Annotated in this window: 422 protein-coding genes, 3 tRNA genes, 2 other RNA genes and 5 pseudogenes (2 of these 432 cut by a window edge); 262 read left to right on the top strand and 170 right to left on the bottom strand. The window is 53.7% G+C overall.

The window, feature by feature from the left end; genetic code table 11:
- The 4 genes from HZS52_RS19395 to tldD form a co-directional block, all read left to right on the top strand.
- A protein-coding gene (locus HZS52_RS19395; protein WP_041158044.1) for a Maf family protein crosses the window boundary here: on the top strand, window positions 1-364 show its 3' portion. The gene continues 218 nt to the left of window position 1, outside the view; the window shows 364 of its 582 coding nt (coding positions 219-582); the start codon falls outside the window, past its left edge; the stop codon is at window positions 362-364.
- A gap of 70 nt (window positions 365-434) precedes the next feature.
- Window positions 435-1898 carry a ribonuclease G gene (gene rng, locus HZS52_RS19390; protein WP_041158045.1) on the top strand — a complete coding sequence of 488 codons (1464 nt, stop codon included), beginning with the start codon at window positions 435-437 and terminating at the stop codon, window positions 1896-1898.
- Window positions 1899-1900: 2 nt separating this feature from the next.
- Window positions 1901-5752 carry a YhdP family phospholipid transporter gene (locus HZS52_RS19385; protein WP_190373420.1) on the top strand — a complete coding sequence of 1284 codons (3852 nt, stop codon included), beginning with the start codon at window positions 1901-1903 and terminating at the stop codon, window positions 5750-5752.
- Window positions 5749-7200, top strand: a complete 1452-nt coding sequence (gene tldD / locus HZS52_RS19380; protein WP_190373419.1) for a metalloprotease TldD — start codon at window positions 5749-5751, stop codon at window positions 7198-7200. Before HZS52_RS19385 ends, tldD begins: the two co-directional genes overlap by 4 nt.
- A 36-nt stretch (window positions 7201-7236) precedes the next feature.
- On the opposite strand, the gene yjgA is transcribed toward tldD, so the two are convergent.
- Window positions 7237-7758 carry a ribosome biogenesis factor YjgA gene (yjgA, locus tag HZS52_RS19375; protein WP_039859781.1) on the bottom strand — a complete coding sequence of 174 codons (522 nt, stop codon included), beginning with the start codon at window positions 7756-7758 and terminating at the stop codon, window positions 7237-7239.
- 123 nt (window positions 7759-7881) lie between these two features.
- Here yjgA and pmbA point away from each other — a divergent pair, with 123 nt between their 5' ends.
- On the top strand, window positions 7882-9222 hold the full coding sequence (gene pmbA / locus HZS52_RS19370) for a metalloprotease PmbA (RefSeq protein WP_190373418.1): 1341 nt from the start codon (window positions 7882-7884) through the stop codon (window positions 9220-9222).
- A 17-nt stretch (window positions 9223-9239) separates the two neighbouring features.
- On the opposite strand, the gene HZS52_RS19365 is transcribed toward pmbA, so the two are convergent.
- From HZS52_RS19365 to HZS52_RS19320, 10 genes are all read right to left on the bottom strand, one after another.
- A complete protein-coding gene (locus HZS52_RS19365; RefSeq protein WP_027959080.1) occupies window positions 9240-9509 on the bottom strand; it encodes an HPr family phosphocarrier protein in 270 nt (89 codons plus the stop codon).
- 45 nt (window positions 9510-9554) lie between these two features.
- Window positions 9555-10487 carry an RNase adapter RapZ gene (gene rapZ, locus HZS52_RS19360; RefSeq protein ID WP_190373417.1) on the bottom strand — a complete coding sequence of 311 codons (933 nt, stop codon included), beginning with the start codon at window positions 10485-10487 and terminating at the stop codon, window positions 9555-9557.
- An 87-nt stretch (window positions 10488-10574) separates the two neighbouring features.
- Window positions 10575-11045, bottom strand: coding sequence for a PTS sugar transporter subunit IIA (locus tag HZS52_RS19355; protein ID WP_039859784.1), 471 nt, complete (start codon window positions 11043-11045; stop codon window positions 10575-10577).
- A gap of 4 nt (window positions 11046-11049) precedes the next feature.
- Window positions 11050-11358, bottom strand: coding sequence for a ribosome hibernation-promoting factor, HPF/YfiA family (gene hpf / locus HZS52_RS19350; RefSeq protein WP_007114683.1), 309 nt, complete (start codon window positions 11356-11358; stop codon window positions 11050-11052).
- Between the two features lie 97 nt (window positions 11359-11455).
- On the bottom strand, window positions 11456-12871 hold the full coding sequence (locus HZS52_RS19345) for an RNA polymerase factor sigma-54 (RefSeq protein ID WP_190373416.1): 1416 nt from the start codon (window positions 12869-12871) through the stop codon (window positions 11456-11458).
- Window positions 12872-13000: 129 nt separating this feature from the next.
- Window positions 13001-13750: an LPS export ABC transporter ATP-binding protein gene (gene lptB, locus HZS52_RS19340; protein WP_022523936.1), complete on the bottom strand. Its 750-nt coding sequence runs from the start codon at window positions 13748-13750 to the stop codon at window positions 13001-13003.
- Between the two features lie 11 nt (window positions 13751-13761).
- Window positions 13762-14277, bottom strand: a complete 516-nt coding sequence (lptA, locus tag HZS52_RS19335; RefSeq protein WP_190373415.1) for a lipopolysaccharide transport periplasmic protein LptA — start codon at window positions 14275-14277, stop codon at window positions 13762-13764.
- 11 nt (window positions 14278-14288) lie between these two features.
- Window positions 14289-14858 (bottom strand): LPS export ABC transporter periplasmic protein LptC, encoded by a 570-nt coding sequence (lptC, locus tag HZS52_RS19330; protein ID WP_022523935.1) that lies wholly within the window; start codon window positions 14856-14858, stop codon window positions 14289-14291.
- Window positions 14859-15401 carry a KdsC family phosphatase gene (locus HZS52_RS19325; protein ID WP_190373414.1) on the bottom strand — a complete coding sequence of 181 codons (543 nt, stop codon included), beginning with the start codon at window positions 15399-15401 and terminating at the stop codon, window positions 14859-14861.
- Between the two features lie 52 nt (window positions 15402-15453).
- On the bottom strand, window positions 15454-16440 hold the full coding sequence (locus tag HZS52_RS19320) for a KpsF/GutQ family sugar-phosphate isomerase (protein WP_190373413.1): 987 nt from the start codon (window positions 16438-16440) through the stop codon (window positions 15454-15456).
- A gap of 326 nt (window positions 16441-16766) precedes the next feature.
- On the opposite strand from HZS52_RS19320, the gene HZS52_RS19315 reads away from it, so the two are divergent.
- The 9 genes from HZS52_RS19315 (at window position 16767) to hisD (ending at window position 23670) form a co-directional block, all read left to right on the top strand.
- Window positions 16767-17579: an ATP-binding cassette domain-containing protein gene (locus HZS52_RS19315; RefSeq protein WP_027959086.1), complete on the top strand. Its 813-nt coding sequence runs from the start codon at window positions 16767-16769 to the stop codon at window positions 17577-17579.
- Between the two features lie 67 nt (window positions 17580-17646).
- Window positions 17647-18447: a lipid asymmetry maintenance ABC transporter permease subunit MlaE gene (gene mlaE / locus HZS52_RS19310; protein ID WP_035539165.1), complete on the top strand. Its 801-nt coding sequence runs from the start codon at window positions 17647-17649 to the stop codon at window positions 18445-18447.
- 16 nt (window positions 18448-18463) lie between these two features.
- A complete protein-coding gene (gene mlaD, locus HZS52_RS19305; protein ID WP_022523930.1) occupies window positions 18464-18928 on the top strand; it encodes an outer membrane lipid asymmetry maintenance protein MlaD in 465 nt (154 codons plus the stop codon).
- Between the two features lie 90 nt (window positions 18929-19018).
- The gene (locus HZS52_RS19300; protein ID WP_081742670.1) at window positions 19019-19660 is read left to right on the top strand and encodes an MlaC/ttg2D family ABC transporter substrate-binding protein; all 642 of its coding nucleotides are present in this window, start codon (window positions 19019-19021) and stop codon (window positions 19658-19660) included.
- Complete coding sequence (locus HZS52_RS19295) at window positions 19657-19995, top strand: STAS domain-containing protein (RefSeq protein WP_190373412.1); 339 nt, start codon at window positions 19657-19659, stop codon at window positions 19993-19995. Before HZS52_RS19300 ends, HZS52_RS19295 begins: the two co-directional genes overlap by 4 nt.
- A gap of 93 nt (window positions 19996-20088) precedes the next feature.
- The gene (locus HZS52_RS19290) at window positions 20089-20340 is read left to right on the top strand and encodes a BolA family protein (protein WP_022523927.1); all 252 of its coding nucleotides are present in this window, start codon (window positions 20089-20091) and stop codon (window positions 20338-20340) included.
- Window positions 20341-20350: 10 nt separating this feature from the next.
- Window positions 20351-21613 (top strand): UDP-N-acetylglucosamine 1-carboxyvinyltransferase, encoded by a 1263-nt coding sequence (gene murA / locus HZS52_RS19285; RefSeq protein ID WP_022523926.1) that lies wholly within the window; start codon window positions 20351-20353, stop codon window positions 21611-21613.
- Between the two features lie 61 nt (window positions 21614-21674).
- A complete protein-coding gene (gene hisG, locus HZS52_RS19280; protein WP_022523925.1) occupies window positions 21675-22328 on the top strand; it encodes an ATP phosphoribosyltransferase in 654 nt (217 codons plus the stop codon).
- A gap of 25 nt (window positions 22329-22353) precedes the next feature.
- Window positions 22354-23670 carry a histidinol dehydrogenase gene (gene hisD / locus HZS52_RS19275; protein WP_022523924.1) on the top strand — a complete coding sequence of 439 codons (1317 nt, stop codon included), beginning with the start codon at window positions 22354-22356 and terminating at the stop codon, window positions 23668-23670.
- Between the two features lie 46 nt (window positions 23671-23716).
- On the opposite strand, the gene HZS52_RS19270 is transcribed toward hisD, so the two are convergent.
- Window positions 23717-24982, bottom strand: coding sequence for a Do family serine endopeptidase (locus HZS52_RS19270; protein WP_022523923.1), 1266 nt, complete (start codon window positions 24980-24982; stop codon window positions 23717-23719).
- Between the two features lie 128 nt (window positions 24983-25110).
- Between HZS52_RS19270 and HZS52_RS19265 the strand changes: the two genes are divergently transcribed.
- Complete coding sequence (locus HZS52_RS19265) at window positions 25111-25872, top strand: Nif3-like dinuclear metal center hexameric protein (RefSeq protein WP_138800072.1); 762 nt, start codon at window positions 25111-25113, stop codon at window positions 25870-25872.
- A gap of 59 nt (window positions 25873-25931) precedes the next feature.
- Here HZS52_RS19265 and HZS52_RS19260 read toward each other — a convergent pair whose 3' ends face one another.
- A complete protein-coding gene (locus HZS52_RS19260) occupies window positions 25932-26390 on the bottom strand; it encodes a Z-ring associated ZapG family protein (RefSeq protein ID WP_190373411.1) in 459 nt (152 codons plus the stop codon).
- A gap of 210 nt (window positions 26391-26600) precedes the next feature.
- Here HZS52_RS19260 and zapE point away from each other — a divergent pair, with 210 nt between their 5' ends.
- The 8 genes from zapE to HZS52_RS19220 all read left to right on the top strand — a co-directional run bounded on the left by zapE (window position 26601) and on the right by HZS52_RS19220 (window position 32997).
- Complete coding sequence (gene zapE, locus HZS52_RS19255; protein WP_022523920.1) at window positions 26601-27797, top strand: cell division protein ZapE; 1197 nt, start codon at window positions 26601-26603, stop codon at window positions 27795-27797.
- A gap of 185 nt (window positions 27798-27982) precedes the next feature.
- Window positions 27983-28411 carry a 50S ribosomal protein L13 gene (gene rplM, locus HZS52_RS19250; RefSeq protein WP_022523919.1) on the top strand — a complete coding sequence of 143 codons (429 nt, stop codon included), beginning with the start codon at window positions 27983-27985 and terminating at the stop codon, window positions 28409-28411.
- A gap of 13 nt (window positions 28412-28424) precedes the next feature.
- Window positions 28425-28814 carry a 30S ribosomal protein S9 gene (gene rpsI / locus HZS52_RS19245; protein WP_022523918.1) on the top strand — a complete coding sequence of 130 codons (390 nt, stop codon included), beginning with the start codon at window positions 28425-28427 and terminating at the stop codon, window positions 28812-28814.
- A 208-nt stretch (window positions 28815-29022) separates the two neighbouring features.
- Window positions 29023-29622: a ubiquinol-cytochrome c reductase iron-sulfur subunit gene (petA, locus tag HZS52_RS19240; protein WP_022523917.1), complete on the top strand. Its 600-nt coding sequence runs from the start codon at window positions 29023-29025 to the stop codon at window positions 29620-29622.
- Window positions 29622-30881, top strand: a complete 1260-nt coding sequence (locus tag HZS52_RS19235; protein ID WP_009287783.1) for a cytochrome b — start codon at window positions 29622-29624, stop codon at window positions 30879-30881. Before petA ends, HZS52_RS19235 begins: the two co-directional genes overlap by 1 nt.
- Window positions 30881-31648 (top strand): cytochrome c1, encoded by a 768-nt coding sequence (locus tag HZS52_RS19230; protein WP_009287784.1) that lies wholly within the window; start codon window positions 30881-30883, stop codon window positions 31646-31648. The genes HZS52_RS19235 and HZS52_RS19230 overlap by 1 nt, the downstream gene beginning before the upstream one ends.
- A gap of 149 nt (window positions 31649-31797) precedes the next feature.
- Window positions 31798-32424: a stringent starvation protein SspA gene (gene sspA / locus HZS52_RS19225; protein WP_190373410.1), complete on the top strand. Its 627-nt coding sequence runs from the start codon at window positions 31798-31800 to the stop codon at window positions 32422-32424.
- Between the two features lie 66 nt (window positions 32425-32490).
- Window positions 32491-32997: a ClpXP protease specificity-enhancing factor gene (locus tag HZS52_RS19220; RefSeq protein ID WP_190373409.1), complete on the top strand. Its 507-nt coding sequence runs from the start codon at window positions 32491-32493 to the stop codon at window positions 32995-32997.
- Window positions 32998-33085: 88 nt separating this feature from the next.
- Here the strand turns inward: HZS52_RS19220 and HZS52_RS19215 are convergent, their stop codons facing one another.
- The 4 genes from HZS52_RS19215 to HZS52_RS19200 form a co-directional block, all read right to left on the bottom strand.
- Entirely contained in the window at window positions 33086-33658 is a 573-nt protein-coding gene (locus HZS52_RS19215) for a BON domain-containing protein (protein WP_190373408.1), read from the bottom strand.
- A 64-nt stretch (window positions 33659-33722) separates the two neighbouring features.
- The gene (locus HZS52_RS19210) at window positions 33723-34313 is read right to left on the bottom strand and encodes a phosphoheptose isomerase (RefSeq protein WP_007114714.1); all 591 of its coding nucleotides are present in this window, start codon (window positions 34311-34313) and stop codon (window positions 33723-33725) included.
- 86 nt (window positions 34314-34399) lie between these two features.
- The gene (locus HZS52_RS19205; protein ID WP_138800074.1) at window positions 34400-34771 is read right to left on the bottom strand and encodes a YraN family protein; all 372 of its coding nucleotides are present in this window, start codon (window positions 34769-34771) and stop codon (window positions 34400-34402) included.
- The gene (locus HZS52_RS19200) at window positions 34761-36269 is read right to left on the bottom strand and encodes a penicillin-binding protein activator (RefSeq protein WP_190373407.1); all 1509 of its coding nucleotides are present in this window, start codon (window positions 36267-36269) and stop codon (window positions 34761-34763) included. Before HZS52_RS19200 ends, HZS52_RS19205 begins: the two co-directional genes overlap by 11 nt.
- 114 nt (window positions 36270-36383) lie before the next feature.
- Here HZS52_RS19200 and rsmI point away from each other — a divergent pair, with 114 nt between their 5' ends.
- From rsmI to lpxC, 17 genes are all read left to right on the top strand, one after another.
- Window positions 36384-37241 (top strand): 16S rRNA (cytidine(1402)-2'-O)-methyltransferase, encoded by an 858-nt coding sequence (rsmI, locus tag HZS52_RS19195; protein ID WP_190373406.1) that lies wholly within the window; start codon window positions 36384-36386, stop codon window positions 37239-37241.
- A 32-nt stretch (window positions 37242-37273) separates the two neighbouring features.
- Window positions 37274-37644, top strand: an RNA gene (gene rnpB / locus HZS52_RS19190) — RNase P RNA component class A.
- Window positions 37645-37711: 67 nt separating this feature from the next.
- On the top strand, window positions 37712-38668 hold the full coding sequence (rsmH, locus tag HZS52_RS19185; RefSeq protein WP_190373405.1) for a 16S rRNA (cytosine(1402)-N(4))-methyltransferase RsmH: 957 nt from the start codon (window positions 37712-37714) through the stop codon (window positions 38666-38668).
- A gap of 8 nt (window positions 38669-38676) precedes the next feature.
- Entirely contained in the window at window positions 38677-39012 is a 336-nt protein-coding gene (gene ftsL / locus HZS52_RS19180) for a cell division protein FtsL (protein ID WP_022523909.1), read from the top strand.
- Window positions 39009-40715: a peptidoglycan D,D-transpeptidase FtsI family protein gene (locus HZS52_RS19175; RefSeq protein WP_022523908.1), complete on the top strand. Its 1707-nt coding sequence runs from the start codon at window positions 39009-39011 to the stop codon at window positions 40713-40715. Before ftsL ends, HZS52_RS19175 begins: the two co-directional genes overlap by 4 nt.
- A gap of 17 nt (window positions 40716-40732) precedes the next feature.
- Window positions 40733-42226: a UDP-N-acetylmuramoyl-L-alanyl-D-glutamate--2,6-diaminopimelate ligase gene (locus tag HZS52_RS19170; protein WP_190373404.1), complete on the top strand. Its 1494-nt coding sequence runs from the start codon at window positions 40733-40735 to the stop codon at window positions 42224-42226.
- Window positions 42226-43578 carry a UDP-N-acetylmuramoyl-tripeptide--D-alanyl-D-alanine ligase gene (locus HZS52_RS19165; protein WP_190373403.1) on the top strand — a complete coding sequence of 451 codons (1353 nt, stop codon included), beginning with the start codon at window positions 42226-42228 and terminating at the stop codon, window positions 43576-43578. Before HZS52_RS19170 ends, HZS52_RS19165 begins: the two co-directional genes overlap by 1 nt.
- 14 nt (window positions 43579-43592) lie before the next feature.
- The gene (mraY, locus tag HZS52_RS19160) at window positions 43593-44675 is read left to right on the top strand and encodes a phospho-N-acetylmuramoyl-pentapeptide-transferase (protein ID WP_022523905.1); all 1083 of its coding nucleotides are present in this window, start codon (window positions 43593-43595) and stop codon (window positions 44673-44675) included.
- A gap of 72 nt (window positions 44676-44747) precedes the next feature.
- Window positions 44748-46136, top strand: a complete 1389-nt coding sequence (gene murD, locus HZS52_RS19155) for a UDP-N-acetylmuramoyl-L-alanine--D-glutamate ligase (protein ID WP_022523904.1) — start codon at window positions 44748-44750, stop codon at window positions 46134-46136.
- Window positions 46133-47314, top strand: coding sequence for a putative lipid II flippase FtsW (gene ftsW, locus HZS52_RS19150; RefSeq protein ID WP_022523903.1), 1182 nt, complete (start codon window positions 46133-46135; stop codon window positions 47312-47314). Before murD ends, ftsW begins: the two co-directional genes overlap by 4 nt.
- Window positions 47315-47347: 33 nt before the next feature.
- Window positions 47348-48445 (top strand): undecaprenyldiphospho-muramoylpentapeptide beta-N-acetylglucosaminyltransferase, encoded by a 1098-nt coding sequence (gene murG, locus HZS52_RS19145; RefSeq protein ID WP_190373402.1) that lies wholly within the window; start codon window positions 47348-47350, stop codon window positions 48443-48445.
- A 17-nt stretch (window positions 48446-48462) separates the two neighbouring features.
- The gene (gene murC, locus HZS52_RS19140) at window positions 48463-49908 is read left to right on the top strand and encodes a UDP-N-acetylmuramate--L-alanine ligase (RefSeq protein ID WP_159177922.1); all 1446 of its coding nucleotides are present in this window, start codon (window positions 48463-48465) and stop codon (window positions 49906-49908) included.
- Window positions 49905-50846 carry a D-alanine--D-alanine ligase gene (locus HZS52_RS19135; protein WP_009286394.1) on the top strand — a complete coding sequence of 314 codons (942 nt, stop codon included), beginning with the start codon at window positions 49905-49907 and terminating at the stop codon, window positions 50844-50846. Before murC ends, HZS52_RS19135 begins: the two co-directional genes overlap by 4 nt.
- A 40-nt stretch (window positions 50847-50886) precedes the next feature.
- Window positions 50887-51600: a cell division protein FtsQ/DivIB gene (locus tag HZS52_RS19130; RefSeq protein ID WP_009286395.1), complete on the top strand. Its 714-nt coding sequence runs from the start codon at window positions 50887-50889 to the stop codon at window positions 51598-51600.
- 313 nt (window positions 51601-51913) lie between these two features.
- Window positions 51914-53203 (top strand): cell division protein FtsA, encoded by a 1290-nt coding sequence (ftsA, locus tag HZS52_RS19125; RefSeq protein WP_022523899.1) that lies wholly within the window; start codon window positions 51914-51916, stop codon window positions 53201-53203.
- 34 nt (window positions 53204-53237) lie between these two features.
- On the top strand, window positions 53238-54413 hold the full coding sequence (gene ftsZ / locus HZS52_RS19120; RefSeq protein ID WP_022523898.1) for a cell division protein FtsZ: 1176 nt from the start codon (window positions 53238-53240) through the stop codon (window positions 54411-54413).
- 134 nt (window positions 54414-54547) lie between these two features.
- Entirely contained in the window at window positions 54548-55459 is a 912-nt protein-coding gene (gene lpxC / locus HZS52_RS19115) for a UDP-3-O-acyl-N-acetylglucosamine deacetylase (protein ID WP_009286396.1), read from the top strand.
- Between the two features lie 136 nt (window positions 55460-55595).
- Here the strand turns inward: lpxC and HZS52_RS19110 are convergent, their stop codons facing one another.
- On the bottom strand, window positions 55596-56057 hold the full coding sequence (locus HZS52_RS19110) for a DUF721 domain-containing protein (RefSeq protein WP_009286397.1): 462 nt from the start codon (window positions 56055-56057) through the stop codon (window positions 55596-55598).
- A gap of 110 nt (window positions 56058-56167) precedes the next feature.
- On the opposite strand from HZS52_RS19110, the gene HZS52_RS19105 reads away from it, so the two are divergent.
- From HZS52_RS19105 to HZS52_RS19090, 4 genes are all read left to right on the top strand, one after another.
- Window positions 56168-56518 carry a hypothetical protein gene (locus HZS52_RS19105; RefSeq protein WP_022523897.1) on the top strand — a complete coding sequence of 117 codons (351 nt, stop codon included), beginning with the start codon at window positions 56168-56170 and terminating at the stop codon, window positions 56516-56518.
- A 101-nt stretch (window positions 56519-56619) separates the two neighbouring features.
- On the top strand, window positions 56620-59352 hold the full coding sequence (gene secA, locus HZS52_RS19100; RefSeq protein WP_190373401.1) for a preprotein translocase subunit SecA: 2733 nt from the start codon (window positions 56620-56622) through the stop codon (window positions 59350-59352).
- A gap of 67 nt (window positions 59353-59419) precedes the next feature.
- On the top strand, window positions 59420-60649 hold the full coding sequence (gene argJ / locus HZS52_RS19095; RefSeq protein ID WP_027959100.1) for a bifunctional glutamate N-acetyltransferase/amino-acid acetyltransferase ArgJ: 1230 nt from the start codon (window positions 59420-59422) through the stop codon (window positions 60647-60649).
- Window positions 60650-60770: 121 nt separating this feature from the next.
- Window positions 60771-61727, top strand: a complete 957-nt coding sequence (locus HZS52_RS19090) for a Nudix family hydrolase (RefSeq protein WP_138800082.1) — start codon at window positions 60771-60773, stop codon at window positions 61725-61727.
- A 114-nt stretch (window positions 61728-61841) separates the two neighbouring features.
- Here HZS52_RS19090 and HZS52_RS19085 read toward each other — a convergent pair whose 3' ends face one another.
- Together HZS52_RS19085 and HZS52_RS19080 are read right to left on the bottom strand one after the other, a co-directional pair.
- Window positions 61842-62744 carry a carbon-nitrogen hydrolase gene (locus HZS52_RS19085; protein WP_159176645.1) on the bottom strand — a complete coding sequence of 301 codons (903 nt, stop codon included), beginning with the start codon at window positions 62742-62744 and terminating at the stop codon, window positions 61842-61844.
- A gap of 10 nt (window positions 62745-62754) precedes the next feature.
- Entirely contained in the window at window positions 62755-63822 is a 1068-nt protein-coding gene (locus tag HZS52_RS19080) for an agmatine deiminase family protein (RefSeq protein ID WP_190373400.1), read from the bottom strand.
- 179 nt (window positions 63823-64001) lie between these two features.
- Here HZS52_RS19080 and HZS52_RS19075 point away from each other — a divergent pair, with 179 nt between their 5' ends.
- Both HZS52_RS19075 and HZS52_RS19070 read left to right on the top strand, forming a co-directional pair.
- Window positions 64002-65243, top strand: coding sequence for a lipoprotein-releasing ABC transporter permease subunit (locus tag HZS52_RS19075; RefSeq protein WP_022523891.1), 1242 nt, complete (start codon window positions 64002-64004; stop codon window positions 65241-65243).
- Window positions 65244-65268: 25 nt separating this feature from the next.
- Entirely contained in the window at window positions 65269-65982 is a 714-nt protein-coding gene (locus HZS52_RS19070; protein WP_022523890.1) for an ABC transporter ATP-binding protein, read from the top strand.
- Between the two features lie 16 nt (window positions 65983-65998).
- On the opposite strand, the gene HZS52_RS19065 is transcribed toward HZS52_RS19070, so the two are convergent.
- Window positions 65999-66556 carry a DUF2062 domain-containing protein gene (locus HZS52_RS19065; RefSeq protein WP_009286403.1) on the bottom strand — a complete coding sequence of 186 codons (558 nt, stop codon included), beginning with the start codon at window positions 66554-66556 and terminating at the stop codon, window positions 65999-66001.
- Between the two features lie 95 nt (window positions 66557-66651).
- On the opposite strand from HZS52_RS19065, the gene HZS52_RS19060 reads away from it, so the two are divergent.
- The 7 genes from HZS52_RS19060 to murB all read left to right on the top strand — a co-directional run bounded on the left by HZS52_RS19060 (window position 66652) and on the right by murB (window position 74412).
- Window positions 66652-68931 carry a DNA internalization-related competence protein ComEC/Rec2 gene (locus tag HZS52_RS19060; RefSeq protein WP_190373399.1) on the top strand — a complete coding sequence of 760 codons (2280 nt, stop codon included), beginning with the start codon at window positions 66652-66654 and terminating at the stop codon, window positions 68929-68931.
- 55 nt (window positions 68932-68986) lie between these two features.
- The gene (msbA, locus tag HZS52_RS19055) at window positions 68987-70723 is read left to right on the top strand and encodes a lipid A export permease/ATP-binding protein MsbA (RefSeq protein WP_041158063.1); all 1737 of its coding nucleotides are present in this window, start codon (window positions 68987-68989) and stop codon (window positions 70721-70723) included.
- Window positions 70724-70761: 38 nt separating this feature from the next.
- Window positions 70762-71790: a tetraacyldisaccharide 4'-kinase gene (gene lpxK / locus HZS52_RS19050; RefSeq protein WP_022523887.1), complete on the top strand. Its 1029-nt coding sequence runs from the start codon at window positions 70762-70764 to the stop codon at window positions 71788-71790.
- A 13-nt stretch (window positions 71791-71803) separates the two neighbouring features.
- Window positions 71804-72049: a Trm112 family protein gene (locus tag HZS52_RS19045; RefSeq protein WP_190373398.1), complete on the top strand. Its 246-nt coding sequence runs from the start codon at window positions 71804-71806 to the stop codon at window positions 72047-72049.
- Entirely contained in the window at window positions 72049-72837 is a 789-nt protein-coding gene (gene kdsB / locus HZS52_RS19040) for a 3-deoxy-manno-octulosonate cytidylyltransferase (protein WP_190373397.1), read from the top strand. Before HZS52_RS19045 ends, kdsB begins: the two co-directional genes overlap by 1 nt.
- Window positions 72838-72911: 74 nt before the next feature.
- A complete protein-coding gene (locus HZS52_RS19035; RefSeq protein WP_138800087.1) occupies window positions 72912-73376 on the top strand; it encodes a low molecular weight protein-tyrosine-phosphatase in 465 nt (154 codons plus the stop codon).
- A gap of 25 nt (window positions 73377-73401) precedes the next feature.
- On the top strand, window positions 73402-74412 hold the full coding sequence (murB, locus tag HZS52_RS19030) for a UDP-N-acetylmuramate dehydrogenase (RefSeq protein ID WP_190373396.1): 1011 nt from the start codon (window positions 73402-73404) through the stop codon (window positions 74410-74412).
- 104 nt (window positions 74413-74516) lie between these two features.
- On the opposite strand, the gene rne is transcribed toward murB, so the two are convergent.
- On the bottom strand, window positions 74517-77987 hold the full coding sequence (gene rne, locus HZS52_RS19025; RefSeq protein ID WP_190373395.1) for a ribonuclease E: 3471 nt from the start codon (window positions 77985-77987) through the stop codon (window positions 74517-74519).
- A gap of 707 nt (window positions 77988-78694) precedes the next feature.
- Here rne and HZS52_RS19020 point away from each other — a divergent pair.
- From HZS52_RS19020 to sppA, 3 genes are read left to right on the top strand one after another with little or no spacing between them, the layout of a single operon-like run.
- Entirely contained in the window at window positions 78695-79636 is a 942-nt protein-coding gene (locus tag HZS52_RS19020) for an RluA family pseudouridine synthase (RefSeq protein WP_009286408.1), read from the top strand.
- 39 nt (window positions 79637-79675) lie between these two features.
- Complete coding sequence (locus HZS52_RS19015) at window positions 79676-80320, top strand: HAD family hydrolase (RefSeq protein WP_027959108.1); 645 nt, start codon at window positions 79676-79678, stop codon at window positions 80318-80320.
- A gap of 9 nt (window positions 80321-80329) precedes the next feature.
- Window positions 80330-81451: a signal peptide peptidase SppA gene (gene sppA, locus HZS52_RS19010; RefSeq protein ID WP_190373394.1), complete on the top strand. Its 1122-nt coding sequence runs from the start codon at window positions 80330-80332 to the stop codon at window positions 81449-81451.
- Between the two features lie 22 nt (window positions 81452-81473).
- Here sppA and HZS52_RS19005 read toward each other — a convergent pair whose 3' ends face one another.
- The gene (locus HZS52_RS19005; RefSeq protein ID WP_171051135.1) at window positions 81474-82115 is read right to left on the bottom strand and encodes a Maf family protein; all 642 of its coding nucleotides are present in this window, start codon (window positions 82113-82115) and stop codon (window positions 81474-81476) included.
- Window positions 82116-82317: 202 nt separating this feature from the next.
- Between HZS52_RS19005 and HZS52_RS19000 the strand changes: the two genes are divergently transcribed.
- The 18 genes from HZS52_RS19000 (at window position 82318) to HZS52_RS18915 (ending at window position 99596) form a co-directional block, all read left to right on the top strand.
- On the top strand, window positions 82318-82848 hold the full coding sequence (locus HZS52_RS19000) for a YceD family protein (RefSeq protein ID WP_041158158.1): 531 nt from the start codon (window positions 82318-82320) through the stop codon (window positions 82846-82848).
- A gap of 36 nt (window positions 82849-82884) precedes the next feature.
- Window positions 82885-83055 carry a 50S ribosomal protein L32 gene (rpmF, locus tag HZS52_RS18995; protein WP_007114757.1) on the top strand — a complete coding sequence of 57 codons (171 nt, stop codon included), beginning with the start codon at window positions 82885-82887 and terminating at the stop codon, window positions 83053-83055.
- A 43-nt stretch (window positions 83056-83098) separates the two neighbouring features.
- The gene (plsX, locus tag HZS52_RS18990; protein ID WP_009286412.1) at window positions 83099-84148 is read left to right on the top strand and encodes a phosphate acyltransferase PlsX; all 1050 of its coding nucleotides are present in this window, start codon (window positions 83099-83101) and stop codon (window positions 84146-84148) included.
- Between the two features lie 113 nt (window positions 84149-84261).
- Window positions 84262-85221 carry an ACP S-malonyltransferase gene (gene fabD, locus HZS52_RS18985; protein WP_022523876.1) on the top strand — a complete coding sequence of 320 codons (960 nt, stop codon included), beginning with the start codon at window positions 84262-84264 and terminating at the stop codon, window positions 85219-85221.
- 58 nt (window positions 85222-85279) lie between these two features.
- Window positions 85280-86023, top strand: coding sequence for a 3-oxoacyl-ACP reductase FabG (gene fabG / locus HZS52_RS18980; protein WP_009286414.1), 744 nt, complete (start codon window positions 85280-85282; stop codon window positions 86021-86023).
- A 124-nt stretch (window positions 86024-86147) separates the two neighbouring features.
- Window positions 86148-86381: an acyl carrier protein gene (acpP, locus tag HZS52_RS18975; protein ID WP_008956801.1), complete on the top strand. Its 234-nt coding sequence runs from the start codon at window positions 86148-86150 to the stop codon at window positions 86379-86381.
- 192 nt (window positions 86382-86573) lie between these two features.
- Window positions 86574-87812, top strand: coding sequence for a beta-ketoacyl-ACP synthase II (gene fabF, locus HZS52_RS18970; protein WP_190373393.1), 1239 nt, complete (start codon window positions 86574-86576; stop codon window positions 87810-87812).
- A gap of 6 nt (window positions 87813-87818) precedes the next feature.
- On the top strand, window positions 87819-88631 hold the full coding sequence (gene pabC / locus HZS52_RS18965) for an aminodeoxychorismate lyase (RefSeq protein WP_190373392.1): 813 nt from the start codon (window positions 87819-87821) through the stop codon (window positions 88629-88631).
- Window positions 88632-88674: 43 nt separating this feature from the next.
- On the top strand, window positions 88675-89682 hold the full coding sequence (gene mltG / locus HZS52_RS18960) for an endolytic transglycosylase MltG (RefSeq protein ID WP_190373391.1): 1008 nt from the start codon (window positions 88675-88677) through the stop codon (window positions 89680-89682).
- 48 nt (window positions 89683-89730) lie between these two features.
- On the top strand, window positions 89731-90384 hold the full coding sequence (tmk, locus tag HZS52_RS18955; protein ID WP_190373390.1) for a dTMP kinase: 654 nt from the start codon (window positions 89731-89733) through the stop codon (window positions 90382-90384).
- Window positions 90375-91361 carry a DNA polymerase III subunit delta' gene (locus HZS52_RS18950; protein WP_022523870.1) on the top strand — a complete coding sequence of 329 codons (987 nt, stop codon included), beginning with the start codon at window positions 90375-90377 and terminating at the stop codon, window positions 91359-91361. Before tmk ends, HZS52_RS18950 begins: the two co-directional genes overlap by 10 nt.
- Window positions 91362-91413: 52 nt before the next feature.
- Entirely contained in the window at window positions 91414-91749 is a 336-nt protein-coding gene (locus HZS52_RS18945; RefSeq protein WP_022523869.1) for a PilZ domain-containing protein, read from the top strand.
- A gap of 62 nt (window positions 91750-91811) precedes the next feature.
- A complete protein-coding gene (locus HZS52_RS18940) occupies window positions 91812-92642 on the top strand; it encodes a TatD family hydrolase (protein ID WP_009286419.1) in 831 nt (276 codons plus the stop codon).
- 39 nt (window positions 92643-92681) lie between these two features.
- Entirely contained in the window at window positions 92682-93254 is a 573-nt protein-coding gene (locus HZS52_RS18935; RefSeq protein ID WP_022523868.1) for a DUF1285 domain-containing protein, read from the top strand.
- Window positions 93251-95461, top strand: coding sequence for an ATP-dependent helicase (locus HZS52_RS18930; RefSeq protein WP_190373389.1), 2211 nt, complete (start codon window positions 93251-93253; stop codon window positions 95459-95461). Before HZS52_RS18935 ends, HZS52_RS18930 begins: the two co-directional genes overlap by 4 nt.
- Window positions 95462-95621: 160 nt before the next feature.
- On the top strand, window positions 95622-96851 hold the full coding sequence (locus HZS52_RS18925; RefSeq protein ID WP_022523866.1) for a hypothetical protein: 1230 nt from the start codon (window positions 95622-95624) through the stop codon (window positions 96849-96851).
- An 11-nt stretch (window positions 96852-96862) separates the two neighbouring features.
- A complete protein-coding gene (locus HZS52_RS18920; protein ID WP_022523865.1) occupies window positions 96863-97300 on the top strand; it encodes a hypothetical protein in 438 nt (145 codons plus the stop codon).
- 109 nt (window positions 97301-97409) lie between these two features.
- Window positions 97410-99596: a putative bifunctional diguanylate cyclase/phosphodiesterase gene (locus HZS52_RS18915; RefSeq protein ID WP_223827968.1), complete on the top strand. Its 2187-nt coding sequence runs from the start codon at window positions 97410-97412 to the stop codon at window positions 99594-99596.
- A gap of 71 nt (window positions 99597-99667) precedes the next feature.
- On the opposite strand, the gene HZS52_RS18910 is transcribed toward HZS52_RS18915, so the two are convergent.
- Window positions 99668-101332, bottom strand: a complete 1665-nt coding sequence (locus HZS52_RS18910; protein ID WP_009286425.1) for an electron transfer flavoprotein-ubiquinone oxidoreductase — start codon at window positions 101330-101332, stop codon at window positions 99668-99670.
- A 509-nt stretch (window positions 101333-101841) separates the two neighbouring features.
- Between HZS52_RS18910 and HZS52_RS18905 the strand changes: the two genes are divergently transcribed.
- The 14 genes from HZS52_RS18905 to HZS52_RS18840 all read left to right on the top strand — a co-directional run bounded on the left by HZS52_RS18905 (window position 101842) and on the right by HZS52_RS18840 (window position 114192).
- Entirely contained in the window at window positions 101842-102591 is a 750-nt protein-coding gene (locus HZS52_RS18905; RefSeq protein WP_039858181.1) for an electron transfer flavoprotein subunit beta/FixA family protein, read from the top strand.
- Window positions 102592-102661: 70 nt separating this feature from the next.
- On the top strand, window positions 102662-103588 hold the full coding sequence (locus HZS52_RS18900; protein ID WP_089690688.1) for an electron transfer flavoprotein subunit alpha/FixB family protein: 927 nt from the start codon (window positions 102662-102664) through the stop codon (window positions 103586-103588).
- Window positions 103589-103790: 202 nt separating this feature from the next.
- Entirely contained in the window at window positions 103791-104402 is a 612-nt protein-coding gene (locus tag HZS52_RS18895; RefSeq protein WP_022523859.1) for a superoxide dismutase, read from the top strand.
- A 263-nt stretch (window positions 104403-104665) separates the two neighbouring features.
- On the top strand, window positions 104666-104887 hold the full coding sequence (nrdH, locus tag HZS52_RS18890; protein WP_008956787.1) for a glutaredoxin-like protein NrdH: 222 nt from the start codon (window positions 104666-104668) through the stop codon (window positions 104885-104887).
- Between the two features lie 9 nt (window positions 104888-104896).
- Entirely contained in the window at window positions 104897-105331 is a 435-nt protein-coding gene (nrdI, locus tag HZS52_RS18885; protein WP_009286427.1) for a class Ib ribonucleoside-diphosphate reductase assembly flavoprotein NrdI, read from the top strand.
- Complete coding sequence (nrdE, locus tag HZS52_RS18880) at window positions 105313-107535, top strand: class 1b ribonucleoside-diphosphate reductase subunit alpha (RefSeq protein WP_022523858.1); 2223 nt, start codon at window positions 105313-105315, stop codon at window positions 107533-107535. Before nrdI ends, nrdE begins: the two co-directional genes overlap by 19 nt.
- Before the next feature lie 103 nt (window positions 107536-107638).
- Window positions 107639-108610 (top strand): class 1b ribonucleoside-diphosphate reductase subunit beta, encoded by a 972-nt coding sequence (gene nrdF / locus HZS52_RS18875; RefSeq protein ID WP_159176658.1) that lies wholly within the window; start codon window positions 107639-107641, stop codon window positions 108608-108610.
- A gap of 62 nt (window positions 108611-108672) precedes the next feature.
- On the top strand, window positions 108673-109074 hold the full coding sequence (locus HZS52_RS18870) for an NUDIX hydrolase (protein ID WP_022523857.1): 402 nt from the start codon (window positions 108673-108675) through the stop codon (window positions 109072-109074).
- Window positions 109075-109286: 212 nt separating this feature from the next.
- On the top strand, window positions 109287-110069 hold the full coding sequence (locus HZS52_RS18865; RefSeq protein ID WP_190373387.1) for a DUF3450 domain-containing protein: 783 nt from the start codon (window positions 109287-109289) through the stop codon (window positions 110067-110069).
- On the top strand, window positions 110066-111412 hold the full coding sequence (locus HZS52_RS18860) for a MotA/TolQ/ExbB proton channel family protein (RefSeq protein WP_190373386.1): 1347 nt from the start codon (window positions 110066-110068) through the stop codon (window positions 111410-111412). The genes HZS52_RS18865 and HZS52_RS18860 overlap by 4 nt, the downstream gene beginning before the upstream one ends.
- A 1-nt stretch (window position 111413) precedes the next feature.
- A complete protein-coding gene (locus HZS52_RS18855; RefSeq protein ID WP_022523853.1) occupies window positions 111414-111956 on the top strand; it encodes a MotA/TolQ/ExbB proton channel family protein in 543 nt (180 codons plus the stop codon).
- A complete protein-coding gene (locus tag HZS52_RS18850; protein WP_022523852.1) occupies window positions 111949-112356 on the top strand; it encodes an ExbD/TolR family protein in 408 nt (135 codons plus the stop codon). Before HZS52_RS18855 ends, HZS52_RS18850 begins: the two co-directional genes overlap by 8 nt.
- Complete coding sequence (locus tag HZS52_RS18845; RefSeq protein WP_022523851.1) at window positions 112353-113123, top strand: energy transducer TonB; 771 nt, start codon at window positions 112353-112355, stop codon at window positions 113121-113123. Before HZS52_RS18850 ends, HZS52_RS18845 begins: the two co-directional genes overlap by 4 nt.
- 4 nt (window positions 113124-113127) lie before the next feature.
- Window positions 113128-114192 (top strand): tetratricopeptide repeat protein, encoded by a 1065-nt coding sequence (locus HZS52_RS18840; protein WP_159176662.1) that lies wholly within the window; start codon window positions 113128-113130, stop codon window positions 114190-114192.
- An 18-nt stretch (window positions 114193-114210) separates the two neighbouring features.
- Here HZS52_RS18840 and xthA read toward each other — a convergent pair whose 3' ends face one another.
- Both xthA and HZS52_RS18830 read right to left on the bottom strand, forming a co-directional pair.
- Complete coding sequence (gene xthA, locus HZS52_RS18835; RefSeq protein ID WP_190373385.1) at window positions 114211-115038, bottom strand: exodeoxyribonuclease III; 828 nt, start codon at window positions 115036-115038, stop codon at window positions 114211-114213.
- Window positions 115038-115295 carry a hypothetical protein gene (locus HZS52_RS18830; protein ID WP_190373384.1) on the bottom strand — a complete coding sequence of 86 codons (258 nt, stop codon included), beginning with the start codon at window positions 115293-115295 and terminating at the stop codon, window positions 115038-115040. Before HZS52_RS18830 ends, xthA begins: the two co-directional genes overlap by 1 nt.
- 144 nt (window positions 115296-115439) lie before the next feature.
- Here HZS52_RS18830 and rhlB point away from each other — a divergent pair, with 144 nt between their 5' ends.
- Both rhlB and dinG read left to right on the top strand, forming a co-directional pair.
- Complete coding sequence (rhlB, locus tag HZS52_RS18825) at window positions 115440-116714, top strand: ATP-dependent RNA helicase RhlB (RefSeq protein WP_022523847.1); 1275 nt, start codon at window positions 115440-115442, stop codon at window positions 116712-116714.
- A gap of 5 nt (window positions 116715-116719) precedes the next feature.
- Window positions 116720-118849 (top strand): ATP-dependent DNA helicase DinG, encoded by a 2130-nt coding sequence (dinG, locus tag HZS52_RS18820; RefSeq protein ID WP_190373383.1) that lies wholly within the window; start codon window positions 116720-116722, stop codon window positions 118847-118849.
- Window positions 118850-118887: 38 nt separating this feature from the next.
- On the opposite strand, the gene HZS52_RS18815 is transcribed toward dinG, so the two are convergent.
- The gene (locus HZS52_RS18815) at window positions 118888-119964 is read right to left on the bottom strand and encodes a 3-deoxy-7-phosphoheptulonate synthase (protein ID WP_022523845.1); all 1077 of its coding nucleotides are present in this window, start codon (window positions 119962-119964) and stop codon (window positions 118888-118890) included.
- A gap of 379 nt (window positions 119965-120343) precedes the next feature.
- Here HZS52_RS18815 and rpoE point away from each other — a divergent pair, with 379 nt between their 5' ends.
- The 12 genes from rpoE (at window position 120344) to acpS (ending at window position 131513) form a co-directional block, all read left to right on the top strand.
- Entirely contained in the window at window positions 120344-120943 is a 600-nt protein-coding gene (gene rpoE, locus HZS52_RS18810) for an RNA polymerase sigma factor RpoE (RefSeq protein ID WP_009286436.1), read from the top strand.
- Window positions 120944-121251: 308 nt separating this feature from the next.
- Window positions 121252-121971, top strand: a complete 720-nt coding sequence (locus HZS52_RS18805) for a sigma-E factor negative regulatory protein (protein ID WP_022523844.1) — start codon at window positions 121252-121254, stop codon at window positions 121969-121971.
- 54 nt (window positions 121972-122025) lie between these two features.
- Window positions 122026-123069: a MucB/RseB C-terminal domain-containing protein gene (locus HZS52_RS18800; protein ID WP_159176665.1), complete on the top strand. Its 1044-nt coding sequence runs from the start codon at window positions 122026-122028 to the stop codon at window positions 123067-123069.
- A 1-nt stretch (window position 123070) separates the two neighbouring features.
- Complete coding sequence (locus HZS52_RS18795; RefSeq protein WP_022523842.1) at window positions 123071-123538, top strand: SoxR reducing system RseC family protein; 468 nt, start codon at window positions 123071-123073, stop codon at window positions 123536-123538.
- Between the two features lie 81 nt (window positions 123539-123619).
- Window positions 123620-125032, top strand: coding sequence for a DegQ family serine endoprotease (locus HZS52_RS18790; RefSeq protein ID WP_022523841.1), 1413 nt, complete (start codon window positions 123620-123622; stop codon window positions 125030-125032).
- 195 nt (window positions 125033-125227) lie between these two features.
- Window positions 125228-127045, top strand: a complete 1818-nt coding sequence (gene lepA / locus HZS52_RS18785; RefSeq protein ID WP_009286439.1) for a translation elongation factor 4 — start codon at window positions 125228-125230, stop codon at window positions 127043-127045.
- Window positions 127046-127060: 15 nt separating this feature from the next.
- Window positions 127061-127864 carry a signal peptidase I gene (gene lepB, locus HZS52_RS18780; RefSeq protein ID WP_009286440.1) on the top strand — a complete coding sequence of 268 codons (804 nt, stop codon included), beginning with the start codon at window positions 127061-127063 and terminating at the stop codon, window positions 127862-127864.
- A gap of 67 nt (window positions 127865-127931) precedes the next feature.
- Complete coding sequence (rnc, locus tag HZS52_RS18775; protein WP_009286441.1) at window positions 127932-128624, top strand: ribonuclease III; 693 nt, start codon at window positions 127932-127934, stop codon at window positions 128622-128624.
- Window positions 128621-129520: a GTPase Era gene (gene era, locus HZS52_RS18770; protein WP_009286442.1), complete on the top strand. Its 900-nt coding sequence runs from the start codon at window positions 128621-128623 to the stop codon at window positions 129518-129520. The genes rnc and era overlap by 4 nt, the downstream gene beginning before the upstream one ends.
- 8 nt (window positions 129521-129528) lie before the next feature.
- Complete coding sequence (gene recO, locus HZS52_RS18765) at window positions 129529-130224, top strand: DNA repair protein RecO (RefSeq protein ID WP_161463431.1); 696 nt, start codon at window positions 129529-129531, stop codon at window positions 130222-130224.
- Between the two features lie 53 nt (window positions 130225-130277).
- Window positions 130278-131102 carry a pyridoxine 5'-phosphate synthase gene (gene pdxJ / locus HZS52_RS18760; protein WP_190373382.1) on the top strand — a complete coding sequence of 275 codons (825 nt, stop codon included), beginning with the start codon at window positions 130278-130280 and terminating at the stop codon, window positions 131100-131102.
- A gap of 33 nt (window positions 131103-131135) precedes the next feature.
- Window positions 131136-131513, top strand: coding sequence for a holo-ACP synthase (gene acpS, locus HZS52_RS18755; RefSeq protein WP_027959133.1), 378 nt, complete (start codon window positions 131136-131138; stop codon window positions 131511-131513).
- Between the two features lie 83 nt (window positions 131514-131596).
- Here the strand turns inward: acpS and HZS52_RS18750 are convergent, their stop codons facing one another.
- Window positions 131597-134329 (bottom strand): response regulator, encoded by a 2733-nt coding sequence (locus HZS52_RS18750; protein ID WP_190373381.1) that lies wholly within the window; start codon window positions 134327-134329, stop codon window positions 131597-131599.
- Window positions 134330-134420: 91 nt separating this feature from the next.
- Here HZS52_RS18750 and cysM point away from each other — a divergent pair, with 91 nt between their 5' ends.
- The 8 genes from cysM to HZS52_RS18710 all read left to right on the top strand — a co-directional run bounded on the left by cysM (window position 134421) and on the right by HZS52_RS18710 (window position 144664).
- Window positions 134421-135329, top strand: coding sequence for a cysteine synthase CysM (gene cysM, locus HZS52_RS18745; RefSeq protein WP_009286444.1), 909 nt, complete (start codon window positions 134421-134423; stop codon window positions 135327-135329).
- Between the two features lie 2 nt (window positions 135330-135331).
- The gene (locus tag HZS52_RS18740; protein ID WP_022523835.1) at window positions 135332-136729 is read left to right on the top strand and encodes a 23S rRNA (uracil(1939)-C(5))-methyltransferase; all 1398 of its coding nucleotides are present in this window, start codon (window positions 135332-135334) and stop codon (window positions 136727-136729) included.
- 73 nt (window positions 136730-136802) lie between these two features.
- On the top strand, window positions 136803-139079 hold the full coding sequence (gene relA, locus HZS52_RS18735; RefSeq protein WP_027959135.1) for a GTP diphosphokinase: 2277 nt from the start codon (window positions 136803-136805) through the stop codon (window positions 139077-139079).
- A complete protein-coding gene (gene mazG / locus HZS52_RS18730) occupies window positions 139079-139933 on the top strand; it encodes a nucleoside triphosphate pyrophosphohydrolase (protein ID WP_141441236.1) in 855 nt (284 codons plus the stop codon). Before relA ends, mazG begins: the two co-directional genes overlap by 1 nt.
- A gap of 38 nt (window positions 139934-139971) precedes the next feature.
- Window positions 139972-142620, top strand: coding sequence for a phosphoenolpyruvate carboxylase (gene ppc / locus HZS52_RS18725; RefSeq protein ID WP_190373380.1), 2649 nt, complete (start codon window positions 139972-139974; stop codon window positions 142618-142620).
- A gap of 80 nt (window positions 142621-142700) precedes the next feature.
- Window positions 142701-143246 carry a DUF924 family protein gene (locus tag HZS52_RS18720; RefSeq protein ID WP_190373379.1) on the top strand — a complete coding sequence of 182 codons (546 nt, stop codon included), beginning with the start codon at window positions 142701-142703 and terminating at the stop codon, window positions 143244-143246.
- A gap of 36 nt (window positions 143247-143282) precedes the next feature.
- Window positions 143283-144362, top strand: a complete 1080-nt coding sequence (gene rluF, locus HZS52_RS18715; RefSeq protein WP_190373378.1) for a 23S rRNA pseudouridine(2604) synthase RluF — start codon at window positions 143283-143285, stop codon at window positions 144360-144362.
- Between the two features lie 26 nt (window positions 144363-144388).
- On the top strand, window positions 144389-144664 hold the full coding sequence (locus HZS52_RS18710; protein WP_022523829.1) for a DUF1294 domain-containing protein: 276 nt from the start codon (window positions 144389-144391) through the stop codon (window positions 144662-144664).
- Between the two features lie 18 nt (window positions 144665-144682).
- On the opposite strand, the gene HZS52_RS18705 is transcribed toward HZS52_RS18710, so the two are convergent.
- The 3 genes from HZS52_RS18705 to HZS52_RS18695 are packed head-to-tail and all read right to left on the bottom strand — an operon-like array spanning window position 144683 to window position 147056.
- A complete protein-coding gene (locus HZS52_RS18705; RefSeq protein WP_009286448.1) occupies window positions 144683-145363 on the bottom strand; it encodes an anthranilate synthase component II in 681 nt (226 codons plus the stop codon).
- The gene (locus HZS52_RS18700) at window positions 145360-146781 is read right to left on the bottom strand and encodes an anthranilate synthase component I family protein (protein WP_141441234.1); all 1422 of its coding nucleotides are present in this window, start codon (window positions 146779-146781) and stop codon (window positions 145360-145362) included. Before HZS52_RS18700 ends, HZS52_RS18705 begins: the two co-directional genes overlap by 4 nt.
- On the bottom strand, window positions 146778-147056 hold the full coding sequence (locus HZS52_RS18695) for a Trp family transcriptional regulator (RefSeq protein ID WP_027959142.1): 279 nt from the start codon (window positions 147054-147056) through the stop codon (window positions 146778-146780). The genes HZS52_RS18700 and HZS52_RS18695 overlap by 4 nt, the downstream gene beginning before the upstream one ends.
- Before the next feature lie 97 nt (window positions 147057-147153).
- On the opposite strand from HZS52_RS18695, the gene HZS52_RS18690 reads away from it, so the two are divergent.
- Entirely contained in the window at window positions 147154-149049 is a 1896-nt protein-coding gene (locus HZS52_RS18690) for a monovalent cation:proton antiporter-2 (CPA2) family protein (RefSeq protein ID WP_190373377.1), read from the top strand.
- A 119-nt stretch (window positions 149050-149168) separates the two neighbouring features.
- Here HZS52_RS18690 and HZS52_RS18685 read toward each other — a convergent pair whose 3' ends face one another.
- From HZS52_RS18685 to HZS52_RS18625, 14 genes and pseudogenes are all read right to left on the bottom strand, one after another.
- The gene (locus HZS52_RS18685) at window positions 149169-149372 is read right to left on the bottom strand and encodes a hypothetical protein (protein WP_190373376.1); all 204 of its coding nucleotides are present in this window, start codon (window positions 149370-149372) and stop codon (window positions 149169-149171) included.
- Between the two features lie 801 nt (window positions 149373-150173).
- Window positions 150174-150416, bottom strand: a complete 243-nt coding sequence (locus HZS52_RS24540) for a hypothetical protein (RefSeq protein ID WP_022523822.1) — start codon at window positions 150414-150416, stop codon at window positions 150174-150176.
- A 327-nt stretch (window positions 150417-150743) separates the two neighbouring features.
- Complete coding sequence (locus HZS52_RS18675; protein ID WP_022523821.1) at window positions 150744-151136, bottom strand: DUF5412 family protein; 393 nt, start codon at window positions 151134-151136, stop codon at window positions 150744-150746.
- A 4-nt stretch (window positions 151137-151140) separates the two neighbouring features.
- A complete protein-coding gene (locus tag HZS52_RS24530) occupies window positions 151141-154833 on the bottom strand; it encodes an RHS repeat-associated core domain-containing protein (RefSeq protein WP_223828148.1) in 3693 nt (1230 codons plus the stop codon).
- Window positions 154834-154956: 123 nt separating this feature from the next.
- Window positions 154957-156951, bottom strand: a pseudogene (locus tag HZS52_RS24525) (type VI secretion system Vgr family protein); the annotation flags it as partial.
- A 198-nt stretch (window positions 156952-157149) separates the two neighbouring features.
- Window positions 157150-157713 (bottom strand): porin family protein, encoded by a 564-nt coding sequence (locus HZS52_RS18665; RefSeq protein ID WP_190373374.1) that lies wholly within the window; start codon window positions 157711-157713, stop codon window positions 157150-157152.
- A 78-nt stretch (window positions 157714-157791) separates the two neighbouring features.
- A complete protein-coding gene (locus HZS52_RS18660) occupies window positions 157792-158616 on the bottom strand; it encodes a class I SAM-dependent methyltransferase (RefSeq protein ID WP_190373373.1) in 825 nt (274 codons plus the stop codon).
- Between the two features lie 6 nt (window positions 158617-158622).
- Window positions 158623-160326, bottom strand: a complete 1704-nt coding sequence (locus tag HZS52_RS18655) for an AMP-binding protein (RefSeq protein ID WP_190373372.1) — start codon at window positions 160324-160326, stop codon at window positions 158623-158625.
- Between the two features lie 86 nt (window positions 160327-160412).
- Complete coding sequence (locus tag HZS52_RS18650; protein ID WP_190373371.1) at window positions 160413-161318, bottom strand: hydroxymethylglutaryl-CoA lyase; 906 nt, start codon at window positions 161316-161318, stop codon at window positions 160413-160415.
- 12 nt (window positions 161319-161330) lie between these two features.
- The gene (locus HZS52_RS18645; RefSeq protein WP_190373370.1) at window positions 161331-163394 is read right to left on the bottom strand and encodes an acetyl/propionyl/methylcrotonyl-CoA carboxylase subunit alpha; all 2064 of its coding nucleotides are present in this window, start codon (window positions 163392-163394) and stop codon (window positions 161331-161333) included.
- Window positions 163391-164215 carry an enoyl-CoA hydratase/isomerase family protein gene (locus HZS52_RS18640; protein ID WP_190373369.1) on the bottom strand — a complete coding sequence of 275 codons (825 nt, stop codon included), beginning with the start codon at window positions 164213-164215 and terminating at the stop codon, window positions 163391-163393. The genes HZS52_RS18645 and HZS52_RS18640 overlap by 4 nt, the downstream gene beginning before the upstream one ends.
- A gap of 12 nt (window positions 164216-164227) precedes the next feature.
- On the bottom strand, window positions 164228-165835 hold the full coding sequence (locus HZS52_RS18635) for a carboxyl transferase domain-containing protein (RefSeq protein ID WP_190373368.1): 1608 nt from the start codon (window positions 165833-165835) through the stop codon (window positions 164228-164230).
- Window positions 165836-165857: 22 nt separating this feature from the next.
- A complete protein-coding gene (locus HZS52_RS18630) occupies window positions 165858-167027 on the bottom strand; it encodes an isovaleryl-CoA dehydrogenase (protein WP_190373367.1) in 1170 nt (389 codons plus the stop codon).
- A gap of 94 nt (window positions 167028-167121) precedes the next feature.
- Window positions 167122-167589 carry a MerR family transcriptional regulator gene (locus tag HZS52_RS18625; protein WP_022523812.1) on the bottom strand — a complete coding sequence of 156 codons (468 nt, stop codon included), beginning with the start codon at window positions 167587-167589 and terminating at the stop codon, window positions 167122-167124.
- Between the two features lie 326 nt (window positions 167590-167915).
- On the opposite strand from HZS52_RS18625, the gene HZS52_RS18620 reads away from it, so the two are divergent.
- From HZS52_RS18620 to HZS52_RS18580, 9 genes are all read left to right on the top strand, one after another.
- A complete protein-coding gene (locus HZS52_RS18620; protein WP_022523811.1) occupies window positions 167916-168722 on the top strand; it encodes an ABC transporter ATP-binding protein in 807 nt (268 codons plus the stop codon).
- Entirely contained in the window at window positions 168719-169462 is a 744-nt protein-coding gene (locus tag HZS52_RS18615; protein ID WP_190373366.1) for an ABC transporter ATP-binding protein, read from the top strand. The genes HZS52_RS18620 and HZS52_RS18615 overlap by 4 nt, the downstream gene beginning before the upstream one ends.
- 145 nt (window positions 169463-169607) lie before the next feature.
- Window positions 169608-170831, top strand: a complete 1224-nt coding sequence (locus tag HZS52_RS18610) for an ABC transporter substrate-binding protein (RefSeq protein ID WP_138801652.1) — start codon at window positions 169608-169610, stop codon at window positions 170829-170831.
- 101 nt (window positions 170832-170932) lie between these two features.
- Window positions 170933-171820 (top strand): branched-chain amino acid ABC transporter permease, encoded by an 888-nt coding sequence (locus HZS52_RS18605; protein ID WP_022523807.1) that lies wholly within the window; start codon window positions 170933-170935, stop codon window positions 171818-171820.
- A gap of 2 nt (window positions 171821-171822) precedes the next feature.
- On the top strand, window positions 171823-172815 hold the full coding sequence (locus HZS52_RS18600; RefSeq protein WP_035578664.1) for a branched-chain amino acid ABC transporter permease: 993 nt from the start codon (window positions 171823-171825) through the stop codon (window positions 172813-172815).
- A 184-nt stretch (window positions 172816-172999) separates the two neighbouring features.
- A complete protein-coding gene (locus HZS52_RS18595; protein ID WP_138801653.1) occupies window positions 173000-174154 on the top strand; it encodes an acyl-CoA dehydrogenase family protein in 1155 nt (384 codons plus the stop codon).
- A 53-nt stretch (window positions 174155-174207) separates the two neighbouring features.
- Window positions 174208-175323, top strand: a complete 1116-nt coding sequence (locus HZS52_RS18590) for an enoyl-CoA hydratase/isomerase family protein (RefSeq protein WP_022523803.1) — start codon at window positions 174208-174210, stop codon at window positions 175321-175323.
- A 37-nt stretch (window positions 175324-175360) separates the two neighbouring features.
- The gene (gene mmsB / locus HZS52_RS18585) at window positions 175361-176254 is read left to right on the top strand and encodes a 3-hydroxyisobutyrate dehydrogenase (RefSeq protein ID WP_009286467.1); all 894 of its coding nucleotides are present in this window, start codon (window positions 175361-175363) and stop codon (window positions 176252-176254) included.
- Window positions 176255-176472: 218 nt separating this feature from the next.
- Window positions 176473-177099: a glutathione S-transferase family protein gene (locus tag HZS52_RS18580; protein ID WP_190373365.1), complete on the top strand. Its 627-nt coding sequence runs from the start codon at window positions 176473-176475 to the stop codon at window positions 177097-177099.
- A 371-nt stretch (window positions 177100-177470) separates the two neighbouring features.
- Here the strand turns inward: HZS52_RS18580 and HZS52_RS18575 are convergent, their stop codons facing one another.
- Window positions 177471-178391 (bottom strand): ketopantoate reductase family protein, encoded by a 921-nt coding sequence (locus tag HZS52_RS18575; RefSeq protein ID WP_190374940.1) that lies wholly within the window; start codon window positions 178389-178391, stop codon window positions 177471-177473.
- Window positions 178392-179260: 869 nt separating this feature from the next.
- Between HZS52_RS18575 and HZS52_RS18570 the strand changes: the two genes are divergently transcribed.
- The 5 genes and pseudogenes from HZS52_RS18570 (at window position 179261) to HZS52_RS18550 (ending at window position 181825) form a co-directional block, all read left to right on the top strand.
- Complete coding sequence (locus HZS52_RS18570) at window positions 179261-179866, top strand: AlbA family DNA-binding domain-containing protein (RefSeq protein WP_190373364.1); 606 nt, start codon at window positions 179261-179263, stop codon at window positions 179864-179866.
- Between the two features lie 60 nt (window positions 179867-179926).
- Window positions 179927-180079, top strand: a pseudogene (locus HZS52_RS18565) (transposase); the annotation flags it as partial.
- Between the two features lie 203 nt (window positions 180080-180282).
- The gene (locus tag HZS52_RS18560) at window positions 180283-180777 is read left to right on the top strand and encodes a P-loop nucleotide/nucleoside kinase family protein (RefSeq protein ID WP_190373363.1); all 495 of its coding nucleotides are present in this window, start codon (window positions 180283-180285) and stop codon (window positions 180775-180777) included.
- A 94-nt stretch (window positions 180778-180871) separates the two neighbouring features.
- Window positions 180872-181606 carry a HEPN domain-containing protein gene (locus HZS52_RS18555; protein WP_190373362.1) on the top strand — a complete coding sequence of 245 codons (735 nt, stop codon included), beginning with the start codon at window positions 180872-180874 and terminating at the stop codon, window positions 181604-181606.
- Window positions 181607-181666: 60 nt separating this feature from the next.
- Window positions 181667-181825 (top strand): hypothetical protein, encoded by a 159-nt coding sequence (locus HZS52_RS18550; protein ID WP_190373361.1) that lies wholly within the window; start codon window positions 181667-181669, stop codon window positions 181823-181825.
- A 100-nt stretch (window positions 181826-181925) separates the two neighbouring features.
- On the opposite strand, the gene HZS52_RS18545 is transcribed toward HZS52_RS18550, so the two are convergent.
- The gene (locus HZS52_RS18545) at window positions 181926-182669 is read right to left on the bottom strand and encodes an SDR family NAD(P)-dependent oxidoreductase (protein WP_190373360.1); all 744 of its coding nucleotides are present in this window, start codon (window positions 182667-182669) and stop codon (window positions 181926-181928) included.
- A gap of 88 nt (window positions 182670-182757) precedes the next feature.
- Here HZS52_RS18545 and HZS52_RS18540 point away from each other — a divergent pair, with 88 nt between their 5' ends.
- The gene (locus tag HZS52_RS18540) at window positions 182758-183321 is read left to right on the top strand and encodes a TetR/AcrR family transcriptional regulator (RefSeq protein ID WP_190373359.1); all 564 of its coding nucleotides are present in this window, start codon (window positions 182758-182760) and stop codon (window positions 183319-183321) included.
- A gap of 245 nt (window positions 183322-183566) precedes the next feature.
- Here HZS52_RS18540 and HZS52_RS18535 read toward each other — a convergent pair whose 3' ends face one another.
- The 3 genes from HZS52_RS18535 to HZS52_RS18525 form a co-directional block, all read right to left on the bottom strand.
- Complete coding sequence (locus HZS52_RS18535) at window positions 183567-184112, bottom strand: invasion associated locus B family protein (protein ID WP_223827966.1); 546 nt, start codon at window positions 184110-184112, stop codon at window positions 183567-183569.
- A gap of 943 nt (window positions 184113-185055) precedes the next feature.
- The gene (locus tag HZS52_RS18530; protein WP_035566010.1) at window positions 185056-185811 is read right to left on the bottom strand and encodes a phosphatase PAP2 family protein; all 756 of its coding nucleotides are present in this window, start codon (window positions 185809-185811) and stop codon (window positions 185056-185058) included.
- A gap of 76 nt (window positions 185812-185887) precedes the next feature.
- Complete coding sequence (locus HZS52_RS18525; protein ID WP_223828147.1) at window positions 185888-186835, bottom strand: GlxA family transcriptional regulator; 948 nt, start codon at window positions 186833-186835, stop codon at window positions 185888-185890.
- Window positions 186836-187002: 167 nt separating this feature from the next.
- Between HZS52_RS18525 and HZS52_RS18520 the strand changes: the two genes are divergently transcribed.
- The 3 genes from HZS52_RS18520 (at window position 187003) to HZS52_RS24520 (ending at window position 188994) form a co-directional block, all read left to right on the top strand.
- The gene (locus tag HZS52_RS18520; RefSeq protein ID WP_190373356.1) at window positions 187003-187881 is read left to right on the top strand and encodes an MBL fold metallo-hydrolase; all 879 of its coding nucleotides are present in this window, start codon (window positions 187003-187005) and stop codon (window positions 187879-187881) included.
- Between the two features lie 296 nt (window positions 187882-188177).
- Entirely contained in the window at window positions 188178-188759 is a 582-nt protein-coding gene (locus tag HZS52_RS18515; RefSeq protein WP_223827965.1) for a Crp/Fnr family transcriptional regulator, read from the top strand.
- A gap of 64 nt (window positions 188760-188823) precedes the next feature.
- A complete protein-coding gene (locus HZS52_RS24520; RefSeq protein ID WP_263364946.1) occupies window positions 188824-188994 on the top strand; it encodes a helix-turn-helix domain-containing protein in 171 nt (56 codons plus the stop codon).
- Between the two features lie 80 nt (window positions 188995-189074).
- Here HZS52_RS24520 and HZS52_RS18510 read toward each other — a convergent pair whose 3' ends face one another.
- Entirely contained in the window at window positions 189075-189602 is a 528-nt protein-coding gene (locus tag HZS52_RS18510; protein ID WP_223827964.1) for a PadR family transcriptional regulator, read from the bottom strand.
- A 114-nt stretch (window positions 189603-189716) separates the two neighbouring features.
- On the opposite strand from HZS52_RS18510, the gene HZS52_RS18505 reads away from it, so the two are divergent.
- From HZS52_RS18505 to HZS52_RS18430, 16 genes are all read left to right on the top strand, one after another.
- Window positions 189717-190088 (top strand): DUF2306 domain-containing protein, encoded by a 372-nt coding sequence (locus tag HZS52_RS18505; protein WP_041158367.1) that lies wholly within the window; start codon window positions 189717-189719, stop codon window positions 190086-190088.
- A 109-nt stretch (window positions 190089-190197) separates the two neighbouring features.
- Window positions 190198-190824 (top strand): LysE family translocator, encoded by a 627-nt coding sequence (locus tag HZS52_RS18500; protein ID WP_027959191.1) that lies wholly within the window; start codon window positions 190198-190200, stop codon window positions 190822-190824.
- A 43-nt stretch (window positions 190825-190867) separates the two neighbouring features.
- Window positions 190868-191455, top strand: coding sequence for an O-methyltransferase (locus HZS52_RS18495; protein WP_190373354.1), 588 nt, complete (start codon window positions 190868-190870; stop codon window positions 191453-191455).
- Between the two features lie 98 nt (window positions 191456-191553).
- Window positions 191554-192045, top strand: a complete 492-nt coding sequence (locus tag HZS52_RS18490; RefSeq protein WP_190373353.1) for an arsinothricin resistance N-acetyltransferase ArsN1 family B — start codon at window positions 191554-191556, stop codon at window positions 192043-192045.
- A gap of 131 nt (window positions 192046-192176) precedes the next feature.
- Window positions 192177-193397 (top strand): winged helix-turn-helix domain-containing protein, encoded by a 1221-nt coding sequence (locus tag HZS52_RS18485; protein WP_223827963.1) that lies wholly within the window; start codon window positions 192177-192179, stop codon window positions 193395-193397.
- A 217-nt stretch (window positions 193398-193614) separates the two neighbouring features.
- Complete coding sequence (locus tag HZS52_RS18480; RefSeq protein WP_009286481.1) at window positions 193615-194415, top strand: coiled-coil domain-containing protein; 801 nt, start codon at window positions 193615-193617, stop codon at window positions 194413-194415.
- Between the two features lie 275 nt (window positions 194416-194690).
- Window positions 194691-195488 (top strand): M48 family metallopeptidase, encoded by a 798-nt coding sequence (locus tag HZS52_RS18475; RefSeq protein WP_190373351.1) that lies wholly within the window; start codon window positions 194691-194693, stop codon window positions 195486-195488.
- 66 nt (window positions 195489-195554) lie between these two features.
- Window positions 195555-196781 (top strand): GGDEF domain-containing protein, encoded by a 1227-nt coding sequence (locus HZS52_RS18470; protein WP_190373350.1) that lies wholly within the window; start codon window positions 195555-195557, stop codon window positions 196779-196781.
- 9 nt (window positions 196782-196790) lie between these two features.
- Complete coding sequence (locus HZS52_RS18465) at window positions 196791-197192, top strand: DUF2784 domain-containing protein (protein WP_035578726.1); 402 nt, start codon at window positions 196791-196793, stop codon at window positions 197190-197192.
- 53 nt (window positions 197193-197245) lie between these two features.
- Complete coding sequence (locus HZS52_RS18460; protein ID WP_190373349.1) at window positions 197246-198616, top strand: CHAD domain-containing protein; 1371 nt, start codon at window positions 197246-197248, stop codon at window positions 198614-198616.
- Between the two features lie 88 nt (window positions 198617-198704).
- Entirely contained in the window at window positions 198705-198911 is a 207-nt protein-coding gene (locus HZS52_RS18455) for a ParD-like family protein (protein ID WP_022523750.1), read from the top strand.
- Window positions 198904-199695, top strand: a complete 792-nt coding sequence (map, locus tag HZS52_RS18450) for a type I methionyl aminopeptidase (protein WP_190373348.1) — start codon at window positions 198904-198906, stop codon at window positions 199693-199695. The genes HZS52_RS18455 and map overlap by 8 nt, the downstream gene beginning before the upstream one ends.
- Window positions 199696-199892: 197 nt before the next feature.
- The gene (locus HZS52_RS18445) at window positions 199893-201200 is read left to right on the top strand and encodes a S8 family serine peptidase (RefSeq protein ID WP_190373347.1); all 1308 of its coding nucleotides are present in this window, start codon (window positions 199893-199895) and stop codon (window positions 201198-201200) included.
- Between the two features lie 69 nt (window positions 201201-201269).
- Window positions 201270-201509 (top strand): hypothetical protein, encoded by a 240-nt coding sequence (locus HZS52_RS18440; protein ID WP_190373346.1) that lies wholly within the window; start codon window positions 201270-201272, stop codon window positions 201507-201509.
- A gap of 56 nt (window positions 201510-201565) precedes the next feature.
- Window positions 201566-202051, top strand: coding sequence for a VOC family protein (locus tag HZS52_RS18435; protein ID WP_190373345.1), 486 nt, complete (start codon window positions 201566-201568; stop codon window positions 202049-202051).
- 193 nt (window positions 202052-202244) lie between these two features.
- Window positions 202245-203393: a GGDEF domain-containing protein gene (locus tag HZS52_RS18430; protein WP_190373344.1), complete on the top strand. Its 1149-nt coding sequence runs from the start codon at window positions 202245-202247 to the stop codon at window positions 203391-203393.
- On the opposite strand, the gene HZS52_RS18425 is transcribed toward HZS52_RS18430, so the two are convergent.
- The 3 genes from HZS52_RS18425 to kynA form a co-directional block, all read right to left on the bottom strand.
- Complete coding sequence (locus HZS52_RS18425; RefSeq protein ID WP_190373343.1) at window positions 203388-204152, bottom strand: alpha/beta hydrolase; 765 nt, start codon at window positions 204150-204152, stop codon at window positions 203388-203390. The two genes, HZS52_RS18430 and HZS52_RS18425, sit on opposite strands and share 6 nt — an antisense overlap.
- A 12-nt stretch (window positions 204153-204164) precedes the next feature.
- The gene (kynU, locus tag HZS52_RS18420) at window positions 204165-205394 is read right to left on the bottom strand and encodes a kynureninase (protein WP_190373342.1); all 1230 of its coding nucleotides are present in this window, start codon (window positions 205392-205394) and stop codon (window positions 204165-204167) included.
- 84 nt (window positions 205395-205478) lie between these two features.
- Window positions 205479-206315, bottom strand: a complete 837-nt coding sequence (gene kynA / locus HZS52_RS18415; RefSeq protein ID WP_190373341.1) for a tryptophan 2,3-dioxygenase — start codon at window positions 206313-206315, stop codon at window positions 205479-205481.
- A gap of 337 nt (window positions 206316-206652) precedes the next feature.
- Between kynA and HZS52_RS18410 the strand changes: the two genes are divergently transcribed.
- From HZS52_RS18410 to HZS52_RS18385, 6 genes are all read left to right on the top strand, one after another.
- A complete protein-coding gene (locus HZS52_RS18410; RefSeq protein WP_027959206.1) occupies window positions 206653-207249 on the top strand; it encodes a LemA family protein in 597 nt (198 codons plus the stop codon).
- Window positions 207250-207267: 18 nt separating this feature from the next.
- Window positions 207268-209241: a M48 family metallopeptidase gene (locus tag HZS52_RS18405; RefSeq protein WP_190373340.1), complete on the top strand. Its 1974-nt coding sequence runs from the start codon at window positions 207268-207270 to the stop codon at window positions 209239-209241.
- Window positions 209242-209275: 34 nt separating this feature from the next.
- Entirely contained in the window at window positions 209276-209815 is a 540-nt protein-coding gene (locus tag HZS52_RS18400) for a GrpB family protein (RefSeq protein ID WP_190373339.1), read from the top strand.
- Between the two features lie 80 nt (window positions 209816-209895).
- Complete coding sequence (locus HZS52_RS18395; RefSeq protein WP_027959209.1) at window positions 209896-210303, top strand: VOC family protein; 408 nt, start codon at window positions 209896-209898, stop codon at window positions 210301-210303.
- A 50-nt stretch (window positions 210304-210353) separates the two neighbouring features.
- A complete protein-coding gene (locus HZS52_RS18390) occupies window positions 210354-210989 on the top strand; it encodes a LysE family translocator (RefSeq protein ID WP_190373338.1) in 636 nt (211 codons plus the stop codon).
- Between the two features lie 75 nt (window positions 210990-211064).
- On the top strand, window positions 211065-211385 hold the full coding sequence (locus HZS52_RS18385) for a DUF1330 domain-containing protein (RefSeq protein WP_141441187.1): 321 nt from the start codon (window positions 211065-211067) through the stop codon (window positions 211383-211385).
- A 56-nt stretch (window positions 211386-211441) separates the two neighbouring features.
- Here the strand turns inward: HZS52_RS18385 and HZS52_RS18380 are convergent, their stop codons facing one another.
- The gene (locus tag HZS52_RS18380) at window positions 211442-212143 is read right to left on the bottom strand and encodes an FMN-dependent NADH-azoreductase (RefSeq protein WP_022523736.1); all 702 of its coding nucleotides are present in this window, start codon (window positions 212141-212143) and stop codon (window positions 211442-211444) included.
- 119 nt (window positions 212144-212262) lie between these two features.
- Between HZS52_RS18380 and HZS52_RS18375 the strand changes: the two genes are divergently transcribed.
- Together HZS52_RS18375 and HZS52_RS18370 are read left to right on the top strand one after the other, a co-directional pair.
- Window positions 212263-213168, top strand: coding sequence for a LysR substrate-binding domain-containing protein (locus tag HZS52_RS18375; RefSeq protein ID WP_027959213.1), 906 nt, complete (start codon window positions 212263-212265; stop codon window positions 213166-213168).
- Window positions 213169-213401: 233 nt separating this feature from the next.
- Entirely contained in the window at window positions 213402-213917 is a 516-nt protein-coding gene (locus tag HZS52_RS18370) for an MgtC/SapB family protein (protein ID WP_009286495.1), read from the top strand.
- A gap of 108 nt (window positions 213918-214025) precedes the next feature.
- Here the strand turns inward: HZS52_RS18370 and HZS52_RS18365 are convergent, their stop codons facing one another.
- Window positions 214026-215948: a DNA topoisomerase III gene (locus HZS52_RS18365; RefSeq protein ID WP_190373337.1), complete on the bottom strand. Its 1923-nt coding sequence runs from the start codon at window positions 215946-215948 to the stop codon at window positions 214026-214028.
- 212 nt (window positions 215949-216160) lie between these two features.
- On the opposite strand from HZS52_RS18365, the gene HZS52_RS18360 reads away from it, so the two are divergent.
- Together HZS52_RS18360 and HZS52_RS18355 are read left to right on the top strand one after the other, a co-directional pair.
- Window positions 216161-217402, top strand: a complete 1242-nt coding sequence (locus HZS52_RS18360; RefSeq protein ID WP_027959219.1) for an ABC1 kinase family protein — start codon at window positions 216161-216163, stop codon at window positions 217400-217402.
- Between the two features lie 137 nt (window positions 217403-217539).
- Entirely contained in the window at window positions 217540-219357 is a 1818-nt protein-coding gene (locus HZS52_RS18355) for an SEC-C domain-containing protein (protein WP_041158385.1), read from the top strand.
- A 19-nt stretch (window positions 219358-219376) separates the two neighbouring features.
- Here HZS52_RS18355 and HZS52_RS18350 read toward each other — a convergent pair whose 3' ends face one another.
- Window positions 219377-220738: an AmpG family muropeptide MFS transporter gene (locus HZS52_RS18350; protein WP_009286498.1), complete on the bottom strand. Its 1362-nt coding sequence runs from the start codon at window positions 220736-220738 to the stop codon at window positions 219377-219379.
- Between the two features lie 127 nt (window positions 220739-220865).
- Here HZS52_RS18350 and HZS52_RS18345 point away from each other — a divergent pair, with 127 nt between their 5' ends.
- From HZS52_RS18345 to HZS52_RS18335, 4 genes are all read left to right on the top strand, one after another.
- Window positions 220866-221384: an FKBP-type peptidyl-prolyl cis-trans isomerase gene (locus HZS52_RS18345; protein WP_039858286.1), complete on the top strand. Its 519-nt coding sequence runs from the start codon at window positions 220866-220868 to the stop codon at window positions 221382-221384.
- A gap of 305 nt (window positions 221385-221689) precedes the next feature.
- Complete coding sequence (gene ccoM, locus HZS52_RS24680) at window positions 221690-221812, top strand: cytochrome c oxidase subunit CcoM (protein ID WP_263364941.1); 123 nt, start codon at window positions 221690-221692, stop codon at window positions 221810-221812.
- 201 nt (window positions 221813-222013) lie between these two features.
- Complete coding sequence (locus tag HZS52_RS24515) at window positions 222014-222529, top strand: hypothetical protein (RefSeq protein WP_022523727.1); 516 nt, start codon at window positions 222014-222016, stop codon at window positions 222527-222529.
- Between the two features lie 92 nt (window positions 222530-222621).
- Window positions 222622-223674: a GGDEF domain-containing protein gene (locus tag HZS52_RS18335; protein WP_027959222.1), complete on the top strand. Its 1053-nt coding sequence runs from the start codon at window positions 222622-222624 to the stop codon at window positions 223672-223674.
- On the opposite strand, the gene HZS52_RS18330 is transcribed toward HZS52_RS18335, so the two are convergent.
- The 5 genes from HZS52_RS18330 to HZS52_RS18310 form a co-directional block, all read right to left on the bottom strand.
- Window positions 223658-224125, bottom strand: a complete 468-nt coding sequence (locus HZS52_RS18330) for a group I truncated hemoglobin (RefSeq protein WP_027959223.1) — start codon at window positions 224123-224125, stop codon at window positions 223658-223660. The genes HZS52_RS18335 and HZS52_RS18330 overlap by 17 nt on opposite strands.
- A 10-nt stretch (window positions 224126-224135) precedes the next feature.
- Window positions 224136-225014, bottom strand: a complete 879-nt coding sequence (locus tag HZS52_RS18325; protein WP_223827962.1) for a DUF3034 family protein — start codon at window positions 225012-225014, stop codon at window positions 224136-224138.
- Complete coding sequence (locus tag HZS52_RS18320; protein WP_027959225.1) at window positions 225011-227380, bottom strand: bifunctional diguanylate cyclase/phosphodiesterase; 2370 nt, start codon at window positions 227378-227380, stop codon at window positions 225011-225013. The genes HZS52_RS18325 and HZS52_RS18320 overlap by 4 nt, the downstream gene beginning before the upstream one ends.
- 50 nt (window positions 227381-227430) lie before the next feature.
- On the bottom strand, window positions 227431-228114 hold the full coding sequence (locus HZS52_RS18315) for a cupredoxin domain-containing protein (RefSeq protein ID WP_009286503.1): 684 nt from the start codon (window positions 228112-228114) through the stop codon (window positions 227431-227433).
- Between the two features lie 386 nt (window positions 228115-228500).
- Window positions 228501-230219, bottom strand: a complete 1719-nt coding sequence (locus tag HZS52_RS18310; RefSeq protein WP_027959226.1) for a proline--tRNA ligase — start codon at window positions 230217-230219, stop codon at window positions 228501-228503.
- Window positions 230220-230490: 271 nt separating this feature from the next.
- Here HZS52_RS18310 and HZS52_RS18305 point away from each other — a divergent pair, with 271 nt between their 5' ends.
- Window positions 230491-230925, top strand: coding sequence for a hypothetical protein (locus tag HZS52_RS18305; protein ID WP_088701638.1), 435 nt, complete (start codon window positions 230491-230493; stop codon window positions 230923-230925).
- A gap of 70 nt (window positions 230926-230995) precedes the next feature.
- Here HZS52_RS18305 and HZS52_RS18300 read toward each other — a convergent pair whose 3' ends face one another.
- The 3 genes from HZS52_RS18300 to HZS52_RS18290 form a co-directional block, all read right to left on the bottom strand.
- Window positions 230996-232411, bottom strand: coding sequence for an amidase (locus tag HZS52_RS18300; protein WP_190373336.1), 1416 nt, complete (start codon window positions 232409-232411; stop codon window positions 230996-230998).
- 109 nt (window positions 232412-232520) lie between these two features.
- Window positions 232521-233363, bottom strand: a complete 843-nt coding sequence (gene nfo / locus HZS52_RS18295) for a deoxyribonuclease IV (protein WP_009286506.1) — start codon at window positions 233361-233363, stop codon at window positions 232521-232523.
- A 46-nt stretch (window positions 233364-233409) separates the two neighbouring features.
- Window positions 233410-234165, bottom strand: a complete 756-nt coding sequence (locus tag HZS52_RS18290) for a glycerophosphodiester phosphodiesterase family protein (RefSeq protein ID WP_009286507.1) — start codon at window positions 234163-234165, stop codon at window positions 233410-233412.
- 227 nt (window positions 234166-234392) lie between these two features.
- On the opposite strand from HZS52_RS18290, the gene HZS52_RS18285 reads away from it, so the two are divergent.
- The 5 genes from HZS52_RS18285 to HZS52_RS18265 all read left to right on the top strand — a co-directional run bounded on the left by HZS52_RS18285 (window position 234393) and on the right by HZS52_RS18265 (window position 241024).
- Window positions 234393-235370: an NADPH:quinone reductase gene (locus HZS52_RS18285; protein WP_009286508.1), complete on the top strand. Its 978-nt coding sequence runs from the start codon at window positions 234393-234395 to the stop codon at window positions 235368-235370.
- Window positions 235371-235750: 380 nt separating this feature from the next.
- Window positions 235751-237691, top strand: a complete 1941-nt coding sequence (locus HZS52_RS18280; RefSeq protein ID WP_190373335.1) for an SLC13 family permease — start codon at window positions 235751-235753, stop codon at window positions 237689-237691.
- Between the two features lie 125 nt (window positions 237692-237816).
- Window positions 237817-238575, top strand: coding sequence for a DeoR/GlpR family transcriptional regulator (locus tag HZS52_RS18275; protein WP_022523714.1), 759 nt, complete (start codon window positions 237817-237819; stop codon window positions 238573-238575).
- Window positions 238576-238829: 254 nt separating this feature from the next.
- Window positions 238830-240317 (top strand): glycerol kinase GlpK, encoded by a 1488-nt coding sequence (gene glpK, locus HZS52_RS18270; protein WP_190373334.1) that lies wholly within the window; start codon window positions 238830-238832, stop codon window positions 240315-240317.
- Window positions 240318-240799: 482 nt separating this feature from the next.
- Window positions 240800-241024: a hypothetical protein gene (locus HZS52_RS18265; RefSeq protein WP_022523712.1), complete on the top strand. Its 225-nt coding sequence runs from the start codon at window positions 240800-240802 to the stop codon at window positions 241022-241024.
- A gap of 60 nt (window positions 241025-241084) precedes the next feature.
- On the opposite strand, the gene HZS52_RS18260 is transcribed toward HZS52_RS18265, so the two are convergent.
- From HZS52_RS18260 to betI, 11 genes are all read right to left on the bottom strand, one after another.
- Entirely contained in the window at window positions 241085-242725 is a 1641-nt protein-coding gene (locus tag HZS52_RS18260; protein ID WP_190373333.1) for a glycerol-3-phosphate dehydrogenase/oxidase, read from the bottom strand.
- A gap of 119 nt (window positions 242726-242844) precedes the next feature.
- On the bottom strand, window positions 242845-244611 hold the full coding sequence (locus HZS52_RS18255; protein ID WP_161463372.1) for an ABC transporter substrate-binding protein: 1767 nt from the start codon (window positions 244609-244611) through the stop codon (window positions 242845-242847).
- 83 nt (window positions 244612-244694) lie between these two features.
- The gene (locus HZS52_RS18250) at window positions 244695-244967 is read right to left on the bottom strand and encodes a DUF2160 domain-containing protein (protein ID WP_190373332.1); all 273 of its coding nucleotides are present in this window, start codon (window positions 244965-244967) and stop codon (window positions 244695-244697) included.
- Window positions 244968-244979: 12 nt separating this feature from the next.
- Complete coding sequence (locus tag HZS52_RS18245) at window positions 244980-245876, bottom strand: carbohydrate ABC transporter permease (RefSeq protein ID WP_190373331.1); 897 nt, start codon at window positions 245874-245876, stop codon at window positions 244980-244982.
- Window position 245877: 1 nt separating this feature from the next.
- On the bottom strand, window positions 245878-246765 hold the full coding sequence (locus tag HZS52_RS18240; protein WP_022523708.1) for a carbohydrate ABC transporter permease: 888 nt from the start codon (window positions 246763-246765) through the stop codon (window positions 245878-245880).
- Entirely contained in the window at window positions 246758-247882 is a 1125-nt protein-coding gene (locus tag HZS52_RS18235; protein WP_022523707.1) for an ABC transporter ATP-binding protein, read from the bottom strand. The genes HZS52_RS18240 and HZS52_RS18235 overlap by 8 nt, the downstream gene beginning before the upstream one ends.
- Window positions 247875-248972 (bottom strand): ABC transporter ATP-binding protein, encoded by a 1098-nt coding sequence (locus HZS52_RS18230; protein ID WP_022523706.1) that lies wholly within the window; start codon window positions 248970-248972, stop codon window positions 247875-247877. Before HZS52_RS18230 ends, HZS52_RS18235 begins: the two co-directional genes overlap by 8 nt.
- Window positions 248973-249172: 200 nt before the next feature.
- Window positions 249173-251659, bottom strand: coding sequence for an acyl-CoA dehydrogenase (locus HZS52_RS18225; protein WP_039858290.1), 2487 nt, complete (start codon window positions 251657-251659; stop codon window positions 249173-249175).
- A 230-nt stretch (window positions 251660-251889) separates the two neighbouring features.
- Complete coding sequence (gene betA / locus HZS52_RS18220) at window positions 251890-253563, bottom strand: choline dehydrogenase (protein WP_190373330.1); 1674 nt, start codon at window positions 253561-253563, stop codon at window positions 251890-251892.
- Between the two features lie 202 nt (window positions 253564-253765).
- Window positions 253766-255235, bottom strand: coding sequence for a betaine-aldehyde dehydrogenase (gene betB / locus HZS52_RS18215; protein WP_190373329.1), 1470 nt, complete (start codon window positions 255233-255235; stop codon window positions 253766-253768).
- A gap of 23 nt (window positions 255236-255258) precedes the next feature.
- On the bottom strand, window positions 255259-255879 hold the full coding sequence (gene betI, locus HZS52_RS18210; RefSeq protein ID WP_190373328.1) for a transcriptional regulator BetI: 621 nt from the start codon (window positions 255877-255879) through the stop codon (window positions 255259-255261).
- Window positions 255880-256108: 229 nt separating this feature from the next.
- On the opposite strand from betI, the gene HZS52_RS18205 reads away from it, so the two are divergent.
- The 6 genes from HZS52_RS18205 to HZS52_RS18180 all read left to right on the top strand — a co-directional run bounded on the left by HZS52_RS18205 (window position 256109) and on the right by HZS52_RS18180 (window position 261611).
- Window positions 256109-257047: a choline ABC transporter substrate-binding protein gene (locus HZS52_RS18205; protein WP_190373327.1), complete on the top strand. Its 939-nt coding sequence runs from the start codon at window positions 256109-256111 to the stop codon at window positions 257045-257047.
- Window positions 257048-257147: 100 nt separating this feature from the next.
- Window positions 257148-257224: transfer RNA gene (locus tag HZS52_RS18200), tRNA-Met, on the top strand.
- Between the two features lie 52 nt (window positions 257225-257276).
- Window positions 257277-257373, top strand: an RNA gene (gene ffs, locus HZS52_RS18195) — signal recognition particle sRNA small type.
- Between the two features lie 81 nt (window positions 257374-257454).
- Window positions 257455-258720: a site-specific integrase gene (locus tag HZS52_RS18190; RefSeq protein ID WP_190373326.1), complete on the top strand. Its 1266-nt coding sequence runs from the start codon at window positions 257455-257457 to the stop codon at window positions 258718-258720.
- Window positions 258721-258927: 207 nt separating this feature from the next.
- Window positions 258928-259662 carry a DUF5677 domain-containing protein gene (locus tag HZS52_RS18185; protein WP_190373325.1) on the top strand — a complete coding sequence of 245 codons (735 nt, stop codon included), beginning with the start codon at window positions 258928-258930 and terminating at the stop codon, window positions 259660-259662.
- A gap of 944 nt (window positions 259663-260606) precedes the next feature.
- Entirely contained in the window at window positions 260607-261611 is a 1005-nt protein-coding gene (locus HZS52_RS18180; protein ID WP_190373324.1) for a hypothetical protein, read from the top strand.
- Between the two features lie 220 nt (window positions 261612-261831).
- Here HZS52_RS18180 and HZS52_RS18175 read toward each other — a convergent pair whose 3' ends face one another.
- Window positions 261832-263199: a hypothetical protein gene (locus tag HZS52_RS18175; RefSeq protein WP_190373323.1), complete on the bottom strand. Its 1368-nt coding sequence runs from the start codon at window positions 263197-263199 to the stop codon at window positions 261832-261834.
- A gap of 522 nt (window positions 263200-263721) precedes the next feature.
- On the opposite strand from HZS52_RS18175, the gene HZS52_RS18170 reads away from it, so the two are divergent.
- The 25 genes from HZS52_RS18170 (at window position 263722) to HZS52_RS18050 (ending at window position 295183) form a co-directional block, all read left to right on the top strand.
- A complete protein-coding gene (locus HZS52_RS18170; RefSeq protein WP_190373322.1) occupies window positions 263722-264333 on the top strand; it encodes a recombinase family protein in 612 nt (203 codons plus the stop codon).
- Between the two features lie 1016 nt (window positions 264334-265349).
- Window positions 265350-266564: an O-antigen ligase family protein gene (locus HZS52_RS18165; RefSeq protein WP_190373321.1), complete on the top strand. Its 1215-nt coding sequence runs from the start codon at window positions 265350-265352 to the stop codon at window positions 266562-266564.
- A 1-nt stretch (window position 266565) separates the two neighbouring features.
- A complete protein-coding gene (locus HZS52_RS18160; RefSeq protein WP_190373320.1) occupies window positions 266566-267333 on the top strand; it encodes an ElyC/SanA/YdcF family protein in 768 nt (255 codons plus the stop codon).
- Between the two features lie 45 nt (window positions 267334-267378).
- Entirely contained in the window at window positions 267379-267816 is a 438-nt protein-coding gene (locus HZS52_RS18155; RefSeq protein WP_190373319.1) for a low molecular weight protein-tyrosine-phosphatase, read from the top strand.
- Window positions 267817-268411: 595 nt separating this feature from the next.
- The gene (locus HZS52_RS18150; RefSeq protein WP_190373318.1) at window positions 268412-269563 is read left to right on the top strand and encodes a polysaccharide export protein; all 1152 of its coding nucleotides are present in this window, start codon (window positions 268412-268414) and stop codon (window positions 269561-269563) included.
- Between the two features lie 42 nt (window positions 269564-269605).
- Window positions 269606-271864 carry a polysaccharide biosynthesis tyrosine autokinase gene (locus tag HZS52_RS18145; RefSeq protein ID WP_223827961.1) on the top strand — a complete coding sequence of 753 codons (2259 nt, stop codon included), beginning with the start codon at window positions 269606-269608 and terminating at the stop codon, window positions 271862-271864.
- 6 nt (window positions 271865-271870) lie between these two features.
- Entirely contained in the window at window positions 271871-273685 is a 1815-nt protein-coding gene (locus HZS52_RS18140; RefSeq protein ID WP_190373316.1) for an ABC transporter ATP-binding protein, read from the top strand.
- Window positions 273686-273710: 25 nt separating this feature from the next.
- Entirely contained in the window at window positions 273711-274856 is a 1146-nt protein-coding gene (locus tag HZS52_RS18135; protein ID WP_190373315.1) for a hypothetical protein, read from the top strand.
- 51 nt (window positions 274857-274907) lie between these two features.
- The gene (locus HZS52_RS18130) at window positions 274908-276905 is read left to right on the top strand and encodes a polysaccharide biosynthesis protein (RefSeq protein WP_190373314.1); all 1998 of its coding nucleotides are present in this window, start codon (window positions 274908-274910) and stop codon (window positions 276903-276905) included.
- Window positions 276906-277146: 241 nt separating this feature from the next.
- Window positions 277147-278343 (top strand): hypothetical protein, encoded by a 1197-nt coding sequence (locus tag HZS52_RS18125; RefSeq protein WP_190373313.1) that lies wholly within the window; start codon window positions 277147-277149, stop codon window positions 278341-278343.
- Window positions 278344-278392: 49 nt separating this feature from the next.
- Window positions 278393-279475: an NAD-dependent epimerase gene (locus HZS52_RS18120; RefSeq protein WP_190373312.1), complete on the top strand. Its 1083-nt coding sequence runs from the start codon at window positions 278393-278395 to the stop codon at window positions 279473-279475.
- 51 nt (window positions 279476-279526) lie between these two features.
- Window positions 279527-280909 (top strand): UDP-glucose dehydrogenase family protein, encoded by a 1383-nt coding sequence (locus HZS52_RS18115; RefSeq protein ID WP_190373311.1) that lies wholly within the window; start codon window positions 279527-279529, stop codon window positions 280907-280909.
- Window positions 280910-280984: 75 nt separating this feature from the next.
- Window positions 280985-281608, top strand: coding sequence for a sugar transferase (locus HZS52_RS18110; protein ID WP_190373310.1), 624 nt, complete (start codon window positions 280985-280987; stop codon window positions 281606-281608).
- On the top strand, window positions 281601-282677 hold the full coding sequence (locus HZS52_RS24510) for an ATP-grasp domain-containing protein (protein ID WP_223827960.1): 1077 nt from the start codon (window positions 281601-281603) through the stop codon (window positions 282675-282677). Before HZS52_RS18110 ends, HZS52_RS24510 begins: the two co-directional genes overlap by 8 nt.
- A complete protein-coding gene (locus tag HZS52_RS18100; protein WP_190373309.1) occupies window positions 282670-283875 on the top strand; it encodes a DegT/DnrJ/EryC1/StrS family aminotransferase in 1206 nt (401 codons plus the stop codon). The genes HZS52_RS24510 and HZS52_RS18100 overlap by 8 nt, the downstream gene beginning before the upstream one ends.
- Before the next feature lie 127 nt (window positions 283876-284002).
- The gene (locus HZS52_RS18095; RefSeq protein WP_190373308.1) at window positions 284003-285211 is read left to right on the top strand and encodes a glycosyltransferase family 4 protein; all 1209 of its coding nucleotides are present in this window, start codon (window positions 284003-284005) and stop codon (window positions 285209-285211) included.
- Between the two features lie 297 nt (window positions 285212-285508).
- A complete protein-coding gene (locus HZS52_RS18090) occupies window positions 285509-286408 on the top strand; it encodes a phosphoribosyltransferase family protein (protein WP_190373307.1) in 900 nt (299 codons plus the stop codon).
- Window positions 286409-286555: 147 nt separating this feature from the next.
- Complete coding sequence (locus tag HZS52_RS18085) at window positions 286556-287356, top strand: glycosyltransferase family 2 protein (protein ID WP_190373306.1); 801 nt, start codon at window positions 286556-286558, stop codon at window positions 287354-287356.
- Between the two features lie 228 nt (window positions 287357-287584).
- Complete coding sequence (locus HZS52_RS18080; RefSeq protein ID WP_190373305.1) at window positions 287585-288553, top strand: phosphoribosyltransferase; 969 nt, start codon at window positions 287585-287587, stop codon at window positions 288551-288553.
- 126 nt (window positions 288554-288679) lie between these two features.
- Window positions 288680-289642 (top strand): glycosyltransferase family 2 protein, encoded by a 963-nt coding sequence (locus HZS52_RS18075; RefSeq protein ID WP_190373304.1) that lies wholly within the window; start codon window positions 288680-288682, stop codon window positions 289640-289642.
- A gap of 126 nt (window positions 289643-289768) precedes the next feature.
- Window positions 289769-291817, top strand: coding sequence for an acyltransferase family protein (locus HZS52_RS18070; RefSeq protein WP_190373303.1), 2049 nt, complete (start codon window positions 289769-289771; stop codon window positions 291815-291817).
- 62 nt (window positions 291818-291879) lie between these two features.
- A complete protein-coding gene (locus HZS52_RS18065; RefSeq protein WP_190373302.1) occupies window positions 291880-292761 on the top strand; it encodes a glycosyltransferase family 2 protein in 882 nt (293 codons plus the stop codon).
- A 484-nt stretch (window positions 292762-293245) separates the two neighbouring features.
- Window positions 293246-294004 carry a DUF3750 domain-containing protein gene (locus HZS52_RS18060; RefSeq protein ID WP_190373301.1) on the top strand — a complete coding sequence of 253 codons (759 nt, stop codon included), beginning with the start codon at window positions 293246-293248 and terminating at the stop codon, window positions 294002-294004.
- Window positions 294005-294095: 91 nt separating this feature from the next.
- Entirely contained in the window at window positions 294096-294494 is a 399-nt protein-coding gene (locus HZS52_RS18055; protein WP_190373300.1) for an antitoxin Xre-like helix-turn-helix domain-containing protein, read from the top strand.
- Complete coding sequence (locus HZS52_RS18050; RefSeq protein ID WP_190373299.1) at window positions 294488-295183, top strand: RES family NAD+ phosphorylase; 696 nt, start codon at window positions 294488-294490, stop codon at window positions 295181-295183. The genes HZS52_RS18055 and HZS52_RS18050 overlap by 7 nt, the downstream gene beginning before the upstream one ends.
- 12 nt (window positions 295184-295195) lie before the next feature.
- Here the strand turns inward: HZS52_RS18050 and mntR are convergent, their stop codons facing one another.
- The 6 genes and pseudogenes from mntR to HZS52_RS18030 all read right to left on the bottom strand — a co-directional run bounded on the left by mntR (window position 295196) and on the right by HZS52_RS18030 (window position 299344).
- On the bottom strand, window positions 295196-295675 hold the full coding sequence (mntR, locus tag HZS52_RS18045) for a manganese-binding transcriptional regulator MntR (protein WP_190373298.1): 480 nt from the start codon (window positions 295673-295675) through the stop codon (window positions 295196-295198).
- 289 nt (window positions 295676-295964) lie between these two features.
- Window positions 295965-296519 carry an NAD-binding protein gene (locus tag HZS52_RS24770; protein WP_423250074.1) on the bottom strand — a complete coding sequence of 185 codons (555 nt, stop codon included), beginning with the start codon at window positions 296517-296519 and terminating at the stop codon, window positions 295965-295967.
- Window positions 296499-297506: pseudogene (locus HZS52_RS18040) on the bottom strand (cation:proton antiporter domain-containing protein); the annotation flags it as partial. The pseudogene HZS52_RS18040 and the gene HZS52_RS24770, both read right to left, overlap by 21 nt.
- A 31-nt stretch (window positions 297507-297537) precedes the next feature.
- Window positions 297538-297987 (bottom strand): potassium channel family protein, encoded by a 450-nt coding sequence (locus tag HZS52_RS18035; RefSeq protein ID WP_190373296.1) that lies wholly within the window; start codon window positions 297985-297987, stop codon window positions 297538-297540.
- Between the two features lie 26 nt (window positions 297988-298013).
- Entirely contained in the window at window positions 298014-298139 is a 126-nt protein-coding gene (locus HZS52_RS24675) for a hypothetical protein (protein WP_263364940.1), read from the bottom strand.
- The gene (locus HZS52_RS18030; protein ID WP_190373295.1) at window positions 298136-299344 is read right to left on the bottom strand and encodes an MFS transporter; all 1209 of its coding nucleotides are present in this window, start codon (window positions 299342-299344) and stop codon (window positions 298136-298138) included. Before HZS52_RS18030 ends, HZS52_RS24675 begins: the two co-directional genes overlap by 4 nt.
- A gap of 166 nt (window positions 299345-299510) precedes the next feature.
- On the opposite strand from HZS52_RS18030, the gene HZS52_RS18025 reads away from it, so the two are divergent.
- The gene (locus HZS52_RS18025; RefSeq protein WP_027959271.1) at window positions 299511-300860 is read left to right on the top strand and encodes a Na+/H+ antiporter family protein; all 1350 of its coding nucleotides are present in this window, start codon (window positions 299511-299513) and stop codon (window positions 300858-300860) included.
- 66 nt (window positions 300861-300926) lie between these two features.
- Here HZS52_RS18025 and HZS52_RS18020 read toward each other — a convergent pair whose 3' ends face one another.
- The 4 genes from HZS52_RS18020 to HZS52_RS18005 form a co-directional block, all read right to left on the bottom strand.
- Window positions 300927-301658 (bottom strand): RNA methyltransferase, encoded by a 732-nt coding sequence (locus HZS52_RS18020; protein ID WP_027959272.1) that lies wholly within the window; start codon window positions 301656-301658, stop codon window positions 300927-300929.
- A gap of 200 nt (window positions 301659-301858) precedes the next feature.
- Window positions 301859-303502, bottom strand: coding sequence for a chaperonin GroEL (gene groL, locus HZS52_RS18015; RefSeq protein WP_041158428.1), 1644 nt, complete (start codon window positions 303500-303502; stop codon window positions 301859-301861).
- Between the two features lie 85 nt (window positions 303503-303587).
- Complete coding sequence (locus HZS52_RS18010; RefSeq protein ID WP_027959273.1) at window positions 303588-303881, bottom strand: co-chaperone GroES; 294 nt, start codon at window positions 303879-303881, stop codon at window positions 303588-303590.
- A 235-nt stretch (window positions 303882-304116) separates the two neighbouring features.
- The gene (locus HZS52_RS18005; RefSeq protein ID WP_190373294.1) at window positions 304117-304602 is read right to left on the bottom strand and encodes an FxsA family protein; all 486 of its coding nucleotides are present in this window, start codon (window positions 304600-304602) and stop codon (window positions 304117-304119) included.
- A 181-nt stretch (window positions 304603-304783) separates the two neighbouring features.
- Here HZS52_RS18005 and HZS52_RS18000 point away from each other — a divergent pair, with 181 nt between their 5' ends.
- Window positions 304784-305545 carry an SDR family oxidoreductase gene (locus tag HZS52_RS18000; RefSeq protein ID WP_027959275.1) on the top strand — a complete coding sequence of 254 codons (762 nt, stop codon included), beginning with the start codon at window positions 304784-304786 and terminating at the stop codon, window positions 305543-305545.
- A 111-nt stretch (window positions 305546-305656) separates the two neighbouring features.
- On the opposite strand, the gene HZS52_RS17995 is transcribed toward HZS52_RS18000, so the two are convergent.
- From HZS52_RS17995 to HZS52_RS17985, 3 genes are all read right to left on the bottom strand, one after another.
- The gene (locus HZS52_RS17995; protein WP_027959276.1) at window positions 305657-306643 is read right to left on the bottom strand and encodes a hypothetical protein; all 987 of its coding nucleotides are present in this window, start codon (window positions 306641-306643) and stop codon (window positions 305657-305659) included.
- Between the two features lie 49 nt (window positions 306644-306692).
- Complete coding sequence (locus tag HZS52_RS17990; protein ID WP_190373293.1) at window positions 306693-307352, bottom strand: hypothetical protein; 660 nt, start codon at window positions 307350-307352, stop codon at window positions 306693-306695.
- Window positions 307353-307688: 336 nt separating this feature from the next.
- Window positions 307689-307773 (bottom strand) — tRNA-Leu (locus tag HZS52_RS17985).
- 83 nt (window positions 307774-307856) lie between these two features.
- On the opposite strand from HZS52_RS17985, the gene HZS52_RS17980 reads away from it, so the two are divergent.
- Both HZS52_RS17980 and HZS52_RS17975 read left to right on the top strand, forming a co-directional pair.
- Window positions 307857-308561, top strand: coding sequence for a ComF family protein (locus tag HZS52_RS17980; RefSeq protein WP_223827959.1), 705 nt, complete (start codon window positions 307857-307859; stop codon window positions 308559-308561).
- Between the two features lie 54 nt (window positions 308562-308615).
- Window positions 308616-309590: a serine/threonine protein kinase gene (locus HZS52_RS17975; protein WP_190373292.1), complete on the top strand. Its 975-nt coding sequence runs from the start codon at window positions 308616-308618 to the stop codon at window positions 309588-309590.
- 48 nt (window positions 309591-309638) lie between these two features.
- Here HZS52_RS17975 and HZS52_RS17970 read toward each other — a convergent pair whose 3' ends face one another.
- Window positions 309639-310199, bottom strand: coding sequence for a hypothetical protein (locus HZS52_RS17970; RefSeq protein ID WP_009286567.1), 561 nt, complete (start codon window positions 310197-310199; stop codon window positions 309639-309641).
- Between the two features lie 391 nt (window positions 310200-310590).
- Between HZS52_RS17970 and folE the strand changes: the two genes are divergently transcribed.
- Together folE and HZS52_RS17960 are read left to right on the top strand one after the other, a co-directional pair.
- Window positions 310591-311142: a GTP cyclohydrolase I FolE gene (gene folE / locus HZS52_RS17965; RefSeq protein WP_022523664.1), complete on the top strand. Its 552-nt coding sequence runs from the start codon at window positions 310591-310593 to the stop codon at window positions 311140-311142.
- A gap of 120 nt (window positions 311143-311262) precedes the next feature.
- Window positions 311263-312720, top strand: coding sequence for an NAD-dependent succinate-semialdehyde dehydrogenase (locus HZS52_RS17960; RefSeq protein WP_190373291.1), 1458 nt, complete (start codon window positions 311263-311265; stop codon window positions 312718-312720).
- 152 nt (window positions 312721-312872) lie between these two features.
- Here HZS52_RS17960 and purH read toward each other — a convergent pair whose 3' ends face one another.
- From purH to HZS52_RS17920, 9 genes and pseudogenes are all read right to left on the bottom strand, one after another.
- Window positions 312873-314489, bottom strand: coding sequence for a bifunctional phosphoribosylaminoimidazolecarboxamide formyltransferase/IMP cyclohydrolase (gene purH, locus HZS52_RS17955; protein WP_190373290.1), 1617 nt, complete (start codon window positions 314487-314489; stop codon window positions 312873-312875).
- A gap of 49 nt (window positions 314490-314538) precedes the next feature.
- On the bottom strand, window positions 314539-314907 hold the full coding sequence (fis, locus tag HZS52_RS17950; RefSeq protein WP_022523661.1) for a DNA-binding transcriptional regulator Fis: 369 nt from the start codon (window positions 314905-314907) through the stop codon (window positions 314539-314541).
- On the bottom strand, window positions 314904-315941 hold the full coding sequence (gene dusB / locus HZS52_RS17945; protein ID WP_159176745.1) for a tRNA dihydrouridine synthase DusB: 1038 nt from the start codon (window positions 315939-315941) through the stop codon (window positions 314904-314906). The genes fis and dusB overlap by 4 nt, the downstream gene beginning before the upstream one ends.
- A 113-nt stretch (window positions 315942-316054) precedes the next feature.
- Window positions 316055-316969, bottom strand: coding sequence for a 50S ribosomal protein L11 methyltransferase (gene prmA / locus HZS52_RS17940; protein ID WP_190373289.1), 915 nt, complete (start codon window positions 316967-316969; stop codon window positions 316055-316057).
- Between the two features lie 128 nt (window positions 316970-317097).
- Window positions 317098-318438 (bottom strand): acetyl-CoA carboxylase biotin carboxylase subunit, encoded by a 1341-nt coding sequence (accC, locus tag HZS52_RS17935; protein ID WP_027959283.1) that lies wholly within the window; start codon window positions 318436-318438, stop codon window positions 317098-317100.
- A 31-nt stretch (window positions 318439-318469) separates the two neighbouring features.
- On the bottom strand, window positions 318470-318946 hold the full coding sequence (gene accB, locus HZS52_RS17930; protein ID WP_159176746.1) for an acetyl-CoA carboxylase biotin carboxyl carrier protein: 477 nt from the start codon (window positions 318944-318946) through the stop codon (window positions 318470-318472).
- Between the two features lie 334 nt (window positions 318947-319280).
- Window positions 319281-321155, bottom strand: coding sequence for a protein-disulfide reductase DsbD (gene dsbD, locus HZS52_RS17925; RefSeq protein ID WP_190373288.1), 1875 nt, complete (start codon window positions 321153-321155; stop codon window positions 319281-319283).
- 268 nt (window positions 321156-321423) lie between these two features.
- A pseudogene (locus tag HZS52_RS24505) lies at window positions 321424-321701 on the bottom strand (IS4 family transposase); the annotation flags it as partial.
- 10 nt (window positions 321702-321711) lie between these two features.
- Window positions 321712-322476, bottom strand: coding sequence for an SDR family NAD(P)-dependent oxidoreductase (locus HZS52_RS17920; protein ID WP_190373287.1), 765 nt, complete (start codon window positions 322474-322476; stop codon window positions 321712-321714).
- 225 nt (window positions 322477-322701) lie between these two features.
- Between HZS52_RS17920 and HZS52_RS17915 the strand changes: the two genes are divergently transcribed.
- Entirely contained in the window at window positions 322702-323631 is a 930-nt protein-coding gene (locus tag HZS52_RS17915; protein WP_208797173.1) for an AraC family transcriptional regulator, read from the top strand.
- A gap of 118 nt (window positions 323632-323749) precedes the next feature.
- On the opposite strand, the gene HZS52_RS17910 is transcribed toward HZS52_RS17915, so the two are convergent.
- The gene (locus HZS52_RS17910; RefSeq protein ID WP_141441166.1) at window positions 323750-324649 is read right to left on the bottom strand and encodes a LysR family transcriptional regulator; all 900 of its coding nucleotides are present in this window, start codon (window positions 324647-324649) and stop codon (window positions 323750-323752) included.
- Window positions 324650-324794: 145 nt separating this feature from the next.
- Between HZS52_RS17910 and HZS52_RS17905 the strand changes: the two genes are divergently transcribed.
- A complete protein-coding gene (locus HZS52_RS17905) occupies window positions 324795-325805 on the top strand; it encodes a zinc-dependent alcohol dehydrogenase family protein (RefSeq protein ID WP_190373286.1) in 1011 nt (336 codons plus the stop codon).
- 287 nt (window positions 325806-326092) lie between these two features.
- Window positions 326093-327412, top strand: coding sequence for an aldehyde dehydrogenase family protein (locus HZS52_RS17900; protein WP_190373285.1), 1320 nt, complete (start codon window positions 326093-326095; stop codon window positions 327410-327412).
- Window positions 327413-327721: 309 nt separating this feature from the next.
- On the opposite strand, the gene ppa is transcribed toward HZS52_RS17900, so the two are convergent.
- Window positions 327722-328252 (bottom strand): inorganic diphosphatase, encoded by a 531-nt coding sequence (ppa, locus tag HZS52_RS17895; protein ID WP_071693104.1) that lies wholly within the window; start codon window positions 328250-328252, stop codon window positions 327722-327724.
- Window positions 328253-328535: 283 nt separating this feature from the next.
- Here ppa and HZS52_RS17890 point away from each other — a divergent pair, with 283 nt between their 5' ends.
- The gene (locus tag HZS52_RS17890; RefSeq protein WP_009286572.1) at window positions 328536-330251 is read left to right on the top strand and encodes a bifunctional protein-serine/threonine kinase/phosphatase; all 1716 of its coding nucleotides are present in this window, start codon (window positions 328536-328538) and stop codon (window positions 330249-330251) included.
- A gap of 193 nt (window positions 330252-330444) precedes the next feature.
- Here HZS52_RS17890 and HZS52_RS17885 read toward each other — a convergent pair whose 3' ends face one another.
- Window positions 330445-331704 (bottom strand): 6-phosphofructokinase, encoded by a 1260-nt coding sequence (locus HZS52_RS17885; protein ID WP_009286573.1) that lies wholly within the window; start codon window positions 331702-331704, stop codon window positions 330445-330447.
- A gap of 168 nt (window positions 331705-331872) precedes the next feature.
- Entirely contained in the window at window positions 331873-332541 is a 669-nt protein-coding gene (gene rnt / locus HZS52_RS17880; RefSeq protein ID WP_009286574.1) for a ribonuclease T, read from the bottom strand.
- Window positions 332542-332812: 271 nt separating this feature from the next.
- On the opposite strand from rnt, the gene HZS52_RS17875 reads away from it, so the two are divergent.
- From HZS52_RS17875 to HZS52_RS17865, 3 genes are all read left to right on the top strand, one after another.
- Window positions 332813-334033, top strand: a complete 1221-nt coding sequence (locus tag HZS52_RS17875; RefSeq protein WP_027959286.1) for an argininosuccinate synthase — start codon at window positions 332813-332815, stop codon at window positions 334031-334033.
- A 75-nt stretch (window positions 334034-334108) separates the two neighbouring features.
- Window positions 334109-334438, top strand: a complete 330-nt coding sequence (locus HZS52_RS17870; RefSeq protein ID WP_190373284.1) for an HlyU family transcriptional regulator — start codon at window positions 334109-334111, stop codon at window positions 334436-334438.
- Window positions 334439-334477: 39 nt separating this feature from the next.
- Complete coding sequence (locus HZS52_RS17865; protein ID WP_190373283.1) at window positions 334478-335620, top strand: DUF294 nucleotidyltransferase-like domain-containing protein; 1143 nt, start codon at window positions 334478-334480, stop codon at window positions 335618-335620.
- Between the two features lie 6 nt (window positions 335621-335626).
- Here HZS52_RS17865 and HZS52_RS17860 read toward each other — a convergent pair whose 3' ends face one another.
- The 5 genes from HZS52_RS17860 to HZS52_RS17840 form a co-directional block, all read right to left on the bottom strand.
- The gene (locus HZS52_RS17860) at window positions 335627-336853 is read right to left on the bottom strand and encodes an EAL and HDOD domain-containing protein (RefSeq protein ID WP_223827958.1); all 1227 of its coding nucleotides are present in this window, start codon (window positions 336851-336853) and stop codon (window positions 335627-335629) included.
- A 97-nt stretch (window positions 336854-336950) separates the two neighbouring features.
- The gene (locus tag HZS52_RS17855) at window positions 336951-339695 is read right to left on the bottom strand and encodes a sensor histidine kinase (protein WP_190373281.1); all 2745 of its coding nucleotides are present in this window, start codon (window positions 339693-339695) and stop codon (window positions 336951-336953) included.
- A gap of 2 nt (window positions 339696-339697) precedes the next feature.
- Window positions 339698-339907: a hypothetical protein gene (locus HZS52_RS17850; protein WP_190373280.1), complete on the bottom strand. Its 210-nt coding sequence runs from the start codon at window positions 339905-339907 to the stop codon at window positions 339698-339700.
- The gene (locus tag HZS52_RS17845; RefSeq protein ID WP_190373279.1) at window positions 339907-341967 is read right to left on the bottom strand and encodes a 3'-5' exonuclease; all 2061 of its coding nucleotides are present in this window, start codon (window positions 341965-341967) and stop codon (window positions 339907-339909) included. The genes HZS52_RS17850 and HZS52_RS17845 overlap by 1 nt, the downstream gene beginning before the upstream one ends.
- Window positions 341964-342338: a response regulator transcription factor gene (locus HZS52_RS17840; protein WP_022523646.1), complete on the bottom strand. Its 375-nt coding sequence runs from the start codon at window positions 342336-342338 to the stop codon at window positions 341964-341966. The genes HZS52_RS17845 and HZS52_RS17840 overlap by 4 nt, the downstream gene beginning before the upstream one ends.
- 225 nt (window positions 342339-342563) lie before the next feature.
- Between HZS52_RS17840 and HZS52_RS24670 the strand changes: the two genes are divergently transcribed.
- The gene (locus tag HZS52_RS24670; protein ID WP_190373278.1) at window positions 342564-343712 is read left to right on the top strand and encodes a tRNA-queuosine alpha-mannosyltransferase domain-containing protein; all 1149 of its coding nucleotides are present in this window, start codon (window positions 342564-342566) and stop codon (window positions 343710-343712) included.
- A 175-nt stretch (window positions 343713-343887) separates the two neighbouring features.
- On the opposite strand, the gene nth is transcribed toward HZS52_RS24670, so the two are convergent.
- The 12 genes from nth to HZS52_RS17775 form a co-directional block, all read right to left on the bottom strand.
- A complete protein-coding gene (nth, locus tag HZS52_RS17830) occupies window positions 343888-344526 on the bottom strand; it encodes an endonuclease III (RefSeq protein WP_190373277.1) in 639 nt (212 codons plus the stop codon).
- 73 nt (window positions 344527-344599) lie between these two features.
- Complete coding sequence (locus tag HZS52_RS17825; RefSeq protein WP_190373276.1) at window positions 344600-345301, bottom strand: electron transport complex subunit E; 702 nt, start codon at window positions 345299-345301, stop codon at window positions 344600-344602.
- Complete coding sequence (gene rsxG, locus HZS52_RS17820) at window positions 345298-345933, bottom strand: electron transport complex subunit RsxG (protein ID WP_190373275.1); 636 nt, start codon at window positions 345931-345933, stop codon at window positions 345298-345300. The genes HZS52_RS17825 and rsxG overlap by 4 nt, the downstream gene beginning before the upstream one ends.
- A complete protein-coding gene (locus HZS52_RS17815; RefSeq protein ID WP_190373274.1) occupies window positions 345930-346979 on the bottom strand; it encodes an RnfABCDGE type electron transport complex subunit D in 1050 nt (349 codons plus the stop codon). The genes rsxG and HZS52_RS17815 overlap by 4 nt, the downstream gene beginning before the upstream one ends.
- A complete protein-coding gene (gene rsxC / locus HZS52_RS17810) occupies window positions 346976-348631 on the bottom strand; it encodes an electron transport complex subunit RsxC (RefSeq protein ID WP_190373273.1) in 1656 nt (551 codons plus the stop codon). Before rsxC ends, HZS52_RS17815 begins: the two co-directional genes overlap by 4 nt.
- Window positions 348631-349227 (bottom strand): electron transport complex subunit RsxB, encoded by a 597-nt coding sequence (gene rsxB / locus HZS52_RS17805; RefSeq protein WP_027959293.1) that lies wholly within the window; start codon window positions 349225-349227, stop codon window positions 348631-348633. Before rsxB ends, rsxC begins: the two co-directional genes overlap by 1 nt.
- A 12-nt stretch (window positions 349228-349239) precedes the next feature.
- Window positions 349240-349821, bottom strand: coding sequence for an electron transport complex subunit RsxA (rsxA, locus tag HZS52_RS17800; RefSeq protein ID WP_007114112.1), 582 nt, complete (start codon window positions 349819-349821; stop codon window positions 349240-349242).
- Window positions 349818-351275 (bottom strand): sensor domain-containing diguanylate cyclase, encoded by a 1458-nt coding sequence (locus tag HZS52_RS17795; RefSeq protein WP_223827957.1) that lies wholly within the window; start codon window positions 351273-351275, stop codon window positions 349818-349820. The genes rsxA and HZS52_RS17795 overlap by 4 nt, the downstream gene beginning before the upstream one ends.
- Before the next feature lie 240 nt (window positions 351276-351515).
- Window positions 351516-353552, bottom strand: a complete 2037-nt coding sequence (metG, locus tag HZS52_RS17790) for a methionine--tRNA ligase (protein WP_022523640.1) — start codon at window positions 353550-353552, stop codon at window positions 351516-351518.
- Window positions 353553-353656: 104 nt separating this feature from the next.
- A complete protein-coding gene (locus HZS52_RS17785) occupies window positions 353657-353938 on the bottom strand; it encodes a hypothetical protein (protein ID WP_022523639.1) in 282 nt (93 codons plus the stop codon).
- A gap of 127 nt (window positions 353939-354065) precedes the next feature.
- The gene (locus HZS52_RS17780) at window positions 354066-355247 is read right to left on the bottom strand and encodes a 1-acyl-sn-glycerol-3-phosphate acyltransferase (protein WP_009286584.1); all 1182 of its coding nucleotides are present in this window, start codon (window positions 355245-355247) and stop codon (window positions 354066-354068) included.
- Between the two features lie 93 nt (window positions 355248-355340).
- Window positions 355341-356270 (bottom strand): recombination-associated protein RdgC, encoded by a 930-nt coding sequence (locus HZS52_RS17775; protein ID WP_022523638.1) that lies wholly within the window; start codon window positions 356268-356270, stop codon window positions 355341-355343.
- A 141-nt stretch (window positions 356271-356411) separates the two neighbouring features.
- On the opposite strand from HZS52_RS17775, the gene HZS52_RS17770 reads away from it, so the two are divergent.
- The 8 genes from HZS52_RS17770 to HZS52_RS17735 all read left to right on the top strand — a co-directional run bounded on the left by HZS52_RS17770 (window position 356412) and on the right by HZS52_RS17735 (window position 367483).
- On the top strand, window positions 356412-356861 hold the full coding sequence (locus HZS52_RS17770; RefSeq protein ID WP_022523637.1) for an acyl-CoA thioesterase: 450 nt from the start codon (window positions 356412-356414) through the stop codon (window positions 356859-356861).
- Window positions 356862-357013: 152 nt separating this feature from the next.
- On the top strand, window positions 357014-359758 hold the full coding sequence (gene gyrA / locus HZS52_RS17765) for a DNA gyrase subunit A (protein WP_190373271.1): 2745 nt from the start codon (window positions 357014-357016) through the stop codon (window positions 359756-359758).
- Entirely contained in the window at window positions 359742-360845 is a 1104-nt protein-coding gene (serC, locus tag HZS52_RS17760) for a 3-phosphoserine/phosphohydroxythreonine transaminase (RefSeq protein ID WP_190373270.1), read from the top strand. The genes gyrA and serC overlap by 17 nt, the downstream gene beginning before the upstream one ends.
- A gap of 6 nt (window positions 360846-360851) precedes the next feature.
- Complete coding sequence (gene pheA / locus HZS52_RS17755) at window positions 360852-361943, top strand: prephenate dehydratase (RefSeq protein ID WP_022523603.1); 1092 nt, start codon at window positions 360852-360854, stop codon at window positions 361941-361943.
- A 5-nt stretch (window positions 361944-361948) separates the two neighbouring features.
- Window positions 361949-364228: a bifunctional prephenate dehydrogenase/3-phosphoshikimate 1-carboxyvinyltransferase gene (locus tag HZS52_RS17750; RefSeq protein WP_190374937.1), complete on the top strand. Its 2280-nt coding sequence runs from the start codon at window positions 361949-361951 to the stop codon at window positions 364226-364228.
- A complete protein-coding gene (cmk, locus tag HZS52_RS17745) occupies window positions 364221-364919 on the top strand; it encodes a (d)CMP kinase (RefSeq protein ID WP_022523601.1) in 699 nt (232 codons plus the stop codon). The genes HZS52_RS17750 and cmk overlap by 8 nt, the downstream gene beginning before the upstream one ends.
- Window positions 364920-365102: 183 nt before the next feature.
- Entirely contained in the window at window positions 365103-366782 is a 1680-nt protein-coding gene (rpsA, locus tag HZS52_RS17740; protein ID WP_008957327.1) for a 30S ribosomal protein S1, read from the top strand.
- Between the two features lie 326 nt (window positions 366783-367108).
- Window positions 367109-367483, top strand: a complete 375-nt coding sequence (locus tag HZS52_RS17735; RefSeq protein WP_022523599.1) for a histone-like nucleoid-structuring protein, MvaT/MvaU family — start codon at window positions 367109-367111, stop codon at window positions 367481-367483.
- Between the two features lie 88 nt (window positions 367484-367571).
- On the opposite strand, the gene HZS52_RS17730 is transcribed toward HZS52_RS17735, so the two are convergent.
- Window positions 367572-368402, bottom strand: coding sequence for a helix-turn-helix transcriptional regulator (locus HZS52_RS17730; RefSeq protein ID WP_190373269.1), 831 nt, complete (start codon window positions 368400-368402; stop codon window positions 367572-367574).
- A gap of 374 nt (window positions 368403-368776) precedes the next feature.
- On the opposite strand from HZS52_RS17730, the gene HZS52_RS17725 reads away from it, so the two are divergent.
- The gene (locus HZS52_RS17725) at window positions 368777-369136 is read left to right on the top strand and encodes a hypothetical protein (RefSeq protein WP_035537408.1); all 360 of its coding nucleotides are present in this window, start codon (window positions 368777-368779) and stop codon (window positions 369134-369136) included.
- 23 nt (window positions 369137-369159) lie between these two features.
- On the opposite strand, the gene HZS52_RS17720 is transcribed toward HZS52_RS17725, so the two are convergent.
- The 6 genes from HZS52_RS17720 to pilB form a co-directional block, all read right to left on the bottom strand.
- On the bottom strand, window positions 369160-370047 hold the full coding sequence (locus tag HZS52_RS17720; protein WP_022523596.1) for a hypothetical protein: 888 nt from the start codon (window positions 370045-370047) through the stop codon (window positions 369160-369162).
- Between the two features lie 39 nt (window positions 370048-370086).
- On the bottom strand, window positions 370087-370320 hold the full coding sequence (yacG, locus tag HZS52_RS17715) for a DNA gyrase inhibitor YacG (RefSeq protein ID WP_022523595.1): 234 nt from the start codon (window positions 370318-370320) through the stop codon (window positions 370087-370089).
- A gap of 35 nt (window positions 370321-370355) precedes the next feature.
- On the bottom strand, window positions 370356-370958 hold the full coding sequence (coaE, locus tag HZS52_RS17710) for a dephospho-CoA kinase (protein WP_190373268.1): 603 nt from the start codon (window positions 370956-370958) through the stop codon (window positions 370356-370358).
- A gap of 68 nt (window positions 370959-371026) precedes the next feature.
- Window positions 371027-371872: a prepilin peptidase gene (locus HZS52_RS17705; protein WP_022523593.1), complete on the bottom strand. Its 846-nt coding sequence runs from the start codon at window positions 371870-371872 to the stop codon at window positions 371027-371029.
- A 192-nt stretch (window positions 371873-372064) separates the two neighbouring features.
- Window positions 372065-373297 (bottom strand): type II secretion system F family protein, encoded by a 1233-nt coding sequence (locus tag HZS52_RS17700; protein WP_022523592.1) that lies wholly within the window; start codon window positions 373295-373297, stop codon window positions 372065-372067.
- A 3-nt stretch (window positions 373298-373300) separates the two neighbouring features.
- The gene (gene pilB, locus HZS52_RS17695) at window positions 373301-375049 is read right to left on the bottom strand and encodes a type IV-A pilus assembly ATPase PilB (protein WP_190373267.1); all 1749 of its coding nucleotides are present in this window, start codon (window positions 375047-375049) and stop codon (window positions 373301-373303) included.
- 241 nt (window positions 375050-375290) lie between these two features.
- Here pilB and HZS52_RS17690 point away from each other — a divergent pair, with 241 nt between their 5' ends.
- From HZS52_RS17690 to HZS52_RS17675, 4 genes are all read left to right on the top strand, one after another.
- Window positions 375291-375785, top strand: coding sequence for a pilin (locus HZS52_RS17690; RefSeq protein WP_190373266.1), 495 nt, complete (start codon window positions 375291-375293; stop codon window positions 375783-375785).
- Window positions 375786-375897: 112 nt separating this feature from the next.
- Window positions 375898-376332 carry an anti-virulence regulator CigR family protein gene (locus HZS52_RS17685; protein WP_027959308.1) on the top strand — a complete coding sequence of 145 codons (435 nt, stop codon included), beginning with the start codon at window positions 375898-375900 and terminating at the stop codon, window positions 376330-376332.
- A gap of 94 nt (window positions 376333-376426) precedes the next feature.
- Entirely contained in the window at window positions 376427-377248 is an 822-nt protein-coding gene (locus tag HZS52_RS17680; RefSeq protein ID WP_190373265.1) for an inositol monophosphatase family protein, read from the top strand.
- Between the two features lie 132 nt (window positions 377249-377380).
- A tRNA-Pro gene (locus tag HZS52_RS17675) sits at window positions 377381-377457 on the top strand.
- A gap of 143 nt (window positions 377458-377600) precedes the next feature.
- Here the strand turns inward: HZS52_RS17675 and HZS52_RS24485 are convergent.
- The 7 genes from HZS52_RS24485 to HZS52_RS17640 form a co-directional block, all read right to left on the bottom strand.
- Window positions 377601-377702 (bottom strand): IS66 family transposase zinc-finger binding domain-containing protein, encoded by a 102-nt coding sequence (locus tag HZS52_RS24485; protein ID WP_223828144.1) that lies wholly within the window; start codon window positions 377700-377702, stop codon window positions 377601-377603.
- 156 nt (window positions 377703-377858) lie between these two features.
- Entirely contained in the window at window positions 377859-378872 is a 1014-nt protein-coding gene (locus HZS52_RS17665) for a 2-hydroxyacid dehydrogenase (protein WP_190373264.1), read from the bottom strand.
- Window positions 378865-379794 (bottom strand): dihydrodipicolinate synthase family protein, encoded by a 930-nt coding sequence (locus HZS52_RS17660; protein ID WP_190373263.1) that lies wholly within the window; start codon window positions 379792-379794, stop codon window positions 378865-378867. Before HZS52_RS17660 ends, HZS52_RS17665 begins: the two co-directional genes overlap by 8 nt.
- A 27-nt stretch (window positions 379795-379821) precedes the next feature.
- Complete coding sequence (locus tag HZS52_RS17655; RefSeq protein WP_022523585.1) at window positions 379822-380943, bottom strand: mandelate racemase/muconate lactonizing enzyme family protein; 1122 nt, start codon at window positions 380941-380943, stop codon at window positions 379822-379824.
- Window positions 380944-380969: 26 nt separating this feature from the next.
- On the bottom strand, window positions 380970-382475 hold the full coding sequence (locus HZS52_RS17650; RefSeq protein WP_190373262.1) for a tripartite tricarboxylate transporter permease: 1506 nt from the start codon (window positions 382473-382475) through the stop codon (window positions 380970-380972).
- 101 nt (window positions 382476-382576) lie between these two features.
- Window positions 382577-383077: a tripartite tricarboxylate transporter TctB family protein gene (locus HZS52_RS17645; RefSeq protein ID WP_190373261.1), complete on the bottom strand. Its 501-nt coding sequence runs from the start codon at window positions 383075-383077 to the stop codon at window positions 382577-382579.
- Window positions 383078-383125: 48 nt separating this feature from the next.
- Complete coding sequence (locus tag HZS52_RS17640; protein WP_190373260.1) at window positions 383126-384097, bottom strand: tripartite tricarboxylate transporter substrate binding protein; 972 nt, start codon at window positions 384095-384097, stop codon at window positions 383126-383128.
- A 208-nt stretch (window positions 384098-384305) separates the two neighbouring features.
- Here HZS52_RS17640 and HZS52_RS17635 point away from each other — a divergent pair, with 208 nt between their 5' ends.
- The gene (locus HZS52_RS17635) at window positions 384306-386093 is read left to right on the top strand and encodes an IlvD/Edd family dehydratase (RefSeq protein WP_190373259.1); all 1788 of its coding nucleotides are present in this window, start codon (window positions 384306-384308) and stop codon (window positions 386091-386093) included.
- A 59-nt stretch (window positions 386094-386152) separates the two neighbouring features.
- Complete coding sequence (locus HZS52_RS17630; protein WP_027959316.1) at window positions 386153-386854, top strand: GntR family transcriptional regulator; 702 nt, start codon at window positions 386153-386155, stop codon at window positions 386852-386854.
- A gap of 73 nt (window positions 386855-386927) precedes the next feature.
- Here HZS52_RS17630 and HZS52_RS24765 read toward each other — a convergent pair.
- A pseudogene (locus HZS52_RS24765) lies at window positions 386928-387032 on the bottom strand (IS30 family transposase); the annotation flags it as partial.
- A 32-nt stretch (window positions 387033-387064) separates the two neighbouring features.
- Between HZS52_RS24765 and HZS52_RS17625 the strand changes: the two are divergent.
- The 8 genes from HZS52_RS17625 (at window position 387065) to HZS52_RS17590 (ending at window position 395609) form a co-directional block, all read left to right on the top strand.
- Complete coding sequence (locus tag HZS52_RS17625; protein WP_051430439.1) at window positions 387065-387523, top strand: hypothetical protein; 459 nt, start codon at window positions 387065-387067, stop codon at window positions 387521-387523.
- Window positions 387524-388176: 653 nt separating this feature from the next.
- Window positions 388177-389694 carry a class I adenylate-forming enzyme family protein gene (locus HZS52_RS17620; RefSeq protein WP_223828143.1) on the top strand — a complete coding sequence of 506 codons (1518 nt, stop codon included), beginning with the start codon at window positions 388177-388179 and terminating at the stop codon, window positions 389692-389694.
- 12 nt (window positions 389695-389706) lie between these two features.
- On the top strand, window positions 389707-390873 hold the full coding sequence (locus HZS52_RS17615; RefSeq protein ID WP_022523575.1) for an acetyl-CoA acetyltransferase: 1167 nt from the start codon (window positions 389707-389709) through the stop codon (window positions 390871-390873).
- Between the two features lie 15 nt (window positions 390874-390888).
- Window positions 390889-391728: a 3-hydroxybutyrate dehydrogenase gene (locus HZS52_RS17610; RefSeq protein WP_022523574.1), complete on the top strand. Its 840-nt coding sequence runs from the start codon at window positions 390889-390891 to the stop codon at window positions 391726-391728.
- A 51-nt stretch (window positions 391729-391779) separates the two neighbouring features.
- Window positions 391780-392346 carry a LuxR C-terminal-related transcriptional regulator gene (locus HZS52_RS17605; RefSeq protein ID WP_022523573.1) on the top strand — a complete coding sequence of 189 codons (567 nt, stop codon included), beginning with the start codon at window positions 391780-391782 and terminating at the stop codon, window positions 392344-392346.
- A 224-nt stretch (window positions 392347-392570) separates the two neighbouring features.
- The gene (locus HZS52_RS17600; protein ID WP_022523572.1) at window positions 392571-393668 is read left to right on the top strand and encodes a C4-dicarboxylate TRAP transporter substrate-binding protein; all 1098 of its coding nucleotides are present in this window, start codon (window positions 392571-392573) and stop codon (window positions 393666-393668) included.
- An 89-nt stretch (window positions 393669-393757) separates the two neighbouring features.
- On the top strand, window positions 393758-394306 hold the full coding sequence (locus tag HZS52_RS17595; RefSeq protein ID WP_190373258.1) for a TRAP transporter small permease subunit: 549 nt from the start codon (window positions 393758-393760) through the stop codon (window positions 394304-394306).
- Window positions 394299-395609, top strand: coding sequence for a TRAP transporter large permease (locus HZS52_RS17590; RefSeq protein ID WP_190373257.1), 1311 nt, complete (start codon window positions 394299-394301; stop codon window positions 395607-395609). The genes HZS52_RS17595 and HZS52_RS17590 overlap by 8 nt, the downstream gene beginning before the upstream one ends.
- 176 nt (window positions 395610-395785) lie before the next feature.
- Here HZS52_RS17590 and HZS52_RS24480 read toward each other — a convergent pair whose 3' ends face one another.
- Genes HZS52_RS24480 through HZS52_RS17570 form a run of 4 tightly spaced genes read right to left on the bottom strand, consistent with a single transcriptional unit; the run spans window position 395786 to window position 398461 of the window.
- Window positions 395786-396208 (bottom strand): opioid growth factor receptor-related protein, encoded by a 423-nt coding sequence (locus HZS52_RS24480; protein ID WP_223827956.1) that lies wholly within the window; start codon window positions 396206-396208, stop codon window positions 395786-395788.
- Window positions 396208-396723, bottom strand: a complete 516-nt coding sequence (locus tag HZS52_RS17580; protein ID WP_190373256.1) for a gamma-glutamylcyclotransferase family protein — start codon at window positions 396721-396723, stop codon at window positions 396208-396210. Before HZS52_RS17580 ends, HZS52_RS24480 begins: the two co-directional genes overlap by 1 nt.
- 42 nt (window positions 396724-396765) lie before the next feature.
- Entirely contained in the window at window positions 396766-397800 is a 1035-nt protein-coding gene (locus HZS52_RS17575; protein ID WP_138800350.1) for a helix-turn-helix transcriptional regulator, read from the bottom strand.
- A gap of 40 nt (window positions 397801-397840) precedes the next feature.
- Window positions 397841-398461: a DUF2201 family putative metallopeptidase gene (locus HZS52_RS17570; protein ID WP_133732420.1), complete on the bottom strand. Its 621-nt coding sequence runs from the start codon at window positions 398459-398461 to the stop codon at window positions 397841-397843.
- Between the two features lie 715 nt (window positions 398462-399176).
- On the opposite strand from HZS52_RS17570, the gene HZS52_RS17565 reads away from it, so the two are divergent.
- The 5 genes from HZS52_RS17565 to HZS52_RS24760 all read left to right on the top strand — a co-directional run bounded on the left by HZS52_RS17565 (window position 399177) and on the right by HZS52_RS24760 (window position 401294).
- On the top strand, window positions 399177-399689 hold the full coding sequence (locus HZS52_RS17565) for a hypothetical protein (protein ID WP_223827955.1): 513 nt from the start codon (window positions 399177-399179) through the stop codon (window positions 399687-399689).
- Window positions 399690-399750: 61 nt separating this feature from the next.
- Window positions 399751-400119: a hypothetical protein gene (locus HZS52_RS17560; RefSeq protein ID WP_138800352.1), complete on the top strand. Its 369-nt coding sequence runs from the start codon at window positions 399751-399753 to the stop codon at window positions 400117-400119.
- A 57-nt stretch (window positions 400120-400176) separates the two neighbouring features.
- Window positions 400177-400584 carry a lysozyme inhibitor LprI family protein gene (locus tag HZS52_RS17555; RefSeq protein WP_212751682.1) on the top strand — a complete coding sequence of 136 codons (408 nt, stop codon included), beginning with the start codon at window positions 400177-400179 and terminating at the stop codon, window positions 400582-400584.
- Window positions 400585-400800: 216 nt separating this feature from the next.
- Entirely contained in the window at window positions 400801-400968 is a 168-nt protein-coding gene (locus HZS52_RS24475) for an ATP-binding protein (RefSeq protein WP_317890269.1), read from the top strand.
- Window positions 400969-401123: 155 nt separating this feature from the next.
- Window positions 401124-401294 carry a Fic family protein gene (locus HZS52_RS24760; protein ID WP_349304640.1) on the top strand — a complete coding sequence of 57 codons (171 nt, stop codon included), beginning with the start codon at window positions 401124-401126 and terminating at the stop codon, window positions 401292-401294.
- A gap of 150 nt (window positions 401295-401444) precedes the next feature.
- On the opposite strand, the gene HZS52_RS17545 is transcribed toward HZS52_RS24760, so the two are convergent.
- Window positions 401445-402683, bottom strand: a complete 1239-nt coding sequence (locus HZS52_RS17545; protein ID WP_190373255.1) for a PcfJ domain-containing protein — start codon at window positions 402681-402683, stop codon at window positions 401445-401447.
- A 134-nt stretch (window positions 402684-402817) separates the two neighbouring features.
- Here HZS52_RS17545 and HZS52_RS17540 point away from each other — a divergent pair, with 134 nt between their 5' ends.
- The 3 genes from HZS52_RS17540 (at window position 402818) to HZS52_RS17530 (ending at window position 405470) form a co-directional block, all read left to right on the top strand.
- On the top strand, window positions 402818-403549 hold the full coding sequence (locus HZS52_RS17540; protein ID WP_138800354.1) for an SIR2 family NAD-dependent protein deacylase: 732 nt from the start codon (window positions 402818-402820) through the stop codon (window positions 403547-403549).
- 10 nt (window positions 403550-403559) lie between these two features.
- Complete coding sequence (locus tag HZS52_RS17535) at window positions 403560-404825, top strand: PDDEXK-like family protein (protein ID WP_190373254.1); 1266 nt, start codon at window positions 403560-403562, stop codon at window positions 404823-404825.
- 111 nt (window positions 404826-404936) lie between these two features.
- Entirely contained in the window at window positions 404937-405470 is a 534-nt protein-coding gene (locus HZS52_RS17530; protein WP_190373253.1) for a hypothetical protein, read from the top strand.
- Between the two features lie 158 nt (window positions 405471-405628).
- Here HZS52_RS17530 and HZS52_RS17525 read toward each other — a convergent pair whose 3' ends face one another.
- On the bottom strand, window positions 405629-405940 hold the full coding sequence (locus tag HZS52_RS17525; protein ID WP_190373252.1) for a hypothetical protein: 312 nt from the start codon (window positions 405938-405940) through the stop codon (window positions 405629-405631).
- Window positions 405941-406103: 163 nt separating this feature from the next.
- Between HZS52_RS17525 and HZS52_RS17520 the strand changes: the two genes are divergently transcribed.
- The 6 genes from HZS52_RS17520 to HZS52_RS17495 all read left to right on the top strand — a co-directional run bounded on the left by HZS52_RS17520 (window position 406104) and on the right by HZS52_RS17495 (window position 416383).
- Window positions 406104-407768 carry an NERD domain-containing protein/DEAD/DEAH box helicase gene (locus tag HZS52_RS17520; protein WP_190373251.1) on the top strand — a complete coding sequence of 555 codons (1665 nt, stop codon included), beginning with the start codon at window positions 406104-406106 and terminating at the stop codon, window positions 407766-407768.
- Entirely contained in the window at window positions 407765-408313 is a 549-nt protein-coding gene (locus HZS52_RS17515) for a restriction endonuclease (protein WP_223827954.1), read from the top strand. The genes HZS52_RS17520 and HZS52_RS17515 overlap by 4 nt, the downstream gene beginning before the upstream one ends.
- Window positions 408314-408320: 7 nt before the next feature.
- The gene (locus HZS52_RS17510) at window positions 408321-410912 is read left to right on the top strand and encodes a type I restriction-modification system subunit M (protein WP_190373250.1); all 2592 of its coding nucleotides are present in this window, start codon (window positions 408321-408323) and stop codon (window positions 410910-410912) included.
- Between the two features lies 1 nt (window position 410913).
- Window positions 410914-412164, top strand: coding sequence for a restriction endonuclease subunit S (locus HZS52_RS17505; protein WP_190373249.1), 1251 nt, complete (start codon window positions 410914-410916; stop codon window positions 412162-412164).
- Window positions 412165-412178: 14 nt separating this feature from the next.
- Window positions 412179-415412 (top strand): type I restriction endonuclease subunit R, EcoR124 family, encoded by a 3234-nt coding sequence (locus tag HZS52_RS17500; RefSeq protein ID WP_190373248.1) that lies wholly within the window; start codon window positions 412179-412181, stop codon window positions 415410-415412.
- A gap of 710 nt (window positions 415413-416122) precedes the next feature.
- On the top strand, window positions 416123-416383 hold the full coding sequence (locus HZS52_RS17495; protein WP_190373247.1) for a hypothetical protein: 261 nt from the start codon (window positions 416123-416125) through the stop codon (window positions 416381-416383).
- 288 nt (window positions 416384-416671) lie between these two features.
- On the opposite strand, the gene HZS52_RS17490 is transcribed toward HZS52_RS17495, so the two are convergent.
- The 3 genes from HZS52_RS17490 to HZS52_RS17480 are packed head-to-tail and all read right to left on the bottom strand — an operon-like array spanning window position 416672 to window position 419849.
- The gene (locus HZS52_RS17490) at window positions 416672-417316 is read right to left on the bottom strand and encodes a poly-gamma-glutamate hydrolase family protein (protein ID WP_190373246.1); all 645 of its coding nucleotides are present in this window, start codon (window positions 417314-417316) and stop codon (window positions 416672-416674) included.
- 2 nt (window positions 417317-417318) lie between these two features.
- On the bottom strand, window positions 417319-417699 hold the full coding sequence (locus HZS52_RS17485) for a gamma-glutamylcyclotransferase family protein (RefSeq protein ID WP_190373245.1): 381 nt from the start codon (window positions 417697-417699) through the stop codon (window positions 417319-417321).
- Window positions 417700-417731: 32 nt separating this feature from the next.
- Window positions 417732-419849 carry an AAA family ATPase gene (locus HZS52_RS17480; protein WP_190373244.1) on the bottom strand — a complete coding sequence of 706 codons (2118 nt, stop codon included), beginning with the start codon at window positions 419847-419849 and terminating at the stop codon, window positions 417732-417734.
- Between the two features lie 166 nt (window positions 419850-420015).
- On the opposite strand from HZS52_RS17480, the gene HZS52_RS17475 reads away from it, so the two are divergent.
- Complete coding sequence (locus HZS52_RS17475; protein ID WP_223827953.1) at window positions 420016-420594, top strand: CHAT domain-containing protein; 579 nt, start codon at window positions 420016-420018, stop codon at window positions 420592-420594.
- A gap of 293 nt (window positions 420595-420887) precedes the next feature.
- Window positions 420888-421319, top strand: a complete 432-nt coding sequence (locus HZS52_RS17470) for a DUF488 domain-containing protein (RefSeq protein WP_190373243.1) — start codon at window positions 420888-420890, stop codon at window positions 421317-421319.
- A gap of 82 nt (window positions 421320-421401) precedes the next feature.
- Here HZS52_RS17470 and HZS52_RS17465 read toward each other — a convergent pair whose 3' ends face one another.
- Entirely contained in the window at window positions 421402-421968 is a 567-nt protein-coding gene (locus HZS52_RS17465) for a YIP1 family protein (RefSeq protein ID WP_190373242.1), read from the bottom strand.
- Window positions 421969-422095: 127 nt separating this feature from the next.
- On the opposite strand from HZS52_RS17465, the gene HZS52_RS17460 reads away from it, so the two are divergent.
- Window positions 422096-422512 carry a MarR family winged helix-turn-helix transcriptional regulator gene (locus tag HZS52_RS17460; RefSeq protein WP_190373241.1) on the top strand — a complete coding sequence of 139 codons (417 nt, stop codon included), beginning with the start codon at window positions 422096-422098 and terminating at the stop codon, window positions 422510-422512.
- A 138-nt stretch (window positions 422513-422650) separates the two neighbouring features.
- Here HZS52_RS17460 and HZS52_RS17455 read toward each other — a convergent pair whose 3' ends face one another.
- From HZS52_RS17455 to HZS52_RS17435, 5 genes are all read right to left on the bottom strand, one after another.
- Window positions 422651-424144 carry an MFS transporter gene (locus tag HZS52_RS17455; RefSeq protein ID WP_190373240.1) on the bottom strand — a complete coding sequence of 498 codons (1494 nt, stop codon included), beginning with the start codon at window positions 424142-424144 and terminating at the stop codon, window positions 422651-422653.
- Window positions 424145-424201: 57 nt separating this feature from the next.
- Window positions 424202-424660, bottom strand: coding sequence for a universal stress protein (locus HZS52_RS17450; protein ID WP_022523564.1), 459 nt, complete (start codon window positions 424658-424660; stop codon window positions 424202-424204).
- Between the two features lie 72 nt (window positions 424661-424732).
- Window positions 424733-426325 (bottom strand): MFS transporter, encoded by a 1593-nt coding sequence (locus HZS52_RS17445; protein WP_035558452.1) that lies wholly within the window; start codon window positions 426323-426325, stop codon window positions 424733-424735.
- A gap of 238 nt (window positions 426326-426563) precedes the next feature.
- Window positions 426564-427232 carry a two-component system response regulator NarL gene (gene narL / locus HZS52_RS17440; RefSeq protein WP_009286636.1) on the bottom strand — a complete coding sequence of 223 codons (669 nt, stop codon included), beginning with the start codon at window positions 427230-427232 and terminating at the stop codon, window positions 426564-426566.
- Entirely contained in the window at window positions 427232-429130 is a 1899-nt protein-coding gene (locus HZS52_RS17435) for a type IV pili methyl-accepting chemotaxis transducer N-terminal domain-containing protein (protein WP_041158445.1), read from the bottom strand. Before HZS52_RS17435 ends, narL begins: the two co-directional genes overlap by 1 nt.
- Window positions 429131-429306: 176 nt before the next feature.
- Here HZS52_RS17435 and HZS52_RS17430 point away from each other — a divergent pair, with 176 nt between their 5' ends.
- From HZS52_RS17430 to HZS52_RS17420, 3 genes are all read left to right on the top strand, one after another.
- A complete protein-coding gene (locus HZS52_RS17430) occupies window positions 429307-429876 on the top strand; it encodes a hypothetical protein (RefSeq protein WP_223827952.1) in 570 nt (189 codons plus the stop codon).
- Window positions 429877-429958: 82 nt separating this feature from the next.
- On the top strand, window positions 429959-430351 hold the full coding sequence (locus HZS52_RS17425; protein WP_039858443.1) for a hypothetical protein: 393 nt from the start codon (window positions 429959-429961) through the stop codon (window positions 430349-430351).
- An 11-nt stretch (window positions 430352-430362) separates the two neighbouring features.
- Window positions 430363-430749 (top strand): SirB2 family protein, encoded by a 387-nt coding sequence (locus HZS52_RS17420; RefSeq protein ID WP_039858445.1) that lies wholly within the window; start codon window positions 430363-430365, stop codon window positions 430747-430749.
- 32 nt (window positions 430750-430781) lie between these two features.
- On the opposite strand, the gene HZS52_RS17415 is transcribed toward HZS52_RS17420, so the two are convergent.
- From HZS52_RS17415 to HZS52_RS17375, 9 genes are all read right to left on the bottom strand, one after another.
- Window positions 430782-431318 carry a nitrous oxide reductase accessory protein NosL gene (locus tag HZS52_RS17415; RefSeq protein ID WP_039858446.1) on the bottom strand — a complete coding sequence of 179 codons (537 nt, stop codon included), beginning with the start codon at window positions 431316-431318 and terminating at the stop codon, window positions 430782-430784.
- Window positions 431319-431357: 39 nt separating this feature from the next.
- A complete protein-coding gene (locus tag HZS52_RS17410) occupies window positions 431358-432182 on the bottom strand; it encodes an ABC transporter permease (RefSeq protein WP_009286640.1) in 825 nt (274 codons plus the stop codon).
- Complete coding sequence (locus HZS52_RS17405) at window positions 432179-433111, bottom strand: ABC transporter ATP-binding protein (RefSeq protein ID WP_051051908.1); 933 nt, start codon at window positions 433109-433111, stop codon at window positions 432179-432181. The genes HZS52_RS17410 and HZS52_RS17405 overlap by 4 nt, the downstream gene beginning before the upstream one ends.
- Complete coding sequence (locus HZS52_RS17400) at window positions 433108-434406, bottom strand: nitrous oxide reductase family maturation protein NosD (RefSeq protein ID WP_190373239.1); 1299 nt, start codon at window positions 434404-434406, stop codon at window positions 433108-433110. The genes HZS52_RS17405 and HZS52_RS17400 overlap by 4 nt, the downstream gene beginning before the upstream one ends.
- Before the next feature lie 68 nt (window positions 434407-434474).
- Window positions 434475-436352 (bottom strand): TAT-dependent nitrous-oxide reductase, encoded by a 1878-nt coding sequence (gene nosZ, locus HZS52_RS17395; RefSeq protein ID WP_027959373.1) that lies wholly within the window; start codon window positions 436350-436352, stop codon window positions 434475-434477.
- 17 nt (window positions 436353-436369) lie between these two features.
- The gene (nosR, locus tag HZS52_RS17390) at window positions 436370-438517 is read right to left on the bottom strand and encodes a transcriptional regulator NosR (RefSeq protein WP_190373238.1); all 2148 of its coding nucleotides are present in this window, start codon (window positions 438515-438517) and stop codon (window positions 436370-436372) included.
- A 26-nt stretch (window positions 438518-438543) separates the two neighbouring features.
- Complete coding sequence (locus HZS52_RS17385; protein ID WP_141441136.1) at window positions 438544-438846, bottom strand: c-type cytochrome; 303 nt, start codon at window positions 438844-438846, stop codon at window positions 438544-438546.
- Between the two features lie 322 nt (window positions 438847-439168).
- Window positions 439169-439519: a DUF488 domain-containing protein gene (locus HZS52_RS17380; RefSeq protein WP_141441135.1), complete on the bottom strand. Its 351-nt coding sequence runs from the start codon at window positions 439517-439519 to the stop codon at window positions 439169-439171.
- A gap of 69 nt (window positions 439520-439588) precedes the next feature.
- On the bottom strand, window positions 439589-440155 hold the full coding sequence (locus HZS52_RS17375; protein ID WP_141441134.1) for a YIP1 family protein: 567 nt from the start codon (window positions 440153-440155) through the stop codon (window positions 439589-439591).
- Window positions 440156-440610: 455 nt separating this feature from the next.
- Here HZS52_RS17375 and HZS52_RS17370 point away from each other — a divergent pair, with 455 nt between their 5' ends.
- The 5 genes from HZS52_RS17370 (at window position 440611) to HZS52_RS17350 (ending at window position 445500) form a co-directional block, all read left to right on the top strand.
- Window positions 440611-441063 carry a c-type cytochrome gene (locus tag HZS52_RS17370; RefSeq protein WP_190373237.1) on the top strand — a complete coding sequence of 151 codons (453 nt, stop codon included), beginning with the start codon at window positions 440611-440613 and terminating at the stop codon, window positions 441061-441063.
- A gap of 38 nt (window positions 441064-441101) precedes the next feature.
- Complete coding sequence (locus tag HZS52_RS17365) at window positions 441102-442457, top strand: cbb3-type cytochrome c oxidase subunit I (RefSeq protein ID WP_190373236.1); 1356 nt, start codon at window positions 441102-441104, stop codon at window positions 442455-442457.
- 68 nt (window positions 442458-442525) lie between these two features.
- Complete coding sequence (locus tag HZS52_RS17360; RefSeq protein ID WP_190373235.1) at window positions 442526-443338, top strand: CbbQ/NirQ/NorQ/GpvN family protein; 813 nt, start codon at window positions 442526-442528, stop codon at window positions 443336-443338.
- 9 nt (window positions 443339-443347) lie between these two features.
- A complete protein-coding gene (locus HZS52_RS17355) occupies window positions 443348-445291 on the top strand; it encodes a nitric oxide reductase activation protein NorD (RefSeq protein ID WP_190373234.1) in 1944 nt (647 codons plus the stop codon).
- A gap of 11 nt (window positions 445292-445302) precedes the next feature.
- Window positions 445303-445500 carry a hypothetical protein gene (locus HZS52_RS17350; protein WP_022523544.1) on the top strand — a complete coding sequence of 66 codons (198 nt, stop codon included), beginning with the start codon at window positions 445303-445305 and terminating at the stop codon, window positions 445498-445500.
- A 40-nt stretch (window positions 445501-445540) separates the two neighbouring features.
- Here the strand turns inward: HZS52_RS17350 and HZS52_RS17345 are convergent, their stop codons facing one another.
- Together HZS52_RS17345 and HZS52_RS17340 are read right to left on the bottom strand one after the other, a co-directional pair.
- Window positions 445541-445843, bottom strand: coding sequence for a cytochrome C oxidase subunit IV family protein (locus tag HZS52_RS17345; protein WP_027959377.1), 303 nt, complete (start codon window positions 445841-445843; stop codon window positions 445541-445543).
- Window positions 445844-445858: 15 nt separating this feature from the next.
- Window positions 445859-446470 carry a cytochrome c oxidase subunit 3 family protein gene (locus tag HZS52_RS17340; protein WP_223827951.1) on the bottom strand — a complete coding sequence of 204 codons (612 nt, stop codon included), beginning with the start codon at window positions 446468-446470 and terminating at the stop codon, window positions 445859-445861.
- A gap of 156 nt (window positions 446471-446626) precedes the next feature.
- Here HZS52_RS17340 and ubiT point away from each other — a divergent pair, with 156 nt between their 5' ends.
- A complete protein-coding gene (ubiT, locus tag HZS52_RS17335) occupies window positions 446627-447124 on the top strand; it encodes a ubiquinone anaerobic biosynthesis accessory factor UbiT (RefSeq protein WP_022523541.1) in 498 nt (165 codons plus the stop codon).
- A 56-nt stretch (window positions 447125-447180) separates the two neighbouring features.
- Here ubiT and hmpA read toward each other — a convergent pair whose 3' ends face one another.
- Entirely contained in the window at window positions 447181-448353 is a 1173-nt protein-coding gene (gene hmpA / locus HZS52_RS17330; RefSeq protein WP_141441130.1) for an NO-inducible flavohemoprotein, read from the bottom strand.
- A 264-nt stretch (window positions 448354-448617) separates the two neighbouring features.
- Here hmpA and HZS52_RS17325 point away from each other — a divergent pair, with 264 nt between their 5' ends.
- Window positions 448618-449829, top strand: a complete 1212-nt coding sequence (locus tag HZS52_RS17325) for an NnrS family protein (RefSeq protein ID WP_190373233.1) — start codon at window positions 448618-448620, stop codon at window positions 449827-449829.
- Window positions 449830-449901: 72 nt separating this feature from the next.
- Here the strand turns inward: HZS52_RS17325 and HZS52_RS17320 are convergent, their stop codons facing one another.
- The 7 genes from HZS52_RS17320 to ubiU form a co-directional block, all read right to left on the bottom strand.
- Window positions 449902-450378: a DUF4870 family protein gene (locus tag HZS52_RS17320; RefSeq protein WP_022523539.1), complete on the bottom strand. Its 477-nt coding sequence runs from the start codon at window positions 450376-450378 to the stop codon at window positions 449902-449904.
- Between the two features lie 127 nt (window positions 450379-450505).
- Window positions 450506-450952, bottom strand: coding sequence for an Rrf2 family transcriptional regulator (locus HZS52_RS17315; protein WP_022523538.1), 447 nt, complete (start codon window positions 450950-450952; stop codon window positions 450506-450508).
- Between the two features lie 119 nt (window positions 450953-451071).
- The gene (locus HZS52_RS17310) at window positions 451072-451821 is read right to left on the bottom strand and encodes an anaerobic ribonucleoside-triphosphate reductase activating protein (RefSeq protein WP_190373232.1); all 750 of its coding nucleotides are present in this window, start codon (window positions 451819-451821) and stop codon (window positions 451072-451074) included.
- Between the two features lie 70 nt (window positions 451822-451891).
- Entirely contained in the window at window positions 451892-452056 is a 165-nt protein-coding gene (nrdD, locus tag HZS52_RS24665; protein WP_027959384.1) for an anaerobic ribonucleoside-triphosphate reductase, read from the bottom strand.
- Between the two features lie 44 nt (window positions 452057-452100).
- Complete coding sequence (locus HZS52_RS17300; protein WP_190373231.1) at window positions 452101-453852, bottom strand: ribonucleoside triphosphate reductase; 1752 nt, start codon at window positions 453850-453852, stop codon at window positions 452101-452103.
- A gap of 137 nt (window positions 453853-453989) precedes the next feature.
- Entirely contained in the window at window positions 453990-454937 is a 948-nt protein-coding gene (locus tag HZS52_RS17295; protein WP_190373230.1) for a U32 family peptidase, read from the bottom strand.
- A gap of 9 nt (window positions 454938-454946) precedes the next feature.
- The gene (gene ubiU / locus HZS52_RS17290; protein ID WP_190373229.1) at window positions 454947-455942 is read right to left on the bottom strand and encodes a ubiquinone anaerobic biosynthesis protein UbiU; all 996 of its coding nucleotides are present in this window, start codon (window positions 455940-455942) and stop codon (window positions 454947-454949) included.
- 241 nt (window positions 455943-456183) lie between these two features.
- On the opposite strand from ubiU, the gene hemN reads away from it, so the two are divergent.
- Together hemN and HZS52_RS17280 are read left to right on the top strand one after the other, a co-directional pair.
- Entirely contained in the window at window positions 456184-457569 is a 1386-nt protein-coding gene (gene hemN, locus HZS52_RS17285) for an oxygen-independent coproporphyrinogen III oxidase (RefSeq protein WP_190373228.1), read from the top strand.
- 174 nt (window positions 457570-457743) lie between these two features.
- Window positions 457744-461373, top strand: the 5' portion of a protein-coding gene (locus tag HZS52_RS17280) for a nitrate reductase subunit alpha (RefSeq protein WP_190373227.1). Its footprint extends 168 nt past the window's final position; the window shows 3630 of its 3798 coding nt (coding positions 1-3630); the start codon lies at window positions 457744-457746; its stop codon lies off the right edge, out of view.

Genomic DNA, 461373 nt, shown 5'->3' with positions numbered 1-461373 from the left:
GGTGGTCGATGGGCGTATCCTAGGTAAGCCAGCGAATGCTGAGGAGGGCGCCGAGATGCTGCGGCTGCTTTCGGGGCGGTGCCACGAGGTGCTTACCGCTGTGGCGGTAAGTGGGCCAGAAGGTATGCTTTCCTCCTGCGTGGCTACTCAGGTGACAATGCGTGAGATAAGCGCTGATGAAATCGTTGCCTATTGGCGCACGGGTGAACCTGCTGATAAGGCTGGTGGCTACGCAATACAGGGGTTAGCCGCCATATTTGTAAAACAGATTCAAGGCAGTCACTCAGCAGTGGTAGGGCTACCGCTGTATGAGACGACGCACTTGCTATGCCGACAGGGAGTTCCTATCTGGCAGCGTGTTTAATTCTCTAGAATAGAGGGCAACGCCGCCTGTATCGCTGGCAAGGAATACGTCAACCAACAAGGAATTTTGCATGAGCGGTGAAGTTCTCATCAATTTAACGCCAATGGAAACCCGCGTCGCGCTGGTTGAAAATGGCGTTTTGCAAGAGGCACTGATCGAGCGTTCCCGTCGGCGTGGCATCGTGGGCAATATCTACAAAGGCAAAGTAGTGCGTGTGTTGCCTGGTATGCAGGCTGCCTTTGTTGATATTGGCTTAGAGCGGGCGGCATTTATTCATGCCCACGAAGTGATGCCACCTGGCACGCCGCTCGATGAGCAGCAGACCATCGGCCAGTTACTTCATGAAGGCCAGGCGTTGGTGGTGCAGGCGACCAAAGACCCTATTGGAAGTAAAGGTGCGCGCTTAACCACGCACCTCTCGATCCCTTCCCGCTATTTGGTGTATATGCCCGACTCGCCGCATCACGGCGTTTCGCAACGCATCGAGGATGAGCGTGAACGCGAGCGTTTAAAAGCCCTGCTGGATAACAGCGTGGCGGAGCAGACGCTGGAAGTGACGGGGGGCTTTATTGTCCGAACTGCCGCGGAAGGCGTAGGTGACGAAGAGCTAAAAGGCGATATGCACTTTCTGTTGCGGCTGTGGCGTAAGGTGAGTGAGCGTAAAGTCACCGCGACGCCACAAAGCGTCATTTATGATGATTTGCCGCTCTTTATGCGCACTCTGCGCGACGTAATGCGCGACGATATTGAAAAAGTGCGTATCGATTCGCGGGAAAACTTCGTCAAACTGGTCGAGTTTGCCGAAGAGTTTATGCCCGATGCCGTTGAGCGGATTGAGTACTACCCAGGTGAGCGCCCCATCTTTGATCTCTACAGTGTCGAGGATGAGATCCAGAAAGCCTTGGGTCGCAAGGTGCAGCTGAAATCCGGTGGTTATCTGGTGATTGACCCCACCGAGGCAATGACCACCATTGATGTTAATACCGGCGGCTATGTGGGTCACCGCAATCTTGAAGAGACCATTTTCAAAACCAACCTTGAGGCGGCCACGGCGATTGCCCGCCAACTTCGGTTGCGCAACCTGGGCGGTATCATCATTATCGACTTTATCGATATGAACGATGTTGAGCATCAGCGGCAAGTGTTGCGAGTATTGGAAAAAGCCTTAGAGCGCGACCACGCTAAAACCAAGTGTACCGGTGTTACCGAGCTTGGCTTGGTTCAGCTTACCCGCAAGCGCACCCGGGAGAGCCTAGAGCAAACGATGTGTGAAGCGTGCCCAACCTGCAGTGGGCGCGGCACACTTAAAACGCCTGAGACTGTCTGCTACGAAATTTTCCGTGAGATTCTGCGCGAAGAGCGTGCCTACAGTGCTGAAACTTATATGGTGCTTGCATCGCAGCCCGTTGTTGACCGCTTACTAGATGAAGAGTCAGCGGCAGTGGCTGACCTGGAGACGTTTATCAATAAAACGATCCGTTTTCAGGTTGAGCAACACTACTCCCAAGAGCAGTACGATATTGTGCTGATGTAACCATGCTGACTCGTTCGCTGGTGCGTTGGAGTTTGCTGATAGCGGCCTGGCTTTTGGGCAGCGCGGCTGTGCTGCTGTTGCTGCTGCGTCTAGCGATCAGCCAATCCGATGCCCTTACCCCCCACATTGAAGCGTTACTTGAGGCGCGCATTGGCGTGCCGGTGACCATCGAGCGCTTATCGCTATCGCTAGCGCGTAGCGATCTACTGCTACGGCTTGACGGGGTGAACGCGGAAACCCCCGATGGCCAAGCACTCTTTTCCCTTGAGCATGCGGGGCTGCGCTTAGATACCTGGGCGTCGTTTGCCAATCTGGCACCGATTTTTAGTGATGCGCGTATCAGTGGTACACAGTTTCACCTCTATCAAGGTTCGGGGAGGTCTTTACAGTGGCCTGAGCCTGCGGAGTTACCGCTATTGATGGCAGCAGAACCCGATGTGGATCTGGCCACAATTGATAGCTGGGCGGGCTTGATTCTACGCCAACGCCTGTGGGTGGATGACACGCGGGTTGTACTGCACGGCAAAGACGACACCGTGATGCTGCATGCTCAGACACTGCTGCTGACCGGTGATGAGCGGCGCACAAGGTTAGAGGGCGCCATCAATATTGCCCCATCGTTAGAGCAGGCTCGCGATATAGACCTTCCTGCGGCGGAAATGAAGGTCGAAATGCAGCCCGGCCGACGAGGTTTTAGCGATTTTTCGGCAGCACTGCAGTTGGATATTCAGCTTGATCAGTTAGTGGTTCTGGCGGATATGTTTCGACCTGATCATGCCGCCTATTTAGAGCAAGCCGGTGGCAGTGCGCGGCTATGGGGGCGTTGGAGCGCTGGACGCCTTGAGGAAGCTCGTGTTGCCGTCGACGTTCCACAGTTGACGCTTCGCCACCAGGTTCAGTACGCGGTGTTAAGAGATATTAAGGCTAATGGCCTGTGGCAGCGCGACGGCGAAGGTGGTGAGGCGTGGCTAAGCGGCGACGCGGAGAGCGTTGAGTGGGCCCAGCCCCCTGGAGGTAACGTTGGGCCAGCGTTGCCACGCCACTGGCATGCCACCCACCAACCAGGACAGTGGGAAGTGCGCACCAGCGCCTTTGAGCTTGCCTCGCTGACCGCTTGGCGTGACTACGTATTGCTCCCTGAATCCGTCACCCGGGTATTGCAAACCCTTGCTCCCCGTGGGCAAGTCGAGGGGTTGCACGTGGGGCAGCAGGATGGTCACTGGGGAGTGGATGCGGCGTTAACCGGCGTGGAGGTCTCACCGTGGCAGCAGGCACCGGGCGGAGGCCCGCTGGATGCCTGGGTACAGGCGCGGGATTTACGCGGCCGCGTGCTGTTTAGCAGCAACGGTGAAAGCACTCTCTACTTTCCTGAGTTTTTTGCCGCTCCCATGCAACTGCGACGTGCTGAAGGGGAAGTGGAGTGGGTATACGACGGCCCCAATACCATGGTGAGTGGCAAGCGCCTAAGCGTCGACTGGGACGGCGCCCAGATAGCGGGCGGCTTTGGTTTGGTGACGGGTAATCAGCGCGGGCATTTTGGTTTAGACCTCAATTTCAGTGACGTGGATGCTGTTGAGCGTCCGCTGGCCCAGTGGTTGCCGCTCAGCGTCATGGATGACGAGCTTCGCGAATGGCTGCTTAATGATATTGGTGGCTACGTGAGCGAGGGCTCCCTACAGCTTAGCCAACCATTAGGCGAAGGGGCGACCGCCAACGACTTTACTGCAACGCTCGCTCTGGCGGTGACCCAAGGACATTTGCCGATTGCGCCAGGCTGGCCACGTCTTGACGACGTCGAGGGGCGCTTAAAGTGGCAAAACAGAGTGTTAGAAGCTGAAATTGATAACGCTCAGAGCCATGGCATCACTGCTTCAGAGGGTGAGGTGGTGATGGAGGATGAGACGCTCAACCTTTCGGGGCAGTTAACATCGGATGGGCCAGCGCTGATATCATTTTTACAGGCAATGCCCGAGATTGATCTTTCCCCACTAAGTGATTTGCGCGTAACGGGTGGCGTTAACGGCGATATTGCGTTGTCGTTGCCGTTGGCAAACCCTGAAGCGCTGCAACTGGAAATCAATGCTCGGCCACGCTTTCCGGAAGTGGTGTATAAACCGCTCGATCTACGTCTTCAATCGGTTGAGGGGGATCTCGCCTGGCTTCAAAACGGGAAGAGTTCAGGTCTCGTCGGTGAGGTTAGTGGGCAGTTGCTGGGAGGCCCTATCAACGCTGATATTGATACTCAACGCAACGACATACAGCTGCAGGGGAGTGTCGCCACTGGGGCGCTTTTTGGGCTTGCAGGGTTGGATAGTCAAGGGCGTATGCCGCTAGAAGGACCGCTAGAGTGGCAGGGCAGTGTCGCCCTAACGCCAACTCCCATCCTGCGCTTGGAGAGTCGTTTAGTCGGCGTCACCAGTCATCTTCCCGAGCCCTTTGCAAAATCGCCACAGCAGGCCTGGCCCTGGACATTAACCGCCGATATGGACACAAAACGTATCGAAAGCCGCCTAGCCGATATCGCTTCTGCACGACTGCAACAGCTTAATGGCTCGCTTGCCGGGACGCTAAATTTAGGCAGCCAGGCGGTGCGCCTGCCCGACTGGCCCTCCCAGCCAGGGGTTAGTATCGATGCTGCCCTACCTCGCATTGACCCGCTAGCGTGGCAGCAGGCGATTTCACCGCTAATGCCCAGCGGGTTGCTCAGTGCGTCGGGTGGAGGTACTCAAATACCGTTGGCGGTCTCGTTAGCCACACCCTGTGTGGTTTACCAAAGGGAGTGTTTAGGCAGCCTTAACGCGTCGGGAGGCGTGAACGATGGCCGGATCGATTTGGGGCTAAGCGGTAATCTGGTCACTGGGCATTTACTGTACGATGCTCAATCACCGCAACCGTTAGATGTGGCCATTGAAGCGCTGGCGCTTGATCGCTTGCTGGCGTTAGCCAATGTTGAACACGACAGCGATGCTCCGATGCCAGACTCCTGGATGGAAACGGTCGACACCCAGCGCAAGGTGCCTGTGGCCATTCCTGATTGGCTAGCCGATGTGCCCAATGGACGATTACGCTTAGCCGAAATTGCTATGGGGCCGCGCCGCTTCGGCCCTTTGACTGCTTACTGGAAAACTGACGGCGAGCGTTTTTCGCTTACCCCCGTTGGCTTAACCCTGGGTCAGCTCTCTGCGCGAGGTGAGCTTTACTGGGAGGGGGACGCTGTTTCCAGTCATACCCGTGCGGACATTACGATTCAGGGTGGCGACATCGGCACCGCCCTTGAGCGTCTTGACCAACCGGTGGCCATGCGTAGCCGAAGTACCGATGTGGCTGCTTCGCTTGATTGGCCGGGGGCGCCCTGGCAGTTGGAGTTAAGCCGCTCAGATGGCTATATCAGTACCGACATTCGTGATGGCCGCTTTGTCACTCTGGAATCGGCACCTGCGCGCTTAATTGGCTTGCTCAATTTCGATAATATTTTACGTCGTCTACGCTTGGATTTTTCCGACGTTACCGGCCGCGGCACGGCATTTGACCGTGTTAAGGGGACGGCTGATGTTACCGGTGAGTTGCTGACGCTGCGCGGGCCATTGCAAATTGATACTCCGGCCACCACCCTAACGCTTACCGGCAGTGTCAACCTGGTGACGCGTGAACTTGACCAGCGGCTTGGCGTCACACTACCAGTGACGCAAAGTTTACCGATCGCGGCGATTGCCGTTGGCGCACCCATCGTGGGTGGCGCGCTGTTCCTTGCTGACCAGCTGTTTGGCGACGCCTTAGATCGCGCCACGACACTCCATTATCGCGTGCGAGGCCCTTGGACTTCGCCGCAGGTTACTTTAGAAGGCCCCCAATGACCGCATATAAAAGTGATGTAGATACGGCCGCCGCCATTCTGTTGACCCCCGGAGGGCTCGATTTAGAGGCTCTGGAAACAGGTTTGGGCTACGCTATGGGCGCGGGCATTGACTATGCAGATCTCTATTTCCAGCGTACCTGGCAAGAGGGCTGGGTACTGGAGGATGGAGAGGTAAAAGAGGCCAGCTACAATATTGACGGTGGCGTCGGCGTACGCTCACTGGCAGGTGAAAAGACTGGCTTTGCCTACTCCAACCAAATAACGGCCGATGCGCTAATGGACACCGGCCGCACGGCGGCAGGCATCGTCCGCAGCGGTCAACGTCTGCCTGGACAGTTGGTGCGCCCGGTATCCGCCATGTCGCGCTATGCGGGAATCGACCCCCTGGCCGGGCTAAGCGCGGAAGACAAAGTCGCCATGCTAAAACAGGCTGACCGTGTCGCCCGAGCCGCGGATCCCAGCATTAGCCAAGTGAGTGCTTCTCTTTCAGGTACCTACGAGGTGGTGCTGGTGCGGGCAAGCGATGGCACCTTGGCGGCGGATATTCGCCCGCTGGTGCGCTTTAATGTCAGCGTTATCGCGGTTAAAAATGGTCGTCGTGAGCGTGGCAGTGCGGGCGGCGGTGGCCGTTACTCCATGGCCAAGCTGCGCGATGACCAAGTTGCCGAGCAGTACGCCAAAGAGGCGGTGCGTCAGGCACTGGTCAACTTGGAAGCCGTCGATGCGCCCGCGGGGCAAATGCCTGTGGTGCTGGCGTCGGGGTGGCCGGGAATTTTGCTTCATGAAGCCGTCGGCCATGGTTTGGAAGGGGATTTCAACCGTAAGGGCAGTTCCGCCTTTGCTGGCAAAATGGGCGAGCGCGTGGCCGCAAAAGGCGTGACGATTGTCGATGATGCGACACTAGCGGATTGCCGTGGCTCGATGAGCGTGGATGACGAGGGCACGCCGGGCCAATACACGCCGCTTATCGAAGACGGGATATTGACTGGCTATATGCAGGACAAACTCAATGCCCGCTTAATGGGTATGGCCCCCACTGGCAATGCGCGACGCGAATCCTTTGCCCACCTGCCGATGCCGCGCATGACGAATACGGTCATGCTTGCGGGCCAAGATGAGCCCAGCGATATTATCAAAAGCGTTAAGCGCGGTATTTACGCGGTGAGCTTTGGGGGCGGGCAGGTGGATATCACCTCTGGCAAATTTGTGTTCTCTGCCAGCGAAGCCTACTTGATTGAAGACGGTAAGGTGACGGCGCCGGTGAAAGGCGCCACCTTGATTGGTAACGGGCCGGAAGCGATGCAGCGTGTTTCCATGATTGGCCATGATATGGCGCTGGATACCGGTATTGGCGTGTGTGGTAAAGAAGGGCAGGGCGTGCCGGTGGGTGTGGGCCAGCCCACCCTGAAATTGGATGAGCTGACCGTCGGCGGCACGCAGTCTTGATAGGCGGTCTTGAAAAACGGTCTTAAAGAGCTGTTTTTAAAGTGCGAGGGTTTCGCGCAGGTGTTTGAAGAGCTTGCGCGAGCTGGTCGGCGGTTTGCCCTGTTCGCGTTCCCGCTGGGCGTTGCGAATCAATTGACGCAGTGTCTGGCGATCGGCGTCGGGGTGCTCCGCCATAAACAGGTCAACTGCCGCATCGCCCTCGTCAATTAAACGTTCCCGCCATTTTTCCAGTCGGTGGAACGCGTGGTCGCGCTGCTCTTGCTCCTGATCGATGGAGTCGAACACGGCTTGAATGGCGGTAAGATCCTCTTTACGGATCAGCTTACCGACATACTGCATATGGCGGCGGCGACCTTCATGGGAGCGAATACGCGAGGTTTCCTCGATAGCGCGTAGCATATCGTCAGAGAGGGGGAAACGGGCGCGTTCCGCCGGTCGCATGGCGATTAAGGTTTCCCCAAGTGCCTGTAAGGCATGCATTTCGCGTTTGAGTTGCGACTTGCTAGGGCGTTCTTCCTGTTCTTCTACTTCAACGGGATCGGGACGTTGCTTACGCATAGTGTGACTCACAGACAAGATTCGTGGCGGCATTATACCAGCTGCGAGTACAACATTGATTCGCCGATGACACTCTCTTGCAAGACTTTGGTTGAGAGACATTCGGTTGAAATAGGAGGCCATATGGCACAGGCATTTGATGCATCCGCGCAGCAGTCGCTATTGACCGCGCGCGCCGAAGAGGCGTTAGCGCTGGCGAAGCGCTTGGGCGCGGATGCTGCCGAAGTAGGCGCAAGCGTCGATCAGGGTATAGGCGTTAGCGTACGCCTGGGCGAAGTTGAAACGGTTGAGTTATCCCGTGACCAAGGCATTGCTGTCACGCTATACGTGGGTCAACGTAAAGGCAGCGCTTCATCCACTGATGCCAGCAGTGCCTCGATCCAGGCAGCCGTAGAGAAAGCGCTGGCGATTGCCCGCTATACCGGCGAAGACCCGGCCGCAGGATTGGCCGATGCCTCCCTTATGGCTACTGAGTTGCCCGATCTAAAAGTGCACTATCCCTGGGCGCTCACAACGGATGAGGCGATTGAGTTAGCGCTTGCCTGCGAGCAGGCGGGGCGAGACGTTGACGGCATCTCACAGTCAGATGGCGCGTCTCTCTCCAGTGGCGAAGGGGTGCGCGTTTACGCCAATAGCCACGGCTTTTTAGGTACCCAAAAGGGTAGTAGTCACTCTCTTTCTTGCATGCTGATTGCCCAAGATGCGAGCGGTATGCAGCGTGATTATGACTACACCTCTGCCCGTGACCCCAAGGCGCTGCGTAACCCCGCTGAGGTGGGGCGCGAAGCAGCGGTGCGTACGCTGCGCAGGCTAGGCGCTAAACGGCCGCCAACGGGCACCTTTCCGGTGCTGTTTGACCCATCGTTGGCCAGTGGCTTGATTGGCCACTTGCTTGGTGGGTTAGCCGGTGGTGCGCTTTACCGGCAGGCCTCGTTTTTGTGCGACCGGCTCGGTACACCGTTGTTTCCCGACTGGTTTAGTCTCGAAGAGCGGCCAATGGAGATTGGCGCCACGGCAAGCTCACCGTTTGATGGCGAGGGCGTGCAAACGCGCAATAATCGCTTTATCGATCAGGGACGAATTGCCAGCTATATGCTCTCTTCTTACAGCGCTCGTCGTCTCGATATGCAAACCACGGGCAATGCCGGTGGGGCACGTAACGTGCGTTTAGCAACGCCACTGCAATCACGCGAAAGCCTGCTGCAAGAGATGGGGCGGGGTATTTGGGTGACTGAGTTGATGGGCCAAGGTGTCAACGGTGTGACCGGTGACTATTCCCGCGGTGCAGCAGGTTTTTGGATCGAAAATGGAAAGGTGCAGTACCCGGTCGAAGAGTTCACCATTGCCGGAAACCTGGAGCGGATGTTTGCTGGCTTAGTAGGTATTGGCGATGATACCGATACCCGTGGCAGTGTTCACACGGGTAGCTGGTTGATTGATGCCATGACCGTGGCGGGGGACTAACAAGCACAAGCGGCAGCTTACTGATCCTCCTCAAAGCGGGCGTCGAACAGCGCTTGAATCGCTTCAAGCGCCTGTTCGGCGTCATCGCCTTCGGCGGTGATTCTAAGCTCGGTGCCACAAGGTGCGGCAAGCATCAGCAGTGACATGATATTGGCGGCGTCGGCAGCCTGTTGCTGTTTGTAAACGCGTATTTTTGCCGTGAACTGTTGGCCGCATTTGACCAGTTTTGTCGCCGCGCGAGCGTGTAGCCCGCGTTGATTGGTAAGTGTAAGTATGCGTTCTGGCACCCTGGTTCCTTTTCGCCGAGTGGTGTCATTAATGGATAGACGCGCTTAAGAGGTCTCTGGCCGCTCGTTAGGTGTGGAAGCGCTGACGAGGGGAGCGGCCAATTGTTCGCTTAAGGTGTAGTGCAGGCCCAGTTCGCGGTGGCGAAGTTGAACTTCGCCCATGATAGGAGTCAATTTTTCCGCTAACTTCTCGGCCATATAGACCGAGCGGTGCTGACCACCAGTACAGCCAATCGCGATAGTCATGTAGCTACGTTGGCTATTCTGGTAAGCGGGTAGCCAACGCTCTAGCCAGGCCAAAATGTCGTCGCTCATGTCATCAACAATCGGATAGCTGCTCAAAAAAGCCACGATTTCCGCGTCGCGGCCAGTGAACTGGCGCAGCGTGGGATCCCAGTACGGATTTGGCAGGCAGCGCACATCGAAGACCAGGTCGGCGTCTAACGGTACGCCGCGTTTATACCCAAACGATTCCAGCGTTAGCGTCAGCTTGTCGCGCCGCTGATGGGCTACTTGGTCGGTAATGCGACGGCGTAAATCGTGCACCGATAATCGTGATGTATCGATCAATAGGTCGGCCAGATCGCGAATATCTTCCAGCGTCGTCTCTTCTTTATTGATCGCCTCTTCCAGCGTCATTTCGCTATCGCGGGTCAGCGGATGACGGCGACGCGTTGCTGAGTAACGCTCAAGCAGTATGCGCGCATCGGTGGTCAGGTAAATAACTTGAAAGTCGATTTTACGCTGGCGCAACTCGTCTAATAAAGAGGGCAGGCGCTCCAGAGCTCCCGGCAAGTTGCGGGCATCAATACTCACCGCTAAATGTGCCCGGTCGCCCTGGTCACGCAGTTCATCCACCAACGACCCCAGCAACATAGCTGGGAGGTTATCAATCGCGTAGTAGCCAAGATCTTCCAGCGCTTGCAAGGCGATAGATTTACCTGACCCGGAGCGGCCGCTAATGATCACCAGTTGCATAGAGTCTCTCTTTGCTTTGATCAAGCTGCGTTGAGGGTGGTGAGCGAATAACCTGCTATGATCTGCCCTGAACAGGGTTTCAGGCCCTTAGGCCGCTGATTGCTCGCGAATTTTGGCGGTAATCAGCTCAAGCAGTTCGCGCTGGCTGGCTGCTTTACGCAGTTGCTGGCGCGTGTCCGCATCATTCATGATGGTCGCTACCTGACCCAGTAGTGAGAGATGCGTGTCATCTGCCTCTTCGGGTACCAACAGGACAAACACCAGATCTACCGGGTCGCCGTCGATAGCGTCAAAATCGATCGCTTCAGCCAGTTTTAAAAATCCAGCGATAGGGGCGTTGCAGTGGGGGCTACGCGCATGAGGAATAGCCACGCCGTTACCAATACCCGTACTGCCTAAGCGCTCGCGGCCGATTAAACGGCTAAACACTTCTTGGCTGTCCAGGCTGGGAATATTTTGGGCGATAAAGGTGCTGTAAAACTCCAGCACCCTTTTTTTGCTGCCCCCGGGGACGTCGAACAGAACGCGTTCCGGGGGGAGTATGGTTTCCAACGTCATTGAATTAACGCACACCGGCGCCTTGGGCGCGAGCTTGTGCTTTTTCCTTGTGTTTAACGAGTTGACGGTCGATTTTGTCCGCTAGTGCGTCGATAGCGGCGTACATATCACTGTCTAGGGCTTCCGCATGTAAGTCAGCACCTGCGGCGTGCAGCGTACAGGCGGCCTGCTGGCGCTCTTTCTCCACTGATAAGGTGACTTGCACCGTAGTTATATTGTCGTAATGGCGCTCTACACGCTCAAGCTTTTCGTTGACATAGTCACGCAAGGCGTCAGTCAGTTCTACGTGATGACCAGTGATATTTACTTGCATTGACGTGCTCCTTATCCATCGGACTGTACTTCGATTGTAACCCTTTTTGCCGCGTTGCAAAGCCCTTGTCGAGAGTTTCCCTGAAACGTTAACGCAGTTAGCGCAAACGACGCCGTTCACTGGAAGAGGGAATGCCCATGGCTTCACGGTATTTCGCCACCGTACGACGCGCCACTTGAATTCCTCCTTCGCCTAATAGCGTCACTAAGCGGCTGTCTGAAAGTGGCTTGCCGGGCGGCTCCTCTTGAATCAGTTTCTTGAGTCGTGCCCGGATGGCGGTGCTGGAGTGGCTGTCGCCATCTTGGCCGCTCACCTGGCTTGAGAAAAAGTATTTGAGTTCAAACACACCACGGGGTGTATGGATATATTTTTGCGTCGTTACCCGTGAAATAGTCGACTCGTGCATCTCCACGGCTTCGGCAATGTCGGCCAGTATCAGTGGTTTCATGGCTTCTTCGCCGTGCTCTAAAAAGCCAATCTGGCGGGTAATGATTTCGCGACCAACACGCAGCAGCGTATCGTTTCGGCTAGAAAGGCTCTTGATCAACCAGCGCGCTTCCTGGAGGTGCTCTTTGAGAAACTGGTTGTCATCGCTTTTATCCGCACGCTTAATCAAGCTGGCGTAGTCGGGCTGAATGCGCAGTCGTGGCAGGGCCTCGGGGTTGAGCTCTAAATGCCAGCCTTCATTATCGTGGCGGACGACTAGATCGGGGGTGACATAGCTGTCGTCGGTGTCGCCGTAAGCGCTGCCTGGCCGTGGGTCTAGGCTGCGAATAAGCAGGATGACATCGGCCAGCTGTTCGTCGTCGAGCCCTAGACGGCGTTTCAGCAGGCGCATATCGTCTTTGCCAAGCGCTTCGAGAAACTGCCGCACTAAACGGCGGGCGGGAACCAGCAGTGGCGTATCATCGGGGAGGGCGGCGAGCTGCAGCATCAAGCATTCACGCAAGTCACGGGCAAATATGCCGGTCGGCTCAAACTGCTGGAGCTTGAGTAGAATGGTTTCCACTTCGCGCTGGCTTAGCCCGTCAATGCTCTGGGCACGAAGCCCTTCACGGATGTCGTTGAGCGGCTGGGTCAGGTAGCCGTTGGCGTCTAGCGCGTCGATTAAACTTTCCGCGACAAGCTGCTCGCGAGCGCTAAAATCGGTCATGGCGAGTTGCCACAGCAGGTGGCCATGCAGGCTCTGACCGGCTGCCTGACGCTCAAAGTCGGGGCCTTCGCTGCTGCTGCCCCCCTGGCTTCCCATATCTTGATAGGTATCTGACCAGTCGCTATCTACCGAGAGCTCAGTAGGGATGCTCTCTGACCACTCTTCTTCCTTAGGCTCGCTGACAGCCTGCTCACTAAACTCATCTTCCTGCTCCAGCATGGGATTGGCATCAAGGGCCTGCTGAATTTCTTGACGAAGATCCAGCGTAGAGAGTTGCAGCAGCGCAATGGCCTGCTGCAACTGGGGCGTCATGGTCAGCTGTGTGCCGATACGCAGTTGGAGAGAAGCTTTCATGACCATCTGAGAACCACTCGTTAATCAGAATGCTCCACCCTAGTGCGAGTGAGTGCTTGGCGCAAGTGCAATAAGCATGCCATTGGTAGTAAAGTTGTTTTAAAGCGCTATTTAGGGGCGATTAAGGCAAAAACATTACAGGCGAAAATCGGCACCCAAATACACATCCCTTACTTTTTGGTTGGTGAGAATCGAGGCGGGTGAGCCACTGGCGATAATTTGCCCATCGCCGACGATATAGGCGATGTCGCAAATATCTAGTGTTTCACGCACGTTGTGATCGGTGATCAGCACGCCGATATGGCGCTGTTTCAGTGCACGAATGATGGTTTTAATCTCACCTACCGAGATGGGGTCAACGCCCGCAAAAGGCTCATCGAGCAGAATAAAAGCGGGCTCTGTGGCTAGCGAGCGGGCTATTTCTACACGCCTGCGCTCGCCGCCCGAAAGGCTCATGCCCAGGTTGTCGCGAATATGGGTAATATGGAAGTCTTCGAGTAGCGCTTCCAGACGCTGCTCGCGGTCGCTGCGGTTAAGCTCTTTGCGGGTCTCGAGTATCGCCATAATATTCTCGGCAACCGAGAGTTTGCGGAAAATAGACGCCTCTTGAGGTAGGTAGCCAATCCCCGCGGCTGCGCGCTCGTGCATGGGGGCGCGCGTTAAATCCACATCGTCGATACCCACCTTGCCAGCGTCGGATTTGACCAGCCCAACAATCATATAAAATGAGGTGGTTTTGCCCGCGCCGTTGGGGCCCAAAAGGCCAACGACACTGCCTTGGGAGATCTCCAGATTGATGTCTTTGACCACTCGGCGGCGTTTGTAGCTTTTAGCCAGGTGGTGGGCATAAAGGGTTTTGATCGGCGCAGTGTCAGCAGTGGCCACAGCTAAGCTCCCTATTGTTCAGGCTGAAGGGTCATGCGTATGCGCTGGGGCTCGCTGCCGTCAACGTCAGAGCGCGCTTGAATCACTTCTCGGTCAATAAAATACTCAAGGCGACCGCCGCTAAAGGTGTCCTCTTTCTGGGTCAGTTCGGCTTGGTCGATCAGCTCTACGCGACGCTCGGCGACGTGATAAATAATCCGCCGCGCCCAGCCTTCCGTGGGGCCATCTTGCCCTTCGCCTTGATGGCGCAAGTAGGCGCGCTCACCGGTGGCGGTGGCTGTCGAGAGTTCGCCCGCGTCGTTACGTTTGATCTCTACCCGCTCGCCGCGCAGTTGCATTTCGCCTTGGCGAATGTCCACATCCCCAGTGTAAACAGCTGTGCCTGCCCGCTGATCAAGATCTAAACGGTCGGCTTCCACTTCCACTGGGGTCTGGGAAGATGAGTTGGTTTGGGCTAATACTGATAAAGGTATCGCTAAACCGAACAGTGCAGTGTAGAGCAGGGCTGGGGAAATAATGGCTTTCATGGCGGTTCCTATTAGCGTTGTGTGGCTGGGGGGTGCGTGCCGCGCACATTATCCGTTAAGCGAACCTGGCTGGTGTTAAGCCAAACGTCCATACGTGAAGCGCTCATTTGCTGCGGCGGTTGCTGCATCAATACCGGTGTGTCACTCCATGCATGCTGCTCGAGGCCATCATAGTGCAGTAGCTCGGTATCTAGCTGCCAGCCTTCATCTGGTGCAAACAGTCGAGCCGAGCCTGACAGCAGCAGGGCTTGGGTAGCGGTGTTGAGCGTGCCTACATCGGCGCTGGCCAGCCACTGACGGTTTTCGCTGTCATACAGTACTGCCTCGGGCTCTTCCGTCCAGGTTTCGCTGCGCTGCGGGGTATGGATAAGGCGCGGTGTTTTTAGCGACTGCATGACACTGCCGTTATCCCCGAATAGGGTAATCTCAGCATTTTCCAGCACGTGGCCAGGTTCCTGAGCCTGTGCTTCGGGATCGATGCTGGTGTCTTGAGGCCCGCGGGGGTCAAGCCATACCAGCAGAATCCCTAGTGCGATGACTAGCCCGGCTAACCAGAGGCGTACTTTAAAGCGTTTAAACATTTACGTGCGGCCGTGCAGATAGGTGTCGAGCACCGCGCCCCAGTGTCCTTGAGATTCAAGCAGCGTATCGCAGATCTCACGTACGGCACCGTGGCCACCCAGGCGTTGGGTAGTCCAGTCGGCGTGGGTATGCATATAGTCCGGCGCGTTTGGCACGGTAATGCCGACGCCGCAACGTTTGATAGCCGCTAGGTCGGGTAGGTCGTCGCCACAATAAGCCACCTGCTCTAGTTCAATATCGAGGCGCTGGCAGAGCCCGCGAAGTGTGGCCAGCTTGTCTTCACAGCCTTGGTGAACATGGTCAATGCCGAGTGCCGCCGCGCGTTGGCTAACCATGGGGGAGTCGCGCCCGGTAATCAACGCGACATGTACGCCCACACGTTTGAGAAGCTTTAGCCCGTGGCCATCCTGGGTGTGGAATGCTTTGATTTCGATACCATCGGCCTGAAAGTAGAGGCGCCCATCGGTAAGGACGCCGTCAACATCCAGTGCTAGCAGGCGTACACGGCGGAGTCGGTCGAGTAGCGAGGCAGGTAGGGTCATAGAACCTCCATATCAATCAGTTCGTAAAGCAGGTCGTGTTGACGCCGCTGGGTTAAATAACGCCGCTGGCGAGCAGGTCGTGCATATGTAGAGCCCCAATTGGGCGCTGTTGTTCATCAACCACCGCTAGCGCGGTAATACGGCTTTCTTCCATGATGCGTACCGCTTCGGCCGCCAGGATGTCGGGGCCTATGCGTTTGCCCGGTCGAGTCATGACATCATCAACGAGCACGTCGCGCAGATTATGGAATTGATCCAGTGTGCGGCGTAGGTCGCCATCGGTGTAGACCCCGGCTAATCGTCCTTCACTATCCACTACGCAGGTAAAGCCAAGCCCTTGCCGAGTAATTTCGAGTAATGCGTCGCGCAGCGGGCTGCCCAATGCGACCTGGGGCAGGCGTGCGCCGTCGTGCATGAGGTCTCTAACGCGTAGCAGTAAGCGCTTGCCTAAACTGCCGCCGGGGTGGGAGAGGGCAAAATCTTCAGCGGTAAAGCCGCGTGCTTCCAGTAACGCAACCGCCAGTGCATCACCCAGGGCGAGAGCCGCGGTGGTGGAACTGGTGGGGGCGAGGTCGAGCGGGCAAGCCTCACGCTCAACGCCACTGTTTAGGTGCGCATCAGCGTGCTTGGCAAGCGTGGAGTGGGGTCGCCCCGTCATGCTGACCAGCGGTGTGCCCAGGCGTTTAAGCAGTGGTAGCAGAGCAGTGACTTCGGCAGTTTCGCCCGAGTTAGAGAGCGCCAACACTACATCTGCGCGGGTAATCATGCCTAGATCGCCATGGCTGGCTTCGCCGGGGTGAACGAAAAAAGCCGGCGTGCCGGTACTGGCAAGTGTCGCCGCTAGCTTGCCAGCAATATGCCCCGACTTGCCCATACCGGTCACCACTACACGACCTTGGCAGGCGAGAATTAGCTCACAGGCGCGATCAAAGCTTTCGTCTAGCTTAGCCTGAAGGCCTCCAATCGCTGCCTGCTCGATTTGTAGCGTACGCAGTGCGCTTTCACGTAGTAGGCTGGAGGGGGCGATAGGCTGGCGCATAGCGTTTTCTCTTAACAAATGAAAATATAAAAGTAGTAACCGGTAAGAATAACATCTCGACACCTCTAATAGGCAGTAATTGAGGCGACTCCCTGGGGGGCATACCCGCATCACCAGGGCCGAGAGCAGGTTTAGGCGAGGGTAAGCAAGCCTTTGCAACTTTGATAACCCTGAACAATAGGAAAGCCCATTCGTGCAGTAATGCCTTGTAGCGTTATAGTACAATGTTCGATAATGTTTTAGAAACGCTGTTTTCTAATTGCGATAGCCGCAAGTAGGGTATGCTATACAGCTTTAGTCGCGCCTCGTTAAGAGTCAACTGATCCATGACAGATGCACCCTTTATAGAAATTGAAGAGCTTTACTTTTCGCGTGGCGATCACGAAATTTTCCGTGGTGTGAATATGACCATACCGCGGGGTAAAGTAACCGCGATCATGGGGCCAAGTGGTACCGGTAAAACCACGCTACTGAAGCTGATCGGCGGCCAGCTAACCCCGGAGAGTGGTCGAATACTCATTGATGGGCAGGATGTTCATAAACTGTCCCGGAAGGCGCTATTCACGCTACGCAAGCGGATGGGAATGCTGTTTCAGAGTGGTGCGCTGTTTTCTGATTTGGATGTGTTTGAAAACGTTGCCTTTCCGCTGCGGGTGCATACGGATTTGCCCGATACTATGGTGCGTGACCTGGTGTTGCTCAAGCTACAGGCGGTCGGCCTGCGTGGAGCGCGACACTTAACGCCTGCGGAGCTGTCCGGAGGGATGGCGCGCCGGGTCGCATTGGCTCGTGCGGTGGCGCTGGATCCAGAACTGATTTTGTATGATGAGCCGTTTGTTGGTCAGGATCCCATCTCTATGGGCGTGTTGGTGCAGCTAATCAAGCGCCTTAATCAAGCGCTGCAGCTAACCTCGGTGGTGGTCTCCCATGATATCAAGGAGACCTTGAGCATTGCGGACTATCTCTATCTGATCGCCGATGGCCAGGTGGTAGCCCATGGCACACCGCAAACCCTGGACACAAATCAAGATCCCCGGGTTAGCCAGTTTATTCATGGCGAACCTGATGGGCCGGTACCATTTCACTACCCCGCTGAGGCGTTTTATCGCGATATTCTGGGCGGGGCTCCGGTTAAATAGAACCGCTAGAGTGGGTGACATAAGGCGCTTAAATGCACCAATGCAGGGTAAATAAAGGGCAGAGTTAATGCAGTCAAAGTTCTCTAATAGCGCCGCACGTGTTACACGGCTGGGGCGCCGAGGGTGCGACTTAATGGAAGCATTGGGTCGAGCGGGCGTGTTTCTATTCCAGTCGGTGGTCGGCGTGCCTTCCCGGGAAGGCTGGCGATTATGGTTGCACCAGATGCACTTTGTGGGCGTGCTTTCGTTAGCCATTGTATTGGTGTCGGGGCTGTTTATCGGCATGGTGCTGGCACTGCAGGGCTATACCATTTTGGTCGATTTCGGGGCTGAGCAGGCGCTGGGACAAATGGTGGCACTGTCGCTATTGAGGGAGTTAGCCCCAGTGGTGGCAGCACTACTGTTTGCTGGCCGGGCGGGATCTGCGCTCACCGCCGAGATCGGTTTAATGAAAGCGACAGAGCAGCTCACCAGCATGGAGATGATCGGTGTTGACCCACTGCGCCGCGTGGTGGCGCCACGCCTATGGGCAGGCTTTGTGTCACTGCCTATTTTAACGGTTGGGTTTAGTGTCGTGGGCATCTGGGGCGGCTACTTGGTGGGCGTGGAGTGGCTAGGCGTCTTCGAGGGCTCTTACTGGAGCAACATGCAGGCCAATGTAGCCTTTATCAGTGATATCGGTAACGGCATGATCAAAAGCGCCGTATTTGCTTTGGTGGTGACCTGGATCGCGGTATTTCAAGGTTATGATTTGGTGCCCACTTCTGAAGGCATTTCCCGCGCTACTACGCGCACGGTGGTGTATTCGTCGCTTGCAGTATTGGGGCTTGATTTTGTGTTGACCGCCATTATGTTTGGCGGCCTTTAATGGCTGGAGCAGTTTCATGAAACGCAGTAAAACCATGGAGTTCGGTGTGGGCCTGTTTATGGTGGCGGGCATTCTGGGGCTGGTGTTCCTCGGCCTACGTGTGAGTGGACTGACGCTCTCAGCGCCCACGCAGTCGTTTCAGTTAGAGGCCAACTTCGCCAATATTGGTAGTTTAAAACCCCGTGCCAGGGTCACCATGGCGGGTGTGACAGTGGGGCGGGTAGAAGCCATTGAGCTGGATACGCAGTGGTTCGATGCGCGGGTCGTTCTTAGCCTGGATAGCGAGCTTGAGGGTCAGCTCTCCAAAGACTCGATTGCCTCGATCCTGACTGCAGGCTTATTAGGTGAGCAGTACATTGGCCTTAGCGTGGGCGGCGACCCTGAAATGCTTGAGGATGGCGATACGATTCGTGACACCCAGTCGGCGCTGGTGTTGGAAGAACTTATCCAGCAGTTTGTGTCCAATATGGCAACTAACTAGTGTTTCAAACGGCAGGCACTAATCCAGTGTAATAACGGGCCCAGTGCAATACCGGGTGGGGAGATGATGGTTATGAATGGAGTGAACTTGATGATGGGTCGTTGGTTATTGGTGGTAATGATGATGGCGGCGTTAATGGTGCCACTGCAGTCACAGGCGCAGTCTCAGACGCCAGAAGCAATGATTCGCGATAACGTTGAGTCACTGATGTCGGAGCTCGAAGGTCGCAAGGATTATTACGCCAATAATCTTAGCGAGCTTGAGGCGTTAGTGGATAGCAACCTCGAACAAGTGGCGGATTTCCGCTATATCGGGGCCAGCGTGATGGGGAACTACTTCCGCAACGCTTCCCCGGAACAGCGCCGTCGTTTTGTCGATGTGTTTCGCCAAACGCTGATTGATACCTATACCCGCGGACTGGTGACGTTTGATTATGATGAGCTGCGGGTGCTGAATGCCCAGCAGGCTCAGCGCTATGACGACCAGGCCAGCGTTGCCATGGAAGTGGTGGCCAATAACGGCAAGGTGTACCCCGTAAGCTATAGCCTGAGACTCTCCGACGGCGAGTGGCGGGTGGTTAACGTGATCGTTAACGGTATTAATCTGGGTCTGACGTTCCGCAATCAGTTTGACCAAGCCATGCGCGATAACAATCGTGATTATGACGCGGTTATTGACGGATGGTCACCTGAAGTGGGCGTTGAAGAGCTTGAGCAGGGAGGCGATGCGTGACAGTGCTGTTTTCACGCCTCAGTGTAACGGTTAGTGTAGAAAACACTACCTTGCTGGTGGAAGGTGATGTGGAGGTATCCTTGGCGGCCGATTTGGCCGCCTGTGGTGTTAAATGGCTCAAGCACACCGAGCTAACTTCGCTTAGCTTAGACTTTGGTCGCATTGAGAAGGCTAGCAGCGCTGCCATTAGCGTGCTGTTTGAATGGCTTCGAATTTGTCGGCAGCGCGGTATCCATATCCAAGCCATTCTTTTTTCAGCGCCGCTACGCCGACTTGCCTCCCTGGCTGAGTTGGATGCTTTGATTGATCAGCCTGCGGCTACTCTGGCCATTTAACGCTCCGGCATCGCCAAGCGCACTGCTTTTCTTTATTATGTCGACCCAATTACGTTCATTAATAACGATGACCCCAAAGGAGTTTTCTGCGCCATGCAACCCAACGAGGTAAAAGCACTGCTTGAATCCCGTATCGACGGATGTCAGTTCCATATCCAGGGTGAAGGCTGTAATTTTCAGGTGATTGCGGTTGGCGATGCCTTTGAAGGTCTCTCTCCGGTCAAACGTCAGCAGCTTGTCTACGCTGCGCTGAGCGATGAGATCGCCTCGGGTGCGCTCCACGCTATTAGCATCAAAACGTTTACCCCGGTGCAGTGGCAAACTGCACCGGAAAACGTTCAATAACGGTCGCCCCATGGATAAATTAATCATTACCGGCAATGGATCGGTAGACGGTGAAGTGTGGGTGAGTGGCGCTAAGAATGCGGCGCTGCCTATTCTGTGTGCCAGCCTGTTGGCCGATGGCCCCGTGGTGATTGGTAACTTGCCGCACTTACAGGATATTACCACCACCTTAGAACTGCTCGGCCGCATGGGCGTTGAGCCGGTGATGGGCGAAAAGCTGAGTATTCAGTTGGATGGCTCCCAAGTCACTCAGTGTCACGCACCGTATGAGCTGGTTAAGAAAATGCGTGCCTCGATACTGGTGTTGGGCCCTCTGCTTGCCCACTTCGGTAAAGCCGATGTATCGCTACCCGGTGGTTGCGCCATTGGCTCGCGCCCGGTGGATTTGCATATTCGCGGTTTAGAAGCCATGGGGGCGGAGATTCGCGTTGAGGCTGGCTATATCCGCGCGCGGGTGGACGGTCGTCTAAAAGGGGCAACTATCTACTTTGATACCGTGACAGTGACCGGTACCGAAAACCTGCTGATGGCGGCGACCCTAGCCGATGGCAAAACCGTTCTGGAAAACGCTGCCCGCGAGCCTGAAATTGTCGACTTGGCTGAGTGCTTGATCAAAATGGGCGCTAAAATCTGCGGTCAAGGCACTGACACCATTACTATCGAAGGCGTCGAAAAACTGCACGGTTGCGAGCACGATGTCATGCCCGACCGTATCGAGACAGGCACCTTTCTAGTTGCCGCCGCCATGACTGGCGGACGGGTGAAGGTCAAGCGCACCCGGGCCGATATCCTGGACGCGGTCATTGCCAAGCTGGAAGAGGCGGGTGCGGAAGTCACCAGTGGAGACGACTGGATCGCCCTGGATATGCACGGCAAGCGTCCTAAGGCGGTGAATATTCGTACTGCGCCTTATCCAGCGTTCCCAACCGATATGCAGGCGCAGTTCGTGGCCATGAACGCTGTGGCCGTGGGGCACTCTCGGGTGGTCGAGACGATCTTCGAAAACCGCTTTATGCATGTTCAAGAGCTTAACCGAATGGGCGCCAATATCGTGCTGGAGGGCAACACCGCCTTGATTGAGGGGGTCGAGAAGCTTTCCGGTGCACCGGTAATGGCAACCGATCTGCGCGCGTCGGCTTCGCTGGTGATTGCGGCCATGATGGCCGAGGGGGAAACTCTAGTAGACCGCATCTATCACATTGACCGTGGCTACGAGTGTATCGAAGAGAAATTGCAGCTGCTGGGTGCGCGCATTCGCCGTATTCCTGGCTAGACCATTTCTACTGAGTCTCTGCTGCTAAGCCCCTGCATGCTAATAACCACTGGGCAACACGATGAGTAAGCAACTGATTTTAGCCCTCTCGAAGGGCCGTATTCTGGAAGAGACGCTGCCACTACTGGCCGATGCGGGTATTACACCTGCAGAGGATTTAAGCAAAAGTCGTAAGCTGCTATTTGATACCAACTTGCCCGACGTAAAACTGGTGATTATCCGTGCCACCGACGTGCCCACCTACGTTCAGCTAGGGGCAGCCGATGTCGGTATCGCAGGTAAAGATGTGCTGCTTGAGCACGGTGCCGAAGGGCTTTATGAGCCGTTGGATTTGGAAATTGCCCGCTGTAAGTTGATGACCGCGGGTGTGACCGGCCAGTTGCCAGCCCGTGCCCGGCGTCGGGTGGCAACGAAATTTGTTAACGTGGCGCGACGCTACTACGCCGAGCAGGGAATTCAGGCTGAGGTGATCAAACTTTATGGCGCTATGGAACTGGCGCCGTTAATGAATCTCGCCGATGAAATTGTCGATATCGTCGATACTGGCAATACCCTGCGGGCGAATGGTATGGAGCCGCGTGAGCTTATTGCCCATATCAGCACCCGGCTGGTGGTGAATAAGGCCGCCATGACCATGAAGCATGAGCGTATTAAGCCGTTACTAGAGCGCTTGGACAGTGCGGTCAAAAAGCGTCAGACCCAGCTTGCCGAATGATGTGAGGTGACCCATGAGTGAACCCATGAGCAAACAGACGACTGCAACGATTTCACGCCTATCGACAAGCGATGATGCCTTTAACCATCGACTTGATGCGCTGTTAGATTGGGAAGGGGTGTCTGACAAAGCGGTGCAGGCGCGGGTCGAAGAAATTCTTGCCAGTGTAAAGCAGCGCGGCGATGCTGCGGTAGTGGAAGCCACGAATCGTTTTGACCGACTTGCGGCTACCTCGATGGACGAATTGCAGTTAACGCCCGAGCAGTTGAAAAGAGCGTTTGATAACTTGCCTGCTGAGCAGCGCGAGGCGCTTTCCAGCGCCGCCGAGCGGATTAAGTGCTACCACGAGCGTCAGAAGCCCAGCTCCTGGCAATACGAAGAAGCAGACGGCACGGTACTGGGGCAGAAAGTTGCCCCCCTGGATCGCGCCGGTATTTATGTTCCTGGCGGCAAAGCTGCCTATCCCTCGTCAGTGCTGATGAATGCGATTCCTGCCCATGTGGCCGGCGTGCGCGAAATCGTTATGGTCGTGCCTACGCCGGATGGCGTGCTCAATGAGTTGGTGCTGGCAGCGGCTCACTTGGCGGGAGTCGACTATGTGTTTACCATCGGAGGCGCTCAGGCCGTAGCCGCCCTTGCCTACGGCACTGAAAGTGTTCCTCGAGTCGATAAAATAGTTGGGCCGGGCAATATTTATGTGGCCACGGCGAAGCGTGCAGTATTTGGTCAGGTGGGAATTGATATGATTGCCGGGCCCTCGGAGATTATGGTGGTTTCCGATGGTCAGACTGATCCCGATTGGCTGGCAATGGATCTATTTTCTCAAGCCGAACACGACGAAGATGCCCAGGCGATCTTGGTGAGCTGGGATGCCGGACACTTAGATGCTGTGGAGTCGGCAATTGAGCGGTTACTGCCGACCTTAGAGCGCAAAGAGATCGTGCGTGAGTCGCTGCGTAAGCGAGGAGCGTTAGTGCTCTGCCAGGACGCCCAAGAAGCGATTACGTTGATTAACCGGATTGCTCCTGAGCACCTGGAGCTTTCGGTGGCTGCCCCCGAGACGTGGTTAGACGATATTCGTCATGCCGGGGCAATCTTTATGGGGCGTTACACCGCCGAGGCGCTGGGTGATTACTGTGCCGGGCCAAATCACGTGCTGCCTACCTCTGGCACGGCGCGCTTCTCTTCACCGTTGGGGGTTTACGATTTCCAGAAGCGCTCTTCGATTATTCACTGCTCCGCAGACGGTGCTTCTGAGCTGGGCAAAATCGCCTCGGTATTGGCGCGAGGTGAATCACTCACCGCCCACGCCCGCTCCGCGGAGTACCGGATTCGCGATTGATACTGCCAATGCGCTTTGCGCTACGCCAGCGCGTTTTGTAAACAGGCTACGAGTCGCGTGGGCCAGGAGTCTCTTCATTAATTGGGATGGTAGGGAGTGGGCGTTCGCCCACTTCGAGGGTCATCTCCAGGCGCTCGCCGCTACGGACGATGGTGAGTGGTAGCGAGGTGCCGGGTGCGATAGAGGCGATTTCACTCATCGTGGTGCGGGCATCCAGAATAGGCTGGCCATTGACAGAGAGAAGCACATCGCCTGGCTCTAGCCCCGCTTCCGCGGCAGGCCCTCCGCTGACAACCCCCGCGACGATCACACCTTGGGGTGTTTGCAGTCCAAAAGAGGCTGCCAGTTCCCGTGATAGTGCTTGCGCTTCAATGCCTAACCAGCCACGAATTACCCGTCCTTGAGTGACCAGTTCATCCAGAATGCTGTGGGCAAGGTTGGCAGGAATGGCAAAGCCAATGCCTTGGGAGCCACCTGAGCGCGAGAAAATAGCCGTATTAATGCCGACCATGGCGCCCTCAGGATTGACCAGCGCGCCACCTGAGTTACCCGGGTTGATAGCCGCATCTGTTTGAATAAAGTCTTCATAGGCGTTTAGCCCTAAATGATTGCGCCCCGTGGCACTAATAATACCCATGGTGACCGTCTGGCCGACACCAAAAGGGTTGCCAATAGCGAGCGCTACGTCGCCTACCGCTACGTCGGCTGAGTCTGTGAGTTCAATGACTGGCAAATCGTCCAGGTTAATTCTTAGTACGGCTAAATCACTTTCAGGATCTGTGCCGATCACCTCTGCCAGGGTTTCGCGTCCGTCGCGCAGAGCGACCTGGATTTCATCGGCGCCGTTGATGACGTGGTGATTGGTTAGTACGTAGCCGTCCTCACTGACTATAACGCCAGAGCCCAAGCTTGAGAGCATGCGTTGATGGGTCGTCGCGTCATCTCCCTGGTTATCAAAAAATTGCTGAAAAAATGGATCTGACATCAGTGGGTGCTGGTCGCGCTCAACGATGCGCGATGAGTAGATATTTACTACCGCCGGCGCGGCTTGCTCCACTGCCTGAGCATAGCTGACGGGGCCTTTGTTCCGGGAAAGCGGCGCTGCCTGATGAATTTCAGGCGCAGGGCGACTAGGGTTGGGTTCTACCACTTCTGGTGTCGTCGAGATGACCGGCGCGGCGACTTGGGGGGCTTGAGGCGACGAGTCACGAAACGGGTTGGGCAACTGCTCGGGGAGTGCGAAGAGAATCACCACCGCGAGCAGTACGCCAGTGATAACAGGCCAGAGATAAGGCAGCACGTAGCGTCGCATGCAATCAATTCCTTAACGGGTCAGTCTCGCTGTTCGCGATATAAAGCAGCGAGTTTTACAATGGTTTTATGGTAACACTTTCTTAGCAGCTACCTCACGGGTGCGGTTAAATCAATAAAGGACTCAATATGATTCATCGTGATCAACTAGTAGCGGCTTGTGACCATCAGTTGCGTGCGGCAGAGTTTAAAGATTTTACCATTAATGGCTTACAGGTGGCGGGCAGTGAGCACGTCAAGCGCATCATGACCGGTGTTACTGCCTGCCAAGCGCTGCTGGACGAAGCCGTTGCCTGGCAGGCAGATATGGTGCTGGTGCATCACGGTTACTTTTGGAAAAACGAGCCCGTGGCGATTACTGGTATGAAGCAGCGGCGGATTAAAACCCTGCTTGATCATGACATTAGTCTGTTAGCGTATCATCTGCCTCTGGATGCGCATGCCGAGATGGGCAATAACGCGGAGTTAGCCCGTCACTTGGGGTGGAAAGTAGAGGGATGCATTGATGGCGCGCTGGGGGAGGGGCTTTTGTGGTCAGGACGATTACCGCAGCCACACTCAGTCAGTGAGCTGGCAGCGCAAATAGCGCAAACCTTGCAGCGCAAGCCGTTGGTCATTGAAGCCCCGCAGGTGGGAGATATTGAGCGCATCGCCTGGTGTACCGGTGGTGCGCAGGACATGATCACCGACGCCTATGAGTCGGGCGCACAGGTATTTGTATCGGGTGAGATATCCGAGCGAACCACTCACCTGGCGAGGGAGATGGGTATTCATTATATCGCCGCCGGGCACCATGCCACTGAACGTTATGGTGTTCAGGCGCTGGGCGAGTGGCTAAGCGATGAGTATGACGTTGAGCACCGCTTTGTGGATATTGATAATCCTGCTTAACACACTAAATGAAATGCCCCGGATCGCCGATGATGGAAGCCGGGGCTGATCAATCATTATTAGTAGCGCGGTGGCTGTGGTGTCGCCGCCTCATTGCTCTTCAAGCCAAAGTCTTCTGACAGCGTGCCGCCCTTACCATCCGCGTAGTCACGTGGCGTCGAAGGGGTGCTGGCGTCTGCCGTCGTCTGCTGTTCGCGCGCTGGATCGATACCCGAGAGATCAAGGCTAGGCTGAATAGCAGCGTCGCGAATATCCCACTCCGCGGCGTCCTCTTTCAGTTGAAGCTCAAGCTGGTTGGCTTCATCGCGGATATTGCTTAGGCGTTGATAAATACCCGTTAAATGGCTGCCCACGCTGCTCTTCATCTCGGCAATCTGGTGCTCGCGTTCGAGTAGCTTTTGGCGCATGGAAGCCGCTTCACGCTGGCTTTTGCTGAAGAGGCGATAAGCAACCGCTCCAATGATCAGGCCGACGATAAAACCGATTATGGCAAACGTTAATGGTGAGCTCGCGTCCACAGTGTTCTCCCTGGCGCCTTGAATATAATGATTTAGAGGCTGCATATGCTAGCAGCTTAAGAATCAAACAGGCTGCCATTATAGGCGTCACTCAGCCGGTTGGGTCAATCCGCTCATGCGCTTAGATGTCTCTACAGGTATAATCACAACCTTTTCAAGGTTGCCAGTAATGTACTGGCGGCTGCCTTACATGCTGTGGGAGGCGAGTGCATGTCATCAACAACTGCGAGTAGGGCATCGTCAAAAACGCGCCCTGCATCGCCTATAGAGCGCTATCGGGCGGACTTAGAGCGCGATGATTTTCAATATGATGCAGCGCAGGAGTTGGCAGTAAAGCATCTACAGCGGCTCTATGATGAGCTTGTCGCTGCGCCAACAACCGTTCCCAAAGCTCTGGTTGCGAATAAGGGGCTCCATAAAGGGTTAAAAGCCAAGATGGCGGGTTTCATGGGCAAGAAATCCTCATTGGCTGATGAGCCTGTCTTGCCCGATATCCAAGGCCTCTATTTTTGGGGTGGGGTAGGGCGGGGCAAAACCTACTTGGTCGATACCTTTTATGAAGCCTTGCCCTTTCCCGACAAAATGCGTACCCATTTTCACCGCTTTATGCAGCGTGTCCATAACGAGCTGACCCACTATAAAGGTGAAAAGAATCCACTGACCCTAATCGCGGGTAAGTTTGCTACTGAGGCGCGGGTTATTTGCTTTGATGAATTTTTCGTCAAAGATATTACCGATGCGATGATTCTTGCCAACTTGCTAGAGGCGTTATTTGAGCGCGGAGTGGTATTGGTGGCGACCTCTAATATCGTACCTGATGATTTATATAAAGATGGCCTACAACGGGCGCGCTTTTTGCCAGCCATTGAGCTTGTGAATCGTCATTGTGAGGTGGTTAATGTCGATTCTGGGGTGGATTATCGACTGCGCGCATTGGAGCGTGCGGCCATCTTCTACTCGCCGCTGGATGAAGCGGCTGAGCGCGAACTATCGCGCAGCTTTCGGGAAATAGCCGGGCACGAAGGCGAGTCAGAGGCGTCGCTAGAGGTAAACCACCGTGTGTTGAAAACGCGTCGGCTGCATGATGATGTCGCTTGGTTTGAGTTTCTTGAGCTGTGTGACGGGCCGCGCAGTCAAAATGACTATATTGAACTGGCCAGGGAGTTTCATACAGTGCTGGTTTCCAATGTGAGGCGTATGAATGCCAAGCAGGATGATCAGGCACGCCGCTTCATCAATATGGTCGATGAGTTTTATGATCGTGGCGTCAAACTACTGATGTCCGCGGAAGCGCCGATTGAAGAGCTGTATAGCGATGGCAAGCTCACGTTCGAGTTCCAGCGGACTTTGTCGCGTCTACAAGAGATGCAGTCCAAGGAGTACTTGGCGCTGGCGCATAAGCCTTAAAGCCTGACGGGGTGTCGGCTCAGTAAAAAAAGTCACGATACGGCTTAACTTGTCAGTAGCCTTACTGTAGAATGCCGCCTCGCTGCATGTTGCTGGGTTAAACCAGCAACCAAAAAGAATAGGGATGGTGCTTCGCCGTACAACGGTGTAAGTCACCCAATACATTTAATCTGGTGATTTCATCCATGAAGACGTTCAGTGCTAAGCCGCAGTCCGTCCAGCGCGACTGGTATGTAGTCGACGCTACGGACAAAACGCTCGGTCGTCTGGCAACCGAGATTGCTCGCCGCCTACGTGGCAAGCATAAGCCCGAATTTACCCCTCACGTTGATACTGGCGACTACATCGTCGTGATCAACGCAGAGAAAGTCCACGTAACTGGTAATAAGGCGAAGGCTAAAACCTATTACCGCCACACTGGTTACCCGGGCGGTCTGCGCTCTATGACATTCGACAAAATGCTTGATCATGCGCCCGAGCGTATCATTGAGTCTGCCGTTAAAGGTATGTTGCCGAAAGGTCCCTTGGGCCGTGCCATGTACACGAAGTTGAAAGTGTACGCTGGCGACGAGCATCCGCATGCTGCCCAACAGCCGCTTGAACTGAACCTCTGAGGAAATCTTCGCCATGACACAGCAGTATTACGGTACCGGGCGCCGCAAGACTTCCACCGCTCGCGTGTTTATGAAGCCGGGCTCTGGCAAAATTACTGTCAACAACCAAGACCTTGACCTCTATTTTGGTCGTGTTACCGGTCGTATGGTTGTTCGCCAGCCGCTTGAACTGACTGAAACCCTGAACCAGTTTGACATCTTCGTGACTGTCGCTGGTGGTGGTGGTTCTTCTCAAGCTGGTGCGATCCGTCACGGCATTACACGTGCCCTGATGAACTACAATGAAGACCTGCGTCCTTCGCTACGTGCCGCTGGCTACGTAACGCGTGATGCACGTCAAGTTGAACGTAAGAAAGTCGGTCTGCGCAAAGCACGTCGTCGTCCGCAGTTCTCGAAGCGTTAATTTTTACGCTATGCGGAAAAACGCCCAGGTCATCGACCTGGGCGTTTTTTATTGGAATATCAAAAAATTATATTGCTCGTACCACTATGGTCACGAGCGGTTGTTCTTGTGCACAGCGCTTTGTTTTTTTACCATAGAGCGTAATTAATATTCGTCGCCGCAAGACGCCTTTGTGGCGGAACGGGTAAGCTGATGGGAGAAACCTGAAATGGCAGATAACGGCGTAAACAAAGGCCGACGCCGTTTCCTCGTAGGCGCCACCTCCGTTGTGGGTGCGGTAGGTGCTGTCGGGGTAGCGGTACCCTTTGTGGCTTCTTGGCAGCCTAGTGCCAAAGCAAGAGCGGCGGGTGCTCCCGTTCAAGCAGATATTTCCAAGCTTGAGCCTGGGCAGCGTATGACCGTTGAGTGGCGTGGTCGGCCAATATGGATCATTAATCGCACGCCGGAAATGATCGAGCGTACTGAGTCGCTGAGCGGTGAGCAACTGGCCGATCCGGATTCGGAAGAGCCACAACAGCCCGCTTATATCGAGGGTGGATTGCGCTCTATCAAGCCCGAGATTGGGGTGTTGATCGGTATTTGTACTCACCTAGGCTGTTCGCCGTTATTCCGGCCTGAACCCGACGCAGAGGGCGTAGGCGTTGATAACTGGCCGGGTGGTTTCTTCTGCCCATGCCACGGTTCCCGCTTTGATTTGGCTGGTCGCGTATTTAACAACGTTCCTGCGCCGACCAATCTTGAGGTTCCACCCTACCGCTTTGAGAATGACGATATCATTATCGTCGGCGAAGATGAGGAGACTGCCTAATGGGTAATCCGAATAAAGCCAAGGCGGAAAAAGGCCTCATGCGTTGGGTGGATGATCGCTTCCCTGCTACTCAGATGTGGCAAGAGCACCTCTCCAAATATTACGCGCCGAAAAACTTCAATTTCTGGTACTTCTTTGGCTCGTTAGCGCTGCTGGCGCTGGTCAACCAAATCCTCACCGGGGTTTGGTTGACCATGAGCTTTAACCCCTCAGCTGAAGGTGCCTTCGATTCCGTCGAATACATCATGCGTGATGTGGAATGGGGGTGGTTGATTCGCTATATGCACACCACGGGGGCCTCCGCCTTCTTCCTCGTTGTCTATCTGCATATGTTCCGTGGCCTTTTGTACGGTTCTTATAAAGCCCCGCGCGAGTTAGTGTGGGTCTTCGGCATGACTATTTACCTGGTGCTAATGGCGGAAGCCTTTATGGGTTATCTGCTGCCGTGGGGGCAAATGTCCTACTGGGGTGCGCAGGTGATTATCTCGCTGTTCTCAGCGATTCCGGCGATCGGCCCTGACCTGGCACAGTGGGTGCGTGGTGACTTCCTGATTTCAGGCATTACCCTAAACCGCTTCTTTGCACTGCATGTGGTTGCGCTGCCAATCGTTATTCTGGCACTGGTTGTGCTGCACATCATTGCTTTGCATGAGGTGGGCTCGAATAACCCGGACGGCATTGATATCAAGCAGAAGAAGGATGAGGCTGGTGTGCCGTTGGATGGAATTCCTTTCCACCCTTACTACACGGTGAAAGACCTTGTCGGTGTGGCAGTGTTCCTGTTCGTTTTCTGCGTAGTGGTGTTCTACTTCCCCGAAGGTGGTGGCTACTTTATTGAGCGGCCTAACTTTGATCAGGCGAACCCGCTGCAGACACCAGATCACATTGCCCCCGTTTGGTATATGACACCGTTCTACGCCATTCTCCGCGCCATCACCTTCTCGGTCTTTGGTTTAGACGCCAAGTTCCTAGGGGTTATCTTTATGGGCGCGGCGATTGCAATCCTGTTTGTTCTGCCCTGGCTGGATCGTAGCCCCGTGCGCTCTATGCGTTACAAAGGCTGGATGTCGAAAGTCATGCTGCTGCTGTTTGCTATCAGTTTTGTCATCCTGGGTGTTTTAGGTGTGTTGCCATCGACAGAGGGTAGGACACTGCTAGCCCAGGCGTGCACCGTGATCTATTTCGCCTTCTTTGTCTTGATGCCGTTCTACACCAAGCTGGAGAAGACTAAACCCGTTCCGGAAAGGGTGACTGGCTAATGAAAAAGTATCTATTTGGACTCCTTTTCGCCTTAGTGCCAGTAACCGCGATGGCTGCGGGGGGCGCAAGTGTGCCTCACTCGATGGATCCTGATCTGCATGATCAGGCCTCGTTGCAAAATGGCATGAAGCTCTATGTTAACTACTGCATGGGCTGTCACTCGCTTAACTATCAACGCTTTTCGCGTGCGGCAGACGACTTGGGGATGCCTCAGGATTTGGTTGAAGAGAATTTGATTTTCTCGTCAGATTTGGCTTACAACGATCAAATGCATAACGCCATGAACAGCGGTGATGCGGAGGGTTGGTTTGGTGCGCCGCCGCCCGACCTGTCGCTCAAGACGCGTGTGCGTGGGACCGATTGGATTTACTCTTATTTGCTCGGTTTCTACAAAGATCCTAGCCGTCCCACGGGCGTTAACAATACGGTGTTTGACCTAGTGGCAATGCCGAACGTGTTAGAGCCTCTGCAGGGCGTGCAAGAGCTGGTATGTGCTGAAACCGATCACCCGGTAGAAGGGCAAGAACCGGATGCGTTATCGGGCAAGTATCAGTCTTGTAACGTGCTGCAAGTGACCGAACCGGGGGAGCTCGAACCTGCGGAATTTGAGGAGGCGATGTATGATCTTACTAACTTCCTGGCTTATGTAGGTGAGCCCTCCAAGCTTCAAGCACAGGCGCTGGCACCTAAAGTACTGATCTTTATTTTCATTTTTGGTGTGATTGCTTACCTGCTCAAGCGCGAGTACTGGCGAGATATCCACTAATTAGCAGTAGCTGATGGTCAGTGGGGCGCACGGCGTAAGTCGTGCGCCTTTTGCTTGTCAGCATGGCAGTAAAGCAAAGCAAGCTGGCTTCCCCTAAGGTAGCGCTGGCGTGTTATTATCCAAGATTGTTTTGATGTGAGGATGCTTTCATGGGTGTTGTGGCCAAACGGTCGTCGATGATCTTTTACTCAGGCAGTGATGATCATTTCAGTCATCGTGTGCGCATTGTGCTGGCCGAGAAGGGGGTTGCCGTTGACATCGTCGATGTACTCGACGAAAAACCACCGGAAGAGCTGGCAGACCTCAATCCGTACAACAGCGTACCGACGCTGTTAGATCGTGACTTGGTGCTGTATGAGTCCAAAGTTATGATGGAGTACCTGGATGAGCGTTTCCCGCATCCTCCGCTATTGCCTGTTTATCCAGTAGCGCGTGCGCAAAGCCGCCTATGGATGCACCGCATTGAGCGCGAGTGGTGCCCAATGGTCGACCTGATTCGCAGTGGTGGAAAGAAAGAGGCAGATAAAGCGCGTAAAGAGTTGCGTGAAAGTCTGATCGGCATATCGCCAATTTTCGAGGATATGCCTTTCTTTATGAGCGAAGAGTTTACGCTGGTGGATTGTTGTTTAGCGCCTGTATTGTGGCGTTTGCCGGAACTCAATATCGAATTGCCCGAGAAGCAGGTTAAGCCGCTGCTGTCCTACATGTCGCGAGTATTCGAGCGTGAAGCGTTCAAGGCATCTTTAAGTGAGCGTGAAAAAGAGATGCGCGCTTGAATTCATTTGGCTCCTTTGTGCTTGATAAGGGCAGGGAGCCTTTCTTGTAAGGAGGAGGGAGTCTAGATGAAATCGAGTCGCCCCTATCTCGCCCGAGCACTCTATGAGTGGTTGCTGGATAATGAGCTAACGCCTTACCTGGTGGTTGATGCTACCTTGCCTGGCGTTGAGGTGCCCCGTCAGTTTGTTCAAAACGGTCAGATCGTTTTGAACGTGGCGCCGACTGCAGTACGTGATCTTTTTATGGAGAATCAGGCGATAGGCTTTAATGCGCGCTTTGGCGGGCAGCCTATGCAGGTAATGATACCGACTCCGGCCTTAATCGCTATTTACGCCCGTGAGAACGGTGCAGGAATGGTCTTTGGTCATGAGCCTGAGCTAGGTGATGGAGCCGACTCTTTTGGCGCTATTGAGGACGAAGAGAAGCCCTCTAGTAAGCCTGAGCTGTCGATCACAGAGCCCGTCTCCGAAAAGAGTGACAGTGACTCAACGGTGTCAGCGGATACGTCTGAAAAAGAGTCTCAAGCTAAGAGCAAGACGAAGAAAAAACCCACCCTGCGGGTCGTTAAATAACACCCTGGGGTGTGCCGCCCACAAAAAAGCCTCGCTTATTAAGCGAGGCTTTTTTGTGGCTGCTAAAACGCAATGGGAAAACAGTGGATTAGTCTAGGTAATCAAATACTTTTACGATTCGTTGTACACCACCAACCGAGGAAGCGGCATTGACGATACGGTCAGCCTCTTCCCGGGTCACGCGGCCCATCAGATATACGCTGGCATTTTCGGTGGTGACTTTGATTTTTGAAGAGTCGATGCGGTCGTTGGTTGCCAGGTGGCTGACGACATTCGTGGTGAGCCATGTGTCGGTCAGGCGCTGGCTGGCCGGTAGGCGAGCGGCGATGGTGAGTTCGTTGTGGACGTCAGTAACACCGCGTAGGTTGCTGGTAACTTCACCCGCCATATCGCGAAGCTCTTCACTGGGTACTTGGCCCACCAGGAGCACAACGCCGTTATAACTGTGGGCACGAATGCGGGCATCGCCTAGCCGGGCGTCAGCACGCTTTAACGCGTCACCAACTTCACGCTCAATGGTGGTGTCGATGGCTTCAACATCGTCGCTACGCTGAGCATAGTTGGACTGATTGGAGGCTGAGTTGTTAGCGCAGCCGGTAATGAAGAGTGCCGCGCAAAGCGCAACGGCCATAAAGCCGCGGGGGGAGAGGCGTTGGGTCATCGTATGACTCCTTTGATGCTAGCAGTTAAAGACATCGTGGTTGTTAACACAGTACAAATGGCGACTAAGCGCTGCCAAACAACTGTTCATCGATAAGATCGCATAAACAGTGAATCACCAGCAGGTGAACTTCCTGGATGCGGGCCGTCGATGTCGCCGGGACGCGAATCTCGCAGTCATCCTGGCCTAACAGTGACGCCATATCGCCACCGTCGCGGCCGGTAAGGGCAACTACGGTCATATCGCGATCATGGGCGGCTTGAATGGCCTGCACAATATTGCCCGAATTGCCACTGGTGGAGATGGCCAAGAGTACATCACCGGGCTGCCCGAGGGCGCGAATCTGCTTTGAAAACACCTCGTTGTAGCTATAGTCGTTTGCGATTGAAGTGAGCGTGGACGTATCAGTGGTGAGTGCCAGTGCGGGTAGGCTAGGTCGTTCTCGCTCAAAGCGGTTGAGCAGTTCAGAGGAGAAGTGTTGGCTGTCACCAGCGCTGCCGCCATTGCCGCAGGCAAGAATTTTTCCTTCGCTGACAAGGCACTGCACCATCATTTGGCTAGCCACTTCAATGAACGGCGGAAGTACTTCGCTGGCGTACGTCTTGGTGTCGATGCTAGCGTTGAAGTGGCCGAGTATCCGAGATTGAAAGTCCATCAGGGCTTCCTGGTTGAATAGTGATAAAGAGTGTTTTTTAAAGACCGTTTTTAAAGCCAGTTTATAAAAACAGCTTTAAAAAACAGTCAAAAGGCATCAAAGGCAGCTTTTACCCAGTGAAACTCAAGGTTGGGCGGCTTACCCGTTATGGCCAGGATATCAAAGCGGCAGGGTGAAGAAAGCCCGCCGCGGGCGATATAAAGCCGTGCTGCACGCACCAGGCGCTGTTGCTTCTGATAAGTGACGGTTTCCAGCGGGTGGCCGTAGCGCGTCGTGGTGCGGTGTTTGACTTCAACAAAGACGAGAATATCGCCATCGCGCATTACCAAGTCAAGCTCACCCCCTTTCACGTAATGATTCAGCGTGACAAGGGTGAGCCCCTGTTGGCGCAGCCATTGAGCGGCAAGCTGCTCAATGGCTGCGCCGCGGGCACGGGCAGTGTGGGCGTTAGTCGTCACTTTCGATCAGGTTAGGAATTAAAATAGGTGATGGGACGCCATTCTGGAATTTAGCCCAGGGCAGCTCGCGGTAGATGCGGCCATCGTCGCTTAAGTAGAGAGTGCCGGTGCTGCCATGAAGGCCGTTCAGCTCGCCAAGGTTGGAAAAGCGGATAGCCAGCTCGTAAGCATCAACGCCCATTGCCATCAGGCGGAACATGGAAGCGTCTGATTCATCCCGCAGGCTTTGGTAGGTAGATGCAAAGGGCAGAGCCTCTTCGCCACCAACGGCGGCGTCGGGGATTTGCCAGGGAATATCAACGAACATGACATCGTTTAGATCTTGATCGAGGCGAGTCTGTAGGCGTCCTTCATGCAAGTGTGAGGTGGCATAGATTGGCAGATTGGGAGCGTAGTAGTAATCCATAGTCGGCGGTACCTGGCGCGCATACTCGGGCAGTGCGAGCAGGAATAGGGCGTCAATATTGCCTAGGCGCGCGCGATCACCGCTAACACTGAGCGCGGTTTGTACGGCATTGGAGACCGAGCTATCCGGGTTATAGCGCACGGCGTTGGTGATTTCGCCACCCTGGCTATGCCACTCATTCCAGAAGGCTTCGCCTACGCGTCGGCCCCAGCCGTTATCTGGAACCATCATGGACATTTGGCGGTGCCCGTCCTGCCAGGCGCGGCGGGCAACTTGGCGTGCTTCGTCTTCAGCTGAAAGGCCGTACTGGAAGAGTCGCTGGGCTTGATTGTTATCACCGCTACCATAGTTGAGTGCCAGTGTAGGGAGCGGCACGCTATCGCGCTGTTCTAGCTGGGTAACTCGATCCTTATCCAGCGGGCCAATAATTAACTGCGCATTCATTTGTTGGGCGCGGTCATAGAGCTCATCCATCGAGTAGCGCGAGGTGTCCAGGAAGCTTAGCTCGACGTTGCTGCCCTTGGCGTCATGGTGCTGCCGCATAGCCGAAGCGATAGTATTGGCGACGCTGCTAAGCGGGCCTGATTCGGGCAGTGCTACCACGATGCGGCGTATTTCCTGACCCTCAAGCTCTGGCAGCGCAACGCTCACTGCGCCGCTGGGCTGATCAAGCGCCTCACGGGCCCAGCGCTGGCGTTCTTCAAGCCGCTCCTGCTGGTTAGCCTGCATCGGCAGCTCGTCGCCGAGTACCTGAGTGGCGCGCAGCACGGCACGGGGTTCATTCAACGCGCGGGCAAGCTCGGAAAATAGCAGTGCCCAGCGTACCCGGTCGGGTTCTGAGAGCAAGCTTTCATCAATCCCATCGGCGGTTTCGAAGGCTCTGTCGCGCTCACCTTGACGGGCCAGAATATTAGCCGCTTCCAGACGTGTTTTCGCGGCTTGCTCTGGCGCTTGCTGTTCCGCTTGGCTGAGGAGCTGGCCAGGGTCTTCATCTGGCACTCGATCTACCACGCTAGGCGATTGCATCGCACAGCCAGCAACGAGAAATGCCACAAGGGCAGCGGCGAGTAAGCCACGTAATGACTGTTTCATGTATCCTTCCTTAGGTTTCCATTTGCGCTGTCGCTGCTTGTCAGCGATTGACCAAGCCACTGCACAAGCATAGCGCACCAGCAGGGCAAGCCATCAACGAATTGAGAGTCAACAATGACAGACGATAATCCGGGCACATTGTACGTGGTTGCTACGCCAATTGGGAATTTGGATGACTTAACCGCGCGTGCCGCTCGGGTGCTGGGCCAAGTGACACGTATTGCTGCTGAAGATACCCGCCATAGTGGCCGCCTGTTGGCGCACTTGGGGCTCAACAAGCCGATGCTCTCTTTGCATGAACACAACGAAGCGCGCCGGGTAGATACTTTGGATAGCTATCTCGCTGCAGGTGAAGATATTGCCCTGATCAGTGACGCCGGAACACCGTTGATTAGCGATCCCGGCTTTGTGCTGGTACGTGAGCTGAGGGCGCGCAATCGCCATATTGTGCCTATCCCCGGCCCCTGTGCGCTGATTACTGCGCTGTCAGGGGCGGGCCTGCCAACAGACCGATTTGTGTTTGCCGGTTTTCTGCCTGCCAAACCAGGCGCACGACGCCAAGCATTGGAGGGTTGGAAAACCCGCGAAGAGACGCTGGTGTTTTATGAATCTCCCCACCGTATCGTGCATACCCTTGAAGCGTTACAGGCGCAAATGGCGGATCGCGATGTGGTATTGGCGCGTGAGCTAACTAAAACCTTCGAAACGTTTTTGCACGGTAAGCCTGCATCGTTACTGGAGCAATTGACTGCCGACCCTAATCAAGCCCGCGGCGAATTCGTGGTGATTGTTGCTGGGGCTCCGCCGGTTGAGCAGAGTGAACATCAGGATATATCAGCGGACGCCTTGCTGGAGGCACTGCTGGCAGAGGGGGTTGGCGTGAAACAGGGCGCTGCAATTGCCGCGCGAATGCTTGGTGGTCGAAAGCAAGTCTGGTACGCGCGTTTGCAAGCAATTAAAGGCGAGCATTGAGGCAAGTCGAGGGCGCTGGTATGCTTGCCGCCGGAGTTGGCCAGACAGTCGCCGCTAATACCCCTTAAAAGGTGTTGGGGGAGGAAAGTCCGGGCTCCATAGGGCAGAGTGCCAGGTAACGCCTGGGCGGCGTGAGCCGACGGAAAGTGCAGCAGAGAGTAGACCGCCTAAGCCCCTGAAATAAACCTCTGGGGCCGGTAAGGGTGAAAGGGTGCGGTAAGAGCGCACCGCGCGCCTGGTAACAGTGCGTGGCATGGTAAACCCCACTCGGAGCAAGACCAAATAGGGATCCAATGGCGTGGCCCGCGCTGGATCCGGGTAGGTTGCTTGAGCGCTGTGGTAACGCAGCGCCTAGAGGAATGGCTGTCCACGACAGAACCCGGCTTATCGGCCGACTCCCCCACTTACGTACCAGGGCGTGCTGGCACGCCCTTAATGACGCTATCTCTATCATCTTGTGTGAGAAAAACATGCCTTCTCCTGACGCTGAACAGGTTGCTACCCGCTTTCGCCATACCAGCGTACTACTGGAAGGTGCTGTCGATACTCTGGTGCACGATGCGCGAGGCGTCTATTTAGATGGCACCTTTGGGAGGGGCGGTCACTCACGCTTGATCCTTGATCGTCTGGATGCCCAGGGCCAACTGCTTGCGATGGATCGCGATCCCCAAGCGATTGCTGCGGCCGCTGACATAGACGATCCACGCTTTCAGATTGCCCGGCGAGAATTTGCTCAGTTAGCCGAATTTGCCCGTGAGCAGGGTGTATTCGGTAAGCTTTCCGGCGTGTTACTCGATGTTGGCGTGTCGTCGCCTCAACTAGATGATCCCGAGCGCGGCTTCAGCTTTATGCGCGATGGCCCGCTAGATATGCGTATGGATCCTACCCAAGGGCAAAGTGTGGCTGATTTCCTGGCCCGGGCCAGTGAAGCAGACATTGCCTACGTGTTTAAAACCTACGGTGAAGAGCGCTATGCCAAACGTTTGGCCCGCGCCGTGGTCACTCGCCGGGTCGAGAAGCCGTTTACCCACACGGTGGATTTGGCCGAGGTATTAAAAGTAGCCCACCCCGCCTGGGAAAAGGGACGCCATCCTGCCACCAAAGCGTTTCAAGGGCTGCGTATTTTCGTCAACGGCGAGCTGGAGCAGTTAGACAGTGCGTTAGACGCCGCGCTAGAGGCGCTGGCACCTGGTGGTCACTTAGTAGTTATCAGCTTTCACTCGTTGGAAGATCGTCGCGTGAAGCGCTTTATTCGCCACCATGTCCGCGGCGATACCGACTTGCCGCGAGGGGTGCCGATTCGCGACGATCAAATGAATCGGCGTCTTGAAGCGCTAGGCAAAGGTGTGCGGCCAAGCGAGGAGGAAGTGGATGCCAACCCCCGCGCACGTAGTGCTGTCATGCGGGCTGCACGCAAACGGATGTAAATGTCATCATGAGCATGGATCGGATTGAGCAGTGGGCAACCACGCTACGCACCGAATGGCCTTTCAGGCTGCGTTTGCGCGCCTGGCCGGTAGCTATTACGCTACTCTTTCTACTCTGCATGGCCTCCGGGCTGGGCGTGGTTGTCACTACCCATATGACGCGGGTTCAATTTGCTCAGCTGCAACAGCTGGAGCAAGAAGAGAACCAGCTGCAAACGGAGTGGGGGCAACTGCTGCTCGAGGAGGGCGCATGGTCGACACCTGCCCGTATTGAACAAATTGCCACTGATCGCTTGGGTATGCGAATCCCCGATGTCCATGATGTTGAGGTGATTCGACCATGAGAAGCGAACGTCGAGGCGGTACCTCGCGTCAGGCGCCGATTGCCCCTCCGCTCGGCAGCGGGCGGTTCATGTTTATTCTGCTTGCGATTGGCTTGGCATCGGCTATTTTGATTGGTCGGATTACCTTGCTGCAGGTCATTGACCGTCCCTTTCTGCAAAGCCAGGGCGACGCGCGTACTCTTCGTCACGAAACTATCCCCGCCCACCGCGGCATGATTACAGACCGCAATGGCGAACCGTTGGCGATTTCCACGCCAGTGGTCACCCTCTGGGCCAATCCGCAAGAACTGCCCGACGATGCTATACAGCGTGTAATGCTGGCCCAGGCGCTGGGTATGACGCTGGGTGACTTTGAGGCGCGGGTAGCGCGCTTCAGCGAGCATGAGTTCATGTATTTACGTCGTCAGATGACCCCCGCGGCGGCCCAGCAGATTCTAAACCTGCGCACGCCCGGCGTTTACCCGCAGCGTGAATATAAGCGCTACTATCCCGCTGGCGAGGTCGCCGCCCAACTGCTGGGGGTAACCAACGTTGACGATGTTGGTCAGGAGGGGCTGGAGCTTGCTTATCAGCCTTACCTGGCAGGGCGGCCAGGTCAGCGGCGGGTCATTAAAGATCGCCGCGGGCGCCTGGTGCGCGAGCTGGGCGTTATTGACGAAGCCCAGCCAGGGGGCGAACTGACCCTCTCTATTGATCAGCGCATTCAATATATGGCTTACCGGGAGCTGCGCGCAGCGGTGGCTGAGAATGAGGCTGATGGCGGCGTGCTGGTGATGATGGATGCCCGTACGGGAGAGGTGTTGGCTATGGCTAACTTGCCCTCCTACAACCCTAACAACCGAGCGGGGCTTGATCCGCGTGGATTACGTAACCAAGCGTTGGTCGATGTCTTTGAGCCCGGTTCGGTGATGAAGCCGCTGGCCATGGCTGCCGTGTTAGAGAGTGGCGTGGTGGATCGCGACGCTGTGGTCGATACCTCGCCCGGTTGGATGCGATTGGATCAGTTCACCATTCGCGATTTCCGTAATTATGGCGAACTGGATTTGGCTGGCATTCTGGAACACTCTTCGAATGTGGGGATGTCCCGACTGGCGCTGCGGTTGAGCGATACGGCGATTTGGGAAAAGTATAACCAGTTAGGGCTGGGGCAGGCACCCGGAACCGGTTTTCCTGGCGAGTCCACTGGCAGCTTACCGGCGCCGGTTCGCTGGTCGCGCAGCGAGCGGGCGACGCTCTCCTACGGTTACGGCCTATCCGTGTCAGCGGTGCAGTTGGCGAGTGCTTACACGGCGCTAGCCAATGATGGCGTGCGTCTGCCGCCTTCGCTGTTACGCCTTTCTGAGCCACCCCAAGGCATCCCCGCGATAGAGCCCACGGTTGCCAATGACCTGTTGCGAATACTGGAAACTTCCGTTGCGGCCTATACCGGCGGGCGGCGAGCTCGTGTCGAGGGTTATCGTGTTGGCGGAAAAACGGGCACGGTGCGCAAAATAGGCCAGCAGGGCTATACCACCGATGCCTACCGCAGCGTTTTTGCCGGTATTGCGCCTATTTCCGACCCGCGTATTGTCACAGTGGTAATGATTGATCACCCCAAAGCAGGCGAATTTTATGGCGGCGCCGTTGCCGCACCGGTTTTTTCCAGCGTGACGGGGAATGCTTTACGCTTGCTGGACGTCCCGCCGGATCACGAGGCGGAGTAGTTTTTTAAGGAGATGGCATGACGCTGAGTCCAGGCGAAATATTAACGGCGCTCGCGAAAGTATGGCCCAAGTCACCACTGCCCGCTGACCTGCCCAAGCTGCCGGATCAGGTGCGCATTGAAATGAATTCGCGCAAGCTTGCCAAGGGCGACATTTTTGTGGCCGTGCCTGGTAGCCAGCGTGACGGACGCGATTTCATCGAGCAAGCCCTTGAGGCTGGGGCTTCGCTTGTTTTAGCGCAGGAGTCTCACGGCGATGTACAGCTTGAGGGGCGGGTGTTGAAGCTACCGCATTTGTCGTCGCGCTTAGGCGAGCTAGGTAGGGCACTGTACCAGGTGCCTAGTGATCTGGAAGTCATTGCGGTGACCGGTACCAATGGTAAAAGCTCTGTTACTCACTATATTGCTGCCCTCAGCGAAGCGTTGGGAATACCTGCGGGTCTTGTCGGCACCTTAGGCGTGGGGCGTCCTGGCGAACTGAGCGATAGTGGCTTAACCACGCCTGGCCCCTTGGCGCTGCAGGCGACGCTGGGTGAGTTGGCCCAACAGGGGGTGAAGCGCGTTGCCCTCGAAGCCTCTTCCCACGCTCTGGATCAGTACCGGTTGGAAGCGGTCAACGTTAGTGTAGGGGTGTTTACCAATCTGACCCGCGACCATTTAGATTATCACGGCAGCATGGCGGCCTATGCGGCCTCGAAAGCCAAGCTGTTTCGCCGTTCTGAGCTTAGCTTGGCGGTGGTGAATGGTGATGACCCCTTGGCGCGCTTAATGCTGGCTGGTTCTAGTAGCCGCGTACGTGTGCTGGCCACTGGGCAAGACGAGGCCGTTACGCTGCGGGTGCTGGACTGGCAGGCGTTCGAGCAGGGGCAGCAGGCAATGATTGCGACCCCCGACGGCGAGAAAATGCTGCGCTTAACGTTAATGGGACGCTTTAATTTAGATAACGTCCTGCTGGCGATGGCTGTGCTGTATGGGTTAGGTGAATCCCTCGATGTGCTGTTTGATGCAGCGACAACACTTTCTCCGGTGCCGGGGCGTATGGAGCGCTATGGCGATGTGGACGCCCCCAGTGTGGTCGTGGACTATGCCCACACACCGGATGCCCTACAGAGTGCCCTTCAGGCGCTACGTGCTCACTTGGGGGACGCGGGTAAATTGTGGTGTGTGTTTGGCTGCGGCGGGGAGCGTGATACGGGTAAGCGAGCCGAGATGGCCCGGGTCGCCGAGCAGTTGGCAGATCGCATCGTTGTCACTGACGATAATCCGCGGAATGAATCCGCCGCGCAAATCCGTGAGCAGATTCTGACCGGGTTCTCAACCGCTGTGCAGCCGATTGAAATTGCTGAGCGTCGCGAGGCCGTAGTAGCGGCTATTCAACAAGCTGGCGCCCAGGATGTGGTGCTGATCGCCGGGAAAGGGCATGAGGCGTATCAGGAGATACAGGGGGTGCGCCATCCTTACGCCGATAGCGAAGAGATTCAACGCGCTTTTGCTCAGCGGAGAGCGCAGTAATGCATTGGGCTCTTGGTCAAGTGGCCGCCGCGCTCGGCATCGAAGCACCGTCAGGCAGTGCACAGTTAATCATTCACTCGGTTGTTACCGATAGTCGTAAAATTGAGCCTGGCTGCCTGTTTGTCGCGTTAAAAGGCGTCAATTTTGACGGCCACGATTTTGTCGAGCGTGCCCATGCGCTCGGCGCGGCAGCGGCGTTGGTCGACGCACCTGTTGCCAGCGACTTACCCCAATTGGTGTGTCCCGATACGCGCTTAGCCCTGGGATTGCTAGCCGGTGCACATCGGCGCGCATGGCACAGGCCCTTGGTAGCGGTCACCGGTAATAGCGGTAAAACCACGGTTAAGGAGATGTGCGCGGCACTGCTGAGGCCTTTGGGCGAGGTGTTAGCGACCGAGGGGAATCTGAACAATGATTTCGGTGCGCCGCTGACCTTATTACGATTGCGCCAACAGCACAAAGTCGCCGTGATAGAGTTAGGCGCTAATCATCTGGGTGAAATCGCCTGGACGGCGCCGCTGTCACAGCCCGATATTGCGATTATCACCAATGTCACCGGCGCCCATGTGGGTGAGTTTGGCGGCATGGGGCAGATCGCCCAGGCGAAAAGTGAACTGCTCGCCGGGCTAAGCGAGCAGGGTACGGCCATATTGAACCGCGATGATCGCTACTACTCCTTTTGGGCTTCGCGTGCGGCCCCAAGGCGAGTGGTTAGCTTTGGCTTTCATCCCCAGGCAGATGTCAGCGCCTCAGCGCTTTCCTGTGATCCTCAAGGGCGGTATGCTTTCACGCTACTGCAGCATGGTCAGGCGCTGGGCCAAGTGCGTTTACCGCTACTTGGCAAGCATAATGTCAGCAATGCCTTAGCTGCGGCTGCCGCGGCATTAGCGCTGGGCGTGCCGCCAGAGCAGATCATTACGCGCTTGGGTGCATTGCAAGCGCTAGCGGGTAGACTAACCGTAGTGCCCGGTTTGCGGGGGGGCAAGCTACTGGATGATACTTACAATGCCAACCCCGGGGCGGTCAAAGCCGCTCTGGATACGCTGGCAAGTTTCCCGGCTCCACGCTGGTGTGCGTTGGGCGTAATGGGCGAGCTGGGAGACGAGTCGGCAGCGCTGCATGCGGACATTGGCCGTTACGCTGCAGAGCTTGGCATTGATCAGCTGTTGACGCTGGGCGACGCGGCACGCGCTGCCAGCGAGGCCTTTGGTCGTGGGCTGCATTTTAACGATCACGAGGCGCTAACGCGTCATGTCACTAATACTTTGCCGCCGGACACCACCTTGCTGGTGAAAGGGTCGCGCAGTGCGGGCATGGAACATGTCATCAATGCACTGCGTTCGGATAAATAAGGTAAACGCCGTTCATGTTACTTCACTTGGCGAATTTTCTGTCGCAGTACCAATCTGATTTTCAGGTAGTCAATTATTTAACCCTGCGCGTGATTTTAGGCGCTCTCACCTCATTAATGCTCTGCTTATGGCTGGGGCCATGGATGATCCGCAAACTGGTCGAGGGGCAAATCGGTCAATCCGTGCGTGACGATGGCCCTCAGTCCCATCTTTCCAAGGCGGGTACCCCGACCATGGGTGGGGCGATGATTCTGTTGGCCATTGCCATGAGTACCTTGCTATGGGGTGACCTAACCAATCTTTATATTTGGGTGGTGTTAGGCGTCACTCTAGGTTTTGGTGCCATCGGCTGGGTCGATGATTACCGCAAAGTAGTGGAGAAAAATCCGCGTGGCTTACCCGCCCGCTGGAAGTATTTCTGGCAGTCGGTGGTGGGGATTGGGGCGGCAGTGCTGCTCTATTTGACTGCCTCAACGCCGGTCGAAACCAGCTTGTTAGTGCCAATGTTCAAAGAAGTCGCACTGCCGCTGGGCCTATTCTATATCGTGCTCACCTACCTAGTGATTGTGGGCAGTTCCAATGCGGTTAATTTGACCGATGGTCTGGATGGCTTGGCAATTATGCCTACGGTACTGGTGGCCATGGGCTTGTCAGTGTTTGCTTATGCCAGCGGCAATACGGTGTTTGCCGAGTATTTACATATTCCGTTTATTGCCGGTACCGGTGAGCTGGCGGTTTTTTGTGCCACCATTGCCGGTGCCGGGCTTGGCTTTTTATGGTTCAACACTTACCCCGCCCAGGTCTTTATGGGCGACGTAGGTGCCTTGGCGTTAGGGGCTGCGTTGGGCGTGGTGGCAGTGATCGTGCGTCAGGAGATCGTGCTGTTTATTATGGGCGGTATTTTTGTCATGGAGACGGTGTCGGTCATTCTTCAGGTGGGGTCCTATAAGCTTACCGGGCGGCGCATCTTTCGCATGGCGCCACTGCATCACCACTATGAATTGAAAGGTTGGCCTGAGCCGCGGGTAATCGTGCGTTTTTGGATCATTACCGTGGTGCTGGTGCTGCTCGGCCTCGCAACGCTCAAGGTTCGTTAATGAAAGTTCGTTGATGCAAATGGCCAAGAGTGGATCGACGGGTCGAGAGCATGAGGCGAGAGGAAGCCGGTGATGGTTCGAGTTGCTAAAGGATTAACGCTAGTGGTGGGGCTGGGGCTGTCGGGTCGAGCGATATGCCGCCATTTAAGCCGCTTGAAAGTGCCCTACATGGTAGCGGATACACGTGCCGAACCTCCGGGGTTGGATGACTTTAAAGCCGCTCATCCGGATGTTGAAGTTCACTGTGGCCCGTTAACGTCGCTGGATCTGCGTGATGTTGAAGAGGTAGTGGTTAGCCCTGGTCTTGATCCGAGAATGCCGGGTTTGATAGAGCTGGCGGATCAACTAAACCCGCACACAGGTGAACCGATGGTGGTGGGCGAGATAGCCCTCTTTGTACGCGCCGCTAACGCCCCCATCGCCGCTATTACCGGATCCAATGCCAAGTCAACAGTCACTTCGCTGCTGGGAGAAATGGCCGCTGCTGCCGGTGTTAATGCGGCGGTAGGGGGAAATCTTGGTACCCCCGCGCTGGATCTGTTGGCCAGCCATCCCGATGCCGCGCTCTATATCTTAGAACTTTCAAGCTTTCAGCTTGAAATGACGCCCCACCTGAATGCCAGTTGTGCTGCCTTTCTGAACTTATCCGAAGACCACCTGGATCGCCATGGGGATATGCACGGCTATCGTACCGCCAAACAGCGTATTTTTATGGGTGCCAAGCACGCCGTGGTGAATGCCGATGATCCTAACACGTGGCCTGAATATCCCGTTGACCAAGTGACTTACTTTACGCAAGCAGCCTCAAAGGGGAGCGAGTGGGGGCTGGCGCTTCACCACGAGAAGCTGACGTTAATGCAGGGCTTCACCCCTTGGTTGGCTATTGATGAGTTAAAAATGGCCGGCCAGCACAACTATCTCAATGCTTTGGCGGCACTGGCCATGGGGCAGGTGCTGGGCTTTGCGGCTGAGCCCATGTGCAGCGCGCTGCGGGAATTTAAAGGCTTGGTACACCGCAGCGAAGTGATTGCAGAAATTAACGGCGTCACCTGGGTTAACGACACCAAAGGCACCAATGTTGGGGCCACGCTGGCGGCGATTAACGGCATTGGCGCAACGCTGGAAGGCCGTTTGATTTTACTCGCGGGCGGGATTGGCAAAGGCGCAGATTTTACCCCGTTGGCCAAACCCTTAACAGCCTGCGCGCGTCACGTGCTGTTGTTTGGCAGAGACGCTCCGCTACTGGCCGAGGCGCTGCATGGGCACGTAACGACCCAGCAAGTTGACGATTTAACCCAGGCCATGCAGGCAGCGTTTGAACTCGCCCAGCCGGGTGACTGTGTGCTGCTCTCACCCGCCTGTGCAAGCCTGGATCAATTTGCCAATTACCCAGCGCGCGGCGAGGCGTTTCGTCGCTGGGTGCTGGATAAAGCATCGACTACAGCCGAGGAAGCGCCATGAGTCGAATTCAGCGTCTGCGCGCGGTGCTTACCACTCGGGATCTACCCTGCGACGTGTGGCTCATTGTAGCGGCGGTGGCCTTGGCGGGGTTGGGTTGGGTCATGGTCAGCTCGGCGTCGATTGGCTTGCTGGAAGATACCTATCACTACTCACGTCAGCACGGCGTTTTCCTGGTGCTTGCCATCATCGCCTGCGTATTTATGCTCTGTGTGCCGCTTGAAGTGTGGCGCCAAAACGCAGCGCTAATTCTGCTCGCCACTATTTTTCTATTGGTTTTGGTGCTGATTGTTGGTCAGGAGATCAATGGTAGTAAGCGCTGGATAGCGCTGCCGGGGCCCTTGCCGAGTTTGCAGGTCTCTGAATTTGCCAAAGTCGGGCTGATTTTCTATATGGCGGCGTTTATGTCGCGTTTTACCTACGATTTGCGTCGTCGAGCGTTCAGCATGTGGCGCCCTCTGGCCGTGCTGGCCGTACCGGTTGGGCTGCTATTTTTAGCACCTGATTTCGGCGGGATGGTGGTCTTTACCGTCTGCGTGATTGGCATGCTGATGATGTGCGGTGCCTCGCTGGTGCTGCTGGTTGGCAGCGGGCTGCTGCTCGGCTCCGGGGCGGTTGTAATGGTGTTGATCGAGCCCTACCGGCTGGCCCGGTGGACCAGTTTTTTAGACCCCTGGGCCGATCAGTTTGCGACCGGCTACCAGTTAACTCAAGCGTTAATCGCCTTCGGACGGGGGCACGTCACCGGTACTGGCTTGGGTAACAGTGTGCAAAAACTGCATTACCTGCCCGAAGCGCATACCGACTTTATCTTTGCCGTCATCGCTGAAGAGTTGGGCATGATAGGTGCGATTATCGTCGTGCTGTTGTTCACGCTGTTTATTGCCCGCGCTATGTGGATAGGGCGCAAAGCTGAGCTGGCAGGGCACCTATTTGGCGCTTATGTAAGCTACGGCATCGGCTTTGTCGTAGCCGCTCAGGCGTTTATTAACATGGCGGTAAGTTCCGGGCTGTTGCCGACTAAAGGGCTAACGCTGCCGCTGATGAGCTATGGCGGCTCTAGCCTGCTAGTAACAGGCGTAATGGTTGGACTACTGCTACGCACGGATGCTGAAACACGTCATCGCCCCCGACGCGCGTCCACCCCCTATAAATCGCGCCATGAACCGCGTTTATCGTAACGCTATGTCGCTTGGTGCTATCAGGAGTTTGATGTGACGACTAACGTTAGCCGACGAGTACTGATTATGGCGGGGGGCACCGGCGGCCACGTGTTCCCAGCCTTGTCACTCGCCAACGCTTTGCAGGCGCAGCAGGTCGACGTTGAGTGGTTGGGCAGTCCTAGAGGGATTGAAAACCGCCTGGTGCCCGAAGCGGGCATTACATTACATACCATTGCGGTTAGCGGGCTGCGCGGCAATGGCTTGACGGGCTGGCTAAAAGCACCGCTAAACCTTAGCCGTGCGGTACTGCAGGCGCGTGCGGTTATTCGCGACTTCAAGCCTCATGTGGTGGTCGGCTTGGGTGGCTTTGCCAGTGGTCCTGGCGGGTTAGCTGCTTGGCTGACGCGCGTTCCTTTAGTGATCCATGAGCAGAATGCCGTGGCAGGCCTGACCAATCGTGTGCTGTCGCGACTCGCCAAGCGTACCTATGCCGCTTTCCCCGAGGCCTTTGGGGCGCGTGCCGATGTCATTGGCAATCCAGTGCGTGACGATATCGCCGCCTTAGGGAACACCCCAAGAGATGCGGAGAGCCTCTCTGCAAGGCCTCTGCGGTTGCTGGTGGTGGGAGGCTCGCTCGGTGCCGTCGCCCTTAACGAGCGCTTGGCCCCCGCGCTGGCAGCTCTGCCCATTGAGCGGCGACCTCAGGTGCGCCATCAGGCGGGTAAAAACCGTGAAAAGGCCACTGCTGAAAATTATCAGCAGCACGGCGTGAGCGCCGAGGTTAGCCCCTTTATTGACGATATGGCCGCTGCCTACAAGTGGGCCGACTTAGTGGTGTGTCGCTCAGGCGCCCTGACTGTCGCGGAGTTGGCAGCTGCGGCCAAGCCAGCGCTGCTAGTGCCGTTTCCTTTTGCCGTTGATGACCATCAGCGGATCAATGCCCAGGTACTCGTCAAGGCGGGAGCGGCAAAGTGCGTGGTTCAGTCTGAGCTCACCGTTGAGCGGTTAAGTGAATTTTTAAATCAATTGCTCGTCCCAAATACCCTGGCTGCGATGGCGGCGAATGCACGTCAGGCTGCCCATTTAGACGCCACGAAGCGCTTGGCTGAAGGGTGTTTGGCGATGGTGCCGTTAGGAGACTCTGCGTGATCGATTCAGACAAAACCATGACACCCTCACGTTCTGCCGCTGGCCCCGGCATGCGCCGAATTCGGCGACTCCATTTTGTCGGCATTGGTGGCGCAGGGATGTGCGGTATTGCCGAGGTGTTAGCGAATCAAGGCTACACCGTGAGCGGTAGTGATGCGAAAGCCTCTTCGGTCGTGGAGCGGCTGCGGCAATGCGGTGTTGTTGTCGCGATCGGGCATGCCGAGGCCAATGTCGAGGGCGCTGATGTGGTGGTGGTGTCGAGCGCCATTGATGAAACCAATCCAGAAATACGCTGGGCCCATGAGAACCGTGTGCCGGTGGTGCGCCGGGCTGAAATGCTCGCTGAACTAATGCGTTTTCGTCACGGTATTGCCGTGGCGGGCACCCATGGTAAAACCACCACGACCAGCTTGACGGCAACACTGCTGGCTGAAGGGGGGCTCGATCCCACCTTTGTGATTGGTGGCAAGCTGACCAGTGCCGGCGCCAATGCCCGTTTAGGTGAGGGCGACTATTTAGTTGCTGAAGCCGATGAGTCCGACGCCTCCTTTTTGCACCTACAGCCGATGGTATCGATTGTCACCAATATCGATGCTGACCATATGGCGACCTATGGCGGCGACTTTGAGCGGCTCAAGAGTACCTTTATCGAATTCCTACACAACTTGCCGTTTTATGGCTTGGCTGTGCTGTGTATCGATGACCCCCATGTGCGCATGCTTTGTGAGCAGGTGAAGCGGCAGTTCGTGACCTATGGGTTTGATAGCGATGCCGATTACCGGATTGTTGATTTTGCCCAGCGTGGCGGGGAAGTGTCGTTCACTGCGCTACGCCCTGGCGGCGCTGCGCCGTTAAATGTCCGTTTGGCTATGCCGGGGCGCCACAATGCTCTAAACGCCATGGCGGCAATTGTGGTAGCCACCGATGCCGGTGTGAGCGATAGCGCTATTTTGAGCGGTCTGGCAGGTTTTGCCGGTGTTGGTCGCCGTTTTCAGGTGCATGGCCATTTCCCTGCACCCCAAGGGGGCGGCGATATCATGCTGGTGGATGACTATGGCCACCATCCTCGTGAAGTTGATATGGTCATTCAGGCGATTCGTGCAGGCTGGCCAGATCGTCGCCTAGTCATGCTTTATCAGCCCCATCGCTATAGCCGTACCCGCGATTTATACGAAGATTTTGTCAGGGTGCTTTCTCAAGTCGATACGCTTGTGCTGCTTGATGTTTACAGTGCCGGTGAAGCGGTTATTCCTGGTGCCGAAGGAAAAACCTTGGCGGGCTCCATTCGTCAGCGTGGTGACGTCGACCCGCTATTTGTCGAGCATAAACACGAACTGCCTGCGCTGTTAACCAACGTATTGCGCCCAGGCGATATTTTAATAACCCAGGGTGCCGGTGATGTGGGTGGGATCTCCCTGCGCCTGGCCCAGGCACAGCTAGCGATGAACGAGGTGGATCTGTGAGTGTTGACGTAGCAACTCCCCAGTCTCTTGAAAAAGTCGTTGTCGTTTACGGTGGCACCTCTGCTGAACGCGAGGTGTCGCTGAAAAGCGGGTCGGCGGTGCTTGCGGCGCTGCAGCGTAAAGGTGTCAACGCCTGCGGCTATGATCCCCGCGACAACGGCCTAGTGGGCTTGGAACGACTGGCTCCTTCGCTTGTCTTTGTGGCTCTGCATGGCCGCGGCGGGGAAGACGGCACCCTACAGGGCGCGCTAGAACTGCTCGACATTCCTTATACCGGCAGCGGGGTGCTTGCTTCGGCCCTGGGGATGGATAAGCAGCGCACCAAGCAGGTATGGAGCGCAGTTGGGCTACCCACTCCGGAAAGTATTATGTTGGAGGCAACGGCGGAGTGGTCCGCCGTGGTCGAGCAACTTGGCTTGCCGTTGATTGTGAAGCCTGTGCATGAGGGGTCGACGCTGGGTATTAGCATTGTAAAAAGCCAGGCAGCGCTTGAAGCGGCTTATCACGAGGCGGCCCAGTTCGACGCCCGCGTGATGGCAGAGCGTTTTGTGGTGGGTGAAGAGTATACCGTTGCGCTGCTAGGTGATCAGGTGCTGCCGGCGATTCGTGTTGAAGTACCGGGTGGTTTCTACGACTACGAGGCCAAATATATCGCTAATACCACCCAGTATCACTTGCCCTGCGGTTTGTCGGCGCAACATGAGGCTGAGCTTGCATTGCTTTGCCAGCAGGCGTTTGCCGCTATCGGTGGAGTCGGCTGGGGCCGGGTTGATGTCATGCGTGATAGTGAAGGGCGTTTTTGGCTGTTGGAAGTCAATACGGTGCCAGGTATGACCGATCATAGTTTGGTACCTCAAGCGGCGGCTCATGCGGGCATTAGCTTTGATGATCTAGTGTTACGAATACTCAATACCGCAGGCGAGCAGTTCACAGCATGAGTAATGACCTGTTTAAAAGCGCCTTTTTAAAAAGTGCCTTATGAAAAAGCGTAACGCTTGGTTGGGAATTCTCCTGCTGGCGCTACTTATGGGAGCTGGCGGGCGGGCGCTTTGGCTGTGGCTGGATCGTCCGATTGAACGTGTGTCTATTCGCGGTGAATGGGAGTACGTCAGCGCTGACTACCTGCGTACTCAGTTGGCGCCCCTGGTGGTTGATGCCACCTGGTTATCAGCTGATTTGGGTGAATTACGCGACCGTGCACTGCAAGTGGGTTGGTTAAACGAAGTGCGCATTTCCCGTGAGTGGCCGAATGCACTGGTGTTTGAGCTGGTTGAACAGCAGCCTGTCGCACGCTGGAATGATGACTTCTTGCTTAACCCTGAAGGTGAGCCTTTCGCTTTTGCGCCATTATCACCACCTGCAGGTTTACCCGATCTCGCTGGCCCTGCTGGAAGCAGTGAAGAAGTGCTGGATTATTACCACCGGTTAAAACTTCACTTTGAACAGTTATCGTTGAATCTTACTCAACTTCGTTTAGAGCCGCGCGGTGCCTGGCGGCTACAATTAAACGATGGCGCTTGGGTGATGTTAGGTCGGCGTCAGCATGAAGTGCGCTTAGCACGATTGTCGGCTTCATGGCAGCGTGAGTTGTCGTCTCTTGGCGATCAGATTCGTTATATTGACCTGCGCTACCCTAACGGTGTTGCTGTTGCTTGGCATGGAGAAAGTGAATTTACGGTGCAAGATGAGTAGCTCTTCTATTACTTGATGCAAATAAGGTGTAAAAGTGAGTGGTTGCCATCGTTGAAAAAGCCAGTAATCGGCTTTAAATTGCTACCCAAGCCTATTATTGTGGATTTGTACTAGTCGTATTGCGACTATTGTTTCTATACTATGGGCCAGAAGCGGGTTAAATAGTTTTTAATTTCGACTATTGGTACTTAGCGATTGTCTGAAAAGCAGCACTGATTATTTTGGGTAGCACGCTTTCAATGTTAAGCGTTAGATTAAGCGCCACCCTATTTATATTTATTTTTAACAATGACGCAAGGAGATTTCCCGACTCATGGCAGGCTCACCCAACGCATCCAATATGGTGGTCGGGCTGGACATTGGAACGTCCAAGGTCGTCGCGATAGTCGGTCAACCTACCGACGACGGCGGAATTGAAATTGCAGGTATTGGTTCGCATCCTTCGCGTGGCATGAAGCGTGGCGTAGTGATCAATATTGAATCGACTGTGCAGTCTATCCAGCGCGCCGTTGAAGAAGCAGAATTAATGGCCGGTTGTGATATTCACTCGGTATACGTTGGCGTGGCAGGCAGCCATATCAGTTCAATGAACTCGGATGGCGTTGTCGCTATTAAAGAGCGTGAGGTAACGCCCTCCGATATTGAACGTGTGATTGACTCCGCGCGGGCGCGTGCCATCTCTGAAGGCCAGCGAGTGCTGCATGTGCTGCCCCAAGAGTTCTCGATTGATGCCCAGGGGGGCATTCGTGAGCCGCTTGGCATGTCCGGTGTGCGCTTGGAAGCACAGGTGCACTTAGTGACAGCCGCATTAAACGCGGTGCAGAATATTGAGAAGTGTGTGCGCCGCTGCGGTCTTGAAGTTGATGCTATTATCTTAGAGCAGCTCGCCTCTAGTATGGCCGTGCTGACTGAAGATGAGCGTGAACTGGGCGTCTGTATGGTCGACATTGGTGGTGGAACCACCGACATGGCTATTTTCAGCGAAGGCGCCATACGCCATACGGCGGTGATTCCTATCGCCGGGGATCAAGTCACTAACGATATCGCCATGGCGTTGCGAACACCCACGCAGCACGCTGAAGAGATCAAAGTTAAATACGCTTGCGCGCTAACCCATTTAGCCGCCAGCGATGAAATGATTAAAGTACCTAGCGTAGGTGATCGTCCAGCGCGTGATCTATCGCGCCAAGCGCTTGCTGAAGTGGTAGAACCACGCTACGAAGAGCTATTTACGCTAGTGAGAGACGAATTGCGCCGTAGTGGCTATGAAGACATGGTGGCTGCTGGGATAGTGCTTACCGGCGGTACCTCGCGCATGGAAGGGGTTAGCGAATTGGCAGAAGAGATTTTCCATATGCCCGTTCGTATCGCATGTCCGCAGAATGTAAGAGGTTTGGCGGACGTCGTTTGTAATCCCATTTATGCGACGGGCGTTGGTCTGCTGCATTATGCCTTGCAGGAAACGCGTCATGGGCAAGGTCTAAGAAGCCACGGGGGAGTGGTTGCAGCCCATAAGGGCCGTAACGAGCTTGCCCGGCGTGATATCAAGGAAGACCATTCGGCGCTGGCAAGAATTAAAGGCTGGTTCAAAGGAAATTTCTGACAGGGCCGCAAGCGCGGTTCAGGAGACGGGGCTTATGTTCGAATTGGTAGATAACGCACCCTCGAGCAGTGCGGTCATCAAAGTGGTTGGCGTTGGCGGCGGTGGCGGCAATGCTGTTAACCACATGGTCGAAAGCAATATTGAAGGCGTTGAGTTTATCTGCGCCAACACGGACGCCCAGGCGCTGAAACGCTGTGCAGCGAAGACGGTGTTGCAATTGGGTAGCGAAATCACTAAAGGATTAGGCGCAGGTGCCAATCCCGACGTGGGCCGCCAAGCCGCAATGGAAGACCGCGAACGCATTGCGGAATTGCTGGTCGGTGCCGATATGGTCTTTATCACTGCTGGCATGGGTGGTGGTACCGGTACCGGAGGCGCCCCGGTTGTGGCTCAGGTCGCCAAAGAGCTGGGGATTCTCACCGTCGCGGTAGTGACGCGCCCCTTCCCCTTTGAAGGGCCAAAGCGTATGCGCGCTGCTGAAGAGGGCATGAAAGAGCTCTCTGAGCACGTGGATTCGCTGATCACTATTCCTAATGAAAAATTGCTTTCTGTGCTGGGCAAGAGTGCCACGCTACTGACGGCCTTTAGTGCGGCGAACGATGTGCTGCTGGGGGCTGTTCAAGGTATCGCAGAACTGATCACCAGCCCGGGCATCATCAACGTCGATTTTGCTGATGTGCGCACCGTTATGTCTGAAATGGGCATGGCGATGATGGGTACCGGTGGTGCCACGGGTGAAAATCGTGCTCGCGAAGCCGCCGAGAAAGCGATCCGCAGCCCGCTGCTGGAAGATATCGACCTTCACGGCGCACGCGGTATCTTGGTCAACATTACTGCAGGCCCCGATTTGTCGATCGGCGAGTTCAACGATGTAGGCGCTACCGTCCAGGAGTTTGCGTCTCCAGATGCCACCATTGTCGTCGGCACCTCCATTGATATGGAAATGTCCGACGAACTGCGTGTCACTGTTGTTGCCGCCGGCTTGGATGGGCAAAAGCCTAAGGCGGCCGCGCGCGAGCCTGCCCGTCGGTCAGCTGCAGAGTCCTCGGATTACCGCAAGTTGCAACAGCCAACGGTAATGCGTCAGCAGGCAACAGCACGCGCTGAAGCACCCGAAGCGGCCGCAAAACCGCGTCCTGAAAAGCGTCGCGCTTCCGAAGCCGATGACTATCTGGACATCCCCGCGTTTCTACGCCGTCAGGCGGATTGATTCTCGCTATCAGGCTCATTGCAACAGCGAGCGAGCGTTTTATTGGCTAAAACGCTCGTTTGCTGTTAAAGTGAACACTGTTTGATAACTTTTCCCCTGCGGTTATTACCGTCATTAGAGCTCGGCTACTATCCATGATCAGACAACGCACCCTACAAAACGTCATTCGCGCCACCGGAGTGGGCCTGCATTCTGGCAAAAAAGTCCACTTAGCTCTGCGTCCGGCGCCGGCCAATACTGGGATTGTGTTTGTTAGAACCGATCTGGATCCCGTTGCGCACGTTCCCGCACGGGCAGAATTGGTTGAAGATACCAAGCTATGTACTGCTCTTGTGTTTAACGGGGTCAAGGTAGCTACCGTTGAGCACCTGATGTCGGCCTTTGCTGGGTTGGGTATCGATAACGCCTATGTGGATGTTAGTGAACCTGAAGTGCCTATTATGGACGGCAGTGCGAGTCCATTTGTGTTTTTAATCCAATCAGCGGGAATTTTAGAGCAGGATGCTGCGAAGAAATTCATTCGTATCAAGCACCGTGTAGCGGTGACCGATGGCGATAAAGAAGCGGTGTTCTTACCCCATCAAGGGTTCAAAGTCTCCTTTGCAATCGACTTTGATCATCCTGTTTTTGAGCAGCAGAAACAGACCGCGTTGATCGATTTCTCGACCACGTCCTTCGTTAAAGAAGTTTCCCGTGCACGTACTTTCGGGTTTATGCGCGACTTAGAGTTCTTACGCTCTAACAATCTGGCGCTAGGCGGAAGTCTAGACAACGCCATTGTGGTGGATGATTACCGCATCGTTAATGAAGGCGGCCTGCGCTACGAAGATGAGTTTGTTAAGCACAAAGTATTGGATGCTATCGGTGACTTGTACCAGCTGGGTTATAGCCTGATCGGCGAGTTCCGTGGGGTGAAATCTGGCCACGCACTCAATAATCAGCTCTGTCGCGAATTGATGGCGCAGCCCGATGCCTATGAAATTGTCACCTTTGAAGAGGAAAAGGCGGTTGCGCCGATCTCTTATGCCGCACCTGCAATGGCGTGATGTAGCTAGGCTTCGCTTTTTATATTAGCGCTTTTTTACTTTTTGATTCATAAAGCATCGCTTAGGCGGTGCTTTATGCTTTTAAGAGTGTGGCGATAAGGCACTAAGCCTGATGGTAAGAGAAATGGTGTGAGCGTTACTTGGCTGGCCGAGCATGAGATGCAAGCCGTTCCAAGGCACGTTTTAGCGCTGGATTGGTAGTATCTTCAGCGCACTCGGAAAGGGTTTTGCCCGCGTCGGCCGACAGACTACGCGTGTTACGCTTTGGTGCCACAATAGGGCGTACAGGGCGTACCTTAAAGGTAAAGCCGCTGACTCCTTCAAAGCCAGGCAGTTGATGGAGCAGTTCCAATAAGCGCCGCTGTTCGAAGCGTAACCACGTCAGCCAGCTTGCCTGACCGCTAATCAGGGTTAAACGACCTTCGCTAAAGCCACCCACAAAAATATGTTCGCGCATCTCTTCGGGCAAGTGGGCGCGCAAGTGTCGCTGGGCCTGATCGATGAGACGAGATAGGCGCATTAACTGATTAATATCACCCGACTTGGAGAGCAGACGGGCGATGGGCTGTGCGCGAGAACGCTTAACCTTTATACTCATACGCTTAATTCCTAGGGTGCTGCTGTTTAGGCACCGCTACTAATGACGTCGGCCACCTTCGCCGATGGCTGATTAGTAAACTCTACCACGCTCAGGAGCCGGTCTACAGCATGTCACCTACGCTTGATGTTCAATCAGCTTTGCCGCGGCGCCATCGCCGTTACGGTTTAGCGCGTTGGTGGCTGGCCGGTCTGTTGGTGAGTTGTCTTTTACCCGCCAGTTTAGGCCCTGCAGATGCATTCCGCGGCGGTGAGCGTAGCGTCACGATCTGTTTCTGGGTGCCCGCGATTTTACGCGCCCAGTCCCACTGGGTGGCCAGGCGTCGGCGCGCGCTGCAACGTTTTGCTCAAAGCCCCCAGCGCTTTGCGCCTGTTCGGCGTCTATGTCTCTGGCTAGCCCCGATGGCTATGCTGGTCGCCGCCCGGGATGTCTTGACCCAGCGCGGCCCGCCTTCCCGCTAAGTCTGTCGATAATACATCTACTTTGTGCATGCTCTAGAGATAAACAGCATGCATTGAAAGGGCAATGTCCGCTGGGACGCTCGTGAATACTTGGATATTTCATGCTTAATAATTTATTACGAAAAGTCGTGGGCTCTAAAAACGACCGCGATGTCAAACGCATGCACAAGAAGGTGCCGCAGGTTAACGCATTAGAAGCAGAGCTTGAGGCGATTAGCGATGCTGAACTGCAAGGTAAAACCGCCGAGCTGCGCCAGCGCTTAGAAGCCGGTGAGTCGCTTGATTCGCTGTTAGCGCCCGCCTTTGCGATCGTGCGAGAAGCCAGTAAGCGCGTTATGGGCATGCGTCACTTCGATGTGCAGATGGTAGGCGGCATGACCCTGCACCGTGGCCGCATCGCTGAAATGAAAACCGGTGAGGGTAAAACGCTGGTGGCGACGCTGGCGGTGTACCTGAATGCATTGCCGGGTAAAGGGGTGCACGTGGTCACGGTGAACGACTACCTGGCTCGCCGTGATGCTGAGTGGATGCGTCCGCTGTATGAATTTCTGGGCCTTACCATTGGCGTCATTTTCTCCGGCCAGACAGGCGAAGAGAAGCGTCATGCGTACCAGTGTGATATTACCTATGGCACCAACAACGAGTTCGGCTTCGATTATCTACGCGATAACATGGCGTTCTCGTTAGAAGATAAAGTTCAGCGTGGCCTGCACTATGCGATTGTCGATGAGGTTGACTCGATTCTTATCGATGAAGCGCGTACGCCGCTGATTATTTCCGGTGCGGTCGATGAGAATACCGACCTCTATAAAGTCGTCAATCAACTTGCCCAGCAGCTTGAAAAAGGCGAAGAGATTGAAGATGAGGAAGTCACGGTTGTTGGTGACTTCTTGGTCGACGAGAAGCAGAAGCAAGTAGAGTTAACCGAGCAGGGGCATAATAAAGTTGAAGAGCTGATGCGCGCTGAAGGTTTATTGGGCGATGACGAGTCGCTGTATGCCGCGCAAAACCTTAACTTGCTTCAGCATATGCACTCGGCGCTGCGCGCCCGCCATCTCTATAACCGTGATGTCGACTACATCATCTCTGAAGGTCAGGTGGTGATCGTCGACGAGCACACCGGCCGCTCTATGCCCGGGCGCCGCTGGTCGGAAGGGTTGCACCAAGCCGTCGAGGCCAAAGAGGGCGTCACGGTGCAGCGCGAAAGCCAAACGCTAGCCTCAACGACGTTCCAGAACTACTTCCGTCTGTATGAAAAACTCGCCGGGATGACCGGTACGGCGGATACTGAAGCCTTTGAGTTTCGGCAAATTTACGGCCTCGACGTGGTGGTGATTCCCACCAATCGGCCACTGGCCCGTAAAGACCTCAACGATCTGGTTTATTTGAGCGCTGAAGAGAAGTACGAAGCGATCATCAAAGATGTCAAAACCGAGACCGAAGCCGGGCGTCCAGTGCTGGTGGGTACGGCTTCTATTGAGACATCCGAGTACCTTGCCAAGCTGATGCGCGAGGCGGGCCTTACGTTCAATGTGCTTAACGCCAAGCAGCACCAGAGTGAAGCGGAGATCATTGCTCAGGCAGGCCGCCCAGGGGCGATTACGATCGCCACTAACATGGCCGGTCGTGGCACCGATATCGTTCTAGGCGGTAACTGGGAGGCCGAAGTCGCCAAGCTGCAAAACCCTAGCCAAGAACAGGTTGAGGCGTTAAAAGTCGAGTGGCAAGCGCGCCACGATGGTGTGCTCGCCGCTGGCGGCCTGCATGTGGTGGGCTCTGAACGCCACGAGTCCCGGCGTATCGATAACCAGCTGCGTGGCCGTGCCGGACGCCAGGGTGACCCCGGCTCAACGCGCTTCTTCTTGTCGCTTGAAGATAGTCTGATGCGCCTGTTCGGCTCTGACCGCGTCAAACGCTTGATGCAGGCATTGGGGCTTGAGCATGGCGAAGCCATTGAGCATAAAATGGTCTCTAACGCCGTTGAGCGTGCCCAGAAGAAAGTCGAAGGGCGTAACTTCGATATTCGTAAGCAGCTACTTGAGTACGACGACGTTGCCAACGATCAGCGCCGGGTGATCTACGACCAGCGCAATGAGATTCTGGCCGCGGACGATGTGGCTGATGCCGTTATTGGTATCCGCGAAGAGGTGATGGAGACGGCCATCAGCGACTACGTGCCGCCCCAAAGCCTGCCCGAGCAGTGGGATCTGCCCGGCTTGGAAGCGCACTTGAAGACGGAGTTCAACCTTGACGCACCGGTGGTTAAATGGGCCGCCGAAGATGATCGCTTTAGTGAAGAACAGTTGCGTGAACGGCTGCAGACGATGCACCGCGAGGCCTATGCAGCCAAAATCGAGGCGGCTGGCGAGAAGCTGATTCGTCGCTTTGAGAAGCAAGTCATGCTGCAAGTACTGGACACGCGTTGGAAAGAACACCTTCAGTCGATGGATCATTTGCGTCGCGGTATCCACCTACGTGGCTATGCTCAGAAAAACCCCAAGCAAGAGTACAAGCGTGAATCCTTTGAACTCTTCCAGCAGCTGTTAGAGCACATTAAAGCCGATGTGACGCGCATTCTGAGCCACGTACAGGTTCGTCAGCCCGAGGAAGTAGACGCCCTTGAGCAACAGCGCCGCGAAGCGCTGGCGCGGGAAACCGCCACGGCGGCAAGCCGTCATGACACCCCGGCCCAGGAGCAGCCCGAAACTGAGCAGGAAGCGCCTGGTGTTGATGGCCGCCCTGTGCGTCGCGAAGGCCCGAAAGTGGGCCGCAACGACCCCTGTTTTTGTGGCTCGGGTAAAAAGTACAAGCAGTGCTGTGGAAAACTAAGCTAACGGCGCCCGTTTTGAGACCGTTTTTTGAGACGGTCTGTGAAACGGTCTTTGTCTAAAGGAGAAAATCATGGCGGTTGGAAACACTCCCTTTCCAGAGTTGCCACCCCTAAAAGGGGTGCGCCTGGGGGTTGCAATGGCGGGTATCAAAAAGCCGGATCGTCGTGATGTAGTGGTGATTGAACTGCCCGAGACCGTGACGGTGTCTGGGGTCTTTACCCGTAATGCGTTCTGCGCAGCGCCCGTTTTGGTGGCCAAGCAACACCTCGAGCAGTGCCGGGCAGAACACCGTTCGCCACGCTTTTGGCTGATCAACACTGGCAATGCTAACGCAGGTACGGGTGAAGCAGGTTTGCGGGATGCCAGGGCTAGCTGTGCAGAACTGGCTAAACAAGCCGGTGTGTCGTCGCAGGACGTGCTGCCGTTTTCAACCGGCGTAATTGGCGAGCCGCTGCCGATGGAACGTCTGCTAGCGGGATTGGCACCGGCGCTTGAAAGCATGGCCAGCGACAGTGTTGCCTGGGAACACGCAGGCCAAGGTATTTTAACCACCGATACTCGTGCCAAAGGCGCCAGTGTCACGGTTGAAATAGGCAATCAGCAGGTAACGATTAACGGCATCACGAAAGGGTCTGGCATGATCAAGCCCAATATGGCGACCATGCTGGGCTTTGTGGTGACCGATGCAACTATCGAAGCACCGCTGCTGGATCGGCTACTGCGTGAAACCGTCGATCGCTCGTTTAACTGCATCACGGTGGATAGCGATACCTCTACCAATGACGCTTGTATGTTGGCAGCGACCGGCACAGGCCCCCGCATTGCCGATGATGAGCAGATTGCCGTTTTCAGCAACGCCTTGCAGCGGGTAATGACCGAGCTGGCGCAGGCGATTATTCGCGACGCCGAGGGCGCAACCAAATTCGTTACCCTTCAGGTCGACGAAGCGAAAAGTCGTCAAGAGGCGCTCGATGTGGCCTTTACTGTTGCGCACTCACCGCTAGTCAAAACAGCGCTTTACGCTTCAGATGCTAATTGGGGGCGTATTTTGGCCGCGGTAGGACGAGCGCCTGTAAGCGACTTTGATGTCAACCGTGTGGTGATTGATTTAGGCGATGTACGTCTAGTTGAAAATGGCGGGCGTGCTGCAGGCTATACCGAAGCGGCAGGAAGCGCCGTCATGGCCGAGTCAGAAATTACCATTCGCATTAACTTGGGGCGCGGCGAGGAAAGTGCCACGGTATGGACCTCCGACCTCTCCCATGACTATGTGTCTATTAACGCGGATTACCGCAGCTAATCAGTCTCCCCCTGTGTGGGGCGTTGGTTGGCAGGGGTAGTGGGCACACGCAGCGATATAGCACCGATGCCTTTAGCATTGGTGCACGCAGTGGATAAAGACGTAACGAGTATATGAGTCTATGAGCATAAAGGTAAAACGACGGGTTCACGTCGCGGCGGCAGCGATTATCAGCGCCGATCAACAGCAAGTACTGATCGCTCGTCGGCCATCAAACGTAGATCATGGCGGGCTTTGGGAGTTTCCAGGCGGCAAACTGGCCCCTTATGAAACAGGTCTCGAAGGGTTAAAGCGTGAACTGCACGAAGAGCTAGGCGTTGAGATTGTTTGTGCCCAGCCGTTGATTCGCGTCCACCATGAGTACCCCGACAAGCATATCTTGCTCGATGTATGGCAAGTGCATGAGTTTGCTGGCGAGCCCTTTGGTCGTGAAGGGCAGGCGGTGCGCTGGGTGCCCATGAGCGAGCTCTCCAACTACCCCTTCCCGGCGGCTAATTTGCCGATTCTGCGAGCGGTAAGGTTGCCTACCGAGTATTTAATTACCGGGGAAGAGTTGGATGAGGCGCGTTTCGATGCGTTTTTGGAACGCGCGCTGCGTGAAGACAAAATTCGCCTGGTACAACTGCGCGCCAAGCAGTTGGATGAAGCGGCTTATCTGGCTCGTGCCCAGCGTGCCTTGAGCCTGTGTCGTGAGCACGGCGCGCGACTGCTGCTCAATGGTGAGCCGACGCTGCTTGATCACATTGACGCCGATGGCATTCATTTGACCAGCGAGCGTTTGATGCAGCTCGAGCGTCGTCCGATTGCCGAAAGCAAGTGGCTGTCCGCATCAACACACAACCAAACGCAGCTTACCCAGGCGGCGGTGTTAGGCTGCGACTTTGTTAGCTTATCGCCGCTGCGCACCACACCGTCACACCCGGAAGTATTCCCGCTCGGCTGGCATGATTTCCAGCAGTTGGTAGAGCGCGCAGGCATGCCGGTATTCGCACTGGGTGGCATGACGCGCTTTGATGCCAATCATGCCCGTGCCGTGGGCGCTCAAGGAATCGCATCGATCCGCGATTTCTGGAAATAACACGCCAAGCCAGAACGCATAAAAAGAGCGTTATATAATGAAAAACGCCTGCCTCGGTATTTAGCCAAGGCAGGCGTTTTTACGTTTTCATCTTTAAGACTAAGGCCAAGCCTACTAGTCGCGGTAGCGGCGAGTCAGATCCCCATAAGCGTCCACACGACGATCGCGCAGATAGGGCCAGATGCGGCGGGTATTTTCACTGCGCGCCATATCCAGCTGAACGACTAACTGTTCAGTCTCTTCCCCCGCATGGGCCAATAGTTCACCTTGTGGTCCGCAGACGAAGCTGCCGCCCCAGAACTGAATGCCGTCTCCCACCCCAGAATGATCCGCCTCAAAGCCAACCCGGTTGGCGACTAGAACCGGCAAGCCGTTGGCGACACCGTGGGCGCGCTGAATCACTGTCCAGGCATCTTTTTGGCGGCTCTTTTCTTCCCCGTCGTCACTGGGATCCCAGCCGATCGCCGTGGGGTAGAGCAGTAAATCGGCACCGGCTAGCGCCATAAGACGGGCGGCTTCGGGGTACCACTGATCCCAGCAGACCAAGACGCCGAGACGGCCCACGGATGTTTCGATCGGAGTAAAGCCTTCTCCGCGGGTGCTGTCATGATCACCCGGCGTGAAGTAAAACTTCTCATAAAACCCGGGATCATCGGGAATGTGCATCTTACGATACTGACCTACCCGGCCCTTGGCGCGGTCATAGACCACCGCAGTATTGTGGTATAGCCCTGGAGCGCGGCGTTCAAATAGCGACCCAACCAGCACAATATTCAACTCTTTAGCGAGCGCCGCCAGGCGCTGGCCGGTAGGGCCATCCAGCGGTTCCGCTAGATCAAACAGGGCAGGGTCTTCAAATTGGCAGAAGTAGTGGGTGGCGTGCAGTTCTTGTAGCAGTACCAACTGCGCGCCTTGTTTAGCGGCGCTACGGATACCTTCTTCGCTTGCTGACAGGCTTTGGGCTTTGTCCGGCCACGCGGGTTGCTGCACAACAGCGACGGTTAGCGTTGTCGACATGGTGACTCCTTTAGCAAATAGCGGTCGTGGCAGGCGTGCCCCGGGCAAGCGTGCCTTGTGGAAGCTGCATGGTTAAACAGTGCAGACTGCCATGTTGGCGAATAACGCTTACGCACTCAATCGGAATTAGCGTGTGCTCAGGAAAAGCAACCGCTAGCGCGTTCAGTGCAGTGACATCCGCCGGGTCGCCGTAGGTAGGCACCAGTACGGCCTGATTGATGATCAGGAAATTTGCGTAGGTGGCGGGCAGGCGGTGGCCATCTTCCGGGTCAAAGCAGGCTTGGGGCCAGGGCAGTGGAACAAGCCGGTAGGGTTCATCATTGCGTTGCCGGAAAGACTGCAGTTCTTGCTCCATCGCCGCCAAGGCCGCGTAGTGCGGGTCGTGGGGATCGTCACAACGCACATAGGCGATGGTGGTTGGGTTGCAGAAGCGTGCCAGGGTATCAATATGGCTGTCGGTATCGTCGCCTTCTAAATGGCCGTTGGCCAGCCACAGCACACGGTCAACGCCGAAGTCGTCGCTAAGCTGCGCTTCTACCTCTGCTCGGGATAGCGTGGGGTTACGGTTGGGGTTAAGCAGGCATGCTTCGGTGGTGAGCAGGGTGCCTTCGCCGTCAGTTTCTATACCGCCGCCTTCCAGTACCAGATTCCGCGAGGCCACCGGGCAGGCCCAGGCCCCCGCATCGGCAAGCCATTGGGTGAGCAAGTTATCGCGCTCGGCGGGAAATTTTCCACCCCAGCCGGTGAACGTGTAATCGAGCAAGACACATTGGCCATCTTCATCGACCACGCTGATCGGGCCATGATCCCGCGCCCAGGTATCGTCAGTGGGTGCGACAATAAGCTGCAGGCGTTCAGCGGGCACGCCGTAGGCGTGAAAAGTATCGGCCAAGCGCTGCTTGGTTAGTTCGTCTGGTACGCAAATAAGCACACACTGATAGCGCGCGGTGGCCATCACGATACGCTCGAGGGTGGCTTCGATGCGCGCAAGCAGAGGCGCCCAATCGCCGTCTGGGCGTGGCCAGGTCAGTTGTATCCCATCTTGGGGATACCATTCGGGTAGCAAACGATACGTCATAAAAGCGCAGCCCCACTGTCAGCAGTAAATCGGCGCAATGTAGGGTGTGGCGGGGCAAGTTGCAAGCGTAACGTTTTTATTCTGAACGCTCACGGCGAAGGCCGCTCTAATGGCCGTTTGAACATGCAGAGAGACTAAAAAAACCGTACCATGAGCGCTTATTGATAAGGAATGACGCCATGCTTGATCGTTTGCCTTTTCTGGTGGGGCTGCGCTACGTGCGCGCTAAACGCCGGAACCACTTTATTTCGTTTATTTCGCTCACCTCGATGTTGGGGCTAATGCTGGGGGTCGCCGTACTTATTTTGGTGCTGTCGGTGATGAATGGCTTCGACCATGAGCTGCGCACACGTATTTTAGGCATGGTGCCCCACGCTAAAATTGAGTCCCGGGAGGGCATGGTTGAATGGCAGGCTCTGGCTGAAGAGCTTATGCAAAGGGAGCGGGTCATTGGTGCGGCGCCCTACGTTGAGCAACAAGGTATGTTCTCCGTGGGCGGGCGTAATCAGGGAGCCATGGTCAATGGCATCAACCCGGAATGGGAAGACCGAGTGTCAATTATTGGTGAGCACATGCGCCAAGGTGAATTGACCGATCTGGTTCCCGGAGAGTGGCATGTGGTGCTGGGCTCAATGCTGGCGCGCAACTTGGGCGTTGGCGTGGGGGATCGAGTAACGCTGCTTGTACCCGAAGCATCAATCACCCCCGCCGGGGTCTTTCCACGCTTAAAACGCTTTACCGTTAGCGGTATTTTTAGCGTCGGTGCCGAACTAGACGCTAATTTGGCCTACGCCAATATTGAAGATATGCAGACTCTTGCGCGCCTGGGTGATGCGGTTGGCGGGCTTCGCCTCCAGTTGGATGATCTGTTTGCCGCCAGTAGCGAGACCCAGGCGATTCTCAATGAGCTTGGCCCGGAGTATCGGGGCAGCGATTGGACCTTCTCTCAAGGCAATCTTTTCCAGGCGATACAGATGGAAAAGCGCATGATCGCGCTGCTGTTAACTGTGATTATCGCCGTGGCGGCGTTTAATATCGTCTCGACGCTGGTCATGGTCGTCACCGATAAACGCGCGGATATCGCCATTCTGCGGACTATCGGTGCTAAACCGAGCTCGATTATGGGGATTTTTATTGTTCAGGGCATGGCCATCGGGCTGATTGGTATCGCTGTTGGGGTGGCCGTGGGTGTGCTGCTGGCGCTGACCATTGCGGATCTGATTGGCTGGGTGGAAGGAACGCTGGGGATTCAGTTCCTGGATGCTGGGGTCTATTTCATTAGCGACCTGCCTTCACGCCTGCAGTGGAATGATGTCAGTCGTATCGTATTGGCCGCCTTTGGTCTGACGTTCCTGTCGACACTTTATCCCGCTTGGCGGGCGGCAAAAGTTCAGCCGGCGGATGTGTTGCGCTATGAATAATGGCTTCAGGAATAAGGATGACACGATGTCGATAAATACAGGGCAAGAAGCTGCCGTCATGCTCGATTGCCAGACGCTGACACGAACCTACAGCGAAGGCCCCCAGGATCTGACGGTACTGGATAAGCTCAATTTGCAGGTGCGCGCCGGGGAACGGGTGGCCATCGTCGGCAGCTCGGGGTCAGGTAAGACAACGCTGTTAAACCTGCTGGGCGGTCTTGACCGCCCTAGTGAAGGCAGTGTCGTTATCGCCGGTGAGCCTCTATCAGGGCTGAATGAAGCGGCGCTTGGCAGCTTTCGTAACCGCTACATCGGGTTTGTGTATCAATTCCACCATCTATTGGCGGAATTCACTGCACTCGAAAATGCGGCGTTACCGCTGATTATTCGCGGTCAGTCGAAAAAGGCGGCCGAGAAGCGTGCCATGCAGATACTCGAGCGGGTAGGCATGCAGCCGCGGGCGGATCATAAGCCGGGTGAGCTTTCCGGCGGGGAGCGCCAGCGCGTGGCGATTGCCCGTGCGTTGGTCACCGATCCTAGTTTGGTGCTGATGGATGAGCCCACGGGCAATCTGGATCAAACCACGGCGGCGACTATTTTGGCACTAATGGATGAACTGGCCAAAGAGAGCGCCTGTGCATTCGTGATTGTGACCCATGACGTTAGCCTGGCGGCCCATCAAGACCGCGTGCTTAAACTGGATGCGGGTAAGTTGGTCGAGCAGGCGCCGGCGCTTTAACCGTCGGGTTCAATCATTAAACCTTATCGTCAAATTCTGCTTCTATCTGCGCACGCCGCTGCCGACGTATCTGGCGGCGGCGTTTCCAGTTATGGGAGACGTGCCAGCGCCAGATCAAGCGAATGCCAATATTGACCACGATGGCTAATATGATCGCTGTTACCAACGAGCCGACGATCAGTGGCGGCATAATGTCGTGCATCTGTTCGGCGATCCAGTGCGTTGAAATACGCGAAGGGGCCTCCCGCACGGGCGCGCCGAGGATAAAGGTGCCAATCCAGTAGTTGCCGTAAAAAATCAGCGGCATCGTTAATGGATTAGTAATCCATACCAAGCCTACCGAGAGGGCTAAATTGCAGCGTGTTAGGCGCGCGCCTAGCGCGGCAACGACCATCTGAAAGGGGATGGGCAGCATCGCGCAAAACACGCCCACGCTAAACGCATTGGCAACGCTTCGGCGAGTTAGAAGCCACAACCCCGGGTCTGCAATCAGCGGTGCAATAAAGCGTAGCGAGCGCTGTTTCCTGATAGTGTCGGGTTTGGGCATGTAGCGCTGCAGGAATCTGCGCGGCATGGCGGATACTCTTGCCTATCGATGTGGCTCATTATCCATATAGAGCCACTCTTCGGCTATGCTAGGCCATTAATGAACATTCGCTGGAGGGCTCTATGCGGTTAGGTGTTGCCATGCCCGCGGCGCTTGCAGCACTTGCAGGAGGTATTTTTGCCTGGTATTTCCACACCGCAGAGGTGACTCCAAATGCGTTTGGCTGGGTGTTGGTAGCCGCGTTGCTGGTAGTGGGGCGGTGCCCGCGATTTGGTATATGGCTGCTGATCGGCGCCTGGGTCTTCACTGGCGTACAAGAAGAGTGGGGGAGTCGCTTACCGACGGGGCTAAGCGGAGAAGATCTTGCCGTTGAGGCAACCGTGTTGGCCGCCCAGCCGGTGGGTAATGCCACGCGCCTGCTGTTAAGCGTTGATCAGTGTCAAAGCTCTTCGACTAGCCTGGCACAACGGCCCAGCTGTTCCGCGCTCACCAAGGTGCGCATTACCGCTTATAGCGATGTTCGCTTTAGGCCCGGCGAGCAGTGGCAAATGAAGCTTCGTTTGCGTCCCCCAAGTGGCTTTGCCAATCCTGATGCCTTCAATTATGAGCAGTGGCTGTGGCGTGAGGGAATCCACGCCACCGGCTACTTGCGCCAGGAGCCAGCGCCGGTTCGGCTTTCTTCTGCGGGCCCTTCGTTGCGCCAGCTAGCGCTGGATTTTTTAGCCCGCCAGCCACTCGACGATCGAACCAAACGTTGGCTGGCAGCGTTGACGTTAGGCGATAGCGAACAGCTTACCCAAGACGACTGGTCGCTGCTGAATGCTACTGGAACCACGCATCTGGTGGTGATTTCAGGCTTGCATGTCGGGCTGGTGGCCTCATTTGTACTGCTGCTAGCCAAATCAGTCGCTCGGTTTGCAACGCCCACCAACTGGCGTATGCGCACCTGGCCGTGGTGGTTGGCAGCGCTAGCTTGTGTCAGTTACGCCACCCTTGCCGGAATGGCGCCACCGGCTATGCGGGCGATGGTGATGACATTGATCGGGCTGTGGGTGCTGAGTGGTCGGCATGCGCCGGGGGCTTGGCAGGGCTGGTGGCTGGCTCTCGCGCTGGTACTTATTGTCGATCCGCTAGCGCTATGGCGCCCAGGGATGTGGCTATCGTTTGTGGCAGTGGCGTGGCTGATTATTATTTGGCAGGGGCGGCGGCGTCCTCAAGGGATAAAGGGCTGGTTCTGGGCGCTGGTGAGATCGCAACTGCTGCTAGCCCCGCTAATGGCCGCCGCCGTATTGGTGGCCTTTGGGCGAGTGGCACCCGCTGCCCCATTGATCAATTTAGTCGCCGTACCCTGGGTAAGCTCGGTGATGGTGCCGACCGCACTGCTGGGGTGGCTGCTGTCACCTCTGCCCATGGTGGGAGAGACGGTATGGTGGCTGTTTGAGCAGGCGCTAAGCGTTTTCCACCTGTTGCTGACGCTGGTGGTGCAGCACTGGCCACTATGGGAACCTGATCGGTCGTTAACGTATCCGCTCTCCCTCGCACTGTTGCTACTGTCGTTATGCTGGGGGCTACCTGCCGTGCTGCCAAGCTTACGGCTGGCAGCCTCAGCGCTGATCGTTGCGCTGCCCTGGTGGTCGCTTCCGTCATCGATTCCCCCCAATGCGCTCAGAGTCAGCGTCCATGATGTGGGGCAGGGGCAGTTGATAGAACTGCGCAGCGCGCATTATCGCCTGCTCTACGACACCGGCCCTCGCTTTCGTAGTGGTTTTATGCCTCTGGAGGCGCTTTGGTCACCGGGGCAGTTGTTTGATCAAGTGTTAGTCAGCCACGCTGATAATGACCATGCGGGCGGTATCAGCGCATTGTTAGCCGATCATCGGGTCAAACAGTGGATGGCTCCTGCAGGTGAGGCGCTGCCAATTTCCGGTATTGATTGTCAGCGTGGTCAAACATGGCAGCGTGATGGGGTGAGTTACCGTATTCTCTGGCCGCCCGCGGGTGATAACGATTTATCTGCCAACGATCGCTCCTGCGTACTTGAGGTGAGCGCTGGTGAGCAGAGACTGCTGATTACGGGGGATGTGAGCACTGAGGTAGAGCGTCGCTTTCTGCGAGAGGTGGAGCCGCCTGTTAGTGTATTGGTGGCAGGGCACCATGGCAGCGGCACCAGCTCGGGTATCCAGTTCGTACGTTCCATCGCTCCTGAGCATGTGATATTTAGCGCCGGGCGGAGTAATGCGTTTCAACATCCGGTAGATTCTGTCGTGCGCCGTTTTCGCCAGCAGGGCAGCTGTCTATGGAACACGGCGCATGACGGCGCACTGCGTTTTTGGCTAAAAGCGGCCCAGCCCATCCAGGTTGAAACAACGCGACCATTGCCAGGGCGACGCAACCAGTGTTGAAGCGCGTCGCCATCAGGTAGAATTCTCCGATTGCACACTATGGCCAGGAGCGCGTGTGACTGATTCAGGTTGGGGTATTTATAAGCGGTTGTTGGGCTATGTGAAGCCGCATTGGCGAGCTTTTGCGCTAGCGATAGTGGGCTTTGTGGTTTACGCCGCGTCGAGTACCGCGCTGGCGGAAATGATGAAGCGATTAATTGATGGCATTCAAAACCCAGATGCGGCGTTTCGGTTCTTTCTACCGCTGTTTGTAATTATTATGTTTTCCGCCCGGGGGTTAGGTACTTTTTTAAGCACCTACTTCATGGCCTATGTGGGCCGCTACGTGATTCATACCCTGCGTTGCGACGTGTTTGCCCATCTACTCCATCTGCCGGGCTGGTTTTTTGACCATCACTCCAGCGGTCAACTGGTATCACGGGTGACCTACCACGTTGAGCAAGTCGCGGGGGCGGCCACCAAAGCGGTGACGATTATTCTTCGGGAAGGCCTGTTCGTCGTCGGCTTGGTGCTCTATCTACTCTGGACTAACTGGATGCTAACACTGCTGTTTCTGGGCGTGACGCCGATCATTGCCGTGGTGGTAAGCTACGTCAGCAAGCGCTTTAGACGCATTTCAAAACGCATTCAGCACTCCATGGGCGATGTCACCCATATTGCCTCGGAAGCGCTGTCGGGCTATCGGGTAGTGCGCACCCACGGCGCAGAGCCGTATGAAAAGCAGCGCTTTGAGCGGGTCAGTGAAGAGAATCGCCGCCAAAGTATGAAAGAAGCCATGACCCGTGCGGTCAGTTCCCCTGTGATTCTGATGTTGGTGGCCATCTCCATGGCGCTACTGGTCTGGCTGGCCATGGCACCCTCGCTGATGGAGAACATGACGCCTGGTGAGTTTGTGGCCTTTATTACCGCGGCTGCCCTGATGATCAAGCCGGTACGTCAACTGACCGAGATTAACGGTGAAATTCAGAAAGGCCTGGCGGCCGCGTCAGAGCTTTTCGGATTGCTGGATATGACCCCTGAAGAGGATAGTGGCAAACATATTGCCAGCCGTTTAAACGGCGATGTCGTGATCGATCATGTTAGCTTCCGCTATGCCGACGACCAGCCCGAAGTCCTGCACGATATTAATCTACGCATAGCACCGGGCGAACTGGTGGCGATAGTCGGGCGTTCGGGGAGCGGCAAGTCCACTCTGGTCAGCTTGCTGCCGCGTTTTTACTGCCCCACTCAAGGCAGTATTACTATCGATGGCATTAATGTTGATGAATACGCGCTTGGCCCACTGCGCCAGCAGATTGCTCTGGTGTCGCAGCAGGTGACGCTATTTAACGCCTCGATTGCCGATAATATTGCTTACGGGGTGGCCAATCCTGATCCCCAGGCTGTTCAGGCTGCAGCTGAAGCCGCCTATGCCCATGAGTTTATCGATAAGCTTCCCAATGGTTATGCCACCACCGTGGGTGAAAATGGCGTGATGCTCTCGGGCGGCCAACGCCAGCGGCTGGCGATTGCCCGGGCGATCTTCAAGGATGCGCCGCTACTGGTGCTGGATGAGGCTACTTCCGCGTTGGATACAGAGTCCGAGCGCTATATTCAAAAAGCCCTTGAGCGAGTCTGTGAAGGGCGCACCACGCTGGTCATCGCCCACCGCCTCTCTACCATAGAGCGGGCTGACCGGATTGTGGTGATGGATCAGGGGCGCATTATCGAAGAGGGGTCGCATCAGTCGCTTCTGGATGCCGATGGCGCCTACGCGGCGCTGCATCAACTGCAGTTTCAAGAAGCGCCATGAGGCTATCGATATGAGCCTTTTGATATGAGCCTATCGTTATGAGCTTTGCCAAGAGAACGCTGGCGGAGCGCTGGCTGCAAGGCGCTTACCAGGGCAGTCGCTGGCTATCGCCGCTGAGGCCTTTAGGGGCGCTTTATCAGTGGGCCATGGCGCGGCGGGAGCGGGAATACTCTAGCGGCCAAAAAGCTACTTGGAAGGCGCCGGTGCCGGTTATCGTGGTAGGCAATATCACCTTGGGGGGGACGGGTAAATCGCCGCTGGTGGCGTGGCTAGCTGGCTGGCTGGTGGCCCAAGGCTGGTCGCCAGGTATCGTTAGCCGCGGCTATGGCGGAAAAGCGCCCAGTTACCCGCTGCTGGTCACCGCCGACACGAACGTTGTCGAAAGCGGTGATGAGCCGCTGATGCTGGCACAGCAGACGGGACTGCCAGTGGCCGCAGACCCCAATCGCGTGCGCGGTGTTCAGGCACTGATCGAGAAGGGCTGCGATATTATCTTGAGCGACGACGGTTTACAGCACTTGGCACTGGATCGAGATATTGAGTTGGTGGTTGTGGATGGTGACCGTGGATTGGGCAACGGGCGCTGCCTGCCCGCCGGGCCGCTGCGCGAGTCGCCCAGCCGGTTGCAGCGTGTTGACGCGGTGATCATTAACGGCGACTCACCGCCCTCTTTGTCGCTTACTCCGTCTATCATGCAGGCAGCCACTACTATGCAGCTGGCGCCGCTGCGCTGGCGCCGCCTTGATGACGGCGCACGTTTTCCGCTTGCGCCGCTGCCGTTTACGCTGCCGGTGCACGCGGTGGCAGGTATCGGGCATCCCGAGCGCTTTTTTCGTACACTCTCCGCGTTGGGTGTTGAGGGCGAGTGGCACCCGTTGGCCGACCACCAGCACTTTAGTGCGGGCGCGCTAAGCTTTGCAGATACCCGCCCAGTGATTATGACCGCTAAAGACGCCGTTAAGTGTTACGCCCTGGCCCCGCCTAACAGTTGGGTATTAGATGTGGAGGCATCCCTTCCACCCGAATTTGAGCACTGGCTGGCAGCGCGGCTGTCGGCACTTTCCTAAAGGAGATAAGCGCATGGATAAGGAACTGCTGGCAATGCTGGTCTGCCCGTTGTGTAACGGTAAGCTGAAGTATGATCGCGATGCTCAAGAGCTGCGCTGCCACTACGATGGCCTTGCCTATCCGATCAAAGAGGGGATTCCGGTGATGTTGCCGGAAGAGGCTCGCGTGATGGATGCTGATGAAAAGCTGCACACTTCACAAGGGCGTTCTCCAGGACGCTCTCCAGGACGTTCCCAAGAGCGTTTAGGAGACGCTTAATGGCTGTCTTTGATGACATGGTTGATTTCAAGGTGCCTGATTTTACCGTCGTCGTACCTGCTCGCTACGGCTCTACCCGGCTGCCCGGCAAGCCACTGCTTGATATTGCCGGGGAACCGATGGTCGCTCACGTATGGCGCCGTGCTTGCCAAAGCCACGCCAGCCGAGTGGTCGTGGCAACAGACGATAGCCGTATTCGTGATGCCATGCTGCACTACGGCGCCGAAGTGATCATGACCCGCGACGATCACCCCTCGGGCACCGACCGATTAGCCGAGGTGGCTGGTATATTGGCATTGACGGATGATGCGCTGCTGGTGAATGTGCAGGGCGATGAGCCGCTGATTCCTCCCGCGCTGATCGACCAGGTGGCTCTGCGCCTAGCCGACGATCCCGGAGCGTCGATAGCCACGTTGGCGGAGCCTATCAATGACGTGGACACGCTGTTTAATCCCAACGTGGTCAAGGTGGTGCGAACGCTACAAGGCCGCGCGCTGTATTTCTCACGGGCCCCTATTCCCTGGGATCGTGAGCAGTTCAAAACGCCACCGACCATGCTGGCAACCGATGCCTGGCTGCGCCATATCGGTCTCTATGCGTATCGTGCCGGTTTTCTAGCTGCCTACCGAGACTGGCCAGCCTCAAGCCTCGAACAGCTTGAACAGCTCGAGCAACTGCGTGCGCTGCAGAATGGTCACGCTATTCAAGTGGCGCTGGCCTGCGAAGTAAACCCTGCCGGTGTTGATACGGCCGAGGATCTAGCGCGGATTCGGGCGCTGCTGGCCTAGCGCGGGTTCGGGCGTTGCCGGCTTAGCGCAGGGGCGGGCGCTTGCTTGGGCAGCTCAGTTTTTAAGGAGCTATCGTGAAAGTATTATTTGTATGTTTAGGCAATATTTGCCGTTCACCGACCGCCGAAGGTGTTTTTCGTCGTGCTCTTGAGCGAGCAGGGTTGGCCGATGAGGTCGAGATAGACTCCTGCGGCGTCGGCAGTTGGCATTTGGGCAAAGCGCCAGACGCCCGCGCGCAGCAGGCAGCACTACTGCGCGGTATCGATATAAGCGACCTGCGTGCCCGCCAGCTAAGCGAGCACGATTTTACCCAATTCGACTACGTGTTAGGCATGGATCAGGACAATTTACGCGCCATACGCGAGCTGAAGCCTGCTAATAGCCAGGCGCATGTTGGGCTGTTTTTAGATTTCGCTGGTACCCCCGGTGCTGAAGTCCCAGACCCCTATTTTGGCGGTGATGAGGGATTTGAGAAGGCTCTGGATATGATTGAAGCTGCATCAGAAGGGCTGATTCGACACCTTAAGCGAGAGCTGTAATGGGGCTAATGGTGTGGCTGCACAGATGAATATTCTCAGCAATGTGGATTTGTCCGCCGCTAATACACTTAGGCTCCCCTGCCAAGCAGAGCGCTTCGCGTCACCAAAGACATTAACAGCTCTACGCCAAACACTAGCAGAGGCACGCCATGAAGGCTGGCCCGTCACGCTGCTCGGTGGCGGCAGCAATGTTCTGCTTCCCGAGGCACTACCAGGTTTGGTGGTGCGGCCTGATTTGCAACAACACTGGCTCAGTCAGCGTCAAGGGCATGTGCTTGCCCATGTAGGGGCGGGAGTTAATTGGCATACGTTGGTGATGGCGACTGCTGCACGCGGCCTGTGGGGCATTGAAAATCTGGCGCTGATCCCTGGCAGTTGTGGTGCTGCGCCAGTGCAGAACATTGGCGCCTACGGTGTTGAGCTTGCCGATACGCTGCAAGCGGTGCAGGTAATGGAGCTTGCCACCGGGCGGGTAAATTGGCTAAGCGCGCAAGAGTGCGCCTTTGGTTACCGTGAGAGTATTTTTAAAGGCGAGTTGGCAGGTAGCATTGTGATCACTCAGTTAGTCTTGCGTTTGTCACGCACGCCAGCACCCCGGCTAGGGTATGGCGATCTCGCTGCACGCTTAGCAAGCCCTCCCACACCGCTCGCGGTAGCCGAAGCGGTATGTTGTATTCGACGCGAGAAGCTGCCCGACCCACAGGTGCTGGCCAACGCGGGGAGCTTCTTCAAAAATCCGCTGGTAGCTGATGTGATGGCAGCGCAGTTGTTGCAGCAGTATCCTGCTATGCCCCATTTCCCCCAGGAAGGAGGGCAAACAAAGCTGGCGGCGGGGTGGTTAATCGACCAGTGTGGCTTGAAAGGGATGCGTGATGGTGCCTTCGGAGTACACCAGCATCAAGCGCTGGTGCTGGTGCACTTTGGCGGCGGTGATCGTCAGAGGCTAATGAAAACAGCTAGCTATATCTCTGACCAGGTCGAGGCACGCTTTGGGGTGCGTTTAGAGCCCGAGCCGCGGTTAATTAATCCCTGTTAGTTAATCTCTATTAGTTAATCTCTAGGCCCTGCCTCTAAGGTGCACATAACGCAAAAATCCCCGCCGAAGCGGGGATTTTTGTTACTGCAATACGCGCGAACGATCTATTCGGAGCGTGTGTCTTGCTGCGCCTGTTTGCGCTTCTCACGCGGGTCATTGTGGGCCCGTGTGCGACGGCGGCGCGGTTTAGGCGCTTCTTCAGTTACAGCAGCTTCAGCGGGTGCTTCACTGGCGACCGGTTGAGCGTCTGCTTCAGTTGCAGTAGCTTCAGTCGCAGGTGTTTCAGTCGCTGCTAGTTCATCGCTGCTCTTTTCAGAGCTATTTTCAGAACCATTTTCAGGACTGTCTTCAGAACTATTCGGTTCAGCGCTACTCTCTTCAATGCTCCTTTCTTCAGCGACTCGGTCTTCAGCGTTTGTGTCTTTAACACTCTTAGGCTCATCACCTTTTTCTGCGCTGTCTTGCTGCGGCTCGCTGCTGGTAGGCTCTTCAGTTGAAGGGGTTGCGTCGACGCTCTCAGAAGCGCTCTCGGAAGTACTCTCAGCAACATCTGGGTTTGCCGCTTCCTGGCGAACTTGGACGTTAGTTGAAGCTTCGGGCTGATGCTCATCGCTGCTTTGATCCGTACCCGCACTATTGAAAGGTGCAGGGGAGGCCGCCTCTTCAATCGTTGCGGCTGGATCAACGGCGTTGGCCGCAGACGGTTCGACGGCTTCAGGCGCTGCCTGTTCGCTAGCACTGGGCTGCTGACTATCGGCGGTTTTCTCACTTTCAGCTGGCGCTGTGTTCGCCTTGGCCGTTGCTGAGGTCACCTCAGATGGCTCTGACGGCTCTTCGCTGGCTGTGGCCTCCGGTTCGCTTGGCTTGGCGGCGGCCTCATCCTGCTCAACGGTGCTGGCAGTTGACGTTTGCTCCGCCGGCGAAGCCGCTTTAGGCTGGCGGCGCTGGTGCGTCGACTTGCGCGCTTTAGCGTTTTCTGCCACGGGGCGGTCGGCGGTCGTTGCGTCGTCCGCTTGCTCGGCGTCGGACTCAGGCGCATCGGCTGCTGCCGCTTCTGGCTGAGCGGTGACGTCCGAGTCCGATCCTAGTGCAATCGTTGTGTCATTTGTCGCTGCTTTAGCCATCTGTGCCTGTTCTTCTGCCTCAGGGGCTTCGGCCGGCTCTGGTGTTGCTGCTGGCGCTGCTGGCGCTTCATTCTGAGCCTCGGCCTGCAGTTTTAACTGCTCAGCTTCTGCCTGGGGGTTGATCGCCTGGGTGCGCGTGCGGTTACGCGGGTTGTTACGCGTACGCTTCGGCTTGCCGTCATCCTGCTTGGTCTCTAAGTTCTTGGACTCTGGGCTCTTGGCCGTTGCATCGCGCTGGCTGTCGCGGTTTTTGTCACCACCATCACGACGCGACTCTTTCTGCACTGCACTTTTGCCGCTGGTGCTTTCTTTAGAGCCCTCTTTCGTGGAGCTGTCTTTGCTAGGGCTGTCTTTGGAAGAGCTATCAGCCTGGTTCTCTTTACGAGGCGCTTTGGCTGACTCTTGACCGTTAGCATCGTCCTGCTGGGGGTGGCGACGGCGGTTGCGGGTACGGCTGGGGCCGCTCCGCTTATCGCTATTGTCGTCACTGGCAGGACGCGGTGTGCTGCTGCGCTGCTCGGCTTTTTGTTCAGCTTTTGGCTCAGGGCGGGCGCTATTATCGCTGCGCGACTCGTTACGGCTTGCGTTGTCGCCACGCGACGATTTTTGCCGCGACTCGCTGCTGCGCTGATTGGTTTTGCGCTCGCTTGGCTTGCGCGGAGCCGGTGTTTCAACCTTGGGCTCTGGCGTGGCTTCGGTATTGCTTTCGTCGCTACCGAGCAGTTTGGCGAAGCCGCGGATAAAGCGCCCAATAACGCTGGGTTGCTCGCTGGTCACCGGTGCTGCTTTGGCCGCTGGAGCTGCAGCGGGCGCCTTCTCTTCCGTTTGCAGCGATGCCGGGGCGGGAGCGTTGTGGGTGACACTCTTGACGGCGGCTTCGGCGCGTTGAGCGGGCGGCACGAAGCTGGGTGTCGGCTCTTTGCCTACTTCGGTGTCGGTGGAGAGCTCAAAGCTCGATAGGCTTTGAGTGTCATCCTCGTCCAGGTGATCATCACGCAGGCGTTGCACGTCGTAGTGGGGCGTATCCATATCAGGATTGGGCAGCAGTACCACACGAACATTCTGGCGAGACTCAAGATCTGCCAACACGCTGCGTTTTTCATTGAGCAGGTAAGTCGCCACGGGTACCGGTAGAATGGCGCGAATCTGCGCGCTATTCTCTTTCATCGCCTCTTCTTCAATCAGGCGCATGATAGAGAGGGAGAGCGAGCGAACATCGCGAATGGTGCCCTGGCCATTACAGCGCGGGCAGACCACGCCGCTGGTTTCCCCCAGTGAGGGACGCAGGCGCTGGCGGGACATTTCCATCAGACCAAAGCGTGAAATACGCCCAATCTGTACCCGTGCGCGATCCAGCTTGAGGGCATCGCGCATGCGGTTTTCAACTTCACGCTGGTTGCGTGCAGGTCCCATGTCGATAAAGTCAATAACCACCAAACCGCCGATATCACGCAGGCGCAGCTGGCGGGCGATTTCATCGGCGGCTTCAGAGTTGGTCTGTAGGGCGGTCTCTTCGATATCGCTGCCGCGGGTGGCGCGTGCGGAGTTGATATCGATGGAGACTAGCGCTTCGGTGTGATCGATCACAATCGAGCCGCCAGAAGGCAGCTTCACTTCGCGCTGATAGGCGGTTTCGATTTGTGATTCGATCTGGAAGCGCGAGAATAGCGGTACTTCGTCCGCGTAGAGCTTGATCTTCTGTTGGTACGAGGGCATTACCTGGCGAATAAAGCTCAGCGCTTCGGCGTGAATCTCGGGGCTGTCGATCAATACTTCGCCGATGTCCTGGCGTAGGTAGTCGCGCATGGCGCGAATGATGACGTTGGATTCACGGTAGATCAGGAACGGGGCAGGGCGCTTGGCAGCTTCAGTGGTGATCGATTCCCACACCTGAACCAAGTAGTCCAAGTCCCACTGGAGCTCTTCCGGATTGCGACCAATGCCTGCAGTGCGCACGATCAGGCCCATTTTATCCGGCACGGTCAACTGACCCATGGCGTCTTTGAGCTGACTGCGCTCGTCGCCTTCGATACGGCGAGAAATGCCACCTGCACGCGGGTTATTGGGCATCAATACCAAAAAGCGACCAGCCAGGCTGACAAAGGTGGTTAGCGCGGCACCTTTGTTGCCACGCTCCTCTTTATCGACCTGGACGATGACCTCTTGGCCTTCTTTAAGCACTTCTTTAATGCTCGGACGTCCGGAAACGTCTTTGACAAAGTACTCGCGAGAGATCTCCTTGAGGGGCAAAAAGCCGTGACGGTCGGCGCCGTAGTCAACGAAGGCAGCTTCCAGGGAGGGTTCTACGCGGGTGATTTTACCGCGATAGATATTGGCTTTTTTCTGTTCTCTTGCGCCGGATTCGATATCTAAATCGTATAGGCGTTGTCCATCAACTAAAGCGACACGCAGCTCTTCGGGCTGGGTCGCATTGATAAGCATCCGTTTCATAGTGTCTCGCATAGCGTTGCGTGCCGGCGAACTGCCTATTGGGTGACGTAGGCGAATCGCTGGGTGCTGCGTGCTTGTGCTCGGCGCATTGCAATGCTGACGCGTCAAGCCGGGAAGGCATCATCGCCAACCCGGCCGATAGGGCGTTGAGTACGTGGCGGAGGCAGGACGTGTTCCGGTGGCTGTCACGTCCATCCGGCCCTGCTGACACCGCCAACACCTGGCATTCATCGATTCACCAACGCCGGCCACCGGCACAGCGTTGAACTTTTCGCCCGGAGACAGTCATCGCCTTGTGACGAATAAGGCGGAGCTGCTCAGGACGTGGCGTTGTTTCGTTGCTGCCTGCCGTTGAGGGCAAGGCTTATTTTCCTCTGCCGGCATAAAAAACGGGCGGCAGAGTTACTGCATTTTTAAGATCAGTTTTAATACTGGAAAACGGGCAATGCGTACACTGGTGCCGTTTTTGCGTTCAGGCCTGCGTGTTAGTCGGGCAGGCGCATTAACCAAGCTCAGCGGTGATGCTCTCTGCTAACAAATTTAATCAATTAGCTATCGAACAGCTAGTCACTAGCGCTAGACAAGACAGCTTTCTGCGCTTAGCTGGTGAACGATTTCGAATATAACAGTAAAGACTACGACCAGCAATTGACGCAATGCCCTTGGGTCTACGCTAGAATGCCGTTTTTAAGCAGGAGTAAGTAGTAATGTCCGAAGGGCGTGAAGTGCAGTGGGTGGATATCGCCCCGGAGCAAGCAGGGCAGCGAATTGATAATTTTCTCATGACGCGGCTTAAAGGGGCGCCTCGCGCGCTTATTTATCGCATCGTACGTAAAGGCGAGGTGCGCGTTAATAAAAAACGCGTGAAGGTGGATTACCGTTTGCAAGCGGGGGATTTAGTACGCGTTCCGCCGCTGCGTTTGGCGCCTCGCGAAGCGGTGAAGGAAGTCAGTGATAATTTGCGCGACCTCCTGGTAGGCAGCGTTATTATGGAAGGCCCCGATTGGATGGTGCTTAATAAACCTTCTGGTTTGGCAGTGCATGGCGGCAGCGGGGTTAAAATTGGTTTAATAGAAGCGCTGCGTCAAGTGCGCGATGATCTGAGCTTTCTGGAACTGGTTCACCGCTTGGATCGCGATACGTCGGGCTGTTTGCTGCTGGCCAAGTCACGCGATGCGCTGGTGACGCTGAACGAGTCGTTGAAAAAGCACGGTATGGATAAGCGTTATCTGGCCTTGGTCAGTGGGCGCTGGCCAGCGCGGAAAACCTATGAGAGTGCTCGGTTAGACCGCTTTGATGCCGGTAACGGCGAGCGGAGGGTAAGGGTAGATCCCAACGGAAAAGTGTCGCGCACCCATTTTTCGGTGGTCGAAACCTTCGAAAAAGTAACCCTTATAGAGGCTGAGCCGGTCACGGGCCGTACCCACCAGATTCGCGTACATGCCGCCCACGCAGGCCATGCGTTATTAGGTGACGATAAGTACGCTACCCGTGAAAGTGGTCTGCTCACCAAGCAGTTAGGTCTGGGGCGTTTGTTCCTTCATGCGCGAGCGCTGACCTTTCCTGAGCCCACTAACGGCCGCCCGGTTACCGTCAAAGCGCCGCTGCCAGAAGCCCTGGAAGAAGCGCTCAAGCGCGCCCGTCAATAACTTCTTTCTTCACCGCGTTGCCTTTTACAGGGAGCTGCCATGCAGTACGAGCTAATTATATTTGATTGGGACGGCACCTTGATGGACTCAGTGCCGCGGATTGTGTCGTGTATGCAGGCGGCTGCTTTGGAGGCCGAGTGGGGGGCGCTTTCAGCTGCGGAGGTTGAAGATATTATTGGTCTGGGGCTGCCCGAAGCAATTGCCAAGCTCTGCCCAGGTATATTGCCTGCTCAGGCCGAGCGGCTTCGCGAGCGTTACGCGCACCATTTTGTGCAGGCTGATACCACGCCAATGGCGTTTTTTAGCGGTGTCGAAGCGCATATCGCCCGTTTGCGTGGGCATGAGCAACAGCGTTTAGCAGTAGCAACAGGTAAAAGCCGTCGCGGGCTTGACCGTATTTTTACTGAGACCGGTAGCGGCGCGTGGTTTCATGCCAGCCGTACCGCGGATGAAACCCGCTCTAAACCGCACCCGCAGATGCTTTCAGAGTTACTGGCTGAGCTTGCGGTGCCGGTCGAGCGGGCGGTGATGGTCGGCGATACTGAGTATGATATGGAAATGGCTAGGGCGATGGGCATGGATCGGGTGGGGGTAAGCTATGGGGTGCATGCGCCTGAGCGCCTGGCAATGAGCGAACCCAAGTGGATTGCCCATAGCGTAGACGAGCTTTTTGATCGGTTATAAGGACATTTTATGAGTGACGATCCAACCCGCCAAGAGGGTACGCAAGAGGGTCATGATGGCCCGGTTAATAGTGACCAGACCAACGAGTTCAAGGAGGATCCCTGGACTGAAGGGCCCGAGGTTCCGCCTGGTAAGGGGGCTAAGCAGACCTCAGGAGCGCCAGGTGATGATGCCGAAACCCTGCGCGAACGCCAGCGATTAGCGCAGCTGGAAATGATGGATCACTGGATAGGCGGTGTCTTGACCGAGCAACGGCGTACCCGCCGCTGGAAGCTGTTTTTCCGGCTGATGTTTCTCGCTGTTGTGCTGGTGGCGCTGTCTGCCGCACTTTATAGCCTGTTCTGGGATTCGCCGAGTGTCGCAACGCCCACCCAACGCCACTTGGGCATTGTTGAGGTTAATGGCGTAATCGCCAGCGATTCGCCAGCCAATGCGGAGCGCATCATCCAAGGGTTAAACCGAGCCTGGGATGCCGAAAGCGCTGCAGCCGTGGTGCTGCACATTAATAGTCCCGGTGGTAGCCCCGTTCAGTCTCAGCGTATCTATGCGGAAATCATGCGCCTGCGCGAGCAGGGTGATAAGCCGATTATCGCGGTGATTGAGGATATCGGTGCCAGCGGCGCTTATTACATTGCTGCAGCAGCAGATGAGATTATTGCCTCGCCGGTGAGCTTAGTGGGCTCGATTGGTGTGATTTACGCTGGTTTTGGCTTTGAGGAGGCGATAGAGCGCCTTGGCGTTGAGCGCCGCGTGCTTACGGCAGGAGAGAATAAGGCCTTCTTAGATCCATTCCAGCCGCTGGACGATGATGCAGAGACGTTTTGGCAAGGTGTGCTGAGCCAAACCCATCGCCAATTTATCGATGACGTCCGCGCGGGTCGCGGCGAACGGCTCAGTGATAGCTCGGATATTTTCTCAGGCCTGATCTGGAGTGGCGAGCAGAGCATCGAGCTAGGGTTGGTCGATCAGTTGGGTAGCCTCGAACAGCTGTCTCGCGATCAAGTAGGTAACATCGACTGGGTGGACTATACGCCGAGTCTTGATCCATTTGAGCGCTTTACTCGGCGTTTTACCGAGGTTGCCGCTGAAGTGCTAGGTATTAGGGCGCCTAACACCCCGCTTCGTTTCTGATCGCCAATTCACGTCCTGGGCCCTAGGGCGCGCCAAGCGGATCCAAGCCCGCTTGGCGCAACATGTCGCAGAGCGCGATCAGCGGTAGCCCAATCAGCGCGTTGGGGTCACGGCCTTCCAGTCTTTCAAACAGCGCAATGCCAAGGCCTTCCATACGAAAGCTGCCAGCGCTATCTAGGGGCTGCTCTTTGGCCACATAGTTTTCGATCTCCTGCGTGCTAAGAGTGCGAAACACGACCTCGAAGGGCTCGACATGGACTTGATGGCGCTGGTGGCGAGTATCCAGTAGCGCTAAACCGGTCAGGAAGGTGACGCGCTGGCCAGAAAAGCGGGCAAGGTTAGCGCAGGCCTTTTCTGTGGTATGTGGTTTGCCAAGAATATCGCCTTCAAATACCGCAACCTGGTCGGAGCCTATAATGCAGTGGTGGGGGAAGTGAGCCGACACGGCGTTGGCTTTGCTAAGTGCTAGGCGATGTACCAGTGCGTGTGGTGTTTCGCCATTATGCGGCGTTTCATCAATATCCGGTGAATGGCACCGGTAGGGGAGTTGTAGGCGATCCAGCAGCTCACGCCGCCAGCGTGAGCTTGAGGCAAGCACTAGCTCTGTATTTTCTGTACTTAAGGACTGCGCAGTTGATGACTGAGTGCTTGATGGCTCGGTCATGGCGGGTGAGGTCACAGTATAACTCCTGGCTAATGTGGTTGCGCTAGTGGGACGGCAAAGCAGTAGAGTGTAGCGAAAGCTGCGAATTGTGCCCATGTCGGCTGTTTATTGAGGCCTATGTTGGTTATTTATTGAGGAAGCGATGAAGAAATACACCGACAGCTTTGACACCAGCAGGGGGAGTGCCTATCATTGCGCGCCTATGTTGACCTCACAACTCCCCAGTCGGGTGGAGCCTTATAAGCTCGCAGCCCGCCACGAACGAATCGAAGGCTTGGTAGCGCTGGATAAGCTGCCACGTCTTGCCGAAGAAGCGGGTGACCAAACCGGCGACTGTCATGTCGTGCTTGAGTTTGGTGTCGATGCTCAAGGCCGTCGTGAAATTCGTGGCCACTTGCAAGCGACGTTGGCGCTTGCCTGCCGACGCTGCCTAGTGCCGCTGCCTCAAGAGGTGAGTAGTGACTTTCTGCTTGGAATGGTCACTGATGAAGCCTTGGCGGCCGAGTTGCCTGCTAGTCATGAACCGGTGCTGGTGGAAAAGGAACAGCTGGATCTTCTGACGGTAGTTGAGGATGAATTGATTCTCAGCCTGCCCCAGGTGGTCTATCACGATGAAGCCGAATGTCATGTCTCGGCGGAGCAGCTGGTCAGCAAAACAGAAGGCGCGGCGTCAGATACAGCGCCAGCGACGAACCCTTTCGCGGTGCTGAATGTCTTGAAAGGCAAAAAATAAGCACCCTTTACCTTAAATACCTTGGAGTAAACCCCCATGGCAGTTCAACAGAACCGTAAAACTCGTTCCAAGCGCGGCATGCGTCGCAGCCACGATGCGCTGACCGCTCCGACGCTGTCTCAGGACAAAGAAACCGGTACGACTCACCTGCGTCACCACGTTTCTCCAGACGGTTTCTACCGTGGTCGTAAAGTGGTTGAGGTATAAGCCTCAATTGCATTACTAAGCGGCTAAACGGACTCAGTGCGGTATGCGCTTAGCGATTGATGTGATGGGGGGTGACCAAGGCCCTCATGCGATTATCGCAGGCTCCGCAAGGGCGGTGTTGGAACACCCCGGTCTTGAGCTGGTTCTGTTTGGCCCGCGTCAGCAGATTATTGCTGAGCTTTCGCGCTTGCCGCAGCCTCTGGCTGCGGCAACGTCACGTTTGGTGGCGCGTGATTCGCCCGATAGCGTAATGCCGGGGTCAACAGCGGCCTGGGCGTTGCGCAGAGGCGAGGCAACGAGCATGGCGCACATGCTGCAGTGTGTCGCCCAGGGTGAAGCTGTGGCTGGTGTCAGCGCAGGCAATACGGCAGCGCTTGTTGCCTTGGCAAGGCGCGAACTGGGGATGGTCGAGGGGATTTCCCGTCCGGCAATCAGTACTGCGATCCCAGCCCGCCAAGGGCGCCGCTGCTATTTGCTGGACTTAGGCGCCAACGTGGATTCCCCTGCCCATCGACTGGTCGATTTTGCACTGATGGGGGCGGCGATGGCGCAGTGTATCGATGGCACTGCGGTGCCGCGCGTGGCGCTACTCAACGTTGGTGCTGAAGCCACCAAGGGGAGTGTGAGCGTACGTGAGGCTGATCGTCTGCTGCGCGAGTATGCCAGTGGTAGTGCTTTCGACTATCAAGGCTATGCTGAGGGTGGCGACCTGTTTAAAGGCCAGCTTGATGTGGTGGTGTGTGATGGCTTTGTGGGCAACGCTGTCCTCAAGGCGAGCGAAGGTTTGACGAGTATGTTGGTTGAACGCGTGCAGATGGCGTTTGAGTCGCGCCTAAGTGGTCGTTTGGCAAGCCTACTGGCCAAGCCTGTGTTAAAGCGCTTAAAGCAAGAGCTTGATCCCGTGCGCTACAACGGGGCCAGTTTATTGGGGTTGCGCGGTATCGTAGTGAAAAGTCACGGCAGTACTCATGCCGATGGGTTTTACTACGCTATTCATCGCGCCCTGCAGGAAGTAGAACATAACTTACCTGCGCGGATCGCAGGCCGCTGGCAAGCGCCATCAAGTGAAAACGATGGCACAGGCCAGCCATGATCAGATAATAACGATTTAACTTTTTTGCGGGTTTATAGGTGGCATCAGGATGTGCCAATAACCTCGCCTATCGCTCATATGAGCAAATGCCTACAAGAGCAAAGGTGAACGACATGTCTCAACCCCTTGCCCTCATTTTTCCCGGGCAAGGCTCTCAGCAGCTTGGAATGCTGCGAGAGCTTGCCGAGCGCTATAGTGTGGTGGGAACGACATTTGAGGAAGCGTCGGATGCTTTGGGCTACGATTTGTGGAAAGTCGTCCAAGAAGGTCCCGAAGAGTCGCTTAATGCAACCGCTTGCACCCAGCCTGCGCTGCTTTCTGCCAGCGTCGCCATTTGGCGTGTGTGGCAAGAGCTGGAAGGGCCGCGGCCGACAGTGATGGCGGGCCATAGCCTAGGCGAATACAGTGCTATGGTGTGCGCAGGCGTCATGAGCTTTGCCGAAGGCGTCAACTTGGTACGTCTGCGCGGAGAAGCCATGCAGGCGGCAGTGCCTGCTGGCGAAGGCGGCATGGCGGCGATCCTGGGCTTGGCAGACGATGCGGTTGAAGCCGCCTGTGAAAAGGCTGCCCAGGGCGACGTTGTTTCAGCGGTCAACTACAATTCCCCAGGGCAAGTGGTGATAGCGGGCTCTAAAGTAGCCGTTGAGCGAGCTATTGTTGCTTGCCAGGAAGCCGGTGCCAGGCGTGCCATGGCATTGCCGGTTTCCGTGCCTTCGCACTGTGCATTGATGCGCCCTGCGGCCGAGCGCCTGGCAGAGGCGATACAAACTATCGAGCTGCGGGCGCCGCGCTACAGTGTCATCCAAAACGTCGATGCCCAGGCCCATGCCGATACCGCGACATTGAGCACGCGGCTAGTCGAGCAGCTCTATCAGCCGGTGCGTTGGAGCGCCTGTGTTGAAGCCATGGCGGATCAAGGCGTGGAGGTGTTCATTGAGTGCGGGCCAGGAAAGGTGTTGACTGGCCTCAATAAGCGTATCGTGAAGGGTAGCAAGGGATTGGCGGTGAATGATCCTGACAGTCTGGAAGCCGCGCTTGAGCTGGCGCGTGAAACCTTGGCTGATAAGGCGTGACCAAGAGAGATTGCAATCCACTATCCTTGCTTGATTACACGGTTAGAGGCAGAACGTTATGACACAAGAGAGTAGAGTTGCCCTGGTAACAGGGGCGAGTCGTGGTATTGGTCAGGCCATTGCTCGCGAGCTAGGTCGCCAGGGCCGTATCGTCATTGGCACCGCGACCAGTGAGTCTGGCGCTGAAAAAATTGATGCCGATTTGAAAGAGCACGGCATTGAAGGGGCAGGTCTATGTCTTAACGTGACCGACCAGGCCAGTATCGATAGCGTATTGAAAACGATTACTGAGCGCTTTGGTGCGCCGACTATTTTGGTCAACAACGCGGGTATCACGCGTGATAATCTGCTGATGCGCATGAAAGAAGATGAGTGGGATTCCGTCATGGATACCAATCTGAAATCTGTCTATCGTGTTAGCAAGGCGTGTTTACGGGGTATGACCAAGGCGCGGTTTGGGCGTATTGTGTCGATTAGTTCTGTAGTGGCAACCATGGGCAACCTGGGCCAAACTAACTATGCTGCAGCTAAGGCCGGTATGGAAGGTTTTAGCCGCGCGCTAGCGCGTGAGGTCTCCTCTCGTGCGATTACGGTTAACGCAGTGGCACCGGGCTTTATTGCGACTGATATGACCGAAGCGCTACCTGAAGCACAGCACGAAATGCTGCTTAAGCAAATTCCGCTGGCCCGTTTAGGGGCGCCGGAAGAGATCGCCGCAGCAGTGGGTTTTTTGACCAGTGATGCAGCCGGTTATATCACTGGCGAGACGCTTCACGTGAATGGCGGCATGAATATGCGTTGATGGCCTTGGGCTTGGCGGTTGCGTCTACCCAAGGGCGTCTATAAACTACCCCGCAGCTTTTGGCTTGCGGTTTCCAAATAGCTGGTTATCAAAAACGGCTAATGTGAACGACTGGAGTACGTTAATGAGTACTATTGAAGAGCGCGTTAAGAAAGTTGTAGCAGAGCGCCTGAACGTTAAAGAAGAAGACATCCAAAACAGCTCTTCTTTTACAGAAGACTTGGGTGCTGATTCGCTCGACACCGTTGAGCTGGTCATGGCTTTGGAAGAGGAATTCGATACTGAAATTCCCGATGAAGAAGCTGAGAAGATCACCACGGTTCAAGAAGCCATCGATTACGTGAACGCCCACCAGTAAGGGCTGCGTCGATGCATCGAACCAGGGTGGGGTGCTAGCCACCCGCCTTAAAAGCCGTCCTTTTCCAGGACGGCTTTTTTGCTTTGCTGCCACAATGCTTATAACGTTCAATCTCCGTTATACTGTTGACCAAATTTAAGCAGCAAATGACCCAAGTGGGTCGCGTCACCATGGATGCCTGGAGGAAAGCTGATGGCACGGAAAAGGGTAGTGGTAACTGGGTTAGGCCTGGTGACCCCAGTGGGTAATAGCGTTGATGAGTCGTGGGCCAACATTGTGGCCGGTAAAAGCGGTATTACGCCTATTGAGCATTTCGACACCAGCGGTTTTAACACTCGTTTTGGTGGGTCGATCAAAAACTTTGATATTAGCCCGTATCTGAATCTTAAAGATGCCCGCAAGATGGATCTGTTTATTCAGTACGGAATGGCGGCGGGCGCCCAAGCGGTAGAAGATTCGGGGATTGAGTGCAGCGAAGAGAATGCCGATCGCATCGGTGTGGCTATCGGCTCAGGCATTGGTGGCCTACCCATGATTGAGCATAACCACAACGCACTCAACAAAGGTGGCGCTCGCAAGATATCGCCATTCTTCGTGCCGGGCTCTATCATCAATATGATTTCGGGCAATATGGCGATTCAGCACGGCTTCAGAGGCCCGAACATTGCCATTACGACTGCCTGCACCACCGGTACTCATAATATTGGTTATAGCGCACGCACCATCGCCTATGGCGATGCGGACGTGATGATCTGTGGTGGGGCTGAAATGGCCACCACGCCGCTGGGCCTGGGTGGTTTTTCTGCGGCTCGCGCGCTCTCTACGCGTAATGACGATCCACAAGCGGCAAGCCGCCCTTGGGATACCGACCGTGATGGTTTCGTGTTATCCGATGGTGCCGGTGTGCTGGTGCTTGAGGAGTATGAGCACGCCAAGGCGCGGGGTGCCAATATCTACGCCGAGCTGGTGGGCTTTGGTATGAGCGATGATGCTTATCACATGACTTCACCGCCGGAAGATGGACGTGGTGCAGCGCTCTCCATGCGCAATGCGATTAAAGATGCCCAGGTTGACGTTTCTTCGGTTCACTACATCAACGCCCATGGTACCTCCACTGCGGCAGGCGATCTGGCCGAAAGTCGTGCCATTGAGAACGTCTTGGGTGGCGCTGCAAGCAGCGTGGCAGTGAGCTCCACCAAATCGATGATTGGCCACCTGTTGGGCGCCGCCGGTGCGGTAGAGGCGGTGTTTAGTATTCTGGCTATTCGTGATCAGGTCGCGCCGCCCACGATTAATCTGGATAACCCGCAGGAAGGCTGCAATCTGGACTATGTGCCGCATACTGCGAGGGATATGCGCATTGATATGGCGCTTTCAAATTCCTTCGGTTTTGGTGGTACCAACGGCTCGCTGCTATTTAAGAAGGTGTAGTTAGCGATGCTGACGCCTACGTTATGTGATGATCAATCTGTACCGTTTGATGATCGTGGGCTGGCGTATGGTGATGGTCTGTTTGAAACGGTGCTATTGCGGGCGGGAAAGCCTATGCTGTGGCGCTATCATAAGGAGCGCCTGGCACAAGGCTGTCATCGGCTTGGGCTACCGCTACCCTGCCAGGAGGCCCTTGACGCCACCTGGCAAGGCGATCCCACTGCTGAGTTCGAAGTGCTTAAGCTGATACTGACCCGAGGCAGCGGCGGGCGTGGCTATGCCCAGCCCGATCAGATCACGCCGCGGCTGCTCAGTCGTCGAACGCCGTTTCAACCGTCGGTTAAGCGCTGGCAGGAAGGCGTGACAGTGCGGCTTTGCGATTTGCGGCTGGCCCGTCAGCCTCGGTTGGCAGGTATCAAGCACCTAAATCGACTGGAAAACGTACTGGCCCGCCAAGAGTGGGTCGATGCCACTATTGCCGAAGGATTGCTCGCCGACAGTGAAGGCCTTGTGGTAGAAGCCACCAGTATGAATGTTTTTTGGCAACAGGCGGGGGAAGTGTTAACGCCTCTGCTTGACCAGTGCGGCGTGGCTGGCACGTTGCGTGCTGCATTGCTTGACCAAGGTGCCGCCGCTCAGGCGTCGCTGACGCTTCATCAACTTGTTGATGTCGAGCGGCTATGGGTGGCCAACTCTGTTCAGGGTGTATGGCCTGTTACCACCTTGCTTGCCGCGGATGGTTCACTGCTGCAGCGCTGGCCTCTGAGTCAGCCTGACCCGTTCCAGCGTTTGGCACATCAGCTATTGGGCGTTGTTTAAACGCCAGTGTTTAGATATCGCTCTGCAATTTTTTAGAGGTGTCATGGTGAAACGGTTATTAACCGCTTTATTGGTGTTAGTAGTGGTTGGGGCTGCAAGTGCAGCAGGCGGTTATGTCTATTGGCAGAGCCGATTAGAGGCACCGCTAGCGCTCGATGAGCCAATGCTTTACCAAGTGCCCTCTGGTGCGGGCTTTAATCAGGTCGTGGCGCAATTGGAAGAGCAGGGCGTGCTGGAGGATGCTTGGGCGTTTCGCTTGCTAGCGCGGGTCGAGCCGGAACGCGTGCCGCAACTGCGTACCGGCGAGTATCAGCTATTGCCGAATATGAGCGGTCTGGAAATGATGGCACTGCTGGGTAGCAATAAGGTGGTTACCTACTCGCTGACCATTCCTGAGGGGTGGTCTTTTCGGCAGATGCGCGAATTACTCAATGCGGCGCCGAAACTCGACCACCGCACGGCGGAGTTGAGCGATGCAGAGGTGATGACGTTACTCGATCGAGAAGGCACCTTTCCCGAGGGCTGGTTCTTTCCCGATACCTATCGCTATCATCTGGGTATGAGCGATGTCGATATCCTGCGCCAGTCATTGGAGCGGATGGAGCGCATTTTGGAAGAGGTGTGGGAGGAGCGCGCGGACGACCTAACCATTGACTCCCCCTACGAAGCGCTGATTATGGCCTCCTTGATCGAGCGGGAAACCGGTGCGCCCGAGGAGCGGCGCGAAATTGCCGGTGTGTTCAAGCGCCGCATGGAGCAGGGCATGCGCCTGCAAACCGATCCGACGATTATTTACGGTATGGGGGAGCGTTATGAAGGGCGAATTACCCGCGCCGATATTCGCGAGGCCACGCCCTATAACACTTACGTCATTGACGGCATACCGCCCACGCCGATTGCCATGCCTGGGCGTGCCTCCTTGGAGGCAGCGGTGAATCCACTGCCTGGCGAAACGCTCTATTTCGTTTCCCGTGGCGATGGCACGCACCATTTCTCGCGTACGCTGCGGGAGCATAACAATGCCGTTAATCGCTATATCCGCAATCGCTAATCGCCATGACACATCACCCATGATTGATGACCACTGTAAGGGAGCATGATGAGTAAGCGTGGACGCTTCATTACGCTGGAAGGCGGCGAAGGTGTGGGTAAATCCACCAATGTGGGCTTTGTGGCCGAGTGTTTGGAGGCCCAGGGGTTGGAAGTGGTGCGTACCCGCGAGCCGGGCGGCACCGTTCGTGGTGAAGCTATTCGCGCACTGTTACTGGATCCTGTCCCCCAAGAGCCGCTACATGTCGACGCTGAGCTGCTGCTAATGTTCGCCGCGCGAGCGCAGCACTTGGCGGAAAAAATACTCCCCGCCTTGGCAAGAGGGGCGTGGGTAGTGTGTGATCGCTTTACCGATGCCACCTTTGCCTATCAGGGCGGGGGGCGGGGCATTGCCAAGGAGCGTATCACCGTGCTGGAGAATTTTGTTCAGCAGGGGCTCTCTCCCGATTTAACCCTACTGCTCGATATGCCCAAAGAGGCTGCAAGACAACGCTTAGAGTCGCGCCTGCGTGATCGCCATGAGCAGCTTGATCGTTTTGAACAGGAGCAGGCTGACTTTTTCCAGGCTGTGCGGGATGGCTATTTGGCACGAGCGGAAGAAGCGCCCGAGCGCTTTGCGGTGATCGATGCACAATACACACTGGATAAGGTACAAAGCCAAATCCGACAAGTCCTATTAACAAAGGTCGCGGCATGGCGTTAACCGGCGTAATGCCGTGGCACCAAGCCACCTGGCAGCATTTGACCCGCTTGGCTGATGGTGGACGGATGCCCCACGCGTTGTTAATTCACGGCGCCCACGGCGTGGGTAAGCAGCAGTTAGCGGAGGCGTTAATTGCCCGAACGCTATGCGCCTCGCCCGCTGATCAAGCCTGTGGCCATTGCCATAGCTGCTCGATGCTGGAATCGGGCTATCACCCGGATCTGCTGCGGGTTTCACCAGAAGAGGGAAAGCGCCAAATCCGCATTGACCCTATCCGCGAGGTTAATCGCTTTGTGTCGCAAACGGCTCAGCAGGGCGGTTATCGAGTGATTGTGGTTTCCCCCGCCGAGGCAATGAACGTTGCCGCCGCCAATGCGCTGCTCAAAAGCCTTGAAGAGCCCGGTGACAAAACCCTGTTTATTCTGCTTTCCGACGTGCCGTCGCGGATGCTGGCGACGATCCGTTCGCGCTGTCAGCAGTGGTCACTACCCAGCGTTGCCTTTGAGGCGTGTCGTGGTTGGTTGATTGAGCAATTGGGCAGCACTGACGAAGCCTACTTCTGGTGGCAGGTAGCGGGTGGGCTACCACTGCTCGCCGTGGAGCTGGCAGCGCCCGAAGAGCGCGCTTTACGCCATCAAATTCACGACAGTTTCGAACAGCTGGTGCGCGGGGCCGAGCCCGTTTCAGAGGCGGCCCGTCTGGATCGCCAGGCGATTGATGCCATCTTGTGGTACGGTATCGCCTGGCTGGAAGACCTGATTCGTCTAGGTTTGTCTGGGGAGGCGGCGGTGTTGCATAACCCTGATTTAGAACCGCTCTACCGCCAGGCGGTGAAAAATGGTCGTGTTCAGGATTGGTTTCGCCTGCTTGATTATGCCCGCGAGCAGCGACGGTTGTTGGCGGTGGGGGCAAACCCCAATCCTCAGCTAGTGCTTGAAGCATGGCTGGTGCGCTGGGCGGCGCTGCTGCGTTCATAGTGGTGTTTATTCAATCCCCCACGGCTGTTCAAAACAGTGCAGCGAGGTCGTCATGGCAGCTCAGAAAGCGCTCTCTCTTACCGTTCCGGATGTTCCGACACTGCTTTCCGCGTATATGCCTTTTCTGGATCGCGGGGGGATTTTTGTACCTACTCAAACCCCTTACGCACTTGGCCAGCAAGTGTTTTTGCTGCTTACGCTGCCGGGTGAAAGCGAGCGCCTTTCAATTACCGGCCAGGTGGTGTGGGTATCTCCAGAGGGGGTGAGTGGCCGCCGTATGCCAGGCATTGGCCTTCACTTCAGCCAGCAGGACTATCCCGTGCGTGACCGCATTGAGGCGCTGCTTGCCGGTCAATTAGATAAAGCAGCTCCATCGTTCACGCTCTGAATGCCATTTTTCTGATCCAGTCGTTATGGCCTATCTGTTTTGACCTATTTGTTGAGAACCGTATGTTTGTTGATTCACACTGTCACTTAGATCGTTTATCCGACCAGACCCATGGGGGCGATATTGCCGCCACTTTGGCCGCCGCCCGCGCTGCCCATGTCAGCCAATTTCTTGCTGTAGCGGTTACCCTAGAAGACATGCCGCAGCTTGCGGCCATTTCACGCGAACATCACGATGTGGCGATTTCCGCTGGTTTGCACCCCCTGCACCACAGTGAGAATGAACCCAGCGTTGCCGATATAAAAGACACCGCTGAGCAGTATGGTGCGGTGGCGATCGGCGAAACTGGCCTGGATTACCACTATCGCGACAGCGTACCTATCGAGATTCAGCACGAGCGCTTTAAGCGTCACTTAATCGCCGCGCGTGAGTTAGAACTGCCGGTGATTATTCATACCCGCGAAGCCAAAGAGGAAACCTTGGCCTTACTACGTGAATATAGCGACCCGCGAGTGGGCGGTGTATTACACTGTTTTACTGAAGACTTGGCGATGGCCCGTGAAGCGGTGCGGCTGGGTTTTTATATCTCGCTGTCGGGCATTATTACTTTTCGAAACGCCGCTCCGCTGCGTGAACTTGCCCGTCAACTGCCGCTGGATCGCCTGCTGATTGAGACCGATAGCCCTTATCTAGCACCCGTTCCTCATCGCGGCAAGCCCAATGAGCCCGCGTGGGTGGTGCAAGTAGCTGAGTGCATCGCCAAGGAGCGAGGTATCAGTGTCGATGAAGTGGCCATGCAGACGACCGCTAACTTTTATCAGCTTTTTCGTGCCGCCGCTCCCGATGCCCCGGAACACGTTAAAGAGGCGTTGGCCCACTCAGGGCTTCTATAGCCTGAAGTGCCTTGAATACGCTCAAGCGAGGTGGGTGAGATGAATATTGATCGATTGCTGCAGCAAGGTAATGGAGATGAAGGGCGCACTGGCGCTATTCCTCCACTCGATGAGTGGCAGCCTGCGCTCTCTGGCGATATGAACATCATCATTCACGCCGATGGTAGTTGGTCGCACGAAGGCCAGCCGTTTGCCCGCCCCAAGGTGACACGCCTATTGGCAACGCTGCTGCGCCTGGATGACGAGGGTTACTGCCTGGTTACGCCGGTAGAGCGCTGGCGAATAAAGGTCGAAGACCTGCCGTTGGTGGTGGTAGAGGCTGACTTCCGTAACGGTGCCTGGTGGTTTACCACCCAGTTTGACGACGTTGTTCGCTTAGATGCCGAGCATCCGCTCACCGTCACCTCAACCCCCCAAGGCGAGGCGGTGCCACAGCTGCCGGTGCGTTTTGGGCTAGCTGCCCGCTTGCACCGTAATGTCTATTACCAGTTGGTTGAGGCGGCTGAAAGCCGTGATGTGGCCGGTGGCAAGAGTGAACTGGGGCTAACGAGTGCCGGTCAGTGGTTTGCGCTGGGTCAGGTGGATGATGAATTACGTGGCGAGGCGCCGTGAAGTTAACTGCTGAACAGCAAGCTGTTGTTAATCATCAGGCCGGGCATGCGCGCGTGGCAGCGGTGGCCGGGGCAGGCAAAACCACCACCATGGCCGCTAGGGTGCTGCATCTATTGGCCAGCGGTGTACCGCCAAAACGTATTTTAGTGCTGATGTTTAACCGCTCAGCAAAGGATGATTTTCAGCGTCGTTTAGCCGCAATGGCACCTGCCGGGCAGGCATTGCCCGATGTCCGCACCTTCCACTCCCTGGGGCACCGCTTGACTCAAAGCTTCTGCCGCTGGGGGGCGCTAGCGCCGCGCCAGCTATTATCCGCCGATTGGCAATTAGAGAGGCTGCTTCGTCAGGCAAGTATTAATGTACTGCGTGATGCCGTTGAGTGCCGAGATGCTGCTCTGGAAGGGGATCGGCTAGAAACCTTAGCCCACTTTTGCGGCTTGGTTAAAGCAGAAATGATCACCCCAGAGGCGCTCTATGAGCGGCTGAATTTTGATCCAGACACCGACTATTTCCCAGCGGCGTTTGCCGAAGCAGAGAGGCTATTGGAAGCGGAAGGCGTGATGACTTATGCCGATCTGCTTTATCGTCCGCTGTTGGCGCTAGAAGCAGATAGTGCTTTACGTGGTCGCGTCGAAGGGTTCCTCGACCATGTCATTATTGATGAGTATCAGGATATTAACGCCGCACAGCAGCGACTTTTATCCGTGTTGGTGGGCACTCGTGCCGAGGTAATGGCAGTTGGCGATGCCAACCAGTGTATTTACGAGTGGCGCGGTGCCAAGCCCGACACCATGCTGGAAAATTTCGCCGCCACCTTTGGCGAAGCGACCGATTACCCACTATCAACCACCTTCCGGCACGGTCATGCGTTGGCGCTGGCTGCTAACCATGCCATTGCCGCTAACCAGCGGCGTCCTAATCAGCTATGCCTTGCAGCGGCTAATAACCCGGAGACCCGCGTCTCAGTCGGGCAGGGGAGCCGTTTGCTACTTGATGCGTTGATGGACTGGCAGGCTCAGGGGCGAGCGTTTAACGAAGCTAGTTTGCTGGTACGCAGTTGGGCGCTTTCGGTGCCGTTTCAACTGGCGCTGCTACAAGCAGGGATTCCATTTCGGCTTCAGCGCGAGGATCGCTTTGTTTTTCGTCTGCCGTTGGTGCAAGCCTTGGCGGGGTATTTAAAGCTGTCGCGTCGCCCTGATCTTCTGCGCGATCCGCAGCAGCTGTTACTGCTGCTTTCTCAACCAACACCCTTCGTTGCCCGTGAGCGGCTTCAGCGTTTGGCACACCAACTGGCGACTACTCAGCAGTGGCCCGAGCGGCATGACCCCATGCTTACGGCGTTAAAGCCAATCCAGCGGCGCACGCTGAAAAAGCGCTGGCTGCTGCTTTGTGAGCTACCACAGCTGAGTGCATGGCCACCCGCTAAGTTGCTACGCCATGTGGTGGAAAGCATTGATGCTGAAAAAACGCTTAAGCGTGCGGCAGCGCGGCGGGATAAAGGCGAAGAGGATGTACGCTTACTCGACGTGCTGATCGAACAAGCGCAAAGCGTGCAAGACCCGGATGCCTTTATCGAACTTCTTGAGCGCCCGGTAGAAAATCAGGCGGGTGGTGTGCTGATTAGCACTGTGCATGGGGCCAAAGGGCTGGAGTGGCCACTGGTAGCGGTAGCCGGTGTTAACGAAGAAGACTTTCCTCACTATAGCCGCGATAACCCGCTCAGCGATGAGCGGCTTGAGGAGGAGCGGCGGCTCTTCTACGTGGCAATTACCCGCGCCCAGGAGCAGCTATTAGTGCTTCATGATGGGGGCGTGCACCGGCCGAGTCGCTTTATTGCCGAAAGCGCCTGGCAGGATAGCATGCGGGTTGCCTCCTGCTTGGCCAGTACCAGTGCGCCCGCGGCGACCCTGCAAGTGACATCGGTGGGCCTGGTTGAACGCTATCTGGTGCGGCTAGGGCGAGACGACATTGCGCTTGCGCCGGCACAGGTTGATGAGTCCAAAGCGGGTTATTCAGCAGAGGCAAATTTCTACCCTGGTCAACGGCTTCATCACGCGGTATTTGGCGTAGGCGAAGTGGCGGCGGTGGAGGGAAGCGCCAGCGACCCGGTCATTGATGTGCGTTTTGATCAGGCAGGGCGAAGGCGGCTCATTGCCCGCCGCGCACCCATTGAGCTACTCGAAAATGGCTCAACGCTTGCTGGGTAAGTCATTGATTTTCTAATAGTACACACTCTTTCACATTTGAACTCAAATTAAGCTTTAGAGCTGTTTGACTTAGCATCGCCCTGCCGATTTAATACCCACACTTCTACCGAGTTAATACTCAGCAGCTCATAGTATATAACTAATGAAATAGGGAACGAGCATGGTAAGGCAAGTCACTTGGCTTTGCGCCATTTTGATCGTTACCCAAAGCGGCGCCTTGCTTGCTGATAACTCCCTACCTAATCTTGAATTCAATGGTTTTGGCACGCTGGGGGTCGTTCACTCTGACGAGCAAAATGCTGACTTCGTTAATGACCCTTTTGCTTCACAAGGTGCTGGATACAGCCATGATTGGAGCGCAGAAGTTGATAGCCGCTTAGGGCTTCAAGCTACGCTGCATCTCACGCCTAAACTTTCCTCGGTTGTTCAAGTAGTCAGCGAGAAGCGGTATGACGGCTCTTACGCACCTGAGATTGAATGGGCGAATGTTCAATACGACATTACCCCTAATCTTAGTTTCCGCGTTGGGCGTATGGTGCAGAGCTCATTCATGGCTTCTGAACATCGTAAAGTTAATTACGCCACTCCATGGGTGCGGCCTCCGCAAGAAGTTTATCGTCTAATTCCGGTGGCTAATTTTGACGGTGTTGATATGCGCTATCGATACCCAGTAGGGGAGACTACCAATGAATTGCAGTTGAATTTTGGTGGTGGCAGCGTTGATTACTCAACGGGTAGTATCGACGCCAGCGATTCCTGGGGCGTTTCTCACCGTACTCATTGGGGGGATGCCACCCTGTTTGCCAGCTACGGCGAACTGAAAGTAAGCGCAGATGAACTCTCACAATTCTTCGATGTTTACCGCCTCTTTGGTCTACCCGGTGAACAGCTTGCTAGCCGCTACGAAGTTGATGGTAAGCGTACGAGCCTGCTGAGTTTAGGGTTAGGTTATGACCCTGGGTCATGGTTTGTTATGGGCGAGTGGGCACGCTCTTCGTCGCCTTCTCTGTTAGGGGAGAGCGAAGGAGCCTACATGACGTTAGGTTACCGTGTCGCCGAGTGGACACCGTATGTAGGTGTGGCGCGAGCAAAAGTCACCAGCAATACGTCAGAGCCTGGGCTAAATGCTGCCCTGTATCCATCGCCCTTTGCAGAAGGTGCCCAGCTCCTTAACGGGATGTTGAATGAGCTACTATCCAGCGGAATACAGCAAGAAAGCATAACGGTTGGTGCACGCTGGGATTTCAGACCGGGTATGGCTCTTACGGCCCAATATGATCACATCGATATGCGCTCAGGGACATCAGGGGGGCTGATTAATCAACAGCCCGAGTTTACCCCAGGTGGACGTATTAACCTGTTCAGCCTTTCGCTCGACTTTGTGTTTTAAGGAGAGTGGCCATGCTTAAACGTCTAACTGGATCCGGAATCAGCCTCTTATTGGGGGCGATGTTGAGCATGACCTATCATCCTGCTTCAGCCGAAGTATTGGTGGTGGTATCAGCCGAGGCGCCTTTTACTCGCCTTACCAGCAGCGATTTAAGGGATGTTTATTTAGGGCGCCGCACGCTAATAGTTAACGGAGCACAGGTGGTGCCCTTGGATCTGACTGAAGGTACGGCAGCGAGAAGTGAGTTCTACACCCGCTACACGGGGCAAACCCCTGCGCAGATCAAGGCACACTGGGCCAGGCAGATATTTACCGGGCGAGGGCAGCCGCCCCAAGCGCTGGCTAATAGTCGCGCAGTGGTAGAGCGATTAGTCAGTGATGCAAAAGCACTGGGCTATATAGACCCTTCCTTTCTTGATGAGCGTTTGAGAGTGGTGACAATTGAGTAGTCTCAATGATCCAAGAGGCCCGAGCCGTGTCAGCTCATCCAGAGCCTTTATTCATCGATGGTCACATCATCTTGTAGAGCCACTGGTACTCTTCAGCATCGTGGCTTTTATGATGTTATTGGTTATATGGGGAAGTACTTATTTTTTAGTCAATAAAGAGCGTATGTCCATTGAGCGTCAGGCAGAGCTGTCCGTGGGTGAAATCACCGACACCTACGAAGCAAGGGTTGTAAGGGCCCTCAGGGAAATTGACACGACACTGAAGTTAGTACGTTTTACCGCCAATAGCAGCAATCACTCGAGCGTGCTCAGTGTGTTAAATGAGCAGCGGCTGCTGCCTCCCGCACTGCTTTTTACCATCAGTATTGTTGATTCGCAGGGCATGGTTGTTGAGACTACTGATCCTGGGCTGCTTGGGCAGCGCCTAACGCCTCCTGCGCAAGCAATGCTGGATGATGATTACTTAGCCGTGGGAGAAAAGGATGCTAACCAGATTACCTTTACTCGACCATTAAGGCCTGAGCAAGAATCTGCGCAAGGGGGAGGCTCAGGCTGGGTCATCATCGCTATTGATGCCAATTACTTTGTGAGCAGTTATGAAGTTCGATCTTTGGGCCAGCAGGGCATGCTGGCACTCGTCGGTGCGGATGGCATCGTACGGGTCAGGCGTTCTGGAGATGCGATCCATTCAGGCGAGTTAATGGATATAGGAGCCTGGAAAAGTAGCACACTGGATGCTGTTAGTGCGCCTTTTATGACCCACTGGCAAGGGGTTGAGCGTTACACGCTGGTGCGCGAGCTGTATGATTTTCCACTCTCGATCGTGGTAGGGCTCTCTGCCCAGGAACAGTTGGCCGCAGCTCACCAACTTGCGCGAAGCTATTGGCAGCGGGCCGGTTGGACTAGCGGCCTGCTACTCATCATTCTGGCTATACTCGGTCGTTTGAGCTGGCAACTTCAGTGGGCGCGGCGGCGGGTAATGGAAGAGCGTGTATCACATGCTCAGCAGGTCGAACACTTAGCTTTCCATGACACGCTAACCGATTTGCCTAATCGAGCCTTTTTGAGCCACTTGATTACTCAGGCCGTGAAGCTTGGCGGTCGCCATAGTGAATCCTTCGCGCTGCTTTTCTTGGATCTTGACCGCTTTAAGTTAATCAATGACACCTTGGGTCACGATGCCGGAGACCATCTCCTGCAAGAAGCAGCAAGTCGACTGACCACTTCGGTGCGTGAAAGTGATGTCGTCGCTCGGTTAGGGGGCGATGAATTTGTCATCCTTTTGAGTAAGGTTAGTCGACGAGACCAGATTGAGCCCATCGCCCAAAAAATTCTTTCAGCCATCAGAGAGCCCTTTATGCTAGCGGGCCAGGAGTGCCATGTCTCGGTAAGTATTGGTGTCTCGCTGTATCCGTTTGACGGGCTTGACGAGCAAACATTAATGAAAAGCGCTGATATGGCGATGTATCAGGCGAAGCTGCTGGGCAAAAACACTGTCCAGTTCTATACCGATGAATTAAGTGCGGAAATGGATGTGCGTTTAACCTTGGAGTCTGGCCTGCATCGTGCGCTTGTGAGTCATGAGTTTAGGTTGTTCTTCCAGTCAAAGCATGACGTCGAAGTAGGTAGCACGCTTGGCATGGAGGCATTGCTTCGTTGGCAGCATCCAACGCTTGGATTGCTGGAACCCGCCCAATTCATGCCCCTGGCTGAAGAGAGCGGTTTGGCCATGCCTATCGCTCAATGGGTGCTCGAAAATGCCTGTAGGCAAAACATGCTGTGGCAACAAGAAGGGTTTCCTGCATTAACGATGGCGGTCAAGATTTCTGCACGCCAATTTTACGACAACAGCTTTGTGGAGAGTATCAAGGAGGCATTAGCCACTACTGGAATGGATCCCTGGCTACTTGAGTTGGAAATGACAGAGAGCATGCTGCTGCAGGATGTTCAGCGTACGGCGAGTATCTTTGCCGAGATTAAAAAACTCGGGGTTAAGATAGTCATTGACGATTTTGGTACAGGGTATTCTTCTTTATCTGACTTAAACGCTTTGCCTGTCGATACGTTAAAAGTAAGTTCTTCTTTAGTTAAGCGCTTATCAGGCACTCGTCGCGACCAGCAGTTATCGTCATCGGTCATTGAGTTGGGTAAGCGTCTAGGGATGCAGGTGTTCGCGAAAGGGGTCGCTTCTCATGAGCAGTCCCAGTTCATAGGCAGCCACTCCAGTCTCCCTTTTCACGGCTTTTATAGTAATAGACCGTTATCAGCAGAGGAGAGCTGTCAAAGGGAGAAATAGCCCAGACAGACACCGCTTACCCTTTTACAGCCAATGTAGGGCAAGCAGTGCACAGGTTTTAGCCGACTACTTTACATATTAGGGTAGTTGGGTCCGCCACCGCCTTCTGGTGCTACCCAGGTAATATTTTGCGCTGGGTCTTTGATGTCGCAAGTTTTGCAGTGCACGCAGTTTTGGAAATTGATCTGAAAGCGTGGCTGGCCCGCGCTATCCTCTACCACTTCGTAAACACCGGCCGGGCAGTAGCGCTGCGCCGGTTCTGCGTATTTGGGCAGGTTTTCGCGGATCGGTAGCTCAGGATCGTCCAGGCGCAAATGACACGGCTGATCCTCTTCATGGTTGGTGTTCGACAGAAACACAGAGGTAGGCTTGTCGAAGGAGAGCTTGCCGTCCGGTTTGGGATAGTTAATCTTTTCAAACTCGGCTGCAGGCTTGAGGGCGCCATAGTCTGTGGTGGTGTCGTGGACGTTAGGCAGCTTGTTGCCCAGCAACTGGTGAGCAAAATTATATGCTCCACCGCCCACGGTGCCATATTTATGGATCGCGGGGCCGAAGCTGGCGCTCTCTTTAAGCTCTTGGTAGGCCCAGCTGGCTTCCCATTTCTGGGTAAAGCTCGTTAGCTCCTGGGCGCCTTCATCACCACCTTTGATCGCCTCAAATACGCTCTCCGCGGCAACCAAACCAGACTTCATGGCGGTGTGCAGGCCTTTGATCTTGGAAAAGTTGAGAGTGCCCGCATCGCAGCCAATCAATAGCCCGCCGGGGAAGGTCATTTTGGGTAGGCTGTTAAAGCCCCCCTTGGTAATCGCCCGGGCGCCATAAGCCACGCGCTTGCCCCCCTCCAGATACTGACTAAGTACCGGATGATGCTTCATACGCTGAAATTCGTCGAAGGGCGAGAGCCACGGGTTCTGGTAGCCCAGATCCATAATCAAACCCACCACCACCTGCTGGTTTTCCGCATGGTAAAGAAACCAGCCGCCGTGAGCGTTTTTATCTAATGGCCAGCCAGAACCATGCAACACAAGCCCAGGCTCATGCTTGTCGGCAGGCACATCCCACAGCTCTTTAAGGCCGATGCCGTAGTGTTGCGGGTCGCGTCCTGCATCCAGTGAGAAGTCTTTGATTAAGCGCTTGCCCAAATGCCCCCGCGAGCCTTCGGCAAACAGCGTGTATTTGGCGCGTAGTTCCATGCCCGGCATATGGCCATCTTTAGGGGTGCCATCTGCGGCAACACCCATGTCGCCAATCAGAATACCGCGCACGGCGCCTTCTTCAATAATGACCTCTTGGGCGGCAAAGCCTGGGAAGATTTCTACGCCGAGGCCCTCTGCCTGTTCCGCCAGCCAGCGGCACAGATTGCCTGCACTGATTACATAGCGGGTAAGCTCGCCGCCGGTGTTATGCATGCTTTTAGGTACCAAGGCGTTGGGCACTTTCTGCGCTTTTTCGGCGTCTTTGAGCAAGAAAACGTCATCGCGAATCGCCGGGGTATTGAGCGGTGCGCCGCGCTCTTCCCAATCTGGAAACAGTTCCGCCAGTGCGCGAGGTTCAAAGACTGCGCCCGATAAAATATGTGCGCCAACTTCTGAGCCTTTCTCAACGACGCAAACCGTGAGCTCTTGCTCAGCCTCGTTGGCTTGCTGCATTAGTCGGCATGCGGCGGAAAGCCCAGATGGGCCCGCACCGACAATGACGACATCAAAGTCCATTACATCGCGTTCTACAGTTTCCACCCGGTTTCTCCTTATTCTCTTTAAGTGCCAGCGTTTACAAAGCTAATCTAAGGTTAACTCCAGGGAACTAGCTTATAAAAAGTCGGCCTTAATTTAAAACGGTCGTTTGCTTCTGGTTATGCCCCATGATAGGCATAATACCTGTGTCAGGTCACGCCTACGATGGTGAAAGGAGCATTTATTGACGGTATGCTTTGTTAACCCTCGTTCAGTGCTACGACTAAGGCCGTAGTGGATGATTAAGCATTAGGTATTGTCGCTTTGTGGCAGGCTATGGCAAATTGGGAGGGTTTTTCAATTGCGCACCTATCAAACGCTCGATTGAATTTTATGCATTGAATTTAAAAGCGCCGCCATTTTTTGTTGGCAGCGCCTGTATTGGGGCAGGCGAATCGCTGTTGAGCGATTGCCGGTAAGTCTTCAATACACCACACATCTTAAAAAGGGGTATCCGCTGGGCGGGTGCCGTCTCAGGGTAACGGCTTTACGACAAGCCAAGCGAGGAACCTATGAAAGTACTCGTCGCGGTGAAACGCGTCATCGACTATAACGTCAAAATCCGCGTTAAGGCGGATCATTCGGACGTCGATCTTACCAACGTCAAAATGGCCATGAACCCCTTCTGCGAAATTGCCGTGGAAGAGGCGGTACGCCTGAAAGAGAAGGGCGTGGCGACAGAAGTCGTCGCCGTCACGGTAGGGCCCAAAGCCGCCCAAGAGCAGCTGCGTACGGCGCTGGCGCTGGGCGCCGACCGCGCCATTCATATCGAAACTGACGAGCGCGCCGAATCCCTGGCCGTGGCCAAGCTGCTGGCCAAAGTGGTTGAAGAAGAGCAGCCGGGGTTGGTGGTGCTGGGTAAGCAGGCTATCGACACCGACAACAACCAGACCGGCCAAATGCTCGCCGCGCTGACCGGTCTGCCCCAAGGCACTTTTGCCTCGGAAGTTGCAGTGGACGGTGACAAGGTGCATGTGACCCGTGAAATCGACGGTGGTCTGCAAACCATCGCACTGACGCTACCGGCGATTGTCACCACCGACCTGCGTTTGAATGAGCCGCGCTACGCCAAGCTGCCTGACATCATGAAGGCCAAGAAAAAACCGCTGGATGTGAAAACCCCCGCCGACTACGGCGTCGAGGTCGCCTCCAAGGTCAGTCTGCTCAAAGTCGAGTCGCCCGCCGAGCGCAAAGGCGGCGTCAAAGTCGCCTCGGTAGACGAGCTGATCGACAAACTGAAAAACGAAGCCAAAGTTCTTTGAGATAAGCTCTTTAAGATAAGTGCTTTGAAAACCGTACTTTAAGAAAAGAGCTTTGAAAGGAGTTGATGCCATGAGCATTCTGGTACTTGCGGATCTACACGAAGGCCAACTGGCCGGCGCCACCGCCCACGTCGTGGCGGCCGCCCAAGCCATCGGTGGCGATATTGACGTGCTGGTGGCCGGTGAAGGGGTTCAGGCCGCCGCGGAAGCTGCCGCCAAACTCGACGGCGTAAGCAAAGTACGCGTCGCGGATAACGCCGTTTACGCCCACCAGCTGGCCGAGCCAATGGGCGCGCTGCTGGTCGAACTGGCCGATGGCTACACCCACGTACTGGCCAGCGCCTCCACCACCGGCAAAAACGTACTGCCGCGTTTAGCGGCGCTAAAAGATGTTAGCCAGCTGTCGGACGTTATCGCCGTGGACAGTGCCGATACCTTCAAGCGTCCTATCTACGCCGGTAACGCCATTGCGACGGTGAAAAGCGACGATGTGCTCAAGGTCATCACCGTGCGTTCCACCGGCTTTGATGCGGTCGGCACCAGCGGCAGCGCGACGATTGAAACCGTCGACGTAGTGGTGGACAACAGCCAGTCCAGCTTTGTGAAGGAGGAACTGGCGCAGTCGGATCGTCCTGAACTGGGCGGTGCCAAGGTGGTGATTTCCGGTGGCCGTGGTATGGGCAATGGCGAGAACTTCAAACTGCTCGACGGCATCGCCGACAAGCTGGGCGCTGCCATTGGTGCTTCCCGGGCCGCCGTCGACGCAGGCTTTGTGCCCAACGATATGCAGGTTGGCCAGACCGGCAAGATCGTTGCCCCGGATCTGTATATCGCCGTGGGCATTTCCGGTGCCATCCAGCACCTGGCGGGCATGAAAGACTCCAAAGTGATCGTCGCGATCAACAAAGACGACGAAGCACCGATTTTCCAGGTGGCGGATTACGGCCTGGTGGGGGATCTATTTGAGATCCTGCCGGAACTTGAGAGCAAGCTGTAAGCAATACCGTGATTCAATAGCGGTGGGCCGACTTCGCCAGAAGTCGGCTTTTTTTTTGGCGGGTGTATTAGGTAAACTGGCAATAGTTGACTAAAGTACTGGGGCAAAAGGTAAGAAAAACCACCCCGGTGGTTGAAAAAGCTGCGGGCTGACCGCACATAGATAAGTGAAAGCAACGAAAGCCACTCAAGGAGATGATGATATGGCACATACACTACCCGAATTGCCGTACGCATATGACGCTCTCGAACCAAACATCGATGCGATGACGATGGAAATTCACCATTCTCGTCACCATCAAACCTACATCAACAACCTGAACGCCACGCTGGAAGGCACAGGTCTCGAAGATGTACCTGTCGAAGAGCTGGTCGCTAATCTGGATCGCGTTCCAGAAGCCAAGCGTCAAGCCGTTATCAATAACGGTGGCGGTCATGCCAACCACTCCATGTTTTGGCAAATGATGTCGCCTAACGGCGGTGGTAATCCCCAGGGTGATGTCGCAAAAGCGATTGACGCTGAGCTGGGTGGCCTGGAAGCCTTTAAAGAAGAATTCAAAAAAGCCGCCCTTGGCCGTTTCGGCAGTGGTTGGGCTTGGCTCTCCATTACTCCTGAAAAGAAATTGGTGGTAGAGAATACCCTGAACCAAGACAGCCCGTTGATGCACGGCAACACGCCGCTGCTCGGTCTGGATGTTTGGGAGCATGCCTACTACCTGAAGTATCAAAACAAGCGTCCTGACTACATTGCTGCGTTCTTTAACGTAGTTAACTGGGAAGACGTTGAGCGTCGTTATCAAGCTGCGATTAGCTAATATTGCTATGAGCCGCTAACTGCGCCGGTTCACGGCGCTGTTAAAAACCGTCCACTTTTTAGTGGGCGGTTTTTTATTGCCTGGGACAGTGTTTTAGGGGCAGGGTTGGGCATTAGCTGTCAATATCCTGTGGATGAAAAATACCACATATGCTTGAATTGATTTTTCATTGGTCTATATATAGTATGCGTCGTATCTTTTAGAGAGGGGAGGCACTAGATGTGCCCTACCCGAAAAATGCCGCTATGAAAAGGAAAATAGCCATGGAAATCCAAATTTATAGCAAGCCCGCTTGTGTTCAATGCACCGCGACTTACCGCGCGCTCGACAAGCAGGGGCTTGATTACACTGTTATCGATATTACCGCCGAATCCGGTGCCCAAGAAGAAGTCGAAGCTCTCGGCTATCGCCAGCTTCCTGTCGTAGTCGTCGGCGAGGATCACTGGTCGGGTTTCCGCCCAGACCGCATTCAAGCGCTGGCTTAAGTCATCCCAATGCTGGCAAGTTGCTCACCTTCACCTATCGCCGGCAGTTTGGTTTACTTCTCTACAAAATCAGGCAATACCCATCGATTTGTAGAAAAACTTGGTTTTGCCGCAAAGCGACTGCCGTTGAATCGAGATGAGCCTGTTCCACGAGTCACCCAGCCGTATATTTTAATTACCCCCACTTATGGTGGGGGAAGCGAGCAGGGTGCGGTGCCCAAGCAGGTGATCCATTTTCTTAACGACACACATAATCGAAGCCTCCTGCGGGGGGTGATTGCAGCGGGAAATACAAATTTTGGCGAAGCGTATGGCCTTGCTGGCCGCATTATTGCGAAAAAATGCCAAGTGCCGCTGCTGTATCGATTCGAATTATTTGGCACCGACGATGACGTGGCCAATGTCCGTCAAGGAGTAGAAGAGTTTTGGAAACGACAAACCTAGCCCTGAAAGACTCAGCGCCGAAAGACTCAGTCTCGAACGACGTATCCACTAAAAACGGTGAGGCCAAGCGGCCAGCGGCGAAGACAGAAGCTCGCACGCTGGACTATCACGCTCTTAACGCCATGCTCAACCTGTACGGTGCCAATGGCGAGCTGCAGTTGGATAAAGATCGCGAAGCGGCACGCCAGTACTTTTTGCAGCACGTTAACCAGAACACGGTGTTTTTCCACTCGTTAGAGGAGAAACTCGATTACCTGGTCGAAGAGCAGTATTACGAAGCCGAGATGCTGGCCCAGTACAGCTTCGCCTTTATCAAGGCGCTGTTCGAGCAGGCCTATGCATATAAGTTTCGCTTCCCTAGCTTTTTGGGCGCCTTTAAGTACTACACCAGCTACACGCTGAAGACGTTCGACGGCAAGCGCTATCTAGAGCGTTACGAAGACCGCGTCTGCATGGTCGCGCTAACCCTGGCGCGGGGCGACGAAACGCTGGCGAAGTCGCTGGTGGATGAAATCATTAGCGGCCGCTTTCAGCCGGCGACCCCCACCTTTTTGAACTGTGGCAAGCAGCAGCGCGGCGAGCTGGTGTCATGCTTCCTACTGCGTATCGAAGACAATATGGAGTCGATTGGCCGTTCGATTAACTCGGCCCTCCAGCTCTCCAAACGCGGCGGCGGCGTGGCGTTTCTGCTCAGTAATATTCGTGAGTCGGGTGCGCCCATCAAGCGTATTGAAAACCAGTCATCGGGCATCATCCCGATTATGAAACTGCTGGAAGACGCCTTCTCCTATGCTAACCAGCTGGGGGCTCGTCAGGGGGCAGGGGCGGTGTATCTTAACGCTCACCACCCGGATATCCTGCGCTTTTTGGATACCAAGCGGGAAAATGCCGACGAGAAAATTCGTATCAAAACGCTCTCCCTGGGCGTGACGATTCCGGATATTACCTTTGAACTTGCCAAGCGCAACGACGACATGTACCTGTTCTCGCCCTACGATGTAGAGCGTGTTTACGGCGTGCCCTTTGGCGACATCAGCGTTACCGAGAAGTACCAAGAGATGGTTGCGGATGCGCGCATTCGTAAGCATAAGATCAATGCACGGGCCTTCTTCCAAACTCTAGCCGAGCTGCAGTTCGAGTCGGGCTACCCGTACATCATGTTCGAAGACACGGTTAATCGCGCCAACCCGATTGCTGGCCGTATCAACATGAGCAACCTTTGCTCGGAAATTCTTCAGGTCAATACGCCTACCGAGTATGACGATGACCTGGGTTATCGCCAAATCGGTCAGGACATCTCCTGTAACCTGGGCTCCATGAACATTGCCAAGGTGATGGACGCAGGCGATATCGGTACCAGTGTGGAAATCGCCATTCGTGGTCTCACCGCCGTATCAGAGATGAGTAACCTGCGCAGCGTGCCCTCTATTGCCGAAGGTAATGCCAAGTCGCGGGCGATTGGCTTGGGCCAGATGAACCTGCACGGCTATCTGGCGCGGGAGCACATTTACTACGGCTCTGACGAAGGTTTGGATTTTACCAACCTCTACTTCTACTGCGTTGCCTTCCATGCGATCCGGGCGTCGAACCGTTTGGCGATTGAGCACAAAGAGTCGTTTGCGGGCTTTGCAGACTCTACCTACGCCTCGGGTACTTTCTTCGATAAGTACACCGACCAGGCGTGGCTGCCGCGCACCGATAAAGTACGTGGGCTATTTGAGCGCAGCGGTATCGCGCTGCCGACCCAGGACGATTGGCAGGAGCTGAAAGCCTCGGTCATGGCCCACGGTTTGTATAACCGTAACCTGCAGGCAGTACCGCCCACGGGGTCGATCTCCTATATCAATAACTCCACCTCCAGTATTCACCCGGTGGCGGCGAGAATCGAGATTCGTAAAGAGGGCAAGTTGGGACGCGTTTATTACCCGGCGCCTTTCCTGGATGAAGCTAATTTTGACTACTTCCAGGACGCCTACGAAATCGGCCCGGAAAAGATCATCGATACCTACGCGGAAGCCTCGCAGCACGTCGACCAGGGCTTATCGCTAACGCTGTTCTTCCCGGACACCGCAAGCACGCGCGATATCAATAAGGCGCAGATTTACGCCTGGCGCAAAGGCATCAAAACGCTTTACTACATTCGCCTGCGCCAGAGCGCGTTAGAAGGTACTGAGGTAGAAGGCTGCGTTTCCTGCACGCTGTAATGGTACTGATTTCTGCCGCTACGCCTTGTGTCCGTTATTGAGCATTCGTTTTTAAACGAGCTTTGCTAGCCCGGCTCTCATAGCCGGGCTTTGAGAGAGTGATATGAATACCATGCAACGTTTATCGCGCATTGATGCGATTAACTGGAACCGGCTTCAGGATGATAAAGACCTGGAAGTGTGGAACCGCTTGACCAGTAATTTTTGGCTTCCCGAGAAGGTGCCGCTGTCGAACGATATTCAGTCGTGGAATACGCTGACCGAGAAAGAAAAGCAGCTGACGATCCGCGTTTTCACGGGCCTTACACTGCTGGACACCATCCAAAGCAGCGTGGGTGCGCCGGTATTAATGGAAGACGCTCGCACTCCCCATGAAGAGGCGGTTTACACCAACATCGCCTTTATGGAATCAGTGCATGCGCGCTCCTATAGCTCGATCTTCTCGACGCTCTGTACCACCCGTGATGTGGATGACGCGTTCCGCTGGAGCGAAGAGAACCCTACTCTGCAGGCAAAATCTCAGCTGATTCTGGAGCGCTACCGCTCGGATGATCCGCTGATGCGCAAAGTTGCCAGCGTGTTCCTTGAGTCATTTCTGTTCTACTCCGGCTTCTACCTGCCGATGTACTGGTCAAGCCATGCCAAGTTGACCAACACCGCCGACCTTATTCGTCTAATCATTCGCGACGAAGCGGTACACGGCTACTACATCGGCTATAAATTCCAGCAGGCAATGGCGGAAGCGACGCCAGCGCGTCAGCAGGAAGTCAAAGATTACGCCTATGAGCTGCTGCTGGAGCTCTACGACAACGAAGTGCGCTACACCGAGTCTCTTTATGACGAGGTAGGCCTTAGCGAAGATGTGAAAAAATTCCTTCACTACAACGCCAATAAAGCGCTGATGAATCTTGGCTTTGAGCCCCTATTCCCCAGCAGCGTCACCGATGTGGACCCGACCATCATGGCGGCTCTGTCACCTAACGCCGACGAGAATCACGACTTCTTCTCCGGCTCCGGTTCTTCTTACGTCATCGGCAAAGCCGTCGCCACCGAAGACGACGACTGGGCGTTTTAATAGCCGTATGAGTGGGAGGAGATGAGTTGATGGTATAAATAAATGTGCATAGAGGAGGAGGTATGCCAGACAGTCCCGCTAACGTATTAAAAATTGCTGCAGCAATGGTGAGCGATCCCGATGGTCGTTTGCTATTAGTGCGTAAGCACAATACGTCCTTCTTTATGCAGCCCGGCGGCAAGATCGATGCGGGTGAAACCGCCCCAGAGGCGCTGTGCCGTGAGCTGAAAGAGGAGTTGGGCTTGCAGGTTAATGAAGATCAACTGATTCCGCTAGGCGTGCACAGCGCTCCCGCTGCCAATGAACCGGACATTATGCTTGAAGCGCACCTGTTTAGCCTGGTTATCGACGAGCCTGTGGAGGCGGCGGCTGAAATAGCCGAAGCAAGATGGGTAACCCGTGAAGAGGCTTGGCAACTCCCGCTGGCGCCGCTGACAAAAGAGTACGTAGTGGTTAACTATTAAGCTTAGATATTGTGATAACGGGCGCTGATGGGCGCCTTTTTTTATGCGTGTTAGGTAAGCGAAATCAAATGATCGTTAATGATAAATATTGTCATTTATTCTATTAGTGGTAGGCTATGTCCCGGAAAAGATAAACGCAAATCGTTCTAATACCCAATTAGTTTTTAGTGGCGCGGTGCTCGCCGCCCGCTACTCAGTGACGGAGAGTCGACGTGCTGAACAGGCCTTTCTTTGCCTTGCGTGGATGGTGGCTAGCGGGAGTGCTGACCAGTGGCACGCTGATGGCAAGTGAACAAGCAGTGGCTCAAGCGGCCGAAAGTGTCGAAGCCCAGCAAACCCAGGCAGCGCTTCAGGAGCAGATTGATGCTGCCGATGAACAGACCCGGGAGCAGTTGGAGGAGTTGCGCCGTTTGGAACGCGAAACCCGCCAGTTGAAGGCTGATAACGCCTCTCTGTCCGGGCGCTTGGCGGAAGAGGCCGAGCGTCAGCAGCGTTTGGCGACGGCGCTGGATACGCTGGAAGAGACCCGCGCAGCGCTGCCCGTGATCGAACAGAATATGGCCGAGCAACTGAGCGGCTGGATTGAGCGTGACCTGCCGTTTCTACGTGAAGAGCGGTTGGCGCGGGTTGAGCGTCAGCCAGACGAGCAAGGTCAAAACACTATCGAGCGTATTAATGGACTGTTAGAGGCCTGGCGCGTTGAGCTCGATTATGGTCAGGAGATGGACAACTGGCGGGGGCGTTTAAGTCAGGATGGTCGCGAACGCGAAGTGGATTTCTTGCGCATCGGGCGTATCGGCTTTTATTACCTAACCCCCGATGGCCGCGAGGGGGGTGTTTGGAGTGCTGAGAACGGCGCATGGCAGCCGCTGGATGACGAGTACCTGCGTGAAGTGCGCAGTGGGCTGCGTATGGCGGAAGATCAGCGCGCCCCTGATCTATTAACCTTGCCGCTCTCGATCAGTGCCAATGACCTGCAGGGAGAGCAACCATGAGTCGACTAACACTCCGTCAACTTGGCTATGTCTGTGTTGTATTGGGACTGGTAGCGGTAAGTGGTGTATCAATGGCGCAAACCGAAAGCGCTACTTCTCTGCGTGAAGCCCGTGAGGCTGCTGAGACGCGAGACCAGCAGCGGCTAATGAGCTTTCTGGATGACCAGCAGGCGCTAGAGTCCGCGCTGGAGCAGGCGCGCGCGGAGCACGAAGATGTCCAGCAGCAGCATGAAGCACTACAGGCGCAGCAGGCAGAGCAAACAGATCAAGCTAGCGAGCTGAGCGAGCGCCAGGCAGAGCAGGGCGAAGCGCTCTCGGGTCTGCTGGCCAATCTTGCCCGACATAGCTCAGAGATTCGCAACACGCTTGGCGAACAGAGTCTGCTAACCCTTGAGGAGGGCTCGCTGCCGCCGCGGTTGGGTGAAGTGGAAGTGCTTGAGCGCCATCAGTTGGAAAACGTGGTGGATCGCTTGGCAACGCTAACCGCGCGCACCGGCCGTGCCGAACGGCTTTCAATGCCAGTAGCCGATGCTAACGGCGAGGTGGCCGCCCGCGAGTTGGTGCGGTTGGGCGATTTTGCGGCCTTTACCGAGAACGAGCTTTTAGAGCGCGGTGAAAATGACGGCAACCTAGTGGTTCTGCCGCGTACCCCCGATGCCATTGGCGGGGTACTGGCGGATTACTACCAAGGCGAGAGCAGCGTCTTTGCCATTGATCCTACCCAGGGCAGCGTGCTGGAGGCCTTGGCCCAGCAACCCAGTCTATGGGAGCGTTTCCAGCAGGGCGGCTATGTCGGCTACGTTGTCGTGGCGCTGGGTATTCTGGGTATGATCATCGGTCTGGGGCAGTATCTCTATCTAGTGCTGGTTAGCCTGCGCGTAAAGCGTCAGCGGCAATCCCTCGATCAGTTGCGGGACAATAACCCGTTGGGGCGGGTGCTACTGCGCTTTGAAGGCATGGATAAACATCAAACTCCGGAGGCGCTGGAAGCGCGGTTGGATGAAGCGGTGTTGGCCGAGTTGCCCAGGTTGGAACGCAGCCAGCCGATGGTGAAGCTGCTTGCCGCGATAGCACCGTTGCTCGGCCTGCTGGGCACGGTAACCGGCATGATCGTGACTTTCCAGGCGATTACCGTGTTTGGCACCGGCGACCCGCAACTTATGGCGGGCGGCATCAGTCAGGCACTAGTGACCACCGTACTAGGTCTAATTACCGCCGTACCGCTGTTGTTTGTACAGACCGCTTTGGCAGGCCGCAGCCGTTACTTGACCCACGTGATTGAAGGGCAGGCGAGCGCGACACTGGCAGATCATCTGGAATCTCACACGCCCGTGGTGAATTAACATGTCCACTCTTCCTCTCTGGCTCGAACCCGTTGAGCGCTTAGTAGAGGCGGGTGGCGCGGTACTGGTGGTTTTGGCCGTCGTGGCCGTACTGGTGTTTGCCATGGCTATGGAGCGCTGGTGGTACTACCGGATTACTTGGCGTATAGCACGGCGTCAACTGTTACGCCGCTGGGCGGCACGTAGTGACCACTCCAGTTGGAGTGCCCGGACACTGCGTCAGGTGTGGGCCGAGGCGCTGGTCGCCAGGCTGCGCAAACCCTTGCCATGGTTAAAACTGTTAGTCGCGCTATGTCCGTTACTAGGCTTGTTAGGCACCGTGACGGGCATGATTAGCGTGTTCGATAGCCTTTCGCTGAGCGAGACCCATCAAGCCCGCGCTATGGCAGATGGGGTTGCCCGGGCGACACTGCCGACCTTGACCGGCATGGCCATTGCCGTAGTAGGGCTGCTATTTATTAGTCGTTTAGAGCACGTCATCCGTCGCGAAGACCAGCGGCTGCATGATCGCCTGGCGCGGGCACTGGAGGAGAGTGATGCGTAGACGTCGTTCCATAGATGCGACTGCTGAGAGCAATGAGGTGAATCTTACCCCCATGCTCGACGTGGTATTTATCATGCTGATTTTCTTTATTGTGACTACCAGCTTTGTCAAAGAGAGCGGTGTCGAGATTGAGCGGCCGGAATCCAGCGCCGCCACCCCGCGCCCGGATGCCCAGGTGCTCGTGGCGATTTCCCCCGAGGGTGCAGTCTGGGTAGATGGCAGTCCCGTGGATGCCCATCGGGTCGGCCAGCAGGTAGCCGATATGCTAAGTGATGATGGCTCGGTGGTTATTCAGGCGGATCGCGAATCCACCACGGGCTTGCTGATCGAGGTGATGGATCGCCTACGTGAGGCGGGCGTTGACCAAGTGGCGGTGGCGGCGAGTCGGAGTGGGTCATGATGCGCCACCTGCTGTCATTATTGGGAGGCGTCGTGCTGGCGGTGGGCTTGTTCTGGCTACTTGCCCAGCTAGTGGCTCCCCCAGAGCGGGAGCCCGAAGAGCTGACCATGAGCATGGCGATGACCATGATTGAAGCGCCGGAGGTGGCCCCTAAGCAGGAGGCGCCCACGCCTCAGCCTGTTGAAGCGGCACCCCAGCAAACGCCGCCGCCCATGCCTGCACCCGAGCCGCCTCCGGTAGCGGAAAGCACTATTAGTCTGCCGGAAGTGGAACTGCCAGATGAGCCCGTCGAGCCGGTTGAAATGGACAGCGAACTCCCGGAGCTAACGGAAGTTAAACCGGAACCCCGGCCCGAACCTACTCCTGAGCCGAGACCAGAGCCGACCCCGCAACAGCAACCTGTCGAGGCAGCTCCTAGAGCAGCCCCTGCGTCAGTGGATTCTGCACCCGCCGTGCGCGAAGCTGCCCCGGAAGCTCAGCCAGCGCCCTCTAATGAGCCGGTGAATGTGGGCCAAGTGACACCGACGAACCAAGTTGGTCCAAAGTACCCGCCCCGTGCCCAGCGCCGAGGTATGGAAGGCTTTGTAGAGGTGGCCTTTACGATTCGGCGTGATGGCAGTGTCGACAGCTCTTCTATACGGGTTACCAGCGCGCAGCCGCGTCGGGTGTTTGATGATGCCGCGCGGGAGGCGATTGCCAAGTGGCAATTTGAACCCAGCGATCGGTTACGCAATGCCACCCAGCGGATCGAGTTTGAGTTGAGGTAGCCGTATGAAGCGTCTTTTATGCATTCTATTACTCAGCGTTTGGCCTCTTTCGTCACAGGCCAGCCCTGCGCTACAAGGTGATGTGATTGCTGACCTCAATGCGCTGCAAAGCCAGTTAAAAGAGGGCGCGTTGCCTCAGGTCGTTGAGCGGGCAACGGCCCAGGCTGAGCGGTTGGCATCCGGCAACCAATCGGATCAGTGGGCCAGTGCGCTCTATCAACAGTTAGCGGCAGGTGCCTTGGCGCGTCAGGATCAGCACGCTGCGGCAGCGGATCGGCTGGCGATTGCCCGTGGCTTAAACGGTGTGGATAGTGTCCAAGCAGCCCGTTGGCTACGTGAGGAGGCCTCACTGCGCCGTGCTGCTGGCCAGCGTGATCAGGCCATTGAGCTACTCAGTGAGTGGTTAGCCAATCAGCAAGATAGTGATACTACCTGGCAGCTAACCCGCCTGCTGGCGCAACAGGAGCGTTGGGAAGAAGCCGCTGGCTGGCTTGAGCAAGCACTTAATGAGACGCCAGAGCCCAACGAAGTACAGCAGGCTCTGGCGCTTGCTGTGTATCGCAATGCCGGGCAAGGCGATCAGGCATTGGGCTGGCTGCTAGATGACTTGAATGCGCAAAGCGACCCCGCAGATTGGCGCCAAGCCGCCGGGCTTGCCCAGCAGGCTGGGCAGTCAGGGGTTGCCGCTGGTTTGTGGGAGGCCGGGTGGCAATTAGGTAAGTTGACCGAGCAGGAAGATTTCTGGCTGTTGATTCAACTCCATCTCGCCGGCGGAACCCCCGCTAGAGCGGCAGAACACCTAGAGCGGGCGCTGAATGAGGGCGATATCGTTCGCGATGAGTCCCATCTGCGTTTGCTTGCCAACGCTTGGCGGCAGGCTAAAGACGTTGAGAAGGCCCTGAATGCCTGGCACGCCTTAGCGCTGCATACGCAAGTTGCTGCCGACTGGCGAGCCTATGGTCAACTTGCTTACGCCTGGGGTGAGGATGGGCAAGCGAAACAAGCCTTTGCCCGCGCCTCGTCGCTAGGTGACGAGGAGGCGGAGCAGTGGCTGGCCAGCTTTAACTAGAAAAGACTACGTAGAAAACTACGCCTTAAGCGTGAGAGCGAAGTCGCTCCAGGTAGGCGCGTGATCAGAGGGTCGTTCCATGCCGCGCAGGTCATAGTCGATGCCAGCGGCAGTAACCTGATCGGCTAGCGCCTTGGTGACTAGAATATAGTCGATACGCAGGCCGCGCTTGGGCTCCTGATTAAACCCTTTTGAGCGGTAGTCAAACCAGCTAAAACGGTCATCGCTTTGCGGGTAGCAGAGGCGATAGCTGTCGGTAAGCCCCCAGGCTTTAATGCCTTCGAGCCATTCGCGCTCAATGGGTTGAAAGCTGGTTTTGCCTTCACGCAGCCAGCGCTTGCGGTTAGCGTCGCCAATGCCAATGTCCTGATCTTCCGGCGAGATATTAAAGTCGCCCATGATCGCCAGCCGCTCGTCGGGACGGTGCTGTTCGTTGAGCAATCGCGCTAGTTGGCCATAAAAGCGCTCTTTATGGGGGAATTTGGTCGGGTGAGTAACGTTTTCGCCCTGAGGAAAATAACCGTTCCATACCGTCACGGCTTCTCCATCCACGGCGATCAGACGAACGCCGATCATGCGGCGCTGAGCGTCTTCCTCATCATCGGGGAAGCCGTAAAAAATCTCTTCGGGCGCCTGACGGCACATTAAAGCTACGCCGTAATGGCCTTTTTGGCCGTGATAAAAAACGTGGTAGCCCATGGCTTCTACGTCGGCAAGCGGGAACTCGCTGTCCTGTACCTTGGTTTCCTGCAGCCCAATTACGTCCGGCTGCTGAGTGTCGATCAACGCCTGTAACTGGTGAAGCCGTGCTCGAATGCCATTAATGTTGAACGAGACCAAGCGCATTACGAGTCGTCCCCCTTAGGTTTGTTAGCGTCGCTGCTCGGTTTGTCAGGGTGTATAGCAATATCCTGCCCGCTCTGCTGGCGAGCGAGTTTTCTCACCGCCTGCAGTTTGCGCTGCTGCTGCTTTTTCGCTACAAAACGGCGCGAAGGGGCCACTTGGTCGGGATTGTCGTGGCGCCATTTTTTATAATCTTTCCGCCGGCCGGTACGGATTGTCACCTTATCGGCCAGTGAACGAGTTTTTTTCTTACGCGTCATGTCGCGCTCCTTACGTCGATTTGACGGCTATTCTAACAGGCCTTGGGACTCCTTCGACAGCAGGACGCGCTCTTATCGCCAAGCCCTGGTACAATGCGCACGTCAAGAAGCCAACTTCCACAGCAATGGACAGATAGACAGCCTATGAGCGAGTCGGAACAGACCACAGCCCCGGCCCAGAATCGCAAGCCAAAACGTCGCCGCCGTAAACCGCGTCGTCGCCAGTCGAACTGGGATCTTCGTCAGTTTCAGGTGCCCGCCGTGGCCGGTAAGTGGCGCTTTCATGACTTTGATCTGCCGCTGCCCTTAATGCGCGCTATTCATGCCCAGGGGTTTGAGTACTGCACACCTATTCAAGCGGAGGCCCTGCGCCAGACGCTATTAGGTGGCGACATTGTCGGCAAAGCGCAAACGGGAACCGGTAAAACCGCAGCCTTTTTGATCTCTGTGATGGCCTACTTCCTGGAAGAGCCAACACCCAATGGTCAAAAGCCGGGGGCTCCGCGTGCCTTAATTATTGCGCCCACCCGCGAGCTGGCGCTGCAGATCGAAAAAGATGCTAAAGCGTTAGCGCGTTTCACGCAGCTCAATGTGGCGAGTGTGGTCGGCGGTATGGACTACCAAAAACAGCGTGACAGCCTGGGCAGCAAGATCGATATTCTGGTGGCAACACCTGGTCGTCTGTTGGATTTCCATCAGAAGCGCGATATCGACCTCAATGAAGTCGAAGTTTTGGTGTTAGATGAAGCCGACCGCATGTTGTCGATGGGCTTTATCCCCGATGTGAAGCGGATTATTCGCTACACGCCGAAAAAAGAGGAGCGCCAGACCTTCCTCTTCTCGGCCACCTTTACCGACGACATCTTGAATCTCGCCAGTCAATGGACGCTTGATCCTGCCCACGTTGAGATCGAAGTCACCGTTGAGAATCAGGCGGATATAGATCAGCGTGTGTATCTGGTGTCTGATGACGACAAGCAGCGCTTGCTGGTTAATTTGCTTCAGCAAGAGAGCTTTGAGCGTGTGATGGTCTTTGGTAACCGTCGCGATTTAGTTCGCAAGCTTGACGATCTGCTCAAAAAAGCCGGTGTCAGTGCGGCGATGCTGTCGGGCGATGTGCCTCAGAATCAGCGTATTAAAACCCTGGAAAGCTTCCGCGAAGGCGAGATTCAGGTATTGGTCGCCACTGACGTTGCAGGCCGTGGGATCCATATTGAAGACGTTAGTCACGTCATCAACTACACCCTGCCGGAAGATCCGGAAGACTACGTACACCGTATCGGTCGTACTGGTCGAGCTGGCGCTAAGGGTGTGTCGATTAGCTTCGTCGGTGAAGAGGATGCCTTCTCGCTGCCGGAAATCGAACGCTATATCAACGACAAGCTGCCCTGCGTGCATCCGCCGGAAGGTATGCTCTAAGCCGCATGCTCGATACAGCCCTCAAAAGTGAGATTCAAGACGCTTACCGTCGCGTGGTGGACACCCTTGAGCTGACCCCACGCTACGGTCAGCGCATGATGATCGCCGAAATCGCCCGGACGCTGGGTAATATAGAGAGCGACGGCGAGGGTAAGCGCGTAAGCGATACTCATGTCTGTGTGCTTGAAGCGGGTACTGGTACCGGCAAAACACTGGCCTATCTGATCGCCGCCTTACCGATCGCGAAAGCGCGGGGCAAGCGGCTGATTATTTCCACGGCCACGGTCGCCCTTCAGGAGCAGGTGCTGAATCAGGATCTACCCTCGCTGGCCAGTCATAGCGGTATTGCTTTTCGCTACGCATTAGCCAAAGGGCGTGGCCGCTATGTGTGCGTGGCACGTCTGGATCAGGCGCTCGAAGGTACTGAACCCAACCCGACGCTATCGCTGTTTGAGCAGTCGCTGCAAACACAAAGTAGCGACTTCACCGTGATTGCCAGTGATATGGCGCAAGCTTACGGTCAGGGCGAATGGGAAGGGGATCGTGATAATTGGCCTGAGGCGATTGAGGATGCCCACTGGCGGCGGCTGACGGTTGACCATCGCCAGTGCACGGGTAGGCGCTGTGGGCACTTCGGTGCCTGCGCGTTTTTTCGTTCCCGTCGAGAGCTTGAGAACGCTGACGTTATTGTCGCCAACCACGACCTCGTGCTGGCTGACTTGGCCTTGGGCGGCGGCGCTATTCTGCCCGACCCGGCGGACTGCATCTTTGTCTTCGACGAAGGCCACCACCTGCCCGAGAAGGCGCTTTCCCACTTTGCCCACCGCTTTGCGGTGCACGGCTGCTTGCGTTGGCTAAAAACGCTGAGAAGCAGTTTGACCGACCTTCACCAAGCGTTGGCTATTCAGCCAACGGTGTCGCGGCTTTTAGTTAGCTTGCCAGAGCTGATTCATAACCTGGAGCCCGCACTGGGCGACGTGTTTAGTATGGGGCATCAGTTGGCGGAGCGGCCAAACGGTTTGGCTGACGAAGAGGCCACCCATCAATCGCGTTTTGAGAAGGGCCAAGTGCCCGATGCCCTGCGGGAACAGGCGCAGCAGCTATTGGTGATGTTTGCTTCACTGTCGCGCTGCCTCGAGAGTATCAGCGATATTCTGCGTGAAAGCCTTGATCCCGATAAACAGACCGGCCTCGATCGTGAGCAGGCAGAAACCTGGCTGCCGCTCGTTGCGTTGCTTCATGGGCGGGCGTTAGAGGCGCATGCCTTGTGGCAGGCATTCAGTGAGCAGGATGTTGCTAATGAGGCGCCCAGCGCTCGCTGGATTACCCTAAGCCGTGTAGCGGGGGAGCCGGAAGTTGAGTTTTCGGCTAGCCCCGTTTCAGCCGCACATACCCTGGCCAAGCATTTATGGGGGCGTTGCCATGGGGCGGTGGTCACCTCGGCAACGTTGACTGCGCTGGGGCGCTTTGAACGCCTGCAAGAGCGTGCAGGCTTGGCGAATCGCTACCGCTATCAGGCGCTGCCGAGCCCCTTTGATTACGCCAATGCCGTGCTGCGAGTGCCTAAAGAGGCCACTGACCCTGGCGACAGGGAGGCCCATGAGCGGGCGATTGTGACGTTTGTCTCGCAGTTGGCCGACCAAGAGGCGGCGCTGGTGCTGTTTTCTTCCCGCGCCCAGCTGCGTGCAGTCGACAAAGCGTTGCCCGCGAGTGTGAAGGAGCGGGTGCTCGCTCAGGATGCATTACCTAAGCGTGAGCTTATCGAGCGCCATCGGGCGGCAGTGGATAGGGGCGAGGGCAGTATTATCTTTGGCTTGGCGAGCTTTGCTGAGGGTATCGATCTTCCCGGCGACTATTTGACGCACGTGGTGATTACGCGGTTACCCTTTGCGGTACCCGACGACCCAGTGGGTGCTACGTTAGCGGAGTGGATAGAAAGCCAGGGCGGTAATGCGTTTATGCGCATTAGCGTGCCCGATGCGTCTATTAAGCTGGTGCAAGCCTGTGGGCGCTTGATTCGCAAAGAGAGCGATCGTGGGACGATCACCTTGCTGGATAAGCGGGTGATTACCCGCCGCTACGGACAAGCACTGCTGGATGCACTGCCGCCATTTCGGCGTGAGATTAGTCGCTAGAACGTCATGAAAAACCCCGCCGTAGCGGGGTTGTTGACTTACTTGACGATGCGCTTGGCCAGTGTGGCGGCAAGTTTATCGTTCATGCGGCTGAAGGTCTCCACCGTGGTATCCCAGTCGATGCAGGCATCGGTAATGGAGACACCATACTGCAGTTGGCTAAGGTCTTGGGTAAGTTTTTGATTACCCCAGCCAATGTTGGATTCAACCATCAGGCCGATAATGGAAGTGTTGCCTTCCAAAATCTGGTTGGTGACGTTTTCCAGCACCAATGGCTGTAGCGCAGCGTCTTTGTTGGAGTTGGCGTGGGAGCAGTCGATCATTATGTTGGGTGAGAGCTTGGCTTTTTCGAGCTCTTTCTCCGCCAGGGCAACGCTTACACTGTCGTAGTTGGGCTTGCCGTTGCCACCGCGTAGAACGACGTGGCCGTAGGCGTTGCCGCGGGTGCGAATAATGGCTACCTGGCCCGCTTGGTTAATGCCCAGGAAATTGTGCGGGCTGGCCACGGACTGAAGCGCGTTAATCGCCACGTCCAGGCTGCCGTCGGTACCGTTTTTAAAGCCGACCGGGCAGGAAAGGCCGGAAGCCATTTCCCGGTGGGTCTGGGACTCGGTGGTACGGGCGCCAATCGCTGACCAGCTGATGCAGTCCTGCAGGTATTGGGGAGAAATGGGATCCAGTGCTTCTGTGGCTAGCGGTAAGCCCATTTCGGCCAGATCGACCAGCAATTTACGGGCGATATGCAGACCCTCATCGATCTCAAAGGAGTCGTTGAGGTGCGGGTCGTTGATCAGGCCTTTCCAGCCGACCGTTGTGCGCGGTTTTTCAAAATAGACACGCATCACGATATACAGGCTATCGCTGACCTGGTCAGCCAGCTCACGAAGGCGGCGGGCATAGTCGAGGGCGGCTTCCACATCGTGGATTGAGCATGGACCGACCACTACCAACAGTCGCGGGTCATTGCCATCCAGGATGTTCTGAATGGTTTGGCGACCTTCGATCACGGTGCGCTCTGCTGCCTCCGTTAACGGCACGGCATTCTTGAGCGCTTCTGGCGTGGTGAGAACGTCTTGAGCGAGGACGTTAAGGTTATTAACCTGCTGTTCTGGCATCTTGCTACCTGTGCTTTGCGTAATGACTGAAAAAGTAAGGGGGCGATAAAAGTGGCACATACTATCGCTCGCCGGGCAGGTAAAAATCAATTGCTGCGGAACTATAGCGGCATTAAAAGTGTCAGCCGCACGGTTTTTGCGAAAGGCGGTAAGCGCTTGATGCGTTGCGCGGAACGCGCAACACTGGGAGCCCTGTCGTTAAAATTTAGTACCGTTATAATAATGCAGCAATTTACTCGGGCGACGTATTCGCTCTTTTATTCACTCTATTATTAATCAATGCCCAAGGGACGCTATGCTGCTTGCTGTGAACGCCCATTTGTCAGGGCTAATAGGAATTGGGCTCGGCGCATGCCGTACGAGCTGGAGGAGCGTGTGAATGGGCACTCGGGAAACAGACCAACAGCTTGTTGAACGTGCCCAAAAAGGTGATACGCGCGCTTTCGATCTGCTGGTGAAGAAGTACCAGCACAAAATTATCGGCCTGATTGGTCGTTATGTTCATGATCACTCTGAAGTTCAGGATGTAGCCCAGGAGGCATTTATTAAGGCGTATCGCGCCTTGGGTAAATTTCGCTCAGAAAGTGCGTTTTACACCTGGATGTATCGCATCGCGATTAACACGGCGAAAAACTATCTGGTCTCGCGGGGAAGGCGCCCGCCGGGAAGTGATATGGATATTGTCGACGCTGAAATCATTGATCAAAGCGGTCGACTGGCAGATTCCGAGTCACCGGAAGCGGCGATTGCCAGAGATCAGCTCGAAGCCGCGGTTTATCAGGCAATCGAAAATTTGCCGGATGATCTGCGCACGGCGATCACCCTGCGTGAACTGGATGGTCTTGCTTATGAAGATATTGCTCAGGTCATGCAGTGCCCTGTGGGAACCGTGCGTTCACGAATTTTCCGCGCCCGCGAGGCGGTTGATGAACATATCCGCCCATTAGTATCGACCGCGCGGAACAGTCGCGAAGGGTAGTGGTCGTAGTGGGGGAGGCGATATGAGCGTTATAGGATGTCAGCCTTAAAAATAAAGGTTTTATTTTTTGTGAACTGTCTGGCATGTAAGGCGTCATAAAGCCTGACTATCTTGATGAGCACGCTGGTGTGTCAATCGCTGATATATCAATGTGCAAAGTGTCATGAGCTTAGCGTCGCAGGCTAATGAGTTTTGCTCATTTAATTAGCCTGAACTGAGTCTTGGCCTTGGAAGTCGTCGGAGTGGTGGTGCGTATAACGCAAGCCATCACCCCAGTACTTCTTTTAAACAGTGTGAGGGTGTGAAGTATGAGTCAAAACACACGGGAATCACTTTCGGTGTTAATGGATGGCGAGAGTGATGAGCTTGAGCTTCGCCGAGTGTTGAAGGCACTGCCTAATGATGACGATGCCGCAGATACATGGCGCCGATATCACCTTGCCCGCAGCATGATGCAGCGGGAGCAGGGCGTTGATGTAAGCGTTGATCTCTCCGCTGGCATTATGGCCAGACTGCGCGAAGAGCCTGCTCCAATGACACAAGGTGCCGAGCCTGTAGCTCACCGTACGGGTGGTATTTCGTTCGCCCGCGGCGCTGGCGTTGCTGCTGCAGTGTCACTGATGGTGATCACCGGCGTTCAGTTCTTTGGCAACGACTCACCCGTTGGCCAGGGCAGTGGTGACATGGCAACGACCGCACCTGGCGCTAATCAGGTACAGCCCGTCAATTTGGCCTCTCAGTCGGCAGTAGCCTCACGTGCTGATATGCCCATGTTTGAGCCTACGCCGTTTCGGCTTAGCGGTCAGTCGGGTCAGGGCGGTCTGATGAATATTAGTGAAACTGGGTTTTCAGCGCAGACGCCTCAGGGAGTGACTGCTTCCCAGGGAACCAATATTGATGTAGATCAGATTGGCTTGCTGCAATCTTATTTAGAGCAGCATACTCAGAGCGCTGCTTACGGCAGTGGTGATAGTTGGATGCCATTAATGCGTTCATCTGCAGTGACTGAACCATTAGGTCAGCGCTAAGCTGAATGACGTTCTTTTTGACGAAGCCTGTTAAGTGAGTAGGGAGTGCGCGGGATGGGAGTGCGCAACATGATCGTGCCCTGGCGATTAAAGCGTGCCTGGGTACTGGCAGCAGTAGTTGGTACGCTCTCTTTTCAAGTGCATGCAGAAAACGCCAATAGCTCGTCCGACGTTAGCCAACCGGTTCGTCATGCTGGCTACGAGTGCGCGGCGGAATCCGAAGAGCAGCCCAGTAATGCCACGCAGTGGCTTGAGCGTGGTTTGTTGGCTAGCCACTGTTATGCCTTCCAAGCCAGGGCGGTGGCGATTGATGCTATTGATGTTCGCACGCTGGCGCTGTCGCATCGCATCCAGAATGGCATTCGGCAGCAGGTGGTTCAGTACCTAGACGGTCCTTCCGTGAGTATTGAGCGGCGCTCGCCGGTGGGTCGACTGGCTTGGACTGAAGAGCATAGTAATGGGGAGATGCCTACTCCTGCAGGGTGGGCGGCTCATCTTGAGAAATATTACGCTATTGAGCTTGAGGATGATGCTCGGGTAGCCGGTCGCGATGCCGTTAAACTTATTTTCGAGCCTCGGGATCAATGGCGTTTTTCCCATCAGTGGTGGTTAGATCGAGATACCGGCCTACTCCTTAAGCATGTACTCAGTGATCAGCAAGGTAGGATCATTGAAACCTTCCAAATTACCCAGCTCCAATCGCCCCAAAAATATACCGGCCGCGTACGAGTGGGCTCGCCCACCGTTATCCTCAACACGCCTTGGCATACCACTTGGTTACCCGACGGCTTTGTTGCGCAACCGGTTACTTTTGCCGGCGACGATGTGCATCAGCGTGTTTACAGTGATGGTTTGGCTACCGTGAGTATCTTTGTAGAGCCTCTTGCATCTGAAGCAACCATTGCCTTGCAGGAAGGTGTGCAGCAGTTGGGTGTCTCGGCCGTCGCCATTGAGCACACCATCACCGCTGAAGGGCGCTGGCAGTTGGTGGCCATTGGTGAGCTGCCCGTAGCAACGCTGCAGCGTATTGTTCGCTCAATCACTTTCGACCTGCTAGAAGACCAATCTCAAGAAAGCGTCGATGAGGTGAGTAGATAAAATGACGACCTCCGCGCCCTGTGGCTCTTTACTTGGCACTTCTCTGCTTCGTACTGGCACGGTTGTCGATTACACCTCCCAGGGAGTAATCGTTGAAATTGCCGCCCAGCAGAACTGCGAGCAGTGTGCTCAAGGGAGAGGGTGCGGGGTCGGATTGCTGGCGCGCCAGCGCAGCCAACGCATTGCCGTAGCGGTTCCCTCCAAAACAGATAACGCCGAGCGCAACTATCCGTTAGGAAGCCAAGTCATTATCAGCCTGCCGCGTGCCTCTGTCACGTTGCTGGCTTTTTGTGTTTATGGGCTGCCGCTACTGCTTGCGCTGTTGCTATCCGGGCTGGTCGCGCTCGTTAGTACTACGATTTGGCTGGCGCCCCTGGGCTTTTTTATTGCTTTGATGGCCGGTGCGCTAAGTATTAAATGTCTAATGCGCGGGCGTGGGGAACGCTTTCGCCCACGCTTGGTCAATTAGTTTGTTAATGAGTTCTCCGGTATCTCGCCGTGAGTTGTTGATATACCTTCGCTTACTATCACATTAAGTAGGAGCTCTTGCATGAAGCGCTTGATTCTCCCTTCCACGCTTTGGGTTTGTGTGGTGGCATTGCTGACGTTTGGCCAAGCCGCCAGCGCTCAGAATTTGCCTGATTTCACCGCATTAGTTGAAGACGCTGCCCCTGGGGTGGTGAACATCTCAACCAGTCGAACGGTTCAGCGCAGCAGCGCGCCCGGTTTTGGCGGGTTCGGTGGTCAGGAAATCCCCGAGATTTTCCGCCATTTCTTTGGGGATAGCTTTCCAGCGCCCCCCAGTAATGGTCAGGGACGCACAGAAGAGCGACAGTCTCTAGGCTCGGGGTTCGTCATCAGTGAAGATGGTTATGTAATGACCAACGCGCACGTGGTGCAAGATGCCGATGAGATCCTTGTGCGGCTCAATGATCGCCGCGAATTGAGAGCAGAAGTGGTTGGTAGCGACCCACAAACCGACGTGGCAGTACTCAAAATTGATGCCAATGATCTGCCTACGCTCAATCTAGGTGACTCTGACGAGCTAAAAGTAGGTGAGTGGGTTGCCGCGATTGGCTCTCCTTTCGGTTTCGACCACTCGGTCACTGCGGGTATCGTCAGTGCGATTAATCGCACCTTGCCGCGGGATGCATATGTGCCCTTTATTCAAACCGATGTGGCAATCAATCCCGGCAACTCCGGTGGCCCGCTGTTCAACTTAGACGGCGAAGTTGTGGGAATCAACTCTCAAATATTTACCCGTAGCGGCGGCTTTATGGGCGTCTCGTTTGCCATTCCCATTAACGTTGCCATGGATGTGGCCGAGCAACTGCGTGAAGGCGGTCGGGTAGACCGTGGTTGGTTGGGCGTCATGATTCAGCCTGTGTCTGATGATCTGGCCGAGTCGTTCGGTATGGAGAATGCGATTGGCGCCTTGATTGCCGATCTTGATCCAGAAGGCCCAGCGGCCCAGGGTGGACTCCAGGCGGGCGATGTCATTCTTGAGGTCAATGGTGAAGAGGTTGAGCGCTCAAGCTCGCTGCCGCGACTGATCGGTAAAGGCGCACCAGGCACCGAGGTGGAACTCACCTTGATGCGTGACGGTGAAGAACTGACCGAGTCTGTCGAGTTAGGTAGTTGGCCAGACACTGAGCAGCAGTCGGCACAGGCAGGCAGCAATAACCAAGCGCGTCTTGGCGTAATGGTCGCTGAAATTGATGACACCATGCGCGAGCAACTGAATGTTCCCGGCGGTGTGATCGTTCGTCAGGTTGAGTCTGGCAGCGTGGCTGCTGAGGCCGGCATTCGCCCAGGCGATGTGTTAGTGAGTATTGATCACCGCAGCGTTTCCTCCTCAGCTGAGCTGGTAGAGATTGTCGAGGCGTTGCCGACTGATCGCGCTATTCCAGTCCGTCTGTTCCGCGACGGACGTTCCCTGTTTGTAGCGCTGCGTCTGGAATAACCCGCCTATTTTCACTCCTGGTCCGGCGGTTCTCGCCGGACCGCTGTTCCTAGCCTGCGCATATCGCTACAATAGCGGATATCTTTTTGTCGGAAATGGCCCTTATTTTTAAACGGCAGCTGTTTTCGAGCTTTGAACTCTCGAAGCGGCCTGTTTATGCGGCCGCTTGCGTACCACTAAGGCAGAACAGACTCGATGTCCCAAGACGTTCCCAACGGAAAGCTTAAGCACATACGCAATTTCTCTATTATCGCCCACATCGACCACGGTAAATCGACGCTCTCTGATCGTTTGATTCAGACCTGCGAAGGATTAACCGAGCGTGAGCTAAAAGAGCAAGTGCTCGACTCCATGGATATCGAGCGCGAGAGAGGCATCACGATTAAGGCGCAGTCGGTCACGCTGGATTACACCGCCGCCGATGGCCAGGTTTACCAGTTGAACTTTATCGATACGCCTGGGCATGTTGACTTCTCTTATGAAGTGTCGCGTTCGCTCTACGCCTGTGAAGGGGCGTTGCTGGTTGTCGATGCCGCACAAGGGGTAGAGGCGCAATCGGTGGCCAACTGTTATACCGCTATCGAACAGGGACTAGAAGTTCTGCCGGTACTCAACAAAATCGATTTGCCTCAGGCGGATTGCGACAAGGTTTCCCAGGAGATTGAAGAGATTATCGGCCTGGATGCCACCGACGCCTGCCAGGTCTCGGCCAAAAGTGGCTTGGGCATTGATGCCTTGCTAGAGCGCTTGGTGCGCGATATTCCGCCGCCCAAGGGCGACCCGGAAGCGCCGCTGCAAGCGCTCATTATCGACTCCTGGTTTGATAACTACCTTGGGGTAGTTTCGCTGGTTCGTCTGTTTGATGGCACGCTGCGCAAAGGCGATAAGATCCGTATTAAATCGACGGGCCGCGACTGGGGTACCACGGAAGTAGGGATCTTCACCCCCCAGCGCAAGCAGACCGGGATTCTGCGTGCCGGGGAAGTCGGCTTTATTGTCGCGGGTATCAAAGAAATCCACGGCGCACCGGTGGGCGATACCATTACCCACACCAAGACGCCAGATGTCGCGCGTCTGCCTGGCTTCCAAAAAGTAAAACCGCAGGTGTATGCCGGTATGTTCCCGGTCAGTGCGGATGATTATGAAGACTTTCGTGATGCGCTAGAGAAGCTGGCGCTTAACGATGCCTCACTTGCCTATGAACCGGAAAATTCTGATGCCCTTGGCTTTGGCTTCCGGGTGGGGTTTCTGGGCACGCTGCACATGGAAATCGTCCAGGAGCGTCTGGAGCGTGAGTATAATATCGATCTGCTCACTACCGCTCCCACGGTTGTCTATGAACTAGCGATGAAAAATGGCGACATCACCTATGTCTCCAACCCCTCAAAGCTTCCCGATATGGCTGACGTGGATGAAATGCGTGAGCCAGTGGTGCGCGCCAGCATTCTGGTTCCCCAGGAGTATGTGGGTAACGTGATCACCGAGTGTGAGCAGCGCCGAGGCACGCAACTGGATATGCAGTTTCTGGGTAACCAAATCCAGTTGGCCTATGAATTGCCCATGTCTGAGGTGGTCATGGACTTCTTTGACCGCCTGAAATCGATCTCCAAGGGGTACGCTTCGCTAGAGTACAACTTCGAGCGTTTTGAAATGGCCAAGTTGGTGCGTCTTGACGTACTTATTAATGGCGACAAAGTTGACGCGCTAGCGGTGATTATCCACCGTGATCACGCCCACCATCGTGGTCGTTTGTTAGTGGAAAAAATGAAAGAGCTGATTCCACGGCAGATGTTTGATGTGGCGATTCAGGCGGCTATTGGTGGTCAAGTGGTGGCACGTTCCACCGTGAAAGCGCTGCGCAAAAACGTGACGGCCAAGTGTTACGGCGGCGATGTCAGCCGTAAGAAGAAACTGCTCGAGAAACAGAAAGCGGGTAAGAAACGCATGAAACAGGTGGGGCGTGTGGAAATTCCCCAGGATGCCTTCCTTGCTGTGCTCAAGGTTAACGACTAGGAAAGAACACCACTCATGGATTTTTCATTACTGCTGGTACTTGCCGTTGCGCTTTCGGGCGTTATTTACCTGTTGGACGTGTGGCTATTAAAGCCCAAGCGCCGCCAACGCTTCGCCGCCGCAGAGGCCAATACCCAGGAAGGGCTGGATCCAGTTACCAGCGAAAAGCTACTTAAAGAGCCGTGGCCGGTTGACTACGCCCGTTCATTTTTCCCGGTGCTGCTGGTGGTGTTGGTGGTGCGTAGTTTTATCATTGAGCCTTTTCAGATCCCCTCTGGCTCAATGCGGCCTACGCTTGAAGTGGGCGACTTTATTCTGGTCAACAAATTTGCCTACGGCTTACGCTTACCGGTAGTCAACACCCGCTTTCTCGAAGTCGATGATCCTGAGCGTGGCGATGTGATGGTGTTTCGTTTCCCCGACGAGCCTTCGGTGAACTTCATCAAGCGAGTGGTCGGTATGCCAGGGGATCATATCCGCTATGAGGGAAAGCAGCTTTACGTTAACGGCGAACCGGTGGCCAAAGAGCTGATCGAGGATGGGCCCGATGGTTCGCCCCAGCAGCTATTGTTAGAAGAGCGCCTTGGCGACACCGAGCACTTTATTTATAACAACCCGCGAGACCCTGGCCCGCAAATGCGTGAAGTGGAGGTTCCTGAAGGGCACTATTTCATGATGGGGGACAACCGTGACCACTCCAACGATAGCCGCTATTGGGGCTTCGTGCCGGAAGAGAACATTGTGGGCCGCGCCTTTGCGGTGTGGATGCACTGGGACGGCGGGTTGCCAAGTTTTACCAGCGTGCGGCGCATTGAATGAAGACGCTGCGTGTGCTGAATTTAGTCAGTTATGTCACTTTAGTTAACGTCAATGACGTAGGAGAGCTGTGAGTAATTCCTTGAACGCTTTTTGCCGACGAATCGGTCATACCTTTGGCGACGATACGCTACTGGAATTGGCCTTGACCCACCGCAGCTTCGGTGGTCGTAACAATGAGCGCCTGGAGTTTCTAGGTGACTCCATCGTCAACTTTGTCATCGCCGAGGCGCTGTTTCAGCGCTTTCCTCAGGCCCGTGAAGGACAGCTTTCGCGCCTGCGCGCGCGACTGGTGAAAGGACAAACCCTGGCGGAACTGGCCCGTGAAATGGAGTTCGGTGAATGCTTGCGGCTAGGTTCCGGCGAGATGAAAAGTGGCGGGCATCGTCGTGAATCGATCTTGGCGGATGCGGTCGAAGCCATTATTGGCGCTATCTATCTGGATGCTGGGATGGATGTGGTGCGCAACCGGGTGTTGGACTGGTACGCGGAAAGGCTGGGTAATATCTCTTTACAAGATACCCAAAAAGATCCCAAAACACGGTTGCAGGAGTTTTTGCAGTCGCGCCAAGCCGCGTTGCCGCGCTATGAAGTTGTCTGCGTAAAGGGCGAGGCGCATGCCCAGACCTTTACCGTGGAGTGCTACATTGACCTGTTGGCTGAGCATACCACTGGTAAAGGCCCAAGCCGCCGTCATGCTGAACAGCAGGCGGCAGAAGAAGCGCTGTCGTACCTCGAAAAAAGCCCTGGAGATAAATCATGAGCCAAACCTGCGGATTCGTTGCCATCGTCGGCCGACCCAACGTGGGCAAATCGACCCTCATGAACCGTATTCTGGGGCAGAAAATATCGATTACCTCACGGCGACCACAAACCACGCGCCACCAGGTCATGGGTATTAAAACGGTTGATGAGACGCAGTTCATCTATGTTGATACGCCGGGCATGCACATCATGTCCAAGGATCGTAATAAAGCGATCAACCGCTTTATGAACCAGGCGGCTACCCAGGCCCTGCGTGATGTGGACTGCGTAGTATTTATTATCGACCGCACCCGCTGGACGGAAGAAGACCAGGCGGTGTTGAAGCGCCTGGAGCACGTAAAAGCGCCGGTGATTTTGGCGGTTAATAAAGTCGATCGTCTGGGCGAAAAGGGCGATTTGCTGCCTTGGCTGGCGGATGTCGGTGCTCGCCGCGACTTCGCCGCTATCGTGCCGATTTCAGCCAAGCATGGCACTCAGGTCGATACTCTGGAAGAGGAAGTGGCCAAACACCTGCCTGAAAGTGTCCACTTCTTCCCTGAAGACCAGATTACCGATAAAAGCCTGCGCTTTATGGCCGCTGAGCTGGTGCGTGAAAAAGTGATGCGCCAGCTGGGCGATGAGCTGCCTTACCAGATGACCGTTGAAATTGAAGAGTTCCGCGAGACAGAGCGTGTAACGCATATCAGCGCGCTTATTCTCGTTGAGCGCCAAGGCCAAAAAGTCATTTTAATTGGTGAAAACGGCGATCGTCTCAAGAGCATTGGTCGTGAAGCGCGCCTGGATATGGAGCGCGCCCTGGGTACCAAAGTGATGCTCAATTTATGGGTGAAAGTAAAACGCGGCTGGTCGGATGACGAGCGCGCCTTGAAAAGCTTGGGTTACGACCTCGATTGAAGGTAGCGATGTCGCCAGAGCCGGCTTTTTTGCTCCACCGTCGGCCTTATCGTGAAACCAGTGCGCTGGTGGATCTATTAACGCTTGATCACGGCAGAGTGCGTGCTGTGGCCCATGGTGGGCAAAGGCCCGGTTCTAAATCGCGCCAACGCCTGCAGCCGTTTACGCCACTGTTCGTGACCTGGCAGGGCAGCCGCGATTTAAAGCGGCTAACGTTGATGGAGTCTCGCGGCCAGACGGCGCTGTTGGCCGGGGAGGGGTTGCTGTGCGGGCTTTACGCCAATGAGATCGCCACCCGGCTGCTGCCGTTAGAACTGCCGGCGCCTGACGTTTTCGCGTTTTATACCGCGCTACTAGAAGCACTGCCAGCGCCAGCGGAGCGCGCATTAGCACTCCGCCGCTATGAGTGGGCGCTGTTAGAGGCGCTCGAGGCCACGCCGCAGTTTGCGACACCAGAAGGTAGCGTTTTGGATCCTCAGCTCCGCTACCGTTTTGACACCGCCAGCCGGGCATTCATACCTGCTGAGCGTGGCCTCGACGGCAGAACGTTACGTTACATTGAGCAGGGTGATTGGCAACATGAAGGCCTTGCCAATGCATTAAAGGTAGTAATGCGAGCGGCGCTGGCACCCCATCTTGGCACCACCGTTTTGCGTTCGCGAGAACTGATGCTCGATTTAGCTCGGCGTCGTCATCGTCCCTGATTTTTGAATTTCCTGTTCACATACTCTTACCTTATTGTTGCGCTGGAGGAACTATGCACCCCCCACGGATACTGTTAGGCGTCAATATTGATCACATTGCGACACTTCGCCAAGCCCGAGGTACTCGCTATCCTGACCCCGTGCAGGCGGCATTAGTTGCGGAAGAGGCGGGTGCCGATGGCATTACGGTGCATTTGCGTGAAGACCGGCGTCATATTCAGCCCCGCGATGTACGCATTCTGGCCGAAATGCTTAATACGCGCATGAACCTGGAAATGGCTGTTACTGAAGAGATGCTGGCGCTGGCCGAAGAAGTGCGCCCCGCCCATGTCTGTTTAGTGCCTGAGAAGCGCGAAGAGCTGACCACCGAAGGCGGTCTTGACGTTGTCGGCGGCTTTGATGCCATTGCCAGCGCTTGCCAACGGCTAAGTGCGGCGGGTTGCGATGTATCCCTGTTTATCGACCCTGACGTGGAGCAGATTGAGGCTGCTCAGCGCGCCGGTGCACCGACGATTGAACTGCACACGGGCGCTTATGCAGAAGCGCGTCCCGGCAGCGATGCAGCGAATGCAGAGTATCATCACTTAACGACTGCAGCGACTCACGCTATCTCGCTGGGTTTAGTGGTCAATGCCGGTCACGGCTTGCATTACCATAACGTTGAAGCGATTGCGGCTCTGCCGGGCGTTAACGAGCTCAATATCGGCCATGCCATTATTGCCCGTGCGCTGTTTGTGGGCCTCAAAGAGGCCGTTCAGGAGATGAAACGCTTGATCATCGCTGGCCAAGAGGCGGGCTTAATGGCGGCTCTCGATGCTCACGATCATGAGCATGAAAACCACTCTGAGCATGTTCATAATGGCTGCTGTGGGCACTGATCAGAGGTTGTCTATTCAGAGGTTTTTAAGGCGATGATTGTGGGAATTGGCTCGGATATTGCCCGTGTGGAGCGTTTTACACGGGCCATGAAACGGCACGGGCCACGCTTTGCTGAGCGGATTTTAGGCCCCGATGAGCAGGCGCTTTGGCTACACAAAGCCCAACCTGCGGCGTTTCTGGCTAAGCGTTTTGCTGCCAAAGAGGCATTTGTAAAAGCGCTGGGTTTAGGCCTGCGCCAAGGACTGCAGTGGGGGGACATTCAGGTGTTGAACGATGCCTTGGGTAAGCCCTATTTCCTGCTTAATGGCGAAGCCGAGCGGCTATTGCAAGCGGCGGGTGTCACCGCTAGCCACGTTACCCTGAGCGATGAAGCCGAGTATGCGGTAGCTTTTGTGGTGTTAGAGCGTTAACAGCTCGCCGCCAGATCAGCCAATGCTGGGGTCATGTCATTTATTCCAAGTATCTAATGGGCAGCGTCTTGAAGCCTGTTCAATCAATGCCTAACCAGCTGCGGGCGCAGTGCTCGCAGCCGGGCCATTGCCCGGTAAAGGTCTTCCAATAGCCCCTCAACATGGTCTAAACCGCTGGTGCGTAGGCGAGTTTCCAGGGTCTCTACCAGTAAGGCCAACTCGGGCGCACCGCAGTAGCGGCTAGCGCCATTGAGACCATGTACCCAATCGAGCAGCGTGGGCAAATGCTGTTGACCAAAAGCGGCGCGCATATGCTGTTCACTCTCATCCAAGCTGTCGATCAGACGTTTTAGCTGCTCTCGTGCCAGATGCTCCTTACCCCCCGCTAAACGTGCGCCAATCTCCAGATCAATGATGGGTAGCGTGGCCGGTGCCGCATGGCTAACCCGTGTCCTCTGGGTGGCGTTAATGTCGTGCTGTGGATAGGGCGGCTCTGCAATGCTGGCGGTCAGCCGATGAGTCACCCCCAAAAAGCGGTTGAGCAACTGTGCTAGCTGTGTTTCGTCAATGGGTTTTACCAGCACGTCATCCAGACCTTCCGCGAGCCACTGCTGGCGTTCATTGCTGAGCACGTGGGCGGTAACGGCAATAATGGGGCAGCGGGCCCAGGTACTACTCAACCGGCGCAATGCTTGGGTGGTTTGTACGCCATCCATCCCCGGCATACGAATATCCATTAACACCATGTCGACGTTACTGGCACGGGCGAATTCTAGCGCTTGGTGGCCGCTTTCTACCGTAGAGACATGGAGGGCAGGGTCTTCAAGTAGGTTTTTGAGCAGCTCACGATTGGGTGCATTGTCATCGACAATCAGCAGTTTGAGTGGCTGAGACGCCGCTGGTAACGCGGGGAGCTCCTGTTCGCTCTTATTCGGCACGTGCGTAGATAGCAGTAGCTGCTTGAGCGTCGTTACCAACTGCGCGCGGGAAAAAGGTTTGTAGAGTGTCTCGCCGCCATGGGTTAAGTGCAGTGGCGGCAGGTCAAAACTATTGCCATTGGCTAAAATCAATGTGGGGCAGGGTGTTTGATCAATCACCGCTTGCCAGTGAGCGTGCCATTCGGGGCTAAAGTCGCTGTGTTCAAGTCCCAATATCAGCAATTTCGCTGGCTCCGAGACATCAAAGGCGATGGGTTGTGCTTCCCAGCGCTCTAGCAAGTGCTCCAGTACATGGCGGGTTGGAGCATGAGTTTCATATAAGCGAATGGTCGGATTGGCCAAGCTAATTTCTGGAGGTCGCTCGGCCGCTTTATGAGCCAGCATAGGCAGCGTAAAGAAGAAAGTGGTTCCTTTGCCCAGCGAGCTTTCCACGCCAATCTCGCCGCCCATGCGTTCAATCAACTGGCGGCAGATAGTAAGCCCAAGGCCGCTGCCACCAAATTGCCGTGAGTGGCTTGGTTCTGCTTGGGAAAAGGCGCTGAAGAGGGCCTCCTGGTGGGCGTCGCTGAGGCCAATGCCCGTGTCACTGACGCTCAGATTAAGCACCACATGCTGGCCTTCTAAATTATCCAACATGACACGCACGATCACCTCGCCGTGCTGGGTGAATTTAAGCGCATTGCCTATCAAGTTATTCAATACCTGATGAATACGCAGCGGATCACCGGTTAGCGGGGTAGGCACATCGTCATATACCATGGCCACCAAGTGCAGTTGCTTGCGCTGGGCTTCAGGGGCGTGTAGCCCGACCACTTCGTCGACCAGTGCGACAATGTCGATATCTGTCTCTTCCAGGGTGAGGCGATTCGCTTCAAGTTTGGAGAAGTCGAGCACGTCGTTAACCAGCATAAGCAGGTTGTCGCAAGCGCGGTGTACGTGCTGCAGCCACTCCCGCTGGCGCGTATCCAGTGATGAGCGTCCCAGTAACCGGCAAAAACCGATAATCCCGTTTAGCGGTGTGCGGATCTCATGGCTCATATTGGCCAGAAATTCAGACTTCACGGCATTAGCCCGCAGCGCGCTGCGGTGGGCCAAATCGAGCTTGATATTCTGCTCTTCAATGGTTTCCATGGACTCTTGCAGCTCGCTGGTGGCCTGCTCGATTTGCGTTTGCATATCCCGCTGGGCTTGCTGAAAGTGCTCGGCCAGGGCGTTAATATAGCTACTCAGGTGATGGAGTTCTGTGGCATTAGAGGGCGCCAGATGTAGCCGATAGTCGCCGCGGGATAGCCGATAAAGGGCTTGGTTGGCTTCTTCCAGCGGGCGGGTGGTATAGCGACTGATCGCAAAAGCGACTAAAAACAGCAGCAGGCCAAGCAGCATGCCACCCAAGCTAAGGCTGGCAATCAACTTATAGCGACCAAGGGTTAGCGTACGGGTATCCATTTCGATATCTAGCCAGCCAACGCGGCTGTCCCCAGCTTGGCTGACACTTGTTTGAGGAGGGTTCAGTGGCAAGCGCAGTCGCCATGCATCCTGCTGCTTAATCAATTGCTGATCATCTGGGGCGTTTAGCGGTGGTAGGTTGGATTGCCCGAGTAATAATAGACGGTCGCCCTGGGCATCAAATAGCGCAACCGCTCGCAGTCCTTTCATAGCAAGGAGTTGACGCGACAGGGCTTCCAGACGTTGCTCATCACCCGTTGCGACCGCAGCAGCAAGGTTCGGGGCGAGCAGCTCGCCGACGCTTTCTAACCGCGTTTGGTGTGCCTCGCGAGCTTGCGTATCACTCTGTATAACCAGCAGTACGGCCATCATGGCGTACACCAGGAGCGGGAAACCGAGTAACGCAAACAGCAGTCGGGTATTCAAAGACATGAAAAGAAGCTCGCTGATTCAATGAGGTTGCCTGTCCAGCCTAAGGCAGCACCGATATAATGCAGCATAACGGTGACGATAAGGAACATTCATGAACGATCTTAAGGGCTATCCCACAATAGAAGATGTGGTTGGCAACACGCCCCTGGTACGCCTTAAGCGCATTAGCGCGGGGCGTAACAATACCCTGTTGGCCAAGCTTGAAGGCAATAATCCCGCTGGGTCGGTTAAAGACCGCCCCGCGCTCTCAATGATCAATGAAGCAGAAGCCCGAGGTGATATAGCCCCCGGTGATACGCTGATTGAGGCGACCTCAGGTAATACCGGTATTGCGCTAGCCATGGCGGCCGCGATTAAGGGCTACCAGATGGTGCTGGTTATGCCGGAAAACGCCTCGGAAGAGCGTAAGCAGGCAATGGCGGCCTATGGCGCTAAATTAATTTCCGCCAGCAAAGCGGGCGGTATGGAAGAGGCTCGGGATATTGCGGATGGCATGATCGCCAGGGGCGAAGGCAAGCCGCTAAACCAGTTCGCCAACACTGATAACCCGCTGGCCCACTATCGTACCACCGGTCCCGAAGTATGGGAGCAAACCGGGGGCGAGGTGACGCATTTCGTCAGCTCGATGGGCACCACGGGCACCATTATGGGGGTGTCGCGCTATTTGAAAGAGCAAAACCCGGCTATTCAGATTGTCGGTTTGCAGCCCGCCGATGGCGCCAGTATTCCCGGCATTCGTCGCTGGCCACAAGCGTACCTGCCGGCTATTTTTGAAGCGCCGCGGGTGGATGTCACCCTTGATATTGGCCAACAAGAGGCCGAAGAGCATATGCGCCGTCTGGCCCGTGAAGAGGGCATTCTGGCCGGGGTCTCATCGGGTGGCAGTCTCGCGGGCGCGCTACGTATCGCGGAGCAAACCGAAAATGCGGTGATTGTGTTTATCGTCTGCGACCGTGGTGATCGTTATCTCTCCACTGGCCTATTTGCCCCAGGAGTATAACCATGGCCATGTTGGGAAAACGGCGGCCGCCCAGGCCCGCGTCAGGCCACTCTGGGCTAGCGGGCACGCCTGGTGGCAAAACGCGTCATGCGGCTACGGGTGACACATCTCCTATGGTGATTGAGCGCTTAGCGCACGATGGCCGTGGCGTTGCCCACTCAGCCAACGGTAAAACGGTCTTTGTTGATAAGGCGTTGCCCGGTGAGCAGGTCGAAGTGGCCATTCATCTCACTCGCAAACGCTTTGATGAAGCGCATATCAAATCGCTGCTGACCACCTCCGAGCTGCGCGTCAAGCCGCCTTGTCCGCATTTTGGGCACTGTGGCGGTTGTGATCTGCAGCACCTAAGTGTCGATGCCCAGCGCGACCATAAACGAGAAGTAGTGCGCGATCTGTTTTCTCGCCAGGGTATAACGCTAAGCGAGATCGGCTCGATTCAAGGCAGCGATCAGGGCTATCGGCGCCGCGCACGGCTGGGGGTCAAAGTCGACAGCCAAGGCACTACGCGCCTGGGCTTTCGTGCCGCCCATAGCCATCGCCTGGTGGATATTGAACGCTGCCCGGTGTTGGTCGATCCCTTACAGCGCCTATTAACACCTCTGCGTGAGCTGCTGGGTACGTTAGAGGCGCCGCGCCAGGTAGGGCACATCGAATTATTGGCAACGGCGACCGCGCAGGTCGTGTTGGTTCGTCAGTTAAAAGAGCACACCGGGGACGCCGAACGCTGGCAAGCCTTTGCGCAGCAGCAGGGAGTGGCGCTGGGCACTTGGTTGGGGCGAGAAACACCCACACTGCACTGGCATGGCGCAGCGCCGGCGCTTGAAGAGTCGCTAACCGTTACCGGCCAACCACCGCTTAGCCTAAGTTTTGCACCGGGAGATTTTTTACAGGTCAACGCCCCGGTTAACCAGCAAATGGTCGCCCAGGTCATCCAGTGGTTAGCGCCTAAGCCGGGGCAAAAATTACTCGACTTGTTTGCTGGTATCGGTAATTTCAGCCTACCCATAGCGGCAGCGGGTGCTGAGGTTTATGCAGTGGAAGGTAACCCTGCCATGGTGGCGCGCATTGCGATTAACGCTAAGCGCAACCAACTGATGGTCAGCGGTCAGCAGGCTGATTTAAACAGCGCTGCCAGCGTTAAGGAGCTGTTGACCGTTCATGGCGGTAGCGATGCGCTTGTGCTCGATCCGCCGCGAAGCGGCGCCGAAGTTATTTGTCAGGCGCTGGCGCATCACCCGGTGCCCAGGGTGGTCTATATTTCCTGTGATCCGGCGACGCTTGCTCGGGATGCGGCACATCTTGTGCATGCGGGTTACCGGGTCAAGCAAGTAGCAGTGGCGGATATGTTCCTTCACACTGCGCATATGGAAACGCTGATGCTGTTCGAATACGGGGACTAGACGTTTCCCCATCGCATCAAGCCACGGTGGCAGTCGTGCAGAGACCGTCTCCCTGAAAGGATGAGTAATTGTCATGGTGAAAGTGCGTGAAGACCAGCCGCTAACCGCGGGCGGAAAGGTGGATATACAGCAGTGGTTAACGCGCCTGCAGGAGGATGTGCGCCTACCTGAGCCTGAGCGTCTAGTCGGCGCCTGTGAACTCGCCGAACAACTGGAGCTTGAAGCCCCGCGCACCCATCGCGTATGGCTATCGCCAGGCTCTAGTTTTCGCATGGGCCTGGAAATGGCCGATATCCTTGGTGAGTTAAAGCTAGACCAAGCCACGCTTGAGGCCGCCGTTCTCTACCGTGCAGTGCGGGAAGGGCTGCTGAGCCTTGAGTCCGTGACAAAACGCTTTGGCGAAGAAGTGGCCAGTCTGATTGATGGCGTGCTGCAAATGGCCGCTATTAGCTACCCGTTGGCGCCTGACCATGGCATGGGCCAACACAATCAGCAGGAAAACCTGCGTAAGATGCTGGTCAATATGGTCGGTGATGTGCGCGTGGCACTCATTAAGATTGCCGAACGCACCTGCGCACTACGCCAGGTAAAAGACGCTCCCCGGGAAAAAAGTTTACTGGTGGCTCGTGAAGTCGCCGATATTTATGCGCCGCTGGCCCACCGCCTGGGCATCGGTCAGCTTAAGTGGGAACTGGAAGATCTATCGTTTCGCTACCTGCACGAAGATGAGTACAAGGCGATTGCCAAGCTGTTGGCGGAGAAACGCCTTGACCGCGACCGCTATATTCACGATGTGGTCGAAACCATCAAAGGCTTGATGGAAGCTCAGCACATCCACCGCTACGACGTGGATGGGCGAGCCAAGCATATCTATTCGATCTGGCGCAAAATGAAGCGCAAACGGATCGATTTTTCACAAGTTCATGACGTGCGCGCAGTGCGTATTCTGGTGCCGGAAGTGGCGGACTGCTACACCGTGCTGGGGATTATTCACTCGCGCTGGCACCACGTGCCCAACGAGTTTGACGACTATATCGCCAACCCCAAAAAGAACGGCTATCAATCGCTGCATACCGCTGTTATGGGGCCGGAAAACAAGGTGCTCGAAATCCAGATTCGCACCTTCGCCATGCACGACGAAGCGGAGCTGGGCGTTTGTGCCCACTGGCGTTACAAAGGCCACGATACCAACGCCAAAAGCCGTAGCTACGAAGAGAAAATTGCCTGGCTGCGTCAGGTTCTGGAGTGGCAGGACGAAGTGGGCGGCTTTGGCGATTTGCGCGAAGGGCTCTCCAGTGATGTGGCCCCTGACCGCATTTACGTCTTCACTCCTGACGGTCACGTGATTGACCTGCCGCGAATTGCCACACCGATCGATTTCGCCTACCGGGTGCATACCGAGATTGGCCACCGCTGCCGAGGCGCCAAGATTAATGGGCGCATTGTGCCGCTCACCTACAAGTTAAAAACCGGCCAGCAGATAGAAATTCTTACCGCCACTAAAGGCGGCCCAAGCCGCGACTGGCTAAACCCCAGTTTGGGCTATGTACGCACTTCCCGGGCGCGGGCCAAAATCCAGGCGTGGTTCAAACATCAGGCACGGGATCAAAACCTGGACGAGGGGCGCGTGCTGTTTGACCGTGAAATGCGCCGCCTGGATGTCGAAGGTCTCGATCTGCCCAAGCTGGCCAAGGCGGTCAACTACCAAAACGCCGAGGACATGTACGCGGCCATCGGCGCTGGTGACCTGCGTATCGGTCAGGTGCTGCACCAGGCTCAGCAACTGTTTGGTGAAACCGACGACCAAGAGCAGCTCGATCGCCTGCTCGCCAAACCTAAGCGCCAATCCAGCAAAGCCACCAAAAGCGATATCACGGTGCTCGGCGTCGGCAACCTTAAAACCAGTATGGCCAACTGCTGCCGTCCGGTGCCTGGCGAACCGATTATCGGCTTTATTACCCAGGGGCGTGGCGTCACCGTTCACCGCCAGGACTGCAGTAATATTCTGCAATTGCGGCTGGACGAACCCCAGCGCATTATCGAAGTGGAGTGGGGCGAACGCGCCCAGACCCGCTACCCGGTGACCATCGAGATTCAGGCCTGGGATCGCTCCGGGCTGCTGCGCGATGTCACGGGCCTGCTCGGTAATGAAAAAGTCAACGTGCTTGCCGTGAACACGCTAACGGACACCGATGAAGGCATTGCCCGGCTGCGCATTACCCTGGAAGTCGATGGCCTTGAATCCCTGGGACGGTTGTTCTCGCGTATCCAGCAGTTGCCCAACGTTACCGAAGTGCGCCGTTTGCGCAACGCCGACCCGGAACAACAAATTCGCAAGGGAGGGGCATAATGCGCCATGGTATCGATGATCTGCTGACCCTGATGCAGGTGCTGCGCGACCGGCAGCAGGGCTGCCCCTGGGATCTCCAGCAGGATTGGGACAGCATTGTGCCCCACACCCTGGAAGAGGCCTACGAGGTCGCCGATGCCATCGAGCGGCGCGCTTTTGACGAACTACCCGGCGAGCTGGGCGATCTGCTCTTTCAAGTGGTCTACTACGCCCAATTCGGCGCGGAAGAGCAGCGCTTCGACTTTGCTGATATCGTCGATACGTTGACCGCCAAAATGCTGCGCCGCCATCCGCACGTGTTTCCGGAGGGCACGCTGGCCTCCCGCCGCCCGCCAGGAGTGAGTGCCGAAGAGGTGCAAACTCAGCAGGTCAACAGCCGCTGGGAGTCATTGAAGGCCGAAGAACGTGAGAAAAGGAAGCGTGCCGAGAGAGCCGTAGAGCAGCCCTCTGTGCTAGACGATGTGCCGCGCACGCTGCCCGCCCTTAGCCGCGCTGCCAAGCTGTCCAAGCGCGCCGCGCGAGTAGGCTTCGATTGGCCCGATGCGCGCGGCGTGGTGGCTAAAATTCGTGAAGAGCTGGCGGAAGTAGAAGAGGCGCTCGCCGCCGGTGACCAACAGCACGCCCAGGAAGAAGTCGGCGATTTGCTGTTTGCAGTGACCAATCTTGCCCGCACGCTGAACGCCGATCCAGAGCAGTGCCTGCGCGCTACCAATGCCAAGTTCGAGCGCCGCTTTCGTTTTGTCGAGCGCGAGCTTAGCGCTGCCCAGCGGCCATTAATAGAGGCTTCCCTAGACGAGATGGAAGCCCACTGGCAGGCAGCCAAAGCAGAAGAAAAACAATCTACCCATTCCTGATCTAATAATGACGCGACCCCTGCAAGGAGGCCATGCCAATGAGTCACGACCTACACGAATCTCTGCGCGATAATGTGCGTATTCTGGGCGACAGCCTGGGGAGAACCATTGCCGACGATTTGGGCCAAGCATTTGTCGATAAAATTGAAACCATTCGCGCCCACGCCAAGCGCGGGCGCCAGGGCGATTCACTGCAGCAGCGTGAATTGATCGAGTACCTGCGTGAGCTGCCCGAGCGGGATCTGCTGCCGGTCACTCGGGCGTTTAACCAGTTCTTAAACCTTGCGAACATTGCCGAACAGCACTATCGGGCGCGCTTTCGCCGGGTAGAGGACTACAAGCCCGGCTCCCAGCCGGTGCTCGGGGAACTGCTTGCGCGTGCCGAGCAGGCGGGCAACTCACCGCGTAAACTGGTCGAGACCCTCGCCAATATGCGCGTTGAGCTGGTACTCACCGCGCACCCCACCGAAGTTATCCGCCGAACCTTGATTCAAAAATATGATGCCATCGATGAGTGCTTAACCGCCATTGAGAGCTCCGAAGATTACCCAGAGCGTGGCACCCGTGCCCAGGGCCGCCTGGAGGAGCTGATTAGCCAGGCGTGGCACACCGACGAGATTCGCCACGAGCGGCCCACCCCGGTGGATGAAGCCAAGTGGGGCTTTGCGGTAATTGAAAACTCCCTGTGGCAGGCGGTACCAGATTTCCATAGAGATTTGGATAACCTGCTGCTGGATACCGCCGGTGAGCGCCTGCCCCTGGACGCCGCGCCGATACGCTACGCCTCCTGGATGGGCGGCGACCGCGACGGCAATCCCAACGTGACCGCCCGAGTGACCCGTGAAGTGTTGCTGCTTGGCCGCTGGATGGCCGCCGACCTCTATTTGCGCGATCTTGAACAGCTCAAAACCGAACTCTCCATGTGGAAGGCCAATAGCGCGCTCAAAGCCGAGGCGGGTGATGTAGCCGAGCCGTACCGCGAAGTGTTGAAACGCCTGCTGGCGAAGATGGAATCAACCCGCGATTGGGCCAAGGCCGAGCTGGAGGGAAATAACTATGATGGCGGGCCGATTATTGAAACCCGCGATCAGCTCTACTCACCGCTGCTCGCCTGTTACCGCTCGCTGTGTGATGTGGGCCTCGACACCATCGCCAACGGGGCGTTGCTGGATACGCTGCGCCGGGTAGCGGTGTTTGGCGTTACGCTGACCAAGCTTGACCTACGTCAGGAAGCCAGTCGCCATGCCCAGGTCATTGAAGAGCTGACCAGCGCCCTTGGCTTAGGCCACTATCAGGAGTGGGACGAAGCCAAACGTCAGGAATTTCTGCTTGAGGAGCTGGCCTCCCGACGTCCGCTGATTCCGCGCCGCTGGGAGTGCTCCGCCGAGTCCCGCGAAGTGCTGGATACCTTCAAAGTTATCGCCCAGGAGCACTCCGAAGCGCTGGGAACTTACATCATTTCCATGGCCGCTGAACCCTCGGACGTGCTCACCGTAGCACTGCTGATGAAAGAGGTCGGGGGGCAGGTAACGCTACCTATTGCACCGCTGTTTGAAACCCTTAACGACCTGGATCACGCAGGCGATGTGGTGGATCAGCTGCTGGCGATACCGGGCTACCGTTCGCTGATCGATGACCGTCAGGAGGTCATGATTGGCTACTCTGATTCGGCAAAAGATGCCGGTCAGTTGGCTGCTGCCTGGGCGCAGTACCGCGCTCAAGAGTCGCTGGTGAATGTGTGTAACCGGCACGGCGTCGATTTAACCCTGTTCCACGGCCGTGGCGGCACCGTTGGTCGTGGTGGCGGCCCGGCCCATGCGGCGATACTCTCCCAGCCTCCAGGCTCGGTAAACGGCAGTCTGCGGGTGACTGAGCAGGGCGAGATGATTCGCTTCAAGTTTGGTCAGCCTGATATTGCCCTGCGCTCCATGGAGATATATGCCTGTGCAGTGCTGGAAGCCACGCTGTTGCCACCGCGTGCACCGGAACCGCACTGGCGTGAAGAGATGGATCAGCTCGCCAAGGTAGCGCATGGTGCCTATGTGGGCGTCGTGCGTGAAGACCCAGACTTCGTGCCCTATTTCCGCGCGGTCACACCGGAAGGCGCCTTGGGTAGGCTGCCGTTGGGCTCACGCCCCACCAAGCGGCGTCAGGATGGTGGGGTCGAAACCCTGCGCGCCATTCCATGGATTTTCGCCTGGACACAGATTCGCCTGATGCTACCCGCGTGGCTGGGCAGCGGCGAAGCCTTTGCGCGGCGCTTAGAGCAGCCCGGTGGACGCGATGTGCTACAGGAGATGCGCAACGAGTGGCCTTTCTTTGGCACCTATCTGGACATGCTGGAGATGCTGCTGGCCAAAGCCGATGTCGCCATTGCCGCTTACTACGAGCATCGCTTGGTCGACGAGCCCTCACTGAAGGCGTTGGGTAAAAAGTTACGTCAGCGCTTCGCGTCGTTGGAAGAAGCAGTGCTGGATATTCTTCAGCAAGAGAAGCTATTGGAAAACACGCCGCTGATTCGCCAGGCGATCGATGTTCGCAACCCCTACATCGATCCGCTGCACGGTTTGCAGGCGGAGTTGCTGCAGCGTAATCGCGACGCCGATGGGGCGATCAGCGCCGATCTTTCCCGGGCGTTGATGGTCACTATGGCGGGCATAGCGGCAGGTCTGCGCAACACCGGCTAGGCTGTTTTAACACGATTTTTTACCGTGATTTTTAACCGTAACGTTTTACTACAACGTTCTACTACAACAGGGAGGCGTCAATGTCCTCAGATGCTCAAGCGGTACTCGACTTTTGGTTTGAGGAGTTGACGCCTGCTCAGTGGTTTAAAAAAAACGCTGAGTTGGATCGTACAATCTCGCAGCGGTTTGGCGCGCTGCATGCCCAAACCGCGCGGTGTGAATGTTACGCATGGCGTCAAACGCCGCAAGGGCGGCTCGCGGAGATCATTGTGCTGGATCAGTTCTCGCGCAATATCTACCGCGATGACGCTCGCGCCTTTGCCACTGATCCCTTAGCGCTGGCGCTAGCTCAAGAGGCGGTAGCCGCTGGGGCAGACGCAGAACTAACCAGCGAGCAGCGTGCGTTTTTGTATATGCCCTATATGCATAGCGAATCCGCGGCCATTCATGAGCTGGCGATGCAGCTGTTTGACCAGCCGGGGTTAGAGAATAACTACGACTTTGAAGTGCGCCACAAGGCGATTATTGATCGCTTTGGGCGCTACCCGCACCGCAACGCACTGCTGGGGCGGGACTCTACCGACGAGGAGTTGGACTTCTTAAAGGAGCCCGGCTCCTCTTTTTAACTGTTTGCTTATCCTCTTATAGCCACATGGCGTTTTATGTCGTTTCGAAAATCTACCCGTATCAATAAATATATTAGCGAGAGCGGGATGTGCTCTCGCCGTGAAGCCGACCGCTTTGTGGAGCAGGGCAACGTGTGGATAAACGGTCGCCGCGCGACCACCGGTGATCAAGTGGTGGCGGGTGACTTGGTTAAAGTAAACGGTCAGGAGATTGAGCCTCAGGAAGAGGAGGATCTGGTGCTGATCGCGCTGAACAAACCGGTGGGCATTGTCAGTACCACCGAGTCCAGCGAAAAGGACAATATCGTTGAGTTTGTGAAGCATGGCGTGCGTATTTTTCCCATTGGGCGGCTCGATAAAGACTCCCAAGGGCTGATTTTTTTAACCAATAACGGCGATTTGGTTAATAAGATTCTGCGCGCCAATAACAACCACGAAAAAGAGTACCAGGTGACGGTGAACAAACCGATCACCGACGAGTTCATTGACGGCATGCAGAGCGGCGTGCCGATTCTTGGCAAGGTGACCAAGCGCTGCAAGGTACAAAAAAAGTCCACCTTTGTGTTCACTATTACCTTGGTGCAGGGGCTCAATCGGCAAATTCGTCGTATGTGTGAATACTTCGGCTACGAGGTTACCCAGCTTATTCGCACGCGCATTATGAATGTGCCGCTAAAAGGCTTAGCCCTGGGCGACTGGCGCGATCTCACTGCCAAAGAGATCGATACCATTATCGCGCTGACCGAACGCTCAGAGGCGGCACCAGAAAAGAAAAGTAAAGCTAAACCGGAAAGGCCCAACTACAGCTCAGGCGCAGGAAAGGCAAAACCGCCTTCCGCAAAAGGGCGCCCGGCCAAAGCAGGCGCGAAGGCGGCTGGTGCCAAAGCCGCCGGGGCTAAACCACCCGTCAAGGGTAAAAAAGCCGCCAGCGGAAAAGTCAGTGGAAAAACAGGTACCGGCCCGAAAGGCAGTACGTTAGGCAAGCCGCACTCCAAGGGCAGCAAAGCCCCCGGCAAGCTTGGTGCTAAAAGCAAGCCTGGAGCTAAAGGTAAGCCCGTTGGTAAAGGCCGCGGTAAGCCAGCGGCGGTCGGAAAGCCTTCCCAGCGGCGCAAGTAACTCCCCATCATTCAAGAGTCTTCACTGTGATCCCAATCGTCGCCTTTTACGCTGTAGTGAGCGTTATCGCTTATATCACTTACGCTATCGACAAAAAGGCGGCTATTAAAAACCGCCGTCGGGTGAGTGAAAAGTCGCTACATCTGCTTGGGGTAGTGGGTGGCTGGCCGGGTGCGCTACTGGCCCAACAGCAGCTGAGGCATAAAACCCAGAAAACCGCCTTTCAAGTTACGTTCTGGCTGACGGTTGTCGTAAATCTGGCCTGTCTAGGGTGGCTAACGGTTTCATTGAGTCTCATTTAGCCACCCTATACTTGGTGCCTACGCTCTGGCGTGATTGCCGTGCGCGAAAAGAAAATTAGCGATCAGCTCTTTGCCGCCTTCGGTGGCAAACGATTCTGGGTGAAACTGGATGCCGTGAATCGGGTACTCCCGATGTTTAACCCCCATCAGTTCGAATTCACCCAGTGCCAGCCAACGGCTGCGCTGCTCAAAGCTATCGGCTGCAAGTGCGCCTACGGTGGCGGTCACTTCCAGGCACTCGGGCAGGGTGATCGCATCGGCAATTAGCGAGTGGTAGCGCATCACTTCAAGCTGGTCGGGCACGCCGTTAAACACCGATGCGTTATTGTGGTTGATCGGGCTGATCTTGCCATGCATCGGTAGCGGAGCTTTCACCACCTTGCCGCCAAATACGTGCACAATGCCCTGCATACCCAGGCACACTCCCAGCAGCGGTGTGGTCTTGCCCAGTTTCTCGATCACTTCAGCGCATACACCAAAGTAGCGCGGGTCATCCGGCGAGCCGGGGCCGGGGGAGATGATAATACGCTCCGGGGCCATGGCTTCGATGGCGCCGTAATCGATCTGATTGTTGCGCTTAACGATAATCTCAAAATTGGCCAGCCCGCCGCGATTCTTCTCTGTGGTTAGAATCTCACCAATAAACTGGTAGAGGTTATAGGTGAAGGAGTCGTAATTATCGATGATAAGTACCTTCATGCTGGGCTCTCCATGTCCGTCTCCATAAAAGGGGTAAGGGCTTTGCGAGTACCGGCAAACTTGCGGCGGATCTCCTCATACTCATCGGCGGCATTGCTATCAAACACATTGCCACCGCAGGTTTGCACGTAGGCACGCTCACCATTCACAAACACGGTACGAATCGGAATCGCAAAGGTACAGTCCCCGTTGAACGAGAACTGACCCACTGCGCCTCCGTAGGGGCCGCGCCCGTCGGTTTCCAGATCGTCGATGATTTTCATCGCCTCGATTTTGGGTGCGCCGGTGAGGGTGCCCGCGGGGAAGTTGCTGGCCAGCGCGGTAAACATATCTTCGCCTTCGGCGATGATGCCGACGATCTCGCTGGAGATATGCTGCACGTGGCTAAAGCGTTTGATATCCATCAAACTGCGCACTTTCACCGTGCCAAACTGCGCTACCCGGCCAATATCGTTGCGGTGTAGATCCACGATCATATTGTGCTCGGCGATCTCTTTGGGATCGTTAAGCAGCGCGCGGGCGAGCTGGGTATCTTCTTGGGGCGTCTGACCCCGGGTGGTGGTACCCGCCAGCGGAAAGGTCTCCATCTCGCCCTGGCGCAGCCGAAATAAAAGCTCTGGGCTTGCGCCAATTAGCTTTTGTTCGCCAAATTTGACGTAGTACATTTGCGGCGACGGGTTGATGGTGCGTAGCTGGTCATACAGCGCCAGGGCGTCGCCTTTAATACTGAAGCGTTTTTTAAAGCCAACTTCGCACTGGAACACTTTGCCGTCGATAATATCCTGTTTCACCTTGGCCACCGCCTCGGCGTGTTCTGCCTGGCTCATGGTGTCGCCTAAGGCGGTGATTTTCAGCGGGCCTGCCGGCTCATCGTCTGCATCAATTAACGTCTGTAGAAATTCGTAGCGGCTGTTGTCGTAATAGAAGTAGGTGACTTCTCCGGTCATCTTGTCGAGGATCAGGCCATCTTTGTAAAGCCCGAAACGGAAGGTGTCGAAATCATCGCTGGCTTTTAACGTAAGCGATGGCTCGAAATACTGCATGGCATCGTAACCAAGGTAACCGCTTAACCCTCCGGCGTACTTGCGGGAAATAATATTCTGCGGAATCAGGCTGCGCAGCAGTTCGTAGGGGTTGTCGCTAGTGTAGTGGTTGGCATTGCCGCCACGTTCTTCAATGGTCAGTGTGTTGCCGTTGGCGTAGAGCGTGTACTCGGGGTCGAAGCCGATAATCGAGTGGCGCGCCATATGGCTATCTTCACCCAGAGACTCAAGCATGTAGCAGGTATCAAACCGACGCTCGATTTTCTGAAACAGGGCAAAGAAGTCGCAGTCCGCCGCCAAGGTCACATAGTGAGGTTTGCGCGGCAGCGTAAAAGGCTGCGGGCCTGGTGAGGCATGTGTATTGGCAGTGGTCATGATGCATCATTCCGTGAAGAAGGGCTTGAAGAGGGTAACGTGGTCAGCGCGCGGGAACCCCGCGAAACCGTAGCGATGCCCACGCCCAGGGTTTCGGCAATTTTGCGGTGGGGCACGCCTTCACGCAGCAGTTTAAAAATCTGTAGGCGTTTACTGATTTCTTGGTACTCTGCAGGCGTTAGCAGGCTCGCCAGCGCTCGATCCATTGCTTCAGGTGAATCAATGGAGAGTAGGTGGTCGATTAGCTCAGCCTGATAGTGACCGTTTGAAGGCATAGTTCGCTACCGAGTAATTAGTGATGTACTAACGTACTAGTACGCTACCTGATTGCTCTGGGAAGTCAAGTAGCGCCTGTCAATTTAAGGAGCCCCGATGACCAGTTATTTCATTCAAGCCTTTATTTATCTTGTTGCCGCGGTGATCGCCGTGCCTCTTGCCAAGCGTTTTGGCCTGGGGTCGGTACTGGGTTACTTGGTCGCCGGGGTAGTGATTGGGCCAATCCTTGGGCTGGTGGGGCAGGAGACTACCACCATTCAGCACTTTGCCGAGTTTGGCGTAGTGATGATGCTGTTTTTGGTGGGCATGGAGCTTGACCCCAAAGGGCTGTGGGCAATGCGGGTTCGGCTGATCGGTCTGGGTGGGCTTCAGGTCGTGCTAACCGCCGCAGCTGGCACCGCTATTGCCTGGTGGCTGGGGCTTGTGTGGCAAACCGCTCTGGCGGTGGGGCTGATTTTTGCGCTCTCTTCTACGGCGATTGTGCTGCAAACACTGAATGAAAAGGGGCTCGCCAAAACCGAGGGCGGGCGCAGCGCTTTCTCGGTGCTGTTGTTTCAGGATATTGCGGTGATCCCCATGCTGGCGCTGATCCCGCTTCTGGCGCTGCCTGAGTTGATGGGGGCGGGCGGTGATGACGGTCATGCCAGCTTAAGCCTGGTAGCGCACTTGCCGGGCTGGGCGCACGCCTTAGTGGTCGTGGGTGCCATCGTGAGTGTCATCGCCGGCGGCTACTACTTAATGCCACTGCTGTTTCGCTATGTGATTGGCTCTGGCCTGCGTGAAGTATTTACCGCTACTGCGCTGATGCTGGTGATTGGCATCGCCGCCCTGATGAGTGTGGTCAATTTATCTCCCGCACTGGGTGCCTTCCTGGCAGGAGTGGTGCTCGCCAACAGTGAATTTAAGCACGAGCTGGAAGCCAATATTGAGCCCTTCAAAGGACTACTACTGGGGCTGTTCTTTATTACCGTAGGGGCGGGCATCAACTTCTCGGTGTTAGCAGCGGAGTGGGGCACGGTGCTATCGCTAGGCGTGGCGGTTATCGTTGTTAAAGGTGTGATTCTGTTGGGTTTGGCGCTGCTATTTCGAGTGCCTGGTAGCAACGGCTGGCTGTTTACTTTAAGCCTTGCCCAAGCCGGTGAGTTTGGCTTTGTGCTGCTGACCTACAGCGTTCAAAACAGCGTGATTCCTACCGATATCTCCCAGGTGCTTTCGTTAGTCGTGGCGCTATCGATGTTCTTAACGCCGTTGCTATTTATTGCCTATGACCGGCTGGTGCTGCCGCGCTACCTTATCGCTAAAAACGATGATCGCGAAGCCGATGCTATTGAGGAGCAGGCACCGGTTATCGTTGCGGGGGTAGGGCGGTTTGGACAAATAATCTGCCGCTTGCTGCGCGCCAATAATATCCCCATCGTGGCGCTGGATCTGGAGATTGAGCAGATCGAGAATCTGCGCAAAATTAATATCAAAAGCTACTTTGGTGACGCCAGCCGCTCCGACTTGCTTGAGACCGCAGGGATTGAGCACGCTAGGTTACTAGTTATCGCGTTAGACGATCGTGAGCGTGCCGTGCAGATGGTTAAGCATGTGAAGCATGCTTACCCCCAAGTGTGGGTGCTGGCCCGTGCGTTCGACCGTGGTCATGGCTATCAACTACGTGATGCAGGGGCCGACGACGTTATCAGTGAAACCTATCATTCAGCGCTGGAGTTGGGTGGGCACGCACTGACTGCCATGGGCGTGCACCCTATGCGAGCTAAGCAGATGACTTGGGCCTTTGTACAGAACGAAGATGCCCACGAAGATGAACTGTTTGAAGCCTGGAAAGAGATCGAAGAGGGCATCAGCTTCAGCCCCCGCTACGGCGAACTATTTATGAAGCTGGAAGAGTCGTTGAACAGCGCAATGAAGCAGGATTGGCCCGAACCCCAGCGGCAAGATGTGCCTATTTGGACACCGCCTGAAGTTGATCAGGAGCACAATGCATAGGTAATGACGTAAATAATGGCGGTTTGCTGTGGTGCGCTGATTTATTAGCTCCCCTCCACCGTAAACCGCATCATTACATAGATTAAGTGGTGATCAAACGCGATGAACTGCTGCCAATATTATTCTTCTTTCATAGGTTTGTATCGTTCCCAACCCATTTTATGATGGTATTTAATCATTGCTTCTTCATAACTATCAGCCTCTATTCTATATAGTAGCTTCGCATTCTGAGAAAGCAGCACTTTCTTTTTTAATTCGGCTATATTATTTACAGTAGACAGCGTCGTGCCGTCCTCATCTTCCCAAACTTCGAAAATCATCATATTTAGCCTCAGTAATCTTTTATGGAACAAATGCTTCACCCGTAATGACTTCTATATCAACACGAATAGCATTACCCCGAGGGAAACTTCTAGAAACGGGGGCCATAACACCGCCAGCATTTCCTGCGTTATTGATAAAGCGTTCTGCCTGATTAAAATCTCTAGCTCGCTTTCGTATTTACATTTTTGTCAACTGTGTTTGCCTCTCATCAAGCATCAATAGCTCTTCTGCTGAACTGGGAGAGCTCATTTGTGACCAAGCAACTGACGCCTCTAGGCCACCACCTTGTGCCTGAATTCTTCCGCGGTGCATTATTTCTTCTGTACTTGAATGAGTGCCAGTATATGCGCCAGGGCGTGTTTGAAACGTATCATTTGTAGGGCTAGAGATGGTAGATACTGCAGTCGCAGTGGCCCCTATTCCCAATGCACCTAAAAGCCATTGTCCAGCTGAAACACAAGCTGCCATCGTGGGGCCTGGTACCGCGCATACTTGGGCCACTAACCCCTGCGGATCCACCATCCCCGTCGGATTATTTACATAACCACACAAGTTCGTGCCGCCGTTGAGGCTGATCGGATCCTGGCTGATGCATCTGCCTTACTGTGGGTCGTAGTAGATACCGCTTTCTTCGTCGCGCCACTGGCCCTGGAGGCGGATCGGTTGGGTGACGTTGCGCACGGCGCGTTGGTTTTTGACCGCGGCCCAGTCGTCGGGTTCGGCGAGCCATCGGGGTTGGCGTTGGGGGTGGCTGACTGCATCGGCGTACCCAGGGCGTCGGTGACGTAGGCGCTGAGTACCTAGCCTTGCTGGGTGACATCAATACGCAGCATGGGCACAAAACTGCCCGGCTCGTAGACCACGGTGGTGCGCTGATTGTCCGTATCTTCGCGCACGATGCGATCACCGTCCCAACCGTAGTGGGTGGTGCCGTTGGTGTGGCGCACGGTTTTGCTGATGCGTCTTCCCAGGCCGTCGTAGCGGTAGGTGGCTTCGCGGGTAGCCCCCAGTTCGCTGGCGTGGTAGGCGATGCGCGCCGTCATAGCCCAGGGTTAAACGTTCGCCGTTGGGCTGTTGGCGTTCGATCAGGTTACCGGCCCCGTCGTAGCGGTAGCGGGTACCGTTTATCTGTCCCAGGCTATTATCAGAAAGGGCCTGTTGGCCTTCTAACCGATTACCGGCCGCGCCACACTGTAGCGGTGGGCGTGGTCACCATGCTGGCTGCCGATTAGACGCCCGGCGGCGTCGTAGCTGCAGGCGATGACTTTTGATGCTTGATCGCCTTACAGTGCACGGAAGCTCATCCGACTCAGGGTATCGTCATGGTACTGCTCTTCCCTGCCTAAAGAAAGCCAATTGGCTGCCCACTTCTATTGATATTCAATAGACACTGTTTGCCAATTCATTTCTTTTCTAAATATATCTGCATTAGTTATAATTTTGGGTGAGAAAATCTTTAATTGGTCGGGGCCTGTCCATTCAAAATCTATAGATACAGCAGCCTCTATAATGAAAATATCTTCGAAGGCGCTAACCTTTTCATCTTGTCTAAGTGCTACTATCGTCGCAGATGGTGTCGTTGCTCCACAGCCTTTGATATAAACCATGGCTTCATATTTACCGCTCGGAGATTTACTGCGGGAAATTTCATGTGTTTCACAATCTGAAAAAATACCTCCACTGAAAAAAAACCACACCACAATACCTAAAAGAGCGAGTAAAACAAAACTACTACCAATGATTATTATCTTCAAAACTTTCATCTCATCATGGTCCGAGTTGAATAGGAGTGTTCCACTGTTCTCTATTACGATAAAAATCTATTCCTTCCTTAATCCAGTACTGATCTTGCGGATCATCGCCAAAAGGAGCTGTGCCGAGAAAGGGGAATAAGCTAGGCCCTGGGCTACCCCAGGAGGGTAAAGAAGTTCCCGCAGCTTGCTGCGCTCGACCTGCTTCATTCAAGAGGATTGTATCAGGAAAGCCAAAAGCTGCCCCAGTAGCGCCATAGTTAAAATTGCCGAAGTCTTCATAATCACTACCTTGCTGCTTGTAATCCCAGGGCCCTCCATTTTTCACTTGATTCCTAAACCACCACGGACTCCATTTATCACTTGCATTTGCTATATTACTGTCGATGTCAGCGCCTGAGGGCGCGAGTGGAGGCCATTTTTTGCAGTTACCAAGTTCACCCTCTTGGGGGCAGGATGTGGTAGAGCCCATAAGATCGCTAAAGTCAGCACCTAAAAAACCACTCAGCCCCAGCGGATCCACCATCCCTGTCGGGTTGGTCACATACCCATACAAGTTAGTGCCACCGTTAAGACCAATCGGATCCTGGCTGATATACCTGCCTTGCTGCGGGTCGTAGTAGCGGTGGCGGTTGTAGTAGAGGCCACTCTCTTCGTCGTGCCATTGGCCCTGGAACCGGATTGGTTGGGTGACGTTGCGTACGGCGCGTTGGTTTTTGACCGCGGCCCAGTCGTCCGGTTCGGCGAGCCAGCGGGGTTGGCCGCTGGGGGTGACCAGTTGCATCGGCGTACCCAAGGCGTCGGTGATGTAGGCGCTGAGTACCTGGCCTTGCTGGGTGTCATCAATACGCAGCATGGGAACAAAACTGCCCGGCTCGTAGACCACCGTAGTGCGCTGATTGTCGGTCTCTTCGCGCACAATGCGATCACCGTCCCAACCGTAGTGGGTGGTGGCCGTGGTGCCGTTGGTGTCGCGCACGGTTTTGCTGATGCGTCTGCCTAGGCCGTCGTAACGATAGGTGGCTTCGCGGGTGTAGCCTAAATCGCTGGCGTGGATGAGATGCACCAAGCGGTTGGCGCCATCGTAGCCCAGGGTTAGGCGTTCGCCGTTGGGCTGTTGGCGTTCGATCAGGTTGCCTGCGCCGTCGTAGCGGTAGCGCGCCCCGTTGAGCTGCGTGAGGCGGTTATCAGGCAGATTATCTTGAGACTCTAACCGGTTACCCGCTGCGTCCACGCTGTAGCGGTGGGCGTGGTCACCGTGCTGGCTGCCGATTAAGCGACCTGCGGCGTCGTAGCTGTAGGCGATGACTTTTGATGCTTGATCGCCTTGCAGCGCCCGGAAGCTCATCCGCCCCAGGGCGTCGTATTGGTACTGCTGCTCGCTGGCGGTGCTGTTGGCACCGCGCAGGGTAAGGTGGTCTAACTGGCCGAGGTGGGTGTAACCGCGTTCTAAAATCAGCGGCTGTGATTGCTCACTACCGCTTAGGCGGCGCTGGGTTTCCCGGTGCAGGGCATCAGGTTCTAGGGCGATCTCCAGATCCAGGCCGGGGGCGCTTAGGCCGTGCAGGTGGCCGCTGCCATAGGTATGCCAGTTTAGCGCGGGGAGATCCCCAAACTGGCTTGCCTGAGGCGCGCCGGTGGCGGTGAGCGTGTGCTGATGTTGCCATGTCCAACCGTGACCTTCGACGTTTGCGCTGTGCTGCTGTTGTTCGCCGATTAACCGCTGGGCTTTGTCGTAGCTGAATGTGACTTCACCGTGGTCATTGGTGACGCTGACCAGTTGGCCATTGCTGCCCCACTGATATTTTTCACTGCTGGCCGGGGCGTGTTCCGTGGCGGGCAGGTGTCGGGCGGTGAGGCGACCGGCTTCGTCGTAGTCGTAACGGGTGACCAGCGGCTGGCCGTCGGGGCCTGTGCGGTTGGCCTCAATGCGCTCGATCAAGCGCCCTGCGTCATCGTAGCGGTACTGCTGTTCCCGGCCATCGGGGCCGGTCTCGCTGGCTAAGCGATCCATCTCGTCATAAGCAAAGCGGTAGACCGCGCCGTTGCCCAGGGTTAGTTCGCTCAAGCGGCCAATGTCATCGTAAGCGGTAAACTGCTGGCTGCCGTCGGCCTCGATGCGCTGCACCGGGCGGCCGTGGTCATCAAAGAAGAACTGCTGACGAAAACCTTGGGGGCCTTCCAGCTCCACTAGGCGCCCAAGCGCATCCACATGGTGGTGCCAGTAGAGCCCGTCAGGGAGCTGGGTGGCGAGTCGCCGACCCATCTTGTCGTGCTGGGTGCGGGTGGTTTCCCCCAGGGCGTTGGTGACGCTGGCCAAGTAGCCGTTTCGGTCGTAGGCGTACTCGGTACGCTGCTGGGAGCAGTCGATCTGGGCAGTGACCTGACCCAGGGCGTTCCACTCCCGCTGGTGGGACGCCCCAACCGCATCGGTAATGGTCGTGGGGCGGTCGGGCAGGTCGGCTTGGTCATAGGCGAAGGCGGTGGTGCCCTCCGGCCCAGTGACTTCCACTGGAAGCCCCCGTTCGTTGCGCGTTATTTGCCACGTTTGATCCTCAGGCCCTTCAATACTCACCGGCTGGCCCAGGTCGTCCCTCTCAATGACCCAGCGGGTGCCGTCCGGTGCTACCTGGGCAATCACCTGACCGTGGTCATCGCGCTCGATCAGCGTCTCGCGGCCCAACGGATCCACGGTGGCTACCTTGAGACCCGCACGGTCATAGCGGAACTCGATGCGCGAGCCGTCGGCGCGGGTGTGGGCCGTCCAGCGGCGGCCGGGGCCACTGCCCACAAAGTGGTAGCGCTCCTCCCGGCCCAGGCTGTCGGTGACCAGGGTGTGATCCACTTGGTAGCTGTACGTCCGCGCTAAACCGCCGGCTTCCTGCTGGCCCACCACCCGGCCATCCGGGGCGTGGCGATCCCAGGTGTAGTGGGCTTCCATGCCCCCGGGTACCCGGTGGGCGGTGAGCATGTGATCCTGCCACTCGAACTCACGCACCACCTCGCCGTGGCGGTGGCGCACCGCAATCAGGTCACCGGCGGGACTATAGGAGTAGCGCACCAGCCACTCGTCCGCTGCTTCGCCGTCGTGGGCTTGCACCAGCTTAACGCCGGTTAAACGTTGCCCGTTATCGTCCTGCATGGCGGGTAACAGGCCATCGTAAACCAGCTGGTAGTGGCGCTGGGCGCTGTCGATCACCTGCACCAACAGATCACCCTCCCAGCGGTACTGGGTGGTGTAGCCGTTGCGGTCACGCTCTTCGATTAAGGGCCAGCGGGCGCTATTGTCTGAAGAACTATCGCCTGGGTTAGCAAACACATAGTAAAGCCCGCTGGCATCGCTTAACACGATACGCTCAGGATCACTTCGCAGCGTCTCGTCTAACGCTTGCCAGCGGGGCGCGTTGCTCTCTTCATTAGCCGAGGCGCCCCCACGACGGATCCACAGCTGCTCGGTGGGCGAGAAGCGCGCCTGACCGGGGGCCAGTGCGCCAAAGGTAATTGCTCGGCCCTGGGCATCGTGAACAATACAGGCGTTGTCATTGAGGGTAATGGCCAGCGACTCGCCGGGTAGCGACCAGCCCTGACCCAGGGCGCCTATTTGTGCGTTGCTGGAGAGGTAACCACGGCTAAACACAAACGGCCGTGGCGCGGGGAGTGCAAAATCGGTCTCGGCGGGCAGCAGCTTGGCGCCCAGCAGCGGGTTCACCGGGCTACCCACCGCCGGTTGGCAGGCACTGCAGTCGTCGGCCAGGCCATCGGTGATGTCGATATCGTCTAACGCTAACGGGGTCGCGGCGGTGATGTCGCTGCTGAGCAGTGGGGTCTGGTGCGGTTCGAGGGTAACGTCCTCGCTCTCCTCAGGCTCGGCCTCAAAGGGTAAGCGGGGCAGCACAATGGCGTGGCCCTGGCCGCGCCCGGGGCGACCGCCGGAGTTGATCTTGACCTGGGGGCCGACAATGGTCACCCCGCCGGGGTCGAGCTTGATAAAGCTGCCCCCGGCTTTAAGGGTGATCTCGCTACCCGCTTCCAACACGATCTGGCTGCCCGCTTTGTGGTGCAGCTCACGGCCGGTCTCGACCAGTTGGGCTTCACCGTAGACCTCATGGCGGGTCTGATCGACCTGAAGGTGGTCATCGCCCTTGATCTGGGTGTAGCGTTTGCCGTGTACCGTCAGGTGATCGTCGTTATGGATTTCGCTCAAGCGGTTGCGGTGCAGCTTGAGGTGGCGGTCCCGGCGGATCTCCTCGGTGCGGTCGTTAAGGGTCAGCAGCTCCAGGTCTTTCTGGGCGTGGAGCCAGATCTGCTCTTCGCCGGTGGCATCCTCGAAGCGCAGTTCGTTAAAGCCTTCCGATTTGTGGCTTTGGGTGCGGATCACCGTTCGGGTCTTGTGCTCCGGCAGCGGGTAGGGCGGGGTATTCACTGCGTGATAGGTGCGCCCGGTGACCAGCGGCTGATCGGGGTCGCCCTCTAAAAACGAGACAATGACCTCATGGCCGATCCGCGGGATCGCCATGCTGCCGTAGCCGCCGCCTGCCCAACCCTGGGCGACCCGTATCCAACAGCTGGCGGTCTCATCAGGATCAGCATAACGATCCCAGGGGAACTGTACCTTGACCCGGCCGTGTTCGTCGCAGTAGATCTCTTCGCCTTCGGGGCCGACCACAAAGGCCACCTGGGGGCCGTCAACGCGAGGTTTAGGATTAGGCACCGGGCGGAAGGTCTGATCCTTCGGCATGATCACCACGTCATTGTGGTAGCGGGTCATCAGCTCGCCTGACTGGGCACTGCTCCCGTTATTTCCCCGGGCCATACCGTCCTCTTCCAGGGCCTGGGGCTGCTCGCCGTGGTGGATCACTGAGACCACCTGCCATGCTTGGTTAAGGCTATCGATATCGTGGTCGGTGAGGGTAAAGCAGACGCCGGGGGCGAGCTCAGGCAGGTCACTCTCCGCTTCGGCGGTGGTGGCGTCGGCGCGCAAGGACTCTAAGCGGTGGCGGGTAAAGGGCTTGCCGGAGGCGTCCTTCTTGTAGCGGCCGGGGTAGTCAAAGTGTTCGTAATCCTCCCGCTGGGCGTGTTCGCCCAAGTTGGGAGCGAGGTGCTCGTGGATCTGCGCGTAGGGCGGGTTTTTAAAGGTGTAGTCCTTGAGCATCGCCGAGGCGGGGCGCACGCGGTTGGCCTGTCGCAATTTACGCAGGTGGCGTCGGGGCGGTGTACCTCCGGCGCGACTGTGGTAGGTGCGCTCGCCCACGCTGGGCAGCACCACCGTGGCATCGGCAAACACCAGCTGGTGTTTACCACCTTCGGCATTTTCAAATTCATGAAAATAGAAGCAGCCCTCTTCGGCGGCTAAACGCTCGATAAAGGCCAGATCGGTCTCGCGGTACTGAACCAGAAACTCCCGATCAAGGGGCGTGCGGGTGGTGGCAAAGCCGATATCGGTGAGGCTACGCTCATTAGCGAGGGTGGTGATGGCGTCATAGGGGGACGTATCCTGAAAGATACGCGAATTATGGCGCAGCGATAACCGCCACAGCGCGGGACGAATCTCGACACGGTAGAAGCTGCGCCGGTGTCCCCGGTCGCCGCGGTGTAGCTCTGAAATCACGCCATGGACACGACGTAGCGGCTCGCCGTCCTGCCAGATGGTCAGCGTGGCCTCTTGATCCAAACAGTCGCTGGGCGACAGGTCGTGGGTGCGGCTGGCAAACTCAACCGAGAGCGAAAACGGCTCAGACAGCGCCTCACGATGGGTAAAGCGCACCACGGCGGTGTCATCGGCCCCGGGTAGGGTCAGGGTAAATTGCAGGCCCGTTTTGTCCGCCATCGCTCCGCTCCTTGGATCATTAACTGCTAATGAGAAGCGGTCAGAATAGCGAGGCAGAGTTGAAGCGCAACCCCTTGAGGGCACGAAGCGTTAATGGCTTACACGCTTGTAAGAAATGGCTTACAAAATTTTAAGCCATATCTTACAAATCGATGGGTAATCAGAGAAAAGCGAATTTAAATTAATTTAGGTTGGGCGTTAGAACGGAAGATGCAATGAGGCACTTAGCATATTGAGGTGGCTGAGGGTTGGAGCGTCGATGCGTTCATACTCTAGGCGACTGACGAGTCGGTTGATCGTCACCGTGGCGCCGAAACCTTGCAGCAATGCAGTACCGCTTTCATCGGCGCCTTCCAGGTCGCTTTCACCACGCCATTCTGTGATGCCGGACTTCGCATAGACGCTAAAGGCGCCCATGCGAACTCCGGCAACAATGGCGCCACCCAAACTGAGTGTATCCATGATGAGCGGGTTAACACCGGAGGAAGTGGAGATCTCTTCGCTTTCCCGGTAGGCAATTTCAGCGCCAATATCGATTTGGGGGAGGCGCCAGGGGCTGTAGCCTGCGGTGACCCGAAAACCGCTGGTATAGTTATCAAGGCTTTGAAGGTCACTGCCTTCTAAGATAACGCCGTTATCCAGCTGCATGAGTTCGCTATTAGGGGCGGTATAGGCCATCACCGGCGGAGTGTCGTCGGCGTAGCTGCTAAACCAGGGAACGGAGCAGCAGAGCAGGGTGCTTGCCAAGCGTTTGATTGGCATTTCTCTTACACCTATCGGTACATACCCAAGTGTTGTCGTATAGCCATGGGTAGAGAGGAAAAAGCAATTCTATTCAGATTAGCAACTGGCTTGGATTTCCACCACTTTAATTGCACCCTGGGCTAGGTTATCGACTAAATTTTTACCCATAGTGATAAAGCGCTCACCAAATACCCACTGGGGGGACAGCACCGCTTGCCGGGGTGTCTGCTCTTTTTGCCGCTGGCGCTGGCGCCACGCCAAGGCCATTTCACTCCAGTCGTCCACGTGTTCAAGTTGAAAGCCGCCGGTTTCAAGCAGCCGAGTCAGCTCAGACAGGTTAAGTAAATGGGAGTGCTCGGAATTGGCTGCCCACGGAACAGGGTAGCGAAGGTGCGCCACGTTGGGGCCACTGACCACCTCATGCATGACTAGCTGCCCACCAGGGCGCAGAACTCGGCGGCTCTGTGCGATAACCCTGGTAGCATCGGGCATATTTAGCAGACTATGTTGAAACAGTACGGCATCAAAGCTGTTATCGGCAAACGGCAGTGCGGCCGCATCACCGGTTACCCAGGCAAGTGGTGGTGCGTCAGGTTGGTTAACTCGCGAGCAAAGCGCTCTGTTTAGCACGCTGAAGCCATGGGTAATATCCAGCCCGGTCATTCGAAAGCCCAACGCCGCGCCCTGACGCATCAAGCCGCCCAGCCCCGCGCCGACATCCAGTACGTTTAAATGCGTTGTAGGGTCTAGTCGTTCAAGTAAACGGGCTGATGCCGCCACGCCGCCAATATGCAGCTGATCCAAAGGAGCCAGTTGATGCAGCGTGGGGCCAGCGGGGAAGTGGGCATCAATCTGCGCCAGTACTTCATCAGCGCGCAGGGCGCGCTGATAGTGACCTGCTAAACGGTTGGCGTTGGTCATTGCGTGTTATGACTCTTGATCCAAACCGAGCTCTTGGATAGAAATTTCGCGCATCTTGAATTTCTGAATCTTGCCGGTGACGGTCATCGGGAACTCATCCACGAACTTGAAGTAGCGCGGAATTTTAAAGTGGGTGATCTTGCCTTTGCAGTACTCGCGCAGCTCTTCGCCGGTCACCTCACCCGCGGTGCTGTTGAGTTTCACCCAGGCGATCAGCTCTTCACCATACTTCTTATCCGGCACGCCGGTGACCTGAACTTCGGAGATCGCCGGGTGGGCGTATAAGAACTCTTCGATCTCTTTGGGATAGACGTTCTCACCGCCGCGAATCACCATATCTTTAATACGGCCCACGATCTGGATGTAGCCCTCCTCATCCATGGTGGCCAGGTCGCCTGTGTGCATCCAGCCCGCTTCATCGATGGCTTCAGCGGTGGCTTTGTCGTTGTTCCAGTACTTCAGCATCACGCTGTAGCCGCGGGTACACAGCTCTCCTATTTCTCCCCGGGGCAGAATGCCGCCGTTGCCTGGGTCGACAATTTTGTTCTCTAAGTGAGGCTGGGTTCGGCCTACGGTGGATACGCGTTTTTCAATGCTGTCGTTGGCACCCGTTTGAGTGGATACCGGGCTGGTTTCGGTCATACCGTAGGCGATCTGCACGCCCTTCATATTCATCTTATTGATGACCTGCTTCATGATTTCAGCGGGGCAGATCGAGCCCGCCATTATGCCGGTGCGCAGGGAAGAGAGGTCGGTGCCAGGAAAATCAGGGTGATCCAACTCGGCGATAAACATGGTCGGCACGCCGTAAAGCGCGGTGGCTTTCTGCTCGTGTACTGCCTTTAACACTTTGCCGGGATCAAAGCCCTCATCCGGATAGATCATAGTGGCGCCGTGGGTCATGCAGCCCAGGTTGCCCATCACCATGCCAAAGCAGTGGTAGAGCGGCACCGGAATCACTAGGCGGTCTTCGCTGGTAAACCCCATGCTTTCCGCCACAAAAAAGCCGTTGTTGAGAATATTATGGTGGGAGAGTGTGGCTCCTTTGGGAAAGCCGGTGGTGCCGGAGGTGTACTGGATATTGATGGCGTCGTCGAACTGCAGCGTGGCCTGTAGGTCGTCAACGTCGGTTTGGCTAACCTTGCTGGCTTCTTGCATTAGGTCAGACCAGCGCCACATGCCGCTGAGCTTTTCGCTGCTTAAATTGATAATACACTCAAGGTCGGGCAGTTTAGTCGACTTTAGCTGGCCTTCAGCGCAGGTGTTGAGTTCCGGGGCCAGCTCAAACAGCATGGCGCTGTAGTCGGAGCTTTTGAAGCTGTTGGCGGTGACCAGAAAACGCGTGCCGGATTGGTTCAGCGCGTACTCCAACTCATGGGTGCGGTAAGAGGGGTTAATGTTGACCAGAATGGCACCGATTTTGGCAGTGGCGAACTGAGTCAATGTCCATTCGCTGCAGTTGGGTGCCCAAATGGCCACACGGTCGCCTTTATTGACGCCGATGGAGAGCAGCGCACGGGCACAGCGGTTGACCTCTTCCTGGAGCTGGCGATAGCTCCAGTGAATGTTCTGATGCAGTACGATCAGCGCGTCATTTTCAGCATATTGCGTCGCGATTTGATCAAATTTATCGCCAATCGTCATACCTAGAAGCGGCTTGTCTGCCATGCTGCTGGAGTAGCTGGGTTGGGTAAGGGTAGGTGATGCCATGGTGTATCTCTCCGATATTTTTTCTTGTCCGAGCGGGAAGGCAGAGGATAATTCGCTACTTTTAATTTTTATTATTAACGTCTCATTTAACGGCTAGCGCCTTTTGCCAGGGCCACCTTGGAGCTGGGCTTACGGCCTAGTTCATGGGTGATCCAGTAGCCGGTATCGATTACGGCTTGCAGGTCGATGCCCGTTTCAATGCCTAGCCCTTCAAGCAGGTAGAGGACATCTTCGGTGGCCACATTGCCGGAGGCGCCTTTGGCATAGGGGCAGCCACCCAGGCCTGCCGTCGCCGCATCAATCACACTGACGCCTTCCTCCATTACCGCGTAGAGGTTGGCCAGCGCCATGCCGTAGGTGTCATGGAAGTGGGCAGCCAGGAACTCTATCGGCACCTGCCGCTGAACGGCTTCAATCATGCGTTTGGCGGCCAGGGGTGTGCCGACGCCGATGGTGTCGCCGAGCGACACCTCGTAGCAGCCCATTTCATAAAGCGCCTTGGCCACCTCGGCGACTTTGCTGGGGTCAATCTCGCCTTCGTAGGGGCAGCCCAATACGCAGGAGACGTAGCCGCGCACGCGCACGCCCGCATCCCGGGCACGATTCAGTACCGGCTCGAAGCGGGTCAGAGACTCAGCAATGGAGCAGTTAATGTTCTTCTGCGAAAAGGCTTCAGACGCTGCACCAAAGACCGCCACCTCCTCAATGCCAACCGTTAGGGAGTTTTCCAGTCCTTTCAGGTTGGGTGTCAGCGCGGAGTAGACCACGCCGGGTTGGCGCTGAATGCCCGCCATCACCTCAACGGCATCACCCATTTGCGGCACCCACTTGGGCGACACAAAACTGGCCGCTTCAATGTGCGCGATACCCGCGTTGGCAAGCCGCTCGACTAGGGCAATTTTAGTCGCGGTAGGCACGATGGCCCCCGGTTCGTTTTGCAGGCCGTCCCGGGGGGCCATCTCAAACAGCTTTACAGAGGTCGGCAGTGGCATAAGCGTGAACTCCTATTCGTTGGCCGCAAAGTCGAGTAAAACGGCGCCCTGGCTGACCGTGTCACCTGCCTGGAAGTGGAAGGTTGCCACGCTGCCATCGGCGGGGGCGGTCATGGTGTGCTCCATTTTCATCGCTTCCATCACCATTAGCGGCATGCCTTTCTCAACCGCCACGCCGGGCTCCACGAGTAGCGCCACTACGGTGCCATTCATAGGCGCTGTTAGCGTGGATTCCGCTTCGTGGTGACCATGATCTATGGCATCGATACGCCGCCAGAACAGGCGGGTTTCACCGCTGGGGTCGGCCATTACCACCACATGACCATCGCGACGCGCCTGAAGGCGGCGGCGATGGCCGTTTAGCGTGACCGCTACCGCATCACCGGTGAGCGGCTGTAGGCTTGCGGTGAGGGTGTCATTGCCGATAGTCAGGTTCCACAGCGCCTCGCCAGCGTTGCGTTTACCTTCTACGATCACCACCGCCTCGTCACTATCAGCGGCTTTTACATCTGCCGGGTCACACAGCGCAATGCGAATAGTGTGGGGGGCATTCAGGCGGAAGCCGTCGTGGCGATCCCAGGGGGAGTCGCTTTCGCACTCCTGGGCGAGTTGATTCAGGCCAATCAGCGCGGCGCTGGCGTAGGCCTCCATGCTGTAGGTGCGCGGTGCAAACAGCGTCGCTTCATTACGCTCAATAAAGCGGGTGTCCAGCTCCACGTTCTTAAAGCCTGCGTGAGTGGCTAGGCGCATTAAGAAGGCGCGGTTGGTCACCACGCCCTGTACGTCCAGCGCCGCCAAGGCGCGGTTAAGGGTGGCTAGTGCCGCATCGCGGTCAGCACCGTGCACGATTAGCTTGGCGAGCATGGGGTCGTAGTGCATCGACACCGCATCGCCACTCTCCACGCCGCTGTCCAGACGCACCTGATCAGCGCTCAAGCCCGCGCCTGCTAAATCCAGCGCAAAGCGGGTGAGCAGGCCAGTGGCGGGTAGGAAATCCTGATCCGGGTCTTCGGCGTAGATGCGCGCTTCAAAGCTATGGCCGGTAATCGTCAGCTCATCTTGAGAGCAGGGCAGTGGTTCGCCCATGGCGACGCGCAACTGCCACTCGACCAAATCCTGGCCGGTGATCATCTCAGTGACGGGATGTTCGACCTGGAGGCGAGTGTTCATCTCCATAAAGTAGAACGAACCGTCAATGTCTAAAAGAAACTCGACAGTTCCCGCACCCACGTAGCCGATCTCCTGGGCGGCGCGGACGGCGGCATCGCCCATGGCGCTGCGCAGCTCCGCCGTCATGCCGGGGGCGGGGGCCTCTTCGATGACTTTTTGATGGCGACGCTGAACGCTGCAGTCCCGTTCGAACAGATAAACGCCGTTGCCGTGGCGGTCGCAGAATACCTGCACTTCCACATGGCGCGGTTGCACCAGATACTTCTCGATTAGCATGCGGTCATCGCCGAAGGCGGCTTTTGACTCACGGCGGCAGCCATCTAATGCGGCTTGAAAACCATCGCCAGATTCCACCACGCGCATGCCTTTACCACCGCCACCGGCGCTGGCTTTGAGCATCACCGGGTAGCCAATTTTGTCGGCTTCGCTGCGCAGCAAGGCGTCGTTCTGCTCATCGCCATGATAGCCCGGCACCAGCGGCACGCCCGCATTGGCCATGCGGGCTTTAGCAGCAGATTTATCGCCCATGGCGGCAATTGCCGAGGCCGGCGGGCCGACAAAGGTAATGCCCGCTTCTTCAAGGGTCTTAACGAAGCTGCCATTTTCGGATAGAAAGCCGTAGCCGGGGTGAATCGCGCCGGTGCCGGTGCGCTTGGCGGCGTCGATGACCGCATCAATATTCAGATAGCTTTCGCGCGCAGCGGCAGGGCCTAAGCGCACGGCTTCATCGGCTTCACGCACATGGCGGGCTGTGGCATCAGCATCGGAGTAAACGGCGACGGTTTTCAGGCCCATACGGCGTGCAGTGCGCATTACACGGCAGGCGATTTCACCCCGGTTAGCCACCAAAAGCGTATCAAAAGGCGTTGTGCGAGCGGCGTTTTCAGTTACTGATGTGTAGCTCATGAGCGACGCTCCGAAGCGTGGGGTGTGTTATTAGAATCGGCCCAGACGGGGCGGCGCTTTTCAAAGAAACTGGATAAACCCTCTTGCCCTTCTTGGCTTACCCGCAGTTTGGCGATTACCTGGCAGGTATGTTCGCGGGTGGCGTCACTGTCAGGCGCTTGAGCGACCGAGGCCATCAGCGCCTTGGTGGCGCGCTGGGCTTGGGGTGAGCCGGCTAACAGAGTGGCCAGCATGGCGTCCACTTCGTCGTCTAGCTTATCGTGCTCCACCACCAGATGGACTAAACCCAGCGCGAGCGCTATTTCGGCGTCCATGACTTCGGCGGTTAACGCATAGCGCCGCATCTGGCGCTCGCCCAGGGCCCGCTGCACGTAGGGGCTGATGACCGCGGGCGATAAGCCAATTTTGACTTCCGAAAGGCAGAATTTGGCTTTGCCCGAGGCGATCACTACATCGCAGCAAGCGGCCAAACCCACCGCGCCGCCAAAGGCGGCGCCTTGCACACGGCAGACGGTAGGGCAGGGCAGTGTATCCAGGCCGTGCATTAGCGCGGCGAGCTTGCGGGAATCGGCGAGGTTATCTTCCAGGTCGTAATCGACCATGCGCTTCATCCAGTTCAGATCGGCACCCGCGGAGAAGCTTTTGCCTTCTGAACCCAGCACTACCGCGCGCACATCGCCTGCTTCAGCCAACGTATGCAACTGGTCAAGGTGCGCGTTTAGTTCAGCGATCAGGCTGTCGTCAAAAGCGTTATGCACCTCGGGGCGGTTTAAGGTCAGGCGCGCCACACCCTCTTCTATAGTCAGCGTTGAGTAAGCCATGGTAAGACCCCCTTACATCCTGAACACGCCGAAGCGCGTCTCTTCGATTTCTGCGTTCATCGCGGCAGCTAAAGAAAGCCCTAACACATCGCGGGTTTGCAGCGGATCAATCACGCCGTCATCCCATAAGCGGGCGCTGGCGTAGTAGGGGTGGCCCTGATGCTCGTACTGATCGCGGGTAGGCTGCTTAAAGGCTTCTTCGTCCGCTTTGCTCCACTCACGGCCTTCGCGTTCGTGCTGCTCGCGCTTAACCTGGGCCAGCACGCCCGCCGCCTGTTCGCCGCCCATCACTGAAATGCGCGCGTTGGGCCACATAAACAGCAGGTTAGGATCGTAGGCGCGGCCACACATACCGTAGTTACCGGCGCCGAAGCTGCCGCCAATCAGAACGGTGTATTTGGGCACCTTGGCGCAGGCCACAGCGGTGACCAGTTTGGCGCCGTGCTTGGCGATACCTTCATGTTCGTACTTGGAGCCGACCATAAAGCCGGTGATGTTCTGCAGAAAGATCAGCGGAACCTTGCGCTGGGCGCAGAGCTCGATAAAGTGCGCGCCTTTCACCGCGCTTTCGGAAAACAGCACGCCGTTATTGGCCACAATACCCACCGGGTAACCGTGAATATGGGCAAAGCCGGTGACCAGGGTTTCACCGTAGTAGCGTTTGAACTCGTCGAAATCGGAGTCGTCAACGATACGGCCAATCACTTCCCGCACGTCGTAGGGCTTTTTCAGGTCGGTGCCGACAATGCCATACAGCTCAGCAGGGTCGAGTTTGGGTGGTTTGGGCGCCTGCATGGCGAGCTTGCCGCGCTTTTGCCAATTCAACCGCGACACACAGGCGCGAGCCAGCTGCAGCGCATGGGCGTCGTTTTCGGCGTAGTGGTCGGCGACACCGCTGACCTTGGCGTGAACATCGGCACCGCCCAGGTCTTCGGCGCTAATGCTTTCACCGGTGGCGGCTTTCACCAAGGGCGGGCCACCCAGGAAAATCGTGCCCTGCTCTTTAACGATAATCGACTCATCCGCCATGGCGGGCACGTAAGCGCCGCCTGCGGTACAGGAACCCATCACCACGGCGATTTGCGGAATGCCTTCGGCGGACATGGTCGCCTGGTTGTAGAAAATGCGCCCAAAGTGGTCGCGGTCGGGGAAGACTTCGTCCTGGCGGGGTAGAAAGGCGCCGCCGGAATCGACTAAATAGATACACGGCAGGCGATGCTTGCGGGCAATCTCCTGGGCGCGAATATGCTTTTTGACGGTCAGCGGGAAGTAAGTGCCGCCTTTAACTGTGGCATCGTTAGCGACAATCACACACTCCACGCCGGAAACACGGCCAATACCGGTGACCACACCAGCGGCAGGGATCTCGCTATCGTATATGTTGTGCGCCGCAAGGGCGGAAAACTCTAGAAATGGCGAACCTTCATCGATCAAGTGATCGATGCGGTCGCGTACAAACAGCTTGCCGCGGCTTTCGTGACGCTCGCGGGCTTTGGCACCGCCACCCTGGGCGACGGCAGCGGTCAGTTCACGCAGTTTGTTCACTTCACCGAGCATTGAGGCTTCGTTGGCCTGAAATACATCGCTACGCGGGTTGATCTGAGTGGAAATGGAGCTCATGACAGGACCCTGCTGAATTTAATTAAAGACTTTCGGTGAAGAGTTCGCGACCAATTAGCATCCGCCGAATCTCGCTGGTGCCCGCGCCGATCTCATACAGCTTGGCGTCTCGTAGCAGGCGCCCGGTGGGGTATTCGTTGATATAGCCGTTGCCGCCGAGTAGCTGAATGGAATCCAGCGCGACCTGAGTGGCTTTTTCGGCGCAGTAGAGAATCACCCCGGCAGCGTCTTTGCGGGACGTTTGGCCACGGTCGCAGGCACCGGCTACAGCGTATAAATAGGCGCGGCAGGCGTTCAGGGTGGTGTACATATCCGCCACTTTGCCCTGCACCAGTTGGAACTCACCAATCGACTGGTTGAACTGTTTACGCTCGTGGATATAGGGCATCACCACATCCATGGCGGCCTGCATAATGCCGATCGGGCCAGCTGCAAGCACTGTGCGCTCGTAATCCAGCCCGCTCATCAATACGCGAACGCCTTTGCCTTCAGCCCCAAGTATATTCTCAGCGGGTACGGCGCAGTCCTGGAATACCAATTCGCAGGTGTTGGAGCCGCGCATACCCAGCTTGTCGAGCTTCTGGGCGGTAGAGAAACCGGGCATGCCTTTTTCGATAATAAACGCGGTGATGCCTTTGGAACCGGCGTCTGGATCTGTTTTGGCGTACACCACCAGCACATCGGCATCGGGGCCGTTGGTGATCCACATTTTATTGCCGTTAAGGATGTAGTGATCGCCATTCTGCTTGGCACGCAGCTGCATCGACACAACATCCGAGCCTGCGCCGGGTTCCGACATGGCCAAAGCGCCCACGTGGTCGCCGCTGATCAGTTTGGGGAGGTACTTGGCTTTCTGTTCGGGGGAGGCGTTGATCTTGATCTGGTTAACGCACAAGTTGGAGTGGGCGCCGTAAGAGAGCGCTACCGATGCGCTGGCTCGCGAAATCTCTTCCATGGCGATGCAGTGGGCAAGATAGCCCATGCCGCTGCCGCCATCCTCTTCCGAGACGGTAATCCCTAATAGCCCCATATCGCCAAACTTCTTCCACAGGTCGTTAGGGAACTCGTTGTTGCGGTCGATTTCGGCCGCACGGGGGGCAATCTCGCTGGCAGCAAAGGCGTTGACCTGCTCGCGTAACATGTTCAGTTCGTCTTCAAGGCCAAAATTGAGTTCTGAGTAGTGTGAAAACATGGTCAATCACCTGTGCTGATTATTTGTGTTTGCTATCTGTAATTAGCCATCTGGGCTGGCGTAGCTGTGTCGGCTAATCGAGTTGGCGGACGCGTCAGTGCATAGTGGCGGAAGAGGGGGCTGAGGCTTTATCGGCCGAACTCGCGTGCTCTTCTTCGTTTTGTGTTTCTTGCGGCTCTTTCTCGAGTAGTTCTTCGAGCGCTTGGCGGCAGCGGATTTCAGCGCTTTCAAGCTCTAGCTGAACCATGGTGATGTCTTTCATTTGTTGATCCAGCGCCGCACGGCGCTCGCCTATTTTGCTAAGCATTAGATGCAGCTGCTTTTTGCTGCCGCTGCGGGTTTCGTCCCAAAGCTCGAACAGTTCGCGAATCTCTGCCAATGAAAAACCCAGTCGCTTGCCACGAATGGTGAGCTTCAGCCGTACACGGTCTTTGCTGCTGTAAACCCTGGTTTGCCCGCGGCGCGTAGGGTGGAGCAGTTCCTGATCTTCATAGAAGCGAATGCTACGGGTGGTTAAATCAAACTCGTTGGCTAGTTCACTGATCGAGTAAGTTTTGCTCATGGTGACGTTCTCTCAATAAGGCGTTGTTCCCAATATATGACTCCTATGGAACACTGCCACTGAGGCTAAAACAAGTTTACGTTAACGTAAAGCAATTGTTGCTAGCAGTTGAAAAGCGTTGAAATCAGGTAAGTTGTTGATATTTATGTTTTGAAGGCAGTTATTAATTCAGGAAAATGTCGTCGATAGACCAAAGTTGTAATTGTATTGCTATAGCGACAGTTGCTAGTTTGCACATACACCTTACGTTCAGGTAAGGCGGTAGCAGCCGCTTTTGCCATGCCTGTAAAGAATTAGCACAACAACAATAAGAGGCTTGCCACTCTATGAGTGCAAACGATGTCCTTCAGGGACCTGTCCTCGAAACCCGAGGGCTGACCAAAGAGTTTCGCGGCTTCACCGCCGTGGACGATGTCAATCTCCAGGTACAGGAAGGGCATATTCACGCACTGATTGGCCCCAATGGTGCTGGTAAAACCACCGTATTTAACTTACTGACCAAATTTCTGCCGCCTACCCGCGGCGATATTTTGTATCGCGGCAACTCAATCACCAGTAAAAAATCCAACGAAATAGCTCAGTTAGGGTTGGTGCGTTCGTTTCAGATTTCTGCGGTATTCGCCCACATGACCGCGTTGGAGAATGTTCGAGTGGCCCTGCAGCGTAAACTGGGTACCTCGTTTCATTTCTGGAAATCTGAGAAATCCCTGGATCACCTTAATGAGCGCGCGCTTGAACTACTGGAAGAAGTGGGTCTGCGGGAATATGCCGATACGCTAACGGTAGAGATGCCCTACGGTCGTAAACGAGCACTTGAACTGGCCACTACGCTTGCGCTCGACCCCACCATGATGCTGCTTGATGAACCTACCCAAGGCATGGGCGCAGAAGACGTTGACCGCATCGTGGCGCTGATTAAGCGCGTCTCCCAGGGGCGCACTGTATTAATGGTGGAGCACAACCTGAGCGTTGTTAGCCGCCTATGTGATCGCATCACCGTGTTGGCGCGAGGCGCTGTTTTGGCTGAGGGCGATTACGACGCTGTCTCTCGGAATCCATTGGTACGCGAAGCCTATATGGGCAGCGATGCTGCGGAAGAGGATGGTTCTGAAAAAGAGGGAGCTGCCGTATGAATATCGCTGAGGCCGAAGCGCCGGTTGAAAACACGCAAAGCCTGGAAATGTTGCGCGTGCAGGATCTACACGCCTTTTATGGCGAGTCGCACATCCTGCACGGCGTCAATTTTGATGTGAAGCGTGGCGAGCTGGTAACGCTGCTGGGGCGTAACGGCGCCGGGCGAAGTACCACGTTGAAATCGGTCATGAACATGGTGGGGCGCAGAACGGGCTCTATTGTGATTAACGGTAATGAAACGCTGCATATGAAGCCGCACCATATCCCGCGTCTCGGGGTGGGTTACTGCCCGGAAGAGCGCGGTATTTTTGCAAGCTTGGATGTGCACGAGAACCTATTGCTTCCACCCACTGTGCGTTCCGGCGGTATGAGCCTGGACGAAATCTACGCCATGTTTCCGAACCTTTATGAACGGCGTAGAAGCCAGGGGACGCGGCTTTCCGGGGGTGAACAGCAGATGTTAGCCATGGCGCGTATCTTGCGCACCGGTGCGCGCATGCTGCTACTCGATGAAATTACCGAGGGGTTGGCCCCGGTGATAGTGCAGAAGCTTGCCGAAGTGCTGGTTCAGTTGAAAGAGCGCGGTATGACCATTGTGCTTGTTGAACAAAACTTTCGCTTTGCGGCGCCGCTTGCGGATCGCCACTTCGTGATGGATCACGGTCAGATTGTCGAAGAAATCAGCGCCGCGCAGCTGCCATCGCGTCGGGAACATCTCAACTCAATGCTAGGGGTATAACACACGGCTAGACACTTAAATGTTCATTCCGCCAACAGTTTCGCTGCTCACAAAACAACTATATAAATCAGAAATTTGCAGTACGCACTTTCACGACAGCTCAAAGACTACACAACAACAAAGGCCTCCGGGCCAGGAGACGAATATGACCTTTATGAAAAAAACGCTGGCCGCCAGCATCGCCGTCGCGGCCGCTTCAAGCCTCGCCGTGTCTACCGCCCAGGCTGATATGAGTGATGGTGAAGTCCGCATTGGGTACCTGGCCGATATGTCCGGCACTTATCGCGACCTCGCAGGCCCCGGCGGCTTAACTGCCATGGAGATGGCGGTGGCCGATTTTGGCGGCAGTGTAGATGGCGCGCCCATCGTTATTTCCAGTGCAGATGATCGCAACAGCGCTGACGTCGGCGCGAATACCGTGCGTGGTTGGATCGACCAGGATAACGTCGATATGGTGGGCGGCTTAGTAGCATCTTCTGTGTCCATTGCAGTGACCAAAGTGCTGGAAGAGAACAATGGCCTGGGTATCGTGTCCGGCTCGGCGGCTTCTAGCATTACCAACGAACACTGTACCCCTAATCACATCCACTGGGTGTACGACACCTATCCGCTGGCTAACGGTACCGCTAAAGCCGTTGTAGAGCAGGGCGGCGATAGCTGGTTTATGCTAACCGCTGACTACGCTTTCGGCCATGCGCTTGAAGCTGACGTCACCAAAGTAGTGGAAGAGAGCGGCGGTGAAATTGTGGGCGGCGTGCGTCATCCCTTCCCGACTAACGACTTCTCTTCGTACATTCTTCAGGCTCAGGGCTCCGGCGCGAAAATTATTGGCTTGGCCAACGCCGGTGCCGATACCGTTAACGCGATCACGACGGCCAGCCAGTTTGGCTTGACTCAATCTGGGCAGCAGCTAGCAGGCCTGTTGATTTTCTTGAATGACGTTCACGCCCTTGGCCTGGAAGCCACTCAGAACCTGCTGCTAACTACCGGCTGGTACTGGGATATGGATGAGCAGTCCCGCGAATGGGCACAGCGCTATTTCGATGAAGTAGGCCGCATGCCGACCATGGTACAAGCGGGTATCTACTCCAGCACCATGCACTACCTGAAAGCCGTTGAAGCCGCTGGCACCGACGACCCTGAAACCGTACGTGCACAAATGGCCGAGATGCCTATTGAGGACTTCTTTGCCCGTAACGGCAGCATTCGTGAAGATGGCCGCATGATCCACGACATGTACCTGGCCCAGGTGAAAACACCGGATGAGTCCACCGGTGAGTGGGATCTTTACGAAATCCTCAGCACCATTCCCGCCGAAGAAGCCTACCGCCCGCTATCTGAAAGCCAGTGCAAATTGGTGCAAAACTAATTTCCCGGCTGAGCTTGAGCCAGATAGCCATCGCAAGTGATGTGTAGAACCGGTTGGCGGCAAGTTGCCGCCAACTGTTTGAGGGCGAGGAGAGTCGCGTTATGACGATGATATTCGGCGTGCCAATGGCCGTCTTCATGGGCCAGCTAACGCTGGGTCTGGTGAATGGCGCCTTTTACGCACTGCTTAGCCTGGGCCTGGCGGTCATCTTCGGCCTGTTGAAGATCGTCAACTTTGCCCATGGGGCGCAATACATGCTGGGAGCCTTCGCCGCGCTATTAGGCTTTCGCTATTTGGGCATTAATTACTGGCTGGCGCTCATATTGGTGCCGTTAGTGGTCGGCGCTTTCGGTGTGCTGCTAGAGCGCTTTTTGCTGCGCAGGATCGCCCATCTGGATCACCTCTATGGGCTGCTGCTGACCTTTGGTTTGGCGCTGATTTTTGAGGGCACGCTGGTCAACTTCTTCGGTGTTTCCGGGGCACGTTACGCTACACCGGAGATCCTTCAGGGCGGTTTGAACCTGGGCTTTATGTTCCTACCGACATACCGTGCCTGGGTACTGGTGGCAGCGCTGGCGATGTGCCTGTTTACCTGGTTTATGATCGAGCGTACGCGGTTGGGTGCTTACCTTCGCGCAGGTACTGAGAACTCGCAGCTGATGCAGGCATTTGGCGTTAATGTGCCGCTGCTGATCACGCTCACCTATGGATTTGGGGTTGGTCTTGCTGCGTTTGCCGGCGTGTTGGCAGCGCCGCTCTATCCGGTATCGCCGACCATGGGGTCGAGTTTGTTAATCGTGGTGTTTGCGGTGGTGGTCATCGGCGGGATGGGTTCGATTCTAGGTGCCATTATTACCGGGCTTTCCATGGGCATCATCGAAGGGCTGACCAAGGTGTACTACCCCGAAGCCTCTAATACGGTGATCTTTCTTGTCATGATCCTAGTGCTCATGTTGCGCCCCGTTGGGCTGTTCGGTAAGGAGGCATGAACATGGCAGAATCTCAATCAATGGCGGCGCCATCCGCGGTGCTGGAACGTCAGAAGCGGGCCAAGTTTCGCCGCAATATGTTCTATCTGGCGCTAATCGTGGTGGGGCTGGTAGCGCCATTCTTGGCCTATCCCGTGTTCTTGATGAAAGTGCTCTGTTTTGCGCTGTTTGCCTGTGCGTTCAACCTGTTGCTTGGCTATGCGGGGCTGTTGTCTTTCGGCCATGCGGCATTCTTGGCAACTGGGGGCTACGTAACCGGCTACCTGTTGGCGAGCTACCCTGGATTAACCCCGGAGTTGGGTATTATCGCCGGTACTGTTCTGGCTACGCTGCTTGGGGTGGTGTTTGGTGTGCTCTCCATCAGGCGTCAGGGCATCTATTTTGCCATGGTGACGTTGGCGATCGCCCAGCTGGTCTACTTCATGTTTGTACAGGCACCGTTTACCGGCGGTGAGGATGGCTTGCACGGCGTGCCCCGTGGCGAACTGTTTGGGTTTATCAGCCTGAGCAGCAACCTGGCGATGTACTACTTTGTGTTCGCGATTTTCATCTTCGGCTTCGCGCTGATTCAACGCACGGTGCACTCGCCGTTTGGCCAGGTGCTAAAAGCGATTCGTGAAAACGAGCCCCGCGCGGTATCGCTGGGCTACAACGCCGATGCCTATAAGCTAGTGGCGTTCGTGATCTCTGCAGGTTTAGCGGGCTTGGCGGGTTCGACCAAAACCGTGGTTTTCCAGCTGGCTTCGCTGACCGATGCGCACTGGCATATGTCCGGTGAGGTGATTTTGATGACCCTGCTGGGCGGTGTGGGCACCTTGCTGGGGCCGTTAATGGGTGCGGGAATCGTGGTCAGCCTTCAGCATATCCTGGCGCAGTCGCCGCTGGGGAATTGGGTTAGCGTTATTCTCGGTATCATCTTTGTGGTCTGTGTACTCAGTTTCCGTAGCGGAATAATCGGTGAGCTGGACAAGATGTATCGCAAAAACTTTAAGTAGCACCCTCCCTCTCTGTCCGATGTTGGGCGCCGTTTGGCGCCCTTTTTTTGATTTTTTATTAAAGGCATACGCCTAAGGTCGCAAGCGTTGGCAGGTTGCTTGTAGCCGGGTAAATGGATAAGTTAACGTTAACGTCAATTATAACGACAACAGCAGTGCGCACGCGCATTCGCGGAGATACGCCATGAATTTTGAACTCAATGAAGACCAGGTCGCCTTTGCCGATATGGCCCGGGCGTTTGCCCAAAACGAGCTAGAGCCCCATGCCGCCGAGTGGGATCAAACCTCCTTCTTCCCCGTCGATGTGATTCGTAAAGCCGGCGAGCTGGGCTTCTGCTCTCTTTATGCACCGGAAAGCGTGGGTGGGCTAGGCCTCTCGCGTTTGGATGCCAGCATCATTTTCGAACAGCTCTCCATGGGCTGCACCTCTACCACGGCCTACCTAACCATTCACAATATGGTCACCTGGATGCTGGCAGATTTCGGTACGCCGGAAGCGGTAGAGCAGTGGGGCGCAAGGCTGGCCACAGGCGAGCTGTTGGGTTCTTACTGTTTAACCGAGCCTAACTCAGGCTCCGACGCCGCCTCGCTGAAAACCACTGCCAAGCGCGACGGCGACCATTACGTGTTGACCGGCAGCAAGATGTTTATTTCCGGCGCCGGAAGCACCGATTTTCTCGTGGTGATGGCGCGCACCGGCGGTGAGGGCGCCAGCGGCGTTTCGGCGTTTGCGGTTGATGCCAAGAGTGACGGCATTAGCTATGGGCGCAAGGAAGAGAAAATGGGCTGGAACAGCCAGCCCACCCGCATGATTACCTTTGAAGAGGTGCGGGTACCCGCCAATCATCTGCTCGGCAATGAAGGCGACGGTTTTAAAATCGCCATGAAGGGCCTCGACGGCGGGCGTATCAATATTGCTACCTGCTCAATCGGCACCGCCCAGCAGGCGATCAACAAAGCGCGGGAGTATATGCTGGAGCGCAAACAGTTCGGTAAGCGCTTAGCCGAGTTCCAGGCGCTGCAGTTCCGCTTAGCCGATATGGTCACTGAGCTGGTCGCTGCACGGCAGCTGGTGCGCATGGCCGCTACCAAGCTGGACGCTGGCCACGCCGACGCACCGACCTACTGTGCCATGGCTAAACGCTTTGCTACCGATGTGGGCTTCAAAGTGTGCGACGAAGCGCTTCAGCTTTACGGCGGCAATGGCTATATCAAGGAGTACCCCATGGAGCGCTACGTGCGTGATACCCGGGTACACCGGATTCTTGAAGGTACCAACGAAATCATGCGGCTGATCATCTCCCGTCGGGTGCTGGCAGACGGCGCCACCGAGCTGTAAATGACGATGAATAAGATTACGGTGGATACGATAGCGACGGATAAGGAATGCCAATGAGCAGCGTACTGTTTACTGAACACGCCACCCAAGACGGCCACGTAATTGCTGAGGTTAAGCTCAATGCCGAGCGTTCGCTGAACGCTTTAACGCTTGAGATGTGTGAAGAGATGCTGCCGCGCCTTCGCGACTGGGCCACCGACGAGCGGGTGGTAGCGGTGCTGCTGGATAGCGCAGGCGAAAAAGCCTTTTGCGCCGGTGGCGACGTTGTGAATTTGTATAAAACGATTACCGGCGAGGGCGACCCCAGCTTCCCCGAGCGCTTTTTCGAGACCGAGTATCGACTCGATTTTCTACTCCATACCTACCCCAAACCGGTGATTTGCTGGGGCAATGGCATTGTGATGGGCGGCGGCATGGGGCTGTTAAGCGCCAGTAGCCACCGTGTCGTGACCGAGACCTCGCGTTTGGCTATGCCGGAAGTCACCATCGGCCTCTACCCGGATGTTGGCGCCAGCTGGTTTTTAAACCGGCTTCCCAACGGCGCAGGGCGCTTTCTAGCCATGACCGGCTGCCAGATCAATGCGCCAGATGCCGTTCATCTAGGTTTGGCTGACCGCTGTATCGCCAGCCACCACCGTGATGCCATGCTGCAGCAACTGACCGACGCACAGTGGGGAGCCGGTGAGAATACCGATGCTAACGGGGTGGTTAACCGCATCATGCGTGAGCTTGAGCAAACATCGCAGCCTGTATTTGCCGAGTTGGAAGCGCCCGTTTACCAGCACTCGCCGCTGATTCGCGAGTTGATGGATCACGACAGCGTGGAGCAAATTGTCGCCGCTATTACGGCGGTAAAAAGCGATAATCAGTGGTTTGGTAAGGCACAGAAAACGCTGGCCCACGGTAGCCCGGTGTCAGTGAAATTGATTGATGAGCAGCTAAAGCGGGCTAAACATATGTCGCTGGCAGAGGTGTTCCAATCCGAAATGTCGCTCTCGGTGCAGTGCTGCCGACACCGTGAGTTCCCCGAGGGCGTTCGCGCACTGCTGGTCGATAAAGACGGGCAACCGAATTGGACGTATCCCGATGTGGCCTCGGTAGAGGAGAGCTTTATCAACGAGCTGCTATCTTCCGCATGGTCGCAAAATCCGCTGGCGGATCTACGCTAATATAATCTTCCCATTACCGGCTAATAAGGATAATAAAATGAACACCATCGCATTTATCGGCCTGGGCAATATGGGCGGCCCCATGGCTGCCAACCTAGTAAAAGCTGGCTTTGACGTGCGCGCCTTTGATCTTTCTCAAGAGGCGCAAGAGACCGCCAAAGCGAATGGTTGTGAAGTGGCTTTCTCGGCCCAGGAAGCTGCCACCGACGCCGATTTTATTATTTCAATGCTGCCCGCCGGAAAGCATGTACGCGGGCTATATATTGAAGACGATGCGCCGCTGTTTGAAGTGATCAAACGTGGAGCGCTGGTCATCGACTGCTCTACCATTGACGGTGCCACCGCCCGAGGCGTTGCTGAAGAGGGTGAGAAGCTGGGTATCGGCTTTATCGATGCGCCGGTTTCCGGTGGCGTGGGCGGCGCGCAAGCGGGCACCTTGACCTTTATTGTGGGCGGCAGCGAGGTCGAGTTCAGGCTGGCCAAGCCGGTGCTGGAAGCCATGGGCAAAAATATCTTCCACGCCGGAGATCACGGCGCAGGGCAGGTGGCCAAAGCCTGCAACAATATGCTGCTCTCTATCCTGATGGCGGGCACCTGCGAAGCGATCAATATGGGCGTCAAAAACGGCCTGGATCCCGCGGTGCTTTCAGAGATCATGAAGCAGAGCTCCGGCGGTAACTGGGCGCTCAATGTTTACAACCCCTACCCAGGTGTCATGGAAAACGCACCGGCCTCCAAAAACTACCAGGGTGGCTTCCAGGTCGACCTGATGATCAAAGACTTAGGCCTTGCCATGGATGTCAGCCAGCAAAGCGCCTCCGCAGTCCCCATGGGCTCCGCCGCCCGCTCACTGTTCACCCTGCATAAAGCCAAAGGCAACGGTAAACTCGACTTCTCAAGCCTGATGCAGTTCTATCAGGATAAAGAGTGAGGTGTGAGGTGTGAGGTGTGAGGTGTGAGGTGTGAATGGTAAATGGTGAGTGGTGAATAGGTTTTGTAGCGCGTGGTAACGAGTAGCGAGCGCAGCGAGAAACGAGGCACCCGCGAGAGGGCGGCGAAGCCGCCCCAGCTATCCCACCAAAGCCACAGCTTGTCTCCGACCTCAAGGGCGGGCAAACTTAAAGAAACTGCTCATATACAAGGACTACCATGATCACGCTTTGGGGCCGCAACAACTCCACCAACGTCAAAAAAGTGCGCTGGGTGCTAGAAGAGCTGGAACTACCTTTTGAGCAGATCCAGGCGGGGCTTGAGCACGGGGTTAACAATACGCCGGAATACCTGGCCATGAACCCCACCGGGCTAGTGCCGCTACTCAAAGATGACGCTACCAACAGCGTGCTGTGGGAATCCAATACGATTATTCGCTACCTTGCCGCGCAGTACGGGCAAAGCAAACTATGGATCGAAGCCCCCGCCGAACGGGCACAGGCTGAAAAGTGGATGGATTGGTCGAACAGCACCCTGTCGCCCAGGCACCGCACGATCCTGATGGGCTATGTCAGAACCCCACCTGAAAAACGCGATAATGCTGCCATTGAAGCGGGTATGCAGGCGTGTGAAGAGCTGTTTGAATTGATGGATAACGTGCTGGCCAAGCAAGCTTTTTTCTCGGGCAATGAGTTTGGCCTGGGCGATATTGCCGTTGTACCCTTTATCTACAACTTATGGCATATCGGCCTAACCTGGCAGCCGCGCCCCAATCTAGAGCGCTGGTACCAACAAATCGCTGAACGCCCCGCCTACCAAAAAGTGGTCGTGATTCCTGTAACGTGAAAGATGCACTGATCTCACTCATGCATTTTGTGGGAGGGCGCTTCAGCGCGCGAATACGCAGCGAAGCTGCCCCAGGCAAGATGCACTGATCTCACTCATGCATCGTGGGAGGGCGCTTCAGCGCGCGAATAAGCAGCGAAGCTGCCCCAGGCAAGATGCACTGATCTCACTCATGCATTTTGGGAGGGCACTTCAGCACCCGAATAGGCAGCGACGCTGGCCTTGGCATCATGCGAAACCCAATCCAGACAAACGGATATCATTTATAAATAACTGGTAACCGTTCGACTGGGTTAGCACCTGAATATTCCACAGTGATTTATCACTATTGTGGGAGGGCGCTTCAGCGCGCGAATAGGCAGCGAAGCTGCCTAAAAACTAGCCTCTAGCTCCGCCATCTCATCATCCAACCCCTTCAACACCTCGCACGCTAACCCATGGCGCTGGGCACTCCCAACCAACGGCCCCAATATCGCCCCACGCTCGGTGGGGCGTTTGGCCTCTACATCCTGCAACATCGAAGCCTTATTGTTCGCGGTGTTCTCCACTACCTGCCACACCAGCGCCAACCACGCATCTTCACCGTTGCCATCATTGGGCGGCGCAATGCCCTCGGCTAACATAATCGCCGCGACTTCCTTTACCACCGCCACCATACGGCCCGCATAAGCTTCACCCCGCAACTCCCCGTTACGCACACCGTTCAACGCCACCAGCGGATTAATCGCCGCGTTCACCGCCAGCTTCTGCCACAAGCGTTGGCGAATATCATCCACCTTGGTGGCGGCAAGCCCTGCCTGGGTTAATGTATGCGCCAGTTCTTCCGCCAGCGCACCGTGCTGGTTATGCAAATCACCCACAAAGGTATGCCCACGCCCCGCATGCACCACGCCATCATCACCGGTTAGATAAGCCCCTTCGGTTGTTGTCGCGCACAACACCGGCCCTGGCCACGCCTGGGTAATACGCGGTTGCGCTAAAAAACCGTTTTGCCACAGCACTAGCGGAGTAGAAGGGGAAATACAGTCAGTAATGCCAGCCAGCGCCGACTCAGCCACCATGGCTTTGGTAGTGATATGTAGAAAGGCGGGCGGTTTAGGCGTGTTTGATGCCAGTTGAGCTATCGTTAACGAGTTTAACGGCAGCACGCGCTGTTCACCCTCCGGCGTGGTCAGCATCTGCCGCGCAGGCAGCGCACGGCGACCAACTAGCGTGGTGGCCGCTATTGGTGAAAGCGAATGGGCCAGCAGGCGACCAATGGCACCAGGGCCGAGTATCCAGTGGGTAGTCATATCAAGCATGTACTCAACAGCGTCGTTGCCGCCAAGCTTACCGCGTTTGTTTTAGAGGCGCGAAGGTGAAAAAAACCGAGCAAAGGGGACTAATGGCTAGTGACGGTGGCAAACAATGTCTGATAAGTTTGAAGCTAAGTGAATTTGGAGGATGAAGTGGTCAAGGCGTGATGGCGTGTTATGTCTGATGTTGTCATGAGGCATTATTACATGGCTGCTTTTGGCCCTGAGCAGACATTCCGGGAAATGCAGTAGGCGCGCGAATTTTGACTATATGACCTAATGAAAATTAATAGCCCAAAGGATCATAGACTTGGGAACATTTGATAGGCTGAATTTGCCGGAAAAAGTACCAGCACGTTCATTCAATCATAGAACGCGCCGTCTAATACGCTGTTATGCATAGGGAGCCCATGGACCAAGATCAGAAAGAGCGGTACGTACGGTGGCAAAACTACCGCATCACCCAATTGTCATTTTCGATCAACTTGTTCCTTGGGTTCGCAGTTGCATCACTAGCCTATGCTATCAATCTAAAACTGGGAGAAGTTACTCATCAGGCATTGCCTCTGAATTGTGTGATTATTGTATGGTCAGTTTCGGCAGGGCTTGGTTGTGTTGCTACCGTATCGCGGCTCCTTGACTACCGATACACCGCGAGGAAGATCAAGGATGGAGGTTGCTTTAATACTCTCATGGCCAAATGTTGTGGTCCGGTTACGTGGGGCTGCTTTTGGCTGCAAATTATAGCTTACGCAATAGGCGCGTGCTTGTTTATCCAGGGCGTTGTAAATGCATAAAACGTTATACGAATCGCGAATAGGTCTTCAATACAATCAGATCATTGGGCCCTTATATTGGGATTTTGAATGCTAAAAACTGTAGATACGTCAATCCAAGATTGGGCTTTAAGGTTCTTGGAGACCTGTAATGATGAAGACAAACTAATATTACCCGCGTCTGTCAGTCCTTTAGAGCTTGCTAAATACGTGTCGGCCTTAGCAAATGATCATGGCGGCTATATATTACTAGGGGCATATTCGGAGAACGGCTACGGCTCTGGCTTTCAAAATGTGGCTAGTGAATTGATTGAAAAGTGCCAACAGCTTCTTGAGGGCGTAGAGATGAAATGTAGTTTTCATCAAGCCAGATTTCAGAACATTTATTTGCTTGAAATTGAAAAGAGTGACTCTCTGGCATTTGCCGGTGGTAGTCCTTACGTGATGAAAAGCGGAAAGCCGAAAATTATTCCTGAACGACAGCTTATCGAGAAATTAGGATTAGGAGTCGATTCTTCGTTAATAAATATGCTCTCAGAGCAAATTACTAAGCAGTCCGAAAAAGTTGATTATTTGAGCGAAGAGCTAAAAGAAAAAAGTAAGCTAAAGAATCAAGTACCCGGCTTGTTGGTCGGTGGCTTCATAGGTTGGCTGCTTTCTGCGTTATTAAATAGCCTGCTAAATGTTGGTGGCTAGAGTAATGAATTCGTATAACAAGCAATTCCAGGTGATACCTACTGCGCACCTGAATTGGGCGTTGAGCCTGTATTCGGTAACATTGGCACGACGAAAAGGTTGAACCGCTTCAGCCTTCGGGGTAAGAAAAAGGTGCAAAGTCAGTGGCAGCTCTACTGCTTAGTGCACAATATTGAGAAGTTGGCGAATTACGGCCACATGGCCGCGTCATGAAGGGCTTAGAGCGGAGTAAGTTGCTTTTTAAGAGCAAAAGGCCGTCTTCAACAAGCTTTAGCTGGGCGCTCAAGTGGCTAAATGCCGATATTAAGATTACTCAGCCAGATGACCAGCTGGGTAAATGAATAAGGACAACAGGCGGTGGAAATGGCTCGAAATCGGGTTTTTCTACAGACTCGTTATACGATACGAGGTAAGAAATGAAAAAAGGAGTACTGACGTTTTTCTGTGGAAAAATGGGAGCAGGGAAAACTACAAAGTCTCGTGAAATCTCCCAAGAGCGAAACGCCGTACTGCTCTCAGAAGACGAGTGGATTTCATCAATTTATCCGAATAGCATCAAGACCTTAGATGATTACATTGAATATTCTGGCCGTCTTAAGCCTCAAATGAAGAAACTGGTTCAATCAATCTTAGCGTCTGGAACCAACGTAGTAATGGATTTTCCGGCAAATACAATTCCACAACGTGAGTGGTTTAAAAGCATTTTTTCAGAGATCCAGGCCCCACATGAATTAATTTACATCGACCAGCCAAATGCGATTTGCTTGGGGCAAATCGCAAAAAGGCGGATAGAACATCCACAGAGAGCGGCAACTGATACGGAAGAGATGTTTGAGCTGGTTACAAAGCACTTTGTGGCACCCACACTTGATGAGGGGTTCAACACAACCGTAGTTGTGGCAAATGCATAACAATCGCAGGCACGGCGAAAGCTTTTTCTTTGCGGCTTCGCCTCCACTACAAAGCCGCGAGTACTGGCGGCGTTAGCCAATTTAGAGGGTAAGTATGTCTCACAGCATGATGCAGAAAGTGAACAGTTTTGCTCTCAGAGCTTTTCGAGACACCGCTGACAGAGACTACATCCATGCTCGTATGGCTTACAGGGCCGACCTGTTTCCACAGTTTCACTGGTCTGCGCTTCATGCTCTTGAAAAATATGCAAAATGCATTGCAATTCTTGTCCGTGTCCCAAAGCCAAAGCGCGCTATAAAGCATGAGGTAGAAAGAAGCTTAGACCTTATCTCTGAGAAGCTAGATATTGCCCTATCAGAGCAAACCAAGAAATTCATAAAAAGGCTTGAGGAGTTTGGGGCAAGATTTCGATACCTAGAGGTGTCCTGGTTCATAAAGGACTGTGAGCTCGCGATATTGGATCGAGCAGTATGGGAACTACGCCGTTTCTGTAATTCGGAGCTGTATGAATATTCTGGCAACCAGTTTGTTTCAATATCCCAAGATAAATACGATCAAGTAAAGGCTATCGATAAGCCGAACAAGACTAATACTCTTATCCCTGGTGGGTTTCTAGAGAAAACGTTGGAGAAAAGAAATTCCAGGGCTAAGCCTGATCTAGTTTGGTGCAATCTGTACTACTCAGCATCAAAGCGTAAAAGGGTTTATATGAAAAGCTCTGTCATGGCTGAGAATTCGCCGTTTTTCCTATACCCTGAAATCATTGACGAGGTGTCTAAATACACCTTTATTCCAAAAGAAATAAGCGATGCCTACAAAAATGGCTAACATTGCCAGTCATGGCGACGGCTACTCCATTGCGGCTTCGCCTCCATTCCGCAGCCGCGCATGCTGGCGGCGTTATATCAGTATCGCCTAAAATTCCGCTCCTGGCCGGATGTCGAACTTCCGGCTAAGCTGATGGAGCTGGTGCGGCAGCTGACGACCCAAGGCCGACCTTCACAGCGTTACGAGAGTCAGTGCCGCTCGCTGGGTAGCCTTACCTAGGGATCCTCCGATCAAGTCGTATAGCTGGGGTCTAACCCCCTGTATATAGACGGGTTCCAGCAGCCTTTTCGAGCGAAAAATAGACTTGTTCGGAGGATCTCTAAACCGCAGCCACACCGCCATCGACAAACAGTTCATGTCCAGCGACAAAGCTACTCTCGCTTGATGCCAGGAAGAGGACTGCTCTTGCTACCTCGTTAGGTTCCCCCAACCGCCCAAGCGGAACGCTTTTATTTAGCGCCTCTTCGACTTCCGGTTGCGAGTCGAGGTAGCTTCGTATCAGGCGTGTCTCTGTTCCACCGGGCGAGACCACGTTCACGCGGATACCTCGCTCCTTAAGGTCATTCGTCCAGCTTCGGGCGAAAGAGCGCACTGCTGCCTTGCTGGCGTTATAAAGAGACTGGCCTGGCAGGCCTTTACTGCCAGCGATGGAGCCGTTGAGCACGACAGCACTTCCCGCTGTCATCAGCGGTAGTGCTTTTTGCACAGTGAACACCATGCCTTTTACATTGACGTTGAAGGTCGAGTCGAAATGCGTATCCTCGATCGCATCGAGTGGAATGACTTCGTAAATGCCCGCATTGGCAAACACGACATCGACCTTTTGGTGATCGCGTTGGATCCGTTCGTAAAGCCGAGTGACGTCGGCAGAGTTGGTGACGTCACCCGGTACGCCGACCGCCCCGTGGCCGATCTCTTTCACAGCTTCGTCGAGTAGTTCTTGCCGGCGCCCTGTGATGTACACGTGCGCACCTTCAATAGCGAAAAGTTTCGCCGTTGCGAGTCCGATGCCGTCGCTGCCTCCCGTTATCACCACAACTTTGTTTTCGAAGCGTTTCGTCATTTTCTAGTACCTTTTTTAAATAAGTGGAGTGTTGCTCCACTTAATATATGGAGGTAGACTCCACTTAACAAGCGAAAGAGGAAAAAAATTGAGTGATGAACCTGCCCTCCGGGCTGACGCGCAGAAAAATCGCGAACTTATCCTTACTGCCGCCGAGGAGCTTTTTCTGGAAAAAGGAGCGGGGGTTCCGCTGGAGGAAGTTGCTAAGCGCGCAGGCGTCGGTATCGGTACGCTTTATCGTCGCTTTCCCACGCGCGAGGCACTTTTAGCCGCTACTAGCAATGAGCGTTTCTTGTCACTGGCGGAGACTAGCCGTGCGCGCGACCCAGATCTCACTCCAGGCGACGCGATACGAGCTTATCTAGAAGAACTTGCTAGGAACACGAGCACTTATCAGAACCTTGCTACTTCGATTGGCACTGTTATCCAATGCGGGACGCCTGGATGTAATGCCATCACCGCGGAAGGGCATCGGCTGCTTCAGCGTGGACAAGAAGCAGGCACCATTCGCCGCGATGTCACTTACGAGGATTTTATTTATGTGGTAACTGCCATTTCCATCGCTATCGAAAATGACCTCTCATCGAAATCGCGTATTGGGCATCTGGTAGATTTGTTTCTGAATGGCATAAGCGTAAAAGGTTCGGATTAGACACCGATATACTTCGCGATTCCACGCTCGACCATTCACACAATGGATTGGCATGACCTGAGCGCAGATGCAGCATCTGGTCATCGTCCGCTCCTGGCCGAAATTTCGCAATAGCGACCGGGAACAGTCATATACAGTCTGTGCATCGCCACCACGCCAGCAGGCGTAAACATACGCCTGCTGGCAACGGTTGAGTAGACTTGCCGGCCCTTGTGGGCCGGTTTTATTAGGGAAGGTGCTTCTGATCAGGGAGCGATTCGGGTACTGGCATCGGTAAAGCCGATCAGCGAAATATCTATGTCCATGCGTTCACCGCGTGGACTAATCAGGCTGAGGGTTGCCGTATTGCCACTGCGGAGTTGCTGCAACATCGACGACTCAATGGGCACGTCAGCACGGCACCCTTGCTCCTGGCATATCTGATAGGGGAACTGGATTGGCTCACCGTTATCCACGCTGAATTGCAAGCCCGGGGCCAGGCGTACCCCCAGCGGCACGAAGAAGCTCATCACCGGGTCATCGATCTGGGGCGGGTAGTCGAGAATTACCTGCATCAAGGGTTGGTCGCTGTCAGGTCGAGTGATCAATTGCGACATCGCACAAGGGCTCGGGCCCTCGGTATTACGCTGGCAACGGACTTCCCAATCCTGGAACGACTCGGTAGTGACATCATTACCGGCGGCTGCCCCAGGTTGTTGTTGGCTGAAGGCATTGGGAGACAGCGCCAAGAGCGATAATAGCCCCATCCTGCATAGGTTTTGAGACAGGTTTTGAGTAAGAGAGTGCGGCATTGGCATAACCTCCTGTTGGTTCGCTGATGGTGGATAATAATACTCACCATGCCTGCTTGTTCGCTTGAGGTCGAGCCCTTGATTTACGAGAGCGTGGTTGGGCGGTTTATCTTCCTCTCCACCCAGTTTTCCTGAGCGCTTTAGTGTTTAAGGAAAATGTAGATTTTATGTGTGAAACCATTCGCTATCTAGGTGAGTTCCGGAGTGGCGATTAAGGCTTACACAGGGCGCTAGGCAGGCGTGTAGCGGTGCAACTGCTGCTGGGTCTCCCTAAGCTAAAAAGCACCGTCAGATATCCTGCCGATATAAATCTGGCACTATACCCTGAGCAATATTCTGATATACCCAGGCTATATTTATATGCTCGCTTACCTTCGCAGGTTTTATTGGCGTGATTTGCGTAGTGGTCAATTAAAAGTGAAAGGAAAGAGTGTGAAGGGGCTGTTTGAAATTATGTAAGGTAAGGAAGTTTCGTTCTCTCATAAGCTATGCCTAACACTACTGCACTTTGCTATTAGTCTTAGCAGGGAGCGGTAGTGCTTAGTTAGGCTCGCCTAGTTACCTAGTACGTTGGTTTCGCTTTTCTTTGATGATTTAGCAGCTTTCTTTTCTTTGGCTGTTAGAAGGGGTTTCTTTTTAGTGTCTTTTTTACTGTCTTTTCCTTTGCTCATGCTATTTGCCTCTATTAATCCATTAGTGACCCGTTAAGCTGTATGAAAACAGCTTCCGAGAACTGATGTTAGCGCATAAAGTGTCGACGCGCATTGTATATAGTTAATACCCTACTAAAACGTAAAAGCTGGCCTCACCCTGGCCTTATGGAATCTTCAGGAAGTAGCAAGGTGACTGGCAGACCGCACCTTGTTTCGCTTCAAGCTAAATATTCGTTCTTCCAGGTGGCTGGGCAACATCCACTGTGTTGCCCAGCGCTGCTTGGGCCACGTTATTCGGTGCCGGAGCTGCTTTCTTCCGGCTCTAACTGCCCATGCCGTTGCATCCATCGCATCACAATCCAACACAGTGCTGCCCAGCTCGCCCCGGCCGTCCAGCCGGCAAGCACATCGGTCGGCCAATGAACCCCAAGGTAAACGCGGCTTATGCCCACCAGCAGGGTCAACAATATCGCCAGTATCAGGAGGTAAGCCTTTAGCCTCAGCGCGGGCTGTACGCGAATGAGTAGCGCTGCCAGGGTGAGGTAGGTCACGGCTGACATCATCGAGTGACCGCTGGGAAAGCTCGCGGTGTAGACCATTGCTTCATGAGGCACGAGATCGGGGCGAGGGCGGTCAAAGCCCAGCTTCATCACGGTGCTGAGAAGTATGCCACCGGGCACCGCGATTGAGGCAAATAGAGCCGCGCGATAGTGTCTGGCAAGTAAGAGGTAGCCCAGGGCGCCCAATGTGATGAGTACCAGCACGCCGACACCGCCCAGTGCGGTGAAGTCCCGGCCCATTTCCTCAACCCAGCCCGGCCCGATTGGGTCGCTAAGATCTGCGGGGTTGCGAAGGGCGAGCAGCAGGCTCTCATCAATGCTATGGGTGTCCCCCTCGATAACTTCTTCGGCCAGCGCGACGAACCCCCAAATCCCACCGGAAAGTACCGCGACGCATAGCAGCATCGCCAGTTCGTAGCGGCCGAGCCGAGCCAGTAGGGAAAAGCTTTTGCGCCCAACTTGTCCCAGTTTTTCATGGTGCTTCATTTGCAACTCCTTTGCTTTGAGAAGGGGTACGCAGCGCCAATTCTGACGTTTTGTCTGGAGGAGTTTGGCAGGATAGTCAGGCATTGTCGCCGAAGGTCTTGCGCCAGTCCCGGGGGCTAACCTGATGGCGCTGCCTGAAATGTTGCCGAAACGAAGTCGCCGTGTGAAAGCCGCTCTTTTCCGCAATGGCTTCTACCGACAAGGAGGTGGTTTCCAACAGCTCGCGTCCGCGTCGTAAGCGCTCGTTTACCAGCCACTCCACGACCGTCATGCCGGTGGCCTTATGAAAATGGCGCGTGAAAGTTCGCCGACTCATGGCCGTTCGGGCGGCGAGTTCGTCGATAGTGTGCGATGACGCCAGATGTTCGCGCAGGTAGTCGAGCAGGCGATTGATATGGGCATCCTGGGTGGAGACGGCAACCGGTTGTTCAATGAACTGCGCTTGCCCACCTTCCCGATGCGGTGGAACCACCATGACGCGGGCAATCTTGTTGGCGATCTGCGCGCCGTAATACTTGCGCACCAGGAACAAGCAGCAATCCAGGCCAGCGGCCGTGCCCGCCGAGGTCACCAGCCGATCCTCCTCAACGTAGAGCGCATTGGTGTCCAGCTTGACCTTGGGGAAACGGGCAATGAAGTCCTGCTCAGCAATCCAGTGCGTTGATGCCCGCCTGCCATCAAGCAGCCCGGCATAGGCTAGGGCATAGGTGCCGTAACAGAGCCCCACCACATGGGCGCCCCGTTCATGACAGCGGACGAGCGCTTCAACCAACTTGGGCGGCGGGGCTTCGTTCAGGTCATGCCAGCCAGGCACCACCGCAATATCCACGCTATCCAGCAGTTCCAGACCGCCGTCGGGTCTTACCGTCACTACTTGCTCGCTTTCCGGCGGTTCCCCCGGCATTGCTACGATGGAAAGATCGAACAAAGGGTGCTCGGGTAAGGCCATACCGAACACCGTATAAGGCACCGAGAAATGGAATGGAGTGATGCGGGGGTGGAGGATTACTCCGACACGGGGCACGGACAAGGCTTGGCTCCTAACGTTTTCTTTGCTCAATACTACTATGCTGCCCCAAAAAATGTTGGCCCAAAAGTATCGATCTATGGCTTTCAGGCCAATTTTTTAGTTATTTGAAGCCCTCTAAACTGCTTGCTATCAACCCAACACTGTATTGAAGGAGTAGGTAGATGCTATTTAAAACCTTAGCCAGTTCCCTTGGTCTTACCACTGCACTTGTTACCGGTAGCGCCTCTGCGGCTTCGAACGCTCAAGAAGCAACGCATCAGGTGCAGCAAATTCGTAACGCCACGATGAAGATCACCTACGGCGACACCACCTTTTTGATCGATCCTATGCTGGCCGAACAGGGAGCTTATCCGGGCTTTAAGGGTACCTACCGTAGCGAGCTACGTAATCCGCTGGTTGGATTGCCCATGTCGGCAGAGGAGGTGATCGACGGTACTGACGCCGTCATCGTCACTCACACCCACCTTGATCACTGGGACGATGCCGCTCAAGCGTTGCTGCCGAAGGACATCCCCCTGTTTGTTCAGAATGCCGCCGATGCCGAGCTGATTCGCTCACAGGGTTTCAGCGATGTGCGCATCCTTGATGGTAGCGCTGAGTTCGGCGGAGTGAAGCTTCACAGGACAGGCGGCCAGCATGGCTCCGATACCCTCTATGCGGTTCCTGAATTGGCGCAATTGCTAGGTGACGTCATGGGCGTGGTCTTTGAAGTGCCAGGAGAAAATACTACCTATGTGGTCGGCGATAGCGTATGGCGTGACGAGGTCGAGCGGGCCCTGGAGCAATATAATCCGGAGGTGATCGTGTTGAATACAGGTGCTGCCGAGGTCACCGGCTTTGAAGGTGACCCCATTATTATGGGTAAGGAAGACACGCTGCGAGCTCATCGGGCGGCCCCAGATGCCACCATCATTGCGGTGCATATGGATGCCGTGAATCATATAACGTTAAGCCGTGATGAGCTCGCCGATTACGTGCGGGAAGAGGGAATTCAAGATCACGTATTGATTCCTTCCGATGGCGAAGTCATCTCTTTTTAATTCCTAGGGCCGCTTCTTTTGTGACGGCCCGCTGCCGCTAGCAGGTATCGAAAAGGCAGTAACGAATGCAGCCAAAGTCATTGAGTATGCTCGATCGGCAAGCGAGCTCGTTGTTTATATGCAGCAAGAGATCCCTTTTGTCGAATGCGATCCAACACGGTTTTTTTTGACAGAAATCAGTAAAGATTGACGCAACTGATTGATAATGCGGATTATTCATAACATATGTTAAGTTAGAAATGTAAGCATATGTTTTAGAATGCTGTTAATAAATCATTTGCCTGCGAGGTAGCGTAGTGGCTCTCATCGACACAGTGGTGATGCGGGGCCTAAGTACCCAAGGTGCTCTGTCGCCTGAAGACAAAGCGCTATTGCTGGGCCTTGAGATTAGCCCTCGGTCCATGACTGCAGGCGAGGTTCTATGGCTTGAGAGCGCGGATGCTGATCTGTTCTGCGTGGTTAAGGAAGGGTGGGCCTACTCTTATCGCAACTTGAAAAATGGCTCAAAGCAGATCCTCAAGTTCTACCTTCCTGGTGATATCATCGGCATTCGCGATTTTGGCTTCACTCGACGCCTGGCAAGTGCGGCGATGATTAATGAAGGTGTGATCTATCCGTTCTCCTATCAGCAGCTTTTTGAACTTTTTGGGCGTTCAAACCTAGCCGTCGGTATCATGGCGACTGCGATGCGTCAGCAGGCGCAACTCTCCGAGCGGCTGATCTACCTCGGCAAGTACTCAGCCCACGAGCAGCTGGCGCACTTTCTCTACGAAATCTATCTGCGACTGAAACGGATCAATGCCGTTGAGGACAATAGCTTCCTCATGCCGCTCACTCAGGAGCTGATTAGCGACGCGCTGGGGATGAGCAGGAGCTGATTAGCGACGCGCTGGGGATGAGCAGGAGCTGATTAGCGACGCGCTGGGGATGAGCCCGGTACACGTGAGCCGGACTTTCTCGATGCTGCGTGAGGAAGGGCTGGTGATCCGCAACCGCCAGCACGTGAAGCTGCCCGACCCCGAAGCGTTGGCGCGGTTTGTCGAATTCAATGATAGCTATATCGATGAGTTCCTACCTCCCTCGTTTTCTGAACTTTTAAAAGCAAGCCCGTAAAGCGCTGGCAGCCTCTATTGGCTGATCACAGTCCCCCACCAAAGCCCCCAGCTTCCACGAGAAGCTGGTTTCACCAAAAGTTAAACTTCTTCCATCACTTCATCGACCCATTCCACCCAGGTTTCGGTAAGGCGTTGTCCAAGTCGCAGCGTGTGCCAGGGCGCACGCTGGGAGGGCGTCAACGTCTCTGGGTTGCTAAACCACTCCTGTTCGATGGCAGCGTAAGTCGTTAGGCGTTCCTGGAGTTGCTTCCTGAAGGCAGCGAGCTCTTCGCGGCGTGCCTCCTCAGGCCAGCGTTCCCAGGCGAAAAACTTGGCAAACAATGGCTGGCGCACAGGGCTGGTGGACAAGGGCTCGGCGAGCCAGTTGTCCAGCGCCTGACGGCCCGCTTCGGTGAGTTGGTAAACCTTGCGGTCGGGGCGTTCGGTTTGCGGCAGTGTCTCGCACGTTAGTAGGCCATCGCCGCGCATTCGGTCAAGTTCGCGGTAGAGCTGCTGGTGGCTGGCCTGCCAAACATGGGCGAGACCCGCTTTGAAGCGCTGAAGAATATCGTAGCCAGTGCCGGGCTCACGCTGAAGGGTGATTAATAAAACGGCGCGTAGGGACATGAGTAACCGTGTGTTTCGAACGTTATGCACATAGTTGCATAATAAAATGGCAGGGGCTAGCCTTATGCAACAAGTTGCATTTGCCAGGTGATTGGCTTGGCTCTCGGAGGTTTCATGGCGTTTACCCTGCATCTCTACGCGTCTCTTCTGGCCCTGGGGCTTGGGGCTATTCTGCTGCTTTCGCCAAAGGGCACTATGCTCCATCGACTAATCGGCAGCATCTGGGTGCTCGCCATGGCGTTTTCTGCCTTGAGCTCCTTCTGGTTTGGCGGCGGCGTTCTGCCGCTAATAGGTCACTTTGGGCCGATTCATCTGCTTTCGTTGTGGGTGCTAGTAGCTCTTGCCGTTGCAGTGGTGGCTATCTTCAAGGGGAGGGTAGAGCAGCATCGCGGTTGGATGGTTGGTGCCTATCTGGGGCTGGTCGGTGCTTTTGTCGGTTCCCTGGCACCAGGACGCTGGATCGCTGTTCAGCTGGGAATGTGGTGATGATTAAAAGCAAGCGTGTTAGATAGGGCCGCTGACCCCTTAGCAGGATACTCCAATCATTGTTGAGCTTATGCTAACTTAGCATTAACAACCTGTGAGGTAGCTTTCCATGTCTATTGAAATCTGGTTCGCCTTTGCTCTTGCGTCTGTGGCGTTGCTTGCCATTCCCGGGCCAACGATTTTGACCGTGGTCAGCTACTCTATTGCCCAAGGCAGGCGCGCCAATATTCCGCTTGTCGCTGCGGTGGCATTGGGTGATTCAACGGCGCTGCTCTTTTCACTGCTTGGCCTGGGAGCGGTGTTAGCCACCTCGGCATTTTGGTTCACTGTAATCAAGTGGATCGGCGGTTTATACCTGCTCTATATGGGCATCAAACTATTGCGTGCCGGTATATCCTCTGTGCAGCCAGTAACACCGGCGGTATCAGGTTCGCGCTGGAAGCTTTTCACCAATACCTATCTCGTTACTGCGCTCAACCCGAAGGGCATTATCTTCTTCGTCGCCTTTTTGCCGCAATTCGTCAGCCCGAACGCCGATGCTGGGCAACAATTGTGGATACTTGCGATCACGTTTGTGGCGTTGGCAACGCTGAATGCCACTCTTTACGCCGTATTCGCAACGTCGGTGCGCAAGATGCTGGCATCGCGTCGTGCCCAGCGTCGCTTCAACTTGGTTGGCGGAACGTTACTCTCTTCAGCGGGTGTCTGGGCGCTGCTTGCTAAGCGGCCTGTATAAGCAAAAGACGGTAAATTGGATGTGTTCGTATCGGGAGACAACTGTGAGTGAAACCCTTCAAGAACTGCTAGCGGAACTTGAGCAATTTGGCCAACAAAACGATGCTGCTATTTCTGAGCGCCCAAGACGAATGCTCAATATCACCCGTGATACGGGGGAGTTCCTATCGGTACTAGTTCAAGCAACCAATGCCCAACGAGTGCTGGAAATTGGCACCTCGAATGGGTACTCCACCTTATGGCTGGCTCAGGCAGTGCAGAGGATTGGTGGGCACGTTACCACCGTTGAGCTCTCCGAATTCAAGCTGGAGATGGCCGCGAGAAATTTTGACCGCTCAGGCCTCACTAAGGTCATCACTCAGCATCGGGGGGAGGCGGGCAGTATGCTTGAAAGCCTGGACGATGCCTGTTTCGATCTGCTCTTTTTAGACTCAAAGCGCTCTGATTATGTGCATTGGTGGCCGAATATCCAGCGAGTTTTACGCAAGGGCGGACTGCTTGTGGTGGATAACGCCACTTCCCATGCAGATGAAATGGCTGATTTTATGGCGCTGGTATCGGCAGATCCTGGTTTCACCACGTGCACTGTACCTGTTGGCAATGGCGAGTTTCTGGCAACGCGGTTCATGTAACGCCTGCTTAGCGTAAAGACGCCCTAGCTGACCCAGCAAGCGGAAAGCGATTTTTTCATTAGTGAACCTAAACCGTCAGAATATAAATGGAATAAACCATGATCAGAGATGCCATAAAGGGTGATTCGGAAGCCATAGCGCACATTTATAACCACTACATCGAAAATACCGCTATTTCATTTGAAGAAAAGCCAGTATTGGGTTCAGACATCCAAGGCCGGATTGAAAACGTTCAGGGGGCAGGTTTGCCTTGGTTGGTGGCAGTGGAAGAGGGTGCTGTGGTGGGCTATGCCTACGCTACCAAATGGAAAGAGAGAAGCGCCTATCGCTTTTCAGTCGAAGTCAGCGTCTACCTTTCCAACCAGTCGCACGGTAGGGGCTTGGGTGCAAAACTGTACGAAACACTCTTTTCCACGCTCAAAGAGGGCGGGATTCATGCGGTGATGGGCGGCATAACGCTTCCCAACCCTGCCAGCATTGCACTGCATGAAAAAATGGGCATGAAAAAAGTGGCCCATTTTGAAAAGGTAGGGTTTAAGTTCGCTCAGTGGCACGACGTGGGCTACTGGCAGTTAAGCTTGAATACCTGATTGCGACTCGATACACGAAAATTAAGGCTGATGTGAGTGGGTAAAGCATGGACAGTACTTGCCGCTTCTAGGCGTGTAGCCTTTGGGTAAAGCGCAAACTCGCACTGTTTATGACGAGCTTCGAGGCAGGTATGACAATTACTGAAATTAAACGCCCAAAACAGCTGTCGCGTTTGCGTCGCCTTGCTCTGGCTGCGCAAGGTTTGCTGCAGAATCAGGCTTATGGACGTGGCTTAGCCGGAGCCCGTGAAGCGATTAATCACCTGGGTTATGTTCAGATAGACACCATATCTGTGGTTGAGCGAGCCCATCATCATGTTATTCACTCCCGAGTACCTGGGTTTGAGCCACACATGTTGAACCAGCTGTTGATCAATAAAGACATTTTTGAGTATTGGTCGCACGCGGCTGCATTTTTACCTATTACCGATTTTCGCTTTTCCTTGCCCTACAAAAACGCTATCAAAAGCGGGCAAACGCATTGGTTTAGATCACCTGATAAAAAGCTAATGGGAGAGTTGTTGGCTCGCATACGGTCAGATGGCCCGCTGCGGTCTCGAGATGTAGGGGCTAGCACCATAAAACGTGCAGGTTGGTGGGACTGGAAGCCAGCCAAAAAGGCACTTGAACAGCTGTATATGCAAGGCGATCTGATGGTCAGCGACCGCGACGGCTTTCAAAAGACATATGATCTAACCGAGCGGGTATTGCCATCCCACGTAAATTTACAGATGCCCTCCATGGAGGAGTTTGCAGCGCACCTTGTAGACCAACAATTACGCTGTCATGGGTTTGCTTCACTCAAAGGGCTGACTTATCTGCGCCGAAATGCAGAGTTACGCCAAGCTGTGAATGCCCTGGTAAATGAAAGGTTAGCGCAGGGCGATTTAGAGAGAGTGAAAGTGAGCAGTGGCGATGTATTTATATTGGAAAGGGGCGCGCTCGAACGCCCTCTTCCTCGTTTGAAAGAGCGAATGTTGATTCTTTCCCCCTTCGACAACAGTGTCATTCAGCGGGAGCGGCTCAGGGCGCTATTTCAATACGACTATCAGCTGGAATGTTATGTGCCCGAAGCCAAGCGTCAGTATGGTTACTTTTGCCTGCCGCTACTTTATCGCGATGCATTTGTTGGCCGGATGGATTGTAAAGTCCATCGCAAAACCAGTCACTTAGAGATCAAGAACTTATATTTCGAGCCACACCCTTTTGATGAACATAGAGTCGTTACTGCTTTTGTGGAAGCCATCGTTCAGTTTTGTCATTTTCAAAAATCTGACTCCGTCTCTTTGAATGCAGTCCAACCCGAACACCTGACTCAGCGGTTGCGCAGCGCGTTAAAACCCCTGGGGTGAAAGGATCTAGGCAGGGGTGGGGTATCTAAGCTAGGCGTTGCTATTGGAAAAATTTTCCTCGGAGCCATGGCTTCAGGTACATGAATGTGTTGAATGACCGTTTCTAGCCGAATCAAAAACTTTCCTCCATATTAACAACGGGGCAGATGACGGCCTGCTGACGTAGATACGTTAGCTGCTATATTAGCGATAACGCTTAAGCGAGAGGATTGCACCAATGACAGGGACAAATAAACCATCAACGATAGCATTGTTGAGTGATAACCGGGTAAAGGTGCTCTTGGTCATCGCGATTATTGCGGTGGTCTGGGCCGTGGTGGCGCACACCATTGCTGGGTCGCGGGGAGACAGTATGGATGCGCTCGAAGCGCGTCTGGCTGAAACTGAGCGGGAGCATCAACAGATTCAGGCGGAGATGTCTGAGGTTGAAGCCGCGGAGCTTGATTTAGCAACACTGCAGCAGAGAATGAGCGCCCTTGAGGTTGAGCAAGCTGATGCTGAAGCCGAGCTAGCTTCGACGCGAGCAGATATTTCCCACGCTGAAGAAGATTTGAAGGCTTTACGGGGCGAGCGTGAAACCCGCGAAGAAGAAGTGGAGACCCTCAATGAGCAGGTCGACGAACGGCAGAGCAGCCTTGAAGAGCTGAATGAGAACTACGCCGAGGTAGAAAAAGAGAAAGAAGAGGCCGAAGCCGCCCGCGATGCCGCTCAACAGTCTCGTCAAGACGCAGAAGACGCTCGCAGCGAGGCTGAAGCAGACCTTGAAGCGCTCAACGCCGAGATTGAAGAAGCCGAAGCCGCCAGCGATACCGCGCAACAGGCTCGTCAAGAGGCAGAAGATGCCCGCAGTCAGGTTGAAGCTGACCTTGAAGCGCTAAATACTCAGATAGAAGAGGCCAATAACCAACTTTCAGCGGTCGGTGATCGGGTAAGTGAGTTAGAAACAACGCGTGATGCGCTCACCGTTGAAATCACTTCGCTCGAAGTGATGCGCGACGAAGCGCAAACGCCTGAGTGATTTACAGCCTTAACGAATAATACCTCGCAGCGAAGAACTCTAGACGTGTCTCCCCGTTACTTTAACGGGGAGGTTCTAGACGACATCTACTGCTCCGCCAAGGAGTGGTAGGTTCGCTAGAGCTTCATACCGAGTTGGATTATGTCCGCCTATTTGTGGCCTACGATTACGACCGGCACCTTGGGCTGGGTAGCGTTGATGAACGCGACGAGCGCCACGCCTGCGAAGCGCCTTACACTCTACTGCACGTTTCTTAATCCAGGCGATACTATCCGATGCATCGGCGATTTCTGTTACCTCTTTTCCTTTTGATGTTGCTGGCCTCTTTGGCTGGTTGCGGGGAAACGCCCACCGGGCGCTCCCAATTGGCGTTAGTACCGAACGCGTTAATGGCTGACATAGGGGAAGATGCCTTTAATCAGCTGCGCAATAGCCAGCCGATCAATCGCGATACGCAGGCTAATCAGTTGGTGCAGTGCGTGGCTGAAAAAGTGGTGGCTGGCGCTAAGGCGAGCTACCCAGGGCTCGCTTTCCCTGAACGCTGGGAAGTGGTGGTATTTGAGGATGCTTCCCCCAATGCGTTTGCTCTGCCGGGTGGACGCATCGGGGTGCATAGCGGGCTACTGCGAGTGGCCGAGACGCCAGCCCAGCTAGCGGCGGTGATTGGGCACGAGGTGGGGCATGTGTTGGCGGATCATGGCAATGAGCGGCTTACCCAGCAGCTTGGCATTAAAGCCGTATTATTGGTGGTGGGGTTATTAGGGGAAGAGGAATTTGGCAACCAGCAATTGATGCAGGCCTTGGGTATTGGTGCCCAGTTGGGCATTAGCCTGCCTTTCAGCCGCACCCATGAGGAGGAGGCCGATTTGATGGGCTTGGAAATTATGGCCCGTGCGGGGTTTGACCCGCAGCAGAGCGTGACCCTGTGGCGCAACATGGCTGCTAGCGGTGGTGGTCAGCCCCCTGAATTTCTTTCTACGCATCCTGCCCATGAATCGCGCATTCGAGCATTACAGCAAGGGCTGGAAAAGGCCACGGCCAGCTATCGTACGGTTAGGCCTGCTGAATGTTGAGGTGAGTGGCATCGCGTTATTGATAAAATAAGAAAAATTGCCACGTGACGTCGGGAGTGTGGGGCTGTGCCATTACAGAAACAACAGTATCAGGTGCATGGGTTAACCGGGCAGTTTTGCTATGCCAGCCGTGAGTTGATGTATCGCCGCTCTATCCAGGAAAGCGTGCGGCTTGAGTTTAGCTTTGCTGTGAGCGTTGCGGCATGTGTCTTTGGCATGTTCGCGATTGCGGATTACTACCTGCTGGGCCTTACCAGGGAGTTCTATCTGCTGCTTACCATGCGAATAGTGGTGGTGAGCATTTGCCTGTTGGTGGCACTCGTTGTGCGGCGCTGGGGTGGCAATGATTACCGTGCTTGGTTGCACGCCTTACCGCTGTGGGTATTTGCCACGGGCATTATATTGATTGTCCCCCTACGACCCGAAAGCCTCCCCACTCAAATCACCGCGGTGGTGGTGGCTACCATGGCGTTTTATCTTCTGATTCCCAATCCGCTAACAGTCGTGACAGCGGCGAGCCTCTATTTAAATATTGGCTTTTTAGTGGCTGCGGTACTGTTTGCGGGGCTTAGCCCGATAGCGACGCTGCTGGTCGCACTGTTGCTGATTATGGGCAGCGTTGTAGGGTTTTTCGCCCTGCTGCGCTTGGAATGCCTGCAACGTAAGCAATATGCACTGCTTCAAGAAGAGCGAGATAATAACCACCAATTACACAAAGAGATCGCGCACCGAAAATCACTGGAAGAACAGCTGAGGGTAGTCGCTGAGCAGGACGCGCTGACCAGCCTGAATAATCGCGGCCATTTTATAAAACTGGCTAAAGATCTGTTGCAGCACTCGCAATCCCACAAGGTGCCATTTAGCCTGTTTATGATCGATGTGGATCACTTCAAACACATTAACGACACCTGGGGGCATAGCCACGGGGATTGGGTGCTAACCAAAATTGCCGAAGTCTGTGCCGAGTCGCTGCGCCCAACGGATGTGATAGGACGTTTTGGTGGTGAAGAGTTTGTCGTTGCATTGCCGGACACCAGCTCGCACGATGCGCAAATGGTAGCAGAGCGTTTGAAAAAGAAGGTGGCTGAACTTTCGTTAACAGAAGAGATGGGCAAACTGCGCCCAAGCGTCACCGTTGGCGTTGCGGCTACCGATTCAGAGGAAGCCGATCTGGAGTCTTTAATTAAACGAGCGGATGAGATGCTTTATGTTGGCAAACGCGCTGGGAGGAACCAAGTCGTCGTCTGCAGCGATGTCGTCGAAGCACCAGATTCACCCGTTGGCAGCAAGTAGCGCTTTCCTATGCCCCCATCACTGCTGCTAATGCTCGCCGACACCCTTCTAATTCTCCACGTGCTGTTTGTGGCCTTCGTGGTGTTAGGCCTGGTCGCCATTTACGCAGGCTATTTCTTCAACTGGCGGTGGGTTCGCAATAAAACCTTCCGCATCGTACATCTTTGCGCCATTGGCTATGTGGTGGTTCAGGCTTGGCTCGGGGTGGTTTGCCCGTTAACCACCTGGGAAATGGCGCTGAGGGCGGAGGCGGGCGCCGCTACTTATTCGGGCTCGTTTATTCAGTACTGGCTGCATAGCCTGCTCTATTTCACTTTGCCGGAGTGGGTGTTTGTGGTGGTGTACACGCTATTCGGTAGCCTGGTGTTGGCCAGTTGGTTTGTGGTGAAGCCTCGTCAGCACTCTTCTTAGAAGATGGGCGTGTACTAAACTTTGCGTATCATACTGTGCTTGGGAGCGAACCCATGCGGCACCTATACCTAATGCGGCACGCCAAAGCTAAACAGCCCAGTGGCGACATGACCGACCACCAACGGCCGTTGCGAAAGCGTGGTAAACGTCAGGCAGCGGCGATGGCGCATGTGCTGCAGCACTGGCAAGCGTTAGAAGGGGGGATTTACGCCAGCACAGCGGCTCGCACGCGGGAAACCTTCGATGAGATCGCAGGCCAACTGCCTGATCATTCCCTGGTCAACCAGGTTCACTTTGATGAAGACCTTTATACGTTCGATGGTGGCGGGCTGCAGGCCTGGCTCGAATTGTTGCCGAATGAAGCCGAAAGAGTCCTGGTGATTGGGCATAACCCTGCGCTGCATGATCTGGCTCGTTGGCTCGACAAGGCTGCGCCGCATTCACTGTCCACCGGGAGCGTGCTGCATTTCACGCTGTCCGGCTCTTCTTGGGAAAGCGTGAGGCAGGGCGGAGCCAAGCTGGCAGGGTGCCAGACCCCGGAAGCGGCCAGTTATCCTCTTTTTCAGCGCCTTGCCCCCCGACCACCCAAACGCAATAACGACACTACCAGCCGCATTCGTGACATGCTGGAGCACCAGTATCAGATGATCCGTACCTTGGAAGCTGGTGTCATCGCAGGTGTTGATCCTGAGTTCCTGCACCAGTACCGGGTCAATCTGCGTCGTAGCCGGGCAGTGGGTGAATCCGTGCGCGCCATTACCCGAGTGCCTGGCCTGAAAAAGATGCTTAAGCGGCTCAAGCAACGTGCCCAGGCTACCAGTGACCTGCGTGATATTGATGTGTTTCTGGAGGATATGGCCAAGACGCCCCCGCCGCTCACTTCTGGTAGTCGCCAGGGATTGATGCAGTGGCTCCAGGCTTGCCAGCGGGAGCGCCACCAGGCGCTATGTCAGCAGTTAAATGCACCGGCGTATGCTGAGGAGATGGAGGCATGGCAGCACTTTATCGCTTCCGATGACGTTGGTAAGGCACTTTCGAAACTTACGCCAAAGCGTATCCGTATGGTACTGAATGAGCGTATCGCACGCCACGATGAAGACCTGGCGGCACTCTCGCTGGATACCCATGACACCGGGTTCCATGAACTGCGGAAGGGCGTGAAGCGGATTCGTTACCTGGCTGATCTGAATCCAGAGACCCCTGAGCCGTTTCTGTCCCAATTGAAGCACCGCCAGCGCCTGCTCGGGGAGTATCAAGACCTGTGTTCTCGTCAGGCCTGGCTGGATGCCTTTGGCGCAAGCCCCGATAACGACCCGCAGCAACAGCAGGAGTGTGTTCAGTGGCGCGATTCGTTAGAGAAGCCGAAGCTTGTGCTGCGCAAAGAAGTATTGGCGTTGGAACCTATGGCCAACGTGTCCCCGTAACAACGTAATCAGGTAGCCTTGCCGCCAATCGTTACGCGATATATGATTCGTATATGCTTCATATTCGTTTCATATATTAGGTGGTGTGATGGGTATCGTTAAGATCAATGACCAGTTGCATGAGGATATTCGCAAGGCAAGCACTGTCATGGTGCGCTCAATCAATGCCCAGGCAGAGTACTGGATAAAGGTGGGCATGCTGGCTGAGGCCAATCCGGGAATGACCTTCTCTGACATCATGCGTGAGCAAATGAAGCAAGCCGACGTTGAAGTAAGGAAGGTGGTCGGTGAGTGAGCTGACGCTAAAAAGCGAGGAGGAGTTGCGTTTGATGCGGGAAGCCGGACGGCTACTCGGATTGGTGTTCAGTCATCTCGACCAACGGATAGCGCCCGGCGTATCCACCATGGCTATTAACGATTGGGCCGAGCGCTATATCGTCGATCAATTGCAGGCTCGACCGGCCAGTAAGGGGCAATACGATTACCAGTACGTATTGAATGCCTCAGTCAACCACGTGGTGTGCCATGGCATTCCATCCGACAAGCAAATACTCAAAACAGGCGATATCGTCAATGTCGACATTACCCTGGAGAAAGACGGCTTTATTGCTGACTCCAGCAAGATGTATCTGATTGGCGATGTGACTCCCTATGCCAAGCGACTGGTCGATAAAACCTATGAGGCCATGTGGCAAGGAATACACGCGGTCAAGCCAGGTGCCACATTGGGTGATGTAGGCTACGCAATTCAGCAATATGCCGAAAAACACGGATACTCTGTCGTTCGTGAGTATTGCGGCCATGGCATTGGCCGGGAAATGCATGAAGAGCCGCAGGTGTTGCATTACGGGAAGAGAGGCAGAGGCCTGGCGTTGAAAGAAGGGATGGTGTTTACCATCGAGCCCATGATTAATCAGGGCAGGGCCAAGATAAAAACCAAGCGGGATGGCTGGACGGTGGTGACCAGTGACAAGAAATTGTCTGCTCAGTGGGAGCATACGGTGGCGGTCACATCCTCTGGTGTCGAAGTGCTAACACTCCGCGATGACGAGTGTCCGCCTACTGAGATTAACCAATAACGACCATGCTTCATCCTCCTTCGTTTAAGCGCCCTGTATGTTTAAGGATCGTAGCCTGAAATCGATCTGGCGAAGCACATCAGGTGCGTTAAGCTGAAATGGTGGGTGTGGCATAGCTAGGCATGCTTTCCCTTGCATGGTGTCTATGATTCACCTATTCCATATCGCTTACCAGCTAAATGAAAAGGATGTCTACGATGGCGAAAAAACCGACAGGTAAAAGCAATACGCCAGCGGGTGAGTCACTCGCCACTGTTTCATGCGGCACCGAAAAATTGCTATTGGCGGCCTTAGAGCGGGGCGGCAGTTGCCTTGAAACCGGGCGCTTTCTGATTAGCTATCGTGAGGGGCGGGTAGAAGAAGGCATTAAGTCGCTAAAAGCCCAGAAATTTCGCATCGCTGATGCGCGGGATTTCACCGATCAAGCCGTTAGCCTGGAAGATGCCGGAGATGCTGAGGCAATGGTATTTCCGGAGATTGGAGTAGCGCTGGTAGGCGGCGATGCCCTACAGCAGCATGGCATGAGTGCGCTGGGTAAAGTAGCCGCGGATAGTCCCATCGAAATTATTGAGCCAGAGTATTTCGCCTTTTCTGAAAATTCTGAATATCTACGGGGTTTTTTGCGGGCAGCCAGCACCATCGCTCGTGATCTTGGCGTTGAGCTGGATTTGGAAGAAGGCGAAGAGAACCTTGAAGAGGACGCCCTTCGGCCAACTTGGGGGCTAAAACGCTGTAAGGTGCCGCAAAGTAGCTGGAGTGGCGCGGGTATAAAAGTCGCCGTTCTGGATACCGGGATGGATCTTGGCCACCCGGATTTCGAGGGTAGGGAGTTCGTTACTCGCTCATTCGTCGGGGAGCCGGTGCAGGATATTAACGGGCACGGTACTCACTGTATCGGCACGGCCTGTGGCCCCCAGGCGCCCGGTGAAAACACACAGCGTTACGGGATCGCGTATGAGGCGCAGGTCTTCGTCGGCAAGGTGCTGACCAACTCGGGCAGCAGTACCGGGGCGGGCGTTCTCGCTGGCCTAAACTGGGCCATAGCCAACCGGTGTGAAGTGATCTCGATGTCGCTTGGCAGCCAGAGCCCGGTGCAGGCCGCCTACACCCATGCTGGTGAAGCGGCGCTGCGTAATGGGTGCCTCGTTATCGCTGCAGCGGGAAATTCTGCAACCAATACAGGGGCGCCTGCCAACTCGCCTACCGTGATGTCGGTGGCGTCTCTCGATCCGAACCTGAAGCCTTCCAGCTTTTCCAATCATGGCAAGATCGAAATTGCCGCGCCTGGGCGCGATATCTTCTCCTCATGGCCCCGGCCCACTCGCCATAAGACGATCAGTGGCACCAGCTTGGCGGCACCACACGTGGCAGGCTGCGCGGCACTGTGGGCACAGTCTGATGCCTCATTACGGGGAAGGAAACTGTGGCAACAGCTAGTGGCTTCGGTGCAAGAGCTGCCATCGCCTGAATCCCGCGTGGGAGCTGGGTTGGTACAAGCGCCTTGATGTTGGGCGACGCACTGGGCAGGCGCTCCTTTCAGGCCGCCTAGTGCACTTACTAGGGAGGTACGCCAGATGCCAGCGGTAGCGCTATGGTTGATCACTATTTCCAGCGATCAACCGATAAATGAAATGGCCACGCGCCTCAGCGCTGAAGGATTAACCATCCAGGAGGTGCTGGAGGAGATCGGCTGTATTACCGGCTCGGCTGACGATGCCACGGCGGAACGGCTGAAAAAGATCAAAGGCGTAGTGGATATAGCGCCTGATATGCAGATCGATATGGGGCCACCGGGCGCTGATGAGACTTGGTAAGCTCGGTAAATATTTCACTGGGCTTGATGACGCGATGGTTTTAGTGGAGATGTGATATGGCAATACCCGCAAAGAACACTGTTTGCCTTTGGTACGATGGTGGTGCAGAAGAGGCAGCGCGCTTTTACGCTGATACCTTTCCTGATTCGTTTGTCAGGGCGGTTCATCACGCACCGGGAGACTTTCCATCGGGTAAGCAGGGGGATGTATTGACCGTCGAGTTTACCGTGTTGGGCATTCCGTGCCTTGGGCTCAACGGCGGGCCTGGGGTTGCGCATAATGAGTCGTTCTCTTTTCAGGTCTCAACGAATGACCAAGCCGAAACGGATCGCTATTGGAATGCCATTGTTAGCAATGGTGGCAAGGAAAGCGCCTGTGGCTGGTGCAAGGATAAATGGGGACTATCGTGGCAGATAACGCCTGCTGTGCTGATTAAGGCCGTTACCAATCCCGATCCTGCCGTCGCTAAGCGCGCATTCGACGCGATGATGCAGATGAAAAAAATCAACATCGCGGACATTGAGGCGGCGCTTCACGGTTGAGATAGAATTGGTTGACTCTTCGTTTAAAGTAAGAAGATTTCGAAAATCGGCTTAATTTGGGCATTATGAGCATGGAAACTCAATATGTTACAATATGTAATTGCCCATTAGCTACGTCAGAAGATCCTGATCTAACCGGTGTTTCCTGGTAAGTGGCGGGTGGTGTAAAGCTATCCAGTTCCGGAAACAGGTGATGATGAGAAAGCATGGGCCAATACCCGCCGAATGGTGGGCCGATTTTGTTCTTAATCAATACTCGCGGTCGCGCCGACTTGGCTACTTTTTGTCTGGCGTGGTGTTGGTGTTGTTACCCGTTTTCACTATTTTGGATGCGACACTGGTCAGCTACTCTAACGGGGAGTTGATATGGAAACATATTCTCCTCCGCCTGCCCGCCGCTATTCTGGCGATTACTTTTTTGCTGCTCCATCATAAGAAAGATCCAGGCTTTTGGGCTTATCCGCTATTGCTGACGTTGAATCTTTCAATAGTGGGAATGACGGCTGCAATGTTCGTACTGCACTATTCGGAGCAGGGCGGACATCTTCTCTACATCACCCAGGGGCTAACCTTGGCCATCATTGCTGTGGCTACAGCGACCGTCTACGGTGTTAGAGATCTGGTTTTGATATACGGCTTGCCGCTTATGGCAGTAATTGCTTTTATTGTTTTTTCAGGTAGCCCGTTTCCAGATAACCCCATTCATTTGATCTTCATTCCCGCTGCGATGGGCATAGGCGTCGTCATTGCTACTATGCTTTACCAGGAACACCAGCGCACCTTTATTGCCAGCCAGCAACTTGAGCATAGTGCGTTGACCGATGCGCTGACCGGCTTGCCCAACCGGCGCTCGATGCAAACACACTTGCAGGCAGAGTGGAGCCGCGCTAAACGCGGCGAACAGTGCTTTGCTGTGTTGATGGCTGACTTGGATCGCTTCAAGGCAGTTAATGACCAGTATGGCCACGAAGTGGGTGATGAAGTGCTCACCATTCTTGCTACTCGGTTCACCACTACGCTTCGCGGTGGTGATCGGGTTGCCCGCTGGGGTGGAGAGGAGTTTTTGCTACTGATTCCAAGCGCCACCGTTGAGAGCGCTATGGCCGTCGCCGAAAAGGTACGTCGAGCAGTTGCTGAGCCGACTTTTGCCACCTCAGCAGGCAACTTGGCGGTTACATTGAGCCTGGGTGTTGCGCTTCACCGCCAGACCGAGAGCATTGACGAAGTGATCAGCCGCGCCGACAAGGCGCTTTACCGTGCTAAGCAAGAAGGCCGCAACCGTGCGGTACTGGCAGGCGATAGATCGGGCACGGTGTTTTCTGCAATTGCCTCAACCTCATAAAGCATCTAACACATCAAAGTGATCGCAGTTAGCTATATCCACGAGCTCGACTTGGGTATGGATAGTCTTTAACGCTGCAACAAAATCGTGTGCTTGTTGGCGAAAAGCGGGCGGATCATTTTCGGCGATCACCACTTGGCATGAGGGTAGTTTGCTCGAATCGGCAAATATAGGGCTTAACGCAAGCGCTTGGGCTGGGTTGAGCTCCAGCGCTTCGTTAACGTAGGTATCTACCAATGGCGTTAGGTCATAAACGCCGCTAACCAGTACCAGCTTATCAATGGGGATATCATCACTGGCGGCTACCCAGTAAGCCAGCTGGGCACCGGCGCTATGGCCGCCTAATACAATAGACCACACGCCACCGTTATCCGCGAGGGCGTTGCATGCCGCCGTAATCCCCTCAACGCAATGGTTCACCATGGTGTTAATGGACGTTTCCGGGGCTAAGCCGTAACCCAGGGAGGCGAAAGCCAAGCCACGGGCAAGGTAGCGTTCAGCCAGAAAGTCCGTTGCGGTGTTATCCAGCGCCTGCCAGTAGCCGCCGTGAATAAATAGCATCAATGGCCAGGGGCCCGCGGTATTTTCCGGAACAAACAGGTTGAGGCGGGCCGCCGGATCTTCACCGTAGCGCAGGGTAATCGGCTGGTGGCGTGCCACCAGGTCGCTACCTAACGCTGCCTGGCGCCTTAAAGTGGCTTCATAATCCCGAGCGAAATAGCTCGGCGAGTAGGCGAGGTTCAGGGGTGTTTCAGTCATCACGTACCTCTATTAGGTAACGGCACCACGCACATGAAACCGCGGATCCTGGTACTCACCGCTTTCCATTACCTCACGGAAGTGCTGGGCGGCCTGCCAAGCATCTTCAAAACTGAGGTATAGCGGGGTAAAACCAAAACGCATTAAGCCGGGCTCCCGGTAGTCGCCGATTACACCGCGGGCAATCAAGGCTTGAACGATAGCGTAGCCGTTTTGACTATCCACCAGTGATACCTGGCTGCCGCGCTCACTGGCTGATGGGGTTATATCGTCAATATTATGAGTGGTAAAAATATCGCTTAAACACTCTCGAAACAGGTCGCTCATTGCCAGACTTTTTTCTCTCAGCGCCTGCATGTCCACCTCGCTCCATAGGGCGAGTGAGGCTTCCAGAGCGGCGTAGGCAAGTGCCGAATGGGTGCCAGTGCGAAAGCGGGAAATATCCCCTGCTGGGGTGTAATCCGCTTCAAAAGCGAAGGGCGATGCATGGCCGTGCCAGCCGGAAAGCGGCTGCCAACCTTTGTCTTGGTGATTGCTATGCACGTATAAAAAAGCTGGCGCGCCAGGGCCGCCGTTAAGGTACTTGTACGTACAGCCTACGGCGTAGCGAGCGCCGCAACCGTTTAGATCAATGGGCAGTGCGCCTGCGGAATGGGCCAAATCCCAGATGACTTCCGCGCCGTGGTCGTGCACTAGTTTCGTGGTGGTGGCCATATCGCGTAATTTGCCAGTACGGTAGTTAACTTGGCTCAGTACCACCACGGCTACACCGTCGAGGTGTTCGGCCAAGTTGCCTCCTTCGGGCAGGAAGCGGTGCTCGGCGCCACTCACCCGGCAATAGCCTTGGGCGATGTAGCCATCGGTCGGAAAGTTGCCGCCTTCGCTAAGAACCGCCTGGCGCTCCTCCTTGCCTCGGCCGAGGATATACCCCAGCAGTTTGAAGATATTTAGCGTGATATTGTCAGTGACGCTTACCTCACCGCGTTGCGCACCAATTACCGGGGCTAGCAGATTGCCCAAGCGTTCCGGAGCATCGAACCAGCCCTGATTCCAGCCTTTGATCAGTTGGTCGCGCCATTGATCCAGAGTCTCATCGACCGCCTGTTTGGCGGCCTTCGGTTGAGCGCCCAGTGAGTTCCCATCAAGATAAAGCACGCCTTCGGGCAGGGCGAAATGGCTTTTAAAGTCTGCCAATGGGTCTTGGCGGTCACGCTCACGAACACTATCCAGGCTTACAGGCATATGGCGGCTCCGAAAAATTGTATGTCGCTGTTTTGAATATCAAGACGGTAGTTAAACTGGGGCGCGCAGCAGTGCGCCAAGTGCTTATATCGTCGTCCGAACACTCCACAGTTCCGGGAAGAACTGAAGATCCAGCGCTTTGACCAGGTAGTTCACCCCAGCCGTTCCCCCTGTGCCGCGTCTATAACCAATGATACGTTCGACGGTTTTCATGTGGCTGAATCGCCAGCGCTGAAAGTTGAATTCGACATCCACCAGTTTTTCAGCAAGCTCGTATAGATCCCAGTATTGTTCGCTGTTGCGGTAGATTTCCGTCCAGACCGCTTCCACCTCGCTGCTGGCGGTGTAGGGAATACTCCAATCGCGTTGGGTTTTGCTTTCCGGAATGCTGAAACCGCGTTTGGCAAGCAGCTGCAGCACGATATCGTAAAGACTGGGTGAGTGGAGGGATTCCTGAAGTTTTTGGTAGTGTTTGGGTTTTGATCGGTGGGCTTCGATTAGCTTGGCGTTCTTGTTACCCAACAGGAATTCCATTTCTCGATATTGATAGGACTGAAACCCAGAGCTTTGGCCAAGGCTGTCTCGGAAGCTAGCATAGTCGGCGGGGGTCATGGTGACCAATACTTCCCAGGCCTTGATAAGCTGTTCCTGAATTCTGGAAACCCGCGATAGCATTTTGAAAGCAGGTCGCAGGTTATCTTCTTGAATATGCGCTGCGGCGCCATGAGCTTCGTGAAGGCATAGTTTGATCCATAGCTCCGATACTTGATGGATAACGATAAAGAGTAATTCATCGTGTTCATCAGAAGCCGGATTTTGGCAAGCAAGCAAAGGTTCCAGATCCAGGTACTGGCCGTAGCTAATATCCTGATCCCAATGAATGGCTTCATTATCGACGCTGTTTTCTTCAGAAGTCGTCATTTTATTCTGCCTTGGTTGCTGTGCAATGTGTGGTTGTTGTCGTTTGTTTGCAAGCCTGTTCTTTAGGTTCACCTAAGTCCCAGAGTATACCGGCGGCGAGCTTCAGACCCTGCTCGATAATCGTTTCGAGCAGGTACTGATACGATCACAGTGTTTTATGAGAAAGGTGATCTTGAGCAATGCTATGTCGACATTCCCTTTCTCCCTAAGCTTGCAAAGTGATGTGTGAACGTCGGATATTGAACTTGGTGGCTACTTTTTTCACTAGCTAGGCATTCATTGTCTAGCTTTTCATAGACCGGCTTTTACTGACGAATGCCTACTATAAGGAAGAACCATAGTGCTCACTATCATCATCACCGTGGCGATCATCGCCGTTATCGCGTTTTACGTCATCGGTATCTACAACCGACTTGTGTCTTTGAAAAATCGCTTTGAGAACGCCTTTGCGCAAATTGAAGTGCAACTTAAGCGTCGGCATGACCTGATTCCTAATCTGGTAGAGACCGCAAAAGGTTATCTCAGCCATGAACGGGAGACGCTGCAGTCGGTCATCGAAGCTCGTAATACAGCCGCCGCTGGGTTAAAAGCGGCCGCGGCAAATCCAGGCAGTGCCAAAGCCATGGCAGACCTGGGCGGCGCAGAAGGTGCACTGACTCAGGCAATGGGGCGGCTCAATGTGGTCATGGAAGCCTATCCGGATTTAAAAGCCTCGCAAAATATGCAGCAATTGTCAGAAGAGCTAACCAGCACTGAAAACAAGGTGGCCTTTGCGCGGCAGTCATTTAATGATGCGGTGATGCACTACAACACCTATCGGCAGAGCTTCCCGCCGGTAGCAGTGGCTGGCATGTTCGGCCATGGGCAGGATGCCTCGTTGTTAGAGTTTGAAGACAGTGCCCAGATTCAAGTGGCGCCGACGGTGTCGTTCTAAGCTCAGGGAAAACGCGACATGGATTTTTTTACCGCGCAGGATAACGCTCGTCGTAAAACCGGGCGTCTGGTCGTTTTGATGGTACTGGCAGTACTTGCCCTGATTGCTGTTACCACGCTCGCAATTACCATCGCGCTGCATCTAATGGGGGAGCAATCTGCTACACAAACCAATCTTTCTGCTCAGGGGATGTGGTCGGCACTCTCGATTGAACTGGTCACTGGCGTTGCTATTGCGGTGTTGGCCGTCGTGGTGCTGGGCGGGCTATTTAAACGCAGTCAGCTAAGGCGTGGTGGCCGGGTAGTGGCAGAAGCCCTTGGTGGACGCGAGATCAATCTTAATACCCGTGATGCTGATGAGCGGCGTATTCTCAATGTGGTTGAAGAGATGGCGATTGCCTCTGGAACGCCAGTGCCCTCCGTGTATGTGCTGGAGGAGGAGAGCATCAATGCCTTCGCCGCCGGTTATCAAACCAATGATGCAGTGATCGGGATTACTCGCGGCACGATCCGTAACCTGACGCGGGATGAGCTGCAGGGCGTCGTAGCTCATGAGTTTAGCCATATTCTGCATGGTGATATGCGGTTGAATATGCGCCTGATCAGCATCCTCCATGGCATTCTAATCATTGGCTTATTGGGCGGTACACTGCTGCGTAGTATGCGTTTTCGACGGGTGGGCGGTGGAAAACGTGACAACTCAGGCGCTGTCGTTTTAGCGCTGGGGGCGGCGCTAATGCTGATCGGCTACGCGGGTACCTTCTTTGGTAACTTGATCAAGTCGGCGGTTAGTCGGCAGCGTGAATATCTGGCGGATGCCTCTGCGGTGCAGTTTACCCGCAACCCTCAGGGGATTGGCAACGCGCTGGTTAAAATCGGCTCGCACACCCAGGGCTCTTACCTGCAAGCGACACAGGCGGCGGAATTCAGCCATCTGTTCTTCGGTCAAGGCGTGCGGCAGGGCTTTAGCCAAATGATGGCCACCCATCCGCCGATTAAAGATCGTATCAAGCGGGTCATGCCCGATTGGAATGGCCGCTTCGAAGTCACTTGGCCCATCCAGGAAGCCGAGAATGGCGCAACAGAACCAGAAGGCAACGGTGAGCGGTCTGAAGCGGAGCCCAGATTTGGCTCGGGAACAGCAACGGGAACGGCAACGGGAACGGGGGCAATGGCGGCTGTGTTAACCGGTGCCTCTGCTCAAACCGCCATTAACACCATGGGCCAGCCTGACCAGCGCCACCTTACCCAAGCTAGAGCGACATTAGATGCGCTGCCTGAGCGGATTAAAAGCGCCGCCCATGAGCCCCATGCCGCTCGTGCTCTGATCTATGCACTGCTGCTCAGCCAGGATAAGACAATGCGTAGGCATCAGCTTAAGGCGTTGCATCAAGTTGCACTGCCAGATGTTTACCGAGCGCTGGTGGATTATGGCCCTGAAATGTTGAGGCTGGATGTACAGTTACGCTTGCCACTGATTGAACTGGCGCTGCCAGCGTTACGCTCGCTTTCGATGGAGCAGGCCCAACACTTTCGCCTCTGTATGGAACGGTTGATCGAGGCAGATGGTCAGGTCAGCCTGTTGGAGTGGACGCTATATCAGTTGGTGTTGAATAACATCAGCAAGCAAGGCAGTGGGCCTGCAAACCTCAAGATAAACGACCTGCAACGGGAGTGTCAGATGCTACTGACGGTGCTTGCCACCGCCGGGCAAGATGACCCGGTTGAGAGAAGCGCTGCGCTTAATGCCGCTGAGCGTGAGCTGCCATTCTCATTGAGGGCCACTGACGATATAAGTGATATGCGTGCACTCAGCCTGGCGGTTGAGCGCTTGCGACGTTTAAAGCCTTTGCATAAGCCCGCGTTGTTGCAAGCGATGGCGCGCTGTATTGAACATAGCGGACGTATTTTGCCCGCCGAAGCCGAACTGTTCCGTGCCATGGCCGATATTCTCGATTGCCCAATGCCGCCACTGTTATCAGATGAGGCATAGGCAGCCATTCGCGCTAAAGGGGGGAGCCTCAACCATGGATGAAACGGAATCTTTAAATCGAGCCATCCATGAGGAGGTCGCGCTGTTTCCATATGATGCGGCTTGGCCAACTCTATTTAAGCAGGAGCGAGACAGGCTGCTAGATTTATTTCCAGATGAGTTCCTAGCCATTGAGCACATCGGAAGTACCGCTGTTCCTGGTCTCTCGGCCAAGCCGATCATCGATATTCTGGCAGGCGTTGACTCAATATCCAGGGCCGATGACTTATTGGAGCCGTTGTGCCGTGCCAAATATGCGACATCATTAGCGTACAATGCTTCCTTGGTCGGGCGGCGTTGGTTAATGCGATGGGCCGAGGGGCGTAGGACGCATCATCTGCATCTTATGGTGTATGGCGGTGAAGAGTGGCATCGGCGATTGGCTTTTCGCAATAGACTGCGCGCTGATACTGAACTGGCGCAACGTTATGAGAAAAAGAAGCGTCTGTGGGCGGCGGAATTTACGTCAGACCGAGAAGCCTATACGGCGGCGAAAGGGGATTTCATTAAACAGGCGCTCAAGAATGCCTCTTAACCACAGCAGTCAATGTCGCGTCTGTTTTGCAGACCTTTCTACAGTAACGCTTAGCGCGTCAAATGAAATGGGAGGTTAAAGTGAAGGCTATCAAAACATCTCTAATGTTTGTGGGGGATCAGGCCGGTAAAGCCGAAGAAGCTATCAAGTTTTACACTTCGCTATTTGAGAACTCGAAAATCATCGATATCGAGCGTGTCGAAGCTGGGGGGCATGATCCCGAAGGGGCAGTTAAGCTCGCCCGCTTCTCGATAAACGGCACTCTCTTCCTGGCAATGGATAGCTATTACGACCATCAGTTCAGTTTTACGCCATCAATGTCGTTACACGTTGAGTGCGGCTCAGAGAAAGAAATAGAAGACGTATTTAAAGCATTGAGCGATGGAGGTAAGGTTTTGATGCCTCTAGATAATTACGGCTTTAGTGAAAAATTCGGATGGTTGAATGATAAATACGGCGTTTCCTGGCAGCTGAACCTTTCCAGCTAGCACGTTAACATTCTTTTAGCTTGGCAACGGAAAAATACAAGAGAGCGCTTATGTTTGAGTATACATTGCTGCACTGGATGACTTTTTTATCAGCGGCCGTGCTTTTGAACCTATCGCCGGGGCCAGATATTGCCTACATACTGGGGCAAACATTACGTAGCGGGCGACGACAAGGGTTTGCCGCTATGTTTGGGATTTGGACAGGAGCGGCGCTACATGTAGTAATGGCTGCAGTTGGTCTTTCGGCTATTTTAGCCACCTCTGCATTGGCGTTTTCGATTGTTAAATGGGTAGGGGCCGCCTACCTGATATGGCTCGGTATTAAAATGTTGCTGTCTCAAGGGGATCAGTTTGTCGCTGCAGAAAAGCCGGGTAACAAGAACCTCTCCGCTGTTTATTGGCAGGGCATGCTGGTATCAGCGCTAAACCCCAAAGTCGCTATCTTCTTTCTGGCTTTCCTGCCGCAATTTATCGTGGAAGGCGCTGGCCCAGCCGAGGCACAGCTTTTATTGCATGGCAGCCTTATTATTGCAGTTGCTGCCTTAATAGAACCTCCTCTGGTTCTGGCTGGCGCTAAGTTGGGTGCTTACTTAAAGAGAAAGCCACGCGTTGGTTTTTGGATGGATAGAAGCTTGGGGGCACTTTTCGTCGCGTTGGGTGCACGGTTGGCAGCCAGTGCAAGATAGGCTACGTGATGCTATTTTTACTTTTGAAGTGCTGGGGGCGGGTGTCTCTTTTCGTTGAAATGGAGGATGATGATAATGCCTGCCTACGCCGTTGCTCTTATCCGCGAAACCCGATTCGATCCTGAAATTAAACAATATTTAGAAGGCATTGATGCAACCCTCGCGCCGTTCTCGGGCAAATACCTCGTGCATGGTGGGCCATACATTCCGCTTGAGGGAGGGTGGACAGGGGATATGGTGGTGATTGAATTTCCTTCCATGGAGCATGCGCAAGGTTGGTATGACTCGGCTGCTTATAAAGCGATCCGCCCATTGCGTACCCGGAATACAGAGGGCGATGTGCTATTAGTTCAAGGTGTACCAGAAGGGCATAAAGGAGCGGACATCCTTGGGTAGCGATAGCCACTCCTTATACTTCAGCGTATTTACGATGAAAGATCATTAACTATAATTTAGGCCGGTTGAGGTGATGGCGTGCTTTCCAACGCTACCTGCAACTCTTCAACAAGCGTTTCAACTTTCTGTATCGCGGCAGCAACCGATTTGGCCAATACCTCGCCGCCCACTTCCTGTCCTTCGATCGCGATGTAGTGAACGCGAGTGATGCCGATAAATGCCAGTGCTGTGGCCAAGTGTGGCTCAAGGTGGTTCATATGGGCCATTTCTTCACCTGGCGCCATATTTACGCCGCCTCTAGCGGTGAGCACAACGGCATGCCTTTTTCGGTCTGTGAGCTTGGGTATGTAAGGGTCTATCGGGTTGGTGTCATCGAACTCTACCGTTCGACCGGGCCGTACTACTTGGTCGACCCACGCCTTGAGGGCGGCAGGCATACCGAAGTTGTATAGCGGCGTTCCGATTACCACAATATCAGCAGCAATTAACTCATCAATCAGATGGTCGCTCTCTGTCAGTGCGTCCTTCATCCAGCTTTCTCGGTGCTCTTCGGGGGCGAAGGCAGACGCAATCCAGTCGTGGCTGATAATCGACGGTGGGTTTTGACCAATATCGCGATAGGTAACCGTGTCTTGCGGTCGGCTTGATTGCCACTGGCTGACAAACTGATAGGTTAAATGGCGACTATGCGAGCCGTGGTTATCTGTGCCAGCAATGCCGGGGCGGGCGCTAGCGTCTATATGCAGGATGTGTGTCATGGTGGCCTCCTAATCTGAGTTGAACTCATCTATGATTAACAACAGGCTTAGCTTAGGCTGTGCCTTTCAGCCTGAACAAACGATCTTTTCTTGCAGCTATAGATGAGTGAAACTCATTCATGAACCATCGCCGATTACCCTCGCTTTCAGCACTACGAGCTTTCGAAGCCGCTGCCCGCCATGAAAGTGCCAAGCAGGCGGCGCAGGAATTATCCGTTACTGCCACTGCGATTAGCCATCAGGTTCGGGGTCTTGAAGAGGCGCTGGGCGTTACCCTATTTTTACGTAAACCCCGACAGTTGGCGCTGACACCTCAGGGCCGTGAGCTACTGCAGGTTCTGGAGACTGCGTTTGATAGCATTAGTCATGTTGTCGAGCGGTTGAGTGCTGTACCTGTTCGCCAAACCGTTACGCTCTCTACAACGCCAGCGGTTGCGGTGCGCTGGTTGCTGCCCTGGGTGTGTATGCTGCGCGACTCCCATCCAGATATTGATCTGCGTATTCATGCTTCGCATGAGTCGGTTCCTCTGGATGGGGTAACGGCAGACATTGCCATTCGCTATGGCGATGGCCGTTGGCCAGGGTTGGTCGCAGAAAAGCTGTTTGATAACACCTTTATCCCGACCTGTAGCCCACGCCTTGGTCTACACGAGGTAGAACAGCTACCTTTGCACCCATTGATTCACTTCAGCAGTCAGGGGGCCATATCATCACCACTGGATTGGGCGACGTGGCAGAAAGAGGCAAAGGTACCTGGGCTGGACGTGAGTGCCGGGCTGGTCTTTTCTGATGAGACCCACGCTATCTCGGCTGCCGTTGGGGAGCAGGGGGTAGCGCTGATGAGCCGCCAGTTGATTCAGGATGAGTTGGAAGAGGGGCGTTTGGTGCAACCTTTCGGCCCCGAATTTGAAGGTAAGCCGTTCTTTCTGGTCTACCCAGAAAGCCGACGGCATGACCCAACCATTCAAGCGATCAGTGATTGGGTTTTGGCGGTGCCGGGTGGGTTGTGTACGTTGATGAATTGATAGTGGAGGACTTTTATACCGTTATCTTATAGGCAAGCTACCCATCCACCTTACTGACTTGGTTAACAGGCCACGCTGCTGGATGACCTTCGAAGCTTCGCTGTTGTTCAGGGAGCTTCTAAAGTGTATCTCCGAGCTGATGCTCGTCCTACTGCAGGTGAGAAATGCTGTTTCCCCTGAATTCAACTCATAGTATTTAAGAGCCGTCGCTCTGGCAATCAAGGAACGAAACGATGGAAGTAATTATTAATACTATAATATCCGAGTTTTCGGATTTTAATGACCTGAGTGAATTCATCATTGTTGTGATTCGCTTGCTGTTGGCGGCTGTACTAGGCGGTCTATTGGGGCTCGAGCGAGAGCAGAGAGGCAAGGCCGCTGGAATACGCACCCATATGCTGGTCTGTATGGGGGCGGCTTTGTTTATATTTATACCTCAGCAAACGGGTATCTCTGATGCGGAAATGAGCCGGGTCATCCAAGGCGTTATTGCTGGCATCGGTTTTCTTTGTGCTGGCACCATCATCACCCGAAAAGATGAAAAAGGCACGTCAGGGCTTACCACGGCGGCAGGGGTTTGGTTGACGGCGGCAATTGGCATAGCCGTAGGCCTAGGACGCGAGCAGACGGCGGTTTTGTGTACGCTGCTGGCCTGGGTAGTCCTCTATGTAGTGCCTTTCTTTTCCGGTTCAATCAGCAAGAAAAAGTCTTCGTCCTTGGGCGATGACGAAGACAATACCGATATTTGATGGGAGCCGAATGCAAAAACTAGAGGGCGTGAATGAACAGAGAGTTAACTCCTCTGGTAAGGCCTCGCCTTTTTATAATCAGGGAACTACATCCAGACGGTATAATTATTATTTGTTGGAAGCCTTCTTCCTTCCACTGGGGCTTTTCCTTCTTGCATAGCTCTTTCTCGGCTTACCCGTGCGTTTCGGCGGGCCACCGGCCTCACCCTGGGCGGTTTGCAGGCTCTGCCTGAGCTTGGCAGCGTCACTGTGGGTGAGCAGGTCGCGTAAATCATCCAGCAGCGCTTGCTGAAACGCGCCAGGGTCGTCCTGCTGTTCGGAAATCGCCCGTAGGCGTTGTTCCCATAGCGCAGTGCGTTCAGGCGTGCTTACGGCGCTGGGAAGGGCGGCGATTAGGGCGCTACCCAGTTTGGTGGCACGCAGGGCTTTTTGCTGGCGTACTAAGTAGCCGCGCTGTACCAGGGTTTCGATAATGCCCGCCCGGGTGGCTTCGGTGCCCAGGCCATCGGTGTCGCGAAGCGTACGACGCACTTCCGGGTCATCCACGTAGCGGCCAATGTTCATCATGGCCTTGATCAGGCTGGCATCAGTGAATGGTTCCGGTGGGCGGGTTTCCTTCTCCTCTACGCCTGCTCCCAGCGCCTGGCAGGGCTCGCCTTGGGTCAGCGGCGGCAGCGGTGGTGTTTCATCCCGAGTAGTGAATAGCGGTTTCCAGCCGGGGTCGAGAATGCTTTGCCCGCGGGCGCGGAAGGCTTCATTAAGCAGCGTAAATTCGGCTTTGACTTCGAAGGTGCGCAGAGGACGGTAGAACTGCGCCATCACGTTGCGCACGATCAACCGAAACACATGGCCTTCGGTAGCGGAGAGCTGGCTGAAATCAGCGGGTTTTCCGGTCGGTGCGATTGCGTGGTGGGCACCGACCTGCTTATCGTTCCACGCCTTGGAGCGCAGGGTAAAGTCTGCTCCATTCAGCCACTGCTGAAGCGCTTCATCGTTCTGGCAGGCACTGGTGAGGCTGCGCTGAGCAAGCTGAAGATGCTCCTCGGGTAGGTAGCGGCAGTCTGAACGGGGGTAGGTGATCAACTTGTGGCGCTCGTAGAGCCGCTGGCAAATATCCAGCACCATCTGCGCAGAGAGCCCGTGGCGGCGGGCGGCGTCTACCTGAAGAGCAGAGAGCGAGTAGGGCAGTGGCGGTGCCTGGCGTTTCTCCTGCTGGTCGAGCTTGGTGAGTTGCCCTGATGCGCCGGGTAACTGAGCCGCCAGTGCATCGGCGGGCCTGCGGTCAATCAAACGGCCTTGATCGTCAAGGGGTTGGTGCTCTTTGGGCGCCCACCAGGCGCGCAGTTGACCTTGGGCAACCTTGAGATCCACCCATAGTGGATAAAACGGATGGGGCACAAAATCACGGATGGCGTTATCGCGGCGCACGATTAATCCCAGTACCGGGGTTTGCACACGGCCGACAGAAAGCACACCGTCGTGCCCCGCTTGTCGGCCGGTGAGTGTCCAGGCACGGGTTAGGTTAATGCCATACAGCCAGTCGGCGCGAGAGCGGGCCTGGGCTGCCTGAAACAGCGGCTGGTAATCGGCGTTGGAGCGCAACTTGGCAAGCGCCCGGCTCACTGCAGGTTTATTGAGGTCGCTGATCAGCAGCCGTTGTACCGGGCCACGGTACTTCATGTACTCGATCACTTCCTGCACCAGCAGCTGACCTTCGCGGTCAGGGTCACCCGCGTGAACCACATCGGTGGCTTGTTTGATCAGCTTGCGAATCACCGCGAGCTGCCCACGTGCCTTGGGGCGTGGCATCAGCTTCCACTGCTGCGGCACGATAGGGAGCCGATCCAGCCGCCACTGTTTGTCAGTGGGGTCATAGGCTTCCGGTGGCGCTTGCTCTAATAAGTGCCCTAAGCACCAAGTGACCGTGGTGTCGCCACATAGCACCGCGCCCTCCTGGCGTTTGCTAGTGCCCGGTAACGCCTCGACAATGGCTTGGGCGAGGCTGGGTTTTTCGGCAATTATCAGGCGCATAGCAGCGAAGCCTTCATCGTATCCTTTGATGGCGCCTATGGTAGCAGACGCTGACCAGCATTGGCGCCAGAGGGGCAGGTCAATATAGTGATGCGGTAAATTGCTGATACTGTTAAGTTGTATAAATTATGTACAAATAGTTTTGTTCGCCAGGAAACTGTTCGATAGCCATCTATTTGATGGTCAGGGTTGGTATTTAAGGGGCATCATCAATGCGTGATCGAGGCAGAACACGACGTTTAATGGGATTGGGTGCACGCACCGGTGGAGCGCTGCTGAAAACCCGTTTAGGTGGCCAAGCGGATTGGCGAGCCCTGGGCGAAGCGCTGTTTGAGGGGCTTTCAGAGCTTAAAGGCCCGGCCATGAAGCTTGCCCAAATTATGTCCCAGTGGGACGATCTGCTACCGCCCGATCTCGCCGAGGAGCTTGCCCGCCTGCAGCGCCAAGCCGAACCGATGCCCTGGCCACGTATTCATGAAGCGCTGGTTCAGCAGTACGGCGACATTGACCACTATTTCAGCGAAGTCGAGGAGCGCCCCTTTGCCAGCGCCTCCATGGGGCAGGTTCACCGCGCGACCACCCATGAGGGAGAAACGGTCGTGCTCAAGGTGCAGTACCCCGGCCTAGCCGAGGTATTGGAGAGCGATTTGGTTCAGGTGCGGCGCATTATGCGTTTAGGCCGCTGGTTCAAAGTGCCCCAGGCGCGTTTGGATGCCCTATTTGAAGAGCTTGCTGAAAGCCTGCGTGGGGAACTGGACTACCACGCCGAAGCCGATGCACTGGCCCGCTACCGTGAGCGCTATAAGGATGACCCGCGGCTAGTGATTCCCGAGCCTTTGCCAGCGCTCTCCGGCCCCCATGTGCTGGCGATGCGCTACGTGGAAGGAGCGCCATTGCGCGAATTAGCCGAGGCAGATGACGAGACGCGCCAGGGCATTGCCGAGACATTAGCGGACTGGATTACCCAAGAACTGTTTACCTACGGCGAACTACACGCCGACCCCCATGCGGGTAATTTCGCCGCCGATGCCCAAGGGCGGCTGGTGATTTACGATTTGGGCGCGGTAATTGCGGTCCCCGATGCGCGCATAAAGGCGATGATGCAGCTGTTGGATGCCACCTTGAAGCATGACCCCATGGGGATGGACGAAGCCTTGATGCAAATGGGTGGCCGCCAGGGGCAGGGCGCGCCGCTGGCGCTCTATCGTGAATCTGCTGAATGTATCGCGCCGCTGTTTGAGCCGGGCGAGCAGGATTTCAGCGATGTGCGGGTGCACCGTCGTCTGCGCGAGCTAACCCCTAAAGTGTGGGCGGCGATGGATCGACTACAGCCTCCTGCTGAAACGCTGCTGCTTTCCCGGGCGCTGAACGGCCACTATTGGAATTTAGTGCGTTTGGGCGCGCGACTGAATATGCACGAGCGCACGCTTCCGCTATTACATCGAGCCTATTAATGATCAACCGATTGCCACTGCGACCATGTCGGCCTTCATGCTAAACTATGCCGCTTTTAAACAGGTCGTTGTTTAATTCGATATCGTTGAACACGACATCGTTTAACAAGCCATCCTGTCACAACATGGAGACGGCAATGCTGGCGGTATGGGTCGATCAGCTGCTGGGATTCGCCTCCGGGGCACTCTCGGCAATCAGGCAACAAGAACACTATCCGGATTTTATGACCTGGGTGCGTGCCAAAGGCGCGGATTCCTTTGAAGGTGATGTGGCTATGGCCCAGGCGCTGGCACCGGTGCTATGGTCGCAAACACCGCTAGAGCGGCTCGACTTTGCCTGTGAGCCCCTCGCCACGCCGGGGCGTAATGAACCGTGCTGGTGTGACTCAGGGCGCAAATTCAAGCAGTGTTGCTATCAGATCGAGTTTCCCACTGAGATCCCCGATCAGATGATGTGGATGCTCTCGCTGCGCGAATGGAAGGGCGCGACCCTGAAAGCCGCGTTGGATAGCCAACAGGCTCCGGCTCAAGCGCTACTGGAAGCCGGGTTGATTGCTGCTGAAAGCGGCCAGACGGGCCGCGCTATGCAAATCCTTGAATCACTCTTCGATGGTAGTGACTGGTCACGGCTGCCTGAGCAGGCCGAGCCTGCCTTTGAAATCCTGCTGGATATTTATCAAGAGCGCGGTTTTAGCCGTAAACGTGCTGACCTGCTTGATGATGTGATGGAGCGGGGGCCGCTGTTTTTGCGTGGCGTGGCTCTTGAGCGTTTATGCCTGATGCACTTGGATAACGATGACCTGGATAGTGCCCGCGGTGCCTTTGTGAAGGCTCAGCAGGCGCTACCCGATTCGCCTACCTTGGCCTACATTGAAGCCATGCTGTTACTGCATGAAGGCCACGAACAGGAAGCCAAAGAGCGCGCTAATTTCTGGTATCGCCGCTTGGTTCGACAGGGTGATCTGGATGAAGATCAGTTGGATTTTTTAGCCGCGTTGGCGGATAACCCCGGCGCGACGCTTGCCGATCAGTTGCTGAGTGCGGAAGAGGATCTGGCCACGCCGCTGGTGGCGCTTCAGGCGCTGTTGGCCGCGCTGCCCACTGCCCCCAAAATCGATGTGAGCGCCGACCCTGAAAGTGGCCGATTGCTTTACAACACCAGTGCTCGTGAAGAGACGCTGTTTGCCGCCTGGCATGAGCAGTTTCAGGTGCTGGTGGATGAAGACGTAGCGTTGGGCTTCCGCGATGACCCTTGGGGCAACGCCATTGAGTGGATGTCGGCACTCTGTGCACATCCCGAGTGGCTGGACGCCCCACAGGTTGTGCAGGACTTAACGTTGGCGCTCACCAGCCGCTTTGGCAGCCTGCCGTGGATGGCCCCAAGCCTGCTGGAGCCACTGGCGCTTCGCCTCTCGCGCTGGTTGGAACAAGCCCGCGCCGAAGGCGATGGCAACCTGTGCTGGGACGATGCCAACAACGCCATGTTGCTACGCACAGGGCTCGCGTTGGTGGTCGGCATGGAGCGCGGGGCGCGTCAGCACTCCCGCGAGTTGGCCGAAGAGCTACTGCTGATCGACCAGGAAGATAGCTTAGGGCTGCGGGAGCTGGTACTTGACCAGTTGCTACGTGATGATCGCAACGAGGAAGCGTTGGCACTTGCGGAAGAGAGTGACGACGACGGCTCGCTGGTATTGGGGCTTTTGATGGGTAAAGCCCTGGCACTCTATCGGTTAGAGCAGCGTGAGGCGGCAGAAGCGGCGCTAGGCGATGTGCTTGGCCATAACCGCTACGCGTTAGAGCTAATTTGTGCAGAGAGCCCGCGGCCTTCCATGCCTCACCCCGATGGTCAGGTTGACCCCGGCTCCCGGGCGGAAGCGTGGCAGTACCGCACCTTGATGCGCGATCAGTGGCGGACTACGCCAGGGGCCTTGGACTGGCTCGAAACACATCGCTAGCCTAAACCTTCAAGCCTGTTTAAGCAGGCTTGGGGGTAGGCACTAGCTGCTTGTCCCGGCTGATCCAAATTGCCAAGATAATGGCGGGAAGGCCCAGTAACGTTGCGATGACAAAGAAGCTTGGGTAGCCCTGAGAGGTTACGACCAGCCCACCAAAACCGCTCAAAAACTTTCCTGGCAGCGTCATTAGTGATGAGAACAGCGCGTACTGCGTTGCAGTATAGGCGCGTGATGTGAGACTGGAAAGAAAGGCGATAAACACCGCACTGGCTAAGCCATTGGCAAGGTTATCGCCGATAATCGTCACCACCAGCATGGGCAACTGATTACCCACCACGGCAAGCACGGCAAACAGCAGGTTAGTCACCATCACTAACCCCGCGCCGAAGATCAGCAGCGGGCCAATGCCGTAGCGCGCCACGCATAGCCCGCCTAGAATTCCACCGGTAATGCTCATCGCAATGCCGAATATATTGGTCACGTTAGCAATCTCTGCCAGCGAGAAGCCCAGGTCGATATACAGCGGGTTGGCCATGGAGGCCATGGCCAAATCACTGATTCTAAATACGGCAATAAACACCAAAATCCACAGCGCTTTCACTCCATAGCGGCGAAAAAAGTCGGTAAACGGACAGACCAGCGCACCAATGCTCCAGGCACCCAGGCGGCGTAACAGTTTGGGCTTACCGCGGCTGGCGCGAATAAACGCCCGTACCTTAGGCTCATGGATAAGTTGAATAGAAAGCGAAGCGCGCTTCGGTTCAGGGCGCAGCAGCACGGTGAGAACGCCAATGCCCATTAGCGCCGCCATGCTCATGTAGGCCACATCCCAAGAGGCAGAGGCCGCGATATACAGTGCGCCGGCACCGGCGGCAAGTAAGCCACCGCGATAGCCAATAATATAGGTCGAGGCCATGGCGGCCTGAACATCGTCATCGGCGGACTCAATGCGATAGGCATCGATAGCGATATCCTGCGTCGCTGAGCCAAACGCCACCAGCAGTGCAAAGAGGGCCACCCAGCCGAGATTACCCACCGGGCTCAAACCGGCCAGCCCCACTAACCCCGCAACGATCAACCCCTGGGCTAACAGCATCCAGCCGCGGCGTTGGCCGAAGGCGCGGGTCAAAATCGGGAGCGCTAACCGGTCTACCACCGGCGCCCAGAAAAACTTGATCGAGTAGAGCATGCCAATCCAGGCAAAAAAGCCAATTGCCGCTACCTCCACGCCGTCGCTACGCAGCCAGGCGGAGAGTGTTGAAAACACTAATAAAAAGGGTAGGCCTGCAGAAAACCCCAAAAACAGCATGGTAATAACGGGTGCACGACAATAAATAGCCAGCGCAGCAAGCCAAGTGCGCTGGGGGGTGGGGTTTAACATTAAACGCTACTCCTGGTGGAAAGACGCTGGCAACGGCCAAGTGATAAACTGAGGCAGTGTTTCTATCGCAAAGTGCTATCACAAAGTTCTATCACAAAACCGACAGCTTACCGGAGAGGAGTTTTCCATGTCGATTACGGCGCATCAGGTAGTTACCTTGCACTATGTCCTCAGCGACGTGCTCAACGATGGCAGCAAGCAGGTATTGGATGACTCCCAAGCGCGCAATAAGCCGCTAGAGTATTTGCATGGTCACGACAATATCGTGCCAGGGTTGGAGAGTGCGCTAGCAGGTCAAATCGTTGGCGCCGAGCTTAGCGTTCAACTAATGCCCGCAGATGCCTACGGTGTGCGTAACGAAGATCTGGTTCAGGAAGTCAGCCGTGGCTCTTTTGGTAACGCTGAGTTGGAACCGGGCAGCCGCTTTCAAACTGAGGGCGAAGCCGGGCCGCAAATTGTTACGGTACTCAAAGTCGATGGCGACCGCGTCACCGTCGATACCAATCACCCCCTGGCCGGGCGCACGCTGAACTATAAAGTCACCATTTTAGACGTACGCGAAGCTACCCGTGCAGAATTAGCCAAAGGCCATCCGTTACCACCAGGTACCGAACACAGTAAAGTCGAAGACCGCAAGGTGCTCTAGCAACCTGTCGGACTTAACACTGATCTACTGCGAATCCCGGTATTTTGGCCAACTTTATTCGATCGATTTCGTTAAATAGCGCGCTATTCGCCTCAATCGATCGATAAATTTGGCTCAAAATCCGTGCTTCTCGCTACGATCGGCCAAGCCCGACAGGCTGCTAGGGCTCATCACGCCCAAAAATTGATGAGTATCAATTTTCTGTTCACCTTTTTTCCCCCGCCTGCCGTAACTTGATCTAGGTCAGCATTCTTCTGCCGTTGAGTGACTAGTATGAACGCATACATCACGGCGGGGGATTCACCATGTATTGGGATGACACAGTTATTTTCGGCTTAGTGACCGTCGCGTTAGTAATCGTTTTTATGCTGGGGTGGGTGGGCTTCGTGATTCGTGATCATCTACGTAAAGATGAGCGTAAAAAGTAGCTTTCCCACCTCATGTAAACCTTGTCAGGGGAGGGGGTTTGCTATCGCAGTAAACCTCCTGTTGCCAGCCCACCATGGGCTGGCTTTTTTTTGCCTGAAATGTGCTGAAAAGTTGCAATCGCATAGCGTGCGTTAATGAGCAATGCAAGGCGTGCTCTGGTAAAGTCCATTGAAGCAATGACTACACTAGGATGCTTTGTCATGAACGCAGTTGCCTTACACCACAGCCCGTGGGGTCGTGTACGTGATCGGTTAGCGTGCGCGTTAATTGTCGTGGGCATAATACTTCCCGCGACTGCCTTTGCCCAGGCAGTAAATATGATCAACGGCGATGTCACTCAAAAGGTCGCTTTAAGTGACTTGCACGACATGTCTGATACGACGTTTACACTCTATGACCCCTATCAAGGGCGCGATGTGGAGATGCAGGGCGTCGAGTTTCGCACCTTTCTGATTGAACAGTTTGGCGAAGTGCCCCCGGCGCTTCACTTTACCGCTTGGGACGACTACGAGGTTACCTTAGAAGGGTGGGACGACCCTAACTGGTACCTGATTAGCTCTGAGGATGGCGATCCGCTCACCATCCGTACGCGAGGCCCTGTGCGGCTGGTAGAGCGTGACTACAATAATCAGGGCAAGGGTGATCGCGACGTAGAAAACCTGCGTGAGTTCAATGACTGGATCTGGATGATTCGTAGCATAGAGGCGAAGTGGTGACATCCAAAACTAGGCCCGTCGCGCAGCCCACAGTTCGTCCCCGGCCTTTAGCTCGCCAGCACCGCTATTTTACGTGGTTATCATTGAGCTTGATGAGCTTTTTGGCACTTATGGTGTTGATTGTTTATGAATCGCGCTGGGTATACCCCGAAATACAGGCTTATTTCAGCCAGACGGGGAGCCTTACAGGTCAGCAGCTTTCTACTCGGGCACGGGTCTACCTACAAAATGCCCAATCCGAGCTATTGAGTGACCAGGCAGAGCAAGATGCGCTGGATGCCGCAGCCTTGGATATTGACCTGGCCTACGGCTTAGCCGATGTGCACATTTATCGGCGTGAATATACCTGCGTTGAGCCTAGTTTGAAGGAGTTGGATCGGCTGGTGGCGCTGCTCGTGGCGCGGGGCATTGACCGTATCGCTGCGGCGATGGCGTTGTTCGCACCGATTCAATGCTTAACCCATATTGAGATGGATCAGCTTGATCGTCGGGGCGCAGCGATTAACGATTTTTCCGAAAGCACCCGTCAGCATCGTCAGGTGCTGACTTACTCCAGTTTATTGATCTTTGTGATGGGATTGGCGTTTTGGTGGCTCCATGAGCGCCAGCTAAGACGCGCAGATCGCGCCACCCAAGAGACCTTCGAGTGGATGCAGCGTGCCATGCGCGACCCGCTCACCGGGATTGGCAATCGCAGCGCTTTACACCAGGATGTGTTGGCGAAGCAGCATCAATCGTTAGGGCTGATTCTGGTCGATATCGACTTTTTTAAACAGTACAACGATGCCTATGGGCATCCGCAAGGCGATACTCTTTTGCGCCAATTGGCCACATTGATTGGTGAAACGCTGAATGATGAAGCGCAGCTCTACCGCTTGGGAGGCGATGAGTTCGCGGCACTACTTCACTGCCCGAACACTGACACGCTGAAGCGTTACTGTCGTCAGCTAATTGAAGGGCTGCGGGAAGCTGATTTTGCCCACTCTGCCCATCCGGATAAAAAAGGTGTGACGTTAAGCGTTGGCGGGAGCTGTTTTGTAGCCGATGAAGCAACGTTTCCCTACGCTTACGAAGCCGCCGACAAAGCACTCTACCGGGTAAAAGCGATGGGCCGTGACGGTTGGCAGGTTACTGAAGACGCATAACGTCTGTGTACATAGGGGCGAGTCTGCCCAGCAGTTCATTACGTGCGCCAAGGGCAATACCCTCCGCCTGCATAGCCGCATCGAGATGTTCCACCAAGCGATTAAAATGCGCATCTGTTAGCCCCATATGTTGATGAGCACGATCCATCGGCGGGCCTTCATAGTGGCAGGGGCCATCGCTTACATCGCATAGCTGGCTGGCCAGGGATTCAGCAAATAAATCGATATTGGTGTTAGCAAAAAACACCACTACTTCGGGATCATCCGCAATTCGGTATAAGAGATTCTCGACCACCGTGTCGATAGTGCCCTGACCGCCAAGCCGTTCGTAAAGCGTTGTTGATTGAGTGGCTGACTGATGAGTGCAGCCTGCGAGCGTAATTGCGATTGTTGCAAAAGTAACCGTTATTAAACCACGGTGTGTCCGCTTGCATTTGTGTGGAAAGCTCATAGCGCCCCGCTTAGAAAGCTGCCTGAAGTGAAAGATAGCCGCCGCGTTGGGAAGGTAGGCCGGCAATGTCGCCTAAGTTCAACCACGCGCCCGTGAGTGATAAGTGCTTATTGAAGAAGTAGGCACTGTAGAGACTTTGCCAATCATCCTCTTTAGCTACGCTTAGGTTATCGGGTTTCTGACGATACTCTGCACCGACAACCCATTGCGGGGTAATAAAGACGCCCACGCTCCCCTCGGCCATCCACGAGCGGCTACTCTGATCGCCGCCAAAGCCAAGCAGACCGCCCTGGTTGGCATTGGTATTGCGCAGGGTGGCGTTGAATAGCACATTGCGCCCGGCAACAGCGCTAAACAGCAACTTGCTGGCGCTAAGATACATATCGGTACCGCTTGTTTTATCGGCACCGAGGGCGGTGGGAATGGTGCCATCAACCAGTCGTTTATGTTGCATCCCAACACTCCAAATGCCCCAAGGGTGATAGAGCACATCACCGAGCAAGCGCACCTTAGCACCGTAAATATCCTGGCCTAGCTCGCCACCCAGGGTGTCTAGATCAAGCGTTTGACGCGCCACTGAGACTTCAATACGGTCATAAACATTCAGGCTTGCGCCGGTCACTGTTAGCCGATAATCGTCCACCCAGGCATGGGTAGCGGCGGCAGTGACGCCGATTTCCTGTTCGCTGGCGGTGCTGGCCAGCACTGCCCAAGGCGATAAGCCACCCCCCGCGGCCCCTTCAATAGCACTCACTCCGCCCGTACTTACAATACGGCTACCGGCATAGGAGGGCATGGCCGCAAGCGCTAAACAGACCGCAAGGCAGCTGAAAAAAAAGTGCCGAAAGGGTGAACTGGATGGTGAAAACATAGATTGAAATAACATCATGGCTTTCTCTGGAACGCCTTTAGTAAGGAAGACATCGGGTGGGGCAAGGAGAGCGGCGTAAAATTATCCAACCATGCGGGGAGTTCATCAGCTGGCATTGGTTTAGCAATCCAATAGCCCTGTAAAAAGTCACAGCCAAGCTTGCTTAACAGCTCGGCGCTGGCGCGATTCTCGACGCCTTCGGCCACTAAGCGCAGTCCTAAGCTGTGGCCCATTTCGATGGTCGAGCTGACAATCGTCAAGTCATCTTTTTGGGAATCAATGGCCAACACGAACGATTTATCGATCTTGAGTTCATCCACGGGCAAGCGTTTGATTTGCGCTAGGGAAGAGTAGCCGGTGCCGTAATCGTCAATCGCGATACGCAGCCCTAGTTGGTTGAGCTCCATCAACGTGGCCATGGCGGCATCAACGTCCTGCATAACGGCACTTTCAGTGACTTCGATACTCAGGCGGGCAGGGGCAAGACGATAGCGCTCAAGCAGGCTAGCCAAATAAGCAGCTAATTGGCGATCCACCACATCACTGGCGGAGAGATTAACCGCTACCGATAAGTGGTAACCATGCTGCTGCCAAGCATGCAGTTGAGCGCAGACATTGGCTAACATCCAGTGGCTTAGCATGCTGATGCTTCCCGAACGCTCGGCCAAGCTAATAAACTCATCGGGTGGCACAAAACCTAACGACGGGTGACGCCAGCGCATCAACGCTTCGCACTGATCGACACGGCCGTTACGTGTGTTTACTTTGGGCTGGTAGGCCATCCACAGCTCACCGTTGCCCACCGCGTCCTGTAGGTCTCGAATCAAGGTGAGCTGGCGTAAATGATGCTCATCCTGTCCTTCCAAATAGCGTTGATGGGCGTGACGGTGGCGACGCGCCATATCGAGTGCGATGTCGGCACGCCGCAGCAGCAGTTGAGGGCTGTCGCCATGGTCGGGGTAATTAGTTTCGCCCGCCGAGAGTGACGGCGTGATAGGGAATTTATCAAGGTCGATAGGGTGGTGCAGCGTTGTAAAAAGGCGGGTTCGCCAGGCAAAGTCGCTTCTCGACTGCTTGACGAGTAGCAGTAATTCATCGCCATCCAGTCGGTAGGCAGTGCTCTCAGAGCCATCAAAGTGCTGCAAGCGCTTGGCCAGTGTGACTAGCACGTGATCCCCCAGCGCATAGCCGAAGGTGTCGTTGATGTCGCGAAAGTTGTTAATCGCCAGGCGAAGCAAGGTAAAAGGCTCACCGCGTTTGATCAAAAGGCTAATATCTTCTTGGGTGCTGATGCGGTTGGGCAGGTCGGTAAGGAGGTCGTGGCGAGACTGGTGATGAAGCGTCGCCTCGCGCTGAGCGATGCCTTCCTGCATGGCGATCAGTGTCGACGCCAAAAGCCCCGTTTCACTTCGCTCACTACCAATGGGTAGCTCGGTAAAACGTTCGCCGCGACCAATGCGCTGTGCCGCCTTCGCCAACTCCATTAACGGTTTGCTCATACTCCGGGCGCTCCACATAGCAATCAGCACGGTAAACAGCAGGATCAAAGCAATGATTCCCAGCAGTTGCCACTGCAGCGAGCGGTAAGCGCCAAGCAGCTCGTTGCGTGAGAGTTGTAACAACGCATAGGTCTGGTTGACGTCATCGGAATAGAGCTGAGACGCGTAGGTCAGGTACTCGGCATCCGGCGTCATCTGGCTGTGTAAGGCATATTCACCTTCGATTAGCTCATCGTCACGCCCGCTCATTAATTCCAGGGCCAGTTGCTCGGGATGAGAACTGGCAAGGTAGCTGATCTCGCCGTTGTCGCGATAGTTGACTACGCTGATGTCCAACCCGGTTAATGCATTAATCTCTTCCGTGACCGCTTCATTGATTAAAAAGCCCATACCCACCCAGCCAATCAGGTTGGGGGCACGCACTGGCAGCAGGGCAAACTCGTACGGCTGCCCTTCGGCGATGACGACGCTAACAGCTTCGCCTTCTTGGCTGGCTCGATCGAACAACTGCGGGAAAGGCATGGGGCTATTTTGCGCGTGATGGCTGCTTGCCAAAATACGCCCATCCAGGCCGCTGAGTAACACGATATCCGCCTTGGCTCGATCACCATGGTTGGCCAATACGGAGTAGAGCGTATCGGTGTCCTGGGTGGAAACGGCGCTTTTAAAACCGAAGTCATCGGCAAGAATGGCGACGTTATTAGCTAACTGCTCACCGCGTGCGTCCAGCAGTTGTTCCAATACATTGGCACCCACTTCTAAACGTTGGGAGCCTTTTGCAATGACGTCGTTTTGGGTCGCACGAAGAAACGCCACCCCGGTGGCGAGTTGCGAGACAATCACCACTGTCAGTAGCACGAGCATCAGGCGCGTTCTAAAGCGCATAGCAACCTCACTAAGTGGCGGATCGCGATCTCCTGAACACTGATAGGGGCTTAGGTGGCATCTTTAAATCGCTGCTGAAGTGGAGAGAGTGTTGGCGCTGGGGGTGGCAGCGCATTGAGTTTCAAGCTGACGTTTAATTGGTCGGTATCGGTAATGACGCCTTCCCACCAGACTTGTTGGCTGTCATCAAGCTGAGGGTGCCAAATCCGCACACGATGCTCACCTGGCGGCAGAGTAGGTAGCAAAAGCGTGCCTTCGGCAGCCGTTGTGGCCATATAGGGAGCGTCGCTAACGACAATAAAGGCCTGCATATGGTCGTGAATATTGCACCCCAAGACGACAATGCCCGCTCGGTCGAATTGAACTGGTGGTGGGGTTTCTTGCAGGTAGAGATTTAAATCAAAGGTTTTGGCCGGTGAAAAAGAGTAGACGTGATGGCGAGTCGTATCTTGGTTAGGAAATGCCACATAGCTGTCGGTCGATACGGTTAGCACCTTGGGGTGAAAGGCGGCATCGCGCTGGTAGATACTCTCTTGTTGGGGTGGATTTCCTGCTGAGGTGTCGTAATAGACCTCAACCACTGCGTCCTCAAGCAGTTGACCTTCAACACTACGCACCGTTACCTGGGCAGCATTAGCGGTGGAGACAAGTAGGGATGTGATTGCCACTACAAAAAACGGGGCAGTAAATACGCTGAAAAAGCCACTAAAAGGGCTACGTTGTTGTGTTGGCATTCAGATTGGCATCCCGCATTAAGCTGGCAAAGTGTTAAGCCTAATAGTGGATGGATTATGCAAGAAAGTCATGCCTTTGGCTTAACGGTAAGCCAACACTTGTGGATTTATCCTTAACTTTGCTTTTGTTTTATTAGGTGCTGTGGCACTCGCACCAGTGACCACGTTAGCTTTTACCGATTAGATGGGCAGGATAGTGCTTAACGCAATGCTGGCTGGCGCCAAGTGTCCCGCCAGGCATACATGACGCGCTCTGGGTACCAGGTTTCTCCCAGGCTGCGTCTGGCGCTGCACGTCATCACCAATAAAACGCGCTAGCGGCGTGCCCATACGTTCACGCCACTGGGCTTGTCTCTACAAGCCCAGCGCCGCTCAGCGTTACTGCCTTAGCTAGCTTTCTCACGCAAAAAGTCGATGATTTGATCCGCAGGCACCATGGTGGCTTCGCTATCCCGACGTCCTTTATATTCCAGTTCGCCGTTGTCCAGGCCGCGGTCGCCGATTACCAGGCGGTGAGGAACGCCCATCAGCTCCAAGTCGGCAAATTTAACGCCGGGCCGGGTGTCTCGGTCATCCAGCAAGACGTCTAAGCCAGCGGCGGTGAGTGCTTGGTAAAGACGTTCAGACTCTTCGCGAACACGCTGGGATTTGTGTGCATTCATCGGCACCAGTGCCACCTGGAAGGGCGCAATAGCGTTAGGCCAGATAATGCCGGATTCATCGTGGTTCTGCTCAATGGCCGCGGCGACCACACGGGTCACGCCGATGCCGTAGCAACCCATCCAAGGATGGCTGGTTTTGCCGTTGTCGCCCAGTACGTTGGCGTTCATGGCCTGGGAGTACTTTTGGCCAAGCTGGAAGACGTGGCCAACCTCGATGCCGCGCTTGATAGAGAGCGTGCCTTGACCGTCGGGAGAAGGGTCGCCTTCCACCACATTGCGTAGGTCGGCCACCTCGGGAAGGGCAACATCACGCTCCCAGTTAATGCCGAAATAGTGTTTGCCTTCAATATTGGCACCCGCGCCAAAGTCGCTCATCAGGGCAACGCTGCGGTCGGCAATAATGGGCATATCAAGGTTCACCGGGCCAAGCGAGCCAAAGCCTGCACCAACTGCTGCGCGAATTTCTTCTTCGCTGCCCATGGTCAGCGGGGCCGCCACTTGGGGAAGGTTCTCTGCTTTTACCTCGTTCAGCTCATGATCACCGCGCACCAATAGGGCAATCAGGCCACCTTCAGCGGCACGTACGATGAGGGTCTTGACCGTTTTCTCGATCGGCAGATCAAACTGCTCAACCAGGGCGGCGATGGTCTTGGCATTAGGTGTATCTACCAGATGCATCTCTTGGGTAGGTGCTTCGCGCTGTATGTCGCTGCCCACCGGAGCAGGCAGGGCTTCGGCCTTTTCCATGTTTGCGGCGTAGTCGGAGGCGTTGGAGAATACGATATCGTCTTCGCCCGAGTCGGCCAGTACGTGGAATTCATGGGAGCCGGTGCCGCCGATAGAGCCGTTGTCGGCAATTACCGGGCGAAAGTCGAGGCCTAGTCGCGTGAAAATGCGTGTGTAAGCATCATACATATCCTGGTAGGTCTGCTTCAGCGAGGCTTCATCCAGGTGGAAGGAGTAAGCATCCTTCATGATGAACTCGCGGGAGCGCATTACCCCAAAGCGTGGGCGAATCTCGTCACGGAACTTGGTCTGAATCTGATAGAAATTGACCGGCAGCTGTTTATAGCTGGCAATCTCTTTGCGCACCAGGTCGGTGATCACTTCTTCGTGGGTCGGGCCGACGCAGTAGTCGCGGTCGTGGCGATCTTTCAGGCGTAACAGCTCGGGGCCATACTGCTCCCAACGGCCAGACTCCTGCCAAAGCTCAGCGGGCTGCACGGCGGGCATCAGTACCTCTTGAGCACCGGCACGGTTCATCTCTTCGCGCACAATGGCTTCCACTTTACGCAGGGTGCGCAGGCCAAGTGGCAGCCAGGTGTATAGCCCTGAGGTTAAACGGCGAATCATCCCGGCACGGAGCATTAGCTGGTGGCTAATGACTTCGGCGTCAGCCGGGGTTTCTTTGAGAGTGGCAATCAGTAATTGGCTGGCGCGCATGGGCGTGAGCATTCCTTAGGTTTTTGAAAACAGGGTTGTTGAAAACCTGGTTCTTGAAAGCTGGGTTCTTGAAAAAGTGCTTGGAAGCGTTGAATGGGGACATTGTACGGTCTAGCGGTTAAAGCGGCAAAATAGTGCTTATGTTCAAATGATCTATGCTTTTGGATGGTTGTGCTAAACTGATCGAGTTTTGTGGCGCGATAGTCGGCAAAAAACGCAAGCGCAATACGCTATATCGACTATCGTTACTTTTTTGTTTGAGGGAACCTTCATGCATCAAGCAGTTCGTCGCTGGTTGACTGGCGCCGTGGTTGGCGTTTCCATCGTGTCACTGAGTGGTTGTGGTACGCTTTTTCATCCTGAGCGTAAAGGGCAATTGAGCGGTGATATTGATCCGGTTATTGCTGTCGCCAATGGGGTCGGTTTGCTGTTCTTTATCGTACCTGGAGTGATTGCTTACGCCGTGGATTTCTCTAATGGCACTATCTACCTGCCGGGCCGCAACAGTGCCTCAGTGGATGTTCACCACTTAGACGACGCTATGGACGTGGCTTCTCTGGAAAAATTGCTCTCTGAAACAGCCGGTCAGCCGGTGAGCTTAGAGAGCGAGTTGGTCATGATTGAAGAGATGAGCAACTTGGATGAAGCGCTGGCGATGGTGCGCATGTCGGGCGTGTTAGACCAAGAGAAACTCTCAGCGATGTAACGTTCGCTATTGATCGTTAAAACCCAGCCAGGCATTACACCTGGCTGGGTTTTTTCATGTGGTACAAGTGTTAAGCATACTGGGCAGGGTTAGGTACGCTGGGAAAGCGCGGCGGATGCGCTTCCATGTAGGCATGGCAGGCGCGCAGAACGCGAGCATCATCATATTTGCCTCCTGCTAGCTGAAAGCCTACCGGCAATCCTTTATCGGTAAATCCGCAGGGCACCGAGGCGGCGGGCTGCTGGCTAAGGTTAAAAGGATAGCTAAAGGGCGCCCACTCCTCCCAGTCCCGCATGTCGCTGCCGGGGGGGACTTCCTGATTTATTTCAAACGGCGGTATCGCCACCGAGGGTGTCATTAGCAGGTGGTACTCTTGGTTAAAGTGCTCCAGGCGCTGGGTTAACTCTGCGCGGTCTGCCAAGGCACGGAACAGCTCAACGGCTTTCCAGGGTTCGGCCTCACGGGCATTGGCCACCATGCCGGGATCCAGCAGCGTACGCTGGTGATCATCCATTTGTGACCACTGCTCTAAAGAGGCGGTAAACCAAAGCTTGCGGAAGGTATCCAGCGGTGACGAAAAGCCGGGATGTACTTCGACGATTTCAGCGCCCAACGCCTCCAGTCTGCCGGCTGCTTCTCGCACGCGCTCGGCAACCTGTGGATCTACCTTGGCGTAGCCAAGATCAGCCGAGTAGCCAATCCGTAGTCCGGTTAAACCTTTATCCAAATCCATCCCCCAGCACTCAGGCTGCCCGCGGGTGGCGTAAGGGTCACGGTAGTCGTAGCGGCCCATCACATTGAGCATGCTGACCGCATCCCGCACGGTGCGCGTTAACGGCCCCAGGTGCGATAGGCTGGGCTCTTTAGCCGGTGGCCATTGGGGCGTCCAGCCAAATGTGGGTTTGAAGCCAAAAACACCGGTGAACGCCGCGGGGATACGTATGGATCCGCCGGAGTCGCCGCCCTGGTGCAGTACCCCCATATTGAGTGCCGCAGCAGCGGCGGCCCCGCCGGAAGAACCGCCGGGGGTTAACCGAGTATCCCAGGGGTTAGCCGTGGCACCGAAGACACGGTTATCGGTCACGGCTTTCCAGCCAAATTCGGGCGTGTTGGTTTTACCTAAAATGACGGCGCCTGCTTCACGCAGCATGCGTGCGGGTGGCGCATCGGTGTCACATAGCGCTTCAGAAGAGGTTAACGAGCCTTCTCGGCAGGGCATGCCTGCCACTTGGGTCAGGTCTTTAAGCGATACCGGCACCCCGTCGATGGGGCTTAGCGGCTTGCCTTGCCCCCAGCGCCGCGCCGAGGCTTTGGCCGCCGATTCCGCACCTTCAGCATCTACATACACATAGGCGTTAACGTCTGGGTTGAAGCGCTCGATTCGATCAAGAGCGACACGAGTCGCTTCTAGCGGGGAGGCCTCTCGGCTTGCAAACAAGTGAGCTAGGGTCTGGGCATCTAAACTGCCAAGATCGGTATCGCTCATTGCACACTCCTTACGTAGGCTGGGGCTTGGGTAAAGGAGTTTAAGCGTAGGCAAGCATTACCGGGCGTGCAAAAACCGCTGAATCGTAGGCTGACTCTTTGTATCCACTTCAGGAGGCTTGAGCGCGTAGCCAAGCTATTTCATCGGCCCATATCTCGGGTTCGATGGTCTCCAGTATCATTGGAATGCCGTTAATCCGTGGTTCCTGCATGATGGTGGTAAAGGCAGGTAGGCCAATGTTGCCTTTGCCCAGGCTATGGTGGCGATCCACGCGGCTGGCAAGGTTGCTTTTGGCATCGTTTAAATGCATGCCGCGCAGATACTCAAAGCCGACCACGCTGTCTAGCTCATCAAGCGTTGCTTGGGTGGCCTCTGTCGTGCGTAGATCATAGCCCGCCGCAAAGGCGTGGCAGGTGTCAATACACACCCCCACGCGAGTTTTATCGTCCACGTGGGCAATGATTTCGGCCAAATGCTCGAAGCGCCAACCCAGGTTAGTGCCTTGGCCAGCGGTATTTTCAATGACTGCGGTAACGCCTTGGGTATGCGTTAGCGCTTCGTTAACGGATTCTGCAATACGCTTTAAGCAGTCGCTTTCGCTGATTTTGTTCAAATGGCTGCCAGGGTGAAAATTAAGCAGCGTCAGCCCCAACTGCTCGCAGCGCTGCATCTCATCCAGAAACGCATCGCGGGATTTGCGCAGCCCTTCCTGCTCGGGGTGACCCAGATTAATCAGATAGCTGTCGTGGGGCAAAATCTGCTCTGCAGAAAAGTTGTGCTCGGCACAGGCATCGCGAAAGGCTTGAATCGCCTCATCAGTGAGCGGTTTACCTTTCCATTGACGCTGATTTTTGGTGAATAGCGCAAACGCATCCGCACCGATTTCCACTGCTCGCTGCACGGCTTGGTCTGCGCCGCCAGCGGCGCTCACATGGGCTCCTAGGTACTTCACGGTGGACTCCTTGTCAGTGTGTGAACTTATAAGTTGTTAGAGTTTATCAATGGCTGTCTAAAAAGCGCTTGAACGCGGCGGGTTCATCGGTGATGACACTGCCGATGCCCCACTCCCAGCGGCTATGAAAGGCACTGGGGTCATTGGCGGTATAGCACAATATTTGATAGCCATCGCGCTGCATAGCGTCGGCTTGAGCGCGCTTCAAACGTGGCCAGTGAGGGTGCACGCTAAAAGCCTCAATGGCCTCGCACTGCTCACGCCAACTTTTGGGCACGCTACCGAACAGCACACCCAGGGCCAGCCGTTCTTTGCTGGCAAATTGACGGCAGTGGCCAAGAGCCGCGGCATTGAAGGAGGAGATAATCAAGCGCTCGGGGGGGAGAGTGTCAAGCATCTCCGGCAGCGCGCGTTCCACCAGCGCGATGGGGTCGCGGCCTTTGTTGACCTTGATTTCCATATTGGCGCCCATTTCCAGCTCGTTAAGCAGTGCCAACATCTCGCTGAGGCTAGGCATCTTCTCACCCGCAAAACGATCGTCAAACCAAGCCCCGGCATCCAGGGTTTGCGCCTTCGCCCAGCTCATGGAGGCGAGTCCGCCCCGTCCGTTTGAGCAGCGTGCTACATCGCCGTCGTGCCAAATCACCGGGGTGCCATCACCCAGTAGCTGCACATCCAGCTCTACCCATGTGGCTCCCGCTTCATAGGCGGCGCGCACCGCGGCGAGGGTGTTTTCAGGGGCAGCGGCGGAGTAGCCGCGGTGGGCAATCAGCGCGGGGAGTTGAATAGCGGGATGCGTCATGACAAATCTCTAAGCCTTAGACGATAAAGAAGCGCTAATACTAGCATGGGCGCATGACAGCAGGATTGCATTGCCTCGCGTTCTAGTGGGTAAAAATACGCTAGCGTGCTAGCTTGATTTAAATGCCATGACGCGCTTGTATAGCAGCACCTGTTGCCATGCTTAGCATTATTCAGAGATGGCGTATCAACTCGAATAATAGCCGAATTACACAATAAGGAGTCCTAATGTCTCAGCGTATTCAATTTGCCCGCACCGGCGGTTCTGAGGTACTTGAACTGGTCGACGTTACCCCTGCTGAACCTGGCCAGGGTGAAGTACGTATTGCTAATAAAGCCGTTGGCCTTAATTTTATCGACATCTATTTTCGTACCGGGCTCTATCCAACCCCTTCCATGCCTTCTGGTCTAGGCACCGAAGGTGCAGGCGTGGTCGATGCGGTTGGCGAAGGAGTCACACACCTTCAGGTTGGCGATCGCGTGGCCTATGCCCAAGGCCCGTTGGGCGCCTATGCTGAACTGCATACGCTGCCAGCGGCTAAAGTGGTCAAGCTACCCGACTTCGTTGATTTCGACACCGCAGCGGCGAGTATGCTCAAGGGCCTTACCGTGCAGTATCTGCTTCGCCAAACCTATGAACTAAAAGGTGGCGAAACCATTCTATTTCACGCCGCAGCGGGCGGGGTAGGTTCGATTGCCTGCCAGTGGGCGAAGTCGTTAGGCGTTAAGCTGATCGGCACAGTCAGTTCACAGGAAAAAGCGGATCTAGCCATGGCCAACGGTGCCTGGGCGACAATTAATTACAGCGAAGAGAACGTGGTAGAGCGCGTACGCGAGCTTACCAACGGCGATATGTGCGATGTGGTGTATGACTCGGTGGGTAAAGACACCTGGGAAATGTCACTGGACTGCCTGAAGCCCCGTGGTCTGATGGTCAGCTTTGGCAACGCGTCTGGCCCGGTGGAGGGCGTTAATATCGGCATTCTGAATCAGAAGGGCGCACTTTACGTGACCCGCCCCAGCCTGAATGGCTACGCCGACACCCGCGAGCGTTTGGAGATGATGTGCGAAGAGTTTTTCGCCATGATTGAAAGCGGTAAGGTCAACATTGATATCGCCAACCGCTACCCACTTGCAGAAGCTGGCAAAGCCCAAGACGCCCTGCAAAGCCGCAAGACCACGGGCTCAACTATTCTTTTGCCGTAGCGAATTCGTTTTATCCGACGATAGAGCTTTGAGAGCAGCAGCAGGGGCAGCCTGAAGCGGTTGGCCAGGGCCCCGTGAAGTTTCCTATATCTCAAAGGCTGCACGCATCGCTATAAGATTGTTGATGCTCACATTATTGTTGAGCGCCAAAAGTAAGCGCTTTTATTAGCCCGTTTTACCCTTCATTACACTACCGATATGAAGCTCGGCTTTGCCGAGCTTTTGTCCCTTTTGGCTATGTGTTTATAGGCTTTGCGTATGCAGGGTCTATACCTCTGTATAGTAAACGTCTAATGTGCAGAAGAAATAGTCATGTTAAAGCGTGTTTTGCATCAATCGCATGGTGAACTTTCAAACGCCAGCAAGGGAGTGGGAAAAGGATGTCGGCTGAGGACATAAGTGTTGAGGGCTCAAGCGCTGAGGGCTCCGGTATTGAAAACGTAAGTATTGAAGCATTGGATCTTGGCGGGTTAACGCTTACACCTAGCACACTGGTGTTTATCGTACTTGGGCTAACGCTCGCCGCGTTTATATGGGGACGCTTTCGTTATGACTTAGTGGCGCTGGCAGCGTTGTTGGGTTCGGTCATGCTGGGGCTTGTGCCGGCCGAAAGCGCTTTCGCCGGTTTCGGCCATCCGGCGGTGATTACTGTGGCCGCCGTACTGGTGCTTAGCCGAGGGTTTGAGCGCTCGGGCGTGGTCGATATTATTGCCAACCAAGTGCTTAAAGTGGGGGAAAACCTGCTGCTCCAACTCCTGGTGCTGGTGGGTACCATTGTTGTGCTGTCAGGTATTATGAATAATGTGGGCGCCCTGGCACTGCTGCTACCGGTAGCTATGCGACTTGCCCGCGAACACAACACCTCGCCTTCCTTACTGCTTATGCCCCTGGCGTTTGGCTCTCTGCTCGGCGGCCTGACCACGATGATTGGTACCCCACCCAATATCATTATTTCCAGTTATCGCCGTGATGTGACAGATGAAGCATTTAGTATGTTTAGCTTCTCGCCTGTAGGCATCGTAGTTGCGCTGGCGGGGCTGGCCTTTATTGTTCTGGTGGGCTGGCGCTTGACGCCCAAGCGTAGCGGCCAGGCCTCTACGGATGAAATGTTCGATACCGCCAACTATTTAGTCGAATTGAAAGTAGGCGAAGAGTCGAAGGCCAAGGGCCTAACGCTACAACAGTTGCGCGACGAACTGGACGAAACCATTCCCGTGTTAGCGGTGGTGCGTGATGACAACCGCCGTGCAGGCTATAACTTCCACGGCGCACTGGAAGAGGGCGATATTCTGCTATTAGAAGCAGGGCCTGATGAGCTTCAAATGCTGGAAGACAAAGTAGGGCTAAGCGCGATTGCAGAGTTGGAGGAAGACCCTGGGGCGGAGGATGCTGAGCCTACGGAGAGTGATAAGGATCCTGCGAATAAGAAAGATTCTGAGCAGGATCGACAGCCCGTGGATACCGAGGGCCTGCAACTGATCGAGGCCGTGGTGCGTAACGACTCAATGATGATTAACCGCAGCGTACGCCAGCTACGCTTAAACCATCAGTTTGGCCTGCACTTGGTGGCTGTCGCACGGGATGGCGGGCGCTTGAAGCAGCGGTTGCGGGATATTCGTTTTAAAAACGGTGATGTTTTGCTCCTTCAGGGCAGTGAAAACGAGATGTCAGATAGCCTGGCCTCGCTTGGGTGTCTACCCCTGGCTAGCCGTGAACTGCATCTGGGGCAGCCACGCAAACTCGCTATGTCGATTGCTATTTTTGCCTTGGCAATCGTCGCCATGCTGTTTGATCTACTCCCCGCAGCGGTGGCCATGAGTAGTGCGGCACTGATTTCGCTCCTGATTGGCGTGTTACCACTCCGGGAAGGGTATCAGGCCATTGATGGCCCCGTCATAGTGCTGCTCGCGGCGATGATTCCCGTGGGCGAAGCATTAGAAACCAGTGGAGGTGCAGATTTGATTGCTAACGCGCTGCTCAGTTTTGGCAGCGATTGGCCGGTGGTGGTGACTATGATAGGGCTATTTTTACTCTCTATGCTGCTCTCCAATGTGGTTAACAATGCGGCGGCTGCGCTACTGATGGCACCGATTGCGGTGAGCTTAGCCAATGGCTTTGACGTCTCACTGGATCCGTTTTTGATGGTCGTAGCTGTTAGCGCTTCCTGTGCGTTTTTAACCCCTATTGGGCACCAATCCAATACGCTGGTGCTTGGGCCTGGCGGCTACCGCTTTGGTGATTATTGGAAACTGGGCTTGCCGCTATCACTGGTGGTGCTGGTGGTTGCTATCCCAATGATCCTATGGGTGTGGCCGCTTTAATAGGCGAGGTCGCCGCTTGGTCTGTCGGTTTGGCACCTGCGGAATTGTATGAATAGTGCTATTAGGTTTCGAAAATTTTGCTAGATTATGTTCAGATATCAATAAAAATCGAACAGGCCGGGCTTATGAATCAACAATTTCGTCAGGATGCCATTGTCGAGCTGGTTCGTCAGCACGGCTATATGAGTATTGAGCAGCTCACTGATCATTTTGCCGTGACACCACAAACCATCCGTCGCGATTTAAATACCCTGGCCAATGAGGGCCGGGTGAGGCGGGTGCATGGCGGAGTAGGAATCGAGTCGAGTACAGTCAATACCGCCTACAGCACGCGCAAGACACTGCATCTGGAAGAAAAGGAGCGCATTGCCCGCTGTTTAGCACAGCACATCCCGAATCACTCCTCTCTGTTTATTAATATCGGCACCAGCAATGAAGTGATTGCTCAAGCGCTGTTAGAGCACCAGGGCCTTGAGATCATTACCAATAATTTAAATGTTGCCGCTATCCTGCAACATAAAGAGGATTTCACTGTGATTATCGCCGGCGGTCAGGTGCGCTCCCGGGACGGCGGCATTATCGGTGAAGCAACGATCGACTTTATCAATCAGTTCAAAGTGGACTACGGCATTATCGGCATCAGCGGTATCGATGAGGATGGCTCACTGCTGGAGTTTGATTACCAGGAAGTGCGCGTTGCTCAGGCGATTATCGCCAATTCCAGGCGCATCTATCTGGCGGCGGACTACTCTAAATTTCACCGTAACCCGGTTGTTCGGCAAGGTAACCTGGAACAGCTGGATGCGCTATTTACCGACCGCAAACCCCCAGACGCGATTCAGCGCTTGCTGACGCAACACGATGTGGCGCTCTACATTGCTTAATGAGGTAGTTTCAGCCTTGAGCATTTTGGGCGGCTAGAGTAGCCTTGGATGATAATAAAGCGAAAACGTGGAAACCTCTGATTAACTATTGCGCTTGGCCATACAGCGTTAAAAATCGCCTCAAAATGCTCATTTACACCCCGTAAACTCCGCTTTTTCGTTGATTTTTGCCTTGTCTGGCCTGCGCTCATCACGTTAATCAGAGGTTTCCAATCATACAAAATCGAAAGATAATACAACAAAGCGAACTCGATATGTCCTCTTTTATACTCGCCATTGATCAAGGTACCACCAGTTCTCGCGCCATTCTGTTTGACCGCCAAGGCCAGGTGGCCGCTGTTGCCCAGCAAGAATTCACTCAGCACTTCCCCCACGACGGATGGATTGAGCACAACCCTGAAGACATTTGGGAAACCGTGGTGGCGACTTGCCGAGATGTGATGCGTAACGCTGAAGTTTCCGCCGACCAAATAGCCGGGATCGGCATTACCAACCAGCGGGAAACCACTATTCTGTGGGATCGGAAAACGGGTAAGCCACTCTATAACGCCATCGTTTGGCAGGATCGCCGTACCTCAGATTTATGCCAGTCACTGCGCGATCAAGGCTATACCGATACCGTTCAAGCTAAAACGGGCCTATTGATTGATCCCTACTTTTCAGCCACCAAGCTTGGTTGGGTATTGGACAACGTTGAGGGTGCTCGGGAGCGCGCCGAGAAGGGCGAGTTGGCATTTGGAACGGTAGATAGCTTTTTAATCTGGCGGCTGACAGGCGGTCAGCAGCACGTGACCGATGCCACCAATGCTTCGCGTACAGCGTTGTTTAATATCCATACTCAGGAGTGGGATGAAGAGCTGCTGGCGCTGTTTAATATTCCCGCCAATTTATTGCCCGAAGTGAAAGACTCCAGCGATGATTTTGGCACCACTGAAGCACACTGGCTGGGCGCCGCGCTCCCCATTGCTGGGGTAGCGGGGGATCAGCAGGCTGCTTTAGTGGGGCAGGCGTGCTTTCAACCGGGGATGGGTAAAAGCACCTATGGCACAGGCTGTTTTATGATTGTGAATACCGGCGAAACGCCCTCGCTGTCGCGCAATCGCCTGTTGACCACCATTGGCTACCGGCTTAATGGAAAGCCGACCTATGCCATGGAGGGCAGTATTTTCGTGGCGGGGGCGACGGTGCAGTGGTTACGTGACGGATTGAACCTGTTTGCCGATGCGTCAGAGACGGAGGCCTTGGCGCAGGAGACCCGCAGTGGCCACAGCGTTTATCTGGTGCCCGCCTTTACCGGCTTGGGCGCTCCACACTGGGATCCCAAAGCCCGCGGCGCTATTTTTGGGTTAACTCGCGATACCGGTATCGCTGAAATAGTCGCTGCAGGCCTGCAAGCGGTGTGCTATCAAACCCGAGACCTCCAGCACTGTATGAACGACGACATGGAGGCCGCACCAGGCACTTTGCGCGTCGACGGTGGCATGGTGAAGAACAGCTGGGTGATGCAGTTTCTTGCCGATATGCTGGGTGTCCAGGTGGATCGCCCTACGATTTTGGAAACCACGGCGCTGGGGGCTGCTTACTTAGCCGGGTTGCGTTTAGGTTGGTATCAAACCCTCGAAGAGATTGAGCAGCTGTGGCGCTGTGAGAAGAGCTTTATGCCTGCTATGGAGGAGACCACTCGCGAGCAGCTCTATCAAGGCTGGTTGGATGCGGTTTCGCGCGTGCGCTCTACGCCTTAGGTAATAACGATTTAGCCCCCTACTTAAGCACACTATCTATTAACTCTTTCGATTCTTTATAATGCGGCGGCCAATTAAACCATTGGCCGCCTTTCTTCGCTTTTAGCGCCCCTCATGAAAGTCTTTAACACACTTAACACTTAATGAGTGTTTATGTAGTCGAGTTACAACCCCCCCTGCTGCCAATGATGCATTGTGGGTTTTGTTGCAGTGAACCATAGTGAAGCCATGGATCAGGAAGGTGCTTCGTTATCCCGAGTCACTGCCCTGATCCCTGCTACAGAACCATAGCGCTTCAGTATTACCCGAGCGCTAAAGGCGAAGGTCTTGCAAAGCTTGTGACCGTTTCGCAGTTGCCGAACTGGGCACTTATCCGGCCCAGCATGAGTAGCAACGTCACCATACGTCGTTAACTAAGATGGCTGCTTTTTTTAACCGATAGTCGGTTAAGCAGCGGATGACCATACCATGAGGTATTACTAATGAACTGCATCGAACTGAGCCAACAAGCCGACAGCATCGCCAGCACTTTCAGCAAACAAGATCTCGCTAGACTTGTTGTGGCACTGAAGGGCAACCGTGAATCACTGCAGCATGCCGTTGAGGTCATCGACACAGTGGATAGCCGCTCAGGCTGCACACTGGAAGAAGCTTGGGATGAAGTGCTCTCAGGGGACTCTCAAATGCGAATTGAAGACGAAGAGTAGGGCAAGACTCGCTTATTGATTGTTTGAGCCCCCTCACTTAGGTGAGGGGGCTTTTTTACGCTAAACCGCTGTCGATGTCGGCGGAAGTGCAGTATCGCGATTTTGTTCGAAGTACTGGCTAAATCGATTTTCAGCATCGTCACCAAACAGTACCCGACACGCTTCCTTTAAACCGGTGGAATGGCGTAACTGCTCATGAGGTACCACCAGAGAAACTTTGGCGCGGCGGCGCAGGAAGTCCTCAAGCTGGGTGATCATCTCGTGGTCACGGGCATGCTCAATTTCACAACGGATGTACTCAGTGCCTTCAATGAGGATTTCGCCCTGAGCGGGATCCTGACGAATTTTCTCAAGCATCGGTATGGCTTGATCGGCATAGCGCCGCCACAGCCGAGAGGAGAGCAGCTCCGATGACGTAGAGGCGGTCATGGCATCCAGGTTCATACGCTTGGCTTGATCCATAAACTGCTGTTTCACGGGCTTGGCAGGTTCCCCGTACCACCGAAAGTTGGGGTCTGAAAGTGAAACGCCCAGGCGGCTGATCTCTTCGGCAATCTCATCCCCCACGTTCAAACAGTCGGTAAGTTTGCCACCAAAGATGCTGATATGCGCACTCTCAACGTTGGTATCGACCACATGCTTGCGAGAAAGCTGTAAAAAGTCTCGGTCACTGCCCTGATCATCTTTGATGGCTAAAGGCCTTACGCCACAGCGTGTCGAGATAATGTCGTCTTGTGTGAGCGGTTGATCTAGCGTTAGGCGTTTATTGATATTTTCCAGCACAAAGGCGATATCGTCAGCAGTAACGTCCACCTCTGGATGCTCCATATGGGTATCGGTAGTGCCGATACAGGTGCGATTGCCCATGGGAATGACGAAGAACAGCCTTCCATCGTCGGCAAAAAATGCCAACACCCGCTGTGAATCGGTTAGCTGTGGAACGATGAGGTGAATGCCCTTGGAGTAGAGGTGATGATGGGTAGTCTTTTGGCCGGTCAGCTCGTTATGCTGATCGACCCAGGGGCCAGCGGCGTTGATTAATACCTTGGCACGAATATCGAAGGTGCTGCCATCCATCACGTTGCGCGCTTTGGTCACCCATAGGTCGCCGACCCGTTCGGCGCCGAGTGACTCGACGTAGTTGGCGGCAATTGCTCCATAGTTAAGCGCGTGGCGCACAAAGTTGAACACAAAGCGTGCGTCATTATCGTGGAGGTAGGCGTCGGAGTACTCGAAGCCGCCAACGGCGTCCTCAATATCGATAATGGGTTCTTGCCGCTTAATCTTGTTAGGCGAGAGCAGGCGTGGCAGTTTAGTGAAGCCGTTGCCCATCAGCCAGTAAAGCCAGGTACCCGCCCATAGGTAGCGGGGTGAGTGGCGGAAACCTTTCGAAATAGTGGTCAGGAAACGAATCTCCTGCACGGTAGAGGGGTAACTCTTTATCAAGTGATTGCGGCTTTTGCACAATTTTCGAACCAGTGCAAAATCCTTGCTTTCCATGTACTTAATGCCTCCCCACACTAAGTTGGAGGAGTGCATGCTGGTGCTGCCAGCGAAGTCGCCGCGATCAATCAGTGCGACTTTAGCGCCTTTTCCAGCCAGCGCCGCCGCAGTGGCGGCGCCATTGATACCGCCCCCGATAATCAGGGCATCAAAGGTCTCGGTAGGTAATTTTTCTATATTTCGATTTCGCAGTTTCATAGCGGATCCAATTAACAAATAAATAGCCCTGGTGCCCTGGGTGTTTTCTCTTGTGCTATGGCCTGCCGCCAATGAAACCCTTGCAGGGCGGTTGCCCACCCTGCAAGCGTTACGCGTGATTACTCTTGGCGCGTACCGGCTTCCATCCAGGCTTCCATCATTTCGTCATAAGGAACGGTGGTGCCTTGTGGCATTTCATTGTCCAGCTTGGCTTTGGGTGAGCCTTCCTGATCCAGCCAGTATTGCGGATCCTGCTCTTCATTGAGCACGGGCGCATAGCTGTCGAAGACGTTGGCCCTGGCTAGGCGATGCATGGTGCTGTCCATATCCGCCGCCAGTTTGTCCAAGCCTTCCTGAGGCGTGACTTCACCACTCATGACAGGCGCCAGGTTTTGCCACCACAGTGGGGCCATGCGTGGGTAGTCAGGCACATTGGTGCCGGTAGGCGTCCAGTTCGACTCGTTGGGGCTGCGGTAGAACTCCACCAGGCCGCCTAATTTGGGGGCCATCTCGGTCATCTGCTCAGAGAAGATGTCAGATTCACGAATCGGCGTTAGACCGTGCATCAGTTTTTCCAAAGACACCGTTTTAGACACGGTGAACTGGCCGAACAGCCACGCCGCGGTGCGACGATCTTCCGGCGTTGAATCGAAGAACGTCCAGGCGCCTACATCTTGGTAGCCGACCTTCATACCCTCTTCCCAGTACGGGCCGGTGGGGGATGGAGCCATGCGCCATAGCGGGTTGCCTTCGTCATCGGTCACTGCGACTGCAGGGTCGGTCATGTCGGCAGTAAAGGCGGTGTACCAGAAAATCTGCTGGGCAATGTGTCCCTGCGCAGGTACTGGGCCAGCCTCACCAAAGGTCATGCCCTGTGCTTCGGGAGGGGCATAGTCACGCAGCCAATCGACGGCTTTTTGCATGGCAAATACCGAGGCCGGTGAGTTAGTAGCACCGCCGCGGCTTACGCTTGCGCCTACTGGCTGGCTATCTTCGTTGACGCGGATACCCCAGTCATCCACCGGGTTGCCGGAAGGGACGCCGGGGCTGCCCATACCTGCCATGGAGAGCCAGGAGTCGTGGAAGCGCCAGCCCAGTGATGGATCGCGGCGGCCGTAATCCATATGACCATACACCTTGGTGCCATCTATTTCGCCGACATGCTCGGTAAAGAACTCGGCGATATCTTGATAGGCCGTCCAGTTAGTGGGAACGCCAAGAGGATAGCCGTAGACCTCTTCGAACTGTGCCATCAGCTCAGGGTCGGTAAACCAGTCATAGCGGAACCAGTAGAGGTTAGCGAACTGTTGGGTGGGCAGTTGAAAGAGGCTGCCATCTGGCCCGGTGCCGTACTGCAGTCCAATAAAGTCGTCTAAATCCAGGGTGGGCAACGTATAGTCGGCCCACTCGTTCTCCATCGCTTCAGACAGGTTGATGGTGGTGCCATAACGAATATGCGTGCCGATGGAGTCGGTGTCATTGACGAAGCCATCGTAGATGCTGTTACCCGACTGCATCTGATTCTGCATGGTGTCCACCACATCACCTTCACCGATGATGTTGTGGGTCAGGTTAATGCCGGTCAGCTCACTAAAGGCTTCTGCAAGCACTTCACTTTCATAAACGTGAGTCGTGAGGCCTTCAGCCACGGTTTGAATATCCATGCCGCGGAAAGGCTCGGCAGCGTTGGCAAACCACATCAGCTCTTCGATCTGCTCTTCGCGGCTCAGGGTTGAGTTCTGGAAGTGCTCGTCGACCAAGCGTTCAGCGATGGCACGGGTATCCTGCTCTTGCGCTGACAGCGTTCCCGACGCCAGCAACAAGCTGGCGGCGAGGGTTGTCAGTTTGAATTTAGTCAGTTTGGATTTATTGTCGTGCTTTTGCATGTTGACCTCGTTTTGTTGTGTTCTTCCTTGATGGCTTGGCCGTCCTTGATACCGATTAAACGCTGATGGCATTTCCCCAAGGGCTATCCCCAGCGCATTAAAACCAGCAGCCATACGGCTGATACCGCTAGTGCTATCCAAATGGAAAGTGACGTGAAGCCGATCACGCCCAAATGGATAAAGGCTGCGGAGAGCAGGCCGATAAACAGCCGATCCCCGCGAGTGGTGGCAATGGGTAAAAAACCTTTGCGTTCAACAGTGGGCGACATGATCTCCCATACCGTCATGCCTGCCAGCATGGCCGCAATGGATGAAAAGAATATGGCGGTGGGCACTGTCCATACCATCCAAGTCATAGCGAGATCTCCTCAGGTACGGCCCAGGGCAAAGCCCTTGGCGATATGGTTACGAACGAAGTAGACCACCAGAATGCCTGGAATGATGGTGAGTACACCGGCGGCGGCCAAAGTGCCCCAGTCAATCCCAGAAGCAGTCGATGTGCGCGTCATGATCATGCCAATGGGCTGGGCGTCAGTGGCTGTCAACGTGCGGGCCAGCAACAGCTCCACCCAGGAGAACATGAACAGGAAGAACAGCGTGACGCCAATGCCTGAGCGGATCATGGGGATAAAAATCTTGACGAAAAAGCGCGGAAAGCTATAGCCGTCGATATAGGCGGTTTCATCGATCTCTTTAGGCACGCTGCTCATAAAGCCCTCCAAAATCCAGATAGCAAGGGGGATATTGAACAGGCAGTGAGCCAGCGCGACGGCGATGTGGGTATCGAACAGGCCTACCGAGTAGTAGAGCTGGAAGTAGGGCAGCAGAAATACCGCAGGTGGCGCCATTAGGTTGGTCAGCAGCCAGAAAAATAGATGCTTGTCGCCAATAAAGGTGTAGCGGCTAAAGGCGTAGGCGGCGGGTAGCGCGACGCAGATGGTAATCAGCATATTCATCGCTACATAGAGCATCGAGTTGACGTAGCCCATGTACCAGCTTGAGTTGGTGAAGATGCCGATGTAGTTATCAAAAGTAAGGTTCTGGGGCCACAGCGTCATGGAGCCCAGAATTTCGCTATTGGTCTGGAGCGACATATTGATCAGCCAGTAAATGGGCAGAATCATCAGCGTCAGATAAAGGCCAAGCAGGATACGTGAGCGCCAGTGTGCACGGGCAGTACGGTTACGCCGCTTGGCCGGTGAAACTTTGCTAAAAATGGTGTTGTACTTTTCACCGCGCTGGGTGTTTTCGAGTTGATAGCTCATGTTAGGCACCTCCGTGCGGCGGTTTGTCTTTCTGCATATTCATAATGGTGGTGTAGAACACCCAGCTCACCAGCAGAATGACCAGGAAGTAGATCAGCGAGAAAGCTGCAGAAGGGCCTAAATCCTGTTGGCCGACAGCCATAGTGGTTAGTGATTGACTTAAGAAAGTGGTGGCACTGCCCGGCCCGCCGCCCGTCAGTACAAAGGGTTCGGCGTAGATCATAAAAGAGTGCATAAAGCGCAGCAGCACGGCAATGACCAGCACGTTGGTTAGCTTGGGGAGCTGAATGTAGCGGAACACCGCCCATTTTGAGGCACGGTCGATACGTGCTGCTTGATAGTAGGCTTCGGGAATCGAGCGGAGACCGCTATAGCACAGCATGGCCACCAGCGGCGTCCAGTGCCACACGTCCATTAAAATGATGGTTACCCAGGCGTCGCCGGCATTACGGGTAATGTTGTATTCAATGCCCAGTTCGCGCAGGCCCCAGCCCATTAAGCCGATATCGCCACGGGTAAAGATTTGCCAGATACTGCCCACTACGTTCCAGGGAATCAGCAACGGCAGGGTAATCAGGATCAGCACCGCCGAGGCTTGCCAACCGCGTTTGGGCATAATGAGCGCGATGCCAATCCCTAGCGGAATCTGAATAGCCAGAATAATCAGCGAGAACGAAATTTGGCGCAGAAACGCTGCCTGCAGCGCGTCGTCGTTGAGCATGCTTTGAAACCACTCAGTGCCGGTAAAAAAGCGTGCGTTCGGCCCGAGCACGTCCTGCACCGAGTAGTTGACCACGGTCATGAGCGGAATGATGGCGGAAAAGGCCACCAACACCAGCATGGGAAGCACCAGTAGCCAGGCTCTGTTATTGGGTACCTTGTTATTCATGACCAGCCTCCACTAGGTATTCATCGATATACAGCGCTACGTGAGCAGCATCGAAGTGCGCAAACGCCGCTTCACTGACCGGCGGATGGCCTTCGGGCAGGCGTGCCTTAAACGTTTGCTCGTTGAGTTTGAAGGTCAGCAGGGAGTAGGTGCCCAGGTCTTGCACGCTGGTCACCTGAATCGGCACGCTATTGGCCACTTCACTTGAGGAAATGGCGATAAACTCGGGGCGGATGCCTAGTTTTATATTGTTATGGCTAATATTGTTAGCGCTGGCATTGGCAGCGCTGGCGACAGCGTGCTTCATCTGCTCGCTAACCGGCAGTGGCTGTGTGCCGAACATTACCTGATCGTCGCGATATTCCACGGCCATAAAATTCATGCCCGGGCTGCCAATAAAGTAACCCACAAAGGTATGCGCAGGGCGCTCGAACAGCTCACGTGGGGTGCCGAATTGCACCACCTGGCCCTCATACATCACGGCAATTTTATCCGCGAAAGTAGAGGCCTCGAGCTGATCGTGGGTCACGTAGATCATGGTGATATTGAAGCGCTCGTGAATCTCTTTGAGCTTGCGACGCAGCTTCCACTTTAGCTGCGGGTCGATAACGGTGAGCGGCTCATCAAACAGAATCGCCGTTACGTCGTCACGTACCAGCCCACGGCCCATGGAGACCTTCTGCTTCTCGTCGGCGGTCAGGTTTTTGGCCTTACGATCCAGCAAAGGGGTCAGCTCAAGAATATCGGCGACTTCGAGTACCTTGGGTTTCACCCGGTACTCGGGGGTATTCATATTGCGCAGGGGAAAGGCAAGATTATCGAACACCGTCATGGTGTCGTAGATCACCGGAAACTGGAACACCTGGGCAATATTGCGCTCTTCTGGGGGCAACTCATTGACCCGCTGACCGTCGAAAAGTACGTCACCCTCCGAGGGTTCAAGCAGGCCCGAAATAATGTTCAGAAGGGTCGATTTACCGCACCCTGAAGGGCCCAATAGGGCATAGGCGCCGCCCTGATGCCATACATGATCCATCTGTCGGATGGCGTAATCTGCCGCACCCTTGGGTGTTTTTTCGTAGGAGTGCGCCAAGCCTTTTAGTGTGATCTCAGCCATGGGCAGCTCCTCCCTGACGTGCAGGAATATGTACCGTGTGCCCCTGCTTGTCGAAGGCGTAAAGTTGATGGGTGGGGAAGTAAACTTTCAGAGGTTCATTAACACTAAACTGGTGAATACCCGCTAAGTGCAGCACTAAGGGAAAGCGTTCGTGGCGAACATGCAGGAAGGTTTCAGAGCCGCTAATTTCCGCTACATCCACATGGACATCCAGGGCCAGGTCATCGGCCTGCTGGGGTTGTAGAGTGAGATGCGAAGCTCGCACGCCAAAGTCGTAATCACCCGGTTCAAGACGCTTTAGCTCGTCATCGCAGGGAAAGTGAAGCGTTTGGTCGAAGGTGATCTCGCTGTCGGTCAGCTGACCGGGAACGATATTGATTGGGGGTTCGGAGAACATTTCTGCGCTAAAGCGGCCATTGGGCTCGCGATAGACCTGCTCGGTAGGGCCGTATTGGAGAAGCCTGCCTTCGTGCAGTACCGCCGTATTGCCGCCCAGCGCTAACGCTTCATTGGGCTCGGTGGTGGCATATACCGCAATGCAGTTACGCGCTTTAAACAGATCACGCAACTCATCGCGTAGCTCTTCGCGGAGCTTATAATCCAGATTGACCAGCGGTTCATCAAACAGAATTAAGTCGGCATCTTTGATCAAGGCCCGCCCCATGGCGGTACGCTGCTGTTGGCCACCAGAGAGTTCCTGCGGGTAGCGGTTAAGCAGGTGCTCGATATGCAGCATTTCAGCAATTTCGCCAACCCGTTTATCAATTTCGCTTTTTGGGTGTTTGGCCAGTTTAAGCGGCGACGCAATGTTGTCGTAAACGGTGAGGCTGGGGTAGTTGATAAACTGCTGGTACACCATGGAGACATTGCGTTTACGCACTGAGACGTTCGTGACGTCTTTGCCATCCATAATAATTTTGCCGCGGGTGGGTGGTTCAAGCCCCGCCATTAGGCGCATTAAAGTGGTTTTGCCAGCAAGTGTTCGCCCAAGCAGCACATTAAAGGATCCTGGCTCTAGGGCTAAGTCTATCCCACTGATATGGGGCACACCGTTAACGATGTGATCGATATTTTGCAAATGTAAGGACATGCCGATCTCGCTAGCGTCATTGTTGTTGGATAAGGTAGATCGTTTTCGTTTACGAAAGGCTAGTTGATCGTTTGCGAACTTGCAACGCGTTTTTGGTTCCTTGGTCTACGCATTTAGGTGTAGAAAGTGAACACAAAAAAGCCGACTCCTGGCATGCAGGAGTCGGCTATCTTTACAGGTAATGCTTTGAAAAAGAGGTATTACTTAACGTTTTCTTCCTCCTGCTTAGGCGCTACCACAGGTTTTCCGTTGTGCTCGATCAGCGTGGACTTATTCTTGGCAAAGGCATCGTAGGCAAAATCGTCCACGGTGAGCATTTCCAGTACTTCGGCCTCGAAGGTACGCATAAAGTCGGCATCCTCTTCATTGATCAGGCCTTTTTCCAGACCGGCTTCTACACGTGCCTCAGGATGCAGCGCCGTTTGCGGGAGTTTGCCTTTAGCATACGCCTTGTTCACCGTGCGGTAGATCGCCTCGGCGCGGTCATAATCGACCAGCAAAGCGTTGTAGCGCGCCAGCGGGTTGCGCTGTTCACCGTCGTCTGCATCCCAGGTGTTTTCCAGCAGCTTGGTGCGCAGGGCACTGTGTGTAGACACACGCTTAGCGATATCCCGGGCCAGGTCATCGTGGGGTTTATTCCAGCGGCGACCGGTGGGCATTACTACGGCGTTGAGCGTTTTACCTAGCGCACGGTTGGGTAGATTATCGAAAATCTCCACAAACGCCTGCTCGGCACGCTGGAGCAGGAAGCGGCAGCTGTAGTGCAACAGCGCCTCTTCGCCTTCTACTTTACTGCCTGCCTGCCACTGCTTGAGTACCATTGAGGTGAGATAGAGGTTAGACAGCACATCCCCCAGCCGTGCAGAGATCATTTCACGTTTCTTCAGCGCTGAACCCAGGCTTGCCATGGCAGCATCGGCACACAGGCCAAAGCCAGCGGAGAGGCGGGCAATATCCTGGGCATAGGCGGCGGCGGGGCCGTCGAAGGGTACGCTGGCTTTACCAATGCCAAAGCCGAGGGTAAAGGCGCGCGCAGCGTTACCAAAGATCAAGCCCGCGTGACCGAAGAAGGCTTTATCGAACGCCTGCATATCGTTGGCGTCTTTGGCAGCCAGTTCTTCTAGTACGTAGGGGTGGCAGCGAATAGCTCCCTGACCAAAGATCATCAGGTTGCGGGTCATGATGTTGGCGCCTTCCACGGTGATCGCCACCGGGTTGGCGCTGTAACCGATACCGAGGTAGTTGCGCGGGCCAAGAGTGACCGCCTTGCCGCCGTGAACGTCCATCGCATCGCTAAGCAATACGCGCTGGAACTCGGTCAACTGGCTCTTCAGGATGGCTGAGGGCACGGCGGGTTTTTCGCCGTGGTCGATCATATTGGCGGTTTGATACACGGTGGCCTGGGAGATATAGGCCAGCGCCGTCATGCGGGCGAGGGGCTCTTGCACACCTTCCATTTCGGCAACCGGCACGTTGAACTGACGACGAACACGGGTGAAACCGCCGCTCCAGCCCAGGGCGTAACGCGCGGTGCCGGTGGCGCCTGACGGCAGCGTGATGCAGCGGCCGATAGACAGACACTCCACCAGCATCCGCCAGCCTTGGCCGATCATGTCTGGGCCGCCAATGATGGTGTCCAGCGGAACAAAGACATCTTTGCCGATAATCGGGCCGTTCATAAACGGGCTGCCGATAGGGTGGTGACGGCGGCCGATTTCCATGCCGTCGGTATCGCGGGGAATCAACGCCAGGGTAATACCGCGATCTTCTTCGTCACCCAGCAATTTTTCCGGGTCAAACAGACGGAAGGCAAGACCAACGACTGTGGCGATGGGCGCCAGAGTGATCCAGCGTTTTTCGAAGTTAAGGCGCAGGCCGATCACTTCTTCGCCGTTAATGGTTTGCTTACATACAACGCCAGTGTCTGGCAGCGAGGTAGCGTCAGAACCTGCGCGGGGGCCGGTGAGGCCAAAACAGGGGATCTCGCGGCCATCGGATAAGCGCGGCAGGTAATGATCTTTCTGCTCTTGGGTACCGTATTTAAGCAGCAGCTCGCCAGGGCCGAGGGAGTTGGGTACGCCCACGGTCACCATCAGGGTTTCATTGACGGAGAGCTTCTGCAGTACCATGGACTGAGCCTTGGCCGAGAAGCCAAGACCACCGTACTCCTTCGGAATAATCATGCCGAAGAAGCCCTCTTTTTTCAGGTAGTCCCAAAGCTGCTGGGGCAGGTCGGCGCGCTCCTGGGCGATGTCCCAGGCGTTGCACATGCCAGCGGCTTTCGCACACTGATTGGCTAGGAAGGCTTTCTCATCGTCGCGTAGGCCATCGTCTTTAAAGGCGAGCAGTTTTTCCCACTGGGGTTTGCCTGAAAATAGCTCTCCGTCCCAGGAAACGCTGCCCGCTTCCAGAGCTGTGCGCTCGGTGGCGGAAACTTTGGGGGCGACTTTTTTAAAGGTGGCGAATAAGCGCGGTGTGAGCCACTTGCGACGCAGTGCAGGCAGGCCTGCCACGGCTACTGCCGCAGCGCCAAGAAGCAGCAGACCACCAATGATTTCCGCGTCAAACAGTAGGCCAACAAGGCCTAATACGCCAAACACAGCTAGCGCCGCGGGAGCGCCTGCTTCGCGACGCATGACCACGAGCAAGCCGACAATGGCGAGCACGATCAGAAGTAGGGTGAGCATAGGTTATCTCTCTTTTTGCTGGCCACTGTTGCAGGCCGACTGTTGTTAATAAAACGCGAGTAACATCGTTGTTGAGATATTGAGTCGAACACTTGTTTGAATATTGGCAGATGGGGGCTATCACACGCAAGTTTTTAGGCACGTTTGGCGTAGCTTGTTCCTTTAACGTAGCCAAAAAAAACGCCATGGCGACAAGCCATGGCGTTTGGAGTAAAAAACAGACTAAATGTTCAGGCGCGTTTGGCCGGTGCTCCGTTGGCGACGTAATAGTCAACGCTGGCACGGGGAAGCGGCTCATGGCCTTTGATACGGTCGGCGATTTTCTCGGCCAACATAATGGTGGGCGCATTCAGGTTGCCGGTGGGAATCACCGGGAACAGTGAGGCATCTACGACGCGAAGGCCTTCAATACCATGGACACGACCCTGGCCGTCGGTGACGGCCATTTCACCCTCGCCCATACGGCAGCTACCGCAGGGGTGGTAGGCGGTTTCGGCGTGCTGTTTGACGAAGGCATCGAGCTCGGCATCCGACTGCACGTCGGGCCCTGGTGCTATCTCGCGACCACGGTATTTATCAAAGGCTGGCTGAGCGATGATATCGCGAGTCAGGCGAATAGCATCGCGGAACTCTTCCCAATCTTTCTCTTTGGCCATGTAGTTGAACAGGATGCTGGGCGCGGCGTGTGGATCTTTCGAGGTAAGTCGAATACGACCACAGCTTTCTGAACGCATGGAGCCAACGTGGGCCTGGAAGCCATGGGCCTGCACCGCGCTCTTGCCGTTATAGCTAATGGCAATGGGCAGGAAGTGGTATTGCAGATTGGGCCACTCCTCTTCATCGCGGCTGCGGATAAAACCACAGGATTCAAACTGGTTGCTGGCGCCCACGCCGGTGCCATTGAACAGCCATTCAGCACCAATTTTGGGCTGGTTGTACCACTTTAGCGCGGGGTAGAGCGAGATGGGTTCTTTGCACTCGTACTGGATGTACATCTCCAGGTGATCCTGGAGGTTTTCACCTACGCCGGGCAGGGCGTGAACCGTCTCGATACCCAGTTCCTTCAGCAGTTCAGGGTTGCCGATGCCTGAGCGCTGCAGAATCTGCGGGGAAGCGATGGCGCCACCGCACAGGAGTACTTCACGGCGGGCGTAGGCCTGCTGTTTTTCGCCTTTCTGCTCATAACGTACCCCCACGGCACGTTTACCTTCGAATTCAATAATATCGGTAACGGCATGGGTTTCGATGGTGAGGTTGTGGCGCTGTTTGGCGGTATCCAGGTAGCCTCGGGCCGTTGATGCGCGGCGGCCTTTGGGTGTGACGAAGCGATCCATAGGGCCGAAGCCTTCTTGCTGGTAGCCGTTAACGTCTTCGGTTTCCGGGTAGCCAGCCTGCTTGCCGGCTTCAATAAAGGTGCGATAAAGCGGGTTGTTATCCGCTTTGGGCGTGGTCACGCTGACCGGGCCGTCGCCACCGTGGTAGCTGTTGGGTCCAATGTCGCGGGCTTCGCACTTTTTGAAGTAGGGCAGGCAGCTTAGGTAGTCCCAATCTTCGAGGCCGGGCTGTTTGGCCCAGTTGTCGTAATCGAGTGCATTACCGCGGATATAGCACATGCCGTTAATCAGTGAGGAGCCGCCCAACCCTTTGCCACGACCACACTCCATGCGGCGACCATCCATATGTGGCTCGGGGTCGGTTTCAAACGCCCAGTTGTAGCGCTTGCCCTGTAGTGGGAATGCCAAGGCAGCGGGCATTTGGGTGCGGAAATCGAAGCGGTAGTCGGGCCCGCCCGCTTCTAACAGCAATACGCTGACGTTGCTGTCTTCGGTGAGGCGGGTAGCGAGCACATTGCCCGCCGAGCCTGCACCGATAATGATGTAATCAAATTCGCGTGGTTGAGACATAGTGTCTCCTTAAGAAATCTGGCGAGTCGAGGAAGTGAGCCGGTAGGCATAAAAGCGAAGCGTCTTTTTCAGGGCCGGAAAGTGCTCCATGCGATTCCAGCATTCCCGCCATCCTTGGCGGTCAGATGAAAAAGCCGAGCACCCATGGATGGGTTCACAGCGTCTTCGTGTTATGCCTACCGGCGGAGCTTAGTGCTTAGAGTTAAAACACTGACTCAAATGGCCCCATCTCGATTTGTACCGACTTGGTCTGGGTGTAGTGATTGAGCGTCTCAACACCATTTTCGCGACCAATGCCCGACTCTTTATAGCCGCCTACCGGCATCTCCGAGGGTGACTCACCCCAGGTGTTAATCCAGCAAATACCCGCTTCCAACTGGTGGATCACGCGGTGGGCGCGGTTCAAGCTTTCGCTGAAGACACCGGCGGCCAGGCCGTAGGTGGTGTCATTGGCGCGGCGAATGACTTCCGCCTCATCATCAAAGGCGAGTACCGACATCACCGGGCCAAAGATCTCTTCGCGCACGATACGCATCTCATCAGTGCAGTCGGTAAACACGGTGGGTGCAGCCCAGGCGCCATTGGCAAAGCTACCAGTGTTCCAGTCGTCGCCACCCACGAGCAGGCGAGCGCCTTGCTCTTTGCCCAGGGCAATATAGGAGAGCACTTTCTCCTGATGCTCGAAGCTGACCAGGGGGCCAAAGTTGACGCTGGGATCCATGGGATCGCCTGCTTTGATGCGCTTAACGCGCTCTACCAGCTTGGCTTCAAAGGCGTCTTTAACGCTACGTTCAACAAATACCCGCGTGCCGTTGGTACAGATTTGGCCGCTGGAGTAGAAGTTGGCCATCATGGCGGCGTCTGCAGCGCGATCAAGATCGGCATCTGCAAACACCAGAATCGGCGATTTGCCGCCCAGTTCCATGGTGACGTCTTTCAGCGTTGAACTAGCAGCGGCGGCCATCACTTTCTTGCCGGTGCCTGCTTCGCCGGTGAACGAGACTTTGGCGATGCCTGGGTGCTCGGTGAGCATGGCGCCTACGCGGCCGTCGCCCTGAACCACGTTAAAGACGCCGTTGGGCAGGCCTGCCTCGGTAAAGATTTCCGCTAGTTTCATCACGGTCAGCGGGGTCACTTCGCTGGGCTTGAATACCACTGCGTTGCCTGCCGCCAGCGCCGGGGCGGCTTTCCAGCAGGCGATTTGGATCGGGTAGTTCCAGGCGCCAATGGCACCAATGACACCCAAGGGCTCGCGGCGAGTGTACACAAAAGAGCTGTCGCGAAGGGGGATCTGGCTGCCTTCAATAGCCGGCGCCAGGCCCGCGTAGTACTCCAACGCATCTGCGCCGGTAACGATATCGACACTGGCCGTTTCGCTGATCGGCTTGCCGGTATTGCGGGTTTCAAGCTCAGCTAGCTCGTCATTGCGCTCCCTCAGCAGCGCGACGGCGCGCAGCAGGATGCGTGAGCGCTCCATGCCGCTCATCGCGGCCCACTCGCGCTGGCCGCGCTGGGCTGCGGCGACCGCGGTGTCAACATCCGCTTGGCTGGCTTGGCCGATAGTGGCCAGCAGGCTGCCATCGAAGGGGTTGGTAACGGTAAAAGTATCGCCTGAAGTGGCGTTTACCTGGCGACCATCAATATAAAGTGGCTGTACGTCTTGAGCGGCCATGTCGATCTCCAAGAATCAGAAAATTAAAGGTAAATATTGGATGCTTTGTTGGTGCATCCATGATGAGCAAAAAGCTGGTCGAGATAGGTGTGGGCAAGGTAGCGGGCCTCTTCGGCGTCAAGGCCTTCTGGCGTTAGCGCGCCACGCAGCCATAGCCCATCAATCATGGCGGCTAAGCCGCGTGCTGCGTTACGGGCTTCTACGCGGGGCATAACACGTCGGAACTGGTAACATAAATTGCTGTAAAGACGGCGATCATTGACGTTTTGCAGACGCTGCAGCATAGGCTTATGCATGCTGCTGGCCCAGAATGCTAACCATGTCTTGGCGGCGGGGCCGGTGACCTGAGTGCGGTCAAAGTTACCCTCAATAATGGCACCGATATGGGCGCGGGGAGAGTCGTCTTCCAGCGCATGGCGACGCACCGCAACGGCTCCGGACAGGTCGGTCAGGATTTGCCGCATCGTCGCTTCCAGCAAGCCATCTTTACCGCCAAAATAGTGGCTGATAATGCCCGCTGACACGCCCGCATGGCGGGCAATTCGCATCACGGTAGTTTCGGCTAAGCCGACTTCATCAATGGCTGCCATAGTCGCGTTGATTAACTGCTGGCGGCGTATCGGTTCCATTCCCACCTTTGGCACGACGTTCTCCTAATTCGTTGAATGCCTAACAGGGCCGTTGCTTGAAACCCGAGCGTAGACATGATTACCTAACAATGATGGCATTTTTTTATTGAACGTTCAATCAATAAAAAGGCGCCGATGATTGTTACGCACTGCGACCACTGCAGCAACGGAGTGTTCGTATCTATGTTTTGGAAATACGTATTGGCAATATGTATTGGCAATAAGCTTATAAAAGGGGACTACGATGATGAGCAGAACTTCTTCACGCTATGCAGGTGCTTTATTGCTGGCAGCGGGTCTGCCCATGGCAGCATATGCAAATGAGTGCAGCAGTGTACGCTTTGCCGAAGTGGGCTGGACGGATATTACCGCCACCACGGCGCTCGCTAGTGAAGTCCTCGAAGGGCTTGGCTATGAGCCAAGCGTCGACACCGTTTCCGTTCCGATTGCCTACGCCGGTATGCGCAACAATGATTTCGATGTTTTCTTGGGTAACTGGATGCCTTCGATGGCCTCTATTAGTGATCCCTATATCGAGCGCGGTGAAGTTGAGCGCTTGGCAACCAACCTGGAAGGGGCAAAGTACACTCTGGCAGTACCCCAATACGTTTACGATGCGGGGGTAACCTCGGTTAACGATTTAGCGGAACATGCGGAGCAGTTTGAGCGTAGTGTGCATGGCATCGAAGCGGGTAACGACGGCAACGAGCTCATTGAGCAGATGATCGATGACGATGCGTATGGGTTAGGCGATTGGCAGGTGATCGATTCCAGTGAAGCCGGCATGCTGGCAGAACTGCGCGCTCGGGTGCCTAATGAGCAGTGGATGGTGTTTTTAGGTTGGGAACCGCACCCCATGAACTCCAACTTCGATATGGCTTATCTTTCTGATGCTGATGACTATTTTGGCCCAAATTTAGGCGGCGCGACTGTGCACACGAATACCCGAGCGGGATTCGTGGATGAGTGCCCGAATGTGGGTACCTTGCTGCGCAATATGACCTTCACGCTGGAAATGGAAAATCAGCTCATGAGCGCGATCATGGATGATGGCGAAGATCCCCGTGATGCGGCGCGTGACTATTTGAAGGCTAATGATAGCCTGCTGGACGAGTGGTTAGACGGCGTTACAACACGAGACGGCGAGCCAGGTGCAGAGGCCGTGCGCGCCGCTATTCAGTAAGTCGATTTCGGTATGCTTTGTTGACTAGTAGGGCAAGCCGGAATCCGGCTTGCCTTTCGTCATTAAGGTAGGCATAATCTGCACCCGTTGATGAGGGAAAGGCTACGTAGCTCAGCTGGTTAGAGCACATCACTCATAATGATGGGGTCCCCTGTTCAAATCAGGGCGTAGCCACCACATCAGCCTCAGCACACTTACTCTATAACAGAGTGTGCCGTTATGGTGGTCCCTTAGGTCCTCCCGCAACGCTAAACTGCGAACCCCGCCAGGCCCGGAAGGGAGCAACGGTAGTGGTGGCTGCGTGTGCCGGGATGTGGCTTTTGGGGCTGCCTCCATTTGTAGTAAGCAATTGATAGAGCTTGGGAATTTCGCCTTCTGCGTCTAAGTGATACAGAATGGTGGTACAAATGAGCTCACCCTACCTATTAAAATCTCGTCATGGCATATACTACTTTCGTTTGGTTATTCCTGTCCCGCTTCGGGTAGTCATTGGGAAGACGGAATTAAGACGATCCCTCAAAACCAGAAGCAAACGAGAAGCTTTATTAAAGAGCGCTAGGCTGCTGCTAGAAGCTCAAGAGCTATTGGGTAGTGCAGAGGGTAGGGAGACGGGTAGCGATCCTACTCCAGCCTTTACAGGCGCTCCTAGGCCTCCTTCTGATACTACTCTGTCCGCGCCTGTTCCTACACTCTCCCAATTCTTTGAGTCGTATCGTCAATTTCAGCTAGTCCAAGGGGTTAGCTTAAAAACGCTAGATGATAAAGAAGCCGTTGTTCATCTGTTGCTGTTGATCTGTCAAGATAAGAGGGTTGACTACTACACCATAGGCGATGCCAAGCTCTTTCGAGAGAAAGCCTTACAGCTACCTCCGCTAGCTCTTCGCACACTACAAAAGCATCCCAATAAGGTGCTCTCAGACTTGATTGGTAGGGGTGAATCTGCCATCAGCATTACAACCTATAACAACTACATTAAAAGTTTATCTACCATTTTTTCATATGCACAAAAAGAAGGAATATTGAAGAGCAATCCATTTGCTAATATGAGAATCAAGAATCCTATGCGGGTTAGCTCATACCGTGATGTATTCACTCCTAGTGAAGTGGCATTAATATTCAAAAAAACAAGCCATTATCGAGAGTCTAAACAAAGTTTCAAGTATTGGTTGCCTAGGCTGGCTTATTATACTGGTGCGCGTTTGAATGAGTTATGTCAGTTATGCAAGCAAGATATAAAATTAATAAATGATGTGCCATGCATCCACATACAAGCAGTTTCACCAAATCAAAGAATAAAGAACTCTTCTTCTGAGAGAGTTATACCTTTACATAGCAAGCTTGTAGAGTTTGGTTTCAATGAATGGGTGGAGAACCAAGATAATCAAATATTTCCAATGCTTAGATATTCTGATAAACATGGATATTCAGCTACACCAAGTCGATGGTTTGGGAGGTTCAAAGCTGATCTAGGCTTGTTTGAAGATGGCGCTGGAAAGAAAGACTTTCATAGTTTTAGGCACACAGTAGCCGATGAGTTGAAGCAGAAAGGAGTGAGCGAAAACTTAATAGGCGGAATTCTGGGGCATACAACGGGTGGAATAACCAACACGCGATACGGAAAGGATTTTAAGCCTGAAGTTTTGAAGCCGGTAATTGAGTTGCTGGCGCACTGAAGGTAGCTCGTCCAATTTTAGACACTATTGCACCTGCGTATAGCTATGTTTTATTCTGCATAGGTGGGTGCAGAGAAAGGATAGATAGCAATGTCTAGATAGACTAAGATGTACTAGATACTTAAGATTGAGTGATCTATTGCTGATATTAAAAATACATCTAGTATTCACGTTTTTAATTGTTCATAACAAACGGAAGGGTGTGATATGAGAGCAGATTTTCTCCGTAACTGGCGTTCATATGTAAAGATAAGAAACCAAGCGATAGTGGGAATAAAGTTTACGGATAGAAGAGAGCACCTAATTTGTGGGTTGTTTAGTCGCGTTGATGGGCTGTCTCAAGAAATAATAAAGTTGCTTAAAAGTGAAGGTTCGTTGGGCTGTCCTCCTATGATGAGATCGGCTCTTGAATCTTATATAGACTTAAAGTGTTTGAAGAAAGATGAAAAATACATTTACGAATTTGAGGCTATGCATGTAGATAGCCAGATAAAATATTATAAAGCTTATAGCGGTGAAAATATTTGGTTTAAAGAAGTGAGCGAAGCAGAGGTAAATCTGAAAATTGAAGCATTAAAGGAAAGAAAAAATGATCTATTGGAAGGTAGGAAAAAGCCAATGAGGTTGAAAGAGCGCTTTGAAATGGCCGAGGAAAGTCACGCATATGATGCTATTTATCACAACTTGAGTAACCTTGTTCATTCTTCTATTGATGCATTGGCAAATCAATATGATGGTAAAAATCAAGTGTTGAATATGAAACCAAAAGAAAGCCAGACCAATTATTATTATAGCAGTACAATAAGTTTGTGTTGTGCTACACTTATTGAAACTCTCGAAGCTTTGGGTCATAAAGAACACATAATTGATGAGCTTCAAAATGTTATGAAAGCTGTCAATAAAAAAGCTAGGGATGCATCACAGATAAAAGTAACTATTTAGTCTCTCAAATAGGTGTGTTCGACTATGGGAATCATGCTTATTTCTTCCCTTACTATATTTGACTCCTATTCGCGGTAAGAAAGCATTGAACTAAAAGGAGTGAGTTAATATATATTGGGCGCACCATCTGATTTAGATTGCTTAACAAATCCTAATAAATAGAGAGGGATGTAACAAGAAATTAATGTTTTCTAGCCTTTTGCGCTTATTAAATACGAAATGTGTTTACCTTAAATCACCATTCTACGTTACATAAAATTACAGTTTGACTTGAGTCTATGCACTGTGGTTTAATGGTTTAAGTACCTCACAACTGAATATCTGAACCGGGCTTCCTCTTAATGGATTTGTTTCCCGGCTCTTTTTTTGCGTCTGTTATTTGAACAAAAAATATTAATCACTTACACGGTGCTATGTTCACTGTGGGGCACAGTACTGTGTTCAAAAAACCTATAAGAGTCTTTAGAGAAATCGAAAACTCATCACCACTAAACTGTAATCCAACCCAAAAGAGAAAAGAAAAATATCACTTCAGCTAAGCCTGTAAATGCATTACCAAAATGCCTAATTAACAGTTTGACAAGTCATAGATACAGAATTTAAGTATTTTAAATTAGATGAAAAAATCATACAGCAGCTGTATCCCTTTATTAACTTATAAAGTGATTCCGCAAAAATATCCGAAGTATTATGCTAGGAATTTTCTTAGAGTAGTTTTGTGTTAGATGTTTTTTTTTGTTGTCTCATTACTATTTTTATAGCCTACTAAAATTATTGTGGAAAGTAATTTTCTAAATCAACAATACATGAAAATTTAGTATCATAATTTTAAATTATTGAATAACCCATAGTTGGTTCGTTCTTAAAATCTAACTAACTTAAGAACTTTGACACAATGCCTAAATCACTGTAGAGGAGGGCTAATGCATAAATAAGGAGCAATAGTGACTATACAACTAGCAGAACATATGATCGATAACGCTTATGAAATCATTCATCCAGAAAATATGTCTAAATTAAAAGAGAGAATGGATGATGGTAATGAGTATAGATTTAAAAGATGCATACAAGCATACGAAAGTACTTTTCAGTGTGTTAATTCATTAGAAGATACTTTCCAAGACGACTCTGAAGTCCTTATTAAAGAATGCGACGTTAATTCAAATAAAAAGAAATCCAATGCTGGGAGGAAACCGAAGGTAATAAATAATCAGGTACGTTATCTAATGTTAACTTATACGGCTATAAAAGACATACCTGTAGAGGTTATGAACATATTAGAAGGTATTGCAAGATTTGATTGGTATTCTAGGCAAATGAAAAATGAAAACGTCATTGCTCCATTACCATCTATTAACTATTCACCAGTCCCCTTTAAAGGTTTATACAAAGAATGCGACGTTAATTCATCCTTGGCAATAGAAGGGTTTCTGTCCCCTGCGGGTGAAACTCGGAAGCAGTATCTAATAGGTCTACATAAAAATGGTAATGCTGATGCTCTAAGTGTATCCAAAATTGTACGGTGCCTGAAGAAACTTGATGAGATTTGCACAACTCGCATTAAGTCCATCCTTGGTATAAATAAACGACAAGCTCAGAGATACGTTAAGGCATTGGAGATAGCTATGCCTTACTTAGTCTTAGCCTTTGAACAGACTTTTGAACGACAGGCTAAGTTGTGGGTGATTAGAAGACGTAAGTTTCTGGCTTCTGAAGGTATCTTTATTTCTACTCAGCACGATGAGGAAATGCATTTGAAGAATAAGTTCGATAACTTAATGATAAATGCAATAGGTGGCGTGGAATCCCTTAACTACAGTGAATATATAGAGGGAGTTTATGTACCTTATGAAGGTATAAAAATTGGAAAATTCAGACCGGACTTCATTGATGAAAAAGTTAACGAATCATCTGAACAATTAAGTATTGAAAATCCAATGGCGGCATGATTTCAATAGAAGACGCACAAGGTAATAAACAAAGGCTTAATGGAGCTGTTCACTAAGCATGATCTATGCTAACAGCTCTGCGTCTCAAAAAGAAATTTGTGTACCATGCCTCGTCTAATAAAGGGCTTTAATTTACCGATTATAATATCTCTGCCTTAGAAAAAGTGTTCTCATTGAGCCTCGCATATCGCAAATTAAATCATTAATATTTTTGATCAATCTACTCTATTATTGCATATTGCAAGCTACTTCTAGAAATAATCGCATCTATACTTCTATCAATCAAGGCTTCTAAATGTCTTTGAAAATATATTATTTTATCTATTGTATTTTCATCATATGGTTCACCATGTACAAGCTTATTTCTTAGCCTGGACAAAGACTCGACTTCATTAGATGACAAAGGAACCAAACCTTGAGTATTTATTTCATAGCTACAAATAAAATCATTGTAATTAGCCCTTAGAGAAGTTCTGTTCAAACTATTTATTTTTTGACATAGTTCATCTAGCTCTTCTACTTTATCTCCTTCATGGACTTCAGAGTAATGTTCTTTTATATTTTCTTTTATTTTATTTCTTAATCTTTTCCACTTTGAACTATTTGAAATTATAAATTCACTCTTATTGCTTCTGCTATGACTAAGTATTAAGCTTTCCATACATGTGAATGCTTGGAGATATTTCATTTCAATAGAGTTATGACTTGGAATGACTAGGTGATTGAATGCTAACTTTAGCGAATGATCAAAACTTGGTTCTTTTAACTTATTATAAGCTTTTGAAATAAAAGCAGGTAAATCATTGTAGTTACGGCGTTCAGAAATTATTGTCCCTCGGTCGCCAGGGGCAGGCATAACACGATCGCCTCGGTGGCGTGTAATATGCCAATCACTTGATATAACTTCCCACATGTAACAAACGGTATGTTTATTGGTCGCGTAAGAGGCTATTAGAAGAACATCGTCAATGAGTCTACATAGTTCTTCACCTTTTTCCTCCAGGCTTTCTACTTGGTTAGTTTTAATCTCAACAAAGTGAATTATTTCTTGAGTAATTTTGCCACCAACAACACTAGTGGTATAGTAAAAATCAAATTCTAAATTTAAATTATGCACTTGAAATATCAATTTCTCTTCAGGCTCGACCTTAACAAGGCCGCGCTCATCAAAGGAATGGAAAATACCTCTATTTAAAAAACTATTTCTCGTTATGTGAAAACGAAATATTAGTGCATCTTTATCAGCGTTAGCATGTTCTAACTTTTTTTTAACAGTAATTTTTAATGGTTTTGTTTTTACAAAATTTTCGCCGGGAAAGCCATTGCTTGAGTTTTCACCAAGTACCATATCTTCTGCTTCTATTATTAAGCAAGGCTCTCCTTCATTATTAAATGCATCCTCGCCAATAAGCTTACTTGACCCGAGGCTATAAGCAACTTTGCTATAATGAATGCTTTCAGGATATAGTTCGATCTTCGGTTGATCGTATTGACTATCGCCGTATATTAGCTTAGTTGGTATAGCTACCGACCTAATACCTTTTTTTAATAATACTGCATTGAATCTTTTGCTTCTGGCCAACGTCATGTATAAGTCCCTTTCTATTGTAATGATTTTAACTCACAGGGCTGCGTGGATTGTTGATATATGCATAACCACGACCCGGATTCCAGCAATCTACATCGCTGCTTTCAGCTCAGCCCAATCAGACGCGGTAAAACGCGTGAAGCGATTTACCAGCTTAACCAGCAGGATGTCCACTCGTTTGGAATTATCGACCAGCTGGGAAAGCCTCCATGGTCTTCTTAGCACGACTGACATTCTTGTTTTCTGTAGTTGCTAAAAAATAAGCACGAATGCAGGTCATACATCTATCATTTGGTCAATGTACTCACTTGCTTCATTCATAATGAATGATTTATTTGAGTTTTCAACTTCTATTTATGAACATAGATATAGACTTATCTTGAGCGTACCTTCTTAGGTATATTTCAGCGAACACACCTAGGAAAGCCCTTTTCGTGTTCATTAGATAGGCATTGACAACCCAAACGAACACATAAATAATGAACACACTCAAAAGAATACAATACATTGGAGTGTGTCGAGATGACTTTTATTCGTGCCTACCTTCGTGCTTCGACAGAAGACCAGAACGCTAGCCGTGCTAAGAAAGCCCTAGAAGCCTTTGCCAATGATAAGGGGGCGCGTATAGCGTCATGGTATATAGAGAATGCCAGCGGCACTAAGGCTGACCGTACAGAGCTAGCTCGCCTAATTGATGATGCGCAAACTGGAGACATTCTACTAATTGAACAGGTAGACCGCCTAACACGTCTTACCAAAAGTGATTGGGACAAGCTGAAAACAGCTATACAGGGTGCAGGGCTTCGTGTGGTCTCTCTTGATCTGCCAACTAGCCATGTAGCAATGGTCGTAAGCGCCAGCGATGACTTTACAGGGCGCATGCTGGATGCGGTTAATTCTATGCTCATGGATATGCTTGCCGCTGTTGCTCGCAAGGATTATGACGATAGGCGCAGAAGGCAGGCTGAAGGAATTGAAAAGGCAAAGGCCCAAGGCGTTTATAAAGGAAGACCTGCCGATGAGGTTCTGCATCAGAAGATTCGAGAGCTTCGAGAGAAAGGCTTTAGTATTCGGAAAACGGCTGATCTTGCTGGATGTGGTGTTTCGACCGTTCAGCGAGCTCTCAAGTCTTGAATATGAAAACGTGCTTATGTATGTGTCTGGCAAGTAATTATGAATTTTAGAAAAAAATTATATATCAAGTAAGCATTTGCATAGGGCTGTGCTATGTCAAAGTTCTATGCGCTCGCTATGTCAAAAGCTCAAAATCTGTCCGTGTTCTTGTCCATACCTGCATCGTTGTAGAAGGGGGGTGCTTGAAATCTCTGATATGAGTCCAGTGGTCTACAACAAACTCTTAGAATTTCTTTTGGGCGCTTTTGAAAGGCATGAATTTGATACACATTGGTGATACAAAATGGGTTTTTTTGGGTACAATCTGGGTAGCGTACTGGGAAGTGTGCGCTAACAAGTGAAGGCTGAAATTTCTTTTTAAATCAATTGCCAAGGCACTCGGAAAGCAACTCGGTAGTGGTGGCTGCGTGTGCCGGGATGTGGCTTTTGGGGCCGCCTCCATTTCTGATACTCTGTCCGCCTCAACTTGACATAAAATCCGGTCAACGTTTAATAATCTTACCAATAGGCGCTTTGTCATATACCGCCAAAAGCTTCGCCACTCACGTTTCAAAATATCTACAAATTTGCCAGCCTCAAGACTGATTCCTCTCATACTGTAGTGTATCCCTCAAATTTGGTGCCTTTTCCTCTTTAAATGTTCACTACCAGCCAAAATTCTTTTGCTCAGTCGTAGCCGTAAAGATCTTGGTATTAGCTTAATAGAACAATTTAAGCATTTATTAAGGTCTTAGAACGGCGGTGGTGGAAGTGATTAATTTCACTATATTGCCTTAATTAGAATAATAGGTGAATTTTATCTACTATTTATTATCTATTAGATAAAATAAGCTGTGCAATCTGCCTGTTATCTATCTTCCTAAAATAAGCCAACATTTATTGATGCCATTGAAGGTAGTAAATTATTGCTATTTTTTTTGCCACAAAAGTCGATAAGATGCGAGTGTAGAACAAAACAGCAAAGCATATACACTGTTTCGACCGTGCACTTGTGACCTTTTAAAGGTAGACAACCCATGCAGGCTATAGCAATTACAATCTTGCCATTATTGGTGCCGCTGGGCTATTGGCTTGCATTAATGATAATCATTTTATGGGGTGGGCTTGCGTGGAATAAGCGACAAGGTTGGTGTCATGCAAAGCAAACGAACTGGCATGATGATGGTTTTCTGCTGGCTTTGTTGCTAGGGGTAGGGACGGTAGAAATAATGGCTGGCGCCTTGCACGGCAGTTTGCGTCAGGCGCTGCCATTGGCAGCCGCCGCTTGGCTAGGAGCAGTTGCCTTGATAATGACTCGCGCTGTTCATCCACGGCCATCAGCTTGGTGGGCTGGCTTGGCTTTAAGTGGATTAGGAGTAGGGGGATGGGCGGTTTGGCAAAAAATTGGAGTGGGTTTAACCCGTGCGACAGGGCATCCGCCGCTACACTCCATTTTTTTCGGCAATTTGTCGTTATTAACCGCACTGTTGTGTTTGGTCGGTCTGGGATGGGCCTGGCAACAGCAATCAACAAAATTTCTTTGGGTCGCGCTGCTCCTGGGTGGTTCGGTGGGAGGCTGTTTAGCTTCAGCACTCTCTGGCTCTAGGGGAGGTTGGTTGGTATTGCCGCTCGCGGTATGGGTATTCTATCGCAGCTACATGTACCGGTGGCAACCTAAATGGCGATGGCTGGGTATGTGCTTTGTGTTTACCGTAATTGTACTGGTGTATGTGACCCCACAGAGCGGCGTGGAAAAGCGGATGGACAAGGCGGTGGCCGAAGTGCGCCAATATATTGACGGTACCGATTATGGTTCTGTAGGGGCTCGACTGGAAATGTACCGAGGTGCATTGTGGTTAATCTGGGAGCGCCCTTTCTTGGGCTATGGGCATCAAGGCTATCAAACAGCCATGCAAGAATTAGAGGTAAGGGGAGTAATAAGTCCGAAGTTAGGCAATTATTGGCATGCTCACAACGACCTTCTTGATGCTTGGGTACGACGGGGGGGGCCTGGTCTCCTGATGGTACTGTGTCTTTACCTTGTTCCCTTATTGCGCTTTCTTCCTGGCTTGCGCGCTGAAAACCCTATACATCGATCTTTTTCAGCGTCAGGAGTGTTGCTGGTGATTTCTTTTATGAGCTTCGGCTTGAGCTACTCTTTTTTCGCTTACCCCGCAGGAATCGCGCTCTATACTATCTGGCTGATTTTTCTTTGGGTTCAGGTCTCTGGAAAGGCCTCACAAAATTGTTGATATGTATACTTTAATAAAAAGCCTAGCAGCTATTTTTTTGATGCCTATGCCTTTAATGGCGGTTACTTTCGCTATCGGTTGGCTATTTCGTAAGCTGGGCCTGCACCGTTTTGGTGATAGCTTAATCATAATGTCCATGATCTTGCTTTTCCTGGCAGCCTGGGCGCCAGTGGCAGATAGTTTACTGAGGCCGCTGGAATCTAAGTACGCTGCTTTGTTGACATGGCCGGAAGAGCAGGAAATTAAAGCGGTTGTAGTACTCGGCGGTGGGTGGCAGCCAAATCAACCTTGGTCGATAACCGGCCAGCTTAGCGACAGTTCGGGTTTACGTCTTGTGGAGGGGCTGCGGCTGTGGCTACAGAATCCTGAAGTACCATTATTAGTATCCGGAAATGGTACGGATTCTGAAATGACGATGGCACATGGCTATGCCGAAGCTGCCCAATCATTAGGGGTACCTGCAGACCGTATTGTAAAGCTAGTATCACCCAAAGATACGGCAGAAGAGGCCAAGGCCGTACAAGCGTTACTTGGCAAAGGTGCACAAGTTCTGTTGGTGACATCTGCATCACACATGCCGCGTGCGATGCGGTATTTCGAGTTGGAAGGTTTATCCCCAGTAGCGGCACCTACGCATTACTTGGCTATGCAGAGTGAGAGCTTCGGACTGGCTTACTGGATACCCTCTGCGCGCCAACTACGCAAAACCGAACGCGCTATTTACGAGTTATTTGGGTTGTTGGCTATTCAGTGGGAGCATTGTTCGTGATATTTATAAGCCTGCACCTTTGATTACTCAAGAGATAAAGAAGCCATGTTCGAACGAATACTGGTGGTCTGTACCGGCAATATTTGCCGTAGTCCCGTAGCTGAGGCATTTCTTAAGCAGTGCCTACCCGATCGACAGATTAGCTCTGCTGGCCTTGGGGCGCTAAAAGGTGAGCCGGTATCAGTGCTTGCGCGTCAATTAGCTGAGGCCGATGGCCTTGATGTCACAAACCATCAAGCACGGCAACTAACATCGACAATGATAAGAGAAGCAGACCTCATTCTCGTTATGACCGAAGGTCAGCGTAGAGCTGTGGGTAAACAATCACCTCAATCATTAGGCAAAACGTTACTGCTCGGCCGCTGGCTGGATGGTGGCAAAGGGCGCGATATTCCCGATCCTTACCGCAAGACCGTAGAGGTCTTCGCGCATGTTCATATACTGCTTAAAGATGCGGCCCATTTATGGTCTAAAAAGCTCTAGTATTTTTAAGAAAACTTCCCGCATTTTTTCTATAGATAATGATGTGATGTTATCGATGAGACTTTTAGATTTGGGTCTGTTTTTAATTTGTATATTAAAAGCATGTGTTTCATATGGTTTTTAATTATTTTCGTAATTTTTCAATAATTAATAAACTAATGTTAATGGTAGTATTAAAGTAGCAAGAAAGTAATTAAAACTCTCTCCGATGCATTAGTAAATTCACGAGCTAATTAAAAATTATCTTTTCTATCGAATGAAATTTTAAACCAGCCCTCCTGGCATTAAACCAGCCCTCCTGGCATTAAACCAGCCCTCCTGGCATGATGTTACTTATCCTCTTTGATGAATTTAACCGTACTTTATTGCGAGTATAAGGTTTTACCTACCTCACCCTCTCATAACTATGTAAATAGAAACGCATTATTTGTGTTTTTGTGTAAACTTATGTGTACCTGTTTGATAGACAGTGATGTCTTCTGTCGGTACATAGGTTGGTATCGCCAGGACTAGTTCCAAACCAAGGCTCTGGGAAATGTCTGTTCACAATCCCCGGGCGGTAGCGTGGCAAGACAAAAAGCAAAGGGATAAAAAAATGAATAAATTCAGCGAATCGGAAAGTTTAGAAACAAAAAAGCGCCTAATGCGGATTGTTCGCTATCTGCCACTTATCATGCTCTTGGGGATACTTAGCGGCTGTGCTATGGCACCTGGCGGGCATATTGATGAAAGTGAAATTGAACAATCGTTGGATGGTCGAGTGGACGTCCAGGCAATCACGCCGGAGTTGGTAGACACAATGCAAGCCCCGATAGTACCTGACCCGGCAAGCCCACAGGCACTGCATGCGCAAGTGCAGGGCTATGAGTACCGCGTTGGCCCTGGCGACATACTTAGCGTGATTGTTTATGACCATCCTGAATTGACCATTCCTGCGGGTGCGGAGCGTTCCGCAGCAGAAACCGGTAATCGCATTCGACCCAATGGCACGATGTTTTACCCCTACGTGGGGCGTGTAGAGGTTGCGGGGATGACGCTTGATGAGGTGCGTGACCTTATTGCTCGCCGGCTTGCCGATGTAATTAATGATCCCCAGGTTGAGGTAGGGATAGCGGCCTTTAACTCTCAAAAAGTCTATATCAGTGGTGCTGTAGCGAATCCAGGCACACTGCCTCTGACTATCGTGCCGATGACGGTACTCGACGCCATTAGTGAAGTAGGTGGGGCCCAAGACAATGCGGACTGGCGCAATGTAACGCTGAGCCGCAATGGTAGCGAGGAGCGCATCTCGCTTTACGCGATGATGCGTCAAGGCGATATGACTCAGAACCGATTACTGCACGATGGCGACTTGCTTCATGTTCCCACTATGGAGAATCAGAACGTGATCGTGATGGGGCAGGTGATACGTCCCGGTGCGATTGCCTTGGGTAACGAGCGCATCACCTTAACGGATGCATTAGGCCGAGCGGGGGGCGTAAATGAAGCGCGTGCCGAGCCTTCAGGTATTTTTGTGGTGCGGGGTAACCCGCCGGGTAGTGAGAAGATCGCCACCATTTATCAGCTGGATATTCAGGACGCCACGCGGCTATTGCTAGGAACGCGTTTCCCTCTCGAGCCACAAGATGTGATCTACGTAACGTCAGCGCCGCTAGCTCGCTGGAATTCTGTGATCTCACTGCTGCTTCCTTCAGTCAGTCTACCGGGTAATGTCGCAACGGTTGCGACGGATGTCGGTGAACTGTAAGCATCACTTTGAATAATATTTAATGAGTAATGAGGCATGGCTATGACTAACTTTCCCCCAGCCCCTCCGTCGTCGCCTGCCTCCCAGGAGAGCAACGACCTTAATCTTCGCAAGTTGGTAGATACGCTTTCCGACCATCGCTGGTTTATCGTTTCGGTGACGGGTCTTTTTCTTTTAGGTGGGTATTTTCACGCCAGCTCGCAGCCGAGCATCTTTCAGGCGGATGCCTTGGTTCAGATAGAGACCCAGAGTACGAGCTTGGCGTTGATGGAATCACTAGGAGAGCAGCCACCCGATAACCCAACCGCCGCTGAGCTTGAAATCTTGCAGTCGCGCTTGGTTTTGGGAGAAACCGCTGATCGGGAAGACTTAGCTATTCGGGTTGAGCCGCGCCGTTTACCATTGGTGGGAAACTTTTTGGTAAATCATGGGATTAACCAGGACTCAATCGAAAGCTTCACTCCGGCGTTCATACGTGAATGGTTAGGGTGGGAAGAGAATAGCAACTGGCACAATCCGTATGCGTGGGCTGGTGAGTCGCTCAGAGTTGCACGTTTCGATGTGCCCGACGAAAACGTGGGTAGCGAGCACGTACTGCGTATCAATGAAGACGGAAATTTTGAGTTACTGTTCGAAGAGGAGCTGCTGCTTAGTGGCAAAGTCGGGGAGACAGTACAGAACGAGGCATTGGGATATCGACTTTTTGTCAGTCAGGCGAAAGCGTATCCCGGCACAGAGTTTATTTTAAAGCGGACGTCTTCCCTGAATGCGATTAAGGATCTGAAGAGTCGTTTTGAGATATTGCCGCGAGGCATTGAATCTGGAGTTTATGAATTAACGCTTAACGGTGCGGATCGCATTAAAGTTCAGCCCACACTTGACACGTTGACCGGCGTTTTTCTGACTCAGAACGTGCAGCGCCATTCGGAAGAAGCAGAGAAGCAGATCGCTTTTCTCAATGAGCAGATTCCTCAGGTTAGCGACCAATTATCTAATGCCGAGGGAATGCTCAATGATTACCGGGCGCAACGTGATTCGGTGGATTTAACTTTTGAGACCCAAAATCTACTTACTCGTGTGGTAGAGGTAGAAAACCAACTCAGCGAGCTGGCCATGAGGGAGGCAGACTTAGCTGAGCGCTACCGCCCCTCACACCCCAACTATCAAACACTGTTAAGACAGCGAGGCCAACTTGTAGCCGAACGTGACAGCCTTAATGCCCAGGTCAGTGAATTACCCGAAACGCAGCAAGAAGTGCTCCGACTGACCCGGGATAGCCAAGTCAACCAGCAAGTATATGTGCAACTGCTCAATCAACTTCAAGAGATGCGACTGGTCAAGGCCGGTACCGTAGGTAACGTGCGTATTCTGGACGCGGCGATGCTGAGCCCTGGTACCATCGCGCCGCGTATTCCTCTCATAACGGCAGTTAGCGGCCTGATGGGCGCGTTGCTGGCGATGATGATGGTCGTGGTGCGTTTACTACTCAGTCGAGCGATTAAGACACCAGAACAACTTGAAGAATTGGGGCTGCCAGTTTATGCCACGCTACCGGAGTCGGGCGAGCAGACAGGCCTCACCGAACGAATCCGTCCGCGTCGTTCGAAAAAGGCTCAGGAAGTGTTCCGAGGTTTGTTAGCTATCAGTAAGCCTTCTGAAATTGCGGTCGAAGCCTTGCGTGGACTACGTACCAGTCTCTATTTCGCCATGCTTGAATCAGACAATAACAGACTGATGGTTACCGGGGCGAGCCCTGGGGTTGGTAAGAGTTTTGTGGCGGCCAACTTGGCTGCGGTATGTGCCCAGGCCGGTCAAAAAGTGCTGCTGATCGATGCCGATATGCGTCGGGGCCACTTGCACCATGCGTTTCATGGCAAGGGAGTAAAGGGTCTGTCAGAGTTGTTGGCTCGGCGCATCGACCTAGAGGAAGCCGTTCGTCATAGCGACTTGGAGGGATTGGATTATGTCTCAAGAGGTAGTGTGCCGCCTAATCCCTCAGAACTTCTGATGCAGCAGAGCTTCCACGATTTTCTTGAGGCGATGAGCTTGCGTTACGACCTGGTGATAGTGGATACGCCGCCAATACTAGCGGTGACCGATGCCACGGTGGTGGGCAAATTAACAGGAACCAGTTTGATGGTAGTGCGTTTCGACTGCAACCCTCCTGGCGAAATCAAGGCGGCCAAACGACGCCTAGAGAATGCTGGCGTGAGGCTCAAGGGTGGAATTCTAAATGGTGTTAAGAAACCCACCAATAGCCGCCATGGTTATTATGGTAGCTATCTCTACGCTTACCGGTGATCCAATATGCTAAAGCAATTGCGCGAATTCTATTCATTATTGACTCAGCAACAACGGCGTCAATTGTTAAGGCTCCAAGTGTTGATTATTGGTATGGCACTAGCTCAGATCGCCGGCGTGATTGCTATCGGGCCTTTTATGGCATTGGTTGGTGATATGAGCAAACTCCAGGGTGATGGCTGGCTTGCCTGGGCTTATACCTTCAGTGGCATGCAGAGCCCCAAGAGTTTTTTGAGTTTATTGGGCGTGCTGGTACTTGGCGTACTGTTATTGGCGGCTCTGTTTTCTATATATACAACTTGGCGACTCGCGCTCTATAGCGCTCAAGTAGGGGCAGAGCTCTCAAGCCGTCTCTATCGCTATTATCTGCACCAGCCCTGGTTGTTTCATTGCAATCAGAATACTAGCAGCCTGATCACTAAAGTATCCGCAGAAATCCAACGAGTGACCATTAGGATCATCAATCCTGCCATGGAGCTTAATGCCAAGTCAGTCATGGTGACAATGATGACCTTGGCAATATTCCTCTACAACCCCGTGGTGGCATTATCTGGGTTGGCGATCTTTATTGGCACTTATTTACTGCTTTATCAAACGGTTCGCCGCTATCTGTCTATTAATGGGAAGCGCGTTTCGGAGGCACAATCCAAACGCTTTAAATTGATGAGTGAGGGATTTGGAGGAATTAAAGATCTGCTTTTATTGCACCGGCAGTCCGCGTTTACCTCGCGCTTTGAAAAGGCTAGTAATCGTATCGCGCGTGGCGAGGGAGTGACTCAGGGGTTAAGTGAAGCCCCGCGTTACGCCATCGAACTGGTGGCTTTTGGTTCGGTGATTATGCTAGTGCTTTATCTGCTAAATCTTTACGAAGGTAACCTGGGCGAAATTTTGCCGGCACTCTCCATTTATGCGTTAGCCGGCTTCAAGATGCTGCCAGGTTTTCAAAAGATCTATACATCTATCACCAAAATTCGCGGCAACTTGGCCGCTTATGACGCAATTCGTGAGGACTTGATAGCAAGTCGTGATGAATCGAAATATGGCTACGTAGCTAGCAGCGCTCAGTCTGATATTCGGATCACACCATGGGTGCCTCAACGAGAGATCAAGCTGCAGGATGTAGTCTTCGACTACCCAGGAACGCGGGCATTAGCACTGGATGGGCTAACGCTTAGGATCCCAGTCAACCAAATGGTGGGCCTAGTGGGAGCGTCAGGAAGCGGCAAGAGCACTGCTGTGGATCTATTGCTGGGCCTTATTGAACCTCAGCAGGGCCAAATCCTGATCGATGATGTCCCTCTTACACTGGAAAACTTGCGCCATTGGCAGGCGGGAGTAGGGTTCGTTCCTCAACAGATATTCCTTTCCGATGCCAGTATTCTTGAAAACGTCGCTTTTGCTATTGAGCGTAAGGATATTGATGTCGAAAGAGTCAAAGAGGCGCTACGTATGGCGCAGCTTGATGAGCTAATTGAAAGGTTCCCCGAAGGTCTTGAAACACGTATTGGCGAGCGCGGGGTGCAGATATCAGGCGGGCAACGTCAACGTTTGGGCATCGCGCGTGCACTTTACCTCCAAGCCAGAGTATTGGTGTTCGATGAAGCTACCAGTGCTTTGGACGGCATCACCGAAAGGCGAGTTATGGAAGACATCCAGCGGTTTTCTGGCCAGATGACCGTGGTACTGATTGCTCATCGCCTGGCGACGGTCAAGGAGTGTGACATCATCTATATGCTCGAGGATGGGCAGGTGAGCGATGCTGGCACCTATGATGAGCTTGCCAGCCGTAATCATACCTTCCAGATGATGGCCAACCTCTAGCTACGGTAGATAAAAGGATATCACCATGAACCTGATTGGTGCGCTGCTGCTGTTTTTGGGTCTTTCACTGAGCAGTCTTTATCTATTCCCCAGCGGTGCGCCACAGCTGGCTGATTTTGTATTGATAGGCTTTGCGAGTGTGATGCTGGTGATGTCTCTGGGCGACGAACGCCTTAAAGTCTCACCCTTCGCTATATGTTGGGGAATGATGGTGCTATGGGTGTTACTGGTGTGTCTTAGCTGGACGCTGGTAATGGAAACCACCACCTTTTTTAGGCCTGCTCAGTTTTTTCTGTTCAATTTCTTGGTGGGGATGGCGTTATTGCGTTTTTTGGGCGTGTACGGCGAAAGTGCCAAAGGTGTCATCCGTAATGGTGTGTCTATCGCGCTATTAATTGCGGGTAGCCAAGCACTGGTGCAACTGGCCATGGGGGTCAGTCGTACTACCGGGAGTTTTAATAACCCCAATCAACTAGCTTATTTTTCGCTATGCGGCGTGGTGTTGCTGTTAATGCTTGATGATTTTCGTCCGCGTATGCGGCTCTTAGGCTTGGCAGGTCTTGCTTCTGGCGTGCTGGGAATTCTTGCAGCTTCATCGTTGGCGGCCATGGGGGGCGGTGTCCTGGTGCTGGTTGGCTGGGCTATGGCTAACGCCAAGCAAGTCAAGCACTTTGCTCGCTTGTTACTGCTCGTTCCTCTGTTACTACTCGGTGTGCTGGCAGCCAATATTAGTTCTGATGGCCAAGTGCTGCGCAACTTGGAAGCACGCATGGATAGGGCACCGAGTAAGGTGGATAGCATCTATGAGGAGCGCAAATTCGACCGACTGATGAATTTCCCCGAATATGCCATCCTGGGTGCGGGAGAGGCCGAGCGGGAACGTTTCGCTCCTTATGATGGGCAAGAAATTCATTCTTCTTACGTCAATATGTTGTTTGCTTATGGTCTGCCAGGGCTCGGACTTTTTCTATTGACGATAGCTATCGTATTGCGACGAGCACCGCTTTACGTCTGGGCTGGAGTGGCCGGACCATTGATCTATTCCACTACTCATAACGGTTTACGCGGGACGCTTTTTTGGATGGTACTAGTAATTGGTTGGTATCTATATCGGCAAGGCTCGATAGTTGCTTCGCGCCATAGTGTGGCTATAGAACACCCTTTACAGTGATGCCGCTTTCAGATTCGCTCGGGCAATAAGTTAAGAACGGCAGGGGGTTATATGGCTAACTTAATGAAATCATTATCAATGACGCCCCGTTGTCTAAAGCGTAAAGTGCTGGTTGTACTGGATGGTTTGATTGTGGCGAGTAGTTTGCAATTGGCGTCAATCCTTCATAAGGAAAGTCTGCAGCCGCTGAGCGATGCTTCTCTATGGGTGAGTATTAGTCTTTTGGTACCGATGAGCCTTCTGCTTTTTTACTGGCTCGGGCTTTATCGCGTCGTGATTCGCTACATGAGCCATGTCACCGTACCCACAGTCGTAACTGTTGTAGTGGCATCGGCTTTATTAGCGGCGCCTTTAAGTAACGTGGTGCAACATTCCATCGGTCTATCCATTATCGTCATTTACGCACTGGTACTGTTATTGGGAATTGGTAGCCTGCGTTTTTTATTGCGCGAGTTGTATCGCTACAGCCAACTTCGTCAGCGCAAGCCGGTGGTGATCTACGGCGCAGGCGCTGCTGGTTGTGAACTGGTCGCTGCGCTTCGCCATGGGGGAGAGTACGAGCCGGTGGCCTTCGTAGATGATTGGCGGGGGCTGGAAGGCGCAATGGTCGAAGGCTTGCGGGTACATCAGCCGGTCGCATTAGCTGCCCTAATTCAAGAATATCAGGCTGCCATGGTGCTGCTAGCTATTCCAAGTGCTCCTCGTTGGCGTCGGCGGGAAATATTGCACTGGCTTTCAAATCTTTCCGTGCCTCTTAAAACAATTCCTGGCAGCGCTGATGTGATCGCCGGGCGAGCTAAAATAAGCGAACTTCGTGATGTGGCGCTCGAAGACTTACTTGGTAGAGAGTCAGTGCCTGCCTTCCCTGAATTGCTACAAGCTAATATTCGAGATAAGTCGGTGATGGTAACCGGTGCTGGGGGCTCGATTGGTAGTGAGCTCTGCCGTCAGATTATAGTGCAAAATCCCGTTCGCTTATTACTGGTAGACAACTGCGAGTTTGCGCTATATGCCATCGAACAGGAATTGAAGCAGTATATCGAAACTACTCATTCACACTGTGAGCTAAAACCACTACTCATTTCGGTTCAGCATTCGGGAAGCCTTAAAGCGGTATTCGATAGCTTTGAGGTGCATACTGTCTACCATGCTGCAGCCTACAAGCATGTGCCTATGGTGGAATTTAACCTTGTACAAGGAGTGAGCAACAACGTCTTTGGTACCTTAAATCTAGCCCAGGCGGCAATGGCGGCGGGTGTTGAAACCTTCGTGGTAATTTCCACTGACAAGGCGGTTCGTCCAACTAACGCTATGGGGGCTTCCAAACGCTTGACCGAACTTATCTGCCAAGCCTTTGCTCATGCCCAGTCAGATACGCGTTTCTGCATGGTGCGTTTTGGCAATGTGCTAGGTTCAAGTGGCTCTGTTGTGCCGTTGTTTAGAAAACAGATTGAGCAGGGAGGCCCCATTAAGGTGACTCATCCTGATATCACCCGTTATTTTATGACGATTCCCGAAGCCTCCCAATTGGTTATCCAGGCTGGCGCAATGGGAGAGGGCGGTGAGGTATTCGTTCTCGACATGGGCCAGCCAGTACGTATTCAGGATTTGGCACTTAATATGATTCGTCTTTCGGGACTAGAAGTAAGAGATGCAGAGCATCCCGAAGGAGATATCGAAATCATCTATTCCGGTTTGCGGCCTGGGGAGAAGCTTTTCGAGGAATTGTTGATCGGCGATGACGTTAGTAAGACGCGCCACGATCGCATCATGACCTCAAAAGAGCGCTTCTGGGAATGGCCGAGGCTCGAAGCCTTTTTAAAGGAGCTGGAGTATGCCTTTATCGCTACTGATCATCTGCGTATCCGCCAGCTTTTACAGGCTGCTCCTTTGGATTACCACCCCTTGGATGAAATAGCTGATTTGGTATGGAAGGCGCGTCAAGAAATGCTTTCCGATGCACAACATAAAAATTCTAAGATAAAGCCTATATTAAGTTCTCCTTCTCGACCAAACCCCATATTGACTTCAGTCTCAAAAGAAGGCTGATGTGCTTTTAAATAATAATAGTTACCACACTGCTACTGACTGCCTAGTGTTGAGAGTGCTAGTTTTCATAATTAATTATTAAGTTAAATGTAGCCTGCATAAGCACATCACTATTAGGCGAAGCATTTAATGCTGAGTTATTCCACCCCTTAGTTAATGAAGTAATGCACCAGATTTTACTGCGTATGTAATCTCTGCTTTTTTTAAAAAAAGTGCTCTCTTTAGCTTATGGAGAAAAACTATGACGAATATGCAAAGCAACGCTGAATACCAAGAGTGGCTATTCGGGGTTACGGTATTGATGGTCAGAGAGCGTGGGGTGGTCTATCTAGATGCCCTACGTAGCTTACTTGATCGGTATGGTTTTAATGTCTTGTATGAATCGTCGATCAATGTTGAGCACCGGCAGATACTAGAAAACTTGATCTCCAATGATAATAAGGAGCATGAAATATGGCCCTGTAGCAGCGGCCAACTGGCTCATTTTTTGGTCGTGCATGATGTTTATCCGATACCAGAGGCCTCTTCTTCGAGAGAAACGCCAAGCCGAATTGATAACGTGCGAGTGCTTACAATCAAATCAAAAATAAGCAATCAAGCTAATCAAGGTCGTAGTCGTCAGGAGCAGTACAGCCCACTCTGTTTTTCAAGGAATACGACGCACACACTTGGATATCTAAGACAAGTTGTGCCAGAGCAGATCGACACAATACGTGAGATAGCACGACGTTATAATTCAGAATTTCGTACACCGTATCCGATACTGGCCGACCTTAGTAAGCAGGTATGTCGCGCCAAAGTTGAGCTGGTTGACTTCCATGGTACTCAAGCGGTTTGCAAGACCTTTCGCCCTGGCCGCGAGCGTTACCTGGAGCGTGAAGTTAAGGCCCGTGAACTAGGTGCATCATTGCCTGAAGTCTCGCGGTTACTAGAGGTAGGGCCTCATTACCTAGTGTTTGAGCGCTATGCCAATCGTATGGAGCGCATCCTATCGCCACGAGCACTTTTTTCTCATCATGGCTTACTGCCTATCTGGACGATTGAGCGCATCAGGGCGGTCATCTTGCACTACCGTCGTCTTGGCTACGAGTGCATCGACCTTAATCCCCAAGATCTGATCTATGACCCTTGTCAGGGTCTCAAAATCATCGATTTTGAATTTCTCCAACCTGGTTCTGATGAGATAGAAACGTTGAAAGGCAACTATGCATGGTATGCAGTGCCTTCGCGTTTCACTGGCGATTTACCGCTTTCTTCTCCTCAGAGTTCCTATGGGAAACGCTGGTTTCCTTATACCGGTCTACCTCGAACCTTATGCTTAAATAAATTTCCGCGTCCGGTACTTGCCATGGTGCGCTCAGTGGCACTGGTGCCCTTAACGTTGGGTGGCTTGAGGCGAGTGAGTTGGAAGCGTATTCAGCGCCTTGTTCGTAACTGAATTCTCCCCCTACCTCTTGCTCATGTTTGCCTCGTAAAGGAGTCACTATATGAAGATTCTAGTTACCGGCCATGCCGGTTTTATCGGGTTTCACACTGTTAAACGGCTTTTAGAGCGTGGAGATAGTGTTGTCGGCTTTGATAACGTTAATGACTATTACGAAACTGATATTAAAGAGGCGCGGCTTAAGCTACTGGAACAACAGTCTGTCGAAGCGAGGGGCGAGTACTCTTCTATTCGTGCCAATTTGGCTAATCAGCAAGCGGTGGCGCAATGTTTCGACGAACACCGATTTGACCGCGTTATACATCTTGCTGCCCAAGCAGGAGTGCGCTATTCACTAGAAAATCCACTCAGTTATGTAGAAAGCAATTTGATTGGCTTTACTAATATATTAGAAGCGTGTCGCTACGCTGAGATTGCACACCTGACATATGCCAGTACCAGCAGCGTTTACGGTGCCAATACACTAATGCCTTTTTCAGAGCATAAAGGGGCTAATCATCCGCTGCAGTTTTACGCAGCTACCAAGAAAGCCAATGAAATGATGGCCCACAGTTATAGCCATCTTTTTGGACTTCCAACCACCGGCCTACGTTTTTTTACCGTTTACGGCCCTTGGGGACGTCCGGACATGGCGCTTTTCAAGTTCACCAAAAGTATTTTGGCTGATGAACCTATTCAGGTCTTTAATTATGGCCGTCATACACGTGACTTTACCTATGTAGACGATATTGTCGAGGGGATCATTCGTGCCAGTGACAACATCGCGACGCCTGCACATGAGTGGAACAGTGATCGGCCAGATCCTGCCACCAGCAATGCTCCTTTTCGCCTCTTCAATATTGGCAACAATGATCCTGTGTCGATCGGTGTCTACATCGAAGCTATCGAGAAAGCCCTGGGCAAGAAAGCCATTAAAGAGCTGCTGCCACTTCAGCCCGGAGATGTTCTTGACACTTACGCAGACTCAGGGGAGCTAGAAAAAATGGTAGGTTATAAGCCATCCACACCTGTCTTGAAAGGTATTACTAACTTCATTGAATGGTATCGCGACTATTATTTATTAAAAAAATTCTCACCTACTAATACTGCTGACTTTTTAAGCGAACCGTCTGGCTTGGTTAAGTGAAATACACTTTTCCTTCTTATCTTAATACATCAATTTTTGGCAGGTAATCTAATGAATGTTACAGTCTTTGGTACGGGTTATGTGGGCCTGGTTCAAGGTGCCATTTTGGCTGAAGTTGGCCATCATGTGGTTTGCGTCGATGTGGACAATAATAAGGTTGAACAACTTAAGTTGGGCATTATTCCCATTTATGAGCCAGGATTGGAGACTTTAGTAAAGGAGAACTACGCTGCCGGCCGACTTGAATTCACAACCGACGCGGTCGCTGGGGTTAAACATGCGCATGTTCAGTTCATCGCGGTGGGAACCCCACCGGACGAAGATGGCAGCGCCGATCTTAAGTACGTGCTCTCAGTGGCCGCTACCATAGGCGAACACATGGAAAACGGCCAGATCATTATCAATAAATCTACCGTACCGGTAGGTAGTGCAGATAAGGTCCGTGCCGAGGTGGAAAAGGTATTAGAACAACGTAACCGCAGCGATATCTATTTTGATGTAGTTTCCAACCCTGAGTTTTTGAAGGAAGGCAGTGCAGTTACTGATTGTCAAAAACCTGATCGCATTATCATCGGTACTGATTCCAATAGTACAATTGAAATCATGCGGGAGCTTTATGCACCCTTCAATCGCAATCACGACAAGATCATCGTAATGGATGTTAAAAGTGCCGAACTAACCAAATATGCAGCCAACTGCATGCTGGCTACCAAGATTAGTTTCATGAACGAGATGGCAAACCTGGCTGAGCGCCTGGGTGCGGATATTGAAGCCGTGCGCCAAGGAATCGGCTCCGATCCACGTATTGGCTACCACTTTATTTATCCTGGAGCTGGTTATGGAGGATCCTGCTTTCCCAAAGATTTACAGGCGCTTATTCATACCTCCAATACTATTGATTTTGATGCAAAGCTACTCAAGGCAGTTGAATTGCGTAATAAAGAGCAAAAAACTACGTTGTTCCAAAAAATAAGCCAGCACTTCAATGGCCAGTTTAAGGGTAAGACCTTTGCCATCTGGGGGCTTTCGTTCAAGCCAAATACCAATGACATGCGCGATGCGCCCAGTCGTGTGCTTATGGAAGCGCTTTGGGACGCTGGTGCTAAGGTGCAGGCCTATGATCCGGAAGCCATGGAAGAAGCTCAGCGTCTATATGGCAGCCATGAATATTTGACCCTTTGTGGAACCAAAGAAGCGGCGCTAAAGAATACGGATGCCTTAATTATTGTAACCGAGTGGCAAAGTTTCCGCGCTCCTGACTTTGAGTTTATCAAAGCCCAGCTTTCTGAACCGACTATCTTCGATGGTCGTAATTTGTATGAGCCGCACCGGATGGTTGCAAAAGGATTTACCTATTATTCGGTAGGTAGGGCTAAGCCAGTATTCCGAACAGGTTCGCCAGACTCTCTACCCATAGCGATAATTAATGGCTAAAGCAAGGGACGCTGAAATTAAGTTCTTGATGTTTTCGATTGGTTTTATACGTACAACCTTAATGGTAGGTGTCTTATGCTTAAGCGCCAATTCGATATTACTGTATCATTGGTTGGGTTGATACTGTTCTCACCTGTACTTTTAACTATAGCACTGTTGGTACGCTATAAATTAGGTAGGCCTGTCCTTTTTCGTCAGCTTCGTCCCGGGCTTAATGGTAAGCCATTTGAGATAATAAAATTTCGTTCAATGCTGGATGCTTATGACGAGAAAGGTCGGAAGCTGTCTGAAAAGGAGCGCTTAACTCCTTTTGGGCGATGTCTGCGTGCCACTAGCTTGGATGAACTGCCAGAACTATGGAATGTGCTAAAGGGTGAGATGAGTTTGGTGGGCCCAAGACCTTTGCTGATGGAATATCTACCTCTTTACACAACCAAACAAGCAAGGCGTCACGAATCCCGTCCTGGTGTAACAGGCTGGGCGCAAGTCAATGGACGTAATGGCATCTCGTGGGAAAAAAAATTCGACTATGACATCTGGTATATAGATAACCAAACATTATATTTGGATATAAAAATACTGTTAATGACAGTTAAAAAAGTGTTTTTCCGCGAAGGTATCAGTTATTCCGGTGAAGTGGCTATGCCAAACTTCAAAGAATCGAAATTGCAAAACGACAAAGGTGGAAATAATGACTAAAAAAATTAATATACTTGTCACCGGTGTCGGCGGGCCAACACCTCGAAGCTTTGTCAGATCGATTTTTGATGCTGGGAATGATACCTATAGCTTTATTGGTGTTGATGCAGATCCGCTTGCGATTGGTCTTTATGATAGTTTTTCTTACAGTAAGACTTACTTAGTGCCTAAGGCGAATGATGAACAGTACTGGGTCGAAATCACAAAGATAATTGATCGCCATCACATTGAGTTTGCCGTCGTTTTGCCTGAGGTTGAGGTGGTGGCATGGTCAAAGCGTAAAGAGCGTGAAGGATTACCCTGTGAAGCCTTTATTTCTTCCTATAGTCCTACTGAGACGCTGGTTGATAAGAAACGACTTCATGGGATGTTAAAGGATAAACAATATATACCCAATTATTTCACTTTTCTAAATGGTCATAGTATTAAAGAGAGATTTCTTGATTATCCTTTTTGGGTTCGCGGCACCATTGGCTCAAGCGGACTAGGATCCTTGAAAATAAATAGCGATAAAGAACTTGAAGAATGGATGCAAATTAATCCTTTAATTAAAGAGTTTATAGCATCAGAGTTTCTCCCGGGAAGGAATCTTGCTTGTAAAGTTATTTATATGAATGGCGAGATATTACGCTCTGCTTGTGCTGAGAGAGTGACATATATAATGTCCAAGATAGCACCATCCGGAATAACAGGTAATACATCATTTGGAAGAATGATTAATGATAAAAATCTTGTAAGAATTGCTGATGACGCCATTTTCTCTGTTTTCAGTCGATATGAGTCCAAACCAAACGGTATTTTTACCGTCGATTTCAAGGAGAATGCCCAGGGGCAGCCAATGATAACTGAGATAAACGTAAGGTTTGTTGCTTTTATCTCTTCGTTAGCCAAAGCGGGCGCCAACCTCCCATTAGACTATCTTGAAGCTAACCTAAATCCTAATAATTATTCTTACGCATACAAACATTACGAGTTTCCTGAGGGTACAATTTTTTTAAGAGATGTCGATGAAAAGCCTGTCGTGATGAACGAAAAAGATTTATTAGCACTGGGTTATAATCATGCTTAACGGACCTTTTTCCCCTTGGCCTTCATTTACCTTAGAAGAAGCACAAGCAGTTCAGAACGTGCTGCTTTCCAATAAGGTGAATTATTGGACAGGCAACGAATGTATTGAATTCGAAAAAGAATTTGCTGAGTTTGCTGACACTAAGCATGCCATAGCCTTGGCTAATGGAACCAACGCACTAGACCTTGCCTTGAAAGGATTGGGGATTGGCGCCAAAGAACACGAGGAAGTAATTGTTACCTCACGAACTTTCGTTGCATCGGCATCTTGCATTGCTAATGCCGGTGCCGTAGCAGTTTTCGCTGATGTTGATCGCGACTCTCAAAACATCACTGCTGACACGGTTGCTGAAAAAATCACTCCACATACACGTGCCATTATCGCCGTGCATCTGGCGGGTTGGCCCTGCGAAATGCAAGGGTTGATGGCATTGGCAGAGCAACATGGGCTTTATGTGATTGAAGATTGCGCTCAGGCCCATGGAGCACGCTATCGCGGTAAGAGTGTTGGCAGTATTGGTCATGTGGGGTGTTGGTCATTCTGCCAGGACAAAATTATGACTACTGGTGGTGAAGGAGGGATGGTCACTACTAATGATACTGAGCTGTGGAAGAAAATGTGGGCTTATAAAGACCATGGCAAGAGCTGGGATGCAGTGCATGTAAATGAGCATCCCCCGGGTTTTCGCTGGTTACACGACACTTTTGGCACTAACTGGCGTATGACAGAAATGCAGGCTGCCATTGGCCGTATACAGCTTAAGCGTATGCCCGAATGGAGTGCCATTCGCCGTTTCTATGCTCATCGCATCTGGCAAGCTGCGGCTGACTGCTCAGGATTGCGAGTCCCCCTTTTTTCTACCGATACGAGCTCCAATATCGAAAGGCACGACTCGAAGCATGCCGCTTATAAATGCTATGTATTTATCGACCCACGGCGGCTTAAGTCAGGCTGGGATCGCGAACGAATTCTGAATGAGATTAATAGTTGCGGGGTTCCTTGTTTCTCGGGTAGCTGCTCTGAAGTTTATCTCGAAAAAGCCTTTGCGAAAGACGGCTTGCCGCCGCAAGTTAGATTACCGGTGGCTCGAGAGCTTGGCCAAACCAGCCTAATGTTTCTGTGCCATCCCACGCTCACCCAGGAAGAGGTAGATAAAACCTGCCAAGTGCTGACGAATGTTATGAAGAAAAGTAACTAGCGATAACTTTCGATTTAACTTCCTTAGTAACTCATCGATACCCACTATGACACGCCAATAAAATTAGTGAATATCAAGTAAAAAGCGCAGGGCTCTGCGCGGCTTGGTGTCCCGCTGAGGAACTCACATGAATCCTGAGATTACCATATCAAATCGACGCTTTTTGATAGTGTCGGGCACCTGTTATTCGTTGGTCAATTTTCGAGGGCCGCTTGTGCAAGCTTTGATTAAAGCAGGATTAGAAGTGCATGCAGCAGCCCCAGGACTTTTTGATGACGCAAAAACTCGTCGGCTACTAGAGTCCTGGGGGGTGGTTACTCATGATTTTCCGATGCAGCGGACGGGTCTAAATCCATGGCGCGATATTTTGACACTGGGAGCACTTTATCGATTGATGCGCGAGATTCGGCCACGAGTCGTTCTGGCATACACCATTAAGCCGGTCGTGTACGGCTTATTAGCCGCCAAGCTGGCAAGAGCTCCACAGCGCTATGCATTGATTACAGGCTTGGGTTATGCCTTTGCTGACCAAGCTAGCGGTAAACGTGCTCTGGTTTTTCAAGTGGTGCGTAGGCTTTACGCAGCAGCTCTGAATAAGGCAAATAAAGTATTTTTTCAAAACCCCGATGATGAAGCTTTGTTTCGTGACTTAAGGATATTGGATGAGAAAGTACCCTCGCAAGTGCTTAATGGATCAGGTGTGGATATGGCGCATTTCGCGCGTTTACCCTTACCCTCTGGCCCGCCTCGCTTCTTACTGATTGCCCGCTTGTTGGGTGACAAAGGCGTTCGTCAATACGCCGAGGCTGCTCGACGAATCAAGCAGCAGCATCCTGAGGCGGTATTTCAGCTGGCGGGCAAAACCGATAGCAATCCCGACTCGATTACGCAAGAGGAGCTGGATGGCTGGGTAAGGGAAGGCTCTATTCATCATTTGGGTTGGCTAGACGATGTACGTCCCGCGATTGCTGAGTGCAGCGTTTATGTACTGCCCAGCTATTATCGGGAAGGCACGCCACGTTCAATTTTAGAAGCAATGTCGATGGGGCGTGCAGTGATCACCACCGATGCGCCCGGCTGTCGAGAAACTGTTACTGAAGGCGCTAACGGCTACTTGATACCAGTAAAAGAAGTTGATGCTCTCACCAAAGCTATGCAGCGGTTCATTGATAACCCTGCTCTTGTGCGAGTAATGGGACAACGTTCTCACGAAATTGCTAGAAATAGATACGATGTCCATAAGGTTAATTCTGTAATGCTGCAAGCGATGGGAATAGAGAGCTCAACATCAAGCATTGCATATCAAAACCAAACAAACCCCGTATCTCTCGATTAAGCCTCACGTGTTTCATAAACTTATCTCAATGTATATAAAGCACTGCTAAACAATAGAGTCACTATACAAGAGATTTTTATCTTTTAAAAAAACTACAGATATGACTTGCTTTGCGTTGCTCATTCCGATTTCTAACAAATAGAAATTAAACGACGTTTGCCAGTCATAAAGGGGGATTCATAAGCCCGATGCCTAAGTTTCTTGGAGGTTCTAAAGCATTCTATTTGTTATGCAGTCTGTCGGTATTCTTGATAAAAATTGCTTAATATCTTGAGGTGAAGTCACGGAGAAATCTTGATGCAGATACGGTTCAAGTCATATAGCGATCTTAGTAAGGACATTACAAAAAATTTTGGGAAATTATCCGGTGACTGGGACTTAGTCGTCGGTATACCTAGAAGTGGTATGGTGCCAGCTTACATGATAGCCCTTGCACTGAACGTGAATTGCACTGATATCTCTTCCTGGCTGCATAATTATCCATTAAAAAAGGGGATTACCCGAGGACTAAAGAAAAATTTAAGCTTACCCTGGGAGGCAGAAAAGGTTCTTATCGTTGATGATAGTATAATGTCTGGTAAATCGATGAAAGCTGAAATCGACTCGCTACCGGACTGGCTGTTGGCTCGGGCATCAACATTGGCCGTCTACTCAAGCAAACCCATTAGGAATGATGTGGATATTATACTTGAGTTTCTCCCCTATCCTAGGGTTTTTGAATGGAACATTTTTCACCATAACATCATGAGTAGATCTTGTGTTTGTTTCGAGGGTATGGTTTTGGAAGACGAGGCTGGCAGTGATAAAATCGCCATGCACTTTCGTTATATGCCCTCGGGAGTCATCGATACGATTGTCTCTTGCCAGAATGAATCAAGCCGCCATGAAGTGGAAACCTGTTTGGTAAGTAGCGGTATCTTGTATAAAAATCTCGTTATGGTCGATAACGATACTAATGTTATGGAAATAGACTCTCTTGTTAAATTTAAGATCGAGACTTTCATAGCTTCATCGGCGGACTTGTTTATTGAAGATAACGCTGATCAAGCAAGGCTTATTTGTCGAGAGGCAAAGAAGCCAGTTTTTTGTTTGAGCGATAATTGTATCTATAATTCAGGTGGTGAAAATTGGTCGCGTTTAATAAAAAATAAAATAAAGTTTTTAGTGTGGAAGGTGGTTAATAGGCGTGTTTGGTAGTCGAGAATTTATTTTGTTTGGTTTTTTAAATATATATGCGTCTTTAATCAATTTAAAAAGAGTGTTTTAGTTGGCAGTGACCTATATTTTTTCTTTAACCACTATTGAGTGTTTTATCTCTTCGCTTATGAAATATGGAGGTGGTTGATGGATCAGGTTGATATCTCGGTAATAATGACAGTAAAGAATGGATCTCGATTTTTGGAATCTAGTCTTTCTTCTGTTTTTTTTCAGACCTACCCTCCTCAAGAAGTCGTTGTGGTTAACGATGGATCCGAAGATGATACTTGGGAAGTGCTCAATAGGTTACGCCTTACTGCCCCTGTTTTGGTTCGACTATTTGACACTCACGGTATCGGACGATCACGGGCATTGAACCTAGCTGTTAGCCATGCACAGCATAATTGGTTGGCTAATATTGACGCTGACGACAAATGGTTACCTGAAAAATTGGAACAGCAGGCTTTTGCCATCAGTTTGTTTTCAAAGGCGGAGCTGATCGTTACTTCTAGCCAGACCGTTTATGGAGAAGGAGAAGGAGAGGTCGATGTCCAGGGAGCATTTTCAGTTACACCTATGCATCGTGAAAGTTTTTATATTCGAAACCCGATAAATCACAGCTCTGTTCTATTTTCTCGACGATTATTTGATCAGCTTGGGGGATATGATGAAGCATTGGTTCGGCAAGTCGATATTGACCTTTGGATTCGTGCTCTTAGAAAAGGTCATATATTCTATCGAGTTAACTTACCATTAACTATCAAGCGACTTCATGATGGTCAGAGTTACGAAGTTGGAAACCGATTAGGGTATACATTCAATTCGTTAAAAATAAGTTTAAAAAAATTAAAACAACTAAAAGCTCCTTTCTATTACTTCCCCGTTCCTTTTTTAAGATTTGTTTATAACAACATTCCAAGAGGTATTCGGCGTCGCTTGATAAAATAGTTATACTGTGAATTTTCTATTGATTCTGTTTTTAATTTTTCAAAATAAAAAAATGCCTGTTTTAATGAGTTGTATAAATTTTTGCGTGGATGGAGTTGATTTTATAAGTTGGACTAATTTTTTAGTGTTGTTTTGTGTTGCAAGTGGTTGAGTGAATAATAACTAGGGATTAATGAGTGGATTTTATATTTTGCATTGGTATCTCTGATAAAAAAGTGAGGAATAACTATGAATTATAAATCTTACGGTGACCTAAGCGAGGACATCTCTGCGTCTTTGTTTCGAGTTCACGGTAAAGGCTACGACTTGGTCGTTGGTATTCCCCGTAGTGGCATGATCCCGGCCAATATGATTGCTTTAGGCTTGCATATCGATGCGATGGGGCTCCCCGACTTTATTGCCAATCAAGCGTTAAAAACCCGCATGGGTAGGAAGAGTGGTGGGCAGCCGATCGCTGCGTGGGACGCGAAAAAGATTCTGCTAGTTGATGACAGTGTTACAACAGGTCGAACGATGCAGAGCGCGTTAGAAGCCATCCCCGCCGACTGCTTTTGTAACATAGACACTTTGGCGATCTATGTAGAGCCCGAGGGGGAGCAGCATGTCGATATGTTTTTTTATAGTTTGAAATCGCCTCGTGCTTTCCAGTGGAACCTCTTCACTCCCAGCATACTCTCTCAAGCGTGTGTCGATATTGATGGTGTGCTGTGTGTCGATCCTACCGCCCAGCAGAACGATGACGGAGAGGAGTATTTAGAATTTTTGAATAATGCAAAGCCTCTTTTCCTGCCTTACGGTCAAATTGGCTGTTTGGTAACCAACCGTCTTGAAAAGTATCGTAGCCAGACAGATATGTGGCTTAAGCAGCAGAGTATTGCTTATAAGCGTCTTGTCATGTTGGATCTGCCTTCGAAGGAGGAGCGGCAGCGCCGAGGCGTTCACTCTACACACAAGGGCTTGTTTTATAAAAATTCTGATTATACTTTTTTCATTGAAAGTGATATCAAGCAGGCTTCCACTATCGCAAGAATCTCAGGGAAAGCCGTCTATTGTTGTGAAGATAACCGGGTCTATACAGCAACAAATAGTGCTTCAATTAAAAAGGGGCGAAATGGCTATGCTAACCGTCTTTTTCTCAACATAAAGCAGAAGATAGTCTCCGGCTTTTTGCACCCAGTGAAGGGGTATTTAAGGTGAGACGCATCTCGGCAGGCTTGAGAGGATTCAATAGGCGCCGCTGAACTCGTTGATATCTTTAACTATATTGTTATCGATAAACGGCTGAGATCTTTTCAAGGACACATTTTGGCAGGAGGCGTTAATATGGGGAAGGTGATAGCGGTAGTGCTCACCTACAATCGACAGGATTTACTTCGGCAATGTCTAAGTGCCATTTATTCACAAACATGTCCTTGTGATAAGGTAATTGTTGTTGATAATGCAAGCAATGATAGTACACAGAAGATGTTGAGTGAATTGGACTATCCTAATCTCAAAGTGTATTTACTTCCATATAATGTAGGCGCAGCGGGTGGGTTCAATGCTGGGTTTCGGATTGCTTATCAGGAAGGTGCTGATTTTGTTTGGATGATGGATGACGATGTCATTCCCGAGCCTGGTTCTTTGCAAAAGCTGACTGAGGCAAATAATACTCTCGATAAAAATGGCATTGAAAGAGCCTATCTGATTTCCACTGCCTTTACCGAAAATGGTTATGTCACTAACTCGCCGTCCATCAGCGAAATGAAGAATCACATCGGTTACAAAGATTGGCCAAGATTTGCACAGTATGGTGTTGTTGCTGTCGGTCGTGCGACTTTTGTATCTATTCTTGTCCCTCGCAATACGCTTGAAAAGTATGGTTTGCCTATTTCGGCCATGTTTATTTGGGGTGAAGACACGGAATATACTTTAAGAATAACAAAAGATGTTCCTGGGTTTGTTGTTGGTGCCAGCAAAGTACTACACTTGCGACAAGAAAAAGGTGTGTTGAATATAATATCTGAAAACAGTGAGGCGCGTCTTAAGTATTATCGATACTTAATAAGAAATAGAGTGTTTGTAACCCGAAAGTACCGGCCACCTCGTATGCTAATAACCATAATGTATTTTGATTTTTGTATAATAGTTAAGCTTTTGTGCAGAGGGCGGTTAAAGAAAGCTAGTATTGTAGCGATAGGATTGATTCAAGGTTTTTTGTTTTCACCTGATATAGAATATATAGATTCTCCAGTTGATGCTCAAAAAGAGCCGTTAGAGATTTGTCAGTGCATTGCTCGAGAGTGATGGTTTAGCCTATATTTCGTTATATTAAGTATAAAGTCTTATCTATATATTAAATAAAAGAAATGTTTGATTTTTGAAAGGGAGCTTAGTAAAGAGTATTGATTGTTTTTTTCATGGAGGATGAAGATGAATAAAACGTTTGAAATTTATATTGGTAATAACAGTTATCGAAATGATATCCAGGGGGTTCGTGCTATCGGGGCGATGCTGGTACTTGTGTTCCACATCTGGTTTCATAAAGTATCAGGCGGTGTCGATGTGTTTTTTGTTGTTTCTGGTTTTTTGATGACAGGCATGCTGCTTCGCCAGTATGCTAGGGAAGGAAAGCTAAATCCTCTACAGTTCTGGGGAGGGATTATTAAACGGGTAGTGCCCGCTGCCTATGTTGTACTTTTGATAACTTTTTTCTTAAGTTATTTTTTTATTCCGCCAGTCTATTGGAGGCAAACAATACATGAGTTTGTTTTTAGTGCTGTGCAAATGGAAAACTTATTGTTGATAAGGCGAGAAGTAGATTACCTGGAAAGTGAGACACCAGCCAGCCCCTTTCAGCAGTACTGGGCCTTATCTATTCAAGTGCAGTTCTATATTTTCCTTCCCTTGTTTATTAAACCATTGATACATATTTCAAATAAAATAAAATCTTTAGCTCCCATGATCGTGGGTATCTCCATGCTGGTGAGTATTTCTCTTCTGTACTCCATTTTTCATACAAGCATGGCCCCTGATACAGCATATTTTAATCCGTTGGGAAGGGCTTGGGAATTCTTGGCAGGCGGATTAGTTGCTGTATTAATACCTTATATAAGATTGACAAAAAAGTTTGCCTTCATTATTTCACTGCTCGGTATTTTTATACTGTTCAGTGTCGGATTAGCGTTACCTAAAAAATTGAACTTTCCAGGATACGTTGCGCTTCTTCCAGTCATGGCGGCTATCTTTTTGATTATTGCTGGTAGTGTAAGTGAAAAAAATACAGTTGTGAGTATGCTTCTATCCAATAAATTTCTTGTCATGCTGGGAGCGATGTCTTTTACAGTGTATCTCTGGCATTGGCCTATACTGGTTTTTTTTCAGCACTATTATGAAACTACAAATTTAGGGTTTGTGAAAGGAATGATGGTTATTGTGCTGGGGGTGCTGCTTGCCATCCTCACAACGCTGGTTATAGAGAAACCTTTTCGTAGAATCCCTAAGGCCCGAACCTGGTTTGCCTATATGGTGGGCTGTGTATTTTGTATTCCATCAGTGTCGCTGGGGCTGGGCGCGAAGTACTATCTTGAAAATCTGCATGATGTAGAGGTAGTTTTTAAAAGAGAATTTTTTGATGGTAATAGAATTACTATACAAAACGGTGCCACAAACCTTGATTATAATTATGTTACTGCCATTTCTAGTGACTTAGGGGCAATAATGGATAAAAACAGCGACTGTTTTACGGAGATGGATGAAGCTACTATCGTATCTTGCGAATTTGGAGATACTTCATCCGACAATGTAGTCGTGATTGTGGGCGGATCCCATGCCGGTCAATGGGAACCTTTCTTTTCATACCTTGCAAATGAGTATGGTTTTAAATTAATAAGTATCGTAAAACAATCTTGCTCTCTCGGTTACGAAATTGTGGAGGATAATCGTAGCTGTAAGATATGGAACGAAAATATCATTGATTATTTAGCTGAGATTAATCCCGATTTGGTTATCACAAATTCGTCAAGATCTAATCGGCCGCGTGAAAATCGATTAGTCGTGGGCGATCCCATTGAGTTTGTGCCAGCTGGGCATGTGGAAAAATGGAAGGAAATAACAGCCTTAGGTATTCCAGTAATAGGTATTAGAGACAACCCCTGGTTTGAAAGCGATCCAAGCTACTGTGTATGGAAAAACAGCAGAGAAGCAAGCGAGTGTGCTCGCCCAGTAGAAGAAGTTTTATTACAAGAAAATCCTGCTAATGAATACCAAGATGAAATCCCACTTTTTATTTCTATCGACTTCACCAAGTTGATATGTGAGGACAGAGTTTGTCCAGCCTTTTTTGATGAAAGGTTGATGTGGTCTGACACTCATCATTTGTCCCGTACTTATTTAAAATATATTACTCTTAGCCTGAAGCGTTCGCTTGAGATGCAAACAACGATTTTCCAGACCTTTAGCAGCCGTACAAACAGAAATTGAGAAGGCTATCAGTCGAAGAAAATCTGAAATACATAAAGGTTAGAATAATTGAGGGAGGATTTATGAAAATTAGCAGCCCTAGAGTATCAGTAATAGTTCCTACCTATTTTGACTGGGCGCGCTTACAGCTATGTGTGGTCGCTTTACAAAATCAGTCGTTTCCACAAGGCGACTTTGAAGTGATCATTGTAAACAATGCACCAGACGATAGTCCACCCACTAATTTTTTCTTACCTGAAAATTTCAAGCTTATTTCAGAAGATAAGGCTGGTTCTTATGCAGCTAGAAATGCGGCTTTAAAAGTTTCTCAAGGAGAAATTGTTGCTTTTACTGATTCTGATTGTATACCGGATACTTTCTGGCTTGAGTTAGCTGTTGCGCGACTTGATGGGGGAGCAGAGCGTGTCGCCGGTAAGATTGAACTTTTTTTTAAATCGGATAAATTGACCCTTGTTGAAATTTACGAAAAATTCTATGCCTTCGATCAAAAAAAATATGCTCAGGCAGGTGGTTCGGCAACGGCTAATATGGTTACTTGGACAAAGCATTTTGATACTGTCGGTTTTTTTAATGATTCTTTGATGTCCGGTGGTGACAATGAATGGGGGCATCGAGCAAGGGATAAAAACATTCCTGTTGTGTATGCCCCAGAAGTCGTAGTTAATCACCCTGCACGAGCCGACATTAAAGCAATGCTTAAAAAACGTAAAAGAGTCTTAGGCGGCTCTGTAACTGTGAATCGTAAAGGCAAAAACAACAATCCTTTATATCTAATTGCTACTGGCTATTTTCCTCCCTTCAGGATTTTAAAACCTTTTATGAAAAAAGGTATTTCCCTGCGGGAAAAATGCTTAGCGGCTTTGTTATGTTATTATTTCAAAGTCTTCTCCACTACTTATCGATTGGCTTTGCTATTAGGTCTTACCAAGCCAGAAAGGTCTTAGCTATTGTTTACTGCTTGGTGTCGAAGAATGAGGGTCTATATTTGGCTCTATTGTTGGAAATGACTCCACTATATGCTTTTTCTTTCAATGGTAATGTTTTTTAATTTTAAGTCCCGCTTTGTTGTAAATATACGAATAAATGTGGCAGTGGTTTTGTAATTAACTTAAGATATTTAAATATATTTTTATAGATGATCGGTTTGTCAAAGATATATTGTTGTATTTTTTAATATTAGGTTTGGGGTGCACCATTCACTATTAATTTGGAAATTGATTGTAAGTGGAGAATCAATAAGCCCTCTAACATTATGGAGGGTTTTTTTTTGGCTTAAATATTGTAATTATATTCTATTTTTTGACTAGCGCATGTTTTATTAAAAAGTTATCCATATAATATGAAATTCATAGCATCGTTGAAAATTATACTTGAGAAAAGTGGTCTATTACGGTATTAAACAGATAATTTTCAGTTCTGGATAATGCGATGAAAATACTGCTGCGTTGGCTTCTTAGTTTAGTGGCGCTGTTAGCGTTGCTGTTAGCGGGGCCTGTTTGGCTATTGGCGAGTAATCAGGTGGTGACTGATGGGCACTGGTCTTCGCTGGATCGGTCATCTGCTGGCATAGCCCCTGATCCAGTGGTGAACGCTGAAGCCGTCGTTCAGGTCTATTCAGCCCGTGCTTACAACTGGCGCGGGGCGTTTGGCGAACATATCTGGATTGCGACCAAGGCGGAAAACGCCGATAGCTATCGACTCCATCAAGTATTGAGTTGGCGGCGTCCTACTGTAGTGTCTTCAGTCGATACGCCTGATCGAGCCTGGTTTGGCAATCCTCCGACGCTGTTGGCTGACTATCGCGGCGATGCAGCTGTACTAATGATACCGCAGATAGAGGCCGCCGCCGCTGACTATCCTCAGGCGGAGCTTTATCGAGTGTGGCCTGGTCCGAACAGCAATAGCTTTATTGCCTGGGTTATACGCGAAGTCCCAGGCTTTGAGGTGACGCTGCCCGTCACGGCCATTGGCAAAGATTATATTTTCAATGGCGTGTTGGCTCCTGCGCCCAGCGGAAGCGGTTATCAGCTGTCATTGGGTGGGGTGGTCGGCATTATTCTGGCACTGGAAGAGGGGCTTGAACTCAACTTCCTCGGCTTGAGTTTTGGTATTGATGTCATGCGACCCGCTTTGAAGTTGCCGGGCATAGGGCGGTTGGGGATGCCCGCCAAAGTGTCAAAAGGCTAATTGAGAAGTGTAAGAAACTTGAATATGTGTTTGCAGATACTTTTTTGTTAAACTAGTATCTGTAGACAATATGTGAAGGCAAGGTAATGCTATGCAGACGGCACACGACATTTCCCAAAACAGAGCAGCAGCGGCGATAGGCTTGAAAACAGCGGTGCGCATTCTGGATAAGTGGCGCGCGTCTGGCGAGCAGGGCGAAGCGATTTTGCGCGTTTCTCATAGTACCTACGCACGGGCTCGGCGGGGGGATCTCGACGAGATCAAATTAGATAGTGATCAGCTAACTCGGATTAGTTACTTACTCAACATCCACGCTGCGTTGCGGATGATATTTGATAACCCGGAGAACCTTTATGGGTTCGTCAATTTGGTGAATGATAATCCCTACTTTAATGGCCGTACACCGCTTGAGATTATGGGCTCCGGTGATTTTGCGGCGCTCTACGAAACGTTTAAGCGTATCGATAGCCTACGGGGAAGCCAGTGGTAAAGGTCGTTGATTTGCACAGCTTACCCAACGAAAAGGTTACCGGTTATCGCTTGGTCAATAGTAAGTTTCCGCCGATTGATCTTTTCGATGATGTGGCGAGCGTTGACGAGTTCGCCGCGCTTCATGCACTGCAGGTATTAACCAATCCGCGATTACAAAATGAAGTGGGTAATTTAGCGCTGCTGCCCCACGAACAAATTCCGTTCGGAATTCGTGGCTGTTCCTATGCCGTAGCGCCCTTTACCCATGTAAATCCGCAAGGTTCGCGCTTTAGTGATGGCAGTTTTGGAGTGCTTTATTTTGCCGATACGCTTGAAACGGCGATTGCAGAAGTAAAGCATCACCAGCAGATGTATTGGCAAAATGTACCAGGACTTCACTACGAACGGTTTGTTTTTCGTGGTTTAAAAGCCACTTTTGATCAGGGTGGGTGTTACGATGCGCTCGTTTTACCTATTGAGCATGCTATTTATACGCCCGATGATTATTCAATATCGCAACCCTTTGGTGCTGAAATACGACGGTGTGGAGGTGGGCTTCGCTACCACTCCGTTCGCAGGCTTAATGCAAAGTGCTGGGCGCTGATGACACCAGGCTGTGTGGCTGACATTATCCAAACCACTCACCTGGAAATGATTTGGAACGGCGCGATTACCCAGGTGAACCATCTGCGATTTTCACACCGATGACGAGCAGCGGGTTTAACTGTTGTACTGCTGCTCGGTAAAGCGCTGCATGATGGCGAGGGTTTCGTCGCTCACATGGTGCTCCATGCCTTCAGCGTCAATACGCGCAGTCGCATCCCTTACCCCAAGGGCACGTAAAAAGTGCAGCACGATATCGTGGCGGGCGCGTGACGTTTCTGCCATTTTTTGACCCGCTTCGGTTAGAAACAGCGAGCGATATGGCTTACTAGTGACCAGCTCCAGCTCATTTAAACGCCGAATCATTTTTGAAACCGTCGCTTGGCTGACCGCCATACGGTTGGCAATGTCCGCCGCACGCGCCTCGCCGCGGTGAGCCAGCAGGTCGCCAATTAGCTCAACATAGTCTTCGATCAGTTCGGTTTCGTGGGCATTTCGCACCGTTGCATACTGCTGGGCATGCTGCTCCACAGGGGGCAGTGCATCTCCAGGAATGCTTGGGGTAGTCAATGAGGCGTTCGGATTAGAATCAGTCATTGGTAAATTATATCGGAAGCAGTGGGAACAATCATTGGATAGTCGGGGGGATAGTAACGTATTTTTGTGTAATATTGTTAGCCAAGGCTAAACTGTCCGCACAAAGCTTTCTTGCAGAGCTAAAGTCCACGTATCGGTCATGAGCAAAAAGTGAGAGGCAACGAGTAAGGACAATCTAGGTATGGCCCTGTTGGTCTTTATGGCGCTGCTGTTCTCGCCCAAGCAAGGGGTGCCTGATGCGTTTTTTTGGCGGCATCGTCACATTAGTTAACACCACTTACTCAAGCGTCTACAACGGCGGCGACTGCAGGCATTCCCAGGTTTTCTCGGCAATACCGATGCCAGCACCGGTCATCAGCAAATACGTTTGATCTACTCCAGCGGCATGCAGCGGTTCGGCTTCATCCTGGAAGTGGATGCCCGCAATAATGTGGCCAGTGAAGCCCGCTTCGCGTAGTTCGCGGGTGGCAATAAGCTTGCTCTCAAGTTCCGGAGTGGCTAGCGTAACAGCTGTTATTTGCGCAATATCAAGATGGTGCCAAAAACCCACATCCTCGATATCACCATAAAAAACATGCCGTTGAGTATTTATTTTATTGGGATCTGAATCAATGCCCACTGCCGCCAAGCCCTTATCGGTAAAAAAATCGTAGGCGGCGTTACCAGTTCTACCCATGCCTAATACCAGAATGGTGGCGCTACCTAAATCTACCGGCTGCTCGTCAGGATGTCGGGCGTGCCGCTCAAAACGGAGCAGGCTATTTTCCCAACGATCAAAAAGTTGATGGGCGATGCGGTTAAGCGGCGCAGCGATAACAAAGGATAGGGCAACGGTAATCGCCAATGGAACAAGCCACTCTGGCAAAATGCTCGCAGCGACAATCAGACCAAACTCACTATAGGCCGTCAGGCTCAAGCCACCCAGAAAGGCGTTGCGTGCTCTGATACGGAAGGCAACGAGTAAAGCAAAAAACAGCACCCCTTTAAGTGGAAGCAGAACAGCCAGGATTACCGCAAAGACAAATGCTTCTTTATCGGGTAACCCTGCCATGCCAATCTGCAGAAAGAAGCTGACTAATAGCACTTCTTTCACTCCCCACAGCGCCTTAGATAACTCCTGAGCGCGGGGGTGCTTGGCAAGCAGAAGTCCCATCACCAAAGCGCCTACTTCAGAGCTTAAACCAACGGCTTCAAAGCCCATACCACCAACGGCAATGGCTAACACGGCGCCTAGCAGCACGAGCAGCTCATCGTGCTGTGCAGCATTCATAAGCCAATAAAGTACCGGCCTTAACAGTGGCAGTAGGAAAACCAGCACAGCCCAGGGGCTGGGGGAATCACCGCCATAAACGCTAAGAACCACTAAGGCAACTAGATCCTGAATGATTAATATGCCAATCGCGATTCGGCCGTGCAGGGCGCGTAATTCACGTTTGCTTTCGAGTACTTTGGCCGCTAATACCGTGCTTGAAAAAGACAGCGCAGTGGCCAGCAGAATTGCTTTGTCCAGGGGCAGCGATAGAAAAATGACAAAACCAGATGTAAACAACAGGCAGGTAATTGCCAAGTGTATAAAGGAACTTCCTAGCACAACGGGCTCTGCCAGGCTGCGGATATTGAGTTTAAGACCAATGGTGAACAGCAGTAGCAGAACCCCTAGATGGGCAAGGTGTTCAAGCATTGGGCCCGCATCACTTGGGAGGCCAATACTGGGCCCAAAGGCATTGAGTGCAAACCCTGCTGATAAGAATCCCACGAGTGGCGGTAAACTTAGCTGTCGTGCTGCGATACCAAAGATAAACGCTACCGATAGAATAACCACTTCAAACATGCCGGATCCCTAGAGCGCGTAACGAAGCTGATTATCTTCCAACTCGCCAGTGCTTTTGCATTTCTATAAAAGTGAACGATGCTGACCAAGTGATCAATACAAAGCCTGTTAAAGCTAGCGTGCCGTACAGAAAACGTACCGGCCCAATGGCATATATATCGCCATAGCCCACGGTGGTATAGGTCACCGCAGAGAAGAAGATATAATCAAGGACGTTGAAACTGTCGTACCCATGTAAAGCACCAATGCTTAATTGCTCGGTAAGCCACCAGCCAGTGATGCCAAATAGCCAAATTTCGACAATGTGGGTCATCAATACCCCAAACGCCATCGCCAGGATGCGTTGCCGATGTGGTCTTCGAGACTTTTCTATTTGGCGCGAGATAAGCCACAGGGCTTCATAGTGAAGCAGTACTGCAATGACCACAGTAACAAAAGTGGTTACCACCACGGCGACATGCTCAGGGTAGGGAATAGTCATCTTAACAAGTAGTCAACCTTTGCTCGTTAGCATAACCGGGTTCCCATGAGTAGCAAGGCAGCATCCATATGCTGCCAGCCCCACCATGCGAGCATTAAACAGCTAAACAGCAGAGTTGCCGCCATGGCCTTGAGTAAATTATTGCGTGTCATGGGATCACCGTTGTTGACTGCGAGCGCTCGAGCGGCTTTTCATTGATAAACCAATGCAGTGCAGCAGCGACGACCGAGAGCACAATAGCAATTTGCCAGACCGTATTGTAGTTGCCAGTAAGGTCATAAAAATAGCCACCCAGCCATACACCCATAAAAGAGCCTAACTGGTGAAACAGAAATACGATGCCGCCCAGCATGGAGAGGTGACGAACACCAAACACGGAAGCCACAATGCCGTTGGTTAATGGTACGGTAGAGAGCCATAGAAGCCCCATGACGCTACCAAATAGGTAAGCGCTGGTTGGGCTTAACGGCAAATAAACAAACGCCGTAATCACTACGCCGCGAATCAAATAGAGCCAGGTTAGCAGCTTGGGTTTTGACCAGATGCCGCCCATCCAACCCGCGGTATAAGTGCCAACAATATTAAACAGTCCCACTAAGGCCAGTACCGTCGTACCCACCTTTACCGCCAGGCCGTTATCGAATAAGTAGCCGGGGAGGTGCACGGCAATGAACACCACCTGAAAGCCACAGACAAAAAAGCCTAAACAGAGTAGCCAGAAGCCTTTTTGGCCTGCTGCTTCGTTGAGCGCATCTTTGAGGCTTAAATCGGATGCCGTTTTGGCGGAGGGCTTGTCGCGCAGCATTGCCCCCAGGGGCAGAATGATGGTCGCGATAGCTGCCATCGCCATCAGCGCTGCGGCCCAGCCGAGCCACTCGAGCAAACCCAGAGTGCCAGGCAGCATGGCAAATTGCCCAAACGAGCCCGCTGCGCTAACGATCCCCATGGCCATACTGCGTTTTTCAGGCGCCACTGCGCGCCCCACAGCACCTAAAATAACCGAGAATGTGGTACCGGAGAGGCCAAGGCCAATCAACAGCCCGGCGCTGACCGTCATGCCTAGTTCTGACGTAGAGAGGCTCATAAACAGCAACCCCAAGGCATACAGCAAGCCGCCAACAACGATAATCCTGGCCGCACCGAAGCGATCCGCGAGCGCCCCGGTAAAGGGTTGCGATAAGCCCCAAACCAGGTTTTGTAAGGCTAGTGCAAAAGCAAATACACCACGCCCCCAGCCGAGCTCGCTGCTGAGGGGCTCCATAAAGAGCCCGAAACCATGGCGTAAGCCCATGGCCGTGGAAATAACCAAGCTTCCCAATATAATCAGCAGCAGTGAGTGGCGAAGAACGAAGGCCATGATGTTCTCTTTGTTGGCAGGCTAACAGTTAGCTCACTATCGCATGCGTTGTGCGCTTTTAGAAGCTAGGAATAGGTAAGTAAGGCAGTATTAGTTTTATGCTATTAATCTGCTAAAATCCGCCCCCTTCGCCGTTAATGACCTCTCAATAGCTCTAAGGATTTTCATGAATGCAGTAATTCTTGCGGTGCTGGTGATGGTGGCGCTATCGCTGGCGCGTGTCTCGGTGGTATTTGCGTTAGTGGTGGGCGCTTTAGTCGGCGGTTTAGTGGGCGGGTTGTCACTAGAACAAACTCTGGAAGCCTTTAATACAGGCGTGGGCGGCGGGGCCCAGGTGGCGCTGGCCTACGCCACTTTGGGGGCCTTCGCTGTGGCGATCTCTCGCTCTGGGCTACCGGATATGCTGGCTAATCGTTTGATTACGCTGCTGGGTAAAAAAGAGGCAACCGTTGCGCAGCAGACGCGGGTCAAAATGCTGTTGCTAACGGCTGTGTTGTTGGTGGCTATTTCTTCTCAGAACGCTATCCCGGTACATATTGCCTTTATACCGGTGTTGATTCCGCCGCTATTAACCGTGATGAACCGCTTAAAGTTGGATCGACGCGCGGTGGCCTGTGCGCTCACCTTTGGTTTAACGGCCCCTTATATGCTGCTGCCGGTAGGGTTTGGGGCGATCTTTCTAAACGATATTCTTTTGGCCAACTTAAATAGCGCTGGGGAACCGCTGGGTTTAGAGATCACCCGTGGCATGGTGCCGCTGGCCATGGCAGTACCGGTAGGGGGGATGGCACTGGGGCTAATCGTTGCGCTATTTTGGAGTTACCGCCGCCCGCGTGAGTATCAAGCCGAAGATATCGCTAACGCCAACGTTGCCGAAGGCCATACGCCCGCCAAACCGCATAGGCTGGGGCTTGTGATGTCGGGGGTGGCAATCGTCGCAGCGCTCGGCCTCCAGCTTTACAGTGGCTCAATGATACTGGGGGGCTTGGTGGGGATTGGCCTGCTTTCAATGGGCGGTATTTTTAAATGGCGCGAAGCAGACGATCTATTTACCAGTGGTATGCGCATGATGGCGCTGATTGGTTTTATCATGATCTCCGCAGCGGGCTTTGCCGAGGTCATGAAAACCACGGGAGAGATTGATGCCCTGGTGTCAGGAGCTTTTTCACTCTTTGGCGATAACCGTGGGCTAGCGGCGCTGGTGATGCTGTTGGTAGGGCTATTCATTACCCTGGGTATCGGCTCGTCGTTCTCAACCATTCCCATTATTGCTGCCATCTTTGTGCCCTTGGCGGTACAGTTTGGCTTCTCTCCCATGGCCACGGTGGTGCTGGTGGGTACGGCAGCGGCGTTGGGTGATGCAGGCTCGCCTGCCTCTGACTCTACCCTGGGCCCCACTTCAGGCCTTAACGTTGACCGTCAGCACGATCATATGTGGGACAGCGTGGTGCCAACGTTTCTGCACTACAACATTCCGTTAGTCGGCTTTGGCTGGCTAGCGGCAATGATGCTCTAAAAGCCTTATCTTCAAACTAAAAAGGGACAACTTGGTTGTCCCTTTTTAGTCGCTTTAACTCTATCACTATTTAGGCAGATGACTTTCAAACGCGCTTAATAGCCCACGCAGAAGCGAAAGCTCTTTGCGGCTGGGCTGAGCGCGAGCGAATAGGGCTTGAAGCTGCTCTTCAGTGCGGGCATGTGGCTGGGTTAAAAAGCCACTTTCCTGCATTAAGCGGCCCAGATGCGCTTGAAAGTGTAAGAACTGTTCGCGGCTGGGTGGCGTTGCCTCCAGCGGGCGCTGATAAGTAAAACCGCTCCCATCACCTTTACGCCAGGCGCGATGTACTTCATAAGCGAGTATCTGTACTGCCTGGGATAGATTCAGAATACCGTAATCAGGGTTGGCAGGAATGCTGACCTGATGCGTGCAGCAGCGAATCTCATCGTTAGTCAGCCCCGAACGTTCACGCCCAAACACCAGTGCCACCGGCGCCGTTTGAGCGTTCTGGATGACGTCTGTTGCCATCTCATCAGGTTCGTCAAAGTGGGGAAGGGGCAGGCTGCGCAAGCGTGCACTGGCACCCACGACCTGCACGCAGTCGTTGACGGCTTCCTCCAGCGAGGTAACCACCCGCGCACTCTCCAGGACATCAGTGGCACCCGCCGCTAGCCGATTCGCTTCTTCATCGGGGAATAGGCGCGGATTAACCAGCACCAGCTCGGTCAGGCCCATGGTTTTCATGGCTCGCGCGGCAGCGCCGATATTGCCGGGATGGAAGGTCTGAACGAGTACGATACGGATATGCTGCAACATGCGCTGGTGCCCAGTAGTGAAAATGTAGCTTAAAAAAATCGCCCAGATAGTAGCACGTTCGGCCCTGGAAATGGCTGACAAAACGCTATCGACAACCTCACGCCTGTAGGCGCCTCAAAACGCAAGAACCCCGCACAAGGCGGGGTTCTTGTTGACAGCTAAATGCTAGCCGTCGATAGAGCGAAGGGCTCAGGGGTGCATTACATCATGCCGCCCATACCACCCATTCCGCCCATGCCACCCATATCGGGTGCAGCGTCTTTCTCTTCCGGATCTTCTGCGATCATGCACTCAGTGGTGATCATCAGGCCAGCAACAGAACCAGCGGACTGCAGTGCAGTACGGGTTACTTTCGCTGGATCCAGGACGCCCATTTCAAACAGGTCGCCATACTCACCGGTTTGTGCGTTGTAGCCGAAGTTGCCTTCGCCATCTTTCACACGGTTAATCACAACGGCAGGCTCTTCACCAGCGTTGGAAACGATTTGACGCAGTGGTGACTGCATAGCGCGTAGCGCCATGTTGATACCGTGATTCTGGTCTTCGTTATCGCCAGTAAGGCCCTGTACTTTGGCCATTACGCGAACCAGTGCAGTACCGCCACCTGGCACCACGCCTTCTTCAACGGCTGCACGAGTAGAGTGCAGAGCGTCTTCAACACGGGCTTTCTTCTCTTTCATTTCCACTTCGGTGGCAGCACCGACGCGGATAACGGCAACACCGCCTGCCAGTTTGGCAACGCGCTCTTGCAGTTTCTCTTTGTCGTAGTCAGAAGAGGTGTCTTCGATTTGCGCGCGGATCTGACTAACGCGTGCTTCGATATCGCCTTCTGCACCAGCACCATCGATGATAGTGGTGTTTTCTTTAGACATCGTCATGCGCTTAGCAGTACCCAGGTGATCCAGGTTGGCTTGCTCAAGCGTCAGGCCGACTTCTTCAGAAATGACCGTGCCGTTAGTCAGAATAGCGATATCCTGCAGCATGGACTTACGACGGTCGCCGAAGCCCGGTGCTTTAGCAGCGGCTACTTTAACGATACCGCGCATGTTGTTTACAACCAACGTTGCTAGGGCTTCGCCTTCGATATCTTCAGCGATGATGGCCAGTGGCTTGCCTTGCTTGGCAACGGCTTCTAGCACCGGCAGCAGCTCACGGATGTTGGAGATCTTTTTATCCACTAGCAGGATGTAGGGATCTTCCAGTTCAACCGTCATGGTGTCCTGGTTGGTAACGAAGTAGGGCGAGAGGTAGCCGCGGTCAAACTGCATACCTTCAACGACTTCCAGCTCGTCTTCAAAGCCACGGCCTTCATCAACAGTGATGACGCCTTCTTTGCCGACTTTTTCCATCGCTTCGGCGATGATTTCACCGATGCGTTTGTCGCCGTTTGCAGAGATAGTGCCTACCTGAGCAATCGACTTGGTATCGGTGCAAGGTACCGACATGGCTTTGATTTCTTTAACCGCAGCGTTGACCGCTTGGTCGATGCCGCGCTTAAGATCCATCGGGTTCATGCCCGCCGTCACGCCTTTCAGGCCTTCAGCGATAATGGCCTGGGCCAGAACAGTAGCGGTAGTCGTGCCATCGCCTGCAGCGTCAGAAGTCTGTGAAGCGACTTCTTTCACCATTTGCGCGCCCATGTTTTCGAACTTGTCTTTCAGTTCGATCTCTTTGGCAACAGAAACACCGTCTTTAGTAACGGTGGGGGAGCCGAAAGATTTTTCCAGTACTACGTTACGGCCTTTCGGGCCGAGGGTAACTTTTACCGCGTTGGCGAGAACGTCGACACCGCGGGCCATGCGTTTACGAGCATCATCGGAGAACTTAACTTGTTTAGCTGACATATCTGCTACTTCCTAATATTGAATGCAAAAACGTGAAAGTAAATAGTCGAAGCACTGGTTAAATAAGTACCAGCTGCAACGATGCTTAGCCTTCAACAACGGCAAGAATATCGGCTTCGCTCATGATCAAGACTTCTTCGCCGTCGATTTTTTGCTTCTCGACGCCATAGCCATCTTTAAAGATCACGTTATCGCCAACCTTAACGTCTAGCGGACGGACATCGCCATTTTCCAGAATGCGACCATTACCGACGGCGAGTATTTCACCGCGTGTCGGTTTTTCTGCTGCATTGCCCGGAAGCACGATGCCGCCTGCGGTTTTTTGCTCTTCTTCAACGCGACGGACGATGACACGATCGTGCAAAGGACGGATATTCATTCACGTTCTCCTGAGTATGGTTGAAGCCCTGGTGAGGGCGGTTAGCCTAAAAGTGTTCTCGAGGGAGTAACCCGCGAGAAGTGAAGACCTCACGGTCTTCTTTGTTAATGGCAGCTACCGTCTCGATCGCTGCCGAATTTGTGTGCTGAATGAAAAATGGGGGCTGCGAATGGCCTTTCAAGGGGGCGAGTAATAAAAAAATTGCTTTTCCGCTGAATTTCTTCCGAAGAAAACCTCAGCGACGGCGTGGGGGCTCATCTCGACTAATAAAATCACCTTCAATCGGGCCATCCTGTTGTGAAGACTGGCTGTTTTGATATTCATTGGGCCGAGCTGATGAAGCGCTGGGGCCTTGCTGTTGTCCGGCAACTTTTTTAAGCCCCAGCCAGGTAAGTGCTTTGAACATCAATTGCCGCGCGCTGGGGATCAAGCATGCCAAGCCTACTGCATCAGACAAAAAGCCTGGGGCCATTAATAAGGCACCGCCGAAGATAAGTGCAGCGCCAGTTAATAGCTCACTGGAGGGGAGTTCACCAGCCTCCATGCGCTGGCGTGTCCGCGCAAAGGTGGATACACCCTCTTTACGAATCAGGTGTAGCCCGGCAAAACCTGTGCCGAGCACTAAAAGTAGGGTGGTGAGTAGGCCGATCTGGCTGCCAATCGAAAACAGAACCACAAAATCCAGTAGAGTGAAAAGTGATATAAAAATAAGAATAGGCATGGCTAACTCCCGAAAAAGCGACTCGATAACAGTCGTAAATGCGTAATATGGTGACATAAATATAAATAGCAAGCAGCTGACATGGCGTATTCCAGCGATGATGTAGCTCGATTTATGTCCATAATTCTTCTATGCTGCGATGCACAATGAAGCTGGTTTAATCTTTTGTAAGGAGTCACGAATGGTACTTACTGATAAAGTCATTGCAGTCACGGGTGGGGCGCGAGGGTTGGGTTATGCCATGGCGCTGCGCTTGGGCAGGCAGGGTGCACGCATGGCGCTATTGGATATGAGCGCTGAAGCGCTTGATCAGGCAGTATCGCAACTTGCCGCTGAAGGTATCGATGCCCAGGCGTTTGTGGTGAATGTCGCCGAAGAAGCCTCCGTGACTCAGACGTTTGCCGATATCGCGCAACGCATGGGGCCTATCAGCGGTTGTGTCAATAATGCGGGCATTACCCAGGATGCGCTGCTGGTAAAAGCCAAAGAGGGGCAAGTGGAAAAGCGCATGTCCTTAGAGGCTTGGCAAAACGTTATTAATGTCAATTTAACTGGCGTTTTCCTGTGTGGTCGCGAAGCCGCCACTCAGATGATTGAAACCGGACATGAAGGCGTGATCGTCAATATCTCCAGTATTTCCCGGGCAGGCAATATGGGGCAAAGCAATTACGCTGCCGCAAAAGCGGGCGTACATGCGTTGACAGTCACTTGGAGCCAGGAGTTGGCACGCTATGGTATTCGTACCGGCACCGTAGCGCCTGGGTTTGTGGCTACCGAAATGACCGCTGCGATGCGTCCTGATATGTTGGAGCGTATCTCGTCAAGCGTGCCGTTAAAGCGTTTGGGTGAGCCCGATAATATTGCCCAAAGCGTTGCCTTTATTATGGAGAACGACTACTTCTCTGGGCGCATCATCGAGTGTGACGGCGGTTTACGGCTGTAGTTTCTTGGCCGTGGTAAGACAAAGGCGTGTTACATAGGTGGGCGGCTCTAAAAGGCCGCCCGCGTTGCGTGTGTAGATGAACGTGTGAACTCACTCATCTGTACATAACGCTTAAAAGTAGTCGTGGCTAATTTTGCGCTGAAAATACATCTCAAGGCGCAGGGTCATCGCCCAGCGTGGGTCGTAGCTGACATCGCGCTGGAAGTGTAGCTCCGGAATCACATCGGCGAATAAAATACCTTTATGAAGATCACGGCGGTAGCGCGTCTGAAGGTAGTAATTAGTCATGCGAGGATTGGACACACTTTCGCCGATGGCGATAGCCGAGTAGCGCAATGCACTGCGGCGGTTGATGCGGTGATTGATTTCGGCAACTTCACTGTACTCCAGTTTGTCTTCTTCCTCGCGCCACTGAACTGTCGAGATAAAGCGTAAATGGCGGCGTTTGCTCAACGGTCGGCCGACATCCCAGCGTGTGCGCGCTGAGTAGCCTTCATTGTTGAACCATGAGACGCGGTTATTTGACTCAAGCTGCCACGGCCCTTCACCCAGTTGCCACAGGCGCTCGCTGGTAAAACGCACGTAGGGGTCAAGAGGGAGGCGCAGGCGAACACCGGCACCTACTCGATTGCTCCAGTTTTCGCGTTTATCTCGGCTTTCTAACCAATCCAGGCCGAGCGTAGAGCTGCGACGGTCACGCTGGTCATTGGCAAGGCGCCCAGAGCCCTGCTCTTCTAGGGTGCCTTGCGACTCTTCCGGGTCACTCTCGATGACCAGTCGCAGGCGATCCTCTGAGGTAGGTAGGTCAATACGGTAACGAAGGGTGGTGTCGCCGCGGGTGCCATCCCCCTCCATCCAATCAATCTCTTGGCCGAAACGTAGATAGGACTCGTTGTTGACCTGCATATGGTCGTCAGTGCCAAAGAATCCATCGATGCGGCGCGATGTGTTATCAACCCAGTTGCCTACACTTTCACGAAACGGCTCAATGCGCTCTTCCGCCCACTCGGGTAAGTCACTATCTTCCTCTTCGGCATACACATTCGTCGAAACCGTAGTGAGTAGGCCAAGCCAGCAGAGGGTTAACAGTTTATGCATCGTCGATAGTCTCGGTAATGGGGCGTCGCTGCTTAACAATAGCGTTTATTTAGCGTGCTTTATGGGTCTCGATCTCTTTTGCCCACTCCAGCACACGCTTGCGTTGGCCACGGCTATTGAGTCGATCCGTATCGACGCTCGCCGGGATAAGCTGGTGATTGGGTGGCGCGTTAAGGTCGAGGTTAAAGGTTCGTGACGCGCCTGTCGGCATATCCTCGGAGCCATAAATAGCGATAACACGAATTTCAAGCTGAATATTCTGCTCTTGCAGTAGATTATCATCGATTTCCCAATAATCTTTAACCTGATTCACAATATCACCAAACGATTGAATGTTCAGATAATCCCCGGAAGCTAACGGGCCTTGATGAGTGCGGTAGCTGGGTTCTTGTTGCTCACCTTTCTGTTGGCTACCCGTTTGCTGTTCACCACCGTGCTGCTGGTACTCCACTACGTCAAGGGAGTAACTGCCCTTTTGGGTATGCAGTACCGCTACCAGGTGTTGAACATAGATCGCTTCGCTGCTCATATTGCTAATTAAGCAGATGGAGTCCACGCCGATACCCTTGCCGCGATTAATGATCACGCGGGGGCGACGCTGTCGCACATAGCCGTTATAAAGTAGCTGGGCGTAAAATACCCATACAAAGAGTGTGCAAATGCTCGCTACAGCCGAGATTGCCTGAGCATTATCGTTGAGCCATTCCATTATATGAGATCCTTCTCATTGTTATTGGTGTTAATCCCTGACGCGGGCTTTTGAGGATAGCCATTGAGGGAGGTTGGGTAGCATTATTTAGGAATAGAGACTAGCGGAAAAGTGGGGGTAAGTCAGCCAAATCGGCCTTTGATAGAGGTAGTATTGAGCAAATACCAGGCACACAAAAAAATGGCCTTAAGCCATGGGTATTTTTCAAACGAAGAGAAGGTGTTTTGCGAAGAATACTGACCAAAAGCTATCCAAGTAGCGCTAACATCAAGCTGTTTGGAAGCTATTCAAAATACAAGAGGGGCTGTGCTAACCTCTTGAAAACTAACAAGTAATTGGTGCGGATGGGGAGACTCGAACTCCCACACCTTACGGCACTAGAACCTAAATCTAGCGTGTCTACCAATTCCACCACATCCGCTAAGACGAGGCGTATATTATCAACTTTGTGATAGAAGTCAATCAATGATTTGATATTAATGCATATGGCAGTCAGGAGAGGGCATGGCATTAAAGGGGTGGCTACAGTGGGGTAGTAATTGGGTAAAGCAGGCCATGCCCGGCTACTGCGCATTTTGTTTGGCGCCGGCATCCGCAGGGCAAGGGTGGTGCGCAACCTGTTTGTACGAGCTGCCGTGGAACCTACATGCCTGTCGCCAATGCGGTGACCCAGTTGCTCATGGTACGAGCTTGTGTGGGCACTGCTTAGTTGACCCACCGGCATTTTCGACCACCCAAGCGGGGCTGTTGTATCAAGGGGCGATCAAACAGTTGGTGCATGATTTTAAATTTCATGCTTCTCCGCGGGCGGGCACGCTATTGGCTGAATTGATGCTCTTAACCCCGCCGATAGACCTGGGAAACGCACTTCTATCAGTGCCTATGACTACCACGCATGCGTGCACCCGAGGATTTAACCAGTCGCACTGGTTGGCCGAACATCTCAGCCGCCAGCTTGGGGTGCCAATGGTGACTGCCAAGCGAGTAAAGGATTCCCCCTCTCAGCGCACGCTGAACCGCCGCCAACGGGCTGCCAACCTGGAGGGTGCCTTTGTCTTTGAATCACCGCCCCCGGCGCATTTGTTAATAATCGATGATGTGGTCACCACCGGATCCACAGGCAACGCATTAGGGCGCGCTGCGCTGGAGGCAGGTGCCAAACGTGTTGATATTTGGGCGGCCGCACGGACACCGTTAGGTAAGGATTGATAGAATAGTCTTTTCGCTTATTCATTAGCTCTTTCGCCAACCCAGGAGTGGCCTATGTCACACCCGTTTAGCTCTCTTTCGCCTGATTTAGTGATGTCTGCAGTGGAGTCGCTGGATATTTGGCCTGCAGGCGAGCCTTTTGCGCTAAATAGCTATGAAAACCGTGTACTGCTATTTCGCGATGACGATGGCAAGAACTGGATTGTTAAGTTTTATCGGCCTGATCGTTGGTCAGACAGTGCGATTCAGGAAGAGCATGATTTTCTGCAGGAACTGGTAGACCAACAGGTGCCGGTCGTTGCCCCTTGGCGTGATAAGGCAGGGGCGTCTTTACACTATTTTAAGGGCTTTCGGTTTACGCTGTTCCCCCATTGCCCCGGCCAGGCGCCAGAGCTTGATAATCCATCGCACCTATTTGCCATGGGGGAGTTGCTGGGGCGGTTGCACCAAGTGTCAGCTAAAAAAACCTTTCAGCATCGCCCGCGTTTAGAAATGGCGAGCGGTATTCTTGATGCTCAGCAGCGCGTGCTGGCCAGCAATTGGATGAGCCGTCATCAGCGCCGGGCCTATGACCGTGTGATCGAAAAGGTTCACCAGCAGCTCCTAAAACATAATGTGCCCGCCAGCAGCATGATTCGCTGCCATGGCGACTGCCATTTGGGGAATGTGCTGGGGCGTGACGAGCAGTTTACCCTGGTCGATTTTGACGACTGCACCATGGCGCCCGCCATGCAGGATATTTGGATGCTACTGCCCACCGATGACCCGCAGGGATGGCGATCGCAGTTAAGTGAAATTACCGAAGGGTATGAAGAGACGTGCCCGTTTCCTAGCGAGCAGATGGCGCTTATCGAGCCGCTTAGGAGTTATCGGCTGATCAGGCACTCAGCGTGGCTGGTATCACGTTGGGAGGATCCCGCTTTTCCTCGGGCGTTCCCCTGGCTGGCGGATAGTGGCTACTGGGATCAGCATATCCGCCAATTAGAGCAGCAGTGCCTGCAGTTAGAGAACCCACGCTGGCTGGCGTAATGAGCTTTCAGCTCACCACTGACTTGTTATGGCGATATTAGAACAAGGTCAATCAGGCACGGCTTCGTCGCGCGGCACAGGGTTGGCGATACCTTCTCCGTCTGCTTGGCGACGCTGTTCGTTAAGCTCTGCAGACGGATTGTCCAGTTCTTCAATCTCTACGGGTTGATCCAGTGTGAGAAGGAATGTCTGACCAGGGGAGAGTGCGCACTGTGAACCTTCGCAGGCGATACCATATTGGCCATCTTCGCCATAAGCGCTGGCGCTAAATTCGCCAGTGAAAATATCGCTGTCAGCGTCGTGTGTTTCAATACAGGTCGCCTCTTGGGTGGTAACGCGAATGCGCTCATCAACCCGTTGCGCCCTGCCTACGATAACGCAGTATTCCGGTAAAGAGTGTGAGGCGCTAGCAGCCTGAGTAGGGTGTAGCAAAATATCGTTAAGGCGCGTTTGGTTTGATTCAAACGCAAGCTCTTCCACAACCTCTACGCCGACGGTTGCTTCATTGGGCAGCGAAAGCGTAGCGTCTGCAGCGGTAGCCAAGAGCGGTGTAGCAAGAAAGGGGGCTGCAAGGGCGGTTAACCACAAAGGCGTTGGCTTGAATGACATGGCGAGCTCTCAATGTTGGCGCCTGCAATAAAGGCAGTTAAATAAAAACGCTTTATTATATCACAGGCATTGGGGGGACAAATTGAGTGGCGCGGCGCTCTGACGCAGTTCAAGGCTGTGCAAAAAAGCCCCTGAGTGAGGGCCAGCAGTTTTCGTACAAAGCCTGGGGAGCCACAGGCAGCCTAGATGCGGTAAAATACACTCTTTGCTTAATACTCGTTGTGCAGTGCTTTTTTAAAGTATACCTTTTGTACAATGAAGGTGGTGGATGACGCTGATTAATGTCCTCCTAATAATGATGTTACTTTTCATGCGCAAAAGGGGATGACCTTGGTGACCGCCTGGAAGCGATTGCGCATCGTTTTTGAGATAGCTATTGATGAGGCTAAATATGTCCGATGATATCGCCGAGCACTACCGCCAGATAATCTCAGCACTTGGGGAAGACCCCGCCCGGGAAGGTCTGCGAGATACGCCTAAACGTGCGGCCAAGGCCATGCAGTTTCTCAATGCGGGCTACACTCAGTCATTGGACGACATTATCAATGGGGCGGTGTTTGAGTCGCAAACGGATGAGATGGTGTTGGTAAAAGACATTGAGCTCTACTCAATGTGCGAGCACCACCTGTTACCGTTCATAGGCAAATGCCATATCGCCTATTTGCCTAACGGCAAAGTGTTGGGGCTATCTAAATTTGCCAGAATCGTCGATATGTATGCTCGCCGTATGCAGATTCAGGAGAACCTAACCCGCGAGATTGCAGAGGCGGTGCAGGAAGTGACCGAGGCAAAGGGCGTTGCTGTGGTTATTGAAGCGCGGCACCTCTGCATGATGATGCGTGGCGTGGAGAAGCAAAACTCCAGCATGACATCGTCTGTCATGCTGGGTGGATTTCGTCAAAACCAAGCAACCCGGCAAGAATTTTTAATGCTCATTAGCTAACGTTTACGGCTGTCATTGACCGATTATGCACGCCGTAAATTTGGTTTAAAGGGGTGTTTCGTCTTAGCATGAAGACGTTAATGAGCCTACAAGGCCATCATTTTTGGTCAGGAGCCTGTCATGGAAGCGCTTAAAGAAACACAGCTATATTGCCCCTTTGCCTATATTGACGGCAGTTGGGTCGCGGCAGATAGCGGTGAGCAGATCACGGTATTGAATCCGGCCACCGGTGAAGCGATTGGCGATATACCTCGCTTGGGTAAAGCCGAAACCGAACGGGCCATTGATGCGGCGGACGCTGCGCTACCGGCTTGGCGGGCGTTGACTGCTCAAGAACGCGCTGACTTGCTGATGAAGTGGCACGACCTGATGTTGGAGCATCAGCAGGATTTAGCCATGCTGATGACATTTGAGCAGGGCAAGCCACTTAAAGAAGCTGCGGGCGAAATTGCCTATGCAGCCAGCTTCTTACGCTGGTTTGCCGAAGAGGCGCGGCGCGTTTATGGCGAAACGATTCCCGCTGCGAACGCCAATCAACGTATCGTCGTCACCAAGCAACCCGTTGGTGTTGTGGGTGCGATTACGCCCTGGAATTTCCCGGCGGCGATGATTACCCGTAAAGCCGGGGCTGCATTGGCCGCTGGCTGCACGATAGTGGTGAAGCCCGCTAGCCAAACGCCATTTTCCGCAACGGCCTTGGCGCTGTTGGCTGAGCGGGCAGGCATCCCACGCGGTGTCTTTAATGTGGTGCCAGGTAGCGCTAGCGATATTGCCCAAGCGATGACCCAATCTCCCAAAGTGCGCAAGATCACCTTTACGGGTTCGACTGAAGTGGGGCGCAAGCTGATGGCCCAAGCGGCGGAACATATCCAAAAAATATCGCTAGAGCTAGGCGGCAATGCGCCCTTTATCGTGTTTGAGGATGCCGATTTAGACGCCGCTGTGGAAGGCGCCATGGCCGCTAAATTCCGTAACGCCGGGCAAACCTGTATCTGCACTAATCGCTTCCTGGTTCAGTCCAGTGTAATTAACGCCTTTTGTGAAAAGCTGGCTGTTGCCATGAACAGCGAGCTGCATGTGGGTGATGGCACCAAGCCCAATATTAATATTGGGCCGCTTATCGATGAAAATGCTGTTAAGAAAGTCAGTGAGCATGTGCAGGACGCCATTGATAATGGCGCTGAGCTGCTGTTAGGTGGGCATCCGCACCCGCTGGGGGGTAATTTCTTCACGCCTACGCTGATCAGTTTTGCCACTGACAAGATGAAGGTGGCCCACGAAGAGACCTTTGGCCCGCTAGCTGCTGTCTTCCCGTTTGATGATGAAGAGACCGCTATTGAGATGGCCAACGATACCCAGTATGGCCTGGCGTCTTATTTCTACTCCCGTGATCTTGCGCGCGTATGGCGTGTCGCCGAGGCGCTGGAGTACGGTATGGTGGGTATTAATACTGGCGCCATTTCTAACGCTGCTGCGCCCTTTGGGGGGGTAAAAGCCTCGGGCCTAGGCCGCGAAGGTGGTCATCAGGGCTTGGAAGAGTATCTGGAAACCAAGTATCTGTGTATTGATCTGGGCTGAAAGGCTCAATATTGGCTAGAAACTCGATATTGAGTCGATAGGCAGTGATTGATTAGCGTTTATTGATGATAGTAAGAAAGCCCCTTAGGCATGCTCCTATCAAAAGAGCGCCTAAGGGGCTTTGTGTTTCTAATCTGGGTTATTTAGCGGACTTAGTGGCGGAAGTGGCGCATACCGGTAAATACCATGGCAATGCCTGCTTCGTTGGCGGCGTCGATCACTTCCTGATCACGCATGGAACCACCGGGCTGAATAACCGCGGTAATACCTGCCGCTGCGGCAGCATCGATGCCGTCACGGAAAGGGAAGAAGGCATCAGACGCCATCACTGAGCCGGGAACAGAAAGGCCTTCGTCTGCGGCCTTGATGCCTGCAATTTTAGCCGAATAAACACGGCTCATTTGACCCGCGCCAACGCCCACCGTTTGGCCCTCTTTGGCATACACAATGGCATTGGACTTAACGAATTTAGCTACCCGCCAAGCAAAAGCAAGGTCACGCAGTTCCTGCTCGCTGGGAGCGCGCTGACTGACCACGGTCAATTCGTCGCGGGTGACCATTCCATCGTCACGTTCCTGCACCAGCAAGCCGCCGTTGACGCGCTTAAAGTCTAGTGCAGGCTGTTGCTCGCCGGGCCTGTGAGCGCTGACGTCCAGTAAGCGTACGTTTTGCTTATTAGCCACGATCGCGGCGGCTTCATCGCTGACGCCCGGGGCAATAATCACCTCGACAAACTGGCGGTCAATAATCGCCTGGGCGGTTTCGGCCTCTAGCGGCGTATTGAAGGCGATAATGCCGCCAAACGCGCTGGTAGGGTCGGTGGCAAAGGCTTTGTCGTAAGCTGCTAAGGCGGTTGCACCAATGGCGACGCCGCAAGGGTTGGCGTGCTTAACAATCACGCAGGCCGTCTCGCTAAACGCTTTTACGCATTCAAATGCAGCGTCAGTATCGGCGACGTTGTTATACGAGAGGGGTTTGCCCTGAAGCATTTTTGCCGTGGCAACGCTGGGTTCGCTTGCTTGAGGATCAACGTAGAAGGCTGCCTGCTGATGAGGATTTTCGCCGTAACGCATGTCCTGCTTTTTATCGAGCTGTAGGTTAAAGGTGCGCGGGAACACTTGATCGGCCGTATTGACTTTGCGACCAAGGTAGTCAGCAATTGCGCCGTCATAACCGGCGGTGTGCTCAAAGGCTTTAACCGCTAAGTCAAAGCGCGTAGCGCTACTGACCTGACCATCTTGGGCGGCCAGCTCGCCCAGCACTCGCGCGTAGTCACTGCTATTGACGACGATCGTGGTGTAGGCGTGATTTTTGGCGCAGGCGCGAACCATGGTGGGGCCGCCGATATCGATATTCTCGATAGCATCTTCAAGTGTGCAATCGGGCTTGGCTACCGTGGCGGCAAAGGGGTAGAGATTGACCACCACCATGTCGATCGGCGTGATATCGTTCTCAGCCATGACCGCATCATCCTGGCCGCGACGAGCCAAGATGCCGCCGTGAATTTTCGGGTGCAGCGTTTTAACGCGGCCATCCATGATTTCGGGGAAGCCTGTGTGCTCAGACACTTCTTTCACGGCAATAGCATTTTCTTGCAGTAGACGGAAGGTGCCACCAGTGGAGAGGAGTTCAACACCGTGCTCAGTGAGGCCCCGAGCAAATTCCACAATGCCGGTTTTATCAGAAACGCTCAGCAGGGCGCGGCGGACGGGAGTGGCGTTGCTGTCAGTCAGGGAAGGATTATCAGCCATGAGAGGGGTATCAGCCATTAGAGTGCTCGTGTGCAGAGTCGAGAATTAAAAACAACAACGCCCCTGGTTATGGGGCGTCACCTTCGATAAGTCCGTATAGCTTGAGTTTTTTGCGCAGGGTGCCACGGTTTAGCCCTAGCGCATCGGCGGCACGGGTCTGATTGCCGTCGGTGTGCTCCAAGACGCAGGCAAGTAAAGGCGCCTCAACTTCGGCCATCACCATGGCGTATAGATCGGTCGCCTGGCTGCCATCTAAATGTTCAAAGTAGCGTCGCATGGCCGTTTCCACTGCCTCCCGAAGCGGCTGCGGCGGTGAGTTGGCTGCAGGATCCGCTAGCGTGCCTGCTAAATGGGAGTAACTATCGCTGGAGCCGACATCATTGGAATAGCTATCGCTTGAATAGGTGTCGCTAGAGAGAAGATCGCGTTCGGTCATGCAGCAAGGTTTCCTTTGGCTAGCAAACGCGAGGCGGCGCCGGGGGCCATCGCGTTGTTGATCCAATCAAATTGCGTTTCAGGTGACGCTAACGCATTGAACTGCTGCTTAAGCGCGCGCTGTTGGGGCGGCGTAAAGCGTTGGTCATCGCTGAGGTACCAGCCGACATGCTTGCGCGCGATACGTACACCCATGGTGGTGCCATAGAACTCATGCAGCGCCTCAACGTGCCCGTGGAGCACTTGGTGACGCTCCGAAAGATTTGGCAGTGCCATCCGCTCTCCATGCTGGAGGTAGTGGCTGATCTGTTGAAATATCCATGGGTTGCCCTGCGCAGCGCGGCCTACCATCACGGCATCAGCGCCGGTATAAGCGAGTACCTCGGCGGCTTTTTCCGGACTTGTTATGTCGCCGTTGGCAATCACCGGGATCGATAGGTGAGATTTAATCTCGGCAATTGTGTCGTACTCTGCTTTTCCAGTATAGCGCTGCTGGCGATGACGGCCATGTATCGCTAACGATTGAATGCCGGCTGACTCGGCGAGCCGGGCAATGCGCAGGGCGTTGTTGGATTCGGCACACCAGCCCGTGCGTATTTTTAGCGTCACGGGTATATCAACTGCTGCCACTACTGCATCGAGAATTTCGGCCACCAAGGCTTCATCTCGAAGGAGCGCCGACCCTGCCGCCTTGTTACATACTTTTTTAGCTGGGCAGCCCATATTGATATCGATAATCTGGGCGCCCAGCTCGGCATTCAAACGCGCCGCCTGGGCGAGCATTTCAGCGTCGCCTCCGGCAATTTGCACCACTCGCGGGTCAGGTTCACCGCGGTGATCCATGCGCAGCTGCGATTTACGAGTATGCCACAAACTAGGGTCTGAAGTGACCATTTCGCCCACTACCCAGCCAGCCCCAAGCCGCCGGCATAGCTGGCGAAAAGGTCGGTCAGTGACGCCAGCCATGGGCGCAAGCATTACTCGATTAGGTAATGCAAACGGGCCAATGCTGGCAGGTAGTGTGGTTAACGTCATGGCGTCAGACTTTGTTGGTTTTAAGCTATGGGTGCAGTGCTAACGGCGAGTAGGTGTTTCAAGGAGGCGTATGATACGCCTACTCGGTGGTGGGGTGAAGGCCAATTGCCGCTTTAACGTGGACGCAAGCCACTAAGCCGCACCCAGCCTTCGCGAATCACCGGTTCATCCATAGCAATGCCTTGCGCTGCATAGGCCTCGTAAACCTCATTGGCCTGGTTTGCCAACACCCCCGATAGCGCAATGCGCCCACCTGGCGCCACGTGCCCGGCAATCATTGGCGCTAGTTCGACCAGCGGCCCCGCTAAAATATTGGCGGTTACGATAGGATAGTCACCGCCGTCGCTTAACTGCTCAGGGTAGTAGAGGTTTAGGTCCGACTCGGCAATACCATTCCGTTCGGCGTTGTCTCGGCTGGCCTGCAGCGCCTGGGGATCAATGTCGGTGGCGTCGGCGTGGCTAGCGCCCAGTTTGAGCGCGGCGATAGCGAGAATGCCAGAACCGCAGCCCACATCCAGTACGGTTTGCTGAGCTAGGTGACCGGTTACGGCCAGCTCATCCAGCCACTCAAGACACAGCGCTGTGGTGGGGTGCGTACCGGTACCAAAGGCGAGGCCCGGGTCGAGTATCAGGTTAACGGCGTCGGCCTCGGGTGGTTCGTGCCAGCTGGGTACAATCCAAAGGCGTTGACCCATGCGCAGCGGCGTGAAGTCATCCATCCACTCGCGCTCCCAATCTCGATCAGCGAGCAGCTCATACTCGATGGTCGGGCAGGGCTCTCCAGGTATCTGCTCTGACCAGGCGGCCTCGATACGCTCCAGCATGCTCTCGACCCCCTCCAGGTCATCGTATAAGCCGGTAAGGATGGTATCTTCCCACAGTGGTGTGGTGCCACGCTCTGGCTCAAATACCGGATCATCGTGGGCATCCTGAAGACCAATAGCCGTTGCGCCTTCGTCAAGCAGTAGTTCTTCTAGGAACTCTGCCTGTTCGGGGGCGACGTGGGCTTTGAGTTGAAGCCAGGGCATGGAGGTTCTCCGCAAGGCGAATTAAAGACAAATACAGTACAGACACATGGAGTAAAGACAAGGACGGGGTGGACATGGCCACCCCGCTGGGTATCACACAGTGCGCTGGAAAGCGCTTGGCTGCTGCATTAGCTGCCGAGTTTCTTTTCCAGGTAGTGAATGTTGACACCGCCTTGACGGAAGTAGCTGTCGCGAACCAAATCCTTTTGTAAGTCGATATTGGTTTTAATGCCTTCCACCAGCAGCTCGTCGAGGGCGTTACGCATCCGTGTCAGGGCTATTTCACGATCCGCGCCCCAACTGATCAGCTTGCCGATCAGAGAGTCATAGTGCGGCGGCACGGTGTAGCCGGTATAGAGATGGGAATCCATCCGCACGCCGAGGCCACCCGGTGCGTGAAACAGCGTTACCTTGCCGGGAGACGGCATAAAGGTACGCGAGTCTTCGGCGTTAATACGGCACTCGAAGGAGTGGCCGTTGAGTTGCACGTCTTCCTGGCGAATCGACAGCGGCAGGCCTGAGGCAATACGCAACTGCTCTTTGACGATATCCACGCCAGTGACCATTTCGGTGACCGGGTGCTCGACCTGAACGCGGGTATTCATCTCGATGAAGAAGTATTCGCCATCTTCATACAAGAATTCAAAGGTGCCCGCACCACGGTAGTTGATCTTGATACATGCCTGGCGGCACGCTTCAAGCACCTGGGCGCGGGCATCTGGGTCAAGGCCTGGCGCCGGGGCTTCTTCAAGCACTTTCTGGTGACGACGTTGCAGCGAGCAGTCGCGGTCATAAAGATGGATCGCGTTACCCTGGCCGTCGGCTAATACTTGTACTTCCACGTGGCGCGGCTTCTCAAGGAATTTTTCCATGTAGACCGTGCCGTCACCGAAGGCGGCGTGGGCTTCAGTGCGGGTAACGGTAATCGCCGAAAGGAGATGGCCTTCCGTGTGCACTACGCGCATACCACGACCACCGCCGCCAGAGGCCGCCTTAATGATCACCGGGTAGCCAATGCGACGTGCCGTGGCGAGATTCGTTGCGTCATCATCACCCAAGGGGCCGTCTGAGCCTGGCACCGTGGGAACGCCCGCTTCCTTCATCGACTGGATGGCGCTGACTTTGTCGCCCATCAGACGAATCGTCTCGGCGCGGGGGCCAATAAAGGTAAAGCCTGAGCGCTCAACCTGTTCAGCAAAGTTGGCGTTTTCAGACAAAAAGCCATAGCCGGGGTGAATGGCGGTCGAGTCGGTGACTTCGGCTGCACTGATCAGGGCCGGAATGTTTAAGTAAGACTGCGCTGACGATGCCGGGCCAATACACACGGCTTCATCCGCCAAGCGAACGTGCATCAGTTCACGATCAGCTTTGGAGTGTACCGCTACGGTTTTGATGCCGAGTTCTTTACAGGCCCGTAGGATACGGAGGGCAATCTCGCCGCGGTTGGCGATAAGTACCTTGTCCAGCATGGGAGAGTCCACCCGTGTTGAAAATGAAAGATTAAGCGATAACGATCATGGGTTGATCGAATTCTACAGGCTCGCCATCTTCCACCAGGATGGCTTCCACTACACCGTCACGGTCAGCTTCAATCTGGTTCATCATTTTCATGGCTTCAATGATGCATACAGTGTCACCTTGTTTGACGCTATCGCCGACTTCCACAAACGATTTGGCGCCCGGCGCTGGGCTGCGGTAGAAGGTGCCTACCATGGGAGAGTTGACTGCCTCGCCACGGTAGCTTGCGCCCTGAGGCTCTGCTTCAGCAGCCGGTGCTGATGCTGGAGTGCCCGCTGCGGGGGGAGCAGGCGCATAGCCAGGTTGCTGCGCATACTGCGGCATCGGCTGTGGCTGCCACGAAGCGCCATTAGGGTGACGACTGATGCGGACTGACTCTTCGCCTTCCTGAATTTCAATCTCGCTAATATTGGACTCTTCGAGTAGCTCAATCAGTTTCTTAACTTTGCGGATATCCATGGCATAGCCCCATCAATGTCATAAAAGGTAGTCACAAAGCGCGCGAGCATAAGTGCAGGAAGCTCTTTATGGCGCGTACGTTGCGCAGTAAACCAAATTTAAAAATGAAGAGAACGCTGCATGTTAGCGAACGTTACCCCGTTCTCACCGTTAAAAAAGCAAGTTTTTAGCTAATATGGGAGCGGAGTTTGCCGAAAAAGTGCCAGGATGTCCAGCAACTGCCTACGCCAACGTCCAAGCCATCATGTAGTTAAGAATTAAACAACTGTTTGACGATGTTCGCGTCAGAAAGCGGCTTTAGTGCCTCAATGAGTAGCCAGCATAGGGTTTGAGCTTAGCTATTTGCTAGCCACTGGCTAACTGACTCCAGATGTTCGCGCAACTGATCGGCGGTCACTTCGCCTTGAATGCGTGCATCGCGAATCTCCTCACCCTGGCTGAAAAAGAGCAGGCTGGGTGGGCCGAAAAGATTATATTGGTTGAGCAACTCACGACTTTGAGAGTCCGTGCGGGTGACGTCGGCGGCGATCAAGGTGTAATCATTAAGCGCTGCGACGACCTGCGGGTCGGGGTAAACATCCCGCTCCAGCAGCTTGCACGAAATACACCAGTCGGCGGTAAAGTGGACAAAGACGGGCTGGTTGGCGTCTTCAGCTTGTGCAATCGCCGCTTCAAGCTCAGTTAAGCTGTTGACCTCGATGAAGTCGAGTGCTTCTGCCTGAGGTTCGCCGGAAATGCTGGAGGTTGCCGCAAGGGGGCGCAAGGGGTTACTACCCCCCTGAGCGGCGCCAATCACCAACACTATCCCCCAAGCTAGCAGCATAAGCCCCAGCGTTTGGCGTGCCCGCGGCCACCCCTGCGGCTGATTGAAATTCAGCGCCCCAAGTGCCAGTGCCGTGCCGATCGCAAGGGCTGCCCATAGCAGCAGCGCAATAGGCGCGGACACTAAACGCTCGACCATCCAAATCGCTACGCCCAACAGTAAAAGGCCAAAGGCAATTTTTACGCCGTTCATCCAGGCGCCGGAACGGGGCAGCAGCGTGGCGCCAAAGGTACCGACCAAAAGCAGTGGCACGCCCATGCCCATGCCCAGCGCAAACAGCACCGCGCCGCCCATCGCGGCATCCCCTGTTGAAGAGATAAACACCAGCGCGCCGGCCAAAGGCGCCGTTACACAGGGCGATACCACCAATACCGAGAGGGCGCCAGCCAGCGCTAGGCCGGCCGGGCCACTGCGCTGAGCGCGTGCCTGCCAAGCGTCAACACGGTTGGCTAAACGAGGCGACAGATTGAGGTTAAATGCCCCAAACATGGCCAGGGCAAATAGCGTGAACAGCACTGCAAAGATGATCAATACCGGTGCTGACTGCAGTCGCGCCTGAAGATTAAGCCCGGCGCCAAACAATCCCATTAACACCCCGACCAGGGCGTAGGTCAGCGCCATGCCAAGCACATAGCTTAACGAAAGGGCAAAGGCGCGGGGGCGGGTGGGGTTCTGGCCAACCACGATCGATGACAAAATTGGAATCATCGGCAACACGCAGGGGGTAAAGGTAAGCCCCAGGCCAGCAATAAAAAACAGCCCCAGCGCCAGTGGTAGGCTAGCATCGCTAATCAAAGCGCTAAAGCGGCTATCTTCGCTTTTGGGAGCGGCGAAACCAATCTGTTCAGAGGTGTTAGCGGCTGGAGTGTTGGCTGTTGGACTGGATGCCGTACTATCGGCTTGCCAATCGGAAAACTGGCTGGGGGGTTGGGTTTCGCTGGCCTCTAGGGTTGTTTGCTCTGGAGGGTAGCAGAGCCCGGCATCTGCGCAGCCTTGAAAGGTCAGGGCAATATTGAGCGGGCCTGAGTAGGGTGCTTCCAGCGGTACTTCAAACACTACCTGATCGCGGAACACATACACATCGCCCATAAACTCATCGTTGGTAAAGATGCCTCGGGGGATGATGGGGTCGCCGAGGCTGACATCTTCCGTTTTACTGACTACCGCGAACTGGTGGCGATATAGGTAGTACTCATCTGCGATATCCATGCCGATATAGAGCGTATCGCCATCATGCCAAGCGGTCGGCTGAAAGGCTTCCATAACCGGCAAAAATTCGTCTTGGTTGCTAGACGATGAAAACCATTGGGCGTTTGCACTTAGCGGTAGCAAGCCAAGAAAGAAAATCAATAATGTAAACAGGCTCAGGCGTTTAAGAGATAACACGGTGCGTCCTTAATCAATGGCATCGCAATGAAAGGCTAATAGCATACCGCAACCTTAAGCCGCTGGCGTATACGCTGCGGTGACGTGACGCGGCCGTTAATAATGCGTTAATCCGGCCAACAAAAAACCGCTCGATAGGCTTATACCAGACAGTTAAGTCTGACTGGCTTTTTTTAACCGTATATTTTTGTGGTTGTGCCCAGATAGCAAGCGGGTACGACCTTTCTCATCTATAAGGTAATAAGAAAGAAGGAGTCATCTGAAAGCGTATCAATTTAGTCGTCAACGCCACCTCGACAGTCGAGATGCTGTCAAACGCGGCTCCCGTGATCAGGTGGCTCGTCAACTCCATTTGACATACCCTCCGCACTTGAGGGTAGCCCGCCTCTCGGTAGGCATTACGTGTCCGTGTAAAAGCCGCTTGGTTGCAGGCGTTCGCCATACCACACCGTCTACGCCTAAAAGCCTTAGACTACACCAATGAGAGTGAGAGGGGTGTTCGAAAACACGTTTGCCGACCTCCACTCCGAGGCGCTTGCCAGCCTCCACATATGGATCAAGGTTGATCCGTGGGCCTGACGACGATCTCGTTGATCGCCACTCGCCGGGGGTTGGTCACGATAAAGGCAGCGGCCTCGGCGATATCTTCCGCATGCAGGCGCTCCACCTCACCGAACATGCTGGTGAAACCTTCCCACTGTCCGTCTTTCTGCTCGAAGAGCTCGGTCGCGGTCGCACCGGGTTCGATCACCGAAAAGCGTAGCGATTGCTTGGTGAATTCTTGCCGCCAGGCTTCGGTGGCGGCTGTGACGGCAAACTTGGTGGCGTTGTAGATGGCGACCTGGGGAGCGGCGATGCGCCCGGCAACCGAGGAGATATTGACGACATCCGCCACAGCGCGCGGACTGGATGTCACAGCCTGCAGAAGATGCGGCAGGGCCTGTTTGGTGAGGTACATCAAGCCTCGCAGGTTGACGTCCACCATGCGGTCCCACTCTTCAAGCGGCGATTCCACGGAGGGGCCATTGAGCATCAGCCCCGCCGCGTTGACCAAGGTATCCAGACGACCGAAGTGTTCGATTACCTGATCAACCACACGCTCTGCTTCGTGGTTGTCTGTGATGTCTGCAGCGATCACCAACGCGGTGCCGCCAGCGGCGGTGATCCTGTCGGCAAGCGACTCGAGCCTATCCTGGCGTCTGGCCACCAGCGCAACGCTGGCTCCCAGGTCGGCCAGTCGAATGGCCGTCGCCTGCCCGATACCGCTGGAAGCACCGGTGATGAGGGCTACGGTTCCGTTGAGCTTCTCGGCGTTTTTCATGGAGTTCCTCCGTTTGGGTCTACATGGATCCCGGACACTCAATACCGCTGTACGTGTCCGCGTATTTAGTTCAAGGGACGATCCAGAGGTTAGGGGTATAGAGGGGGCACTCGTGACGCTGATTCTTCCCATTCATTGCCTATTTCTCTTGATCCTGGGGAAAAGCGAAAATCTGGCCGTTCATCGAACTAGAATGGAATATGCTCAATAAGGCAGGAGAGAACAGTGATCATCGAACTCGGGATAGACGACCAGGCACGGCGAGAGGAAACGGCAGCCATCCGTGATGAGATGGCGGGGCAGATTTCAAGCTTTGTCGGCAATCAGATGGAGCGTGAAACCCGTTTGCCGGGCCTGAGTTTTTGCAAGGTGACGACGCCACAGCCCCCAACGCCCTATCTGTATGAGCCAAGCCTCGCCATCATCATTCGCGGAAAGAAGCGCGTCGTACTGGGAAACACGACGTATATCTACGATGCGTCACGGTTTCTGCTGACGGCAGTGAATCTGCCTACGATTACCGAAGTCACAGATGCATCGCCCGAGCGGCCCTATCTCTCTTTACTGATGAAGATTGATTTACAGATGGCTCGCCAGTTGATTGCGGATGTCGAGACGCTTGGCCCCAAAGCAGAGACACAGCACAAAGCCATGGCGACCGGCCCCGCGACCGTCGACTTGATGGACGCGACGAGCCGGATGGTCCGGCTACTCGACCAGCCACACGACATGCTCCACTTGGGTAGTCTTGTTCAGCGAGAGATTCTTTATCGGGTACTGACCAGTTCTGCCGGCGGGCGTTTTCGCGACACCGTTATGGTGGGAACACAAAGCCAGCGTGTCGCCAAGGCCGTTGCCTGGTTGCGTGAACACTATACGCAGCCGCTGAAAATCGAAGCCCTGGCGGAATTGGCCAACATGGGAGTGTCTACGCTTCACCATCATTTCCGTAAATTGACCTCAATGAGCCCACTTCAGTACCAGAAACACCTACGTCTTTATGAGGCGAGAAGACTGCTGATCGCGGAAAATATTGATGCCGCAACGGCGGGTATACGGGTTGGCTACGAGAGCATTAGCCAATTCAACCGGGAATACCGAAGGATGTTCGGTGCCCCTCCTATTCGCGACGTCGCGCCATTGCGGTCAATCTGACTACTGACTTTAGTAGGGCCAGGACGAGAAACTGAGCTATTCGTCACCTTGGTGGAGGAGGGCGAGCAGCTTTGCTAGTGGGCGCACATAGCCTCCCACTGATGGCTGGTGTCGATAGCTAGGCTCGCCCATCATAGCGCAGCAGGTCGATCACGGCGCGCATGGCCGGACGCATCTGGCGACGTCCCGGGTAGTACAGAAAACTGCCAGTATGGCGCACCGACCATCGCGGCAGGAGTTCTACCAGCTTTCCGCTGGCGAGGTGCGCTGCAACCTGCTCACGCAGCAAATAGCCCACGCCAATTCCTTGCAGCGTTGCCTCTATCAGAAGATCCATGTCGTTGGTGATGAAGGCAGGTTTTATCGCGACGTCGAACATGCGCGATCCGCGCTGGAACTGCCATCGTAACAAGGTACCGGATGTGCTCATTCGATAGGCGATACAGGCGTGTTGCACCAGATCCTGGGGACGTGCGATGGCGGGTGCTGTCTCCAGGTACTCGGGCGTGGCGACGACGACTGTTCTGTAGTCGGGGCCGATACGCACAGCCACCATGTCCTGGGCCAATTGCTCTCCATTGCGGATGCCTGCATCGTAGCCAGCCGAAACGATATCGACCAGCCCCTCGTTGGTCGTGATGTCCAGGGTGATACCGGGGTAAGTCTGACGCAGCGCTTGCAGCTTTGGAACAACATAGAGCGCTGCCGCGCTGTGGTGGGTGTTGATGCGCACGAGCCCACTGGGACCGGCGTGTTCGTCTGCAAGCTCTTCGAGTCCGTCCCCGATATCTTTGAGAGCGGGTCGCAGGCGTGCGAGGAGGCGTTCACCGGCAGCCGTGGGAGCAACGCTCCGCGTGGTTCTGTTCAGCAACTTGACATCAAGGCGCTCCTCCAGCAGGCGAATGGCATGACTGAGCGCGGAGCTTGAAATGCCCAGCCTATTGCCCGCCCGAGTGAAGCTCCGTTCCTCGGCGATCACAGCAAATGCCATCAGATCCGCAAAATCTGCTCGTTTCATTGCTGAGTCTCACTCACAAGCTCGTCAATCAAACAGCATCTTATCAATTAATTGAGGCGTTCCTATAGTTATTTGAGTGCTTGGCAGCGTATGCGAGGTAGCAGCCCGAGCCACATCTTGAATGATCTGATCAGGAGCGAAAGCCATGAAACGTTGGGTTCTGAAGAGCGGAACGACCACCCTGGAGGGTCTGATCCTTGAAGATGCCGTGAAGCCGGAACCGGGCCCGGGTGAAGTCCGTGTGCGTATTCGGGCTGTGTCGTTGAACTACCGCGAACAACTGATCCTGGGCAATGCCGGTGGCAACTGGCGCATGGACCGCGACTTGATTCCGGTCGCCGATGGCGCCGGCGATATCGATGCGATTGGAGAAGGCGTGGAGCAGTGGACTCCGGGCGACAAGGTCATCACGGTCTACCTGCGCGACTTCATCCATTGGCCGCCCCATGCGGGTATCGGTCTGGGCTTGGGGGCGCTGGATGAGGATGGCGTGCTGGCTGAGTACGTCGTGTTGCCGGCGGATCGCCTGAGCCGCGCGCCGAGCACGCTCAACGATGTGGAAGCGTCGACCTTGCCATGCGCTGCGCTGACGGCATGGACGGCGTTGCAGAACGCCTACCCAGTGACATCGGGTCAGAAGGTGCTGTCGTTGGGCACCGGTAGCGTATCGCTGTTCGCGATGGCGTTCGCGCAAGCACTGGGGGCGAAGACCTATCTCACGACTAGCCAGGACGACAAGCGTTCGCGCTTGCTCGAGCTCGGTGCCGAGGATGTCTTCAACTATCGCACCGACGAGAGCTGGGGCCAGTCCGTCTACGCGGCTACCGGCGGCGTGGATAAGGTGGTGAATACCGCCGGCTTCGGCTCGATGAACCAGTCCGTCCAGGCTCTGGCCTTTGGCGGCGACATTGGCTTGGTTGGCCTGTTCAACTTCGGTGACGTGATCGAGCCCGGTTTGTTTCTCGCCAAGGGCGTCAGTGTTCGAGGCATCCCGGTCGGCTCGCGCGACGGCCTGGAGGATATGGTCGGCTTTATAGACAAGCATCAGATCAAGCCGGTGATCGACCGGGTCGTCCCGTTCGTCGACGCGAAGCAGGCCTACCAGGCCCAGAGTGCCCCGGATCTTTTTGGCAAGATCGTCATCGAGATCACCTAAATCAGCGGCGGGAGCTATCGCTTGCACGACTATTTTTGGCTTTGTCTTCCCAAAAGTTCAGCGGTTTAGTGGGGAGCCAAGAGAATTGAGCAATGATCGGGAAGGATCGGAGTGCCTCGTATAGTAAAGACTTCTTTAGATTTGATTAGAGGAGCGCTGCCCCCCGCTCGGTGCTCCGTTTTCACATACACACAAAAGCGAATCGGGTCTCCCCTTGCTTCGAAGGGGGCCACCTATATGCGAGCAAACAATCTCGACGCTTGCCCTCAACAACGGAGGAAGTCGTTATGAATATTGAATCCGAAATTGACCGTGTTTTCACATTACAGCAAGTCCATCAATGGCATCTAAGGACGTCGACAGCAGAGCAACGAAAGGATCGTCTCCGACGCTTCAGGGAAGTATTGGTCAAATACGAGACTGAAATCCGTGATGCGCTTACATCTGATTTGGGACGCCCAGCCGAAGAGCCGGTGACGTTTGAGTTGGCCGTCACCCTGGCGGATATCGATGAAGCCATCGAGAATATTGACGAGTGGATGAAGCCAGTACCTGTCCAGACCTCTGCGCCCGGAGGTCAAGCGTATATGGTCTATGAACCGCGAGGCGTCGTTCTCGTCTTCGGCCCATGGAATTTTCCGATTAGCCTGCTCTTTACCCCAATGGTGCCGATGATAGCTGCAGGCAACTGCATCATCGCCAAACCAAATGAACTCACCCCCGCATCGAGCGCCGTGGCCGCAAAGATCATTCGTGAAACCTTCGACGAGCACGAGGTTGCGGTGTTTGAAGGCGGCGTCGATGTTGCCAACATCCTGCTGGACCGACCTTTCGATCACATTTTCCTTACGGGCAGCCCAGCGGTCGGTAAGATTGTCATGACGGCGGCAGCTAAGCATTTGGCCTCGGTGACATTAGAACTCGGTGGCAAATGTCCTGCTATTTTGGATGACAGTGCCAACCTCGACACTGCCGTTTCTGAAATCGGCATGGGGCGTATGACGAATAATGGACAGACCTGTCTATGCGTCGACTATGTCGCATTGCCCGAAGCGCTACGCGATCAGTTCGTTAGGGCGCTTGAAAACCAATGGCGAGACAATTTTTATGATGGCGAAACGTTCATAGCGAACCGCAATTCCCGCATGGTCAATTCGCGCAACTTCTTGCGCGTCAAGGGGTATATTGATGACGCCGTTGCACGTGGTGCGCGGGTGGCTTTTGGCGGAAACTGCAATGCAGAAAACCTGACGATCGAGCCGACCATACTGCTTGATACGCCGCTTGATGCATTGGTCATGCAGGAGGAGATATTCGGACCTGTTCTTCCAATTGTCACTTATCGCGATGTCTCAGAGGTTTACTCATTCATTCGTAAAAGCGGCAAACCACTGGGTATGAACATTTTTTCAGAGCGGCACGAGTTTGTTGAAGACGTACTCCGCAATACCTCGTCCGGGGGCGTATCAGTTAACGGATGGGCTAGAAACTGGCCTGAGAGCCATCTACCGTTTGGTGGGGTCAACACTAGTGGTATAGGTCGTTATCATAGCGTCCATGGATTCCGCGAGCTTTCTCACGAACGTGCAGTGTTTGAAGTAATCTGATCATACGGGCTTGCCTTAGGCCGGGCCTCAACCGAGCCTAATTGGTGCTTGCCCTTGAGCACTCTGAGAGGGCAGGCACTGTTTTAGGCCTATAGATAATCTGCCAGGTGAGGCCGCAACTGATCCCGAGAGTGAACTGCACCCCAAAAGTTGGACATTAATCCAACGATTGGGGTGTTTTTATGGCGAAATACAATGAAGAGCTCAAGCTGTCAGCAGTAAATTGCTACGCAGAAGGACAAGTCTTGGGTCAGTTCACGGAGACGGCTTTATCACATGACGGTGAAGAACATTGCCGAAACGCTACTATTACGCTTTTTGGTAAGCAATTACGGATTTTTCAATTGCTTTGCGCGCAGCGTCAGCACCTTCCCATGACTCAACCTTTACCCATTTGCCTTTTTCGAGATCTTTGTAGTTCTCGAAGAAGTGAGCAATTTGCTGGCGCAGTAGCTCGGGTAGGTCGGTAACTTCGTGGACATCGTCGTAAAGCGAGCTTAGCTTGGCATGGGGCACGCAGATCAACTTGGCATCTTCACCAGCTTCGTCGGTCATGTTCAGAATGCCTACCGGGCGCGCGCGAATAATGCTGCCAGGTTGAACCGGGTGCGGGGTAACCACCAAGGCGTCCAGCGCATCGCCATCGTCGGCGAGGGTATGCGGGATAAAGCCGTAATTGGCGGGGTAGAACATGGGAGTGGCCATAAAGCGGTCAACGAGGAGTGCGCCCATGTCCTTATCAATTTCATATTTGATCGGGTCGTGGTTGGCTGGAATTTCGATCACCACGTAAACGTCGTTGGGGAGATCCTTTCCAGCAGGGATATTATCGAAGTTCATCGTTGATTCCTTGGTAGTGCTGTGGCTAGAGTCGTGCCGTGGTTAGGCAAACGTGTCAGAGTCGTTTATGGCGGAGAATTATACGAACATGACTGCACGATTACCAATGCGACATAGGTTGCTCGTGGGTGATCATTCATATGTCCTGCTATTTGGACGAATACGATAGAGACGTTTGGTGGGCATCGTTTCTGTTCCGCTGCGTGTATCATAGCCAGAGTTTATCAATAGTGTTGGTTGGCAGTGATGTCCCTCGATCGAGTCGGCAGCCTAGGAGGATGACTTGTCGCACGCCCAGTTGCTCATTAGTTATGGTCAAGCGTTTGTCGCGCCCGATCGGCGCCTGCATCGCAGCTCAATGTCAGTTCGCTTTCCTGAAGCGCCGCTGCTTCGCGCCAAAGGTGGCTGTGCGGTGATCAGCGACTCCATTTCACGCAATACCATGGCCAAACAGGCCGGTGATATCAGCGTGCGCGGCTTCCTGGCCGATTACTTCTCCACCCCCGATCACTGGGACGTAAAAACCTCTGCCACCCGCGTACTGCGCGCGCTTAATAGCTGGTGCTACAGCCAAAGCCAGCATGTGAAAGAGGGGAGTTTTGTTTCATCCATGTCGGCGATGGTGTTTCGTGGCCGTGAAGCCCACCTGTTCCATATGGGGGATACGCTGGTCTTTCGCTTACGGGGTGCCGAGTTTGAACAGCTAAGCCGCGACCATGTGACTGATTTAGGCGGCTATCGTTATCCTTCACGGGCACTGGGTCTGGATGGCAGTGTCGATATCGATTACACCCACATTGCGCTTAAGCAGGGCGATCTGTTCCTGTTTACTACCCAGGGCGTGCGCGGCACGCTGCTACCTTCCGACTATGTGCGCTTGATTCGCCAGGATGCCAGTGATCTGGATGCCGCCTGCGAGCGGCTAGCTGATGAGGCGAAGCAGCGCGCCCAGGAGCGTGGCTATGGCGGTGATCAGTTCTGCTTTCAGCTGGTACGTATCGATGAATTACCCGATGAGGTCGCCGAGCACCCGGGGCAGCTCTACGGTGATCTACCCATTCCCCCTGAGCTGGCGCCGGGTGAGCGTTTAGATGGCCTGGAGGTTCTCGCCGTGCTATCGCGAACGGCGCAGTCGCGGGTGTACCGTGTCCGTGATGTGCATAGCGAACGGGAAATGGTCATGAAAGCGCCCAGCCCCGAGCTCTCGTTGCGCAATGCCTATCTTGAGCACTTTCTGCTCCAGCAGTGGGTAGTGGAGCGGGTTAACTCGCCCTTTGTGGTTAAGGTGATGGAGCCATCTCGGCCACGACGCTACCTCTATTATCTGATGCAGCATATTGAAGGCGAGACGCTGCGACAGTGGGCAGAGCGCCATCCTCAAGCCAGCTTGACCCAGCGCCTGGACATTGCCAATCAGTTGGGTAAAGCGGTGCAAGCGCTGCATCATCGGGACATTATTCATCAGCAGATCAATCCCGATAATATTTTGATCGACCCACATGGCAAGCTCGTGCTCACCGATTTTAGTGCCTGCCATATGCGTGATGGGGAAGGGCATCGCCACTCAGGTGAGTTGCTCAGGCAGATTGGCTTTAACGAACACAGCGCACCTGAGTATGCCTTGGGCGACAGCATCGGTCGGCGTAGTGATCAGTACTCGCTAGCCTCCACTACTTACTGGCTTTTGACCGGCGCGTTACCTTACACACTGACACCCAACAGGCTGCGCAGCCATACCGACCTCGAAGAGTTGACCTATCGTAGTGCGCGAACAACCAATCCTGAAATCTCCCAGGAATTAGACGATGCACTACGCCGCGCCTTGGATCCACAAAGGGCGTTGCGGTTTAGGCGTATGTCTGAGTTTTTGCATGCGCTTAGGGTGCCGCTCGGGCGGCTGCCCAATCGGGAAGAGAGCCGCCAGGAGCCGCGGCGTTTCTGGCAGGGTGTGGCGGGAATTCTGTTATTGCTGTTAGTGCTTTCCTGGTTGCTACGCTAACTCCAAGTAGTAAAGGTGGATAAATAAGATTATGTCATTGCGAGGAGCGAAGCGACGCGGGAATCTAAGTGTATTGTAGCAGCCAACCCCGAGATTGCTTCACTGCGTTCGCAATGACATAAGGGTAGGTCATTGCGAGGAGTGAAGCGACGAAGCAATCTCAGTTCGCAATGACCGGTGATCCGTTAACCGTTTACAGCGTAAAAATGGGCAACTTGCGTTCTGCTTTGGCCAGTTTCAGTTTGGCGACTTTGGGTAGGCCATTCTCGAACGGTGGGAAGTCCTCGCCCTGAATCAGCGGTGAGAGGTAGTCCCGGCAGGTCTGGGTAATGGCAAAACCGTTTTCGCTGATAAAGTCCCGGGGCATAAACTTCTCTTGGTTGGCCACCTGGGAGAGCGGGGCAGAGATCACATCCCACTGGTAGGGCGCTTGAGAGATGCGGCGAATGGCGGGCATCATGGCGTTTTTACCCGCCAGCGCCAAGGTTACCGCTTCGCGACCCACCGCATAGGCTTGTTCAACGTCGGTTTTAGACGCCAGGTGACGCGCCGCGCGCTGCAGATAGTCGGCCACTGCCCAGTGATACTTGTAGCCCAAATCCTGCTTGATCATACCGGCCAGTGTTGGTGCCACGCCGCCAAGCTGGCGGTGGCCGAACGCATCGGTGTTACCTGCATCGGCCAGGAAAGTGCCATCTTCGTAGCGAGCGCCTTCAGAGACCACAATAACGCAGTAGCCATACTGTTTAACGCTCTCTTCAACCCGCGCCATGGCGGCCTTACGGTTAAAGGGGATTTCCGGGAAGATAATCATATGCGGCGGCTCGCCTTCGGCTTCGCCGGCTAAACCACCTGCAGCGGCAATCCAGCCCGCGTGGCGGCCCATCACTTCGAGCACAAATACCTTGGTGGAGGTAGCGCACATGGAGGCGATATCCAGCGATGCTTCCAGCGTTGAGGTGGCAATATACTTGGCTACGCTGCCAAAGCCCGGGCTGTTATCGGTAATCGGCAAGTCGTTATCGACGGTTTTAGGCACGTGGATAGCGGTTAGCGGATAACCCAGCTTCTCGGAAAGTTGAGAGACCTTTAAGCAGGTGTCGGCGCTATCGCCGCCGCCGTTATAGAAAAAGTAGCGAATATCGTGGGCTTTGAAGACTTCGATCAAGCGCTCGTACTGGGCACGGTGGGTGTCGATGTCTTTGAGCTTATAGCGGCAGGAGCCAAAAGCGCCGCCCGGCGTATGGCGCAGCGCTGCAATTGCCTCATCACTCTCCTGGGTAACGTCGATAAGGTCTTCCGTTAAGGCACCGATAATGCCGTTATGACCGGCGTAAACCTTGCCAATTTGATCGGGGGCTTGACGGCAGGCTTCGATAACGCCGCAGGCGCTGGCGTTGATCACGGCGGTGACGCCACCTGATTGGGCGTAAAAGGCATTATGCTGGGCCATGGAAACGTCTCATCTCCTAAAAACGGATAGTTTTAATCGATATATTTATCACCGCCAAATACCCGCTACCCGGCATGGTCGGTGCTAAACCAGATTGCTGTAATGGGGCGAAGTTTAGCGTAAAGCCTGGCTCTCTGCATTAGCGGCTACGCTGTTGACGGCGAGGTGTTAATCCGCACCGTCCATCTCTTGCTCGCGCTGGGCAAGCTGCCAGCCACCCAGGTCTTTATAGCGATTAACCATCGCGCAAAACAGTTCAGCAGTGCGCTCGGTGTCATAACGAGCGGAGTGAGCGGCTTTGTTGTCAAACTCGATGCCTGCGGCACGACAGGCCCGGGCAAGCACCGTTTGACCATAGACCAGGCCTGCAAGGGTGGCGGTATCAAAGCTTGAGAACGGGTGAAAAGGATTGCGCTTAATGCCGCAGCGATTGACCGCCGCATTCAAGAAGCCCTGGTCGAACGCCGCATTATGGCCGACTAAAATAGCGCGCGTGCAGTCGTGGGCTTTGATCGATTTACGAATCGGGCGGAAAATTTCGCCCAGCGCTTCAGACTCGCTCAGCGCCACCTGGCGACGCAGAGGGTCGTCCAGGTTGATACCGGTAAAATCGAGCGCAGACTGCTCTACATTCGCGCCCTCAAAGGGCTGAATGTGGTAGGCATAGGTGGCATCAGGAAGCAGGTTGCCCTCCGGATCCATGGTCAGCGTGACGGCGGCTATCTCGAGTACAGCGTCGCCTTGGGCATTAAATCCCCCGGTTTCTAAATCAACGACCACAGGCAGGTAACTGCGAAAACGTTGGGCCATTAATTCGCGGGCAATAGCCTCGCTCATGCAGCTCTCCTTGGTTTAAAGCGAGTAATAGTAAAGCGAGTCATCAGTCAACATCAGCGGCAAACCACCGCTTTGAATGGAGAGATTCTAGCAGCTTTAGCCCCCAGGCGTCGTTGACGGTATTCGCTGGGCATTGAGAACGCTATACTCAACGTCAGTCTCAACGGTTTACTCCAACGAGCTATCAAATACGAGCTATCACATTCGCCAGGCGCTAGTGGCAAGTGTAGTTTTTACTAATGAATATCTTATGGTCAACGAGGAGCAAAGAATGTCCGATGTCAAAAAGGTTGTGCTGGCATATTCAGGCGGCCTGGACACATCCGTTATCGTTAAGTGGTTGCAAGAAACCTACAACTGCGAGGTAGTGACCTTTACTGCCGACATCGGTCAGGGCGAAGAAGTCGAACCGGCGCGAACTAAAGCGCAAGCGCTTGGCGTGAAAGAGATTTACATCGAAGACTTGCGTGAAGAGTTCGTGCGTGACTACGTCTACCCGATGTTCCGCGCCAATACTATCTATGAAGGCGAGTACCTGCTGGGTACCTCTATCGCTCGTCCGCTGATTGCCAAGCGGTTGATCGAAATTGCCAATGAAACGGGTGCTGACGCTATTTCCCATGGTGCTACGGGTAAAGGCAACGACCAGGTGCGTTTCGAACTTGGCGGCTATGCCCTGAAGCCCGGCGTAAAAGTGATCGCCCCTTGGCGGGAGTGGGATTTAACTTCCCGCGAAAAGCTAATGGCGTATTGCGAAGAGCATAAAATTCCGGTCGATTTTTCTAATAAAAAGAAAAAATCGCCCTACTCAATGGATGCCAACCTGCTGCACATCTCCTATGAGGGCGGCATTTTGGAAGATCCCTGGGCCGAAGCTGAAGACGATATGTGGCGCTGGAGTGTCTCTCCTGAAGCCGCGCCCGACCAGCCCACCTATGTTGAGCTGACGTTTGAAAAGGGCGATATCGTGGCCATCGACGGCGAGCCGTTGAAAGCCCATGAAGTGCTCGAAAAGCTCAACAAACTGGGTGGCGACAACGGTATTGGCCGTTTGGATATTGTTGAAAACCGCTACGTGGGCATGAAATCTCGTGGCTGCTATGAAACGCCAGGGGGCACCATTATGTTGCGTGCTCACCGTGCCATTGAGTCACTAACCCTAGACCGTGAAGAAGCTCACCTGAAAGATCAGCTGATGCCGAAATACGCTGAAGTGATCTACAACGGTTACTGGTGGAGCCCTGAGCGTCGCATGCTGCAGGCGGCCATTGACGAGACCCAAAAGAATGTAGCGGGTGTCGTGCGTATGAAACTCTACAAAGGCAGCGCTACCGTAGTGGGCCGCAAGTCCGATGAGTCGCTGTTTGATGAATCAATCGCTACCTTTGAAGATGATGCTGGCGCTTACAATCAGAAAGATGCCGAAGGCTTTATTAAGCTAAACGCGCTGCGTTTGCGCATTGCCGCAGGCAAGGGTCGTAAGCAGAGCTAATTAAGCGCTGATAAAAGCAGCTTATATCTTGCAGGGTGGCCATCTCCTTGCCGCCCTGCAAGCAAAGGAGCCATTATGCTTAAGAAATTATTTTCCGGTCTCTTCGGTAGTGATCGTCAGGCTGAGCCAGGTGCTACCACCAAAGCTGCTGAGCCGGTGGAATACAAAGGTTACGAGATTGTCTCTCAGCCAGACAATCAGAGCGGTCAGTACCGCGTCAGTGGCTGGATTCGCAAGGCCGACGCCAGTGGTGAAACTCTTGAGCACCGCTTTGAGCGTTCCGATATGCTCCCAGGGCGAGAGGCCTGTGATGCCATGATGGTCACCAAAGCGCAGCGCTATATTGATGAAGTGGGGGAGGCGATGTTCGCGCCAGACCCGCGCAGGGCAGGCGAGAGCGAGTAGCAACAACGCCGTCATAATAGTTAGTGTAAGGAGAGGCGTATGCGCTTAGTACACCAGGCCTCACCCTGGCGCTCTCTGTTCCATGAGGATGGAACGCTTAATACCTCGGCGCTTAATGCGCCGTTAGACCATCTCTTCTCGAAACTCTCTTCGACATTCCCCTCGCCGCAAACCTCATTAGCTGACGCCTATGCGTGGCAACTGCCGCTGGTCGAAACGTTGGTGCATTACGACCTGCCCGCTTGGCGTATTAGCCAAATCATCAGTGACCACAATGCTTCTCTGTATCGCCAAGCGATAGCGCAATCCCTTGACGAAATGCAGGCGCAGGGGTGGGGCGCTCCGCCAGTTGACTACTGCATACTGTTATTAGGCTCCGCGGCGCGTTTTGAGAGCCTGCTAGGCCCCGACCAGGATAATGCGCTGATTATTGACGATTATCCTGACCATCGCCACGTAGAGATCGACGGCTACTTTCAAGCGCTGGGTGAGCGGTTTACCCAGCGCCTGGATGAGGCCGGTATTCCGCTCTGCAATGGCCATGTCATGGCGCGATGGCCGATGTGGCGCAAACGGCTGAGTGAGTGGCACGCGCAGCTAGACATTTGGAGCGCTGACCGCCGGGTAAAGCGCGTACAACAGACTAATATCTTACTCGATTTTGCCCCGATCGCTGGTAATCCGGCGCTTGCTAAGCAGTTGGGTGAGAGCATCGCTTCGACACTTCCCAAAGCGCCACTGTTTATGGATGAAATGGCGGCGCTACTGGATGAGTTGCCGGTGGCGCTGGATCGCTTTGGGCGGCTTGCCTCAAGCCCGGGCCTGGATGCCCCTCACGAACAAGCCCTTAATCTTAAGCATCAAGGCTTGTTGCCGTTGATTAGCGCTGCACGCTTACTCTGCTTGCGGTACGGGCTGCGCGATATACCCACACGCGAGCGATTGATCGCGCTAAGCCATGCAACGGATGCGCTAACGTCGGCTGAATCGGCGTTGCTTGTAGCCGCTTTTGAGCGACTGCAGCAGCGCCTATTGGATCAGCAGCGGTATAACAAAGCTCGCGGTCAGGCTGCAGATGGCTGGGTTGACCTGCGGCGCCTGCGCGAAGACGAGCGATTACTGCTGAAGTTTGATCTACAGCAGATTAAACGTTTGAGTGCTAGCGCTCAAAGCAGCGTATAAAATAAATCAGCTAGCGTCGGTATAAACAAGCGAGCGCGCTTTAGAAGCCGCTTGGAGCATGACGTCGGGTGGAAAATCTAGAGGAGAAAATTGACTTTCTGCGGCCTCCACATCATTAAGTAACTTACCTAATGAGCCTATACGCTGATTGATAGCATCTTCAATAAAGCGCCCAAGCCTGATTTCATTCTTCATGAGTTCGGCACTAATCCCCAGGATGGTAGGCATTAGCGAGAATAAACCCGCGATAAAGCTTTCCTGTTCATCGAGTCTACGTTGGTCGGCCATCATTTCACATGCAAATGCCCGGGTTAACCCTTTGATAAGGTTAAGCTTGCTCACAGGGCTGTTGTTAGCGAGCATAACAATGGTAACCAGGGTACGTAGCTCCCTCAGCCCTATAATGTGTAAACAATCAATCAGTTTCGTCGTGGGACGACGTGAGCCCTTCTCCGCGGAGTTTGCGCGCTTGAATATTGCGCTCAGTAAGTAAGGATCCCTAGCCACTAACGTACTGATTTCAGAGAGACGCACATTGTCACTATACAGTGCGGAGAGTAGCTGCATTTGATTGGCGCGTGACGTTGAGAGACGAGCTGTTTGAGTTAGTTGGGTTTTGGGGCGCTCATAAAAATAGCCCTGGAAAAGAGTAAAACCTAGCGCTTTACACTGCTTGAACTCTTCCTGTGTCTCAACTCGTTCAGCCAGAAGCGTAATCCCTTCTTTGTGTAGCTTTTTTATTAGGTTTTTAGGTAAGTCGTTGGATATGTCAAATTTGACGATGTCGCAGAAGGGCAGAAATGCATGGTTATGTTCATCTAGGATAAAATCATCTAACGCTAATTTATACCCTTGGCTTTTAATGTAGTGCAAGGCATCAATAACTTCTTTAGTAGGCGAAGTATCCTCGAGAACCTCAATGACTATTTGTTGACTAGGTAGCCCAGTCAGGTCTGGATTGGTGAGCCAGTCTGCAGAAGCATTAATAAACAGCTGGCGTGTGCCGCAAAGTTTATCCAGGCCAATTTCATAGACAGCAATAGCACATGCTCTGGCGGTGGCTTGGACATTATCAAAAACGTTAGCAGTCTGATTCGTTTCATTAGCCCGATAAAGAAGTTCATCGGCGACATGACGTAGCTGAGCATCCACTATTGGCTGGATCGCAATAGTGTACTCATTTGTGTTCGCTTTTTGAGGAAGGTGACACTCATTTTTCATCGGCTCATCCACGACATGCTTCTTTAGGCGAAAGTAGAACTCTGGAGTAAAGAATAACTTAGTTTTAGTGAGCAAGGCTAGCCGTTGTCACCAATAAGAAATCAACGCTTTATGTTGGAGGCGCAGCGGGGAGTTCTAGCGTTAAGCAGGCACCGCTTAAGATTTTAGCATCCTCGACCCAAAGCCGTCCCCCCAGGTGGGCGATAATGCCCCGGCTAATCGGTAGCCCTAAGCCACTGCCCCTTGGCCGACCACGGGGAATATCATCGCCTTGCTGAATTTGATGGAATTTTTCAAATACCCGCTCACGCTCATCTTCGCTAATACCCGCACCGTTATCCTCTACACTCAGACGGAAATGACGCCGATGACGATAAAGTGTGAGGCGCACTTTTGGCTGCTCCCGATCGGCAAACTTACCCGCGTTATCAAGCAGGTTAATAATCACCTGTTCTAAACGATCATGATCGCCAACCACCATCGCAGGATCAGCTTCTAAGCTAACGTCTAGCACTATGCCGCGCTCCTCATGCAGATGCGCAATAGCATCAATGCTATGCCGAGTCAGGGCGGCAAGATCAAGAGGAACGGGGTTAAGCGTTAAACGGCCGCTCTCCAGACGGGCAAGATCCAGAATTTCTTCAATTAAACGTGACAGGCGCTGGCTCTCGTGGACGATCACGCCAAGAAAATGCTGACGTTTTTCATCAGGCAGTTGGTTGCTATCGCGCAATATTTCGGCAAAGGCGCGAATCGAGGTGAGCGGCGTGCGTAGCTCGTGGCTGACCATAGCGACAAACTCATCTTTCAAGCGATCCAGCTCACGCAGGCGCACATTGGCACTACGCAGTTCTTCGCCAATTTGCACCAGCTCCTGAGACTTCTGCTCCAAGCGGCGGTTGTACTCCAGAGTTTGTGAGGTCGTGTCCAGAATGCTCAGAATCGACTCAATATCCAGTGCTTCGCCGCGTACCACCGAGTTGATCAATACTCGCGCTGAGGAGCTACCCAACGCCCCCGCCAGTGCCTGTTCGGCGCGAGTAATCAGCTCCGCGGTGGCGGGCTCGTCCGCTGCATAAGCGCTTTTGGCTCCGCTATGGCTAAATACACGGCGGGTGGTCGGGGTGCCAAGATAGCGAACGAGTAGTTCCTTGAGTGCACCCTGGGTAGTTTGCCCGCGCCATAGTGACGAAGATAGTGAGGTGGTTTGCAAATTGGGGTGCATCGCTTCGGTGAATAGTGCCGCCTGAGTTTGCTCAAGGGGCGTAGGGCGGGTAAACAGCGATACCCCCACCAATAGCCCCACGTTGGCCAACATGCTCCAGAGCAGCGAATGGGTATAAATATCCCAATTTTCGAGCCCGAATAAGCTGTAGGGCACTAGCCAACCGATACCCCATGGCCCCTCGGTGAGCAGTGCTGTATCCAACCAACCGGATTGAGCAAACCCGGGTATTAGCAGGGTATAGCACCAGATCAAGAACCCGGCGATTAAACCAACGGTGGCGCCTTGTCGTGTTGCGCCGCGCCAATAGAGGCCAATCAATAGCGATGGGGCGAACTGAGCCGCCCCGGCAAAGGAGACCAGCCCAATCGTCACTAAACTATAGGAGTCACCAATCAACGCGTGGTAGAGATAGCCAAGCAGTAGAATCAGCACGATAGCGATGCGCCGAATACCCAACAGCCAGCCGGCAAGCTCCCCTTTGGTACTCAGGTGCAGGCGCCGTGAGCGCAGCAGCAGTGGCATCACCAACTGATTGCTAACCATAGTGGAAAGCGCGATTGTCTCCACAATCACCATGCCTGTCGCCGCAGACAAACCACCAATAAAGACCAGTAGCGGCAGCCCTTCTAAACCAGCTGAGAGCGGCAGCGTGAGTACGAAGCTGTCTGGATCACCTGCGCTTACGCCTAACAGCAGGCCAGCCAGCGCAATGGGAATAACGAACAGATTAATCAGCAGCATGTAGAGGGGGAATAGCCAGCTTGCTCTGGCTAAGTGCTGCTCATCGACATTCTCCACCACCAATACCTGGAATTGGCGAGGCAGAGTTAAGAAGGCCAAAAAGGCCAGCACCAGCATGCCCACCCAGCCGGTGACCCCACCAGGAACACTATTCAACCGCATGCTATCGACAAGGGCCGGCGTGGCCGCTACCTGGGCAAACAGCGCGGCGGGGCCTTCAAACATCACAAACACCACGAACACGCCAACGGCCATAAAGGCTACCAGCTTAACGATAGATTCCACGGCGATCGCTGCCACCATGCCTTCATGGCGCTCGCTGGCATCCAGGTGGCGTGTGCCAAACAGAATAATAAACACCGCTAACACCAGGGCGACCCAGAGGGACTTATCCATCCAGAAGTGTTCATCCACCAACGTAGTGTCGGCCGCGCGGGGATAATTGATCAGTACCGCATGGCTAACAGTGATGGCTTTTAACTGCAGGGCAATATAGGGGGTGATGCTAATCAGCGCCATTAGGGCAACCAGTGCGCCTAAACTGGTGCTTTTGCCGTAGCGGGCACTGATAAAGTCGGCAATTGAGGTGATCCGTTGCCGCGCTGCAATGCGCACCATCTTGCGTATAACAAAAGGGGCCAACAGCATCGCCAGCGTCGGCCCCAGATAGATGAGCATAAAACTGGGGCCATACTCAGTGGCGCGCCCTACGCTGCCGTAGAACGTCCAGGCCGTGCAGTAAACAGCAATAGAAAGGGCATAGACCGTTGGCGAGCCAATGATGGAACGACCCTGCTCTGCCCGCCGGTCGCCCCAGGCGGCGACCACAAACAGCAGCGCCAAGTAGCCAAAAGCGGTGCCGAGGATAATCGCCTCACTACGCATGGTTAGCGGCCTGCACGCTGTTCCATCAGCCAGGCGGTTAAGCCGATCACCCCAGCCCAGGCGATAAATAGATAGAGCGGTAGCCAGCCCACGCTAAACGCGGGAAGGCGGTCCACCACGATAATCAGCGGCGGGCAGAACAGTAGCAGGGCAATCGCCACCAGAGCCAATAGGCGCTCTGTTTGGCGTGATTTAACACCGAACGGTTTCATTAGGCACTGGCATCCTGTCGGTCGAAGGCGTTGGCTTGCAGCGCTAACAACTGCTCGAGGGTATCGACGCCGCGGGCTTCTAGGCGTGGCAGCAGAGCTAGCCATAGCTCGGCGGTAACACGGGCATCGCCTAATGCAGTGTGGCGGGTGCCCGGTGGAAAAGCCAGATCATAGCGCTGGGCAAGGCTATCCAGGTCATGTCCATCGAGTGCTTCGTCCAGTGCCCGTGAAATCAGCAGGGTGTCGATCACAGGGATATCAAAAACGACCCCTTTGTGGCTAATGGCAAGTAGATCAAAGGCGGCATTATGGGCCAGCAAGACGGCTTCACCGACATAATCACGAAAGCGGGTAAGCACAATATCCAGCGGCGGCGCACCGACCACATCGGCATCGGTAAGGCCGTGAATCGCGGTGCTAGCCGGTGGGATCGGCCGCTGCGGATCAACTTTTTGATCGAAGACCTCGCTTGCCAATAAACGGGCGTTGACCACGCGGCAGGCGCCAAGACTGATGACGGTGTCGCCTCGGCGTAGCTCAAGCCCGGTGGTTTCCGTATCAAAGGCGACTATTTCCAGGCTGCGCAGTGTTCGGCTGGCCAGCGCTTCATCTGGTGGAGGCAGGTCGGCAATGCCAAAGTCATGGAATTCAGGGCGCGGCGGGGCGGTTTCTCGTGGGGCGCCGACGCGCTCCATGGCGGGCAGGGGGAGTCGCAGGCGTGAATGAACGCCGTCATCGTCGGCAAGGCTCCAGATGTCGCTGGCGTGTTGGCGCAGCACATCCGCGACGCTTGGCGTCAATGGCAGGGAGTTTAGCGGCTGCTGGCGCCACTCCGCCAGTTCGTGTTCAGGGATTGCTTTGCCGCGCCAAATAAGGTCGAGATAGACGCGCTTATTGCCCAGACATATCTCACCCTCAAAGCCACTGTCAGGCAGATGGGTATTGAGGTGTTTGACTAAAGAGTCGAAGAGCGCAATGAGTGCCGGAGCGTCGCCTTTAAACCAGGCTGGCATGCCCACCGGGGTGATTAGGCGGTGCTCCGGATCAAGACGCTCATCCAACGCTTGCCAGAAATCGTTTGACCACATGGGCGTCAAGCGCTCGCCCTGGTGTTGCATGTCGTCGAGTAGCTGGCCGATTTTAGCCACGTTGTCGCCAAGCGTAACGCCTTCCTCGTGGATTACCCGCTCAAAACGCTGGCGTAAAGACGATGTACTGGCGTCATTTTGATCGCGCAGCTGTATCAGCGCATCAGCAGCACTGGTCAGGCTGGCGGTATGCTGGCGAAGCGGTGTCAACATGGCCGCCAGTTCTGCTCTAACGCCCATCTCACTCGACCATGAGGCGGTGGCGTCACTAAAGGTCAGCAGTGTTTCGCCATCGCTACCCGGTACGCGGCGTAAAATGACTTTGAGCCAGCGGTCATCACAGGGAGCGAGTAACTCCCGCGGGGAGCCGTCATTAGGTAGTTGGCCGAGCATTTGCTGTAAGCTCACTACCGGCAGCAGCGCCTCCAGGCGTTTACCCAGCCCTAACCCGGTATTACCCTCAAAGAAGTCCTCGGCTGCCTGATTGAACAGCATGAGCCGGCGGTGGTGATCACACAGTAGCAGCGGTGTTTCGAGCACTTGCAGCAGCGTTTCCAGCTCCTGACGAATACGTGCAGCGCTGCGGGCGCCGTCAGCGTGAGCGGTGGCAAGGCGACTGCGATCTGATCGCCAACTTTCGCGTACTCGACGTAGGTCGGGCCCCAGCCCTTTTAGCCAACCTTCGGGTGGGTGCTCGTCTCGGGCGTCCGGGTTGGCGACCAGGCGTGCCAGCTGCACCTGTAAATGGCGCAGCGGGGTAAACAGCATGCGCTCAAGCAGAAAACCGACTAAAAAAATCGTCGCGCCACCGGAGAAACTGCCTAGCCAGAGAGCGATGCGTGTTACGCCTGTGGGAGCAAGCTTGGCATCCAGCCAAGCGGCGAAAATGGCTCCACCCAGCAGGCTGATGCCGCTAAGTAGCAACCAGAGGCCAATCAGGCGCTGACGCTTGGGCAGCCCGCCTCGGGTCATGGCTGCTCCTCAATCAGTAGCGCTTTGACTTTTTCGACCAACGACTGAGTAGAGAAGGGCTTGGTGATGTAATCATCGGCGCCCAGCGCCATGCCTTTTTCCCGCTCAACGTCACGCCCGTGAGCGGTCAACATAATAATGGGGAGCTGGGCGGTAGCCGCTTCGCTCCGCAGTCGCTCTAAAACGTCAAAACCGCTAATCCCCGGCAAGCTAATATCAAGTAGCAGTAGATCAGGCTGGCTATCATTCACTCTTGCCAGGGCCTGTTCACCATCTTCGGCAGTGACGACCTCAAACCCTGCTTGCTCCATCAGGAATTCTAGCGATAAAACAATGTTGGGTTCGTCATCGACGACGAGCACTTTAGCCATGGAGCTCTCCTGCTTTTATTTGTTTTAACGTTTATTTGTTTTAAAGCTGCATGGATGCAGTCTAGATAGATCTAACAGGTCAGCCAAGACGACCTTGGCCGAATGCATGCAAGTTCAGGGAGCTATTGCATAAGAGCTAGTAAGCGCGCTTTGTTACACTGCTTGCCTCTGTGCCATTGCTTAACATGTTATGGCGTTCCACTGATCTGGCTGTTAGGGCTGTAAATGCGCGTTCTCCTGTTATCTGCCTACGAGGCGGTGAGTCATCGCTACTGGGCACAAAGTTTAATGGCGCAGCTTGAGGAGGTGTCGTGGACGCAGTTGAGCCTGCCGCCACGACATTTTGCTTGGCGTATTCGTGGCAATCCGCTGAGCTGGATGCTCAAAGAGCACGATACTCTCAGCCAGTCGTTTGATGTAGTGCTAGCCACTTCGATGGTTGATCTGGCAACGCTGGTAGGGCTGTTCCCGCATCTGGGTCGAGCAAAAAAGGTTGTCTACTTTCATGAAAACCAGTTCGCCTATCCTGAGTCGAGCGATCAAATGCCACAAGTAGAGGCCAAAATGGTCAATCTCTATACGGCGCTGGCGGCGGATAGCGTGGTGTTTAACAGCGCCTATAACCGTGACTCCTTTATTGATGGCGCGCGAGCTTTTTTGAAAAAAATGCCGGAAAACCTTCCGGCAGCTAAGCCATTAGAAGCGATACGCGAGCGGGCTATGGTATTGCCGGTGCCCATTCCTGATAGCACAGCCCCTGAAAACTTAGCCCCTGAAAACTTAGCACCTGAAAACGTAGAGCTTGAAAACTTAGCATCTAAAAACTTAGCACCTTGCCAGCAAACGGTTTTTCAAAAAATGGTGCCACAGCGAATTATCTGGAATCACCGCTGGGAGTATGACAAAAATCCCGACGACTTCTTCACCGTGTTGTTTGCGTTAAGCGAAGCCGGTGTAGCGTTTGAACTGGCGGTGCTTGGTCAGCGTTTCCGCCAAGTCCCCGCTATTTTTGCCGAGGCCGAGCAGCGCTTAGCCAAGCATATTGTGGCTTGGGAGCCACAGCCGGAGGAGGCCTACCGTGAGTTGTTGGATAGCGCGGATATTGTGGTTTCGACCACTTGGCATGAATTTCAGGGGTTGGCGATCATGGAGGCGGCCCAGCGCGGGGCGTTGCCGCTGGTGCCTGATAGGCTCTGCTTCCCGGCGCTTTATCCGCCTGCCTATCGCTATGACGGTACCCGGGAAGGGCTTTACGACCGGCTCAGTGCTTGGCTTAACGATCCAGCGACTCGCCCTGAACTACTTGATACTACTGCTTGGGAGTGGCCCGCTTGGCGTGAGGCTTACCGCCAGTTGCTGATGAGTTCGACTTGATGGCCTAGCAGCCTGTCGGACTTAACACTGATCTACTGCGAATCCCGGTATTTTGGCCAACTTTATTCGATCGATTTCGTTAAATAGCGCGCTATTCGCCTCAATCGATCGATAAATTTGGCTCAAAATCCGTGCTTCTCGCGACGATCGTTCAAGCCCGACAGGCTGCTAGCCGTTAAGCCGGTTCGGTTTTGTCTTTGTAGTCGCACAGATCCTCGATAATGCAGCTACCACAGCGGGGTTTGCGCGCGATACAGGTGTAGCGGCCGTGCAGAATTAGCCAGTGGTGAGCATCGTGCAGAAACCCTTTTGGCACATGGCGCAGCAGTTTTTGCTCCACCTCAACGACATCTTTGCCTTTAGCGATGCCGGTGCGATTGGATACCCGGAAAATATGCGTATCCACCGCCATGGTGGGCTGACCGAATGCCGTGTTGAGAATCACATTGGCAGTTTTACGGCCTACGCCGGGTAAGGCTTCCAACGCTTGGCGGGTGTTGGGCACTTCGCCACCGTGCTGATTAACGAGGATGTGGCAGGTTTTCATCAGGTTTTCTGCTTTGGTGTTGTACAAGCCGATGGTTTTGATATGCGCTTTAAGCTCATCGATACCTAAATCAATAATCGCTTGGGGCGTGTTAGCGACCGGGTAGAGCCGCGCCGTGGCTTTATTGACGCCTACATCGGTGGCTTGAGCAGAAAGCAGTACGGCAGCCAGCAGCTCAAAGGGCGTGTTCCAGTTAAGCTCGGTGGTGGGGTGCGGGTTCTCTGCCTGAAGGCGAGCAAAGATTTCATGACGCTTTTGGGCATTCATGGCGGGTCTCTTAATAAATACGCGTTATAAATACAAGCAGTTGCTTACATGTGTACTTTCGGCATCTTGCCAACTATTTAATCGTGCCGGTAACCCGTACGCGGCGCTCAGTTCGGGGGGCTGCCGCGACTGGCTTGGCACGGGCAGCATTGCTTTGATCGATAACGTTTTTCAGCGCGATTAACAGGCCCGCCACAAAGAACGCGCCGGGCGGCAGCACGAAAAACAGGAACTGGTAGTCGTCGGCAATCGTCAGCTGCCAACTGGCCGCTTGCGGCCCAAACAGTAGCGCCATATCGCTAAACAGCGTGCCTTGTCCCAGCAACTCGCGCAGAGCGCCAAGTAACACCAGTACCGCAGCAAAACCCAACCCCATCATAAAGCCATCAATGGCCGCTGGAAGCACCGGCTGGCGGGAAGCAAATGCATCGGCTCGGCCAAGAATGGCGCAGTTGGTCACGATCAGCGGAATAAAAATCCCCAATACCTGATAGAGCGGGTAGGCGTAGGCGGCCATGAGCAGTTCAGCGCAGGTAACAAAAGCTGCAATCACCATTACGAAAGCGGGCAAGCGCACCGCGCTGGGCACCTGGTGACGAATCAGCGAAATCGCCGTGCTGGCGCCTACCATTACCAGTAGCGTGGCCAGCGCCAGCCCCAGCGCATTGACGACATTTCCACTCACGGCTAGCAGCGGGCAAAGTCCCAGCAGTTGCACCAGCGCGGGGTTATTCGACCAAAGGCCGCTTTGGGCTAGTTCGCGCCACTGGCTCATAAGGTGGGCTCCTCAAATGACATCGGTAGCGGTGTATCGGCGGCGTACTGAAGCGCTTTATGGACAGCGTTGACCACGGCGCGGGGCGTAATCGTTGCACCGGTGAACGCATCAAAGTGACCGCCATCTTTAGCTACCGCCCAGCCTTCTGGTGGCAAGCTATCTAACCTTAAACCATTAAACCCGGTGATCCAGTCGCTGCGGCTGCGCTCAATGTCATCGCCTAGCCCAGGCGTTTCCTGGTGCTGGGTAACGCGCACGCCGCTGATACGCTGCTGCTCATCAATGCCAATCAGTAGGCGGATTTCGCCGTTATATCCCTGGCGGGTTACCACCGGTAAGATCACAGCGCTGCTACCCTGATTGCTTACCCACCAACCTTGGCTATCGCTTGCAAGCCCAAGCGCTTGTGGGTTGGGAAGGGTAAAGGTGCTCTCCAGTACCTGGGTGACGGGGGTATTCGCCAGCGCTTGGGGCAGTACTTCCTGCAACTGGCGGTGTTGGTAAGCCAAGTGATGTGTCTCTATACGTTCGGCGGTTAGCGCGCGGGTAAGCGCGACACTGCCGGCGGTAATCAGTGCAAAGGTGCCCAGCGCGAAGGCGCCACGCCGCATGGCCTGGAGCAGCGTCATGGCTGTTCTCCTGGCTTACCCGGTGAAGCTTTTTGCTGGCCAGTGGGCCGCGGCACGCTATATATATCCAGTAATGGTACGCACAGGTTCATCAGTAAGACCGCAAACGCCACAGCATCGGGGTAGCCGCCAAAGGTGCGAATAATGATAACCAGCGCGCCGATCCCCGCGCCATAAATAAGTTTGCCGCGTTGGCTGGTGGCAGCGGAGACCGGGTCGGTGGCAATAAAGAACGCCCCGAATAGCGTTGCCCCGGTGAGCAGGTGAAACAGCGGTGAAGCAAAGTGGCTGGGGTCGCTGAGATAAAACAGCGTGGCCAGTAGTACTAGGCTGCCAAGCATCGCGATCGGAATATGCCAACTAATAATCCGCTTCGCTAACAACACCACACCACCTACTAGCCAAGCAAGTGCTACCCATCGCCAGGCAGTTAGGGTTCCATTCGGCAGTGGGTTAGCCGCCCAAAACTCGCTGGCAAGCACGGCGTCCCCTTTGTGCTTAAAAGCATCTAGCGGTGTTGCGCCGCTCAAACTATCTAGTTGGGCGGTCGGTAGAGTTCCGGTGATTTGCGCCCATAAATCATTAGGTAGCATTTCCTGGGGCGGTGCCCATAGCGTCATGTAGGTAGGAAACGACACCAATAGCAGCGCATAGCCCACCATGGCGGGGTTAAACGGGTTATGCCCCAAGCCGCCGTATAGCTGCTTGGCGACTACAATTGCCGCGATCATACCCACGCCGACAAGCCACCAGGGGCTAGCGGGTGGCAGTGACGTGCCCAGCAAAACGCCGGTAAGCAGGGTACTTGAGTCATTCAGCGTCACACGAATGGGGCGCTTGCGTAGCCGTAGCACGGCGGCTTCAAGCGCAACACCAAAAGCGGCGGCTAACAGTACATTGCTGATAACTCCAAGGCCAAAGAAGTAGCTCATGGTGGCGATGCCTGGCAGGGTTGCTGCAATTACCCAGCGCATTAAGCTTGCCGTTGGTGGCACCGCGGTTGCCGTCATGGCATCTTTAACGCCTGAGGCGTGCATCATGCTCATGGCGACTCCTCGCTAGACTGCTGTTCGCGCGCCTGGGCAAGCTGCAACTCGGCTGCTTTCAAGTTCTCCTGGGCGGTGGCAAGCTGCATTTCTAAGTCATCCAGGGATTGTTTAGGATCTTCCTGAGCGACGCGCGCCAGGGTTTTTTCAGCCTTTTTGACCGATGCTTTGGCGGCGGCATGGGCGATGCGCAGACCGCGTAAGTCGACCTTTTCGCTGTTGGTTGCGGCAGTGTTAGAAGGGCGCCGCTGTTGCGCCTGGCGGGCTTGCTTGCGTGCCTGTTTCTCAGCCTCCTCCCGAGCAAGCCGCGCTTGGCGAAACTCAAAACGGTGCTTGGCGTGCTCCGCTTTTGCTGTCTCAATTCGCTGCAGGCGTAACCGGCTTTTAGCTTCCCGGTAATCCACCACGAGCGGAATATGGCTGGGGCAGACGTAGCTGCAGGCACCGCACTCAATGCAATCAAATAGGTGGTAGCGCTCAAGCTTGGCATCATCCTGAGCGCGGGCGTACCAGTGCAGCTGTTGCGGCAGCAGTGCTACCGGGCAAACGCTTTCGCACTCACCGCAGCGAATACAGGGCGATTCTGCTGGGGGCGGCGGTAACTCTTCAAGCGTGGCCGCGATTAAGCAGTTGGTAAGCTTAGTGACCGGCGTATCGAGCGTTAGCAGTGGCGCGCCCATCATGGGGCCACCTTGAATCACTTGGTGTAACTCTGGGGTATTTAACCCTGCCTGCTCCAGCAGCTCTCTAACCGATGTGCCCAGACGCACCCAGCGATTGCCGGGCTGGGTGATGGCCTCTCCAGTCAGCGTGACCACCCTGGAAACCAGCGGCTGACCATCGCGCACTGCGTATAGTATCGCCAGTAGCGTGCCTGGGTTGTGACACAGTACGCCAACATCAGCAGGCAGTCCGTCGCTGGGTACGTTGAGGTCTAGCAGTTTTTTAATCAGCTGTCGTTCGCCGCCGCTAGGGTAGCGGGTGGCGATTACGTTCAACACGACGGGGACTGGCTGACTGTTGGTTAGGGCTTGCTTCAGCGTGCCAATGGCCTCGGGTTTGTTATCCTCAATGCCTATAACGATGTGCTGTGCGCCACACAGTTTGGCAATTATCTGCGCACCTTCGAGCACTTCTTTAGCGTGGTGGCGCAGGGTTAGGTCATCGGCGGTGATATAGGGCTCGCACTCGGCGGCGTTAATCACCAGGGTGTGAATCGTATGTTGTTCGACCACCCGCGCTTTAATATGGGTGGGAAACCCGGCGCCACCTAAGCCGACGATGCCGCTCTCGTTTAAACGCTCAAGCAGCGCGTGGGGTTCGACATTTTGCCACACCAATGGTGGCAGTCGAAGCCACTCATCTTGCCCATTACCGTCAATGCTGATTTGGGTAGTGCTAACCTCGCTCACTGTACCGCTAATACTGGCGTGCAGGGCGCTAGAGACCATACCTTCACGTTTGGCAATCACGCTGCCCACTTTTACCGCATTTCCTTGCGCCACACAGGGCGTCGCTGGCTGACCGCTGTGCTGCTGTAGGGGGAGAGTGACCCGGCAGGGCAGTGGCGCTTCAATCAGCGCGGATTGGTTTGAACGCTGTTTGCGTTCGGGGGGGTAAATCCCTCCCGGGAAGTCAAAGGCGTTCGACATCAAGACACCCCTGAAGCGGGTTGGCGGTCGCTGGCAATCATGTTTGATGAGTGCGCCACTACCGGCTGCCACTGGGTGAGCGGGGCTGAGCGTGGCAGCATATCGATACAGTCCACGGGGCAGGGGTCAAGGCAGAGATCGCAGCCGGTGCACTCGTCTTCAATCACGGTATGCATTAATTTAGCCGCGCCGATAATCGCGTCGACCGGGCAGGCCTGGATGCACTTGGTGCAGCCAATGCACTCCGCTTCGCGAATAAATGCCACCTTGGCTTCGCTTTGCGCTTCGCCATCCAGGGGCTCAGGGTCGCGCCCGAGAAGATCGGCAAGGGCGTGAATCGTCGCTTCGCCACCCGGAGGGCATTTATTCAGCGCATCACCCTGGTTAATGGCTTCAGCGTAAGGGCGGCAGCCTGGGTAGCCGCACTGGCCGCACTGGGTTTGCGGCAGTAGCGCATCAATTTGCTCAACTAGCGGGTTATCTTCGCGCTTAAAGCGCTCGCTCACCAAGCCCAGCAGAGCGCCAAAACCGATACCCAAGCCGGTTAATACCGCGACGGCGCTGAGGATTCCAATGATATCAATGGTGCTATTCATTGCGCGCTGCCTTCATCCCTGCACCAACCCTGAAAACCCTAAAAATGCTAACGACATAAGGCTGGCGGTGACCATAGCAATCGCGGCGCCTTGGAAGGGTTTGGGAATATCCGCCCCCGCTAAACGTTCGCGCATCGCGGCAAACAGCACCAAAATAAGCGAGAAGCCCAGTGCTGCGCCCAATCCATAAAGGGTGGTGTGGAAAAAGCTTAATTCACGGTTTAACGACAGCAGGGCTACACCCAATACCGCGCAGTTGGTGGTGATCAGCGGCAGGAAAATGCCCAGCACCTGGTGCAGCAGCGGACTCAGTTGGCGCACCATGATTTCGGTAAACTGCACCACGGCGGCGATCACCACGATAAAACTAATAGTACGCAGGTAGGTTACATCCAGCGGCACAAGCAGGCCGTGATAAACCACGAAGCTAGCGGCCGATGCCAGAGTCAGCACAAAGGTAGTGGCCAGGGACATGCCCATGGCCGACTCCAGTTTATTAGAGACGCCCATAAACGGGCATAGGCCCAAGAACTGAACCAGTACGAAATTGTTGACCAGGGCAGTGCTGATCAAAATGATAAATAACTCACTCATGGCAGCGTATTGTGCGAAGAAAAGGCGGTGTTGGCCAGCGAAGGCGTATACACCTTGGCACTATGCCGCCCGTCTGCTTTGGCTGCGTAGAGCGCTTGGTCGGCGGCCGTCATTAATCCACTGGGCGTCATGGCGCCTTCTATATCTAACTGGCTAATGCCAATGCTAACGGTGACATATGGAGCCACAGGCGACACCTGATGGGGATGCCTTAATTGGTCTACGGCATGACTAAGCGCTTGGCTTTTCTCCATCGCCTGGGTGGCAGAAGTGGCGGGCAGCATGGCGCTGAACTCTTCGCCGCCTGTGCGCGCTATAAAAAAGCCATGGGCGGTGGCGACCTCATGCATCGTTTGCGCGACCCGTCGCAAACAAATATCCCCTTCAGGATGCCCATAATGATCGTTAAACAGCTTGAAATGGTCAATATCAATCATCATGACCGAGAGGGGCTGCCCAGTGGTCAGGGCATTATTGACCACCTCTTGTAGGCGCTGATCGAATAGACGGCGATTGGGCAAGCCAGTCAAGGGGTCATGGGTAGAAAGCTGGATTAGTTCGGCATTGAGTTGTTGCTGGCGCTTAAATTGCTTTTGAAAAGCGCGGGCAAGTATTCCTATTTCATCACCACGTTTCAATAAACTGCTCGACTCATCAATATCGCCGCTGATTTGCTGGGTGAAACTGGTTAGGATTTTGAGCGGCTTAAGAATAATGCGCTCTAACAGAAGCAGTACAAGGCCGATGACCAACAGCATTAAGCATGCTGTCCACAGCAGCACGTAGCGAAACGTTTCTAAGCTTGCAAGATAGCTGGTGCGTTTAAGCTGAGTACCTAGTGCTATTTGTTCATTGGATGGGTAGGTAGTTAAAAAGCGCTGCGCGAAAATCGTATTGCCCGTAATGTTAATGGCAATATCGTTATCTTCCTTGTCATTAACCACGGAAAGCATCGTTGGAAGCCCCGTATAGCGCTCTATTGTGCTAAGCCAATCAGCGTCCATAGGGCGTACTTTAAACAGCCAGCCTTGAGGCGGCCCACTTTCGTCAGTACGGAAAATGGGATTGGAGGCCACGATTAATGGCGGGGAGCCTGCATACAGGGCACTTTTTCTTTGCAGAGGATCTTCTTTAATTGAGGCTTGCATAGTATGCACCAAGCCAGCCATCCATCGGCATTCTCTCTCTACGCTACGGCAGGTGTGGTACTGGCCATTAGCCGGATTGATGCCAGCTAAAAAGTGTACCTCGCCCTCTGCGTTGAAAAAGGCCATGAGTTGGTAATGCATCTCTTCAAACATCTGTTGGCTAAAGTTGGTATCGGGGTAACCCGGGTAGTTACCCTGAACAAACTCGTAGGTGTCGTCCCAAATTGCCCAGTCTCGCGCTTGGGCCAGTAAAGTTTCGTGGCTAACATTTAGTCCAGCCTCTATTTTCTCTAACTCTTTTGTCACTACCGCACGTTCTTCCTTGTGTAGGGCCGGAAATATTACCCATTTACTCAATATTACCAAGGAGATAAGCGCGAGGAGTAAAACCCCACTGAGAGCTGCAAGGAAGCGAAAGCGCAAAGATCGAGAGAAGCGTTGAACCATAGAGCGAACCTGAACAAAGCGATAATGGTATGTGATAACTGCAAAAATAAGGGGGCAAAGACGGTTAGCCTCTGCCCCCATAATCACATAATTGGAGTATTACGTTACTCGCTGTCCCGGTTCGGCGCCCGCATCGGGAGAGAGCAGGTAGATGCCGTCTTCATTGGCAGAGGCTAACACCATGCCTTCCGATACGCCAAAGCGCATTTTGCGCGGTGCCAAATTAGCGACCATGACCGTTAAGCGGCCTTCCAGGGCTTCCGGGGCGTAGGCGGAGCGAATGCCGGAGAAGACGTTGCGGGTTTCGCCACCCAGGTCGAGGGTCAATTGCAGCAGTTTGTCGGCGCCTTCTACGTATTCGGCTTTGGCAATACGCGCAATGCGCAGGTCGACTTTGGCAAAGGCGGCAAAGTCGATTTCCTCAGCGATAGGCTCTTCCGCCAACGGGCCTTTGGGCGCTTCTTTCAATTTTTGCTCTTCCACGAGATCTTCCTTCGACGCTTCAATCATGGCATCGATTTTATCGCGTTCAACGCGTGTCATCAGCGGTTTGAATTTATTGATTGGGTGATCAGTGAGTACGCTTTGACGAGTGTGCCAGTCCAGCGACTCAACGTTAAGAAAAACACGGGCCTCTTCAGCCATGGCGGGTACCACAGGAGCCAAATAAACCATCAACTGGCGGAACAGATTAATGCCTACCGAGCATATCTCAAGCACCTCTGTGTCACGGCCATCCTGCTTGGCCAGCGCCCAGGGTTCTTTATCAGCAATATAGGTGTTGGCTTCATCCGCCAGTTCCATAATTTTGCGCATAGCCCGGCTAAATTCCCGGGCTTCAAAGTCTTCGGCAATATCATCACCGGCGGCAATAAAGCGGGCGACCATCTGTGGCTCAGCGCAGTGGCTTGAGAGGCTGCCACTGCCGAGCTTTTTAACAAAACCGGCGCAGCGGCTGGCAATGTTGACCACCTTGCCGACTAAATCTGAATTTACCCGCGCGGCAAAATCGTCCAAATTCAGATCCAGGTCATCAACTTTGGAAGTAAGCTTGGCGGCAAAGTAGTAGCGCAGGTATTCCGGGTTGAGATGGTCGGCGTAGGTGGCGGCTTTAATAAAGGTGCCGCGGGATTTCGACATCTTGGCGCCGTCTACCGTCAGGAAACCGTGGCAGTTGACGGCGGTGGGGGTGCGCAGATCCGCGCCATGCAGCATGGCGGGCCAGAAGAGCGCGTGGAAGTAGACGATATCTTTGCCGATAAAGTGATATACCTCGGCATCAGAGCCTTTGTTCCAGTAGCTGTCGAAGTCGATACCTTCGCGGTCACACAAGTTCTTGAAGCTGGCCAAATAGCCAATTGGCGCATCCAGCCAGACATAAAAGTATTTGCCCGGGGCATCGGGAATTTCGAAGCCGAAGTAGGGCGCATCCCGGGAAATATCCCACTCGTTAAAGCCAGACTCAAACCACTCCATCAGCTTATTGCGGATTTGCGGCTGCACATGGCCGTCGTCAATCCAGCCCTGCAGGAAGTCGGCAAAGTCAGGCAGTTTAAAGAAGTAGTGGGTCGATGTACGTACTTCGGGCGTTGCGCCTGAAATGGCTGAAACGGGGTTGATCAAGTCGGCGGGAGTATAGGTAGCGCCGCACTTTTCGCAGTTATCGCCATACTGGTCTTCAGCGCCACATTTAGGGCAGGTGCCTTTAATAAAACGGTCAGCCAGAAACAGGCCTTTCTGGGGGTCAAACATCTGCTCGATATCACGGGTGGCAATATGGCCTTTATCCCGTAAGCGCTTATAAATCATTTCGCTGAAGTGGCGGTTTTCAGCGGAGTGGGTCGAGTGGTAATTGTCGAACCCAACGCCAAAACGGGCAAAGTCTGTTTGGTGATCGTTGGAAACCCGCTCAATCAGGGCTTCAGAGGTAATACCTTCCTGCTCGGCACGCAGCATAATGGCGGTGCCATGGGCGTCATCGGCACATACGTAGTAGCACTGCTGGCCACGGCTTTTCTGGAAACGTACCCAGATATCAGTCTGGATATACTCAAGTAAGTGACCGAGGTGAATGGCTCCGTTGGCGTAAGGGAGCGCGCTAGTCACCAAAATGTTGCGCGTGGCGGTAGTAGACATGGTGAAGGTTAATTCCGAGTGAATAAGGGTGCCGGTCAGGCGATAGTAAAAAAGACGGCGAAGTCGCTAAACGCTTCGCCGATACCGTTACGTCCTAGCAACGATTAATAAAGCGCTTGCTCTTCTTGAACGACTTCACGCAGCAGTTCTAAAAAGAGCTTATCAGCCTCAGAGTGTTCAGCCGGATCTTCCGGTATATGCACGCTGGTGGTATCGGAAATTTCGTTGGCAATCCGCGCCATCACCGCAGGGCTATTGCCTTCGGTCAGTTGTTCTCTGGCAATCGCCAGTGATTGCTCAAGGATCTTTGGATCTTGCAGCAGCTTACGAATAAAGCCACGTAGCTCGTTGATGATACGTGTTTTCTGAATTTCTGAACCGGACATGGGGGTCTCCTTAGGATCGCAATTGACGACAGCGCCATGCGAAACCAATCAATGCATCGACCATAGCATTTTTTCCGCCAACGGGCATGAATTGCCCGTTATTAAAATGGCAGCTTAAAACGCTGATTTAGAGCGTCAGTCGCCCTGCCTTGTGTTTAACAGGGTTCGCGTACTGGGCAAGCCAGTAGGGGCGCAGAGGCTCCGGCACTTCGGCAAGCCGGGCATTAAAGCGTTCACGGTCTTGTCGAGTGATGGCTTTGCGTGCCACCAGCTCCGGTGCTTCGCCCAGCGCCTCTAAAGCCAAATAGTGACTGGGGAACAGTCGATAGCCACCAATCACCTGGCGGTCAATCTCAGCAGCGACTTCGTCGGGCGTGGCCATATCAGAACCTACCGGTGTGCCAAAGTGCAGCCGTACACGCCCTTTGGAGCCGGTAATGCCGGCTACAATGGAGCGAATATCTTCAAACTCACTTTTAGCGTAGCTACCCAGTGTGTCGATATCGTGCAGCTCCTGGGCTTTTTGGACATCGCAGGGGTCGTATTCATAGCTAATCGATACCGGCACCAGCTTTAACTCAGCAATTGCCTCGCCAAATACCATGTCTCGTTCTGCGGCTCGCCTGGCCATGATCAACATTTTGATAATGGCGGGTTCAGTGTGATCGATGCCGTTCTTGGCCCGCCCTTCCCGCTGTGCCATCCAGATTGAGTGCTGGTCTTCGGTAATGGTATGGCGAATATAAGCGGAAAGTTGCTGGTATGCTGCCAGCATAGCCCGCTTACCTCGGGCGCTGCGTGGCACGATAAAGCTTTTATTAAGCCGCATTAGATCTGTGACATAGGGCTTTTTAAGCAGATTGTCACCGATCGCGATACGCACGGTGTCGCGGTTTGCTTGATACAGCGCATAGTTGACGAACGCGGGATCCAGCGAGATATCGCGGTGGTTACCTATGAACAGGTAAGCGCCGTTGGCGTCGAGTTTGTCGAGGCCGGTAACTTCAAAGGCATCCGTGGTGGTGCGAATCATGCGCTCCATGTAATGGGCAATACGCATTTGAAACTCATAAACCGTCGTTACGTCTTTGACTTCACGACGTACGGCACGGCTGGCAAAAACACGCGCCAGGGATGGTGCCCAGCGCGCCATGCGCGGCAGCCGAAAGCGGGTCAGTGCATCCAGCAGCTCGTTGTCCCGTGAGAGTCTGGCCAGCACATCGGCCACTTCATGATCCATAAAGGGCCGAATATCGGCCCACGGGTCTGTCTCGGTAGAGGCGTTGGTAGCGTTGTTGTGATGAGTCATGCGAACCGTTGGATGATAAATAGTAAATATCGATTAATAACATCGAGGCGAAAAGACGACTTCGGATAACAGTCTTGAATGACTATAGAGCCCTTACTGCGTCGCGGGTTCCCGCTGTGTCTCGCCGCCAAGCCACTCTATCAAGCGTGGAATATCGGTAGATAGCGCCTGCGCCATTAGAATAAAGTCTGTTTCCAGACGGGCAAGCGCGTCGTCTCCGTCGTCAGCGTGATCGGCTTCTTCAATCAAGGCATCGCCAAAGCGCAACGATTTCAGCGCCAAATCATCGTGTAACACACAACTTAGCCGTCCTTCCAGGCTAATCGCGAGTTTACTGGCTTGGCGGCCGGTCTCAAGCAGTTGCTGAATTTCATCGCTGTCTAAATCGACCTGACGAGCGCGCAGTACACCGTCATCACCTTTAGCTTTGAGTTCAACCTGGTCACCAAGCTGAAGATCGGCCGGGCGACTGGCCGCGTCACCTAGCCAAGTGGTCATGGCGCGAATAGGCAGCGTCTGTGAACTCAGTGGGGTGACTTTTAGGCTGCCCAGGGTTTCGCGAAGCAAATCCAGAATATCTTCGGCGCGGGTGCGTGAACTGGCATTGATGCCTATCATCTGGCCGCGAATGTCCCACCAAAGATCAATTTTCTGACTACGCACAAAAGCGCGGGGCAATAAATTCTCGGTTACCTGCTCTTTTAACGCGGTCTTCTCTTTGCGGGTCACTTTGCGGCCTTCGCTGGCCTCAATATCCGCCACCTGCTCATCGACTTCCTCTTTTACAACAGAGGCGGGCAGTAGGCGCTCTTGACGCAGCGCTGAAAGCAGCCGATGTGATTGAATTTCGTGAACAAGCTGCCCTGCGCCCAAACGTCCAGCAGGTGCAGTCCAGCCCAGGCGGCGTGCGTCGGCGTTGCCGAGTGGTTTGGCGGCATGCTCTTGTAAAGCGCTAGCGAGCTCATCGCTGGATAATTCGGGCGCGTCGTGCAGGCGGTATAAATGCAAGTGCTTAAACCACATGGAGCCAATCCTGTTTAAAAGGTGGCACATTATGGCGAAAGCGGGGCATTCCTACCAGCGGCTGTCACCAATCGTCTCTGTTGCACGTGTTTCAAACTTGTGTTTGATTGAATCGTTGCCAATCACTATAGAGGAGTCGATATGAGTGCATCGCTGTCGCGAGTTCATTTACGCGTTAGAGGCTATCATCTGGATGGCTATGGGCATGTCAATAACGCTCGCTATCTTGAGTTTATGGAAGAAGGGCGCTGGGACTTCTTTGATCAACACCCAGAGATGATCAAAGAGCTCCATCAGGCCGGGCGGGCATTCGTCGTCGTCAATTTGAACATTGATTATCTGGCCGCTGCCCGCCAAGGGGATGATTTGGAAGTGATGACCGGGATCATCGACGTTGGTGAGCGCAGCGGGCTTTGCCACCATCGTATTGTTCGTAAAAACGGTGGGCGTAAGGATGGCACCGTCATCGCCCGTGCGGATTTAACCTTCGTGCTACTCGATATGCGCGCCAATAAGGCCGCTGCAATCGAGGGCGAGGTGCGTGAAGCGTTGGCTGCATTAACCTTGGGGAAAGAGGCATTTAGCGTCTAAACGGCTTTGGTGAGCTCCCTGGCTGCCCTTGCTGCTTTTGCGGTGGTATGATGTCGCAGTATTTGCGCGCCGCTCTATGGTAATTTCAGAGCGGTGTTTACCAGCGCTTTCAACTCTCGCAGTGCCAATGCAGTGCAAAGGATCTGACTTTCATGGGTGACATCGCCAGAGAAATCTTGCCCGTCAATATTGAAGACGAGCTTAAACAGTCGTATCTCGACTATGCGATGAGCGTCATTATCGGCCGCGCGCTTCCAGATGTGCGGGATGGCCTTAAACCGGTTCACCGGCGTGTGCTGTTTGCCATGCATGAACTGGGTAATGATTGGAATAAACCGTACAAGAAGTCGGCGCGTGTCGTCGGCGATGTCATCGGTAAATACCATCCGCACGGTGATAGCGCGGTATACGACACTATCGTACGTATGGCGCAGCACTTCTCGATGCGCCATGTCCTGGTCGACGGTCAGGGCAACTTCGGTTCTATTGATGGGGATAACGCGGCCGCCATGCGTTATACCGAGGTGCGTATGTCGCGCCTTGCCCACGAACTGCTTGCTGACCTTGAGAAAGATACCGTCGATTGGGTGGATAACTACGACGGTACCGAGCGTATCCCCGCCGTATTACCCACCAAGGTACCCAACCTGCTAATCAACGGCTCGTCGGGTATCGCGGTAGGTATGGCAACCAATATTCCACCGCACAACATGCGTGAAGTGATTGACGGCTGTTTGGCCCTCATCGACGACTACACGCTGTCGGTGGATGACTTGATGGAGTATATCCCCGGTCCTGACTTCCCCACCGGCGCGATTATTAATGGTCGCGCGGGCATTTTGTCGGCGTACCGTACAGGCCGTGGGCGTATTTATGTGCGTGCTTGCCACACCATTGAGCACCACGACAAAACCGGTCGCGACCACATCATCATCACCGAGCTGCCTTATCAGGTGAATAAGGCGCGGTTGATCGAGAAGATCGCCGAGCTGGTGAAAGAGAAGAAGATTGAAGGCATCGCCGAACTGCGCGATGAGTCGGATAAAGATGGTCTGCGCGTGGTGATTGAAATCAAGCGCGGTGAGTCCGGCGAAGTAGTGGTCAATAACCTGTTTGCTCAAACGCAGCTGCAAAACGTGTTCGGGATTAACATGGTGGCGCTGGAAAATGGCCAGCCACGCACGCTCAATCTTAAAGAGATGCTGGAAGCCTTTATTCGTCACCGGCGCGAAGTGGTTACCCGGCGCACGCTGTATGAGCTGAAAAAAGCCCGTGAGCGTGGGCATCTGTTGGAAGGCTTGGCCGTCGCTATCTCGAATATCGATGAAGTGATTGAGCTGATCAAAGCCTCACCCAACGCGGCTGAAGCGCGTGAAAAGCTGCTCGCCAAGACTTGGCAGCCCGGTCAGGTGACCGCCATGTTAGAGCGGGCCGGGGCTACTTCTTGCAAGCCAGAAGAGCTGGAAGAGGGTTTTGGTTTAAATGCCGCGGCCACCTCTTATCGGCTCTCGCCTGCCCAGGCGCAGGCGATTCTGGAACTGCGCCTGCACCGCTTGACGGGTCTTGAGACCGAGAAGCTGCTTGATGAATACCTCAGTATTCTTGAGAAAATTGCCGAGTTAACCGAGATTCTGGCCTCTGCTGACCGCTTGATGGAAGTGATCCGCGAAGAGCTGCGGGCGGTGCGTGACCAGTTTGGCGATGACCGTCGCACTGAAATTCAGGCGAGTCACCTCGATTTGTCAATGGAAGACTTGATCGCCGAAGAGGACATGGTGGTAACCGTGTCGCGTTCAGGCTATGCCAAGACGCAGCCGCTGTCGGATTATCAGGCTCAGCGCCGTGGTGGCCGCGGTAAGTCCGCGACGGCCATGAAAGACGAAGACGTGATAGAGCACCTGCTGGTGGCTTCTACTCATGACACCGTGCTGCTGTTCTCAAATCGCGGCAAAGTGTACTGGCTGAAAGTGTACGAAATGCCCAACGCCAGCCGCGGCTCGCGGGGTAAGCCGCTGGTGAACATGCTGCCGCTGGAAGAGGGTGAGGCGGTCAACGCCATCTTGCCAGTGCGCGACTACAACCCTGATAACTACATCTTCTTTGCCACGGCCAAAGGCACCGTTAAGCGGACTAGTCTTGAGCAGTTCTCGCGCCCACGCAGCGTTGGCCTGATTGCGATTGACCTTGAAGAGGGTGACCGTTTAGTAGGTGCGGCGATCACCACGGGTAATGATCATGCCATGCTGCTGTCGTCTACCGGCAAAGCGATTCGCTTTGAAGAGGGCAATGCACGCGCCATGGGGCGTACTGCCCGCGGCGTGCGTGGTATGCGTCTGTCAGGCGACGCGGAAGTCATTAGCCTGATCATTCCTAAAAGCCAGCAGATCGACGCCGAAGCGGATGCCGAAGGGGAAACGCAAGACAGCGCCCAAGAGAGCACTGCAGCCGAAACCGCCGATGGTCAAATCTACATTATGACCGCCAGTGAAAATGGCTACGGCAAGCGCACGCGCTTAGAAGAGTTCCCGCTGCGTGGTCGTGGTGGTCAGGGTGTCATCGCCATGCAAACCAGCGAGCGTAACGGTTCGCTCGTGGCAGCGATGCAGGTCTATGACAGCGATGAAATGATGCTGATCACCGACCGCGGCACGCTAGTGCGTACCCGTGTGGAAGAGGTCTCGACCACATCACGGAATACCCAGGGCGTGATGCTGATTCGTCTTGGCAAAGAGGAGAAGCTGGTCAAGACGGTGCGCGTTGATGAACCGGAAGAGAGCGACGAGCTAAGCGCTCTTGAAGGAGCGGGTGACCCTGAAGAAAGCAGCCTTGAAGACGCACAGGCGAATAAAACATCCGATGATGCACAGGAAACGGGGACTGATGACACGTCACTATAATTTCTGCGCAGGGCCAGCGGCCCTGCCAGTGGCCGTGCTGGAGCGCGCCCGGGAAGAGTTGCTGGACTACCAGGGGCGCGGCCTTTCAGTAATGGAAATGAGCCACCGCAGCGATGAATTTATTGCCATTGCCGAGCGTGCCGAAGCCGACTTTCGTCATCTGTTGGGCGTGCCGGATAACTACCGCGTGCTGTTTCTACAGGGCGGGGCCAGCTTGCAGTTTGCCATGCTGCCGATGAACCTGTTGGGTCAAGGCGGTAGAGGCAATTTTATTCAGACCGGCATCTGGGGCAAGAAGGCGCTCAATGAGGCCAAGCACCTTGGTTTTGATTGCCATGTGGTTGCCAGCAGTGAGTCCAACGGTCATACGGCGGTACCCGCACAAGACGAACTGCGGGTGAGCGCAGATGCTGCCTATTTGCACTACACCTCTAACGAGACAATTGGTGGCTTGGAATTTGATTATACGCCGCATATTCAGCGTTCCGATGGTGCTCACGTGCCGCTGGTCTGCGATATGTCGTCGAACATTCTGTCTGGGCCCATCGACGTTAGCGAATTTGGCGTTATCTACGCTGGGGCACAGAAAAATATTGGCCCCGCCGGGTTAACGCTGGTGGTGGTGCGTGACGACCTGCTAGGTAAAGCTAGGGCCAATATACCTTCGCTATTTGATTATCAAATGCTGGCGGACGCTGGTTCGATGGTCAATACGCCCCCCACTTACGCTTGGTATTTAGCCGGGCTGGTGTTTCAGTGGCTGAAGGACGATATTGGCGGATTGGCGGCGATGGACGCTATCAATCAGCGTAAGGCAGATAAACTTTACGCAGCGATTGATGCCAGCGAGCTTTATAGCAATCCAATTGCTAAAGCCAACCGTTCGCGCATGAACGTGCCCTTTGTACTGGCCGATTCGGCACTGGATAAAGCGTTTTTACAGCAGGCCGATGCGGCGGGGCTGCTTAATTTGAAAGGTCATCGCAGCGTGGGCGGTATGCGTGCCAGCCTTTACAACGCGGTGCCTGAGTCTGCGGTAGATGCCCTAATTGCATTTATGGCCGATTTTGAAAAAACAAGGGGCTAAATCACCATGTCCGACACGTCGATCAATCTGGATGAGTTGCGCCAGCGTATCGATCAGCTCGATAGCGATATTCTGAACCTGATCAGTGAACGCGCCAGCTGTGCCCAGCAGGTGGCCCATGTCAAGCTAGCTGAAGATAAAGATGCGGTGTTTTATCGCCCTGAGCGAGAGGCGCAGGTGCTTCGGCGCATTATGGCGTTGAATAAGGGGCCGCTCGATTCAGAAGAGATGGCGCGGCTGTTTCGCGAAATCATGTCGGCGTGTTTGGCGCTTGAGCAGCCGGTAAAAGTTGCTTACTTAGGCCCTGAAGGTACCTTTACGCAACAGGCGGCGCTCAAGCACTTTGGTGAAAGCGCTGTTAGCCTGCCCATGGCAGCCATCGACGAGGTATTTCGTGAAGTAGAGGCGGGGGCCGCACACTACGGCGTCGTGCCGGTGGAAAACTCCACCGAAGGGGTGGTTAATCACACCCTGGACACCTTTATGGATTCCTCGATTAAAATTTGTGGCGAAGTAGTACTGCGTATTCACCACCATTTGCTGGTCAGTGAAACGACGCGCCGCGATAAGGTCTCGCGTATTTACTCGCACCCGCAGTCGTTTGCCCAGTGCCGTAAATGGCTGGATGCTCACTATCCCCATGCGGAGCGCGTGCCGGTTTCCTCTAATGCGGAAGCGGCCAAGTTAGTCAAAACCGAGTGGCATAGTGCGGCGATTGCAGGTGATATGGCGGCCAAGCTTTATGGGCTTGAGCACATTGCCGAAAAAATTGAAGACAGCCCGGATAACTCCACGCGGTTTTTGATTATTGGCAACCAGGATGTGCCCATGGCAGGAGAGGATAAAACCTCTATTGTGGTTGCCATGCGCAACCAGCCGGGGACGCTGCATGCGCTGCTGGAGCCTTTTCATCGCCACCAAATTGATTTAACGCGCCTTGAAACGCGTCCTTCGCGTACCGGTGTGTGGAACTACGTCTTTTTTATCGACTTTAAAGGCCATCGTGATGAGCCTGAGGTCGCGGCAGTGCTTGAAGAGGTGCAGCTACGAGCGGCAGAACTACGCGTGCTGGGCTCTTACCCCATAGGCGTGCTGTGACGTTAATGGTCGAAGACGGTGTAAAAACATCAGGCTGTCATGAGTCGCGTCTATTGATTGTTGGTCTGGGATTGATTGGTGGTTCGCTAGCGGCAGCGCTGCGCGCGGTAGGGTTTCAGGGTCAAATTGTTGCCTGTGACCCTGACGAAGCTGAGATTGCACGCGGTATTGAGATGGGGCTGATCGACTCAGGCAGTACCCACCTTGATGAGCAAGTCAATGACGCCACCATGGTAGTGCTGGCAGTGCCGGTGCTCGCCATGGAGAGCGTGATGGCAAGCTTGGCCGAAGCGCTACCTAACGCGTCGGCTGACGTTGTGATTACCGATGTTGGTAGTACCAAGGCGACTATCCGCGCCTGCGCTCAGCGTGTATTTGGCCAGGTACCCACTAATATGGTGCTGGGGCACCCTATTGCCGGTTCAGAAAAAAGCGGTGTGGCAGCGGCGAATCCGCGTTTGTATGTAGACCACAAGGTTATTTTGACACCTGAACTGAACGTCGACCGTGAGGCTTTGCAGCGCGTGCGCTGCTTATGGGAAGCCTGTGGTGCCGATGTGCTGGAAATGGACGTAGAGCGCCATGACCAAGTGTTGGCGCGTACCAGCCATTTGCCGCACTTGCTGGCATTTTCGCTGGTGGATACGCTGGCCCGTCAGGATGAGCGGCTAGATATTTTTCGTTACGCAGCGGGCGGCTTTCGCGACTTTACCCGTATCGCGGGAAGCGACCCGGTGATGTGGCGAGATATTTTTATTGCCAACAAGCAGGCGGTTTTAGCATCGCTGGATGATTTTGAAGCGGGGCTTTCTCGATTGCGTCATGCGGTAGAAGCCGGTGACAGCGATGCGCTGATTGCCACCTTTGATCGGGCTAGCCACGCCCGGCACTATTTCGACTCTTTATTGAACAAAACCAGTTATCAGGCGGAATATCATATGCAACCACAAGGTAAGGTCACCTACCGTGTGCAGCCGGGCGGTCAAGCCCAGGGGCGTTTGCGCGTACCTGGCGATAAATCCATGTCGCACCGCTCTATTATGTTGGGCGCGTTGGCTGAGGGTGTCACTGAAGTAAAAGGCTTTCTGGAAGGTGAGGATAGCCTGGCGACCCTGCAGGCGTTTCGGGAAATGGGTGTGGCGATCGAAGGGCCGCACCAGGGCCGCGTGACGATTCACGGTGTGGGTATGCATGGCTTAAAAGCCCCCGCAGGCCCGCTCTATGTAGGTAACTCGGGCACCGCCATGCGGCTTTTTTCAGGACTGCTGGCAGGCCAAGCGTTTGATAGCGAGCTGACCGGCGATGAGTCACTAACCAAACGGCCTATGGGGCGCGTGGCTGACCCGCTGCGCTTGATGGGCGCAACCATTGATACCGCTGAGGGCGGGCGTCCGCCGTTGAAGATTCATGGTGGCGCCAAGCTTAAAGGCATCGATTACGATATGCCCATGGCCAGTGCCCAGGTAAAATCTTGCCTGTTGCTGGCGGGGCTGTACGCCGAAGGCGAAACTCGGGTACGCGAACCTGCACCGACCCGCGATCACACCGAGCGTATGCTCAATGGTTTTGGCTATGCGGTTTCCCGTGAAGGCGATACCTGCTGGCTCAAAGGGGGCGGTAAGCTCACCGCAGGCCCCATTGATGTGCCTTCGGATATTTCATCTGCAACCTTCTTCTTAGTGGCAGCTGCCATTACCCCAGGCTCAGATATCACCCTTGAACACGTCGGCATTAATCCCACCCGGATTGGCGTAATCAATATTCTTACCCTGATGGGGGCGAATTTGGCGTTAGAGAATGAGCGCGCAGTGGGGGGGGAGCCGGTGGCCGATATTCGTATTCGCTATGCGCCGCTGAAAGGCATTGATATTCCCGAAGAGCAAGTGCCGTTAGCCATTGATGAATTCCCCGCGCTGTTTATTGCCGCCGCTAATGCCGAGGGTGTGACCCGTCTTAGAGGTGCTGAAGAGCTACGGGTCAAAGAGTCTGATCGCATTCAGGCCATGGCCGATGGCTTGGCTGTGTTAGGTGTGCAGCACACCGTTGTAGACGACGGCATCGATATTGTCGGCAATGGCGATGCGCAAAAAGCGAGCTACGGCGGTGGGCGTGTTGATAGTCTGGGCGATCACCGTATTGCCATGGCGTTTGCGATTTCATCACTACGTGCAAGTGCAGAAATTGTGATTGAAGACTGCGCCAATGTGGCGACCTCATTCCCTGACTTTGTCGAATTAGCCACGCGTATTGGCATGGGCGTTAGCGTGGAGGGCGCGCATGAATGATCGTGTTGCTGCTGCTCCCGTTGTCACCATTGATGGGCCTGGCGGCGCAGGTAAAGGTACGATCAGTGGCTTGGTGGCAGAGCGCCTAGGCTGGCATCTTCTCGATAGTGGCGCACTTTATCGACTGACGGCTCAAGCAGCAGTTAAGCACAACGTAGCCGTTGACGACGAGTTGGGCCTGGCACGCTTGGCAGAGCAGTTAGATGTGGCGTTTCCTGTTGAAGAGGGACAGCCACGTACACTGCTTGAGGGTGAAGATGTTGGCCAGGTCATTCGCACCGAACAGGCCGGCGAGCGAGCTTCTCAAGTGGCGGCACTGCCCGCGGTGCGCCAAGCCCTGCTACAGCGCCAGCGCGATTTTTGCCAAGCGCCGGGCTTGGTGGCGGATGGTCGTGACATGGGTACCGTGGTGTTTCCTGACGCGGCGCTGAAGATTTTTTTAACCGCCAGCGCCGATGAACGGGCGCGTCGACGCTATCTGCAGTTGCAGGAAGCCGGGGTGGATGCTAGTCTTTCGAGTCTTTTAAAGGAGATTCAGGCACGCGATGCACGCGACACGCAGCGCAGTGTGGCTCCTCTCAAGCCGGCAGATGATGCCATTACGCTTGATACCACGCGCCTGAGCATACCGGAAGTGGTTGATCGACTGACCGAACTGCTCGCCCAAAAAGGGCTGGTAAGCGGCGTCTGATTCTCCCTTGCGGCGCTTTTGGATAGGTGTCACGACGTGGCAGGGCACTAAACTCACATCGGTGAGCCCGGTCAGGTCTAACCAGCGTTAACACCCCCAAAGGCTGAGTGACATTAGGCCCGCACTTGCTGGTGGTGCGGAGAAGGCATTTATGCCTCAACAACGTAATTACGTAGGAACACCATGAGCGAAAGCTTTGCTGAGCTGTTTGAACAGTCTCTTAACGACATCAACATGGAGCCAGGCGCTATTGTCGCGGCTCAGGTTGTCGACATTGACGGTGACTGGGTTACTGTCAACGCTGGTCTGAAATCTGAAGGTCAGATCCCTGCGTCACAATTCCGCGATGAGCACGGTAATCTGAACATCGCTATCGGTGACGACGTGCACGTTGCACTTGAAGCCGTAGAAGATGGTTTCGGTGAAACGCGTCTGTCTCGTGAAAAAGCCAAGCGTGCAGAAGCTTGGAAGATTCTTGAAGCAGCCTTCGAGAAAGACGAAATCATTAAGGGCGTTATTAACGGTAAGGTTAAAGGCGGCTTCACTGTTGAAGTTGACTCTATCCGTGCCTTCTTGCCGGGCTCGTTGGTTGACGTTCGTCCAGTTCGCGACACTGCGCACCTGGAAAACAAAGAGCTGGACTTTAAAGTCATCAAGCTCGATCCGAAGCGCAACAACGTTGTGGTATCACGTCGTGCGGTTCTGGAAGCAGAGAACAGTGCCGAGCGCGAAGCGCTGCTGGCAACTCTGCAAGAAGGTCAGCAGATCAAGGGTATCGTTAAGAACCTGACAGACTACGGCGCTTTCGTAGACCTGGGTGGTGTTGACGGCCTGCTGCACATTACAGACATGGCGTGGAAGCGTATTAAGCATCCGTCCGAAATCGTTGCCGTTGGCGATGAGATCAACGTCAAAGTTCTGAAGTTTGACCGTGAGCGTAATCGCGTTTCACTGGGTCTGAAGCAGTTGGGCGAAGATCCGTGGGTCAACATTAAAGAGCGTTATCCGGAAGGCATGAAAGTACACGCGGTCGTCACTAACCTGACTGACTACGGCTGCTTTGCCGAGCTGGAAGAGGGTGTTGAAGGTCTGGTTCACGTTTCTGAAATGGACTGGACTAACAAAAACATCCATCCGTCTAAAGTCGTTCAAGTGGGCGATGATGTTGACGTTATGGTGTTGGATATCGACGAAGAGCGTCGTCGTATTTCTCTGGGTATCAAGCAGTGCACTGCTAACCCGTGGGAAACCTTCAACACTGACTACAACAAGGGTGACCGTGTTTCCGGTACCATCAAGTCAATTACTGACTTCGGTATCTTTATCGGCCTAGAAGGCGGTATTGATGGTCTGGTTCACTTGTCTGATATTTCTTGGACTGATACTGGCGAAGAAGCCGTACGCAGCTTTAAGAAAGGCGATGAAGCTGAAGCCGTTATCCTGTCTATTGATCCAGAGCGTGAGCGCATCTCGCTGGGTATCAAGCAGATGGATTCTGATCCCGTTGCTGAGTACCTGTCAGTCAACGACAAGGGCAGCATCGTAACGGGTCGCGTCATTGAAGTTGATGCTAAAGAAGCTCAAGTTGAATTGGCGACTGACGTTATTGCTGTGCTGAAAGCCTCTGAAATCAGTGCTGACCGCGTAGAAGACGCGCGCAATGTGCTGAATGAAGGCGACAGCGTAGAAGCCCGTATCGTAAGTGTTGATCGTAAGAGTCGTCAGATCAATCTGTCGGTAAAAGCGAAAGACCAAGACGATACGCGTCAGAACCTGAAGAAGATGCGTGAGCAAGAGCCGGAAACTGCAGGTGGCCCGACCACCATCGGTGATTTGATCAAGCAGCAGATGGGCCAAGACTAATTATCGATTAGTTATTGGTTTGTAAAAGCGCCGCCCTTATGGGCGGCGCTTTTGTTTGTAGTGGTTGAGTGCTTGTAATAGCTCTACGGTAGGTGTGTATAGTCGCCATGTTCTATTAGGGTTAAACTCTTTAAGCAGCAATTGAGTTTTAAAAAAACGATTAGTAATTGAGTGAAAATCAACTAGACTGTTGTCAGTTACTCTTTTTACAGGAATAATGTCCCTGCATTCTGAACTAGTGGGTGTCAAGGTTGTCAATCTGCACCTCAGTTAGATCCCATTCAGCTGAGCCCCATTCAGTTGGATAAGCTATTAAAGGAACCTCGATGTCATTACTTAACGAATATATCCAAAAAGAGCAGCAGCTAAAGCAGCTTCAGGAAGATTTGCAGCGCTTAGAAGGCGACCAGCGTCTAAAAAGTGAGTTGGAATTTAAGGCCAAACTTGAAGCGCTAATGACTGAGTTTGGCAAGCGCCCAGGCGATGTCATTGCCTTATTGGATCCGGCTGCTGACCAGCGTACGGCTAAAACCACAGCCAGTGGCAATGCACGTCGTAAGCGTCGTCTTAAAATTTACAAAAACCCCAAAACGGGGGAAGTCATTGAGACTCGTGGCGGCAACCATAAGGGCCTGCGTAGCTGGAAAGATCAGTATGGCGATGAAACCGTCGAGTCTTGGCTGGAGCGCATGGAAGACTAAGTTAGTTAACAACCGGCATTTCTGTACAGGAATGCCGGTTTTTTATTGCCCTGTGTTCAGCTATATCGCTAAGACGTGGCCATCACTGCTAGGCTATTAAGGGAATACGAAGTTCTAAATGGTTCGCTTTCCATAATACCTGCGGAGGGTGGCCGCTAACGTGACAGACATTTTTCTTGTGAAGTAGATACATGATGGTATGCATCAACGCGCTATTTAGATCAGCTAAGTCGTCAAAGCACGTGCTCGCGTAGTGGTGGGTGGGAATGTCGACCCGCCGGTAGTGCACTGGTAACGCAATGTCTTGTGCATTGTCCGTATCCGATAGGTAAAGACCAAAGTCGGTACGGAATGAATGAAAAAATTCACTATTAAGTGCATTAACCTTATCTGCGAGTATGTCGGGCAGTGCAATGACGGTCGTTGATAGTCTAAGGCGCGCCTGTAAGCACGCTAGCTGCTTATTCTGATAGCTGGCATCCCCTAGCCCCTTAATATGCGTGGGAGCTTTGTAGAGGCGCATTAGGATCATTTGGCGGTCATTGCTTTTTTCGATGCGCGTGTTAAAAACAGGATGCGGTTTTGGCGGAATGAGCGTGGTTTTCAGGGTTTGTCGAAAATGGCGCGGACTCAGCTGATAGCGACGTTGAAATGCCCGGGAAAACGACGAGTGGTTATGGTACCCGCAACGTATCGCAATTTGCGCTATATTGAGAGGAGTAAGCCCTAGCAACACCGCTGCGCGCTCCAATCGCCTTATTTCACGGTAGGCGCTAGGTGAGATGTCAAAGCTTTGGCGAAATTGGCGCCGAACTTGGGAAGATGAATACCCTATGTGATTCGCAAGGTCTTCAATACCGAGTGGCTTATCAAGTGTGTCCTGCAGCCAGATCTCAGCTCGTGTCATCGCGTTGAACATTATCTGGCCTCTAATACGTGAATCATACAGGTCGTGCTTATCTTGCCTGTAATGCACTCTCCCAGTGCGTTAGTGTTGGTAACCTGGCTGAAAGGAAAAAGTTCAGCTTACTGATGAGAGTGGAATCTCTATTCAGGCTACTTGTGGGTAATGTTGATGCGAGGCATCAATTAATGCGTTGTCGCTGACTGTGACGTGTTTGATAAATGTGTGGGTTACCCTCATATACCTAATAATGATGCCTTTATGCTGGTAATTGGGTGGCAAAGGCAAGTTTGCTCGTTAGCTTTACGCGTTTGTGCACAGTTTTTGCCAAAAAAAGCGACATTGGCAGTCATATCGACCATTTCAAGCAAGGTGTAAATGAAACATCGATGAAATATCAAAAGGTTCAAAAGCCGATAGATGAGCGCGAGAAGCTGCGTAAGTTTCGTGAGTTAGACGATGCTTTTGCGCAGGCTTTACGCCAATTAGATGACCCAGAGAGCGGTTTCGATATACCGACAGGCCCGCCGGTACGCTCGCTTGCGGCATTGGAGCAAGAAGATTTAGAAAGCCAGCAGGAGGAACAGCAACAAGAGCGGGAGCGTATTTTTAAACAGCGCTTTGAAGCTTTGTTGAGCGAGTATGGTGTGGATCATTACGACCTGGCCGAGCTGATCGAAGCGCTGCTTGGCTATGGGGTATGGCAGCAGGATGTAGTGCCTGCAGCTAGCACATCCAAAACACCGTAGAAGTCTTTGCAGGTGCCTTTATGCTAACGGTAGCGATAAATCCTCAAGCTCGGTAGAAATACATCCTGCTCTAGTTTCTCATCGCGTCGTCTTGCCCGTGTGCGGGCAGTGGGAGGTTCTGGCGTAGGCAGGTTAATGTGGGGCAGCCGCTGGTTATTGTCAGGCACAAAAATAGGCATAGCGGCATTCAGTGCCCGTCGTGTATGCCCATCGTCGAGTGGTTCGGTAAAAAACAGGTTTGCCCGCATCAGCGGGGCCTGAGTTTGCACCTGGGCAAGCACTTCGCCGCTTGGAATACCGGCTAGCTTGCGTAGCTGAATACGAATATGCGGTGCATCAGTATCAAGCTGCAATAGCTTATGTTCAGCTTCTTGAACTGACAGGCGTTTAATAGAGCGACCACTACTGTACCAAGCAAAGCGAATGCGTGAGACAGGCGCTTGTGCGATAGGTAGCTGCCGCCAGCTCTGTTTAAGATGTAAACGGGCAAGTCCATTGCGGCGTAACACTTCATCAACGTGAGGGTGGCGTTGTGGTAGGCGACTTTTTGCATCGCTAAGTGTTTGGGGAAATGCCTGTTTGATATGTTGTAATTGGTCACTAAAACTGACCTTGGCTTGATTTACAGCGTCTATTGTCATTAGTAGCTCGTCATTAGCGGCTACTACGGCAATATAGTTGCGCGTCTCACGGCCATCTTGATCCTGCTCATGCCACATATCGAACAGGGCTTTACGCAACCAATCGCTAGACGGCGTCGTTTGATGAAAGAGCCATGTTGCTGGTAGTTGCTGTTCGTATAGTGAAACAGCGGCTTCAATGGTTGCAAGTAGATGATCAAACTGCTGCTCCAGTTGAAGCAGCAGATGATAGGCCGAAGGCGATGATGGGTTAGCGTTTATCTCGGCCATAGTCAGTGTCAGTGCTCGTTAAGTCAGTTTTCGTAAAAACTAGGTCAGTGGTGCATCCTTGTCGGCTTGCGCCAGTAAGGTTTCTATATCGGCTTCATCCATGGCGGATTCGCCCGATATGCGGTGTGACTCATCGGCCCAGGCACCTAAATCCAATAGTTGGCAACGCTTACTGCAGAAAGGGCGGTAAGTGCTTTCCGGTAACCAGGGCACGCGCTTAGCGCACTGCGGACAATTAACTTCTAGCGGGGAATCGTTTGCAGGGCGAGCCATAAAAAAACTCCAATTGCGTTAACAAGTGCGATATCTCAGTAGTTAAGCTGTCGACGGTAGCGTTCATCAAGCCGTGCCACTTGTTCCATCATGCTGGCGTGGTCACCGCTGTTATCGATCACGTCATCTGCTTTTGCTAGCCGTTGTTCGCGGGAAAGTTGGGCGGCGAGAATAGCACGCACCTGGCTTTCACTCACCCCATCACGCTGTTGGGTTCTCGATAATTGTAGCGCTTGGGGCACATCGACAACCACCGCGCGGTTTACTAGTGTGTTTTGACCCGACTCAAACAGTAACGGTGATACAAGCAGCACGTAAGGCGCTCCCTGGACTTTGAGCCGCTTTAAATGCTGCAATAGCCGCTCCCTTATTTTGGGATGTGTGATGGATTCTAGCCACTGGCGTTGTTTTGGATCGTTAAAAATAATCTCGCGCAGGGCGGCGCGATTAAGCGTGCCATCCTGGTGCATGACCTGATCACCGAAGCGGTTTTTAATAGCTAGCAGCGCCGGTTCTTCAGGTAAGACTATTTCCCTGGCGACATCATCGGCATCGACCCAGGCAGCGCCGAGTGCTTCAAAAGCGCGAGCGACGGTCGATTTACCTGACCCGATGCCACCCGTTAATCCGATAATCATCTGCTGCCTCATATAGCTAAAGTTTATAGGGCCACGTTTCACATGGCCAAAGTTCACATGGCTCAATTTTACATAAGCAGGTTGAGATACATTGCCATTATTTCATCACCGACTAACAACGCCACCCAGCCGGCGAGGGCGAGAAAAGGGCCGAAGGGAAGCGGTGTGCCGCGTAGGTTAGGTGAGTAGGCCTGGGCAACTAGCCCAACAATGGCCCCAAGCCCTGCGGAAAGTATCAATATTAGCGGTAAAAAACTCCAACCCAACCAGGCGCCTAGTGCTGCCAGCAGCTTAAAGTCGCCATAGCCCATACCCTCTTTGCCGGTGGCCAGTTTGAATAGCCAATAAAAGCTCCACAGTGAAAGATAGCCTACCATTGCGCCGATAACGGCACTTGGCAGCATCAGTGGCTGGAAGAGGAGCTGAAACAGTAACCCTGCCCAAAGCAAGGGGAGGGTGATGATGTCAGGGAGAAGCTGGGTGCGAAAGTCGATCACGGCGAGCACTAACAGCATCAGACAGGCCCCGTAAACGAAGACTGATTCTGCCGTAAGCCCGTGGAGCGCTAGCACCGCCATGGCCAGTAAGCCACCGGCTACTTCTACCAGAGGATATTGAACGCTAATCGGAGTTTGGCACTCAGCGCAGCGGCCGCGGCGCTTTATCCAGCCAATCAGTGGCAGGTTGTCGTGCCATGCAATGGGGGCTTCACAGCGTGGACACATAGAGCCTGGTGTGGCCAAATTAAAGCGTGGTGAGTGTTCCGCGCTAAGCTCAAGTGCTTCGCGGGCTTCGTTACGCCAGCCACGCATCAGCATCACCGGCAGGCGCGTAATCACCACATTTAGAAAACTGCCCAGGCATAGCCCAATCAATAAAACGATTAACCACAGGATAAACGGAGGGTGATGCATGGAGCTCCTTAGGTTTCTAGAAATTAGCGTTTTTTTAGGCTCTGTCTGAAAAGTCGGCGAGCGAAGGCCAGACAAGGCAAAAATCGGCGAAAAGACGGAGTTTACATGGTGTAAATGAGTACTTTGAGCCGATTTTTAACGCCGTATGGTCGAGCGCAGCCAGTTTTCTGACAGAGCCTAAGCATTTGGTGCTTAGAGGGCTGCGCCCAAGTCGAAAATGGGTAAGTACATAGAGACAACCACACCGCCAACGAGCACGCCCAGTACTACAATAATAACCGGCTCCATGAGCGAGGTAAGAGCATCGACCTTATTGTCGACTTCTTCTTCGTAGTAATCGGCAACACGATTAAGCATGACATCCAGCGACCCCGCTTCTTCACCGATACTGACCATTTGGATTGCCAAGGGGGGAAAGCGGTTGGTCATCCGCATGGCGAAGTGTAGCTGTTGTCCGGTGGCTACGTCCTGGCGCGTTTGTGCCACCGCGCGTTCGTACACTTTATTGCCGGTGGCACCGGCGGCGGTATCTAAGCCTTCTACGAGCGGTACACCGGAGGCAAAGGTAGTCGCTAAGGTACGCGAAAAGCGGGCGATGGCGGATTTATGCATGATATCGCCAATGACCGGTAACCGAAGCAGCAAAGCGTGCATGCGGTAAGCGACATTAGGCGAGCGCTGAATGCTTATTCTGAGTAGTAGGACGGCAGCAATCACCGCGCCGAGCGCCGCTAGCCAATAACGCTGGGCAAGCCCGGATAAATTCACGGTCAACTGGGTCAGTGCGGGAAGCTCTGCACCAAAGCTCTGGAACATGCTTTCAAATTCAGGCACCACTTTAATCAACAGCAACATGGTCACAGCAATGCCAATCGTCATAACGGTGGTGGGGTACCAAAGCGCTTTTTTTACTCGCGCTTTCAGCGACTCAACCTTCTCCTTATAGGTCGCAAGACGATCAAGCATTTGATCCAGCGCACCTGACTGCTCGCCGGCGCTGACTAGGTTAACAAACAGGCGATCAAAGTGTTTGGGGTGGCGGTTCAATGCATCAGAGAAGCTGGAGCCCGATGATACATCGCTTATCATCTGTTGCATTAGGGCAACCATAGCAGGTTTTTTGAGGCTCTCTGCCACCACTTGAAGCGCCTGTAGCAAGGGGATACCGGCGCGAACCATTGTGGCCATCTGGCGCGCAAAGACCATAACGTCGTTGGGGTTAACTCGGCCGTTGCCACCTAGGTTGCCTTTTTTACTAATCCGGCGGATAACGATATTTTGCTTGGTGAGTTTAGCGGCTACTTCGGCTTTACTGCGGCCAATCATCTCACCGCTTAGCGCTCTATCCTGGGGGCCTTTACCGATCCATTTCCAGCGCGCTAGCTTGATGGCGGGCGTTTGGCGTCGACGTGCCGTTTTAGCCATGCCTTACTCCTTGCTCACTCGGTTAACCTCTTCCAGGCTGGTAATACCCTGCATGACTTTCAGTAACCCACTGCGGTGAAGGCTTGGATAGCCCTCCTTGCGCACCTGTTGATCAATATCTAAGGCGTTGGCATCACGCATAATTAGTTGACGCATCGCTTCGGTGATCGGCACTACCTCATAAATGCCAATTCGACCTTTATAACCGTGAGTACAGTGCTTGCAACCTAACGGTTTGTAGATCGTTGCCTGATGGATTTCTTCGCTACTAAAGCCTTCTTTGCGCAGCGCCTCGTGGGGAATGTCAATGGGCTCTTTGCAGTGTGTGCATAGTTTACGAGCCAGCCGTTGGGCAACAATCAAGCTAACGGCGCTGGCGATATTAAACGAAGAGACTCCCATATTAGCCAGTCGAGTCAGTGTCTCAGCTGCCGAGTTGGTATGCACCGTGGAGAGTACCAAGTGGCCTGTCTGTGCAGCTTTAACGGCAATTTCGGCGGTTTCCAGGTCACGAATCTCGCCTACCATGACGACGTCCGGGTCTTGGCGTAGAAACGCCCTTAGCGCACTGGCAAAATCGAGGCCGATCTTAGGCAATACATTTACCTGATTGATACCCGCGACTTTGATTTCAACCGGGTCTTCGGCGGTGCAGATATTACGTTCCACTTTATTAAGAATATTAATGCCGGTATACAGCGAAACGGTTTTACCACTACCGGTAGGGCCGGTTACTAGAATCATGCCTTGGGGTTGTTTTAAGGCGTACTCATAATGGCGCCGTTGTTCGTCGGTAAATCCAAGTTGCTCAATACCCAGCTGCATTGCGGTAGGGTCTAATATTCGCAGCACCAACTTTTCACCATAGACAGTAGGTAGCGAATTAACCCGGAAATCGAGGGAGCGGGTGCGCGAAAGCTTGAGTTTTATCGAGCCATCCTGAGGCAGGCGGCGCTCGGAAATATCAAGGCGGGCCATGATTTTTAGCCGGGCCGCGATACGATTGCGCATGGCGAATGGTGGCCGTGCCACTTCTATGAGCATTCCATCAACCCGAAAGCGTACTCGGTAAAGCGCTTCGTAAGGTTCGAAATGGATATCGGAGGCGCCTCGGCGGATAGCATCTAGCAGAATTTTGTTCACAAATTTAACGATGGGTGCATCTTCGCTATTTTGGGAAGACTCTTCCAGCGGTACATCGTTACCGCCGTTGTTCTGCATAATGCTCAGCGAGCTGACCACATCGTCCAACTCATCCAGCATGCCGCGCTCGTTGTGAGCAAGGTAGCTATTGAGAACGACAGTGATTTGATCAACGGGCGCGAGGATACCTTCAATGCTCAGGCCTGTTGCAAACTGCAATTCATCCAGTCGCGTCAATGTAGCGGGGTAGGGCACCGCCACCGTGAGGCGATGACCGTGGCGCGCTAATGGCAAAACGTTAAGGCTCTGCAGTACTTTGACAGGATAGTCTGCAGCGGGGGGCAGTGAGGTAAGCCGCACCGCCTCCAGGTTAATGACTGGAAGCCCATACTCCCAACCAGCCGCCAGTATGGCTTTGTTAGGGTCGACCAGGCCGCTTTCGATCACATGCTGAAGTAACGATATTTCCAAGTCCGACGCGGTTGTTTCCGCTGTTGCGGCCTGAGCGTTGGTCAGCAAGCCGTGCTTGACCAAGCGCTGGGCAATGCCGCGCAGGTCGCCATGTGCGGAGGCGTGGCTTAAAGTCGACTCTAAGGAGGGCTGGCTCATCAAAAAACCTGTTTTACATCGATATAAGCGTGTTACTTGTACCATAAACTAGCGTTTACAGGGATGAAATGACTAATCCTTTCACGTAGTTAAAGCGGTAGTCGGCTAAGCTGATCATATTAATAAGGTTCGTTGTAAAAGTAGATCATTTAAGTTAGTTTAATTTCAACGATTTCTAATTCTTTTTAAGGACTCACGATCCTTAAAAAGGCTTTTCCTTCACCCCACAGGAGATGCCTTCATGCAGAATGCTGCACAGCCAATTTCTCGTAACACCACCCAAGGCGGTTTCACGCTGATTGAGCTGATGATCGTCGTTGCGATTATTGGTGTATTGGCATCTATTGCTGTGCCGCAGTATCAAAACTATGTGGGTCGGGCTCAGGTGAGTGAGGCCATTAGTCTTGCATCATCAGCTAAGACAGCTGTCTCTGAATACTATATGACAACAGGTGAGTGGCCTAAAGGTAATGATCAAGCTGGTTTGTCTGCTGCCGCTCAAATCCAAGGAAGCTATGTAAATAGTGTGAATGTAAAAACGTTAGATGGGCAAGGCGTTGGGATCGTCGTGACTATGAAGAGTGAAGGTGTTGTAGATGCTTTAGTTGGCACGCGGCTAGTTTTCGAGCCTAAAGTAAATAACGATAATAATAGTGGATCTGTAGAGTGGGTGTGCCGCCCCGCAGTGTCTAATGCTATTCCTACGCGTTTCTTGCCTGCAAGCTGCCGTGGCTGATATCCGCTTATGAATTTATTCTGTCAGGGGCCTTCGGCTCCTTTTTAATTCCACACTTCGTGCTTATTCACCGAGTACACTGCTAACTCTGACCTTAAGCGAGGAGCTTACAGTGAAGCCCATCAAACTGATTGCCATAAGCGCGCTTAGCGCATTGCTAGTTAATAGCGCAGCCTTTGCTCAGCCTGACCATGCCCCGGCCCACGGTGCCCGCGATAAGGGCCAGCACCAGCAACATGAATCTAACCGACCTGGTCACTTCCGCGATGAGCGAGTTGATTTACCACGCATTAACGAACGTGAGCTGCGCCAGCTGCTGCGCCGGCATGACGCACCGCGAGCCGAATCGTTGCCGCCAGGTATTCAGCGCAACCTTGAGCGTGGCAAACCTTTGCCCCCAGGTATCGCCAAGCGTTTTGACGGCCAGTTAGCATCTCAATTGCCGCGCTACCCAGGCTATGAGTGGGAGCGTGTTGGTGCCGATGTGGTGCTAATTGAAGCTGCCACGCGCATCGTGGTGGATGTATTGGTAGACGTATTGCGTTAACCATTGCAAGCGCAAGTCGGTATGACTCGAAAATTATATCCCGGCGGCTTATGGTAGAAGCTCACAGTATCATCGCGTCCTAAAGGGAGATTCAATGAGCGACCACACACTAGCCGCACGTCTTGAAATTACTATCGCTATTGCCGAAGAAGCTGGGCAGATGATTGTCAAGGCGCGGGAGCAGCAAGGCTTTGCCCAGCGCTTAAAAAAGGATAATGAGTTGGTCACCGACGTGGATGTGGCCGTGGATGAACTCATTAGCCAACGCCTGGAGGAGCACTTTCCGGGGGAAGCGCGGCTGAGTGAAGAGCTTGCTCCAGAAAGCGCTTTGCATGAAACAGCACCTAAGCTGTGGGTGGTGGATCCTATTGATGGTACTGTTAATTTTGCTCAAGGGCTTCGCCACGTAGCGGTTTCCATTGGCTGGATGGAAGAGGGCGTTGCCAAGGTGGGCGTTGTTCATGCACCGTTTTTAGGTGAGACCTTTAGTGCTGCAGAAGGCTCGGGAGCTTTTTGCAACGGTCAAACCATACAGCCAAGCAGTGCGGAATCACTGGCGAACACCCTGGTAGGGACAGGATTTCCCTACCGTAAAGAGGAGCGTAAGCAACTTTTGAAGCGCTTGGAAGCCGTGCTGTTTGAGTGCCAAGACGTACGTCGTAATGGCGCTGCAGCGCTCGATTTATGCGATGTAGCCTGCGGTCGTCTGGATGCGTATTACGAGAGTGTCTCGCCCTGGGATTTCGTTGCAGGCTGGGTTATTGCACGGGAAGCCGGCGCGCGAGTAGGGCATCTATACCCAGTACCTTCAGCGGTGCCGGAAGATATCTACCCGGATCATTTAATCGTAACGGCCCCCGGTGTATATGACGCAATGGCTTATCTGCTGCTTGAAGCCGATCAACGTAAGCCATAAAGGCTGATGAGATTTATAGCGGTGTGTGACAAATACTTGAAAAGAAAGCGCTATAAGGGCTTTTCATTTATGCAAGAAACCGCTAGTATACGCACCGTCTTGAGGCAAAGATGTAGCGGCCAATAAAGACAGCGGAGCGTGGCGCAGCTTGGTAGCGCGTTGCAATGGGGTTGCAAAGGTCGCAGGTTCGAATCCTGTCGCTCCGACCAAAAACATATAAAACGGTCACTTAGCTAATTGCTACAGTGGCCGTTTTTGTTTGTTAGCGTTTCATAAGTGGCATATAGGTGACACTTGTCCGGAGTTTCTGTGAGGTCACGCCATCATCGTATTTGGAGATGTCACAGCAATCTCATGCTTGGCGGACGCTGGGGCGATCTTGACGCCGCACATGACGGATCACCTCGATCCGGGCGGGCACCACATGTAGCTCCTCGCTGACTGCTTCACCGATGACCTTCAGCGCGGTGTGCTGTCATCGTCACAATGGTGGGCGTTCTCGGGCAGTTCATGGACGCTCCCCACCGCGACAAACCGGCCGGGACTAAATGCCGCTGAGTGGCCCGCTCGAAATCATCAAGACACAAGATGTGTTGTAGGCGGCGAGGCATCATGTTTCCTCAATAGCATCAGCCCGTCGCCAAACATGCTCATTAACCGCGGTAAGCGGGCCGCTGCCGATCAGCGTGCCCAGCAGATTATCGACTGCCAACTGTGCCATGGCCTCACGTGTTTCATGGGTCGCCGAGCCAATGTGTGGAGTCGTCACTACATTGTCCATGGCCGCCAGTGGCGAATCGGGTGGAAGCGGTTCCTCTACGAACACGTCAAGCCCAGCTGCACGGATTCCGCCGGAGTGGAGTGCCTTGATCAGTGCTAGCTCGTCGACCACTTTACCTCTCGCTATATTGATTAGGGCAGCCGTCGTTTTCATCCGTGCTAGAGCATCTGCGTCAATTAAGTGATGTGTATCGCTGTTATAGGGCGCGCTGAGGCAGACGATATCTGCTTCAGCTAACAGGTCATTCAGCTCACGCCTTTTCGCCCCTAACTGCTGCTCAAGCGCAGGCTTGGATGAGGCGGCGGTATAGAGAATGGGCATACCAAAACCCAACGCTCCCCGTCGTGCAATCGCCGCACCAATGCGACCAGCACCCACGATGCCTAGGGTTTTGCCGTGTACATCAATACCGAAGTATTCGGGACCGATATGTGTTCGCCAGCCGCCATCGCGGACAAGGTTGGACAGTTCGACTAGCCGCCGCTGGGTCGCCATGATTAGCATAAATGCTGTGTCGGCAGTGGTTTCGGTAAGCACATCTGGCGTATTGCAGAGTAGAATGCGGCGTTGATTCAGTGCCTTAAGGGGCAGGTGGTCATAGCCCACTGAAATGGTGGATACCACTTGAAGCGCAGGCGCCTCGGCTAGCATTGCCTCATTGAGTTCTAGCTTACCGCCGATTAGGCCATGAGCTCTGGAAAGCGCTGCCATGAAATCAGCACGGTTTGATTCGTCCACGTCCTCGAAATAGTCGACCTCGGCAACTTCGGAAAGTGCCTCAAGCAGGGCTTCACTGAGCCGTCGTACAGCGACAATACGCCACGATTTCGTTTGCTCATCCATGGCTCGCCTCACCTATGCCTTCCATCTGGAATCCTATCGCTTTAAGCGAAGACACGAGTTCAGATACACGCTGCTCCTCCAGCTCTACTAAAGGCGGGCGCACACGCCGCCAAGCGTCTTTTCCTGAGAAGTAAGCTGTTGCCTCCTTCATGGCAGGGATCAGTGGGTACTTTTCAAATAGGTCGCGTATAACATTGAGGTTCTGCTGATGAACGTCGGCATCGTCCGCCTGCCAATGCCGGGCCAACTCAACGATGGCGGCCGGATTGACGTTGGCAGTGGCGCTAATGCAGCCAGCACCGCCTGCTCGTAGGGTATCCAGCAAGAACCGCTCGCTGCCGGCATACACAGCAAAGTCTTGCCCAGCAAAGCGCTCGGTTAACCCTTTGGTGTGCTCCCAGTCTCCGCCGCTGTCCTTGATGCCAGCAATGATGCCCGGGAAGGCGTCACGTAAACGCTCGATCAGTTCAAACGAGAGCGGGACATGAGTGACCGGCGGGATATGGTAGAGGTAGATCCGTAGGCGCGAATTTGCGATGCGATTGATCACCTCACTGTAATAGCGGAACAAGCCTTCATCGCTAACACCCTTATAGTAGAAGGGCGGTAGCATCAGCACACCGGCACAGCCACTGTCCACTGCCTCGCGTGTCAGCGCCACGCAATCATCAATTGTACAGCTCCCGGTGCCGGGCATAATCCTGGAGGGATCGACACCGCCATGCACTAGCGCTTTTAAAAGCTCCTGTTTCTCGCCCACCGTCATTGAGTTGGCTTCAGAATTTGTGCCGAACACGGCCAAGCCGACACCATTTGAGGCCAGCCATTGGCAGTGCGCCACAAAACGTTGCGTATCCGGCGCCAAGTCGGCGCCGAAGGGGGTAATCACCGGTGACCAGACGTCTCCACTCGCTTGGGACATGATATTCTCCTTGTTGTTGTAAGGTCGTTATTGCCAGGGCTCGATGGCATAGCGCTCAAGCGCAGCCTGATCAAAGCCAAAACCAAGTCCGGGTGCGGTGGGCAGTAGCAATTGTCCGTCGGCAAACTCCAACTGGGTATCCACAAGGCGCCTGAAGTTAAGCACCTGATCGTCGGCAAAGAACTCGACCATCTTGACGTTTGGCGCCGATGCCACCAGATGGATATGCAAGTCGTGGAACCAGTGCGGATAAATATCCACCCCATAGCTGGCAGCCGTGGCGGCGATACGCCGAAACTCGGTGATGCCTCCACAAACCGCCGCATCAGTCTGCAAAATCATGGCTGCTTCTTTGTCCAGCAGCTCCTTGAAGCGCCAGCGTCCCGCTTCGATTTCACCGGTGGCTACCGGAACTGGCGTGCGCTCCGCTAAGCGGCGATGATTGTCAATGTCATCGGGACTAAAGGGCTCCTCGATCCAGAACGGATTATAAGGTTCTGCCATGCGCATGAAGGCTAACGCCGACGGCAGATCCCGCCAGGCATTGTTGGCATCCATCATTACTTGTACATCTGGGCCCACCGCCTCGCGAACCGCCGCCAAGCGAGCTTCCTCTCCCGCTAGGTCTTCTCGTCCCACTTTCATCTTTACCGCGGTGAAACCTTTTGACACGTAGCCTGCCATCTCTTCGCCAAGCATCGCGGGCGTTTTGCCGTCTAGGTAGTAGCCTCCGCTGGCATAAGCCGGCACGCTGAGGGTGTCGCTGGCGCCCAGAAATTTATAGAGCGGGAGTTTCGCTGCCCGAGCGTTACGGTCCCACAGCGCGGTATCCAAAATACTGATGGCACGCATCACCGAACCGCTGCGGCCATGAAGAAGCGATTCCTGATACATCGCTTGCCACAGTGCTTCGGTCGAATGAGCGTCCGCTCCCAACAGCACCGGCTTCAGCAGTTCCCGTACCGCATTTGCCACTAGTGAGCCAGCATTATTGCCGCCATAGCAAAACCCAATGCCTATATGACCATCATCACCCACCACTTCCACTAGTACATAATCTCGCTTAAGTACCTGTCGATTAGAAAAGCTGGTGGGGTTGTCTAGCGGTACATTGACCGTTCGAGTACGTACTTCGGTTATCGTTGTCATGATGAATCCTCGAATTGAGAGTAAGGTCACTCAGGCTGAGTACACTGGCGCAGTGCAACCCGCAGCCAGCGAAAGAGGGGGGTCGGTTGCAGGATCGAGAAAGCGGCGATGCATAACAGCACCACGGCAATGGGGCTGGTCAAAAAGATGCTCAGGTTGCCTTGCCCGATCAGCATTGACTGTTGGTAACTGGTCTCCATGACCGGCCCCAGAATCAGCCCGATCACCATTGGCGCTGGTGAGACACCGGCTTTGTTCATCCAGTAACCAAACAGCCCAAAGCCCAGCATCAGCCCAACTTCAAACAAGCTATTGTTGATAGCAAAGGCACCAATCACACACAGCGTGATGATGGAGCAGGCCACGAAGCTGTCAGGTACCCGCGTTACGCTTACACAGAGCCGAGTGAACAGTAGCCCCACCAGCAGTAGGCCTATGTTGGCGAAAATCACCGCCCAGATGAGGGTGTAAGTGACATCGCCATAGTCAGTCAGCAGGTTAGGGCCGGGCAGGATGCCCTGAACCATTAGCGCACCTAGCAGAATGGCAGTAGAGGAACTGCCAGGAATACCCAGAGCAATGGTGGGTATCAAGGCACCACCCACCACCGCATTGTTGGCCGCTTCAGGTGCAGCGACACCCGCAATGTCTCCCTTGCCAAAGCGACTCTTATCTTTGGCAAAGCGCTTGGCTTCGTTGTAAGCGAACCAACTGGCAGTATCGCCGCCGGTACCGGGAATTAGGCCAGTGATGATGCCGATGCCACTGGAACGGAAGATATTGGGTAACAAGCGGCGAATCTCAGCGAGAGGCGGAATCAACCTATCGGTGATTTTGCTTGCCACCTTCTGAGCACCATGGGCATTCTCGATCAATATCAGCGCTTGCGGGATCGAGAACAGACCGATCAGTGCGACGGTGAATTCGATACCCGAAAACAGGTTAATGACCCCGTAGGTCATTCGTGGCGTGCCGGTGATGAGATCCATACCTACTGTGCTCAACAGTAATCCCAGGGTGCCAGAAAGCAGGCCACTGACGACTGAGCCTTGTGATAAAGAGCCAATGATGGTGATACCCAATACAGCAATCGCGAACAGCTCGATAGGGCCGAACTTGAGTACCAGTACGCCAAGCAACGGCGCTGCAGTGAGTAGGGCGATGCCGCTCAGCAGCCCCCCGATAAAAGAAGCGAAGAGCGACACTCCTAATGCCCTTCCGGCCTGGCCTTGTTGCGAGAGCGGAAATCCATCAAGTACTGTCGCCGCGGCCGAAGGGGTGCCTGGCGTCTTCAATAGAATGGCGGCGATAGAGCCACCGTAGGAGGCCCCCACATAGAGCGAAGCCAGCATGCTGAGACCCGAGGCCGGATTCATGCCAAAGGTTAGAGGTAATAGCAGCGCCAACGCCATGGTCGCCGAGAGTCCCGGCATGGCGCCTACAAACAGCCCCAGCAGGGTGCCGCCAAGTATCAGGGAGATATTGGTGAACGTGATGACGTTGGTCAGGCCCACCAGAACAAGATTATCCATATGACTAGACTCCAGAAGCCTGCGTCAGGCACCCCCTCCCAGCGTGCTGCAATTTCTTTCTAAGCAATGCGAGCCGGAAATAAGGGGTGCTCTAATTATCGTTATGAGGAAAACAGAGGCGGCAGTAGCGGGACAGGCAGGCCTAGAAAGCCAATGAAAACCAAACACACCACCGCGACCAACACCCCAATGCCTATGGCGGCGAAGCGCCACGAAACATGTCCGATCATCGCTAACGCCACGACCATGAAACCAACAGTGGCAATCAGGTACCCTGTTATCGAAATGGTGTAGAGGTAGACGGCGGCCAATAAGAAAATCAGCATTGCCTTCCATGGCTTGCGGTGCCTAGCTTGGCCGCTGACGCTCTCCTCCTCTGGTGCGGCAGTATGGGAGGTTGCTGCTCCCTCGGCCGAGAGCTGACGCCGACGCAGGATACTGAATACTTCCTGGCCCACCATCGCCGCTCCCAATAAGGCGACGGCAACCGAATAGATAAGGGGCATGTTCGCCGCCTTAGCCGGATAGCCCATCGCAGTGATATAAAAGGTCGCTGCTATGCCAATGGCAAAAAATCCTAAGACTAGACGACTTATGTTCATTTCATACCCCTTTGTCGATTCGCCATTTCCCTCTGCCGGTTAAGCGACTTACTGGTTGACCTCATCTTTGACATCTGCCCAGATTTCCTCGAATTGGCCTTCCATGTCTTGCATCATCTGGCCGTAGTCGTCACCGGTCTGGATGTCGAGATTCATGGCACGTTCCTGAGCCGTCTGCTGGAATTCCTCGTTATCTTTTAGGGCTTCAAAGGCAGCAATCAGCTTATCTCGTGCTTCATCTGGAATGCCTGCTGGTGCGCTGTAACCGCGTGAAGAGCCGGCCACGACATCAATATCTTTCTCAATCATGGTGGGCACATCAGGCAGGATATCTAGACGCTCTTTGGTGAAGACGGCGAGGGGGCGCAGGCTGCCCGACTTAATGTGGCCATAGACATTACCAAGGTTATTGAAACTGGCGTCGACCTTGCTTCCCAGGGCTGCTGTCGCGGAGGGGCCATCGCCTTGGAAAGGCACTTTTTGGAAGGACAGCCCCGTTGCCTTCTCAATCATGATGGTTGAAAAGAAGTCATCACCGCCGACGCCTGAATTTGCCACTGTAATCTGACCGGGGCGTTCCTCGGCAGCAGCGAGAAAATCTTCCACTGTTTGATAGGGGCTGTCTTCCGGCACCACGATAACGCCTGGGTCGGTTACCACGTTGGCGATGGGCGTTAGCTCGTCGATTGAGTAATTAATAGCGTCATTCATGATGTAGTTCGTCATCAGCATCGGGGTATTGGTGATGCTGATGACGCTGCCATCATTTGCCGACTGTTGGGTTAGCCGCGTCCATGCAATCGCGCCTGTGGCGCCGGGAATGTATTCATTAATAAATTCCACGCCCAGGGATTCTCGCAAAAATGGTTGGGTCAACTGGGCCAAGGTATCGCTGCCTCCACCTGCCTTAAATCCTTGAAGCACCTTAATCTCATCGGCTGCTGAATACTCCGCCTGAGCGGCGCCTGAAAGTATCAGGGCGGATAGTAGGGACGCTGTGTAAATGCTACGGATTTTCATTGTTATTACCTCAAGTGCTGTTTGTCGTTGTGATGCACATGGTTGAGCAAGGCGTGCTTGCACTATCCAACGTAGTTGCACATCAATAATATTGTCAATAATATTATTAATAATCTTGCCAGCTAGATTTATACCGCCTAGCCTGAGGATCGAGAGCCGTATTTACGGACACCTCCGAGAAGCCGCGAATAAAGTAGAGGAAACCGCAATGAGCCAGAACTTTAAAAACAATAGCAACGGCAATGAGCGTCATGAATCGACATCTGAAGCCCCCACCTTGGGCATGTCCAACCGACTAACCAACTATGGCGATGCAGACTTTTCGCTCTTTCTGCGCAAGGCCTTCATTAAGGGCATGGGTTATACGGATGATGCGCTCTCGCGTCCGGTCATTGGGATTGCCAATACCTACAGTGGCTACAATGCCTGTCATGGCAATGTGCCTGGATTGGTCGAGAGCGTTAAACGTGGCGTCATGCTCGCTGGCGGCTTACCAGTAGACTTTCCCACCATTACTCTTCATGAATCTTTCGCTAACCCCACCAGCATGTACCTGCGTAACCTTATGGCATTGGATACGGAGGAGATGATTCGTGCCCAGCCGATGGATGCCGTGGTGCTGATCGGCGGTTGCGATAAGACCGTACCCGCACAGTTGATGGCCGCCGCTAGCGCTGGTGTTCCAACAGTCCAAGTCGTCACCGGCCCCATGCTCGCTGGCTCACACCGTGGTACGCGCGTCGGAGCCTGCACCGACTGTCGCCGTTACTGGGCCTCCTACCGTGGTAATGACATCGACGAAGCGGAAATTAACGAAGTCAACGACAAGTTGGTCCCTACCGTGGGTACTTGCTCGGTAATGGGCACCGCAAGCACCATGGCCTGCCTAGCCGAGACACTGGGAATAATGCTGCCCAACAGCGCCACCGCCCCGGCTGTCTACGCTGATCGGCAACGCATTGCCGAACAATCAGGCGCGCAGGCTGTAGCACTTGCACACGCGGGCGTTACACCAGATCAAATTCTTACTCCTGAAGCTTTCGAAAATGCCCTGCGCGTACTTCTCTCTTTGGGTGGCTCGACCAATGCGTTGATTCATCTGACCGCTATCGCAGGGCGCTTGGGCATCGACATTGATCTTGAGGCATTTGACCGAATGAGCCAGGAAACCCCTGTACTGATGGATCTCAAACCATCAGGAGAAGGGTACATGGAAGATTTGCATCGGGCAGGCGGCCTGCCCACCTTGTTACGTGAGTTAAAACCGTTGTTACACTTGAGCGCCATGACCATCAATGGCCATACCTTGGGCGAGAACATCGATGCCGCCGTCTATCTCATTGATCAGAAGGTCGTGCGATCCATGCACAGCCCGGTCTACGCCCAGGGTGGTATAGCAGTCTTGCGTGGTAACTTGGCACCGTCTGGCGCCATTATTAAGCAGTCAGCTGCCTCGGCCGATCTTATGACTCACCGCGGTCGTGCTGTCGTGTTCACAGGTCTAGAAGACTTGGCTAACCGTATTGATGACCCGGGTCTGGATGTGCAAGCTGACGACGTGCTAGTACTACAGAACATAGGGCCCAAAGGGGCACCGGGTATGCCAGAAGCGGGTTACATTCCGATTCCCAAGAAACTCGCCGCTCAAGGCGTCAAAGATATGGTTCGCATATCTGACGGGCGCATGAGTGGCACCGCAGCAGGTACTATTGTGCTCCACGTCTCTCCAGAATCCGCTGAGGGTGGCCCGCTTGGGTTGGTACGCGATGGCGATTTCATATCGCTTGATGTTGCTAACAATCAGTTGAACCTAGAAGTGGATAACAAGGTGCTCGATGCTAGACGCCAATCCCTCAAGGGGGAGGAGGGCGGAGCGCCACTGCTGGGCTATCGGCGTCTGTTTATGGAGCAAATCCTTCAAGCCGAACAAGGGTGCGATTTCCGTGCCTGTCGGCCTGAACCTACGTGCCGGATACCAAGACGGAATGAAGCCTGAAAGCGAGTTTGATACACTTATTTTCCTTATGCACCGCAAAGAATGCTGAGAAAGCGATCATGAACCGAACCGCCCAGCCGCCCACTGTAAGTGGCGCCGAGACTCAATCCTCTACACCTGCAAACGGTGTCGATGACATCGTGGCCGCTGTAGAAGAGGACATTGTGCTCGGCCGACTGCACCCGCGTGAGCGGCTGGTCGAAGAGGCCATGATGGAGCGCTTCGACTGCAAGCGACACGTTGTTCGCCAGGCTCTCTTCCAACTCGATACCATCGGTTTAACTGAGCGCATCAAAAACAGAGGTGCTTTCGTCCGGAGTTATCCGCCGGAAGAGGTCGAGGATGTCTACGCTATGCGTGAGATTCTCGAATTAGCTGCAGTGAGTAGACTGCCCCTGCCAGCTCCGCAGGAATGGCTTTCAGAGCTTGAAGATGTTCATCAGCAGCACAGCTCAGCCGTGAATGCTCACGACCTAAGGCAAGTATTCCATATGAACATCGCTTTTCACCGCACCTTATTCAGAGCCTGCGGGAATGAATATTTGTACGCTACTATTAATGAGTTCGCCCAGAAGGCGCATGGCATCCGCTTTATCGCGATTACGGATCGCGATGCTCTGGCTCAAGCCAGAAATGAACACCAATTGATGATTGACGCCATTCGCGACGAAGACCGCGAACGCTTGTCTGACCTGTGTCGCCAGCATCTACTACCTTCCAAAAACCGCTACTTGGCGCTTTATGCTGGCATTAAAGATTAAGTTTCACAGATTTTCCAAACCGTAAAAGCTTTTGTGTCACTTGAATAGGTTGTGAGTGGGTTCGGTTCTGAATTCAGCTAATAAGTGCAGCACCTGTGGTTTCTAGTGCTCCTGAATATTCACCTAAGAACACCTGGGCTGGGGCTCGGTATCCCAGCCGCTTTCTTGGCCCATCGTTTGCGACTTAAAGAGTGTTACAGCGTAAGGGCCTTGGCAGCTGAAACAGGGATAAGCAAAAGCCAAATCAGCCTATCGCTGAAACGCTGCATCGAGGTTGGCCTCGTGCGAAAAGATCGCAAAACCGGCGTGCCGCGTGCGAATGTCAGAGCCCTATTTGATTTTATTGTGCATGGTCTGCGCTACGTATTCCCAGCTAGGCCTGGTGAAATTACGCGTGGAATTGCCACCACTTTTGCAGCACCGGTGTTAAAAGGCCAAATTTACAGTGCGGGTGAGTTGCTATTGGTTTGGCCTGACCCGCGAGGCAATAGTAAAGGTCCGGCGGTAGAGCCGTTGTTCAAAACGGCAACTTACGCTGTACGGCGTGATAAAGAACTTTATGCGATGTTAGCGTTGGTAGATGCCATACGTTTGGGCCATCCCCGTGAAAGCAAAGTGGCCGCTGAACAGCTCTCGCAACATCTGATGACTGGTGCAAGGAGCCAATAATGATCCTGTTTGAGGATCAGCGCGCGATGCTTCGCAAAGTCGCCCAGGCACTCGGGGCAGGGTGGGCTACGCGCACAAGAATGACTGCCACATCTTATTCGTTTTTATCCTGCTGGCAGCACCGGTTTCCATTGAAAGCTCACGGTTACTGACTCAGTCACGGCTAGAGTGCGGCCAGAGTCAGTCCAGCGGCTTTTTCCTAAGCCTAGAACAGCTGTATATAGATAAACCAGAACATCTCAAAGCCACACAAGCGGCCTGAAAACACCGCCAACATCAAAAAATACGCCCCCAAAGCCCGCGTCTGCTTTATCGACACCCTGACGCGCCAGGCGGTCCGTGTTGGCATGAGCCCTGATAGTAAAGGTGGCGCTGTTATTGCCCCCATGATGCTAAAAGGCGATGTGTTGGTGATTACCGCTCAGGACGGCTAAACATTTGACTTCCGGGTTTGGTTTAAGGTGGACGGCGCTTCAGCGCTTGAGATTGTAGTGAGTGGGTCGGCCTTCCCATCATGAGATCAGGGGTGATGCCAGCACCGACACTAGACTATTAGTCTAGCGGGCTTCGTATTACTACGTATATCACTAGGTAGCCACAACCCCTAGCCTAAAGGAGCAATAATAACTAAAGCAGGAGAATGCTCCTTGAATGTGGCCAATTACCTAGCCGTCAATGCCGTTAGGTTTCCTCATCGTATCGCGACTTACCAGGGGGATGTGCCGGCGCTCAGTTACGCTGAGCTGGCTTGCCAAGCCCGGCGCTGGGCAACGTTTTTTGCCCGGCAAGGCTTAGCGCCGGGGGAGCGAGTCGCCCTCTTTCTGCCCAACAGCCCTGTCTATATCGAACTGCTATGCGGCGCCTGGTACGCGGGCCTGGTGGTGGTGCCGGTCAATGCCAAGCTGAGCGTGGCGGAAGTCGGTTACATTGCGGATGATAGCGGCAGCTGCATCGTGTTCTGCGAACGTGATGATGTAGCCCAGGCCCTCACCGACACACTCGTTTTGCCCCCCATGCTGCCGGAAGGTCTTGTTCATGAAGAGAGCTTCGATCGACCGGTTTTCCGTGCCCCTGACGCACCGGCATGGATATTCTATACCAGCGGTACCACGGGCAAGCCGAAGGGCGCGACGCTGACCCATCTCAATCTGGCGGCCATGTCGGCGTGCTATGCGGCCAACATCGAACCGGTGACGGCGCAAAGCAGGCTGGTGCATTTTGCCCCCATGTCCCACGGTTCAGGGCTGTATATCGTGCCTTACCTGATGGCAGGCGGCGCCAATGTCATTCCCGGTTCCTTGAAGTTCTCGGGTGAGAGTTTCGTGTCTACCCTGGCGGGCCATGACCACGTTTCCATGTTCCTGGCCCCCACGATGATCCGTCGCGTGCTGGACTACCTGGCGGCGCACCAGCCTGAGTATAGTGCCGCACATATCGCTACCATCACCTATGGCGGCGGCCCCATGTACGCCAAGGATCTCGAGGAGGCGTTAAGGGTATTCGGGCACCGACTGGTGCAGATCTATGGACAGGGGGAAAGCCCCATGACCATTACCTTCCTGGGCAAGGGGCAGCACCATCAACTGACGCCGCAGTGCTTGAGCGGGGATGCCGAGGGCTCGCCCTTGTTGCCAGTGGGCCAGTCGCATCCTCAGCTCGAAGTCACTATCCAGGATCAGGAGGGTAGCTGCCTGCCCTGCGGCCAAGAGGGGGAAGTCTGTGTGCGTGGCGATATGGTGATGGCGGGCTACTGGAATAACCCTGCCGCGACACAAGAAACGCTGCGTGATGGGTGGCTGCGGACAGGGGATATAGGCCATCTCGACCCGCAGGGTTTTCTCTACCTGACGGATCGCCTGAAGGACGTGATTATCAGCGGTGGCACGAACATCTATCCACGTGAAGTGGAAGAGGTGTTGTTGCAATTTCCCGGGGTCAAAGAAGTGTCCGTGGTGGGGCAGCGTGATGCCGAGTGGGGCGAGGTGGTGATGGCGTTCATCGCCTGCTCGGTCTCGCTCGATACCACGGCGCTCGATCAGTTCTGCCTTAACAGGATGGCGCGTTTCAAACGCCCCAAGTCGTACCATTTCCTCACTGACTTGCCCAAGAATGCCTACGGCAAGATCCTTAAAACCGAGCTGCGCAAGCGGCTCGATGGCGTCACCAGCTAGGGAGTTCGTTCCATGCGTACTTATATCATTGGCACCGGTGGGCACACACGCTTCGGTAAACTCGAGCAGTCGCTCGAACAGCTGATAGGCGAGGCCGCGGTCGAGGCATTGGCATCGGCACAGATGGAGGCAAAGGATATCGATGCTGTCTACATCGGGAATTTTAATAGCGGCATGTGTGATCAGGAGTTTCCGGCATCGCTGGTGCTGAACGCGCTGCCGGACATGCGTTTCAAGCCGACTACCCGGGTAGAGAATGCTTGCGCCAGTGGCTCGGCGGCGTTGCATCAGGCGATCAATCTGATCGAGGGGGGCCTGGCCCGCAATGTGCTGGTGATCGGTGCCGAAAAAATGACCGATGCCGATGCTTCCCGGATCGGTAAAGGGCTATTGGGGGCGAGTTACCAGCCGGAAACCCGGCATCAACGTTCGGGGTTTGCGGGGGTGTTTGCCGATGTGGCGGCCCGCTATTTCGAGGCCTACGGCGACCAGACGGAAGCACTGGCACGTATTGCCGCGAAAAACCATGCCAACGGGGTGCATAACCCTTATGCGCAGCTACAGAAAGACGTGGGCGTGGCGTTCTGTGAGGCTGTATCGGAAAAGAACCCGGTGGTGGCGGCACCGCTGAAGCGTACCGATTGTTCTCCCGTTTCCGATGGGGCGGCGGCGGTGGTGGTCTCGTCCAAGGATGTGGCGGATGCCGCCGCACAAAAGGTGCGTTTCCTTGCGCGCACCCAGGTCACGGATTTCATGCCCATGCAGCAGCGTAATCCGTTAGTCTTCGATGGTGTGACCAGAGCGTGGCAGAACGTGCTGCGCGAGGCCGACATGACGCTCGATTCGCTCTCGTTTGCGGAGGTGCATGATTGCTTCACCATCGCGGAGCTGATGATTTATGAAAGCATGGGCTTGACGCCTTATGGCGAAGGCGCACGCGCCATCAAGGAAGGGTGGGTGATGAAAGATGGCCGATTGCCGGTCAACCCTTCCGGTGGCTTGAAGGCCAAAGGGCATCCGGTCGGTGCCACCGGGGTTTCCATGCATGTCATGGCGGCACGCCAATTGCTGGGTGAAGCGGGCGGGTGCCAGATTGCGGATGCGCATACGGGTGCTGTCTTCAATATGGGCGGTCTGGCGGTGGCCAATTACGCCAGCCTCTTGCAACGTGTCGATTAAGGCCGGGAGCGGACAATGACAATGTCGGCGATGACAAATACAGCAACAAGCTCAACGGTAACAACGCCTCACGCGTCTAGAACCCTGCTGGTCACCGGGGCATTGGGCGGTATCGGGCGTGCGATATGCCACCAATTCGCAGGCCAGGGGGACTCGGTGATCGTTCATGACATCCGCGCTGAAAGCGATACGGTTGTTACCCGGTTCGTCGAGGAACTGCGCCAAGCCGGTGCGCCTGTTGTCCATTACTTTCAAGCGGACTTGAAGCAAATTTCGGCCATTGACGCGCTATTTGCGGATCTCCGTGAAGAAGGGCTGCGGGTCGATATTCTGGTCAATAACGCCGGTATTCAGAAAACGGCTCCCATACAGGAGTTTGATGCGGCCACTTGGTTGGACATTCTAGCGATCAATCTAACGGCGGTTTACCGGTGCATTCAGCACGCGGTTGAGGACATGCGCCATTCAGGATGGGGGCGTATCATCAACCTTTCTTCGGTACATGGGTTGGTGGGTTCCGCCAATAAAGCTGCTTATGTGGCTGCCAAACATGGTGTGGTGGGGCTTACCAAGGTACTGGCACTGGAGACGGCGACCCAGAATATTACGGTCAATGCCATTTCTCCCGGCTGGACGGATACGCCTATTCTGTGGCCCCAGATCCAGCAGCGAATGGCCCTGTTGGGAAGCTCACGGGATGAGGCAGTACACAATCTGGTGACGGAGAAACAGCCTACAGGCCAGTTGGTTCCTCCCGAGCATGTGGCGGCGTTAGTCTATTACCTGGCGGGTGACCAGGCGGCGCATATGACCGGCACCACGCTGCCTATCGATGGGGGGTGGACCTGTCAATGAGCGTGGTATGCCAATAATGGCATGCCCAGATAACAGCGGCGGTGATCAGCGATGAATGCAACGGTGCTAGGCAGAGATCTTCTTCAGGTGGCGTTTGAACATGCGCCTTGTGCCATTGTCGTCACCAGGAACCGTCGTGTGCTGGAGTGCAACCATGCTTTTTGTGATCTCTTTGGTTATGAAAAACAGAAGTTGATCGGCCAGTTGATGTTGAAACTTTATCCTTCTTATGCGGATTTCAAGTCAATCGGTGATCTTCGTTATAAGGATCTTTTGCAGAACAAGAAGTGTATTGATGAACGTTTCATGCGTAATAGCCGCGGAGAAGTTTTCTGGACTAAAACGATAGGTAATACGTTAACCCCCGACGCTCCCTTTGAACTAGCTGTTTGGTCATTCATGAAAATCAATGTGGGCCGGGATAAATCTAATGACTTGACCATGCGCGAACTCGAAGTGTCCAGCTATATAGCGAATGGTCATACTTGCAAGGAAATCGGTAGGATGCTGCATATATCGCATCGGACGGTAGAAGCGCACCGAGCCAAGATAATGAAGAAGCTGGGGTGTCGCAATACCGCTGAATTAGTATCAAAAATCATACAGTTGGAAGATTGAGCATGGGGTGGCCTGGCGTGTTTCAACCCAGTTCAGAGGGGGCTGTAAAACTCCCTACTTGGATACGTAGTACTACGTATACCGTAGCGTACCTGGAGCGGCTAGGATGAGTTATATGATGCTTTGCCAATAATGAATCAATAACACTAAGTATCTATTCCTGCCGAGAAAAACTCGGGTTTTATAATAATGCTAATAAAGCAAAAAGATGTCAGGAGTTAATCATGAAAAGAAGAGACTTCTTGAAGATCAGTGCTGTTTCCATTGGTGGCACGCTGACGCTGACAACGATGCCTAGTACGTTGTTTGCTCAAACAAGCACGCGGCTTAAGTATGATTCTTATGTGACCGAACACGCTTCTCCTTCGGTGTTGGATCGGTGGTTCCTGGAGGAGCTGGAAAAGCGAACCAACGGTGCCGTTGAAATCGATTATTACTGGGCGCAATCGCTCAACAAGGCGGGTGCCCACCTTGATGCCATCAAGCATGGTATTTCGGAAATTTCGTTGATCTCCCCCGGTTATTACCAGAGCGACTTGCCGGTTACCCGTGGCCTCGAGTGGTACTACAAGATGGATCGTGCGGATGCCCTACTGAAGGTGTGCCGCGATGTGTACCAGCGCTATGAGCCGTTGCGGGAGGAGTGGGAAACACGCCATAAATCCAAGGTGCTGTATTGGACGAACTGGTATTACTGCCCGCTGATAACACGCGATCCCATCCACTCGATCGAAGACCTGAAGGGTAAGCGGATTCGAGGTTATGGGGTGGGCACGGATGTGGTGGAAAGCCTGGGAGGGCGTGCCATTCCCATGGCGGCACCGGAGGTCTATTCAGCCCTGGAGCGCGGCGTGCTGGATGGCGCCTACGGCTTTGATTTCATTACCGCAATCAGTTACGCCCTGCATGAAGCCGCGCCGTATATCACCGAAATCGGCGCCGGTCCTCACGGCCCTTCGGCCACGGTGATCGGTATCGATGTCTGGAATCAATTGCCTGATGACGTAAAGCAAGTCATGCAGGAATTGGCCGATGAAATTTACCAGGGCAAGTACCGGGAAATCTATTCGGGCATCGCGGAAGACCGTGTACGCAAGGCAATGGCTGAGGGCGCTCAATTCTCGAAGTGGGACGATGAGCAAATCGATAGGGCGCGTCACCTGGTACAACCCGAGCAGGTCAATAACTGGGTGAATAACGTGGCAAGTGGTGCCGGTATCGATGGCGAGGAAATGCAGGGAATCATCAATGAAGCCATTGAACGCCATGATGGTACCGGGGAGCTGAAGACACCCTACGAGATTTATCAGGATATATCCTGATTCCTGGCGCTACTTCACAAATAGCTGCATTCCACCAGGGCTGCTGAATAGCAGCCCACTGCTTTGTCATGCCGTTGGAGTAACGCACGATGGGTGTATTAGAAAAAACAGACCCAAAACAGGCTGAAGTGAAAAAATTAGCTGCATTACGGAAGATAGAGTCGCGCTTGGCGAGTGTAACAGGCGTCATTGCTGCGGCAGCGCTGCTGTTCATGATGTTGTCTACTGCACTCGATGCAACGTCTCGCAGCTTGTTCAATTTTCCACTACCGGGTGTTTACGAGTTTTCCGAAGTTTCAATGGCAATCATTGTTTACCTGGGCCTGTTATGGGCTCAGCACGACAAAAAACATATCCGTGTGTCGTTGATAAGTGAAAACAGATCTTTTCCGGTCAAGCAGGCGTGGGAAGGGATTGGTTGGTTGTTTGCGGCTATTTTCCTGTTAGCTATTACCGTGCCCACCATAGAGGGGGCTTATAGCTCGTTTCTAGATAAGGAGTTCCGCTGGGGAATCGTTCAGATGCCTATCTGGTGGGTAAAAATTATCGTTGCTTGTGGTCTTCTGCTGGCCTTCATACAAATGACGTTACATTTCATTCTTGCTATCTATTCTTCCTTTGGGGCTGCTGATGAATAATCCTGGCTTGCTTGGCTTGATTTCCGTGGGGCTTATTTTTGTGCTCATGGGGTTGGGTGTCCCTGTGTTCGCAGCCTTGGGTCTGGCGGGTATTGTCGGTATCGTCATGGTTCAGGATCTGAGCTATGTCTATAATGTCCTGCAGAATTTTGCCTTTGATGAAACGGCTGCGTACCTGTTAACCGTCATCCCGTTATTTATCATCATGGGTAACTTTGCCCTTCATGCGGGGGTTGGAAAGTCGCTCTTTCACGTGGCGAAGCGGTGGTGCGGGCATTTACCCGCTGGTTTGGCGATTTCTACGATTCTAACGTGCGCTGGTTTCTCCGCGACATCCGGCTCCAGCGTGGCCACTGCTGCAACGGTAGGCTCCATTTCGTTACCCGAAATGAAGGCGGCCGGCTACGATAAGCGCCTTTCGGCGGGCTGTGTCGCGGCCGGTGGTGTGCTGGGCGTGTTGATCCCCCCGAGTGTATTGTTGGTCTTCTACGCGGCATTGACGGAAGTGTCTGCTGGCAAGATGCTGGTGGCCGGTATTCTGCCAGGCATACTGTCAGTCGCCGTGTTCGTGGCCGGGGTTTTCATCATCTCTGTTCTGAAACCCGATATGTGCCCGAAGGGAGAACGGGTTGGTTGGAAAAAGCGCTTTACCTCGTTGCGCCGCTCTTGGCAGTTACTGGTATTAATCATTGTGGTGCTGGGTAGCATCTATACGGGTTGGGCGACGCCTACCGAGGCAGCCTCGCTTGGGGCGGTCGCTTCCATCCTGTTTCTGCTGGCTTCTCGGCAGGATAGATCGGCCAAGTTACAGTCGATTGGTACCTCTTCGCGTGATGCGGTCAACACGACGGTCATGATCATGATGACCATGCTGGGCGCAGGGGTCTACAGTTTCTTCTTGAGTTTGATCCAGATTCCGCAGTTGATCTCGGGCTGGGTGATCGACTTACCACTTCCCGCTATCGTGATTATCGCGCTGATTCTGCTGCTATATGTCCCCATGGGAATGTTCCTGGATGCCTTTTCCATGTTAGTCATCACCTTGCCTATTCTCTTTCCTGTTGTGACGAGCCTGGGCTTCGATCCCATCTGGTTCGGTATATTGGCGATCAAGATGTGTGAAATCGGCTTGATCACCCCGCCGATAGGGTTGAACGTGTACGTCATTGCTGGACTGGATAAGGATACTTCGCTCACGGATGTCTTTTACGGCGCTTCCTGGTTCATCCTGATGGAAGTCGTGACCATTGTATTTATTTTCTGTTTCCCGTTTATTGCCACTTATCTGCCCAATACAATGTAGGGCTTTATACGCGCGTCTTTTCAGTAATAGGTATCAAAAGCAAGCACATGCGCAAGGAAGACAGAAAGCTAATATTATTTTACATGACTTGATGCAAGAGAAAATTCCTGCCGTTGCTACCCAATGAGCCGGGTTTTGTTGACGCAGCCACCCGACACGCAATAACGGAACAGCGTTTAACCCCGGCTCGTAATGAGTTTGGGCCGATGTTTCTTAACTTGCGAAAAGGGCTGGATCCGAAGCTGCTCCAGTATCGCGTCGGTGACCTGCGTCGGTCGCCGACGCGATTGCTTAGGCCTGATCCAGGCTTGATTCAGATCATCCCCCACTAGCTCCCCAAATTGGAAATACCCCCGGCCGTCACGTGGCAATATCGATTTTGCTAGCATAATTGGCACCAACACGACCCAGGGCGTCAGTAAAGATGCAAAGGCTTTAAAGCGGCCCATTTCCGGGATGGGAAACAGCCACTGGATATAGTCGTGGGTGTGTTCCAGCCAGAAGTAGGGGAGTGCCCAGATGTCTTCTAGTCGACGACGACCCTTATGATCGTGGCCTTCCCCGCGGTAAAACGCGATTAAACACTCATCATTTTCCATTATGCTCCCCGCACTAACGATTCATTGAGCCCATGTAACACCATTTCGCGTACGTGGCGTTCGGTGTCTGGATCAATTCGGGCATCAATTTGTTCTAATGCACGGACATAAGCTGTGGGTAATCCGTGTTCTCGTGCGCCTGCTAACACATGGTGCTTGTACCATGTATAGGGCTGCATGCCAGTAGCGGTGAGCTTGCCAACATATGCCTGTACTTCAAACTGCCCGTCACCAACCAGGTCGGTTACCGTCAGCCAGGTTTCATCGTAAGCAGCGTTGAGCCCTTCATAACGATCCAGCGTCACCTTATGGTGCGAAGCCACTTCCCAGACGACGCCGTAGACAGACGACTGCTCAGATGCCGTTACAATATCGCATTTGCCAGAGCCGTCACCGCCTTGCTGATGAAAGGCTAGGCGATACGCAGGCAGAACGGCGGTGGTCACAAAGCGTGCTGGGATCCTTGCAGCTAAGCGCTGGGTAGACATATTCGAGCCATAAGCAAAACAGAGCACCGTTATATCCTTTTCAATATGTTGGCTTCCATGAACAAGACTTTAATAGGTTTCTTGCGCGACCAGTGTGCGTTGGTAATGCGCGAGTACCTGTTCTGCATTCGCTTTTAGCGTTTCTCGCCACGCCGCAGGAGCCCGTACGTTGATATTGGCGCCCATGGCCATCAGCCACCACAGCGTTTGTTGGTCATCGGGCACCTCGGCTTCTAATTGTTGCCAGTTGCTGTCGGACAGTGGTGTCAGCCGCTGAGTTTCAGACAGTGGGGTCTCACTGAGTAGCCACGCAACTTGTGGCGCTACATGGGCGACAAGTGTGACGGGGGCTTTGCCTTGCAAATAGCCGAACGCTCCACCTGCTATGTAATTGTCTAAGTCAAAGCCGTGCAAAGGTCGCCAGGTCGCTTTACTTAGAGCGGCTGTTTCAATGCGGTGCATGGCGAACTGACGAATATCGTCATAGTCGTCCACTGTCGCAAGTAAATAGGTCACGCTGTGTCGGCTGACTAGCCCTTGAGGATGAAGGGTGAAGTGCTTTTTGGTTTTGGATGTGCGTGACAAGTACACGACATCCACCGGTTTCTGCTCTAGCAGGGCTTGAGAGACGATTTGCCACGTCATTTCATTAAGTGCCGCGGGGATAAGCGCTTTGCCATTGGGGATGGCACGAACTTTCCGGGCCCATTGGCTCAATCCGTTGGAGCTCATCTCATCCAGCAACCGCCTCGCATCCGTAAAGTGCGGCGATAATTGCCCAACGACCACAGGGGGCAGTAATCCTTTTAAATACTCTTCGGCAAGTACCAGCGTCAGCGCGCTCGGCACATCCAGCGCGGGCAGCTGACACTGAAAGTCGCGATCGAAATACCACTGATAGGGCTTCCGGCTATCATCACACCCGATGGGAAACTGCGTCGAGAGTTTTTGGCTCAAATCCCGCTGTAACGACCGAGTATCAATATTAAACCCGCGTTCAGCGAGTTTTTCTTTCAACATAGGAGTCGACATTTTCTTAGGATAACGGGGGATGAGTTGCAGAAGCGTCAAGTAGCGAAAAAGTGTATCGCGCGTATCAGACATAGTGACGCTAATCCTGGCTATAGGAATGAAAGCAGTAAGTTTATCGTGCCTCACAAAACTTAGCGACTCTCTCGGGTAGCGCATCGGGTTCCCGAGCAATCAAATGAGCTCGGCGTCGCCAAAGTCCAGTCATGCGCTGGTTTGGGGTGGCATGGGGGAGGTGCCCCCATAGTGCGGCAGGGTGAATGTCGAGAGGCATTTCAATTGACGTGTTTGGGTGTCCTTCAAGCCATCGATACACCTCCAAAGCGCCGCGGCCAACGCATACGGGAAATAGCAGTGCATTCAAAGGCAGGGGTAAGCCGAGAGCCAACAGCAGGGCGTTGACTTCATGGTCGCACGCTAGGTGCCAACGATGCCGGTTAGCTACTAGAGGAGCGGTTAAATGGCCTGCCACGCAATGCCAAATTAGGTGGGCATGTAAAAAGCGCCGAGATTCATCGGAGAGACTGGCGCTATAACAGGGACAAAAATAGAGATGCCGGCCATCCGTGCTTGCCGTGGCTATTTGTTCCTGCAAAACAGGGGTCAAGATTAAAAATTCGCTGAGCAACTCCATAACAGGCAGTGTTTCTGCCCAATAGGCGCGATCCGCCTGCCACTTCGCCAACTCTTGCTGTGCATCCGCCGTTGCTGAAGATGAACGTACCAACGTATCCATAGCATGCCTTTCCTCAAGGGTGAGGTGTCATAAGCTACGTTAGGGGTGCGACAACTCAAGCCGCATAAAAGCGAAGAATACCCATTGCTGTTTCGATAGCTAAGCTTGAATGGGGAACTGATCTCTCCTGGGTGGTGTACGAGAAGTAAGCTGTAGCTTGGCTCGGCTTTCGCCATGAAGCTGATGCATGATCGCAACCATTCACTAACTGGCTCACACGGTTAAAAACCTCAGGTGGCTTTTGAGCATTTTTAACCTTCAATAGCAAAAGTATTAGTCTTCTGCTCTAGCAGCTAGTTCAATGTAATGATATCCTCATTATTATTAGATTAGATAGCTTATTATTAGTCTCGCATTGCGGCACAGGCTGTCGCAGCCTTCGGTTACTTTCTTGCCATTCCTTTTGTTGCTACTTAGTAAAACAAAGATTTTTGCTTGTTAGCCCTCTAAGCGCCAGACGCCTGTGCTTTTATCCGCGACGGTAAAATGGATTGACTGCCGTGTGAACGCCAATGCAACGAGGGATGTTACATCCTTGCCATCGAATAAAAAGGCCTGCTCCTCTAAAAATAGAGGAGGGAATACAGCTCAGCGAGAAAGATATTCGCGAAAAAAGAATTTGGCATCATGCCAGAGAGACGTGACTAAACCATTCGCGCAATAGAAAAGTGGCTCAAGCCACTCATCAAAAAATGGAACATTAGGGATCATTAAAATGAAAATGCTTAAGTTGACTGCTGCTTTTGCCGCCGTATCACTGGTGACAGGCTGTGCCTCCATCGTTGGAGACAAAGAGCAAGGCATCACGATAAACAGCAGCCCGAGCAATGCCAATGTGTTGATCACCGATGAGCGCTCTATGCAGGTTCACTCGGCTACAACGCCGACGACTGTGCAATTGCGTAAATCTGACGGTAGTTACTTCGGTGGTAAGACTTACAATGTGGAAATCTCCAAAGATGGCTACGAAAGCCGCACTATGATGATTAATTCTAGCCCAAACGGCTGGTTCATTGGGGGCAATCTGATCTTTGGCGGCTTGATCGGTTGGCTGATTGTTGATCCTCTGTCTGGCGCTATGTATAACCTTTCACCTGACATCATCAATGCAACACTTGGTGAGAGTGTTGCTACCAGCGATGACGGTAATTCCGAGATTACGCTTGTTTTGGTTGAAGATGTGCCTAGCCATTTGCTTGATCAAATGGAATATCTCGGCCAAATCTAAGCCATTAACAGCACCGCCTCCGGGCGGTGTTTTTGTACTGTGATTTCAGGAACCAAATACCATGACTCATCGCATATTCGCATTTACTGCCGTTGCTCTTACCGCGGCGCTCTTAACTGGGTGTGGCTCAGTTGGCGTTCAGCCTGTCTCAATGGGGACCGCTAAACCTGCTAATTGTGAATTGAAACAGTACGTCAGTGAGCGCGATATTGAGCGGCCCTACGAAGTTGCCTGTATGATTACGTCTGAAACTGGCACTACGCTAGGGCATGATAAAACAGCCTCTGCCGCTATTAATAATGCGCGTGAGGAGGCTTGCGCGTGTGGCGCAGATGCCATTGTCGTCGAATCCTCCGAGGAAGAAGGAATCACGCTGTTTACCTGGGGGCAGGGAAAAGCACAGCTCAAAGCTGTTCGCTACCAGGATTAAAATAAGCCCGTCTGGTGCGCTAGACGGGGTATTTGCTCTATACATAGGATTTAAAACATGGCGATGAAAAAATGGCAGCCAACTATAGCCCTAGTGTCATGCTTAATATTGCCAGTGGCAGCAACAGCACAAAGCAGCACTGAAGATGAATACACCGGCCGCTTTGGTAAATGTATGGATGCCTCTGGTGGAGTGACTGCCGAAATACTGAGCTGCATTGCTGATGAGTTTGCTACTCAAGATGCGCGTTTGAATGGCGCCTATAGCGATGCCCGACGCGATCTTTCCGAAGAACGCCAGCAAGTGCTGTTAAACGCCCAGCGTCACTGGATCGCCTATCGTGATGCGAATTGCGGCTTCTACTCCACTATCGGTGGCACGCTCGCACAAATAGCCAGCAATGATTGCTTGTTAAGAGAAACCGCCGAGCGCGCTGCCGAGTTGGAAAATATGGTGGGGTGGTAAAGAAAAGAATCTGGCTCGGTACCTGGTTCGAATTATTCCTCAAAAAGCACGCCTTCAAACAGCGTTACGCGCCGCCGTTATGTGTGGAGTATTCCACTGATTATACTGCTCGAAGCTATTATTAATACCTTAGTACATAGCGATTACTCTCAGCGTTAGCCCCATTAGCATTGCATTTTTGATGGCCGTATTGTGATTGAAAGCCCAGGGCTACTTATGCAAAGCATGACCGTTGAAGACATGAAGCGAGGCTTTTCAATGATCCGTAGCCCGGTGATCGCACGGCTATTCCGAAAGCTTGGATTAATCGAACAGTGGGGCAGTGGTGTAAAGCGCATTTTCGCGGAGGCACAGGCCCAAGGGTTTCCGGAGCCCAGATATTGAAGAAATTGCCAACCGCGTGCGTTTGAGTATTCGACTGGCGGAGGCTCTTTCCATTGAGAAGTCAGTGCCGTGACCCAATCTGAACCAGTGCAGCAAGAGTCACGGCTATAGCCAGTGCTGGCAGCCAAAGTCAGGATCAGCTGGGCAAATCGGCTATGGCCCGTAAGCTTGGTCACAAGTGCGTTTCGGGAGAGCTCAATAAACAAGTAGGCAATTTACGCAAGCAGCAACTTATTAAAATGACTCTGCCCGAGAAGCCTAATAGCCGCCTTCAGCAGTACCGCTTAACTCTTAAAGGTCAGCGCTTTTTGCAAGATGCCTTCTAGGGACTAACGTGAACGCCGCCAACATCAAAACATACGCCCCGAAAGCCCGTCCTCGCTACTGACACCATGAAATGTTGGCGCACCCCATAACCAAGGTAGCTGCCACACTGAATAGATACGAAAGTTTGAACCACACAAAACAAAGCATACCTATGACTGCTCTGTTAACCAAACGTTAATGAAGTAATGTGCTTCCGGTGATGGGGGCGCGTTACGTACCCCGCGTGCCTCGCTTAGCTTCCAACGCTGGCCTTGGGGCGTGATGGCAACGGTTACTGGCTCAGGTTGCTGCAGGTGATAGATAGCGACTTTTCCGTTGGCGACGGCGCTGCTGTAACTGCCCACGCAGTGCCGCATGCGTTCTCCCTCCAAGAGTAAATCCTGCCAAGAAGTAATGGCGGTGATTGACGCCGTGTTAGGCAAGGGCGGCGTAGGGTAGGGGCCATGGCGTTGCTGCAGTTCAGTGGCGCTACTTTGAAGATTGTCCGCGGTTGCGTGGGCATTAAAAACATTCACTAACTGGTCATGCAGGGTCTGAAAGGCCGCCAATGAGTATACGGGGTAAAGAGCTTCAGTCCTTGTAGCTAACATGCGTTGGGTATCCACCAGCATCGCTTTAAGCCAAGCACTACCACGGTAATGGGGAGCAGGGGTTAGCGCCTCGTTGATAAGTGTAAGCAATCCCGGCCAACGTGCGCCCTCATAATTGGCTAAAAAGATAAGGTGCCTGGCGTGAACATAAGGCTGATGACGCAAAAACTCGCAGTTGTCGGGATTATTTAACGCCCTTTTAAGCGGAAAGAGTTCGCGCCGAATCACCGGGCCAAGCTGGCAGCGACGCAGCAGCTTGGCACTTGATCGCGTTGCGGGTACACCTGCAACTGCACATAGCGTTGATTGCTTGTGGTGAAGTAATGCCGCGAAGGTGTCCGCTGACCATCTTTCTTGTGCCCCCTTTTCTACCAGCAGTATTAGCAGTAGTGGCGATGACATTGCCATGTCGAGGGCAGCGTCTAATCGGCCAGCAACCTGCGCTAATTCAATGCCTAAAAAAGGCACCGCATTAATAACCTCAATTAGTGCGTCGGGCATACCCTGCGTTAGTACCTCACCATGGGTAGCCATAAGCACCTCCCAACTGATCCCCGGTGGCTCCAAAAACGCACCCGCCGCTAAGTGTGCGCCCTCTGCCTCACTGATCCACGAAAATGGTGCGTCCGATTGCCAGAGTAGAATCCGCACAACCATGTGATAGCCAACGACAGAGGATAAATCGAGCGAGACGCTGCTATCCGCAGGTGAAGGTTCGCTGGCCCAAATGCGTCGGGCAAAGCGGGATATCCAGGTAGCGAAGTTTGCTGTAAGTGATTTGGTTCGCAAAGGGGGCATTAGTTAGCGTCATCCAGGTGTGGGCTAGGCGACCAAATAATAGTGGGTTTGTACGACATTAAATGTCGCATGGCGCGGTTAGGCTAGTGATTGAGAACGATGCTTGGAAGTAGCCGCTGCAGTAAGGAGCCCGTATGAAACCTGCTATAAACCCAAACAAAATCGTTGTGTTTACCGGTGCCGGTATTAGTGTCAGTAGTGGCCTAGAGGCGTTTCGTGACAGCGATTTAAGGTCGGTTGGGCAGCACGAGCAATTGGCTTCACCCCATGCCTGGAATAGGCGTCGGAAAGAAGTGATAGAGTATTACAACTGGCGCCGAGAGTGTGCTGGCAACACACAACCTACCCCGGCTCATCTTGCTATCGTGCGGCTTGAGCAAAAGTACGAAGTTGTCGTAATTACCCAAAACGTTGATGACTTGCATGAGCGCGCTGGATCTCGTGATGTCATTCATTTGCACGGAGAGCTTAGAAAGGTGAGATGTTGCGGTCAGCATGCGCTGGTATCGGATATCGGCATCAGCCCACAGCATTTAGGTGACACCTGCCCTGATGGGCATGAATTACGGCCACATGTGGTCTGGTTTGGGGAGCAGATTATGCATTACTCAGAGGCTGGTCGGCATTTTAAGACGGCAGCCAAGGTGCTGGTAATCGGAACTTCGCTGCAGGTTGACCCAGCAGCGAAGCTGCCCAAAAAGGGAAGATATAGGGCGGAAAAGCTTATCGTAAACCCTCACTTCGATGTGGCGGATAGACCCTACAGCTATCGTATTATTCATAAAGAGGCGGATAGCATTGTGCCGGATATTGTAGCGGCCTGGCTTGAAGGGCAGCGCTGGGACTATGGGCTGGGTCGCGCCTGAGAGCGTGGTCATGATATTGCCACAGCAAGGATCATTGTGCATGAGTTCAACGACAAAAGCTGAAGACCTGCTGCACTTGGCTGCGCTTCTTCAGCGTCACTATGTGAGCACTCCGCGTTTTAACGTATTCACCGTATTGCATAAACCAACGGATGAAGTTCGCTTACACTCGCGTTTTATTGCCGCTTTGCTAAACCCTCAAACGCATGAGTTAGGCGTAGAGCTACTTAAGTGTTTTATCGACCAGGTACGCATCCCGGATTTCTCCTTAAAAGGTGTGCGTGTCGTTACCGAGCAGCAGCGAATTGATATTCTGGTTACCAACACCAAGCGTCAAGCCATTCTGATCGAAAACAAGCTATTTGCCGCTGATCAGGAAAACCAGTTGGTCACGTATTATCAATCACTGCGTGCCCAAGGCTACAAAGAGGTGCACGTGGTATTCCTTTCATTGGACGGGCGCCCTCCAGCATCACACAGCTTAGGGCACCTGGAGCAGCTTGGTACTAGTTCCGATATGCCAGGCACTTATCAAACAGCCGCCTACGCAGAGTGCTTGCGGCCCTGGTTGGCCAAATGCGTAGAAAAATCCGTACTGCATCCTTCTTTACGCGAAAGCATCGTTCAGTATCACGACCTGATCACACAGTTAACGGGACAAGACATGGACACCCACCACCTGGATACGTTGGCTGACACCTTGCTTGAGGGAGACAACCTGCTTGCAGCGCATGACATTCGTCTGGCGTTTGATGAAGCGCTGATTCGTTTACAAGCGAAAATTTGGATAGAACTCAGGGAGACGATCAGCGGGATTAGTGCTGAGATGGATCAGCAACTGGATAGCCAGCATTCAACGTGTGGCAACGTTCAAGAGCAGTGTCGAGTATTTATGCAGTCTTATAAGCGTAGATCACCCAATCGCGAGACCGTTGGCTTGTATTATAAGCTGCCTCATCTGCAAAATGCTTTTATCGCTGCTGAAGCAGAAATAAACAGTATCTATCTAGGAATTAAATGCTCTAACGAATCAACAGAGTATAAGCCGCTGTGTCAGTTATTGGACAAAGAGGGGGCAATGGCCAGTCGGAATCACCTATGGCCTGGTTATGCCTACATTCCCCAGGATTTAAATTTGCGTAACCCATCCATTCAATCTTTGCGTACCCTAACAGACGACGCGCAGCTAAAAAGCTACGTTCAAGCCATGGCCGATGAGATGCTTCGCCTATGGCATTTGTCATCAGGGCTTAAGATAGAGGGTTATGGATATTGACCACCTTGACGTTAGAAATTTCGCAGCCTTCAAGAAGACCGATTCCGACGGGGCAAAAAATAACAAACGGCAGCGTATAAAAGATTAACTTTATTAAGGAAAGAGCTTAATATGGGAACCATGACAGCACATGTTTTAATCGGTGATAGTCATCCAAATGACGGCGGGATACGGCCTCACTGGGCAGTTCAGTTATCGGAAAATAGCCGACCCCATCTCGTCTTGCACAATAATGTTAATTATCTGGCAAAGCCTGTTAAAACCCCGCTCTATTTTGAGTGGACGCCAAGTATAGAGAGTGGCGTTGAAGATATTCTGGCGATGATCGCTCTGCATGCGATAGACGATAATCCCTTAAAAGAGAAAATGACGAGTCTATACCCGGAAATATTCAAGCAGAGGGTGCATGTCTATGAGATTCCCGAAGACATAAGAAGCGAGCTATACCAAGAGATACGTAACGTGACCAGTTGGCCAAAACTAGTGGTCTCACTTTATCGCGGATGCTATCTGGAAAATAAAGTCGCTTTACTGGAAGAGCTAGACATAGACTTTGAAATATGCCTATCGGTTAGAGCTAGGGAGAAAAGTAATTGGGGGCATTTAAATATCCGTAGGGAGGTGGGCAGCGTTACTAGAATTTAGGGGAAAAAGGGGGATTGGCGAAGTGCGTCAATTTTTCTGTTCAGATTGTTGGCGCGCTAGCCGAGTTGAAGCACATCCAAAATAGATAGACTGGCTGGCGCCTAGCGGTGGGTAGCTCCACCCTCGAAAAAAGGATAAAAAAGTGCTACATGATTGGCCTATGTTGTTTCGTCGTTCCTCACAGCACCCACCTGAAAAATATCGCTCACTGGGAAATCTGCCAACAGCACGGCCGCAGCAGCCACATGGTTGGGTACATGCAACAGAAAATTTACTAGTAATTTGTGAATCTCTTGATCGCTGAATTGCTCTGGCGCTGAATAGAACTGTACTAGGCGATCTGGGTCAGCCAGCCAGTCCGTCATATGAAAGGCGACCTCCGCACTCCCCGAGGGCGTCAATTCTGAGGAGTGCTGGATCGCTTCCTGTATGCGTTCTCTTACTCGATTTTCTATGATTTTCTGCTGCATAGAGATCTCCAAGGCCGATGCCAGTTTATAAAGCTGGGTACAGAGGCAAAAGATAGTAGCGATGCATGGTCACTATATTTTAAGTAGAATACCCAAATACATTTAGCTCAGGTAGGCTTCTGGCTTAATCGGGCAGTGAATATAGATTAATCGGGGAGTTAACTTGGCTGAGATTTACCCACGGCTCAGCAATGCTGAGCTGGAAGCACTACCTTCACGTGCTGAAGCCAATGTTTACCGGCAGCTGCGTGCGCTAGATTTTCCTGGCCTAGAAGTGATGCATAGCCTAGCAACGCAAACACGTAACGATAAAGGAACGTGGGTTGGCGAGATCGACTTCCTGCTATTTCATCCGCAGTATGGGATTCAGTTGTGGGAAGTAAAAGGCGGCAGTGTTTGGTTAGATGGTGAAGGGCAATGGTGGTCAGAAGGTAACAACGGCATCCACAAGCTCACCACTACACCGTTAGAGCAGCTAAAAAAGCAAACTGGAAGCCTCGTGCAAGCGCTTAACCAGGTGTTGCCCGGTACCAAGTTACCTATTGCCCCTGTGCTGGTATTTCCCGATACCCGTGAATGCCAGGGCAACTTCCCAGAATTAACCTTGAACCGCAACCATGTAATGCTCAAAGGCGATTTGCAAGCCATGCGTGTGGAACAGCTTGTTGGGCGATTTCAGAACACCGCCTGGGCGGGTAGGGCAGCGGTAAATTCGCTGCCACTTACCAAGCAACAAACCACGCTGATACAACACCACTTGTTGCGCCCTGCGTATGCGTTTGCCACTAGCGTTGCTGAGCAAGCCCGTGATGTAGAAGCAGCATTGTTTCGCCTGAGTGAAGAGCAGCAGTGGGTACTGCGCCTGTTAGAGCACATTCCCCGTATGGCGATTTATGGTGGCGCGGGTACGGGTAAAAGCGTGCTGGCGCGTATGCGTGCTGAACAGCAAGCGCGAGAAGGTAAAAAAGTGCTGCTGCTATGCTTCAACATTGCACTTGCAGAAGCCCACCGCCAAGCTATGGCCGATACCCAGCTTGGCACTATTGAGATAGCTACTTTTCACGAGCTTTGCCAAATACGCGCCGAAAAGGCAGGCTTTGGCTGGCCGGTGCCTGAAGCGCCCGTCGATATCCCACGCTTTTATAACGAAACTGCACCAGACCTACTGATTGAAGCGTTGCAGAAAATGCCCGAGCAGTGGGGTGCACTGGTGGTCGATGAAGCTCAAGACTACGTGCCTGAGTGGTGGCTGCCGCTTTACGAAATGCTGGCAGAAGACGCCAGTGTGACGCTGCTAGCAGACCCCGCGCAAAACCTTTTCGCACGGGATTGCCAGCTTCCGTTAGATGTATTCGACGGCATGGTGCCGTACCCATTTACTCTGCATCGCAACTACCGCAATGCCTATGAAATTGCCTGCTGGCTAAAAGAGCGCCACGGTGCAGCCGCAGAGCCAGGGGAGCATCTGCCCAGCAGCCAACATGCAGTGACCGTTCACGCCTGGAAAAAGCCCCAAGACCAATGGCCGCTGCTTAAAAAAGCCATTGCCGAGCTTAAGCAAGATGGCTTCCAACCGCAGGATATTTTACTACTTATCCCCTTCAAGGTAGCCAACAGCCAAGTGTTGCAAGCACTCATGGAACATAGCCCGCAGTATAGTGAGCGTTTGTTTAACGTGGCCGCGGTAAAAGGTTTGGAAGCGCCGATGGTGATGTTGGTTGATTTGGGTGCCAGTGCATGGGCTGAGAACCCGAAAGTGGAGTATGTAGGGGTGTCTCGGGCGCGGGTAAAAATCGTCGTGTTTACGTCTGCACAGAGCTTTAAATGAGCATCACTTACTATCACGCAAAGTATTACGCTTTCGAGCTGACCAAGCGCCATAGAGATAAATGCCACATCTATGGTCTTAGATATTTGTTGGCCGCTGATATTTTGTCTCGAACACGGCAAGCTGATCCGGCTTTTTTTGAGCAGCTACTGGTCGATCTGCTGCTTGCGATGGGTTATGGCGGTAGCGGTGCGGGGATGGCACATACACTGGGTAAAACAGGTGATAACGGTTTTGATGGTGTCATCAATCATGATCCCCTTGGCGTTGATCAGGTTTACATCCAGGCGAAGCACTATGCGGAAGGTAACAATATTGCCGCTGGCGAAGTTCGAGACTTTTTTGGCGCGCTCAACCTAAAAAAAAACCAGAAAGGCATTTTCATTACCACATCTGACTTTACGTCATTGGCCATTCAAACGGCGAAAAGGTTAGGCACGCGTATCGTGCTAATCAACGGCAAAGAGCTTGCGAACTTGATGCTTCGTTACAACATTGGCAGCCGTGATGAAGATGTCTTACATATTCCAAACTTTAGGAAGTGATTTTTACATGAACAAACAGCAGCTTGCAGCAAAAATCTGGGAATCAGCAAACCAGATGCGTTCAAAAATCGAAGCCAACGAATACAAAGATTACATATTAGGTTTCATTTTTTACAAGTATCTAAGTGACCAATTAGTTCAGTTTGTCACCAAAGAGGGTATGACGCCTGAAGACATTAAAGCCCTAAACGAAGAAGACGCCGACACGGTAAAATACATTCAGGAAAATCTAGGCTATTTCATCGCTTACGATAATTTATTTTCTACTTGGATTGACCCTACCTTCGACTTTGACGAATCTAACGTTCGTGATGCGCTTTCTGCTTTTAGCCGCTTGATTTCTCCTACCTACAAAAAATTGTTTGAAGGTATTTTTACTACCTTAGAAACGGGCCTTAGCAAACTCGGTGAAAGCGCGGGTAAGCGTACTAAAGCCATTAGTGACCTACTGCATTTAATCAAAAGTATCCCAATGAACGGTAAGCAAGGCTATGACGTACTGGGCTACATCTACGAATACCTGATTGAAAAATTTGCCGCTAATGCTGGTAAAAAAGCCGGTGAGTTCTATACGCCGCATGAAGTTTCGGTACTCATGTCACACATCATCGCCCGCGAATTAAAACATAAAGATACTATCGAGATTTACGATCCTACGTCGGGTTCAGGTTCGCTACTGATAAATATTGGTGAAGCAGTAGAAAAATACGCCAAAAGCAAAGACAGCATTACTTATTATGCCCAAGAGTTAAAAGCCAATACATACAACCTTACCCGTATGAACCTGATCATGCGCGGGATTAAAGCCAGCAACATCAAAACCCGTAACGGTGATACCTTAGAAGACGATTGGCCATACTTTGATGAAAACGATCCGCAAGGTACTTATAATGCGCTGTATGTGGATGCAGTAGTCTCTAATCCCCCTTACTCGCAACCTTGGGACCCAAGTTTTAAAGACAGTGACCCCCGTTATTCGCGTTTTGGCTTAGCACCTAAAACCAAAGCAGATTTTGCCTTTTTGCTGCACGACCTTTACCACATAAAACCCGAAGGCATTATGACCATTGTATTGCCGCATGGTGTGTTGTTCCGTGGCGGTGAAGAAGGCGAAATTCGTAAGCAATTGATTGAGCAGAACCATATAGATGCCATTATCGGCTTACCGGCCAATATCTTTTTTGGCACTGGTATTCCTACCGTGATTTTGGTACTTAAACAAAAACGCCAGAATACCAATGTGCTTATTGTTGATGCCTCTAAGCACTTTGTTAAAGAAGGCAAAAATAACAAACTGCTAGCCAGTGACATCAAGCGTATTGTGGATGCGGTAATCAACCGCGAAAGCATCGATAAATTCTCGCAATTAGTAAGCAAACAAACCCTGCGCGACAATGGTTATAACTTAAATATCCCGCGTTATGTGGACTCGTCAGCGGCAGCTGAACGCTGGGATTTACACGCCACTATGCAAGGCGGCATCCCCAACAGCGAAATTGCTGAACTACACCAGTATTGGCAAGCATTCCCGCAACTGCACGATGCGCTGTTTGTTGCCAAATCTGCCGCCTATAGTGAATTAGCCATTGCCGAAAAAGACGTTAACACAACAATTACCCAACACGCGGAAGTCGGTGAGTTTATCAGTGCTTACAACCAAGCCTTTGCTGGCTTTGATGACTACTTGCACACTAGCCTGATTCAAGATTGGCAAGCGGTTAATCGCAACCAGCAAGAGCCTGAATTAAGCACCGAGTTATTTAATCGCCTAGCACCCATTGCCCTTATCGACAAATACCAAGCCTATCAATATTTAAACAACCAATGGCAAGTTATCAGTGCTGATTTAGAAATGATGCAAACCGAGGGTTTCACCGCAACTAAGAAAGTTGACCCAAATATTGTGGTTAAAAAGGTGAAGGGCAAAGACACTGAAGTACAAGATGGCTGGAAAGGCTACATCATGCCATTTGATTTAGTACAGCAAACCTACTTGAGCGATGACCTTGCTGCGCTGGCAAAACAACAAAACCGCCTTGTCGAAATCGCGATCACTCTTGAGGAAATACTCGAATCCCTCAGCGAAGAAGAAAAAGAGCAAGACACCGTAAAAGAAAGTAAGGACGGTTTTGTCAACGCCGAGGTCGCCAAAGCGGCTAAAGTTATCCTAAAAGAGCAAAAAGACAGCAAAGTTAAATTTTATAAAGAAGACTACGAAGCCAAGATGATTTCAGCTAATAAACTAATTAATGAAGAGAAAGCCCTGAAAAAAGCGGTGAAAGAAGCACAAATCACCCTGCACTTAAAAACCAAAACCACCATCGAAGGTTTAACCGACAAGCAAGTCAATGAATTACTGCACTTAAAATGGATCATGCCATTAAGTATTGAGCTCGCCGCCATGCCAAGCGCCGTGATTTCCCAGTTGACCAGCAAAGTACAAGCTCTTGCCGAAAAATACGCCGTTACTTATTCGCAAGTAGCGAATGAGATAAAAACGACCAAGCAAGAACTGGCTGAGATGATGGGCGAACTCACCGGCAATGAGTTTGATCTGCAAGGCATGAATGAGCTCACCAACTTATTGAAGGGCGCATAAAATGAGTTTGGAAAAGAAGGTGCCTGAGATTCGCTTTAAGGGGTTTAGTGATGAGTGGATGGAGAAGCCCCTAAATCATGAGGTTGAGCTTTTTAGCGGACTGACATACTCACCAAAAGATATTAGAAAAGAAGGTGTTTTTGTAATTCGCTCTTCGAATGTTAAGAATGGGCAAGTTGTTCAAGCCGATAATGTGTATGTGAACCCTGAAGTAGTTAATTGCAGTAATGTGCAAAAAGGAGACATTATTGTTGTTGTTCGTAACGGTTCAAGATCTTTAATTGGAAAGCATGCGAAAATCAATTCAAGGATAGATAACACCGTTATTGGAGCTTTTATGACCGGGGTTCGAGCGGGTCACCCTGAGTTTATTAATGCTTTATTTGATACTAATAGATTTACAGCTCAAGTGGAGAAAAACTTAGGAGCGACTATTAATCAGATTACCAATGGCGCTTTTAATAGCATGGTGTTTATGTTCCCAGAGGGGCAAGAAAAAACCGCCATCGGCAACTACTTTCAAAAACTCGACAATCTAATCAACCAATACCAACAAAATCTTGACAAGCTCAGCAACATCAAAAAAGCCATGCTGGAAAAGATGTTCCCCAAACAAGGCGAAACTATCCCAGAAATCCGCTTTAAAGGGTTTAGTGGGAAGTGGGAGGAAATTGGCTTACTGGATAGTATCGAAAGAGTTATAGACTTTCGAGGTCGTACTCCTAAAAAACTAGGCTTAGATTGGAGCCCATCAGGATATAGAGCATTGTCTGCTTTAAATGTTAAGCAAGGATATATTGATTTTTCAATTGATCCTCATTTTGGTGATCAGGAACTTTATGATAAATGGATGAATGGTTCAGAACTTCATCAAGGGCAAGTGCTTTTCACTACTGAGGCTCCAATGGGTAATGTAGCTCAGGTTCCTAATGCTGATAAATACATTTTAAGCCAGAGAACAATTGCTTTTTTGGTTAAACCAGAAGTTATTACTGAAGACTTTCTTGCCGTGTTGTTAAGAAGCTTCAAGGTATTTCGAGAATTGTCAGCACTGTCAAGTGGTGGAACCGCGAAAGGGGTAAGTCAAAAGGTTTTATCCATTTTAAATGTACTTATACCTACAGATTTAGATGAGCAAACTGCCATCGGCAATTACTTCCAAAAACTCAATGCATTGATCAACCAACACCAACAGCAAATCACCAAACTCAATAACATCAAGCAGGCCTGCTTGAGCAAAATGTTTGTCTAGCAGAGAGGAAAACCATGACGACTTTTAAAGCCGAAGCAGAATTTGAGCAGGCCTTTATCGAGGTGCTTACCCACAAGGGCTGGGAACTTGAGATACTTAAAAACAAAACAGAAGCGGATTTACTGCAAAACTGGGCGAACATTTTATTTGAGAACAATCTCCAGCAAGATCGCTTAAACGATGTGCCGCTGACTGCAACGGAAATGCAGCAGATTATTGAGCAGATTAAAGAGCTTAAAACACCGCTTAAGCTTAATGGCTTAATCAACGGCAAAACAGTGGCCATTAAGCGCGATAATCCTGCAGATAGTCGGCATCTTGGCAAAGAAGTCAGCCTAAAAATCTATGACCGCCACGAAATTGCGGCAGGCCAAAGCCGTTACCAACTTGTGCAACAGCCTAAGTTTGAACGCGGTAGCCCGTTGCGGAATGACAGACGTGGTGATGTGTTGTTACTGATTAACGGAATGCCGGTAATTCATGTGGAGCTGAAGCGCAGCGGCATACCTGTAAGCCAAGCGGTTAACCAAATTGTAAAGTATTCCAAAGAAGGTATTTTTAGCGGCCTATTTTCACTAATACAGGTGTTTGTAGCGATGGAGCCTAATGAGGCCAAATACTTTGCTAACCCTGGGCCAGATGGCAAATTTAACCCAGACTACCAATTCAATTGGGCCGATTTTAATAACGAACCCATGAATCATTGGAAAGACATTGCCTCTACGTTGTTATCCATCCCTATGGCGCATCAGTTGATTGGTTTTTACACCGTGGCCGATGATACCGATGGTGTGCTTAAAGTGATGCGTAGTTATCAGTATTTCGCCGCTAATGCGATATCGGATAAGGTAGCCAAAACCAACTGGCAACAATTGGGCAGTAGCAGTAATAATCCCGACCGCTTAGGTGGTTTTGTCTGGCATACTACCGGTTCGGGTAAAACCATGACTAGCTTTAAATCAGCACAGCTAATTGCCCAGTCAAAAGATGCTGATAAAGTCATTTTTTTGATGGATCGAATTGAACTAGGCACCCAGTCGCTTGTGGAATACCGTAATTTTGCGGGCGATGGTGAAGATGTTCAAGCGACCGAAAATACCCATGTATTGGTAACGAAGCTAAAAAGCACGTCCCCAGCCGATACCCTAATTGTTAGCTCTATTCAAAAAATGAGTAATATTTTTGAAGAAGCGAATGATGAAGGCACGGCAACTAACTCGGCAGATATAGAAAAAATCCGCGCCAAACGCTTGGTATTTATTATTGATGAGGCACATCGTTCAACCTTTGGCGACATGCTGATTATTATTAAGCGCACCTTTCCACGCGCCTTGTTTTTTGGTTTTACTGGCACTCCGATCCAAGAAGAAAATGAAAAAAACGGCAATACCACAAGTACGGTATTCGGCAATGAGTTGCACCGTTACAGCATAGCTGATGGTATTCGCGATGGTAACGTACTAGGCTTTGACCCCTATAAAGTGCCTACTTTTAGGGACGGCGACTTGAGGCAGGCTGTGGCCTTAGAGCAGGCTAAATCGAATTCAGTAGCAGAAGCCATGGACGAACCGACCAAAAAGAAAAAATTTAATTATTTTATGAATGAAGTACCTATGGCTGGCTACAAAGACGCCACAGGTAAATACCACAAAGGCATTGAAGATTACGTACCTAAAAGTCAGTACCTAAGCGAGACTCACCAAGCCAAAGTAGTAGAAGATATTCTGCACAAATGGGATGTGCTAAGCCAAGGCAATAAATTTCATGCAATCTTGGCCACCAACAGTATTGCTGAAGCAATCGATTATTACCGCCTCTTGAAGGTTGCTAAACCTGAATTAAAAGTATCAGCGTTGTTTGACCCAAACATTGATAATGACGGCAGTGGCGACCGTGGGCCAACATTTAAAGGTGATGGTCTTGACGAAATAATGCGTGACTATAATGCTCGCTATGGCCAAGATTTTGATTTCGCCCGTCATGCGGCGTTTAAGAAAGATCTCGCCGCACGCCTTGCTCACAAAAAACCTTATGAGCGCATTCATACCGATCCCACAAAACAGCTGGACTTACTCATTGTAGTTGATCAAATGCTCACGGGCTTTGACTCAAAATGGCTGAATGTATTGTATTTAGATAAGGTGATTAAATACCAAAACATTATTCAAGCCTTCTCGCGCACCAATCGTTTATTTGGCCCTGATAAGCCTCATGGCATTATCCGATACTATCGCTACCCGCATACAATGGAGCAACATATTAACGATGCTGTAAAACTGTATTCTGGTGACAGACCCATAGGCTTGTTTGTTGATAGGCTAGAAAGCAACTTAGAAGCAATGAATGAAATAGTCGGTGATATTACCGAGTTGTTCATCAGTGCCGGTGTTGAAAATTTTGAAAAACTACCAGAAGATGTTGAAGTGTGCGCAAAGTTCGCTGAACTATTTAAAGTATTTAACCAGCATTTAGAAGCCGCGAAGGTACAAGGTTTACATTGGGAACAGTCGGTCTATACATTCACAACGGACGCTTCAGCAGACGAAAGTGATCCTGAGTATGAGGTTACTCTGACCATTGATGAACAAACCTACCTGAGCCTCGCGCTGCGTTACAAAGAACTCGCATCAAAAGGTGATGGTGGCGGTGCAGGTGGTGGCGATGTGCCTTTTGATATTAGTGGCTATTTGACTGAAATTGATACTGGAAAGATCGATGCCGACTATATGAATAGTCGCTTTAATAAATATTTAAGAGAGCTAAATCAGCATAATGATCAAGCCAGCATTGAACTTACTCTCAACGAGCTGCATAAGTCATTCTCTTCACTGACGCAAGCTGAACAAAAATACGCCAAGCTTTTCTTAAATGATTTACAGCGTGGTGATGCAAAGTTAATAGAAGGCCATACTTTCAGAGATTACATTAACACCTACAAAGACAATGCTGAAAATGCCCAGATTAATGCCATTGTTTATGCGTTAGGTTTAGATAAAACCCTGCTTGTAAGCTTACTAAACGATAGTGTTAATGAGAGAAATATTAACAATTTCGGTCGTTTTGATGCGCTTAAAGCCACCGTTGATAAGGCAAAAGCTAAAATTTATTTTGAAAGATTAGATGGCGTAAGCATTTCAACTTTTAATCTTAATGTTCGCATTGATAAGTTTCTAAAACAGTTTATTTTTGCTCAGGAAGATGATCTCTTGAATGGTGTTGTGGATATACTTGATGCAGTTCTGGAATAGTCATAATTAATGTGAACTAGTTCGACTTGGGTTGTAGGGTGATTGGTAGAATCAGTCTGTAAAATTAAAGAGTACCTGCTTTCGCCGATGACTAAATGTTTCAAGGAGGATAATAGTGATCACATTTGATCAACTGATGCTACCGTTATTAAAGGCTTTAGTGAACCGTAAGGTAAGCGCGACATAAGACTTTTAATTACTCACAAGTCAGCGGTGTGTTTGGATTCGCAGCTTCAAACCCCTCGACGAAGTCAGCTAACCGAGTGAAGCCTCGCCAGAGAACCGTTGTTCCTGGCGGGTCATCGCTTGATCGTTCCTAAGTGCCACCCAAACGAGCAACAGCCGTCATGTAAAAAGCAATGTTACGTGGTGCACTTCGTTTGGTTGACGGCATTGAACGGTCAAGTAAGGCTCTTTCAGCATCAGTAAACACGGCTAGCAGTGAGGTAGATGAAAACTGACGTCGGAGTATAGTCAGCCAGGATATTCGCCAGGACACGACGCAGCAGAGCGCAATACAATTGGTGAGTCGATCGGCTGTGGTGAACCGTATATCCTCAATCCGGCATCCCGTTTTCAGGGTTTTGAAAAAAGTCTCGATATTCCAGCCTCGTGCATATCACTCAAGCTTTGTAAAAGCGCCACTAAACACATCTTCTCAAGCTGAGTTTTGCTGATCACACTGAGGCCTCTTCATCCAGGAGATTCTCATGATCCAAGAACTCAACTCCATGCAGGCGTTTTGGCTCGGGCATCTATATCACGCCTTGGTGCAGGAGATTCCTCTTAGCGAATACGCTGCGCAACAAGAACTCATCTTAGCCGATCTGTTGCTCTGGGAAAAACGGTTGAACGTACGCGGTTTACCGGTGCCACCTCGTCATCGCCCCGCCCGGTTCGTCGCGGTAGAGGTCGTCGCACGATTCGTCAAAGCGGCTAAGTGCACCGGCGACGTGATGCGGGCTTTATGATATGAGGGAAATATTCGTCGCGAAACTAAGCCCAACTCAATAATGCTATCTGCTTTCGTATCTAGCCCGGTGGTTTCCACATCGGCCACGATGAAGGGGCGTTCATCACCGACGGCCGGGTGTAACGTCAATGGAAATGTAGCATCGGTCTTAGTAAACGGAACGCGCTCAATCAGCCGGTAGTCATCGGGGTTGGCCTCGATACGGGGAATATCATTTAGTGGAAATGCCTCGGGTAATGACATACCAGTCTCGCTTGTTTGTTGAGCTGTGGCGTTGGAGTTGAGCCTAGCCGTCAAGATTATCACCGTCGACCAACACTTTCCGCACACGATCAATTAAGACGCGCCGTTTTCGCCATGTAAAAGGGCAAAGCCGTAGGCGCGGGGTTAGCTCCAACTGAAGGCCGCCTTGCTGGCCCCGGTTGCAGATATTGTGGCCTCCACGCCCGTGAAACACAGGATGCGGGCGGCTTTTTACACCAGCGCGGTTCAGCTCAGCTTCAAGCTGTTGCTGGAGTTCAACGTTGTCGCCTCCGGTATAGGCAATAGCGCCGCGTCCCATGCAGCCATGTAGTGTGACCACTACAGCCGAGCGGCTTGCGAGTGCCAGGGCGACGGGCTCGTCAAACGCCGTGCTGGTGATGTGCAAATCCCAGTTGTGACGCATCTTGTGTCCGCTAAAACTGTAATAGTTAAACGTATCGCCTGCGATCCGCTTAGCGAGTGAGGATGTGCCCGGCTCTATTTTGCCGCCATGAATGGCCATGATGGTGATCGGCGAGCCTCGATCTGTGGCCTCAATTGAAAATGCCCCGTTAGGTTGCTCGCTTTCCAGCACCGCAAAGCTGTCATAGCGGTCGCCACGCTGGCGAATCCACCCCTTTCGGCGCAGCCAAACGGTCAAGCGTCCGAGCATGGGCTTTAAACGCATCCTTACCATTCCCCGTCCTCGATAAGTGTGTCGTTTTTAGTCTCGGCGTTGTAGAGGTAACACCACGCCTCACCGTGCAGGGTAGGAAAAATAGCACGGTTATATAGTCCTTGAAGTGGAGCATGCGCGAAGTAGCCTTCCAGCTGATCCAGCAAGGCCAGTTGTTCGGTGTTGATGGCGTAGACCTCGACCACCGCGCCAGTGGACACCTCCGCTTTGGCCCCTGGGTAAGGGCCAAGGTCATAGAGGGTGAGGGCAGTTAGGCGGTCACGGCCTAGCAGGGTCGCGCCATCAAGCCAATAATGGTTGTGGCAACCTTGCTTGAGCGTGCCATACACAGCGACGCGAGGGCAGCGTTGTATATCGCGTTGCAAGTGATCCATGGTGTTATTTCCTTCCCTTATCAGTGGCCCCATTACACAAACCCTATTGGCTGACGATTGCCGTGCTGTTCACGCTCTTCCAGGGTCAGGGCATCCATCAGCGTATTCAAGCGAATAGGCAGCCCGCGTAAATCGAGTTGGTCTGGCGCGGTGCGCACATTCCCTGGTGTAAGGGATCTTTGTGCTAAGTGGTTAGTTGGAATGGTCGCCAGGCGTTGATGGTCACGCTTGGGTAGTACCGCCTTGAGCAAATCACGTAACGGCTCGGGTGCAAGTGGCAAAAACTCCACCTTTAGATCAAAGCGGCGCATGACGGCGCGATCCAGGCTATCCGCACGGTTGGTGGTGGCCAGCAAAATGCCGTCAAAATTCTCAATCTGTACCAATAGCTCATTGGTGTGAGAAATTTCCCAGCTTTGCATACTGTTTTCGCGTTGCATGAGCAGGGTATCGACTTCATCCAGCAGCAGTACGGCGCCTTTTTCCCGCGCCTGCGCAAATAGCGCAGCAAGCTTCTCTTCTGTGCCGCCGACGTATTTGTCCAGCAGGCTGCTGGCATGGGCAGTGATCAGCTCGCGGCCCAAAATCTTGGCTAAATGTTGCGCCAGCGCGGTCTTTCCACTGCCGGGTAGCCCATGCAAGCACAAGCGGCCGCGCTGACGACGGGTTAGCCGCTGCACAATGTTCTCGAGCCCTGGGCGCGTATTCAGCCACTCCATACGGTACGCGGGCATGGTGGGTTCTGTGGCAAGTGTCTTATCGGGCTGGTGGCGGGAAAGCGAGTTTCCTAACGCACGGAGGCGGTGCGTCATCAGGGTGTCGATATGCTGCTCATTACGCTTTGGTGTGCGTGGGTTAAATAAACGCCCTATACGGCATAACTGATCAGCAGCAGCAGGGGTCATCCAGGGTTGTAGTGCCAGCTGCTGGCGCCCTTGAGGTGTCACCGGTAGCTCGTTGAGCAACCGGCAATAGTGGGCTTTGGCCTGCTCGCCGTGCTGGGCTTTTACCTCAATGATCATGTCAAAACGGCGTAGATAAGCGGGATCAAGCCAGTGCACGCTGTTACTCACCCACAGGGCAGGTGTGGAGTTGTTCTCCAGCAGTTGGTTCATCCAGCCCTTGGGTAGCGCCTCCTCATCGTTGATGACATCCTCAATCTCGTCGAACATGATCAGTCCAGGTCGCTGATCGATAAGCTTTTGCACCACTTGGTAGCGACTTAAACGCTTACTTGGTGTGAGCATCTCGTCGTTATTGTCGACCACTGGCACGCCGTAAAGTGGCACACTCAACAGCGACGCTAACGCTTTCACCAGCTCGGTCTTACCCACGCCGGGTTCGCCATAGATCAACACGTTAGCGCCCGCTTGCTGGGTGTCGAGCGCCTGGCGTAAATAATCAACGGTCAATTGGCGAAGGGGAACGGCGTCAAAGCTTGCCAGTGAAAATGCCCCCGGTGGCTGTGTGGGGCACAGGCTCATCAGGCGCTCAGTGATAAAGCCTCGCAGCGCACTGGATGAGAGAGCCTTGACATCGTGGTTGACCAGCGGTGCCAGGCTGAGCAGCATGTGGCCTGCTGTTAGGCTGTCATCGAGATCCAGCGTGCGTAAGTTATGCTGGTAGGAAAGTAGCCCCAACATTAATAGGCGACCGTGTTCCTGTAAGCAGAGATGCACCTCGTCGCTGTTGTGGCCAGTCAGCTGTGCCAACAGTTTTTTTGTTCGCGTGTCTTCTACGCACGCTAGCACCGGGTTCATCTGCGGGTAGCGCAGTCTCAGCCAGGTGAGCATTAGCAGGCGTGTTTCTAGCACACTGAGCTGCAGTAGATTAGCGATATGTTCGCATAGGATGGTAAGCGTGTTGTGTATAGGGGTCGTTGTATCCAGCGCAGCCGAAGTGCGTTTCCACCAGCGTTTAAGGGTGGGAGAGTAATCGCCATAGTGATGGCTTCCTTCAGCGTCTTTGGGTACTTTGATGCCTAGCCAGCTAAATAGGCTCTGCCAGTCAATGTCATCCAACCCACAATCCTTGCCCTGAAACATCACCGTTCGCACTGTAATTAATTGCGCTAGGAGGCGCTCCTGGGGGTCGTTTATCGCATCGGCTGCGGATGCTGCATTCACGTCTAGGATGTGTTCCCACTGCATGGCCGACTCCTTAGTTGCTCACTCGTCTCATTATAACGTCCTAGTGCGTCGTTCTGTGTCGCATAGTGGGGAGGCTGATCAAGTCAGTGTGATAAAGCTGGAAGTGGCAAGCGAGATAGTGGATGCTAGTTTACTGCTTATAACTAGCTAAAATATGGAAGCAAACATGGTGGAAGTGGTTATCATTGAATCGAGAAGTGCCAGCGACATTTTTGATGGGCGTAGCGAAGGGGAGTCTTTGCAGCATGTGTTAAAGCTAGAAAATGTCCGCGCTAAGCTCTTCAATGTATGCAATCGAAAGCAGCTACAAAAAGCATTGGACTATGCTGCTAAGGATAGCGTCACTTATGTTCATTTTAGTGGGCACGGTTCAGACGATGGTTTCACGCTTACATCGTATGATTTTGGCGACAAAGATGATGGCTTTGTGAGTTGGCAAGATTTCGATGAAATGGCTTGGCCTAAGCTCAAAGGGAAGTGCCTCTGTTTTTCAAGCTGCGATATCGGGAGGGGGGTTGAAGCCGTTTTTGACTTTCATAAGTCGTTCTGTAATGCGATTGTGGCCCCCACAAGAAAAATTACCTGGGGGGAAGGCTTAGTGGCATTTAGTGCTTTTTACCATCGGGCGCTGGAGGAAGATACCTCCACTAAAAAAGATGTCAGCGTAATGAATCGCATTGTCGGTGCTGGCACCTTTAAGTTTATTGCGGCAAATCACCGCAATGCAACTTTTGCGATAGGTTGAATTTGCGATAGGTTGAAAAAGAACGACAAGTGGTCTCATCATTCTATGTTTAGTTGAAAAGATTGCGGCGGATGAGTGTAGCGGTAAACTGATGCCGCCGTTGCACGGTGAGGCCGCTTCCAGCGGGCGAAGGGTACTCGGTGTTGTCAGGCTGGCAGCCTAAACGGTCGCGAGCTAAAGCTACCTCCCACAGGTTAACTGTCAGACTGTCAGAAATAATTCCATACCGAATGACGAAGAGCCATAGATTTACTCGCTGAAGCCATGTGCGCGCTGGCGGAGATATATAAACGATGTCTTATGAAATCAAGCTAAAGCGTATATATTCGCCGATAGAGGATCACGACGGCACTCGGGTGTTGGTTGATCGGTTATGTCCTAGCGGGTTGTCTCCCAGTTTACTGGCGCTGAATGAGTGGTACCCGGAGATAGCGCCTGCGTCTCAATTATGCCGTCAGTATCGACAGCAAAAAATCAGTCAATCACTCTTTCTTGAGCGATACAGGCGTGAGCTGAAGGCATGTCCTGATAAGCTACTGCCTTTAATGAGATTCGCACGAGCGGGGCGAGTTACCCTACTAACCGCCGCTCGTGAAATTGAAGATTCCCACCTTCCAGTAATCAAAGAGCTGGCGCTATCAGCGCTAGAAGGGGAAGACGCCAGTGATCGTGAATTTTGCTCATCTCCCTGCCTGGCGCACACATTACCCACTTCTCAACGTTAGACCGTTTGCTTAACGCGTCATCATTTGGCTGACGATGACTGGATTGGTGCCCCGGTAGGCCAGTGCGCCTAACGTTCATGGCTTAATAAGCCCAGATAACAGCAAACAAAATACCCCACCCCAGAGCACTGGCAGCCATAATGGTGTAAGTGGCTGAAATAGTAGCAACATCAAACTTTTGATGGGTGCAGAGTGCTTGTAAGCCGTGGTAAATCAAGCTGCAAGAGATGCCCAGCCCGCTAAGTATAACCACTACGTTGAAAAGTAAGCTGGGTACCAATAGTGCCAATGAAGCGACGAATAACGGTAGTGGTGCAAGTGTGGCAAGTAAATAGGCATCTTGATAGCTGATAGATAGCTCATCAGTTCCATTGACTACAGCGTAGATTACCCAGCCGATAACGAAAAAACTCAATATCTCTGCAAGGAAAATAATTGTCGTGATAAAACGCCACTCTCGGCCAGCAAAGCTCGCCATAAATGCATCGCCGTAATGGGTGCCCGCATAATAGAGCATTACTGGCGGCAAGAGCGACATGGGTAACACCACCAGCCACGCTAGTAAAGGTATGGAGGGTGAAGAAGCCTGTAACTCTTTCCAGCCTTCACGATGGTTGAATGGTAATTTGAGAAAAGTGAGTGCTCTCATTGCAGATCCCTCCTGGGGGAATAATCTCAATGGCTGTTTGTATCATAGTATGATATTGTATTTTTTAAAGGCGCTATAAATTGGCCAATAAGTGATAGTTAAGTATGTGGCTAAGAGAAACGGAAAAATGAGTAACCCCCAGACACTTGATAAAAGCGACTTTGAGCGGCTGTCACAATTTCGCTACCGGTTGCGTTGCTTTCTTCGCCATAGTGAAGATATCTGTCGCCGCTATGGGCTGACACCCTTGCAGTATCAACTATTGCTACATCTTCGTGGTTTCCATGGAAGAGACTGGGCGACGGTGGGGGAGCTGGCGGAGCGGCTTCAATCAAAACATCATGGGGTGGTGGCGCTAGTTGACCGCTGTGAGCAGCTATCATTGGTTGTGCGGCGGCAAGGGCGTGAGGATCGCCGCCAAATAGAAGTGCATTTATTGGAAGAGGGCGTGAATCGGGTAACGCAAATCGCTGAAGCTCATCAACCTGAGTTGCGTCATTTGCAGGAAGAGACGCCATTTCCGGGTTGGCATAAGTCCACTTAATGCAGAGCTTAAGAAGTTGGATATAACCAATATACATCACGACTCCTAATTAAGTGCGCTCTGAAGGTCACTATTTTGGCTTTTAAAGGCACTGTCTGGATCTTGGACAGTGCCTAGAACTTCCGAGAACTCTAACGATTAGCGCTTAGCACTCTGCAGTGCCTGTTCTTCGATGTCTCTATCGACTGAAGAGACGTAGTACTCGTCATCAAAAGCGCCTTCTGGCTCTTTGAGCCACACTAGGCAGATAACCCAACTGATGAAGGCGCCGGTCGCGATGATGTAGAAGAACTGCGACGGTGTGACAAACGTAAAGATGGTTAGGTAAACCACCGCGCCAACATTACCGTAGGCGCCGGCCATGCCCGAGATTTGCCCAGTGATGCGGCGCTTGATGGAGGGAATGATACCGAAGGTTGCCCCCTCGGCCCCTTGTACGAAAATCGAGGTGCCGATGGTCACCGCAATGGCCAGGATCAGTGGCCAACTCGAATTGAGCATGGCCATCAGCAAGAACCCAACGCTAATGCCAAACATGTAGCACAGCATCACAAAGCGCCGGTTACCCATGCGGTCGGAAACCATGCCGCCCATGGGGCGGGCCACCAGATTGACGAACGCGAATGATGCAGCGATCAGGCCGGCCGTAGCGGCATTCAGGCCCCAGGTCTCCTCAAAGAACATGGGCAGCATCGATACCACTGCTAGTTCAGCGCCGAAGTTGGCAAAATAGGTGCTGTTAAGCGCCGCCACGCTGTTGAACGAGTACTTATCATCCTCCGGTACACCCTTACGCAGGATCGGTAGATTGACTCGCAGGATCTGGACAATTTGATAGATGACGATCGTGATAATGGCTAGATAAGCGATGGTCGCACCAGTAACTGATAAATAGCCCATATACTGGATACGCCAGACCAGAATGGCGAGTACGCCGACCAGTGGGATGGTCCAGATGATCAGCTTGATCATATCGCCCCAGGAGCTCACTTCCATGGCAGCGGATTTGCGTGGCTTACGGTGAGCCTGGGCATCCGGGCCATCGGTAATCGCGAACCAGTAGTAAACACCGTAAGCGGCCATAACAATAGCGCTCTGGGCGATAGCCCAGCGCCAGCCATCGGGGCCGCCATACATGCTCAGGGCGATGGTCGGCAGCGACATGGCCGCGACGGCAGAGCCGAAATTACCCCAGCCAGCGTAGAAACCTTCAGCGAAGCCAATGTCCTTGGGCTTGAACCACAGCGCCGTCATGTGGATACCCACCACGAAGCTGGCACCAATCGAACTCAGTACTAAGCGCGCCACCAACAGCTGCGTCATGCTGTTACCGAAAGCAAACGCCAGTGCCGGTAGTGACATAGTTACCATAAGCACCGAGAACACCCGTCGCGGGCCGAACCGATCCAGTGCCATGCCAACGATGATGCGGGCAGGAATGGTCAAGGCGACGTTGCAGATGGCGAACAGCTTGAGATCATCCGTGGTCAGCCAGTCGACGCTCTTGAGCATGCTCGACGCGAGCGGCGCCATGTTGAACCACACGTAAAAGGTAATAAAGAAGGCAATCCAGGTCAGGTGCAAGGCCCGAATTTCGGGGCTGCGAAACTTGAATACAGCGGAAACTTTCATGGTCGTATCGTCCTGTGTCCCAAAGGTGGGCTGTACCAAAGGAGGTGTAGAGGCTGCTCAAGGGCTGGGTAGGATTAACAAGGGACACTCGGCGCGCCGGGCCAGGAACGAGCTGACGCTGCCGAAAGTCATGTAGTCGAGTTCATCAACAAAATAAGTCAACGACTTGGCGATGATGCCGCCGTCCGGCTGATGGCTATGGCGGGCAATGACCAGTAGGTCTGGCGAGAGTTTGCGAGTGGCCTGAAGCAGCATCTTGCGTGCATCCCCCTCGGCTAGAAGTTGCTCGGCTTGGAAGCCCTCGCCGATGGCGAATGCCACACCCTCTTGAAGGTGCCGTTTAACCTCATCGTGCTCCTGCTGAAAAAGCGCCTCGTTGTTATCGGTAGCGTCGAGTGGATTCTCCACCACGCCGACCAGTACCAGCAGAGGTTGGTTACAGCGGAACATGTTGACGACCTGAGCGAGAGCCAGCTTGGCGTTTCGCGAACCGTCATAGGCGATCATGATTTTCATGGTGTCCTCCCGCATTGGGGTAGGGGGTGAAGACCCGGAGCTTGGCTCCGGGCGTAAACAAGCAAGCCCTATTTAGGGGTTCTTAACGTAGGCACCTTTGCGTAGGTAGAACCACCAGTTGATGACTAGGCAGATGGCGTAGAAGACCGCAAAGCCGTACATGGCAAGTTCCGGTGTGCCGGCCTGGATTTGCTCGCCCATTACCCGCGGGGCGATGAAGGCGCCATAGGCAGCGACGGCTGAGGTCCAGCCAAGTACCGGGCCTTTCTGCTGCTGGTCGAAAATAACCCCGATGCTGCGGAAGGTAGAGCCGTTGCCGATACCACTGGCGGCGAATAACACGATGAATAGCAGCAGGAATAGCCAGAAGAATTGATTAGGATCGGTGGCGTTATAGGCCTGCATCATCACGTAGCCGGTGGCGATAGAGGCGACCACCATGACCGCAGAGATTATTTGGGTGACGATGGAGCCACCCACTTTGTCGGAGATCCATCCGCCCAGCGGACGGATCAGGGCGCCCACGAAGGGGCCTATCCAGGCCCAGGTTAAAGCGCTGGGCGCCTCTGGGTTGGCCACGCGAATCAGCGTGCCATCGGCAGTGGCTTCCATCATGTTGCCGAAGATGACGTTGATAGAGAGCGGCAGGGCTGCAGAGAAGCCGATAAAAGAGCCGAAGGTCAGAATGTAGAGGATGGTCATTGACCAAGTGTGCTTATTGGAAAATATTGCGAACTGCTTCTGGATATTAGGTTTGATGTCGCCAGGAATCAGGCGCAACAACACCAGAGTCAGAACAATGGTTAGCGGCAGGGCAACCCACATATTAAGCCAGCTGAGAGCTAGCATGCCGACGATGGCAGTTACCATGCCGACGCCGTAGAGGCCTAATATTTTGCTAAAAGCCGCCAGCGGCGAACCAGGGTTGGGCGTAATAGTGCGAAGATTGTTCATACCGAACCAACCGGCGAACGCTAATGGAACCAGGAATACAAGCCAGATAAAGCCAGCATTCTGGATCCAGGTATCGGTACCTGCCTCGATCCGGCCGATCAACGTACCGCTAGCGCTTTGCAACTCCATCGGCGAACCGGCTATAGCGCCGAAAATACCGACGGTCATTACCAGCGGGATGACAATCTGCATGGTAGTGACGCCGAAATTACCGAGGCCTGCATTCATGCCCAGGGCGTAACCTTGCTGTTTGCTGGGATAAAAAGTGGAAATGTTGCTCATTGAACAAGCGAAGTTACCGCCACCGATACCGGAAAGTAGCGCCAAAGCCTGGAATACCCAGAACGGCGTGCCTGGGTTCATCAAGGCGATACCAGTGCCGGCAGCGGGGATCATCAATAGCGCGGTGGTCAGGAAGATGGTGTTACGCCCGCCAGCGATGCGGATCATGAACGATGCTGGGATGCGCAGTGTGGCACCTGCTAGACCGGCAAGCGCCGTCAGTGAAAATAGCTGGTTAACCGTGAACGAAAAACCCAGGTTCTGCATCTGGGTGGTAATCATTCCCCACATCATCCAGACAGCGAATCCCATCAGCAGACTGGGAATGGATATCCATAGATTGCGGTTGGCAATGTGCTTGCCTTCCTGTTCCCAGAATTGGGCGTCTTCGACATTCCATTTCTCAATGTCGGCATTTCTCTTGCTCATGGCGCTTTCCCCTTGGCATCAAACCTATCTGCATCTAGCAGTTAGAAAGCAAGATACGCTGGAGGAAGAAATTGGGGAATAGGTGGAAATAGCATGAAAAACAGCGACATACCTCTTGAGAGGTAGTCGCTGAAAAGCCTGGATTCATTGATTTTTAACAGAAAAAATCGAGAGGAGGTAAAGGCGGGTCAGAGCAAAAGTATTCTGGGAGTCTTTAGAGGTAACCACACAGAATCGATTAGTGATCGATACCTTCCTGGACTGCCCAGACGGCAGCTTCGACACGTGAGCGTAAGTTGAGCTTTTTGAGCAGATGCTTGACGTGAACCTTGACCGTGCCTTCGGTAATATCCAGCTTGCGTGCGATAAGCTTGTTGGAGAGTCCGCCAGCAAGCTGTTGCAGAATTTCGCGTTCACGCTGCGTTAGGCTATGAATATCCGGGGTGGTGGGGGCATTGCGCTGATTACGCAGGGCTTCAGCGAGTAGGGCGGTCAGGCTTTCGCTGATGACCATGCGCCCCAAAGCAGCCTGACGCAGTTGGCGAACCATGTCTTCAGGCTCCATATCCTTTAACAGGTAACCGTCAGCACCGTTGCGCAGTGCGGCGACAACATCATCCTCATGGTCGGAAACAGTGAACATCACCACACGGCCGCTATAGTTGGCTTCCCGTAGGCGGCGCAAGGCTTCTAAGCCATTGACGCCCGGCATGTTTAAATCAAGTAAAACCAGGTCAGGCTCAAGTTTGAGGGCCAGTGCAATGCCTTCTTCAGGGTCGCCCGTCTCGCCAACCAGTTCAAGATCGTCCTCTAGCTCAAGCAGCTGAGCGACGCCACGCCGGAGTAGCGGGTGGTCATCAATAATCATCAGGCTGGCGGGTGTATCGTTGGCGTTGGTCAGCGTCATTAAGAAGTCCCTGTACCTAAGTGAGAGTCGGAGGCAGCCGTCACAGGCTGCTGCTGAATTAAGCGAGCGGTCAACGGGGTGAAGACTATCTCAATGCTGGCCCCCCCTGTGGGACGATTGGTGATACTCAGCTCCCCGTTCAGGGTAGTGGTTCGGTCGCGTATGATCACCAAACCGTAGTGCATAGGTGGCGAGCTATCGTCTTCCAGGCCTATGCCGTCATCCTCAATACGCACTAGCAGGCGAGCATCGGCGAAGCGCACAGTGACTCCAGCCCAGTGGGCTTGGGCGTGCTTGTGAGTATTGGCCAGCGCCTCACGAATGATCTGCAGCACGTGAATTTCTTCATTGGGGTTAAGTAGGTAAGGCGGCACATCGTACTCAAGCTCGACCGTTACCTCCATGCGCTGGCTAAACTCATCGACGGTCTGGCGTAAGGCAAATTGCAGCCCCGGCCCCTCTAGTTTGAGCCGGAAGGTAGTGAGCAGCTCACGTAGCTGACGATAGGCGCTGTTTAGGCCGGTACGCAGCTCGTCGAATACCGCAGACTGCATCTCTCGGGTGGCTTCTTTTTGCTGCATGCGTTCGAGTCGAGCGACCTGCATTTTGAGATAAGAGAGCGATTGGGCTAGAGAATCGTGAAGTTCCCGCGCAATGATGGTTCGCTCGTTGATCAGCGTAACGTGCTGCTGCTCCTCGATACGTCGCTGCAGATACACCGCCGTGGCGAGCTGGTCGGCTAACATGGTGAGCAGCCGACGGGTGCTATCGTTGAGGCGCTCCTGGGGATACCACACTTCCAGGGTGCCTAGCAGCGTATCGCCTACGCTAATCGGTAGCAGTAAGCACTGTGACTGGTTATTGGACACCATCTCCAAGGGGCGAGGATCGATCAGGCAAGCGTGACACTCCTGGTCACGGCAATACTCTGGTCGGGTACGCGAGTGGGTTTCTAAAACCGGCATTTCCCGTTGGTCGAAAGGATCGTTGAGAGAAAGCCGTATTGGCCCGATATCCAGCAGCTTTTCCAGTTCGCGTAACATAGGGGCTGCGCTAGAGCAGAGATCATTACCGCCCCCATACAGCGAGCGGCTGGCATCGTGCATTACCCGCAGTGCCTGATTACTGCGTTCAAGCTCCTGCTTCTTGCGCGACACCTTGTCTTCCAATGCGGCGTAGCTTGTTGCAAGCTCCGCAGACATCTTGTTAAAGGTATGGCCCAACAAAGCCAACTCGTCGCTGCCGCGGAGTTCGGAGCGTGGCTTGAAGTTACGCTGTGCCGCCTCGCGGGCAAGAACCATCAGTTGACGCAAAGGAACTACCAGATTGAAGCGAACATCGTAGAGGGCGATCGAGACCACTATAGCGATCAGTACCAGAAAGAGCACTTGCATCATCCCCAGCAGCCGCACCTTGGCCTCAGTGCTCTCTTCCAAATAGGTCACCAGCACTTCAATGTCATTGACCATCGCCACGATCATCATTTCTAGCGTATCGAGGTCAAGCGCAGTGGCTGGGGACGGTGCCTCTAGTGCCGGACGAAGCGTGTGCTGCCAGTAGATTTGAAGTTTTTCCAGTTGACGGCGGCGCTCGTGACGATCATCGATGGGGATCGTTTGTTGAAGCGTTGTGCCATACAAACGTTGATCGAAGCTCGAAATCAGTCCTTCGAGCTGTTCTGCGCTAGTCTCCTCTGGAGCATACTCCAGGCGTTGCAGTGCCCCCATGATTTGATAGGCATTCATGCGTAGTGAGCCAGCGACATTAATCGCGGCAGCATCGCCACGGCTGCTGTTAGACATTGCCATGGTCAGGGTGATGCTGATGAGTGCCATCCCGCTAATGGCAAGTAAGGACGCAATGATGCGAGCAACCAGGGAGCGCTGAAGTAATTTCATGGCATTTCCGATAGCGCGGAAGAGGTAAGGGAGTGTGGCACTGTCTGCATTTCGATACGAGGGCTATTCCTTTGGGGTTAGCCGACCTACCTCCGATGTTTTTTGACCTACGCCCAGTATTTACAGACAATTCTTACATGTCTTCCGATGTCTTTATACCCTCGCTGGGAAACGCCATGCCATCATCTGTGCCGCCTCCCACGTTGGAGACATCAAAACAGCCAGTAAATGGTTATCAGTTGCTGGTAGCCATGCTGCTGATGCCGCTGGCAAGCGCTTTAGCGGTGGCTGGCTGGACACTTTATGCCCTGCTCGCAAAACAACCCCTCTATGTGCTGGTACCGTTGAGTAGCGGTGTGCTGTTGGCTTGGCCGGCTTGGTATATCGCCAGGCGGGGAGACACCTGCCGCTTGATGCAATGGCTATTACTGGGGCTAGCGTTGGCGCTGGGCGGGTTTGGGATGGCTAGCCGACCGTGGGAGTTTTTGTTAGTGGGGGCTGGGCTTGGACTGGGAGGTGCGGTGATTACGACGGGCATCGCCCACGCCAAAGGCTGGATGCCTGGTCGTTGGGTGAGTCTTTGTGTCGCCCTTTTTCTGGCTTTAGCGGCGGGGGTAGGGTTTTCCTTGCGGATGGCGCCTCTGGTAGTCCAAGCCTATGGTTGGCGCGCGGCGCCACTTAGCCTGTTGATCCCTCTGTTTATGGTAATGCTGCTGCTGTGGCTTTTCGTAGAGTCACCCGAGTAACGCCGCCTATGAGTCTCACCTGTTCATTCTTACCTACTCTCTCACCTTCTGATTCTAAACCACTAGCGATAAGGCCCATTTTATGACCATAGCGACGTTTGCCGATTTACTGCAGGAAGCGCGTAAACAACCTAAGCCCCAGCGCCTGCTGTTTGTGTTCGTTCGCGCAGAGCTGCCCGACTTCCCTGATGCTGATCAGCGTCGTCGCTTCGAACAGGGTGAAGGGGGTGTGTTGGTGCCTGTGGTATGCGTAGATAAGTCGACGGAGGAGTTGACCAGCATGGCGGCGTTGGTTGAGGAGTCACGCCGTACCGAGATCGAATGGGATCTAGTTTTCACAGCTGCCATGGACGACCCAAAAGATGACGCCGAGGTTGAACGGCAGCTCCAGCGTATGATGGAGTCGCTGCAAATGGGTAATATCACCGCCTATCTTGCCTTCGATCATCACGGCAATGCGCTTAACGTCGGCTAGGGACGGTTACCATGGAGCACTATTTCCTCATCAAGCACTTGCACATGTCGGCCGCTGCGCTGAGCATCACGCTCTTCGTAGTGCGCGCCTGGTGGTCGGTGCAGGAAAGCCCGCGGCTCAACGCCCGTTGGGTCAAGGTATTGCCTCATCTTATTGATACGGCTCTGTTGGGGCTGGGGGTGACTTTGATGGTATTGCTTTCCGTATGGCCCTGGCAGCTTCCTTGGCTTGGCGCCAAGTTACTGGCGCTGCTGGCCTATATCGGTATTGGCACCATTGCGATTAAGCGCGGGGCGACGCCAACGGTGCGAGCCCTAGCCGCGGTAGTGGCGGTGGCTATCTTCGCCTATATGGTGGGGGCCGCTGTTCATCACAGCCCGCTTTCCTGGCTAGCCTGAATTGCAGCTACTTTCTGCCTCACTCCTCACTTTTATTGCGCCATTGAGTGGGCGGCATGGCCGCTCCCTTCGTGGCGCCCGAGCCGGGTGAGCAATTCCAGGTCGATATCGTCATAGGTGATTATCTCGCCACCATGAACTACGGCGAACTGCTCGGCATGCTCATGGCTGGAGAACGGCGCAAGGGTGTGGCCCATGCTGCCGCGCCGATCATGGCCGACCACATACCAAGCGTCTGCTGCAGGGATAAAGGCATCGTCTTTAGGTGCCTCCCAGGGTGTCACGCCGACATCATGTACATAGGCGTGGCGCAGCTGGGTCTGATTTTCGGGCTGCTGGAGGAAAACGAACATCTCCAGCGTAGAGCAGAACTTACGCGCGTCACTGTGGCTTTGCATAAATGCCTGACCTTTGGGGCCTTCGAATTCGGTGATAAACATACCGCATACATGGCAGATGTCATCGCCGCTAATAGGCTGAGGCGGCATCCTTTCGGCGCTGTCAGTGGCATTGTTGCAACCGGTCATGAGCAAAATAGTAAGGGCCAGAATGGGCAGCAGGGCGGGCATGGTCAATCCTCGTTAATAAAATGATGTTAAGAGATGATGTTAAGCGGTATGACGGTGGAAGCGACGGACGGCCAATAGCAGGGGCACCACGACCCAAACCAGCATTGCCAAGGGCGGCCAGGCAGAATGGAACGCACCTTGCTGCGCGATAGCCGCGATACCGCTTTCTAGCTGTGTGCTGTCGAACCCCGACAGGTTGATCAAGCGAAAACTGTCGGTGGGATTGAGCAGCATCAGGTAGGGGAGCCAGTCGCCCCCCTGCTTGACGCCAACCAGTAGGGCCAGCAGTACTAGATCGAATACCAGCACGAACAGAAACCACACTCCTAGTGCCAGCCCGGCGGCCCGTGCCTTTTCGGTGACCGTTACGCTGATCAGGTAGGCAAAGGCCAAAAACACCCAGCCCAAGAGCACACTGCTGGCGATCAATCGTGCTAGGCCGACGGTTAGTTGGATAAGCGGTACGCCTTCAGCGCCCAACGCAATAACCATACCCGCGATACCAAAACCGAGTAGCGTGGCGACAGCCAGAATCATCCCATGGCCGAAGAACTTACCAAACATCAACGCCGAACGACTTATAGGGTAGGTGAGTAGCAGTAGTAGCGTGCCGGCCTCCTGCTCACCAACAACGGCGTCGTAGGCTAGCATCAGCGCGATTAAGGGGATCAGAAAAACGGCCAGAGTTGATAAACTGACCAGGGTGGTGGCCAGTGAAGTAAAACCAAGACCGCCGCTCGCAGCGGCACCAAAGTAGGCAATACCCATTGCCAGAACGGCAAGGATCACGGTGATCGCCAGTACCCAGCGATTACGCAGGCCATCCTGGAACTCTTTGGCGGCGACGATGAACATGGCCTTCATGCGCTGGCTCCTAGCGTCAGTGAGGCGGGGCGAGTAGAAAAATGCGTGTAGAGATGCTCAAGGGTGGGTGGTGATAACTCGATGTCGTCGATATTCGGCATGGTGGTTAATTGACGTAGTACCTGCATTTTATTTTCCGCGGGCACGTTGACCTCCACACAGCGCTCATTGATTGGGATAGGCTCAAGGGACATGGCTTTCCAGAGCTGAGACTGCATGGCCAGCAATGTGCCGTGGATACGAAACGTGAGCGGTAGCTGTGCTTCTTCACGCAGCTGTTTAAGGCTGCCCAGGGCCAGGCGTCGCCCTTTGCCCAGGATCAAGGCGCGGTCGATATAGGGTTCGATGCCCGGCAGTACATGGGAAGAGAGCAGCACGGTACAACCGTTGTCGCGTAGGGCTTTTACCGCTTGATAAAAATCGCGGGTGGCCGCGGGGTCAAGGCCGGTGGTGGGTTCATCCAGCAACAATAGCCGGGGAGACCCTAGTAAAGCCTGGGCCAGGCCAAGGCGCTGGCGCATGCCCTTGGAGTAAGTTTTAACGCGACGGTCGGCGGCTTCGACCAGGCCCACACGCTCAAGCAGAACCGTTACCTGATGGCGGTCAGCGCGCTTTAAACGAGCGAAATAGGTGAGCACTTCACGCCCGGTGAGCTGTTCGTAGAAGGTGACGTTTTCAGGTAGATAGCCCAACTGACGCCGTAGGCGTTCGGCATGTGGCCCGTCAGGAGCGCCACCGAGGACGTCAACGTGGCCCGAGCTGGGCGCAATTAAGCCCAGTATGAGTTTCATGATGGTCGTCTTGCCCGCGCCATTATGTCCCAGCAGGGCGAGCATCTCGCCTTCTTTGATGGTGAGATCCATTTCAGCTAGTCGCACCAGCGCCCCGTGACGCTTGGTAACTCGCTGTAGTTCTATTACTGGGTTCATGGAGCATTTCCTTCTCGGCCGGGCTCGCTCATCAAGGGCGCGCTGTCTCTGACCCCCGGGGGACGAAACACCGGGAACTGACGTTGCACCCAACGCAGTGCCAACACCGCAGGGCTTTGCATCAACAGGCGCGCGGAGGGGTGGCGCCAGAGAAGATGATCCATGGCGTCATTGGGTTCATGAGCGGTGTCGCCGACACCGTTATCGTCAAGATCCCAACCCAGGTAGTCGCTCCAGTAATTGCCCGACCAATCCTGCTCACGGGTGGCGACATACATGACTTGCTGCTTATTAGCGATGAAGGCGTTGCCCGCCATTTGGTTATCCTCTGAACCGGCGGTGAGATGGATGCCGATGTCGCTGGCTGCGAAACGATTATTCTCGATACGATTGAACTGCGAGTTGTAAACGAACAGTGCCTTGCCGTCGCCGCCCGCTAGACGCCCCTCGCCATCTGCCCCCAGGGGCTGGGTGACGCCTTCGACACGGTTGCCGCTCAACAGGGAGTCGGTGATGTTGTTCATCAAAATGCCGTAGTTGTCGTCTGCTTCCGAACGGTTATCAACGACTTCCAGGTGTTTGGATTGCATCAGGGCGTAGCCGGTTCGGGTTCGTTGGGTCAGGTTGCCTTCAAGACGATTGTCGAAGGAGTACATGTAGTGCACGCCATAGCGCAGGTCATGCAGGGTGTTGTCGCGCAGCACGTTGTGGCGGCTGCTGTCGAGATAGATGCCGTCGCGAGTCTGCGCAACATCGTTGGATTCGATAATCGAGTCACTAACGTTATAGAGGTGAATGCCGTTGCCGCGATCCTGAGAGCGCAGTCGGGTATCGCCACGAATGGTATTGCCTATCACACTGACGTTATTGACAGCATCGAGCCAGATGCCGAAGCCAGGCCCGCTTAGCTGGTTATTGCGGATGGTACTACCGTGAGCGCTGGGCTCGACAAAAATAGCGGCCTCCAGTGCTGTCAGGTTATCTCCCCAGTCTTCAATGCGGACACCTTCAAATATAATGTCGGGAGCTGCCAGCACCACCGCATGGCCGTGGCCTCCTGCATCGAGGATGGCTTGCAACTCGCCCCGGATATGCAGCGTGCGGTCAATAACCACACGCCCAGGGTAGCGTCCTGCAGGCAGCAGCAATTGATCGCCGTCGGTCGCCTGTTCGATCAACGGCTGTAACGGCTCACCAGGCGTGGCGAGCCAGTTGGCGGCATAAACCCCGCTAGGCAGCCAAAAAATCCATAGCAGCGCCAGTAGGCAACCTAAATAGCCAGGGGGTCGTTTCATGGTGTTCTCCCGCAGCGGGCCGAAGGAATCGGCCCGCATTGTGTCGTCAGACTCCTGTCAGTGAGGCGTCAGGCGGGTTCGACTAGCATGCGCCCCGTCATTTCCATATGCATTGCGTGGCAGAACCAGTTGCAGTAGTACCAGTGCACCCCGGCTTTGTCGGCGGTGAAGGTGACACTAGCGGTCTGCTGGGGGCTGATCTCCATCTGCACACCGTGGTTGACCATGCAGAAGCCGTGGGTCAGATCCTCGACCTGGTCAAGGTTGGTGATGACCACGGTCACCTCATCACCCTGTTTGACCTTGAATTCGGTCAGGCCAAATTGCGGTGCGATGGAGGTCATGTACACGCGTACTTTATTGCCATCGCGGATTACCTTGCTTTCGCCCTCCAGGTTGACGCCGTCTGCCTCGGCCATGGCCACGGTCTCGGCGAAGAAGGGGTCGTCTCGTGTCCATACTCGGCTTGGGTTGATCTGGTCGGCGCGTACCAGAATACAGTCGTGGGGCTCGGCATAAGTGGGGCCGTCATGCACCAGTTTCATTTCCTCACCGGAGATGTCGATCAACTGATCGTTTTCGGGATGCAGAGGGCCTACCGGCAGGAAACGGTCTTTGGAAAACTTCGACAGCACCACCAGCCACTTGCCGTCGGCATCCCGGGATTCGGTGAGACTGGCGTGGTTATGCCCAGGCTGGTAGTGGACATCGAGCTTCTGACGCAGGTAGTTGACGTCTTCGCCATTGTAGTGGCGAATGGCATCCTCAATATTCCACTTGGCTACCTGGCTATCGATGAACAGCGTGGTATAGGCGTTGCCCCGGCCATCGTAGGTGGTGTGAAGCGGGCCCAAGCCCAGTTCAGGTTCACCCACGATGGTATCGCGCGGTTCGATACTGTCGTCGAACAGCTCAGGCAACTTGTCGATGGCGATGATTGAGCAAGTGGGGGATAGCTTGCCGTTGGCGATGAAATATTTGCCATCCGGTGAGGTATTCACGCCATGGGGGTTCTTGGGGATCGGGATGTAACGTGTCAGTTGCGAGCCCTTGCGCCCATCCAGTACCGGTACGCTTGATTCACCCAGTGTCTTGTAGTTCCCGGCCGCCACGGCGGCTTCAATCGCTTCAACGTCGAATACCACGACCCAGTCGCGCTCGTTGCGCATGGTCTCGGTCAGGGTCATGCCCTTTTCCGAGTTGTAGCAGGTAGAGGCGACGAAACGACCGGTGTAGTCGGCATCGGTGTTATCGAGGTTGCCATCGACGATCACCTGCCAGGCTACGTCCATGCTTTCGGCATCGATAGCGTTGAACATAGTGAAGTAGTTGTCGGGGTTCTCCAGGTCGCGGCCGTCATTGATCTGGGGGATCGGCAGTTCGGCATTGGCGAAGACGTACTTGGTGTAAGGCACCTTCTGCAGGCGCAAACCGTGAATCGCCTGGACGTTGGGGATGGTGGTGACCTTGTCCGTCTTCATGATATCGAGACGAATGCGCGCAACGCGGGTGTTAGCCTTGTCGTTGATAAATAGGTACTTGCCGTCGTAGCTGCCGTCGGTCATGGAAATATGGGGGTGGTGGCAGTCGCCGTTGAGGAAATGGCTCGATTCGCCGAGTATCCGCTTCGACTCGTTGCTGATCCCCCAGCCAGAGGCGCTATCCACGTTGAACACTGGAATCCGCATCAGTTCGCGCATTGAAGGTACACCGAGCACCCGAACCTCGCCCGAGTGGCCACCGCTCCAGAAGCCGTAGTAATCGTCGAGCTCGCCGGGTGCAACGTCGATACCGTTGGCGCCGGCGGCCTGAACTTGACGGCTATTGAGTAACGCACCTGCGCCAAAACCACTGGCCAGGCCCGCCCCGGCAACGCCGGTGACGGCGGTATTGCGCAAGAAATGGCGACGGCCGATATCCTGAATATGGTCTTTTTTATCGCTCATGCTTGATTCCCCTGAGATCAGTCTTGCTGGTGAAGAGGGATGCGTTGCCATGCGGCCTGTTTGCCGCTGGCATCGGTATCCCGTTGGGTCTCAACGCTATTACCGCGCGATGACATATTGGCCGCCTTTTCATAGCGCTTGCGGCGCTTGACCATGGGCGGGCAACGCTGGTCGTCGTGGTAGGTCACTTGGCAGTCGAGACAGTAGTGGCACTCATTGGCATTGATGCGGCCGTCCGGGTGTATAGCGGCCACTTCGCATTCATTGGCACAGATTTGGCACGGGGTACCGCAGCTACCGCGGTGGCGCTTGAGCCAGTCGAACAGGCGTAAACGCGAAGGAATAGCCAACCCGGCACCTAAAGGGCACAGATAGCGGCAGTAGAATTTGTGGTTGAAGGCAGAAATCGCCACCAGTCCAAGAGCATAAATAACGAAGGCCCAGTCACGTTGGAAACGCAGGGTGATTGCGGTCTTGAACGGCTCCACTTCGGCGTAGCGTTCCGCGGTGCCAAGCGAATGTAGCGAGACTGCGAACAAGGCCAGCAGAATGATGTATTTAATCGCCCATAGGCGCTCATGGAGCCCGAAGGGCACCTCGATCTGCTTAACGTTTAGTTTGCGAGCGACCTGGTTGACCAGGTCTTGTAAAGCGCCGAAGGGGCACAGCCAGCCGCAGAAAACTCCGCGGCCCCACAGCAGCAGGCTCACCGCCACGAACGACCAGAGAATAAATAGCATTGGGTCGATCAAAAATGAGGACCAGCTAAAACCGCTTATCAGCGAGTTGGTGAAGGTAAGGATATTGACGACCGATAGCTGGGCCAGCGAGTACCAGCCGATAAATACTAAGGTGTATATCTTGAAACCCAGACGCAGTGGGTTCAGAACACGCGGGTGGCGCGCCAGCACATCCTGGAACAGCATGATGCCAGTGAGCACCAATAATCCGGCGGATAGCACAACGATCTGGAAAGCCTTGTCGCGCCAAACCTGTACCCAGATAGGCTCTTCCACCGGTGGCTCAGGCCGTTCTATATAGGCCTCGGGAACACTGTAGTCGGCGCTAAAGCGGCTGAACTCGGTATCCAAGGGGCCAGAGGCGCGGCGAACCAGTAATTCCAGCTGCCACGGTTGTCCGGGGTCGAAGCCCGCCTCTTCGCGGACGATGAAGATGTCTCGCTCGGCCAGCGAGGGCGCGCCTTCGAGGGCCAGATCACCCAGGCGGATGTGATCGCGATCATGAAAGCTGACCCGAGTGCTGCCCTGTGAAAGCTCGATGCGATCGAAGATGCCGCCGCGCACATACCCTGAACCCTTGAATGAGTAGTCACCACGCCCCATGACGGCAATAGCGTGCTCGCCATCCTTCAGCTCGACCATTAGTTGGTCATAGCCAGTATCGCCGAGCAGGTTGCGGCCAGCGGTTGGTGGGTTGAGGTAGGTGTAAAACAGCTCGATAAAGGTTTTATCGGCGGGCTGTGGCGAGCGCAGGTAATCTTCGGCGGGCGTATCTATAAAGCTTGCATCGACCTCGCCATGGGTCAGTTGCAAACGGCGAATGGTGCCGTCGCCGGTCAGTTCATCCCAGTTGGCAGGGGCGAAAACGTCTTCTCGAACGCGTGCCGGTGGTGTCTGAGAGGGGTCGGCAATGAGCTGCTGTTCAGCGGCCACTTGCCTGGCGCTGCGCATGATGGTGTCGCTGACGACGATGACGGTCACCGTCGCGCCAGAGATAGCGTCAAGATTGTCGCCGACCCTGAGCCTGTCATTGACGTGGGCCGATTCGTGCTCATCGGCGAAGCTATTTAGCTTCGATTCGGGAATGCCCACCAGCATGATCGGCTCTGAATGACTGAGGACGTCGGCCTGTACAATTTGCCCATCCAGACCGATCCCCACCAGTACATTGACCGGTTTGCCCGAGTAGGCGGGGATCGGAGCGACATCCACACTCTCAAAAGCGTAGCCGAGCAACTCATCGTCGCTGGCGAGTACACGGCTTACCGGCCACTGTGAATCCGCGGCTTCAAGACGCTCTGCCGTGGGAAACCCCTCGCGTACCTGCCCCAGTTCGATAGCTTGGGCGGGCAGTGTTATCGCTAGGAGTAACAGCAAGCTAATCCAGATGCCGGTTAGACGGCGCGGGCAAGCCACAGGGGACATCGTGGTTTCCTTTCGGGTCAAGAGCGTTATAGAACCGGTTCTAGCAAGTGGTCGACGGCAGCTTTCACTTCGTCATCGCTCAAGCCCAATTGGCCTCCTTTCGGCGGCATTGCCTGAAAACCGTTAATCGCGTGGTCGTACAGAGTGTCCATGTCTTTTTCTAAGCGTGGCTCCCAGTGTTCTGCATTGCCGCGAATGGGAGCACCTGCGGCGCCCGTCATGTGGCAAGCCATGCAGGCTTGGTTATAGGTGGCTTCGCCATCTGCATAAGCGGTAACCGAAATAGAAGCAACAACGCCTAGCAACAGTATGGACGCGAGGGTTTTCATTGAAGTATTCCTTATGCATCTTTTGAGTTGAAATTACCAATTCGGCAACGTGGCAAGGTGGTTTATAGAGGTATACGAATTGCTGGGTACTGATTTCTCAGTACGAGAAAAGGTATGAAGTTCACTTTAAAGAAATAAGGGGGGCTAATATTGATCTGGATCATTTTTAGTCTCGCGTACCCCTACAGAGCATTAGCTTACCCCTTAGTGGGTAGGCGATGACGTCAGTCGTTATTGTGATTTCAATTCGAAATTCAGACGCTTGGCTATGCACCACGGCGCTAGGGGTGTGGCGATGTAGAAATGTTTTTTACAGCGCGGATTATTTCAACATGTTCAAGTACTGGCGCAGCACTTCGGCATTGTTACGGCGCTCTTCCTTAGAGGCAAATACCAGAGTAACTCGCTCTTTCCTGGCACGTTGTGCAAGGTCACGAAGAGTCTCGCGATAGGGTGTTAACTCTTTGAGATAGCGCCGACGGAAGTCGCTCCAGTCGAGAGAGCCATTATGAAATGCTTTGCGAAGCTCGCTGCTTGGGGCGACCTCCTTGCGCCATTCATCGATTTTGGCTTCCTCCTTGGACACCCCGCGCGGCCAGATACCGTCGACGAGGACACGATAACCATCTTTGCTTTGAGGTGAGTCATAGGCACGCTTTAATTCAATATTCATCGCTATCTCGCAAGTCAATGTGTTTCCTTTTAAGCCTAGCTAGTGAGTCGGTTTCACTCTACTTGAATCCTAGAAAGCCCAGACAATAGCCATCAGTAAGCCCCATGCCAGCACCCCGGCGGCCATAACGGTGTAAGTAGCGGACATCGTTGTTACGTCATTCGCTGAGCGTTTACATAGAGCCTGCAGCCCGTGGTAGACCAAACTGCAAGAGATGCCTAGTGCCACCAGTACTACCAGCGCATTGAACAACAGGCTGGGGATCAGCAGAGCGATCGCTGCTGACCAAAGTGGCAATGGTGCTAGGGCTGCCAACAGATAAGCGTCGTGGTAGCTAATTGAGAGATCACGATCGCTATTGACCACCGCGTGAATTAGCCAGCCCATTACAAAGAAGGTGAGCAGCTCGGCCAGGAATAGAATGGTCGTGATGAAGCGCCACTGCCGATCGGCGAAGCCTGGAGCGAAGATATCTCCGTAGTGTGTACCGGCATAATAGAGCATCACGGGTGGCAACAATGACATGGGCAGCACGATGCACCAAGCCAGAGTGGCGATTGAAGGATGGCGTTGCTGGAGGTCTTTCCATCCCGCTAAATGGGTAAAGGGCAGTTGAATAATGGTTAGAGGGTTCATTGTCTAGCCTCGCAGTCAGTTGTGATCGTTGTGAGCTTAAAATATCATGTCGTGATATTATATTCAGAATTAAGGCTAGTTTGTATTTTGTCAAGTGTGAAGCTTGATTCTCTCTGTTTTAAGAGAGCGCAACCCATATCAGCAGCAGTGGTGCATGCCCGTGTGAAATCTGAGAAGTCATAGCATCAGCCTACCTCTAGAACGGCTATGCCCTGGTGCAAACCGCACAGAGTGATTAGGCACTATTAAGAAACCCAGCCGCATTCTGGCTCGAATTAATTAGTAATCTTAAATTTACCCTGGGTTTTGCTCTTGCCAAAAATTGATCTGTGGCAATGTTGCTAGGGGGATTCTTCTGCTAATCTTAAAAATGTAAATAATATACATCTTAATAAATGCATGCCTTTTGGCTTCCCAGCCTAAGGTCGGATCTGACTAGCAAGGGAGTATGGCTTATGGCTGATGGTCTCACTAAATCAGCGGCCCGCAATATTTTCTACGGTGGTTCGCTGTTCTTCTTCCTGCTATTTGCCGCGCTAACGGCTCATAGTCATTGGTACATGGTCAATGTCTCCACGGACAGCGAAGGCCTCACGGATTCTGTTAAGCGTGGCAAAGAAGTGTGGGAAAAAAACATGTGTATCAACTGCCATAGCATTATGGGAGAGGGTGCTTATTTCGCTCCTGAACTGGGTAACGTCTGGGAACGCTATGGAGGCCATGAAAATCCTGAGGCTGCCCGATCGGGTATTAATGCCTGGATCCGCGCCCAGCCATTGGGGATCGAGGGTCGTCGTCAAATGCCAGCGTATGACTTTAGCGAAGAGGATATGAACTCGCTAATTGACTTTCTCGAATGGACCGATGGTATCGACAACCAGGACTGGCCCCCACATCCCGCTGGCTGAAGCTACCAGCCGAAGGATGAATCAAGGAGAACCGTACAATGAAATATGAAACCCAGAAGGTTGCTTTACCCTTTTTTATGGTGGCCATGGCGCTATTTACGCTACAAATAGTCTTCGGACTATTGGCCGCCACCGTCTATGCTTGGCCCAACTTTATGGCCGAAGTGATGCCCTTTCATATCATGCGTGTCAGCCATACCAATCTGTTGATTGTGTGGCTGCTAATCGGTTTTATGGGCTGTACCTACTATCTGATGCCAGAGGAAGCCGAGCGGGAAATTCATAGTCCCAATCTGGCGTATATCCAGCTGGCGATCTTTGCTTTTGCTGGCGTCGCTGCTCTGGTCGGCTACCAGTTCGGTATCCATGAAGGGCGCGAATTTCTTGAGCAACCGTTCTGGGTGAAAATACTCATCACCATTTCTTTTCTAATGTTTCTTTTCAATACCAGCATGACGCTGCTCAAGGGCCGCAAGACCGCTATCAATCTGGTGTTAATGCTGGGGCTCTGGCTAGCGGCAGTATTTTGGTTATTCGCTTTCTACAACCCGACCAATCTAGCGGTGGATAAACTCTACTGGTGGTGGGTGGTGCACCTCTGGGTGGAAGGCGTATGGGAATTGATCATGGCTTCCTTGCTGGGTTACCTGCTGATCAAAATGACCGGTGTGGATCGCGAAGTGATCGAAAAATGGCTCTATATCATTGTTGGATTGGCACTGTTCTCCGGCCTGCTGGGCACCGGGCACCACTACTACTGGATTGGCGCACCTGGCTACTGGCAGCCCATCGGCAGTATCTTCTCGACGCTTGAAGTGGCGCCTTTCTTCGCCATGGTGGTATTCGCCTTTACCATGTTCTGGAAGGGCAGTCGTAACCATCCTAATAAAGCGGCCATGCTATGGGCCTTAGGCTGCCCAACCATTGCCTTTTTCGGCGCTGGTGTGTGGGGCTTTATGCATACCCTCTCGTTCGTGAATTACTACAGCCATGGCACTCAGGTAACCGCCGCTCATGGCCATCTAGCTTTCTATGGTGCTTATGTGATGCTGATTCTTGGCGTGATTACCTACGCCATGCCGCAGATCCGCCGTGTGCAGCCTTATAACCAAGTGCTGAACATGTGGGGCTTCTGGATCGTCACCAGTGCCATGTGCTTCATGACGTTTACCCTGACCTTCGCCGGGGTCGTGCAGACTCACTTACAGCGCGTCCTGGGCATGAATTACATGGAAGTGCAGGATCAATTAGGCCTGTTCTACATCATGCGTCTGGGCGCTGGTGTGGCCGTGGCAGTGGGGGCGATCATGTTGCTCTACTCCTTCTTCGGGCCCGCCCGAGAGCAGGTGCCCGCCGGCGGCACACAAATTACAGCTGGGGCAGGCTCGGTCTGAACTTAACGGCTCTGCGGGGCCGTTTTTGCTTTCTTTCTTTATTTATTTTCCGGCAATGGAGTCTTCCCATGCCTCTTTCTTCTGTCGCTAATCCTATCGATGAGCGTGAAATACCTTTCTACAAGAATGTCGGCAACGAATGCGCTATGTTTGAGCACGCCTTTCGTCAACGTTTGCCGCTGTTACTTAAAGGCCCCACCGGGTGTGGTAAAACACGTTTTGTTAGCCATATGGCCGCGAAGCTGGGCCGTCCGCTATTCACTATTTCATGTCACGACGATCTGACTTCAGCCGACCTTACAGGCCGCTATCTATTGCAGGGCGGTGAGACCCGCTGGGTCGATGGCCCGCTTACTCGAGCAGTGCGCGAAGGGGGGATCTGCTATCTCGATGAGGTGGTGGAGGCGCGTAAAGATGTCACCGTGGTGCTTCACCCGCTGACCGATGACCGCCGACTACTTCCGTTGGAACGTACCGGGGAACTGCTCGAAGCGCCGGATGACTTCATGCTGGTAGTGTCTTATAACCCTGGCTATCAGCATATTCTCAAATCGCTTAAACCGAGTACCCGCCAGCGCTTCCTGGCCATGTCATTTGATTTTCCACCACCCAAAGTCGAGCGCGATATTGTCGCGCGGGAGAGTGGTTTGCCCGGTGAGCAGTGCGCCGCGCTGGTCAATCTTGCCGCCAGCCTGCGGGCCATGAAGGGGCAGGATTTAGAAGAGGGTGTTTCTACTCGCCTATTGGTTTACTGCGCTACCCTGATTGCCGCCGGGGTGCCCATTTTGGAAGCTGCCCGGGCTACCTTAGTGGAGCCGCTGAGTGATGACGCAGATGTTCAGGAAGGGCTGATGGAAGCCATTCAAGCAACCTTTGGGTGAGGGCACGGCATGCTTGATTTTCTTGAAGTCGAGGAGTTTGTAGGCCGCCATTGGCACCGTTGGGCTTCCAGTGCGGCAAGTTACCCTGACCATCCCGAAGCCGCAGTGCGTCTTGAAACGCTGCGGCCCATGCTCGGCGTCTTTTTCCGCGCCGGAGGTGGCGAGGCGGGTATCGATGTTGCTGCTATTGCGGGGCGTAGTTCGTCGCATCGCTTATCCTTACGCCAAAGGCTTGGGCTTGATGAGGAGGTGCTAGATCAAGCACGCCGTGACGAAGAAAGCCTGTTGTTACCGCCACGCATTGCCTTGTTCGCCGAGGCTTCCTTGAACCGGGACCTCTACCTTTGGCTGGTAGCGTACCTGGCGGCGACCCAGCATGTGCACGTCGTCGAAGATCCGCTACAGCAAGACCTTCTCCAGCTGCGTGAAGTAAACCGGGCGACTCGGGCAGTGTTGGCCCATTTCCCTGGGCTCGCTCAGCGCCACGCCAGATTATGTCAGGCATTGCTGGCCATTCGCCCCCAGCGCAAGCGCTTGCCGCCGATGGAAGCAGCGCTTGAATCCGTTCTCTGTGCCCAGCTGGGAGAAACGCCGCCCGAGGCTGGCTGGGCCGAAGTGATGCATATCGCCATCCTCGACGAGACCCTGTCTTTGGACAATTTTCATGCGCCGCATGGATACCGGCCGCCACTTCCGGTGCCGCTATGGGGGCAAGCCGTTGCCCTGGGTACCCATAAGAAAGCACGAACCGAGCAGGAAGATGATGAGGCACCGGTCGCAGGGAAGAATTCACTACAAGATGATCATGGTAAACGTAAGGCTGACCGGCGCGAGCAGGATCAGGCCGACCGCGATGACTCTTTAATGCTCAATGCATCCGAAAAGATGCTTTCCTGGGCCGAAATGGTCAATCTCAATCGTCATGTAGAGGATGAAGACGATGATGAGGCCAAACAGGCGGCCGATCAGATTGATGAAATTGTGCTCAGTGCTAACCGTAAGAAGGCGGCTTCCAAGTTAAAGCTTGATCTTGATCTGGCGCCCGGTGAGGTGAGTGGGGGAAGGCTGCGTGGGCGCCATACCTATCCGGAATGGAATCATCGTAAGCAAATCTATATGCCTGACCACTGTGTGGTACTCAGCGATGTGCAGAGCGAGGAGGGGGAGAACTGGCAGCCGGATGAAACGACAAGACGGCGCATTCGCCGAGTCCGACGCGAGTTTGAAGCACTTAGGCCGCGTCGTGAGACGCTACGTGGCCAGCTGGATGGCAGCGAGCTGGATATGGACGCCGTCATTCGCTCCCGCTGTGATCTGGCGGCGACCGGTGAAGCCAGCGACCGTCTCTATCAAGCTAGCCGTACCCAGGCGAGGGATTTGGCGGTTTCGATCCTGATCGATGTATCCCTTTCCACTGAGGCCTGGCTGGAAGACCGGCGGGTGCTGGATGTGGCTAAAGAGGCGCTGCTGGTATTGGGACACGGCCTTGCGGGTTGCGGCGATGACTATGCTATTCACAGCTTTACCTCCCACCGTCGTCACCGTGTTTGGGTCAATACGCTGAAAAGTTTCGATGAGCCAATGGGTGAACGGGTGTCACGGCGGATCGCTGCGCTCAAACCAGGCCACTACACGCGTATGGGGCCCGCTATTCGGCACCTTTCCCAAGCGCTTGCCAAACGGCCCAATCGGCACCGGTTACTGCTACTTCTGACCGACGGTAAGCCTAACGATACCGACTATTATGAAGGGCGTTATGGTATAGAGGATACGCGCAAAGCCGTTCTTGAAGCGCGACGGGAAGAAGTGCGCGTGTTCGGGGTAACGATTGACCGGGAGGCGGGGCGCTATATTCCTCATCTGTTTGGGCGAGGTGGTTATGCCATTGTCCAGCATCCGGAGCATCTCGCCTTGGCGCTGCCGAGTATCTACCGCCAGATTGTTGCTTCCTAAGGAGGTTATCTATGGTGCGCTTGCGCTTCGTAGCGGCGATTAGTCTGTGGTCTTTGGTCGCTTTAGGGATAGTCGTGCCGCTGGTATGGCTTATCAATAACCGAGATTGGGGCGTGGCGCTGATGTTGCTGGTTCCCTTTATCGTTTATGGTTTGATGCGGTTGGGTCGGTCGCTGGAAGCCTGGGCAAACGCCGCGCAGCGGCCTTGAGGTACTGATTCCGCACTTCGCTAAATCCAATCCTGTGAGGCTACCCCACTAAATGAAAGCGACCGGCCAGGTAGCCCGCGGCAATCAGCGTTAACGTTAATAGTGTCAGGGCAATGAAAACTCCCTTCCAGGCTGGGGTCGCGGCGCGCAAGTTTAAATAGACCATGAGCACACAGTGGGCTTTGAACCCCGTCGCCATCATTATCATGGCGGCTGACCATAGGGGAAGCACCTGCCAGTCGGTGGTCTGATCTAGCCGAGCGGAAACCATGGAAACCAGGGTCAGCGCCATTAATACGCCCCAAGTAATCAGTAAACGTCGTGTACCGGGCAGTGCCCTCATTGTTTCCTCACAAAATTATCTGAGCAGATAAATCAGTGGATAAAGCAGGATCCAAATCAAGTCCACCATATGCCAGAAGGCTGCCGCCGTTTCTACGTTCTCGGTGGAGGTGCGCCAGCTCACTAAGCCTAGTAGCGCTAAGCCGAACACAACGTGAGCAAAATGGAAGGCGGTTAAACCATAGTAAAAACCAAAAAAAACGTTCGTTTCTGGCGTTATTCCAGCGGCAAACTTACTTGTATACTCAAAAACCTTAATGAGACAGAACAGTAGGCCCAACAGTATAGCGGCGCCTAACCACTGTCGGCTGCGCTGTATGCGCTTAGCGCTTATCGCCTCAACGGCAAAGGCTACAAAAAGCCCACTGGTCAAGAGCACCAGGGTATTGAGGCCGCCCAGCACCGGGTCAAGCTGATGTTGGGATTCATTGAATAGTGCAGGGTCAAGGGCGCGTTGACCGGCATAGAGCGCAAAGAAGGCGGTGAAAACCAGCATTTCGCTCAGTATCAATACCCACATCAGTGGATTGCCAGGTAGCGCTGAAAGCGGCCCCCAGCCGGGATTGGGCAGGTCGTGCCTCATTAATACTCCACTCGGTAAGCGTTGTGCCGAGGTATCAGGGCTCATTAGTTTTCGTCAATATATTAAGTGCATTTTAAATACATGTTAATTTTGGTGCAATATTTCTTTTATTTGACACGCGTCACTACCCAGCGCCACGGCAACGCTTAGCATCAGTGGCCTAGTGTTTGCCGATGATGCCTTTACTTCGGAGTGACTGTTATGTCATTGCTGTCTTTACCTTTTTCCATGCCCTCTTTTTCAATTTCCCCTCCTATAACGCCTAGCCATTTGATACGTCTCCTTGATCCACGGGTACCGTTTACAATTAAGCAACGTATAGTCGAGCCTTTACTCAACCGTACTTTTGCTATGCCGCTTGCTGAGGGGGAATTCGATGCTTTGGAAGGTCGGCGCATTAGTCTCACCATCGCCGATTTAGGTGTGACGCTAAGTCTGACGCTTGAATCCCAGCGCTTGATATTATGTCGCGAGAAAGGCGAGGCAACCATTCGGGGAGGTTGGCGGGAATTCTTGTGCCTTGCCACGCGCCGCGAAGATCCCGACAGCCTGTTTTTCCAGCGTCGCTTAATCATTGAAGGGGATACAGAGCTGGGGTTGACGCTCAAAAATCTACTTGACGGTTGCGAGGAAGGCCTTGCACAAGGGCGTGTGGGGGAACTGTTGTTGGGGCTGGAGCGTTTGGTACGTAAAGAGTGACCCAGGCTTCTGAAATGTTCACAAGCGGCCTCGGGATATCCCGAGGCCGCCCATTATTACGCTGCGTCGAGGGGGCGCGAGGGGCCAAAGTGCTCAAAGTGTCGGCGATCCTCGTCGACACCCAGTTCGGACAAAGCGCTGTTAATCGCCGTCATGAATCCTTGGGGGCCGACGAAATAGCAGCGCGCCTTAAGATCAGGCAGGTAGTGAGCTAATAAGCTGTGGTCGATACGACCAATATGTTCGGCTTCGTTGCCGCGCTCATGAATACGGACAGCCTTAAGACGTTGAGGATACTCGCTCTTCAGCGCTTCTAATTCGCCTTTAAAGGCCTGGTGGTCGGCGTCCAGGGCAGCGTGTAGATAGGTGACTTGCCGCCCAAGGGACAAGGCATGTCTTGCCATGGGGAGCAGGGGCGTTTGCCCAACGCCGCCGCTGGCAAGCAGCAGAGGTTCGTCACCTTCAATCAGCGTGAGGTCACCTGCTGGTGGTAACAGTTCCAAGGTGTCGCCGGGTTGTAAGACATCGTGGAAGTGGCGGCTGACTTGGCCCTGTTCTTCGCGTTTGATCGAGATTCGATAGCTTTGGCCATTTGGCGTGTCTGAGAGGCTGTAATGCCGATAAACCAGCTCGCCATTAATGGTTAGACGTACACCGATATACTGACCTGGCTCATGGTCAGCCACACGTCCTCCATCCTCGGGCTCAAGGATAAAAGAGCGAATTACAGCACTTTCCTGATGGGTACTGGCAATCTTGAAACGGCGTGTGCCGCGCCATCCCCCCGGGCGCTGCTCAAACTCACGATAGCGCTGGTCTTCGAGGTCAATTAACAGGGCGGCAAGCTCGTTATATAGAGCGCCCCACGCATCGGCGATTTCCGGGGTGACGGCGTCACCCAGCACTTCGCCAATCGCTGCCAGCAGGCATTCACCGACAATAGGGTACTGCTCGGGAAGAATCCCTAGCGAGACGTGTTTACTGACCACAATATCCAGAGTAGCACGCGCCTGAGCTGGATTACTGCGTAGTTGCACATAGGCCAACACGGCGTTGGCCAGGGCACGGGGCTGACCACCGCTTTGCTGATGAACCTCATTAAAGAGCGGCTTAACCTCTGGGTAACGGGTAAACATCAGCGGATAGAAGCGCTGCGTAATCGCATTCAGGTGTTCGGCCACGACGGGAGCGGTCGCGTTGATCAGCTTTTCTTGCTCATGTGTTAGCACGGATAATACCTCAAGCGTTAAGATTCATTACAAATGCATCTTAACGCCAAAAGCGATAAATACCAACCATGCAGGGGCTCTGTTGAGGAGAGGGGCTGCCAGCCATTTGAACAACAAGGCCTGAACACAATGCAAAAGCGCCTGTCATTGATCGGCGATGAAGCTTATCTGAGCCTATAAGATGCATTTTTGATACTTGTCATGGTTTTTGCTATTGGCCTGGCGCACAATGCAAATCCAAGTAATTCAGTGGGGTATTATGCTATGTCGACTATCACCTCCTCCCAACCTGCCTCCAAACTCAAGCAACTGCCGTTGTTACGGCTGGCTTTTCGGCCCTTTTTCCTGTTGGCCGCGCTGTTCAGTATTTTATCTCTACTGGTATGGCTGGGCTTTTGGCATGGCAATATTTTGCTGCGCCCTTATGGCGGCCTGGTGTTCTGGCATCAGCATGAAATGTTGTTTGGTTTTGCCGCAGCAGTGATCGGAGGGTTTTTGCTTACCGCTGTACGAAACTGGACAGGCTTGCCGAGCTTAAACGGCGGGCCGCTATTGGGACTGGTGGTGTTATGGCTATTGGGTAGAGTGCTGATGGCTTTTCCCATGGATTTGCCAGGATGGCTGCTGCTGGCGGTTGACCTTGCATTTCTTCCAGTGGTCGCCATTACTATGGCGCGTCTGGTTATTACCGCAAAGCGTTGGCGCAACTTGATCTTTATACCTGTGCTGTTGCTGTTTGCCACGGCTAACCTGGCGATGCACTTAGGGGTGATGCAGGGTGACGCCGAGCTGATCCGCCAAGCCGCCTACTTGGCCGTACTGTTAATCACACTGATGATGACCGTAGTGGGCGGACGTGTGATTGCCATGTTCACTGCCAATCGTTTGGGCCGCACCAAACCTGAACCTATTGCTTTGCTCGAAGGAGTGACGCTGGTGAGTACGGCTGGCGTAGTCGTGCTGCAGCTGGTCATCATGTTGGGGGTTGCCATTCCTGCTTTATTAATGGGGGGAGTGATGCTCTTAGCGGCGTTGGCCAACACTGTTCGCATGGCGCGTTGGGGTGGGTTGCATAGCTGGCGTGAACCTTTACTTTGGGGGCTGCACGGCAGCTACGCCTGCATTCCGCTAGGGCTTGTCATGTGGGTCTTGGCACTCATGGGGCTGATGCGCGTTGAACTTGCCGTGCACGCCCTGACCATTGGTGGCATGGGCACCATGATGCTGGCCATGATGGCCAGAGTTTCGCTAGGTCATACGGGCCGCCCCATACGCACTTTGCCCGGTATTGGTGTGGCGCTGGGCTTAATGCTAATAGCCGCCTTGGTGCGCTCACCCGTCTTGGCGTTATTTCCCCAGATCACCCACTGGACCTATACGCTGAGCATCATCTTCTGGTGCGTTGCCTACGCAATATTCGTCGTGCACTACACTTGGCCGTTGATGCAGGCGCGAGTCGATGATCAGGATGGCTGAACGAATAATAGATGGCGCCTGCATCCGTCCAGATGCAGGCGTATTAAAACCATTGAGGTATTCAAACGCTCATTAGCGATCAGCCAGGGTGACCCGGGCACCGCCAAAGGCAAGACTGCGTGGGTTAGCCACTGGACGGTTGTTGGTGAGGCGGGTAATGCCTACCCCGCAACGGCCCACCATCCAGATCAGGCAGGCTGTAAAATAGAGGTAGCCTAGAGCCCAGGGGGCTACGGCGGGTAGCCCGATCCAGCCCAGTAGATGCCAAATGGCAGTGAACAACACCCCGCCTAATAGCCCTAACCAAAACGTTCTAATCTGAAACTGCAAATGGGAAGCGACCCACTCCTCGGCATCGTTTCTTTTCATGTGGGCAATGAGTACCCCTATGGGGGCGGTGACCACCGCTAATACGCTACCCAGAAAGAGCATATAGACAACGATAGCCGCGCCACGCCCGCGGCTTTTCTTAAACGTATTAGAGGAAGTCGACGTTGAAGTGGCCGCGGAGTGAGATGCGGAGGGCATGGATGATGGGGAGATAGCCATAGAAAACCTCATTCGGCAAAGTGGGAATCATTAATAGCGCGTTAAAATGCATTTTTAATGCATTTATTGTAGAGCAACTATGCAGAATTTCCTTAGCTGAAATTAATAGGGTTGTTTCTAGTGATCGTCAGACATTGACGGTGGGGATACGCATTAGTCCTGCCAACTGCGGGTAACGATTGGACAACACATCTGCCAAAGTATAGCGGTCAAGCACCTCCAGAAACGCTGACAAGGCTTCGTTTAGAATGGGCTGGAGCCGACACGAGGGAGTAATGATGCAGTTGTTATCGCTATGAAAGCACTCGACTAGCTCCATGCCATGTTCCATTTCGCGCACGAGTTTACCCAGCACGATAGTAGCGGGGTCTCGCGTGAGCAATAGGCCACCGTTCTTGCCCCGAATAGCGGTAACGTAGTTCTTCTGGCTAAGCTCCTGAACGACTTTCATCAGGTGATTGCGAGAAATATCAAAGGTCTCTGCGATCTCATTGATAGTAGAACGCTCTTCGCCTTTCACGGCGAGGAAGATCAACACGCGTATTGAATAATCGGTGAATCGAGTGAGATGCATGGAGTGTGCTTTGCTCCGAGAGTAATCCAACTGTAAAAGAAACATGTTGTATGAACGTTCAGTAAGTTGCAATCAGAACATGGGGGTACTAATGCTGACCTGAGTCAAGAAGGAAAGCGTTATTGCCTTAGCTCAAGCTGGTCAAAATACGGTTTCAAACGGCTTACCAGCGCATTCATCTGAGCTGTAGATGGAGTATTGGCAACTGGCTGAGAATAGGTGGGATCGAAGCATTGCTCGCTGCGGGCCACCTGCAGCGCATAGTGGCGTACCCCACAGTCGGCAAGACTCAGTGCCAGGCGTTCCACATCGGTAAGCTGAAAATCTTTCCAGTGAATGGTGGTACGGCACTCGAAATTGAGTCCGCTGTCGAGCAAAGCCCCCAAGCTACGGGCATGCAACTGCCAGATGCCGGGACGGCCGCAGATGCGGTCAAACTCTTTTCCGCGTCCTTTTACATCCAGCCCCACCCAGTCAAGGTGCGGTAATAGCTGGGTGAGGCGGTCAGGATAAGGGCCGGCGGTATGTAGTCCCACCTTAAAGCCCAATGCTTTCACTTCCTTTACTGCATCGGACAAACCGGCATTCAGGGTGGGCTCACCACCGCTGAAAACCACCGCTTCCAGCAGGCCTTGCCTGGTGCTCAGGAATTCCCGTATCGCTTGCCACTCCTGGGGTTCACCTCGGCGCGACGGGATCATGTTGGGATTGTGGCAGTAGCCGCAGCGTAGCGGGCAGCCTTGGAGAAAGACAACACACGCCAGATGATCGGGATAATCCAGTGTGGTCATGGGCACAAGGCCGGCAATCGGCAGCCGAACCGAAGATAATTTAGTTGTGATGTCGTCAAGTGTCGTCTGCATAGCCATAGTGATATCCCCCTGCTGGGGCGCCTGTCGCCAGACCCCCCAGCTGTCGTTAGAGAAAAGTGAGGGCTAGCTACCGAGAGGCGGCGGCTTCAGTAAAATGGCGTCGCTCCTGGTGTTCGGCACGTTTGCCGATATTGAACTGACTTACCGGGCGGTGGTAGCCCATGACGCGGGTCCAGACTTCGCAGCGCTGGCGCTGCTCAGTGGGCAAGCTAGCATATTGAGAGGTTTGCATTAGCGTGTTCCTTAAACGAGTTGAGAAAAAGTGAGGCAAATGCCTCAAGCCGTGGCGGCGTCGATTGCGCTCGCCGTTTTTGCCCAAAGTGCTTCGTCGCACTTGGGGCAGAACTCATGTTCACCCGACAGGTAGCCATGCACCGGGCAGATCGAAAAGGTGGGTGTGACTGTGAGGTAGGGTAAGCGAAAGTGAGAGAGCGCCGTTTTAACCAGCTTGCGACAGGCGGAGGCCGAGGTAATCCGTTCGCGCATATAGAGATGCAATACCGTGCCACCGGTGTAGCGAGTCTGTAAGGGGTCTTGATGGCTCAGTGCCTCAAAGGGATCATCGGTATGACCCACCGGCAATTGACTAGAATTGGAGTAGTAGGGCGCCTCGGGTGTACCGGCTTGAAGAATGTCAGGAAAGCGCGTCAGATCCTCCCGGGCAAAGCGGTGAGTGGTGCCCTCTGCCGGGGTGGCTTCAAGGTTATACATGTGGCCGGTCTGTTCTTGAAATTCGCGCATCCGCTCCCGAACGTGGTCAAGAAGATCCAGTGCCAGCTGTAGCCCTTGGGCGTCGGCGATATCGCAGCGATCCCCAGTAAAGTTGCGCACCATTTCGTTGAGCCCATTCACACCCAGAGTAGAGAAATGATTGCGTAACGTGCCCAGGTAGCGCTGGGTAAAGGGGTAGAGCCCCTGATCCATTAGTTGCTGAATGCGCTCGCGCTTGAGTTCGAGGCTATCGCGCCCGAGCGACAGAAGGCGATCCAGCTCGCTGAACAGCCCTGCCCGGTCGCCGGCAAAGCGGTAACCTAACCGGGCACAGTTGATCGTCACTACTCCCAACGATCCGGTTTGCTCCGCACTGCCGAACAGACCGTTGCCGCGTTTGAGCAGTTCACTCAAATCAAGCTGCAGGCGGCAGCACATGGAACGCACCATGTGGGGTTCCAGATCCGAATTGAGAAAGTTTTGAAAGTAGGGCAGTCCGTACTTGGCGGTCAGTGCGAAGAGCCGCTCGGCGTTGTCGCTTTCCCAGTCGAAATCATGGGTGATGTTATAAGTGGGTATCGGGAAGGTGAACACACGCCCGTGGCGATCCCCGGCCTCCATCACTTCCAAATAGGCCCGGTTGATCAAGTCCATTTCAACCTGCAGTTCGCCGTAACTGAATGGCTGCTCCTCTTCGCCGATAACCGGTACCTGATGGCGCAAGTCGTCGGGGCAGACCCAGTCGAAGGTTAGGTTGGTGAAGGGCGTCTGGCTACCCCAGCGCGAAGGTACATTTAGGTTGTAGATGAATTCCTGAAGCGCCTGCTTAACCTGCGCGTAGGTCAGGCCGTCCTTGCGCACGTAGGGTGCCAGATAGGTATCGAAAGAGCTGAAGGCTTGTGCCCCGGCCCACTCGTTCTGCAAGGTGCCAAGAAAATTAACCATTTGCCCCAGGGCACTTGAAAGGTGGCGGGGCGGGTGGCTTTCGGCTCGTCCCGGCACCCCATTAAATCCCTCTAGAAGCAAAGTACGCAGCGACCAGCCGGCGCAATAGCCGCACAGCATATCCAGGTCGTGAATATGCAAATCACCTTCTCTATGAGCTTCCCCCACGGCGTGGGGGTAAATCTCATCGAGCCAGTAGTTGGCTATCAACTTGCCCGAGACGTTGAGGATTAAACCGCCCAATGAATAGCCCTGGTTGGCATTGGCGTGAACACGCCAGTCGGCGCGTTGGAGGTACTCATTGACCGTCGAAGCGACGTCAATATGATGCTTTGCTACCTGAACGCTTGTGGAGCTTTTCACCCAATTCACCTATATATGATAGATTTAATAAAAATAAATACTATATGTGGTGTTAAAGGGTAGGCGTTCAGGATTTTGCAATAAATGACCCAGGTCAAAAATGGTGGGGAAAAATAGTAAGGCGTGGTGGCGCCTAGGCTATTGTTTTAGCCGGTCATCGTGCGGGTGTTATCCATACCTGGTCGGCCGTACCAGTAACCGTCGCAGATTTCAGCATCCACCAGCGTCAAAGGATCGGGCGTAGGTAACCTGCCGTGGCGGGCCTGGTCGAAAGCCTTGACCACCTCGGCCATGCCTTCCGCCCGTGGGCTGAGACGTGCCACTGATACCCCCATATCCGCCATGACCGTAAGTTCATGGCGTAGATCCTGACAGGCGCTGGAAAGGGTTTGAATACCGTTCAGGGTGAAAACATCGCGAGACTCTTGTGAACGCAGCACTAGGCCTTCGGGGTATTTTTGACAGACAAACTTGCAGCGATCCTTAGGTGTTTGATGGCGCCGGGCGGTAAAACAGCGTGACGACCAAGCTAAAGGGAGATGACCGTAGGCGAATACTTCGCATGGGTGGGAAATGCCTTCCTGGTGGCAATCGTGAATAAGCTTGGCTAAGTCTTGCTGTGACATTTCCACCGGCGCTTGCCAACGCTGCATGCCGGCACGGGCCATAACGCCCAGTGTCGCCGGGTTGTAGAGGTTGAGCGCAGCACCGGCGATGAACGGCAGTCCGGCACTGGAGAGTCGTTGCAGGGCGCTTTGGTCATTGGCCTCGACGATAAAATCACCGTTGTCACACAGCTTGCGCAAGTCACGCAGGTCGGCTTCGGACTCGATCAAGGTCTGGCTGGCGAGTACTACCTGCTTGCCCGCCTGGGTGAGCTCGCGCCCAATGCCTAGCCAGTCGTCCAGTTTCATATCGCGACGCCGCGAGCAGACGGTTTCGCCCAGGGTAATAATCTCTACCGGCCAGTCGGCCGCCTCGCGGTAGAAGTCGGCGTAGCGTTGCCGAGTCCAGTAAAAAAGCACCGGCCCGAGGGAGAGTTGAAGAGGGCCGGTTGATAAGGTCGGTGATAGGGGAGGTGTAGTGTTCGGCATAGTAGGCTCCTATTTCCAGCGGCGCTCGTAGGCGCCTAGGGTAGTGATGGCACCTTCGGAAAGCTCGGCAAGGCCTGCCATCCAGGCGGGTTCTGGATCAAAGCGCTCAGGCTGAGCCTCTAGGCGGTTGAGCGCCTGACGCCAGATCCCGGCCACTTTAGAGACATAGGCGGGGCTGCGCTGACGACCTTCAATTTTGACGGCGCTAATACCCAGGTCGCGTAGCTCCGGCAATAGCTCCAGGGTATTGAGGCTGGTGGGTTCCTCGATGGCGTGATAGGTCTCGCCCGCCACCTCGAAGCGACCCTTGCATAGGGTGGGGTAGCCCGCGCTCTCGCCTTCGGCGTAGCGGTCGATAAGAACATTGTTGAGGCGCGACTCTAAGCCCTCTGGCGTTTCTTCCCAGCGGACATGAGCCGCTGGCGAGCAGACGCCCCGGGTATTGGGCGATTCGCCGGTCAGGTAGGAGGAGAGATAGCAGCGTCCTTCGGCCATGATGCACAGGCTGCCGAAAGCGAACACCTCCAGTTCTACCGGTGTTTGCTTGGCCAGGTCGCGTACCTGAGTGATTGACAGCACCCGTGGAAGTACGGCGCGCTTGATGCCGAAATGCTGGTGGTAAAAGCGTAGCGCTTCATGGCTGGTCGCCGAACCCTGCACTGAAAGGTGCCGCGAGATCTCGGGGTGATGACGAGTAGCGTAGTCGAGCAGTCCCATATCGGCGAGAATCAGCGCATCCACGCCCAGTTCGGCGGCCTGATCCACGGCCCGAGTCCAGTGTTCCCAGCCATCGGGCTGGGGATAGGTATTAATGGCGCAAAAAACGCGTTTGCCATGTCGGTGGGCGTAATCGATCCCCTCGCGGGCACGTTTGTCGGTAAAGTTTAGCCCGGCGAATTGCCGTGCGTTGGTGATGTTCTGGAAACCGAAATAGACAGCGTCGGCACCTTCATCTACAGCGCGCTTTAGGGCGGGCAGGTTGCCAGCGGGACATACAAGCTCCATAGCGAGACTCCTTGCGGGAAAAGTCCGAGCATTTTAGTCACCTATTTTTTGTCGGCTTTTGACACAGGTCATATCGGGGTGGCTTTCAAAAGAGGATAACGCTGCAGAGTAGGCAAGCTGGATGCAGGCAGTTTTTAAAACGTATATTGTATGAATATTAACCAATGCTTGCTGCACCCACTTCCAGAGTTCCATTTCAGAGACCTCTTTTAGAGCCCCTTTTCAGAGACCTACTTCGATCATGCAAGATGAACTGCTCTTCAATCGCCCCCTGGTAGAGAAATATGACCGCCCAGGCCCGCGGTACACTTCTTATCCCACTGCACCCCAGTTTCATGCCGCGTTTGCCGAGGATGATTACCGTAGCGCCGCCGAGCGCAGTAATCGGGTCGCAGTACCCAAGCCGCTTTCGGTCTATGTGCATATCCCGTTCTGCAAAAGCCTGTGCTACTACTGCGCCTGCAACAAAATCATTACTCATAATACCGAGCGAGCCGCCGAATACCTCCAGTGGTTAAAACAGGAGATACGTGTTCAGGGAGCGCTGTTCGATACCACCCGCCAAATGACCCAACTGCACCTGGGCGGCGGCACCCCAACCTACTTAAGCAACGCCCAGCTAAGCGAACTGATGGCGGCGCTGGACGAAGCCTTTCACTTCGCCGCACCTGAAGAGCGTGAATTCTCGCTGGAGGTAGACCCTCGCACCGTGACGCCCGAACAGGTGTACGAGCTCTACGCGCTGGGCTTCAATCGGTTGAGCTTCGGGGTTCAGGATTTCGATCACGACGTGCAGCAAGCGGTCAATCGCGTCCAGAGCGAAGAGCAGGTGGTATCCCTGGTCAAGGCTGCCCGCGAGGCGGGGTTTGAATCGGTCAGCGTTGACCTGATCTACGGTTTACCGCTGCAGACAGTGGCGAGTTTCGATACGACGCTAACCAAGATTATTGACCTGCAACCGGATCGCATTGCCGCTTATAGCTACGCCCATCTGCCCGAACTGTTTAAAGCTCAGCGGCTAATTCGCCCCGAAGACATGCCGCCACCCGAGCGCAAGCTGGAGCTGCTGGAGCTTACGATTAACCGCCTGACGTCTGCAGGATATGTCTACATAGGCATGGATCACTTCGCCCTTCCGAATGACGAGCTGAGCCTGGCCCGTGAAAATGGCACTCTGCAGCGCAATTTTCAGGGCTACTCTACCCACGCCGACTGCGACATGATTGGGCTGGGCATTACTTCGATTGGCAAGGTGGGCGATACCTACAGCCAAAACGTCAAGGAAACTGCCCAGTATCAGCATCGTTTGGATGAAGGGCGTTTACCGGTCTTCCGTGGCTATCGCCTTAGCGATGACGACCGCCTGCGCCGCGATGTCATTAATACCCTGATGTGTCACGGCCGACTTGAATTTTCCGCTATTGAAGCCCGGCACAATGTCGATTTTCGCAGCTACTTCGCGAGTGCCTTGGCGAGCCTCGAAGAGATGGCGGACGACGGGTTAATTGCTTTGCGCGACCATGACATCGAGGTGCTGCCTGCAGGGAGGTTAATGATCCGCAACCTGGCCATGGCGTTCGACGCCTACCTGAAACCAACGGAAAACCGTTATTCGCGCACGGTGTAATTTCAACAGCGCCAACCGTCTATTCCTTTACGTTGGCCGCTCTATCACCTTGGGGGTAGATAGGGTGTATATGGAGGTAATCACGCAGTAATTCGCTTGTCGATCACGCAGAATCCACTCCATGGAACCCGCACTGTCGGGTATGCAAATTTCCGAGGAGCCTGGAGATCGACCATGAGTCACTTCATAGATCGGCTGAATTTCTTCCGCAAGTCCCGCGAGCCTTTTGCCAACGAACACGGTGAGCTACGCAGCGAATCCCGCCAGTGGGAAGATAGTTATCGTGCCCGCTGGCAGCACGACAAAGTAGTACGCAGTACCCACGGGGTGAACTGCACCGGCTCCTGTAGCTGGAAGATCTACGTTAAGAACGGTTTAGTTACCTGGGAAACCCAGCAGACTGACTACCCCCGTACCCGTCCCGACCTGCCTAACCATGAGCCGCGTGGCTGCCCCCGCGGCGCCAGCTACTCCTGGTATCTGTACAGCGCCAACCGCCTCAAGTACCCGTTGATCCGCAAGCCGTTGCTGGCGCTATGGCGCGAAGCGCTCAAGGCTAACCCAGATCCGGTCGACGCCTGGGCGTCTATTGTCGAAGACCCCGCCAAGACCGAACAGTACAAGCGTGCTCGCGGCATGGGCGGCTTCGTTCGCGGTAACTGGGACGAGCTCAACGAGCTGGTCGCTGCTTCTAACGTTTACACCGCCAAGCAGTACGGCCCCGACCGTATTCTCGGCTTCTCGCCGATTCCTGCCATGTCCATGGTCAGTTACGCCGCAGGTAGTCGCTACCTCTCGCTGATTGGTGGCGTCTGCATGAGCTTCTACGACTGGTACTGCGATTTGCCGCCGGCGTCACCGATGACCTGGGGCGAGCAGACCGACGTACCTGAGTCCGCTGACTGGTACAACTCCGGCTACATCATCGCCTGGGGCTCCAACGTGCCCCAGACGCGTACCCCGGATGCCCACTTCTTTACCGAAGTACGTTACAAGGGCACCAAGACGGTTTCGATCACTCCGGATTATGCCGAAGTCTCCAAACTCACCGACGAATGGCTGTCCGCCAAACAGGGCACCGATGCCGCCCTGGCGATGGCCATGGGCCATGTCATCCTCAAAGAGTTCCACCTCGATAACCCGAGTGCTTACTTCACTGACTATGTACGCCGCTATACTGACATGCCGTTCCTGGTGGAACTGGAAGTGCGTGAAGATGGCAGCTTCGCACCGGGCCGCCAACTGCGTGCGAGTGATTTTGATGCTGCCCTGGGCCAGGAAAACAATCCCGAGTGGAAAACCGTTGCCTGGGACGAAACCCGTGACCAGCTGGTGGTGCCACGCGGTTCCATCGGTTTTCGCTGGGGCGAAACCGGCGACGAAGTGGGCAAGTGGAACCTGGAATCGCTGGACGCCGCAGGCGCTGAAATCAAGCCGTTACTCAGCTTGGTCAACCACCACGATAGCGTCGCTCGCGTGGCGTTCCCTTACTTCGGTGGCATCGAGCACGAGCACTTTGAGCACGTAAAAGGGGCCGGCGTCGGCGCCGCCGATGACCTACTGTTCCACAATTTGCCCGCCAAACGCTTGAAGAGAGCCGATGGCAGCGAAATGCTGGCGGTCACCGTTTTTGATCTGATGTGTGCCAACTACGGTATCGACCGTGGCTTTGTCGGCGACGGCGAAGATGATGGCGCGACCTCGTTTGATCAGATTCGCCCCTATACCCCCGCGTGGCAGGAGAAAATCACCGGTGTCCCTGCAGAGCAGTGCACCCGCATTGCCCGTGAATTTGCCGACAACGCCCATAAAACCAACGGCCGTAGCATGATCATCGTTGGTGCCGGTATGAACCACTGGTACCACATGGATATGAACTACCGCGGCCTGATTAACATGCTGGTCATGTGTGGTTGTATCGGTCAGAGCGGTGGCGGCTGGGCCCACTACGTTGGTCAGGAAAAACTGCGTCCGCAGACTGGCTGGACGCCTTTGGCCTTTGGCCTCGACTGGCAGCGCCCGCCGCGCCATATGAACTCTACTTCCTTCTTCTATAGTCACTCCTCCCAGTGGCGCTACGAGAAGCTCGAGATTAAAGAAATTCTTTCGCCGTTGGCCAAGGCCGAGGATTACCCCGGTAGCCTGATTGACTTTAACGTGCGTGCTGAGCGCATGGGCTGGCTGCCGTCAGCACCTCAACTGGACACTAACCCGCTACGCCTAGCGAAAAAAGCCGAAGCCGCGGGTATGTCCACTGCCGACTATGCCGTTCAGCAGCTCAAGAGCGGTGAACTGCGCTTTGCCGCGGAAGACCCGGATGCACCAGAGAACTTCCCGCGTAATATGTTCATCTGGCGCTCCAACCTGCTGGGTAGTTCCGGTAAGGGCCATGAGTACATGCTCAAGTACCTGCTGGGTACTCGCCACGGTATTCAGGGTAAAGATCTGGGCGACTTCGGCGGCCAGAAGCCCGAAGAAGTGGTATGGCGTGACGAGGCGCCGGAAGGCAAGCTCGACCTGCTGGTGACGCTGGATTTCCGCATGTCCACCACCTGCCTCTACTCGGATATCGTGCTGCCGACGGCGACCTGGTATGAGAAGGACGACCTTAACACTTCTGATATGCACCCCTTTATTCACCCCTTGACTGCCGCCACCGACCCGGCCTGGGAATCGCGCAGCGACTGGGATATTTACAAGGGTATTGCCAAAGCGTTTTCCAAGGTGTGTGTAGGCCACCTGGGAGAAGAGACCGACCTGGTCACGCTGCCGATGCAGCACGACTCGCCAGGAGAGTTGGCCCAGCCGGCGGTGATGGATTGGAAGAAGGGCGAATGCGCGCCGATTCCCGGCAAGACCATGCCATCGCTGATTGAGGTCAAGCGCAACTATCCCGAAACCTATGAGCGCTTCACTTCTGTTGGGCCGCTGCTGGAAAGCATTGGTAACGGCGGCAAGGGTATCGCTTGGAATACCGATGCTGAAGTCGAGCTGCTAGGCAAACTCAACCATCGCAAGCTGGATGGCCCGCATAAAGGGCGTCCGTTGATCGACAGCGCTATCGATGCCGCCGAGATGATTCTGACCCTGGCACCGGAAACCAACGGCGCCGTGGCAGTTAAAGCGTGGGATGCACTCTCCAAAATTACCGGGCGTGATCATACTCACCTTGCGAGGCCTAAGTTTGATGAGAAAATTCGCTTTCGCGATGTCGTCGCCCAGCCGCGCAAGATTATCTCCAGCCCGACCTGGTCCGGCCTCGAGGATGAGCATGTCTCCTATAACGCCGGTTACACCAACGTTCACGAGCTGATTCCCTGGCGCACCGTGAGTGGCCGTCAGCAGTTCTATCAGGATCACGCCTGGATGCGCGCTTTCGGCGAAAGCCTGCTGGTCTATCGTCCGCCTATCGATACCAAGGCGGCCAAAGGCTTCCAGCTTCCCGCCGACAACGGCTTCAAGAGCAAGGCGCTGAACTTTCTCACGCCGCACCAGAAGTGGGGCATCCACTCCACTTACTCGGACAACCTGCTGATGTTGACGCTTAACCGAGGCGGCCCGGTGGTGTGGCTCTCCGAGGCGGACGCGGCTGAGATCGATATCGAGGACAACGACTGGATCGAGGTCTACAACGCCAACGGCTCGATTGCCGCGCGGGCAGTGGTCAGCCAGCGGGTCAAAGCGGGCATGGTGATGATGTACCACGCCCAGGAGCGCAACGTGAACGTCCCTGGCTCTGAGGTCACCGGTACGCGGGGCGGTATTCACAACTCGGTCACCCGTGTCTGCCCCAAGCCAACCCAT

Source organism: Vreelandella titanicae, from assembly GCF_014697095.1.
Taxonomy (GTDB): domain Bacteria; phylum Pseudomonadota; class Gammaproteobacteria; order Pseudomonadales; family Halomonadaceae; genus Vreelandella; species Vreelandella titanicae.
Note: the sequence above shows the minus strand (reverse complement) of the source record. Positions and strands in the feature narration are given on the sequence as shown.

Bases quoted from the DNA above. Each gene is read 5' to 3' on its own strand.
- rng (WP_041158045.1), top strand. From the start codon at position 435: ATGAGCGGTGAAGTTCTCATCAATTTAACGCCAATGGAAACCCGCGTC.
- HZS52_RS19385 (WP_190373420.1), top strand. From the start codon at position 1,901: ATGCTGACTCGTTCGCTGGTGCGTTGGAGTTTGCTGATAGCGGCCTGG.
- tldD (WP_190373419.1), top strand. From the start codon at position 5,749: ATGACCGCATATAAAAGTGATGTAGATACGGCCGCCGCCATTCTGTTG.
- yjgA (WP_039859781.1), bottom strand. From the start codon at position 7,758: ATGCGTAAGCAACGTCCCGATCCCGTTGAAGTAGAAGAACAGGAAGAA.
- pmbA (WP_190373418.1), top strand. From the start codon at position 7,882: ATGGCACAGGCATTTGATGCATCCGCGCAGCAGTCGCTATTGACCGCG.
- rapZ (WP_190373417.1), bottom strand. From the start codon at position 10,487: ATGCAACTGGTGATCATTAGCGGCCGCTCCGGGTCAGGTAAATCTATC.
- HZS52_RS19355 (WP_039859784.1), bottom strand. From the start codon at position 11,045: ATGACGTTGGAAACCATACTCCCCCCGGAACGCGTTCTGTTCGACGTC.
- hpf (WP_007114683.1), bottom strand. From the start codon at position 11,358: ATGCAAGTAAATATCACTGGTCATCACGTAGAACTGACTGACGCCTTG.
- HZS52_RS19345 (WP_190373416.1), bottom strand. From the start codon at position 12,871: ATGGTCATGAAAGCTTCTCTCCAACTGCGTATCGGCACACAGCTGACC.
- lptA (WP_190373415.1), bottom strand. From the start codon at position 14,277: ATGAAAGCCATTATTTCCCCAGCCCTGCTCTACACTGCACTGTTCGGT.
- lptC (WP_022523935.1), bottom strand. From the start codon at position 14,858: ATGTTTAAACGCTTTAAAGTACGCCTCTGGTTAGCCGGGCTAGTCATC.
- HZS52_RS19325 (WP_190373414.1), bottom strand. From the start codon at position 15,401: ATGACCCTACCTGCCTCGCTACTCGACCGACTCCGCCGTGTACGCCTG.
- HZS52_RS19320 (WP_190373413.1), bottom strand. From the start codon at position 16,440: ATGCGCCAGCCTATCGCCCCCTCCAGCCTACTACGTGAAAGCGCACTG.
- HZS52_RS19315 (WP_027959086.1), top strand. From the start codon at position 16,767: ATGACAGATGCACCCTTTATAGAAATTGAAGAGCTTTACTTTTCGCGT.
- mlaE (WP_035539165.1), top strand. From the start codon at position 17,647: ATGCAGTCAAAGTTCTCTAATAGCGCCGCACGTGTTACACGGCTGGGG.
- mlaD (WP_022523930.1), top strand. From the start codon at position 18,464: ATGAAACGCAGTAAAACCATGGAGTTCGGTGTGGGCCTGTTTATGGTG.
- HZS52_RS19300 (WP_081742670.1), top strand. From the start codon at position 19,019: ATGATGGGTCGTTGGTTATTGGTGGTAATGATGATGGCGGCGTTAATG.
- HZS52_RS19290 (WP_022523927.1), top strand. From the start codon at position 20,089: ATGCAACCCAACGAGGTAAAAGCACTGCTTGAATCCCGTATCGACGGA.
- murA (WP_022523926.1), top strand. From the start codon at position 20,351: ATGGATAAATTAATCATTACCGGCAATGGATCGGTAGACGGTGAAGTG.
- hisG (WP_022523925.1), top strand. From the start codon at position 21,675: ATGAGTAAGCAACTGATTTTAGCCCTCTCGAAGGGCCGTATTCTGGAA.
- hisD (WP_022523924.1), top strand. From the start codon at position 22,354: ATGAGCAAACAGACGACTGCAACGATTTCACGCCTATCGACAAGCGAT.
- HZS52_RS19270 (WP_022523923.1), bottom strand. From the start codon at position 24,982: ATGCGACGCTACGTGCTGCCTTATCTCTGGCCTGTTATCACTGGCGTA.
- HZS52_RS19265 (WP_138800072.1), top strand. From the start codon at position 25,111: ATGATTCATCGTGATCAACTAGTAGCGGCTTGTGACCATCAGTTGCGT.
- zapE (WP_022523920.1), top strand. From the start codon at position 26,601: ATGTCATCAACAACTGCGAGTAGGGCATCGTCAAAAACGCGCCCTGCA.
- rplM (WP_022523919.1), top strand. From the start codon at position 27,983: ATGAAGACGTTCAGTGCTAAGCCGCAGTCCGTCCAGCGCGACTGGTAT.
- rpsI (WP_022523918.1), top strand. From the start codon at position 28,425: ATGACACAGCAGTATTACGGTACCGGGCGCCGCAAGACTTCCACCGCT.
- petA (WP_022523917.1), top strand. From the start codon at position 29,023: ATGGCAGATAACGGCGTAAACAAAGGCCGACGCCGTTTCCTCGTAGGC.
- HZS52_RS19235 (WP_009287783.1), top strand. From the start codon at position 29,622: ATGGGTAATCCGAATAAAGCCAAGGCGGAAAAAGGCCTCATGCGTTGG.
- HZS52_RS19230 (WP_009287784.1), top strand. From the start codon at position 30,881: ATGAAAAAGTATCTATTTGGACTCCTTTTCGCCTTAGTGCCAGTAACC.
- sspA (WP_190373410.1), top strand. From the start codon at position 31,798: ATGGGTGTTGTGGCCAAACGGTCGTCGATGATCTTTTACTCAGGCAGT.
- HZS52_RS19220 (WP_190373409.1), top strand. From the start codon at position 32,491: ATGAAATCGAGTCGCCCCTATCTCGCCCGAGCACTCTATGAGTGGTTG.
- HZS52_RS19215 (WP_190373408.1), bottom strand. From the start codon at position 33,658: ATGACCCAACGCCTCTCCCCCCGCGGCTTTATGGCCGTTGCGCTTTGC.
- HZS52_RS19210 (WP_007114714.1), bottom strand. From the start codon at position 34,313: ATGGACTTTCAATCTCGGATACTCGGCCACTTCAACGCTAGCATCGAC.
- HZS52_RS19200 (WP_190373407.1), bottom strand. From the start codon at position 36,269: ATGAAACAGTCATTACGTGGCTTACTCGCCGCTGCCCTTGTGGCATTT.
- rsmI (WP_190373406.1), top strand. From the start codon at position 36,384: ATGACAGACGATAATCCGGGCACATTGTACGTGGTTGCTACGCCAATT.
- rsmH (WP_190373405.1), top strand. From the start codon at position 37,712: ATGCCTTCTCCTGACGCTGAACAGGTTGCTACCCGCTTTCGCCATACC.
- ftsL (WP_022523909.1), top strand. From the start codon at position 38,677: ATGAGCATGGATCGGATTGAGCAGTGGGCAACCACGCTACGCACCGAA.
- HZS52_RS19175 (WP_022523908.1), top strand. From the start codon at position 39,009: ATGAGAAGCGAACGTCGAGGCGGTACCTCGCGTCAGGCGCCGATTGCC.
- HZS52_RS19170 (WP_190373404.1), top strand. From the start codon at position 40,733: ATGACGCTGAGTCCAGGCGAAATATTAACGGCGCTCGCGAAAGTATGG.
- HZS52_RS19165 (WP_190373403.1), top strand. From the start codon at position 42,226: ATGCATTGGGCTCTTGGTCAAGTGGCCGCCGCGCTCGGCATCGAAGCA.
- mraY (WP_022523905.1), top strand. From the start codon at position 43,593: ATGTTACTTCACTTGGCGAATTTTCTGTCGCAGTACCAATCTGATTTT.
- murD (WP_022523904.1), top strand. From the start codon at position 44,748: ATGGTTCGAGTTGCTAAAGGATTAACGCTAGTGGTGGGGCTGGGGCTG.
- ftsW (WP_022523903.1), top strand. From the start codon at position 46,133: ATGAGTCGAATTCAGCGTCTGCGCGCGGTGCTTACCACTCGGGATCTA.
- murC (WP_159177922.1), top strand. From the start codon at position 48,463: ATGACACCCTCACGTTCTGCCGCTGGCCCCGGCATGCGCCGAATTCGG.
- HZS52_RS19130 (WP_009286395.1), top strand. From the start codon at position 50,887: ATGAAAAAGCGTAACGCTTGGTTGGGAATTCTCCTGCTGGCGCTACTT.
- ftsA (WP_022523899.1), top strand. From the start codon at position 51,914: ATGGCAGGCTCACCCAACGCATCCAATATGGTGGTCGGGCTGGACATT.
- ftsZ (WP_022523898.1), top strand. From the start codon at position 53,238: ATGTTCGAATTGGTAGATAACGCACCCTCGAGCAGTGCGGTCATCAAA.
- lpxC (WP_009286396.1), top strand. From the start codon at position 54,548: ATGATCAGACAACGCACCCTACAAAACGTCATTCGCGCCACCGGAGTG.
- HZS52_RS19110 (WP_009286397.1), bottom strand. From the start codon at position 56,057: ATGAGTATAAAGGTTAAGCGTTCTCGCGCACAGCCCATCGCCCGTCTG.
- HZS52_RS19105 (WP_022523897.1), top strand. From the start codon at position 56,168: ATGTCACCTACGCTTGATGTTCAATCAGCTTTGCCGCGGCGCCATCGC.
- secA (WP_190373401.1), top strand. From the start codon at position 56,620: ATGCTTAATAATTTATTACGAAAAGTCGTGGGCTCTAAAAACGACCGC.
- argJ (WP_027959100.1), top strand. From the start codon at position 59,420: ATGGCGGTTGGAAACACTCCCTTTCCAGAGTTGCCACCCCTAAAAGGG.
- HZS52_RS19090 (WP_138800082.1), top strand. From the start codon at position 60,771: ATGAGCATAAAGGTAAAACGACGGGTTCACGTCGCGGCGGCAGCGATT.
- HZS52_RS19085 (WP_159176645.1), bottom strand. From the start codon at position 62,744: ATGTCGACAACGCTAACCGTCGCTGTTGTGCAGCAACCCGCGTGGCCG.
- HZS52_RS19080 (WP_190373400.1), bottom strand. From the start codon at position 63,822: ATGACGTATCGTTTGCTACCCGAATGGTATCCCCAAGATGGGATACAA.
- HZS52_RS19075 (WP_022523891.1), top strand. From the start codon at position 64,002: ATGCTTGATCGTTTGCCTTTTCTGGTGGGGCTGCGCTACGTGCGCGCT.
- HZS52_RS19070 (WP_022523890.1), top strand. From the start codon at position 65,269: ATGTCGATAAATACAGGGCAAGAAGCTGCCGTCATGCTCGATTGCCAG.
- HZS52_RS19065 (WP_009286403.1), bottom strand. From the start codon at position 66,556: ATGCCGCGCAGATTCCTGCAGCGCTACATGCCCAAACCCGACACTATC.
- HZS52_RS19060 (WP_190373399.1), top strand. From the start codon at position 66,652: ATGCGGTTAGGTGTTGCCATGCCCGCGGCGCTTGCAGCACTTGCAGGA.
- lpxK (WP_022523887.1), top strand. From the start codon at position 70,762: ATGAGCTTTGCCAAGAGAACGCTGGCGGAGCGCTGGCTGCAAGGCGCT.
- HZS52_RS19045 (WP_190373398.1), top strand. From the start codon at position 71,804: ATGGATAAGGAACTGCTGGCAATGCTGGTCTGCCCGTTGTGTAACGGT.
- kdsB (WP_190373397.1), top strand. From the start codon at position 72,049: ATGGCTGTCTTTGATGACATGGTTGATTTCAAGGTGCCTGATTTTACC.
- murB (WP_190373396.1), top strand. From the start codon at position 73,402: ATGAATATTCTCAGCAATGTGGATTTGTCCGCCGCTAATACACTTAGG.
- rne (WP_190373395.1), bottom strand. From the start codon at position 77,987: ATGAAACGGATGCTTATCAATGCGACCCAGCCCGAAGAGCTGCGTGTC.
- HZS52_RS19020 (WP_009286408.1), top strand. From the start codon at position 78,695: ATGTCCGAAGGGCGTGAAGTGCAGTGGGTGGATATCGCCCCGGAGCAA.
- HZS52_RS19015 (WP_027959108.1), top strand. From the start codon at position 79,676: ATGCAGTACGAGCTAATTATATTTGATTGGGACGGCACCTTGATGGAC.
- sppA (WP_190373394.1), top strand. From the start codon at position 80,330: ATGAGTGACGATCCAACCCGCCAAGAGGGTACGCAAGAGGGTCATGAT.
- HZS52_RS19005 (WP_171051135.1), bottom strand. From the start codon at position 82,115: ATGACCGAGCCATCAAGCACTCAGTCATCAACTGCGCAGTCCTTAAGT.
- HZS52_RS19000 (WP_041158158.1), top strand. From the start codon at position 82,318: ATGTTGACCTCACAACTCCCCAGTCGGGTGGAGCCTTATAAGCTCGCA.
- rpmF (WP_007114757.1), top strand. From the start codon at position 82,885: ATGGCAGTTCAACAGAACCGTAAAACTCGTTCCAAGCGCGGCATGCGT.
- plsX (WP_009286412.1), top strand. From the start codon at position 83,099: ATGCGCTTAGCGATTGATGTGATGGGGGGTGACCAAGGCCCTCATGCG.
- fabD (WP_022523876.1), top strand. From the start codon at position 84,262: ATGTCTCAACCCCTTGCCCTCATTTTTCCCGGGCAAGGCTCTCAGCAG.
- fabG (WP_009286414.1), top strand. From the start codon at position 85,280: ATGACACAAGAGAGTAGAGTTGCCCTGGTAACAGGGGCGAGTCGTGGT.
- acpP (WP_008956801.1), top strand. From the start codon at position 86,148: ATGAGTACTATTGAAGAGCGCGTTAAGAAAGTTGTAGCAGAGCGCCTG.
- fabF (WP_190373393.1), top strand. From the start codon at position 86,574: ATGGCACGGAAAAGGGTAGTGGTAACTGGGTTAGGCCTGGTGACCCCA.
- pabC (WP_190373392.1), top strand. From the start codon at position 87,819: ATGCTGACGCCTACGTTATGTGATGATCAATCTGTACCGTTTGATGAT.
- mltG (WP_190373391.1), top strand. From the start codon at position 88,675: ATGGTGAAACGGTTATTAACCGCTTTATTGGTGTTAGTAGTGGTTGGG.
- tmk (WP_190373390.1), top strand. From the start codon at position 89,731: ATGAGTAAGCGTGGACGCTTCATTACGCTGGAAGGCGGCGAAGGTGTG.
- HZS52_RS18950 (WP_022523870.1), top strand. From the start codon at position 90,375: ATGGCGTTAACCGGCGTAATGCCGTGGCACCAAGCCACCTGGCAGCAT.
- HZS52_RS18945 (WP_022523869.1), top strand. From the start codon at position 91,414: ATGGCAGCTCAGAAAGCGCTCTCTCTTACCGTTCCGGATGTTCCGACA.
- HZS52_RS18940 (WP_009286419.1), top strand. From the start codon at position 91,812: ATGTTTGTTGATTCACACTGTCACTTAGATCGTTTATCCGACCAGACC.
- HZS52_RS18935 (WP_022523868.1), top strand. From the start codon at position 92,682: ATGAATATTGATCGATTGCTGCAGCAAGGTAATGGAGATGAAGGGCGC.
- HZS52_RS18925 (WP_022523866.1), top strand. From the start codon at position 95,622: ATGGTAAGGCAAGTCACTTGGCTTTGCGCCATTTTGATCGTTACCCAA.
- HZS52_RS18920 (WP_022523865.1), top strand. From the start codon at position 96,863: ATGCTTAAACGTCTAACTGGATCCGGAATCAGCCTCTTATTGGGGGCG.
- HZS52_RS18915 (WP_223827968.1), top strand. From the start codon at position 97,410: ATGATGTTATTGGTTATATGGGGAAGTACTTATTTTTTAGTCAATAAA.
- HZS52_RS18905 (WP_039858181.1), top strand. From the start codon at position 101,842: ATGAAAGTACTCGTCGCGGTGAAACGCGTCATCGACTATAACGTCAAA.
- HZS52_RS18900 (WP_089690688.1), top strand. From the start codon at position 102,662: ATGAGCATTCTGGTACTTGCGGATCTACACGAAGGCCAACTGGCCGGC.
- HZS52_RS18895 (WP_022523859.1), top strand. From the start codon at position 103,791: ATGGCACATACACTACCCGAATTGCCGTACGCATATGACGCTCTCGAA.
- nrdH (WP_008956787.1), top strand. From the start codon at position 104,666: ATGGAAATCCAAATTTATAGCAAGCCCGCTTGTGTTCAATGCACCGCG.
- nrdI (WP_009286427.1), top strand. From the start codon at position 104,897: ATGCTGGCAAGTTGCTCACCTTCACCTATCGCCGGCAGTTTGGTTTAC.
- nrdF (WP_159176658.1), top strand. From the start codon at position 107,639: ATGAATACCATGCAACGTTTATCGCGCATTGATGCGATTAACTGGAAC.
- HZS52_RS18870 (WP_022523857.1), top strand. From the start codon at position 108,673: ATGCCAGACAGTCCCGCTAACGTATTAAAAATTGCTGCAGCAATGGTG.
- HZS52_RS18860 (WP_190373386.1), top strand. From the start codon at position 110,066: ATGAGTCGACTAACACTCCGTCAACTTGGCTATGTCTGTGTTGTATTG.
- HZS52_RS18855 (WP_022523853.1), top strand. From the start codon at position 111,414: ATGTCCACTCTTCCTCTCTGGCTCGAACCCGTTGAGCGCTTAGTAGAG.
- HZS52_RS18850 (WP_022523852.1), top strand. From the start codon at position 111,949: ATGCGTAGACGTCGTTCCATAGATGCGACTGCTGAGAGCAATGAGGTG.
- HZS52_RS18845 (WP_022523851.1), top strand. From the start codon at position 112,353: ATGATGCGCCACCTGCTGTCATTATTGGGAGGCGTCGTGCTGGCGGTG.
- HZS52_RS18840 (WP_159176662.1), top strand. From the start codon at position 113,128: ATGAAGCGTCTTTTATGCATTCTATTACTCAGCGTTTGGCCTCTTTCG.
- xthA (WP_190373385.1), bottom strand. From the start codon at position 115,038: ATGCGCTTGGTCTCGTTCAACATTAATGGCATTCGAGCACGGCTTCAC.
- HZS52_RS18830 (WP_190373384.1), bottom strand. From the start codon at position 115,295: ATGACGCGTAAGAAAAAAACTCGTTCACTGGCCGATAAGGTGACAATC.
- rhlB (WP_022523847.1), top strand. From the start codon at position 115,440: ATGAGCGAGTCGGAACAGACCACAGCCCCGGCCCAGAATCGCAAGCCA.
- dinG (WP_190373383.1), top strand. From the start codon at position 116,720: ATGCTCGATACAGCCCTCAAAAGTGAGATTCAAGACGCTTACCGTCGC.
- HZS52_RS18815 (WP_022523845.1), bottom strand. From the start codon at position 119,964: ATGCCAGAACAGCAGGTTAATAACCTTAACGTCCTCGCTCAAGACGTT.
- rpoE (WP_009286436.1), top strand. From the start codon at position 120,344: ATGGGCACTCGGGAAACAGACCAACAGCTTGTTGAACGTGCCCAAAAA.
- HZS52_RS18805 (WP_022523844.1), top strand. From the start codon at position 121,252: ATGAGTCAAAACACACGGGAATCACTTTCGGTGTTAATGGATGGCGAG.
- HZS52_RS18800 (WP_159176665.1), top strand. From the start codon at position 122,026: ATGGGAGTGCGCAACATGATCGTGCCCTGGCGATTAAAGCGTGCCTGG.
- HZS52_RS18795 (WP_022523842.1), top strand. From the start codon at position 123,071: ATGACGACCTCCGCGCCCTGTGGCTCTTTACTTGGCACTTCTCTGCTT.
- HZS52_RS18790 (WP_022523841.1), top strand. From the start codon at position 123,620: ATGAAGCGCTTGATTCTCCCTTCCACGCTTTGGGTTTGTGTGGTGGCA.
- lepA (WP_009286439.1), top strand. From the start codon at position 125,228: ATGTCCCAAGACGTTCCCAACGGAAAGCTTAAGCACATACGCAATTTC.
- lepB (WP_009286440.1), top strand. From the start codon at position 127,061: ATGGATTTTTCATTACTGCTGGTACTTGCCGTTGCGCTTTCGGGCGTT.
- era (WP_009286442.1), top strand. From the start codon at position 128,621: ATGAGCCAAACCTGCGGATTCGTTGCCATCGTCGGCCGACCCAACGTG.
- recO (WP_161463431.1), top strand. From the start codon at position 129,529: ATGTCGCCAGAGCCGGCTTTTTTGCTCCACCGTCGGCCTTATCGTGAA.
- pdxJ (WP_190373382.1), top strand. From the start codon at position 130,278: ATGCACCCCCCACGGATACTGTTAGGCGTCAATATTGATCACATTGCG.
- acpS (WP_027959133.1), top strand. From the start codon at position 131,136: ATGATTGTGGGAATTGGCTCGGATATTGCCCGTGTGGAGCGTTTTACA.
- HZS52_RS18750 (WP_190373381.1), bottom strand. From the start codon at position 134,329: ATGTCTTTGAATACCCGACTGCTGTTTGCGTTACTCGGTTTCCCGCTC.
- cysM (WP_009286444.1), top strand. From the start codon at position 134,421: ATGAACGATCTTAAGGGCTATCCCACAATAGAAGATGTGGTTGGCAAC.
- HZS52_RS18740 (WP_022523835.1), top strand. From the start codon at position 135,332: ATGGCCATGTTGGGAAAACGGCGGCCGCCCAGGCCCGCGTCAGGCCAC.
- relA (WP_027959135.1), top strand. From the start codon at position 136,803: ATGGTGAAAGTGCGTGAAGACCAGCCGCTAACCGCGGGCGGAAAGGTG.
- mazG (WP_141441236.1), top strand. From the start codon at position 139,079: ATGCGCCATGGTATCGATGATCTGCTGACCCTGATGCAGGTGCTGCGC.
- ppc (WP_190373380.1), top strand. From the start codon at position 139,972: ATGAGTCACGACCTACACGAATCTCTGCGCGATAATGTGCGTATTCTG.
- HZS52_RS18720 (WP_190373379.1), top strand. From the start codon at position 142,701: ATGTCCTCAGATGCTCAAGCGGTACTCGACTTTTGGTTTGAGGAGTTG.
- rluF (WP_190373378.1), top strand. From the start codon at position 143,283: ATGTCGTTTCGAAAATCTACCCGTATCAATAAATATATTAGCGAGAGC.
- HZS52_RS18705 (WP_009286448.1), bottom strand. From the start codon at position 145,363: ATGAAGGTACTTATCATCGATAATTACGACTCCTTCACCTATAACCTC.
- HZS52_RS18700 (WP_141441234.1), bottom strand. From the start codon at position 146,781: ATGACCACTGCCAATACACATGCCTCACCAGGCCCGCAGCCTTTTACG.
- HZS52_RS18695 (WP_027959142.1), bottom strand. From the start codon at position 147,056: ATGCCTTCAAACGGTCACTATCAGGCTGAGCTAATCGACCACCTACTC.
- HZS52_RS18690 (WP_190373377.1), top strand. From the start codon at position 147,154: ATGACCAGTTATTTCATTCAAGCCTTTATTTATCTTGTTGCCGCGGTG.
- HZS52_RS18685 (WP_190373376.1), bottom strand. From the start codon at position 149,372: ATGATGATTTTCGAAGTTTGGGAAGATGAGGACGGCACGACGCTGTCT.
- HZS52_RS24540 (WP_022523822.1), bottom strand. From the start codon at position 150,416: ATGACGGCGCGCATCGCCTACCACGCCAGCGAACTGGGGGCTACCCGC.
- HZS52_RS18675 (WP_022523821.1), bottom strand. From the start codon at position 151,136: ATGAAAGTTTTGAAGATAATAATCATTGGTAGTAGTTTTGTTTTACTC.
- HZS52_RS18665 (WP_190373374.1), bottom strand. From the start codon at position 157,713: ATGCCAATCAAACGCTTGGCAAGCACCCTGCTCTGCTGCTCCGTTCCC.
- HZS52_RS18660 (WP_190373373.1), bottom strand. From the start codon at position 158,616: ATGACCAACGCCAACCGTTTAGCAGGTCACTATCAGCGCGCCCTGCGC.
- HZS52_RS18655 (WP_190373372.1), bottom strand. From the start codon at position 160,326: ATGGCATCACCTACCCTTACCCAACCCAGCTACTCCAGCAGCATGGCA.
- HZS52_RS18650 (WP_190373371.1), bottom strand. From the start codon at position 161,318: ATGCCACTGCCGACCTCTGTAAAGCTGTTTGAGATGGCCCCCCGGGAC.
- HZS52_RS18645 (WP_190373370.1), bottom strand. From the start codon at position 163,394: ATGAGCTACACATCAGTAACTGAAAACGCCGCTCGCACAACGCCTTTT.
- HZS52_RS18640 (WP_190373369.1), bottom strand. From the start codon at position 164,215: ATGGCTTACTCAACGCTGACTATAGAAGAGGGTGTGGCGCGCCTGACC.
- HZS52_RS18635 (WP_190373368.1), bottom strand. From the start codon at position 165,835: ATGAGCTCCATTTCCACTCAGATCAACCCGCGTAGCGATGTATTTCAG.
- HZS52_RS18630 (WP_190373367.1), bottom strand. From the start codon at position 167,027: ATGTTTTCACACTACTCAGAACTCAATTTTGGCCTTGAAGACGAACTG.
- HZS52_RS18625 (WP_022523812.1), bottom strand. From the start codon at position 167,589: ATGAGCAAAACTTACTCGATCAGTGAACTAGCCAACGAGTTTGATTTA.
- HZS52_RS18620 (WP_022523811.1), top strand. From the start codon at position 167,916: ATGAGTGCAAACGATGTCCTTCAGGGACCTGTCCTCGAAACCCGAGGG.
- HZS52_RS18615 (WP_190373366.1), top strand. From the start codon at position 168,719: ATGAATATCGCTGAGGCCGAAGCGCCGGTTGAAAACACGCAAAGCCTG.
- HZS52_RS18610 (WP_138801652.1), top strand. From the start codon at position 169,608: ATGACCTTTATGAAAAAAACGCTGGCCGCCAGCATCGCCGTCGCGGCC.
- HZS52_RS18605 (WP_022523807.1), top strand. From the start codon at position 170,933: ATGACGATGATATTCGGCGTGCCAATGGCCGTCTTCATGGGCCAGCTA.
- HZS52_RS18600 (WP_035578664.1), top strand. From the start codon at position 171,823: ATGGCAGAATCTCAATCAATGGCGGCGCCATCCGCGGTGCTGGAACGT.
- HZS52_RS18595 (WP_138801653.1), top strand. From the start codon at position 173,000: ATGAATTTTGAACTCAATGAAGACCAGGTCGCCTTTGCCGATATGGCC.
- HZS52_RS18590 (WP_022523803.1), top strand. From the start codon at position 174,208: ATGAGCAGCGTACTGTTTACTGAACACGCCACCCAAGACGGCCACGTA.
- mmsB (WP_009286467.1), top strand. From the start codon at position 175,361: ATGAACACCATCGCATTTATCGGCCTGGGCAATATGGGCGGCCCCATG.
- HZS52_RS18580 (WP_190373365.1), top strand. From the start codon at position 176,473: ATGATCACGCTTTGGGGCCGCAACAACTCCACCAACGTCAAAAAAGTG.
- HZS52_RS18575 (WP_190374940.1), bottom strand. From the start codon at position 178,391: ATGACTACCCACTGGATACTCGGCCCTGGTGCCATTGGTCGCCTGCTG.
- HZS52_RS18570 (WP_190373364.1), top strand. From the start codon at position 179,261: ATGCTAAAAACTGTAGATACGTCAATCCAAGATTGGGCTTTAAGGTTC.
- HZS52_RS18560 (WP_190373363.1), top strand. From the start codon at position 180,283: ATGAAAAAAGGAGTACTGACGTTTTTCTGTGGAAAAATGGGAGCAGGG.
- HZS52_RS18555 (WP_190373362.1), top strand. From the start codon at position 180,872: ATGTCTCACAGCATGATGCAGAAAGTGAACAGTTTTGCTCTCAGAGCT.
- HZS52_RS18550 (WP_190373361.1), top strand. From the start codon at position 181,667: ATGCTGGCGGCGTTATATCAGTATCGCCTAAAATTCCGCTCCTGGCCG.
- HZS52_RS18545 (WP_190373360.1), bottom strand. From the start codon at position 182,669: ATGACGAAACGCTTCGAAAACAAAGTTGTGGTGATAACGGGAGGCAGC.
- HZS52_RS18535 (WP_223827966.1), bottom strand. From the start codon at position 184,112: ATGCCGCACTCTCTTACTCAAAACCTGTCTCAAAACCTATGCAGGATG.
- HZS52_RS18530 (WP_035566010.1), bottom strand. From the start codon at position 185,811: ATGAAGCACCATGAAAAACTGGGACAAGTTGGGCGCAAAAGCTTTTCC.
- HZS52_RS18520 (WP_190373356.1), top strand. From the start codon at position 187,003: ATGCTATTTAAAACCTTAGCCAGTTCCCTTGGTCTTACCACTGCACTT.
- HZS52_RS18510 (WP_223827964.1), bottom strand. From the start codon at position 189,602: ATGTCCCTACGCGCCGTTTTATTAATCACCCTTCAGCGTGAGCCCGGC.
- HZS52_RS18505 (WP_041158367.1), top strand. From the start codon at position 189,717: ATGGCGTTTACCCTGCATCTCTACGCGTCTCTTCTGGCCCTGGGGCTT.
- HZS52_RS18500 (WP_027959191.1), top strand. From the start codon at position 190,198: ATGTCTATTGAAATCTGGTTCGCCTTTGCTCTTGCGTCTGTGGCGTTG.
- HZS52_RS18490 (WP_190373353.1), top strand. From the start codon at position 191,554: ATGATCAGAGATGCCATAAAGGGTGATTCGGAAGCCATAGCGCACATT.
- HZS52_RS18485 (WP_223827963.1), top strand. From the start codon at position 192,177: ATGACAATTACTGAAATTAAACGCCCAAAACAGCTGTCGCGTTTGCGT.
- HZS52_RS18480 (WP_009286481.1), top strand. From the start codon at position 193,615: ATGACAGGGACAAATAAACCATCAACGATAGCATTGTTGAGTGATAAC.
- HZS52_RS18475 (WP_190373351.1), top strand. From the start codon at position 194,691: ATGCATCGGCGATTTCTGTTACCTCTTTTCCTTTTGATGTTGCTGGCC.
- HZS52_RS18465 (WP_035578726.1), top strand. From the start codon at position 196,791: ATGCCCCCATCACTGCTGCTAATGCTCGCCGACACCCTTCTAATTCTC.
- HZS52_RS18460 (WP_190373349.1), top strand. From the start codon at position 197,246: ATGCGGCACCTATACCTAATGCGGCACGCCAAAGCTAAACAGCCCAGT.
- HZS52_RS18455 (WP_022523750.1), top strand. From the start codon at position 198,705: ATGGGTATCGTTAAGATCAATGACCAGTTGCATGAGGATATTCGCAAG.
- HZS52_RS18445 (WP_190373347.1), top strand. From the start codon at position 199,893: ATGGCGAAAAAACCGACAGGTAAAAGCAATACGCCAGCGGGTGAGTCA.
- HZS52_RS18440 (WP_190373346.1), top strand. From the start codon at position 201,270: ATGCCAGCGGTAGCGCTATGGTTGATCACTATTTCCAGCGATCAACCG.
- HZS52_RS18435 (WP_190373345.1), top strand. From the start codon at position 201,566: ATGGCAATACCCGCAAAGAACACTGTTTGCCTTTGGTACGATGGTGGT.
- HZS52_RS18430 (WP_190373344.1), top strand. From the start codon at position 202,245: ATGATGAGAAAGCATGGGCCAATACCCGCCGAATGGTGGGCCGATTTT.
- HZS52_RS18425 (WP_190373343.1), bottom strand. From the start codon at position 204,152: ATGACTGAAACACCCCTGAACCTCGCCTACTCGCCGAGCTATTTCGCT.
- kynU (WP_190373342.1), bottom strand. From the start codon at position 205,394: ATGCCTGTAAGCCTGGATAGTGTTCGTGAGCGTGACCGCCAAGACCCA.
- kynA (WP_190373341.1), bottom strand. From the start codon at position 206,315: ATGACGACTTCTGAAGAAAACAGCGTCGATAATGAAGCCATTCATTGG.
- HZS52_RS18405 (WP_190373340.1), top strand. From the start codon at position 207,268: ATGGATTTTTTTACCGCGCAGGATAACGCTCGTCGTAAAACCGGGCGT.
- HZS52_RS18400 (WP_190373339.1), top strand. From the start codon at position 209,276: ATGGATGAAACGGAATCTTTAAATCGAGCCATCCATGAGGAGGTCGCG.
- HZS52_RS18390 (WP_190373338.1), top strand. From the start codon at position 210,354: ATGTTTGAGTATACATTGCTGCACTGGATGACTTTTTTATCAGCGGCC.
- HZS52_RS18385 (WP_141441187.1), top strand. From the start codon at position 211,065: ATGCCTGCCTACGCCGTTGCTCTTATCCGCGAAACCCGATTCGATCCT.
- HZS52_RS18380 (WP_022523736.1), bottom strand. From the start codon at position 212,143: ATGACACACATCCTGCATATAGACGCTAGCGCCCGCCCCGGCATTGCT.
- HZS52_RS18375 (WP_027959213.1), top strand. From the start codon at position 212,263: ATGAACCATCGCCGATTACCCTCGCTTTCAGCACTACGAGCTTTCGAA.
- HZS52_RS18370 (WP_009286495.1), top strand. From the start codon at position 213,402: ATGGAAGTAATTATTAATACTATAATATCCGAGTTTTCGGATTTTAAT.
- HZS52_RS18365 (WP_190373337.1), bottom strand. From the start codon at position 215,948: ATGCGCCTGATAATTGCCGAAAAACCCAGCCTCGCCCAAGCCATTGTC.
- HZS52_RS18360 (WP_027959219.1), top strand. From the start codon at position 216,161: ATGCGTGATCGAGGCAGAACACGACGTTTAATGGGATTGGGTGCACGC.
- HZS52_RS18355 (WP_041158385.1), top strand. From the start codon at position 217,540: ATGCTGGCGGTATGGGTCGATCAGCTGCTGGGATTCGCCTCCGGGGCA.
- HZS52_RS18350 (WP_009286498.1), bottom strand. From the start codon at position 220,738: ATGTTAAACCCCACCCCCCAGCGCACTTGGCTTGCTGCGCTGGCTATT.
- HZS52_RS18345 (WP_039858286.1), top strand. From the start codon at position 220,866: ATGTCGATTACGGCGCATCAGGTAGTTACCTTGCACTATGTCCTCAGC.
- ccoM (WP_263364941.1), top strand. From the start codon at position 221,690: ATGTATTGGGATGACACAGTTATTTTCGGCTTAGTGACCGTCGCGTTA.
- HZS52_RS24515 (WP_022523727.1), top strand. From the start codon at position 222,014: ATGAACGCAGTTGCCTTACACCACAGCCCGTGGGGTCGTGTACGTGAT.
- HZS52_RS18335 (WP_027959222.1), top strand. From the start codon at position 222,622: ATGAGCTTTTTGGCACTTATGGTGTTGATTGTTTATGAATCGCGCTGG.
- HZS52_RS18330 (WP_027959223.1), bottom strand. From the start codon at position 224,125: ATGAGCTTTCCACACAAATGCAAGCGGACACACCGTGGTTTAATAACG.
- HZS52_RS18325 (WP_223827962.1), bottom strand. From the start codon at position 225,014: ATGATGTTATTTCAATCTATGTTTTCACCATCCAGTTCACCCTTTCGG.
- HZS52_RS18320 (WP_027959225.1), bottom strand. From the start codon at position 227,380: ATGCGCTTTAGAACGCGCCTGATGCTCGTGCTACTGACAGTGGTGATT.
- HZS52_RS18315 (WP_009286503.1), bottom strand. From the start codon at position 228,114: ATGCCAACACAACAACGTAGCCCTTTTAGTGGCTTTTTCAGCGTATTT.
- HZS52_RS18310 (WP_027959226.1), bottom strand. From the start codon at position 230,219: ATGCGCGCCAGCCAATTACTGATTGCCACTCTCAAAGAAACCCCGGCT.
- HZS52_RS18305 (WP_088701638.1), top strand. From the start codon at position 230,491: ATGCATCAAGCAGTTCGTCGCTGGTTGACTGGCGCCGTGGTTGGCGTT.
- HZS52_RS18300 (WP_190373336.1), bottom strand. From the start codon at position 232,411: ATGAGCGATACCGATCTTGGCAGTTTAGATGCCCAGACCCTAGCTCAC.
- HZS52_RS18290 (WP_009286507.1), bottom strand. From the start codon at position 234,165: ATGACGCATCCCGCTATTCAACTCCCCGCGCTGATTGCCCACCGCGGC.
- HZS52_RS18285 (WP_009286508.1), top strand. From the start codon at position 234,393: ATGTCTCAGCGTATTCAATTTGCCCGCACCGGCGGTTCTGAGGTACTT.
- HZS52_RS18280 (WP_190373335.1), top strand. From the start codon at position 235,751: ATGTCGGCTGAGGACATAAGTGTTGAGGGCTCAAGCGCTGAGGGCTCC.
- HZS52_RS18275 (WP_022523714.1), top strand. From the start codon at position 237,817: ATGAATCAACAATTTCGTCAGGATGCCATTGTCGAGCTGGTTCGTCAG.
- glpK (WP_190373334.1), top strand. From the start codon at position 238,830: ATGTCCTCTTTTATACTCGCCATTGATCAAGGTACCACCAGTTCTCGC.
- HZS52_RS18265 (WP_022523712.1), top strand. From the start codon at position 240,800: ATGAACTGCATCGAACTGAGCCAACAAGCCGACAGCATCGCCAGCACT.
- HZS52_RS18260 (WP_190373333.1), bottom strand. From the start codon at position 242,725: ATGAAACTGCGAAATCGAAATATAGAAAAATTACCTACCGAGACCTTT.
- HZS52_RS18255 (WP_161463372.1), bottom strand. From the start codon at position 244,611: ATGCAAAAGCACGACAATAAATCCAAACTGACTAAATTCAAACTGACA.
- HZS52_RS18250 (WP_190373332.1), bottom strand. From the start codon at position 244,967: ATGACTTGGATGGTATGGACAGTGCCCACCGCCATATTCTTTTCATCC.
- HZS52_RS18245 (WP_190373331.1), bottom strand. From the start codon at position 245,876: ATGAGCTATCAACTCGAAAACACCCAGCGCGGTGAAAAGTACAACACC.
- HZS52_RS18240 (WP_022523708.1), bottom strand. From the start codon at position 246,765: ATGAATAACAAGGTACCCAATAACAGAGCCTGGCTACTGGTGCTTCCC.
- HZS52_RS18235 (WP_022523707.1), bottom strand. From the start codon at position 247,882: ATGGCTGAGATCACACTAAAAGGCTTGGCGCACTCCTACGAAAAAACA.
- HZS52_RS18230 (WP_022523706.1), bottom strand. From the start codon at position 248,972: ATGTCCTTACATTTGCAAAATATCGATCACATCGTTAACGGTGTGCCC.
- HZS52_RS18225 (WP_039858290.1), bottom strand. From the start codon at position 251,659: ATGCTCACCCTACTTCTGATCGTGCTCGCCATTGTCGGCTTGCTCGTG.
- betA (WP_190373330.1), bottom strand. From the start codon at position 253,563: ATGTCTCAACCACGCGAATTTGATTACATCATTATCGGTGCAGGCTCG.
- betB (WP_190373329.1), bottom strand. From the start codon at position 255,235: ATGGCCGCTCAAGACGTACAGCCACTTTATATTGATGGTCGCCAGGTA.
- HZS52_RS18205 (WP_190373327.1), top strand. From the start codon at position 256,109: ATGATGAGCAGAACTTCTTCACGCTATGCAGGTGCTTTATTGCTGGCA.
- HZS52_RS18190 (WP_190373326.1), top strand. From the start codon at position 257,455: ATGAGCTCACCCTACCTATTAAAATCTCGTCATGGCATATACTACTTT.
- HZS52_RS18185 (WP_190373325.1), top strand. From the start codon at position 258,928: ATGAGAGCAGATTTTCTCCGTAACTGGCGTTCATATGTAAAGATAAGA.
- HZS52_RS18175 (WP_190373323.1), bottom strand. From the start codon at position 263,199: ATGACGTTGGCCAGAAGCAAAAGATTCAATGCAGTATTATTAAAAAAA.
- HZS52_RS18170 (WP_190373322.1), top strand. From the start codon at position 263,722: ATGACTTTTATTCGTGCCTACCTTCGTGCTTCGACAGAAGACCAGAAC.
- HZS52_RS18165 (WP_190373321.1), top strand. From the start codon at position 265,350: ATGCAGGCTATAGCAATTACAATCTTGCCATTATTGGTGCCGCTGGGC.
- HZS52_RS18160 (WP_190373320.1), top strand. From the start codon at position 266,566: ATGTATACTTTAATAAAAAGCCTAGCAGCTATTTTTTTGATGCCTATG.
- HZS52_RS18155 (WP_190373319.1), top strand. From the start codon at position 267,379: ATGTTCGAACGAATACTGGTGGTCTGTACCGGCAATATTTGCCGTAGT.
- HZS52_RS18150 (WP_190373318.1), top strand. From the start codon at position 268,412: ATGAATAAATTCAGCGAATCGGAAAGTTTAGAAACAAAAAAGCGCCTA.
- HZS52_RS18145 (WP_223827961.1), top strand. From the start codon at position 269,606: ATGACTAACTTTCCCCCAGCCCCTCCGTCGTCGCCTGCCTCCCAGGAG.
- HZS52_RS18140 (WP_190373316.1), top strand. From the start codon at position 271,871: ATGCTAAAGCAATTGCGCGAATTCTATTCATTATTGACTCAGCAACAA.
- HZS52_RS18135 (WP_190373315.1), top strand. From the start codon at position 273,711: ATGAACCTGATTGGTGCGCTGCTGCTGTTTTTGGGTCTTTCACTGAGC.
- HZS52_RS18130 (WP_190373314.1), top strand. From the start codon at position 274,908: ATGGCTAACTTAATGAAATCATTATCAATGACGCCCCGTTGTCTAAAG.
- HZS52_RS18125 (WP_190373313.1), top strand. From the start codon at position 277,147: ATGACGAATATGCAAAGCAACGCTGAATACCAAGAGTGGCTATTCGGG.
- HZS52_RS18120 (WP_190373312.1), top strand. From the start codon at position 278,393: ATGAAGATTCTAGTTACCGGCCATGCCGGTTTTATCGGGTTTCACACT.
- HZS52_RS18115 (WP_190373311.1), top strand. From the start codon at position 279,527: ATGAATGTTACAGTCTTTGGTACGGGTTATGTGGGCCTGGTTCAAGGT.
- HZS52_RS18110 (WP_190373310.1), top strand. From the start codon at position 280,985: ATGCTTAAGCGCCAATTCGATATTACTGTATCATTGGTTGGGTTGATA.
- HZS52_RS24510 (WP_223827960.1), top strand. From the start codon at position 281,601: ATGACTAAAAAAATTAATATACTTGTCACCGGTGTCGGCGGGCCAACA.
- HZS52_RS18100 (WP_190373309.1), top strand. From the start codon at position 282,670: ATGCTTAACGGACCTTTTTCCCCTTGGCCTTCATTTACCTTAGAAGAA.
- HZS52_RS18095 (WP_190373308.1), top strand. From the start codon at position 284,003: ATGAATCCTGAGATTACCATATCAAATCGACGCTTTTTGATAGTGTCG.
- HZS52_RS18090 (WP_190373307.1), top strand. From the start codon at position 285,509: ATGCAGATACGGTTCAAGTCATATAGCGATCTTAGTAAGGACATTACA.
- HZS52_RS18085 (WP_190373306.1), top strand. From the start codon at position 286,556: ATGGATCAGGTTGATATCTCGGTAATAATGACAGTAAAGAATGGATCT.
- HZS52_RS18080 (WP_190373305.1), top strand. From the start codon at position 287,585: ATGAATTATAAATCTTACGGTGACCTAAGCGAGGACATCTCTGCGTCT.
- HZS52_RS18075 (WP_190373304.1), top strand. From the start codon at position 288,680: ATGGGGAAGGTGATAGCGGTAGTGCTCACCTACAATCGACAGGATTTA.
- HZS52_RS18070 (WP_190373303.1), top strand. From the start codon at position 289,769: ATGAATAAAACGTTTGAAATTTATATTGGTAATAACAGTTATCGAAAT.
- HZS52_RS18065 (WP_190373302.1), top strand. From the start codon at position 291,880: ATGAAAATTAGCAGCCCTAGAGTATCAGTAATAGTTCCTACCTATTTT.
- HZS52_RS18060 (WP_190373301.1), top strand. From the start codon at position 293,246: ATGAAAATACTGCTGCGTTGGCTTCTTAGTTTAGTGGCGCTGTTAGCG.
- HZS52_RS18055 (WP_190373300.1), top strand. From the start codon at position 294,096: ATGCAGACGGCACACGACATTTCCCAAAACAGAGCAGCAGCGGCGATA.
- mntR (WP_190373298.1), bottom strand. From the start codon at position 295,675: ATGACTGATTCTAATCCGAACGCCTCATTGACTACCCCAAGCATTCCT.
- HZS52_RS18035 (WP_190373296.1), bottom strand. From the start codon at position 297,987: ATGACTATTCCCTACCCTGAGCATGTCGCCGTGGTGGTAACCACTTTT.
- HZS52_RS24675 (WP_263364940.1), bottom strand. From the start codon at position 298,139: ATGACACGCAATAATTTACTCAAGGCCATGGCGGCAACTCTGCTGTTT.
- HZS52_RS18030 (WP_190373295.1), bottom strand. From the start codon at position 299,344: ATGGCCTTCGTTCTTCGCCACTCACTGCTGCTGATTATATTGGGAAGC.
- HZS52_RS18025 (WP_027959271.1), top strand. From the start codon at position 299,511: ATGAATGCAGTAATTCTTGCGGTGCTGGTGATGGTGGCGCTATCGCTG.
- HZS52_RS18020 (WP_027959272.1), bottom strand. From the start codon at position 301,658: ATGTTGCAGCATATCCGTATCGTACTCGTTCAGACCTTCCATCCCGGC.
- groL (WP_041158428.1), bottom strand. From the start codon at position 303,502: ATGTCAGCTAAACAAGTTAAGTTCTCCGATGATGCTCGTAAACGCATG.
- HZS52_RS18010 (WP_027959273.1), bottom strand. From the start codon at position 303,881: ATGAATATCCGTCCTTTGCACGATCGTGTCATCGTCCGTCGCGTTGAA.
- HZS52_RS18005 (WP_190373294.1), bottom strand. From the start codon at position 304,602: ATGCCTATTCTTATTTTTATATCACTTTTCACTCTACTGGATTTTGTG.
- HZS52_RS18000 (WP_027959275.1), top strand. From the start codon at position 304,784: ATGGTACTTACTGATAAAGTCATTGCAGTCACGGGTGGGGCGCGAGGG.
- HZS52_RS17995 (WP_027959276.1), bottom strand. From the start codon at position 306,643: ATGCATAAACTGTTAACCCTCTGCTGGCTTGGCCTACTCACTACGGTT.
- HZS52_RS17990 (WP_190373293.1), bottom strand. From the start codon at position 307,352: ATGGAATGGCTCAACGATAATGCTCAGGCAATCTCGGCTGTAGCGAGC.
- HZS52_RS17980 (WP_223827959.1), top strand. From the start codon at position 307,857: ATGGCATTAAAGGGGTGGCTACAGTGGGGTAGTAATTGGGTAAAGCAG.
- HZS52_RS17975 (WP_190373292.1), top strand. From the start codon at position 308,616: ATGTCACACCCGTTTAGCTCTCTTTCGCCTGATTTAGTGATGTCTGCA.
- HZS52_RS17970 (WP_009286567.1), bottom strand. From the start codon at position 310,199: ATGTCATTCAAGCCAACGCCTTTGTGGTTAACCGCCCTTGCAGCCCCC.
- folE (WP_022523664.1), top strand. From the start codon at position 310,591: ATGTCCGATGATATCGCCGAGCACTACCGCCAGATAATCTCAGCACTT.
- HZS52_RS17960 (WP_190373291.1), top strand. From the start codon at position 311,263: ATGGAAGCGCTTAAAGAAACACAGCTATATTGCCCCTTTGCCTATATT.
- purH (WP_190373290.1), bottom strand. From the start codon at position 314,489: ATGGCTGATACCCCTCTCATGGCTGATAATCCTTCCCTGACTGACAGC.
- fis (WP_022523661.1), bottom strand. From the start codon at position 314,907: ATGACCGAACGCGATCTTCTCTCTAGCGACACCTATTCAAGCGATAGC.
- dusB (WP_159176745.1), bottom strand. From the start codon at position 315,941: ATGACGTTAACCACACTACCTGCCAGCATTGGCCCGTTTGCATTACCT.
- prmA (WP_190373289.1), bottom strand. From the start codon at position 316,969: ATGCCCTGGCTTCAACTCAAAGCCCACGTCGCCCCCGAACAGGCAGAG.
- accC (WP_027959283.1), bottom strand. From the start codon at position 318,438: ATGCTGGACAAGGTACTTATCGCCAACCGCGGCGAGATTGCCCTCCGT.
- accB (WP_159176746.1), bottom strand. From the start codon at position 318,946: ATGGATATCCGCAAAGTTAAGAAACTGATTGAGCTACTCGAAGAGTCC.
- HZS52_RS17920 (WP_190373287.1), bottom strand. From the start codon at position 322,476: ATGAAAAACGCCGAGAAGCTCAACGGAACCGTAGCCCTCATCACCGGT.
- HZS52_RS17910 (WP_141441166.1), bottom strand. From the start codon at position 324,649: ATGAAACGAGCAGATTTTGCGGATCTGATGGCATTTGCTGTGATCGCC.
- HZS52_RS17905 (WP_190373286.1), top strand. From the start codon at position 324,795: ATGAAACGTTGGGTTCTGAAGAGCGGAACGACCACCCTGGAGGGTCTG.
- HZS52_RS17900 (WP_190373285.1), top strand. From the start codon at position 326,093: ATGAATATTGAATCCGAAATTGACCGTGTTTTCACATTACAGCAAGTC.
- ppa (WP_071693104.1), bottom strand. From the start codon at position 328,252: ATGAACTTCGATAATATCCCTGCTGGAAAGGATCTCCCCAACGACGTT.
- HZS52_RS17885 (WP_009286573.1), bottom strand. From the start codon at position 331,704: ATGGCCCAGCATAATGCCTTTTACGCCCAATCAGGTGGCGTCACCGCC.
- rnt (WP_009286574.1), bottom strand. From the start codon at position 332,541: ATGAGCGAGGCTATTGCCCGCGAATTAATGGCCCAACGTTTTCGCAGT.
- HZS52_RS17875 (WP_027959286.1), top strand. From the start codon at position 332,813: ATGTCCGATGTCAAAAAGGTTGTGCTGGCATATTCAGGCGGCCTGGAC.
- HZS52_RS17870 (WP_190373284.1), top strand. From the start codon at position 334,109: ATGCTTAAGAAATTATTTTCCGGTCTCTTCGGTAGTGATCGTCAGGCT.
- HZS52_RS17865 (WP_190373283.1), top strand. From the start codon at position 334,478: ATGCGCTTAGTACACCAGGCCTCACCCTGGCGCTCTCTGTTCCATGAG.
- HZS52_RS17855 (WP_190373281.1), bottom strand. From the start codon at position 339,695: ATGCGTAGTGAGGCGATTATCCTCGGCACCGCTTTTGGCTACTTGGCG.
- HZS52_RS17850 (WP_190373280.1), bottom strand. From the start codon at position 339,907: ATGAAACCGTTCGGTGTTAAATCACGCCAAACAGAGCGCCTATTGGCT.
- HZS52_RS17845 (WP_190373279.1), bottom strand. From the start codon at position 341,967: ATGACCCGAGGCGGGCTGCCCAAGCGTCAGCGCCTGATTGGCCTCTGG.
- HZS52_RS17840 (WP_022523646.1), bottom strand. From the start codon at position 342,338: ATGGCTAAAGTGCTCGTCGTCGATGACGAACCCAACATTGTTTTATCG.
- HZS52_RS24670 (WP_190373278.1), top strand. From the start codon at position 342,564: ATGCGCGTTCTCCTGTTATCTGCCTACGAGGCGGTGAGTCATCGCTAC.
- nth (WP_190373277.1), bottom strand. From the start codon at position 344,526: ATGAATGCCCAAAAGCGTCATGAAATCTTTGCTCGCCTTCAGGCAGAG.
- HZS52_RS17825 (WP_190373276.1), bottom strand. From the start codon at position 345,301: ATGAGCCAGTGGCGCGAACTAGCCCAAAGCGGCCTTTGGTCGAATAAC.
- rsxG (WP_190373275.1), bottom strand. From the start codon at position 345,933: ATGACGCTGCTCCAGGCCATGCGGCGTGGCGCCTTCGCGCTGGGCACC.
- HZS52_RS17815 (WP_190373274.1), bottom strand. From the start codon at position 346,979: ATGAGCATGATGCACGCCTCAGGCGTTAAAGATGCCATGACGGCAACC.
- rsxC (WP_190373273.1), bottom strand. From the start codon at position 348,631: ATGTCGAACGCCTTTGACTTCCCGGGAGGGATTTACCCCCCCGAACGC.
- rsxB (WP_027959293.1), bottom strand. From the start codon at position 349,227: ATGAATAGCACCATTGATATCATTGGAATCCTCAGCGCCGTCGCGGTA.
- rsxA (WP_007114112.1), bottom strand. From the start codon at position 349,821: ATGAGTGAGTTATTTATCATTTTGATCAGCACTGCCCTGGTCAACAAT.
- metG (WP_022523640.1), bottom strand. From the start codon at position 353,552: ATGTCTACTACCGCCACGCGCAACATTTTGGTGACTAGCGCGCTCCCT.
- HZS52_RS17785 (WP_022523639.1), bottom strand. From the start codon at position 353,938: ATGTCCGGTTCAGAAATTCAGAAAACACGTATCATCAACGAGCTACGT.
- HZS52_RS17780 (WP_009286584.1), bottom strand. From the start codon at position 355,247: ATGACTCATCACAACAACGCTACCAACGCCTCTACCGAGACAGACCCG.
- HZS52_RS17775 (WP_022523638.1), bottom strand. From the start codon at position 356,270: ATGTGGTTTAAGCACTTGCATTTATACCGCCTGCACGACGCGCCCGAA.
- HZS52_RS17770 (WP_022523637.1), top strand. From the start codon at position 356,412: ATGAGTGCATCGCTGTCGCGAGTTCATTTACGCGTTAGAGGCTATCAT.
- gyrA (WP_190373271.1), top strand. From the start codon at position 357,014: ATGGGTGACATCGCCAGAGAAATCTTGCCCGTCAATATTGAAGACGAG.
- serC (WP_190373270.1), top strand. From the start codon at position 359,742: ATGACACGTCACTATAATTTCTGCGCAGGGCCAGCGGCCCTGCCAGTG.
- pheA (WP_022523603.1), top strand. From the start codon at position 360,852: ATGTCCGACACGTCGATCAATCTGGATGAGTTGCGCCAGCGTATCGAT.
- HZS52_RS17750 (WP_190374937.1), top strand. From the start codon at position 361,949: ATGGTCGAAGACGGTGTAAAAACATCAGGCTGTCATGAGTCGCGTCTA.
- cmk (WP_022523601.1), top strand. From the start codon at position 364,221: ATGAATGATCGTGTTGCTGCTGCTCCCGTTGTCACCATTGATGGGCCT.
- rpsA (WP_008957327.1), top strand. From the start codon at position 365,103: ATGAGCGAAAGCTTTGCTGAGCTGTTTGAACAGTCTCTTAACGACATC.
- HZS52_RS17735 (WP_022523599.1), top strand. From the start codon at position 367,109: ATGTCATTACTTAACGAATATATCCAAAAAGAGCAGCAGCTAAAGCAG.
- HZS52_RS17730 (WP_190373269.1), bottom strand. From the start codon at position 368,402: ATGTTCAACGCGATGACACGAGCTGAGATCTGGCTGCAGGACACACTT.
- HZS52_RS17725 (WP_035537408.1), top strand. From the start codon at position 368,777: ATGAAATATCAAAAGGTTCAAAAGCCGATAGATGAGCGCGAGAAGCTG.
- HZS52_RS17720 (WP_022523596.1), bottom strand. From the start codon at position 370,047: ATGGCCGAGATAAACGCTAACCCATCATCGCCTTCGGCCTATCATCTG.
- yacG (WP_022523595.1), bottom strand. From the start codon at position 370,320: ATGGCTCGCCCTGCAAACGATTCCCCGCTAGAAGTTAATTGTCCGCAG.
- coaE (WP_190373268.1), bottom strand. From the start codon at position 370,958: ATGATTATCGGATTAACGGGTGGCATCGGGTCAGGTAAATCGACCGTC.
- HZS52_RS17705 (WP_022523593.1), bottom strand. From the start codon at position 371,872: ATGCATCACCCTCCGTTTATCCTGTGGTTAATCGTTTTATTGATTGGG.
- HZS52_RS17700 (WP_022523592.1), bottom strand. From the start codon at position 373,297: ATGGCTAAAACGGCACGTCGACGCCAAACGCCCGCCATCAAGCTAGCG.
- pilB (WP_190373267.1), bottom strand. From the start codon at position 375,049: ATGAGCCAGCCCTCCTTAGAGTCGACTTTAAGCCACGCCTCCGCACAT.
- HZS52_RS17690 (WP_190373266.1), top strand. From the start codon at position 375,291: ATGCAGAATGCTGCACAGCCAATTTCTCGTAACACCACCCAAGGCGGT.
- HZS52_RS17680 (WP_190373265.1), top strand. From the start codon at position 376,427: ATGAGCGACCACACACTAGCCGCACGTCTTGAAATTACTATCGCTATT.
- HZS52_RS17665 (WP_190373264.1), bottom strand. From the start codon at position 378,872: ATGGATGAGCAAACGAAATCGTGGCGTATTGTCGCTGTACGACGGCTC.
- HZS52_RS17660 (WP_190373263.1), bottom strand. From the start codon at position 379,794: ATGTCCCAAGCGAGTGGAGACGTCTGGTCACCGGTGATTACCCCCTTC.
- HZS52_RS17655 (WP_022523585.1), bottom strand. From the start codon at position 380,943: ATGACAACGATAACCGAAGTACGTACTCGAACGGTCAATGTACCGCTA.
- HZS52_RS17650 (WP_190373262.1), bottom strand. From the start codon at position 382,475: ATGGATAATCTTGTTCTGGTGGGCCTGACCAACGTCATCACGTTCACC.
- HZS52_RS17645 (WP_190373261.1), bottom strand. From the start codon at position 383,077: ATGAACATAAGTCGTCTAGTCTTAGGATTTTTTGCCATTGGCATAGCA.
- HZS52_RS17640 (WP_190373260.1), bottom strand. From the start codon at position 384,097: ATGAAAATCCGTAGCATTTACACAGCGTCCCTACTATCCGCCCTGATA.
- HZS52_RS17635 (WP_190373259.1), top strand. From the start codon at position 384,306: ATGAGCCAGAACTTTAAAAACAATAGCAACGGCAATGAGCGTCATGAA.
- HZS52_RS17630 (WP_027959316.1), top strand. From the start codon at position 386,153: ATGAACCGAACCGCCCAGCCGCCCACTGTAAGTGGCGCCGAGACTCAA.
- HZS52_RS17615 (WP_022523575.1), top strand. From the start codon at position 389,707: ATGCGTACTTATATCATTGGCACCGGTGGGCACACACGCTTCGGTAAA.
- HZS52_RS17610 (WP_022523574.1), top strand. From the start codon at position 390,889: ATGACAATGTCGGCGATGACAAATACAGCAACAAGCTCAACGGTAACA.
- HZS52_RS17605 (WP_022523573.1), top strand. From the start codon at position 391,780: ATGAATGCAACGGTGCTAGGCAGAGATCTTCTTCAGGTGGCGTTTGAA.
- HZS52_RS17600 (WP_022523572.1), top strand. From the start codon at position 392,571: ATGAAAAGAAGAGACTTCTTGAAGATCAGTGCTGTTTCCATTGGTGGC.
- HZS52_RS17595 (WP_190373258.1), top strand. From the start codon at position 393,758: ATGGGTGTATTAGAAAAAACAGACCCAAAACAGGCTGAAGTGAAAAAA.
- HZS52_RS17590 (WP_190373257.1), top strand. From the start codon at position 394,299: ATGAATAATCCTGGCTTGCTTGGCTTGATTTCCGTGGGGCTTATTTTT.
- HZS52_RS24480 (WP_223827956.1), bottom strand. From the start codon at position 396,208: ATGGAAAATGATGAGTGTTTAATCGCGTTTTACCGCGGGGAAGGCCAC.
- HZS52_RS17575 (WP_138800350.1), bottom strand. From the start codon at position 397,800: ATGTCTGATACGCGCGATACACTTTTTCGCTACTTGACGCTTCTGCAA.
- HZS52_RS17570 (WP_133732420.1), bottom strand. From the start codon at position 398,461: ATGGATACGTTGGTACGTTCATCTTCAGCAACGGCGGATGCACAGCAA.
- HZS52_RS17565 (WP_223827955.1), top strand. From the start codon at position 399,177: ATGAAAATGCTTAAGTTGACTGCTGCTTTTGCCGCCGTATCACTGGTG.
- HZS52_RS17560 (WP_138800352.1), top strand. From the start codon at position 399,751: ATGACTCATCGCATATTCGCATTTACTGCCGTTGCTCTTACCGCGGCG.
- HZS52_RS17555 (WP_212751682.1), top strand. From the start codon at position 400,177: ATGGCGATGAAAAAATGGCAGCCAACTATAGCCCTAGTGTCATGCTTA.
- HZS52_RS24475 (WP_317890269.1), top strand. From the start codon at position 400,801: ATGCAAAGCATGACCGTTGAAGACATGAAGCGAGGCTTTTCAATGATC.
- HZS52_RS24760 (WP_349304640.1), top strand. From the start codon at position 401,124: ATGGCCCGTAAGCTTGGTCACAAGTGCGTTTCGGGAGAGCTCAATAAA.
- HZS52_RS17545 (WP_190373255.1), bottom strand. From the start codon at position 402,683: ATGCCCCCTTTGCGAACCAAATCACTTACAGCAAACTTCGCTACCTGG.
- HZS52_RS17540 (WP_138800354.1), top strand. From the start codon at position 402,818: ATGAAACCTGCTATAAACCCAAACAAAATCGTTGTGTTTACCGGTGCC.
- HZS52_RS17535 (WP_190373254.1), top strand. From the start codon at position 403,560: ATGATATTGCCACAGCAAGGATCATTGTGCATGAGTTCAACGACAAAA.
- HZS52_RS17530 (WP_190373253.1), top strand. From the start codon at position 404,937: ATGGGAACCATGACAGCACATGTTTTAATCGGTGATAGTCATCCAAAT.
- HZS52_RS17525 (WP_190373252.1), bottom strand. From the start codon at position 405,940: ATGCAGCAGAAAATCATAGAAAATCGAGTAAGAGAACGCATACAGGAA.
- HZS52_RS17515 (WP_223827954.1), top strand. From the start codon at position 407,765: ATGAGCATCACTTACTATCACGCAAAGTATTACGCTTTCGAGCTGACC.
- HZS52_RS17510 (WP_190373250.1), top strand. From the start codon at position 408,321: ATGAACAAACAGCAGCTTGCAGCAAAAATCTGGGAATCAGCAAACCAG.
- HZS52_RS17505 (WP_190373249.1), top strand. From the start codon at position 410,914: ATGAGTTTGGAAAAGAAGGTGCCTGAGATTCGCTTTAAGGGGTTTAGT.
- HZS52_RS17500 (WP_190373248.1), top strand. From the start codon at position 412,179: ATGACGACTTTTAAAGCCGAAGCAGAATTTGAGCAGGCCTTTATCGAG.
- HZS52_RS17495 (WP_190373247.1), top strand. From the start codon at position 416,123: ATGATCCAAGAACTCAACTCCATGCAGGCGTTTTGGCTCGGGCATCTA.
- HZS52_RS17490 (WP_190373246.1), bottom strand. From the start codon at position 417,316: ATGCGTTTAAAGCCCATGCTCGGACGCTTGACCGTTTGGCTGCGCCGA.
- HZS52_RS17485 (WP_190373245.1), bottom strand. From the start codon at position 417,699: ATGGATCACTTGCAACGCGATATACAACGCTGCCCTCGCGTCGCTGTG.
- HZS52_RS17480 (WP_190373244.1), bottom strand. From the start codon at position 419,849: ATGCAGTGGGAACACATCCTAGACGTGAATGCAGCATCCGCAGCCGAT.
- HZS52_RS17475 (WP_223827953.1), top strand. From the start codon at position 420,016: ATGGTGGAAGTGGTTATCATTGAATCGAGAAGTGCCAGCGACATTTTT.
- HZS52_RS17470 (WP_190373243.1), top strand. From the start codon at position 420,888: ATGTCTTATGAAATCAAGCTAAAGCGTATATATTCGCCGATAGAGGAT.
- HZS52_RS17465 (WP_190373242.1), bottom strand. From the start codon at position 421,968: ATGAGAGCACTCACTTTTCTCAAATTACCATTCAACCATCGTGAAGGC.
- HZS52_RS17460 (WP_190373241.1), top strand. From the start codon at position 422,096: ATGAGTAACCCCCAGACACTTGATAAAAGCGACTTTGAGCGGCTGTCA.
- HZS52_RS17455 (WP_190373240.1), bottom strand. From the start codon at position 424,144: ATGAAAGTTTCCGCTGTATTCAAGTTTCGCAGCCCCGAAATTCGGGCC.
- HZS52_RS17450 (WP_022523564.1), bottom strand. From the start codon at position 424,660: ATGAAAATCATGATCGCCTATGACGGTTCGCGAAACGCCAAGCTGGCT.
- HZS52_RS17445 (WP_035558452.1), bottom strand. From the start codon at position 426,325: ATGAGCAAGAGAAATGCCGACATTGAGAAATGGAATGTCGAAGACGCC.
- narL (WP_009286636.1), bottom strand. From the start codon at position 427,232: ATGACGCTGACCAACGCCAACGATACACCCGCCAGCCTGATGATTATT.
- HZS52_RS17435 (WP_041158445.1), bottom strand. From the start codon at position 429,130: ATGAAATTACTTCAGCGCTCCCTGGTTGCTCGCATCATTGCGTCCTTA.
- HZS52_RS17430 (WP_223827952.1), top strand. From the start codon at position 429,307: ATGCCATCATCTGTGCCGCCTCCCACGTTGGAGACATCAAAACAGCCA.
- HZS52_RS17425 (WP_039858443.1), top strand. From the start codon at position 429,959: ATGACCATAGCGACGTTTGCCGATTTACTGCAGGAAGCGCGTAAACAA.
- HZS52_RS17420 (WP_039858445.1), top strand. From the start codon at position 430,363: ATGGAGCACTATTTCCTCATCAAGCACTTGCACATGTCGGCCGCTGCG.
- HZS52_RS17415 (WP_039858446.1), bottom strand. From the start codon at position 431,318: ATGCCCGCCCTGCTGCCCATTCTGGCCCTTACTATTTTGCTCATGACC.
- HZS52_RS17410 (WP_009286640.1), bottom strand. From the start codon at position 432,182: ATGAAGGCCATGTTCATCGTCGCCGCCAAAGAGTTCCAGGATGGCCTG.
- HZS52_RS17405 (WP_051051908.1), bottom strand. From the start codon at position 433,111: ATGAACCCAGTAATAGAACTACAGCGAGTTACCAAGCGTCACGGGGCG.
- HZS52_RS17400 (WP_190373239.1), bottom strand. From the start codon at position 434,406: ATGAAACGACCCCCTGGCTATTTAGGTTGCCTACTGGCGCTGCTATGG.
- nosZ (WP_027959373.1), bottom strand. From the start codon at position 436,352: ATGAGCGATAAAAAAGACCATATTCAGGATATCGGCCGTCGCCATTTC.
- nosR (WP_190373238.1), bottom strand. From the start codon at position 438,517: ATGTCCCCTGTGGCTTGCCCGCGCCGTCTAACCGGCATCTGGATTAGC.
- HZS52_RS17385 (WP_141441136.1), bottom strand. From the start codon at position 438,846: ATGAAAACCCTCGCGTCCATACTGTTGCTAGGCGTTGTTGCTTCTATT.
- HZS52_RS17380 (WP_141441135.1), bottom strand. From the start codon at position 439,519: ATGAATATTGAATTAAAGCGTGCCTATGACTCACCTCAAAGCAAAGAT.
- HZS52_RS17375 (WP_141441134.1), bottom strand. From the start codon at position 440,155: ATGAACCCTCTAACCATTATTCAACTGCCCTTTACCCATTTAGCGGGA.
- HZS52_RS17370 (WP_190373237.1), top strand. From the start codon at position 440,611: ATGGCTGATGGTCTCACTAAATCAGCGGCCCGCAATATTTTCTACGGT.
- HZS52_RS17365 (WP_190373236.1), top strand. From the start codon at position 441,102: ATGAAATATGAAACCCAGAAGGTTGCTTTACCCTTTTTTATGGTGGCC.
- HZS52_RS17360 (WP_190373235.1), top strand. From the start codon at position 442,526: ATGCCTCTTTCTTCTGTCGCTAATCCTATCGATGAGCGTGAAATACCT.
- HZS52_RS17355 (WP_190373234.1), top strand. From the start codon at position 443,348: ATGCTTGATTTTCTTGAAGTCGAGGAGTTTGTAGGCCGCCATTGGCAC.
- HZS52_RS17350 (WP_022523544.1), top strand. From the start codon at position 445,303: ATGGTGCGCTTGCGCTTCGTAGCGGCGATTAGTCTGTGGTCTTTGGTC.
- HZS52_RS17345 (WP_027959377.1), bottom strand. From the start codon at position 445,843: ATGAGGGCACTGCCCGGTACACGACGTTTACTGATTACTTGGGGCGTA.
- HZS52_RS17340 (WP_223827951.1), bottom strand. From the start codon at position 446,470: ATGAGCCCTGATACCTCGGCACAACGCTTACCGAGTGGAGTATTAATG.
- ubiT (WP_022523541.1), top strand. From the start codon at position 446,627: ATGTCATTGCTGTCTTTACCTTTTTCCATGCCCTCTTTTTCAATTTCC.
- HZS52_RS17325 (WP_190373233.1), top strand. From the start codon at position 448,618: ATGTCGACTATCACCTCCTCCCAACCTGCCTCCAAACTCAAGCAACTG.
- HZS52_RS17320 (WP_022523539.1), bottom strand. From the start codon at position 450,378: ATGGCTATCTCCCCATCATCCATGCCCTCCGCATCTCACTCCGCGGCC.
- HZS52_RS17315 (WP_022523538.1), bottom strand. From the start codon at position 450,952: ATGCATCTCACTCGATTCACCGATTATTCAATACGCGTGTTGATCTTC.
- HZS52_RS17310 (WP_190373232.1), bottom strand. From the start codon at position 451,821: ATGGCTATGCAGACGACACTTGACGACATCACAACTAAATTATCTTCG.
- nrdD (WP_027959384.1), bottom strand. From the start codon at position 452,056: ATGCAAACCTCTCAATATGCTAGCTTGCCCACTGAGCAGCGCCAGCGC.
- HZS52_RS17295 (WP_190373230.1), bottom strand. From the start codon at position 454,937: ATGCCGAACACTACACCTCCCCTATCACCGACCTTATCAACCGGCCCT.
- ubiU (WP_190373229.1), bottom strand. From the start codon at position 455,942: ATGGAGCTTGTATGTCCCGCTGGCAACCTGCCCGCCCTAAAGCGCGCT.
- hemN (WP_190373228.1), top strand. From the start codon at position 456,184: ATGCAAGATGAACTGCTCTTCAATCGCCCCCTGGTAGAGAAATATGAC.